We start from the raw sequence: 456,499 nt of genomic DNA on the forward strand, positions 1-456,499 counted from the left end.
GCAGGATTCCGGCGAACGCGACGTCACCGTGATCGGCTATTGCTTCGGCGGCGTGCTGTCGCTGCTATATGGCTCGATCTTCAATGACGGGCCGATGAAGAACCTGATCTGCTTCACCACGCCGATCGATTTCCGGGAGATGAAGCTGTTCCAGAATTTCTCCGACCGCCGCTATTTCGACGTCGACCGCCTCGTCGACAGCGTCGGCAACGTGCCGCCGGAAATGATCCTGTCCTCGTTCGAGATGCTGCGGCCGGCCTCGCGCACCGTCAGCCAGGTGCAATTGTGGGAAAACATCTGGAACGACGAGTTCGTGAAATCCTACCGGATGTTCGACCGCTGGGCGACCGATACGCTGCCGCTGGCCGGAGAGTATTTCCGCGACATCACCAAGAACCTGATGTGGGACAACAAGCTCTATAACGACGCCATGTCGGTCGGCGGCCGCGCCGCGGATCTTTCCAAGATCACGGTGCCGATCCTGCATGCGGTCGCCGAGCACGATCACATCGTGCCCTATGACGCCGCCAAGCACCTGATCGCCAAGGTCGGCTCGACCGACAAGGAAGAGGTGATGCTGAAGGGCGGCCACGTCAGCCTCGTCGCCGGCGCCAACGCCATCAAGCGGCTGTGGCCGAAACTGGATTCCTGGCTAGGTAAGAGATCAACATGAGCGAGACACGTTCCTATCCCCGCCACGTCAAGACCGACGCGGGCGACATCGAATTTCGCCTGATGTCGCGCGCCGACGAGCCGGCGGTGCTGGCGTTTGCACAACAGCTGCCGACGCATGATCTGCTGTTCCTGCCGCGCAATATCAGCCAGCCCAAAGTGCTGTCGGCCTGGGTCAACGAGATCGAACGCGGCGCCATCGTCAGCCTGCTGGCAGTGAAGGGCGGGACGGTGGTCGGCTGCGGCACCCTGGTGCGGGACCCGCATTCCTGGTCGCCGCATGTCGGCGAGATCCGGATGGTGGTCTCGCTGGATGTCCGCGGGCAGGGGGTTGGCCGGGCGCTGTCGCAGGAGACCTTTGCCCTCGCTTTGGGCGCCGGCATGGAGAAGCTGTCGGTCCAGATGACGGTCGACCAGCAGGCGGCGATCACGCTGTTCGAAAGCCTGGGCTTCAAGGCCGAGGCCCTGCTGCGGGACCACGTCCGGGACGTCGACGGCAAGAAGCACGATATCGTCGTGCTCGGGCACAATGTGGCGCAGGTCCGGGCGCAGCTCGAGGCGTATGGGGTCCCCGGGGCGGTGCAGCACTGAGGGCCAACCACAAAATCGCGAAACAACCCCATGCACAGTAGGCGGGGTCGCTCCGGCATTAGCCTAAAGTGGAATTTTTGCTGGTTTCGTGGGCACATCGCTCACCCTTCAGGCTAATCACGAATTCGTGATATCGCGCTGCAACATTAATGTTGCGTCGCACCATTAACTATGGCATAACACTCGTGCCCCGGGCCAATCCGGACGGGGTGAGCCCCGTTGCTCAAACCTGAGGATGGAGAGACCCCCAATGACCACCGATACCAATTCCGTGCTGAACACCGTCAAGGAAGCCTTCGCGCCCGTCACCGAGGCGTTCACCAAGCTCCAGAACCTGGAAGTTCCGGAAGCCGCCCGTGAGTTCGTGAAGAAGCAGGCCGAGACCGCGAAGGTTCGTGCTGCCGACTTCCATGCCGGTTCCGAGAAGGTCACCGCCGCGATCGAGACCGCTGTTGCCGGTTCGGTCACCGAGGCCGCCAAGATCAGCCGCAACATTCAGCAGGCGCTGTACCAGGACGCGGAAGCGTTCTTCGCCGGCATCGACAAGCTCGCTTCGGCCAAGTCGCTGAGCGAAGCCGCCCAGATCCAGTCGGACCTGGTCCGTGCGCGCGGCGAAGTGCTCGTCTCGCGGGCGAAGGCCTCCACCGAGTATCTCGGCAAGCTCGTCGCCGACGGTGCCAAGACCGCGCAGGACAATTTCTCCAAGGTCTATTCCAAGACCGCCTGATCGCGATCGCCTGATAACTGCCCAATTCGAAGGCCCGCTTAAGCGGGCCTTCTTTTTGTCGGGCGTCGGCATAGATCAATGCTGCATCCTCCTCCGTCATTGCCTGCGACAAACGCGAAGCGTTTGCGCAAGGGAGCGAAGCGGACGACTTGTCTGACGAAGCTCCGCGAGAAGGCGGAAGCAATCCACCTTTCCGCCCGCGGTGAGATGGATTGCTTCGCTGCGCTCGCAAATGACGGAGTAAGCTGACGCAGGCGCGAATCTCCTTCGAAAGCCGTCATGACGCTTCCCGCCACCTTCGTCATCGACACGCCCGGCGACGCCGCCCGCGCCGCCGAGCTGCGGCGCGTGAAGTTGCTGGCGACGGGGGTGCTGGCGGCGACGTTTGTCGTTTTCCTTGGCGCGAAGGCGTTGGTGCCGATGCATCCGGTCTTCGGCTTTATCGCCGCCTTTGCCGAGGCTGCGACCATCGGCGGTCTCGCTGACTGGTACGCCGTGGTGGCGCTGTTCAAGCGGCCATTGGGCCTGCCGATCCCGCACACTGCGATCATCCAGAGCAACCAGCACCGCATCGCCGACAAGCTCGGCGAATTCATCGAGCAGCATTTCCTGGAGGCCGCGCCCGTCGAAGCCAAGCTGCGGCAGATCGATTTCGGCTCGTTCATCGCCGACTGGCTGCGCGACCGCAAGCGCAGCGAGGATCTCGCGCGGTTTGCGTTGCGGCTGCTGCCGGAAGCGTTCGCGGCGACGGAGAATTCCGGGCTGGTGACCTTCGTCAGCCGGCGCATCACCGCGCAACTGATGGCGATCGATCTCGCGCCGCTCGCCGCCGGCACCTTGCGCGCGTTCGTGAAGGAGGGCAGGCACCGAGGTCTGCTCGATGATCTCCTCCGCGGCGTGCATGAGACGATGACGCAGGCCGAGACGATGGCGATGATCCGCGAAAAGATCCGCGCCGAATTACCGACGCTCTTAAAACTCTATCGCGCCGACAAGTTTCTGGTGAACAAGATCGTGGCTTCCGCCACCGCTTTTTTCGACGAAGTCCGTAACGATCCGGCTCATCCGTTCCGTGGCGAGTTCGATCGGATGGTGCTGACCTTCGTCGATCGGCTCGGCACCGATCCTGTTTATGCCGAACGCATCCAGGGCCTGAAGCGCGATCTGCTGGCGCGTCCCGAACTGACCAGCCTTGCGCGCCACATTTGGGAGAATACGCGATCGTTCTTCGAGCGCAGCGCGTCAGGCGAGACGCAGGTGCTGGAGCAATATCTCGTGCGCATGTTCGTAACAGCCGGCGAGGCCTTGGCCGGCGATGTCGAACTGCGTACCGAAATCAACCAGGGTCTCGTTGCGGTGATGCGCACCGTGGTCGCCGAACAGAAGAGCGGCGTCTCCACCTTCATCTCCGATCAGGTGAAATCCTGGGACATGGGGCAGCTGATCGCGCTGATCGAAATCAACATCGGCCGCGATCTGCAATACATCCGCTTCAACGGCTCGCTGATCGGCGGGCTTGCAGGATTGGCGCTCTACACCCTCGAATACCTGCTTCGGTTGCTGTGACTAATTCATCACGACAACGCTTTTACTTGTCCCAAGTGTGATCTGGCCCGCTTGCAAGAGCAAAATCGGTTCCTTAGCTTTTTATGGAGCCATGTTGCGCTGCGGAACGATTCTGCTGCGTTTGCGTCTACTTAACTGAACCAGTGGCCGGCTGCCGCGACGTAAGGGGCCGACCCGAGAGGAGACATAATGTCCGTTGCTGCACAGACGCTTTCGCCGCCGTCCAGAACCCTGATGTTTCTGGAGGGACGAGCGATTTCCGAATTAGGTGCGTTTCTTGGTGCATTGCCGCTCCTGAGTCTCGCGCCGCGCGGCGATGGTCATCCGGTGCTGGTGTTGCCCGGGCTTGTCGCTTCCGATACGTCGACGCGGCCGCTACGCAGCTTCTTGCGCAATCGCGGCTACGCCGTCTCAGGCTGGCGCCAGGGCCGCAATCTCGGTCTGCGCCATGGCGTGCAGAACGCGATGGTCGATCTCGTGCAGGAGTTGAACGATACACATGGCCGCAAGGTCTCGCTGGTCGGCTGGAGCCTCGGCGGCCTCTACGCGCGCCAGCTCGCCAAGATGATGCCGGAGCGCGTGCGCTCGGTGATTACGCTCGGCAGCCCGTTTGCGTCGGGCCCGAAGGCGACTAACGCCTGGCGCGTCTACGAGATCGCGAGCGGCCGCCGCGCCGACGAAGAGGATGCCCGTTTCGGCGGCGCGCTGTCTTCGACGCCGCCGGTGCCGACCACCGCCATCTTCAGCCGCACCGACGGCATCTGCGCCTGGCAGGGCTGCATGGAGCAGACCTCGGCGACGTCAGAGAGCATCGAAGTCGAGAGCAGCCATTGCGGCATGGGCCATCATCCGGCCGCCGTCTACGCGGTTGCCGATCGATTGGCGCAGCCGGAAGGCGAGTGGGCGCCGTTCGATCGGAGCGGCTGGCGCGGCCTGGTTTATCCGAACCCGCATCGCTAGCCGGCTCGCGCGCCGGGCGCTCTTTAGCCTCGCCCGGTGAGGGGGCTATCCGCGTACTCCCGTCTATCTCGTTTGCGGAAGCAGCCCCTCATCCCGACCTTCTCCCCGGACGCGGGGAGAAGGAGAAGAGCGACCGTTGTCGCTATCCCAAAAAACGCGCTATGCCTTGACGCATGCCGCCGCCGCTTGCCCGCATTATCCAGCAGTTGAAGCGCGAACCGTCGCGCACCGGCTCCATCGTTATCACAGTGTTCGGCGATGCCATTGTGCCGCGCGGCGGCTCGGTCTGGCTCGGCACGCTGCTGGAATTCTTCGAGCAGCTAGACATCGACGCCAGCGTGGTGCGTACCGCGATGTCGCGGCTGACCGCGGACGGCTGGTTCGAGCGCAGCAAGATCGGTCGCAATAGCTTCTATCGTCTGGTGCAGAGTGGGCGGCAAACTTTTGATATCGCAACGAAACACATCTATGGCCCGCCGGCCTCCGACTGGACCGGGCGGTTCGAACTGCTGCTGATCGGCAATGGCGAAGACCGCGACGCTTCGCGCGAGGCGCTGAAGAATGCAGGCTTCGGCAGTCCGCTGCCGGGCGTGTGGGTAGCGCCGTCGGGCGTGCCGGTGCCGGAAGAAGCCGCGAGCGCCATTCGCCTCGAAGTCTCCGCCGAAGACGACAGTGGCCGGCGCCTGCTCAGCGAGAGCTGGCCGCTGCATCGCACCGCGGACGCCTATCAGAAGTTCATGAAAACCTTCGCGCCGCTACGGGAGTGGATCGGCCGTGGCGAGCGGCTGACGGAAGCCGACGCCTTTACCGCGCGTGTGCTGCTGATCCACCATTACCGCCGCGTCGTGCTGCGCGACCCGCTATTGCCGACCGCACTGTTGCCCGCGGACTGGCCGGGCAGGGCGGCCCGGAGGCTCTGCGGCGAAATCTATCGCGCGCTGCTTCCCGCGTCCGAACAATGGCTTGACCGCCATGCCACCAACGAAAGCGGCCCCTTGCCAAAGCCCGGCGCGGAACTTTCGAAGCGCTTTGGCGATCCGTAAATATGTTACAGAATTATATTGCATATCGTAATTTATGTTATATATTGCCTCCCAACAAATACCGGGAGGTCCGCCATGTACACGCAGGCGCTCAATACGTCCGAGGGCGAAGACCGCAACATTGAGGACGCCGAACGGGCTGCGCAGTTTCAGGCGCGGATCGATGCCGACGAGCGCATCGAGCCGAACGACTGGATGCCGGCGGCCTATCGCAAGACGCTGACGCGGCAGATCTCCCAGCACGCGCATTCCGAAATCGTCGGCATGCTTCCCGAAGGCAACTGGATCACCCGCGCGCCGTCGCTGCGCCGCAAGGCCGCGCTGCTCGCCAAGGTGCAGGACGAATGCGGCCACGGGCTCTATCTCTACGCGGCCGCCGAAACGCTCGGCACTTCGCGTGAAGAGCTGGTCGACCTGATGCTGGCGGGGAAGGCAAAATATTCCTCGATCTTCAACTATCCGACGCTGACCTGGGCCGATATCGGCACCATCGGCTGGCTGGTCGACGGCGCCGCGATCATGAACCAGATTCCGCTGTGCCGTTGCTCCTATGGTCCCTATGCGCGCGCGATGATCCGCGTCTGCAAGGAAGAATCTTTCCATCAGCGCCAGGGCTTTGAGATCATGCTGACGCTGTGCCGCGGCACCGCCGAGCAGAAGGCGATGGCGCAGGATGCGCTGAACCGCTGGTGGTGGCCCGTCCTGATGATGTTCGGTCCGCCCGACCAGGTCAGTCAGCACAGCGACACCTCCACCAGGTGGAAGATCAAGCGCTTTTCCAATGACGAGCTGCGCCAGAAATTCGTCGACGCCACCGTGCCGCAGGCGCAGTTCCTCGGGTTGACGATTCCCGATCCCGGCATGAAGCAGAACGCGAACGGAAACTGGGAATACAGCGCGATCGACTGGGAAGAGTTCAAGCAGGTGTTGGCCGGTAACGGCCCATGCAATCGCGATCGCCTCGCGGCGCGGCGCAAGGCACATGAGGACGGCGCCTGGGTGCGCGAGGCTGCGATGGCCTATGCCGGCAAGCGCCGGCAGCGCGCCGCCTTGCAGGCCGCAGAGTAGGGAGACAGCTAATGGCAACGCCGAACATTCCGCTCTGGGAAGTTTTCATCCGCAGCCGCAACGGGCTGGCGCACAAGCATGTCGGCTCGCTGCACGCCACCGACGCCACGCTGGCGCTGCAGGCCGCGCGCGACATCTATACCCGCCGCGGCGAGGGCCTCTCGATCTGGGTGGTGCCGTCGAGCGCCATCACCGCATCCGATCCATCCGAGAAGGGCATGATGTTCGAGCCGGCGGAGTCGAAGATCTACCGGCACCCGACGTTTTACGACGTGCCTGATGAAGTGGGACATATGTAGCCGTCATGGTGAGGAGGCGCGCAGCGCCGTCTCGAACCATGTAGCCCGCGGCCCATCCTTCGAGACGCCTGCTACACAGGCTCCTCAGGATGACGTTTATGAACAAGTGGATGCAAGGACGAAGGTATATGACCGTCGCCAACATCACCGTCTCCGAAACACCGCTGGTGCTCTACACCTTGCGCCGCGCCGACGATGCGCTGATCCTCGGCCATCGGCTGTCGGAGTGGTGCGGCCACGCACCGATGCTGGAAGAGGACATGGCGCTCGCCAATATGGGGCTCGACCTGCTCGGCCAGGCCCGCGAGCTCTATTCCTATGCCGCCAAGGTCGAGGGCAGGGACAACGACGAAGACAAGTTCGCCTATCTGCGCGACGTCAGGCAGTATCGCAATTTGCTGCTGCTGGAACAGCCGAACGGTGATTTTGCGCGAACGATGGTGCGGCAATTCCTCTACGCCACCTTCGCCGATCTCTACTGGCGCGCGATGATGCGTTCCACCGATCCGACGCTAGCGGCGATCGCGGCGAAGTCGGAAAAGGAAAGCGCCTACCACGTCCGCCATTCCTCGGAATGGATCGTCCGCCTCGGCGACGGCACCGAGGAAAGCCACCGCCGCGCGCAATCGGCCATCGACGAGCTCTGGGCTTTCACCGGCGAGATGTTCGCGGTCGACGACAGCGAGCGCGGCCTGATCGACGCCGGCATCGCGATTGATCCCGCACCATTGCGCACGCAATGGCTGAAGACGATCACTGGCGTCGTCGGCGAGGCGACGCTCGCGTTACCGAAGAACGACTGGATGCAGCAGGGCGGCCGCAGCGGCCGGCACAGCGAGCATCTCGGCCACCTCCTCAGCGAACTGCAATCGATGCAGCGGACCTTTCCGGAGGCAACATGGTGACGGCGGTATCAGGCGACACCGAGATGCGCCGGCGCGCCTGGGAGGCGGCTTCGCAGGTCGTCGATCCCGAAATCCCGGTGCTCACCATCGCCGATCTCGGCGTGCTGCGCGAGGTCGAGGTCCATGACGGCCGCGTCGAGGTCGCGATCACGCCGACCTATTCGGGCTGCCCCGCCATGAACATGATCGCGCTTGAAATCGAGCTGGCGCTCGAGCGCGCCGGTTTCGGGCGGCCGACCATCCGAACTGTGCTCTCACCGGCCTGGACCACCGACTGGATGAGCGAGGACGGCCGCAACAAGCTACGGGAATACGGCATCGCGCCGCCGCAAGCGTCGAATTCGCGCCGCGCGCTGTTCGGCGAGCAGCGGGTGACCTGTCCGCAGTGCGGCTCGGCAAATACCGAGCTGCTGTCCGAATTCGGCTCGACCTCATGCAAGGCACTGTGGCGCTGCAAGGCCTGCCGCGAACCGTTCGATTATTTCAAGTGTCATTGATCATGTCTTCATTCAGCGTAGCCCGAGAGGGAGTGCCGTCATTGCGAGCGAAGCGAAGCAATCCATGCCTCCATGCGACGCGAGATGGATTGCTTCCGCCTTCGCTCTTCGAGCTACGGCGGACAAGTCGTCGCTTCGCTCCTCGCAATGACGCGGGGAGATAGCAGATGTCCCTTGCTCCACGCTTTCATCGTCTTGCCGTCAATGACCTTCGCCGCGAGGCCGCTGACGCCGTATCGATGACATTCGTCATCCCGAAAGAGCTGGAGGGCGACTACAGCTTCACCCCCGGCCAATACCTCACCCTGCGCACGACGATGGACGGCGAGGAAGTGCGCCGTTCCTATTCGATCTGCTCCGGCCCTGACGACGGTGAGCTGCGCATTGCCGTGAAGAAGGTCGATGGCGGCGCGTTCTCCAATTGGGCCGCGGACGAGTTGAAGTCCGGCGACGAGCTCGATGTGATGACGCCGACCGGCCGCTTCGGCATTGCGCATGCGCCCGAGGAGTCGCGCGTCTATGTCGGCTTCGCCGCCGGAAGCGGCATCACGCCGATCCTGTCGATCGTCAAGGGCGTGCTGGCGCGCGAGCCGAACAGCCGCTTCTTCCTGTTCTACGGCAACCGCTCGACATCGAACATGCTGTTCCTCGAAGAGCTGGAGGAATTGAAAGACCGTTTCATGCAGCGGCTGTCGCTGTTCCACGTTATTTCAGGCGAAGAGCAGGATATCCCGATCCTGCACGGCCGGCTCGACGGCGAGAAGGTGCGCGTGCTGCTGCGCTCGCTGGTGCCGGCATCGAGCGTCGATCACGTCTTCATCTGCGGTCCGATGGGCATGAGCGAGGATATCGAGGCGACCTGCCGTGATATCGGCATCGCTGAGGATCGTATTCACGTCGAGCGCTTCGTCTCGGAATTCGGCGGCAAGCCGCGTCCGAAGAAGGTGATCGAACTCTCGGCGCCGCCCAAGGCGATGGCGTCGTTGATTATCGACGGCAAGCGCCGCGAGGTGCCGGTCGCTGAAGGTGAGGCTATCCTCGACGCCGCGTTGCGTGCCGGCATGGACCTGCCATTCGCCTGCAAGGGCGGCATGTGCTCGACCTGCCGCGCCAAGCTGGTCGAGGGCGACGCGCAGATGGAGCTCAATTATTCGCTGGAGCCGTGGGAACTGAAGGCAGGCTTCATCCTGACCTGCCAGGCGCGGCCCTGTTCGGACAAGGTCGTGGTGGATTACGATCACGTGTGACCACGGCGTCATTCCGGAGCGATGCGAAGCATCGAATCCGGAATCTCGAGATTCCGGGTCTGGTCCTTCGGACCATCCCGGAATGACAAACTGAGAAATAGCGGGATCGTTGACACCTCAGGTGCTTCGACCCAACATTGACTACGTAAAGAGGCCAAACAGGCCCGCAACGATACAGGGAGAGAACGTCGTGGAACCGTCTCGCAGAGCGGGCAACCCGCTATGAACGTCGCGCTTTCGCCCGACGAGATTGCCCGCGCCTGCGCGGATGCGATGTGGAAGGAAGACGACGCCAGCAAGGGCCTCGGCATGAAGATTGTCGAGGTAAAACCCGGCTTCGCGACGCTGACGATGACGGTGCAGCCGCACATGGTCAACGGCCAGCGTATTGCCCATGGCGGCTTCATCTTCCTGCTGGCCGATTCCACTTTCGCCTTTGCCTGCAACTCCCGGAATGAGCGCGCAGTCGCCGCGCAATGCGACATCGCCTTTATCCGTCCGGGCAAGCTCGGCGACGTGCTGGTCGCGACCGCGCGCGAAATCTCGCGCAACGGTCGGTCCGGAATTTACGACGTTCGTGTCACCGCCGGCGATGTCGTGATCGCCGAATTCCGCGGCCATTCCCGCACCATCGCCGGCACATGGCTGCCGGTTGCGGGCAACGAGGCCGGTTAAGCATACAGACCAAGGGGAACGCACCATGGCCATGGCAAAACCAAAATCCAGCGGAAGTGGTTATAGCGCTGAATTGGATGAGGCCGAGCGCGCCTCTCGCGACGAGATCATGGCATTGCAAACCGGGCGCCTCGCCTGGTCACTCAAGCACGCCTACGACAACGTCGCGCATTACAGGAAAGCCTTCGATGCGGCCGGCGTGCATCCGTCCGATTTCAGAGAGCTTTCCGATCTCGGCAAATTCCCGTTCACGGTGAAGACGGATTTGCGCGACAATTACCCCTTCAACATGTTTGCGGTACCCCGCGAAAAGCTGGTTCGCGTTCATGCCTCCTCGGGCACGACAGGCAAGCCGATCGTGGTCGGCTACACGCAAGGCGACATCGACATCTGGTCGGAGGTGATGGCCCGCTCGATCCGCGCCGCCGGCGGCCGCACCGGCATGATCATTCATAATTCCTATGGCTATGGCCTCTTCACCGGCGGCCTCGGCGCGCATTACGGCGCCGAAAAGCTCGGCTGCACGGTGGTGCCGGTTTCCGGGGGCATGACCGAGCGGCAGGTGCAACTGATCAATGACTTCAAACCCGACATCATCACGGTGACGCCGAGCTACATGCTGGCTATTCTCGACGAGTTCAAGCGGCAGGGTCTCGACCCCAGAAAATCGTCGCTAAAATTCGGCATCTTCGGCGCCGAGCCTTGGACCAACGCGATGCGCGTCGAGATCGAGCAGGCCTTCGACATGGACGCGACCGATATTTACGGGCTGTCGGAGGTGATCGGCCCCGGCGTCGCGCAGGAATGCGTGGAGACCAAGGATGGCCTGCACATCTGGGAGGATCATTTCTACCCCGAGGTGATCGATGCCGAAACGGGGAAGGTGCTGCCGGACGGCGAGAAGGGGGAGCTCGTCTTCACCTCGCTGACCAAGCAGGGCTTTCCGATCATCCGCTACCGCACCCGCGATCTGACGCGGCTGTTGCCGGGCACCGCGCGCCCCGGCATGCGGCGCATGGAAAAGGTGACGGGACGTTCCGACGACATGATCATCCTGCGCGGCGTCAACGTCTTTCCCACCCAGATAGAGGAAGCGCTGCTCGCCACCGATTGGTGTGGCGGCCATTTCATCATCGAACTGACGCGCGAGGGGCGGATGGACGAGATGACCGTGCTCGCCGAAGCCCGCCCCGAAAGTTGGGACGGCAGCGGGATGTTGCCACACGCCGAAAAGGTCGCGCTCTTCATTAAGAACACCATCGGCATTACCGCCCGGATCAAGGCCGTCGCGCCAAACACCTTGGAGCGTTCGCTTGGCAAAGCGAAACGGGTTTACGACAAGCGGCCGAAAGAGTAACTCCTGCTGCTCAGAAGCCAGCAGGAATGCCTGATGTCATTTGCCGAGAAGCCCGATGTTCGATCTGCCAAGGTCCAGGCGCGCTGTGTCCGCCTGCCGGCGAAGGCAGGCGATGCCGCGTCGCTCGCGCCGGTCATCGAGACGCACGCGCTGTCGCGCGGCGAAAATGATCTGCTCATCGAGCTGAAGGCCGCCGCCGTCAATCCATCCGACGTGAAGGCTGCGACCGGGCTGATGCCCTATGCCGTATTCCCGCGCACGCCGGGCCGCGACTATGCGGGCGTCGTGATCGACGGGCCCGAGGCGTGGATCGGACGCGAGGTGTTCGGCTCCTCCGGCGATCTCGGCATTCGCCGGGACGGCACGCATGCCACGCATCTCGTGGTCGAAGCCGACGCCGTGGTGGAGAAGCCGAAAAGCATTTCATGGGAGGAGGCCGCCGGCATCGGCGTGCCCTTTGTCACCGCCATGGAAGGCTTGCGCCGCGCCGGCATTCCGAAAGCCGGCGAGACCGTGCTGGTGATGGGCGTCAACGGCAAGGTCGGGCAGGCGGCGACGCAGATCGCGAACTGGCACGGCGCGCGGGTGATCGGTGTCGTGCGCAAGAACGAGCCGTATGAGGGCCACTCCAATTCGAAAGTTGAAGTTATCGACGCCTCCATCACCGATGTTGCGGCACGCGTGCGTGGGCTCACGGGTGGCAAGGGTGCCGATATCGTGTTCAATACGGTCGGCGATCCATATTTCCAGGCCGCGCACCAGTCGCTGGCCTTGCGCGGACGCCAGATCCTGATCGCCGCCGTCGACCGGATCGTGCAGTTCAACATTCTGGAGTTCTATCGCGGCCAGCACACGTATGTGGGCATCGATACGCTCGGCCTGTCGTCGGTCGCGACCGGGACGGTGCTGCGTGAACTCGCTCCCGGCTTCGCCGGCGGCCACCTCAAGCCGTTCCCGATCAAACGGGCGGCGATCTATCCGCTGGAACAGGCGAAGGCTGCCTTCATCGCGGTGGCCGGCTCGTCGCGGGACCGGGTGATTTTGCGGCCTTGAAGTCAGGCATTTGCCGGAATCGCGGGATTCCGCCATTTTTCATGGGGAACAATCTGCCGTTCTACAATCGCATGCAACGATTTTGTTCTGCTGTCGGCGATCCCGGCGATCGATTCATTCTCCGGATCGTTAGTCCGTGGACGTGCGTCCCTTTCCAACATATTAGCAACCGCTGAAATTGCTTCCTATTTGAGCGGTGACGGCTGGAGCGGCCGCGAAGGAACAGGGAAACGCCAGTGCTGGACAGCGCCAATATTGTCGTCATCAGCGGATTGCTCATCGGCCTCGTCTATGGATCGGTGGGATTGCTAAGCGGGTTCTGCCTGCTCAGCAGCCTCAGGGGTTTCTGGGCCGAAGGCGACGGCCGGCTGGTGCGCACCTATGCGCTGGCGATCGGCGTGGCGGTTGTCATGACGCAGTTGCTGGCCGCGGGCGGGTTTGTCGATATTGGCAAGTCGATCTATCTGCAGCCGTCGTTCTCTGCGCCGGTGATGTTCTTCGGCGGGCTGTTGTTCGGCTACGGCATGGTGCTGTCGAACGGCTGCGGCTCGCGCGCGCTGGTGCTGCTCGGGCGCGGCAACCTCCGTTCCTTCGTGGTGGTGGTCGTGCTGGCGATTTTCGCCCAGATGACGCTGAAGGGCTTGATCGCGCCGTCGCGCATCGCGATGGTCGGCGCGTCACAGACGACGACAAATGCGAACTCGGTGCCGGCCTTGCTGGCTAGCGCAGGCTTGAGCGCTACAGCCGCGCGCATGCTGGCCGCGTCGATCATCTCGGCCGCGCTGATCATCTTCGCCTTTGCGCATCCGGCATTCCGGCGCTCGCCGGGCCAGATCGCCGCGGGCCTCGTGATCGGCCTGTTGGTGGCAGGCGGTTGGTTTGCCACCGGCTATCTCGGCGCCGACGATTTCAATCCCGTGCCGGTGACCTCGCTCACCTTCATCGCGCCGATCGCAGACGCGCTGCAATACGTCATGCTGTCGACGGGCTCGACGCTGAATTTCGGCATTGTCACGGTGTTCGGCGTGTTCGCCGGCAGTCTTGCGACCGCGCTGCTGACCGGGCGTTTTCAGCTCGAGGGCTTTCAGTCGCCGCGCCACATGCTGCGCTCCGGTGGCGGTGCGGCGCTGATGGGGGCGGGCGGCGTGATGGCGTTCGGCTGCTCGATCGGGCAGGGCCTGACCGGATTCTCCACCCTGGCGCTGGCGTCGCTGCTTGCCTTCGCCGGCATTCTCGTCGGCACTGCCGCGGGCTTGCGCGGCGCACTGCGCGTCCGCCCGCTGGCCGCGGCCTAATCCGCCGCCTGCGTCACGATCCGGATCTCCGACGTCAGCGTCCGGTGCACCGGGCACTTGTCGGCGATCTCCATCAGCCGCGCGCGCTGGTCGGCATCCAGCGTGCTGCCCTCAATCGAGATGATGCGGTCGATCTGATCCAGCATGCCCTCGCGGGTTTCGCATTCGGCGCAATCCTTCGCGTGAATCTTGCTGTGTTTGAGCGTCACGGTAACGCGGTCGAGCGGTAGCGACTTGCGGTCGGCATACATCCGCATCGTCATCGAGGTGCAGGCGCCAAGGCCTGCGAGCAGGAAATCATACGGTCCCGGTCCGCTGTCCTGGCCGCCGGCGGCAACCGGCTCGTCCGCCAGCATCTGGTGCGGGCCCGTTGTCACAGTCTGCTGGAATTTGCTGTTGCGGGTTTCCCGCACCACGACGTGGCGTGGCGTCTCGCTCGGGACCGCGGCCGGCTGGACGGCGGCGGGCTCGATATAGCGCTCGACCCAGGAGGCGATCACGCCAGCGACATAGGCGCCGTCCTGCTTGCCACTCAACAGATGATCCGTGCCCGACAGCGAAACGAAACTCTTGGGATGCTTGGCTGCCACGAAAATGTTCGTGGCATTGTCGATCCCCACGGTGTCGTCGGTCGGCGAATGCATGATCAGCAGCGCCTTGTGCAGCTTGGTGATGTGGGACATCAGGCTGTGTTCAGCGACATCATCGAGGAATTCGCGCTTGATATGGAACGGCCGGCCGGCAAGCTGAACTTCGACCTTGCCATGCTTGCGGATGTCCTCGATGCGATCCTTGAACAGATGCGTGACATGCACGGGATCGGAGGGGGCCGCGATCGTCACGACAGCTTTCGCATCCGGGATTTTTCCTGCCGCCGCGAGGATCGCTGCGCCACCGAGGCTGTGCCCGATCAGAATCGCAGGTGCGCCGCGTGTTTCGCGCAGATGATCAGCGGCGCGGACGAGGTCGGCGACGTTGGACGTAAAGGTCGAGTTGGCGAACTCGCCCTCGCTGGAGCCGAGGCCGGTAAAGTCGAACCGCAGCACGGCGATGCCCTTTGCGGCGAGCGCGGTTGCGATGCGCTTGGCCGCCAATACGTCCTTGCCGCAAGTGAAGCAGTGCGCAAACAGCGCGTAGGCGCGAATAGGTCCGTCCGGTGTGTCCAGGGCGGCGGCGAGCTGATGGCCGCCTTCACCGGTGAATTGAAAGCGTTCGTGCGGCACGGATGTTCTCCCCTAAAGCGTTAGGTCTAGTCGCCAGAGTAACGCTGCTCGGCCCAGGGATCACCGCGATTGTGGTAACCGCGGACTTCCCAATAGCCCGGCGCATCCTCTACAAGAAATTCGATGCTCTGCAGCCACTTCGCGCTTTTCCAGAAATAGAGATGCGGCACAACGAGGCGCACCGGGCCGCCATGCTCTTGCTCCAGCGGCGCGCCCGACCAGCTATGAACGAGGATCGCGTCCTCGGCGGCAAAGTCTTCCAGCGCCAGATTGGTAGTGTAGCCGTCATGGGAATGCAGCACCACGAAGCGGGCCTCCTCGCGTGGCCGGCAGGCGTCGAGCAGATCGCGGGTCGCGAGCCCTTCCCACTGATTGTCGTAGCGCGACCAAGTCGTGACGCAGTGGATGTCCGATACGAACTTGCTTTGTGCCTGCGCAGAAAACTGCGCAAAATCCCAGAACAGCGGATGCTCGACTGCGCCGTATACATCGAGCCGCCAGCGCTCGCGCGAAATGCTCGGCGTAAGCCCGAGATCGAGCGTCGGCCAGTCCCTGGTCAAGTGCTGGCCCGGCGGCAATCGCTGGTCCTCAGGTCGCGAAATCTTGCCGGTGAGAAATTTCCCCTCGCGCGCCCAGCGCTCCTTGCTGCGCGTCAGCTTGCTCTCCGGCGGCGGCTCGTTTTCGTTGGCCATATCTTAAACAGTCACCTGAAACAGTCACTCGTGGCGATGCATTGCGGACGCATGTTTGGTGTCGCGCATGGTCGCATAGATAAGGAGCGAGAGGAAGATCATGCCGCTGAGATAATAATAGAACCAGTCCTCATGCCCCAATGTCTTGAAATAGAGCGCTACGGCGGGCGCGGTGCCGCCGAACAGCGATACCGTGATGGCATAGGGCAGGCCGACGCCGAGCGCGCGGACATTGGTCGGGAATAATTCGGCCTTCACCACGGCGTTGATCGAGGTATAGCCGGCGACGAAAATCCAGGCGGCGCAGATCAGCAGGAAGGCGGTGAACGGCGATTTGGTGTCTTTCAGCGTGGTCAGGATCGGGACCGTCGCCAGTGTGCCCATGACGCCGAAGAAAATCAGCAGCGGCTTGCGGCCGATACGATCGGACAGGCCGCCATAGATCGGCTGCAGCACGGTCGCGAAGATCAGCGAGCCGAAGATCACAAACGTGCTCTGGTCCTCGGTGAGGCCGACGGACAGTTTGACGAAGGTCTGCATGTAGGTGGTGAAGGTATAGAACGCTGCCGTGCCGCCGGCGGTAAGGCCGACCACCAGCAACAATTCGCGCGGATATTTCAAGAGGCCGCGGATCGAGCCGGTTGGTTTTGTCACTTTCTTGGCTTCCTCGAATGCTTCGGTTTCGTGCAGGTTGCGCCGCATGACGGCGGCGAAGATCGCGAGCAGCGCGCCGATCACGAAGGGGATTCGCCAGCCCCAATCCTTTAGTTGCTCCGGTGTCAAAAACACCTTTTGCAGCAGCAACAGCACCATGATCGCCGTGAGCTGGCCGCCGATCAGCGTGACGTATTGAAAGCTCGAATAGAAGCCGCGGTGTTCGGGGTTGGCGACTTCGGTGAGATAGGTGGCGCTGGCGCCGTACTCGCCGCCGAGGCTCAAGCCCTCGATGATGCGCGCCAGCGCCAGAATGGCGGGGGCGGCGATGCCGATGGTGGCATAAGTCGGCGTCACCGCGATGATCAGCGAGCCAAAACACATGCAGACGACGGAAAGCGTCAGCGACAGCCGCCGGCCATAGCGGTCGGCGATGAAGCCGAACAGCCAGCCGCCAAGCGGGCGCATCAGGAACGTTGCCGCAAACAGAACCGCGGCGTTGAGCTGCTGTACGACAGGATCGCTGTTCGGAAAAAAGGCCGGCGCGAAATACAGCGCGAACGCGGTGTAGGCGTAGAAATCGTACCATTCGACGAGGTTACCGATCGAGCCGATGAAGATCGCCTTGACCCGCCGCTCCACGTCCCGGAGGTCAAAATGATCGTCGGCAGATTTGATGGCTTGATCGGTCATGATCCGTCTCCAAGGGCGATCTACGATCCCCTTGTTCCGGATCAATTCGTCACGCACAACAGCCGGAAACGACGACGGCCTATGCCGGGTTCCCCGATCACAAAACGGAGAACGCTGGGCCGGATGGAGCCGTTGCTCTGACAATCGCGCTTACTTGGGCGCCCTTGGGTCGATCGGCGTGGTGCCGCGCAGGCCCAGAATATCCTCCAGCACCTTGGCGCCGGCGAGCAATTGAGCCTCACCGCGCGGCGGCGCCACCACCTGCAGTCCGACCGGTAGGCCGGAAGCGGTGAAGCCGCAGGGCAGCGACAGCGCGGGACAACACACCAGCGTGATCGCATAGACGATGCCGAGCCACTCGATGTAATTGTCGAACTTCTTGCCGGCGCATTCGGCGACGTAGCGGTTCTCGACCGGGAAGGGCGGCACGATGGTCGCAGGCGCGAGCAAAAGATCGTATTTGTCGAAAAATTCCAGCGTGCGCGCGGTCATGGCGACGCGCTGCGCTTCGGCGCGTTCGAGCTGCTCGACCGTCAGCTTGAGGCCTTCCTCGATATTCCAGATCACTTCCGGCTTGAGCAGGTCGCGCTTGGTGCGCAGCAGTGCCGCCCTGGAGAGCGCGAAGTCGAAGGCGCGCAGGACGTGGAAACATTCGTGGGCCTCGCGCAGGTCCGGATGGGCCTCCTCGACGATGGCGCCAGCTTCCGCAAAACGCTGTGCCGCCTTCCGGGTGACGGCGGCGACTTCGGGATCGACCGGCGTGATGCCGAGATCGGGCGAATAGGCGACGCGCTTCGGCTTGCTGCCGGAACGCGCGGCGGAGAGAAACGACGTCGGCAGCACCGGCAGCGAGAGCGGATCGCCGCGATGCTCGCCGCTCATGGCGTCGAGCAGCAGCGCGACGTCTTCGACATTGCGCGCCATCGGACCCTGGACGCCGAGATTGCGATCGACTGCTGCGGCTACCGTATGCGCGACGCGGCCGATGCTTGGCCGCAATCCGACGATGCCGCAGAAGCTGGCGGGGTTGCGCAAGCTCCCGCCCATGTCGGAGCCATGCGCCAGCCACGCCGTGCCGGTCGCGAGCGCCACCGCTGCGCCGCCCGAGGAGCCGGCGGCGGAGCGCGACGTGTCCCATGGATTGCGGGTTGGGCCGAACACTTCGTTGAAGGTGTTGGCGCCGGCGCCGAATTCCGGGGTGTTCGACTTGGCGTAGATCACCCCGCCATTGTTCTCGAGATGCTCGACCAGAAGGTCTGACTTGGTGGGGATCGTATCCTTGTAGATCGGCGAGCCCTGCGTGGTCAGGACGCCGGCGACACTGGTCAGGTCCTTGATCGGGATCGGAAGCCCGGCGAGCAGGCCGCGCTCGCCGGCTGGCTTCTTCATCAGCTCGTTGGCGTGCTTACGGGCACGGTCGAAGCATAGCGTCGGCAGCGCGTTGACCTTGCCGTCGACTTCGGCGATGCGTTTTTCGAGCACATCGAGCAGGTCGAGCGGGGTGACTTCGCCCGATTTCAGCTTGCCGACAATGGCAACCGCCGTCTCCCGCACCAACTCTTGATCAGCCACTTCGCTATCTCCCACGCGTTTCCGTTTGTCCGTCGCAGATGGTGCTGTAGAACATTTTCCGGCAAAGTGGAAACGCACCAAAGTTGTGGCCGATCGGAGATATTGCATGACGACGTTGTTTTCTGCTCTGGACTGGCGCGCGATGAGCCAGCAGGAGCGCGACCTCGGCCTTAATAATGGCGTTGCCGTGCCCGGCAGCGTCGAGATGGTCGCAGGCTGGGCGCAGCGTTCTGCCGAGATGCGCAAGCGTTACGCGGAGCACATCGATCTCCGCTACGGCCCGCGCGACCGCACCCGGATCGATTTCCTGAAAGCCGCCGACGGCGCGCCGACGCTGCTATTTATCCACGGCGGCTACTGGCAGGCGCGCTCCAAGGAGGTTTTCACGATCGTTGCCGAGGGCCCGATGGCGCACGGCATCAATGTGGCGTTGATCGGCTACACGCTGGCGCCAGAGGCGACGCTGGATGAAATCGTCGCCGAAATCCACACCGGTATCGACTTCCTCACCGGACAACTGCCGACGCTTGGCGCTGCTGCCAGTGGCATCGTGGTGTCAGGCTGGTCCGCCGGCGGGCACCTGACGTCGATGGCGCTGTCACACCCGAAGGTGAGGGCGGGCATGGCGATCTCAGGCATCTACGACCTCGAACCGATCCGCCATTCCTATCTCAACGAGAAGCTGCGCGCCGACGAGGCGACGTCGCGTCGCAACTCGCCGATGATGCAGGAAGGCGGCCCGTCGAAGCCGCTGTCACTGGTCGTCGGCAGCGCCGAGTTGCCGCTGCTGCGCAAGCAGACCGCCGATTTCGCCGGCCACCGCGCGCGATATGGATTGCCGGTGACGTATGAGGAAATTCCCGATTCGAACCATTTCACCATCATGTACGAGATGATGTCGCCGAAGGGCAGGATCACAACGCTGATCCGGCAGTTATTTGAGCGCACGACAGGTTAAGTGTCCCCGTCATTGCGAGGAGCGAAGCGACGAAGCAATCCATCTTTCCGCATGCGTGGAGGGATGGATTGCTTCGCTTCGCTCGCAATGACGGTGGAACGATTGGGCGCTAACCCCACCCCGAGGAATGTCCGCCGTCCACCGTAAAGATCACCCCCGACGTATACCCCGACCGGTCCGAGGCCAGGAACGCCATGAGATCACCGATCTCGCGCGCATGGGCGGGCCGGCCGAGCGGCATGCCCTTCTGGAATTCCCTGTATCGATTTTCGTCGCCGAACTGGTTCCTGGCACGCGTCTTCAGCAGCGTCACGTGACGGTCGGTGCCGACCGGTCCGGGATTGATGCCGACCACGCGGATATTGTCGGCGAGGCTCTTGCCGCCGAGCGCGCGGGTGAACGCCATCAGCGCGGCATTGCCGGCACTGCCGCATATATAATTGGCATCGAACTTTTCGCCGGCAGCGCCGATGTCGTTGACGATGACGCCGTGTCCTCGCGCCTTCATCTGCGCGTAGATCGCCCGGGTGAGATTGATGTAGCCGAACACTTTCAGCTCCCAAGCGTGCCGCCAGGTCGCCTCGTCGATCTTGTCGATCGAGCCGCCCGGAATGTCGCCGGCATTGTTGACGAGGATGTCGATATCGGCGGCGTCCTTGACGAGCCGCGCGATGTCCTCGCCCTTGCGCAAGTCGACAACATGTGCGGTTGCGCTGATCTGGTGCGCCGAGCGCAGCCGCTCGGCCAGCGCCTTGAGCTGTTCGCCGTTGCGGGCGGCCAGCATGACGTCGGCTCCCTCTTCGGCAAAGGCTTCGGCCGCGGCCGCGCCAATGCCCTTGGAGGCGCCGGTAATCAGGACACGCTGGCCGCGCAGGTGCAGATCCATGGGAATTCTCGCTTCGGTGAGGGAGGCAGGAAGAGGAGGCCACAAATTGTTAGGCTTGGGGCGCCATGACGGTCAACATTGCAGTGCAGCGTTGCGCAAGCGGCAGGTTTGGTCCATTGCATGGCAACCAAATAAGCGGCATTAGCCGGCTCAGCAAAGGTAACAAGGAAACTCTCGATGAGCAGCGCCAAGAAACAATATCGGGTCGCGGTCATTCCCGGCGACGGCATCGGCAAGGAAGTGATGCCGGAGGGGCTGCGCGTGCTGGAGGCGGCAGGGAAAAAGCACGGGATCTCCGTGCAATTCGATCATTTCGATTTCGCCTCCTGGGACTATTACGAGAAGCACGGCGAGATGATGCCGGAGGATTGGAAGGCGCAGATCGGCAAGCATGACGCGATCTATTTCGGCGCAGTCGGCTGGCCCGCGAAAATCCCGGATCACGTCTCCCTGTGGGGCTCGCTGATCAAGTTCCGTCGCGAGTTTGACCAGTACGTCAATTTGCGCCCCGTGCGGCTGATGCCCGGCGTGCCGTCGCCGCTCGCCAACCGCAAGCCCGGCGATATCGATTTCTGGGTGGTGCGCGAGAATACCGAGGGCGAATATTCCTCCGTCGGCGGCCGCATGTTCCCAGATACCGACCGCGAATTCGTCACGCAACAGACGGTGATGACGCGGACCGGCGTCGACCGCATCCTGAAATTCGCGTTTGAGCTCGCGCAGTCGCGGCCGAAGAAGCATTTGACTTCGGCGACCAAGTCCAACGGCATCTCGATCACGATGCCCTATTGGGACGAGCGCGTGGAGGCGATGGCGAAGAAGTATCCGGGCGTGAAGTGGGACAAGTACCATATCGACATCCTCACCGCGAATTTCGTGCTGCATCCGGACTGGTTCGACGTCGTGGTCGGCTCCAACCTGTTCGGCGACATCCTCTCCGATCTCGGGCCGGCCTGCACCGGCACCATCGGCATCGCGCCGTCGGGCAACATCAACCCGGAAGGCAATTTTCCGTCCGTGTTCGAGCCGGTGCATGGCTCGGCGCCCGATATCGCGGGGCAGGGGATCGCCAATCCGATCGGCATGATCTGGTCCGGCGCGATGATGATGGAGCATCTCGGCGAGAAAGACGCCGCAGAATCCATCGTCGGCGCCATCGAGCGCACCCTCGGCGAACGTACGCTCCGCACACGCGATCTCGGCGGCAATGCAGATACCACGGCGTGCGGCAAGGCGGTGGCGGAGATGGTGGATTAGGACTCCTCGTCATTGCGAGGAGCGAAGCGACGAAGCAATCCATCTCTCGGAAAGCGGCGAAATGGATTGCTTCGCTCCGCTCGCAATGACGGAAGACCCGTAGGGTGGGCAAAGCAAAGCGTGCCCACCATTCATCGTGCGATTTGAGACATATGGTGGGCACGGCGCTAATGCGCCTTTGCCTACCCTACGCGTCGTGAAAACTAAACATACGATTTTCGCGACGGATCGAAGATCGGCGGGTAATCGTTCTCGTCGAGCAGATCCAAAAACGCGTCGAGGCCTTCGTTCTTGATCAGCGCGTATTCGCGGTCGGAGATCAGGTTGACGGTCAGGATTTCCACCGGGTCCCCCGCGATCGAAAGCTGCTCCGCGATGCGTTGATCAGGGGCGATGATCGGCGTGAGGAACAGGAAGGTCTTGAAGTCCGTACACCGGACAGGCGGCGCCGGCATGGGCACACGGTGCCCGAACCCGAACCAGGTGTTGTCGATGAACGGCACCGAAGCGAGCCAGCGCAGGTTGCTGCAAATCTCCGTCGTTCCTTCGCGGACGTACCACATCAGCTCGGCGCATGCCTTTGCCTCCTTGGCTTGATCCGGTACGGCCATGCGCTGCTCGCTCATGCCGTTGGTCAGAAGAACGTAGCCTTCATCCGAACCCTCTTCGCAATCCGGCACAAAATCCCGGCCGAAGGCGTGAACGTCGATACGACGGTCGCCGGGATCGCGGGAGGTGAATTCGGGTTCGTCGAGTTCGCCTTGGTAGATGGCCAGCCGCCGCTCAAAGGAATTCGCAGTATCTGCCCCTCGATTGAACAGCGGTATCTTGAAACGTGACAGCATGCAAACCCCGGGATGGCCTGAGCGAGCAGGGCGGCCTCTTACCAGGCCGCGCCCTGTTGTCGTGCGATCGCGCGGACCGGTTCAAAACGGCCGGGACGGCGCGGCTATTTTTCCTCCATCGTCCGGCCATGCCGGGTTTCGCGACCAAGGGCCAGTCGCTCAGCGATCCATCTCACATCATCGTTCCTGATGACCATCTGGCTCTGGATTCATTGCTTCTGCGCCGAGTTAAGCAGGCTATCGATCCATCTGCGATGAAAGCGCTCCTGTTGCTCGACTGTAGCTGGAACAACCGTTTCATCAGCTTCAAAGATGCTGACAATATCCTGTCGTGAAGCCGGGAAGCCGATGCGCATCTTGTAAGCGAGAACCGCTGGCCCCATCGATCTCTGCATTCCGGAGGGATAAACATCCTCGCTGGCGCCAAAGCAATAGAGCAATGCACCGGTCTTTTCCAGCTCCTGCCGGAGTTGCTTCAACGCTTCAAAGAAGTCCACTCCGGACTTGACCGTTCTTACTTCAGTGCCCTGTTCGAGGGAAATTCGATAGATCTCTTTACCTTCCGCGTAGACTTCGTCTGCAGTTAGTCTGGCAGGCACACGCGATCCATCGGCGAGAACGACAGTGATGCCGCCGGCAAAATATCGTTCCGATTCCACCAGCGGCCTCCATGGCCAGGATTTCGAGTGAAGGCCCACTTATTTGAGTGAGCGTTTGATTTCAAGCGGAGCCCCGCCGAACCGTCCTTGATGTCGCGAAAGCGCCGCCATCGTTCAAAACGAACGGACTATTTCCCCTTCGCAATCCGCCGGCAATGCTCCCACGCCGCGCTCATCAAATTCTCGCTCGCCTCCGGCGTGCGGAACGCCGAATGCGCCGAGAGTGTCACGTTGTCGAGTTTCGTCAGCGGATGATCCGCCGGCAGCGGCTCGATGTTGAAGACGTCGAGGCCGGCATGGCGGATCTGGCCGGACTTCAGCGCGTCGATCATCGCCTCCTCATCGACGATGGCGCTGCGCGCCGTGTTGACGAGGATCACGCCGGGTTTCATCCCCTCGATGCAGGCGCGCGAGATCATGCCGCGCGTCTCGTCGTTCAGGAGCAGATGGATCGAGACCACGTCGCTCTCGGTCAGCACTTCATCGTAATCGAGGAACTCGACCTTGGGATATTTCTTCGGCGATCGGTTCCAGGCGATCACCCGCATGCCGGAGCCGAGCGCAATGCGCGCGACTTCGGCAGCAATGCCGCCGAAGCCGATCAGGCCGAGCGTCTTGCCGGTCAGTTGCATGCCATCGTCGCGCAGCCAGTTGCCGGCGCGGATGCCGCGGTCCATCTTTGCGAGGCCGCGCGCGCCTTCCCACATCAGCGCGATGGCGCATTCGGCCACCGCAGTATCACCATAGCCCTTGATCAGGTGCACATGGATGCCGGTCTCGGCGAGCTCTTCGGGATTCATGTAGCTGCGTGCGCCGGTGCCGAGAAAAACGACGTGCTTCAGTCCGGCGCACTTTTTTGCAACAGCAGTCGGCAGCGCCGTGTGATCGACGATGGCGATTTCGGCGCCGTCGAGGATCTCAGGATATTGCTCCGGGCTGATATCAGGATCGCGGTTGATCCGCACCTTGGGATCGCCGGGCTGTTCCAGTCGCTCGAAGATCACGGCGAGCGATTCATTGGCGTCGACAAAAACTCCGCGCATGGGCATTCCCCCCATTTCTTGTTTTGATATCAGGATGCGACGCCGGCCAGCGCCAGCACGGTATGCATCAGCACGTTGGCGCCCGCCGCGCAATCGGCCTGGGTGGCGTCTTCCAGTTCGTTGTGGCTGATGCCGTCCTTGCAGGGCACGAACACCATCGCTGTCGGCATCACGGTGTTGAGGTTGCAGGCATCGTGGCCGGCGCCGGAGGTGATGCGGCGATGGGAATAGCCGAGCATCTTTGCGGCACTCTCTACCGCATCCACCAGCTTGGGATCGAAATGCGTCGGCGGCTTGCGCCAGATCAGATCGAACTGGACCTCGACCTTGCGCCGTGCCGCGATCTCGGCAATTGCGGCGCGCAGATCCTTATCCAGCGCATCCATGATCGCGGCATCGGCGCTGCGGCAATCCACGGTGAAGGCGATCTCGCCAGGAATCACGTTGCGTGAGGGATTGGCGATCACGGCCTCGCCGATCGTGCCGACGGCCTTGGGACCATGCTTCTTTGCTATTGCTTCCATCGCCAGCACGATTTCCGACAGCGTCGCCAGCGCGTCGCGCCGCAGCGGCATCGGTGTCGAGCCGGCATGGCTCTCGAAGCCGGTGATCTTGCCATCGTACCACAGCACACCCTGGCCGGAATCGACCACGCCGATGGTCTTGTTCTCGGCCTCCAGGATCGGACCCTGTTCGATATGCAGTTCGACGAAGCCCGAGAATTTCTGCGTTCCTACCGGGCGATCGCCGCGATAGCCGATGCTGTCGAGCGCCTGCGCCACGGTGACGCCCTCGGCGTCCTTGCGTGACAAAATGTCATCAGTGGTGAAATCGCCGACATAGGCGGCGGACGCCATCATCGCCGGCGCAAACCGCGAGCCTTCCTCATTGGTCCAGTTGCAGATGCAGATCGGCATCTCGGTTTCGATCCCGGCATCGTTGAGTGTGCGCACCACTTCCAGCGCCGCCAGCGTGCCGAGCACGCCGTCATATTTGCCGCCGGTCGGCTGCGTATCGAGATGCGAGCCCAGTCCAATCGGAGCTCTCGACATATCCCGGCCCTTGCGCACGCCGAACATGGAGCCCAGCGTGTCGACATGTACCTCCAGCCCTGCGGCCTCGCAGGCGTTCCGGAACCAGTCGCGCACCTGCTTGTCCTCGGGCCCCAGCGTCAGCCGTCGCACACCGCCTTTCGGGGTGGCGCCGAATTTGGCGGTTTCGTGAATCGTGCCCCACAGCCGGGCGGAATCGATTTGCAGGTTGGATCCGATCTTGGTCATGCATTATTCCGGGATCAGGTGGGCAGGCGCTTGTTCATTCTTTCGATCATTTTCAATGACGCGCCTGCGGCGGCCCGTCAACAATGACGCCACCCCGCGCCAGATTTGCGGCAAGCTCGGCTACGCGTTCCACGGCGACGGTATCCGGCGAGGCCAGCCAGCTCGCCGAAAACGTCAGCTTTGGCAGTTGCACATCGGTCGACAGCAATTGCAGCCGTCCATCGGTCATTTCGCTTTCGACGATCGCGGTCGGAATCACGGCAATGCCGAGGCCTTCGATCGCCATGTGAATGACGGTCGCGATCGAGGCGCTGGCGTGCAGGCGCATCGGCGGCAGGTCCGGCCGGTTGAACAGCGAGCGCACCACCTCATAGGGCGGCGTCTTGCGCGGAAAGGTGATGATCGGAAATTTCGCCAGATCATGCACCGTCAACTGGCGGGTGCCGAGCCCGAGGGAGGGGCTGGCGAGGAAGCCGACGGGATAATCGCACAGCACGCGGTTGCTGACGCTCGGCGCCGTCAAGGGCCCGAGCAGGAAGGCGAGTTCGATCTCCTGCGCCAAAAGGCGCGTCCGCAGGTTCGAGGTGATGTCGACCTCGATTTCGAGCGAGAGGTTGGGATAGGCGTGGTTGACGCTCTTGATCAGTTGCGACAGCCAGGTGTGCACGATGGTTTCGGCGACGCCGAGCCGCAGCACGCCGCGCATCGCCGAGCGATCGCCGACGACAGCGAGCATTTCAGAGCGCAGCCCGATCAGCTTCTCGGCATAGACCATCAATTGCCGTCCGCTGGGCGTCGGCAACACCATGCGGCGGTCGCGCTGCAGCAGCCGCACGCCGACTTCGCGTTCGAGCTGGGCGATCCGCTGCGAGATCGCGGGCTGGGTGGTGTTGAGCTTCTGGGCCGCGCCGCGAAAGCTGCCGAGCGTCACTACCCACATGAAGGTCTCAATTGCCTTGAAATCAGTCATGCACCCTCTGCCCGCAGATCGATAATTCTGTTTTATTGAACTTGATTAGAAAAGACGATTAGACATTATCATAGCCATATGCGGGAGTAGATGTCGACAAGAATGGAAGCGGGGACAACGATGACCAGCTTGGCGAGGACGGAACGGCCCGGTCAGGATACGGCGGATTTATCGCCGAGTGTCGCGGCCCGTCATGCCTGCCGCAACGGTATGGCCCATCACACCGCGGGCGTTGCCAACGGTTTCGTCCAGGGCAACCTCGTAATCCTGCCGGAAAAACTCGCGGGCGCTTTTCACCGCTTCTGCCAGCTCAATCCCAAGCCGTGCCCGATCATCGGCATGTCCGACGTCGGTGACCCCCGCATTCCCGCGCTCGGCATCGACCTCGATATCCGCACCGACCTGCCGCGCTATCGCATCTGGCGCGACGGTGAAGTCGTGGAGGAGCCGACCGACATCATGGCGCATTGGCGCGATGATCTCGTTGCCTTCGTGCTCGGCTGCTCGTTCTCCTTCGAGGAAGCACTGCTGGAGGAAGGTCTGCCGATCCGCCATATCGAGCGCGATGTGCGCGTGCCGATGTACCGCACCAATATCGCCTGCAGCCCCGCGGGTCCCTTTGCCGGACCGATGGTGGTGACGATGCGGCCGTTCAAGCCGGCGAATGCGATCCGTGCGGTGCAGATCACTTCGCGTTTCCCCTCGGTGCATGGGGCGCCGGTTCATATCGGTCTCCCTGAGTCGATCGGCATCGCCGACCTCGCCAAGCCCGACTATGGCGATCCCGTGCCGGTCGAAGTGGACGAAATTCCGGTGTTCTGGGCGTGCGGCGTGACCCCGCAATCGGTCATCCAGGCCGCGAAGGTGCCGTTCGCGATCACGCATGCGCCCGGATTGATGCTCGTCACCGATCTCAGGAACAAATCGCTTGCCGTGCTTTGATGCAGTCCTGCTGCTCATAGAGGCTTTACCGTAACCTTCGCCCGTTTCATCGATAGTCGCCATCCAGCAAAGGATATCGTCATGAACATCACGCGCCGTAACGTACTGCTTGGAGCCACTGCTGCCGCAGCACTCGGATCTGTCGCGGCCCGCGCGCAGACGTCCGAAGTCGTGATCGGCGTGATCTATCCGTTCTCCGGCGCCAGCGCGCAGATGGGCGTCGATGCGCAGAAGTCGTTCGAGACCGCGCTCGACATCATCAACAAGAACCATGATTTCGATCTGCCGCTGGCGAAAGGCGAGGGCTTGCCCGGCCTCGGCGGCGCCAAGATCCGCCTCGTCTTCGCCGACCATCAGGCCGATCCGCAGAAGGGCCGCGCCGAGACCGAGCGCCTGATCACCCAGGAGAAGGTCTGCGCCGTGATCGGTACCTATCAGAGCGCGGTCGCCGTCACCGTCAGCCAGATCTGCGAGCGCTACCAGGTCCCGTTCATCTCGGCGGATAATTCCTCGCCGAGCCTGCACAAGCGCGGCCTCAAATTCTATTTCCGCGCCGCTCCGCATGACGAGATGTTCTCGGCTGCGATGTTCAACTTCTTCGATGCGATGAAGAAGAAGGGCACCAAGATCGACACGCTGTCGCTGTTCCACGAAGACACCATCTTCGGCACCGACTCCGCCAACACCCAGCTCAAGCTGGCCTCCGAGCGCGGCTACAAGGTCATCTCCGATATCAAGTACCGCTCCAACTCGCCGTCATTGTCCGCTGAGGTACAACAGCTCAAGACGGCGAATGCCGACGTCTTGATGCCCTCGAGTTACACCACCGACGGCATCCTGCTGGTGAAAACCATGGCCGAGCTCGGCTACAAGCCGAACGCGATCGTGGCGCAGAACGCCGGCTTCTCCGAAAAAGCGCTGTACGACGCTGTCGGCGACAAGCTCGAAGGCGTGATCTCGCGCGGCAGCTTCTCGCTCGACCTCGCCGCCAAGCGGCCGATGGTCGGCAAGATCAACGCCATGTTCAAGGAGAAGTCGGGCAAGGACTTCAACGACCTCACCTCGCGCCAGTTCATGGGGCTCTTGGTGATGGCGGACGCCATCAACCGCGCCAAATCGACCGACGGCGAAAAGATCCGCGAGGCGCTGGTCGCGACCGACATTCCGGGCGAGCAGACCATCATGCCCTGGAAGCGCGTCAAGTTCGACGAGCTCGGCCAGAACAACGACGCCGACCCGGTGCTGCTGCAATATATCGGCGGCAAGTTCGTCACCATCTTCCCGCCGCAGGCCGCCATCGCCGAAGCCGTCTGGCCGATGAAATAAGCCGACAACGCGGGGGCGGGGGATATGACTAACACAAGGAATTTCGCCCGCTCCGTCATTGCCTGCGACAAACGCGAAGCGTTTGCGCAAGGGAGCGTAGCGACGAAGCCATCGATCGTGTCGCACGAGGAAAGAATGGATTGCTTCGCTGCGCTCGCAATGACGAACGTCGAGAGTAAGGCCTCCGGGCTGGAGCGACTTTCATGACAGCCGATGCCATCATCCAAAGCCTCGCCAGCGGGCTCCTCATGGGCCTGCTCTATGGCCTGATCGCCGTCGGCCTCGCGCTGATCTTCGGCCTCATGGACGTCGTGAACTTCGCCCATGGCGAGTTCCTGATGATCGCGATGTACGCGACGTTCTTCCTGTTCGTGTTCTTCGCAATCGATCCCTTGCTTTCGGCACCGCTGGTCGCAGCCGCCCTGTTCGTGTTCGGGGCCGTGGTCTATCTGTTGATCGTGCGCTTTGCCGTCCGCGCGAAAGCCAATGCCGGCATGGTGCAGATCTTCTCGACCTTTGGTTTGGCCATCGTCATGCGTGGCCTGACGCAATATTTCTTCACGCCGGATTATCGCAGCGTCACCCATTCATGGCTTGGCGGCAAGACGGTGTCGGTGGCCGGCATATTCCTGCCCGTGCCGCAACTGGTCGGCGCGCTGGTCGCGATCGCGGCATTCGGCGGGCTCTATCTCTTCATCAACCGCACCGATTTCGGCCGCGCACTGGAAGCGACCCGCGAGGACGCCGGCGCGGTGGCGCTGGTCGGCATCGACAAGAACAAGGTGTTCGCGCTGGGGTGGGGCCTCGGCGCGGCGCTGGTGGGCCTCGCCGGCGCGATCATGGCGATCTTCTTCTACATCTATCCCGATGTCGGCGCTTCCTTTGCGCTGATCGCCTATGTGACGGTGGCGCTCGGCGGTTTCGGCAGTGTGTTCGGCGCCTTCGCCGGCGGCATCATCGTCGGCCTCGTCGAAGCCACGACCGCCATGTTGCTGCCGCCGTCGCTGAAAGCGGTCGGAATCTACGCCGTCTATCTCCTTGTCGTCTTTGTCCGCCCGCGCGGCCTGTTCGGATCGATGTGATGGATACCGCTTTCGCAGAACGCCGCCGCCGCGACCTCATCGTCGCCTTTGTCCTCGCCGCGATCGCGGCCACAGTCCCGCTGTTCGTCAAGGACACCTACGTCCAGAACATGATGGTGATGACGCTGATGTGGGGCGCGCTGTCGCAAAGCTGGAACATCCTTTCCGGCTATTGCGGCCAGATCTCGCTCGGCCATGCGCTCTATTTCGGGCTGGGCGCCTATACCACCGCGCTGCTGTTCACCAAGTTCGGCGTGCTGCCATGGTTCGGCATGCTCGGCGGCGGCGTGATCTCCGCGCTGATTGCGATGGCGCTCGGCTATCCCTGCTTCCGGCTGCGCGGACATTACTTCGTCATCGCCACCATCGTCATTGCCGAGATCGGGCTGCTGCTGTTTCACAACTGGGACTGGGCTGGTGCGGCGATGGGCATCGAAATCCCGGCGCGTGGCGATAGCTGGCTGAAATTCCAGTTCCCGCGCAGCAAGCTGCCGTATTTCTACTTTGCGCTGGCGCTGGCCTGCGTCGCCTGGTTCGTCACCTGGTGGCTGGAGGATTCCAAATGGGGCTACTGGTGGCGCGCGGTGAAGGACAATCCGGAAGCCGCCGAAAGCCTCGGCGTGGTCGTATTCAATTCCAAGATGGGCGCGGCGGCGGTATCGGCATTCCTGGTCGCAGTCGGCGGCAGCTTCTACGCGCAGTACGTCTTCTATATCGACCCTGAAAGCGTGATGGGCTTTCAGTTCTCGCTGCTGATGGCGCTGCCCGCGGTGCTCGGCGGCATCGGCACGCTGTGGGGGCCGATGCTGGGCGCGGTCATCCTGATCCCGCTCACCGAATTAACGCGCTCCTATGTCGGCGGCTCCGGAAAAGGTATCGACCTGATCGTCTATGGCGGCCTGATCATAGCGATCTCGCTGGCGCGGCCGCAGGGGCTGATCGGCCTGTTCTCGTTCAAACACTTCGCCGGACTGTTCTCGTCCAAGCGCAAGGAGGCTGTCCGATGACGACGCCTCTTCTGGAAACCCGCGGCGTCTGGCAGCGCTTTGGCGGCCTGATCGCCAACAGTGACGTCTCGATTTCGGTCGGCCGCGGCGAGATCGTCGGGTTGATCGGTCCGAACGGCGCGGGGAAGTCGACGCTGTTCAACCTGATCGCGGGCGTGCTGCCGCCGACCCAAGGCTCGATCATCTTCGACGGCGAGGACGTCACCGCATTGCCGGCCGCCGAGCGCTGCCAGCGCGGCGTCGGCCGCACCTTCCAGGTCGTGAAAAGTTTCGAGACCATGACCGTCATTGACAACGTCATCGTCGGCGCGCTGGTCCGCACCACCGTGATGCGCGATGCCCGCCGCAAGGCGCATCAGGTGTTGGAATTCTGCGGCCTTGGTCCGCGCGCCAACGTGCTGGCGAGCGACCTGGTGCCCTCCGAAAAGCGCCGGCTCGAAGTGGCGCGGGCGCTGGCGACCGAGCCGAAGCTCCTTCTGCTCGACGAGGTGCTCACCGGGCTGACACCGGTCGAGGCCAAGACCGGCGTCGAGCTGGTGCGCAAGGTGCGCGACACCGGCGTCACCGTGCTGATGGTCGAGCACGTCATGGAAATCGTGATGCCGCTGGTCGACCGCGCCATCGTGCTCGATCTCGGCAAGGTGCTGGTCGAGGGCAAGCCCGCCGACGTCGTCCGCGATCCGAAAGTCATCACCGCCTATCTGGGAGACCGTCATGCTGTCGGTGCATGAAGTCACCACCGCCTATCAGGGCCTGGTCGCGATCTCGGCGGTCTCGATCGAAGTGGCAAAGGGCGAGGTCGTGTGCGTCGCCGGCGCCAACGGCGCCGGCAAGTCGACGCTGTTGAAATCGATCGCCGGCGCGGAACGTCCGCGCTCCGGCACCGTGTCGTTCGACGGCACCCGCATCGACGGCATGGCGCAGCACGTCATCACCTCGCGCGGCATCGCCTATGTGCCGGAAAACCGCCGGCTGTTTCCGCGCCTGTCGGTGCGCGACAATTTAAGGCTCGGCAGCTATCTCTATCGCGGCGAGGCCGACCGCGAAGCGCCGCTCGATCTCGTGTTCAAGCTGTTCCCGCGCCTGCAAGAGCGGCTGGAGCAGCGCGCCGAAACGCTTTCCGGCGGCGAGCAGCAGATGCTCGCCATCGGCCGCGCCCTGATGACGCGCCCGCGGCTGCTGATGCTCGACGAGCCGTCGCAGGGCATCATGCCAAAACTGGTCGACGAAATCTTCCAGGCGGTGAAACGCATCCGCGACGCCGGCATGACCGTGCTGATCGTCGAGCAGCGGATGTCGGAGTGCTTGGAGATCGCCGACCGCGCCTACATCCTGCAGACCGGCCGCGTGCTGATGCAGGGCAGCGCGGCCGAGATCAGCGTCAATCCGGATGTGCGAAAGGCGTATCTGGGATTGTGACTCGTAGCCCGGATGGAGCGCAGCGAAATCCGGGGAAACAACGAACGCTGGCCCCGGATTGCGCTGCGCTCCATCCGGGCTACGACTGCAGCGCGTTATGGTGTTTCCGTATTTCGCTTTGCCTGTGATGCGGCCATCAACATCTGTTCCACGATCCCTTCAAACTCGCTCTTGGCGATCGGGTCCGTCTTGGCAAACTCATCATATGGCTCATTGGTTTTGGGCCACTAATGATAATGGCGCCTCGCTTTATCAAGGACACGAGCCGCCGCTTCGACCTCGGCGTCCCTAGGTCGCGCCAATTCTGGGAGTTCATGCCCGTGTTCGCGCCTATGCTCCGGCGCACTTGCCGCGGATACCCCAAAAATGCACCACTTCGGAAAATCTCCCGAAAATTCAAAGAAATCATCAAAGTATTTTAGCCCCAGATCGGATAGACGCCGAACCAAGACCTCAAGCGCCTCCGCGCCGAAATGCGGGCCGAACGAAGCGATTTCAGCATTGCTATCGAATGGCGAGGAGTTCTCGAGCGCAATCAGCAACTTCTCGAAAGAGATTCCTTGCTCATTCAATGAGGCAAGACGGACTACTATGCCAAACTCACGAGTAACTCGAACGCAGTCCATCCTTGACCTCTAGGGAGTCCGCTTATTTGTGATTGTGTGAATGCTCCGGCAGCACCAGCCCAAACACCTTGGTCAAATCCATCACTTGCTCCGGCGACAGATACCGCGGATTCAGCCCGCGCAGCAGCAGATAGAGTTTCGCCGTCTCTTCCAGTTCCTCAATCGCGTAAACGGCCGCCTCCAGCGTGTCGCCGGACACCACCGGCCCATGATTGGCTAGCAGCACGGACGAGTATTTGCCGGCCAGCCCCTTGATGGCGTCGGCTACTGCCCGGTCGCCGGGTCGATAATAGGGCACAAGCGCGGTCTGTCCGCATTTCATCAGATAATAGGGCGTCATCGGCGGCAGCGCGGCGTGGGGGTCGATCTCGGGCAGCATCGACAACGCCACCGAGTGGGTCGAATGCAGATGCACCACAGCGCGTGCGGCGCTGCGGGTCTGGTAGAGCGCGGTGTGCAGCGGCACTTCCTTGGTCGGCGCATCGCCGGAAACCAGCTTTCCGTCGGGCCCAAGCCGCGACATCCGCGCCGGGTCGAGCGACCCGAGCGAGGCATTGGTGGGCGTCACCAGCCAGCCGCCATCGTCGAGTTTCACGCTGATGTTGCCCGAGGAGCCCGGCGTCAGCCCGCGCTCGAACAGCGAACGGCCGAGGCGGCAGATTTCCTCGCGTAACTTGGTTTCGCTCATGTCAGTATTCCGGCGTCATCCCTTTTTTATCTTGTCCCACGCTTTGGCAGCGCGGCCAAGCCGTGATACCCAGAGGCAAAGCCGCAAGAAAGCTCGAGGAACCGCCGCATGCCAGAATCCGCCAAACCAAGTGTCACCGTCATCGGGCTGGGTTCGATGGGCTATGGCATGGCGACATCGCTGCGCCGCGCCGGGCTCGAAGTGACCGGCTGCGACGTCTCGGCGGATACCGTGGGGCGGTTCGTGGCCGACGGCGGCAAGGGCGCCGGCACGCCGGCGGAAGCCGCGAAATCGGCCGATATAGTCGTCAGCGTCGTCGTCAACGCCGCCCAGACCGAGACCATTTTGTTTGGCGCGAATGGCGTCGCGGAAACGCTGGCGAAAGGCGCGGTATTCATTTCCTCCGCCACGATGGATCCCGACGTCGCACGGGGGCTCGCCAAACAGTTGGAAGCGACCGGCCGTCACTACCTCGACGCGCCGATTTCTGGTGGCGCGCAGCGCGCGGCGCAGGGCGAACTCACCATTCTGGCGTCGGGCAGTCCGACCGCCTTCGCCAAGGCACGCCCGGCGCTGGATGCGATGGCGGCAAAACTCTACGAACTCGGCGACGACGCCGGTCAAGGCGCCGCCTTCAAGATGATCAACCAGTTGCTCGCCGGCGTGCATATCGCCGCCGCCTCGGAGGCGATCGCGTTCGCCGCCAAGCAGGGGCTTGATATCCGTAAGGTCTATGAGGTGATCACGGCGTCCGCCGGCAATTCCTGGATGTTCGAGAACCGCATGCCGCATGTGCTCGATGGCGATTATGCGCCGCGCAGCGCGGTGGATATTTTCGTGAAAGACCTCGGCATCATCCAGGATATGGCGCGCTCGCAGAAATTCCCGGTGCCGGTTTCCGCCGCAGCCTTGCAGATGTTCCTGATGACGTCGGCCGCCGGCATGGGCCGCGACGACGATGCTTCAGTGGCGCGGATGTACGCGAAGGTCACCGGCACGCATCTGCCGGGCGAGCCGAAATAGCAAGATCAAGAAGGGGACGCTCGATGCCGCGTTTTGCCGCCAATCTCTCCATGATGTTCACCGAAGTTCCATTCCTCGATCGCTTCGACGCTGCGGCGAAAGCCGGCTTCACCGCGGTCGAATACCTGTTTCCCTACGATCATCCGGCGGAGGCCGTGGGCGATCGCCTGAAAAAGAACGGCCTGACGCAAGCGCTGTTCAATCTGCCGCCGGGCAATTGGGACGCCGGCGAAAAAGGTTTTGCTGCGCTACCGGAGCGTTTCGACGATCTCAAGCGAAGCCTTGAGACGGCGCTTCCTTACGCGAAGGCGACCGGCGTCAGGCGTCTGCATCTGATGGCAGGTATCGCCAACCGAAGCGAATCGAAAGCCGTAGAGCAGTTCTATAAGTCGGTGACGTGGGCCGCGGAATTCTTTGCGCCCCACAGCCTCGACGTCGTGATCGAGCCGATCAATGCCCGCAACGTGCCGGGCTACTTTCTCAACGACTTTACTTTTGCTCGCGACCTGATCACGGAGCTGAAGATCGCGAACCTGAAACTGCAGTTCGACATCTATCATTGCCAGATCATCCACGGCGACGTCACCATGCGGCTGCGCGAAATGATGCCGATCACCGGCCATGTCCAGATCGCCAGCATTCCCTCGCGCAACGAGCCAGACGGCGAAGAGCTGAACTATCCGTTCCTGTTCACCGAACTCGACCGTCTCGGCTATGGCGGCTTCGTCGGCTGCGAATACAACCCGCGCGGCAAGACCGTCGATGGTCTCGGCTGGTTCAAGCCCTATGCCGGAGCAAAATCGTGAAACTGTCTCTGGGCTGCATCGCCGACGACTACACCGGCGCCTCCGATCTCGCCAACACGCTCACCCGTCAGGGCCTGCGCACGGTGCAGACCATCGGCGTGCCGCCGGACGATCTGGCGCTGCCCGAGGTCGACGCGGTCGTGGTCTCGCTCAAGAGCCGCTCGATCGAGGCTGATGTCGCAGTAGACCGTTCGCGCGCCGCGGAAAAATGGCTGCGCGGCCGCGGCGCCGGCCATGTGCTGTTCAAGATCTGCTCGACCTTCGATTCCACAGACGCCGGCAATATCGGCCCTGTCATGGACGCGCTGCGCACGGATTCCGGCGATGCGATCGTGTTGGTGACGCCGGCCTTTCCGGAGACCGGACGCACCGTCTATCAGGGTAACCTGTTCGTCGGTTCCGTGCCGCTGAACGAAAGCCCGCTGAAGGACCATCCACTCAACCCGATGCACGATTCCAATCTGGTGCGGGTGCTGGCGCGGCAGAGCAAGACCAAGGTCGGCCTGGTCGATCTCGCCACGCTGTCGCGCGGCGCGGAGCCGGTTCGCGGGCGTCTCGCCGATTTGGCGGGCAAGGGGATTGGCGCGGCCATCATCGACGCAGTCTTTGATCGCGATCTGGAAACGATCGGCGCCGTCGCGCTGGATCACCGCTTGTCGGTAGGTGCATCCGGCATTGGCCTCGGCCTCGCCCGGGCGCTGGTTGCCTCCGGCAAGGTCAAGGCGGCTGCCGCGGGCGCGGTATCAGGCGCGCCGGTCGGCGGACCGGCGGCGTGCCTTGCGGGGAGCTGCTCGCAGGCGACGCTGGCGCAGATTGCCAACGCTGAAAAGACGATGCCCGTCCTGCATCTCGATCCCGAGCAGATCATCGCCGGCCCCGCCGAAGCCCGCCGCGCGCTGGCCTGGGCGAGCGACCGAATCACTGACGGCCCGATCCTGATCGCCAGCAGCTCGACGCCGGATCAGGTTTCAGCTCTGCAATCCCGGCATGGCCGCGATGCAGCCGGGCATGCCATCGAGCAGGCGATGGCCGATATCGCCGAAGGCCTGGTGCGCTCAGGCGTGCGGCGCCTGGTGGTCGCCGGTGGTGAAACCTCAGGCGCCGTGGTCGATCGCCTGCGCATTCCCGGCTTCCTCGTAGGCGAAGAAATCGCTGCAGGAGTGCCGGTTTTAAGCGCCGTTGGCACCGACAGGGGCGGAATGTTGCTTGCCCTCAAGTCGGGCAATTTCGGCGGGCCCGCGTTTTTTTCCGATGCGCTGAACCTGATGCGCTGACCGCTTCGCCAGCGTTCATTGCCCGGCAGGGTCCGCCGGCGTCGGTATCTCTTGTCAACGCGCGTTAACTCAACCTGAGGACGCATCGGGTTTGATGTGCGCAAGGCGTCCCCCGTGTTCCCGCCTTGCCGCCATCCGGCGTGCTCCCCGCGCGCAAAACCAAGAGATTCAGCCATGCTTGCCAGGTATTCCATCCGCACCAAGATCATCGCCGTGGTGGCGTTCCTGCTCGTCGCGATGATGGGCATGGGTCTGCTCGCTGTCCGCAACATGCGGGCCATCAATGCCAACACGGTCGACATCGCAACCAGCTGGCTGCCGAGCATCCGCGTGCTGGGCGACCTGCGCGCCGGCGTCATCACCTATCGCAACGTGATCCGCGAACACATGCTGTCCGAGACGCTGGAAGAAAAACTGGCGACGGAAAAGACGCTGGCTGCCGTCATCGAGGCCAACAACAAGATCCGCGCAGCCTATGAGCCCCTGATTATGTCGGCGGAAGAGCGCACGCTGTATAATGAGTGGGCGCAGCTCTGGGACAAATACCGCAGAGGCACCCAGGAAGTCATGGAGCTGTCCCGCAATGCGGTCGGCCAGATTCCCACCGAGGCCAACGACCTGAATGCAACAACCGTGAACAAGATCGGGCTTCAGGCCGATGCCGTTCTGAAGAAGAGTATCGACCTCAACAACGCGGGCAGCGACAAGGCGGCACAGGAAGCGGCCGACAGCTATGCTTCCGCCTTGATCATGCTGGCCGCGATCCTCTGCGCCGCCGTGCTCATCGGCATCGCCGTCAGCTATTACCTGGTTCGCGACGTATCGAGCGGCATCGCTTCCATCGTCATGCCGATGCAGGCGCTGGGCAATGGAGATCTGAGCGCCGACGTGCCGCATCAGGGCGAGAAGACCGAAATCGGTGCGATGGCCGACACCTTGCAGGTGTTCAAGCAAGCGCTGATCGCCAAGAAGACCGCCGACGAGGCCGCTGCCGCCGACGCCGAAGCCAAGATCGAGCGTGGCCGGCGGGTCGACAGCATTACCCGCAATTTCGAAAGCGTGATCGGAGAGATCGTGCAGACGGTATCATCGGCGTCAACACAGCTCGAGGCGTCCGCCGGCACGCTGTCTGCGACCGCCGAGCGGTCGCAGACGCTGACATCGACCGTAGCTTCAGCCTCCGGAGAAGCCTCCGCCAACGTGCAGTCGGTGGCGTCGGCGACCGAGGAGCTTTCTTCCTCGGTGACCGAGATCGGCCGTCAGGTGCAGGAATCGGCGCGGATGGCGACGGACGCGGTCGGCCAGGCCCGCGTTACCAACGACCGGGTCAGCGAATTGTCCAAGGCAGCGGGCCGGATCGGCGACGTGGTCGAACTCATCAACACCATCGCCGGTCAGACCAATTTGCTCGCGCTCAACGCCACCATCGAGGCGGCGCGCGCCGGCGATGCCGGCCGCGGCTTTGCGGTCGTGGCGTCGGAAGTCAAGGCGCTCGCCGAACAGACGGCAAAGGCCACCGGCGAAATCAGCCAGCAGATTACCGGCATTCAGGGCGCGACCCAGGAGTCCGTGAGCGCGATCAAGGAAATCAGCGGCACCATCGAAAGGCTGGCGGAGATCTCCTCGGCGATCGCGGCCGCCGTGGAAGAACAGGGCGCCGCGACCCAGGAAATCTCCCGCAACGTGCAACAGGCGGCGCGGGGCACCCAGCAGGTTTCCAGCAATATCACCGATGTGCAGCGCGGCGCCAGCGAGACCGGCGCAGCCTCGTCCCAGGTGCTCTCGGCGGCGCAGTCGCTGTCGGGCGATAGCAACCGTCTCCGGCTCGAGGTCGGCAAGTTTCTGGAGTCGGTCCGGGCAGCCTGACAACCGGCCGGCGGCAGACGAAGGGCCTGGCTCCCGGCAAGGGGGCCGGGCCTTTTCGCGCAAGGCGCGAAGTCGGTGGCGTTGCAACCCAGCTGGACATTCCGTAGTTGCACGCAAGCGGAAATTAACCGGTCCCCGGTACGCTGCCCCGGCGTCTCCGGGATTCGCGCGCGAGGTTGCCGGTTCTTTTGCGCCGCAAATTCCGCCTCCGGAAAAATGCTTCAGAAGAATTTGGGGTCGTCGACATGATCAAGCTCAACCGTATCGGAAACAAACTGGGCTTGGCCGGGGCTGTCGGCGTCCTGCTGGCGATCGGCATGGTGGCCAACCAGATGGTCACCGAAACGAAAATCGAGGAAGCCGGCGATCGCGCAACCCGATCGCAGCAGGTGGCAAACAATGCGCTCGCCGCGCATATCGACCTGCGCAAGATTCAGCTTGACGCCGGCGACGTTCGAATGGCGAGAACGCCTGCGCAAGTCGAAAGGGCCCTTGCCGATCTGCAGCGCCACAAGGCGAGCGCGGTGAAGGAGCTGGAGGCTGCGCTGGCAACGGCCCAGCGGCCGGAAGCCAAGGAACAGCTCCAGAAGACCAAGGCCTTGATGGAAGGTTTTGCCGCAGCGGTGGAAGATCTCGCGAAGGCGCAGACGACGCTGCTGGCGCAGATCGACAAGCGCTCGGTCATCTCTGAGGAGTGGAACAAGGCGGTCGATACCCAGATGAAGTTGCCGGCCATGCAAAAGCTGGACAACCGCCTCGAGATCGAGCGTTTGCTGTTTCAGGCCGATGGCAAGGTGAACGCGCTGCGAGCTGGTGCCTGGAAGCTCGGCGCCACCGGCGATGCCAATTTGGTCACGGAGATGGCAAAGACCGAAGCCTCGCTCAAGGACATTTTCAACAAGCTGCGTGGCGAAGCCGATGACCGGGATCTGCTGGTTGTGGTCAGCAACCTTTCCTCGATCGTGAAGCGCTTCCTCGCCGCCAATGAGGAGGCCGTCAGGACCGAGCAGTCGAAGAGCGAAATCATCGCCAACCGCACCGTCAAGGCCGCTGCTGACGTCGCCGATCTGATGGAAGCGACGGTGGCTGGCGCGCAGAAGGATGCCAAGATCTCGAAGGATGAGGTCATGGCCGATACCGAGCGTGCCAACCAGATCAACCTGATCATGGCAATCGTCGTCGTCGCGTCGCTGATCGCCTCCGTGGTGTTCTCCTTCCTCGGCGTCGCCCGTCCGATGACGCGCCTGAACGGTGCGCTGGGCGAGATGGCCGGCGGCAATCTCGACGTCGAAATTCCCGGCGCCGGCCGCGGCGACGAAATCGGCGACCTCGCCAAGACCGTGACCGTCATCCGCGAGAACGCCGAGCAGAAGGCGCGCGAGGAAGCCGAAGCCAAGGTCCAGCAGGACCTGGCCGCGGCGCAGCGGCGCAAGGCCGAAATGATCAAGCTCGCCGACGATTTCGAAGGCGCGATCGGTAACATCGTGGAGACCGTGTCTTCGGCCTCGACCGACCTCGAAAACGCCGCCGGCACGCTGACGACGACCGCCGAACGCGCCCAGGAACTGACCACGATGGTGGCGGCGGCGTCCGAGGAAGCCTCAACCAATGTGCAGTCGGTGGCTTCCTCCACCGAAGAGATGGCGTCGTCGATCACCGAGATCGGCCGTCAGGTTCAGGAATCGGCGCGGATGGCCAACGAGGCCGTCGATCAGGCCCGCACCACCAATAGCCGCGTCAGCGAATTGTCGAAGGCCGCTGCTCGCATCGGCGCGGTGGTCGAACTCATCAACACCATCGCCGAGCAGACCAATCTGCTGGCGCTCAACGCCACCATCGAGGCGGCGCGCGCCGGCGACGCCGGTCGCGGTTTTGCTGTCGTGGCATCTGAGGTAAAGGCGTTGGCCGAGCAGACCTCGAAGGCGACCGGCGAGATTGGTCAGCAGATCAGCGGCATCCAGGCCGCGACGGAAGAGTCGGTCGGGGCAATCCAGGCGATCAGCTCTACCATCGAGAAGCTGTCGGAGATTTCCTCGACCATTGCAGCCGCCGTGGAAGAGCAGGGTGCCGCAACCCAGGAAATCTCCCGCAACGTGCAGCAGGCCGCCCGAGGCACCCAGCAGGTCTCCGCCAACATCACCGACGTGCAGCGGGGCGCCGGCGAAACCGGTTCGGCCTCATCGCAGGTGCTCTCAGCCGCGCAGTCGCTGTCGTCCGACTCCGGCCGTCTCAAGCGCGAGGTCGGCAAATTCCTCGGCTCGGTGCGCGCCGCCTGATCCCTCCATCGTCAGGAAAATTCAAGGCCCGGCCCTCGCGGCCGGGCTTTTCTTTTCGAGGGCGGGCGCCGGCTCGCTCAAACTTCTTCGTGTCGCCAGCAACAACCGGAACAAATCGATATTGGCTTCGGTAATTGCGCTTGCAAGCTCCGTAAAGTTACGGAGCGTCAACTTTACATTGGATAAAGAGCCGCCGCTTAAACCCTTTGTACAGGCTTTTTGAATGCCGCTGACAAAGAGGTCCCCCCGATGTTTCTGGCGAATTTCCGTGTGCTCACGAAAGTATTGGCAATCATTTGTGTGCTGTCGCTGATCACGGGAATCATGGCTTGGCTCGGGATCAGTTCGCTACATTCGGTGAGCGAAAAGTCGAATACCATGGCGCGATCGGCGGAACGAGCCTTGCTGGCTACCCGCGCCAACAACAATGTGGTGACAATGAACCGCGCCGAGTTTCGCAGCGCCCTTGATCCTCGCGATGAAAACAGGTTGTCTGCACGCGCCTCGATTGATGAACAGCTCAAGCAGCTCGAGGAGCGCCTTGCCGAAGTGAGCAAGACCACTGACGAGAAGACGCAGGCGCTGCTGCCGGCCGTCAGGTCGGCGCTTTCCGCCTATCAGTCGCAACTGAAGCAGACGCTTCAGTCGGTCGACGCCGCCAAATCCGTGGAGGTGACGCAGTCAGCGGCAGCATTGCGGGATGCGACGATGAAGAGCCGCGCTGCGGCAGAGGAGCTGCAGCTCGCTATCCGCGCAGTGGCGACCAGGCTTGACCAGCGGGTCATGGAAAACAACAAGGCCGCGGAAGAGGAATATGCCTCGGCGTCGCGGCTGCTTGTCATCCTCGCGGTCGGAAGCGTGGTGTTCGGTCTCGGGTTCGGCTTCGCGGTCGGTCAGTACGGCATTGCCAAGCCGATCCGGGCGGTCGTCGAGTTGCTGCAGCAGCTTGCCGGCGGCAAATACGACATCGGCATTTCTGGCACGGAGCGCGCCGACGAGGTCGGCGACGTTGCCAAGACCGCCCTGGTGTTCAAGGAAAATGGTCTCGCCCGGATCCGCATGGAGCGTGAGCAGAAGGAAGCGGAAGTCCGCGCTGCCGCACAACGCCGCGCCGACATGGTTCAGCTCGCCGACGGTTTCGAGCGGGCCGTAGGCGAGATCGTCGAAACCGTGTCGTCGGCCTCGACCGAACTCGAAGCCTCCGCCGTCACGCTGACATCGACCGCCGAGCGCTCGCAGGAACTGACCACCGTGGTGGCGGAGGCTTCGGAAGAAGCTTCGACCAACGTGCAGTCGGTCGCCTCCGCCACCGAAGAGCTCTCCTCTTCGGTAAATGAGATCAGCCGCCAGGTTCAGGAATCGGCGCGGATGGCGAGCGAGGCCGTCGGCCAGGCCCGTCAAACCAACGATCGCGTCGGCGAATTGTCGAAGGCGGCTGCTCGCATCGGCGACGTCGTCGAACTCATCAACACCATCGCCGGCCAGACCAATCTTCTGGCGCTCAACGCGACCATCGAGGCGGCGCGTGCCGGCGAGGCCGGCCGCGGTTTTGCGGTCGTGGCGTCTGAAGTGAAGGCGCTCGCGGAACAGACGGCGAAAGCCACCGGCGAGATAGGTCAGCAGATTTCCAGCATTCAGGCCGCGACCCAGGAGTCCGTCGGCGCGATCAGGGAGATCACCGGCACCATCGAAAGGCTGTCGGAAATCTCCTCGACCATTGCCGCGGCAGTGGAAGAGCAGGGCGCGGCGACGCAGGAAATCTCCCGCAATGTGCAGCAAGCCGCTCACGGCACCCAGCAGGTCTCGTCCAACATCACTGACGTGCAGCGCGGCGCCAGCGAGACTGGCTCGGCCTCTTCGCAGGTGCTTTCGGCAGCGCAATCGCTGTCGACGGACTCGAACCGCCTCAAGCTCGAAGTCGGCAAGTTCCTCAATTCAGTGCGGGCGGCCTGAGGCCGCCTGACCGCGCAGCGCCCCGGTTAATAAAACACCGTATATCTACTGATTACAAAATTAACGGGTAGAAAGCGGCTAACCTATACGATTCCGTGCAATGGGGCGGACGACCTTCGTCGTCGCGTGGAGATTCAAGCATGTTTGCAATAATACGTCGGGCCAGGATGACGGTTGGCCGAAAGATCTATGCCCTCATCTGCCTCGGTTTCGTCGGGCTCGTGGGCATCGCCTTCCTCGACTCGCGGGAAATGGCGTCGAGCCTCAATCAGCAGAAGCAGATCGAGCTGCGGCACCTCGGCGACCTCGCGCTCGGCATCATCAAGGAAGAGCACGCCGCGGTACAGAAGGGTGGCGTTTCGGACGCGGACGCGCAGAAGCGGGCGATGGCGCGGATCGGCGCGCTCCGCTACGGCAACAACGACTATTACTGGATCAACGACATGCATCCGAAGATGGTGATGCATCCGATCAAGCCGGAGATGAACGGCAATGATCTGTCGGCCTTCAAGGACCCGAATGGCAAAATGCTGTTCGTCGATTTCGTCAATACCGTCAAAAAAGCAGGCTCCGGCTTCGTTCCCTATGAATGGCCCAAGCCCGGTTTCGACAAGCCGCAACCGAAGCTGTCCTATGTGGTCGGCTTCGCGCCATGGAACTGGGTCGTCGGCACCGGAGTGTATATCGACGACCTGACGGCGCAGACTTGGGCTTCGACCCAACGCTCCCTGATCGTGGCGGGTGTGATCCTGCTGTTTACGCTCGTGGTGTCGGTCTTCGTGGCGCGGAGCGTCACCGCTCCGCTGCAGCGAATGACCGTTGCGATGAACGATCTCGCCAGCGGCAACCTTGGCGTCGAGGTGCCCGGTGTCGGACGCAGCGACGAGATCGGCGAGATGGCCAAGGCGGTGCAGGTGTTCAAGAGCAATGCCGTCGCCCAAAAGACGCTGGAGGCCGAACAGCGCGAGGCCGAGACCCGTACGGCGACAAGCCGCAAGGCGGACATGATTAAGATGGCCGACGATTTCGAGGCCGCGGTCGGCCGCATCGTTGAGACCGTGTCGTCGGCGTCCAGCCAGCTCGAGGTTTCGGCGGGCACGCTCACGGCGACCGCGGAACGCGCGCAGGAACTCGCGACCACCGTCGCGGCGGCTTCCGAGGAAGCTTCGACCAATGTGCAGTCGGTGGCGTCGGCCACCGAGGAGATGGCGTCGTCCGTTACCGAGATCAGCCGCCAGGTCCAGGAATCGGCGCGGATGGCCAATGACGCCGTGGACCAGGCGCGCGTCACCAATGACCGCGTCAGCGAACTGTCGAAGGCGGCAACCCGCATCGGCGACGTCGTCGAGTTGATTAACACCATCGCGGGCCAGACCAACCTGTTGGCGCTCAATGCCACCATCGAGGCGGCGCGCGCCGGAGAGGCCGGCCGCGGCTTCGCCGTCGTGGCCTCCGAGGTCAAGGCATTGGCCGAGCAGACCGCGAAAGCCACCGGCGAGATCGGGCAACAGATCACCGGCATTCAGGCCGCCACCCAGGAGTCCGTGAACGCCATCCAGGCGATCAGCGGCACGATTGAAAAACTGTCGGAGATCTCGTCGACGATCGCGGCCGCCGTGGAAGAGCAGGGCGCCGCGACACAGGAAATCTCCCGCAACGTGCAGCAGGCGGCGACGGGTACCCAGCAGGTGTCGTCCAACATTACCGACGTGCAGCGCGGCGCCAGCGAAACCGGATCGGCGTCCTCGCAGGTGCTTGCAGCGGCGCAATCGCTCTCGGGCGATTCCAACCGCCTCAAGCTCGAGGTCGGCCGCTTCCTAGACTCGGTGCGGGCGGCCTGAGTTCGTCCTGATTGCTCGGTCCGAAGCCGGTTTCTCATGCCGGCTTCGCGACCGCAGACGCTTCGAATCGGAAACGCGAACTGCCAAGCAGCCGGCTTTTGGCTGCAAGAGAAGCAGGAGACATCCCTAGATCGTGAAATTGCGATTGCGGCAGGCGCCGACCAATCGCTCTGAGCGAAACTGGGGCCAATTGTTGCGGGCGAACTTCCGTAATCGGGAAAAAGTGGTAAGACGCAAAGGCATCGTGACGATTTGATGTCAAAAGGTCTGGTGCCAGAAGATCTGCCAATGATCGCTACCGATGGCTCGGATGACCGCCGCGTGTCGTTGCTTGATGAACTAGTTGAGTCTGAGTTCGTAAAGGTTTGCCGGTCTCTGGACGTCGATCGTTTTCAGAGCATCGAAGGACTGGGCGATGCCAAAAGCATTCCGATCGACACCAAGGACTTCGCCGCCGCGTTTGCCTCGTTGAAGCTGAAGTCCTGTTCGGTCTATCTGCAGCGGACGTTCCCGCGAATCCTGCAGATGCATTATTCCACCACCGGCGCGATCCTCGGCTTCACGATGGACGATGCGGCTTCGGTGATCATCAACGGCGTTGAAGCCCGCGCGCCGTCCGTGCTCCTGGTCAAGGGTACCGCGACGTGTGAGATCGTGGAGCAGCAGGCCAATCTGGTCGCGCTTGTGAATTTCGCTTCCATCGACGACCGCGACTGGCCGGGCGATGCCGATAGCGCTCAATTGATCGCGACGCAGCCGGACAAATGCGAAACGCTGCGGGCGACGGTTCGCGATGCCCTGACGCTCGCTTCGCATTCGCCCAATACTTTCGCACAGCCGAACGTGATCGAGCACGTGGAAGAATCGCTCCTGCAGGCCGTCGATCTGGCGATGGCTGCGGCATCGCCCACACCCGAAGCCAAGCGCCTGAGTCTTAGCCACTATCTGGCGCTGGTTCGGAAGCTCGACGAGTTCGTGGCCGACAGCATCGGCAAGACGTTGTACAGCGCCGACGTGGCGCGGCAACTCGGGGTCTCGGTACGGACGCTGCATAATGCCGTGGTTGCGATTCGCGGCATGAGTATGCATCGCTACATGCGGCTGCGGCGGCTGTGGAATGTGCGGCAACAACTGGTGCACGGAACTCCGCCGCAATCGATCAAGGCGGTCGCGCTCACGAATGGCTTCTGGCACATGGGCGAGTTCACCGCGTTGTACCGCGAACTGTTCGGCGAAACGCCGCAGCAGACGTTGTCGGCGGCACGCAAGCAGACGGATGACCCATCATGACGGCGATAAAGCGTGCCGCGCTTCCGTAATACTACGAGTTCCCGGACCGTGCCGCTTTAGATGCTGGTTAACCATCGCATGGAATCCTTGCGCGTATGAGTGCCGCTCTGTGGTGATGCCGCCACAGGAGCCCCTTCGTCCGCCACGAACCAGCTCGTCCAATTCTCTGGCCCGGTGCTTCATCAGTGAGATCCCGCCATCTGCGTGTGGTGGGGAAGGTCATCGATCCCTATGGCCAAACGACCATCTGGGACTAGAGCACCGTAACGCGTTGGGTCCAGTGCTTCGGTGGTTTTGCCCAATTCCATTACGGATGGCTGTTCACTTTGCAATTGGTCAGCTTCGAACAGAATTGGAGTGTGAAATGTCCTGGCTCGATAGTCTCAAGATTGTCGTAAAGATCGGTCTGATCGTGGCCTTCCTGGGTATCGTGATGGTCGGAGAAACGCTCTTTGCGGCCCATCGCATGCGAGCAATGGACGACGCGAGCAACGATATCGTAACGCGGGTCGATAAATACACGACTCTGGCAACGCGCATGGGCCGCCGCGCCGAGAGCTATATTTCAGGGGCATTTCAGCTTGCAGTCGAGACAACGGACGCAGGCAACGCCAGATACCTCGCTCAAACCAGGGAAAGCGAGAAAGATTACAAAGCCGGCATGGCCGACGTGATGAAGAACATGCCCGAGAAGGCCTCCGCGATTCAGTCGGTTCTTGCAAGGTTCGACACTGCCTTCGCAGCCTGTGGCCCGGCGATCGAGTATGCGGCTACAACTACGACGCCGGAAGAAAACATGAAGGCCGCCGCACGCCTCAAGGCGGAATGCGTGCCATTGATGGAAAGCGCGATCGCAGGTCAAGTCAAACTGGTCGACGATCTGCTCGCCGATTCGAAGAGAGTGGCAGATGCCATGACCCTCGAAGCCAGCGCCTCAATCAATACCGTGCTGATTTCGGCCGGTGCGGGACTTTTGCTCAGCCTTGTCGGGGGGATGTGGATCGGCATCAGTGGGATGTCCCGGCCGATTGTGCGTCTGAAGGCCGCAATGGAGATCCTCGCTCGAAATGATTTTTCGACGGATGTTCCCGGCATGCACCGCCGCGACGAGATTGGCGAGATGGCCCGGAGCGTTGAAGTGTTCAAGGTGAATGGACTCGAAGTCGAGCGCCTGAAAGCCGAGCAGCAGGCGATCGAAAAGCAAACCGCCGCGCAGCGCAAGGCAGAGATGATGAAGCTTGCTGCTGGCTTCGAAGCAGCCGTGGGCGAGATCGTCGAAACCGTCTCGTCGGCGTCCACCGAGCTCGAAGCCTCTGCCAGCACGCTGACGGCAACCGCCGAACGCGCCCAGCAGGTGACGACCATGGTGGCCGCGGCCTCGGAAGAGGCGTCCACCAATGTCCAATCGGTTGCTTCAGCGACGGAAGAGCTGTCCTCTTCCGTCAACGAGATTAGCCGTCAGGTACAGGCATCGGCGCGGATGGCCGGCGAGGCCGTCGACCAGGCCCGCGTCACCAACGATCGCGTCAGCGAATTGTCTAAGGCGGCGGCCCGCATCGGCGACGTCGTCGAACTCATCAACACCATCGCCGGGCAAACCAATTTGTTGGCGCTCAACGCCACCATCGAGGCGGCGCGCGCCGGCGAAGCTGGCCGCGGCTTTGCTGTCGTGGCGTCGGAGGTAAAGGCGCTGGCCGAGCAGACCGCCAAGGCCACCGGCGAGATCGGCCAGCAGATCACCGGCATCCAGGGCGCCACCCAGGAGTCGGTCAGTGCGATCAAGGAGATCAGCGGCACCATCGAACGGCTGGCCGAGATCGCTTCGACGATCGCGGCCGCCGTGGAAGAGCAGGGCGCCGCCACTCAGGAAATCTCTCGCAACGTGCAGCAGGCGGCCGAAGGCACCCAGCAGGTCTCCGCCAACATCACCGACGTGCAGCGCGGCGCCGGCGAGACCGGCTCAGCCTCCGCGCAGGTGCTCTCAGCGGCGCAGTCGCTCTCCGCCAACAGCAATCGCCTCAAGCTCGAGGTCGGCAAGTTCCTCGATACGGTGCGGGCGGCGTAGGGGCGGCGCGGCTTCCAAAATAGGGGAGGGGCAGAGTTACTCCTTCGTCATGCTCGGGCTTGTCCCGGGCATCCACGTCTTACTTGCGTGTGGCGCCAAAGACGTGGATGGCCGGGACAAGCCCGGTCATGACGGAGCAGGACCGTCAGCTCACCCGCCACTCCAGCACGCCATCATCAGCGGCGACGATCGCGCCGACCGTCCCCACCGGCGTCTGGTCCATGTTCAGCAAATGCTTCAGCGTCTTCTCGTCATTGGCGGGGATGCGGGCCAGCGCCCGCGCGTCGGCCTCGGTGCGCAGCATCACTACGCCATGCTCGACGTCGCCCTTGGCCTTGTAGATCACGGTGAAGCTCTCGACCTTGCCCTTGCCCGAGGCCTCCGTGACGAACTCCGGTACCCTGCCGCGGTTGCGGTCGGCCTCGGCCTGGACGCTGGTGTCCTGTTTGAGAGTCTCTTTCGGCGCCTCGCGCGACAGCACCAGGCCGTGATGCTTGGTAACAAAGCCGCCCTGGCCGTAAAGCAGGCCGAGCTTGCCGCCCTTACGCAGGCTCCGCACCATCGCCACCGCCGCATGCGTCATGTAGGTGTTGAGCGGCGCGCCGAAAAAGGTGAGGCCACCAGTCACCGTCGGCTGCACGCCGGCACCCAAACCCAGCGTCCGACGCGCCATCTTGGGCACGCAGGGAAAGCAGCTATAGAGTTCGATCGCGTCGAACTTTTTGCCATCGCCCTCGACGAGGTCCATCACCGCCTTCAGCACGGCGTTCTGCGGGTGGCTCTCATAAAACTGATCGCGCACGAGGTAATCGCGCGGCTCTTCCGCCGAGGCGCCGCCGAGCGGATAGATCAGCCGCTGCTCGGGCACGCCGGCCGCGCGCGCTCTTGCGAGCGACGTCAGCAGGACCGCGGCGCCCATGTTCACGGTTGGATTGGCCACCATCAGCTTTGTATAGGGCCAGGCGATCAGCCGGTTCTCGGGCGTTGGCGTGGTGATTTCGTCCGGCGCAAAACGCCTCTTTAGCCATGAATTTTCATTCTCAGATGCAACCTTCGAGTAGGTCGACCAAAGCGCCCCGGACTCCGCCAGCGCCTCGCGCGGCGTCTGGCCCCAATGCGCCGAGGTGGCGGATTCATACAGGGGGTAGACGGTGATCGGCCTGAATACGCCGAGCTTCACCGCCATCGGTTTCTGGAACGCCGCGCCGCGCTTCGGCTCCTCGACGTCATGGGCGAACGGTGTCCACGGCAGCGAGATGCCGCCGCGCTCGGCCTTGGTCGCGGTCGATTGCGCTTCCGCGCCGCAGACCGCGGCCACGCTGCACTCGCCGCGCGCGATGCGTTGCGCCGCTTCGTGAATGTAGCGGATCGGGCTCTCGCCACCGACCGGCCCGTAGTAGCAATGCGCCGGATTGGCGCCGAGCCGCGCCGCCAATTGCTTCTCCGGGTCGAGGTAGCGCCAGCTCAGGAAATTGACCACGTCGAGCGAGCCGAGATCGCCGAGCAGCTTTGCGCCACTATCGGCTTCCGCACGCCGCACCGCCAGTTCGAGCAGTGCCATCGGCTCGAGGCCATCAGCGATATCCTTGGGCCGGTCGACGATTTCGCCGACGCCGACGATGACGGGAATGCGGTCTTCGGGGAGGGAAGTGCTTGGCATTTTTCCTTGTTTCGCTTTCTGGACATTCAAACTAGTAGGGTGGGCAAAGGCGCGTAGCGCCGTGCCCACCATCTAGCGTCTTGCTGGGAGGTGGTGGGCACGCTTCGCTTTGCCCACCCTACGGGAGTTTCGCAATCACTCCTCCATCAGCATATTCATGTGCTCCACCGCATCGGCAAAATCTTCCTTGAACTCCTGCACCACCGCGCCGGCCGATTTCACACTGTCGATCAGGCCGACGCCCTGTCCGACAAAGTAGCTGACGAGATCGCGCGCCTGCGCATTGCCGGCCGCGGCGGCGCGGTCGATCGAGTTGAAGGCGTCGCGGCTGATGATGCTTTGCAGCGGCATCGGCAACGCGCCGGGGCTGTCCGGTCCGCGGTCCCACGCATCCGTCCATACCGAGCGCAATTGCCGCGCCGGCTTGCCGGTACGACCCTTGGAGCGCACCGCATCGCGCGAGGAGGCCGCGATCATCTTTTCGCGGAAGATTTCCGTGGTCTCGGATTCCACCGTCGCCAGCCACACCGATCCGGTCCAGGCGCCGGCCGCGCCCATCGCCATGCACGCCGCCATCTGCCGCCCCATCATGATGCCGCCCGCGGCCAGCACCGGCACGTCGCGCACCGGCCTGATCGCCTTGATCACTTCGGGCACCAGCACCATGGTCGAGACCTCGCCGCAATGGCCGCCGGCCTCGGTGCCTTGCGCCACCAAAATATCGACACCGGCTGCGACCTGCCGCAGCGCGTGCTCTTTCGAACCAACCAACGCCGCCACCGGCACGCCATGCTTGCGGCCCATGTCGATCATCTGCTTCGGCGGCACGCCGAGCGCGTTCGCGATCAACTTGATCGGGTGACGGAACGAAACCTCGAGCACATCAAGCGCACGCTGCGCGTCAAACGGCTGCGGCTGGTTGTCGGCGACATTGGTCGTTGTCAATTCGACGCCGTATTTCTTCAGGAGGTTGCGGGTGAAGTCGCGATGCTGCGGCGAGATACGCGCTTCCAGGCTCTTCCAGGTGACGTCCTTTTCACCCGCGGTCGAAATGTTCTCGGGAATCAGCACGTCTAGTCCGTACGGCTTGCCGTCGGCGTGGTCGTCAATCCATTTCAGTTCCTGCTCGATGGTTTCAGGCGAATGCGCAGTCGCGCCCAGCACGCCAAACCCGCCGGCGCGGCTGACGGCGGCCACCACGTCGCGGCAATGGCTGAAGGCGAGCAGGGGGAATTCTATACCCAGCATGTCGCAGATCGGCGATTTCATGGCTTGTCCTCCCGGTGGCAGCATTCCAGATTGCTGCTCGGCTTTCCGCGAGACGCTAGCCCATCGGAGGCTTGCATGCCAAGCGGCCTTGCCCCTTGCCATGAGGAGCAAACATTCCACCGCGCAAAATATGCAATGCCATGCCGCCGATTTGCGTCTTGCGCTTTGACGCTATCGAGAGAATGCTGACGGGCAAACAGATAATCTTTCAGGGAGCCTTCATGTCCGCCACGCCTTCCGTTACCGCCAAATCGTCCGAGAGCTACGACGTCGTCGTGGTCGGTGCGGGCTTTGCCGGCATGTACATGCTGCACCGGTTGCGCGGGCAGGGAATGACGGCGCGGGTCTACGAGCAGGGCTCGGGCGTCGGCGGCACCTGGTACTGGAACCGCTATCCCGGTGCGCGCTGCGACGTCGAGAGCATGCAGTACTCCTATTCGTTTTCGGAAGAGCTGCAACAGGAATGGGACTGGAGCGAGCGTTACGCGCCGCAGCCCGAGATTTTGAAATACGCCAATCACGTCGCCGATCGCTTCGATTTGCGAAGGGACATCCAGTTCAATACCCGCGTCGAGCGCGCCGCGTTCGACGAGGCAACCAATCTCTGGTCGGTCTCGACCTCCGACGGCAGGCGAGTGACGGCGAAATTCGTCGTACTCGCCACCGGCTGCCTGTCGAACGCTCGGATGCCTGACATCAAGGGCCTCGATCGCTTCAAGGGCCGGGTCTATCACACCGGCCACTGGCCGCATGAGGAAGTCGATTTCACGGGCCAGCGCGTCGGCGTGATCGGCACGGGATCATCGGGCATCCAGTCGGTGCCCGTCATCGCCGAGCAGGCGAGCCAGCTCACGGTATTCCAGCGCACGGCGAACTTTTCCGTTCCCGCCCGCAATGCGCCGCTGACGCAGGAAGAGCGGCAGAAGTTTCGCGACAACTATCCCGAGATCAGGCGCTTTGCGCGCGAAGTCGCGAAGAACGGCATCTATACCGAGATGCCGGACCGCGGCGCGCTCGATGACGGCGGCAACGAGCGCCGCGCGAAATACGAGGCGCGCTGGAATCGTGGCGGGCTCACCTTTATGTCGGTCTACAACAACCTCGCGCTCGACAAGGCCGCCAACGACACCGCCGCCGATTTTGTCCGCGAAAAAATCGCCGAGATCGTCAAAGACCCGGAAACGGCGACGCTGTTGCAGCCGAACAACCATCCGATCGGCTCCAAACGCATCTGCATCGACACGGATTATTTCGCGACCTTCAACCGCCCGAACGTGACGCTGGTCGACATCAAATCGAATCCGATCGAAGAGATCACGGAAAGCGCCGTGCGCGTGGCGGGCAGGGATTACGAAGTCGATGCACTCGTGCTCGCGACCGGCTTTGACGCGATGACGGGCTCGGTGGCGAAGATCGACATCACGGGCCGCGGCGGGCAGACGCTCAACCGAAAATGGGCCGCGGGCCCGCGCACCTATCTCGGCCTGATGAGCGCCGGCTTTCCCAACCTCTTCGTTGTCACCGGCCCCGGCAGCCCATCGGTGCTGTCGAACATGATCGTCTCGATCGAGCAGCATGTCGACTGGATCACCGACTGCATGGCCTATATGCGCGACCGCGGCCTCGACACGATGGAGGCGACGGTCGACGCGGAGGATAAGTGGGTTGCCCACGTCAACGAGGTCGCCGCCACCACGCTCTATCCTCAGGCCAATTCCTGGTACATGGGCGCCAACGTCCCCGGCAAGCCGCGCATCTTCATGCCCTATATCGGCGGCGTCGGGCCCTACCGGCAGATCTGCAACGATGTGGCGGCAAAGGGCTATGAGGGCTTTGTGATGGAGCGGGCGGAAGCGCCGCGAGAGATGGCGGCGTCATAAGCTCCCGTAGGGTGGGCAAAGCGAAGCGTGCCCACCATCACGAGCCGAACATTGGAGGTGGGCACGCTGCGCTTTGCCCACCCTACAAGTCAGCCGCGCAGCCGCCGCGCCAACGCCTCAACGAACCGATCGACATCAGTCTCGTCATTGTACACGTGGGGCGAGATGCGCATGCGTCCCAGGCGCGGCGCGACATAGACGCCCTCGCTTGCCAATCCTTCGACAAGGCCCGCCGGCATCCCGCCCTTGAAGGCGAGGCTCAGAATATGCGGGCTGCGCAGACGGACGTCGGGCACGCTGACGCCGATGCCGCGCACGCCCGCCGCGATCCGCTCCGTCAGCATCGTGAGGCGTTGCTCGATGGCGGGCGCTCCCCATTCGACCATCATCTCCATGCCGATCGAGGCCATCTCCATCGAGATGAAATAATCGCGTTCGCCCATGTCGTAGCGACGGGCATCGCCGACGTAACTGGGGTCGGTGAAATAGACCGCGTTCTCGGCGCGCACGTTGCGGCGGCCGGACGCGGTCTGCTCCAGCGGGATTCCGCCTTGATGGCGTTTTGCAACATAGAGAAAGGCGCGGCCGTAAGGGCCGAGCAGCCATTTATAGGTCGGGAAGATAACGAAATCCGGGTCAAGGCGCTTCACGTCGGTCGTCAGCACGCCGGTGCTCTGCGTCGCGTCGACAAGGAAGGCAGCGCCCTGTCGCCGCAGCGCCGCGCCGGCCTTCTCGACATCGATTAGGCCGCCGTCCGACCAGTGCACCGATGAGATCGAGGCCAGGCTGACCGGCGGGGCGCCGGATCGTTCGATCGCGGCAAGCACCGCCGACGTCCAGTCGCCATCGTCAGGTTGCCGAACCGTCTCGACGGAAAACCCTTCCGCCTCGGCCCGGGTCTGCCATTCGAGCACCGGCGAGGAGTGATCGTTTTCCAGCACGATCACGCGCGTGCCGCGGGCGATCGGCAGTATCTTCGCGGCGGTCGCAACGCCGTAACTGACCGAGGGGATCAGCGCGATATCGGAAGCCTCGGCATTGATCAGCCGGGCGGCAGCAAGGCGCGCGCGCTCATTCTGCTGGCTGGCGAAGGAGGCCTCGAGCGTCCACGGTGTGCCCTTGCGGAGAACCGCGGCGCGCCCGGCCTCCAGGGTTCGAAGCGGCAGCGGGCTGTAAGAGGCGGCATTGAGGTAGCAAATCTGGCGCGGTATCTCGAACAAGGCGCGCTGTGATGGGAGCATCTGGAGGATCTCTGCTGTAGCGATCCATCCATTATGGCCGATCTCGACTACGCCAGCCACAGAAGCATTGCTCCGAGTACACCTGCGGCCGGGGCCCATCACGTAGATCTGTAGGGTAGGCAAAGCGGAGTGTGGCCACCATATTCAACACGCACATTTGCGTGGTAGGCATGGCGCAGGCGCGCCTCTGCCCACCCTGCGGCTCCGGAGATAAAAAGAAATGACCGACGCCCCCGTCAACGATCCCGCCGAATACACCCCGCCAAAAGTCTGGACCTGGAACAAGGAAAGCGGCGGCCGCTTCGCCGCCATCAACCGTCCGATCGCGGGCCCCACGCATGAGGCGGAGTTGCCTGTCGGCCGCCATCCGTTCCAGCTCTATTCGCTGGCGACGCCGAACGGCGTCAAGGTCACCGTGATGTTCGAGGAGCTTCTGGCCGCCGGTCACAGCGGCGCGGAATACGACGCCTGGTTGATCAAGATCGACGGCAACCAGTTCGGCAGCGGCTTTGTCTCGGTCAATCCGAACTCGAAGATCCCTGCGCTGATGGATCGCAGCGGACCGACGCCAATCCGGGTGTTTGAATCAGGCGCGATCCTGATGCATCTGGCCGAAAAGTTTGGCGCGTTCCTGCCGGCCGGCGGCGAGGCGCGGGCGGAGTGCCTGTCATGGCTGTTCTGGCAGATGGGCAGCGCGCCGTTTCTCGGCGGCGGTTTTGGCCATTTCTATGCCTATGCGCCGACCAAGATCGAATACGCCATCGACCGCTACGCCATGGAGGTGAAGCGCCAGCTCGATGTGCTCGATCGGCGCCTGGCCGACAACGAGTTTCTCGCAGGCAAGGACTACACGATCGCCGACATGGCGACATGGCCGTGGTACGGCGCATTGGCAAAAGGTCTGGTCTATGGCGCCGGCGAATTTTTGTCGGTGCACGAGTACAAGAATGTGCAGCGCTGGACCGACGCGATCGCCAAGCGTCCGGCGGTGAAGCGCGGGCGCATGGTCAATCGCATCTCCGGCGATCCGGCCAGCCAGTTGCACGAGCGGCACGAGGCCAGCGATTTCGATACGAAGACGCAGGACAAGATCGGCGAGACCGCCAAGACGTAAAGCGCCGGAAGAGGGAAGACCGCCATGAGCTTTTTCGAAAAAGGCGCCGTTCGTATCCATTATGAGGAAGCCGGCTCCGGCTTCCCGCTGCTCCTGATCGCCGGCGGCGGGCTGAACTCGAACATATCCGGCATCACCGGCGATTATCCGCCGTTCAACGCCATCCAGGAATTCGGCGGCGAGTACCGTTGCGTCGCCTACGACCTGCGCAACGCGCCGCCCGGCCAGTCCTCCGGCCCGCTTGAAATCGACCGCCCCTGGGATTCCCACACCGACGATCAACTCGCGCTGATGGACCATCTCGGCTTCGAAAAATTCATGGTGCTGGGTTTCTGCATCGGCGGTCCCCTGATCTGGAATCTGATCAAGCGTGCGCCGGACCGTGTGGTTGCCGCCGTGCTGGCGATGCCCTCAGGCTCGCGTCCCGAAATGCGTGATCTGTTCTACAACAACAACATGACCGGCTGGGCGCCGGAGCTGACAAAGCGCCGGCCCGACATCACGATGGAGCAGGCCGAAAAATTCCTGACGCGGATGTATCGCACCGATCCCGATTTCGTCTTCACGGTGACGCGCGACTTCGTCCGCCAATGTCAGACGCCGGTGCTGATCCTGCCCGACGATATCCCGGCGCATCCCTATGCGGTCGCGATGGAAAGCGCAATGCTGGCGCCGAATGCGGAAGTGAGTTTGTTTCCGTGGAAGGAGCCGAAGGAGCGCGTGCCGCTCGCGGTGCGCCAGATCCGGTCTTTCCTCCGCGCGCACCGGCCGCCGTCATAGTCCGTAGGATGGGTGGAGCGAAGCGATACCCATCAGCATCACGAACGGTATTGATGGGTATCGCTGCGCTCCACCCATCCTACGTCTACACCGCCGTCTTCGTCCCCTCAGCCGGCGGAAACACCACACGGTCATCCGTACGGGCAGTAGCGGTCCGCGAACATGCGACCGATCTGATGATAGCGCTCCATGTGCACGCGCATCGCGGCGTGGTCCCACAATTCGTCGCGGATGTGAAAGTGGATGCCTTCGCCCATCACCAGCAGCCGGTCGCCGTTGACGTCGATCTCCTTCCAGGTCTTGCACTCCATCGCAAACGGCGCATCGGCGAGCCGCGGCACGACGATCTTGGTTGAGGGCGCGAGTTTGAGGTTCAGATAGTCCGGCTCGCCGATATCGGGCGGAAAATCGCCGCTGGATTCATGCATCGCTTGCGCCAGGGGCTCGTCGGTCATGTTGACCACGAACTCGTTAGTCCGCCGGATGTTGATCACGGTGTCCTTGACGCGCCCGTCGGGTCGCAGATTCGCGGCGAACATGCAGAGCGGCGGATCCTCGCAGAACACGTTGAAGAAGCTGAACGGCGCCGCGTTGACGACGCCGGTCGGACCGAGCGAAGTCACCCACGCGATCGGCCGCGGCAGCACAAAGGAGGTGAGCACCTTGTAACGCTCGCGGGGTTTGAGGTCGCCGGGATCGTATTGCATGTAAGGAGCTCCGCGTAGGGTGGGCAAAGCGCAGCGTGCCCACCATTTTGCGCGGGCGCAAGGTGTGGCGGGCACGGCGCTTGCGCGCCTTTGCCACCCTACGACTGTTTCGGCGGAGGTCCTTGCCTCGCCCCGCTTGCGGGGAGAGGTCGCTCGGCAGCGCTCTTGCGCGCCTGAGCGCGGCGGGTGAGGGGGACTCTCCGCGAGTCGAATGCGTGGTGAGAGCCCCTCACCCCGTGAAGAACGGGGAGAGGGGAGAAGTTACGGCATGCTCAGCTCGTGCCGTCCGACCACCATCCAGTGCACTTCATCCGGGCCGTCAGCGAAGCGGAGGTGGCGGACGTCCTGGTACATTTCGCCGAGCGGGCTCCATTGCGAAATGCCGGTGGCGCCGTGCATCTGGATCGCCTGATCGATGATCTTGCAGGTGCGCTCCGGCACCATGGCCTTCACCATGCTGACCCAGATCCGGGCCTCCTTGTTGCCGAGCACGTCCATGGCTTTCGCGGCCTTCAGCACCATCAGCCGCATCGCCTCGATCTCGCAGCGCGCCTGTGCGATGATCTGCAGATTGCCGCCGAGATGGGCGATCTTCTTGCCGAAGGCTTCACGGGTGAGGCCGCGCGACACCATCAGGTCGAGCGCCTTTTCCGCCTTGCCGATGGTGCGCATGCAGTGATGGATGCGGCCCGGCCCTAGACGGACCTGCGAGATTTCGAAGCCGCGGCCTTCGCCGAGCAGAATGTTCTCCTTCGGCACCCGGCAATTGGTGAAGCGCAAGTGCATGTGGCCGCGCGGCGCGTGATCGTGGCCGAACACGTGCATCGGCCCGAGAATTTCCACGCCGGGCGTGTCGATCGGCACCAGGATCTGCGATTGCTGCTTGCTCGGCGGTGCGTCGGGATTGGTCTTCACCATCACGATCATGATCTTGCAGCGCGGATCGCCGGCGCCGGAGATGTAATACTTTTCGCCGTTGATCACCCATTCGTCGCCGACGAGCTTTGCCGTGGTCGAGATGTTCTTGGCATCGGAGGAGGCGACGTTCGGCTCGGTCATCGCATAGGCCGAGCGGATCTCGCCGGCCAGCAGCGGCTTCAGCCATTTCTCCTTCTGCGCCTTGGTGCCGACGCGCTCCAACACTTCCATGTTGCCGGTGTCCGGCGCCGAGCAGTTCATGGTCTCCGAGGCCAGAGGATTCTTCGCCAGCTCCACCGCGATATAGGCGTAGTCGAGATTCTTCAGGCCTTCGCCGGTCTCGGCATCGGGCAGGAAGAAGTTCCAGAGCCCTTCTTCCTTGGCCTTGTCCTTGGCCTTCTGCAGCACCGCGAGCTGCTCCGGCGTAAAGCTCCAGCGATCCTTCTTGGCCTCGCCAAGCCGCATGAACTCGACCGACATCGGATCGACGGTTTCGCGGATGAATTTTTTGACGTGCTCGTACAGCGGCCGGACCTCGTCCGACATGCGCAAATCGTTCAGTTCCTCGCCCGGATTGAGATTGTAGGTCGTCGTTCGCGGGATGTAGGCGTGTTTCATGGATTATTTCCTCCCATTGGCGCAGGGATCGTGGATCCCGCGGACGCGCGCTCGGCTCGTTGGCCGGCAATGTAGACGGCGGGAAGGGGCTTGTACAAGCGCGAGCGGAGGGACGCGATTTTCCGCCTCATGGGAAGCGGCGCCGCGGCCGCTTCTCACTTCCGCCGCGCCTTCTGGTCGAACGCGCTGAGCACCGCGAGCGTCATCGCGGTGATGCCGGTCTCGATGGTCGGCCTCGGCACCGGTGCGAACAGCGGCGAATGATTGGACGGTATCGGTGGTCCGCCGTTGCGTGCTGCGTCGATGCGTTCCTGGTCATAGACGCCGATGTTGAACATCATCGATGGCACGCCGGCGGCAGCGAATTCGGAGAAATCCTCGCTGGCGGTCCCTGGCGGCGAAACCCTGAACTTGTCGCCAAATACCGTCTTCAGCGCATCAGCAGCGGTGGCGACCACATCGGGATCGTTCATGACGGGTTTGGCCCCCTCGGCGATCTTGATATCGGGCGCGGGTGCGCCTGACATGGCGGCAGCGGCCTTTGCCGTTCGTTCAATTCCGGCATGCAGCTTGGCGCGAACCTCGGGCTTGTAGGAGCGAATGGTTCCGGAGATCTGCACGGAGTCGGGAATGATATTTCCAGCGGTGCCGCCGTGAATGGCGCCGATGCTCACGACGCCGAATTCAGTTGGATCCTTTTCCCGGCTGATCACGCTTTGTACGTCGACGATGAACCGCGCCGCAATCGTAACGGGATCGACGGTCGTGTGCGGCGCCGAGCCATGACCGCCACGGCCGTGGAATGTCACCTCGAGGCTGTCGGCGGCAGACGTGCCGACCCCGGTACGATAGAAGACCGTGCCATGAGAGAATGGGCCCGCATGCAGGGCAAAGGCGACGTCGGGCTTGGGAAAGCGCGTGAACAGGCCATGCGCAATCATGGCACGGGCGCCGGCCACAATCTCTTCCGCCGGCTGGGCGATGAACATCAGCGTGCCGCGCCATTGGTCCTTCAGGCCAAGCAGCGTCTTCGCCGTTCCGACCCAGCTCGCCATGTGGATGTCGTGACCGCAGCTATGGGCGACGAACACTTCCCGCCCGTTCCAGTTGGCCTTGTCGCGGCTCGCATATTCGAGTCCGGTCTTTTCCTCCATCGGCAGCGCATCGAGTTCGGTGCGCACCATGATGGTGGGGCCATCGCCATTTTTGTAAATCGCGACTAGCCCGGTCTTGCCGACGTTCTCGGTGACGTCGAAGCCGAGCGCGCGCATTTCCGCGGCGAGCCTGGCGGCGGTCTTCACCTCCTGAAAGGCAAGCTCCGGGTGGGCGTGGATATCCTTGTAGAGCGCGTCGAGTTTTGGATAATCGCTTTCGATCGAGGCCTGGATCGCCTTCTTCAGTTGGGCGGCGTCGAGTTCTGCATGGGCCGGCAGCGAGGTAGCTGCGAATAAGGTGACGGCTGCAGCCAACGAGTTGACAAATCGATTCATGCCCGGGCTCCTTCGATTGCGCTGCAATGCGTGGTCAAAGTCACTGGCTCGTCATGCTCGGGGCAAAAGCGCGAAGCGCGTCTTCGCGCAGATGTCCCGGCCATGACGGAGAAGGGAAGCTACGCCGGCATCCGGTGCATGGCGCAGATCTTGTTGCCGTCGAGATCGCGCAGATAGGCGAGGTAGAGTTTGCCGCCTGCACCTTCGCGAATGCCCGGCGGATTTTCGCAGGTGGTGCCGCCATTGGCGATGCCGGCCGCATGCCATGCGTCGGCCTGTTCGGGTGAATCCGCCGCAAAGCCGATGGTGCCGCCATTGGCAGGCGTGGCGGCCTGACCGTTGATCGGCTTGGTCACCGAGAACACGCCGGTCTTGGTGAAGTAAAAGATCCGGTGCCCATCGACCTTGGCCGGCCGCACGCCGAGCGTGCCGAGCAACGCGTCGTAGAACGCCTTGGCCTTTTCGAGGTCGTTGGTGCCGATCATGACATGCGAGAACATTAGTCAATTCCTCCCAGTTTTTCCGACGAACAAGCGCGATTGCTCGGCGCTTCACTTTCGCTGGGCGGAACAAACCCTGCGCGCTGTCCGTTGCCGGCAATGTAGACGGCGGTGTTGGCATTGTACAAGGAGGCGCGGGGCAACCGTGGGGAAGCCACGAAAACCAGCCGGGGTTGTGCAGATTACATTCCAGTAATCCGGCTGGAGGGGGGCGGTTTCCACCGGTCAAACGCGGCGCCTCGACGCACCCCGGTATCTTGCAGCGCCACCAGGGGAATTCTTACCTCTGGGATGCCAGTCACGGCCTCCGCCGTGGGCGGGCTAAGGAGACGACAATGAGCTATCTGAAGACTGCCATTCTTTTGGCCGGTCTTACCGGCCTCTTCATGGGCGTCGGCTATCTGATCGGCGGCGCCACCGGTGCGATGATCGCGCTCGTGATCGCGGCCGCCACCAACATATTTGCCTACTGGAATTCCGACCGCATGGTGCTGTCGATGTACGGCGCCCATGAGGTCGACCGGAATAGCGCGCCCGACCTCGTTCATCTCGTGGCCGAGCTCGCCGGCCGCGCCGGCCTGCCGATGCCGCGCGTGTTCGTGATGGACGAGGCGCAGCCCAATGCGTTCGCCACCGGCCGCAATCCGCAAAACGCCGCGGTCGCCGTCACCACGGGCCTGATGCAACAGCTCAGCCGCGAGGAGCTCGCCGGCGTGATCGCGCACGAGCTCGCGCACATCAAGAACCACGACACGCTCTTGATGACCATTACCGCGACCATCGCCGGTGCGATCTCGATGCTGGCGCAGTTCGGCATGTTCTTCGGCGGCAACCGCGACAACAATCACGGCCCCGGCATCATCGGCTCGATCGCCATGATGATCCTGGCGCCGCTCGGCGCCATGCTGGTGCAGATGGCGATCAGCCGGACCCGCGAATACGCCGCCGACGATCTCGGCGCGCGCATCTGCGGTCAGCCGATGTGGCTGGCGTCGGCCTTGAGCAAGATCGCGGGTGCCGCACATGTCGTGCCGAACCCGGAAGCCGAGCGCAATCCGGCAACCGCGCACATGTTCATCATCAACCCGCTGTCGGGGCAGGGCATGGACAATCTGTTCACGACGCACCCCTCGACCGAGAACCGCATCGCCGCGCTGCAGCAGCTCGCGGCGCAGATGGGCGCGCAAGGCGGAACGCTTTCCGTCAACGACCGCGGTAACTACCCGCGCCGCGGCCCGTGGGGCCGCACCTCCGCTTCGCGCGGTCCATGGGGCTAAGCCGATAGAGCAGAGACCCGCCGCTGTCACCAGCGGCGGGTTTTGCTGCGCCGGCAATCATCCGATGCCGATTTACTTCGCTCACCGTGCGTCGCGACCTCATGCTGATGAAACCCGGATGGAGCGATCGTGCTTGTCCCCATTGTGATACAGCATCGCAAAAGAGGGATCCCGGCATGGAACGGTTGGACGACCTCGAAACATTCGTGGCCGTGGTCGAGAAGGGCAGTCAGGCCGCCGCGGCGCGCCACCTTAGACGTCCACTGCAATCCCTCAACCGCTCGCTGATCGCCCTGGAACGCGCCGTCGGCGTCGAGCTCATCAAGCGCACGACGCGACGATCGGAGCCGACGGAAGCCGGGCGAATGTTCTACGAGCGCATCAAGCCGGCCGTTGCCGAAATCATCGCGGCGCGGAACGAAGCTGCCAACATCCGCGGCGAGGTCTCGGGTCCGCTGAAGATCGGCGCGCCGGTGCTGTTCGCCTCGTCCTATGTCGCGCCGATCATTGGCCGCTTTCTAAAGCTCTATCCGAACGTCGAGATCGAGCTGAAGGCAGCTGACGATCAGGTCGATCTTGTTGCTGATGGCCTCGACATGGCGGTGCGGATCGGTGAGTCCGTCGATGAACAGCTGACCGCGCGCCGGCTACAGGCGCTGCGGGTCGTGACGTGTGGTACGCCGGCCTACCTCGCGGAGCATGGCACCCCGAAACACCCAGATGAGCTCGGAAGCCATCACTGCGTGCTGCGCGCGGGCGGGGCCGACAAATGGCCGTTTCGCGTCGGCGGCAAGCTGCAGGCGGTCCGGGTTTCCGGCCGCTTTCACTCCAACAGCGCTGCGGCGATCCGCGCGGTGGCCGGCGAAGGCATCGGCCTCGCGCAACTGCCGCTCTGGCAAATCAGAGAACTCGTCGAGCAAGGCACGCTTTTGATCGTGCTGGCTGAATTCGAGACCGAAGGCATGCCGATCCAGCTTGTCTGGCCGCCGACGAAAGCACCGCTGGAGCGGATGCGGCGCTTCGCCGATTTCCTGGCGAACGGTCTCAAGACCGAATTGCTCTAGCGCATGATCCGAAAAAGTGGACACCGGTTTTTCGATAAGACCATGCGCAAACCAAAGAGCCGTTAGAAGATACCGTAGCCCGGCGTGAGCAAATTGGCAGGATCGAGGCGCTGCTTGCTCTCGCTGAATCGCGGCCAGCTCGATCCGAAATGATCCTTCCAGTCGCCGTGCGACATCGGAAAGGCGCCGACCGGATACTGCAGGCCGCCGGCGCTGCGGATGCGATCGTAAAGCACGCGATTCTGCGCGACCATCCGCTGCGCCGCGGCCGCATCGTTCGACGCCGGCATGCGGATGACGTTGAACGGGAAGACGATGCTCTCGTCGGGCAGCCGAAATAGCGGCGTGCGGCACGCGCGCGTCAGCATCGGATAGCAGGTGATCCGTCCGAACGGTCCGACATCCGCATCGGTCAATCCGGCAAGGACGTCGCGCGCGATTTGTTCCGCGTTGCGGGCGTGCAGGAACGTCAGCAACCAGGGTTTTGGCGTGGCCCACTGGCCCTTCGATCGGAGCAGGGCTTCGAATTTTGCAAATGCGGCGGCGTCTTCGCCATAGGTCAGGTCGGTTATTACGGCGGCGCTGCGCGTGTCCGATAGAATCTTGAGCAGAGCTGCGTCGTCCGGAAGACGGTCCTCGTTGTAGTAGACGGCCGCGTCAAGCTGGTATCGCCAGCCGCCGGCGCTGTCGGGAAGGATTGCTCCCTGCAACTGGTCGAAGCGTTCTTCCGCCAAGACGCGTCGCTGGTCGGCCATGAGCTCGGTCAGGCCAAGATAGAACAGTTGAAAGCGGCGCACGCGCTCCGGAGCACGCTGCAGGCGCAGGGTCGCGCGCGTGATGATGCCGCACTGGCCGAGCCCGGCCCGAACGGCGTCAAAAGCATTCGGGTTCGATGTCGCCGAACAGGTCAGTTCCTGTCCGTCTCCGGTGACCACGTCGAATTCGAGAACGTTGTCGGTTTGCATGCCATGCCGGGAGGAGGCACCGCCGATCCCGCCGACCGCCAGTGTGCCGCCGACCGACAGGCCGAGATAGTTGGTCAGCACCGGCGGCGTCAGGCCTTGCGCGAGCGTGGCGTCGAGCACGCTTTTCCAGGTGGCGCCGGCCTCGACCACAATGCGGTCCGGCCGCAGCTCGCGGATCGAACCGAGCCTGCCCATGTCGATCACGATGCCGTCTTCGCTCAGCGAGCGGCCGTAGATCGAATGGCCCTGACCGCGCGCCGCAACCTTCAGCCCCTCGCTTCTCGCCAGGCGCAACAGGCTGGCGACCTCCGCACTGGAAACCGGCTGCGCCACCGCGCGCGGCTCGCGATGGATCAGGCGGCCGAAATCCCCGCTTGCCTCGCTGCGAGCGCTGTCGCGCGACGGCATTTCGGCGGCATCGGCCTGCGCGGCGGCGGTCAGGCCGTAGGTATGCGAAGTAACGGCGGCGGCGATGCCGAGGCCGGTACCCAGGAATGTGCGTCTGTCTGACGTCATCAAGCGATCGTCCATCGCGCGGCTGAAAGGCGGACTTGGCCGGACTATGGAGCGAAGCTGGCTACGATGTTTTCAGGACACAATTGCCGCCCGGCGCGATGGAGCTTCCCGCAAACCGGGATAGTGCCGACTCTCTCGTCCCGTCGTTGCGAGAAAAGGCGACGAAGCAATCCATGCATCCGTTATGCCGTGCGATAGATTGCTTCCGCCTTCGCTAAAGCTACGGCGGACAAGTCGCTGCGATCGCAATGGCGGGGAGAGAGCGCGAGCCTGCATCCTTCGAGACGCGCGTTCCGCGCTCCTCAGGATGAGGAGAGATGTTGGCCCCTCATGGTGAGGAGCGCGGCAAAGCCGCGCGTCTCGAACCATGTGGCCGCGATGCCGCCGCGTACCTCAAAACGCCGTATACCCGCCATCGATCACAAAACAATCCGCCGTATGATACGACGAAGCCTTGCTCATGAGGTACACGGCGATGCCGCCGAAATCGGTCGGTTCGCCGAAGCGGCGCACGGGAATGCGCGGCATCACGTTGGCGACGAACTTGTCGTTGGCCATGATGCCGGCGGTCATGTCGCTCTTAATCCAGCCGGGCAGGATCGCATTTGCGGTGACGCCGTGGTGCGCAAGTTCGACGGCGAGCGCGCGGCACAGCGCGTTCAGCGCCGCTTTCGTGCCGGCGTAATGCTCGTTGCGGGCGGTGCCGAACAGCGAGGCGAGGCTGGAGGTCGCGACCAGCCGGCCGAATCTGTCGCCACCTTCCGCGCGTTCGGTCATGTGACGCGCCGCAGCCTGAAACACGTGGAAGACGCCGTCGAGATTGGTCGCGAACATTTTTCGCCATTCCTCCTCGGTGCGGTCGATGAAGGCACGGCGTCCTCCGCCGCCGATACCGGCATTGGCAAAGCAGCCGTCGACGCGGCCGAACGTGTCGAGCGTTGCCTTCATCGCGGCCTTGACGGAGGCGGGATCGGAGACGTCGCAGATCTCTGTATGAACCTTGCCTGGGCCGGCCGACATGGTCGCGGCCGCGGCCTTGTTCTTGTCCGCGTTGCGGCCCCAGATCGAGACGTTGCAGCCGGCAGCGTTCAGTGCCTGTGCGATACCGAGGCCGATACCGCCATTGCCGCCCGTGATGATGGCCGTGCGGCCGGTGAGGTCAAAGATGCTCATGGGATGTTTCCAATTTGTTGGGTAGCAGACTTGCGCCCGGTGGCGGGCAGATGTTCTGGCGCAAGCATGGACAACGCCATCAGGAAAATCAAATATGGGTACGACATCATCAGGTCTTCCGCGCAGCGAAATAGCGCGTAAACACAAGTTAAGAGGAAACAATGCAATTCAAGCACGTCACGCTCGATTTCGACGGCCCGGTTGCCGTTCTCAAGCTCGACCATCAGGAGGTCATGAACGCGGTCTCGATGGACACGCTGGGCGGTCTCGGCGAGGCGCTCGATGCGATCGAGGAGAAGCGGGAGGAAGTCCGCTGCGTCGTGCTGACCGGCGCGGGGCGCGCCTTCTGCACCGGTGCCAATCTGCAGGGGCGCAACAACCAGAAGCCCGGCAAGAGCAATGCCGGACAATCGCTGGAAATCGGCTTTCACCCGTTCCTGCGCCGTATTCGCCGGCTGCATTGCCCGCTCGTCACCGCCGTCAACGGTCCCGCCGCCGGCGCCGGGATGAGTTTTGCATTGATGGGCGACATGATCCTGTGCGCCCGCTCGTCCTACTTTCTACAGGCGTTCCGCCGCATCGGCCTGGTGCCGGATTGCGGCTCGACCTGGCTGCTGCCGCGGATGATCGGCAAGGCGCGTTCGGTTGAGCTGTCCTTGATGGGCGAACGGCTGCCGGCAGAGAAGGCGCTGGAATGGGGCCTCGTCAACCGCGTCTATGACGATGCGGTTTTGATGGAAGAGGCGATGAAGCTCGCGCATGAGCTCGCCAATGGTCCCACGATTGCGCTGTCGCTGATCCGAAAGCTTTATTGGGACAGCCCGGAAAATTCCTTCGAGGAACAGCTCAACCTCGAATTCGAATCGCAACGCATCGCCGGCGCGGCGGAGGATTTCAAGGAAGGCGTCACCGCTTTCCTGGAAAAGCGCCCGGCCAAGTTCAAAGGCAAATGATCGAGGCCCAACTCGGCCGCTGCGTCGCCTTCTGGTATCCGGGAGCGACCGGCGTGACCGGCGCCGCAAAACTCTCCGGCGGCGCCAGCCAGGAGACCTGGACGTTCGACATTGTGCATCCGGGCGGCAATGTCGGCGCCATCCTGCGCCGCGCGCCGCCAGGATTTGGCGCGTCGCCGGGGCGGGCCGCCGGGCTCGATGCCGAAGCGACGCTGATGCAACTCGCGCATGATGCCGGCCTGCCGTCACCGCGAGTGATGCACGTGCTGAAGCCGGAAGACGAACTCGGCCGCGGCTTCATCATGCAACGCATCGAGGGCGAGACCATCGCGCGCAAGATTCTGCGTGACGAGCAATTTGCCAAAGCGCGACCGATATTGGCGCGGCAGTTGGGCAGGGTGATCGCGGGCATCCATGGCCTGCCGGCGGCAAAACTGCCGAAGCTGCGCGAGATGAGTGCGACCAAGGAGATCGCCGACCTCGAGCGCGAATACCGCAGCTTCAACTGGCCGCGGCCGGTATTCGAACTGGCGTTGCGCTGGCTGCGCGAGCGCGATCCCGGACCGTCGCAGGAGGTGACGCTGGTGCATGGCGATTTCCGCCACGGCAACCTCATCATCGGCCCCGATGGCGTTCGTGCCGTGCTGGACTGGGAGCTCGCGCATTTCGGCGACCCGATGGAGGATCTCGGCTGGATCTGCGTCAATTCCTGGCGCTTCGGCGAGATCGACAAGCCGGTCGGCGGCTTTGGCACGCGCGAGGACCTGTTCGCAGGTTATGAGGAAGCCGGCCGCAAGGTCGATGCTAGCAGAGTGATGTTCTGGGAAGTGATGGGCACGCTGCGCTGGGGCATCATGTGCTGCGGCATGATGCAGCGTTTTCGTGCGGGCCCCGACCATTCGATGGAGCGCGCCATGATCGGGCGGCGCTCGTCGGAGACGGAAATCGATTTGTTACGACTGCTGGCTCCGAGAGGAGGGTAAAGATGCAGGACGAACCCACTCCCACCGAACTGATCAAGGCGGTCGCGGACTTCCTCCGCAACGAGATCGCACCGGGGATCAAGGGCCACAACGCCTTCAAGCTCCGCGTCGGCATCAACGCGCTGGATCTCGTGACGCGGCAACTAGCGCTGGAGCAGGGGAGCGATGCCGCGGAAGCTGTGCGGCTGAAGCAGTTGCTTAGCTCGGATGGCTCGCTGTTCGAGTTGAATCGCGCGTTGTCGGACAAGATTGCAACAGGCGAAGTCGATCTGCAGACGCCGGGCCTCGCCGAACACCTCTGGCAGACGACCATGGACAAGCTCGCCGTCGACCAGCCGAACTACGCGTCGTACAAAAGGGAGTTGGGGAATCAGTAGCTCGGATGTCACCCGGTCGTCATGCCCGGGCTTGTCCCGGGCATCCACGTCTTTGTCTACGAGAAGCAAGACGTAGATGGCCGGGACAAGCCCGGCCATGACGGAGAAGCTGTTAGGCGCAAAGAAGCCTTACCGCCCCAGCCACTTCGGCGGTCGCTTTTCGGCAAACGCCTTCGGCCCCTCGATGTAGTCCTGCGAGGCCGCCATCGCCTTCACGGCCGGATACTCCCGCTGCTCGGCGATCGCCTGTTCCAGCGATCCGTCAAGCCCGCGCTGGATGGCCTGCTTGGAAGCGCGGATCGACATCGGCGAATTCTTGCAGATCGTCTCCGCCCAGCGCTCGGCCGCCGCAAGCGCTTCACCGACGGGAACCACCTCGTTCACAAAACCGAGCTCGAGGCCCTCCTTCGCCGAGACGTGGCGGGCGGTCAGGATCATGCCCATGGCGCGCTTCAGCCCGATCTGCCGCGGCAGCCGGTGCACGCCGCCGGCGAGCGCGGCGAGGCCGACGCGGGGCTCGGGCAGGGCGAAGGTCGCATTCTCCGCGGCGATGATCAGATCGCAAGCCAGCGCGATCTCAAAACCGCCGCCCATCGCGACGCCGTTGACGGCGGCGATGATCGGTTTGTCGCAGTCGAAGCGCGAGGTGAGGCCGGCGAAGCCGCCCTTGTCCCAGCCGCGCTTACCTCCTGCCGCCTGCCATTTCAGGTCGTTGCCGGCGCAGAACGCCTTGTCGCCGGCGCCGGTAACGATCGCGACCCATTGCTCGGGATCGGCCGAGAAATCGTCGAACACCTTGTTGAGCTCAAAATGCGCGTCGATATGCAACGCATTGTACACTTCCGGCCGCGACAGCGTGATGATCGTGATCGGCCCCTTGCGCGTCACCTCTGAGAATTTCAGGTCCATGTTGGCTCCCGTTTCGATTTTCTGCGGAGAAGAATATTGGCCGCGATCATAGCGCGAGGCGCGCGCCTGAAACCATCCAATTACGCAAGGCCCCCGCGCAAGCCAAGGTCAATTCCGTTGCTTGACTTGGACGCGGTCTTCTCAGCTAAATCGATCCCAGCAGGAGCGCCGCGTAGCGCCTAAACGCAAAAGCAATAAACGACATTTCCGGGAGAGACCGCCTTGGATTTCAACCTGCCTGCCGACCTCACAGCCTATCTCGACGAACTCGACCGCTTCATCGTCCGCGAGATCAAGCCGCTGGAAGAGGCCGACGACAACATCCGCTTCTTCGATCATCGCCGCGAATGGGCGCGTACCGATTTCGAGAACGGCGGTCTGCCGCGGCATGAATGGGAAGCGTTGCTGCGCAAGGCCAAAAATCTCGCCGACGCCGCCGGTCATCTGCGCTTCGCGATCCCGAGGCGCTACGGCGGCAAGGACGGTTCCAACCTCTGGATGGCCGTGATCCGCGAACATTTCGCTTCAAAGGGTCTCGGCCTGCACAACGATCTGCAGAACGAACATTCGATCGTCGGCAACCTGCCGCTCGTCACCATGCTCGACCGCTACGGCACCGACGAGCAGAAGGCGATGATTGAAGGCTCGATAACAGGCAAATATCGCATTACGTTCGGCCTCACCGAGCCCGACCATGGTTCCGATGCGACGCATATGGAAACCAGGGCGGTGCAGTCGACCCGCGACAACGTCAAGGGCTGGATCATCAACGGCCAGAAGATGTGGACCACCGGCATGCATGTCGCCACCCATTGCGCGCTGTTTGCGCGGACGTCAGGCAATGACGGCGATGCCCGCGGCATCACCTGTTTTCTGGTGCCGGCGAAGAGCGAGGGCGTGAAGGTCGAGGAATACATGTGGACCTTCAACATGCCGACGGATCATCCGCGCGTCAGCTTCACCGATGTGTTCGTGCCTGACGATGCGCTGTTCGGCGAAATCGGGCGCGGCCTGTCGCTCGCGCAATGTTTTGTGCACGAGAACCGCATCCGGCAGGCGGCGAGTTCGCTGGGCGCGGCGGTCTACTGCATCAACGAAAGCGTCAAATACGCGCGTGAGCGAAAGCCGTTTGGCAAGGCGCTGGCCGAGAACCAGGCGATCCAGTGGCCGCTGGTAGAGCTTGCGACACAGGCGGAAATGCTGCGGCTATTGATCCGCAAGACCGCCTGGGAGATGGACCAGCTCACCCAGGCCCAGGTCGAGCACACGCTGTCCGATCGGGTGTCGATGTGCAACTACTGGGCAAACCGCCTGTGCTGCGAAGCCGCCGACCGCGCCATGCAGGTGCATGGCGGCATGGGCTATTCGCGCCACAAGCCGTTCGAGCACATCTACCGCCACCACCGCCGCTACCGCATCACCGAAGGCAGCGAGGAAATTCAGAAGCGGAAGGTGGCGGGATTCCTGTTCGGTTATATGGGGGCCGGGAAGCATTAGGAGCAAACCATGGAAGGTGGATGCGCCTGCGGACATATCCGCTATCGCCTGACCGGCAGGCCGCTGATCGTCAACGCCTGCCATTGCACGTGGTGCCAGCGCGAGACTGGCACCGTGCACGCGCTCAACGCGGTGTACGAGTTTGACCGGGTTGAGCACCTCAAGGCCGAGCCTGAGATCATCGATACGCCCTCGGCCAGCGGCAAGGGCCAGCGCATCGCGCGCTGTCCAATTTGCAAGGTCGCCATCTGGAGCAACTATCCCGGGGCGGGGCCGGCGATGCGCTTCGTGCGCGTCGGCACGTTGGACGACCCGTCGCAATGCCCGCCGGACGTGCACATCTTCACGTCCACCAAGCAGCCCTGGTTGACGTTGCCGCCGAACGCCAAGGTGTTCGCCGAGTTCTACGATATCAACGAGGTCTGGTCGGAAGAAGCCAAGACGCGCCGCCGCGCGCTGCGCGAGCGGATGAAGAAATAGCCATTGCTGCTATCACCGTCATTGCGAGGAGCGAAGCGACGAAGCAATCCATGGTGCCGCGAGAGGATAGATGGATTGCTTCGCTTCGCTCGCAATGACGACAGCGGCCTAATTCACCTGCCGGTCCTTGCCCGCCCAATACGGCTCGCGCAGATTCCGCCGCAAAATCTTCCCCGACGGATTGCGCGGCAGCGCCTCCATGAAGTCGACCGACTTCGGCGTCTTGAAGCCGGCGATGCGCTCGCGGGTAAAATTGATGATGTCGGTGGCGCTCGCCTGCTTGCCGGGCTTCATCACCACGACCGCCTTCACTGCTTCGCCCCATTTGTCGTCGGGGATGCCGATCACGGCGGCTTCGGCGACGTCAGGATGATCGCAGATCGCACTCTCGACTTCGGCCGGATAGATGTTCTCGCCGCCGGAGATGATCATGTCCTTGATGCGGTCATGGATATAGAGGTAGCCGTCCTCGTCCATGTAGCCGGCGTCGCCGGTGCGCAGCCAACCGTCGCTGCCGAGCGTTCTGGCGGTCGCCTCCGGCAGGTTCCAGTAGCCCGCCATATTGGAGCCGGAGCGGGTGGCGATCTCGCCGACCTGGCGCGGCGGCAGCCGGTTGCCGTCGGGATCGAGGATCGCGATTTCGATGCCGGGCAGCGCCTTGCCGGCCGAGCGCATGCGCTCCAGCCCTTCGACATGGTCTTCGGGTGGGAGGGCGACGATGGTGCCTGTTGTCTCGGTCATGCCGTAGAGCTGCACGAAGCCGCACTTGAACACCTCGATGCACTCCTTCAGCAGCGCGGCGGGAATCGGGGAAGCGCCATAGAGCATGTATTTCAGGCGGGAGAAATCGACCTGCCGCGCCCGCGGCTGCCGCACCACGAACTGCATCGCGGCCGGCACCATGAACAGTTTGGTGACGCCGGACTGTTCGAGGAAGTCCAACACCTTGGTCGGATCGAACTCGCGCGCAATCACGCTCTTGGCGCCGTGATAGAGACCAATCACGCCCCAGCCGGAGCCGCCGATATGGAACACCGGCATCGCCACCAGCGAGACGTCATCCGTCGTCCACTTATTCCATTCAGGCTTCTCGGCTTCGCTGCCGGCGGTCGCGAGGTTGAGGAAGTTGGCATGCGACAGCATCGCGCCCTTGGGCTTGCCTGTGGTGCCCGAGGTATAGAGCTGGATCGCAATGTCCTTCGGACTGATCGGCACCTTCGGGTCGTCGGCGCTGGCGGCATCGCGCCAGGCGATAAAATCCTGCCATTCCGGCGCGCCGCCCTCGGTCGTGATGATGGTGCGGACATCAGGCAATTGCGGCTTGATGCTGCGGACCTGGGTGATGAACTCTGGTCCCACGAACAGCACCGGCGCCTTGCAGTCGCCGACGATGAAGGCGATCTCGGGGCCGGCGAGGCGCCAGTTGACCGGCGCCATCACCACCTTGGCCTTCATCGCGCCCATCAGCAGCTCGAAATAGAAGTCGCTGTTCTTGCCGAGATAGGCGATCCGCTCGCCCGGCTTGACGCCCATCGCCATCAGCGCGTTGGCAACGCGGTTGGTCCTGACGTCGAATTCGGAAAAGGTGGTCTGGCGTCCTTCGAATTCGTAAGCCAGCGCGTTCCCATGGATCCTGGCGCGGTCGCGCACCATGTCGGCGAGATTCGCCGGTTGCTGCGAAGCGGACATGACTCTCCCATAGGCATTATTATTGTTCACCTGCGGGATGATATTGGTCCGGAGCGTTACACGCAATCATCCGTCATTGCGAGCGAAGCGAGCAATCCATAGCGCTGCGCAGGAAGCATGGATTGCTTCGTCGCTACGCTCCTCGCAATGACGCGGACAGATCATCCCCGCGCCGCGCGGTCCTTCTCGTTCTGCGCCTTGATCGAGTCGCGCGCCTTATTCCAGTCGTCGTCGCTCCAGTCGCGCAGTTGGTAGAAATTGCCGCCCATGGCGAGCGCCTGCGCGCCGTCCATGGCGATGGTCTCGCCGTTGATCCAGTCGCAGCCGCCGGAGATCAGGAACACGGCAAGGTTCTGCAGTTCCTCCATGGTGCCGACGCGCCCCATCGGGTTCTGCGCCCTGGTGCGCGCGCCGGCCTCGTCGCCGGGCTTGATGCGCTTGCTCATGCCCTCGGTCGGGATTTCGCCGGGCGCAATGGTGTTGAGACGGATGCCGTGTTTGCCCCATTCGACCGCAAGCGACATCGTCATGGCGTGGATCGCCGATTTGCTCATCGCCGACGGCACCACGTAAGGAGAGCCGTTGCGCACCCAGGTCACCGTGATCGATACCACGTTGCCGCGCAGCTTTTCGGCGATCCAGCGCCGTCCGACAGCGTGCGTCACATAGAACGTGCCGTGCATCACGATATTGGCGACCGCATCGAAGCCGCGCGGCGAGAGCTCTTCCGAGCGCGAAATGAAATTGCCGGCGGCGTTGTTGATGAGATCGGTGAGGGGCCCCGAGGTCCAGATCTGTTCGATCATCTCGTCGACGGCCATCGCATTGCGGATGTCGACGCCGTGGCTGACCACGCGCCCGCCATGCAGGTCCATCAATTCGGTCGCGGTCTCGTCGCACACGATCTTGCGGCGGCCGCAGATGTGAACCTCGGCTCCCAGTTGCAGAAACCGTGCGGCCATGGACTTGCCGAGGCCGGTGCCGCCTCCAGTCACGAGAATGCGTCGCCCGGCGAGAAGCTGATCATTGAACATCGTTTCCACCCACGGGATTGTCTGTTAATTGGTCGATTGACTAAAACCGGACAATTCCGTTCTGTAAAGCCGCAACAGCGGCATCAGCGAGGAGATTTTCATGGAGCAACGCGTCTCGATCTCGATTTCGGACGGCATCGCCGACGTCCGGCTGGTGCGGGCCGACAAGATGAATGCGCTCGATGCCGCGATGTTCGAGGCGCTAGTGGCTGCGACCGAGCGGCTGGCCCATGAAAAAGGCGTCCGGGCGGTAGTATTGTCGGGGGAGGGGCGGGCATTCTGCGCCGGTCTCGATATGGGGCGCTTCCAGGCCATGAAGGAAAACGGCGGTAACGGGATCGCCGGTGGCGAGAAGCGCGACCTGACTGCACGTACCCATGGTGTCGCGAACTTTCCGCAGCAGGCAGTCTGGGGCTGGCGCCAGCTTCCGGTGCCTGTCATCGCCGCTATCCAGGGCGTTGCGTTCGGCGGCGGATTCCAGCTCGCGCTCGGCGCCGACATGCGCTTCCTCACGCCTGATGCGCGGATGTCGATCATGGAAATCAAATGGGGCCTGGTGCCCGACATGGCCGGCACGCCGATCCTCGCAAGCCTCGTCCGCGACGATATTTTGCGCGAGCTCACCTATACCGGGCGCATCTTCTCGGCGCAGGAAGCCATGAGCTACGGTCTCGCAACGCGGATCTGTGACGATCCGCGCGCGGCGGCCTTCGAAGTCGCGCGCGAAATCGCTGGCAGGAGTCCCGACGCGATCCGCGCCGCCAAGCGCATGCTGAACAAGCTCTCCGTCGATCCGGCCCCGGCGCTGTTGGCCGAATCCGTCGAGCAGCAGAAGCTGCTCGGCAGTCCCAACCAGACCGAGGCGGTTCGCGCCAATATGGAAAAGCGCGCGCCGCGGTTTGCGGAGGCGGGATAGTTTAATCCGTCATTCCGGGATGGTGCGTTAGCACCAGACCCGGAATCTCGAGATTCCGGGTTCGATGCTGCGCATCGCCCCGGAATGACGTCGACACAAAACCCGGCAGCAGATCGGAAAGAGACAATGTCTACCTCCCCATTCCTCGGCATCATCAGCGGCCCGCGCCGCCGCGGCCACGACGAGATCGCCGAGCGCAGCGAGCGCATCGCCAGCGGATTGCAACAGCTCGGCGTCAGGCAGGGCGACAGCGTCGCCATGCTGATGCGCAACGACATCGCCTTCATCGAGGCGGCCTATGCCGCGATGCGGCTGGGTGCCTATGGCGTTCCCGTCAACTGGCACTTCAAGCCGGAAGAGATCAACTATGTGCTGAAGGATTCCGGCACCGCGGTGCTGATCGCGCATGCCGACATGCTGCATCAGTTGCGCGAGGCTATACCGGACGGCGTTTCCACGCTCAGCGTGCCGACGCCGCCGGAGATCATTGCCAATTACAAGATCGATCCGGACCACCTCGCCACGCCCGATTTCGCCATCGATTTCGAATCCTGGCTGAAGCAGCACCCGCGCTATGATGGGCCGGCGGTGCCGCAGCCGCAGAACATGATCTACACCTCGGGCACCACGGGCCATCCCAAGGGTGTTCGTCGTTTCGCGCCGACGCCGGAGCAGACCGCCAACGCCGAGCGCATGCGCAGCCTGATCTATGGCCTGAAGCCAGGCGCCCGCGCGCTGCTGCCGGGCCCGCTCTATCATTCCGCGCCGAACTCCTTCGGCCTGCGCGCCGGCCGGCTCGGCGGCGCGCTGGTGATCATGCCGCGCTTCGACGCGGAAGAATTCCTGCGTGTGATCGAAACCGAGAAGATCGACACCATCTTCATGGTGCCGACCATGTTCATCCGGCTCATGAAGCTGCCGGACGAGGTGCGCAAGAAGTACGACATGTCGTCGCTGCGCCACATCATCCATGCGGCCGCGCCCTGTCCGGCCGACGTCAAGCGCGCGATGATCGAGTGGTGGGGCCCGGTCATCTATGAATTCTACGGCTCGACCGAGTCGGGCGCCGTCACCTTTGCCACCTCAGAAGACGCGCTGAAAAAGCCCGGCACCGTCGGCAGGATTTCGCCTGGCGCGGAGCTGCGCTTCATCGGCGACGACGGCAGGGAATTGCCGCAGGGCGAGATCGGCGAAATCTATTCGCGCATATCAGGCAATCCTGATTTCACCTACCACAACAAGCCGGAAAAACGCGCCGAGATCGATCGCGAAGGGTTCATCACCTCGGGCGACGTCGGCTATATCGACGCCGACGGCTACGTCTTCATCTGCGACCGCAAGCGCGACATGGTGATCTCGGGCGGCGTCAACATCTATCCGGCCGAGATCGAGGCGGCGCTGCATGCGATTCCCGGCGTGCATGACTGTGCAGTGTTCGGCATTCCCGACACGGAATTTGGCGAGGCGCTGATGGCCGTGGTGGAGCCGCAACCGGGCGTGACGCTCGACCCCGCGTCGATCCGCGGCCAGCTCAAGGTCTCGCTGGCCGACTACAAGGTGCCGAAGCACATCGAGATCCAGTCCAACCTGCCGCGCGAGGATTCCGGCAAGATCTTCAAGCGCCGCCTGCGCGATCCCTATTGGGAGCGGGCGGGGCGGAGGATTTAGCTAGGCGTAACGCGTTGAATCAAAATTTGCTCATTCGCGTCCTGACGGACAAGGAAGCGACCGAGGTTGGCCCGAACAACTGCATGTCGACGGATTGGAATGGCCGGCGTGCGGCCAAGCCATCCCTGGCGTGGGCCAATGGTGTTTGGTACGTCCGGCCATTGTGACCGCACGGGACTGCTGACCCTTTCCGGTTACCGTCAGCGGGCGCTGTCCTGACGCCCCGCGCCGAACAGGCACGGCGCCGGCACACGCCGAGTGTGCACCGCCTCCATCTTTATCTTGCACCGCGGCAAAAAAATTGCACACTCGGGACAGCCGGGCTGTTCCTGAGGTGGCGAGCCAATGTCTTCCCAGACCATGCCTTCCGAGATCGAGATCCGGCTTAACCGCAGCGATGAAACGCTGGCGATGGAGGAAGATGCGCGGCTGCGCACCGATATCCGCCTGCTCGGGCGGATTCTCGGCGATACCGTTCGTGATCAGGAGGGCGCCGACGTGTTCGACCTGGTCGAGCGCATCCGGCAGACCTCGATCCGGTTCCACCGCGACGAGGACAGGCTGGCGCGGCGGGAACTCGAGACCATCCTCGACAGCATGTCGACCGCCGACACCGTGCGGATCGTCCGCGCCTTCAGCTATTTCTCGCATCTCGCCAACATCGCCGAGGACCAGAACAACATCCGCCAGATGCGCGGTCGAGGCCCCGGCGGCCCGCGGCCGAGCCTGCTGACGCAGACGTTGGCCCACGCAAAAACGGCTGGCTTCAGCGCCGTCGACCTGCGCCGCTTCTTCAGGGATGCCCAGGTCAGCCCGGTGCTGACCGCGCACCCGACCGAAGTCCGCCGCAAGAGCACGATCGACCGCGAGATGGAGATCGCCGGATTACTCGACCGGCGCGAACGCGTCCAGCTCACATCGGAGGAAGCTGAAGCCTGCGATGAGCAGTTGCGCCGTGCCGTGCTGACGCTATGGCAGACCAACTTGTTGCGGCGGACCAAGCTGACCGTGCTCGACGAAGTCTCAAACGGTCTCTCCTTCTACGACTACACCTTCCTGCACGAGGTGCCGCGGCTGCATTGCGCGCTGGAGGATCGGCTCAACCGGGAAGAGGGCGGCACGCCGGGCGACCTGGCGTCGTTCCTGACCATGGGAAGCTGGATCGGCGGCGATCGTGACGGCAACCCGTTCGTCACCGCCGATGTCATGCGCGGCACGCTGCGGCTGCAGTCGAGCCGGGTGATGAGCTTCTATCTGGAGGAGTTGCACGTCCTCGGCTCGGAACTGTCACTGGCGGCGCATCTTGCCGATGTCTCCGAAGAATTGCGCGCCCTCGCCGGGCGCTCACCCGATTCCTCGCCGCACCGAAGCGGCGAGCCATACCGCCTCGCCGTATCAGGCATCTATGCGCGACTGACCGCGACGGCGCTGAAGCTTGAGATCGAGACGACAAGACGGCCGGTCGGCGAGGGCGCACCGTATGAGAGCGTGCGGGAATTCAAGGCCGATCTCGATGTACTCGATCGTTCGCTGATCGCGAATAATTCTGGCGTGATCGCGCGCGGTCGTTTGCGCCTGCTGCGCCGGGCGGTGGATTGTTTTGGCTTTCACCTCGCGCGGCTCGACATCAGGCAGAATTCCGCGGTGCATGAGCGCACGGTAGCGGAACTGTTCGATGCGGCGATATCAGGCATGTCCTATCTGGACCTGAACGAGGAAGCCCGCGTCAGCCTGCTGTTGAGCGAGCTGCGCAGCGCAAGGCCGCTCAGCTCGGCCTTCGTCAGGTATAGCGACGAAACGCTCAGCGAACTCGCGGTGTTCCGTGCCGCCGCAGAGGCCCATGCCCATTTCGGCCCCGACGTGATCCACCAATGCATCATCTCGATGTGCAAAGGCATGTCCGACATGCTGGAAGTGGCGGTGCTGTTGAAGGAGGTCGGGCTTATCAATCCGTCGGGCCGCAGCGCCATCAACATCGTGCCGCTGTTCGAGACCATCGAGGACCTGCAGGCCTCATCCGGCATCATGGATCGGATGCTGTCCCTGCACGATTATCGCAGGCTGGTGGACAGCCGCGGCGCCATTCAGGAAGTGATGCTCGGCTATTCCGACAGCAACAAGGATGGCGGCTTCGTTACCTCGGGCTGGGAGCTCTACAAGGCCGAGATTGGCCTCGTCGACGTGTTCGAACGCCACGGCGTGCGGCTGCGGCTGTTCCACGGCCGCGGCGGCTCGGTCGGCCGCGGCGGCGGGCCGAGCTATGACGCCATCATCGCGCAGCCCGGCGGCGCCGTGAACGGACAGATCCGCATCACCGAACAGGGCGAGATTATCTCCAGCAAATATTCCAACCCCGAGGTCGGCCGCAGCAATCTGGAAATCCTCGCTGCCGCGACGCTGGAAGCGAGCCTGCTGCACCCCCGGCAGAGCGCGCCGCGCGAGGAATATCTGACGGCGATGGAGGAGCTGTCGGCGCTGGCCTTCAAGGCCTATCGCGGGCTGGTCTATGAGACCGAAGGTTTTGCCGATTATTTCTGGGGCTCCACGGTCATCACCGAAATCTCGACGCTGAACATCGGCAGCCGCCCGGCATCACGCAAGAAGACCCGCGAGATCGAGGACCTCCGCGCCATTCCCTGGGTGTTCAGCTGGGCGCAATGCCGGCTGATGCTGCCGGGCTGGTACGGTTTCGGCTCGGCGGTCGAAACCTGGATCGCGGAGCATCCGGAGCAGGGCATGCCGTTCCTGCAGGAACTCTACCGCGAATGGCCGTTCTTCCGCACGCTGCTGTCGAACATGGACATGGTGCTGGCCAAGAGCTCGATCGCAATCGCCTCGCGTTATGCGGAGCTGGTGCCTGACGTGGCCCTGCGCGAGAGCATTTTTGGGCGCATCCGGCGGGAGTGGCATTCCTCGATCGAGACGCTGCTCGACATCATGGGGCACGAACGCCTGCTGCAGGGCAACCCGCTGCTGGACCGGTCGATCCGCAACCGCTTCCCCTATCTCGATCCGCTCAACCATGTGCAGGTGGAATTGTTGAAGGAGCACCGCGCGCAGAACCCGGATGAGCAGGTGCTGCGCGGGATTCAGCTCACCATCAACGGGATATCGGCGGGCTTGCGGAATAGCGGGTGAGGTGAGGGCGACGGCCTCACCGCGTCATTGCGAGCTCAGCGAAGCAATCCATCTCTCCGCACACGTGGATGGATGGATTGCTTCGTCGCTTTGCTCCTCGCAATGACGGATAGATCACGTCACTGATTTTGCGCGTGAGAACATCTCACGGCTTCATCGCACCCTGCGCACTGGTGTAGACCGCATAGAGCGATGACGAGCCGCAGATGTAGAGCCTGTTCCGCTGCTGGCCGCCGAAGCATAGGTTGGCGACAGTTTCCGGTATGTGGATCTTGCCGAGCAGGTCGCCGTCCGCCGTGTAGCAGCGCACGCCGTCCTCATTCGGATCGCCCCAACCCACGGAGCACCAAAGGCGCCCGGCGGTGTCGCAGCGCAGTCCGTCGGTAATACTGGGCTTGGGCATGTCCGCAAAGACCTTGCTGTTCGAAAGCTTGCCGGCCGCGAGATCCACGTCGAACACGCGGATATGCGACGGGTTATCCGGCCCGTCGGTGAAGCCGGTATCGCAGATATAGAGCTTCTTCTCGTCAGGCGAGAAGCAAAGGCCGTTCGGCTGCACGAAGTCATCGACCACCATCTTGATGTCGCCGGATTTCGGATCCACCCGGTAGACGTTTTTCTTGTCCTGCTCGGGCTCGGCCTTGATGCCCTCGTAATAGCCGCCGATTCCGTAGGCTGGGTCGCAGAACCAGATCGAGCCGTCGGCCGCGACGACCGCGTCGTTCGGCGAGTTCAGTTTCTTGCCATTGTACTTGTCGGCGATGATCGTGATCGAGCCGTCGAGTTCGGTCCGCGTGACCCGTCGGCCGGAATGCTCGCAGGTGATCAGCCGTCCCTCGCGATCGATGGTGTTGCCGTTCGAGTTCATCGAGGGCTGGCGATAGACGCTGAGATGGCCATCATCTTCCGAGAAGCGCATGATGCGGTTGTTGGGAATGTCGGAGAACAGCACGTAGCGCCCAGCCGGAAAGTAGACCGGACCTTCGGCCCAGCGGAACCCGGTCGCGACGCGCTCAACCGCCATGGTGCCGGCGAAGGCCGGAAAGCCTGATGGCCCGAACGAGACCTTCGGCTTCTTCATCGACTCCAGGCGAGAGTCCGGATAGCGGGCGCCGGGAAGCGGGCCGAGCGGCAGGGGCGGCGATGCCGTTGTTGGCGCGGCGGTCTGGCCAAGCGGCGCCACGGAGGCGGCAGAGGCCGTCTTGATCGTCACGGCGGACGCGGCGAGCGCTGCTGCGCCGGTCAGTATCTTGCGACGGTCAAAACCGCCGCCTTGTTGCTGGGGATCGGAATTGGTCAGCGAGGTTGTCATGATTTCCTCCCGTGTATTTTTGTTGGGAGGAAAAACATCAGCCCGCAATCCGGCATAAAGCGGGCGGGCTGAGTTGAACGATTGCAACTATTAATCCCTCATGGTGAGGAGGCGCGTAGCGCCGTCTCGAACCATGTGGCCCCGCTGGTGCCATTCATCCTTTGAGACGGCGCTACGCGCCTCCTCAGGATGAGGTCTGGCAGGTACAGAGTGGTGGGCCCGTCATTGCGAGCCAACGGGTCGCGCGAATGCGCGCCCGATGACAGGCTCCGCGAAGCAATCCATCCCTCAGCGTGTGCGGAACTATGGATTGCTTCGTCCGCTTCGCTCCTCGCAATGACGGCTGTGAGTTGCGCAGGACGCGGATCAGATCGGATCCCACGTAAAGATGTCCGCGGAGCGATCGAGGTTGGAGAACGATCCCTTCAGTGCCGGCATGCCGTGTTCGGCAATGGTCTGCGGCGTCCAGCCTTCGCCGCGGTGAACCGAGCGCACCGGACGATTCTGGCTGAACAGGAAGATCTCGTTCATCCGCACGCCGAAGATCTGCCCCGTGACGTCCTTGGCGGCATCGGAGAGGAGATGGGCGCACAGCGGCGCGATCTTCTCTGGCCCCATCTGCTTGATTTTCTCGACGCGCGCCTTCTCGGCTTCGGTCTCGGTCGGGATGGTGCCGATCATCCGGGTCCAGGCAAACGGCGAGACGCAGTTCGAGCGCACGTTGAAGCGGCCCATGTCGAGCGCGATCGACTTCGACAGGCCGACGATGCCGAGCTTGGCGGCGGCGTAGTTGGCCTGGCCGAAATTGCCGATCAGGCCCGAGGTCGAGGTGAAGTGCACGAAGGAGCCAGACTCCTGTTCGCGATACAGCCTTGCCGCGGCGTGGCTGACGTAGAACGAGCCCATCAGGTGGACCTTGATGACGGCCTCGAAGGCCTCCACGCTCATCTTGTGGAAGATCATGTCGCGCAAGATGCCGGCATTGTTGACGACGCCGTCGAGCCGGCCGAAATGATCGGTCGCGGTCTTCACGATCTTGCTGGCAGGGATCGCTTCCGCGACCGACTCGAAATTGGCGACCGCCGTGCCGCCGCGCTTCTTGATCTCCTCGACCACTTCCTCGGCGGGAGCAGCATTCGAACCGGCGCCGTCGGCGGCGCCGCCGGGATCGTTGACGACGACCTTGGCGCCTTCGGCGGCGCAGAGCAGCGCGATCTCGCGCCCGATGCCGCGGCCCGCGCCGGTGACGATGATAACCTTGTCTTGCAGTGATTTTGCCATTGGGGTTGCTCCTGTTGTGCCCCGTCATTCCGGGATGGTGCGAAGCACCAGACCCGGAATCTCGAGATTCCGGGTTCGCGCTGACGCGCGCCCCGGAATGACGGAGGGTTACGTCTCGTTCGTAAAGATGATCGTGCCACTCGCCGCGAACATGCCGCCCACACCGTGGCAAACCGAAATCTTCGCGTCCTTGACCTGCGCAGGCGCGATGCCGCGCATTTGCCGCACGCTTTCCTGCAGCGCGTACATGCCGTACATGCCGGAGTGCATATAGCTCAAGCCGCCGCCATTGGTGTTGAGCGGCAGCTTGCCGCCGGGGCGGGTGTTGCCGTCGGCGATGAATTGGCCGGTCTCTTCGTGCGGCATAAAGCCGAGATCGCCGAGGCCGTAAAGCGGCAGATGCGCAAAGGCGTCGTAGATCATCAAATGATCGACGTCCTTGTGGGTGATGCCGGCCTCCTTGAACGCGGTGGGGCCCGCCACTTTAAAGGCGCGCGAGGAATTGAACGTCTCCATCTGGCTGACCATCGGCGTTTCCACACTCTCGCCGGTGCCTAGGATATAGACCGGTTTTTTCGGAAAGTCCTTCGCGCGATCGGCGGAGGTGAGGATCAGCGCGCCGCCGCCGTCGGTGACGAGGCAGCACTGCAGCAGGCGGAACGGGTAGGCAATCATCCGCGAGTTCAGCACGTCGGCGACCGTGATCGGGTCCTTCATCATCGCGCGCGGATTCTTCGCGGCCCATTCGCGCTGTGCCACGGCGACCATGGCGATCTGCTCGTGGGTGATGCCGTAGGTCTTCATGTAGCGCAGCACGGGAATCGGGAACATGCTGGGTGGCCCGTAGACGCCGAACGGCGCCTCGAACTGGCCCTGCAGGCTGTCGGCCGGGATCGAGCGCGGCAATTTGCCGATCATCGATTTGCCGCTCTCGGCGTGCGTGATCAGCACGGTCTTGCAGAGCCCGGCCTCGATCGCAGCCGCCGCATGGCGGACATGCAGCATGAACGAGCAGCCCCCGACCGAGGTACCATCGACCCAGGTCGGCGTGATGCCGAGATAGTGCGCGATCTGCTGCGGGGTTTCCACGGCGGTAGCGATGCCGTCGATGTCGGACAGTTTCAGCCCGGCATCCGCAATGGCATTCAGCGCCGCATCCGCATGGAGCTGGATCTGCGACACGTTGGGGATGACGCCGAGTTCGGTGGTTTCGGCTGCGCCGACGACGGCGACCTGGTTTCTACGCATGATGCTTAGCCCTTCGCCGGACGGAACAGGGGAAGGGTGATCTTGTCGTCGAGTTTTTCGAACACGACTTCGAGCTTCATGTCGAGCTCCAGCGCCTCCGGCGTCTGCGGGCAGTCGATGACGTTGCTCATCATGCGCGGGCCTTCGTCGAGTTCGACGACGGCGATGGCGTAAGGCGGCGTGAAGCCGGGCGCGGCCGGACGGTGGTTGATGACGTAACTATAGAGCTTGCCCTTGCCGCTCGCCTTGAACACGCTGACTTTCCGCGAGGCGCAGGACGGGCAGAACGGACGCGGCGGAAAATAGACATTGGCGCAGGCATCGCAACGCTGCAGGCGCAACTCACCGGCCTGCGTTCCATCCCAGAAATGTTGCGTTTCAGGCGTGGGTTTTGGTTTAGCGCGCGCAGGCTCCGCCATCTCGGCTATTCTCCTTGGGGATGCGGACCAAGCCGCTCGTTGCGAACTTGATGCGCCATTGACCGTTCCCCGTCAACGGTCCCAGCAGCGGCGTTGCCGCATGGCCGCATTCCTCCAAGCCACAGCGCTTGTATGCCAGTAATTTTCCGCGCTAGGGTATTTCTGTTGCAAGCCGCGTGGTGCTTGCGACGACAGGGAGACGACGTGCGAACGATACGAATAGGATCCGGTGCCGGCTATTCGGGCGATCGCATCGAGCCGGCGATCGAACTCGCCGAGAAGGGCGATATCCAGTACCTCGTGTTCGAATGCCTCGGGGAGCGCACGGTGGCGCTGGCGCAGCAGGCGCGCATGAAGAATCCCGACAGCGGCTATGATCCGTTGCTTGAAGAGCGGATGCGCGCGGTGCTGCCGCTCTGCACCACAAAGGGCATCAAGATCGTGACCAACATGGGCGCGGCCAATCCGGAAGCCGCCGCGCGAAAGACCGCCGAGATCGCCAGGTCGCTGGGACTGCCATCTCTGAAAGTCGCCGCCATCGTCGGCGACGACGTGCTCGACGCCTGCAAGGCTGGCGATCTCAAGATCATGGAATTCGACGGCACGATCAAGCAGCTCGGCAACCGGCTGTTGTCGGCGAATGCCTATCTCGGCGCCGAGCCGATGGCGCAGGCGCTCGCTGCGGGCGCCGATATCGTCATCACCGGCAGGGCTTCCGATCCGGCGCTGTTCCTGGCGCCGATGATCCACGCCTTCGGCTGGGCGATGGACGACTGGAATCTGCTCGGGCAGGGGACGGTTGCCGGACATTTGCTGGAGTGCGCCGGACAGATCACCGGCGGCTATTTTGCCGATCCCGGCTACAAGGATGTGGCTGATCTTGCGCGGCTCGGCTTTCCGATCGGAGAGGTCGGCGAGGATGGCAGCCTTGTCGTCACCAAGGTCGCGGGATCGGGCGGCGCCGTGACGGCGCAGACCTGCAAGGAACAGTTGCTGTACGAGGTGCATGACCCCACCAGATACTTCCAGCCGGATGTGGTCGCAGATTTCTCGCAGGTAAGGGTTGAGGAAATCGGACGCGATCGTGTTCGTGTCAGCGGCGGGCGCGGCGCGAAGCGCACGGACACGCTGAAAGTCTCGGTCGGCTATGTCGACAGCTACATCGGCGAGGGACAGATCTCCTATGCCGGCCCCGGCGCACTGGCGAGGGGAAGGCTGGCGCTCGAGATCGTCCGCGAGCGGCTGAAGCTCACCAAAGTCGCCACTAGCGAACTGCGGTTCGAACTGATCGGCGTCGATTCCCTGCATGGGCCGGAAGTTTCCGCGCGCGCCGGCGAACCGTACGAGGTGCGTGTGCGCGTTTCCGGGCGCACCGAAAACCTGCGCGAGGCGGTCAGGATCGGCAACGAGGTCGAAACGCTCTATACCAACGGCCCGGCCGCTGGTGGCGGCGCGTGGAAATCGGCGCGTGACGTCGTGGCGGTCGCGTCCGTGCTGCTGCCGCGCGATTTGGCAAAGACGCAAGTCCGATTTGTGGGAGCATAAGGTGAAGCTGCGCGAGATCGCTCATTCCCGCACCGGCGACAAGGGCAACATCTCCAACATCTCCGTCATTGCCTATGACGCGAAGGACTATCCACTGTTGCTGGAACAGGTTACGGCCGCGCGCGTGAAATCGCATTTCGCCGGCGTTGTCCAGGGCGAGGTCGTTCGTTATGAACTGCCCAACCTCGCTGCACTGAATTTCGTGATGGACCAGGCGCTTGGAGGCGGCGTGACGCGCTCGCTGGCTCTCGATGCGCATGGCAAATCGCTGAGTTCGGCGCTGCTTGATCTCGACATCTCAACCGCGCCGCCGGATAGCAAATAACAAAGAGAGTGACCGACGATCATGCCTGGTAATCCGACACTCGCCACCTTGGCCGCCGATCTCGACACCGGGCGCACCACCGCGCGCAAACTGGTCGAGGAGTGTCTGGCAAGAATTGCCGATCCCGGCGGCGAGGGTGCGCGCGCCTTTATCCATGTCGACAAGGACGCGGCGATATCGGCCGCGGATGCGATGGATCATCTGCGCAAAGCGCATGCCGCACCATCGCCCTATGCGGGCATTCCCGTCTCGATCAAGGATCTGTTCGACATCAAGGGGCAGGTGACGCGTGCGGGATCGCGCGCGCTGGACGATTCCGCACCTGCCGAAGCCGACGCGCCTGTGGTGACGCGGCTGCGGCGCGCGGGCTTCATCGTGATCGGCCGCACCAACATGACCGAATTCGCCTATTCCGGCATCGGCATCAATCCGCATTACGGCACGCCGAAGAGCGTCTTCAATCGCAGCGTCGGCCACGTGCCCGGCGGTTCGTCCTCGGGCGCTGCGGTCTCGGTCGCCGACCGGATGGCCTATGGCGCGCTGGGCACCGATACTGGCGGCTCCTGCCGGATTCCGGCAGCCTATAACGGCATTGTCGGTTACAAGCCGACGCAGGCGCGCGTGCCGCTTGAAGGCGGCGTACCGCTGTCGTCCTCGCTCGACAGCTTTGGCCCACTGGCGCGCTCGGTTGGCTGCTGCGCGGTGCTCGACGCCGTGCTCGCGGATGAAGCCGTGCAGCCGTTGCGGCCGCGCCCGATCAAGGGCATGCGGCTGGCGGTGCCGACCACGATCGCGCTCGATGATCTTGACGAGGAGGTCGCCAAAACCTTCGAACGTGCGCTGGAGACGCTGTCGCGCCAGGGTGCCTTGATCGAGCGGATCGAGTTGCCAGAATTTCACGACGTCGGCGTCATGAACAGCAAGGGCGGTTTTGCCGCCGCCGAAAGCTACGCCTGGCACCGCTACCTGCTCACCAGCAAAGGCGGCGTCTACGATCCCCGCGTCCGCGTCCGCATCCTGCGCGGCGAAGCCATCAGCGCGGCGGACTATATCGACATCGTCAACGCGCGTCGTTCGTTCATTGCGCGCACCGAACAGCGCATCGCGCCCTATGACGCGCTGGTGCTGCCGACCACGGCGAACGCGCCGCCGAGAATCGCCGACCTTGTCGCGGACGACAAGCTGTTCGCCACGGAGAATCTGCGGGCGCTCCGCAACTGCACGCTGATCAACATGCTCGACGGCTGCGCAATCTCGCTGCCGGCGCATGCCGAAGGCGAGATGCCGGTCGGGCTGATGCTGGCCGCGGCGGGGGGATCGGATCGCCGCATCTTCGAACTCGCGGCCGGAATGGAGGATATCATCCGTGTTTGATCTGACCTTCAACGTCGACGACAAGGGCATGCTGACGCCGCTGACGCTTGCGATCGACCAGGCCGTCATCGCCGGCTGGACCGGGCGCGATCCGGTGGCGCGCGACAAGCACATCGCCGAACTCGAAGCGATCGGCATTGCGCGGCCCGCGACGACGCCGATCTACTACCGCTGTTCGGCACGGCGCATTACCCAGGCCGACCGCATCGAGGTCTCAGGCGAAAACTCCAGCGGCGAGGTCGAATTCGTGCTGATCGGCTGGCAGGGCCGCATCTTCGTCGGCTGCGGCTCCGATCATACCGACCGCAAGGTGGAGAGCTACAGCGTCACCGTTTCAAAACAGATGTGCGATAAGCCGATGGCCTCGGTGCTGTGGGAACTGGAGGACGTGATCGCCCATTGGGACAAGATGGTCCTGCGCTCCTACGCCACGATCGGCGGCGCGCGCGTGCTCTATCAGGAAGGCACGCTGGATGCGATGCTGCCGGTGAAAGATCTCATCGACCGCGGTTTTGCCGGCAAAGGCCTGCCCGACGGCTGCGCCATGTTCGGCGGCACGTTTGCGGCCAAAGGCGGTATCCGCCCGGCGAGCCGGTTCGAGTTCGAGCTGGAAGATCCCGTGCTGAAGCGCAAGATCAGCCACGGGTATGATGTGATCACGATGCCGGTGTTGGGTTAGATCACAAGCCCTTTTGCGGAGCCGGACCATCGGCCGGCTCATCGCGGAATGACAGGGGCCGTTGTTTGGCGAACGCCGCATCGGCTTCATTGACGAAGCCAGACTGAAGCATTTGCTCGATGATGCGGTTTCGCCGTTCCACCGCGATGTCTTTCCTGCGGCCAATTTGCCCTGGCGCTTTGGGTAGTGCCGCAATGAAAGCGACCTCGTCGATGCTCAGGAGACCAAGCGGTTTGCCAAAATAGGCGTTTGCTGCGGCGCCCACGCCGTAAGCGCCGCGGCCAAAGTAGTTCTCGTTCAAGTAGATCTCGAGAATGCGTTCACGAGAAAGGACTTTCGCAACACGGGCCATGAGAAAGGTATGTCCGAACACCCGCTCAAGGTTTGGACCTTTGCAACAATCCGGACTCAAGGACGCCAAACAGTGAGTGACAGATCGCAATATGTGCGATGCGCCCGGGCGCCGATTGAGGAATGCCGCATAGACAAGGTCTGTAAACGGGTTGATAGATAAACGCTCGTAGAAATCAGGGTCCTCCGAAGTGATCACCGCCTGGGCAACGAGGGGAGGAATGTCAGAAAGCGGGATGTAGGCTGGTTGACCGTCAACCGGGCAGATGGGTTCAGTTGCGGAGATCTTGGCCAGCTTGGCTTCCGTCGGAAGGCCGATGCCGTGCTCAAAGTGCCAGATCAGCCAGCCTTCCAATATCAGGAGTGCCACGCCTGCTACCGAGAGCAGCGCCAGAACCAATTTGCCGATGACGATAAGAGCCTTGGGCATCGCTCGCGAGGGATAGGGAAGCGCGGGCAGTTCGTCCGAATTCCCGTACTGGTTACATTTGTTGGCGAAAAACGTCGGAATTGCGTCATCGGAACCCGTGATTGCCGTTATGGGTTCTCCTGTACGGAAATCGGGTGGTTTAGAACTACCTGGACTGCGAGACTGTTCGCCATGAGAGCAACCGCAAGAAGTATCGACCGTCCACCCACCATCGACTCGCGCGTCAATGCCATCGACTGGGCGCAGGTAACCTCTGACCTCGACGCGCAGGGCTGCGCCGTCCTGAAGGGATTGCTGTCGCCGGAAGAATGCGACGCGCTGGCGGCGCTCTATCCCGACGACGCGAATTTCCGCAGCCGCATCGTGATGGGCCGCCATGGCTTCGGTCGCGGCGAGTACAAATATTTCGCCTATCCGCTGCCGGACCTGATCGCAGAGTTGCGGCCTTTGCTCTATGCGCGGCTCTGCGGCGTCGCCAATCGCTGGAACGAGACGATGGGGATCGATATCCGATATCCCGACAAGCATGCCGCGTTCCTGAAGCGCTGCCATGACGCCGGGCAGACGCGGCCGACGCCGCTGCTGCTGCAATATGGCGAGGGCGACTACAATTGCCTGCATCAGGATCTCTATGGCGAGCATGTGTTCCCGCTGCAGGTCGCGATCCTGCTGTCCGAGCCGGGGCGCGATTTCGAGGGCGGCGAGTTCGTGCTGACGGAACGGCGGCCGCGGATGCAGTCGCGGCCCGAGGTGGTGCCGTTGAAGCAGGGCGATGCGGTCGCCTTTGCTGTGCACCATCGCCCGGTGCAGGGGACGCGCGGTCCGTATCGGGTTAATCTGCGCCATGGCGTCAGCCGTATCAGATCCGGCCATCGTCATACCGTCGGCGTGATCTTTCACGATGCCAAATGAGCACAGACTGAGTTGACTGCGGATCTGTTTGAGAGTGTTGACGACACGCGCCCATCGCGCGAGGTGATGGCGGATGGCGCGGTGCTGCTGCGCGGCTTCGCGCGGCCGTTCGAAGCCGAGCTGCTTCCGGCACTGCGCGCGATCGTCAAACAGGCGCCGTTCCGGCATCTGATCACGCCGGGCGGCCACCGCATGTCGGTCGCGATGACCAATTGCGGCGGTGTGGGCTGGGTGGCGGACCGCACCGGTTATCGCTATGACGCCATCGATCCCGAGTCCGGACAGAAGTGGCCGGCGATGCCGCCTGTGCTGCGCAGATTAGCGGCCGACGCTGCTGATGACGCCGGCTTTAACGGCTTCGCGCCGGAGGCCTGCCTGATCAACCGCTATGTATCAGGCGCGAAGCTGTCACTGCATCAGGACAGGGACGAGCGCGATTTTGGTGCCCCCATCGTCTCGGTCTCGCTCGGGCTACCGGCAATCTTCCTGTTCGGCGGCCCGAAGCGTGCCGACAAGACTGCACGTTATCGCCTCGAGCACGGCGACGTGGTGGTCTGGGGTGGCCCGTCGCGGCTGTTCTTTCATGGTGTCGCGTCGCTGGCCGATGGTGAACATCCCGTCATGGGGCGCCAGCGGATCAATCTGACGTTTCGCAAGGCGCGCTGACCGTTCTGAGGCTCTTCCGCAGTCATTCCGGGATGGTGCGTTAGCACCAGACCCGGAATCTCGAGATTCCGGGTTCGCTTCGCGCCCCGGAATGACGGCCGACGAACTACGGCTTCGGCGGATGAATGAACGCCCAGGGGCTCACTTCGGAGTCCGTCTGCACTTCCACCGAAATCAAATATGGCCCGCCATAGGCCAGCGCTTTTTCCAGCGCAGGCCGGAAATGATCCGGCGAGATGACGCGCGCTGCCGGGACGCCGAACGATTCCGCGAGCTTCACGAAATCCGGATTGACCAGGTCGGACGCCACCACGCGGCCGTCAAAATGCTGGCGCTGGTCGCGGCGCACATTGCCGTAGGCGTTGTTGTTGAACACCAGCGTCACCACGCCGATCTTGAACTGCACGGCGGTGGAGAGTTCCTGCACGCCGAACATGAACCCGCCGTCGCCTGTTATCGCGACCACCGGCCGATCAGGGTTGGCAACCTTGGCGCCGAGTGCGGTCGGGAAGCCCGAGCCGAGCGTGCCCTGATAGCCTGAAGTGATGAAGGTGCGCGGCTCATAGATCGGAAAGCCGTACCAGGAAGCAAAGCCGACCTGCGACAGCTCGTCGGTGACGATGGCGTTCGCCGGCAGCACCTCGCGCAGGATGTTCAGATACGCCATCTGCGGCTGAACTTTTTGAATTTCTTGCTGTGCCGCCGCGGTGGCTTCGCGGATCTCGCCGCGCCGGCCACTGGTCCGGCTGTAGCCGGCCTTTTTCACGGCCGCCACCACATCGGCCGTGCCGGCCTTGGCATCCGCGACGATGGCTGCGTCAGACGCAACCCTGCGCATTTCGACCGGATCGATATCGATGCGAACGGATTTCAAGCCCTTCGGCTGATACGGCCAGCGGAAACCTGAGGTCGGCAGCTCCATGCGGGTGCCGATCCCGATGATCAGGTCGGTATTCGGCCAGAGCTTGTAGGCCGCCGCCATGGTCAGCCCGAGCTCATGCGCGTTGGAGACGATGCCGCGGCCGCTGCGGAATGCCACCACGGGGGCGTCGATCATCTCGGCCAGTTCGAGGATTTCCTCAGCGGCATGGATCGCGCCGCTGCCGACGAAGATCATCGGCCGCTTCGCATCCTTGATCAGCGCCGCCGCCGCCTTGATACGGTCAGGGTCGGGCTGCGGTGGGCGCACAGCATCGAGCACCGTCGAACGGCCGACCTGCGCGCGCTGGGTGAAGACGTCCCACGGCATTTCCAGCGATACCGGACCCCGACGGCCCGACATCATCTCCTGAAACGCGCGCGACACCACGGATGGCGCTGCGTCGGGATATTCGATGCGCTCAGCCCATTTCACGAAGGTACGCAGCGTCGCTAGCTGGTCGGGCATTTCGTGCAGATGGCCGCGGCCCTTGCCGAGAAACGCCGTCGGCACCTGTCCGGTCAGGCACAGCACCGGCTCGTTGCAGCCGAACGCGGTGAGCAGCGCCGCGCTGGCATTGAGCACGCCGGGCCCGGGCACCACGCTGAACACGCCGGGCTTTCCGGATGAGCGCGCATAGCCGAAGGCCATGTAGCCACAGGCCTGCTCGTGCCGGGCCCCGATCACCTTCAACTGCGCCTGGTGGAAGGCGTCGAACAGACCATAGATCTGCGCGCCCGGCAGGCCGAACACGGTATCGACGCCGTGCGCGACGAGGCCATTGACGATTGCTTCGCCGCCGGAAGTTGAGCTCATTGTACTATCCACTCGCTTGCAGGTTTGGTCAGGCTTCGTCGATCACGCCGTTTTTCAGCACGCCGACCCCCTCGGCTTCGATCTCGATGACGTCACCGGGCTTCAGATAGCGCGGCGGATCGAACCGCGCGCCGGCGCCGGTCGGCGTTCCCGTCACGATGACATCACCCGGCACCAGCGTTGTGAAGGTCGAGAGATAGTTGATGAGGTAACGGAAGCCGAAGATCAACCGGCCAGTGCGGTCGTCCTGCCGCGTCTCGCCGTTGACCTTCGTGGTCAAACGGATGTCCGCGATCTGGCTTTCACCGGCATAGGGTACGAGCCACGGGCCGAGGCTGCCGGTGGAGTCGAAATTCTTGCCTTGGGTGACATTGAACTTGGCGTGCCGCACCCAGTCACGGATGGTGCCCTCGTTGCAGAGCGTGACGGCGGCGATATGGTCCAATGCGTCGCTCTCATTGATGTGGCGTCCGGCTTTGCCGATGACCAGCACCAGTTCGCCCTCGTAATCGAGTTGCGCCGAGGCGCGCGGGCGCACCAGCGGCGTGTTGTGGCCGACGAAGGAGCGCGGCGTCCGCATGAACATGCTCGGATATTTCGGCGCGTCCTGGCCGTCCTTGTATTCGGCATTGCGGTCCGGGTAGTTGACGCCGATGCAGATGATCTTTTCCGGCGCGGGGATCGGCGGCTGCCATGTGATCGCATCAAGCGCATGGTCCGGCTGAAACCGCACGCCTTCGTCCGCGAGCTTCGTCAGCGCGCCGGCCGCGATGACCTCGCGCAGAGTCGGATATTCTTTGCCGAACCGCGCGGAGAGATCGACGATACCGGCATCGGTCACCGCGCCATACTTCTGCGCGCCGTTGACGGTGTAGGTGGCAAAGCGGGGAGGGGCCATCTTCTTTAATCCGCAATCGTAACGTCGGCGACGAAGGCCGGTTCGCGCACCGCTTGGCCGGTGAAGGGTGAGCCTTCCTCGAACCAGGAGCGCGGCGCTGGCGCGCCCCACAGCGTCTGCCGGCGTGGGTCGTTCAGCGACCAGCGCAGCGGCTCGTGGTCATGGTCGCCGGTGAAATAGTCGCTGGTGTAGAGTTCGAGGCGATGGCCGTCCGGGTCGCGGACATAGAGGAAGAACGCATTCGAGATGCCGTGGCGGCCCGGGCCGCGCTCGATGTTCTTCAAATAGCCGCTGGAGGCCATGACGTCGCAGAGATGCAGGATGTTCATGGCTGTCGGCGTCCAGTAGGCCATGTGGTGCAGGCGAGGGCCACGGCCATTGGTGATGGCGAAGTCATGGACGTTGCCTTTGCGATGCATCCAGGCCGCCGCGATCCGCCCGTTCGGCCCGTCCTCCTCGCCATATTCGGTCAGGCGGAAGCCGAGCCGGGCATAGAAATCGACAGTGTTCTGCACCTCGGGCGCGAAGACGTTGAAGTGATCGAGCCGCTGCGGGTGACACCCCTTGTAGAGGTCGTAGCGCCTGAGCAGATGCGGGCGCTTCTCCATCGTCGCATAGAGTTCGAGCTGGAAGCCGGCGGGATCGGTGAATTGCAGGGTGCGGCCCTGGAACGGCTGATCGACGAAGGCGTAGGCGATGCCGTTCTCGGAGAAGAAGCTGGCGGCCTTGTCGAGATCGCCGTCATTGCCGACCTTGAAGCCGAGCCGGCTGCAGGCGGCTACCGGTGCTTTCCGCAACACCAGCGAATGATGCTGATGTTCCTCGCTGCCGCGCAAGTACACCGCCTTGTCGTCGGCGTCCTCGACATGCAGGCCGACGGTGTTCTCATAGAAGGCGCGGCTCTTGCCGAGATCGACGACATCGAGCACGGCGTGGCTGCAACGGATGATGTTGAACGGCGGATCGAAGATGTGCGTCGGCACCGGCATGGGTGTTCCCTTGGTTAGTTTCGTCATTCCGGGATGGTGCGCAAGCACCAGACCCGGAATCTCGAGGTTCCGGGTTCGATGCTTCGCATCGCCCCGGAACGACGGTGAGTGCTAGGTTCCCAGTCTCTGAATCTTGTGCGTCCCGCGGGCGAGCGAGACGTGCTTGGTTTCCATGTAGAAGTCGAACGAATAGTCGCCGCCGTCGCGGCCTATCCCTGAGGCCTTCATGCCGCCGAACGGTGTCGGCAGATGACGGACGTTTTCGGAGTTGAGCCAGATCATGCCCGCCTCCAGCGCATCGGCCACCCGCAGCGCCCGGCCCATGTCGCCGGTCCAGACATAGCCGGTCAGGCCGTATTGCACGCCATTGGCGATCTCGACGGCGTCCTTCTCGTCCTTGAAGGGGATCACGGTCAGGAACGGGCCGAACACCTCCTCCTGCGCTACCCGCATCTTTGAATGTGCGCCGGTGACCAGCGTCGGCTGCACGTAATGACCGCCGCCCGGGCCGTCGTGCGGCTTGCCTCCGACCGCAATGGTGGCGCCGTCCTTTTTGGCGACCTCGAAATAGCTGCAGACCTTTGCCAGATGCCGCTCATGGATCAGCGGCCCGATTTCGGTGGCGGGATCGAGGGGGTGCCCGACCTTCAACGCCTTTACCCGCGCCGTCAGCTTCTCGATGAATTTGTCGGCGATGCCTGCCTGGACCAGCAGCCGGCTGGAGGAGGTGCAGCGCTCGCCATTCAGCGAGTAGATCATGAAGACGACCGCATCCAGCGCGCGGTCGAGATCGGCGTCGTCGAACACGATCACCGGGTTTTTGCCGCCGAGCTCGAAATGGACGCGCTTGAGGGTAGGAGCGCCCTGCGCCATGATCGCAGATCCCGTAGCGCTCTCGCCGACAAAGCCGATCGCCTTGATGGCGGGATGCTCGGTCAGCGCCTTGCCGGCCTCTTCGCCGATGCCGTGGACGGTGTTGAGCACGCCGTCGGGAAGGCCCGCCTGTTTTGCGAGCTTTGCCAGCAGGTCCGCCGTGACCGGCGACCATTCCGCCGGCTTGTGCACGACCGTGCAGCCGGCAGCGAGCGCGGGCGCGATCTTCCAGGTCGACAGCATGAACGGCGTGTTCCAGGGCGTGATGACGCCGACCGGGCCGATGGGGACTCGGGTCGAGATGTTCCAGTGCTCCTCGGAGGGCGTGTTGAGTCCGTCCCGGGCCTCGCCGCATTTGTCGGCGAAGAAGCGGAAATTCTCCGCCGCCCGGATCGCGGCCTTGGCCATGAAGCGATGGGCCTGGCCTGTGTCGATGCATTCGAGCACCGCGATATCGTCGGCGTTGTCCTCGATTGCATCGGCCACGCGATGCAGCAACTTCTTCCGCGCCGCCGCCGGCATCTCGCGCCAGGACTTGAAGGCACAGATTGCGGCGCTGGCGGCGCGGTCGACGTCCTCGGCGTTGCCGCGGGCGACAGACGCCAGCACCGCGCCGTCGACCGGCGACTTCGTCTCAAAAGTCTGCCCCGAAGCCGACGGCACGGTCTTGCCGTCGATCATGTGCCCGATGCCGTCGCTCTTCAGCTTGGTGAGCAGGGGGGCTGCGCGGTCGCGATTGGCCTGAAACCCGTCCTTAGGTGTCACCTTATCCATTGCTAGCCTCCACCTTCAGAGCTTCGTGGATGTTGTTGCGTTTCCAGCTTGTTTCCTTGTCGTTGATCTGCATGTCGAACGACAGCGCGAACTTTTCGTTCGCAAAGACCGGATCGAGATAGGCCGACAAGGCCTTGAAAATATGTTCGCCCGCCTTCTTGCGGGTGGCGAGGTCGCGGCCCTCACCGAGGCGCAGCACCATGTCGAGGAAGCAGTAATCCTGGCGGCCGTCGGCAATCGCATAATGCTCGCATTTGACGGCGCGGACTCTGATACCGCCGAGCGGGAAGATGCCGGTCTCGACCGCGGCCTTGCGAACCAGCTCCACGACGCCGACCATGTCGACGCGTCCGTCAAGATTGCCTGAATATTCAATCGTGAAGTGCGGCATGTTGCGATGGCTCCTGTCGTCCTAAAGCTTCAGGCGAAGTAGCAGCTCACCGAGCCGTAAGGGCCGTAATCCGCCTGGATCGTGTCGCCCTTGCGGGTCTCGATCGGACGAATGAACGATCCCGCCAGCACCACCTGTCCGGCTTCCAGCGCGAGGCCGTTCGGCGCGATCTTGTTGGCGAGCCAGGCTACCGACGTGGCGGGATGATTGAGCACGCCGGCCGCAAGCCCGGTTTCCTCGAGCTGGCCGTTGCGGAAACACAGCGCGCCGATCCAGCGCAAATCCGCGTCCATCGGCCGGATCGGGCGGCCGCCGAGCACGATGCCGGCATTGGCGGCGTTGTCGGCGATGGTGTCAAAAATCTTCCGCGTCGACTTGGTTTGCGGATCGACCCGCTCGACCCTTGTGTCGAGGATTTCGAGCGCGGGCACCACGAAATCGGTGGCATTGAGCACGTCGAACATGGTGCAGTCCGGCCCCGCCAGCCGCGACTTCATGACAAAGGCAAGCTCGGCCTCGACGCGGGTGCCGATGAAGCGGTCCGAGGGCACCAGTCCGCCGTCGGCAAAGAACATGTCGTCGAGCAGGATGCCGGAATCCGGCTCGTCGATATTGAGCGCGCTCTGCATCGCCTTCGAGGTCAGGCCGATCTTGTGGCCCTTCACGACACGTCCCTGCGCGACCTTCATCTCGACCCAGGCTTTCTGAATAGCGTAGGCATCCTCGATCGTTATGGCGGGATGTTCGAGCGAAAGCTGGCGGATCTGCTTGCGCGTCTTTTCGGCCTGATCGAGCCGCGCGGCGGCGCTGCGGATATCGTCTGTTGAGAGGGCCATGAGCGTCCGGCTGTTTCAGCAAAAAAGCGGGTGCTGAAATTTGTTTAACATGTTAAGTTATCCGACGCAAACTGATTTGGTGCTTGTTGCGCCGCAAAACTTTATCCTTCGCGACGTCGAGGATTCCCGATGGCGGATCACCAGAGATGACAGGCAAGAAATCGCCGAACGGATCGCGTTCGGACCAGGAGGGGACACCGGAAGCGCGCCGCGGGCCGATGCGCGAATTCTCGCGTTCGCTGCCGATGTCGCTCTTACGCGCGCGCGAAGCCGTGATGCGCCAGTTCCGCCCATCCTTGCGCAACCATGGCCTGACCGAGCAGCAATGGCGGATCCTGCGCGCACTGACGGCGGTGGATACCATCGAGGTGACGGAGCTGGCGCGCGTCGCGTTTCTGCTGGGGCCGAGCCTGTCGCGCATCCTGCGCGATCTCGAAGCGCGCGACCTGATCGAGCGCCGTGCCGCCAAGACGGACCTGCGCCGCGGCGAGGTATCGATCTCGTCCAAGGGCTTGAAGCTGATCGAGGCCGTGGCGCCGACCTCGGAAGCCATCTACGCCGAGATCACCCAGCGCTATGGCGCGCGCAAGCTCACTGAGCTGCAAGACATGCTGGGCGAACTGGAGCGCAGCCTTGCGGCGATGGAAGTAGCAAGTGAGGGCGATGCGGAGGCGGATGAGTAAGCACAAATTTGCATGATGCTACCGAGCCGATGCATAGCGGCCGGGCAAATGATTGCAATCATTTGGCTAAATGCGATCGAGGCGAGTAGACATTCGCGCGGTTTTTCGCTCAAAGTGCCGGCCAAGCCGGTCATGAAAACCGGCGCGGGAGTCGCGGGCCTGGCTGCTTAAACGCAGTCTTCCGCCGTGCAAGGACAGGGCTGAAATCCGGACATGGTCACCATCAAAGTCAACAATCTGATCGATTTCGTCGCAGAGGTTTTTTCCCATTCGGAATCTTCGCCCGAGGAAGCAAGGCGCATCGCGACCTATCTCACGACGGCCAATCTCACCGGCCATGACAGCCACGGCGTGATCCGGGTTCCCGTCTACATCAGGTGGAAGAAGACCGGTAACGTCATTCCCAACCAGACCCCGGAGGTCGTCGTCGATACGCCGTCGCTTGCGGTGGTCGATGGCAAGTTCGGCTATGGCCAGACCGTGACGCCGTTCGCGGTGCGGACGGGCATCGAAAAGTGCAAGAAGGCGGGACTGTCGGCAATCGCGCTACGCAATGCCGGCCACATCGGCCGCGTCGGCGACTGGGCGGAGATGGCTGCCGCCGAAGGGCTGGTGTCGGTGCATTTCGTCAATGCCGCCGGCTCGTTGCTGGTCGCACCGTTCGGCGGCGTTCAGAAACGGCTCTCGACCGCGCCCTATTGTGTTGGCATTCCGCGCAAGGGGCAGGACCCGATCGTGCTCGATTTCGCGACCTCCATCGTCGCCGAAGGCAAGGTGCTGGTCGCCAGCCGTGGCGGCAAGAAGCTTCCCACGGGTGCACTGGTCGACGCTGACGGCACGCTGAGCGAGGAGCCGTCCGTGCTTTACGGGCCCTACACCCCGGACGGGCCGCGCGACCACACCAAGGGTACCGGCGCGATCCGCGCGTTCGGCGAGCACAAGGGCTCGGGCCTTGCCTTCATCTGCGAGCTACTCGGCGGTGCACTGACCGGCACCGGCGCCACCTCGGGCGGGCGGCAGTTCGCCAACGGCATGCTGTCCTTCTATGTCGATCCCAAGGTGGTGGACACCGCCAACTTCTTCGACGGCGAAATCTCGCGCTATACCGACTTCATCCGGGAGACCAAGCCGATCGCCGGAGTCGAGTCCGTGCTGGTCCCGGGCGACCCGGAACGGAAGATGCGCGGCGAGCGCACCAAAAACGGCGTGCCGCTGCCTGACGATACCTGGGCTGCGATCGTCAACACCGCCCGGGAGGTCGGTGTCAGCGAGACGAGCATCCAGCGCGCCACAAGCTAATCAACACCGCGAACTCCAACAATCGTAGCGATCACAAAGGGAAAGCGATCAATGGCAACCAACAACGTCAAGAAAGTATGGGCCTCGGGCAAGGCCGTGGTGAACGCGTGGCTCGCGACCCCGTCCGGCTTCACCGCCGAGGTGATCGCGCAATGCGGCTTCGACAGTGTTACGGTCGACATGCAGCACGGCGTGCAGGATTACCTCTCGATGGTGCAATGCTTTCAGGCGATGAACGGCCATCCGGCGACGCCCATGGTTCGCGTGCCCTGGAACGAGCCCGGTATCGTCGGCAAGGTGCTCGACGGCGGCGCCTATGGCGTGATCTGCCCAATGATCAACACCCCGCAGGAAGCCAAGAACCTGGTCCAGTACGCCAAGTACCCGCCGAAGGGCACGCGCTCCAACGGCCCGATCCGCGCCGGCATGTACGGTACGGCTGGTTCGTACCAGCAGACTGCGAATGACGAGATCGTGCTGCTGCCAATGATGGAGACCAAGACGGCGGTAGAGAACATGGAAGCGATCCTCGATGTCGAGGGCATCGACGGCGTCTATATCGGCCCGTCGGACCTCGGCTTCTCCTATGGCCTGGTGCCGAAGCTCGACCGCGACGAGCCGGAGATCCTGAAGATCTACGAGAAGATCATCAAGGAGTGCGGCAAGCGCGGCCTCAATCCCGGCATCCACTGCTCCGGCGCCGAGGGTGCGGTGCGCGCCATCAACATGGGCTTCAAGCTGGTGACGTTGTCGAACGAGGTCGGCCTGATGTCGACCTACGCCAGGATGCAGGTGAACCAGACCCGCAAGGACTCGGGCGGGAAGGCTTGAGGTACGCGGATAGCGAGTAGCGAATGGCGAATAGGGGTGGAGAGCAGCGAAACAAGGTTCACCATTCGCTACTCGCCATTCGCTATTCGCCCACTTCACAGGAGACACCGACATGACCCCCGCACCCGTGATCCGCCTGCACCCTGACGATGGCGTGCTGATCGCGCGCGCGAGCCTGCCGCCCGGCATGGTGGTGGCCGACGGCGTCACCACGGTCGAGCGGATACCCGCCGGTCACAAGGTCGCCATCAGGCCGATCGCCATGGGCGAGCCGGTGCGCCGTTACGGCCAGATCATCGGCTTTGCCACCGCGCCGATTGCGCCGGGCCAGCACGTGCACACCCAAAACTGCGGCATGGGTGATTTTTCCAAGGACTACGCCTATGGCGTCGACGTCAAGCCGGTGCCGAACTTCGATCTGCCCGCGACCTTCGACGGCATCCGGCGCGCCGACGGCCGCGTGGCGACGCGCAACTATATCGGCATTCTGACCTCGGTGAATTGCAGCGCCCATGTCGCCGGCATTGTCGCCGACATGTTCAAGAAGAATCCATTTACCGGCGATAACCCGCTGGCCGATTTCCCGAATGTTGACGGCGTGGTGGCGCTGACCCACAAGACCGGCTGCGGAATGACGCAGAATGAACCGCTGGCGCTGCTTCGCCGGACGCTCGGCGGCTACGCGCGGCATGCGAATTTCTCCCATGTGGTCGTGCTCGGGCTTGGCTGCGAGGTCAACCAGATCGGCGGGCTGATGGAGGAGCAGAAGCTCGCCGGCCGCCTGCGCGCAATGGACATCCAGGAGGTCGGCGGCACCCGCAAGACGGTGGAAGCCGGCGTCGCCTTCGTGAAGGAGGCGCTGACCGACGCCAATAGAGTGAAGCGCGAGCCCGTGCCGGCCAGCGAGCTGACGGTCGCCCTGCAATGTGGCGGATCCGATGGCTACTCCGGCGTCTCGGCCAATCCGGCGCTGGGCGCGGCGAGCGATCTCCTCGTGCGCCACGGCGGCACCGTGATCCTCTCCGAGACGCCCGAGACCTACGGCGCCGAACATCTCCTGACCCGGCGCGCGGTCAGCCGCGAGGTCGGCGAAAAGCTTGTCGGCCTGATGCGCTGGTGGGAGGAATACACCAGGCGCGAAGGCGCCGAGATGAACGCCAATCCGAGCCCCGGCAACAAGGCTGGAGGCCTCACCACGATCCTCGAGAAATCACTGGGCGCGATGGCCAAGGCCGGCAGCACCAATCTTGTCGACGTGCTCAATTACGCCGAGCCCATCACCAAGAAGGGCTTTGTCTTTATGGATACGCCCGGCTACGACCCGGTTGCTGCGACCGGGCAGGTGGCCGGCGGCGCCAACATGGTCTGCTTCACCACCGGCCGCGGAAGCGTGTTCGGCTGCAAGCCCGCGCCCTCGATCAAGCTCGCCACCAACACGCCGATGTACAAGCGGATGGAAGACGACATGGACGTCAATTGCGGCACCATCCTCGACGGTGAGGAAACCGTGCAGCAATGCGGCCAGCGCATTTTCGAGCTGATGCTGAAGACAGCATCGGGCCAGCCGACCAAGAGCGAGAGCTTCGATTTCGGCAGCGCCGAGTTCGCGCCGTGGGTGATCGGGGCGACGATGTAAGTGATTAGTTCGTCGTTCCGGGGCGATGCGAAGCATCGAACCCGGAACCTCGAGATTCCGGGTCTGGTCCTACGGACCATCCCGGAATGACGGCGTCAAACGTTAGCACTTCCCATAGGCACTCCATGCCCGTTGTTAGTGCTTGATCCCACCCGGAACCGGTGTTCTGCTTAAAAAAGCCGCTGGAGTTTCCGGTCCGTGTCGATCTTCGTCGCACTTCATCACGTCACGCACTACAAATACGACCGACCGATTGATCTCGGCCCGCAAACCGTTCGCCTGCGCCCGGCGCCGCATACGCGCACGCCGATCCTGAGCTATTCGCTCAAAGTCACGCCATCAAATCATTTCGTGAACTGGCAGCAGGACCCGCAGGGCAACTGGCTGGCGCGATTCGTGTTTCCGGAGAAGGCGACCGAACTAAAGGTCGAAGTCGATTTCACCGCGCAGATGACGGTGGTCAATCCCTTCGACTTCTTTGTCGAGCCTTACGCCAACGCCTTTCCGTTCCAATACCCCAACGATCTCAAGACCGAGCTGGCGCCTTATCTCGCCACGTCAGAGCAGGGGCCGCTGTTCGCGGCGTACTTGAAGGAGATTCCGCGCGAAGCCGACAGCACCGTCAATTTCCTGGTCGACCTCAACGCGCAACTGCAGAAAAAGATCAGCTACGTCATCCGGATGGAGCCGGGCATTCAGACGCCGGAGGAGACACTGGCTGCCGGCTCCGGCTCGTGCCGCGACTCGGCGTGGCTGTTGATCCAGATCTTCCGTCATCTTGGCCTCGCGGCGCGTTTTGTCTCCGGCTATCTCATGCAATTGCGGCCCGACATCGATCCGGTGGAAGGCCCGCGCGAGGTCGAGAGCGATTTCACCGATCTGCACGCCTGGGCCGAGGTCTATCTTCCCGGCGCGGGGTGGATCGGGTTCGACGTCACCTCGGGCATGCTGACGGGCGAGGGGCACATTCCCGTCGCCGCCACGCCGCACTATCGCTCGGCGGCGCCGATCTCCGGCAGCGCCGGCTTCGCCAATGTCGATTTTGGCTTCGAGATGAGCGTCAAGCGCATCCGCGAGGCGCCGCGGATCACGCGGCCGTTCTCGGATGAATCCTGGGCGCGTCTCGACAGTCTTGGCGAACAGGTCGATGCCGACCTCAAACGGGATGACGTGCGACTGACCATGGGCGGCGAGCCGACCTTCGTCTCGGTCGACGATCTGGAATCGCCGGAATGGAACATCGCCGCCATCGGCCCGACCAAGCAGGCGCTGGCGGATGAACTGATCCGGAAACTGCGTGCGCGCTTTGCGCCGGGCGGGCTCCTACATTACGGGCAGGGCAAATGGTATCCGGGCGAAAGCCTGCCGCGCTGGGCGTTCGGCCTCTATTGGCGCAAGGACGGCGCGCCGATCTGGAAGAACGCCGATCTGATCGCGACGATCGAAAATCCCAGCAAGGCTGGGATCGAAGACGCCAAAGCCCTTATGGAAGGCACCGCGAAGCGGCTCGGGCTCGGCGTCGATTACGTTATATCAGCCTATGAAGATCCCGTGCACTGGCTGCAGAAGGAAGCCGCACTTCCGGTCAATGTCGATCCCAGCGACTCCAGGCTTTCCGACGTGGAAGAGCGCTCGCGCATGGCGCGGGTGTTCGATGAAGGGCTCAACAAGGCCAGAGGGGTCGTGTTACCGATCCAGCACGCGGACGGCGACGGTTCGGGCTGGATGAGCGAGCGCTGGCAGCTTCGGCGCAGCCATCTTTTCCTGATCCCGGGCGACTCTCCGCTCGGGCTGCGGCTGCCCATGGCCTCGCTGCCGCATATCGAGCCGGAAGAATATCCTTACATCGTCGAGCAGGATCCGATGGAGCCGCGGCTCGAACTGGCGACGGAAGACAAGGACGCGGTGGCGGAGGGCGTGCCCTCGCGGCTGGTGCGGAAGCCGAAAAAGACGAAGCCGGTGCGCACGGCAACATCGGTCGAAATCCGCGACGGCGTGTTGTGCGTCTTCATGCCGCCGGTCGAGAAGGTCGAACACTATCTCGAACTGATCGCGGCGGTGGAGGCGACCGCCGAGGAGATGCAGATTCCGGTCCATGTCGAGGGCTATGGACCGCCCTACGATCCGCGCATCGAGGTCATCAAGGTGACGCCCGATCCCGGCGTCATCGAGATCAACGTCCAGCCGGCGCAAAGCTGGCGCGAGGCGGTCGATATCACCTTCGGCCTGTACGAAGACGCCGCAAAAGTCCGGCTCGGCGCCAACCGCTTTCTGGTCGACGGCCGTCACACCGGCACCGGCGGCGGCAATCATGTCGTGGTCGGCGGCTCGACACCGGAAGCTTCGCCGTTCCTGCGCCGTCCGGATTTGCTGAAAAGCCTCGTGCTGTACTGGCAGCGCCATCCGTCGCTGTCGTACTTGTTCTCCGGCATGTTCATCGGCCCGACCAGCCAGGCGCCGCGGATCGACGAAGCGCGGCATGACGGGCTCTATGAACTGGAGATCGCGCTCTCGCATGTGCCGCCGCCCGGCATCGAGGCGCCGCTATGGCTGGTCGATCGCCTGTTCCGGCACATCCTGGTCGATATCACCGGTAACACCCACCGCGCCGAAATCTGTATCGACAAGCTCTATTCGCCTGATGGCCCGACCGGTCGCCTCGGGCTGGTCGAATTCCGCGCGCTCGAAATGCCGCCGGACCCGCGGATGTCGCTGGCGCAGCAATTACTGATCCGCGCGCTGATCGCAAAGCTCTGGCGCGAACCGCAACAGGGCAAGTTCGTGCGCTGGGGCACCACGCTGCATGATCGCTTCATGCTGCCGCATTTCCTCTGGGAGGATTTTCTCGGCGTGCTCGATGAGCTCAGGCTGTCAGGCTACGATTTCTCGCCGGAATGGTATTCGGCGCAGCTCGAGTTTCGGTTTCCGGTGTTCGGCCGCGTCCATCATGGCGGCGTTGCGCTGGAATTGCGGCAGGCGCTGGAGCCATGGCACGTGCTCGGCGAAGAGGGCTCGGCCGGCGGCACCGTGCGCTATGTCGATTCCTCGGTGGAGCGGTTGCAGGTCAAGGCGACCGGCTTTGTCGAGGGACGCCATGTCGTGACCTGCAACGGCCGGCGGATGCCGATGACGCCAACCGGCCGCGCCAGTGAGGCGGTCGCCGCCGTCCGTTTCAAGGCCTGGCAGCCGGCCTCGGGGCTGCATCCGACCATTCCGGTGCACGCGCCGCTGACATTTGACTTAATTGATAGCTGGAACGGCCGCTCGCTCGGCGGCTGCGTCTATCACGTCGCCCATCCCGGCGGCCGCAACTACGACACCAAGCCGGTCAATTCCTACGAGGCGGAAGCCCGCCGGTTGGCCCGGTTTCAGGATCACGGCCATACCCCGGGCAAAATCGAGCCGCCGCCCGAGGAACGCACCATTGAATTCCCTTTGACACTCGACTTGAGGACGCCGCTCCTGATCTAATCGGCAGCGACGGTCTCGGGGAATCGGAATGTCAGGCCAGGGCAACAGTCAGGAGAGCAAGGCCCGTCCGGGCCAGCGCCGGATGGCGCAATGGACGCGCGACTATGCGCGTCTGCCCGGAATCCCTGACGAATATATCGGGCCTGATGGCGCGCCCCGCGCCGCCTGGGCCCGCTTCTTCGATGCCTTTGCGGCGCTTTCGCCGGTCGATATCGAGCGGCGCTTCGCCTCCGCCGACCGCCATCTGCGCGAGGCCGGCGTTACCTATCGGGCGCCCGGCGAGACCGCCGACCGGCTGTGGCCGCTCAGCCATCTGCCGCTGATCATCGACGAGACCGACTGGCAGCAACTGACCACCGGCATCGCGCAGCGCGCGCAGTTGTTCGAAATGATCCTGCGCGATCTCTATGGCGATGGCCGGCTGGTCAACGAGGGCGCGGTGCCAGCGGCCGCGATTGCCGGCAGCAACGAATATCTGCGCGCCGTCTGCGGCGTCAAACCGCCCGGCGGGCGTCATCTGCATTTCTATGCTGCCGATGTCGGCCGCGGCCCCGACGGCCGCTGGTGGGTATTGAACGACCGCACGCAGGCGCCGTCGGGCGCTGGTTACGCACTCGAAAACCGCCTGGTGCTGTCGCGCGCCTTTTCCAATCTCTACAAGTCGATGAACGTCGAGCGGGTGGCGCCGTTCTTCGAGGCGTTCCGCGATTCATTGCGCGCCAGCGCCGACCGCGACGAGCCGCGGATCGGCTTGCTGACGCCGGGGGCCTTCAGCGAAACCTATTTCGAACACGCCACGCTGGCGCGCTATCTCGGCTTTCTGCTGGTCGAGGGCGACGATCTCGCCGTCAGCGGCGACCGCATCCATATCCGCACCGTCGCGGGGCTGAAGCGGCTCGACGTGTTGCTGCGGCGGGTCGATTCCAATTTTCTCGATCCGCTCGAACTCGATGCCTCCTCGCAGCTCGGTGTGCCCGGCCTGATCGACGTCGTGCGCAAGGGCGGCGTGGTGATCGCCAACATGCCGGGCTCGGGCGTGCTGGAGGCGAGGGCGCTGCTTGGCTTCCTGCCAAGCCTGTGCCGGCGTCTGCTCGGCGAGACCTTGATCATGCCGCACATCGCAACCTGGTGGTGCGGCCAGAAATCCGCGCGCGAGGAGGTGCTGTCGCGGCTGGAGGATTTCGCGATCGAGGGCGCCTATGGTCGCGCCGTTCCGGGCTTTTCCAGCCATGGGCCGGTGCTTGCCGGCGAGCTGCCGCCCGACGAACGCGACCGGCTCAGGCAGGCGATCACCGACCGCGGCATCGATTACGTCGGTCAGGAACTGGTGCGGCTGTCGACCACGCCGGTATGGGAGCGGGGGCGGATCACGCCGCGCCCGTTTGTGCTCCGGGTATTTGCCGCGGCCACCCCGCAGGGGTGGACCATATTGCCCGGCGGTTTCTGCCGGATCGCCGACCAACCCGATGCCCGCGCGGTGTCGATGGGGGACGGCGCGCGAGCGGCCGATGTCTGGGTGGTTTCCGACAAGGCGGTCTCGACTTCGACGCTGCTGCCGGCCGCCGAAACCGTACGGATCAGGCGGATCGCCGGCGTGGTGCCGAGCCGCGCCGCAGACAATTTATTCTGGCTCGGCCGCTATCTCGAGCGCGCCGAGGCGACGCTGCGGCTGATCCGCGCGCTCGGCACCTCGACGCGCGATCCGGCCAACGGCGCGCCAACCGCGCTGCATTCGGTCGAACGCATTCAGCGAATTCTGGTCACGTGGGGCGCGACTTCGCAGGCGACGCGGACCAACCCGGCGCGGGTCATCGCCGAGGCGCTGCAGAGCGAGGAGAAGTTCGGCTCGGCGCTTTCTCTGGTGCGATCGGTGCAACGCACCGCGAGCTCGCTGCGCGAGCGGCTGTCGCCCGACGCCTGGCAGATCATCACCGAGATGGTGGAGCGCCTCGCGCTGCAGGTCGACGACGACGACAGCGTCGTCAGTGCCGCCGAACTGACACTGCAGGAACTGGCGAGCCTTGCCGGCCTCGCACAGGAGAACATGAACCGCGCCGCCGGCTGGCGCTTCCTCGACATGGGCCGCCGCGCCGAGCGCGCCATCAACACCGTTCGGTTTGCGCGGCAGTTTGCCTATGACGAAGCGGGCGAGGATGACCTCGATGCTCTGCTGACGCTGGTGGATTGCCAGATCACCTACCGCTCGCGCTATCTGGTTGGGCCGGCGCTGGCGCCGGTGCGGGATCTTGCGGTGCTCGATCCCTATAATCCGCGCTCGGTCGCGTTTCAGGTGGCGACGCTGAACGATCATATCGCAGCCCTGCCGAGCCTTAAGGAGCACGGCCTGATCGAGCGGCCGCAACGGTTGGCCGTGGCATTGCAGGCGACGCTGACGACGGGAGAGGCCGCAACGCTCGACGTCACGACCATGTTCGGGCTCGAACAGGCTCTGCTCAATCTCGCCGATGCGATTGGTCAGCATTATTTCCCGCACGGACCGCATGCGAGCCGGCCGGAGAAGCTGACGGGCCTCGCGTGATCTACGACATCCGTCACGTCACGACCTATGCTTACGAGAGCCCGGTAAGTTTTGCGCGCTGCTCGCTGCGACTGGAGCCGCGGAGCAGCGACGGGCAGCAATTGATTTCGCATTCGGTCGAGATCCGGCCGCGGCCGGCCGAGCGCACGGTGCGGCGCGACTTTTTCGGAACTCATACCGAGAGCGTGCTGATCGAGACCGCGCATCGCAATTTGCGGATCGATTCCCGCTCGCGGGTTTCGGTCTCGCGCCAGGCGCCTGCTCGCGCGGCGCCCAGCCCGCCCTGGGAGCGCATCCGCGACGTGGCATTCGAGGCGACCAGTCTTGGTCCCGCTTCGCCGGTCGGGTACGTCTTTGCGAGTTCGCTGGTGCCGGTGCTGGCGCCGCTCACCGCCTATGCGGCACCAAGCTTCCCGCCGGGCAGCGGCATCCTCGCAGGCGCCGTCGACCTTATGTCCCGGATCCGCAACGACTTCAGGTATGACCCTAAAGCCACCGTGATTTCGACGCCGCTCCGGGAAGTGCTCGAAAAGCGCCACGGCGTCTGCCAGGACTTTGCCCATGTGATGATCGCGGGCCTGCGCGGGCTCGGCCTGCCGGCGGCCTATGTCAGCGGCTATCTCCGAACCATTCCGCCCGCCGGCCAGCCGCGCCTGCAGGGCGCCGACGCCAGCCACGCCTGGGTGTCGGTCTGGTGCGGCCCCGAATTCGGCTGGGTCGGCTTCGACCCGACCAACGACCTGCTGGTCGAGAACGACCACATCATCCTGTCGATCGGCAGGGATTTTTCCGACGTCTCGCCAGTCGACGGCATCATCGTTGGATCGCGCAAGCAGAAGCTCGGCGTCGCCGTCGATGTGGTGCTGGTGGAGTGAGGGGCTAAGACCGAGGGCCGTCGCTCCCTCACCCGCAAGCGCGAGAGGTGAGGGCTACTGCGCCAAAGGCGCCTTACGTCCCCGTCTTTCGCATTTGCTCGGATGAATCCGCGCGCAGATTGCGGAAGAATTTTTCGACCTCGCGGGACAGCGTATCGGCGGTGGCCGTCAGTTCGCTGGAGGCGGTGAGGACGGAGGCCGCGGCGGTGCTGGTCGTGCCGATCGCATCGCTGAGCGAAGAGATATTGACCACCAGCGTTCCGTTGCCCTGTGCCGCCAGTTGCGCATTCGACGATATCTCGCGGGTGGCCGAATCCTGCTGCTCGATCGCGCTGGCGATGATGGAAGTCACCTCGTTGATCTCGCGCACCGCATTGCCGATCTCGCGGACCGCTTCGACGGAGGTCTTGGTCGAGGTCTGGATCAGGCCGACGTTCTGCCCGATTTCGGCGGTCGCTTTCGCCGTCTGCTCGGCCAGCGCCTTGACCTCGTGAGCGACCACGGCAAAGCCGCGGCCGGCATCGCCGGCACGCGCCGCTTCGATCGTCGCGTTGAGCGCCAGGAGATTGGTCTGCTCGGCGATCGCCTGGATCAGGCTCAGCACGCCGTCGATGCGCTGGGTCGCTGCCGCAAGGCCCTCGATTTCGGCGACCGATTTCTCGGTGCGTTGGCCCGCCTGCTCGACGGCGCTGGCCGATTGCCGGACCTGGCGGCCGATTTCCTCGACGGAGGCAGATAGCTCCTCGGCGGCGCTGGCGACGGCAGAGACGTTGCTGGAAGCCTGCTCGGTCGCACTGTTGGCGGCTACCGCGCGTCCGCTTGCTTCCGATGAGACGTTGGCGATGGTCTCCGCGGTGCCGCGCATCGACGTCGCATTGTCCTTGACCGCGCGCAGCACGCCGCCGATCGCTTCCCGGAAGGCATCGACGGAGGCCTCGATGTGGCGGGAACGCTCGTCGCGTGCCTTGGAATCCCCCAGCACCTGCGAATTGAGGTTGCGGTTGCGATCCATCGCTTCCTGGAAGATCTTGATGGCACGAGCCAACGCACCGATCTCGTCGGCGCGACCGGTATGCGGCACCTCGACGCCCTCAGTGCCGTCAGCAACCTGCTTGATGGTGGCGGTGATGACCGACAGCGGGCGGGCAATCGAGCGCGCAATGATCAGGATGCCGATGACCACCACCGCCAGCGCCATGACGCCAAGGGCGGTCAGCACAAAGGCCATCGTGTGGTTGGTATCGGTCTGCTGCGCCAGCTTGCGGCTGCGTTCGGCGTAGACCTTGGACAGCGCCTCGAGATCCTTGTTCAGCGCGGTGCGGACTTCGCGGTTGGCGTCATTGTCACCCCATTCGCGCCCGGCGGCCGCGTTGATCTCGACGCCGCGGCGAACCAGCTCCTTGCGGAAGTCGACGAATTGCTGGATGCGCTTCTTGAAGGTGGCAAACTGCTGGGCGTCATCGGCCTGCACCAGCGCCTCCCAGTTCTTCACGACGTCGAGGATGCGGTCGTTGAACTTGAGCAGCCCGTCGCCGTATTTCTTCACCACCGGGGGTTCTGTCGACATGTAGATGCCGCGGGATTCCATCACGACCGCATAGACCAGCGAATTGATGCGCTCGACATTGAGCGCGGCGCGGCTGGCGATCGAGACCGCTTCGGTGAGGGCGGCGTTCTGGCGGGTGTTGTAGTCGGACAGCGCCGTGATGGCGGCGACCAGCAGCGCGAACAGCGCGAAGATCGAATACAATTTGGCCGCGAGCGAAAACCGGGATGCCATGGTGTCACCAAAAACGGGTACGGGATTTTACTATTCAGCAGTATCGGCAAGCCGGAGCAGGTCCAGTAAATGCCTTCGACTTAAGCAAATTGTGCTGAACTTTGATGGAGATTGTCTTAACGCGCGAAATTCGACGAGCTGCAACTAACCCAAATAGTCATGGAGCTTCAGATAATTACAGGGATGGGGTGTGTCGCCGCGCTGGGAAAATTCGGCAGCCTTACGCGACCGGAGCGGGCTCTGATATATCGGCGCAATTGGAGGTGGCTGTCCGGGCGGCAGACGCGGGGGCCCGCGCGACCTACGGACGCAAGCAAGCGCAAGCGTTCGTCGGGAAGGCCGTCCGCATTGGCACGCACGTGAGCAGCGAATCAAGCTAGACAGCGAACGCAGCGACGGAATCTGGTCGACCGCGTCTTGCCGGGGCGGCTAACGCGAAATCCTTAAGCCTTCGTCTCGAACCATCACGTGACGCCTGCTGTCACAGGCGCCGCGCAGCTTCGACTATGCGTGAGAACGGGAACTCATGGCTCAAAGTGGCGCCTTGCTGGGCAATGTCGATCTCTACCTTCACGTCCGAGTCCTGATCGCCATCATCCTCGGGCTCAGCGTTACCCGGTTGGCCAGCGGCGTCGCGGCATTGATCCAGCATCCCGGCCGCTACGCGGTCTGGTGTATGTTTATCTCGGCTGGGTCGCCCGGGCTTTGTGGCGCTGGCGGAAGCGCTCGATGTGGTCGACACCCTGATAAAGGGTCAAGCCCATCTGCAATCGCTGGGACTCGAATATCTTCCGCGGATCGGCATATTCGTATTGAAATGTGTGGTGGCCGCGACAACGCGCAATGTCAGGTTCCATGCGCTGTTCGTGTTCGCCGGGCTCGCCTATGAGATAAGCTTGAACTAGCCGGAGGCGGTTGGCCGGGGCGGCCACGCCGCGCTCGAAAGTCGCCTAAACTGTTCTTCCACACTGTCGCGCGTGTGATGATAGGGTAGCGAGGCAACGGAGCGGGTACGGGCGCAGGAAAGTCAGCATGGTCTATCGCCAGATCATCGGTGCCACCTCCTATGTATTCGCAGATTTGCGCGAGCTGCTCGCCACGGCGACGCCGCCGCGGTCGGGCGACCGTCTTGCCGGTGTCGCCGCTGACAGCGCGGAAGCGATGATCGCGGCGCGGATGGCGCTCGCCGACGTGCCGCTCAAGCAATTCCTCAACGAGGCCGTCATTCCTTATGAGGACGACGAGATCACGCGGCTAATCATCGACAGCCACGACGCCCCGGGCTTTGCGGCCATCTCGTCGCTGACCGTCGGCGGCTTCCGCGACTGGCTGCTCTCCGATGCGGCGACCGGCGAATCCTTGGCGAACGTTTCGCGCGGGGTCACGCCGGAAATGGCCGCCGGCGTCTCGAAACTGATGCGCAACCAGGACCTGATCCTGGTTGCCAAAAAATGCGCCGTGACCACGGCGTTTCGCAACACCATCGGCCTGAAGGGTCGGATGAGCGTGCGGCTGCAGCCCAATCATCCCTTCGACGACGCCAAGGGCATTACCGCGTCGATCCTCGACGGCATTCTGCTGGGGTCGGGCGATGCCTGCATCGGCATCAATCCGGCCAGCGACGACCCGGCCGTGATCGGCGAACTGCTGCGTCTGCTCGACGGCATCATCGCGCGGCTGCAGGTCCCGACGCAGAGCTGCGTGCTCACCCACGTCACCACCACGCTCGGATTGATCGGGCAGGGGGCGCCGGTCGATCTGGTGTTCCAGTCGATCGCGGGAACGGAGGCGGCCAACCGCAGCTTTGGCGTCGATCTCGCGCTGCTCCGCGAGGCGCACGCGGCCGGGCTGTCGCTGCGCCGCGGCACGGTCGGCGAGAATGTGATGTATTTCGAGACCGGGCAGGGTTCGGCGCTGTCGGCCAACGCCAATCACAATGTCGACCAGCAGACCTGCGAGGCGCGGGCCTATGCGGTGGCGCGCGCCTTCGATCCGCTGCTGGTCAACAGCGTGGTCGGCTTCATCGGCCCGGAATATCTGTATGACGGCAAGGAAATCATCCGCGCCGGCCTGGAGGACCATTTCTGCGGCAAGCTGCTCGGCCTGCCGCTCGGTGTCGATGTCTGCTATACCAACCATGCCGAGGCCGATCAGGACGACATGGACAATCTCTTGACGCTATTGGCGGCGGCCGGCGTCACCTTCATCATGGGCGTGCCGGGGGCCGACGACGTCATGCTGAACTATCAGTCGACCTCGTTCCACGACGCGCTCTATGTTCGCGACCTGTTCGGCCTGAAGCGGGCGCCGGAATTCGACGACTGGCTGGTTCGGTCCGGCCTTGCGGGCGCCGATTTCCGGCTTGCGGGGAACACAGGTCTGCTGCCCGAATTTGCCTCACGCCTGATCGCCTGAGCCCTGGCCCCGGCCGGCAGATTTTCGTGCAACCAATTGAACCCACAACGAGTTGTGACTGTCACAATATTGAAGAACTTCTGGCCCAGCTTTCAATGTCGTGGTTAAATTCGCGCCAGCCTTGAGGAAATTTGATGAGAGCTGAAGGCATCGGAACGGTACGGCGTATTCTGTGCGTCTTTCCGCGCTATACGTCTTCTTTCGGTACGTTCGAGCACGCTTATCCCCTGACCGACGGCGTCCAGGCGTTCATGCCGCCGCAGGGCCTTCTCCTGATCGCGGCCTATCTTCCGGCGGACTGGCCGGTCCGTTTCGTCGACGAGAACATTCGTCCCGCCTCGAGGGAAGATTTCGAATGGGCGGAGGCGGTGTTCGTCAGCGGCATGCACATCCAGCGCCAGCAGATGAACGACATCTGCCGCCGCGCCCATGGCTTCGAGCTTCCTGTGGCGATCGGCGGTCCCTCGGTCAGCGCGTGTCCGGATTACTATCCCTCGTTCGACTATCTGCATGTCGGCGAACTCGGCGACGCCACCAACGAGCTGCTTGCGCGGTTGGCGCAAGACCCGTCACGCCCTGCGCAGCAGGTGGTGCTGACGACCAAAGACCGGCTGTCGATGACCGAGTTTCCGATTCCGGCCTACGAGCTGGCGGAAGTGAAAAAATATCTGCTCGGCAGCATCCAGTTTTCCAGCGGCTGTCCCTATCAGTGCGAATTCTGCGACATCCCCGGCCTCTATGGTCGCAACCCGCGCCTGAAGACGCCTGAGCAGATCGTTGCCGAATTGGACAGGCTGCGCGAATGCGGCATGACCGACACGATCTATTTCGTCGACGACAATTTCATCGGCAACCGCAAGGCCGCGCTGGACCTGCTGCCGCATCTGATCAAATGGCAGAAGAGGACAGGATATGTCGTGCGGCTGGCCTGCGAGGCGACGCTGAACATCGCCAAGCGGCCGGAGATCCTCGAGAAGATGCGGGAGGCACAGTTCGTCACCGTGTTCTGCGGCATCGAGACGCCGGACCCCGATGCGCTGAAGGCGATGCACAAGGACCACAATATGATGGTCCCGATCCTCGAGGGCATCCAGACCATCAATTCCTACGGCATGGAGGTCGTCTCCGGCATCATCATGGGGCTCGATACCGACAAGCCCGGCACCGCGGATGCGCTGCTTAACTTCGTCGATGAATCGCGGATTCCGCTACTCACCATCAACCTGCTTCAGGCGCTGCCGAAGACGCCGCTGTGGGACCGGCTGGAGCGCGAGGGGCGTCTCAATGACGACGACAGCCGCGATTCCAATGTCGAATTCCTGATGCCTTATGAGGACGTCGTCAGCTCCTGGAAGCGATGCATGGAGATCGCCTACGAGCCCGAGAAGCTGTTCGCGCGCTACGAGTATCAGTGCGACTACACCTATGCCAACCGCATCAAGGTGCCGGTCGCACCCGAAATGAAGAGCTGGCGCAACATCCGCCGCGCGCTGATCATGCTGCGCAATATCTTCTGGCAGGTCGGCGTGCTCGGCGACTACAGGCGCGTGTTCTGGAAGTTCGCGATTCGACGGCTCCGGCGCGGCGATATCGAGGGGTTCATCGGGTCGGCCACCATCGCGCATCATCTGATCAAGTTCGCGCGTGCAGCCTCCGGTGGCCAGCAGAACGCGTCGAACTATTCGATCCGGCTGCGCGAAGCCTCGGTCCCTGCCGAGTAATAACTCATGAAAACGCCGGCGCCGCCGTCCCGCCCGCTCGAAGCCTTGCGGGAGCTGACGCCGGCGCGCGTCGGCCTCGGCCGCTCCGGCGCGAGCATGCCGACCGACGCGCTGCTTGCCTTCACCCTCGACCACGCCCGCGCACGCGACGCCGTGCATGCCGCCTTCGATGCGCCACATCTGGTTGCCGGATTGGCCGGCCTCGGCCTCGAGGTCAGCGAGGTTTCCGGTCAGGCGCGCGACCGTGGCGACTACCTGCGCCGTCCCGATCTCGGACGCCTGTTGGACCCGGATTCGCGGCGCGCGCTGGAAGAGCGCAGCGGCGGCGCGGGTGAGATCGTGATCGTGATCGGCGACGGGTTGTCGCCGGCGGCCGTCAATCTCCACGCGATCGAACTGGTCCGTCATCTCGCGCCGCGCTTCACGGAGGCGGGAATCCGGTGCGGCCATGTCGTAGTCGCATCCGGCGCACGTGTGGCGCTCGGCGACGAGATCGGCGCGGTGCTTGGGGCGCGGATGGTGGTGATGCTGATCGGCGAGCGGCCCGGCCTGTCGGCGCCCGACAGTCTCGGCGCCTATCTGACCTTTGCGCCGCGCATCGGCCTCACCGACGAGAAGCGCAACTGCGTGTCCAACATCCACGGCGCGGGCCTGAGCTATGATGAAGCCGCCTTCAAGATCGCGTGGCTGGTACGCGAAGCCATCGCGCGCCAAGTCACCGGCGTGGCGCTGAAGGATGAAAGCGGAACCGCGCTGATCTCCGCCAGGCCGATCGACTGAGCCCGAAAACGAATCGACATGTGGCCGCTCCGCCACGGTCAGCCAACCCGCGCCTGATATAAGCGACCAGGCAGCGGGCAGAGATTGGCTATGGAGAAGGCGGGGACGACATCAGGCGCGGCTGGCAAGCGTGCGAGTGCGGACGGGTTCCGGCTCGACATCAATGCACTCCGGGCGCTTTCGGTGATCGCCGTCGTCGGCTTTCACTTCCAGATACCGGGATTCGCCGGAGGATTCGTCGGTGTCGACGTCTTCCTTGTCATCACCGGCTATCTCATGACGACGAAGGTGCTGAACGACCTGCGGCTCGGCCGCTTTTCGCCGTGGACTTTCTGGATGATGCGGATGCGCAGGATCTATCCTGCGCTTGCGGTGCTGACCATTGCGTCGGTCATTGTCGGCTGGTTCGTGACCTTGCCGGCCGAATATCTAAAACATTTGCTCCAGGCGCTGTCGGCGCTGACCTTCTTTTCGAACTTCGCCTTCAAGAGCGACAGCGGCTATTTCGCCATGGCGGCCCAGACCAAACCGCTGCTGCACACCTGGTCGCTGTCGCTGGAGTGGCAGTTCTATTTCTTCATGCCACTGATCGTTGGCCTGGTCTGGCGGCTTGCTTTGCGCGCTAAGTCAGGGATCAATGCGGTGGTCGTTGCGCTGCAGGTCTTCGCGGCCCTGTCGTTGGCGTGGTGTCTGTGGGCAAGCCAGCACGATGCGACGGGATCGTCCTTCTTCTCCCTGCAGGCGAGAGCCTGGGAGCCGTTGGCTGGCGGATTGATCGCGGCCGCGGAGATCCGACGCCGCTCGGAAGGCGTGAAAACGTCATGGCTGGAACAGCCAATCATCGCGCTTGCCGGCTGGGCGCTTGTCGCAGCCTGCACCATTTATCCTTTGCCGGAAGCGCGATGGCCCGGCGTGCTCACCATCCTGCCGATCCTCGGCGCTTCCATGATCGTCGCGGCGCGGCAGGGAACAGGCGAGGGTGGTCTGCTCGCACTGTCTCCGATCCAGCGCATCGGCGACTGGTCCTACTCGATCTATTTGTGGCACTGGCCGATCTGGGTGTTCGCCTTGGGCTGGCTGGCGGTGCGCGGTTATGACGTGGGCAGCGCGCAGAAGATCGTGATGGTGCTGGCCTCGCTGGCGCTCGGCGCGCTGTCTTACCGCTATGTCGAGCAACCGGTCCGAATGCAGCGCGATTTCTGGACGCCGCGCGCCCTGCTGACGGCTTCAGGCGTCTCGTTCGCGGTGTTCGCCGGCTTTGTGTCGCTGGCGTTCCTCAACCATGGCTTTCCGGGCAGGCTGCCGGACTACCTGCTGCCGGCTGAGCTCGCGCGAAGAACCAACACGCCACGCGATGAGTGTTTCCGGAACGCAAACTCCACCAAGAAGGCGACCGAGATCTATTGCAGTTTCGGCAGCGCGTCGGCCGCGGCCAGACCATCGGCGATCCTGTGGGGCGATTCCTTTGCCAACCAGTATCTCGACCCGATTTCATCGGCGGCGCTGGCCAACAGCATTCACGGGCTAATCGCGACACAGAGCGGGTGCAGGGCCTTCGTCGACGATGCGGCACGCCATGCAAGCGATCAGCGGCCATGCCGGCAATTCAATCGCAGCACGCTAGATTTCGTGATGGCGCAAGCGGAGCCGAGCATCGTCGTGCTTGGCAGCATCTGGGGCACCGCCGCTGAGGTTTCTGTTCTGGTAGACAGACTGCTTTCGGCGGGTAAGACCGTCGTATTCATCATGCCGCTACTGCACATTGGCTTCGATCTGCCGCAGCGGTGGATCGAAAACCAGATCCGCGCGGGTAAGGCGATCGACGAATGGAAAGTCGAGGCCAGCCCCGGCCTGACGATGAGCACCTTTCGGGGCGAGCTCGCAGGCGTGCTCGACCGGCACCGTGATAATCCGCATCTCCTGACCGTGGACCCGTTGTCCGTCGTCTGCGAGCACGGCTATTGCTATCTGGTCCGGAACGGGCAGGCCAACTTCCGCGACACCGCGCATATTTCCAACGTCAATGCGAGCCAATATGCCGGCCTGTTCGATGCGGCGTTCAAGGCCGCACTTCGCGCCGGGACGGAAGCGGAGAAGAAAAAGGACTGAGCGGCGCCTCGCTCGCCTCGCGCGTGCGGTTTCCCGAAAAATTGACCGGAGGTCGTGGCACCGCGCCGGCACGCCGGGCTTGTCGTTATCCGCCGGGACCGTGGCGGCAGGTGTGGCAAATCAGAGACTTAACGCTGATTTTCGTCATCTTCATGCCGATTTGCCCTCTCCCGCATGCTTGCCGGATGGGGCTTCGCCCTGTAAAACGGCGCCGGTTAATTTACCGCGTGATTTCAATGGTTAGCGCCGATCGGATGATGGTTGTCAAAGCCGCCTTCGCGCCACCAACTGCATAAGCCAAGCTGCACGAACAGGCCGACGTGAGAACTGGACAGGGTATGCTCGACAAGAACTCCGAAAGTCACGTCCACGTCGAAGCCATCGAGGAGCCGCCGCCGGGCAAGAGCATCGCCTTCGGGCTCGAGCGCATGGGCCTGATCGCGGTCAAGGCGCCGATCCTGTCCCTGATCATTCTCGCCGCGCTGATCGTGGCCGCGCTGTTCGGCATCGAGCGGATCAAGATCGACGACTCGCTGAGCCAGTTGTTCCGCTCCGACTCCAAGGACTACAAGCAATACGAGGCCGTGACCAAGCGCTTCCCGGCGACCGAATTCGACGTGCTCGTCGTGGTCGAGGGCAAAACGCTGCTGGCTCGCGAGAACCTCGAAAAGATCCGCGACATGGTCACCGACCTGCAACTGGTCGAGGGCGTGCGCGGTCTGGTCTCGCTGTTTTCGGCGCGCCAGGCGCCGGAGCCCGGCAAGCTGCCCGCCGCGCTGTTCCCGCCTGAACTGCCGCAAGGCGCCGCCTACGAGAAGTTCGCCGAGACCGTCAAATCGAACGAGATCATTCGCGGCAAGCTGTTGTCGGAAGACGGCACGCTGGCGCTGATCGTCCTGTCGCTGGAGCCGAAGGTCGTTTCCTCAAACGAGCTCGGCAAGGTGGTCGGGGAAATGCGGAAGATCATGGCCGAGGATCTCGCCGGCAGCGGTCTCAACGCGCAGCTTTCCGGCGTGCCCGTCATGCAGCTCGAGATCCGCAACGCGGTCAAGCGCGACGGGCTGACCTACAACATCCTCGGCATTCTGGCCGGCTGTATCATCGCGATCATTTTCTTCCGCAAGATATCGTTCATGGTGGTCGCGGCTTTCCCGCCGATCATCGCGATCCTGCTCGCGCTCGGCGGCCTCGGCTGGGCCGGTTTCAATCTCAACATGTTCCTGAACGTGATGACGCCGCTCATCATGGTGATCAGCTTCTCGGACTCGATGCAGTTGACGTTCGCGGCGCGCGATCGCCTGATCGCGGGCCAGGACAAGCTGACCGCCTTCACCAATGCCGTGCTGGTGGTGGGCCCGGCCTGCGTGCTCACCCATGCAACCGCCGGCATTTCGTTCATTGCCCTGCAATTCTCCGATTCCGAACTGATCCGCAAATTCGGCGAGGCCGGCCTTGCCGCCACCATCATCGCGCTGGTCGCCGTGCTCTCGCTGGTTCCGGTATTCGGCGTGCTGTTCGTCCGCAACGAGAAGATCTTTGCGGTCAAGTTCCAGAGCGCGGATGCCGGCGTGCAGATGCTGCGCAATTTCTGCTACTGGATCGCGGTGCGCATGGTCGGCCGCCCCGGCATGTTCAGCCTGATCGCGCTGCTCTTTGTCGGTGCACTCGGCTATATCTACGCCACGCTGGAGCCGCGCTATCGGCTCGCGGACCAGGTGCCGGACAAGCGGCAGGCAGTGGCGGCGTCGAGCCGCCTCGACGCCAAGCTCACCGGCGCCAATCCGATCGACGTGCTGATCGAATTCCCCAAGGGAGCCTCGCTCTATGCGCCGGATACGCTGAAGACGATCGCCGAAGTTCACGCCATGGTCGAGAAATCGGCCGGCGTCGGCAACGTCTGGTCGCTCGAAACCCTGCGCCGCTGGCTCGCCGAGAAAGCCGGCAGCGGCGACGTCGAAACGCTGAAGCAATATGTCAGCGTCATCCCCGAGCATCTGGTCCGCCGTTTCATCTCGGCCGATCAAGATGCGGTGGTGGTGTCGGGCCGCGTGCCCGATCTCGATTCCAGCGAAATCCTTCCCGTGGTCGACAAGCTCGACAAGGCGCTCGACAAGGTGCGCGCCGAGCATCCCGGTTTTGAGATCGCGGTCACAGGTCTGTCGGCGATCGCCGCCCGCAACAGCGCCAACATGATTTCGAAGCTCAATCACGGCCTGACGATCGAGTTCCTGCTGGTCGCGGTCTTCATCGGCCTCGCATTCCGCTCGGTCGTGGTGATGTTCTCCTGCATTCTGCCCGGCATTTTCCCGGTCGTGGCATCGGGCACGGTGCTGTGGATACTGGGCGAGGGCCTGCAATTCGCCAGCGTGGTCGCGCTGACGGTGTCGTTTGGCCTCGGGCTTTCCGCCACCATCCACTTCCTCAACCGCTTGCGGCTGGAGAGCAAGCCGGGCGTCGGCTCGGCGCTGGCGGTGGAGCGCGCCACTGTGCTGGTCGGCCCGGCGCTGATCCTGACCACGGTGGTGCTGGCCTGCGGTCTCGTCGTCACCGTGTTCTCCGACCTGCCGTCGCTGCGGCTGTTCGGCTGGCTCAGCGCCTTCTCGATGATCGCAGCGCTGGTGGCCGACCTATTCATCCTGCGGCCGACCTCGATGTTCCTGATCAATCTGTCGGAGAAGATTCGCGGGATCGACCACACCAAGCCGGCGGAGAACAAGTCTGCCGGATAGCAGGCAATACATAGCGTTTTCGAGCGAAGCGGATCCCGGTTCGCGTAAAGAAAACGCGTCAAACAAAAAAGCGAGAGCCGGATAAGGCTCGAGCATAACAACGCTGCCGATCAACGGCAGCCGCAGAAGGGCTGAGGAATGACGTCTGCAGGATTAGCCGTCCGACCTGCGGCCGACGCTGCCGCCTACCGCGCGGTCGAACACATCTACCATTCCTATCTCACCGGGCTGATCCTGATGCTGGCCTCGCGGGCCGGCGCGCCGCGCGCCGCCGAGGTGGTGTTCCGCACCTTCCGGCGGCAGCAACTGGCGCGCTTCCTGCCCGGATTGAAGAAGCTCGGTCTCGACAAGCTCCCGCATGCGGTCGCCTGCGCGCAATATCACTATCTCTCGAACCAGGTCGGCGGCGTGAAGGTCGAGTATGTCCATGAGAGCGACAGCAAGGCCTGGGTGCGCTATCCGCCGCCGCGCTGGATCTGGTCGGGTACCGCGATCTGCGGCATTCCTTCCGAAGTGTCGCGGGCGATGCTGCGCGGGTGGCACGCCAACAACGGCGTCGTGCTCGGCAATCCCAGGCTCGGCTTTGTCTGCACGGGCCAGACCGTCGACGGCCAGCCAGGGCTGGAAGGTTACTACAAGGAGTGGGATCGCGAGCTCGCGCCGGAAGAGCGGCTGCAGTTTTCCCCCGGCGAGCGTTGCCCGCCGTTTCGCGCCGATCGTGCGCCGCGGCTGCCGGAGAACACATGGCCGGAGGAGCGGCTGCAGAAGGTGCTGCGCAATTATGCGATGGAGTACGTCACCTCGATCGTGCCTGAGACGATCAGGGTGCTCGGCCCAGAAGAGGGCGGCCATCTCGCCGGCGCCGCGGCGCGGCTCGTCGGGATGCACACCTTCGACGACGTCGCTGCGTTATTGGGCGGCGTGGAAGCGGGAGCGGCGGGTTTCGCCAAAGCCTTCGCCCGGCTCGCGAGGGGGCAGGACGATGACGCGGAACTGCAGGTGGAAGGCTCGACTGCGACCGTGCGCCAGACGTCATGGCGTCTGATGGCGGAACGTGAAGCGCTGTCGCCTGCCGTGTTCGACGCCTGGAACGAATTGTGGGTGGGAGCGGCGCTTGCGCATGATCGCTTCATGCGTGTCGAAGTAACGCAACGCCGCGACCGCGGTGACCCCTGCTGGCAGTGGAAGTTCGGCTAACGAGCTACACAAATGAAAAATGGCGGCGCTGGACGCCGCCATTCGCGCTGCCTCGAAAGGCTGTATCAGGTTCTCGTCATCGTGATCTTGACGCCGCGGATCTCACCCTTGGAGTCGATCTGCACGGACTGCTTGTTGCCGGTGGTGCGCAAATTCAGGTTGGCCGCAAATCCGGAGGCCTCGACGAACACCTCGATCTGGCCGCCACCTGCGGTGCCCTGCAGATTGCCGAAGATATTGCGGCTCTTTTCGCTCCAGTTGCCGGAGATGCGGTCACCCTGACTGGTGACGTCGCTCGACAGGTCGAATTTGTAGCTGTCGCTGGCGCAGTGCAGATTTTGCTTCAGGCCAAGCCCGTTGGCGTTGACTTTGTAATCGGCCTTGCAGCGGATGTTCTCGGTGGTGCCGTTGGAAAGCGCGACCGTGCCGGTGCCGCTCCAGTTTCCATCAAAGCCGGCAAACGGGCCGCCCGCCTGGGCATGGCTTGCGGTGACCGACAACATGAGCGCGGCGCCGACGCCGGCCGCTGCGAGAGCCTGACCGAGCAACCTGGAACCAAATAGTTTCATCGTGAGTTTTCCCATCAAATAGACGTTCTTTTGCAAAGATACGTCTCGCCGCATCGAAGATTTAGTGTTCCCGCAGTATCTTAGGTTCAAATGACGGCGGTGCCGTTTCCACCGGTTGCGGCAGGAAAATGGGCACAGGCAGCCGAATGGAATCGATCGTTCGCATCGGCACCGTCGCTGCAGCATCTAGCTTTGCGCCGCGTCGTCTGCAATATCCAATTGCTGGGCGGCTGTTGCAAAAATACACGTTAAATATCAGTTGGTTATTTAACGTGCTGAAGTCGTCGTCGATGTCGCCGCAAATTTGGCCGCATTTGCCCTGCTTGTCGTCGGCACGCTGCTGCGCTACGCGGCACCTGCCATCCCACAAAATCCCCCCGGCGATGCCGAAACGCAAATCGGGAACAGGATTTCATGCTGCCGAAATGAAGGAATACGATGCGTAAATCTCTCCTGGCCCTCACCTTGTTATCGATCTCGGTTTCGTCGAACGCCGCCTTCGCCCAGCAACAGCGCAGCGGAACGGCGGAGGAGCAGAAGGCCTGTACGCGCGATGTGCAGAAGTTCTGCCGTCCGGTCATCGATCAGGGCGATCTGACGATCCTGGCGTGCCTCAAGGAGAATCGGCCCAAGATCAGCCCGGCCTGCAACCAGGTTCTCAAGAACAACGGCCAATAAGACGCTCCAGCGTCCGTTAACCCTCGCGGCAGAGCCATTTTCCGGCTCTATGACGCGCGTCACGGGCGGGGCTAATCAGCCCATATAGCATTGGTTTTGGCTGCGGATTCCCCTATATGGGGCCCGCAATCACCTTGCATGCGCCGAAGCATCGGCGCATGCGGCCAATCCCGATTGATGTAGCCAGTTCCTGATGACCACCGCGAGCGACCTGCGATCCGGAAAGACCGACCGCGACGAGAATTTTCCGGTCGCGTCATGGATCATTCATCCGCGTCACCGGGCGCTGATTCTTGCATTCTATAATTTCGTCCGGACGGCCGACGACATCGCCGATCATGCCGAGCTCAGCGCAGACGAGAAGCTGCGCTATCTCGATCTGTTCGAGGCCGAGCTACTGGGCAAGGGCGATACGCAGAAGGAAGCGGTCATCCTGCGCCAGGCTCTTGCCGAGCGTTCAATGGCGCCGCGGCACGCGCTCGACGTGCTGGTGGCGTTCCGGATGGACGTCACCAAGCTGCGCTACGAGAACTGGGACGACGTCATTCACTATTGCCGCTATTCAGCCATGCCGGTCGGCCGCTTCATGCTCGATGTCCATGGCGAGAGCACCTCGACCTGGGCCGCATCCGACGCGCTATGCGCGGGCTTGCAGATCAACAACCATTTGCAGGACTGCGGCAAGGACTACAGGAATCTCAACCGCGTCTACCTGCCGCGCGACGCACTGGCCGCCAGCGGCGCCACCGTCGAGATGCTGGGCGAGGCGAAGTCGCAGCCGGCGCTATTGCAATGCCTTCATGCGCTCGCGGTGCGCACCGAAACCCTGCTGAATGAAAGCAAATCGTTGAGCGCCGAAGTAAAGGATTTCCGGCTCGGGCTGGATATTTCCGTAATCCAGGCATTTGCCGACCAGATCGTCGGCATGCTGAAGGTGCGCGATCCGCTCAGCGAGCGCGTGCATTTGAGCAAGCTGGAGTTGCTCGGCCATACCTTCGGCGGCATCGCGGGCGAGATTGCCCGCCGCGCGGTGGGACGCCGCCCGCTCTCGAAACCGGCGGCCGGCGCATGACGGTGCAGACGGCGGCGGCCAACGCAGATTACGGCACCACCGCGTCGGGCAGCTCGTTCTATGCCGCGATGCGCATCCTGCCCCGCGACCAGCGCGAGGCAATGTTCCAGATCTACAGCTTCTGCCGGCAGGTCGACGACATCGCCGACTCCCACGGACCGCGACCGGAGCGGCTCGCCGCGCTCCAGCAATGGCGCGACGACATCGACGCTCTCTATCAGGGCCATCCGCCGCCGCGCCTGCAGGATTACGCCGCATCCGTCAAAGCCTTCGGCCTCAAGCGCGAGGATTTTCTCGCGATCGTCGACGGCATGGAGATGGACGTGCCGCAGGACATCCGCGCGCCGGACCTCGCCACCCTCGATCTTTATTGCGACCGCGTCGCCAGCGCCGTCGGCCGCCTGTCGGTACGCGTGTTCGGCCTGCCCGAGGAAGACGGCATCCTGCTCGCCCACCATCTCGGCCGCGCGCTGCAATTGACCAACATCCTGCGCGACATCGATGAAGACGCCGGCCTCGGCCGTCTGTATTTGCCCCGCGAAAGCCTGCTGCTTGCCGGCATCACGACCGACGATCCGCAGCGCGTGACCGTCGATCGCGCATTGCCGAAAGTTTGCCTGGCGCTGGGCGAGCGCGCGAAAAAGCATTTTGAGAAAGCCGACGAAATCATGAAACGCAATTCGCGGCGCGTCGTGCGCGCGCCGCGGATCATGTCGAAATATTACCGCGTGATTCTGGACCTGTTGCTGGCGAGGGGCTTTGCCCCTCCGCGCGAGCCGGTCCGCGTCCACAAATGGGCGAAGATTGCCATCCTTCTCCGTTACGCGATCATCTGATGCAGAAAAACGCTCATATCATCGGCGCCGGCATTTCCGGCCTTTCGGCGGCCGTGCGGCTCGCCAACGCCAATTACCGCGTGCATGTGCACGAGGCCACGCAACAGGCCGGCGGCCGCTGCCGTTCCTATTTCGACGCGGCCACCAATCTCACCATCGACAACGGCAACCATCTGTTGTTGTCCGGCAATAGCCATGCACGGGCCTATGCCAGGTCGATCGGCACCGAGGCCGGGCTGGTCGGGCCGAAGCTGGCGCAGTTTCCCTTTGCCGACATCTCAACAGGCCAGCGCTGGCTGCTCGACCTCGGCGATGGCAAACTGCCGCTGTGGGTGTTCGACGAGGCGCGCCGTGTTCCCGATACCGGGCTGCGCGACTATCTCGCCTTGATGCCGCTGATTTGGGCGGGCACCGGCAAACTGGTCGGCGACACGATCCCCTGCAAGGGCACGCTGTACGACCGGCTGGTGCAGCCGCTGCTGCTGGCCGCGCTCAATGTCGATCCGCCCGAGGGCTCGGCGGGCCTGGCCGGCGCAATTGTGCGGGAAACGCTGCTGGCGGGCGGGCAGGCCTGCCGGCCGCTGATCGCGCGCGATGGCCTCAGCGCGGTGCTGGTCGAGCCCGCGATCAAGCTGTTGCAGGACAAGGGGGCCTCGGTCCAGTTCGGCCATGAGTTGCGCGAGTTCGCGATGACGGGGAACGCCGTCGGCGAACTGAAATTCGGCAGCGACACGGTTGCACTTGGTCCCGACGATGTCGTGGTGCTCGCGGTGCCGCCGCGACCCGCGGCATCGCTACTGCCAGGCCTGAAGACGCCGACAAAATTCCGCGCCATCGTCAATGCGCATTTCCGCTACGATCCGCCGAAGGATGCGGCGCCGATTCTCGGCGTCGTCGGTGGTCTCGTTGAATGGCTGTTCGCGTTCCCGCAGCGGCTGTCGATCACCATCAGCAATGGCGATCGGCTGGTCGATATGCCGCGCGAAGAACTCGCGCTGGCGATCTGGCGCGACGTCTGCAAGGCAGCCGGCCTGCCGGCCGAATTGCCGCTGCCGCCCTGGCAGATCGTGCGCGAACGCCGTGCTACGTTCGAGGCGACGCCGGAGCAAAATGCGCTACGGCCGGGGGCGGTGACTTCATTCAAAAACCTGTTTCTCGCCGGCGACTGGACCGATACCGGGCTGCCGGCAACCATCGAGGGATCGGTGCGGTCGGGTGACCGCGCCGCCGATCTGGTCCTGGCGAGGTCTTGAGGCCTGGCCGGACGTGCGTGACCGGCTTCACAGAGCCTGTCGCGAAGATAGGGATGTATAGCGAAATGCTTGCCATCGACAAAACCATCGCAGCCGATTCCGTCGCGACAGTAGATCCCGTCGCGCTGGAGAGGAGCATCTCGTCGGCGACCGAAGCGCTGCTGGGCTATCGGCAATCCGATGGACACTTTGTGTTCGAACTGGAGGCCGACAGCACCATTCCTTCCGAATATATCCTGCTGCGGCACTATCTCGGCGAGCCCGTCGACAGCGAACTCGAAGCCAAGATCGCCAACTATCTGCGCCGCACGCAAGGCAATCATGGCGGCTGGCCGCTGGTACAGGACGGCCCGCTCGACATGAGCGCCAGCGTCAAATCCTATTTTGCGCTGAAGATGATCGGCGATTCCGTCGATGCGCCGCACATGGTGCGCGCGCGCGAGGCGATCCACAGCCACGGCGGTGCTGCCCGCGTCAACGTCTTCACGCGGTTCTTGCTCGCTTTCTACGGCGTGCTGAGCTGGCGAGCGGTGCCGGTATTGCCGGTCGAGATCATGCTGCTGCCGATGTGGTCGCCGTTCCATCTCAACAAGATTTCCTACTGGGCGCGCACCACGATCGTGCCGCTGATGGTGCTGGCGGCGCTGAAGCCGTTGGCGAGGAATCCCAAGGGCGTCGGCATCGACGAACTGTTCCTGCAGGATCCCAAATCGGTCGGCATGAACAAGAAGGCGCCGCATCAGAGCTGGGGCTGGTTCACGCTGTTCAGTACGCTCGACAAGATCCTGCGCGTGGTCGAGCCGCTATTTCCGAAAAAGCTGCGCCAGCGCGCGATCGACGCGGCGCTTGCGTTCACCGAGGAGCGGCTGAATGGCGAAGACGGCATGGGCGCGATCTATCCGCCGATGGCCAACATCGTCATGATGTATGACGCGCTCGGCAAGGATGCCGACTATCCGCCGCGCGCGGTCACCCGCAAGGGCATCGACAAGCTGCTGGTGATCGGTGAACACGAGGCCTATTGCCAGCCCTGCGTCTCGCCGGTGTGGGACACCGCGCTGACCTGCCACGCGCTGGCGGAGGCCGGCGGCGAGGATACGCTCAAGAAAATGAAGGATGGCCTCGACTGGCTGAAGCCACGGCAGGTGCTCGACCTCAAGGGCGACTGGGCGGCAAAGGCGCCCGACGTCCGCCCCGGCGGCTGGGCGTTCCAGTACAACAACGCCCATTATCCCGACCTCGACGACACCGCCGTGGTGGTGATGGCGATGGACCGGACGCGCCGTCAGTCCGGCGGCAAGGAATATGATACGGCAATTGCGCGCGGCCGCGAGTGGATCGAGGGCCTGCAGAGCCGCGATGGCGGCTGGGCCGCTTTCGACGTCAACAATCTCGAATACTATCTCAACAACATCCCGTTCTCCGATCACGGCGCGCTGCTCGATCCGCCGACCGAGGACGTCACCGCGCGCTGCATCTCGATGCTGGCGCAGCTCGGCGAGACCGCCGAGACCAGCAAGTCGGTCGCGGACGGGATCGCCTATTTGCGCCGCACCCAGCTCGCGGAAGGGTCATGGTACGGCCGCTGGGGTCTGAACTACATCTACGGAACCTGGTCAGTGCTCTGCGCGCTCAACGCCGCCGGCGTCGACCACCAGGATCCGATGATGCGCAAGGCTGTGGATTGGCTGGTTTCGATCCAGAACAAGGATGGCGGCTGGGGCGAGGATGCCGTCAGCTATCGCTTGGACTACAAGGGATTCGAGGATGCGCCGTCGACGTCCTCGCAAACGGCATGGGCCTTGCTTGGATTGATGGCGGCCGGAGAGGTGGAGAACCCGGCTGTCGTGCGCGGCGTGGAGTACCTAAAAGCCACACAGACCGAGAAAGGGCTTTGGGACGAGGCGCGTTACACGGCTACAGGCTTTCCGCGGGTGTTTTATTTGCGGTATCATGGCTACTCGAAATTCTTTCCGCTCTGGGCGCTGGCGCGGTATCGGAATTTGAGAAGCACCAACAGCAGGGTGGTAGGGGTCGGGATGTGACTTGGGGGGCGGGGGCCGCCGCGATTGCGGACAATCAGATTGATCGTGATTCGATCGATGCGCGGCCGGTTTTGATTGTTACAGGATTGGTGCAGGAAGCCCGCATCGCGGCCGGGCCCGGCATGATCGTAATCTGCAGTTCCAGCGATCCGCAGCAATTGCGCGCACTGCTGGCAACGCTGGATTCTACCACTTTCAGAGGTGTCATTTCATTCGGCGTCGCTGGCGGGCTCGATCCGTCGCTGAAGTCCGGCGACGTGGTGGTGGCGACCGAGGTTCTGGCCGGCGATACCCGTTTTCTGGCTGGTCTGGCGCTGAACGAGGAAATGATCGCGCATGCGGCACTTCGTCGCCGGCGCGTCGTCCGCGGCGTTCTTTCCGGCGTGGAACAGGTGATCGCGGCGACCGCCTGCAAGGCCGCGCTGCATTCGGAGACGGGCGCAGCTGCCGTCGATATGGAGAGCCATATTGCCGCAGCCTATGCGGCCGAGGCCGGCTTGCCGTTCGCGGCGCTGCGCGTCATTTCCGATCCGGCCAGCCGGGCGCTTCCCGCGATCGCCATGAACGCGATCAAGCCGAATGGCGACATCGACCTCGGCAAGGTGCTGCGCGGGGTAGCGCGCAATCCGACCTCGTTGCGCGCGCTGGTCTCCACCGGACTGGATTTCAACCGCGCGCTACGCTCGCTGCGCGGCTGCCGCGGCTTTCTGCATGGCGAGAGCCTTGCCATGGCGGAGGCCTGATCTGCCGCGGCTTTGGGCTTTAGGATTTCGAAGGGCGTCAAACAAAAGAAAGGGCCTCGGTTCATTCAGGAACCGAGGCCCTAATCTTTTGCTCATCCCGCTCAAGCGGCGGTGGAAGCCTTTTCCTGCTGCTTGGCGGCGGCGGCAGCCGCCTCGTCGCGGCGGATTTCCGACAGTTTCTTCTGAACCTGTTCGGAGAAGATGTATTGCGCCGGGCGCTGCTTGGAGAGATCGATCTCGGGCGCCATCGGACCGGTGGTGCGGACGCCCCTGAGCGCCACCCACATCGCCTTGAGCGGGTTGTTGAGCGCCGCGGTGGCCGCGGTTGGCTCGTAGCCGCAATGCGCCATGCAGTCAGCGCACTTTTCGTAACGGCCGGTGCCGTAGGAATCCCAGTCCGTGGTCTCCATCAGCTCCTTGAAGGTCTTGGTATAGCCTTCGCCGAGCAGGTAGCACGGCTTCTGCCAGCCGAAGATGTTGCGCGCCGGCATGCCCCACGGGGTGCATTCGTAGGACTGGTTGCCGGCGAGGAAGTCGAGGAACAGGCCGGAATGCATGAAGTTCCACTTCTTGCCCTTGCCGAGCGCAAAGACGTCGCGGAACAGCTTCTTGGTCTTGGTGCGGTTGAGGAAGTGGTCCTGGTCCGGGGCGCGCTCATAGGCGTAACCCGGCGACATCGAGACGCCGACCCCGAGCTCGGTCGTGAGGTCGAGGAATTTGGCGATCTCTTCCGCCGGATGGCCGTCGAAGATCGTGGCGTTGACGTTGACGGTGAAGCCGCGCGCCTTCGCAGCCTTGATCGCGGAAACCGCGCGGTCGAACACGCCCTTCTGCGATACCGCCTTGTCGTGATGTTCCTTCAGGCCGTCGAGATGCACCGAGAAGAACAGATACGGCGAGGGCTCGAACAGATCGAGCTTCTTTTCCAGAAGCAGCGCGTTGGTGCACAGCGAGACGAACTTCTTGCGCTCGACCAGACCGCGCACGATCTCGCCGATCTCCTTATGGATCAGAGGTTCCCCGCCGGGGATCGCCACCATGGGCGCGCCGCATTCGTCGGCCGCATCCCAGCATTCCTGCGCGGTCATGCGGCGGTTGAGGATCGCATCGGGATAGTCGATCTTGCCGCAGCCAACGCAGGCGAGGTTACAGCGGAACAGCGGCTCCAGCATCAGCACGAGCGGGTAGCGTTTCCGGCCAAGCAGCTTCTGCTTCATGAGATAGCCGCCGATACGCATTTCCTTGAAGAACGGTATTGCCATTGAGGGATTTTCTTTCTGAACTTGCAGTCTGGACTTGAGGGTCCAGACTTGGAACTTGTGAAGCAGATCAGCCCGCAGTCAGTTCGGCTGGAAGCCGGAATTCGATGTTCTCCTCCCGGCCGGGAAGCACCGATACCTTGACGGGTCCGATACGCCTCAGAGCCTCGATCACGTCGTCTACCAAAACTTCGGGCGCCGATGCGCCCGCCGTAATACCGACCGCCTTTGCATCCTTCAGCCAATCGGGATTCAACTCGCTCCCGTCGGCAATGAGATAACTCGCGACCCCGACCTCGGTGCCGATTTCGCGGAGCCTGTTTGAGTTGGAACTATTGGCGGCCCCCACCACCAAGATGACGTCCACCAGCTTGCTCAGATCCCTTACCGCAGATTGGCGGTTCTGTGTCGCATAGCAGATATCCCGGATGTCGGGGCCTTGAATATCTGTAAATTTGGCCTGAAGGGCGGCGATTATGTCCTTGGTGTCGTCCACGCTGAGGGTGGTCTGGGTAATATAGGCCACCGGGGCGTCGGTCGGCAGCGTCAGCGCCGCCACCTCGTCGACGTTCTGGACCAGTAGAACCGGGCCTGGAACCTGGCCCATGGTTCCCTCGACCTCGGGGTGGCCGGCATGCCCGATCAGGACCAGGGTCCGGCCCTTGGACATATACCGTTTGCCCTGATTATGGACCTTGGTGACCAGCGGGCAGGTGGCATTGAGGACGGGCAGGCCGCGGGCGGCGGCCTCTTCCTCGACGGTGCGAGCGACGCCGTGGGCGCTGAAGACGGTTACCGCCAGCGGCGGAACCTCTGACAGGTCCTCGACGAAGATCGCGCCCTTGGCCTTCAGGCTTTCGACCACGTATTTATTGTGCACGATCTCGTGCCGGACATAGACCGGCGGACCGTACTTCTCGAGCGCACGCTCAACGATTTCGATGGCACGCACGACGCCCGCACAAAATCCGCGGGGCTGCGCTAGATACACTTCCATGGGATGTCCATTACTCAAGTTGCACCAGGTCCTGAATTCGCAAATTCACCCGAGGGTCTCCGTGCAGCCGGTCACATTCGGATTGCAATATCCGCACCACGACCGGAACCCGTAGGTAATCCCCACCCAAGTAGATGGAAGCGCAGGACTATGTGTCAAAAATCGTGCAGATAGAAAAGGGTGGATCGCGCAATGGTTACTAATATTTGGTAACTAAATACCGAAAAAGCGGATTCGTGAACTGCGGTTCCTCGCCGGTTCGCCACTTTATCGCCCATCGGAAAAGGCTATACCGGCGCCCTGAACGCCTGTTCCGGTCTGTGCTGGCGGCTTGGCTTGAACCCGCAGACGGGTAACCAAAACAACATTAGATCGGCTACGGGAACTCCGCTAGACAGCGGGCGTTTTCGCCCAGCTCTCTCCTTGAGATTTAGAAAGAAACGAAGTGCTGACCAGTATTGTCGTCTCGATTGTCAGAACCTGTACGCGGTTTGCCACTCTCGTCGTCATCGTCTCGCTGCTACTGGCAGTCGGGGCGAGCTACTATGCCGCCCAGCATTTCGCCATCAACACCGACATCAACACGCTGATTTCGCCCGACCTCGACTGGCGCAAGCGCGACCAACAGTTCGAGCAGGCGTTCGACCGCGAAAAACTGATTCTCGCCGTCGTCGAGGCGCCGACGCCCGAACTCGCCAGTGCCGCGAGCAGGGCGCTTTTCACAAAGCTCTCCGGCGACACCAAGCATTTCGAATCCGTGCAGCCGCTGGGCTCCGGCGAGTTCTTCGAAAAGAATGGGCTGTTGTTCCTCCCCGTGGAGGAAGTCGGCAAGGTCGCAGGCCAGCTCGAAGCCGCAGCCCCCCTGATCGAGATCATGGCCGGCGATCCCTCGATCCGCGGCCTGACCGGCGCGCTGGAAACAGGCCTTGCCGGCGTCAAGCGCGGGCAGGTCAAGCTCGACAATACCGAGCGGCCCTTCAATCTGATCAGCCAGACAGTCGAGGATATCCTCAACAAGAAGCCGGCGACGTTTTCCTGGCGCGAGCTCGTCAGCGACAAGCCGTTGACCGATGCCGACCGCCGCGCCTTCATCGAGTTCAAGCCGAAGCTCGATTACAGCGAGCTCGAACCCGGCAAGGACGCGACCGACGCGATCCGGCAGGCCGCCACCGATCTCAATTTTGCGGGCCAGTACGGCGCCCGCGTGCGGCTGACCGGCCCGGTTCCGATCGCGAATGAGGAATATTCGACCGTGCAGGACGGCGCGATCCTCAACGGCGTCGCCACCGTTCTCATCGTCCTCGTCATCCTCTGGATGGCGCTGCACTCGGGCAAGATCATCTTCGCGGTGTTCGTGAATCTGTTCATCGGACTTGCGGTCACCACCGCCGTCGGCCTGATGATGGTAGGATCGCTGAACCTCCTGTCGATCGCCTTTGCCGTGCTGTTCGTCGGCCTTGGCGTCGATTTCGGTATTCAATTCAGCGTTCGCTACCGTTCCGAGCGTTTCAAGAACAACGAAGATTTGGCCGAAGCACTGGAGAGCGCTGCCAGGCGTTCGGCGGTCCCGCTCTCGCTCGCCGCGATGGCGACCGCGGCCGGCTTTCTCTGTTTCCTGCCGACCGACTACAAGGGCATTTCCGAGCTCGGCAAGATTGCTGGCGCCGGCATGCTGATCGCGTTCCTCACCAGCATCACGGCCCTGCCGGCGATGCTGAAGCTGCTGCACCCGCCCGGCGAAAGCGAGCCGGTCGGCTACGCGTTTCTGGCGCCGGTGGACGAATTCCTCGAACGGCACCGCGTCATCATCGTCGCCGGCACGCTGCTTCTGGTCGTGGCCGGCCTCCCGCTGCTCTATTTCATGAAGTTCGACTTCAACCCGATCAACCTGCGCAATCCGCACGCTGAATCGATCGCGACCTTCCTTGACCTGCGCAAGGATCCCAACACCGGCGCGAACGCCATCAACGTGCTGACCAACTCGGAAGCGGAAGCGAAAAAAATCTCAGCGCGGCTGGAGAAGCTGCCGGAAGTTCTTCGCGTGATGTCGATCGACAGTTTCGTGCCTGAAGACCAGCCGGCCAAGCTGCAGTTGATCGGCAAGGCGGCGAGGGTGGTGGGCCCTGCGCTCAATCCCGATTCGGTCGATGCGGCGCCATCGGATGAAGAGAATGCGGAAGCGCTGAAGAGCTCGGCCGATGCCTTGCGCAAGACCGCCGGCGACGGCAAGGGCCCGGGCGCCGTTGCCTCACGGAGATTGGCGGATGCGCTGTCGAAGCTTTCCGGCAGCGACCAGGCGACGCGCGACAAGGCGCAGAACGTCTTCGTCGCCCCGCTCAAGATCGTGTTCGACCAGCTCCGCAACACGATGCAGGCCGGACCGGTGACATTGAAGACGCTGCCGCCGGAATTGCTCAATAGCTGGAAATCCAAGGACGGCTTGATCCGCGTCGAGGCGCTGCCGAAGGGCGACCCCAATGACAACGACAATCTGCGCCGCTTTGCCGATGCGGTTCTGGCCGCGGAGCCGAACGCGATCGGCGGGCCGGTCTCGATCCTCAAATCCGGCGACACCATCGTGAAGGCGTTCATTCACGCCGGCATCTGGGCATTGCTGGTGATCAGCCTGTTGCTGTGGCTGACGCTGCGTCGAGTCTCCGACGTGCTGATGACAATGGTGCCTTTGTTGGTGGCCGGCGCGGTGACGCTGGAGCTCTGCGTGCTGATCGGGCTGCCGCTCAACTTCGCCAATATCGTAGCTCTGCCGCTGCTGCTCGGCGTCGGCGTCGCCTTCAAGATCTATTACGTCGTGGCCTGGCGCGAGGGCAGAAATAATCTGCTGCAGTCGAGCCTGACGCGCGCGATCTTCTTCTCGGCGCTGACGACAGCGACCGCGTTCGGAAGCCTGTGGCTATCCAGTCATCCCGGCACCGCCAGCATGGGTAAATTGCTGGCGCTGTCGTTCATCATCACGCTGGCCGCGGTGCTGCTATTCCAGCCGGCGCTAATGGGCAAACCGCGCGATGTCGGGGAGTAGGCAGATATCGCCGATGTCGGCGGGCTGTGCGGCCGCCTGCTTCTGACCGGGCGCGGCCTTCGGCGCAGGATTCGCGGGCGCCGGGTTCGCCGTGCCGGTGGTCTTCGGTGCCGCGGGCGCAGGAGCCTGCGCCGCAGTCGCTGGTGCAGTGCTCTTGGGCGCGGCGCCGGGCGCTCCCTTCGGCGCACCCTTGGCCATGCTGTTGGCAGGGCTTGAGGGAATCGGCGGTCCGACGCGCGTCCAGGTCTCGCCGCCGCAGAGGAAGCCGAGCACACAGCCCTGAATCTCGAGCTGGTCGGTGCCGACAGGCTTGATCGTCGAGCTGTAGAGCTGTCCGTCCTTGGCGTTGTAGACTTGGCCCTCCCAGGCGTCGACGCCGGGCTTCTTCTTCATCTCGATCAGGATCGGCATGCCCAGGGTCGGCCGGCTTTGCTTGGCGACGTCCGGATTGTTCTTGTCCTTGCCGCCCGGCTGCTTCTCCCAGGCCACCACGCCCCACATGTTGCCGCTACATTGGGCGACGCGAATGTTGGCTACACCATCGGCTACTTTCCAGTCACCGGTGGGATCGGCGGCCAGCGCCGCATTAACACCTGTGGCCAAAAAGATCCCCGAATAAACTATTGTACGCGCGACGCTTCCTGGGCAGTGCAACATGGTCCAAACCTATGTTTAAGTAGATGATCCAAAGCGGGGGTCAAAACGCCGCATTGGGCGTTTTCAGTTGACGAAACAGCCATCAACCGACGTATGTAGCCGATGCCAGATTCATATCTAGACGTTTCCGAGCTGTTTGTTGAGCGGCAGGCGCAGCGCAGTTCCATGCATGCGCGTCATCTCAACGAGCAACTCGTCCGGGTGCTGAAGACCATCGGCTACGATGTGGGCTTTCAGAAGGGTCAAGGTCAATACCTGTTCGATCGTGACGGGGCCCGCTATCTCGATCTACTCAGCGGATTTGGCGTTTTTGCGATTGGCCGGAATCATCCGGCATTGCGTCAGGCGCTGAAAAGCGTGCTCGATGCCGATTTTCCCAATCTGGTGCAGCTTGACGTCTCCACGCTCGCCGGCGTGCTCGCGGAACGCCTGCTAGAACATGTTCCATATCTGGACAAGGTGTTCTTTGCCAATTCCGGCGCCGAAACCGTCGAGGCTGCGATCAAGTTCGCGCGCGGCGCGACCGGCCGTCCCGGCATTGTGTCCTGTTCCCACTCGTACCACGGATTGACCTACGGCGCGCTGTCGCTGATGGACGATGCGAACTTCCGAAGCGGATTCGAGCCGCTGTTGCCCGGGTGCACGCAGATTCCCTTCAACGACCTTGAGGCACTGGATCGAGCGTTGTCCTCGCGTCAGGTCGCGGCTTTCATCGTCGAGCCGATCCAGGGCAAGGGCGTCAACCTGCCTACCGATGAATTCCTTCCCGGTGCGCTCGCGCTCTGCAAGAAATACGGCACCATCTTCATCGCCGACGAAATCCAGACCGGAATCGGCCGCACCGGAAAATTCCTCGCGGTCGAGCACTGGAATGTCGAGCCAGACATGGTGTTGCTTTCGAAGGCGCTGTCGGGCGGCCACGTGCCCGTCGGTGCGCTACTCACGCGCAAGTCGATCTTCGACAAGATCTTCAGCCAGATGGACCGCGCCGTCGTGCACGGCTCGACGTTTTCGAAGAACGATATGGCGATGGCTGCCGGGATCGCGATGCTTGATGTGGTCAAGCAGGAAAAGCTGGTCGAGCAGGCCGCCAAGCGCGGCGCCGAGCTCCGCCTTGCGCTGACCCGCATGGTGCCGGGCTATGAACTATTGAAGGAAGTGCGCGGCAAGGGGCTGATGATCGGCATCGAATTCGGCCCGCCGAAATCCCTGAAGCTGAAGGCTTCTTGGAATCTCCTGGAGACCGCCAACAAGGGCCTGTTCTGCCAGCTCATCACCGTGCCGCTGTTCAAGGATCACAAGATCCTGACGCAGGTTTCCGGCCACGGCAGCCACACCATCAAGCTGCTGCCGCCGCTCGTGATCACGGAAGAAGACTGCGCCTGGATCGAGAAGTCGTTCGACGACGTCATCGCCGCCAGCCACAAGGTGCCCGGCGCGATCTGGTCGCTCGGCAAGACGCTGGTCGACAACGCGGTCAGGAAGTCGGCGTAGGAAGTAGCCGGATGGAGCGAAGCGCAATCCGGGGATATCTCGCCGGCCGATGATTCGTCCCGGATTTCGCTGCGCTTCATCCGGGCTACAATCTTCTCGGAGGCGATCATGGTCAACATCACCGGCGGCTGTCATTGTGGCGCCATCCGTTACGAGATCGCGGGCGAACTCATCGTTCATGCGCTGTGTCACTGCACCGATTGCAGGCGTCATGCCGGCGCTCCGCTGGTCGGCTGGACCATGTATCCGGAGAACGCGCTCAAGGTGACGAAGGGCGCACCGAAGCTCTACGAGTCCTCCGAACATGGCCGGCGGCAATTCTGCGCCGACTGCGGCACGGGTCTGTTCTACACCAACGCGAACATCCTGCCTGGCATCGTCGACATTCAGAGCGGGACCTACGACGATCCCAATGCCGTTCCGGCGATGATGCACATCCAGACCGCAGAGCGGCTTCGCTGGATGGAGCGCGCGCACGAATTGCCGACCTTCGAGCGTTATCCCCCGCAGACGTAACATGCAGATTTCGTAGGGCGGATTGGCGAAAGCGTAATCCGCCGCGATCTCGCCGCACGGGCGCATGTCGGCGGATTATGCTGCGCTAAATCCGCCCTACAGTTTCGCCGCGCAAAAGCGAAAGCGTTGCGCCAATCGTTTCATTTGTAGACGAATATTCTGCGCATTGTCGGCAGAGGATATTTTCGCGCGCTCACGCCGCCGCGCATATTGGCGCACGACTTTTCACATCGCGGTGAGAGCCCTCGCACGGCTCTCCGCTTTTGCGCTGCGACACCCAATTGGGTGGGGTGACTTCATAGCAAGAGGATCCCACCGATGACCAAGTCGATCCCAACCCTCGCCGCCGCGTTTCTGATGACCGCGATCGCAACGCCCGTGTTCGCGCAAGCCGCGATCCAGGAGCCCGGGGCGTATTCGTTCTATCATCCCAATGCCGACGTGCTCGGCGGCCGGCCGGCGTACCGGTCGTTCGATCAATCGAACGCCTATTACAATTCCAATGCCTATTACGGCGAGGGAGTGACCACGCCCGAACCGCGTGTGCGGCAGAGGTCGACGAGGCACTATCGCAGGGCGCAGTAGCGTCAGAGGTGGCGCGGATGAACCAACGGCGCGCATTCGCGCGGCCGTTGGTAAAGAGCTGGGTGATATTCTGAGCTGCCGTCATCATCGCCTCCCTTTTTCGAGCTCTTGAGCACGTTCGATGATTTTCAGCATTGTCGCGTCGAAGTAATTAATCACGCGATCAGTCAGGCAGCGTGAAGGATCGGCTTCGGCCGAACAGAAACTAACTTCCGTTGGGAATTCATGGTGTGCCCTTGGAATGTCGCGATGGTAGGGGCCTTCCGCAGCGGTGTCCTTGTAGTAGCTGTGCATGATCAACGAGATGACCAGCCGGCGGGGGTATTCGGGGTCGAAAACCGCGCGCGCATAGAACTGGAGGCTCAACTGCCGCGGCTCTCTCGCGCGTTCCCTAAAGCACTCCGGTCCCGCGATGACTGGATAGCTAAGTCCGAGCGTTCGCAAGCGCTCTTCGATGGTACGCGTGACGTTTTCATTGACCGTTGCACGTGCAGAGCGTTGAAAGACCTCCGGCTCCGCCGAAATCTCAACCGTGCTGCACAGACTGCGAAACGGACCGGTTCGGTAGATCGATTCTGCCGATGACGTCGACGCGTACACAGTGAGAATCATTGCGATCAGCGCGCTTATGAAACTTTTGGCATGATGCGCTGTGACTTCGTTCAGTCGCCTCATTGGATCCTACGTTTCATTTTGAAGCCACCGTCAAGGTGGCTGCGCCGGTCAAGTTTGAGTTGACGAGTTAAGCAACCTAAGATTGATGACGCTTTCGCGATGTCAATAGTGCGTTCTTGTCGCACATTGCCGCAAAGTAAAAAATTCATTATCGCTCGTGATCTAATGATCGGTGCAATTCGCGTCCGAAAGAGCGTCGATGACGTGATAACGGCGCGTGTCTGGCGGCTTTCGCGCTCAAGCGGCCAATCAGCGCCCATCCTCCAAAATCATCCGCGCGCCCTTCTCCGCAATCATCGCCGTCGGCGTATTGGTATTCCCCGACGTGATCGTCGGCATCACCGAGGCATCGGCCACGCGAAGTCCGGCAATCCCATAGAACCGCAACCTTTCGTCGACCACCGCCATCGGGTCGTTCGCGGTGCCCATCTTCGCAGTCCCCACGGGATGGAAGATCGTGGTGCCGATATCGCCGGCAGCCTTTGCCAATGATTCATCGTCGTCGCCGACGCTCGGGCCCGGCAGGTATTCCTGCGGTCGATACCGTTCGAGCCGCTTCTGCTTCATCAGCCGCCGCGTGGTGCGGATGGCGTCGGCGGCGACCTGGCGGTCGTCGTCGGTCGAGAGATAATTCGGTGCGATCGATGGCTTGTCGTCCGGCGTCGCCGAGCGGATACGCACGGTGCCGCGCGAGGTCGGCTGCAGGTTGCAGGCGCTGACCGTGATGGCGGGAAAACGATGCAGGGGGTCGCCGAACTTGTCGAGCGACAGCGGCTGCACGTGAAACTGGATGTTGGCGCGTTCGCGATGCGGATCGGAGCGCGTGAAGATGCCGAGCTGCGAGGGTGCCATGGTCAGCGGTCCACGGCGGCGGAAAGCGTAGTCGAGCCCCATCATCCCGCGCCGGACCAGCGACCAGTAGGTCTCGTTCAGCGTGCGCACGCCCTCAACCTTGTAGATCGCGCGCTGCTGCAGATGGTCCTGCAGATTGCGGCCGACACCCGGTCTGTCGAGCCTCACATCGATGCCGAGCGGCGACAGCCACTCGGCGGGGCCGACGCCGGAGCGATGCAGCACCTGCGTCGAGCCGATCGATCCCGCGCACAACACCACTTCGCCCCTGGTGCGGGCCTCGATCACCTCATTGCCCTGCAGGAAGCGCACGCCGACCGCGCGTCCCTGCTCGACGATCAGACGGTCGACCAGCACATGCTTTTCTAGCCGCAGATTGCTGCGGTTCAGCACCGGCTTGAGGAAGCCGCGCGCGGACGACCAGCGCCGGCCGCGCTTCTGGTTGACGTGGAAATAGCTGACGCCCTCATTGTCGCCGGTGTTGAAATCGGCAATGCGCCTGATGCCCATTTCCTCGGCGGCTTCGCCGACCGCGTCGAGCACGTCCCAGGACAGCCGCGGCGCCTCGATGCGCCAGCCTCCGCCGGCGCCGTGATGTTCGCTTTCCCCGAGGAAATGGTCCTCCAGCCGCTTGAACAGCGGCAGGACGTCGTCATAGCCCCAGCCGGTCAGGCCGAGCTGCCGCCAGTGATCGTAATCGGCGGATTGGCCGCGCATCGAGATCATGGCGTTGATGGCGGAGCAGCCGCCGATCACCTTGCCGCGGGGATAGGCGAGCGACCGGCCGTTGAGCCCGGGCTCCGCCTCGGTCCGAAACATCCAGTCGGAGCGGGGATTGCCGATCGCGAAGAGATAGCCGACCGGGATGTGAAACCAGATCCAGTTGTCGTTGCCGCCGGCCTCCAGGATCAGCACGCGATTTTTCGGATCGGCCGACAGCCGGTTGGCCATGATGCAGCCGGCAGTCCCTGCACCGACCACGATATAGTCGAAATCGCCTTCAAGCCGTTTCGGCATTTCTCAGCTTCCACCCATCGACGCCGTCATGCCCGGACTTGTTCCGGGAATCCACGCCTTCTTGGGCGTTTATTAGTCAGACGTGGATGGCCGGGACAAGCCCCGGCCATGACGGCTCGGACGGGAGGTCTGCCAGCAGAGTGCGTTGGTTGGACCGCCCCTTGCATGCTACAGGGGCAGAAGCGTTCAATCCGGAAAGCCTGCTATCCCCATGCCCATCGTCAATCGTGTCGCCGAGTTTCAACCCGACATCCAGGCCTGGCGCCGGGATATTCATGAACACCCGGAATTGCTCTACGAGGTGCACCGCACTGCGGCATTGGTGGCAGACCGGTTGCGGGAATTCGGCTGCGACGAGGTTATTACCGGTATCGGCCGCACCGGCGTCGTCGGCGTCATCAAGGGCAACAGGCCCGCTGGCAATGGTGACGTGAAGGTCATCGGGCTGCGAGCGGACATGGACGCGCTGCCGATCGAGGAGGCGACCAATCTGCCTTACGCGTCCAAAACGAAGGGCAAGATGCACGCCTGCGGCCATGACGGCCACACCGCGATGCTTTTGGGGGCCGCGCGCTATCTCGCCGAGACCCGCAATTTCGCAGGCAATGCGGTCGTGATCTTCCAGCCGGCCGAGGAGGGCGGCGCGGGTGCCGTCGCCATGATCAAGGACGGGCTGATGGACCGCTTCGGTATCGAGCAGGTCTACGGCATGCATAACGGTCCCGGCATTCCGGTCGGCTCGTTCGCGCTGCGGCCCGGCCCGATCATGGCCGGAGGCGATGCCGTCCTCATCAAAATCGAGGGGCGCGGTGGGCACGCCGCGCAGCCGCACCAAAGCATCGATTCCGTCCTTGTCGGCGCGCAGCTGATCACGGCGCTGCAGTCGATCGTGTCGCGTAGCGTCGATCCGCTGGAATCTGCCGTCATTTCGATGTGCGAATTTCACGCCGGCAACGCCCGCAACGTGATTCCGCAAACCGCCGAGTTGAAGGGCACCGTCCGTACCCTGAACGGCGAAGTGCGGGATCTGGTGGAACGGCGGGTCCGCGAGGTCGTCGCCGGCGTGGCGCAGATCACCGGCGCCAGGATCGATCTGACCTACGATCGCGGCTATCCGGTAACGGTCAACCATATCAGGCAGACAGATGTCGCGATGCGGGCAGCCAGAGAAATCGCCGGCGATGCCAATGTGCAGGAGATGCCACCGCTGATGGCCGGCGAAGATTTCGCCTTCATGCTGGAGCAGCGGCCGGGTGCGCTGATCTTCTGCGGCAACGGCGACAGCGCAGGGCTGCATCACCCCGCCTACAATTTCAACGACGAGGCGATCGTGTTCGGCACGTCTTACTGGATCAGGCTGGTCGAGAACACGCTGGCCGCGTGACCCGTCCAGGTTCGGCTTTCCAACCGTGCTCCAGGTGGGGATGGGGGCTCTGCGGCAGGCGGTTGGGTGGACCGCCGCTTGCATGCTACAAAAGCCTTACGCGTTCCAAACTGAGGTTCGAGAATCCCATGCCTATCGTCAACCGCGTCGCCGATCTGCAACCCGATATTCAGGCCTGGCGCCGCGATATTCATGAAAACCCCGAATTGCTGTACGACGTCCACCGCACCGCAGCATTCGTGGCGGATCGCCTGCGCGAATTCGGCTGCGACGAGGTGGCTACCGGCCTCGGCCGTACCGGCGTCGTCGGCGTCATCAAGGGCAAGCAGCCCGGCAAGGGCGAGATCAAGGTGATCGGGCTCCGCGCCGACATGGACGCGCTGCCGATCGAGGAGGCGACCAACCTTCCCCATGCCTCCAAAACGCCGGGCAAGATGCACGCCTGCGGCCACGACGGCCACACCGCGATGCTTTTGGGTGCAGCGCGGTACCTTGCCGAGACCCGGAATTTCGCCGGCAACGCGGTCGTGATCTTCCAGCCGGCCGAGGAGGGCGGGGCCGGCGCCGCCGCCATGATCCAGGACGGACTGATGGACCGGTTCGGCATCGAGCAGGTCTATGGCATGCATAACGGACCCGGGATTCCGATCGGCTCCTTCGCCATCCGGCCCGGCCCGGTAATGGCCGCGACCGACTCGATCGACATCAAGATCGAGGGCCTCGGCGGCCATGCCGCGCGCCCGAACAAATGCATCGATTCCGTCCTGGTCGGTTCGCAGCTCATCACCGCGCTGCAGTCGATTGTCTCGCGGACAATCGATCCCCTGGAGTCGGCGGTGATCTCGATCTGCGAGTTCCATGCCGGCAACGCGCGCAACGTCATTCCGCACACCGCCGAACTCCGCGGCACCGTGCGGACACTGACGGCGGAAGTGCGTGAGACGGTCGAGAAGCGGGTCCGCGAGGTGTGCGAGGGCGTGGCCAAAATGACCGGCGCCAAGATCGATCTGATTTACGAGCGTGGCTATCCCGTCACCAACAATCACGCCGAGCAGACCGAGTTCGCGACGCAGGTGGCCAGGGAAGTGGCCGGCGCCCAGAACGTCCATGACATGCCGCCGCTGATGGGCGCGGAAGATTTTTCCTACATGCTGGAAGCGCGTCCCGGCGCGTTCATCTTCTGCGGCAACGGCGACAGCGCGGGTCTCCATCACCCCGCCTATGATTTCAACGACGAGGCGATCGTGTACGGCACCTCGTACTGGATCAAGCTGGTCGAGAACAAGCTCGCGGCGGCGTAGAGGTTCTTCACCCTCGATCGCATGTGAAGTTTGACCGCACATCAAGGAAGGCCCGTATCTCCAGTGCGGGCCTTCATTATTTTCCGTCCGGCGCGACGCTCGATATCTGAGCGAAGTGATCACCCCGAACACGGCGGCGTCGCCGATCCGCAGCACGCCGGCCGGGCTCAGCACGTTGATGGCGCCGACCGTGAAGCGGCCGCTCAATAGCGCTCCGGTACGTACATTTCGGCTGGAACCGGCGCGCGGCTATATTCGGGGTTGCGAACCCGCGCCGGCAGAACCACCCGCTCCTGCTTGATTTCCTGGTAGGGAATTTGTTCGAGCAGATGCGCGATGCAGTTCAGCCTTGCCTTCTTCTTGTCGTCGGCTTCGACGATGTTCCAGGGAGCTTCCGGAATGTGGGTACGCTCCAGCATCGCTTCCTTGGCCTTGGTGTATTGCTCCCAGCGGCTGCGCGATTCCACATCCATCGGGCTGAGCTTCCACTGCTTGAGCGGATCGTGGATTCGCATCGTGAAGCGCAAATACTGCTGTTCGTCGGTGATGGAGAACCAGTACTTGATGAGGATGATTCCGGAGCGCACGAGCATACGCTCGAATTCCGGCACCGACCGGAAGAATTCTTCAACGTCGTCTTCGGTGCAGAAGCCCATGACGCGCTCGACGCCGGCGCGGTTATACCAGCTACGGTCGAACAGCACGATCTCACCGCCGGCCGGCAAATGCGAAACATAACGCTGGAAATACCATTGCGTGCGCTCACGCTCGTTCGGCGCCGGAAGCGCCGCGACGCGGCAGACCCTCGGATTGAGTCTCTGGGTGATGCGCTTGATGACGCCGCCCTTGCCGGCGGAATCGCGCCCCTCGAAAATCACCACCACCTTGAGCTTGTGGTGCTGCACCCAGGTCTGCAATTTTACCAGTTCGCCCTGCAGACGGAATAATTCCTTGAAGTAGACGCGCCGATCGATCGTTTCTTCTTCCGTATGGTCGGCAAATTCATTGGTCAGTGCATCGAGACGATCGTCGTCGATTTCAAGTTCCAGTTCCTCATCGAAACTATCAAGCATTTCCGCCTGAATGCGGTCGTGGATGGTGCCATCCGGCGGCTTTTTGGTCATGGCGGGCTCCAGCTGCAGAGCTGTTGGGGTCGTGTGATGTATGAACGTCGATGTCCTGCCGTATCATCAGTCAGGGCACTAGCGGAAAGCAAAAGGCCGGAGTTTGGTTCCGGCCTTCCGCTACCCGTCGAGGCTGCTGCCTGTGTGGCAGCGACCCTACCGTACCGACCCGATACTCAGAACAGATTCGAGAACAGCACGTAGAGGCCTGCCGACAGGCAGATCGCGGCCGGCAGCGTCAGCACCCATGCCATCAAGAGATTGCGCACAGTCGCCATCTGCAGGCCCGAACCGTTGGCCGCCATCGTGCCGGCGACGCCGGATGACAGCACGTGGGTGGTGGAAACCGGCAGGCCGAACACGTCGGCGACGCCGATCGTGGAGGCGGCAACCAGTTCGGCGGACGCACCTTGCGCGTAGGTCAGATGCGACTTGCCGATCTTCTCGCCGACGGTGATGACGATGCGCTTCCAGCCGATCATGGTGCCCAGCCCGAGTGCGATCGCGACTGCGATTTTGACCCAGAGCGGGATGAACTTGGTGGCTGAGTCGAGCGAGGCCTTGTAGGCCTTGAGGGTGTCGACCTCTTCCTTGTTCAGGTCGTTTTCCTTGTCCTTCATCAGGAAGCGGATCGCCTCCGACGTCAGGTACATGTCGTTGCGGGTGTTGCCGACGGCTTCGGCCGGCACCTTGTTCAGCGAGCCGTATTTCTGGACCTGGTCACCGATGTCCTTCACCAGCACGGCCAGCGAGGGATAGGTGCCTTCGCTGATCTTGCGGGCAGAAACGTATTGCGTCACCGCAGGGCGCGGATCGCCGATGATGCTGTGGCCGGCGCCCCTGGCGGCGATTACCTTGGAGGCGGCCTCCGAGGTCTTCTGGAATTGCACCACCTGCGATTCCGGCAGCGCGCGGTTCAGCGCGTAGGCGGTCGGCACCGTGCCGATCAGGATCAGCATGATCAGGCCCATGCCCTTCTGGCCATCGTTGGAGCCGTGCGCGAAGCTGACGCCGGTGCAGGTCGCGATCAGGATGCCGCGGATCCACATCGGCGGCGGCTTGTTGTCTTCGGGCGCGGCATAGAGCGCGGGATTGCGGACGATGAACTTCAGCGCCAGCAGCAGGATCGCCGCCATGCAGAAGCCGAACAGCGGCGAGAGCAACAGCGCGTAGCCGATCTCGGTCGCCTTGGTCCAGTCGACACCCGAAGTGCCGTCGCGGCCGTGCATCAGCGCGTTGGCGATGCCGACGCCGATGATCGAGCCGATCAGCGTGTGCGAAGAGGAAGCCGGAAGGCCGAAATACCAGGTGCCGAGGTTCCAGACGATCGCGGCAATCAGCAGCGCGAACACCATTGCGAAACCGGCGCTGCTTCCGACCTGAAGGATCAACTCCACCGGCAGCAGCGAGACGATGCCGAAGGCGACCGCGCCGGAAGATAGCAGCACGCCGAGGAAATTGAAGAAGCCTGACCACATCACGGCGAATTCCGCCGGCATCAAGTGGGTGTAGATCACGGTCGCGACCGCGTTGGCGGTGTCGTGGAAGCCATTGACGAATTCGAAGCCGAGCGCGATCAGGAGGGCGACGAACAGCAGGATATAGGGCAGGTAGGCCGTGACCCGCATGCCGGTCGCGTCGATGTCGACGTAGATGCTATAGGCAACGTACAGCAGCCCGGCGGCGAGGATGCCGCAGAACAGGATCAGGGTCAGCGGATTGAACCCCTTGTCGAGGTTCGGCCGCGAAGCCGGCTGGGCAGGCGTTGCGTCGCCGATCGTTGATTAAGAGCGATATCGGTCATTCTGACACCCCGTCGAAATCGGCTGAGAGGCGGGCATTTTTGACCGAGGCACTTGAAGGTTAGATGACACGGGCGACCGGCAGCGCCGCTGAAGTTTGATCGCACATCAAGGAAAGCCCGTATCTCCAGTGCGGGTCTTCACTATTTTCCTTTGAACCGATTTATGATGCGCGGATCCAACCAGGCGCTCCTGAATTGCTTATCGGTTCAGCGGTTTGGCCGATGATCTGCACGCGAAAATCTCGTCGTCCCTGTCGGCGGACGTTCATTTCATCCGTCCTTGGAACGAAAGCGGCCGTGCGCACGCTGGCCATTTGGAGGAAGGAGCCCCGATGAAGGTCACACAACATCTCTGGTTCGCGAAGGACATGGAGGCCGCGATCGGCTTCTACACCTCGCTCATCCGCGGTTCGTCGGTGCAGTGGGTTTCGGCCCTGCCGGCCGAGAGCCCGAGCGGTCCCGCCGGCAGCGTCAAGATCGCGGGCTTCACCCTGGGAGACCAGCGCTACATGGCGATCGAGGCGGGCCCGCTCGATCCGTTCAACCACAGCTTCTCGATCATGGTGGAATGCGACACGCAGGCCGAGATCGACCGCTTGTGGGACGCCCTGAAAGAGGGCGGCAAGATCGAGCAATGCGGCTGGCTGCAGGACCGCTGGGGCCTCTCCTGGCAGATTGCACCCAGACGGCTCGGCGAGTTGATGAGCGATCCCGACCCTGCAAAAGCCAGGCGCGTTGCGGAGGCAATGCTGAAGATGGTCAAGTTCGATATCGCAGAACTGGAGGCCGCGGCGAGGGGCTAGGCCATCTCACCAGGCTGCTGATCCGGCGCCTGTACGGTTCCGGCCGATGGACCGCCGAGCGCGGCTTATGGGGTAGCGCCGTGAGGAAAAAGAGGGTCGAGCGCTGCACGGCGCCGGGGCTGGAGGAGGACCGCGCAGCGCGTCGACCATGTAGGAGCGTCACGGCGTGAACCAGAACGTCCCACATTCCCTTGAGAATGCGATTGTGTATCCCATCAATTAATGGTTGCAGACGGGATTGTCAATTTTTCCCGTTATTTTTCACCAGATATTGCGGCTGCCGGCTTGGCGGAATTCAGGCCGCATGTGCTGATTTTCGCAGCACGGTAGCGGCTATTTTGAGGTCCTGAACGAAACGCCGGTATTCGCGCGCCTTGGCGTCGGCGTCCGGCAAGCGCAGCAGATAGGACGGGTGCACTGTCACCAAGACCCTGGTGCCGTCGTCGAGATCGATCGGGCGGCCGCGGTTCTTGTTGATCGGGGTGATCTTGCCGAACACGCTTTGCGCCGCGGTGGCGCCCATCGCCACCACCAGTTCGGGTTCGATCGCGGCGAGCTCGCGTTCGTACCACTGCCGGCAGGCCTTGATCTCCGGCGTGCTCGGCTTCTGGTGCAGGCGGATTTTTCCGCGCGGCACAAACTTGAAATGTTTGACCGCATTGGTGACGTAGACCTTGCGGCGGTCGATGCCGGCCTCGTCCAGTGCGCGGTCGAGCATTTGGCCCGCGGGCCCGACGAACGGTTTGCCGGCGAGATCTTCCTTGTCGCCGGGCTGCTCGCCGACCAGCATGATCCGCGCCGTTTGCGCCCCTTCGCCGAACACGGTCTGGGTCGCGTTCTTGTAGAGGGGGCAGGCGCGGCAATCGGCGGCTTCCTCGCGCAGGGTCTCGATATCGTCGGCATGTTTGCGGGGCATGTCGTCTGCCTTGTCGCTTGCCTTGGATGGTTCCATCCGTTTCTGCGGCTTGTGCGGTTCGGTCGCCGCGTTTGCGATCATCGCGCTGGCGGCGCGTCCGGCACCTTCGATCAGGGGTTTAATCAATGAAGCCTCCGGCAGGTTCCGCCAGTATTTCCGGGGCATCTCCTTCTGCATCGCCTGCACTTTCAGCCGGGCGGGATTGAAGATGCTGGCGTAGTAACTGCGCCAGGTTTCCTCCAGCCGATCGGCGGTCGGCGCTTCGCTCTTGGTGACGCCTGGCGTGAACGAGACGGCGTGGCCGTCCCAATGCGCACAGACGTCGGGGGTGAGGATCGACCATGGCATGTCGGCAAAGCGGCGCGCAAAGAATGGCGCGGCCAGTTCGACGATGTGGTGCTCCGGTTCGAACCAGGCAACGAAATGCGATTTCTGCTCGCGGCCGATTTCGCGGAAGCGGACAAAGGCATGCATCTTGTGCTCATCGCGGCGCACGGCTTTTGCCATCGCGGTGACGTCGGCCACATCGGGATCGGTTGCGAGTTCGAGCAGATCGTGATTACTTCGCAGCCGCCACAGCAGGCGATAGAGCAGGGCGAACCGTTCCGGGTTGCGGTGCAGGATCGCAGTTTCAGCCAGCTCGACGAATTTGGCGGGGACGTTGAAGGTGGTGCCCTGTGGGGGGGCGAGCGGCGGCGCAGACGGCTCAAACAATTCGGGCGCATCGCCGGCGACACGCCACGTCACGTCGGAGGGGTTCACATCGTTTAGCGCCAGCGCACGCGCGGCTTTGCGCCAGCCATCGAAATCGGTTTCGCTGTCGAGGGTGATGTGGTGCATGTCTCTCCTCCTCGTCATTGCTGTGCATGTTCACTAATTCGCTGATTGGATCGCTCCTCTGGAGGACGATCCGATGCGCGACAATAGCTACGACCGGACGATTGAACGCAACTATCTGCAGAAGTGGCGGTTTCTGATCCCGGAATATGAGGCGGTGAAGGCTGGTCGATCCCCGCTGTTCAAGCGGGTCGGCGACTTCTACCGCCATCACGGGACCTGCTCGCAGACCTTCCGCAAGTATTACAATCGCTATCTGCAGAGCGGTGAGGAAGCGGACCTGCTGCCGCGCCGGCGCGGGCCCAAATGGCGGGAACGGCGCGAGCCGGAAGGGATCGAGGCGGAGATCGTCGCCCACCGCAGGCGGGGGATGAACCGCTACGAGATTCATGCCGTCTTGCGTGAGAAGCGCGACACGGTACCTTCGCCCGTAACGATCTACCGGGTGCTGAGACGCTACCAGCTGAACCGCCGCACGGTGGCGATGCGTGAGGAGAAACGTCGCATTATCAAGGACAAGCTCGGGGAGCTGGGCCACGTCGATCTGCATCAATTGCCGCGCGATATGTTCCTCGCGCCACCCCCGGTCACGGCCTACATCATCAGCCTGATCGACAGCTGCTCGCGGCTGGCCTGGGCCGAGGTCCTGACGTCCAAGAAGGCGCTGCCGGTCATGTTCAAGACCCTGAAGATGATCAACACCCTCAACGTCACCTATGGGCTCGTCTTCCAGGAAATCCTGTCCGACAACGGCGCCGAGTTCGCCGCCCGCACCAAGCCGGACGAGCATCCGTTCGAGGCCATGCTGCTCGAGCTTGGCATCAAACACCGCTACTCCAGGCCCTATCGACCGCAGACCAATGGCAAGGTCGAACGCTTCTGGCGCACCCTCGACGAGGACGTTATCGAGGGCGCCACCTTCGACAATCTCGATCACTTTGCCAACGAACTGTTCGAGTACCTAATCTACTACAACAACCACAGGCCCCATCAGGCCTTGGCGGGGCAAACTCCCAAGGCCTTCGCCGCTACCAAGACCACTGCGATCCAATCAGCGAATTAGTGAACATCGACAATTGCGAGCGAAGCGAAGCAATCCATTTCTCCGCTTGCTGAGACATGGATTGCTTCGTCGCTCGCGCTCCTCGCAATGACGCTGTGGGTTCAGAACCCAAATCTCAACTGCGTCGCCTTCGGTTTGAACCGCTCCGTCAGCCCCGCGCCATCGAGCAGATGCGGGGAAGGGCGGTGGTCTGCGAGAACGATAAACGGCAGCGCCTTCTTCTGCGGAATGTGCAGCCGCGCCAGATCGGCCAGGCGGATCGAGGTCAGGCGGCGCGTCGCGATGATGCGGTCGACCGCCCTGGTGCCGAAGCCCGGCACCCGCAACAGCTCTTCGCGGCTGGCGGTCGCGACATCGAGCGGGAAGCGGCCGCGGTGGCGCAGCGCCCAGGCGAGTTTCGGATCGATGTCAAGCGGCAGCATGCCCTTGGCGTCGTCGACGATCTCGCCGGCATCGAAACCGTAGAACCGCATCAGCCAGTCGGCCTGGTAAAGCCGGTGCTCGCGTACCAGCGGCGGCGCCACAAGCGGCAGCGCGCGGCTGGCGTCCGGGATCGGGCTGAAGGCCGAATAATAGACGCGCTTGAGGCGGTAGGAGCCGAAGAGGTTGGCGCTGGTATCGAGGATGGTTTTGTCGTCGGCCGCATCCGCGCCGATGATCATCTGCGTGCTTTGCCCGGCCGGTGCAAAACGCGGCGGCTTTGCTTTCGTTGCATTTTTGTCGTTCTCCTGCGCTTCATCGAGCCTCAGCCGCAGCCGGCCCATGGTGCGGCGGATCGCGCGCACGTCCTTTTCCGGCGCGAATTTCGCAAGACTGTTTTCCAGCGGCATTTCGATATTGATGGAGAGACGGTCGGCATATTTGCCGGCCTCCGCGATCAGCGCGTCGTCCGCTTCAGGAATGGTCTTCAGATGGATGTAGCCGCGAAAATGATGCTCCTCGCGCAGCTTTCGCGCGACGCTCACCACCTGCTCCATGGTGTAGTCGGCGCTGCGGATGATGCCGGAGGAGAGAAACAAGCCCTCGATGTAATTGCGCCGGTAGAAGTCGATCGTGAGCTTCACCACCTCATCGACCGTGAAGCGGGCGCGCGGCACGTTCGAGGAGGTGCGGTTGACGCAATAGAGGCAATCGTAATTGCAGGCGTTGGTGAGCAGCACCTTCAACAGCGAGATGCAGCGTCCGTCCGGCGCGTAGGAATGGCAGATGCCCATGCCTGATACGGTCGAACCGAGGCCCTTGCCGTCGCTGGAATCCCGCTTCTCGGTGCCGGAGGAGGCGCAGGAAGCATCGTATTTCGCGGCATCCGCCAGGATTTCCAGCTTACGTTGCACGTCCATCGTCGAATCCCTTTGATTCCGCTCATGAATCGCCCGGGTGTCAATCCCGATTGACTCCGCCGGGCCTGTTAGCTTTATATTAGAACATATCATGAACAAATGAGCCAGCCGCGGGTTCACTCGGGAAGAAGCGGTAAGGCCCAATTTCCGAAGGAGCGGCGCATGAGCACCGCACGCATCAGCACGCTTGCAAGTTTGCGCGGAAGCATCGAACGCCTGGAGGCGCATGGCGATGCGCATGACCTCACCAGGATCGCGCTTGGCCATAAGGCCGCGGATACGATGTTGCAGGGCGGGCTGGCGCTATCAGCGGTGCATGAAGTGTTCGCCGAGGGACATCAGAGCGCTGTGGCCACCGGCTTCATCGCCGGCCTTGCGGGACGGGTATCGCCGCGCCGGCCGCTGGTCTGGGTGCGGCAGGATTTTTCGGAAATTGAATCGGGCGCGTTGTCGATGAGCGGGCTCTGCGAATTGGGGCTCGATCCGCGGTTGCTGGTAACGGTGCGCGCGCCCGATACCGACGCCGCGCTACGGACTGCCGCCGACGCGCTGGCCTGCGACGCGCTCGGCGCCGTGGTGCTGGAAGTCTGGGGGCAGGCGCGTCAGCTCGATCTCGTCGCCAGCCGCAAGCTCACTTTGGCCGCGCAAGCCTCCGGCGTCACCGCGCTGCTGCTGCGGATGGCCGCCGAGCCGCGGCCTTCGACCGCGGAGACAAGATGGATCGTGCGCGCCGCGCATTCGCCGCCGGGATCGCCGTGGAGCGCGTGGGGCGCGCCCGTTTTCGACGCGCATCTCGTTCGTAACCGTCATGGCCCGGTCGGCCGCTGGATCATGGAATGGAATTGTGATGAGTGCCTGTTCAGTGAACCGTCGGCGTATCCTCAGTCTCTGGCTGCCACGCCTGCCCATCGACCGCATCCAGCGGCGGCTCAAGGCGCTTTCAGACGAAGCGCGTGAGCAAAACTCTCACGACACGAACGCTGCGCTCCCTCTCCCGCTTGCGGGGGAGGGCTGGGGTGGGGGTGCCGCCGCGAGTCCCACTGGATGTGTGGAGAGAGCTTCCCCCACACAGATCGTATCCTTCCCCTCCGTCGTCGTCGCCAAGCAGCACAACGCCATCCTGATCTATTCCCTCGACGAGGCCGCCGTGCGCGCCGGCCTCTCGATCGGCCTGCCGCTCGCCAATGCCCGCGCAATCTGCCCTGAACTCACGGTGTTCGACGCCGACGAGGCTGCCGACCGCAAGACGCTCGATGACATCGCCGACTGGTGCGACCGCTTCACCCCCTTGGTGGCGCTCGATCCGCCGTATGGGCTCTATCTCGACATCACCGGCTGCGCCCATCTGTTCGGCGGCGAGCGCGCGCTGCTGCAGATTGTCTGCGGTGCGCTGAGCCGCCGCGGCTTTGCCGTCAGCGCCGCGATTGCCTCCACCTCGATCTGCGCCCGCACGCTGACGCGCCATGCGTCGGGAAAGATCGTGGCCGACGGCGAGGAGGCCGAGGCCGTCGCTCCGCTGCCAATATCCGCGCTCGGCGCGGGTGACGCCATCACCGCCGGTCTGCGCCGCGCCGGCCTGAAGACCATCGGCGACGTCGCCTTGCGCGCGCCCCACGAAATCACCGCGCGGTTCGGCGCGCCCTTCACGACGCTGCTGGCGCAGGCGCTGGGGCAGGGCGATGCGCCGATCAGTCCCCGAAAGCCGCTGCCGGATTACATCGTCGAAAAACGTTTTCCCGACCCGGTCGCGACCGACACCGTGATCGCGATGAATCTGTCTGCGCTGGCCGCCATGCTGGTCACGGCGATGGACAAGCAGGGCAAGGGCGCGCGGCGGCTGGACGCGAGCTTCTTCCGTACTGACGGTGCGGTGCGCACGATCTCTGTCGACACCGGACGTCCGGTGACGAGGCCGGAGATAATCGACCGCTTGTTTCGCGAACGGCTCGATGCGCTCAACGATCCGCTCGATCCCGGCTTCGGCTTCGATCTTATCCGCCTGTCCGCCAGCCGCACCGAAATCGTGGTGCAGCAGCAGCGCGATCTCGACGCCAACATCCATGACAATGATGAACTGTCCGCATTGATCGACCGCATCGCCGCGCGGATCGGCGGCAAGCGTGTCCTCGTGCATCTGCCTGAGGATACCCACATCCCCGAGCGCGCCGTGCTGGCCATGCCGGCGCAGCATCATCTGGCGGCCGCCGCACAGGCCGCCTGGCCCGAGCGGATCGAAAGCGAGCCGCCGCTGCGCCCGTTGCGGCTGTTCGACAAGCCCGAGCCGATCAAGGTGCCGTTTGCGACCGTCCCCGACGGCCCGCCGCATCAATTCACCTGGCGGCGCGTCACGCACACGGTGGCGCGGGTGGAAGGACCCGAACGCATCGCGATGGAATGGTGGAAGCAAAACGGCGACGGCCCGACGCGGGATTATTTCCGCATCGAGGATGAAGCGGGCCTGCGCTTCTGGATCTTTCGCGACGGGCTCTATGAAAGCGAAGCGGCGGATGCGGAAGTCGAGGCCGGCTCTGTCAGATGGTTCGTGCACGGGCTGTTCGCATGAAAAGTTCTCTCACCACTTATGCCGAGATCGGCATCACCACCAATTTCTCCTTCCTGCGCGGCGGCTCGGACCCACGCGCCTATGTGCACCAGGCCAGCGAACTCGGCATTCCCGCCATCGGCATCGCCGATCACAACACGCTGGCCGGCGTGGTGCGCGCGTATAAGGAGCTCGACAATCCCGAAGTCAAACACGCGCCAAAGCTCCTGATCGGCGCGCGCCTCGTCTTCATCGACGGCACGCCGGATATCCTGATCTATCCGCGTGACCGCGCGGCTTACGGCCGGCTCTGCCAGTTGCTCACCCGCGGCAAGCGCGGCGACGACATCACGCAGATCGAGAAGGGCGAGTGCCATCTAAGGTTCGATGACCTTCTGGATTTTGCCGAAGGCCAGCTTCTGGTGCTGGCGCTGCCGCATCGCTTCGACGTAGCGGGGGCGCAGGAAATTTTAGAACGTCTGAAGCAGAGCCGCGCTGACGGCGTCTGGCTCGCCGCGAGCCTGCTCTACCGCGGTGACGACAAGCGCCGTCTCGCGCGGCTGCATCGCATCGCGCGTGCTGCCAAAGTCCCGCTGCTCGCGACCAACGAGGTGCTGTACCACCATCCCGCCCGCCGGCGGTTGCAGGACGTGCTGACCTGCATCCGCGAAAAGACCACCATCGACGCCATCGGCAGGCGGCTCGAAGCCAATGCCGAGCGTTACCTCAAGCCTATCAATGAAATGACGCGGCTGTTTCGCGATCTGCCCGAGGCGATCGCGGAGACCATGCGCTTTACTTCCCGCATTTCGTTTTCGCTCGACCAGCTCAAATACCAGTATCCGGACGAGCCGGTGCCGCCGGGCAAGACCGCGCAGGAACACCTCGAAGACCTGACCTGGGCCGGTGTCGACAAATATTTTGGCGGCGTGATCGACGACAGGCTGCGCGCCACCTTGCGCAAGGAGCTCGACCTGATCGCCGAATTGAAATATGCGCATTATTTCCTCACCGTGCACGACATCGTGCAATACGCGCGCAGCCAGAACATCCTGTGCCAGGGCCGGGGCTCGGCGGCGAATTCCGCCGTCTGCTACGTGCTCGGCGTCACCTCGGTCGATCCAACCAAGGTCGATCTGTTGTTCGAGCGCTTCATCTCCAAGGAACGACTGGAGCCGCCCGACATCGACGTCGATTTCGAACATTCGCGGCGCGAGGAGGTGATGCAATATGTCTACCGCCGCTACGGCCGCCATCGCGCCGCGATCATCGCGACCGTCATCCATTATCGTCCACGCAGCGCCATCCGGGACGTCGGCAAGGCGCTGGGGCTGACCGAGGACGTCACCGCGGCGCTCGCCGACACCGTGTGGGGAAGCTGGGGCAAGGGCCTCAACGAAATGCAGGTCCGCCAGGCCGGGCTGGACCCTGCGAATGCGATGGTCGAACTCGCGGTTGAGCTTGCCACCGAACTGATCGAATTCCCCCGCCATCTGTCGCAGCATGTCGGCGGCTATGTGCTGACGCAGGATCGGCTCGACACCTATGTGCCGATCGGCAATGCCGCGATGGACGACCGCACCTTCATTGAATGGGACAAGGACGATGTCGACGCGCTAAGCATGATGAAGGTCGACGTGCTGGCGCTGGGCATGCTGACCTGCATCCGCAAATGCTTTGACCTGATCGCCGACCACAAGGGCGAGCGTTGGGAGCTCGCCACCGTGCCGCAGGACGAGGCGCCGGTCTACGACATGCTGTGCCGCGGTGAATCGCTCGGCGTGTTCCAGGTCGAAAGCCGCGCGCAGATGAACATGCTGCCGCGGCTGAAGCCGCGCACCTTCTACGACCTCGTCATTGAAGTGGCGATCGTGCGGCCCGGCCCGATCCAGGGCGACATGGTGCATCCGTACTTGCGGCGGCGAAACGGCATCGAGAAGCAGAGCTATCCGTCGCCGTCGCCCGAGCATGGTCCGGCGGATGAACTGTACAAGGTGCTGCACAAGACGCTCGGCGTGCCCCTGTTCCAGGAGCAGGCGATGCGGATCGCGATCGAGGCCGCCAAATTCACCTCCGAGGAAGCCAACGGCTTGCGCCGATCGATGGCGACGTTTCGCAACGTCGGCACCATCGGCAAGTTCGAAGACAAGATGATCGGCAACATGATCGCGCGCGGCTATGCGCCTGAATTCGCCAAAAACTGTTTCGAGCAGATCAAGGGTTTTGGCAGTTACGGCTTTCCGGAAAGCCACGCCGCCAGTTTCGCCCAGCTCGTCTATATCTCGTCATGGCTGAAGCATTACCATCCCGATGCCTTCTGCTGCGGCCTGCTCAATTCGCAACCGATGGGCTTTTACGCCCCGGCGCAGATCGTCGGCGACGCCCGCAAGAACGGCGTCGAGGTGCGCGAGATCGACGTGTCCTTTAGTTTCGCGCAGAACACGCTGGAGGAGGGGAGTAATGAATATTGTGCCGTCCGTCTCGGCTTCCGCCAGATCGACGGATTTCACTGGCTCGATGAAGATGAGGAGCGGCTGAAGCGAATGCAGATGTCGTTCCGGGATGCATCAGAGAAAGAATCCTATTTGGCCAGCCGCACCGGGACTGTGCTCCCTCTCCCGCTTGCGGGGGAGGGTCGGGGAGGGGGTGTCTCCACGAGTCCTAATGTCCGTGTGGAGAGAATTTCCCCCACCCGGATCGCATCATTCGATACGATCCGACCTCAGAGCGAACTTGGCTCGTCTCGACCCCCGCAAGCGAGAGAGGCGAAGAGTCCCCGCGGATCAGCCACTGTGGAAGCAACCGACTGGGCCGACCGCATCGTCGCCGCCCGCAAGCGCCGTCCCTTCACCTCGCTGGAGGAATTCGCCCGCGACACCGGCTTACCAAAACGCGCGCTGATCCTGCTGGCGGACGCCGATGCCTTCCGCTCCATCGGGCTCGACCGCCGCGCAGCGCTCTGGGCGGTGCGGCGGCTGCCCGACGACGTGCCGCTGCCGCTGTTTCAGGCCGCGATCGCCCGCGAGCAGCCCGACGAGAACGCCAAGCCGCTGCCGCTGATGCCGCTGCCGGAGCAGGTGGTCGCCGACTATCAGACGGTCCGGCTGTCGCTGAAGGGCCACCCAATGGAATTCTTGCGCGAGAAGTTCACGAAGGAGCGAGTCGTTCCCTGCCGGGACGTCAACCACAGGAACGACAAGCGCCGTGTCAGCTGCGCAGGCGTGGTGCTGGTGCGCCAGCGCCCGGGCAGCGCCAAGGGCGTCGTCTTCATGACGCTGGAGGACGAGACCGGCATCGCCAATATCGTGGTGTGGCCCAAGGTGATGGAGCAGTACCGGAAAGAAGTGATGGGCGCCCGGCTCATTCTGGTCGAGGGCTACATCCAGAGCAGCCCGGAGGAGGTGACACATCTGGTGGCGCAGCGGATGGTCGACCGCTCCCACGATCTGATCGGCCTTGCCAATGATGCGCTAAGCCGCAAGCACCCGGTGCCGGCGGGCCCGGCGCTGGTCGAACCTCTCAACGACGACCGCCGCGACCATGCCGATACACCCGCGCAAAAAATCCGCCACCCACGCGACGTTCGCATCCTGCCGCCGTCCCGGGATTTTCATTGAGCTGGTCTCTTCTGCGGCTGTCAGTAGAGTACCGGAGCGAAAGCTGACGCTGCCTTCACGAAGCTCGCGCCCTATCAGTTCCTGAAGCTGCCGCAGAGAAGATCGCCTCTACGTTCTCCGGCGAAAAAAACTCCGTCGGCGATATCGTCCCGGCGTTCAGACGCGCAAAGCCATCCATGGCGGCCTTGTTGCCGTGAACCGCCTCAAGGATCCGTTGCAGCTCTGGGGGCGGCGGTTCAAGCGTGGCGAGGTCGCAGGTGAAATCATACATCGCGCCGACGTCCGCGTCGCGGATGCGCCGGTACTCGGCCATGGCTTCCTCGAATGGCCGCGCGCCCGACAAGGATTGGTCGATTGCCCCGGCGCAGAGTTCGGCGTCCCGGAAGGCGTCGAGAATTCCCTGTGCGGTTATGAAGTCCCTGTTATAGCCGGCGTCGCCTGCGAGAGCCCAGCCGGGACCGTAAGGCTTGCAAAAATAGTTCGGGACCGCAGCTCCAGCGAACGGTGCTTCACGCGTTGCGCTCCGCAGCCGCTTCGCAAAGTCCGGCGCCTGCTCGATTGCCTTCAGGTAATTGCCCTCGATATCCCGCTTGTTGTCCGCAAATTCCGCGTAAGGCCATCCGGCAATGACGAGCGTCAGGTCGTCATGGGTCGGCATTGCCGCAAAGGCGCGCCTGTCGCGGATGAAGGTTTCAAAGCGGCCGTCGGTGGGCAGTCCTCTCCAATAGCTGTAGTAACCCGCCAGCAAAGGCGGCTTGTCGCGGTAGTGCTCGGGATGCACCGCCTCGCTCAGCATGGAATGCCGGCCGTCGGCCCCTACGACAATATCGGCATATTCTGCGATGGTGCCGCCCTGCTTCGATCGACCCTTGATGCCGACGACGCGCTCTCTCTCGATAATGATCTCCTCGACGACGAAGCCCTGGCGTACCTCTGCACCGGATTCGGCAGCAGCATCGACCAGCAGCTTGTCGAGGATTGTCCGCCGCGGGCAGTAGGCGACGGCGTCCTTGTCCGTGCCCGGCGCGCCGGCAATCGTGAAGGCGCCGAAGTCGAAAGAGTAGGTGTGGATCGGCGGGCATCCGGTCGCCACCAGGTGGTCGAGCAGCCCCCATCGTGTCAGCGCGTTCACGGCGCGGGGATGCACAAGATGCGTTGACACCGTGTCGCTCGGGAATGACGCGCGATCGACCGCCAGCACCCGGTATCCCTTACGCGCCAGGAGCATCGCGGTTGGCGAGCCGGCGCAGCGCGCGCCTATCACGATCACGTTGAATGCCTTGCCCATCGGAACCTCCTTGCAAAGTTCTTCCGTGCCGGTTCATGGCAGCCAGGCTGACTGGTCGCGTTGGCCGGACTCGTGGCATTCGAGCCTAGCTGGAAGCCGAAGCCGCAACTTTGCCGAAACTCCGTGGTTCTTTGCAGCCGGGTCGGGTCCACGGTCGACGGAGCACGGAAATGGATGCTCTATCGGAGGCGCTGGCGTCTGTGCGCATGACCGGCGCCATCTTCTACCACGCGGAGTGCACAGCGCCCTGGGGGTTCCGGGTGCCGCATCTGCGAGACGTTGGCCACGTGCTTGCTCCCGGAACCGAGCGGCTGGTCAGCTATCACCTGGTCACCCACGGCAAGGCTGTCGTGTGCTTTCCGGGCGAACCGGATATCCCCGTCACGGCGGGGGATATCCTGATCATTCCGCACGGCGATGCGCATACCGTCTCGAACGGCTCGCCATCGGCCTTCATGGACAGCGGGGCCTCGCTCGACAGCTATCTCGCGGGCGATCTGACGACGATGCGATTGGGTGGCGGCGGCGAACTGACCCAATTTGTCTGCGGCTATTTCGGCTGCGAACGTCATGCCGAACGGCTTTTCCTGGCCGGCCTTCCTCTGATGATCAAGATCAACCTGCGGGGCGACCCGGCCGGCGAATGGCTGGAGAGCTCGGTTCGTCATCTTGTCGCCCAGGCTGATTCCCCGCGACCGGGACAAGCGGTGCTGCTCTCCAAGATGGCGGAAGCGCTCTTCATCGAAACCATTCGCCGCTACATGGAGGCGTTACCGGCCGAACAGACCGGCTGGCTCGCCGGCGCGCGCGATCCGGTTGTCGGCGGCGCACTGGCGCTGCTGCACCGAAAGCCCTGTCATCATTGGACCGTGGACGATCTTGCTGCCGCTACAGCGGTTTCACGCTCGGTCCTGGCCGAAAGGTTCTCCCGCTTTCTTGGCGAGCCGCCGCTGGCCTATCTTGCCCGCTGGCGATTGCAGCTCGCCGCCAGGATGCTGCAAACCACACGGGAGCCGGTGATACAGGTGGCATCCGAGGTCGGGTATGACTCGGAGGCGGCGTTCAATCGGGCGTTCAAGCGCGAATTCGGTATTCCGCCGGGGCAGTTCAGGGGCCAATTCAGCGGCCAATCGAAAGGATCGCGCCCGCGGGCGGGAGCGGTTGGAGGTGTGCGCATTCCCTCGGACGCGGCGTGAGAGGAATCGAAAAGGTATCTCAATGATGACTTCGCCGGCGATCCACAGATCCGCTGGCTCCGATCTACCAGTAGATCAATCCCGTTCGAATCGTTCCGAATCCACTTCTCGCAAAGATCGCTGCGATCTCTTGCTTTTCGGCGCAATGTGCAGCGAGGGTTTGGTATAACCGTGCCTCGATGAAGGGGGCATGTTCCCTGCTGGTTGACGCTGCATCGGCAGTCGCGGATATCAGCGCGCTGATTTGGCGTATCAAAAGATCGTCTGTCGATGGCTGCATAACCTTCTCCTTCGATCTCGGTCCGACAAGATGATTCCTGATTGCGGTTCACTGCAAGTCGGCAAATGCCGGCTGCGACAGATTGCTCGCGCTTCATCAAGTTTCAGCGAGCGAGGGTGATCCTGCGCATCTCCTGCAACCGAGCCAGACAATATTCCCGGTAGAGTAGATTGATGAGCGTCCCCATGATCGACTCCATGTCTGATCACGGAATCATGTTACGACGTCATCGTTTCAGAATTTTTTCCTCGGCCGAAAAAATGGTTTCGTGCAAGGCGCGGAATACTTCATGCTGTCTGCGGGCGACGAAATACCCTCACGGCGCGGTGACTGTTATGCATCATACGCGTCGGATCGCTCCTGCGGCTTGATCTCGCCGCGGCCAGTCCCGGTACAATCGAACCCTGGCTCAATCCGGCTTGGTTTCGCTCTTGCGCTCGCTCTTCCCGCCGTCCTTGAGGTCGTCCTCTTCCTTCACCAGTGTCAGCAACCTCAACGTCAGGAACGTAAACACCGCCACCGTCACGGCGACGTCGTAGCTGCCGAGCCCGACGGAAACGCCGATCGCGCCGGTGGCCCACAGGCTCGCGGCGGTCGCCGTGCCCTGCACGGTAGTGCCATGCTTGAGGATCGCGCCGCCGCCGATGAAGCCGATGCCGGTGATCACGCCTTCGATGACCTTCGACATGCCATCGGGAGAATTCACCATCAGCTGTTCGCTGGCCTGCACGAATCCGCAGCTTGCCATCGCAACCAGCGGAAAGGTGCGCAGCCCTGCGCTCCGCGCCCGCTTTTCACGGTCCCAGCCGATCGGAACGGCCAGCGCGAAGGCCGCGGCCAGCGCCAGAAAATGAATACCTATCTGAAACCGGTCCAAAACACGCCCTTCTGAAACAAAGCCCCGCTACCCGCGAACGTGCGGGTAACGCGGCAGGGCAGCGCAAAGTTTCAGCGCGGGGATTGTATTGCCGGGGGGCTGCCGACGACGGTCGTGCCCGGCGCCGCGCTCGTGATCGCTGCCGTCGTCCGGTACTGCGGCAGATGATTTTCCAGCGAATAGAACACGCACAGCGCAAGGCTGGACCAGACCGCCAGGCTGAAATAAAGCGACATCCAGGCAATCTCTTCTTTCCATTCGCGCAGGTCGTGCGTCACCACCCAGCGCGTGCTGACGTCGCGCAGGCCCTCGCGCGGCGTCAGGCGCTTGTCGCCATCGGCTTCTCCGGTCCGCCAGCGCTTCAGATACATCGGGACGTCGATCGTCATGAGAAACGCCAGAAAGCACGCAATGCCCGCGATGGCGACGACGAGGATGGCACGAACCGCACCGTTGAACTCCGGCAGCAGGCGGCAAAGCGCGACGCCGATGGCGAAGAAGGCAACCGCCCACAGCGAATTCTCGATGGCGTTGCCAAGATAATTCCGGGTCAGCACCGCATACCATGACAGGCATTCCGCGATCAGGATCAGCGGCACGATCACCCACGCGACATTCGTCACGGTTTCCGCGCCGGTCATCGTGCCAAGCTGGTGCAGGATGATGGCCCATTGCGCCACGAAGCAGATCTCGGCCACGGTCGCCACGGACCGTCCGACCATGACGCTCGACAGCCAGGTGTCGAACAGGCAGATGCGCTGCACGTCCGCGCGCGGCAGAAACGACCTGAAGGCGCAGCCGAACACATAGGCCGCGCAGAACAGCAGCATGGCGCCGGCGCCGGATAGGCTGCCGACGGCTCCAGCGGGCGGAATCGGAAGCTCGCGGTACAGCACGAACCAGACGGCGATATTGACGCCGCTCACCAGCGTCAACAGGGCCCACCACCAGGACACGGGATTTGACCAGGCCAGGGAACCTGACCGCGCCTGCCATTCCAAGCTCATTAGCTGCTCCGCCGTAATCGAACTGACATATGAATGTAATAATACATTCACATATGTCGAGCCGAATCACGACCAGAGTATGTCCGGGGCTAGGGACGGAGATGGCGCTTCGGCACGGAGGAGGGCTGCGATTGTGACAACCGGGCCGATTGAGCCAACTGAGTCCGGCCGATCTCAGAGTCTGACTTCAAAAATTATGGGTAATTGAGCGCGGCCTCACCGCGAATTCGTCATGCCCGGGCTTGTCCCGGATCCACCGCACTTGCTTCGGCAAGAACAGACGTGGATGGCCGGGATCAGGCCCGGCCATGACGACAAAAAAAAATGAGCCCGATGGTCAGACTCTCAAGACAGGAATTTCACACCATAGGTCTTGCCCCGGCGCCACACCACTTCGCACGACTGGCGCGTCGTATGTTCGGGCACCAGCGCCAATTCAAAACTGTCCCGGATATCGAACGGAGCATCGGTCACAATCTTGGCGCCGCCCGGCGAGACGTCCAGGACGACGCACTCGATCTTCGTCACCCCGTCGTCGGTCGTCACCCATGTCGGCCGTTTGCGCAGCTGGCGTCGCGGTTCGCGCTGCACTTTTGTCCTTTGCTCGTCGACAATCATCCTGCCCATCCGTCGTTGGACCCAGTTGGCTGGGTCTTCGAAGCAGGCGCCACAATGAAGGTAAGTTCGTAAAGTTCCCTTAGCTTATCGATTCAAATTGACCCGGTTTGCTTCGCGAGTTGTAAGCTTGGCTCTCGCAACTTGCCGGCGCCGGCGGCAGGTTAAGGCCTCCCAAATTGCCTCGAAGGCGGCAAGGTCATCGGAGCGATGCGGTGGCCTGCAAGGCCGACGCGGATACGATCAAGTAGGCGACAGTTATTCCGGAATCGTGGTGGGCAAATCGCCGTAGAAAGACGTGGATGGCCGGGGACGAAGCCCGGCCATGACGAAAAGCGAGAATCAGCTTCTCAGAAATTCACCCGGTTCGAGATCGCGCCGTCGACGACGAGGTTCGAGCCGGTCGTGAACGAGGAGGCCGGGCTCGCCAGGAACACGGCCGCGTTTGCGATTTCCTGCGGCGTCGCCATCCGTCCGGTCGGATTGCGCGACAGCGCATCCTGGTAGCGCTTCGGCATGTTCTGCTCGACCATGTTCCAGATGCCGCCCTTGAAATAGACCGTGCCCGGCGACACCACGTTGACGCGGATTTTCTTGCTCGCGTATTGCCGCGCCAGTCCCTTGGCCATGTGGATCAGTGCCGCCTTGATCGGGCCGTAGGAGCTGGCGGAGTCGGCCTGTGCGGCTGATATCGACGAGATGATGATGAAGGCCGCGTCGCCGGTTTTTCCGCCGCTGGTCTCGAGAAACGGCCGCGCCGCCTCGAAGGCGTTGACGGCGCCGAGCACGTCGAGCCGAAAGTTTTGCTCCCAGGAGGCGGGATCGCCACCTTGCGCCATCGCCCCGGCATTGGAAAATAACATGTCGATGCTGCCGAGTTCGTTGGCTGTATCAGATATCCACGATTTCAGCGCGGCCGCGTCGGTGACGTCGACAGAGGCGCCGTTCACGCGCCCGCCATGCGCCTTCAGCTCGGCGACGGTTGCTGCGACCTGTTCCACATTGCGCGCGCACACCGCGACGCCCGCGCCTTCGCCCGCCAGTGTTTCCGCAATCGCCCGTCCGATGCCACGCGTGCCACCGAGCACGACGGCGTTTCTGCCCTTCAAACCCAAGTCCATTTTTGTTTTTCCTTCATTGGTCCACGGCGCATTGTAGCGATGAAGGTCGTGCGGGAGAAAGCTCAAAGTACATGTGGTCGCAGCTCGCGCCAAACCGTCATGGCGAGCCAACGGGTCGGTGCGAAGCGCCGCCGGATGACAGGCTCCGCGAAGCAATCCAGAGCTCAGCTCGGGGATAGCTGGATTGCTTTACGCGCAAGCCCAATTTCAATGCGCAACTGCGACAAGCCGGCCCCCAAATCAATTCTGATTTTCAGAAATCGTGTCAAGCCCAGGAATCAAAAATATTCCGCTTAACTTCGCACGCAAATCAGCGGCATAACTCCGCCCGTCTCCCGCGGATGAGGGGCGTTGGCCATCGTCACGAACGTGCGGTGAGATGCGATGGACGCTGATGGCGCGCTCGACGTACGCGCCGGAAGCGTACGGCGAAGTCGTGTGGTTCGGGCGCCGCGGTGCTGGCGTTAAGTCCTTAAGAAGCGAAGCTTCTCGGGGGCGACGGAGGCAAAAGAGCCGTTCTCCGGGAAGAGCACGAAGTAAGCCGTAAAGCCATTGCGCAGGGAAGGCCGGAGTGTTTCCGCTGTACCTGTATGCTCGTGTGCGTTTCTTGCTATGCGCAATGGCACACGAGACCTCGGGTGCAGCAAGCACCCGGTCTTCCCTGCGCCCTTGTGTCCAGGAAATCTGTCAGAATGTGCGAACGGGCGGTTGCGCACCAACCGCCCGTTGCTGGAACTGAGCCCGTTGCGCCCAAAGGCGACCGAGCCTGTGTCAGAGCGAGGGACAGCTCCGGTGTCTTCCTCAACCCGAACAGTTGCAAGGGCTTCGAGCCCGAACCGAGCAAGGAAGGGAGTGGATGATGGCACAAAATGCTCATGTTGTCGTGGGTATCGATGTCGCCAAGGACAAGGTGGATGCGTGCATTCGTGCGTTGGGATTACGGCAAACCCTCCCGAGCACGACCCAGGGGCACCGTAAGCTGGTCGCCTGGCTTCGCAAGCACCAGGCGAACAAGGCGGTGATGGAGGCGAGTGGCGGCTATGAGCGTGCCTGGGCCAAGGTGCTGCGCGACGCCGGCATCGAAGTTCGGATCGTCGACCCCAAACGGGTCCGCAGCTTCGCGCTATCAGCCGGACGGCTGGCCAAGAACGATACGATCGATGCCGAGATGATTGCCTGGTTCGCCGAGACATTCAGCGATGCGCCGGGCCAGAAACACGATGCGGCACAAGAGGAGCTGCAGGCACTCGTAAAGGCGCGCTTAAGCCTGATTGATTTTAGGATGCGCTTGGTCAGCCAAAGCGAGCATGCCGCGCCGGGATTGGTGCAGAAGGCGCATGCCCGCATCTTGAAGAACCTGGCCTGCGAGATTGCCAAGCTCGAGGCCGCCATCTGCGCCAAAATCAAGTCCATGCCGGATTTTGCGGAACGCGCCGAGATCATCGAGAGTGTGCCGGGGTTCGCCGAGACGAGTTCGGCAAACCTCCTTGCAGGAATGCCGGAGCTTGGTCAGGTGAGCAACAAGATCGCCGCGGCCTTGATCGGGGTCGCCCCCTATGACGACGACAGCGGAAAGCGCCGCGGCGAGCGCCACATCAAGGGAGGCCGCCGCTGGGTCCGTAACGCCATCTACATGCCCTGTGTTGGCGCAGCCACGCTGAACAATCCCGTGCTGAAGGCCTACTATCAGCGCCTGATTGCCAAAGGAAAAGAGCCGAAGATTGCCATCATCGCCGGCATGCGCAAGCTGATCATCATCCTCAACACCATGATCGCACGACGGCAGAAATGGGATCCCAGCCGTTACGCGTTGAGCTGACGAGCCACCGCGATCGGTTCCGCGACCGAGCGCTTGCAAAGCCGACAGACCGGTGAACGGGCGGGGTCAAGGCCGCAGCCGCCGTAGGCGGGGGCGCGCCAGCGCCAGCCTTGAGGCCGGCCGATCACCGGGCTACTTCCAGCACAGTTGCTCTGCATGAGAGGAGGGCAAAAGAAGATCCAACCTCGGGCGCAACATGCCGCGAGATCGCGAAACTGTATCCAACCGTCATTGCGAGCGCAGCGAAGCAATCCATGCATCCGTTATGCCATGCGATGGATTGCTTCGCGGAGCCTGTCGTCGGGCGCGCATTCGCGCGACCCGTTGGCTCGCAATGACGTGGAAAGTCCGCAGTGTATTACTCCGGCGCCGCCCCAACCGGCGGGCCGCCGGGCGGACGGTGCAGGAAGGTGATCGTCGCATAGGCGCCGACCCACGAACCAATTGCTGCGAAGGCGACGTAGACCCAGTTCTCGGTGTAGCTGATGACGGCGTAGGAGGAGAGCAAATACCAGACGCTGCTCCAGGTCGCCGCCGGCACGCGCTTGCGGTGTACCACCGCCGAAGTGAACATCACATAGACCGCGTCGGTCCCTGCGGTCGCAAGGAAAACGGCTCCCGCCGTCAGGGGGTCGATGGCAGCCATTGCAACTCCTCTCCTGGTCGGGCAGATCTTCCAAAGGCTAGGGAAGAGAGGCATTGATGCAAAGCCCCCTGGGAATCCTTCGCGATATCTGGACGTCGGCCGGCGGCGATCCGTCCGCACTTAACGCGCTCACATTAACCGGCGACGAGCCGCAATTGCCATCCTCGTTTCGCGTCGCCGCAGCGGCGCAGGTCAGCGTCGCCGCGAGCGCGCTCGCCGCGGCCGAGATCTGGAAAATGCGCAGCGGAGAGGCCCAGCACGTCTCGGTCGATATGCGCCACGCTGTGGTCGAATGCCGGAGCGAACGTTATCTGCGCGTCGACGGCAAGCCGCCGCCGCCGGCCTGGGACGCGATCGCCGGTGTCTACAAGACCCGCGATGGCTTCGTGCGGCTGCACACCAACTTTCCGCACCACCGCGACGCCGTATGCAAGGTATTGAACTGCAAGCCCGAGCGTGACGCGGTGCAGGGCGCCTTGATGCAATGGGAGGGCGAAGCGTTCGAGACCGCAGCCTATGCGGAGGGCGGCGTCGTCGCCTTCATGCGCTCGCACGACGAATGGTCGGCGACGCCGCATGCCAAAGCGCTCGCCGGATTGCCGCTGATCTCGATCACGAAAATCGGCGAAGCCGCACCAAAACCGTGGCCCGAGGGCGAGCGGCCGCTCGCCGGTCTTCGCGTGCTCGATCTGTCGCGCGTGATTGCAGGTCCCGTGGCGGGGCGAACGCTCGCAGCCCATGGCGCTGATGTGCTGCTGATCTCGGGGCCGGATCTGCCGGCGATCCCGTGGCTCACGATCGATACCGGCCGCGGCAAGCTGACGAGTTTCGTCGAACTCAAGACGGAGCCGGGCCGGGCGGTGTTGCGGGAGTTGCTGACTGCGGCCGATATCTTCTCGCAAGGCTATCGGCCGCGCGCGATCGCCGGCCTCGGCTTCTCGCCGGAAGAAGCGGCGCGCATCAATCCCGGTATCATTTATGTCACGTTGTCGGCCTATGGTGCCGCCGGGCCGTGGGCGGAGCGGCGCGGCTTCGACTCGCTGGTGCAGACCGCGACCGGATTCAACCATGCCGAGGGGCAGGCGGCCGGTGTCGATGGACCTAAAGAATTGCCGGCGCAGATGCTCGACCACGCCACCGGTTACTTCATGGCGTTCGGCGCCATGATGGCGAAAGCGCGCCAGGCGCGTGAGGGTGGCAGTTGGCACGTTCAGGTGTCGCTGGCGCAGACCGGGCGGTGGCTGTGGAATCTCGGGCGGGTCGCCGGCGGGCTGGATACCCGGGATCTTACAGGGGAAGCGGTGACGCCGTTTATCCAGGAGGTCGATTCAGGCTTTGGCGCGCTGCGGTCGGTCCGGCATTCCGCGGTTTTGTCGAAAACCCCGGCGTTTTGGGCTCGTCCGGCGATGCCGCTCGGTACCCATCCACCGTTATGGCCGGCACGCGAAATGAGGCAACCATCGGGCGGTCAGCCTCAGTTCTCCAAACTTTAACCTCCTCCGCCAGGCCGGTTTTCGATTTTTAGGTTGTCTAAAGCGCCAAATGGGCACTATTAGCGCAGGGGTGAGACAAATCGTCGCTGAATGGTTCCGGGTCGGATGCTCAAGGTGTTTGCGAAGCGATTGCAGATCGTTACCCGGCAGCGGCTGACCGTGGCCATCGGTCTGTTGGCCCTGGTCGGTGCGGGCGCCTATGGCTACGCCCAGATCGGCGGTCCAAAGCGCGGGCATTCGGAAATCTCGAGCCAGTCGCGCAAGGGATTGCAGCGCTACACGCCGAGCGCCGCCGAATGGGCCAGCCTGACCATTCAGCCCGTCACCGAACGCGGCTTCCGCGCCGAGAACGTCACCGAAGGCAAGATCGCGATCGATGAAGATCGCTCGACGCCGGTGTTCTCGCCGTATGCGGGCCGCGTCACCAGGCTGCTGGCCAGACCGGGCGACAGCGTCGTCAAGGGCCAGCCGTTGTTCGTGATCGAGGCGGCCGACAACGTTCAGGCGCAAAACGATTTCATCGCGGCGATGACCGCCATGAACAAGGCGAAGTCCGCGCTCGATCTGGCGCAGTTGCAGGGAGCGCGCGCCAAGGACCTGTTCGAGGGCAAGGCGGTCCCGCTGAAGGATTATCAGCAGAGCCAGGCGACACTGATTCAGGCGCAGAACGACATGCGCTCGTCGGAAACGGCGGTCCAGGCGGCGCGCAACAAGCTGCGCCTCCTCGGCCTCACCGACGACGACATCGCGATCTTCCAGGAGAAGGGCCGCATCAATCCCGAAATCACCATCTTCGCGCCGCTCGGCGGCACCGTGGTCCAGCGCAGGATCGGTCCCGGCCAATATGTCAACGCCGGCGCCAGCGACCCCGTCTATGTGATCGGCGATCTCTCCACCGTCTGGATGACGGCGTTCGTGCGCGAAAGCGATTGCGCCAACGTCGCGATCGGGCAGGAGGTGAGTTTCAGCGTGCTGGCGCTGCCGGGCCGTTCGCTGTCGGCGCGGATCAACTACGTCGCCACCGCGATCGACCCGGCGACGCGGCGGCTGCTCGTGCGCGCCACCATCGACAACAAGAACGGCACGCTGAAGCCGGAGATGTTCGCCAACGTCACGATCTATTCCGCGGGCGACCGCCCGGCAGTCGGCGTGCCGAAACAGGCGCTGATCTACGAAGGCGACCAGGTCCGGATCTGGGTCGCGCATCCGGACAAGACCATTGAACTGCGTCAGATCAAGCCCGGCCTCACCAATGGCGATCTCGTCGAGGTGGTCGGCAATTTGAGGCCCGGCGAGCAGATCGTCACCAAGGGCGCACTCTTCATCGATCGCGCCGCGTCCGGCAGCTGACCCCTCATTGAAAGCTTCGATCTGAATGGATCGCCTGGTCGCCCTAGCAGTCAGCCGCCGCTATTTGATGGTGGGCATGTTCGTCGCCGTGCTGGTCGGCGGCCTGATCGCGTTCAGGCAGCTCAACATCGAGGCCTATCCCGATCCGACCCCGCCGATGGTCGATATCGTGACGCAAAGCCCGGGCCTGTCGTCGGAGGAGATCGAGCGCTACATCACGATCCCGATCGAGACCCAGGTCGCCGGCATCAAGAACCTGCGCACTATCAGAACCATCTCGCTGTACGGCTTGTCCGACGTCAAACTGCAATTCTCCTTCGACTACACCTATGAAGAGGCGCTGCAGCAGGTGTTGAATCGCCTGGCGCAATTGCCGCCGCTGCCAGGCAATGTGCAGCCGACCATCTCGCCGCTCAGCCCGATCGGCGAGATTTTTCGTTACCGCCTGAAGGGCCCGCCAAACTACAGCGTGCTGGACCTCAAGACGCTGCAGGACTGGGTGTTGCAGCGCCGCTTCCGCGCCGTGCCCGGTGTCATCGACGTCACGGGGTGGGGCGGCAAGACCAAGACCTACGAGCTGCAGGTCGATTTCAACAAGCTGGTCGCCAACGGGCTGACGCTGCCGCAGGTGCTGCAGGCCGTCAGCAACGCCAACATCAATGTCGGCGGCAACACCGTCAACATCGGCGCGCAATCCGCCGTGGTGCGCGGCGTCGGCCTGATCCGCTCGGTCGACGACCTCAACAACACCATGGTGTCGCAGTCCGGCGGCAATCCGGTGCTGGTCCGCGACATCGCCCATGTCACGATCGGCGAGAAGCCGCGGCTCGGCATCGCCGGCCTCGATCAGGACGACGACATCGTGCAGGGCATCGTCCTGATGCGGCGCGGCGAGCAGAGCTCGCCGACCATCGCCCGGGTCGAACAGCTCGTTCGCGACATCAACAACTCCAGCGTCCTGCCGCCCGGCGTGAGAATCGAGCGGATCTACGACCGCAAGGACCTGATCGACATCACCACGCATACGGTGCTGCACAATATGGTGGTCGGCATCATCCTGATCGTGCTGCTGCAGTGGATGTTCCTTGGCGATCTCCGCAGCGCGCTGATCGTCGGCGCGACGATTCCGTTCGCGCTGTTTTTCGCCGTCATCATCCTGGTGCTGCGCGGCGAATCCGCCAATCTGCTGTCGGTCGGCGCGATCGATTTCGGCCTGATCGTGGACGGCACCGTGATCATGGTGGAGGCGATCTTCCGGCGGCTGACCCAGACGACCGCGCTGTCTGAGGCTGAGCAGAGCCACATCTCCTTCGAGACCACGATGGGCATGAAGAGCCACGCCATCCTGTCGGCGTCTGCTGACGTGTCGCGCTCGATCTTCTTCGCCGCCGCCATCATCATCGCCGCCTTCCTGCCGCTGTTCACGCTGAGCGGCGTCGAGGGCAATATCTTCGGGCCGATGGCGCGGACCTATGCCTATGCGCTGGCGGGCGGATTGATCGCGACCTTTACGGTGACGCCGGCGCTGAGCGCGATCATCCTGCCCTCGCATCTGGACGAGACCGAGACCTGGGTCGTGAAGCAGCTCGACCGGCTCTATGTGCCGGTGCTGGAATGGGCGATCGCGAACCGCAGGATCGTGCTCGCCGGCGCCGCCGTCCTCGTGCTGATGACCATTGCGTTCGCGCGGCTGCTCGGGCTGGAATTCCTGCCCAAGCTGGAAGAAGGCAATTTGTGGATTCGCGCGACGCTGCCGCCGACCATCTCGTTGCAGGAGGGCAATGCCTACGTCAACGAGATGCGCAGGATGATCCGCGCGCGCCCCGAAGTGGAATCGGTGGTGTCGCAGCATGGACGTCCGGACGACGGCACCGACGCCGCCGGCCTGTTCAATGCCGAATTCTTCGCGCCGCTCAAACCCAACAGCGAATGGCCCGGCACCCGCGACAAGGACGAACTGACCGCGCAGTTGCTGGGGCAGTTGCAGGACAAATTCCCGGGCGTCGAATTCAACTTCTCGCAATATCTGCAGGACAACGTCTCGGAGGCCGTCTCGGGCGTCAAGGGCGAGAACTCGATCAAGCTCTACGGCAACGATCTGCAGGCGCTGACCGATACCGCCAACAAGATCAAATCCGTGCTCGGCACGGTGCAGGGCGTCACCGACCTTGCCGTGTTCACCTCGCTCGGCCAGCCGACCATTCAGATCGACATCGACCGCGCTCGCGCGGCTCGCTATGGCCTGTCGCCCGGCGATATCAACGCCACCATCAAGGTCGCGGTCGGCGGCGACAGCGCCGGCGACATCTACGAGCCCGGCAGCGACCGCCACTTCCCGATCATCGTTCGCCTTGCGCCTGAGTATCGCAAGAGCGCGGGGGCGATCCACAATTTACGGATCGGCGTAGCCGGGCAGGGCGGCATTACGCAGATCCCGCTCAGCGAGGTCGCCTCGATCAACCTGATCTCGGGCGCGGCCTACATCTACCGCGAAGGGCAGGAACGCTATCTGCCGATCAAGTTCTCGGTGCGCAACCGCGACCTCGGCAGCGCGATCCACGAAGCACAGGATAAGGTCGCCGAGCAGGTCCAGCTTCCGTCGGGATCGCGCATCGAATGGGTCGGCGAATTCGGCAACCTGAAGGACGCCATCCGCCGGCTGTCGATCGTGGTGCCGATCAGCCTCGCGCTGATCGGCGTGCTGCTGTTCTTCAATTTCGGTTCGATGGTCGACACCTTGCTCGCGATGAGCGTGATCCCGATGGCGATCTTCGGCGGCGTGCTCGGATTGCTGATCTCGGGGATTCCGTTCAGCGTGTCGGCGGCGATCGGCTTCATCGCGCTGTTGGGCATCGCTGTGATGGACGGCATCATCATCCTGTCGCAGTACAACCAGCTCATCGACGAAGGCTATGAGCGGATGCGCGCGGTGATCCGTACCGGCGAACTGCAACTGCGTCCGGTGCTGATGACCTGCGTGGTGGCGGGCGTCGGACTGCTACCGGCGGCACTCTCGGAGGGGATTGGTTCGCAGGTGCAAAAGCCGCTGGCGGTCGTGGTCGTCACCGGCATGATGCTGGCGCCGATCGTGATCCTGGTGACGCTGCCGGTACTGATCTTGGTGTTCTCGCGCCGGGCGCGCTAGAATCCGTGTGGGCACATGCCCATGTTTCCTGCCCACTCGGTTTGTGGTTGACGCAATCCGGCGGGCGTCCCTTGATAGCAGCAGGGACAACCGCAGGAGCAAGCCATGCGGATCGAGGAAAGCCAGGGCACCAGTCAGGTATCTGCAGGCCCAACGAACGGCCACGCACCACCTGCGACGACCGCGCCGACGGCTGAGCAGATTCTCGGCGAAATCCGTGACTACTGCCGCCAGACGCGCACGGCCGAATCGACCTTCGGGCGGCTGGTCGTCAACGACGGCAAGCTGGTGTCGCGCTTGCGCGACGGCGCCAGGATCACGACCGGCACGCTCGACAAGGTGCGAGCGTACCTCGCCGAGCACCGGCCTGCATCGGCCGGCGCGCCGACCAATTCACTATCGGCCAAGCCGCTGAATGGCGAAGCCACCGCCAACACGGTTGCGCCGCCGGGCTTCCGATTCTTCGACAACCGGCAAAAGTATCTGCTGTTCGTCTCGACCTGCAGCGAGAAGACCGAGGTCGGCAACCGCATCTCACTTGAGCTCGGCAATCTGCAGCCCGCGCCGCCGGCGCTGCGCATCTTCGACGCCGGTGTCGGCGACGGCACCGTGCTGTCACGGGTGATGCGCGCGGTGCACGCGCGATTTCCCACGATGCCGCTCTACGTCGTCGCAAAGGAGATCAGCTACGAAGACGTCCGCCTGATGCTGGAGAAGATGGCGGATCGCCTGTTCGAGCATCCCGCGACCGTGCTGGTCGTGACCAACCTCTATTACGCGGAGGCGCCGTGGCTGACGCCGCGCTCGGTGACCTCGGCGCAAGGCCTGATCTGGAAGGATGTCACGCTGACTGGCAATACCGCGCACGGCTTCGCCGAACAGATCAGCGAGCTCGAGAGCTTCCTCGCCGAGAACTGGCGCGCAGGCATCAGTCCGACCTCGGGCAATCCGGTCTATCAGCGCCCGGTGATCCTGACGCTGCGGCGCGAGGATCATTCGTTCCTGCTCGATCCGATCATGCCGCGGCCCGGCCGCGTGATGGCCGACTACGATCTCGTGATCGCTTCGCAACCCTATCGTGCGCGGGCAAGCGTCGAGTTCAAGGCTTCAAAAGTCGTGACGCCGCTCGTCAAATCGTTGCGACCGGGCGGGCGGCTGATCGGCATCCATTCGCACGGGCGGGATCCCGGCATCGAGATCATCGACCAGGTCTGGCCGGGCGACGACCCCTTCAAGACCGACCGCTACGCCATCCTGCGCCAGGTCAAGCACGAACTTGGCGCGGCGGCGCGGCATTACAATTTCAATGCGTCATCGGATGCGCGCTCGATCTTCCGTTATCAGATGCACACGCTGCCGGACGAGGTCAGCGGACCGATCGGCACTTCGACGCTGTTCGCGGCCTGGAACGCTGCGATCTACGTGGCGCAGATCGAGGATAACAGGCTGTCGGAAGTCGTTCGCGATGGCCGCTATCTCGAAGCCACCGACCGTGTCCTGAAGAAGCATGGCGGCCTGTGGTTCAACGACGAAACCTATGTGATCTCGCGCCGCCGCGCGCCGGCCTGAGTTTGGGAGGCGTCCGTGACCGTCCCCGATCAGTCATCTCCCAGACTGGCCGCGCTACTGCCGTCGGCCTCCGTCGAAATCTCCTCGCGCGGGCATCAGCTTGCAGAACTGCGCGACTATTTCGCTGCAGGTACCGACGTCACGGTCACGTTCCTGCCCGGCGACAATTATCATCACAACGTCGAGACGGCGGCCGCGCTGCGCAGCGCCGGCTACAATCCGGTGCCCCATATCGCCGCGCGCGAAATGGCCTCACGGGAGGCGCTCGACGATTTCCTGGCGCGGGCGCGGGGCGAGGCTGCCGTGTCGCGGGTCCTCCTGATTGCGGGCGATGTCGTGGCAGGCAAGGGCCCGTTCAAATCGACGGGCGACATCCGCAACAGCGGCTTGATCGAGGCAAATGGGATTACGTCCGTCAGCCTCGCCGGTCATCCCGAGGGCCATCCCTATCTCGAACTGCCGGATGCGCTGAATGGCCTGAAGGGGTGGCGGGAATGGGGGCGGCGGACGGGAGCGCGGGTCGATATCGTCACCCAGTTCTGCTTCGAGAGCACGCCGATCCTTCAGTGGATTGCTGAACTCGATCGAGCCGGCATCGATCTGCCTGTCATCGTCGGCCTTGCCGGTCCGGCAACGCCGGCGACACTGACAAAATTCGCGCTCCGCTGTGGCATCGGCAATTCCATGCGCGCGCTGCGGGCTCAGGTCGGCCGGTTCGGCCGCCTGCTGACCGACACAGGGCCAGATGACGTCGTCAGGGGCTTGCGGTCGGTGCCGGCGGCGGCGACCGCATCGATCGCGGGATTCCACCTGTTTCCGTTCGGCGGGCTGCGCAAGGCCGGCGTGTGGTTACGCGACTACGAACACGGCCCGCTCCAGCACGTGGAGCGGGCCGCGATCTCACACCTCGGGCTTCAGAATCCGTAAAGCTGGGCCGGATTGTCGACCAGAATCTTCTTGCGGATCGACGCATCCGGCGCCCACACCGGAAGCTGGTTCAACAGCTTCCCGTCATCGATCTGGAACAGCGGCGTCACGTCGGTGACCTGCTTGCCGGCCGGTGTAACCGAATCCGGATGCGGCCAGTCGGTGCCCCAGACGATGCGATCGGGATTGGCTGATATCAGCGCCTTGGCGAGCGGGATGCAGTCGGTGTAGTCGGGGCCGAGTTTCGAGGAGCGATACGCGCCGGAAATCTTCACATAGGCCTTGCCCGATTTGACGAGCTCCACGAGATCGGCGAAGCCCGGCTGCTCCACGCCCCGGGCTGCCTGGGCGCCGCCGAAATGATCGAACACGACCGGCACCGGTGAGGCCATGACCAGATCCTTGACCGCGGTGATCATCGCTGGGTTGGTGTAGATCTGCACGTGCCAGCCGCGTGCCTTCATGCGCTCGACGGCGGTCGTAAATCGCGGCCGCGCGACGTTCGGATCGTTGACGCCGCCGGTTGCGAGGTTGAGGCGGACGCCGCGAATGCCGGCCTTGCCCATGAGATCGAGATCGCTTTCGGACGTCTTGTCGTCGATGACGGCGACCCCGCGCGCGGTCGGCCCCCGCGCCGCCATGCCGAACAGCGTCGCCGAATTGTCGGTACCGTAGATCGAGGGCGTGACGATCACGACGCGCTCCATGTGCAGCGCCTTGTGCAGCGCGCTCATTTCCTCGGGCGAAGCCAGTTCGGGCGTGTAGACGCGGCCGGAGAAGAACGGGAATTTCTCAGGGTCCGGGTGAATATGGGTGTGGCAGTCGCAGGCGCCCGCGGGCACGTCGAAATTCACCGGCGTCGCGGGCTGCGCCGCTTTGGCCGACGCGGTTCTGTCGTTCATCATCACTCCGGCTGCGATGGAGGCAAGCATCATACTGCGTCGCGTCAGCATTGGTGTTCTCCCTGGATATTGTTGTTGATTGTTGGCGTCTGGCAGGGCCTCGGACCCGTCAGCTCCGGTGTTCTCCCATCCCCCGGCACCGGGCGTGTTTCGTCCGCTGAGCGGCCGGAAGCTTATCGGGAGAAGTGAGGCGCGGGAAGGGCAGCCGTGCTTCGAGTTATCGGTTCAGTAACGCAGCCGGTCTATCGAACCGGAAGACGCTTCGATTTGACTAATCCTCCGCCCGCCCAGAATATCTCGTACTCCTCTGGAATCACTTCATGCGAAAATTTTCACAAAAGTTCAAAACCGGCGCGTCGGTCGTTGCCGTGGTCGTCGTGCTGCTCGGCGTTTACAGCTATCGCAAGCTTGCGGCGCTGGCGGCCGATCCCACCGGGGAAAAGGATTGCGGTCCGGCGATCGGCGGCGGCGAGCAGGCGAAAATTGATCTGGAGCGGATCAAGGCGATTGCGCCGCTCAAGGATGTGAAGTGGTCACAGCTCGGCGGCAGCATCAATGATGCAAGCTGTCTCAGCAAAACCGAGGTCTACGGCGTGGTCGACGTCCGCAGCGTCGACGATATTGCCAAGACGCTGGCCTTTGCACGTGACAACAAGCTCTCCGTCACCACCGCCGGCGTGCGCCACAGCATGGGCGGGCACGCCTTCCGCAAGGGAGGTATCGTGCTTGACATGCGCGGCTTCAACAAGATCGTGCTCAACGAGAGTTCGCGATCGGTCACCGTGCAGCCGGGCGCGACCTGGCACGACATCCAGAACGTGCTGCACCCGCGCTTCGCGGTTCGCGCCATGCAGTCGACCGACATCTTCACCGTCGGCGGCTCGATCTCGGTCAATGCCCACGGCATGGACCATCAGGCCGGCGCGCTCGCGAAATCGATCAAGTCGATGAAGGTGATGCTGGCGGACGGGTCGCTGCGCACGGTATCGGCGACGGAGAACCCGGATTTGTTCAACCTCGTAGTTGGCGGTTACGGCCTGTTCGGCGTCATCGTCGAGGCTGAACTCGATATTGCCGACAACCTGGTCTACCAGACCGGCCGTCGCATGATGGACTACAAGGAATTCCCGGCGCTGTTCGCCAATGAGATCGAGAAGGACGGCAATATCGGCCTGATGTATGGCCACCTCTCGACCGCGCCCAGCTCATTCCTGAAGGAATTGCTGCTCTACACCTACACCAAGGTGGAGGGCACCGATTTCAAGCGCGAACCGCTCGGCGAGGTCAGCGGCACCAAATTGCGACGGCTCACGATCAACCTGTCCAAGCAGGGCCCGCTGTTTCAGGAAATGAAATGGCTGTCGGAAAAGCACATCGAGCATCGGATGGAAAGTTGCACGGTGACGCGCGCGCAGGCGATCGGTTCGGCGGAGGCCTGCCTCGTCAACCGCAACGACCCAATGCACGATTCTGTGCCTTATTTGCGCAACTCACTGCCCGACGATACCGACATCCTGCACGAATACTTCATTCCGCGCAGCCAGTTCGTCTCGTTTGTCGACGGCATGCGCAAGGTGCTGACCGACAACAAGACCAATCTTCTCAACGCATCGGTGCGCGTCGTGCATCAGGAGAACAATTTCCTGACCTATTCGCCGGAACCGGCATTCTCGCTAGTGCTCTACATCAACCAGACGACGGATGACGAGGGCAACCGGCGAATGAAGAAGGCGACGGAGGAACTGATCGACCTCACCATCGCGCACAAGGGCCGGTTCTTCCTGCCTTATCAGCTCTATTATTCGAAGGATCAGTTGCAGCGCTCGTATCCGCAGATCAACGACTTCTTCGCGGCGAAGCGCAAATACGATCCGAGCGAGCTATTCACCAATACGTTTTACCAGAAGTACGCGTCGTGACACTGCCCGGCAGAATGGGATTGGCATTGCGTCCATCACAGAAAATCTCGCAGCCTGGCAAGTTCAACGGCGAGTTCGGCGGAGATTACTTCAGGGATCAGTTCGCCCTGAGGGGCAGTATGAATCTGGTAGAGATGACGTTGGCCCAGCGGCTGCGTCAATAACTTCGTTAGGCATTCGTCCAAGGTGCCGTCAAAGACCGAGTATGGGATGGGCCACACAACGTCTTTGGCACGCTCGTTGTTCTTCGACGGCCATTTTTTCAGAACAGCGGGCGCGTAGAAATCCGTTTGAGGAAACTCCATAAGGTTGGGCATCGCGATCGCAGTTACAGTGCGGTGAACCGCCTCCGTGGCAGGCCGCTGCAGCCGCCTGCCTGTTCCGCGTCCAGCACAAACAGCGCACCTGCCGCGTACAGACGGCCGACGAAATCGGCGTCGTCGGAACGCGCGATGGTGAAGTAGCTGTTCGACGCAAGAATGCGGCCGTTGGCTTTGGCGATCGCAGCCAGCGCCTGGGACGGCGGGCCAATCACAGCCATCGACTTGCCGGGCGCCGAACCGAACGTCAGCGTAACGACCACGGCGAGCCAGCCGACGATGACGAGGGCGATCGCACCGGCAATCCGGCCCCATCGCAAACCTTCACGCAGGCGCCCGTCAGTAATCATAGAAGTGCTCAATGCTTGCACCCATGGCCTTGAGCTCGCGGTTGATGTCGACAAGTTTGTCGATCCTAGCCTTCAGGCCTGCCCGGCGAAAGCCGGGCCGCGCATCCAGTTCTAATGAAAACAGCTCCATCGTGCCCTTGATGTCGAGTTGAGCGGCATCGGGGGCAATCACCGTGATGAGGATGTCGTGATTACCTGCGATCTCCGCAACCCCATAACCCTGATCCAGCAGGCCCTTGAGGATGTCGGTAAAATCCTTGTAGCGCGGCGTCTGCACCAATTGCCATTGCGGGGTCAGCGCGCGGATCGGTTTGATGCGCGGCTCCTTCGCCAGCACCGCCGGCGGCAACGTCGCGACCGCAAACATGATTTCGCGCGGTTCGTTGTCGCCTCCGGCGTCGAGCGCCTTCTGAATCAGCGAGGCATAGCCGATCTTGACGAAATACTCCGCGCCGAGCGCGAAGTCGCGCTCCCAGCTGCGCATGTTGCTCGGCGTCGGGGCAGAGATCGCGAACAGGCCGTCGAGCTTGTCGCGGAACGGATATTTGTACCAGGGGATGGTATAGAGGAAGGCGGCATAATCCTGCAGCACGGCGCGGCCGAATTCGTCTTGCGGCGTGCGCTTCTCGCCCCTGATCCATTCGAATACGCGGCCGATGGTATTCTCGTAGAATCCCTTGATGGCGTATTCGACGGAATAGCTGATGCCGATGACGTAAATCATCGTCTTCACTTCGGTCAGCGATTCTCCCGTCGGGGGCACGGCGCGATTGATGGTGCAGAAGCTGCGCCAGAACCCGAAGATGTGACCGAGATAGCCAAAATGGCTTTCGCTGGAGCGGTCGAGGAAACGTCCGAGATCCTCGAAGGAATAGACGATGTACCATTCGGGGAAGGTGAAGAACGTGTTGTTCAGCTTGCGCCGGTAGCCCGACTCGTCGATCGCGGGCAGGGTGACGGCCGGTGCGCTCGGCGCTGTTGCGCCGGACGACGGACGGCACGTGCCCTCGACATAGGCCAGCGGCAAAAGCACCGTCAGTGCAATCAGGATTGCGACGACAGCGAGGATGCGCCGCAGCCACCTAAGCATGAACGGCGGTCCGCGTCCGCGGCGCCAGCAGGTAGCCGATCAGGATCGCCACGCCGCCGAGGCCGAGATGGGGTGCATTGGCGAAGAACCGCGTCGAGAGCGGCAGGTTGAGGACGCCATTGATCAGGATGCCGAAGTCGAGATAGCCGCTGCCGGTGAGCAGGCCAAGCATGCCGTCGGCGAAATAGAACACGCCGAACAGTTGAAAGAACAGTTCCGAGGCGCGACGCGAGGTCATCGCCGCTGCGGCCGCCCATAGCGCCGAAACCAGATGCAGCCCATCGGCATACCAGGTGCGGCGGAACAGGCCGAAGATCATGTCGTTGGCGTCGATGAAAGCCGGGATGTAGCCGGTGAGAATCACGAAGCCGAGCAGGGCGGCATAGCCCCAGGCGCACAATCTGATGATGTCCATGATATCTCCGGCCGGTTCGAATCTCTGCCCAGTCTAGAGTTTTGCAAGCGTCTTGAGCAGGGCGTCGTTGAACATGCCGGGGTCCTCGATCTGCGGAATGTGGCCGAGCCCCGGCAGCAAGGTCAGGTCCGTATCTGACGGCAGCAGCGTTTGGAGATCGCGCGCCTGCTCGACCGGCGTAATGGTATCCTTGTCGCCCCACAGGATCGCGACCGGGACTTCCAGCTTCGCATAGGCAGTGCGGTCCGCACTTGCTGCACCCGTGTCGGTGCCGAGGAAATAATAAAGCCAGTCGGCGATGTCGCTCGTGCTGTCGCGCTGGGCCAGCGGCCTTTGCAGGATCGCGACATATTCCGGCAGCGCGCGCTCCTTCTTCGCGATCATCGATTGCAGCAGCATTTGCGTCGCGATCGGATTGGTGATGGTCAGCGACACCAGGATTTCGCGAATCCATTGCGGCTGAACTACCCAGGGCGCGGCCGATGGGGTGGCCGTCAATCCGAGGGCCGCATCGACCAGCACCAATGCGCGTGCCCGATCCGGATATCGCATCACCAGCTCAGTCGCAGTCCCGGCGCCGAAGGAGTGTCCAACGATGATGGCGGGCGGGGCCTCCAATGTATCGAGCACGTCGTTGATTCGGGCAGCCTGGTTCTGCCGCGTATAGTTGCCGGGACGATCCGAGAACCCGAACGGCGGGAGATCAAGGGCGATCACATGAAAGCCGGCCGATGCCAGCGCGTCGCTGGTCTGCCGCCATAGCTCGCTCCACGCCGCCGTGCCGTGAAACAGCACCACGGGAATGCCGTTCGCCGGGCCCTTCTCCTGCACGAAGACGCCGCCCGATCGTGTCGGCACCAGATGGCCGGTCCTTGGCGCCAGTTGGGCGCGCATGCCGGTCTCGCGTATCGACGCCGCCATGCGAAACGAGGTGATCAGAAGGATGATCGACAGGACGAGGACCAACAGGCCGTTGGCCGACCAGCGCAGGATGTTTGAAACCACGAGGCCTCGCAAAATCCATCGAAATAAAACGGGGGCGGGAACCCCTGAGTTTTAGGCCAACGCCGGTTACTGGCGACTGAAAATACCCGACATGATCAGCGTCCGGTTAACACAGGGAGAAAATACAACCTACTGCCCGGATGGCGTCCGCAAGCCGTGCCAGGCGTCGCGCACCTGATGGTAGTGCACTTCAGGCAGATAATCCGGCGTGTTGAGGCCGAGGTTCTTGACGTCGAGCCGGCCAACGGCGCTGAGCAGCGTATAGGAGGCGATCACGCGGTCGCGCTGCGCGCCGATCAGCCGCGCCTTGGCCAGGATCAGGTCCTGCTGCGCGTTCAGCACGTCGACCGTGGTGCGCTGGCCACCGGCGGCCTCCCGCTGCACGCCCTGCAGCGCGACGGTGGCGGCGCGGACTTCGGCTTCGGAGGCGGTGACCGCAATCTTGGCGCCCTCGTTGGCAACCCAGGCGCCGACCGCGGCGGTGCGGGCCTGGTTGCGGACCTGATCCAGCACCTGCCGGCTTTGAGTAGCGATTTCCTTGGCCTGCCGGGTCTGGGAGGCGGCCATGCCGCCATCATAGATCGGCTGGGTGAGCTGGGTGGTTATGGAGGCCTGATCGGTCCCGAAGGTGCCGAGGGTTGGATCCGACTGCTTGCTGCGGCTGGCGCTGCCCTGCAGCGTGATGGTCGGCATCAAGCTGCTCTCGGCGACGCGGATCGAGGTAGAGGCGACGTCGAAATCGAAGCTTGCCGCCATCACCGCCGGATGTTCGCGGAAGGCAAGCCCGGTGGCGTCGTCGCGGCTGCGCGGCAGCAGGCGATCCACGGTGTCAGCGGGCCGGAGTTGGTTGGGTGCGTTGCCGATGACCTGGGCATAGGTCGCCTGGCTGACGGCGAGGTTGACCTCGGCGGCGTTCAGATCGGCGCGGCCCCGGCTCAGGCGAGCCTCGGCCTGCGCGGTATCGGTCGGCGTGACATCGCCGGCATTGAGTCGCTTCTGGGTGATACCGAGCGTCTCCTGCAGGAACGCCACGTTGGCGCGCTGCGCTTCCACCAGCGACTGGTTGGCGAGCACGTTGGTATAGACCGTGACCGCATCGAGCAGCACGCCCTGGCCGACATTGCGCAGGGCTTCGCGACCGGATTGCACCTGCAGCTCCGCCACGCGGACGCTGTTGGCGGTCTTGAAACCGTTGAACAACGTCTGGGACACGGTCACCCCGATGGTCCAGGGCTTCAGGTTCGCCGACTGGACGGTGTTGTCGGGCAGCAGGTTGCGCACTGCCTGAAAGCCGGCGGAGAGAGTAGCGATGATCTGCGGCCGATAACCCGAAAGCGCCTGCGGTACGTTCTCGTCCGTGGCGCGCTGGCGGGCGCGTTCGGCATTGAGCGCGGGATTGGTCTGGTAAGCCTTGGCCAGCGCGTCGGGCAGGCTTTCGCCATGCGCGGCCGGTGCCGCCAACACGAAGCAACCCGCCGCAAGGCAAATGCCCGATCGAAGCAACCGTCGTGTAACCTGGCCAACTCCTGCGGCGCGCCTTGCCATTTGATCCCGTAGCCAACACGAGAACGTGATAACCCTGCTTCGAGTCATCCCGCTCTGTCTTCCTGTTTGGGCACGATCTTCAGAAATGGCGGTTACCCCGTCATTCCGGATCATGCGTTGCTTGTCCGCCCCCGCCGACAGCCCCGGCTCGTCTACCTGTTTAGGGGGCACCGTGGCCACAGGCAAACTGCCGCGCGACATCAGTACATTAATTCGGTGAAATCCGTGCTTGGCTGTTGCCGGTTCGTCACAGACGAAGTTCAGCGGCATATGCGCTATGGTCCGGTGGCTGGCGTCCGACTCAGGGCGGTTGGCTTCCAAGCTGTGCCCGGGTCCGCAACTGATGCCAAAGCTGTTTTCCGATCCCGAATCAATCGCGGAGGACATCATCCGCGATGTCGGAACCGACCTCGTAGTCGGCTTGCCGCTCGGGCTTGGCAAGGCCAACCATGTCGTCAACGCGCTCTACGCGCGCGCCGTGGCTGACCGCTCGATCAAGCTCACCCTGTTTTCGGCGCTGACGCTGGAAAAGCCGCGGCCCTCAAGCCTGCTCGAACGGCGCTTCATCGGCCCGGTGATCGATCGCCTGTTCGGCGGATATCCTGACCTCGCGTATGCCGATGCGCTGCATGCCGGTGAATTGCCGCCCAACATCCAAGTGATCGAGTTCTTCTTCCTGGCCGGCAAATGGCTGCGCGTTCCGTATGCGCAGCAGCATTACATCTCCGCGAACTACACCCATGCCTCGTCCTATCTGCTGACGCGCGGGCTGAACGTCGTCACCCAACTGGTGGCGAAACGCGTGGTCGAGGGCATGACGCGCTACAGCCTGAGCTGCAACACCGATACGACGCTCGACATCCTGCGCGCCCGCAACGAAGGCCGGGCATCGTTCAAGCTGATCGGGCAGGTCAATTCGGAGCTGCCGTTCATGCCGGGCGCTGGCGATCTGCCGGCCGATGAATTTTCCGCCGTGCTCGACAGCCCTGCGACGGATTTTCCGCTGTTCGCGCCGCCGGCCGAGCCGGTCAGCGACACCAAATATGCGATCGGGCTTCACGCGGCGGGCCTGGTGCCTGACGGTGGCACGCTGCAGATTGGCATAGGGCAGGTCGGCGATGCATTGGCGCAAGGGCTGATTGTCCGCCACCGCGACAATACACAGTTTCGCGCCATCATGAAGCGGCTCGGGTCGGGCAGCGAACCTGCGCAGATGGGCCCGTTCGAGAAAGGACTCTATGGCGTCAGCGAAATGTTGATCGATGCGTTCCTTGGCCTGATCGATGCGGGCATTCTCAAGCGCGAGATCGATGGTGCGGTGCTGCATGGGGCATTTTTTCTCGGGCCGAAATCGTTCTATCGCGCGTTGCGCGAGATGCCGGCCGAGCAACTCGCGCGCATCCAGATGATGCCGGTGTCCTTCACCAACCAGCTCTATGGTGACGAGGAGGCCAAGCGCCGCGCGCGGATCGATGCGCGCTTCATCAACACCGCAATGATGGCGACGCTGATGGGCGCTGCGGTCTCTGACGGCCTCGAGGACGGCCAAGTCGTGAGCGGCGTCGGTGGTCAGTACAATTTCGTCGCGCAGGCGTTCGCGCTGCAGGGCGCGCGATCACTTCTCGCGCTGGAATCGACACGGCCGGCCGGTCGCAAGACGCTCTCCAACATTCGCTGGAATTACGGTCACCAGACCATCCCGCGCCATCTGCGCGACGTGTTCGTCACCGAATATGGCGCAGCCGACGTCAGGGGCAAATCGGATGCCGAAACCATCGCGGCGATGCTGGCGGTCACGGACTCCCGCTTCCAGGATGAGCTGGCTGGGATCGCCAAGGACGCCGGCAAGCTGCCGAAGACGTATGAAATTCCGCGCGCCCATCGCGAGAACTTTCCGGAACGAATCGCGGAGGCCCTGAAGCCCGCGCGCGAGGCCGGGCTGCTGCCGTCGTTTCCGTTCGGCAGCGATTTTACCGAGGTCGAGCAACGGCTGATCCCGGCGTTGCAGTTGCTGCGCGAGGCGCAGCGAACGCCGCTGCTTCTGCCGGGATTGCTGTGGCAGGGAATGACGCAGCCGCCGGATGCTGCCAAGCGCGAATGCCTGAAGCGGCTCGGTCTCGACCGCCCGACGACGTTTGCCGAGCGCGGTTACCGCGCCTTGGTCAATGCGGCGCTGGCGCGGACGAAATAGCGAGACAATGAAAATATCGAAAACAACCCCATGCAAAGTAGCTGTAGGAGGCAAAGCGACTTGTCCGCCGTAGCTCAACGAGCAAAGGCGGAAGCGTGCCCACCATTGCTTGCATTGGACGCCAGAATAGTGGGCACGGCGCTAAGCGCCTTTGCCCACCCTCCAATTCGAGCAAAGCGCTACCTGTTCTTGTTCACCGGCTTGCGCTTCTCGATGAACGCCGCCATGCCTTCGGAGCGGTCTTCCAGCGCAAAGGTCGAGTGGAACAGGTTGCGCTCGACATTCATGCCCTCCGACAGCGGCGTCTCGAACGCGCGGTTGATGGCTTCCTTGGCCATCGCGGCCGCGGGGCGCGACATCGAGGCGATCTTTTCGGCAGCCGCCAGCGCCTCTTCCATCAACTTGTCGGCCGGCACGACGCGGCTGACGAGGCCGGAACGCTCGGCCTCCGCGGCATCCATCATGCGGCCGGTGAGGCAGAGATCCATCGCCTTCGACTTGCCGATCGCACGCGTCAGCCGCTGGGTGCCGCCGATGCCGGGGATGGTGCCGAGCGTGATTTCGGGCTGGCCGAATTTTGCAGTGTCGGACGCGATGATGATGTCGCACATCATGGCGAGCTCGCAGCCGCCGCCCAGCGCATAGCCGCTGACGGCTGCAATCGTGGGCTTCCGGCAGGTCGCGACACGGTCGCCGCCGATGGCGGTGAAATCGCTGGAGAACATGTCGATGAAGCTTTTCGGCTGCATCTCCTTGATGTCGGCGCCGGCGGCGAAGGCCTTTTCGCTGCCGGTGAGCAGGATGCAGCCGATCTTGTCGTCGGCCTCGAGGTCATCGACAGCCGCCGCAATCTCGCGAAACACGCCGAACGAAAGTGCATTGAGCATTTTCGGCCGGTTGAGCGTAATGATGCCAACCGCGCCCTTGCTCTCGACAATGATGTGTTCGAACGTCGCCATGATCCACCCCGGGTGCCGCTTTTGCGGTGCGCAATGTGCCCGCAGCCGGGGTGGGCTTCAAGTGGGCGAGGCCGGTTCCGGACGCGCCTTGCCGCGTCCGGACCGCGAGGGCCGCCGCTACGCCATTAACATGCGCGCGGCCGAGGCCATCGTCAGCAGGGCGCCGAAGGCGATGAAGATCTTTCCGATCAGCGAGGTCTTGTCCAGGGTGGAACTGTCGTTGGCAGCGGCCTGAGCGGAGCCATCCGACGCCGGTTTGGCCGAAGCCATCGCGACCGTCTGCGTGGAAGAGGTCTCGGCCGGGCCCACCTGCAGCGCGCGGTCGACGTCATTGAGCTGGTCGGAGGCAACCACGGCTGCTTCAGCCGGCGGCGCCTCGGCGTCTACAGGCTTTTCCGCCGCCGCCTGCAGGACCGTATTGGCCTTCTCGGACATGGCCGCCGACATCCCCTTGGCGCTATCGGCTGGCGCGTCGGCCGCGGTCATCTGGGCGTTGGCGTTGGCGAGCCATTCGGGAATCGCGGGCGGAGTGCCGCCACTGGCATCGGCGACCTGCTTTTCCTCAGGCTTCTTGGTCTCGTTGGTCTCGGTGGATTTCGCGGCCCCGCGCGTGGTTTTGCGATGGGCGTCGCGCTTCTTCAGGGATTGCTTGACGGACTTGGCGGGCGTCGCACTCTCCGATTTCGAGACAGCGGCGGCGTCATCTGCACCCGCGGCCATCGCCGGTAACGGTACCGCGAAACCTACCAAGAACCCTGCCGTAATAATCAAGGCCGACCGCGCGCTGGCTTTGATTGTCATTTATGGAATCTCCCCATTGGCCGCCGCCCAGCGGCGAAATGAGACCCTGCGGGTGTCCACAGCACGGCAGAAAAAGGGAATCTTCGGGCAACACCCGGCAAAAGCTGGGCAATCGTGTTGCTGCCGACCGGATGCGGGCTCGCGCAATCGATGTTATGAGCCTGCCATCGTGCGGGTGGCCGTTCCGATTCCCGGACAGGCCGCCGACCGGGACCTTTGATCACGACTCCGTGATCGGATTGTCCTGACGTAACAAATTGAAAGATCGACCGAATTGCAGGGTAGGAGCGCGCGTGCGCGAGCGGGATGACGAATGGACCGGCCTGATGCGGTCGGCCATCGCAGGCGACAGTGCGGCGTATCACCGCCTGCTCAAGGCCGTCACGCCGGTGCTCCGGGCCGCGGCGCGCCGTGGTCTGGCGCGGGCAGGGCAACCGGTCGATCAGTCCGAGGACATTGTGCAGGACATTTTGCTGGCGGTTCATCTGAAGCGGCACACCTGGGACGTCAGCGCCCCGTTTGCCCCATGGCTGTTTGCGATCGCCCGGAACAAGCTGATCGATGCACTGCGCCGCCGCGGCCGGCGCATTTTCGTCGATATCGACGATTTCGCCGAGACGCTGCCGGGCGAAACGCCGGCCGAGACCGCGTCGCCAAGCGAGGTCGCGGCCCAACTTCAGACGCTGCCGGCGCGGCAGCGCGACGTGCTGCAGGCGATCGCGGTCGATGCCGCCTCGATCAAGGATACGGCGGCGAAATTTTCGATGAGCGAGGGCGCGGTGCGGGTGGCGCTGCATCGGGGGCTCGCCAGCCTGACGGCGAAGCTACGGGAATAGCGAGAATGGATACCGATCAGCTCATTCGAACGTTGGCTGCCGACAATGCGCACCGGGCGCGCCCCGTTGGCTTCGCACTGATGCTGGCGCTATTGGCCGCTGCACCGGTCTCGCTATTGATGTTCTTCACGGAACTCGGCGTCAGGCCCGACGTGATGGTTGCGATGCGCAATCCGTTCTTCGACCTCAAATTCGCAGTGACGCTGGCGCTGGCGATCGCGGCGATTGCCGTCAGCCTGCACCTGTCGCGGCCCGAGGCCTCGCTGCGGGGATTTGGCTGGCTGCTGCTGGCGCCGGTCGGGATCCTGGCCGCGGCGATCGGCGGCGAGATGATGATGCCGCAGCGATTGCCGATGATGACGCGGCTGGTCGGCAAGAATTCATCGACCTGCATGGTGGCGATCCCGCTGATGTCGCTGCCGCTCCTTGCCGGTGCGCTGCTCGGATTGCGTCACGGAGCGCCGTCGCGGCCAGCGGTTGCCGGCGCTATCGCCGGACTGTTGTCGGCGGGATTGGCCGCAACGCTCTACGCATCACACTGCACGGATGACTCCCCGCTGTTCGTGGCGGCCTGGTACACGATCGCGACCGCGCTGGTGACGGCGATCGGCGCGCTCGCCGGGGCGAAGCTGCTGAAATATTGAAACTGCGAGCCTACGCCGGCACGTTCTGCTGCATGCGGTGGAAGCGCAGCACCTGCTGCGCCGTCGAAGGCCGCAACCGCTCATAGGTGTCCTGGCTGGCGACAAGATCGGTCGGCTCCGCGCCGGACAGTTCGTCGCGCATCCTGATGATGGTCCTGACTGTCGACCATGACAGCCCGGCGACCTTCGCCAGGATCATCACGCCTTCGGCCCGGCTTTCGATCATCATGTTCTCGGCGATCGCAACCGATACGTTGGCGAGCGCCGCGATCGAGGCGTTGGCTTCGTCGAATTTCCCGGCCTTGGCAAACGATGCCACCTCCGATTCGTCGAGCCGACCGTCCTCGTACAGCGACTTGACCAGCGCGTGCGCAATCGCAGTGTCCCTGGTGATCGTTGAGGTCGCCGAGCGCGCGCGCCGCGTCGCCTCCTTGACCACGGTCGGCACCTCGGCCGCCTGCTGGGGATTGGCGGCCTCCAGCCGCTGCCGCACCGTGTCGGAGGCCTTGGCGAGCAGTTTCAGATAGACATGCCGCGGTACCGACGGACGCAAGCCGATGCAGGCCGTGAGATCGTCGTCGCCTTCGGCGCGGTTGACGAGGCGAGTAAAACCGCGCTCGGTGAATTCCGCGCCGGGGTTGTTCACGGTCGACGCGACCACTTCGTCATTGCCGCGCTGGACCAGCACGTCGGTGACCGCGCCACTCAGGGTCTTGCGGGTCGAGATCGCCATCAAATGCGCCTGGCTCTTGCTGCGCGCGTTCTCGATCAGGGTCTTGTCGTCGAGGCGCGCCGATTGCGACAGCACCGGACCCGCCACTTCGATGACGTCATCGAATGCGAGTGCGCGGATGGTGAGCGGTGGCGCAGTGTCGATCGGAGCCAGGCGGTTGGCCAACAGCATCTTGGCCGAGGTTTCGATGTGATCGATCAGGCACTGGAAGACGTCGTCGAACAGCCCGATCTGCTCGTCCGAATAATCCACCGCGCCGTTGATGAAGAGGTCGGTCACCCGGCGCAGGGTTTCCACCCGGCGAGCGACGGTTCCGTGCGCGAGCGTGGACTGCAACTCGTCGAGCAGACTTCCGGGCGAGGGAGAAATGGCGGTCTTCGAAATCATGACTCTATCCTGGAGCAAAAGCCGGCAGCGGATTCTTCGCTGTCGGAGCTGAAAATGTTGGATCAGGCGCTGGTAATACGGTTGCGTCCCTGCGCCTTGGCTGCATAAAGCGCGCTGTCGGCGCGCGCGAGTAATGTGTCTGAAGTTTCGTTCGGATTCAGCATTGCAACGCCTGCCGACATCGTCACCTTCATGCCCGGCGAGAATGCGCTCCAATCGAGCTCGGCGATAATAACCCGCAGGCGGTCGAGCGCCCGCATGGCCTGGCCGGTGTCCATGCCGGGCAGCACCAGCAAAAATTCCTCGCCGCCATATCGGCCGAACCGGTCGACGCTGCGGATGTTGGCGAACGTGGTGATCGAGAATGTCCGCAGCACCTCGTCGCCCGTCGGATGGCCGTAGGCGTCGTTGATGCGTTTGAACCAGTCGAGGTCGATCAGCGCGATGGAGCAGGGCGATCCGCCGCGGGCTGCGCGATCAATCTCCTCCTCCAGCATCCGCATGATGCTGCGGCGGTTGGACGACCCGGTCAGCTCGTCGAGCTCCGCAAGCTCCTCGATCCGCTTGTACGCCGCCTTCAGTTCGAAGCTCCGGTCATAAAGCATCTTGCGCATGGTAGAGCCATACAGTCCCACGAAGGCGCATTGCCCGATCGTGAAGACAAAGGAAAGCATGGCCGCGACGCGTTCGATCTGGGTGGTGATCGGCAGGCCGATCGGGGTGTTGGCAAAGAGGAAGATCGGCGCCAGGCCGATCATGGTCAGCGTCCAGGTGATGATTGCCTGCCGGGACGTCATTCGCAGCGCGCCGAACCCGAAGATCAGGAATACGACGCTCAGGAAGGCAAATCCGATTTCGGGCGCCGCCAGCAGAAAGCCGAGCTGGAGCGCGACGTGGCCGGCGACCTGGAAGATCGTGAGATAGTGGTCCTCGAACCGGTCGTTGAAGTGAGCTTCCGACAACACGACGAAGATCGAGACCAATCCGATACTGGAAAGGAAATAGGCCGACGGGATGATGATCGGGACGGTGCCGGCGTAGCAGTAGACCAGCAGAACCGAGGTGATGAGCGAATAGCTGACGCCCTGGACTGCGAGCATGTGGCGGCGCTGGCCGACCCGGCGCTTCAATACTTCCGACGGCAGGCGGACCGGGCATGCGGTCGCACCGTGGGAGGCTTGCCCCTGAAGCAATGAAGCCGCGCTGCTCATGTCCCGTCGCTGTTGGTGTATGCCCGACGAAACTTTAGGGAATAAAGCCTTTAGGTTTGGTATCTTTTGAGGTCGAATCGGGTCCGTTAAAACCCTGCCATTGCACTGTTTTCGCAATAGAATCTGCCGAATTCCGATAGTATGGAACCGGACATTGCGGAAACCCGTGACCGTCGCACAGAGGCTGTCCTGCTGGCGAAGCCTTGATAATGTCGGGTGGCACGTCTTTAGGAAAGTGTTTCCGTATTATGGTACCAATAATGGGGCTCAGCTCGTTTCCGCCGGGAAAATGGCCGGACCATGTCCGTCTGTGGGGTAGGTCACACATGCAATTCCGGCATTGCCGTAATGTGAAGAATCTCACTCTTCCCATCGAACCGCCGGCCACTCCCGTCCGACCAACTTTGCGAGACGGCCATTGAGCGCGACACAGGCGGCTTCAGATGAAGTTCTGATCGCTCGGATCGCTCAAGGCGACCGGCTCGCCATGCAGGTGCTTTACGGAAGGCACCATGTCAGGGTGTTCCGTTTCGGGCTTCGGCTCGTAAGGGACGAACAGATTGCGGAAGACCTCATCAGCGAGGTTTTTCTCGATGTGTGGCGTCAGGCTGGCAAGTTCGAAGGCCGATCCGCCGTTACCACCTGGCTCCTGGCGATTACGCGGTTCAAGGCACTTTCGGCACTTCGGCGCCGCAAGGACGTTGGACTGGACGACGAAACCGCGAACGCGATCGAGGACACGTCCGACGATCCGGAAGTGGTGGTGCAGAAGAAGGATACGGGTGAAGCGTTGCGCAAGTGCCTGACGGCCCTTTCGCCAGAGCATCGGGAGATCGTCGATCTCGTCTACTACCACGAGAAGTCCGTGGAAGAGGTGGCCGAAATCGTCGGTATTCCGGAGAACACCGTCAAGACGCGCCTGTTTTATGCGCGCAAGAAATTGGCCGAGTTGCTCAAGGCAGCAGGCATAGAGCGAGGTTGGCCATGATGGCAGCGAGCAAAAGAATGCTGGATCACGAGCCCAGCGAAGTCGAGACGCTGTTGCCCTTCCACGCGGCCGGCACCCTGAACGCGCACGATGCGCGCCGCGTCGAGGAAGCGCTCGCCAGCGATCCCGAACTGGCCCGGCAATACGCCGTCATCCGCGAGGAATACGCCGAGACGATCAGCCTCAACGAGAGCCTGGGTGCGCCGTCAGCGCGCGCCATGCAAAAGCTGTTCGCGGCGATCGACGCGGAGCCGGCGCGCGAGCCGGCTCGTTCGGTCAGCCTGTCGGCCCGGGTATCGGAATTTTTCGCACGACTGTCGCCCCGCACGCTGGCCTGGTCGGCGAGCCTCGGCGCCGTATTGCTACTGTTGCAGGCCGGCGTCATCGGCGCGGTGCTGATGAAGAATCAGACCGCTTCGTTCCAGACCGCGTCGCTGAGCGTGAACGAGCGGTCGTCTTCGGCGCCCATCACCCGCGATCTCGGCGTTGCGGCGACGCCGCCGCGCGCGCTGGTGCGGTTTGCGCCGGAAGCCCGTATCGCCGACATCACCGCTTTGCTCGACAATTACCAGGCCTCGATTGTCGACGGCGCCAAGGGCGGCATGTTCCGCGTACAGTTCGGCAACAAGACGATGAGCAAGGACGAGGCCGCAAGCCTGTTGAGCAGGCTCCAGCGCGAGAAGATCGTCAGCCTGGCGGTCGCAACGCCGTAGAGTCTCCGACGCGCCCCGGGAAAGCCGAGGTCCCATGGTTCACGATGGCCCGAATTGGCTGATGAAGGCGCGCCGCGCGGCATTGATTTTGCCGGCGGCGCTTTTGCCTTTGATCACGGCTGCAGCTTCGCCAGTTCATGCGCAAAGCATCATGCGCACGCCCAACCTCAATGTCGGGGCGCGGACACCCACCATCAATCCGACGATAACGCCGCGCATCAACCCCACCATCGCTGCGCGCCCGACCATCGCTGCCCGCCCGAGCGTCGATACCGCCGCGCGGACGCTGCCGTCCCGTATTGGCACCATGAGTTCGACCCTGCGTGTCCGTCCGGGCGCCGGCGTGCGGTCGACGCTGCCTTATGCGCGGTTTTCGCCCAACCTCTATCCGGCTTGCCAGTATGCAATGCGCGGTCCCGACGGCGAGTGCTTCGATCGTCCGGTTATGTCGGCCGGCGGCGGCAACGGCGCTTCGGCCAAGAAGGGCAAGGGCGGATCGGGCAACAACAATGCTCAGGCGGCGGTCAATCTGCGCGCGGTCAAGAACGAGCTCGTCGCCGAAATCGATGGCGCGTTATCCAACGCAGACGCCGACGAACTGGCGCGGCGTCACGGCCTGGAGCGCATCGCGTCGCAGAACTTCCCGCTGCTCGGCGGCACCATCGGCCTGTTCCGCATCGTCGATAACCGCCCGGTGGACACCGTGCGCCGCGAACTCGCAGCCGACGGCAGCGTGCGTTCGGTGCAGCTCAATTTCCGCTACTTCCTGCAGGATCAGAAGAAGGCTTCGACCGAAGGCGACGCCGCGCAATACGCCGTTGCCCAGCTTCGGCTGCCGCAGGCGCACAAGTTTGTCCGCGGCATGAACGTCACCATCGCGGTGATCGATTCAGGCGTCGACGCCAGGCATCCTGAACTCGCCAATTCGGTCGCCGACAGTTTTGACGCACTCGGCAGCAAGGAGGGCCCGCACACTCACGGCACCGGCATTGCCGGCGCGATCGTCGCGCATGCCAGGCTGATGGGGAGCGCACCGGAAGCGAGGTTGATTGCGATCCGCGCATTCGGCGCGGGATCGAAGGGCGCGGAGAGCACGTCCTATGTGATCCTCCGGGGACTGAACTATGCGGCCGAGCACGGCGCGCAGATCATCAACATGAGCTTTGCCGGCCCAAAGGATCCACTGATCGAGCGCGGCATCGCGGCGACGGCGGCCCGCGGCATCCTGATGGTCGCCGCGGCCGGCAATGCCGGTGCGAAATCGCCGCCGCTCTATCCGGCGGCCAATCCCAACGTCATCGCGGTGAGCGGCACCGACGCGCAGGAAAAACTGTTTGCGGCGTCGAACCGCGGCAACCACATCGCAGTTGCCGCGCCTGGCGCGGATATCTTCCTGCCGGCGCCCGATGACAAATATCAGATCACGTCGGGCACCTCGTTCTCCGCGGCCTATATCAGCGGCGTTGCGGCGCTGATCATGGAGCGCAACCCGGCACTGAAGCCTGGCGATGTTCGCGCGATTCTGACGAGCACCGCTCGCGATCTCGGCATCCCCGGTCGCGACGATCAGTTCGGGGCCGGCGAAGCCGACGCCCTTGCCGCGGTTACCGCCGCAGCCGCCGCGCCGGCGGTTCCACTTGCCTCGGCCTCGGGCAAGCCAACGGGAGAAAAGGCGCCAGCGCTCGACCCGTCCGCCGATAACGCTTCCGTGAGCCGGGCGCTGAATGACTCCCCGCCGTCGATGGCATCGGAAAAATCGGCCGCAAACGGCGCGAAATGAGCCCGCTACACGGTGATTTTCGGCAATCGCCTCCTGAAGAGAACGTTAAAAAAATCATCCGTCGTTTTGAACGTCTGGCGAGGGTGTTGCGACCAACTGATGTGGGAGCGGTAATCCCTCCCCAATGGCTATATTCGGCGCGAGCGCCCATCCACCCCAAGCGCCCATATGGCTTGACCCGTCCGGTTGTCCCCCCGGACGGGTCTTTCATTTTCAGCACAAGTTTTCGAAGAAGTTGCGTCGCATGCGCCGCCGCGCCTGCTTGCCCGGGGTACAAGTTTCTCGTTTGTCGGCGCGATGTGCAATTTTCCCGTGCGTCTTCTCACGCGCAATTACCGGCGTGCGCTTCGCAACGCGTCCATGCTGCTGTGCGGCTTGACGGTGGATTGAGGTGACGACTCCGTACTTGTGCGGGTTTCTTTGCTTGCTGGTGCAATCCGTAGCTGCACGTACTGGACAACCAAAAAGTTTTCCACAGAATATCCCTGTCATCTCCAAACTGATTCGTCTCTGGTTGCGTCTGCGTCGGTCTCTCTCTTACGGGCTGATTTATGGCACATCCTGCAGACGTGGCACGTGGCCGCAACATCGTTGCGCGCTGGTGCAACCTTGCCGAGCAACGGCTGGAATACCTTACTGAATTGTTCGAAACCGGGCGCTGGCGCCGCTTTCACACCGAACGCGAATTTCTCGAAAACATCCGGGAAGCCAAGGCTGCGGTTGCAACCTGGCGCGAGCTGTTGAGCCGCGAAGCCTCGCTGGACAACACACATATCGACATGGCCTGGCTTGGCCGGCGTCGAACGTCGCCGCTGCCGCTGACGCCGCTGCCGCGCGATGAAGGGTACCGGCAGCCGGTGATGCAGCTTCAGCCGCAGCCCGTGGTGCAGCTTCAGCCGCAGCCTGCGCCGATTGCTCCCACACCGCCGCGCGATGTTCCCGCCGACGTTCTGGTCGCACTGGAAAGCCAGCTCACTGTTGTGGAAGTCGCGCCATCTGTGGCCGATCCGCTGGCGCTGGGCCAGATGTCGTTCCCGGCGCTCGATCTCGACGCCATGAAGGAGCGCTATCCGCTGCTGCGGAACGCACTGTAGGCGGGCGAGGGCCGGCTACCGCCTGACTGCGTTGCCGCCGACCACCACCTGCGCGTAGCGCTGGGCGCCTTCGGCTGACAGATCGGTCGTAATCGTGCGGGCGTGGTCGAGCCCGACCACGGCGCCGCGCGGGGTTTCCGAGATCATGTTGTTGTTGACCAGCGCCGTCCCGGCGCCGGGCAGCACGGATACGCCGACGCCGACGAAGGCCTTGCGGATCACGTTGCCGGTAATGGCGACGTCGCGGAGATACTTGCCCCAGCCGGCGATGATGCCGAAGGAGGGCGCGTTCTCGATCACATTGCCTGTGACCGTCGAGTCTGCCTCGACATAGATGCCGATCCCGGCGTCGTCGTCGGGCGCGGTGCCGATCGGCCGCTTCGGCAGCAGATTTCTGACGATGTTGCCCTGCACGACGGCGATGCGGCCGCCCTCGTTGAAATTGCACACGGAGACGCCGACGGCGGCGCCATCGACCGTGTTGTTGGCGATCACGGCGCCCTCGAACGCGAATTCCGAATAGAGCGCGACCTCGCGGACATTGCTGACGCTGTTGTCGGTGATGTGAATATTCGATGCCGAATTGCCGCGCACCGCCGAGTAGTCGCAATTCCTGATGCGGTTGCCGCGCACGATCACATTGCCGGCGCGGAAGGCGTTGATGGCGTTGCCGTACTGACCGGAGCCGCCGGGCCCGGCCTTGATGTCCTCGATGCGGTTGTCGAGCACCAGCGTGCCGTCATCGCCGATCGCCGTGCGCAGGATTTCGATGCCGTTGTCGTTGGTATCGATGATGGTGTTACGCGAGACGATCAGGCCAAGCGCGTCGAAGGATACAACCGCGGTGGTCTCGATCTTCGTGAAGATGTTGCCGGAAATATCGCCGGAGACCTGCTCGAGCCAGATGCCGTTGCCGCCGCTGCCTGTGATTTCGCAATCGGCGATGCGGACATCCCGCCCGCCGAGGCAATGCACGAGCCCGCGCCGCGTCGGCAGCGGAATGCGGCCGCCATCGAGAGTGATGCCGGTGAGGCCGATATTGTTGGCACCTTCGCCCTGCAGCATCGAGGCGCCGCCCGTGAACACGAGCTTGGTCGCGCCGCGCACGCCGACCAGTTGGGTGCTGTTCGAAAGGCGCAACATGCCGGTGCGGTAGAGGCCCGGCGGCAGCGCCAGCGGCACTTGCGCGCGCGAAGCTTCATCGATCGCGCGTTGCAGTTTTGTGGTCTGATCGTCCGGACTCCCCGGGCGGACACCGAATTGCGTGACGTCGCGGCCGAGCGTGGAAGCGGGCGGAGCGGCGCGCGCGGCGTCAGACGACATCGCCAGCGCGCCGGCGACACCGGCGGCGGACGCTCCAATGAGATGGCGGCGGTTCATGTCCATGGTGAATGGCCCTCGCGCAATGCAGGTCGCGGCATTCGCAGGCTTCATAGGTATCGCGAAAATGCGACCGGGCATGGTGAAGACCGGGAAGAGCGGCGGCGATTGTTGGGGGTAGGGTTAATGTTGGGTGCGCCCTACGCAGCTCTGCGCGCCAGCCTCACCATTTCCAGCAACATGGCTTCGCCGGCATCGACGAGTTCTTCCAGCGTGATGCGCGCAAAGCCCTTGCGCCTGAAAGCGCCGCCGCGCGCCAGCGGCGGGATGTGGATGAAGGCGGCGAGGCGAAGGCCGTTATCCGCATCGACGGATTCGATCGCTCGCCAGCTCAGATAGTTGCAGAGATAGCTGCCGGCATCGCGCGAGGCGCGGGCGTCGAGGCCGGTGCCCTTCGCAGCACGCAGCAGCTTCGCGGTGTGTGGGCCGAACCTTTGCGCATCGGCGCCCTCCGTGATCGATCCCTTGCGGGCGTGGGTCTGTGCGGCGTCGGGCCATAGCATGGTGACGGCGTTGCGGGCGCGGGTTTCGATCCGCAGAAAGTGCGTCCGCGAAGCGAGGCCGAACATCAACAGCGCATGCGGCTTGTGCTTTTGCAGCGCCCGCGGCAATTCGCGGTCGACCGCGTTGTAGGTCACGGGAAAGATGTGGCTGGAGAGTTCGACGTCGGTGAAGGCCGGGCGGCGCAGCCGCGTCAGCCGCGCGACCAGCGGCTGCGTCGGGTTGTAGGGTGCGCCGGGGAACGGGCCGAAGCCGGTGACGAGAATGCGGAGTTTTTCGCTCACCGCAGCCATTCCGCGATCTGCTCGGCGGCGACCGCCGGCGTGATGCGGCCGTCGGCGACTTCGGCCTCGGTCTTCTTCACCTTGGCGCGGATCGCGGCGTCAGACCGTACTCGGGCCATCATGCGCTGCTCCAGCATCGACCACATCCACTTCACCTGCTGCTCGCGCCGCCGCGCTGCGAACTCGCCCGAGGCATTCATGGCGGTGCGGTGATCCAGAATCTTCTGCCACAGCGTGTCCATGCCGGTGCCGGTCAGTGCCGAATAGGTGACGACCGGCGGATGCCAATGTTCCGAACGGGGGGTGAGGATATGCAGCGCGCCGCGATATTCGGCGGCCGCCAGATTGGCACGCTTGATATTGTCGCCGTCGGCCTTGTTGATCGCGATCATGTCGGCGAGCTCGACCAGACCCTTCTTGATGCCCTGCAATTCGTCGCCGGCGCCGGGCAGCATCAGGGCGAGGAAAAAATCCGTCATGTCGCAGACCGCGGTTTCGGACTGGCCGATGCCGACGGTCTCCACCAGCACCACATCGAACCCAGCGGCTTCGCAGAGCAGCATCGCCTCGCGGGTCTTTGCGGCGACGCCGCCGAGCGTGCCCGAGGCAGGCGAGGGCCGGACGAAAGCGGCCTCGGAGTTGGCCAGCCGTGCCATCCGCGTCTTGTCGCCGAGGATCGAACCGCCGGTGCGGGCCGAGGAGGGATCCACCGCCAGCACCGCGACCTTGTGGCCGCGCTCGATCAGGAGCATGCCGAGCGCGTCGATGGTGGTGGATTTGCCGACCCCGGGCGAGCCGGTGATGCCGACACGGACGGCTTTCCCTGTATCGGGCAGCAGCGCCTGCACCAGGTCGCGTGCGGCCGCCTGATGATCGGCACGGCGGCTTTCGATCAGGGTGATCGCGCGCGCCAGGGCCGCGCGGTGCCCGGAGCGGACGTCCTTGGCAAGCTTCTTGAAATCGAGGGAAACGGTCTTCGGCAGGGTCATGCCATGGTTTACAACGGCCGTGCCGCGCAGGCGAGGGGCCTGCCGCGGTCCGTTCAGCGGGACGCCGACGCGGCGGCTGGCGCCTCGCGCCTGAGCTTTCGCCACACCCAGACCAGCACCGGCCAGATCAGTGCGCCGATCGCCATGGCGGCGAGGATCGCGGCGATCGGCCGCTCGAAGAACGGCAACACGCTGCCGTCTGATTTGATCAGCGAAGTCACGAAGCTTTGCTCGACCATGGTGCCCATGACGATACCGAGCACCATCGCTGCGACCGGATAGCCGTTTTCTTCCATGACATAGCCGATGACCCCGAAGGTCGCGACGATAACCACGCCGAATATGTTGTTGCCGATCGCGAACGATCCGACCGCGCAGCACAGCATGATCACCGGCATCACGGTGGAACGCGGCGCGCGCAGCACATAGCTCGCCAGCCGGATCATGACGATGCCGAGTGGGATCATGATGATGTTGGCGATGATGAACATCAGGTAGATCGCATACATGCTCGACGCTTTTTCGGTGAACAGCGTCGGGCCGGGATTCAGCCCCTTCATGTAGAGCACGCCGATCGCAATCGCCGCGATGGTGTCGCCGGGAATGCCGAACAGCAGCGACGGCACCCAGCCGGAGGCGATGCTGGCGTTGTTGCTGGCGCCGGCTTCGACCAGGCCCTCGACATGGCCGGTTCCGAACTTCTCGGGTTCTTTCGAAAACCGCTTGGACATCGCGTAGCTGACCCAGGCGGCCATGTCGGCGCCGGCGCCCGGCAGCACCCCGATGATGATGCCGATGATGTTCCCGCGCGTCATCTGCCAGTTGTACTTCTTGGTGAGCTTCCACTGGCCGGCCAGGATGCTTCCGAATTTGCGCCGCGGGATCGGCGGCGGCTCTGGCGTCAGCATCGCGCGCATCACCTGCGCTACCGCAAAGACGCCGACCAGCGCCGGGATCGGCTCGATGCCGCCGAACAAATTGGTCATGCCGAACGTGAAGCGCGGCACGCCGCCGGGATTTTCGATACCGATGCACGCGACCAGGAGACCGATGAACATGCTGGCGATCGCCTTCACCGGCGAAGAGCGCGCGACCAGCGTGGCGCACATCAGGCCGAGGAATGCGAGCCAGAAATATTCGAAGGTCGAGAACGACAACGCGATTTCCGCGAGTGGCGGCGCCAGGATCATCAGCGACAGGGTGCCTGCGATGCCGCCGACGGCGGAGAACCAGACGCCGGCGCCAAGCGCGAGTTCGGCCTCGCCCTTGCGCGTCATCGCATAGGCTTCATCCGCATAGGCCGCCGAGGCGGGCGTGCCGGGAATGCGCAGCAGCGCGCCTGGAATGTCACCGGCGAAGATCGCCATCGTCGATGCGGCGACGATGGTGGCGATCGCGGCGATCGGGGACAGATAAAAAGTGACCGGGACCAAGAGGGCGGTCGCCATGGTCGCTGATAGCCCGGGCAGCGATCCGATGACAAGGCCATAGACCGATGCCGCGAACATCGCGACGATGACTTCCCAGGTGGTGATGAGCGCAAACGCTTGGGCGAGGGTGTTGAGCATCGGTCACCAGGGCATCGGCAAAACGCCGGGCGGCAGCGGCACGCGCAGCAATTTTGAGAAAATCAGGTGGATGCCGATCGGCGCAAGCAGCGCGAGCGGCAACGCAACCTTCCAGCGGGCGCCGAGCGCGGTCGAGGTCACGTAGACGATCATCGCCGCCGTGAGAATGAAGCCGAGCCGCTCGGCGACCGCGACGTAAAGCAGCAGCAACGCCGGCGGGAGCAGGGCGCGCAGACCATAGAGCTTGCTGGTCGGCGGCGTCGGTTGGCCACCCTCGACCGGAATAAGGTGTTCTTCTTCTTCGAAGCTACGGCCAATCCCGAGTGCAATCGCGAGCCCGCACAGCGCCAGCCCTGTTCCGATCACCAGCGGGAAGACGTTGGGCCCGACCGGCTGGCCAGGCACCGGCGGCAGTTGCCACCCGCCATAGGCGGCAGCTGCGCCGAGGCCAACGAGAAACAGACCCGTGACGCGATCGGGTAGACGCATGAACTAACTCCGCGGATTTCGGACGATGTCAGCCGATGAAGATCAGGCCTTTGATAGACCGGCGGCCTTCATCGCCACGCCCATCTGGGCATCGCCCTTGTCCATGAAGGCCGCGAATTCGGCCGCATCGCCCCACACCGTGCCGAAGCCACGGTTGCTCATGAAGTCCTTGAACTCCTTGGAGTCATAGACCTTCTTCAGCGACGCGGTGAGCTTGGTCGCAACGTCGGGCGGCAGGCCCTTGGGGCCGGCAATGCCGCGCCATGCGCCGGTCGAATAGTCGATTCCCATCGCTTCCTTCAGCGTCGGCACATCGGGGAAGGCTGGGTTGCGCGCCTTAGCCATAACGGCGAGGCTGCGCGCCTTGCCGGCCTCGATGATCGCGCGCGCTTCCGGCACCGAGCAGGTGGTGAGGTCGAGCCCGCCGGCCGCGAGATCCTGCATCGCGGGCGCGGCGCCGTTCGATGGCACCCACGCAACGTGATTGGGGGCAAGTCCCATCGCCTGCATCCAGCCGACCAGCGCCAGATGCCAGATCCCGCCCTGACCAGTGCCGGAGGCCTTGAACTTGCCGGCGGGCGCGGCCTTGATGGCGTCGGCAAGCTCCTTCACGGTCTTGTAGGGCGAAGTGGAACTGACCTGGATGCCGGGCGGATCTTCGTTCATCAGCGCCAGCGGCGTATAGCTCTTCGGCCCGAGTTCGGTGAGCCCCTGCCAGTGCATCATCGAGATTTCCACCGTCAGCATGCCGATGGTGTAGCCGTCGGCCGGTGCGGTTGCGATCGCGGAATGGCCGACCACGCCCGAGCCGCCGGTGCGATTGACCACGTTGAACGGCTGGCCGAGATCCTTTTCCAACAGCGCCGCGACGATGCGCGCGGTCGCATCGGTGCCGCCGCCGGCGCCCCAGGGCACGATCACGGTCACCGGCCGCGCCGGATAGGCCTGCGCCAAGGCCGGCTTGAAACCAAAGCCCGCGACAGCCGCCGCAGCAGCAGACGAAGCCGCAAAGGCGCGGCGGGTAATCTTTTTGGACATGGTGATCCTCCCTGCGGCGCCGTGAGGTCAGGCGCTCTTGTAATATCCGCATTCTAGGCGGCTTTGCGCTCCGCTCGCAAGGCATTGGTCGTGAAAGCAGTTTTATCGCCGGTGGGCATCTCGCCACATCCGGAAATCGGGTGGCGGCAACAGGGCTACCCGAAATAGGTATCCATGTGCGGCCAAGTCATCGAGCCGCGATCGATTGCGGAGAAAGCCATGACGACAGCTTATTACAGCACCGTGCTAGACCATCCCCTGGAAACCGTGTGGGCCCTGATCCGCGATTTCAACAACTACCCGGCCTATATTGAAGGGGTGAGCGAAAGCGTGATCGAAGACGACAAGGGTGGCGACGAAGTCGGCGCGGTCAGGCGCTTCTGCTACCTCGGCAACTGGATCAGGCAGCGGCTCGCCGGCCATTCCGACGAAGCGCACTCGCTGACCTATGCGGGTATCGATCCATTTCCATTTCCGTCCGAGTCGCAGTCGGACGTTCCAGCTCCGACGCGCTACGAGGGAACGATGCATCTGCTGCCGGTCATCGAGGGCAACCGGACCTTTATCGAATGGTCCGTGCAACTCGACACCGCGCCGCAGGACGAAGATCGCTGGCGCGCGCTGTTCCAGTCCTGGATTCCGGATTGGACCCACTCACTCGAGCGAGCGCTGGGCCGTCGTGCCGCTTGAGCGTGGCCGTCATTGCGGCCGGTCTTCGTCGTCCTTCGGTCGCGCGCCGCCGAAAATTCTGGCGCCCTCCGGGGTCAGATAGGCCTTCAATGCCTCCCAGGGCACGAAGGCGACATACTCACCTTCGGCATAGGAGCCCACCGCGTAAGGTGCGTAGTAGAAGTTCAGGCCGGAGCTCTTGCCTTCTTCGGTCGATGGCGCCAGCGCGACCGGGCCGATCTTGAGAAGCTTGGCCTCGATGCCTTCGATGGCGCTGGCGTCGGTGCCATCAGCGCCGCGTTTCTTCTTCTCGGCTTCGAGCGAAGCAATGACGCCTTGCCGCATCGCCTTCATCGTCGGGCCGTTGTCCGCCGTCTCGTTAAAGAACGGACGGATGCTGATGCGCTTGTTCGCCGACTTGTCCCACAAGATGGTGTCGGACGCGCTGTTGGGGTGCGCACCTCCAGTATATTCGTAGTCCGCCCTGATGATGCTGACATAGCGGCCATCGACCACCGAGCGGGTCTGGTATTTCCGCTCATACGACCACGCGTTGCGGAACAGGTCCGGGTCCTGCTTGCGCTCCTTATCGGCATCGGCCCGGTTCTTTGTGGCCCATGCCTTGCCCTCGGCCAGGCAGTTCGCCGCCAGTGCCGGTTCGGCCTTGATCCTGGCGTCGAGGAAGATGCCGGCTTCGACCCATTTGGTCTTGATGGAAAAGTCCGGCTTGGGATCGGCGGCGAATGCCAGCGTCGCAGCGCATGCGATCGCACCCGCGAAGCCAATTGTCCGAGCGAACGCTACGAATGCAATGCTGCGCAAGGGCGATCCTTTGGAAGAAGTACCGCGGGCGGAGAACTACTCCGCCGCCTCGCTGCTGTGGCCGAGCCGAGCGTTGAGCTTGCGGATCAGCTCTTCGGCAGCGTCCGAGATCACGGTGCCCGGCGGGAAGATCGCCTCGGCGCCGGCTGCGTAGAGTGTGTCATAGTCCTGCGGCGGCACCACGCCGCCGATGATGATCATGATGTCCTCGCGGCCGTGCTTCTTCAGCGCGGCCTTGAGTTCCGGCACCGCGGTGAGGTGGGCGGCTGCCAGCGAGGAGACGCCGAGAATATGCACGTCGTTCTCCACCGCCTGCCGCGCCGCCTCGTCGGCAGTGGCGAACAACGGCCCAATGTCGACGTCGAAGCCGACATCGGCGAAGGCGGATGCGATCACCTTCTGGCCGCGGTCGTGGCCGTCCTGGCCGATCTTGGCGACGAGGATGCGGGGGCGGCGGCCCTCGGCAGTCTCGAACGCATCGATCAGTTCCTGCACCTTCTCGACCCGGTTGGACATGGCGGACGCCTCCCGCTTGTAGACGCCGGTGATGGACTTGATCTCGGCGCGGTGACGCCCGAATACCTTTTCCATCGCGTCCGAAATTTCGCCGACGGTTGCTTTCGCCCGCGCCGCGTCGATGGCGAGCGCCAGGAGATTGCCGTTGCCTTCGCCGGCGCTGCGCGTCAGCGCCGCGAGCGCCTGCTCGACTTCCTTCTGGTCGCGCTCGGTGCGCAGCCGCTTCAGCTTGTCGATCTGCAGCCGCCGCACGGTGGAGTTTTCCACCTTGAGCACGTCGATGGCGGCCTCATCGACCGGCTTGTACTTGTTGACGCCGATCACGGCTTGCCGTCCGGCATCGATCCGCGCCTGCGTCTTGGCGGAGGCCTCCTCGATGCGCAGTTTCGGTACGCCGGCTTCGATGGCCTTGGCCATGCCGCCGAGCGCTTCGACCTCCTGGATATGTCCCCATGCCTTGACCGCGAGATCGCGGGTCAGCCGTTCGACGTAATAGGAGCCGCCCCAGGGATCGATGATGCGGTTGGTGCCGCTTTCCTGCTGCAGGAAGAGCTGTGTATTGCGCGCGATGCGGGCCGAGAAGTCGGTCGGCAGCGCCAAGGCCTCGTCGAGCGCGTTGGTGTGCAGTGACTGCGTGTGCCCTTGGGTCGCCGCCATCGCTTCGATGGTGGTGCGCATCACATTGTTGAAGACGTCCTGCGCGGTCAGCGACCAGCCGGAGGTCTGGCAATGGGTGCGCAGCGACAGAGAGCGCGGATCCTTCGGATTGAACTGCTTCAATAGTTTGGCCCAGAGCAGCCGTGCCGCGCGCATCTTGGCGACTTCCATGAAGAAGTTCATGCCGATCGCCCAGAAGAACGACAGCCGCGGCGCGAAGCGGTCGACATCGAGGCCGGCGGCAAGGCCGGCGCGCAGATATTCGACGCCGTCGGCCAGCGTGTAGGCGAGCTCGAGATCCTGCGTCGCGCCGGCTTCCTGCATGTGGTAGCCGGAGATCGAGATCGAATTGTACTTCGGCATTCTCTGCGAGGTGTACGCAAATATGTCGGAGATGATCCGCATCGAGGGCGCGGGCGGATAGATATAGGTGTTGCGCACCATGAACTCTTTCAGAATGTCGTTCTGAATGGTGCCTGAGAGTTTTTCCGGCGGAACGCCCTGTTCCTCGGCGGCGGCAACGAACAGCGCGAGGATCGGCAGCACCGCGCCGTTCATGGTCATCGACACGCTCATCTGGTCGAGCGGGATACCGGCAAACAGCGTGCGCATGTCGTAGATCGAATCGATCGCCACGCCCGCCATTCCGACGTCGCCGGAGACGCGCGGATGATCTGAGTCATATCCGCGGTGGGTGGCAAGGTCGAACGCGACCGAGAGACCCTTTTGCCCCGCTGCAAGATTGCGACGATAGAATGCGTTGGAATCTTCCGCCGTGGAGAAGCCGGCATATTGCCTGATGGTCCAGGGCTGGTTGACATACATGGTGGGGTAGGGGCCGCGCAGATAGGGCGCGACGCCCGGCCAGGTGTCGAGGAAGTCGATGCCTTCGAGGTCGGTTTCGCTGTAGGCCGGCTTTACCGGGATGCCCTCGGGCGTCAGCCACGGCTCGGCGCTGTCAGCCGGCCTCGGCGCCACAACGTGCTCAAACCTGACATCGGCGAAATTGGGAATCCTGCTCACGGACGGCCTTCCTTCAATGTCATAATTCGTGCCTCACAGTCAGCCAGGCGCTGATGGATTTCGGGCTCTCCAGCCGGTCGTACGACGTTCCCCACCAATCGCGACAGAATGTACGCCAACAAGGGCAGGCCCACTACCAGCAAAAGAAAGTCCGAAGCGGACATTTGGCCGGCGAAAACCGCTGCGATCATGGCAAGTCCGATTGCGCAAATGATCGCAACCGCTGCTACACCAAACCAAGCCGGTGTTCGGGGCAGCGAAAACGGTCGATAGAATGGCCCGTTGTGATAAGCGATCATGGAGAGCAATCGATCGCGCTCCGCTTCCAGTTGAACCAGTTCGTTCCGGTCGACCATATTCGCGCTCACGAGATTCGCAGCACCTATTGGCGTCACCTAATCATGATCCGGATGCTGGTGGCTGGTGATGGTCGCCATCTTCTCCGGCCCGTAATTCTGCATCGTGGTCTGGCTCGGCAGGTTGGCGATGCCGACCACCCAGCCTAGCCGGGATTCGGTTCCATATTGCCGCGTCGGCACCACCCGGTCGGGGCGGTCGAAGGTGCCGGTCATGATCTCGATCCGGGGGCCGCCGATCAGCCGGTAGGTCAGCGGTGTGCCGCAGGCCGCGCAGAAATCGCGCTCGGCAATGGAAGAGGATTTGAATGTCGCCGGCTTGCCGCGGGTCCAGGTGAAATGCTCATGCTCGATATCGGCGAGCGAGGCGAAGGGTGCGCCCGATGCCTTCTGGCACATCCGGCAATGGCAGATGCTGACCTTGGGCGGCACTTTCGACACCGCAAAGCGGACGGCACCGCACTGGCAGCCGCCGGTCAGGACCGTCTTGTGGTTGTTTTCCGTCATGCTCACTCCATCCGCCGCCAGGCTTCCTGCAGCGTCGCCAGCGCGTCGCCGCCGGCAAAGATGAAATCGCCTACGCCGGCATTTCGCAGCGCGGCCTCCTGTTCGCCGGGCCGCCCTGCCAGATAGATATGCTTCGCGCCGGCCGCTTGAAGGGCCTTCGCGGCGGGGCCCGCGTGTTCCGCATAGACCTTGTCGGACGAGCACAGGCACGCAATCGCCGCTCCGGACGCCTTAAACGCGGCGGCCAACGCAGCCGGGTCGGTAAACCCTTGCGTGTCGATCGCCTCGATGCCGCCGGTCTCGAAAAAACTCTTGGCAAAGGTGGCACGCGCAGTGAAGGCGGCGGGCGTGCCGAGATTGGCGAGAAAGATTTTGGGCCGTGCGCCCGATGCCTTGAGCTTTTCGTCCGATTTGTCCCGCAGCGCCTCGAACGGCGCGGCGAGCCGGATCGGCGGCAGCGGGTCGAATTTGAATTTCGCCTCGCCATAGGGCGGCAGCACGATCGGGGTTGCATCGAGCACCGCGATATCGTCCTCATGCAGGTTCGGGAATTCGCTGGCGCCGGTCAGCACGTCGCGCCGCCTGGCGATGTTGAGCTCGCGTGCGGCGCGGGTGGTGGCGACCTTGCGCTGGATCAGGTTCTGTTCGAGCGCCGCAAAGATGCCGCCGGTCTTCTCGATCTCCTGAAACAGCGACCATGCGGCTTCGCAAAGTTGCTGCGTCAGGGTCTCGATGCCGCCGGAACCGGCTGCGGGATCGCTCACCTTGGCGAGGTTGGATTCTTCCAGCAGCACCAGCTGCGTGTTGCGTGCGACACGCCGCGCAAACGGATCGGGCAATCCCAGCGCCAGCGTGTGCGGCAATACGGTGATGGCATTGGCGCCGCCGAGGCCGGCGGCGAAGGTCGCAATCGTCGCGCGCAGCATGTTCACGTAGGCATCGCGTTGCGTCAGCATGCGCCAGGCGGTATCGGCCGCAACGAACAGCGGTTTGGGCGTGAGACCGCAGGCCTGTTCGATGCGCGCCCACAACAGCCGCAGCGCGCGGAATTTCGCCAGCGTCAGGAACTGGTCGGCGTCCGCGCGGAGCCGCGCATAGACCATGCCTTGGGCATCTTCGAGCGAAATCCCAGCCCCTTCGATCGCGCGCAGATAGCCGACGCCGGCAGCCAGCACAAACGCCAGCTCCTGCACTTCCGATCCGCCCGCATCGTGGATGACGCGTCCATCGGCGGCCGCCGACGGGCCTTTGAAGCCCATGGCGGAGAGGCCCTTGATGGCGCTGGTGACCGCGGGCGCGATCTCCTCCCAACTATAGGGACTGGAGCCCCACACTGCACCGGACCCGAGCGGATCGAGGCCGAAACGGACGTCGCAGGCTGCAGGGTCGATACCCCTGCGCTTGATGTATTCGGCGACGTGAATGGCCGCCATGCGCGACTGCGGGCCGATCTGCAACTCGATGCCGATGCCGGCGTCGAGATAGATGCCGTCGAGGACGGCTTCGACGGCCTCTGCCGAAGGATCCAGTCCAAACCCATGTGCGCCGTTGGCGCCCGAGAACACCAATGTCAGCCCTGTCGCGCCGTTCTCCAGGTCGTGCAGCGCCTGCGCGTTCGCCGCTTTCGCGTCGGGGTGGTCGATCCGCTGCATGATCTGCCACGGCGCGGCGGCGGCACGGCCGGCGACCGGCGCGGCGCCTTGCGCACGGCGATAGATCGGATCGATCTTCAGCCCATCGGACGTCTGGCTGACCAGTTTCTCGAATGGTGCGCCTTTCAGCACCCCATCGACCAGCTTGCGCCAGTCCTCGTAGGTCGCCGGGACAAATTCCGCGGCCAGGGTCAGTTCGTCAGTTTTGGTGGTCATCCGGACTATTGTTCCTCGGTCGTCTCTTCTGTTTGGCCGGAAATTGCCACGGGGCGGCTGCCAAGCCAAACAATGTTTTGGGTCACGTGTGGACGGCGCCCTGGCAAGAACTTTCTGACGTTTTGCAGCATTGGTCGGGTGCGGTCACGTGTCCGGCCTGTTGATGCGGCAGGTGTGGCCGCTGGCCCTAATGCTCTGCGCGGATCGGGTCCCAATCGTTCGCATGCACTTGAAAGTGCGTTGACCCAAACGGGCTCTCCCAATCCCCGGAACAACCGTATCTGCATTACGTCGTCATGCCCTCGCCAATCGTTGAAACTCCTATTGTCTATGCTGCTGGCAGCAATCTTGGCTCTTTGAACTGCTCTCCGCGTACCATCATGGCCCAGGCCATGCGCGCGATTTTATTGGCAAGCGCCACGGCGGCGACCTTGATCGGCCGGCGCTCCATAATATGCGCAAGCCAGAGGCGCCGCGTGCCATGCTGCCGCGCGTATCGGATAACGGCCATGGCGCCCGTGACGAGCAGCCATCGCAAATATCGATTTCCCTGCTTTGAGATTCTACCCAGACGTTCCTTGCCGCCGGTCGAATGCTGCTTGGGAACAAGCCCGATCCAGGCCGCCAGGCTTCGTCCGGACGAGAACTCTTTCCAATCACCGACTTCTGAGACCAGGGCGGTGGCGACGATGGGACCAACGCCTGGGATCTGCTCGAGCCGGCGGCTTTCTTCGCTTGAACGATGCCAGGCATGGATGCGCTTCTCGATAGCTCCGATCTCAGCTGCGATCGCGGCGTGTTGGCGGGCAAGAACCTCGAGGCTGAACCGTGCGGCCGCGGGTATCCGACCATCCTTCTCGTCAGCAATGATCTTGAACAGCTCGGCTGTGCCGTTGCGCCCCTTTGCCGAGATAATGCCGAGCTCGGCCAAGTGACCGCGGATCGCGTTCGACAGCATCGTTCGCTGACGGACCAGTAGCTGTCGGCTGCGATGCAGCATCAGGCCTGATTGTTGCTGCTCGCTTTTGGTCGGCACAAAACGCATCGACGGACGTGTCACTGCCTCGCAGATCGCCGCAGCATCATTAGCGTCGTTCTTACTGCGCTTGAGATAGGCCTTCACATAACTGGGCGGCATCAGCCGCACCGTATGGCCGAGCGCCCGGAGCTCACGGCTCCAATGATGGGCACTTGGGCAAGCTTCAATGCCAACAACGCAAGCCGGCAAAGTCGAGAAGAACTCCAGCACCTTGGCGCGGCTCACACGCTTGCGGATCACAACCGCGCCATCAACATCTGCGCCGTGAACCTGGAAGACTGACTTCGCAATATCGAGACCAATCGTGCTAACCTCGCCCATGGACGGCTCCCCTCAAAGTGGTTTGCTTCAACGCAACCACCCTATGGCACTTCGATGCCGCAGAGTGGGCGCCGTCCACAGCATCAATCGAGGTCGGGCAGGCGCCGGATACCCTCGGCTGAAAGCTCAGCCAGCGCGTCGGCGACGCGGCGTCCGGCGATGATACGGTCGGGCGCGATTTCGGCGAGTGGCACCAGCACGAAGGCGCGCTCGAAAGCCCGTGGATGCGGCAGCGTCAGTTCCGGCTTGTCGAGCCTGACGTCGTCATAGGCGATCAAATCGAGGTCGAGAGTGCGAGGCCCCCAGCGCGTCTCCTGCGCGCGGTCGCGGCCGAACTTCTTCTCGATCTTGTGCAGCGTGAACAGCAGCGCATGGGGATCGAGGCTGGTCTCGATCTCGATGACCGCGTTGGTGAAGGGCGCCTGGTCTTCCTCGCCCCAGGGCGGGGTGGAGTAGTCGGAGGAACGCGCGAGCAGGGCGGCCTGTGTCATGCCGCAAATGTTGGCAATGGCTTTCCGGAATGTCGTGCGGACATCGCCGACATTGCCGCCGAGCGCGATCAGCACATCCGCCATGTCAGGGCGATGGCCGTTTGCGCATCAGCACCACGCCGACATCCTCGAAGATTTCGGCAATCGGCGCATGCGGCTTGTGGACGGTGACCTTGACCGCATGGACGCGTGGGAACGCCGCGAAGATCGCGTCCGAAACGGCGCCGGCCGCACGCTCCAAAAGCTTGTAATGGGTGTTCGTAAACGCCGCGGTCGCGGTCTCGACCACGCTGGCATAAGAAACGGTGTCGGACAGCCGATCAGTGTGCGAGGATTCCGACAGGTCGATGGAGAGTTCGAGATCGATCACGAACCGCTGCCCGACTTTGGTCTCGTGTTCCATCACGCCATGGCGGGCATGGGTGACGAGGCCGGTGATGAAGATCGTATCGCTCATCCCTGTTCCCTGATTGCCGCTGCCACGCGCAGCGCCTGGACGGTTTCGGCGACGTCATGCGCCCGGATGATCCGCGCGCCGTTTTGCGCCGCCAGCAGATGCGCGGCAATCGAACCGCCGAGGCGCTGATGCGGCTCCGCCGGCGTCACCGTGCTGATGAAACGCTTGCGCGAGGCGCCGACAAGCAGCGGCAATCCGAACGACTGCAACTCGCCGAGCCGCGCCAGCGCGGTCATGCTCTGCTCGGGTGTCTTGCCGAAGCCGATGCCGGGGTCGAGCACGATTCTGTCGGGCGAAATGCCGCGTCCGGCGGCGATGTCGAGCGAACGCGCGAAGAAATCAGCGATATCCTGCATGATGTCGATGGCGGGATCGGCGCTGTCGCGGTTGTGCATGATGATGACAGTCGCGCCGCGCTCGGCGACGAGGCCCGCCATGCCGGAATCGCGCTGCAGGCCCCAGACATCGTTGGCGATGGCAGCGCCCTGATCGAGCGCCCAGGCGACAACGGCCGATTTCATGCTGTCGATCGACACGGGAATGCCGAGCGCCACGACGTCTGATAGCACCGGCTGCAGGCGCTTTAGTTCTTCTTCGGCCGAGATCGGTTCCGACCCATAGGGCCGGGTGGATTCCGCGCCGATGTCGATGATGTCGGCGCCTTCGGCGATCATCCGCCGGGCCTGGGCCAGCGCCTGCTCGGGGGCCGCGAATTGCCCTCCGTCCGAGAATGAATCGGGCGTCAGGTTCAGTACGCCCATCACCGCCGGATAGGGCCTGGACAGCAGCGCAGGCAGCACCGGATGACCGGCCGGACCGGTTGCGGCGGTTGGTCTGGACTTGGCTGCGATCATGCGGTCGCTTTGCGCGGTCCGCGCCGGGGAGTCAAGGCGTGAAAGCCGGGCCTGCTTGCCCGGCCGGGTCGGGCTCAGTAGCTGATCTTCGGCTGAAGCTTGCGCGCCTGCTCGATCAGTTGCTCGACTGATCGTTCGGAAGGCAGAACCCGGACGAGTTTACGCTTTATGTTCACGTCTCTCATGTTCTGGGCCAGGCGCGCCGGATTGCGGTGTGCGAGCTCACGCACGGTGGTGACGCCGGCCGCGCGCACCAGACCCACCTTGGCTTTGCCCATTCCGGGAATGCGCATGTAGTCGGAAAAATTGGCCCATTCGAGCAGTTGCTGTTCGCTGATGCCGGTCTTCGCCGCAAGCGCCTTGCGCCCTTTCACCGTGCGGGCGGCTTCCAGCAGCGCATCGGTGGTGCGAATGCCCAACGATTTCAGTTTCGAGGCATAGTAGGCGGTCAGGCCGTCGATCTCGGAAAGGGAATAGGTCATGATACCAGATGAAAAATGACTGTGTTCGGGCTGAATATGCTCACCAGGCTGCCGACTATGCGAACTGGCTGAGGCCCGGCGTTCCCGAAATGATTTCGCCCATTTGATCCGCTCCGATTTTGTCGCGGCCGAACCTGAAAAGTTCACGTGCCACGCTTTGAATCTCGTTCATGCCCAGACCCAGCGCCATCAGCCTGGTGCCAACCGCCATCAAGCCTCCGCCCATCAGCCGCGCGAATCCGCCATTGCTGCTGGAAGCCGCAATTGCAACTTCGGCACCCGGAATTTGGTCGATCAGAGCCTGAACCTTGTCGGAGGGGCCCTCGTTACGGAGAAAACCCAGAACGATGCCGATGGTTTTTTCAGCGACAGCGCTATCGATGCCGGCCTTTGAGGCCAGCCGCCCAATCAGTTCATCCATAATTTGCCCCGTCCCCAACCGGTTTTTACCCGGTCGCCTACTTGAAATTTGATCTTGAGCGTCCGCGATCTGAAATACAAGCGATCCGCACGTGCGAAGGCCTAGATCGAGTCGCGAGTGTTGCAGCAATGCAAGAGTGAGTCCCGGATTGACGCTGATTTATTGCGGTGCGTCCTCGATTTTTTTGCCGAAGTTCGGAAAAAAGTATGAGAAGCACGAACGACGAGGCCAACGCTCACGTATATACCGCTGACGGTTTCAATCGGCGGGCAGGTTGCGATATGATTGCCAACCAAATCTCCCCGATGCGCGCGAAGAGGCGATTGCGATGACCTCCGATAACAAGACAGCCGATACCGACGAGAAGATTTTTATCGGAAAGGGCGAACAAACAGCCTGGCTGGCGCTCGCGCTTGCCAATCGGCACGGTCTTGTCACCGGGGCGACCGGAACCGGCAAGACTGTATCGCTGCAGGTGATGGCGGAAGGCTTTGCACGCGCCGGCGTTCCGGTGTTCGCCGCCGATATCAAGGGTGACTTGTCAGGAATATCGGAAGTCGGGGAGGCCAAGGACTTTATCTTGAAGCGCGCCGGAGAGATGGGCCTCAATTTCCAGCCCGACCAGTTCTCGACCGTGTTCTGGGACGTGTTCGGCGAGCAGGGACATCCGGTTCGCGCCACGGTTACGGAAATGGGACCGCTCTTGCTGTCGCGGATGCTCGACCTGAATGACGTGCAGGAAGGCGTCCTCAACGTCGCATTCCGTGTGGCGGATGAAAACGGGCTGACGCTCATCGACATGAAGGATCTGCGATCGCTGCTGGATGCGATCGCGCCAGCTGGCGGCAGGAAGGGGCCGGATGCCGAGGAAGATCCATATGCGGAGATCCGAAAGGCCGCACAGAGTTTCGGCAACGTCAGCAAGGCAACAATTGGGACCATTCAACGCCAGCTTCTGGTGCTGGAAAACCAGGGCGGAACGAAATTCTTCGGCGAGCCGGCGCTTTTGCTGAAGGACTTCATGAAGACCGACAGCGACGGCCGGGGAATGGTCAATATTCTGGTCGCCGACAAGCTGATGCAGAGCCCGAGGCTCTACGCCACCTTCTTGCTCTGGATGCTGTCGGAGCTGTTCGAGGAACTGCCGGAAGCCGGTGACCTGCCGAAGCCGAAGCTGGTGTTCTTCTTCGACGAGGCGCATCTGTTGTTCAACGATGCGCCGAAGGCGCTGCTGGACAAGATCGAGCAGGTGGTCCGCCTGATCCGCTCCAAGGGCGTCGGTGTCTATTTCGTCACGCAAAACCCGATCGACGTGCCGGACAAGGTGCTTGCCCAATTGGGCAACCGCGTGCAGCACGCGCTGCGCGCCTTCACGCCGCGCGACCAGAAGTCGGTGAATGCGGCAGCGCAGACATTCCGGCCGAATCCGAAGCTCGATACCGCCCGCGTCATCATGGAGCTCGGCAAGGGCGAAGCGCTGGTGTCGTTCCTCGAAGGCGGCGGGACGCCGACCATGGTCGAGCGCGTCATGATCCGGCCACCGACGGCGCGGATCGGGCCGATCACGCTGGAAGAGCGCAAGGCGATCATGAACAAGAGTCCGGTCAAGGGCAAATACGATACCGCGGTCGACGCCGAATCCGCCTATGAGATGCTGCAGAAGCGCGTCGCCGGAACGGCGGCGCCTGCGGACGCAGCGAATGGCGGCGGAGGCGGAGGAATCCTCGGCCAGATCGGTTCGATCGTCGGCACGATCTTCGGCACCAACGTCAGGCGCGGCAGGCTGTCGACCGGCCAGGTCATTGCGCGAGATGTCACTCGTTCAGTTACCAACAAGGTGGTCGGCGGCATCGTCGCCGATCTCGGTAAATCGGTCGGCGGATCGCTCGGCAGTTCAGTCGGACGCGCACTGGTGCGCGGCGCGCTCGGCGGATTGCTGCGGCGGTAAGGCTACATTCGACGCCAACAACAAGGCCCGCAGCCAAGGGCAACTCAGGATAGTCAGCCATGTCCAATGCCAAGATCCAGCCGGTCCTCGATCATATCGACGCCGATTTCAACAACAGCCTCGAGCGGCTGTTTGCGCTGTTGCGGATCAAGTCGATCTCGGCCGATCCGGCCTTCGCCGGCGATTGCAAGGCGGCCGCCGATCATCTGGCGAAGGATATTGCGACGCTGGGCTTCAAGGCGGAGGTGAGGCCGACGGCGGGGCATCCCGCGATCGTCGCCAAGATGAATGGGAGCACGAACGGCAGCACCGACGGCCGTCCGCATGTATTGTTCTACGGGCATTATGACGTGCAGCCGGTCGATCCGCTCAATCTGTGGCACCGTCCGCCGTTCGAGCCTGTCGTCACCGATCATGCCGACGGCCGCAAGATCATCGTGGCGCGCGGCGCGGAGGACGACAAGGGCCAGTTGATGACCTTCGTCGAGGCTTGCCGGGCCTGGAAGAAGGTCACGGGATCGCTGCCGGTCGACGTCACCATCATCATCGAGGGCGAGGAGGAAATCGGATCGAAGAATTTCGTGCCGTTCCTTGAAGCGAACAAGACCGACCTCGAGGCAGACTTCGCCCTCGTTTGCGACACCAGCATGTGGGACCAGAACACGCCAGCGATTACGACCTCGCTGCGCGGGCTCGTCTATGACGAGGTCAAGATCAAGGCCGCCAATCGCGACCTGCATTCCGGCATTTTTGGCGGCGGCGCGCGCAACCCGATCCGGGTGCTGACCAACATTCTTGGCGGCCTGCACGACGAGAACGGCCACATCACCATTCCCGGTTTCTACGACGGCGTGAAGGATTTGCCGCCGGATATCCTGGCGCAGTGGAAGGAGCTCAACCTCACGCCGGAGTCGTTCCTGAAGCCGATCGGCCTCTCGCTTCCAGCCGGCGAGAAGGACCGGTTGCTGATCGAGCAGGTCTCCTCGCGCCCGACCTGTGACATCAACGGCATCATCGGCGGCTACACCGGCGAAGGCTCCAAGACCGTGATCCCGGCGGAAGCTTCCGCAAAAGTTTCGTTCCGGCTGGTCGAAGGACAGAACCCGGAAAAGATCCGAAGCGCCTTCCGCGACTTTGTGCGGGCGCGCGTGCCCGCCGACTGCACGGCCGAATTCACCGACCATTCCAACGCGCCGGCGATCGCGCTCGACTGGAACATGAAGCCGCTGGCCGCCGCCAAGCGCGCGCTGACGGACGAGTGGGGCAAGGAGGCGCTGCTGATCGGTTCGGGCGCCTCGATCCCGATCGTGGCGGACTTCAAGCGCACGCTCGGCCTCGATACCGTGCTGGTCGGATTCGGCCTCGACGACGACAACATCCATTCGCCGAACGAGAAGTACGATCTGAAGAGCTACCACAAGGGCATCCGCTCCTGGGCCCGGATTTTGGGAGCGTTCGCGGAGGCGAAGTAGCAGACAAGACAGCGTAGGGTGGGCAAAGGCGCACTTGCGCCGTGCCCACCACCTCTCACTCGCTTGGAACATGATGGGCACGCTTCGCTTTGCCCGCCCTACGATTCCGGAAAATAAAAACGCCGCCCGGGATTGGGCGGCGTTTTGATTCCAGACGTGTAGAGGGTGTGTGACTGATAGTTTAGCGCATCCATGCGGCCCGTCCAACGGATATGTCCCGCTGGACCCTCACTCCACGGGGTAGGGCCCCTCGTCAAAAACGCGATCGTGATAACCCTTGCTGCCTATCTCGCGCGCGAGTGGACTGCGGATGTCATCGTCGGTCCGCAGCCGCGCAATCAGCGCGCGGAAATCATGGCGCGGTTGCCAGCCGAGTTCGGCGCGTGCGCGGTCGTTGACATAGACGCGATCGATGCCTGGGATCATCGTCCAGCCACGCCATGCATATTCGGCCTCATACTCAGGCACGCAGCGGCGGACCACAAGCGGCGCGTTGTTGCGCAGTTCGGCGGTGTCATGACGCGAGAACGGCGTGGTGGCGCTGATGATATATTTCGCGAAGCCGGCCGATGGCGCGTGCTGCGCCGCCAAGAGATGCGCGCTGACGACGTCCTCGATGTCGACGCGGCGATAGAGGAACTCGTTGGTTTTGGCGTTGGCGTCGCTAAAGGCCTCGCGTATCGCGCGATTGTCGTCCTCTTCGGGGAAGAAGCGCGAGGTGCGCAGCACGATCGCGCGAAGCGAATGATTGCGCGCGAAAAGCTGGCACAGATCCTCCGCAGCCGCCTTGGTGACGCCATAGATATTTTTCGGCACCGCCGTGACGTCTTCGGTGATCCAGGCCGCTGGCTCGCCCGGCGGCGGCACCAGCGCGTCGCCGAAGACACTTGTAGTGCTGGTATAGACGAACGCCGAGACACCGGCTGCCGCGGCCTCTTCGAGCAGGTTGAGCGTGCCCGTGATGTTGACGTCGACGAAGTCCTGCCGGCTGTGGGTCGCCACATGCGGCTTGTGCAGCGTCGCGGCGTGCAGCACGGTCGTGGCGCCCCTCATGCAGCGGCGCACGAACGCCCGGTCAGCGATCGAGCCTGTGTGACGCGTGAACGCGCCGGGCAGAATGTCGATGCCAATGGCCTCGCACCGCTGCGCCTGCAGGGTACGCATCAGCGCCTCGCCCAAATGGCCGGAACTGCCGGTCACCAGCACCGTCACGCTGCTACAACCTTTCGCGCGCTATAGCGTTTTCGAGCGAAATGGACGCCGGTTCGCGTCAAGAAAACGCGTCAAAGGAAGAATCTAGAGTCCGGCTCAGGTCTTGTAGCTCGGATCGATCCGATCGAGTTTTCGCAACAGCGGCGGCCACACCAATTGGGTCGAGCGCCGCTCCGCGAAATCGGCATTGCTGAACAGTTGTTCGTTCTTGTCGATCACCGCCTGTTCGATCGGGTAGGCGGTGGGACCCAGCATGCGGGTGCGCACCTGCATCGTGCAGGCCCGTTCCAGATGGTACATGCGCTCGAAGGCGGAGGCGACCGAACGGCCGACGGTGAGCGTCCCGTGATTGCGTAGCAGCATGTGGTTCTTGTTGCCGAGGTCCTTCTGCAAGCGCGGGCGCTCATCATGGTCCAGCGCCACGCCTTCGTAATCGTGATAGGCGAGGTCGTGGGTGACGAATTGCGCGGTCTGATTCATCGGCAGCAGACCCTCCAGGCAGCTTGCGACCGCCGTTCCGTCGGGCGTGTGGAGATGAAGCACGCAGCCGGCATCCTCGCGCACCTCATGAATGGCCGAATGGATGGTGAAGCCCGCCGGATTGATGCTGTACTCGCTTTCGCTGAGCTGGTTGCCGTGGAGATCGACCTTCACCAGGCTCGACGCCGTGATTTCCTCGAACATCAGCCCGTAAGGGTTGATCAGGAAGTGATGGTCGGGGCCGGGCACGCGCGCCGAGATGTGGGTGTCGACCAGATCGTCCCAGCCATAGAGGGCGACGAGGCGATAGCAGGCGGCGAGGTTGATCCGCTGGTTCCACTCAGCCTCCGTCATGCCGGATGGAACCTGCTTCAGGCGAGCTTCGGCTGGCGACATGATCGTTGCTCTCGATGCTGATTGATTTGCCGCAAAGCCTAACGCCCCCCTAATCTCGCGACAAGTCGCTGATGACCTCGGCGCGACAACTTGCCGTTATCCTGCACATTGGAAAAATCTGGTAGGGAAGTGACGTGGACAGGAAGGGATCGATCGGGTGCCGGTCAGATTGAGATTGTTGCTGCTGCCGTTGGCAGCCGCAATTCTTCCTTCCTCCGGATTTGCGTGTTCGTTTGTCAGCGTGGAGGCGTCCACCAAGGCGGCGCTTGCAACGTCAGCCCTTTACTGGGCCATATCAATCCTGCTTGGCGGAATAATCATCTGCTTTGAGATCTTTCAAAGACGCTGGCCATTCATCTCGATCGTCACTGCGGCGCTCTTGATCTCTCATCCCCACAGGACCGTTCGACCGGTCTATTGGCCTGATTGCAATTTCATCAATGTCCAAATGTCTCAAGCGGTGCTAGCTGCGCTTCTGGCCATACTTGCGTACCGGGTACTGGGAATGTTGCTTGCGTACCGCAGAAGCAAGCGCAGCACAGCCTAGCCCATGGAGCCTGGAACCTCGTTCTACGGCGCTGGAATCGCCAGCAACGTCGAGATGGCGCGGCCGCGGATATCGTAGACGCGGGCGAACACGACATCATCACGCTTGATTTCCACCATGACCGGCGCGGTAAGGCCCTTGCAGTAGAACTCGCCCAGCGTCATCGCGAAGTCGGCAGACTGGCTGTCCCAGCCGATCGTGAAGTCGGGGCCGAGCGCGACCTGCGCCGGCCGCTGCGGGCCACACACCGCGACCTTCCATTTGCGCCCGGCCGGAGCCACTTCCTGGCGCTCTACCAGTTCGTCGCGCAGACCGTCGGACGCCTGCTTCAGCGCCAGACCCCAATAGTCCAGCATGAAGTAATTGTCGGCGGCTCGCACCGTGCCGGCGATGTGGTTGAAGTGGGTGTATTCGTAGGGGTGCAGGCGGATCATTTCGCTGAGCGGCAACAGCAGGCCGAACGTGAACACCGCCAGCGCGGCAGGTTGCCAGCGGCGGTGGTTGTCCTTGAGCCAGTTCATGCCCCAGGCGAACGATACGCCGGCGAGCACCGCCATTGGCGGAATGACGAAAACGAAATGCCGGATGCCGTTGTAGAGTGCCGGCCGCTTCACCATCGCGATCACCAGCGGCAAGGTCGCCGCCAGAGTCAGCATCAGGAATATGGTCTTGCGGCGAGCCGTCACGTCCACACGCGACAGCGACATGAAGGTCCCGACGATGCCGGCGAACAGAAGGGCGAGCATTACCTCGGGAAGCTGCAGCGCGAACAGAGTCGGCAGGTAGGACCACGGCATGTCCGGCACCGACACCAGCGCGCCGTCGAACATTTCCTTCCAGGGTTTCTCGAAGAAGTGCGAGAAATAGGTCAACGCCTTGAAGGGATGGTCCGCCTCCATGATCGACCACGGCCACACCAGGCCCATGATCAGGTATCCGAGCACGAGGCCAGGCAGCAGTACGTAGACGACGTGGATGAAGCGGCGGGTGGTTTCGCGGGCGCCCTGCTTGCGAACTTCCTCGATCAGCAGCGGGACGAAGCCCACCATCGCATAGACCAGCGCCATCCCACCGAGAATCCGGCAGCCGATGGAAAGTCCGGCGCCAATGCCGACGATCAAAATGGTTCGCGGCGAGGGGGCGGGATACTCCTCGGCAAGGCGCACCAGGCCCAGGATCAGGATCACCATCGAGACGGCAAACGGCGCGTCCTTCGGGTTCATGAACATGTGGCCGTAGAAGGTCGGGCATAGCGCCAGCAGCAGCAGCGTCGCGAGCCCCGCAAGCGGACCGCCGACCCGCCGCGCCAGCCGCCAGGTCACGCCAAGGCCGATCAGGCCGACGATGGCGCCGAGCAGGCGGCGTGTTTCAAACAATTCGAGCGGGATGACCTTGTGCAGCAGCGCCGCCGCCATGTCGAAGCCGCCGCCATACATGTAGAGATTGGCGAACGACAGTGCCCCGGTGTCCTTGAAGCCGGAACCGTACATCCGCAACAGCAGGTCGGCATATTCGGCGTGCGTGTAGTCGTCCCAGCCCAGCCCGTAGTCGCGGAAAGTCAGGCCCGCGACCAGGGCGACCACGGCCAGCACGAAGATGGCAAGGTCGTCACAGGTCCGCTCCACCGAGCGCCGCGCGGGCGTATCGAGGGCAGAAGTCGTGATGGATGACATGGCGATTGGTAACCCAGCGTCCCCTATGGCCCACCTAGGATATTGTTGAGCCTCATTCCCCGGGTACCCATATAGCCTAGTTCCATTTCCAAGTAATTGGGAATTGTGGCTTAAAGCCCTGATGCAATGCAACAAAAGGGCAGTAATTAGTAGACGGTAAAACTACGGCCGGCGGGCTGAACGGTACCTGAATGGCAAGCATTTGACCGAAATCGGAATCCGGCAAATGGCTGGCGCCGCTATGGAACCGGGGACGCAATTGGCGGTTGGCGGTGCGCACAAGATGACGGTATCGTGGCGTGGGGCGGCTGGCGAGCGTTTCGGGCGCGGCTGAGGGGTTAGTTCAATGATGTTTGTCGTGTTGGTCGCCGCAATCGGCCTCGCTTTGGCAGGCCTGTTGGCGATCGGCTTCGGGATACCGATCAAGGAATTCAGCACTGGCAATACGCTGATTATCGCCGGCGTGATCGGCGTCTGTACCGGCGCGATCATGTTTGCCCTGTGGGTGGCGGTCCGGGAGTTGAAAAACATCGCGCGGCGGCTCGGCGCCAGCCTGCCCGAAGCGCGCGGCGAGGCCGCGGTGGGACCGGTGCTTCCTGTCGCCGCGGCGCGGGATCCTGCCCCGATCCCCCCCGGTTTTCCGGCTGCCGAACAGTCGGGAGACCGCGGACCATTTTCGCCAACGGCACCACCGCCGTGGCAGAACGAGACTGTCTTGCGTGATCACCCGATCCCGGAGCCGATGCACCCCGAATCGCCGCCGGCTCCGAAACCGAAGCGCAATCTGCTGTTTTCCTCGACATCACGAAAGGAACGCGAGCGGGTGCAGGCGCGGGGCGGCGAAGCGCTGCCGCCGGATCTGTTGTCATCGGACCTTCGCTCCAATCCGCCCGCCATGCCGCAGGTCGAACCGGCCGAACCGCCACGGGGGCCGTTCGAAGATGCCTGGCCGAGAGCGGAGCGCGCAAAGGCTTCTGAAGCCCCGCTGCCGCGGCGCAGTGGCCGCATGTCTCCAACGCTCGCGGAAACCAATGCTGGACCGGTGCGCACGGAGGATCAGCCGGCGGTGACCGTGCTGAAGTCCGGCATTGTCGATGGCATGGCCTATTCGCTCTATTCCGATGGTTCGATCGAGGCCCAGATGCCGGAGGGGATGATGCGCTTCGCCTCGATCGACGAACTGCGCGCGCATCTCGATCAGCGGCCCTAGAGCCTTTTCCGTTCCGATGAAATCGGAACGGGGCTCTAGATTTTTGATTTGACGCGTTTTCTTGACGCGAACCGGTGCCCACTTCGCTGGAAAACGCTTTAGTACCGGCGGCAATACTTGCTGCGAAGCCGGCTATCGAAAATAAAGCGCCGCCGTTCTTGTCAGTTTCCCGGCGTTTCGGTCATATACGCCAAGTTGTACGAGATTTCGCTGATGTATAGGCGCGGTCGGATACTGTCCGAATCGTGTGGCCGACAGATGCGTTGGTGACCCAGAAGGTTGAGCCATGACTGATCCCTCCGGCAAAACGCCCGTCGAACTGACCGCCAATATCGTTTCGGCGTATCTCAGCAACAATCCGACCCAGGCCTCTGAAATCCCGAACCTGATCAGCCAGGTCCACGCCGCGCTGATGCGGGTTTCGAGCGGTCGCCCTGAGACGCCGCTCGAGCCGGCCAAGCCGGCGGTGTCGACGAAGAAGTCGATAACCCCGGAATATCTGGTGTGTCTGGAGGACGGCAAGCGCTTCAAGTCGCTTAAGCGCCATCTGCGCACGCAGTACAACATGACGCCGGAACAGTACCGCGACAAATGGGGCCTGCCGCCGGATTACCCGATGGTGGCGCCGAACTATGCGGTGGCGCGCTCGCAGCTCGCCAAGAAGATGGGCCTCGGTCAGCAGGCGCGGAAGCGGAAATAGACCCACGTCATTGCGAGCCAACGGGTCGCACGCATGCGCGCCCCGCGCAATTGCGCTCGCGCAGCGATGACAGGCTCCGCGAAGCAATCACCTCGTCGCTGCGCTCCTCGCAATGACGGTGTCTACGAGGCTGCAGCCAGTGCCTCGCGCGCGTCGGAGCGGATGCGCTCGACCATGGAGCGCAGGCCGTTGGAGCGCTGCGGCGTCAAGTGCTCCCGGAATCCAAACTCGTTGAACACTGCAAGCGCATCGGTAGAAAGGATCTGCTGTGGCGTGCGGCCGGAATACAGCGTGAGTAGGATCGCGATCAGGCCGCGCACAATGTGAGCGTCGCTGTCACCCAGATATTTCAGCCGCGGTTCGCCGCTGCCGCTGCGGTCTAGCTGCCTGGAAAGCCAGACCTGGCTGACACAGCCATTGACCTTGTTCTCGGCGGAATGCTCGGCTTCCGGCATCGGATCGAGCGTACGGCCGAGTTCGATGACGTACCGGTAGCGGTCGTCCCACTCGTCCAGCAGCTCGAAATTGTCCCTGATTTCGTCGATCGTCATCTTGGCCGCGTCCGTTTCCTTAAAGTCTTATATAGGACGCGGACTGGACGAAAGCGACGGAAATGGAACCGGTTCCGTGGCCTATTTTGCGGCCAACGGCGTCCGCGGCATCCGCCATTCGATCGCCATATCGCCATCCGTCAGCGCGTCAGGGGGCGACGTGTTCGCGACAACGGCCTCGGCGTCGGTGCCGACCGAGCTGGTATGGTCGGGCTTCTTGTCGGGGACCTTGGGTTGCTCGGGCTTCTTGTCGTCGGTGATGATCTTGTACAACTGGCGGGCGCCATCCTGGGCGCGCTGGCCGATAGCCGTCGCGGCCTGGCCGCCGACCTCGCAGGCCGCCGGCTGGCGCTTGCAGAACTGGCCCATGTCGGAGGCGGCTGCGGTCGCAGCCGATACAGCTTCGGACGCGCTGATCTGCGGCACCTTGTCCGATTCAGGCGTCTTTTCCCTGGGCAGCAGCACGAGCACGAGCCCGAGCCAGAACGCCATGCGAAGCATAAAAAACATCTCGCGATCCCGGTCGTCTTTTGGTTGTGCTGCGGTTAACCCGCAGCTTCGTTTCTAACTAACAGTCGTGGATAAATCCTAAGTGTTTGCATTGAAGTAAATTCGGCGAAAACTCGCAGAAAATTTGAAAGATGCGATTCGGCGTAAATTTTCGATTGATGGTGATGAGTACGGGAGAAAGCAACCGTCAGCAGCGCGTCCACCATTTCGAAACCATAGAACCTCAGTGCTGGAAACCTATCGTTCACCATCCGCGCCGAATGGAGCTCGCGCGAGGCGCGAAATCCCTGCCAAGACGCGGTGCCGGGCACCAATCCGCATCGCCTTAGCGTTCGCTTAAGTTCGCTCTGACACGGTGGCGTCAAGGATAATGGGGGCGTTCCGGCGCGTCTGTCTGACGAGCAAGCCGAAGCGCGAGAGCCGTGATTGTTTTGAGTATCATCCGCGATTGTCTCGATGCGTTGCTGCATCCCTCGGCACGATATGATGCGCTGACGCGTGCGCGTCATCGCGCGTTCATGGCGCCGCGGCTGCTGGGCAGCCTGGTAGCGCTTGCGGCTTTTCCGATCTATCTGGCGATGCGCGGGGCGCCCACCGCGCTCGAGGTTGCGGCCTTCGCCTGGCTGATCGCTCCCATTCTGTTGTCCTGGTTCCTGTCGCGCACCGGCCGCTACGAAGGCGCGCATATCCTTTCCGCGCTGGCGCTGGCAGGCCTCGTCATGATGGTCGCCGTGACCACCGGCGGCATCGAATCCTTCGCCGCGGTCTGGCTCATCGTCGTTCCGCTCGAAGCTGCGCTATCGGCCTCGCGCCGCGTGGTCGCGTTCGCTTCCGCGCTGGCGCTGTCATGCGCCGCCTTGCTGATCGCGCTCGGACATTTTCATCTGCTGCCGGTGGCGGAGCCGAACGCGGCACTGCACGGCGTCCTGATGGGGGCGGGCGTCGCCTCGGCGACGCTCTACGCGGCGGGACTCGCCGTCAGCGCCGAATCGCTGGCGCGCACGTCCGTGTCGCTGCTCTATCTCGAAGAGGACCGTTACCGCCTGCTGGCACGAAACATGAGCGACGTGATTTCGCGTCACAACCGCAATGGCGCTGTGGGGTTCATTTCACCGGCGGCGGAAGCCATGCTCGGCACGCCCTGCACCCGGCTCACCGGCCATGGCCTGTTCGACCGCGTCCATGTCGCCGATCGGCCGGCCTATCTTACGGCGTTGTCGGATGCCGCGGGGGGGAGCGAGCAGCGCAGCGTCGAATTCCGCCTGCGCCGCGATGCGGTGCGCGGCCAGAACAGTTCCGCCGATTTCATCTGGGTCGAAATGCGCTGCCGGCCGCTCGAACAGGCTTCCCCCGAGGCCGAGGTTGTCGCCGTGATGCGCGACATTACCGACCGCAAGCTCCAGGAGCAGGCTCTCGAAACGGCGCGTGCCGCCGCCGAGCAGGCGGATGCCTCCAAGACGCGCTTCCTCGCCACCATGAGCCACGAACTGCGCACGCCGCTGAACGCGATCATCGGTTTCTCCGAGATGATCGTGCATGAAGAGGCGATGATGCTCGATACTGCGCGCCGACGCGAGTATGCGCAGTTGATCAACGATTCCGGTCAGCATCTGTTGTCGGTCGTCAACGGCATCCTCGACATGTCCAAGATGGAAACCGGCAATTTCGAAATTTCGCCGGAGCCGTTCGCGCCGCGCGCGGCGCTGTTGCACTGCTGCAATCTGCTGGCGCTGAAAGCGCGCGACAACGGCGTCGATCTGATCACCCGCGCGGCGGAGGATTTGCCTGTCATGAACGGCGATCCCCGCGCGTTCAAGCAGATCGCGCTGAACCTCATCACCAATGCCATCAAATTCACCGAGCGCGGCGGCAGCGTGACGGTTTCCGCCGCGGTCGAGGGATCGCGGCTGATGCTCAGTGTCACCGACACCGGGGTCGGTATCGCGGCCGAGGACCTCACGCGGATCGGCGATCCATTCTTTCAGGCCGGCAAGACCTATCAGCGCAAGCACGAAGGCACCGGCCTCGGCCTGTCGATCGTGAAGGGGTTGGTCGCATTGCATGATGGCGAGATGAATGTGCAGAGCAGCGTCGGCGAGGGCACCACGGTAACCGTTACCTTGCCGCTTGACTTTGCGCCGTCGCTGGCGCCTTCAAACAACATCGCGACGCTGAAACCGGCGCAGCGACCCGAAACTCAGGACGAAGCCCATCAGGTGAAGAAGCGTGCCTAGGCGTATTGACGACGACGAAGACGAGATGCCGCGCCGCCGCCGCCGTGGCGCCAAAGCGGTCGCGATCGAAGCAGAGGAAGAGCGTGGCCTCGTGATGCGCATCTTCCTGCACAGCCCGAAGGACATGATTGCGGGCCTGCTCGCGGCCGCCGCGATCTGCGCCATCGTTGCCAATGCGTTGTTCCTGCAGGCCGGCCGCCATCCCTCGCCGATGTTCGGCTCGGTCGTGACGCTACCGGCGCCGCAAGCTGCCGTCGTCAGCCCGTTGCCGCGTCCACGTCCGGTCGAACTGACCGGAAGGCCGGTCGATTCCGATCCGCCGGAAATCCGGCCGGTCGAGGTGAGGAGCGCTGAGCCCAAAAGCTCTGATCCCAAGAGCTCTGATCCCAAGAGCGCCGACCCCAGGAACGCCGACCCCAGGAACGCTGACCCCATGGCCAATCTGGTGGTCAAGTCGACCGGCGCGCCCGCCGCGGCGCCTTCGAATGTCGCGCGGCCGCCGGCGCCGATTCCGGCCACTACGCAAAGCGCCGGCGCGCGCCGCGTGGCGGCGGTGCAGCGCGCGCTCACGCAATATGGCTACGGCCAGTTGAAGCCGACCGGGGCGGTCGGTGCGGACACCCAGGCCGCGATCTCCAAATTCGAGCGTGACCGCAAGCTCCCGGTGACCGGGCAAATGTCCGATCGGCTGGTGAAGGAACTCACGGCCATGATCGGGCACCCGATCGACTAGCGTCCGCCCGGTCGCTGGCCTATCGTCTGAAACATGCGATTGAAATCAAGCATCTGGGTGGCCGCTTACCTGCGCCGCTGCCAGAATGAGGGAATCTTTGGCGCTGTGCGCAAGCGCGGGGCGGAGGAGGCAGGGGCGGTGTTTATCAAGGTGGCGCTGCTTGACGGCAACGCCATGCTGTATGCGCCCGCGCCGCAGACCGTTTATGACGAGAGCCGGCCGGCCGAGCGGCTGTTTGCGCCGGCTTCGCCGCAGCCGGTGCCGGAGCAATCGGTGGAGGAGCGCCTCGCCAAGGAACTCCGCTTCGATCCCGACGCGTGGATCGTCGAGACCGAGGACCGGGCAGGGCGGCATTTTCTGGATCTGGCGAAGGCCTAAAGCGTGATGATTTTTCTTCGGATCGTCATCCCGCTTTAGCTTTTTGTTTGAGCATGATCTCCGCGCAAACGCGTTCCGCGTTTGTCGCGAGGGAAAACCGCTACCCACTTTTCCGGATCATGCTCTAGCTGTGGGGCCTCAACAGGTTGTTCCCGGTTAGAGCGAGTCTGCTGATGGGTGGCATCGCGCCGATACTGCCATGAGGGCGATGCCAATTGTAGCGGTGAAGCCATCTTGGCAGTTCGGCGGCGCGTTCTCTTGAGGTGTTGTAGGCGCGGGCATAAGCCCACTCGCGCAAGCTGGTCTGAATGAAGCGTTCGGCCTTACCGTTGGTCTTCGGCGTGTATGGCTTGGTGCGAATGTGCTTGAGGCCGAGGCGCTGGCAGGCTTTGCGGAAGGCGCGCGATTTATAGCAAGAACCGTTGTCGGTCATCACCCGCTCGACCCTGACGTCCAGGCTGGCGCAGTAAGCGATCGCAGCTTTGAGGAAGGCCACGGCGCAACCCTGCCGTTCGCTCTTCATGACCTTGCTGAAGGCGATCCGGGAAGCATCGTCGATACAGACGTGGACGTATTCCCAGCCAGGCCCTTCGCCGCGGGCACGCAGGTTGCTCTGACCGGTTCGATCGCCGGTGATGCGATGGCCTACCTGGTTGAACTTGCCGAGCTTTTTGATGTCGATGTGGATCAGTTCGCCGGGATGTTCACGCTCGTAGCGCCGCACCGGTTCGGCCGGTTCCAGGTCGCGCAACCGGTTCAATCCCAGTCGCCGCAGGACACGACTGACAGTCGCCGGAGAGATGCCGAGTTCGGCCGCGATCTGCTTGCCCGTGTGGCGCTGTCGGCGCAGCGCCTCGACCGCAGCGCATGTGGCAGGCAGGGTTTGGCCTGGCAATGAATGGGGCCGTGAGGAGCGATCACGCAACCCATCAACACCTTCCTCCCGGAAGCGCTTGACCCATTTGGCGACCGTCTTCGCTGTGACGTTGAACCGGAGCGCGGCTGCGGCCTTCGTCAGGCCGCCCTCGACCACGCTCCGCACCATGGCCTCTCGACCTTTCGGCGTCAGAGGCGCATTCTTATGGGTGTCCATTCGGTCCTCCGGGGATTGGCTAAAGCTTCGACAACTTCAGCTTCCTCGTTCAGGACTGGATGGACAACCTCCTGAAAGCTCACATCTAGCGCTTCGAGCCGTCGGTGCCGGTGCGAACCGCCGGCGCGGTTCCGGGCTGAACCGCGGGACGCGTTTGCGAATTCGCCACGCGCGCGCGATGCCGCTCGTCATCGTACAGCGCGGCGCGATATTTGGCGCGGCTGACTGCCATGGTCGAGCCGCGCCAAGCCGCCAGCATAACCAGCGCGGATCGCTCGCTCAAACGGTCGTAAAGTCGTGACAAGCGATAGACGTTATGCACGGACGAGCCGAACTCGGGATTGAGGAACAGCAGCACGCGCTGGAAGGCCGCGCTCGGCATGTCAAGCGCGCGTGCCGCACAGGCCAGCGGCTCGCCGCCGGGGTCGTTGACGACCTGCGCAGCGATCCGCGATGGCAGGATTAGAGCGTCGCCGAGTTCGAGTGTGAAGTTTTCGGCATCCTCGGCGAAGGCGGCCATCTCCAGGATATGGAGCGCGCGGGCGGCGCGCGCCGCGGAAATTCGCGGCGCGGCCTTCAGCGGCGTGTCGTAGAGATTGTGCAGGATCTGCGCGCGCTCGCTCGGACCGGCTGTGAAGAACATGTCGGTGATTTCTGCGGCATCATTGGGCCGCATTGCGAGACTGGATGCCATCCGCAACTGCGCTTCGCTCAGTGGCTTCACTGTCGGCGCATCGGCTGGAGCCGCGGCAATCGCAGCCGCGACCGGCAGGGCTTCGCCGGACTTCGAACGCCGCAGGCCAAGCTTGTCCATGATCTCGGCCGGTGTCGCCGGATAGATCGCAAGCCGCGCTCGTACGGCGGCGCGGGTGGCGTCGTCGACCTGGTCGATCAGGCGGGACGTCAGTTCCACGAACTGACGTTCCTCGTCGGCAGAGTGGGCGCTGGCCTGGACATAGAGGTCGGTCAGCACGCGCAGCAAGGTCGGGCGGATATCGACGCCCTCGCGGCGCGAGAGCGTCATCAGCCCGTCGAATCCCGGAAACAATGGAGCTGCCGTCATGTGAGGTTGTACGCGACTTCGGTAATTCCCTTCGCGGCAGCCTACGCAGGGCACTTTAAGAGTTGGTTAAGGAAAACAGCCCCTGAAGAAATCCGATAAAATTTGAACTTTCGGTGCGCTGATGGAGCGCCGTGGCCCGTAACTGTACCGCCTGCACAAATTAAGATGCCGTTAACCACGTTCTGTTCTGAATAATGGCATGTCGCCGGTCAAATCGTGTCCGCGCGGCAACCAGAGAGAACAGAACATGGGCACCATCATTGAATTTCCGGCGGATGCGGCTTCGCGGCGGCCGGGCTCAGCCATGGATGGCGCTCCACGCGATGGTCTGGGAACCGTGCTGATCCTTCCTGTTGTCCGTATCGAGCGTAAAGCCGGCGAGACCGGCGATGGGCGCGGACCGGAAGAGGGCACTGCGCCCGGTCGCCGTCGCCGTCGGCGCCCCTGAACGACGGACGTTTGAAATGCCGGAGAAGTGCCTCCCGATCCGGACCACCGGGCTTCGGTCGCTCCCGGCTCTCATGCTGCTCGTGGCAAGTGCTGTGCTCGGCGGCTGCAGCGGCGGCGATTTCGGCCGCACCCGCGCCGACATGCGCAACGACGACATGCACCGCTGGCTGGGCGCCGAGGCCACGGCAAGCGTCGGCCTCAAGCCCTCGCACTTCCAGCTCACCGAAAGCGAACGCCAGCTTCGCGATCTAGCCTATCCCCTGATCGAGCCGCCGCATTCGCGGCCCGCATGGAAGAGCGTGTTCGGCGATTACCAGCCGCTGCCCTCGCCATGGCGGCAGAAGGTCGTGTTCGACCGCACCACCTACGGGCGGGCCTTGATCGACGAGCCGCACCGCTCGCACACCTCGCGTTATCAGCAGATCATCGAGGACGTCCGCAACGACATCACGCGGTTCGAGCCGTTCTTTGCCTCCGCCGTGCGGGTCATCGAACTCGACCGCAAGCGCAGCGCCAGCCTGAGCATGGTGTCGGAACTGTCGCCGCGCGAGCAGGCCGATGCGATCGCCCGCATGGAAGAGAACACGCTGATCGTGCAATGGGTCCAGCAATGCCTGGAGCGGCGCATCTCTTCATACCGCTGGGCGCTGGAGCGGCTGGTGATCCACGCGCCCGACGGCATCGCGGCCGACGCCGACCGCCTGATCGGCGAACTCGCGGCGCAAACCGCCAATCCGCCGGTAGCCGCGCAGCCCGTGATCGGACGTGCCGTGACCGTAAAAGGCTAGGGCCGCGGTTCATTAGCGAACCTACGCGGCTGCAGCTGTTGGCACCTAGGCGGCACGAACGTAGCCGTAGCGGAGGTTCGAGGGCTGCTTCGCAGCTTGAGCGTACTCGTTCTTGAGCGCCGCGAGGCGATCCTCGGAAAAGGTTGGCATCCTCGTGTTTTCAGCCGCCCTGAGCTTGATCTTGTAAAACCTGACTGCGTTGCCGGAGAAGATCAACTGCTTGGTGGCGCTATTGGCGTCGCCGAGCGGTGCAAAGCCGTATTTCTTCTGCATATCCTCCGGAATTTCGAGGCGGCGCAGCGCCTCGATCTGCCACTGCGGTGAGCCGTACCAGACCGAGTCAGTGCCCCACATGACGTGATCGACCCCCATGCCCTTGATCAACGTGCCGACCAGCGCGGCGCAGAATTTGGGATGCGCCACCGCCGAGTTGGCAAAGGAGGTGCCGAGCTCGGCATAGACATTGGTGACGCCGAACTTCTGCGGGATTTCCGCGAGATCCGTGGCCCACTGGATGCGGCCGGTCTGCTCGAACTCCGCCCAGGCCTTGTCCGGCAGCTCGAGGAACGCCCGCAGCGCCGAGTGATAGATCACGAAGTTCATCTGAGGCCAGTCCTTCGCCGCCTTTCCGATGTCCCATGCGGTTGCGTATTCCCACACGCCGGCGAACGACTTCTCGTAATCGGGCGGCAGCAGCCCCTTGTGGATGCACAGCGTATTGATGCCAGCCTTCACCGCTTTTTCGTAGAACGGATACATCACCTGCTCGTCATCGAGGCGCCAGGGGAACTTGGAGGGCGCCAGCGGATCGCCAATCGTGTAGGACTTCCAGGAATCCGGCTTGTAGACCTCGATCGCCTTGTCGACCTCCTCCATCCAGCCGGGCTGCTTTGGAGTGATGACGCTGTGTGCCAAGAGGCGGCGCGAACCGGCGAAGTCGTTGATGAGTTCGCGTGCCTTGACGATCTGCTCGTTGGAAAGAAGCCACCAGCTCGGATCGTCGAACGGCGCTCCGCTCAAGAGCGCCACGTTGGTGTCGCTGTCGTAGTAGATCTCTTTTACATAATTCTGGAACTTGTAGCGGGCGAGCGAGGAGACGCCTTCTTCCTTCATCTTCGGATTCCAGTGCTGGCTTGCAAAGTCGGCCAGCCCCAAGAGCTCCTTGTGATCGAAGTCGTCGCGCACGAAATGGGTCTGAACGTCGAAGATGAACTGGCTGGAGAGGCCTTGCGCGCGCGCCAGCATCAATTCAGGCTCTCGAGCCTCCGCGGGCGCGACCTGGAAAACATTGCCATAGACGTCGTTCATGGCGAGGAATGCCGCCGCCATGCCGCAACTCGTGTGCAGGAACTGCCTGCGGCTCAAGCCGAGATGCTTGCCATTAACGTCGGCGAGTTCGTTGATCCGTGCCTCGACCTTCTTTTGCACAGCGCTCTGCGGAGGCGGCAAATACTCGCCGTTGGAAACAATCTGAGTGGGAATAGGGGTTGCCGCTGATGCTGCCTCCGCGCCTGCGACAAGACGTTGCTCTCGCTCACTAAGCCAGGTGCTCATTGTTCTTCTCCATCCTTGGGCGCCATCGACGATGCTGGTCGGTGCGCGCATGAGGCCCGCGCGTTTGGCCACTGCCGATCAGTTAGATGGACGAAATAGCCGTACCCTCCCGTTCAGCTACGCGCCGGCGGGTCTCTTCATCATTTCGTGCTGCGAGAGTACGGACGCACTTGAAAAGCTACTTGCGGTAGTGGCGGCATCGAAGGCGAATTCAATGCTCAAACTTCCATTGGCGCAAGCAAGTTATCCGACAGTCACACTGTCCCAACGCACCGCGACTGGCAGGGTTTTGCCAGAGCGAGCGGCAACGTACTGCCGTGGTCGTCGAGCAAAGGCGTGACGTCGCCCTTTGGCCGATATTGTTGCAGAAGTCTTTTTGGGGTGGCGACCAAAATTCTAAGAGCCGCTGATGCGCTTTACGCGCGGCAACGTGAGGGGGCGCCTTCTTGAGGAGGCTGCGCACGCGGCGGATGACTTCGGTGGCGCGCCGATCATCCTGTGGAATATCGCCGACCATATCTTCGAGTTGATATCGGGACGGGTAGACTTAAGCAGTGCTAGTGCCGCTTCGGCATTCACGTGCATAGGCATTTTATTACTGATTGAAATCAGGTTGCGGAAAGAGACTTCTCCTTATCCGCTCGATCAGGAAGTTTGAGCCGGCGTCCGATAGATGAACTCTATCGGTAGTTATCACGTCACTTGGCGCAGGGCCGACGCGCGTCATACACCCTTCCGAGTTACACAGGGTGTGCCATGCTGAGATGTATTCCACCCCGGCGGACTTGCTGAATGCTTCCATTCTTTCATCGTCCTGAGGTCCGGACATGCCGGTCGTTATCCTCTCGGCGATTGCGTGCCGCAATCGGTAGAAATTCACCAGCGAATGAGGAAGCGTGCGCTTCCAAACCGGTACCGGCCCCAAAATGACGATCCGTTTAATGCTGAGAGCCTTTAGCTGCCCGATCGTTTCCCGGAGCTTCTCGAGGTCCTTGACGCCACCCCACCACGCGTGCAGCAGCACGATCTCGGGATGTGACGATCTTATAATGCCAAACACGATGTCATTGGCCGCGTCACACCTGGCATCGGTTCCGGCCGCCAATATCGGCGCGCAAGCTGAGGCCGTGAAGCGAGCGAGGCGAAACGGAACAGTTGCCTGAGCATTCTTCAATCCCGGGTAAAGGGCTGCCGCGGTGGAATCTCCCCATAGAAGCATGACGGGCCTATCGCCCTCTTCGATGCAGCTCGAGTTAAATTCAGATCCCGGTGTGTCCAGGAAGCACTTGTCACTGAGCCCAGCATTACTGTGCGGCGCAAGCTGCGCGATATCGCGAATTTCCGAGGGAAAGCGAAATCCAAAGCCGGAAGCAATAACAGTCACGATCCCTGCCACGCCGACCGTGACCAATCCGAAAGCTAATTTCGGCGCTGTATTTTTCCGCTGGCGGAGCGGAATTTCTACAAAACGATATGTCAGCCACGAGAGGAGCACCGCACCGAGAACGACAGCCCAAATCTCGATGGCGGTTGGCATTCCGTTCCGCACAATCCCGAGATAAGACAATAGCGGCCAGTGCCAGAGATATAGCGGATAGCTGATCAGTCCGATCAGGACCATCTGCCGATTCGACAAAAAAGTCCTGTTCACCGGGGAGTTTGGCGAGAGGATAATCAGCACCGCGCCAAGCACCGGCAGCAGGGCATAAAGGCCCGGAAATGAACTTTCCTTGTTTAGCGTTATCGCAGCGAAGATAATTGCTGCAACGCCGAGCATTGCCAGCACGTTCTCAAGTTTCGCAAAACGTCGTTTTTCGCGTTCCGGAGCGTCGGTGTAGTAGGCGACAATGCCGCCGGCCAATAACTCCCAGGCTCTCGGTATTGGCGAGTAAAAGGACCAGTCTTTGTAGCCGAAAAAAATCATCAGGCTGAAGCCGAACGACGCGGCGGCGATGGCTGGCATCCACACTCCGCGCCGCTTCGACCCGAACACGAACAAAAGAGCTGGTGGCCAGAAAATGTAGAACTGTTCCTCAATACCTAACGACCAAAGATGCAAGAGAGGATTTTCGGCCGCGTCCGGCGCAAAATAACCGACCTGCCTGAGTTGAAACAGATTGGATACAAACGCAACGCCGGCGGCAATGCTCTTCCCAAGCATGGAAAAGCCATCGGGCAATAGAACAAACCAACCGATCAGGTAGGTCACGGCCAAAACGACGATGAGTGCCGGAAATATCCGCCGAATCCGGCGAGAGTAAAATTCCATGAACGAAAAGGTATTGGCCTTGATCTGCGAAAGAATGATGCGAGTGATCAGGAAGCCGGAAATAACGAAAAAAATATCAACGCCGATAAATCCGCCGGGGACGAGCCAAGGCTGAGCGTGATAACCGACCACCAGCAGAATGGAGATAGCTCGCAGACCATCGATATCGGGGCGATAGGCACCCGTCTTGCTTTGGTGATCCAGCCGAGCGATTGGCAATATCGTGTTCCCCAACTCGCTTATTGAGTGCTGCCATTACCACTAGAACCTCGCATCTAGAAGCTAAAATGGTGGCTTGGGTCGAACTGGTAGATGCAGAAACGGAGAGCCAACCCAGTAATCCGTGCCGCAGATAGCGATGGCAGACATTCGAGGCTGTCATCATACTTCCGCTCGCGTTGATGTTCGCTTCGGGTCCAAAAGGCGAAATTCCGGAGTGACCAGCGCATGTCTGCTTTTGCCTCAAAAGCAAACATCTCTCGTCCGGTGAGTACACGCCCTAGCGCTCGGTCTTGCCCGCCGATTTAGCGCGGCCAGCTTTGGGCCGTTGCCCCTGCAGTTTGGCGATGAAATTCTGCAGCACCTCCGAAGGCGGCCGCGCCGCGCCGTAGGCGAGGCCGACTTCGCGCTTCACGTCGACATCGATCTCGCGCACGGCGACATCTGAATTGGCCCGCGCCACGCCTTCGGGAACGATGGCAATTCCGACGCCGGCGGCAACCAGTGCCATCGCCCAATCTTCCGACTCGGCGATCGCCGCCGGTTGGCGGGGCGCCGATGCGGCGCGGCCGAAGAATTCGCTCTGTTCGCAATGGCAGCGATCGACCATGGCGACGCCGGCGAGATCCGTCGTGCGCAGCCGCTCCTTCAGCGTCAGCGGATGCGATGGCGGCAGCGCTGCGACGTAGCGCTCGACCCAGAGCGGAACGAAATGCTCGTCTTCGCGCAGCAGGTTTTTGGAGACGATCCGCGCGTCCGCAGTATCGTCAACGCCGACGAGGCGGAGCGCAACGTCGGACGTTCCGGTCAGCGGCTTCAGCAGCGCGATGGTTCGGGGACGATCGAGCGTGCGCATCAGGCCGAGCGTCAGCGAATTCCGCTTCGCCGGTTTTCGGAACAGGTTTTTTGCGGCGTCCGCTTCGTCGATGATGCGGCGGGCCACCGTGTGGAATTGTTCGGCCGCTTCCGTTGGCGCCACTCCCTTCTTGTGCCGGATGAACAACGCCGTGCCGAGCTCGGCCTCCAGATTGGTGATCGCCGCCGAGATCGAGGGCTGCGAGATGAAGCAGCGCTTGGCCGCCGCCGTGAGGTTGCGCTCCCTGAACACGGCGGCGAAATAGCGGAGCTCGCGGATATCCATAGTCCAATCCTATTGATGTTATCGAATATCGATATTTTACCTATGATGCCGAGCATGGCAAGCAAGGCGCCTGACCTTGGAGGAGACATCGTCATGCGCGTCCATCATCTCAACACCGGCACCATGTGCCCGATCGGCCGGCGTCTGGTGAACGGCAGCGGCAGCATTTTTCAGCGCGCCCGCATGGTCTGTCACTGCCTGCTGATTGAGACCAATGACGGACTGGCGCTGGTCGATACCGGTATCGGCCTGGACGATATCGCCAACCCGCCGCGGCTCGGACCGAAATGGGTCCGGCAGACCACGCCGCGGCTCGACCCGGCCGAGACCGCCGTCCGGCAAGTGGAGGCGCTTGGCTACTCGCGCAACGACGTGCGGCATCTGTTGCTGACGCATCTCGATCGCGATCATGCCGGCGGCATTCCGGATTTCCCGAACGCCAGGGTGCACGTCCATCGCCGCGAGCACGACATGGCGGTGGCGCGGACGGCACCGGCACCGAAGGGGCGTTACGTCACCGATCAGTGGAAGCATGGTCCGCAATGGGCATTCTACGGGGAGGGTGGTGAGGACTGGTTCGGGTTCAAGGGCGTGCGCGCGCTTGGCGACCGCGAGCCCGATATCCTGATGATCCCGCTACACGGCCATACGCTCGGTCATTGCGGCATCGCCGTGCGGAGTGGCGACAAATGGCTCCTGCACGCGGGCGATGCCTATTTCTTCCATGGCCAAATGCAGGCGTCGCCGCGAATGCCGCTGGTGCTCGGCCTGTTTCAGCGCCGCGCCGACATGGACCGCGCCATGCGCATTGAAAATCAGGAGCGGCTGCGAGCACTCAAGAAAGATCAGGGCGATGCCGTGACCATCTTCAACAGCCACGATCCCATCGATTACGACAACTGCCGTTGCGGTCAACAACACCAGGCCGGACCATCCGCCACACAGTGTTGATGTCCCCGCGCATCATCCATATTCCGCGATGCCAAGCGGCTGGCGTTGACGCCTGAGCGTTTTACCGCCATATACGGCGCATGAATAAGCTTCTGTCAGCCGCATTGACCACCACCGCGACCGCTCACGGCGGATCGCCTGCTGGTTGCGCGCGCTAAAGACAAGCGTACTTCACCAGAAAAGGCCCCGCCGGCGACGGACGGGGCCTTTTCTGTTTTTGATGGTCCCCGTCCGCGCTTTTTCCCATCACAAGGAACTTAAGCCATGGACGATCTCGACCACAGAAATCTCGGTGTGCAGCTCAAGCTCTGGCACCTTCAGGAAGATGCGCCGGGCATGGTGTTCTGGCATCCGCGCGGCTACGCGATCTACCGGATGCTGGAGGACTATCTCCGACTCAAGATGCGCCGCGCCGGCTATGCCGAGGTGCGGACGCCGCAGCTGCTGCCGCAGGAGTTCTGGGGCCGCAGCGGCCACTGGGACAAGTTCGGCGAGCATATGTTCCGGGTCGACGATGGCGAGCTGGCGATGGCGCTGAAACCGATGTCGTGCCCGTGCCACGTGCAGATCTTCAACAAGGGGCTACGCTCGTGGCGGGAGCTTCCGATCCGCTATGCCGAGTTCGGTGCTTGCCACCGCAATGAGCCTTCCGGTTCGCTTCACGGCATCATGCGGACGCGCGCCTTCGAGCAGGACGACGCCCATGTATTCTGCCGCGAGCAGGACGTGGAGGATGAAGTCGCGCGCTTCATCGCCCTGCTGGGCGAGGTCTACCGAGACCTCGGTTTTCCCGACTATGAGGTGGCGCTGGCGACGCGTCCGGCGGTGCGCGCCGGCGACGATGCGACGTGGGACTGGTCGGAGGCCAAGCTCGGCGATGCCGCGCGGCAATGCGGCCTCGTGCCTCACATCAATGCCGGCGAAGGCGCGTTCTACGGACCGAAGCTGGAATTCGCGCTGCGCGACCGGCTGGGACGATCCTGGCAGTGCGGCACGGTGCAACTCGATGGCGTCCTGCCGGAGCGGCTCGAGGCGTCCTACGTCGCCCCCGACGGCAGCCGCGCGAGGCCCCTGATGATCCACCACGCCATCTTCGGATCGCTAGGCCGCATGATGGCGATCCTGCTCGAGCACCATGACGGCGTGCTTCCCTTCTGGCTGTCACCGGACCAGGTCGCGGTCGCGCCGATCTCGAAAGACCAGGCCGGATACGGCGCCGACGTGCTGGCAGCATTCGAGGATGCCGGGATCAGGGCCGTTGCCTATGACGGCGCCGATACGCTTTCGCGGCGCATCGTGGCGGCTCATGAAATGGCGGTGCCGGTGATGGCTATCGTCGGCGGGCGCGAGATGAGGGAGGGCCGGGTGACCTTACGCGAGCGCGACGGCTCACAGGCCGACGTTCCACTGGCCGAGGCGGTGTCCCGCCTGCAGGCGAGGGCCCGGCCGGGCGGCCCTTGTGGCTGAAGCCCTGTAAAACCTGCCTCAGGCGCGCTCCGATCAGTGGACCCCTAGCGGACGTGCGCAGCGCCCGCGGACGCAGTGACCTTAGGAGTTGTCGTTCGTCAGGAACCCCCTGATCAGCGCTTGGAGCGCGGCGCGGGGGGTGGTGCGGGCGCTGGCGGCTCGGGCTGCTTGGCCGGTGGCGGCTCGGTCTCGATCGTGCAACGCGATGCCGCGAGCGAGGCCTGTGCCTGCGGCATCAGGCCGGGCTCCGGCGCCAGCGCCTTCAGCACGATCAGCCCGGTGACGGTCGGGGAGTCGATGATCAGCCGGTCGGCGGCGGTGACTTCCTCATCCTCCGGCAATTCGGAATGCTGCGCTTCCGTCATCAGGTCGAGCTCGATCACCTTGCGGCCGGCGGAGCGGTCGTTGATGGCGTAATAGGCGACCTCGTTGCGCGTGTAGAACGACACCGAGGTATAGGCCTGGCTGACCGGTACCGTGAGTTTCAGCGGGCCATCCTTGAGGTCGTAGCGGCAGATCGCCACCGCAAAGGCCGGGTCCATGAACGGCATCGGCGCATTGTTGGGCTCGGCCAGCGGCAGCGCCGTGACGGCATTCTCCTTCGTCATCGGCGTCAGCCGCGAATAGGCGTCCTGGGTGGCAATCCGCGGCAGCGCCAGCACGCTGACGAGGTGCACCACGCCGCCCAGCAGCACGCCCGCAATGATGGTGAACACCAGCCGGATCATGGGCAGTTCACCGTGGATATCGAGGGCATCGGCGCGTCCCGCTGCGTCCGCGTCGCAACGCCAACCGGCGTATCGTACAGCCGCAGCATCAACGCGTAGCGTTCGATGCCGCCGGTCGGCAGCCAGTTGCCGGCGCGCGAGCGCGCGGCTACGCGGATCTCGAACCCGCCATCGGAGCCGCGCACGATTTCCTGGCTGGTGAAGCCGTAGCGTTGCAGCGAGTTGGCGACCAGATGCCCCTTGCGGTCGAACAGCGTCAGCGTCCAGAACCGGGCGGCCGGCGTCACCCCGCTGACGACGACATCGCAGCGCCCGTCGAGCGGTTTGTTCTTGTCGTCGGTAGTGGCCGTAAAGGCGATGCCGTCGCCGGTGCCTACCGGCAATTCGCCGCTGCGGGCAATCGAGGCACGTGAGTAGGGATCGATTTCGGAGGTGCCGGCCTTGGGACGTGCGGTCCAGGCGCCGATCGTGAGCGTGCCGAGATCAGTGCCGCGCGTCGCCGTCATATAGGTCGAGCCGAGGCCGACGGCCGTGGCAAGCGCCAACGCCAGCAAGGTGATGAAGATCAGCCGCACGGGCCAGTGCTCCGAAATCTCACTGCATCAGATTCCGCTTGAACCGGCTTCATCCGAAACCTGAAGCGCATCTTTCTGTTTGAGCATGTCGGCACAGGCGCTTCGCATCTGTTCCGAGGAAAGCCGGTTAAGGTTCTGCCGGATCATGCCTATTAATTCTTCCGCTGCGCCGGTGCAGGCTGGTCGCCGGCGGCTGCGATATAATTCTCCGGAAACGCCAGCGCGCCGGAATTGACCGGCTTCGCCGGCTGCTTCTGGTCGTTGGACGAGGTCTTGCCCGCGGCCTTGCCGGCCTCGTCGAGCAGCTTTTCGACGCGTACCAGAATATCCGCGCCGCGCTTGGTCAATACCGGCGGCGGTCCCGGCTTGGTGTCCAGCACCCGTGCCGCGCCGTTGGCCGCGGCGTTGGCGGACAAAGCGGGCTGCGGCAGCTTCGTGCCCATGCCAATACCCGGGATTTCCTTCACCTCGACGCCCTGATGCGCGACGACCATGATGTCGTGCCAGGTTTGTGCCGGCAGCGAACCACCGGTCATGCGGTTGGTCGGCGAATAGTCGTCGTTGCCGTACCAGACCGCGCAGGTGAAGTTGCCGGTGAAACCGACGAACCAGGCATCGCGATAGGCATTGGTGGTGCCGGTCTTGCCCGCGGTCGGGATGCCGTCGATCGCGGCGCGGCGGGCGGTGCCTTCGCTGACGACATGGCTCATCATTTCCGACATGTCGGCGGCGACGGAGGCGGGGATGGCTTGCACCGGCTTCTTGCCGTCGCGGTCGAAGCGCCAGACCAGGTCGCCGGCGCCGGTGCGCACTTCCAGCACCGCGTGAGGTTTTGGTGCCTTGCCCTTGTTCGGGAAGGTCGCGTAGGCGACCGCGTGTTCGAGCACGGTGACCTCGTCCGAGCCGATGGGCATCGACGGCGTATCCGGCAGGGGGGCGGTGAGGCCAAACTTCCTCGCGACCTCGGTGATCTTGGCGCGGCCGGCCTTGGCAGGGTTCGGCGTCTTGCCGCCGAGCGCAATCGAGAGCTTCACCGGCACCACGTTGATCGAGCGGGTGATCGCCTGGGTCAGCGTCACCGAGCCGGAATAATTGTGGCCATAGTTCTGCGGGCACCAGTTGCCGATGCAGACCGGGCCGTCGACCACTTTCGAGTTCGGGGTGTACCCGTTCAAAAGCGCGGTGGTGTAGACATAGGGCTTGAACGACGAACCCGGCTGTCGATAGGCGTCGGTCGCGCGGTTGAACTGGCTGGCCCCGTAGTCGCGGCCGCCAACCATGGCGCGGACGCCGCCGTCGAGATCCGCGACCACGACGGAAGCCTGGGTCGCGTGGTAGTCGCGGCCGAACTGGCGGAGCTGGTTTTCAACCGTTTCCTCGGCGGCGCGCTGCACATTCATGTCGATCGCGGTGCGGACCACGAAGACGCGCTCGGTATAGGATTTCGGGAAGGTATCGACCAGCTTGCGCATTTCCTCAAAGGCGTAGTCGAGATAGTAGTTCGGCGAGTTTTCGTCGCGGCGATCGACGGCGAAGGCCGGGTTGCGCCGGGCGCCGAACACCTGGCCTTCGGTCATGAAGCCGGCATCGACAAGGTTGTCGAGCACGATGTTGGCGCGGGCGCGGGCGGCAGGCAGGTTGATGTGCGGGGCGTATTTGGTCGGCGCCTTGAACAGGCCGGCGAGCATGGCCGATTCCGCCAGAGTGACGTCGCGCGCCGACTTGTTGAAGTAGAAATGCGCCGCGCCGTCGACGCCGAAGGTGCCGCCGCCCATATAGGCGCGGTCGAGATAGAGTTTCAGGATCTCGTTCTTGGTCAGCCGCGTCTCCAGCCAGATCGCCAGGAACGCTTCCTTCACCTTGCGCTCTATGGTGCGCTCGTTGCTGAGGAACAGGTTCTTCGCCAATTGCTGCGTGATCGACGAGCCGCCCTGGCGCACGCCGCCGGCTTGCGCGTTGGTCACGAGGGCGCGCGCGGTGCCGGGGATGTCGATGCCGAAATGATCGTAGAAGCGGCGGTCCTCGGTAGCGAGCGTCGCCTTGATCAGGTTGTCCGGAAAATCTTCCAGCGGGATCGAGTCGTTATGCTTGATGCCGCGGCTGCCGATCGGATTGCCGTAACGGTCGAGGAACGACACTGCCAGATCGGACTTCTTCAGCCAGTCATCGTCGGCGGTTTCGCGAAACGCCGGGATCGCCAGCGCCAGCATCAGGATCAGGCCGCCGAGGCCGATGGTGGCGGCCTCCGAAAACGGCTCGATGAAGACCCAGCGCTTCCAGCGGCCGACATAGAAGCGGTCCATGAAGGTGGAATAGCGCTCGTACAGCTCGCGCAGGCCCTTGCCCGACGAGAACAGCGTCGAGTCGATACGTGCGTCCAGATCCAGAAGGAAGTTCCGGATCTTCTGCTTCACATCAGGAGGTACGATTTGGCGCACCGGGACCCTTGGTCGTTCGAAACGCTCACGCACCCGCGCGGGCGCTGTCGAGACGTCTTGCTTTCATGTTGCGGCAAACCCAAGGCGCTTTTACGGCTCGCTCTCGCGCCCTGGGGACTCACATTCGTTCTATCCGAGCGGGGACCATAAACCAATGCTCCCGCTCACCATTTTGGTGGCCAGCCCTAACGCCGTCCCACCTTTTTTGCTCCCGCAGCCGGCCCGCTTGCGCCTTGGTTGCCGGACCCACTAGATGTGCCACAGCCGAACCCGACCCGGAAACAACCGACTTCATGACCGCGCCGCCCAAGCGACCCTCGGCCCAAGAGGGATTCTTCTGGAAAACCAAGACGTTGGAGGAGATGTCCAACGCCGAATGGGAAAGCCTGTGCGATGGCTGCGCGCGCTGCTGCCTGGAAAAGCTCGAGGACGAGGACACCGGGAAAATTTATTTCACCCATGTTTCCTGCAAGCTGCTGGATTCGGGGCTGTGCGCCTGCAAGGACTACCAAAACCGTTCCGACAAGGTTCCGGATTGCGTCCGCCTGACGCCCGAGAACGTCCGCACCCTGAACTGGCTGCCGCCGAGCTGCGGCTACAAGCTGGTCGCCGAGGGGCGCGATCTCTACTGGTGGCACCCGCTGATTTCGGGTGATCCCAACACCGTGCATGAAGCCGGAGTTTCCGTCCGCGGCCGGGTGCAGGGCACCGAGAACGAGATCCCGGATGAGGATCTGGAGGATCACATCGTGCAATGGCCGGCACTGTTGCCGAAGCGGGCGCGGCTGAAGAAGCGGCCGAAAGTCTGACCGTAAATCCCTGAACGCTTCACGGAAACGCGATGGTCCCTGCGCGGGATGCTCCCATGCGCGCAAGGTGCTGCCGCGGGGGAAGTTTGCCCTCTAGAGTGCATCGCATATGGCGATTCCATCTCGGCGGCTTTGGCCGCGCAGAAGAATATTACGTCCGACATGAACCAGCACCAGCGGCTGGGCCGCGAGCCCGCCGACCAAACGACATTGCCGGAAGGTATTGAACGCGAGCTTTCGGACATCACGACCGAAGTCATGGATGTCAGCGATGCGCCGCCGCTCGCGCCGCCCGCGCCGCTGAGTCAGGACGAGGTCCGCACCATCCTGATGAGTCTGCTGCTGACGATGTTCCTGGCCGCGCTCGACCAGACCATCGTGGCGACGGCGCTGCCGACCATCGGCCGCCAGTTCAATGACGTCAGTAACCTGTCCTGGGTGATCACGGCCTACCTTTTGGCCTCGACGGCGGTAGCCCCCGTGTTCGGCACGCTGAGCGACATCTATGGCCGCCGCGTCATGATCACCGTTTCGCTGGTGCTGTTCACCGCCGGCTCGATCTTGTGCGCGGTGGCGCCGAACATGGCGGTCTTGATCGTCGCGCGCGGCCTGCAGGGGCTGGGCGGTGGCGGCATCATGCCGGTCGTGCAGACCGTGATTTCGGATGTTGTTAGCCCTCGCGAGCGCGGCAAATATCAGGCCTATTTCAGCGGCGTCTGGATGGCGGCGGGCCTGATGGGTCCCGTGCTCGGTGGCGTGTTCGCCGAGCATCTGCACTGGTCGATGATCTTCTGGATCAACGTGCCGCTCGCCGTCGGCGCGCTGTTCCTGCTGCTGCCGAAGATGGGCAAGATTCCGGTCTTCCACCGCCGCCGCAAGGTCGACTGGCTTGGCGGGCTGTTGCTGATGGCCGCCGCCGTCGTGGTCATGCTGGTGCTCACCTGGGGCGGCAACCGTTACGCCTGGCTGTCGCCTGCGATCATGGCGATGATCGGCGCATCGGTCGCGCTGGCGTTCGCCTTTGTCTGGCATGCGCGCAATGCCGAGGAACCGTTCCTGCCGCTGTCGCTGCTGGGCGGAACGGTGGTGCCTTACGCCATCGTGGCCGGCGCCTGCGCGCTGGGCGCCATCACCGGGCTGACCGTGCATCTGCCGTTGTATTACGAGGTGGTCTACCATCTCACGGCCAGCGAGGCGGGACTGGCGCTGATCCCGCTCGCCGCGATCTCCACCTGTGGCGCGGCGATCGCCGGACGGACCATGGCGCGCGCCAAGCACTACAAGCGCGTCGCGATTGCCGGAACGTTGACGGCGACCATCTTCGGCGTCGTGCTGACCGTGACGACGCTGCCGCTGTGGGGTTTGCTGATCGTCTTGTCCCTGTTTGCGCTCGGGCTCGGCACGACTTTCCCGGTCAGCGTGGTTTCGCTGCAGAACTCGGTGGCGCGCCCGCAAATCGGCACCGTCACCGGTGCGATGAACTTCTTCCGCGCGCTGATGTCGTCGTTCGCGGTCGCTACCTTCAGCGCGATCCTGTTGATGTCGCTGGGCGCGGGCATCTCGCTCGGCGAGCATCGGGGACCGGCGAATGCCATTCCCGTCGCCGACATGATCACCGCGTTCCGCTATGTCTTTGGCGCCGCCGCCGCGCTGCTCGCAACGGCTGCGGTATGCATCCTCGCGATGGAAGAACGGCCACTGGCCGGCCCCTCGACGCCGGCGGAGATGGCGGAGTAGGGCTGCCTGGCTATTCAAGCTGCATACGGACACCCTTCGCGCCGTTGAGCAGTCGCTTCAGGTGAAAGTTGGCCAGAGGATCCTCGGCGTGCGCGCCGACGAGCGCGGCAAAGGCCGGCATTGCGCTGCTATCGCCAGCCTCAAGCTTGGCGAAAGCTTCGCCATACAGCGTTGTCGCCGGCGCCCCGAAACTGGCTGTCGATAAGGGCTCGTAGGCGCGCAATGGTTCGCTGCGCCCACGCAGCACGAGATCGCCGACCGGTCGGCCCCTGAAATTCTTCGCAGCGTTTGCAATTGTCGCGCTGACGCAGATCCGGGTGCCGAGAATCTTGTTCGCCGCTTCAAGCCTCGCCGCCGTGTTGATGGCGTCGCCATACGCAGTGTAGTCGAAGAAACGGCCGCCCCCGAAATTGCCGACCAGCGCAGGACCGGCGTGAACGCCGATGCGGGTGGCGCCGAAATTCACGCCTCTCGCCTTCCACCGTTCGCGAAACGCCTCCGCCCAAGCGTCGAGCTCGCCCGCGCAGGCGACTGCGCGCGCTGCGTAGTCGGGCTGGTCGCTGGGCGCATTGAACAGTACCTCGATCGCATCGCCGATCACCTTTGCCACGGTCCCCTCATGCGCGAAGACGACGTCGGTCATTCCGGCCACATATTCGTTGAGCAGTTCTCCAAGGAGTTCGGGCGGGGCAGTCTCCACGAGCGAGGTAAAGCTGGTTATGTCGGTGAAGATGACCGCAACGTCGCGCCAGGCCACCTCCATGCTGTCGCCCACGCTGGACGCAAGCCGCTTGGCGAGTTCGGGCGAGAAATAGCGGGAGAGCGAGGCATGGGCGCGCTCGGCTTCCGCCTGGCGGCGCCGCGTCTCGCGCAGCATTTCGATGTGCCGCAGGGTCTTGTCGATCGTCGCTTCGAGATCGACGAAATCGATCGGCTTGGTCACGAAGTCGAACGCGCCGCGATTCATCGCAGTGCGGATGTTGCTCATGTCGCCATAAGCCGACACGATAATGGTCGATTTCTTGTCTTCGGATTCCTGCAGCCTGGCGAGCAGCGACAGGCCGTCCATTCGCGGCATGTTGATGTCGGAGACCACGAGGTCGACGTGCGGATGCGCTTCGAGCGACTGCAACGCCTCGAGCCCGTCACGCGCGAACATGAAACTGACCAAACCCTCGCGAACCTGCCGGCGGAATTTCTGAAGGATCAGCGCCTCCAGATCCGGCTCATCATCGACCACGAGGATGGTTGCGGTCATGCGGCTTGCTCGAGCCTGGCATCGATCTCCTGACGTAGCGCCGCGAAGTCGATCGGTTTGGTCAGAAGGTCAGTTGCGCCGTTCTCGAGCGCCTTGCGCTTGGTGTCGGCATCGCCATAGGCCGTGATCATGATGACCGGCACCTCGGGCCGCATTTCCTTCACCTTCGGCAGCATTTCCAGCCCTGTCATGCCGGGCATGTTGATGTCGGACAGGATCAGGATCAGCGAATGCTCGGTGGGGGAGCCGACGCGCGCCAGCGCGTCCGGCGCGGAACTGGCGAAGTCCATGACGAAACGCTGCGCGCGCAGGTCGCGGCGAAATTGCTGGCGGAACAACGCTTCCACGTCGGGCTCGTCATCGACGACTAGAACCAGAACACTCACGGCTACCCTCTAGACCTTTCTGCAAAATTGCTTGCTCGCGGCAACAAGATGCGGAATTCGGTGAAATGGCCCGGCTGGGTATCCACGTCAATTGTGCCGCCATGTTGTTTCACGATGATGTCGTGGCTCATGGATAGGCCCAACCCGGTGCCTTCGCCGGCCGGCTTGGTGGTGAAGAAGGGGTTGAACATCTTCTCCTTTACCTCGGGCGGAATGCCGGTGCCGTTGTCACGGATGCGGATTTCGACGCTTTCGCCCAGGTTTTTCGTGCTCGCCCGCAGCCTCGGCTCAAAGCCGGGCTCGCCGCCTTCCTTGTTGCGCTTGGTCACGGCGTGGAATCCGTTGGAGACCAAGTTGAGGAACACGCGGGTAATCTCTTGCGGGAAAACGTCGATCTGGCCCGCGGCGGGATCGAAGTCGCGCTCCAGCGTCACATTGAAGCCGGGCTTCTCGGCGCGGGCGCCGTGATAGGCGAGGTTGAGGCTCTCGTCGATCAGGGCATTGATGTCAGACAGCCGGTGCTCGCCGCCGCCCTCGCGCGAATGCAAGAGCATGTTCTTGACGATGGAATCAGCACGCTTGCCGTGCTGCACGACTTTTTTAAGATTACCCTTAAGGAGTTCCGTAAGCTCATCCACTTCGGCGCGGATCTTCTCGCCTACCTCGGCTTGCCCGAGCGCATCGTGCAGCTCCTCGGTCAACTCGGCTGAAAGGGCGGCAAAATTGTTGACGAAGTTGAGTGGGTTCTTGATCTCGTGCGCAATGCCTGCGGTGAGCTGGCCGAGCGAGGCAAGCTTTTCGGTCTGCACCAGGCGGTTCTGCGCGGTGCGGAGATCGTCCAGCGATTGGGACAGGTCGCTGGTGCGTTGGCGGAGTTCATTAAGCAGGCGAGCATTTTCGATCGCGATCACGGCCTGGGCAGCAAAGTTCTGCACCAGAGCAATCTGTTTTTCGGTGAACGGCCGGACCTCCTGACGATAGAGGCCGATCGTTCCGACGAGTTGATCCTCCTTGAGCATGGGGACCTGCAGCAGCGTGCGGCCGCCGCCGATTTCCGCGAGGGCGATCATGCCCGGATAGCGCTCAAGGTAGGCCTCATGCTGCAGGACATCATGGACGTGAACAGGCTGCTTTGTAGTGACGACGCGGCCCAGCGGAAGCTTGGGGTCGACGCGGATCGGAGTCTGCGCAAGAAATTCGCTGAAGGCGGGAGGCAAATTCCACGCGGCGACGCCGTGAAATTGGTCGCCTTTCAATAAGCGCAGCATCGCAAATTTCGCCTCGCAGAGTCGTCCAGCGTTTTCCAGCATGGCGTGGAACACCGGCTCTAGTTCTCCGGGCGAAGCGCTGATCACCCTGAGTACATCCGCGGTCGCGGTCTGCTGCTGCAGCGATTCCTCCAGATCGCGCGTCTTGGCCTGCACCTCCTCAAATAGCCGGACATTGCCGATGGCGATCACGGCTTGGTCGGCGAAGGTCTGCAGCAGGCTGATCTGTTTGTCGGTAAACGGGTGCACCTCCGTACGCCTGAGCAGGATCGCGCCGATGCTTTCGTTCTCGCGCAGCATCGGCGCGCATAGGATGCTGCGAATGCCTAGGCTTTGCGACAATTCCCGCGCTTCCGGAAACTCAGCGCCTTCCTCCGAAAACACGTCGCGCACATGTACCGGCGTCCTGTCAACAACCGAACGTCCGGCGACATAGTCGCGATTGATGGCGCGTTTCTCGCCAAAAACCACGGGTATTGGGCCATGATGTGCTTCGTAACTAAGATGATCGCCTTCTTTCAGGTAAACGATGGCGTCATTGGCGTCGCAAAGCTCGCAGGCACTTTCCACGATGGCAGTGAGGACAGGCGCGACGTCGGTTGGAGAGGAAGCGATTACCTTCAGAATGTTGGCGCTGCCGGTCTGATAGGTGAGGGCTTCGGAAAGCTCACGCGTCTTAGCCTGCACCTCCTCAAACAGCCGCACGTTACCGATGGCGATTACCGCCTGGTCGGCAAAGGTCTGCAACAGGCCGATCTGCTTGTCGCTGAAGGCGACGGGTTCCAGACGGCGAAGCACGATCGCGCCAATTGCTTCTCCCTCCCGCAACAACGGTACGCTCAGCGTACAGCGGTGACCCTGTTCGCGCGACTGCCGCTGCCCTTCGGGAAATTCGGCCGCCTCCGGCGCCTGGAAATCGGACACCTGCACCGGTACACGATCGACGACTGAACGACCCGTTGCCCAGTCCCGATTGATCGGGCGGGCCTCTTGGCCCGTCGGAATGGGTCCGTGATGCGCGCTGAAATGCAAGTCGTTGCCGATCTTCAGCAGGACGTTGGCATCGTAGGCGTCGCAGAACTTGCAGGCGCTCTCAACAATCGCCTGCAGCGCCGGTCTGACCTCGGTCGGCGATGAGGCGATTACCTTTAGCACCTCTGCGGTGGCGGTCTGCTGCTGCAGGGCCTCGCTCAAATCCTCGGTGCGCTGCTGTACCTCGTTGAACAGTCCGACATTCTTGATCGCGATCACGGCCTGGTCGGCGAACATCTGCAGCAAGCGGGTGTGTTGTTCGCCGAACGGGCCCGGCGCGACGCGGGTGACGGTGATGATGCCGACGGCCTCACCGTCATTCATCAGCGGCGCGAACAGCATGCTGCGATAGCCGCGGGCCCGCGCAATGTCGCGCGCCGCCGGCTCGAGTTCGGTATCAGGCAATTCCGCCGGCGCGCCCTTGCGCGTCAATTGGTAGGGCGGAAACTTGTCCAGCGGGACCGGGAACGCAGATTGCAGGACGGCATCGCCGGCCGCGTCGGTCGGTGTAAAGGCGGCCAGATGAATCCTGCCATCGGTGTAGCGGAATACAGCGGCCGAAAAGCCGCCGATCAACCGGTTGGCGCTATACGCAATGGCGTCGAACACCGGCTGCACGTCAGAGGGCGAGGAGGCTATGACTTTCAGGATGTCGGCGGTGGCGGTCTGCCGTTCCAGCGCTTCTTTCGTCTCGTTGAACAGCCGCGTGTTCTCGATCGCGATCACGGCCTGGTCGGCAAACGTTTGCAACAGTTGCACGTGATGGGGCGCAAACGCGCCGGGCTCGGCGCGGGTGACGCTGATGATACCAACCGGGGTGCCCTGGTTCATCAGCGGGGTGAACAGCACACTGCGAAAGCCGCGCAGCCGCGCCAACTCCCTGTTGGCGGGGGGCACGTCATCGGCCTCGGTGTCCGGGAACTGGATCGTTTCCCCGTTGCGGACCAGTGCAAATGTGGGGAATTCGGCCAGGGGCCGCGGAAATGACGATTGCAGAACCTCGTCGGCTTTGGGATCCGTCGGCGTGTAGGCCACAAGATGCAGTTCGTCGCCGATGAAGCGCAGCACAGTGGTCGAGAAGGCGCCGAGCAGCGTCTTGGCGCTCGACGCGATGGCCTCGAACACGGGTTGCACGTCTGACGGCGAGCTTGCGATGACCTTCAGGATATCCGCCGTCGCGGTCTGCCGCTCCAGCGTCTCCCGGGTCTCATTGAACAGGCGCGTGTTCTCGATAGCGATCACGGCTTGGTCGGCAAAGGTCCTGACCAGTGTCAGCTGCTTCTCGGACAGCCTGAAGCCCGCTTGCGGGGTGGTCAGATTGATGGTTCCAATGCCTTCACCCCGATGGATCAGGGGCACAAATGTCGCGCTTCGGAAGCCACCGGCCGCCGCAACCCGGCGGGTCAACTCTGGCGTACCGGGAGCTTCGATATCGGGAATCTCTATGATCCGGCGCTCCATGATTGCACGGCATGACGGGGAGCGGTCCGGGTCGAACGGGATCGGATAGATGGACCTGGCCTTTTCGTGGTCAAAACTCGGTCCGCTTGCTGCGATGGCTCGCCAATGCAGCTTGCCATCCTGCAGTGTCGTGATCACCGCGGTGTGCGGTGCGAACAGCTCGGCGGCGCTGTTCACGATGACATCCAGGACAGGCTGCACTTCGGAAGGGGAGGAGGCGATGACCTTCAGAATGTCAGCGGTCGCCGTTTGCCGCTCAAGCGCTTCGCGCGTCTCATCGAACAGCCGCGCATTCTGGATGGCGATCACGGCCTGATCGGCGAAACTGTTCAGCAGTTCGCACTCCCTGTCCGTAAACGGCACCATCGAGGTGCGGCCCACGAAAACCGTGCCGATTGCCTTGTCTTCCCAGAGCATGGGTGCAATAGCCATCGAATAGTTTTGCCCGATCCTGCGAGCGGTCTCGCGCAGGTCGATCGGCACGTCCGGATCGTTCTGGACGTCGGCAGAGCGCACCAGCCGTCGCTCGCGAATCGCAAGCTCGCTTACGGTTCCTTCAATCGGAATCGGAAACCGCTCGCGCGCCGCCTCGGCGTTTGCGCCACGCGCGGCCGCAATTTGCAACAGGCCTTCTTCGCTGGTGAGGAAAATCAGGCTCTCCTCGCTGTCAAAAAGATGCTTGATGCTGGAGAGGATGCTTTCGAATACCGGTTTGGTATCGGCTACCGAACTGCTGATGACACTGAGGATGCCGGCGGAAGCCTTCTGCTGCTCACGCGCGAGGTTCAGTTCCCGACGCAGATTCGCATTCTCGATTTCGAGCTCGACCTGACGCGCCTTCGCCTCGTCGCGCTCGGCGCGAACAGATTCGAGGTGCGACTCCATCTCGGTGATGGCTGACCCCAGCTCATCGATCGCGACTGACATGTCCTCGGGAAGCGTCGCCATTCCAACGATCCATTGCGTTCGGGCATCAGCAGGGCCAATTGGGCCGTCTCGCCGCTGTTCCAGTCGGATTATTTCATCCCGGAAGCGTCAGAGCCAGCGCTCATGGAGGTCTTACGGCAGCCTTTTCTCGCGCGGTCGCCCGTCTCACTTCACCTTGATCGCGTCAGGAAGCGCGCGATCGCGCCTCCGAGCCGCCCGCTGTCCAGCGGCTCGGCGAGCGAGGCCTTTGCGGCTGCGACGAGGCTGTCAGGTGCATGGCCCTTGGCATGCGCCATCTCGCAGCAGGCCAGCGCAAAGCCGACGGAGAATTCCGGGTGCGGCTGCACCGAGAGCGTGGTGCCGCCGGCGTAGAGCAGCCCGGCATGCGGCGTGAAATCCGAGGACAGAATGGTATTGGCGCCGGCCGGCGGCGTGATGACTTGATCCTGATGCGAGGCGGCGAGGGCGATGCGCATGCCTTCGATCACGCCATTATCAGGCGCAACGTCGTAGACATGCCGCCCGAGACCCCAGCCCTTCTCCGACTTGCGCACCGTGCCGCCCAGCGCCTGCGCGATCAATTGATGGCCGAAGCAGACACCGACCATCGGCACCTGATTGTCGTGGGCTGTGCGCACGAAATCCTCGAGCGGCGCGATCCAGTCCAGGGGATCGTAGACGCCCGCCGGGGAGCCGGTGATGAGGATCGCCGCCAGCCCTTCGACATCCGGCAGCGGCTGGCCGGCAGCAATGCTGACGGTCTCGAACGTGACGGTGGAGTCGGCGGCGCCGATCATCTGCTCGAACATCTGCGGATACGATCCGTGAAGTTCGCGGTTCTTGGCGCTGACGAGCCCGGTTTCGATGATAGTGACGCGCGGCATCGGTGACTGTCCGGTCGGTCGCTTCAGCCTCAGGTCCCCGGCCTCGACACCTCGGTCTCCTTGCTGGTGATGAATTCCAAGAGCACCGGGACGCCTTCCTGCGTCTTTGCAATGCCGCGCTTGATGGCCGGGATGATGTCTTCCGGCCTCAACACCCGCTCGCCATAGCCGCCGAAGGCGCGGGCCATCGCGGCGTAGTCGCCGGAAATGTCGGTGGAGCGGTATTTCTCTGTCGAGATCGGCATCACCTTCAATTCGATCGCCATCGAGAAATTGTTCAACAGGATCGACATGATCGGGATGCGCTCACGGACCGCGGTCTCGAAATCCATGCCGGTGAAGCCGATCGCGGCATCGCCCCAGACATTGATGCAGAGCTTGTCAGGCTTTGCCAGCTTGGCGCCCATCGCAAGCCCAAGGCCGTAGCCGAGCTGCGTGGTCTTGCCCCAGCCGATATAGGAGAGCGGCTCGACCGATTTCCAGAACGGGGACAGCTGGTCGCGCGGGCTGCCCGCATCGTGGGTGATGATGGTGTTGTTGATGTCGACGGTGTGCTGCAGGTCCCACAACACGCGGTAGGGATTCAGCGGCGCGTCGTTATGGGTCAGCTTCGGCATCCATTTCGCCAGCCATTCCTTGTGGGAGGCGGCGATTTCGGCGACAACGGCCGTCGCATCGCGATCCGACGTGACCGTCTTGCCAATCTCTTCCAGCAAGGCATCGAGCACCAGGCCGGCGTCGCCGACCAGCCCGACCTTGGCCTCGACATCCTTGTTGAGATGGTTGGGATCGAGCGTCGAATGAATGATTGTCTTGCCCTTCGGCATGGCGATGCCGAAAGACGTCTCGGTGAACGAGCAACCGATGCCGAAGATCACGTCGGCTTCGCCCAAAAATTTCGGCACCGCGCGCGGTACGGCGAGGCCGCCCGATCCCAGCGACAACGGATGCGTTTCCGGAAATGACGATTTGCCGCCCAGGCTGGTCGTGACGGGAATCGCTAGGCGCTCGGCCAGCCGTTTGAGCTGTGGCCACGCCCTGGCGTAGTGCACGCCCTGGCCGGCATAGATCACCGGCCGCTTCGCCTGGACGAGGAGGGCCGCCGCTTCCTTCACATGGACCGGATCGGCGCCGTAGCGGGTGCGCAGCACCGGCGTGTAGTTCAGGGGTTCCGGCACTTCCTCGTTCCACATGTCGGCGGGGATTTCGACGATCACCGGCCCGCCGCGCCCGTTCTTCAGTTTGGTGAATGCTCTTCGAAAGATGTTGCAGACTTCTGCCGCGATGTTGATCGGCTCGGATGATTTCGAGAACGCCTTCATCGCCTGGGTGGAATTGAAATTCGGGTCGATATTGGCAAGCCGGCGCGCATAGCCCATCGGCAGCACCAGCACGGGGACGGATTCACCGTAGCATTGCGCCACGCCGCCCATCGCGTTCTCGGCGCCGGGCCCATGCTGCATGCAGAACGCGCCGATCGACCGGCCTGAGGTGACGCGCGAGATCGCGTCCGCCATGTGAACGCCGATGCGTTCCTGGCGCACCATCACCGGGCGGATGTCGGCATTGGCCGCATATTCAATGAGATGATTGACTGGATAGCCGCAGAGGATCTCGATTCCCTCCCGCTTCATGATTTCCGCGATGGCAGCACCGAGCTTCATGACGGTCTCTCCCCCTTGATTGCAGGCCAGTTTGGTCCGGCCGCTTTGCAACAGTAGGAACAGGATTTTCCAGCCCGGTAAAGCGAGGGCGGCGCCTACGCGCGGAAGTGCTGATATGCGTTTTGTAACTTCGTGCCGGGATCGACCGTCCACCGGGCGAGAATATTGTTGCTGCGAATGCGGATTGTCTGAATGAAAACTTTCGCCTGGCCTGTCGCTCGATCCCGCTGCGTTGCGAAAACATCACAGCTGCGATCCAAGTGAGGCGGCATCACATCCTTGTCATTCCCGGTAAGAATTTTTGGATTACCTCTTCCACATGCAACTGCATGAATCGCAGGACAGGAGACTTAAATGATTACGGCGCGTTCACTCATTCTCGGCTCGGCGGCAGGTCTGATGGCCCTGAGCAGCGCACAGGCAGCCGATCTGCCGGTCAAGGCCAAGGCAGTCGAATACGTGCGGATCTGTTCGCTTTACGGCGCCGGCTTCTTCTACATCCCGGGCACCGACACCTGCATCAAGCTGGGCGGTTATCTGCGTGTGGACACCACTTTCAACGGCGGCGCCCACGGCGCGCCGGCCTGGAGCGGCGATCTCGGCCAGCAAAATCGCTACCGCGATTACTTCCTTAGCCGCTCCCGTATGGCGTTGACCGTCGATACCCGCACCGCGACCGAGTACGGCGTGGTCCGCACCTTCGGCCAGGGCGACTTCCAGTTCCAGAACTTCGGAAGCACCAACCCGGGTCTTGCGGTCGGATCGCAGGCTGGCCTGAATAGCGCGCTGCTCTCCACCGCCGGCGGCGGATACGTTGCGGTCGAGTACCTCTTCATTCAGTTCGCCGGCTTCACCTTCGGTAAGTCTTCATCGGCTTACTCGACGCCCTGGAACGGCTTCCCGGGCAACATCACTTCGAACCTGCTCGGCGGCAACAATACCGACACCGGCGTGAACAACATCCAGTACACCGCCGAGTTCGGCAATGGCGTATCGGCCTCGATCGGTCTCGAGGATCCGACGGTCTGGAACCGCACCGCCGTCTACAATCTGGGCATCCCCTCAGCGATCGGCGCCAACGGAACCGGATCGAACGCCTATGCCGGGATGCACGCTCCCGACATCGTCGGCAGGATCCGGATCGATCAGGCCTGGGGTCTCTTTCAGGTTTCGGCCGCGGCCCATGAGGTCAGCGGTTCGTACAACACGCTGGCAGCCGGCGCTGTCCCGAACAACTTGTCCGAAATCAGCGGCCACCCCGAATCCAAGTGGGGCGGCTCGGTGATGGCGGCGTTGCAGATCAAGAACCTGCCGACCGGTGCGGGCGACGACATCAAGATCGACGCGTCCTACGCCAAGGGCACGACCAAGAACGTGATCGCCACCAGCGGCACCTCGCCGAACTTTGCGATGTTCGGCAGCAGCGGCTTCGGCTACCAGAGCGTCGGCTTCGGCGCGACCACCGACGGCGTCTATATGCCGGGCGCAGCCGGTACCGGCGGTATCGTCCTGACGACGGCCTGGGGCGTCCGCGGTGCGTTCAATCACAACTGGGATCCCTACTGGTCGACCAGCCTGTTCGGCAGCTACTCCGCGGTCCGGTATGACGGCGGCGCCAATGACAATCTGCTCGGTGCCGGCACCACCACGGCCAAGGGTGCTTATTGCGCCGCCTTCGCCGCCAGCCATTCGGGACAGGCGTTGAACGGAAACAATGCGGGCAACTACACCTGCAATCCCGACTTCAACGTCTCGCAGCTCGGCATCGTTACCCGCTGGACCCCGGTCAAGAACCTGACGTTCTCGGCCGAAGTCCAGTGGTTCCACCTTGACCAGAAGATGTCGGGTTCGTCGGTGTTCACGGCGACCGCTCCGAAGCCGAACGCGCTCTACGAGTTCAAGGACCAGGACACCGTCCTACTCCAGCTCCGCGCGCAGCGTAACTTCTAAAGGCAGCGCAACTTCTAAAGAACGACCTTGCGGACCGGGCCATTGCCCGGTCCGTTTGTTTAGCGCCGCGGCAGGGCGGGGGTAGCTACCTCGCTTCGCCGCAGCGGTTGAACATCGCGGCCACCAGGCTGAGTATCTGCTCCAGAATAGGGTACGTCGCGGTCGGCGATAGTTCGGCGACGCGCTGCTCCTCGGTCTCCTCGTGCAGGAGCCCGATGTAATTCTTTCCCGTTTCGCGCTTCTGCGCCGCCATGTGCGCTCACTCCGCAGGACGCCGATCAGGCGACGATGGACGGGTGACGGACAATCGATGGTAAATTTTCCGTACCGTACGATCCCGGGGCACGGATTTCCTCGTCTGCCTTAATCAATCGTTCATGCTGTTCCTCAAGGCCTCTTCAACGGTTCCAATCTAGAGTTTAACCAGTATGGCGCGGGAGACCTCCGGGGAGCGTCGACAGGAGTTTTTTATGCGTCGATTACTTGCACGATTTTTCGACGATGAGCGGGGTGCTACCGCCATCGAATATTGTCTCATTGCGGCCGGTGTCAGCATCGTGATCGTCACCGCTGTCAACGGCGTCGGCAGCGCGCTCAGCACGAAATTCACCGACGTCGGCACCTCGATCAAGTAGCGGCAAGACCGCAAGCCGCATCATGCTCGAGCTGTTGTTGGGGTCGCAGTTGATGACCTGGGGGCCGCCGATCCTGGCCTATGTCCAGCAAAATCCGTGGCGCGTGTTCTCCGTGATATTGGTCGTAGCCCTGCTGATCGATTGGATGGTCAACGACCGGTCGTCTGGCAGTTGCGATGGCGGGCTGGACCTCGGGGACGGGGACGGCGGCGGGGATTGAACCGGCGTTATTTGTCTTTCCGGTCAGCATTGAGCGCCCGCAGCATCGCGATCCGCGCGAACATCAGCCAGCCGCCGCCGGTCTCCGCCGCGTTGATCAGATTTTCCACCGAAACCTGCCAATGCGCCTCGTGCTGCACTTTTTCCGGCAATGACATGATGTAGTCGGCGGCCTGCTGCAGCGTCGCCAGCCTGCCTCCGCCGCGAAGCGGTATCGGATCATCGAATGGGGCCGACCACGGCATCGCGCGCTAGATGATGCTATCGCGCTCCTTACCCGGTCATCCGGCCTTCTTGGTGCGGGCGGCGGTACGTACCGGCTTCTCCGCCTTCTTCGGCGCTTCCTTTACCGTTTCCTTGGCCGTCTCCTTGGCGGCACGCTTGCCGCTGCCGCTGATTGGCAACAGCATCTCGCGCTGGCCGGCGGCGGCTTTCTTCGGCTTCTTGCCTTTGGCCTTTTCCTGGGCTCGGGCAGGGGCGGCTTCTTTTTCGCTGGCGAGGCTGCGCTTGAGCGCGTCCATCAGGTTGATGACGTTGCCGGTGGTCTTCGGCGCCGCCTTGGCCTTGGTGCTCAGGCCGTTGCGCTTCTGGTTGATCAGGTCGATCAGCGCCTGCTCGTAGCGGTCCTCGAACAGCTCGGGCTCGAATGAAGCGGATTTCTGCTCGACGATATGCTTCGCCAGATCGAGCATATCCTTGGTGATCTTCACGTCCTGGATATCCTCGAAATATTCCTTCTCGCTGCGCACTTCATAGGGGTAGCGCAGCAGCGTTCCCATCAGGCCCTTGTCGAGCGGCTCCAGCGCGATGATGTGCTCGCGGTTGGTCAGCACCACGCGCCCGATCGCGACCTTGTCCATGTTGCGGATGGTTTCGCGGATCACCGCGAACGCGTCGTGGCCGACCTTGCCGTCCGGCACGAGATAATAGGGGCGGATCAGATAGCGGCCGTCGATGTCGGATTTCGGAACGAATTCGTCGATCTCGATGGTGCGGGTCGATTCCAGCGCGATGTCGTCAAGCTCGTCCTTCGACACTTCGATGTAGGTGTCGGTGTCGACTTTGTAGCCCTTCATGATGTCGTCGTTGGCGACTTCCTCGCCGGTCTCGGCGTCGACCTTGGCGTATTTTATGCGGTGGCCGGTCTTGCGGTTGATCTGGTTGAACGAGACCTTCTCGGTATCCGACGTCGCCGGATAAAGCGCGACCGGGCAGGTCACGAGCGACAGGCGCAGAAAACCCTTCCAATTGGCGCGGGGGGCCATGGGCTACTCCGAAAAACGCAACAGACAACCAGCGAGAATACCATCGGATCATCCCGTCTCAAATATGCCGGAGCGGGGAATCGCGGAACGGCGTTAACCGTTGGACCGCCTTTTCTGCCGGCCTGCGACCTTTGCACGCTGCCATCGGGCACCGCCGAAGTCCGGAACATCATCTCCGATCAAGCGTTGCTTTAACGGCCGGTGTCGAAGCATTCGCTGGCATTTACAGGCACTTACTTGAAGAGGTCACCATGGCAACGCAACGACATGGCCAGATCATCGAAACCCCGACCGAGGCGCGCCAGGCCGAACCCGGACCGTCGGTGCTCGCACTGCTGTCCGTTTCGACCGGGCTCGCAATTCTCATCCTGGGCATCGTCTGGTTCGTATTCTTCCGGACGTAAGGGCTGAAGCCTGCCCTTTTTTGCGAGTTGTGGCGCGCGAGCGCCTGCCGGGCGCTTGGGGCATTCGATCGGGTATGTTAGCCGTTCGGCCTGCGGTTTGCGGGCATGATCCCGGCTGCGAAGGTCGTATAACGAAAAAGTAACATTGCACCGTGTGCCCGTTCATGGCCCGTTCACGCGGGTCGGCCTCATCATGGGATCTGATATCGTAGGGCTCATTTTTGGAGGCCAGCTTGCGCCTGCTTGTTGTTGAGGACGATCCGGATCTCAACCGTCAGCTTACGACGGCTTTGACGGATGCCGGTTATGTGGTTGATCGCGCGTTCGACGGCGAGGAGGGGCATTATCTCGGCGACAGCGAGCCCTACGACGCCATCGTGCTCGATATCGGGCTGCCCAAGATGGACGGCATCTCGGTGCTGGAGGCGTGGCGCCGTAACGGCCGCGGGATGCCGGTGTTGATCCTCACCGCCCGCGACCGCTGGAGCGACAAGGTGCAGGGTTTTGACGCCGGCGCCGATGATTACGTCGCAAAGCCGTTCCACCTCGAGGAGGTGCTGGCGCGCATTCGCGCGCTGCTGCGCCGCTCCACCGGTCATGCGCAGTCGGAACTGACCTGCGGTCCGGTGTCGCTGGATACGCGGACCGGCCGCGTCAGCGTCTCCGGTAACCCGATCAAGATGACCTCGCATGAGTACCGGCTGCTGGCCTACCTGATGCATCACACCGGGCGCGTGGTGTCGCGCACCGAACTGGTCGAGCATCTCTACGACCAGGACTTCGACCGCGACTCCAACACCATTGAGGTTTTCGTCGGCCGCATCCGCAAGAAGCTCGATGTCGACATCATCCAGACCGTGCGCGGGCTCGGCTATCTCCTGACGCCGCCATCGCCCGGCACCTGATGAGCCTTGCTCTTTTATTCGAGCATGATCTTATCCGAAAGCAGGCCCCGATCCGGCGGATCGGAGCCTTGGGATATGCTCTTCGGGATCTTGCTCTGATGCGCGGAAGCTCGCTCGCCACGCGGTTGTTCCTGTCGGCGACCGCGTGGGTGGTCGTGATTCTGGTCATAACAGGCGTGATCCTGTCGTCGGTCTATCGCAACGCGACCGAGCGCGCCTTCGACCGTCGCATCAACCTCTATCTCCGCACCCTGATCGCCGAAGTCGCAACCCCCGACGAGCCGCCGGAGCATCAGTTCCAGTCGCTCGGCGAGCCGCTGTTCGAACTGCCGCTGTCCGGCTGGTACTGGCAGATCGTCCGCACCGACGAGAAGGCCGAGACGAAGGCGTCGCGTTCGCTGTGGGACAAGAAGTTGCCGAAGCTGGAGGATATCGGCGCGGATCTGACCCCCGCCGGCATCCGTCTCGGCTATATCGACGGGCCCGAGGGCCAGAGTCTGCGGGTCGTGGAGCGGCCGGTCGATCTCGGCGCCGACGGCAAATTTCTGGTCAGCGTGGCGGGCGACGCCTCCGAGATTTTCGACGAAATCCGCGCCTTCGACTATTATCTCGGCGGCACCTTCGCAGCGCTCGGCATCGTGCTGCTCCTGACCACGATCTTCCAGGTCCGTTTCGGTCTGGCGCCGCTCAAGCGGATTTCGGAATCGATCGCCGACATCCGTTCCGGCCGCGCCGAACGGCTGGAAGGCGAGTTTCCCGTCGAGATCGCGCCGCTGGCGCGCGAGACCAACGCGCTGATCGATGCCAACCGCGAGATCGTCGAGCGCGCGCGCACCCATGTCGGCAATCTCGCCCACGCCATCAAGACGCCGCTCTCCGTCATCGTCAATGAGGCTGCGGCCCACGCGGTAGATCCCTTTGCCAGCAAGGTGTTGGAGCAGGCCGATGTGATGCGGGATCAGGTCGCCCATCATCTCGAGCGCGCACGTATCGCCGCGCGCGTCACCATCGTCGGCACCGTTACCGAGGTCGCGCCCGCCATCGAGGCGCTGCGACGGACCATGGAAAAAATCCATCGCGATCGCGCCATCACCATCGCGGTCAGGGCCGACCCGCAAGCGAAGTTCCGTGGCGAGCGCCAGGATCTCGAGGAGATGGCCGGCAACCTGGTTGACAATGCCTGCAAATGGGCGGCCTCGCAGGTCTTCATCGAGGTGCGGGCAGAGCCGCCGACCTCGGCCGGCAGCGGACCGCGGCTGCGGATCATCGTCGATGACGATGGCCGCGGATTGTCCGCCGCTGAGCGCGCGCAGGTCTCCCGGCGCGGCCAGCGGCTGGATGAATCCAAGCCGGGTTCCGGGCTCGGGCTTTCGATCGTGGTCGATCTGGCCAGCCTCTATGGCGGCAGCCTTGTCCTGGGCGACGCCCCGATCGGAGGACTGCGGGCGGAACTGGTACTGCCTGGGATATGAAGGCGACATCCGGCTGAAGGGTTGAAGGCGGTACCCGGCACAGCCCGGAGGCGATTTCATTATTCCTAAACGCCTTCTTAACGCGCCCCCTCCTAAGATCGACGGCGGACGTGTTTTGCCGTCCGGATGACACACGCATATCCACACCAGGCGAATGAGCCAGACATCGACCGAGCGGCTGAGGGACTATCTTGCGCAGCTCCCGCCTCAATCGCAGGCGCTGCTGATGCGCGAGTTCGAGCGCGCCATCGAGCGCGGGGAAGACCTCGCCGTCGCCAATTTCGTGCTCGAGCAGTTGCGCGAGGTCGTGCGCGGGACCGAGGAAGACGATGAGGCGCGCCCGCGGACCGACGATCCGGCGCGCCTGTTGTACGGTCCGCTCGAGCCGTTTCTGGTCGAAAGTAATTTTCCGGTGCGCGCCGGCCAGATCCGGCGCGCGTCATTGCTGCCGGTCTGGCAATGGCTGGGCCGCGACGGCGCGCCCGAGGCCGTGCGCGCGTTCGAAACGACGCTCAACGAGATCAGGCTGAGCGGCTCCACCGCAGGTCTCGGAGCCGCCACCCGCAAGTTTCAGCTCGCCGCGGCCGAAGCGATTGTCCAGGTCGCAACCCCGGCGCAGGGCGACGACCGGCACCGTGCGCTTTCGCGGATCGGTGCGCCGAGCGTCGTCGAGGACCTGCTATCGATCGGCGCGGTGCTGCGGGCCCGTGAGGCGATCGATACGCTCGGCAGCAGGCTTCCCGGCCAGCTGCGGGCGCTGACGCCTTCCCAGCTCGAGATGGTGACGGCGGCGCTTAACGTCCCCTCGTTGCAGACGCCGCAATTGCTGCCGTTCGCGCTGTCGCTGATCATGCAGCGGCTGGCGGCGCCGTGGCAGATCATCCGTCTCGCGATCAAGATGGCGGCTTCCGACGACGAGATTCGCGTGGCGGCCACGCCCTATGGCATCGCCGTCACGATCGCGTTGCACGATCTCTCCTTCCTCACGGCCTGCCTGCGTACGGACATCCGGCGCGGCCATTTCGATAATGTCGGCGACCAGCTGAAAGTCCTGCACGACGGCCTGCGGGGCCTGCGCACCGAGCTCGATCTGCGCAACGATTCCGCGTGGGGCCGTCAGCTCACGTCGATCCGTGCCGACATTTCCAACTCCCTGCAGTCGGAAATCGAGAGCGTGCCCGGCCGCGTCCGCCGCATCTTGCGCCAGCGCGCCGACAAGGATATCGGCTCGGCGCCGAAGATCGACGCCTCGGAGGTCGAGGAGATCGCCGCCCTGATCGACTTCGTGGCGGTGTGCCGCACCTATGCAAGCGAACTCGCCATCAACGAGGTCACCTTGCGGACCTATTCCGACCTGCAGCATTACGTCGAGCATTCCACCGAGAGCCTGGTGCAGACGCTGCGCGGCGGCGATACCAAGGCGCGTGCCTACCGGCAGATGCAGGCCAAGGCCGCGATCCGCTTCTGCGAAATCCTGTTCGGCCATGACTATGCGTCACTGATGAACCGGGCGGCCGAAAATGCCATGACCGGCGAGCGCAAGACGAGCAAGGCCGGGTAGGGAGCGTTTCGATCCTATCGCGTCACGCCTTGCGTCGATCCTTGGCATGGCGAAGAAATTCGGCGAAGGCCTTGAGGGTCACATCGGAAACATGATGTTCGATGCCCTCGGCGTCAGCCTCAGCGGCTTCCTGGGGAACGCCGAGCGCCAACAGGACATCAACCACCAGACGGTGACGCGTGCGGACTCGCTTGGCGAGCGCCTCGCCCTTTTCGGTCAGGAATACCCCGCGATAGGGGCGGGCTGTCACCAGATCTTCGCGCTTCAATCGCGCAATGGTGTCGATCGCCGTTGGGTGCGACACGCCCAGCCTGCGCGCGATGTCGGTAGGACGCGCTTCGCCGGTCGTTCCGAGGAGGTCGGAGATCAGTTCGACGTAATCTTCCAGAACCGCCGTCGACCGCGCCGATCGCGCCTTGCCAAAGCGGCGCGCCTGCGTCTGTTCCGCAGGCAGAGGCTGCATCGGTTTGGCCCGATCTGTCGAGGGCTTGCGCACCACTGCACCTTCCAGGCGAATCCATCCAGACGAGGCGCGACCATGGCGTGGTGCCGACCACATTGCAAGTTGGCGGCCTGTCGCCGATCAGCAACAGGCCGTCACTGCATTTGCGAATCGTTCGCAGCATCTTGACAGTTAATGGCTCAGCATTAACATGTAGCCTAACCTACGTTTTTGACGTCGCGGCATTATCAGAGGCTGTTTGCTGAAGCGCGATCGGTTGGGGATGAATATGCGTGCGACGCGAATGGCCCTTCTGGGCACATCGGCACTGGCCGTGGTTTGTTTGAGCGAGAGCGCGGCGCTGCCGCAAACGGCAGCGCCCGCGCCGACGGCGCCGCAGGTTGCGCCGGCAGCCGAACCATCCGCTCCGGCACCTCCGGCTGCGGGGCAGCCCTCGGCGGAGTCGGCACCGCCGCAAACCCCGCCTGCACCGGCCACGGCGGCCGGTCCGCCAACGACGTCGAATGCGCCGGCGGAAATCGACATGCCGCAAGTGACGGTGGAGGGGCGTCAGCCCAAGCCGGCACGGCGGACCACGCGCAGCGAGCCTGGTCGGGCTTCGAGAACAGTCGCGGCGCCACCGCCAGGCCCGCCGCCAGCGACCACGCCGACGTCACCCTTCAATCCGCCGTTCGCCCCGCTGTCGACGCTCGGAAGCAATCAGGTCCAGACCGGCAGCAGCAATGGTGGATTTGGCAGCCTGTTCACCAACATGCCCGGCGCGACGTCTGCAGGCCTTGCCACGGAATCGTCGCGCCCCGTTCTGCGCGGCCTGACGGACGCGAAGGTTCGTATCCAGGAGAACGGCGTCGGCGCGGTCGACGTGTCTGACATCGCCCAGGACCACGCGGTGCCGATCGACCCTCTCGCCATCCAGAAGGTCGACGTCGTTCGCGGACCGGGTGCGCTCCGTTTCGGCTCGCAAGCCGTCGGTGGTGTCGTCGACGTCAACAACAACCGGATTCCGACTGCTGCGCCGCTCGGGGGAGTGGCTGCCGAACTGAGGTCGGGTGTGACAAGCGTCAACAGAGGGTGGGAGAGCGGGCTTTTGCTGGATGCAGGCGGCCGCAACGCCGCCGTTCACGCTGACATCTACGGACGGTCTTCCGGCGATTATAGCATCCCGAGCTACCCCTATCTCGTGCCGCCGAACCCCGCACCTGCTTTCAACGGCAAGCAGCCGAATTCGGGTTCGAAGAGTGCCGGTGCGGCGATCGGCGGATCCTATCTTTTCGATGGCGGTTATGCCGGCATCGCTGTGTCGCGCTTCACGAGCGACTACTACGTCCCTGGTATCGCGACCGCGGACGCGCGCCAGCACAACGACCTCGAGCAAACCAAGCTCAGCTCCAAAGGCGAGTATCGTCCTGACGCGAGCGCGCTGGCGGCCGTCCGGTACTGGACCGGATATTCGGAGTACCGGCACGACGAGACGGTGCTCGCTACCACCGGATTCCAGGAGATTACCGCCACCTTCAAGAACAAGCAGACCGAGGGCAAGCTCGAGTTCGAACTCGCGCCGTTCGCCACGCCGCTGGGGGCGCTGACCAGCATCGTCGGCGCGCAGGGCGCCTATCAGCAACTGGATACGGCGGGGCAGGCGATCTTGCTTCCGGCCCAGACAAGGACGGCGGCAGCGTACTTCCTCAATGAAGTCAGGCACACCGATGCGCTGCGCACGCAGTTGGCGGGGCGCATCGAGGGGGTCGATGTCGCCGGAACGGCGTTCACCTTCCCGCCGAATTTTCTGCCGCCGCCGAATGAGCCGGGCAGGGCCGCCGCCAAACTCGACTTCATGCCGAAGAGCATCAGTTTCGGCATCATCAAGGATCTTCCATCCTCGCTGGTCGCAAGCCTGACATTGCAGCGCATCGAGCGTGCACCGCGCGCTCTCGAACTGTTCGCCCAGGGGCCCGACGGTTCGGAGAAGACGTTCAAGATCGGCAATCCGAATCTCGGCATTGAAACCGCGCAGACTGCGGAAATCGGCTTGAAGCGCACGGACGGCGATTTCAGGTTCGCCGCCAATGCCTACTACACGTCGTACAACAAGTTCATTTTCTCGCGCGCCACCGGCATCTTTTGCCAGGAGACGTTTGCAACATGCGGAACCGGCACCGATTACATCCAGGTCAATTACGATCAGCGCGACGCAACCTTCCGCGGTGGCGAATTGGCCTGGCAATGGGACGCGGCTCAGCTCGCCAACGGCACGTTCGGTATCGATGGTCAATATGACCTGGTGCGGGCGACGTTCACCGACGGCAGCAACGTACCGCGCATTCCTCCGATGCGGCTCGGCGGCGGCGTCTACTGGCGCAACGACAACTGGTTTGTCCGCGCAGGCTGGCTGCATGCATTTGCGCAGAATGACATTCCGCAGTTCGACACGACAACTCCCGGATATGATTTGGTCAAGCTGCAGATCGAACATCGGAAGTTCTGGAAGGACTCGCCGTGGGGCGCGGTCGAGGTCGTGACCGGGCTGGTCGGCGACAATCTGCTCAACGCCAACATTCGTAACTCCGTTCAATTCCACAAGGATGAAATCCTGCAGCCCGGGCGGGGCTTCAAGCTGTTTCTCAATGTCAAATACGGTGTTGATCGGCCGAGTGGACCTCCGGGCACCTGGATCGGGACGGCAAACCGGCCGGCCGGCATTGGCTTCTACAAGAGCCCCGCACTCGATGCCGGCTGGAATTGGGCAGGCATCTATGCCGGCGGCAATGTCGGATATCTGAGGGGTGAGGGCGTCACCAACACGGCCTTCAACGACGCTGGCACAGGTCTTTCGCTTGCCGGAGACCGCCTGTCGGCTACGCAGGATACCGCGAGCTTCGGCCTCCAGTCCGGCTACAACTGGACATCGGGCCGGATTCTGGCCGGCATCGAAGGAGATTTCGAGTATCGCAATCAGCACGGAAGTAGCGCTGCCGCATGCCCCGGTAACGTCTGCAACGCGGCGCTGGCTCCGCTCGACGCAACCGTGAGGGCAGATCTGGACTATCGTTTGGGATGGGTCGCCTCGGTTCGAGGCCGGGTCGGAACGCTCGTGACGCCGGACCTGCTTGCCTACGCCACCGCGGGTGTTCCATTCGGCAGGATCACGACGTCGACGTCCGTCGCAGGCTTCGATAACGCGGGTGTCGCGACGACGGCGTCCCTGGATCGGCACCTGTATCGGGTAGGCTGGACCGTGGGCGCCGGCGTCGAGAGGCGGTTGACGGGGAACTGGACCGCAAAGCTCGAATATCTGCACATGGATTTCGGTTCGGTGCGTTCGACGCCGCCGGTGGCAGCCAACACGACGGTGGCGTTTGACGCCAACACCCGCGTGACCAGCGATGCAGTCAGGGTCGGGGTGAACTACAAATTCAGCGGAGCGATCGTCACGGACTGATCGTGGCGAAGTCCGAGAGCAGACGATCAGTCCGGCCCGCCAGCCGGCTATTTTACGGTGAAACGGATCGGCTGCCTCACGACAACGAATTCGCTGGGGATCGTTGCGGGCGGCGCAGGAAAGGGTTGCGCGCGCTTGAGAAGCGCGAGCGCTTCCTCGTCAAGGGCAATGGATCCCGAACTTTGGGTTACGCGCCCGCCGACAACCATTCCCTTGCGATCAAGCGTGAACGACACTTGCGCCGTTCCCTGTTCGCGCCGCGACCGAGCGGCCTCCGGGTATCGCTTGTTCTTTTCGACCAGGGCGAGGACCTGCGTTCGCCAGGTCACCACGGCTTCGGAATTCTTGTCGTTCGGCACGCCCTGGTTCGGCGCCACGGCGACCGGGGCGATCCGCTCGTTGATCGCCGGCGGTGCCGATGTCGCGGCGGCCGCCGCCTGCTGCGGCGTCACGTCCGGCTGCGGCTTGGTCTGCAGCGCCACGGCGGCGTCCGGATTGGGAGCGGGCGGCAATTCGGGTGTTTCGTCGGGCGGCGTTTCCGCAGGCTTCGCCACCGGCTGCGCTTCCGACATCACCTGTTCCGGACCGGGCGCAATGTCGCTCGGCGTGGTCGCCGGTGCCGCGGTCAGCGGCGCCAGATCGACCACGATCGCTCCCGAAGGTTCGGCGGCCACGGTATCGTCCGCGGAGTGCCAGGTGGCGAGCGTGGCAGTCAATCCGGCGTAGACCGACAGCACCGCGAGGCCGCTGAACATCCATCGTCGCAGGTCGGAACGATCTTCGGCCGCAAGTTGCATCATAGCGGTGAAGCTTGCTCCATGCCGACCAGCGCGACCTTCAGATAGCCGGCGGCGCGTAACAGGTTCATGACCTGCATCACCTCACCATAGGGAACGAGCTTGTCGGCGCGCAGGAAAATACGGGTGTCCTTCTGGCCGCTGGTGCTCGCATCGAGCACGCCGGGCAGGGCGCTGCGGCCGACGGTTTCGTTGCCGACGGAAAGCGAGAGGTCCGGCTTCACCGTCAGATAGACCGGCTTGTCCGGCCGGGGCTGCGGCTGTGCGTTCGAGGCCGGAAGATCGACGGCGATATCGACGGTCGCGAGCGGTGCTGCGACCATGAAGATGATGAGCAGAACGAGGATGACGTCGATGAACGGCGTCACGTTGATTTCATGGACCTCGGAGAGGTCGCCGTTGCCCTGGTTCAGACTGGCGGCCATGGCTGCTACTCCGCCGCCGTGAGATGCCGCCGGACGAGCAGGTTGCCGCTGTCGAGGTCGCGTCCGACGAGCCGTGTGATTTCCGCCGACCCGTCTCCGAGCAGCGCGCGGTATGAGGCGATCTGGCGGGCGAACAGGTTGTAGATCACGACAGCTGGGATCGCCGCCACCAGCCCGAGCGCCGTCGCCAGCAGCGCCTCGGCGATTCCAGGCGCGACCACCGCAAGGTTGGTGGTTTGCGATTTCGAGATCCCGATAAAGCTGTTCATGATTCCCCAGACCGTTCCGAACAGCCCGACGAACGGGCCGGTCGATCCGATGGTCGCAAGCACGCCGGTGCCGAGGGCGATTCGCCTGCTTGCCGCCGCCTCGATCTGTTGCAGCCGGGAGGCGATCCTCACCTTGATCCCTTCCTTGTCCATTCGATCGGTGCTCAGTCTGAGTTCGGTCATGGCGCCGTCGATCAACTGGGCAACCGTGCCTTCGGGGATCTGCCGCACGGCGTCATCCACGCTTCGGGCGTTGGCGAGTGCGCGCAAAGCGATGCCGGCTTGCCGCCGCGCTCTGATCAGTTCGATGGTCTTCGAGAGCCACACCGTCCATGTCACCGCAGTCGCGAACAGCAGACCGACCATCACCGCTTTGACGACGATGTCGGCCTGCATGAACATGCCCCAGGGGCTGAGATCCCGGGGGAGCAACGCGGCTGCGACCGCGGTCCGTTCCGTTGCGTCCTGGGCAGAGGCCGGAAAGCAGAGCAACAACAGCGGAAATGAGAGAAACGGAGCGGCGCCGCGACGAAGTTCGCGTCGAAAAGCATTCCAGGCTCGCATCGGTGACCTCTGAAGGGGGGAATTAATGTCTTTACCTCATTTTGTAGCATCACCTACGACTTGGTGTAAATACTAACAGAGGACACCGCCTTTAATTGTGCGATCATTCAGGTACAATTTGAGCGAGCTGGCGTTCGCCCGTGCCGACCTGCGGCGAAGCGGGCCCGACTGATGATGCCCTGTTCCCCGGATTTTCTGCCGCAATTGTCAATTGCCGGGCTTGCTGCCGGTGGTGTAAAGCGGCGCATCGACGGCGCTTAGTCCAATTCTAAGAATGCCGTTCCGTCCGGGAACCGCTTGATGGCATTGTGGTTTGTGTTCGCGCTGATGACCGTCGCGGCGATCTTCGCCGTGCTCTGGCCGTTGAGCCGCGGCTCTTCTGCACAGGCCGGCGGCAGCGAGGCGGCGGTCTACAGGGATCAACTCGCCGAAATCGATCGCGATGTCGCGGCGGGTCTGATCGGCGTGTCCGAGGCCGAGGCCGCGCGTGTTGAAATTGGCCGCCGGTTGCTCGCCGCCGCGGATGAAGAGCTCGGCCCGCCGGCGCGTGCCAACCTGGGCCTGCGCCGTGGCTCGGCCATTCTGGCGCTGGTGGGGCTACCGATCGCAGCGGTGACGTTCTACCTCGCGGTCGGATCGCCGCGTCTCGGCGATTTTCCGCTCGCCGAGCGCACCCGCACCGCGGACCCCAGCCAGCCGCTCGACAATATGGTGGCGCAGGTCGAAGCGCATCTGGAGAAAAACCCGACCGATGGCCGCGGCTGGACCGTGCTGGCGCCGGTGCTGGCACGGCTCGGCCGTTACGATGATGCGGTCCGCGCCTACCGCAATTCGATCACCCATGCCGGTGACAGCGCCGAGCGTCGCTCCGATCTCGGCGAGGCGCTTGCGGGCGCGGCGGGTGGCGTCGTCACGGCCGAGGCCAAGGCCGAATTCGAACGCGCGGTGGCGCAAAGCGCCGACGATCCGAAGGCCAATTATTTCCTTGGGCTCGCCGCCGAACAGGATGGCCGCAAGGGCGACGCCGCGACGATCTGGCGGGGCCTGCTCGCCAAGTCGCCCGCCGACGCGCCATGGCGCCCGTTGCTGGAGGCGGCGCTGGCCCGGGTCGGCGGATCTGTCGCGCCGGCTCTTTCCAACGATGCGATGGCGGCCGCCAAGGACATGAATGAGGATGACCGTGGCGCGATGATCCGTGGCATGGTGGATCGGCTTGCGACGCGGCTGAAGCAGAGCGGCGACGACGTCGAGGGATGGTTGCGCCTGGTGCGGGCTTATCTGGTGATGGGCGAACGCGACAAGGCGGCGAGTGCGGTCCTTGAGGCGCGGCAGGCGGTCGCGGGCGATGCGGAACGCTTGCGCCAGCTCAATGCGGGGCTGAAGAATCTCGGGCTTGATGGATGAACAGGGCGGCGGGACGCGCAAGGGAAGACAGAGGACGGAAATGACGCGCAAGCAACGGCGTTTGACCATGATCGGCGGTTCGCTCGCGGTGCTCGCGATTGCGGCGGCGCTGGTGCTGAACGCCATGCGCGATTCCATCGTGTTCTTCTCGACGCCGACGATGGCGGCGGAGAAGCAGATCCCGCCGGGCAAACGGTTCCGCCTTGGCGGCCTGGTGCAGCCGGGCTCGCTGGTGCGCGGGGACAATCTCGCCGTGAATTTTTCCGTCGCCGACGGCAGCGCCACGCTGCCGGTCGCCTACAAGGGAATTTTGCCGGACCTGTTCCGCGAAGGGCAGGGCGTCGTCGCTGAAGGCGCGATCGACGCCTCGGGTGTCTTCAGGGCCGATACCGTGTTGGCAAAACATGACGAAACCTACATGCCCAGGGATGTCGCCGACGCCCTGAAGAAGCAGGGGCACTGGAAGGACGATTACGGCGCCAAGCCCGGCGCCACGGCAGCGTCGGCGCCCGTGCAAGGTGTCTCGAAGTGATCGCGGAAGCAGGGCATTACGCGCTGGTGCTGGCGCTGGGACTGGCATTGATCCAGTCCACGGTGCCGATACTGGGCGCGCGCTGGGGCGATCATGCGTTGATGAATGTCGCGCGTTCCACCGCGCTCGCGCAATTGCTGTTCGTGGGCGCGTCGTTCGCGGCGCTGACGATGCTGCATGTCGTCTCGGATTTCTCCGTCGTCAACGTGTTCGAGAATTCGCACTCGATGAAGCCGCTGCTCTACAAGATCACCGGCGTGTGGGGCAATCACGAAGGATCGATGCTGCTGTGGGTGTTGATCCTGGCGCTGTTCGGAGGTCTGGTCGGCGCCTTCGGCAACAATCTGCCGCTGTCCCTCAGGGCGTACGTGCTGGCGGTGCAGGGCTGGATTGCCGCCGCGTTCTACCTGTTCATCCTGGCCACCTCCAATCCGTTCCTGCGCATCGCCAGTCCTCCGATCGAGGGCCGCGATCTCAATCCGGTGCTGCAGGACATCGGTCTCGCCGTGCATCCGCCGATGCTCTATCTCGGCTATGTCGGATTTTCGATTTCGTTTTCCTTCGCCGTCGCCGCTCTGCTCGAAGGCCGCATCGATGCGGCCTGGGCGCGCTGGGTGCGGCCGTGGACGCTGTTGGCGTGGATCTTCCTCACGCTCGGCATCGCGATGGGATCGTACTGGGCCTATTACGAGCTCGGCTGGGGCGGCTGGTGGTTCTGGGATCCGGTCGAGAACGCTTCCCTGATGCCGTGGCTCGCCGGCACCGCGCTGCTGCATTCCGCGGTCGTGATGGAAAAGCGCAACGCGCTGAAGGTCTGGACCATCCTGCTGTCGATCCTGACGTTCTCGCTGTCGCTGCTCGGAACCTTCCTGGTGCGTTCCGGCGTTTTGACCTCCGTACATGCGTTTGCGACCGATCCGGCGCGCGGCGTGTTCATCCTGCTGATCCTCTGCCTGTTCATCGGCGGCAGTCTTTCGCTGTACGCATGGCGCGCGTCGGCATTGAAGCAGGGCGGGCTGTTCGCGCCGATCTCGCGCGAAGGCGCGCTGGTGCTCAACAATCTCTTTCTCACCTCGGCCTGCTCGACCGTGTTCATCGGGACGCTGTATCCGCTGGCGCTCGAGGTTCTGACCGGCGACAAGATCTCGGTCGGCGCGCCGTTCTTCAACCTGACCTTCGGGCCGCTGTTCGTGCCGCTGCTGCTTGCCGTGCCGTTCGGTCCGCTGCTGGCATGGAAGCGCGGCGATCTCTTCGGCGCGGCGCAGCGGCTGATGGCAGCCGGTATTGCGGCCTTGATCGCGGTGGCGGTGCTGTTTGCATGGACTTTTGGCGGTGCAACTCTCGCGCCGCTCGCGATCGGGCTTGCGGTCTTCGTCATCGCGGGCGCATTGACCGACCTCGCGGAGCGTACGGGACTGTTCCGCACTCCCCTTGCGGTCGCAATCGCCCGTGCGCGTGGCTTGCCGCGGGCAACCTGGGGCACGGCGTTTGCCCATGCCGGCCTCGGCGTCGCCCTGATCGGCATCGTCTGCGAGACCACCTGGAATAGCGAATATATCGGCACGATGAAGCCGCGCGATGTCGCAACCGTCGCCGGCTATCAGTTGAAGCTCGACGACATCACGCAACGGCAGGGACCGAATTTCCGCGAAATGATTGCGCAGTTCACCGTCAGCCGTGACGGCGAAACGCTCCAGGTGATGACACCGTCGAAGCGCAACTTCACCACGCGGGGTTCTTCGACCACCGAGGCCGCGCTGCTGACCCGCGGCGCCAGCCAGCTCTATGTTTCGCTCGGCGATACCAATGCCGATGGTGCCATTGCGGTGCGCATCTATCACAAGCCGCTGGTGCTTCTGATCTGGTGGGGGCCCGTCCTGATGGCGTTTGGCGGCCTGCTGTCGCTCTCGGACCGGCGGCTGCGCGTCGGCGCGCCGAAGCCGGCCAAGGCCGCCCGTGCGCTGGCCCCGGCGGAGTAGGGCGGTGAAGCGCCTCCTCGCCTGCGTATTTGTCGCCGCAATGGTGTCAGCCACGCCGGCGGCTTATGCCGTGCAGCCCGACGAGATCATGGCTGACCCTGCCAAGGAAGCGCGTGCGCGCGACCTGTCGCGCGAGCTGCGCTGCATGGTGTGCCAGAACCAGTCGATCGACGATTCCGACGCGCCGCTGGCGCGCGACCTGCGGCTCCTGGTGCGCGAGCGGATCGCGACCGGCGACAGCGACAGCCAGGTGATCGATTTTCTGGTGGCGCGCTACGGCGAGTTCGTGCTGCTGAAGCCGCGCTTCACGCCGCACACACTGCTGCTGTGGCTGTTGCCGCCGCTCGCGTTGATCGGAGGCGGAGTGGCGCTCTGGTTCTACAGCCGCCGCCGTTCGCAATCATCAGGCGCAAACGATCCATCCTTGCTCAGATTGAGCGAAGAGGAGCAAGCCCGGCTGGAGCGCCTGATCGCGGCGGAGACCACATCGGAAAAGAAGAGCTGACCGCCTCATTGCAGGCGGGCAGGTTTCCGCTATGAAATCCCCTGGCTAGAAAAATAATATTGCCTTGGGAGAAAACCGGACATGGCCTTTTCACTCTACGACGCCAGTGTGGCGAATTATCTGCAGACCCTCGGTGCGGTCGGCGGCTTCCTCGAGCGTGGTCTCAAGCACTTTCGTGACAACAACATCGACCCGGAAACGATGGTCGAGGCGCGGCTCGCGCCCGACATGCTGCCACTGCGCTTCCAGATCATTTCCGTCGCCCAGCATTCGCGCGGCGCCATCGAGGGCGTGCAGAGCGGAGAATTTCGTCCGCCAGCGTCCAGGACGCCATACGACTACGCCGGATTGCAGGGGTTGGTCGCGCAGACCCGCGAGGCGCTGGAGGGCTGGACACCCGAGGCGGTCAACGCGCTCGGTGGCCGCGACGTCGTCTTTCATCTCGGCGAACACAAGCTGCCCTTCACGGCGGAGGGCTTCCTGATGTCGTTCTCGCTGCCGAACTTCTATTTCCACGCCACCACCGCCTACGACATCCTGCGCACCAACGGCGTGCCGCTGGGCAAGCGGGATTTCATGGGCCGGATGAAGATGAAGAAGTGACCTCGGCGCGAGCTGGTTGCGGAAGATCAGATTGACGTCATTCATCCCCGCAGAATGTTCCAGCCCGCCCAGGCGAGAATGCCGATATTGAGGTACATCGTCGCCGCCATGCCGAACGCCCGATAGAGCGGGTGGATCCGGTAGCCGATCCAGAATGCAAATCGAGCGACGATGAACACGATGGTCGCCGCAGCGATGACTTTCATCTGGCCCGGCGCCAGACTGACGCTCAGGGCCAATGTGCCGATCACGAACAGCACATATTGCTGCAGCGTGTTGTCGAGCACACGTCCGTTGATCAGCGTTGCCTGATCCTCCTTGCGCAGCGTCGGATCGATCGCTTCGCTGAGGAAGCGGTTGTTGGCGACGGTGATGGTGCCGACCATCAGCGGGATCGCGGCAAGGGCGTTTGCCTTCAGGGTATAGGCAAGCCGGCCGGCGACATCGGTAAGGGCCGAGGTGTCCGCCCAGATCATCGAGATGCCGGCGATTGCGGCCACCATGGTCAGGACGCCGCTGCCGGCGCCGACCGCAACGGTTTTTTGTTCATAAGTCATGGCGCGTCTCCGCTATCGATAGTCAGACGAAATCGGATCGGCGCGAACCGCAGGACTGTCCCGGCATCCGGGCCGAGATCGCGGCAGACATCTGCAGCACGACAAACAGACCATGCATTGCCGTGGTGACGTAACCGACCAGCAGCATGTCGGCCGCAATGAAGAGCTGCCAAAATACCAGATTGGCGGTCCCCAGCAGGACATGAATGGCGACCGCCGCGAGGTGCCAGCCGCGTGCCGGCTGTGCGCGCCACATCAGGATACCCAGGATGAACGCCAGTCCGTGCGCCTCGATGAACCCAATTCCGGCATAGGGGGCCTCGGCCACCACACGTGCGACCGGCCCAAGGCCGAAGAAGATTCCGCGAACGTCGCTTGCAAAGCCGCCCGCGGACGCTGCCAGGAGAAACACTGCATTGGCGCGCAGGAGGATATGTCGGATTGCGATTGTCATTGGCGATCTCCAGTGTGACGGTGCGTATGAAGATGAAGACCTGAGGTGAACCGGCAGCGGGAACACCGACCATTCCGTCAATGTGCATAGCGCGAGTCACAACAGCACCACGCCTTGAATCAGATAGATGGTGGAGACCGCGCCGATCACGTACCGCGACCAGGTGCGGAATTGCGTTTCGCTGATGATCTCCAGCACGAACCGCGAGAGGTGCGTCCCGGCGACCGCAAGCGGGATCGCCACAACGATCGCGATCAGCGACAGGGCCTCGCCGCCGGCGAGCAGGTGACCGAAATAGACGGCCTTCAGAAAGTGCCCGAGCACTTGCACCGCGGCCTTGGTGGCGACAAGTTGCCGGCTGTTGAGTTGCGAGCGCACGAAGAAAACGTCCAGGATAGGGCCGGAGACCCCGGCCAGAAGCTGCAGCACGGTGCACAAGACGCCGCAGCCATGCGCGTGGCCGGGCTTTCCGATGTCGGGTGTGAGCCGGCCGGGAAGCAGCAGCCCCAACAGGGGGCTCACGCCAACAATAATTAGGGCTACCGCCTTGCTCGCCACGACCGCCATGACGCCGACCACAGCCGCTGCGACCACCGCGCCGCCGGCGTAATGGGCGACGATCCGCCAATCGACATGCGAGCGCCACTGCCAGGCGCGCCAGCCGTTCGAGGCTATCTGCACGAGGCCGTGCAGAACCATGGCCGGCGCCAGAGGCATGAAAGCCAGCAGAATTCCCATCAGGATCATGCCTCCGGCCATCCCGAAAATACCCGAGATGAAGGAGGTCGACACAATGGCGGCGGCGAATCCGGCTGCGATCGGGAGGCTGAGCATCGGCGTCGTCCGGTTAGATCCGATGCCGCTCCATGCGCGTTTGACAGCCGCTTCGCAAACGCGTTTAGTTCAGCCATAGGCCAAGTAAAAGTTAGCCTCGGAGGATGTCCATGCGCCGCCTGCCTTCGCTGAACGGCCTGCGCGCCTTTGAGGCCGCGGCGCGCCATGGCAGCTTCGTGGCTGCGGGCCAGGAGCTGAACGTTACCCAGGCCGCGATCAGCCGCATGGTGCGGCTGCTCGAAGCGCGTCTCGGATTTCAGTTGTTCGAGCGGCTCCCCAACGGCCTTGCGCTCACTGCGCAGGCGAGGGCGCTGCAGCCAAATCTGACGAGCGCATTTGACTCGATTGCATCGAGCGTCGCGCAGGTTTCGGCGATGCGCACCACGCCGGTTTTGACGATCGGTGTCGGCCCATCCTTTGCGACGCGCTGGATGATTCCGCGCCTTGCGAGCTTTTATCGCGCACATCCCGACATCGAGGCGCGGCTCGCTACCGGCGGCGCGATCAATCCGTTCAAGGACGACTGGACTTGCGGCATCCTTCTTGGCGGTGGCGACTGGCCGGAACTGTCGGCGGAGCCGCTGTTTTCGGCCGACCTTTTTCCGGTATGCGCCGCGTCGATTGCGCGGCGGCTCGGCAAGCCGTCGGACCTGATGCAGGAGAGCTTGCTGCAGGTGACTCATTCGCCGGAGGATTGGCCGTTATGGCTTTCCGCCGCAGGCGTGAAACGGCGTCGTGGCGCATTGGGGCCGAGCTTTGCCAATTACGGAATGGCGCTACAGGCGGCGCTCGACGGCGTTGGCGTGGCCATTGGCCTGCGCCCCTATGTCGAAGACGACATCGCCATGGGACGTCTGGTCGCGCCGTTTTCGCTGTCGGTGCCGAAGGGCAGGGCCTGGTATCTCGTGTACCGTCCGTTCCGCGAGACCGATCCCGGCCTGATCGCCTTCCGCGACTGGCTGAGGCACAATTTCACGGAAAAGCCGCAGAGCTAAACGGCTGATTTGCCCGCGCTATTCTGCCGCATCCATAAGCCGCCGCATTACAAAATTTTAATCCCCCAGCCAGCACGCGGTAAGGCGGCAAACACCATCTTCAGGCCCTGTCAGGTGCCCAGCCCCGCACCGTCGAAATTCAGGCTCTGGAGATTTTAGAAACATGACCGAACGTCCCGTCGATCTTTCCTCGCTACCGACCAACGGCGCGCCGCGCCGTTCTCTGTTCTCCGCGCGCAAGTTCGCGCTGATGGCTTCAGTCGTCGCCGGCCTCGGCGCCGCCGTCTACGGCTTCTCGCCGCAGCAGGGCCCGCTCGATGTCTTCGCCAGCGCGGCGCACGCGCAGGTCAACACCGAGGTCCGCAAGGTCGAGCGGCCGATCGGCTTTGCCGACATTGTCGAGCGCGTGAAGCCGTCGGTGATTTCGGTCAAGATCAACATCGCCGCCAAGACCTCGAAGGGTGACGACAGCGCCAACAAGGACGAGGACTCGCCGTTCCAGCCGGGCTCGCCGATGGAGCGCTTCTTCCGTCGCTTCGGCGGTCCGGATGGTCTGCCCCCTGGCCTGCGCGGCGGCCCGCGCGGTGGCCGTGGCCCGGTGACGGGTCAGGGTTCCGGCTTCTTCATCTCGCCTGACGGCTATGCCGTGACCAACAACCACGTGGTCGACGGCGCCGACAAGGTCGAGGTCACGATGGACGACGGCAAGACCTACACCGCGAACGTGATCGGCACCGATCCGCGCACCGACCTCGCGCTGATCAAGGTCGAGGGCCGCAAGGATTTCCCGTTCGCCAAGCTGTCCGATAGCAAGCCGCGGATCGGCGACTGGGTGCTGGCGGTCGGTAACCCGTTCGGCCTCGGTGGCACCGTGACCGCCGGCATCGTCTCGGCCTCCGGCCGCGACATCGGCAACGGCCCGTATGACGACTTCATCCAGATCGATGCGCCCGTGAACAAGGGCAACTCCGGCGGTCCGGCGTTCGACACCAATGGCGAAGTGATGGGCGTCAACACCGCGATCTATTCGCCGTCCGGCGGCAGCGTCGGCATCGCGTTCTCGATCCCCGCTTCGACGGTCAAGAACGTAATCGCCCAGCTCAAGGACAAGGGCTCGGTCAGCCGCGGCTGGATCGGCGTCCAGATCCAGCCGGTGACGTCTGACATTGCCGACAGCCTCGGCATGAAGAAGGCGGAAGGCGCGCTGGTGGCGGAACCGCAGCCGAATGGTCCGGCGGCCAAGGCCGGCATCCAGTCCGGCGACGTGATCACCGCTGTCAATGGTGATCCGGTCAAGGATGCCAAGGAACTCGCCCGCACCATCGGCGGTCTCGCGCCGGGCGCCTCGGTCAAGCTCAACGTGCTGCAGAAGGGCCAGGACAAGGTCGTCAACCTGACGCTCGGCCAGTTGCCGAACACGATCGAGGCCAAGGGTTCGACCGACAAGGAAGACAAGGGCAGCCAGAGCAAGGGAACCGATGTGCCGAGGCTCGGCCTGACGGTTGCCCCCGCCAACAGCGTGGCCGGCGCCGGCAAGGAAGGCGTCGTCGTGACCGAAGTCGATCCGAAGAGCGCCGCGGCCGAGCGCGGCTTCAAGGAAGGCGACGTCATCCTCGAAGTCGCCGGCAAGAGCGTCGGTACTGCGGGCGAAGTCCGCGAGGCGCTGGATGCTGCGCGCACCGAGAACAAGAACAGCGTTCTCATGCGCGTGAAGAGCGGCGGTTCGTCGCGTTTCGTCGCGGTGCCGCTGGCGAAGGGCTAAACGAGGACTAGATACCAGATGGAGGGTTTCGCCGGCATTCGTCGCCCCCGCCGACGTCTCCTTCCGGGGAGCGGGTCCAAAACTCGCTCCCTCTGGCAACCTTCCAGCGGAATACGCCCCCCTCCGTCGGAAGGGCCTAAGGGCGGTGAGGTCCCCCAGCCTCATCGCCCGCTTTTTTCACTTGATCGCGAGCATCCGCGGCCGCCTTGCATGTGCAGGGCGGCCGCGCCATGGTGAGAGAAAGCCATTCCCGTGACCGCAACTGCCCCGCAAATGCGCCTGTTGATCATCGAAGACGACCGCGAGTCCGCCGACTATCTGGTCAAGGCGTTCCGTGAAGTCGGCCACGTTGCCGATCTCGCCAGCGATGGCGAGGAAGGCCTGTCGATGGCCGAAGGCGGCGATTACGACGTGCTCGTGGTCGACCGCATGCTGCCCAAGCGCGACGGCCTCTCCGTGATCGGGAGCTTGCGCGAGAAGGGCAACCGCACGCCGGTGCTGATCCTCTCCGCGCTCGGCCAGGTCGACGACCGCATCAAGGGCCTGCGCGCCGGCGGCGACGACTATCTGCCAAAGCCCTATTCCTTCGCCGAATTGCAGGCACGCGTCGAAGTGCTGTCGCGCCGCAATGTCGGCCCGGCGGAAGAAACAACTTATCGCGTCGGCGATCTTGAGCTTGACCGTCTGTCGCATCGCGTTGCCCGCGGCAAGGATGAGTTGACGCTGCAGCCGCGCGAGTTTCGCCTGCTCGAGTATCTGATGAAGCATGCGGGCCAGGTAGTGACCCGCACCATGCTCTTGGAGAACGTCTGGGATTATCATTTCGATCCGCAGACCAACGTCATCGATGTGCATATTTCCAGGCTGCGCTCCAAGATCGACAAGGGTTTCGATCGGCCCTTGCTGCACACGATCCGCGGCGCCGGATACATGATCCGTGACGGCCTTCGGTAAGCTGATCCGCACCACGGCGTTCCGGCTGACGCTGGTCTATCTGTTTTTGTTTGCGCTGTTTGCAGCGTCGCTGCTCGGCTATTTCGCCTGGAACACGCGGCGGCTGATCAACGAGCAGATCACCGCCACGGTGAACGTCGAAACCGCCGAGATCACCGACATCTATACGCGCCGCGGCCTGCGCGGCCTCGTCTGGACGCTCGAAAACCGGGCGCTGCGGCCGGGCGCCAATCTCTATCTTGTCACCACGCCTGAAGGGAAAGCGATCGGCGGCAATGTCGGATCGCTGTCGCCGGGTGTGATGGCCTCGACCGGCTGGTCCGAGACCGCCTATCGCCGGCTCGACGAGCAGGACACCGCGGATCATCGCGCGCTGGTGCGCGTCACCGAACTCACCAACGGTTTTCGTCTCCTGGTCGGCCGCGACCTGGACGAGCGGCGGCGTCTGTTCGGCATCGTTGCCAACGCCGCGCAATGGTCGCTGCTGGTCGTCATCGTGCTCGGCATCGGCGGCGGCATTTTCGTGGCGCGGCGGGTGCTGCAGCGGATCGACGCCATGACCGGCACTACAAGGCGCATCATGGCCGGCGACCTTTCTGGGCGTCTGCCGGTCGGACGCAGCGGCGACGAGCTCGATCGCCTCGCGGAAAACCTCAACGCCATGCTGGAGCGCATCGAAGCACTGATGATGGGCCTGAAGGAAGTCTCCGATAACATCGCCCATGACTTGAAGACACCGCTGACGCGCATGCGCAACCGCGCCGAGGAGGCGCTGGCGAGTTCCGGCAGCGAAGCTGAATATCGCGCGGCGCTGGAACGCACCATCGAGGAATCCGACGGGTTGATCCGCACCTTCAACGCGCTCTTGATGATCGCGCGCGCCGAGTCCGGGCAGGCGCGCGGCAACATGGATGATTTCGACGCGGCCGACGTCGCCAAGGGCATTCACGAATTGTATGAGCCGCTGGCCGAGGACGACGGCATGATCCTGCGCGTCAAGACCGCGAGCGCGCCGCTGCACGGCAATCGCGAGCTGATCGGGCAGGCACTCGCCAATCTGGTCGAGAACGCGATCAAATACGGCAAGCCATCGCCGGTGGTGCAGCCGATGGACCCCGTCATTGCGGCGCGCACGCGAGAAATTCTGATCGAGGCGCGGCGCGAGGCCAATCATGTGCTGCTCAGCGTCACCGACCATGGGCCCGGCATTCCCGAAGCCGATCGCAAGCACGCGGTGGAGCGGTTCGTGCGGCTCGAGGCGAGCCGGACGCTGCCGGGTTCCGGGCTTGGCTTGAGTTTGGCGTCCGCAGTGGCGACCCTGCACGGTGGCGAACTCAGGCTAGGGGATTCCCATCCGGGCCTGACCGCGACGCTGGTGATCCCGGCGCTATCTGCCGCGGGTGACAGGCTTGCAGCCCAAACGCCGGATGTGCCACAGAAGGTGGCATGAATTCTTCCGCCTTGGCCGCGCGGTTCGTGTGCGGGCCGCATATCCCGGCCACCAGCAACGCCGAACAACGCCTGGGAGACTGGCTCGCCGAACTGGAGCCGGAGCAATCGGCCGAGATCGGCGCGTGGCTGCATCGCCCATTCGCCAGAGCCATCCTGCTCGGCATTGTCGAGTTCTCACCCTATCTGTTCGACCTGGTCCGCACGGATGCCGCGCGGCTGATCCGGCTCCTGTCCTGCGATCCGGAACAGCACCTCGCCTCGCTGATCGAGGGAACCTCGTGCGACGTGCTCGCCGCCGCTGATGAGGCTGATGTCATGCATCTGCTTCGCCGCATGAAGTCGGAGGCGGCGCTGATGATCGCGCTGTGCGACATCGGCGGGGTCTGGCCGGTGATGCGGGTAACGGCGGCGCTGACCGAGCTCGCAACCGTCTCCGTGCAGACGGCGCTGCGCTTCCTGCTGCGTCAGGAGATCGCGCGTGGCCGCATGACCGCCCTCAATCACGACAGGCCGGAGGAGGGCAGTGGGCTGATCGTGCTCGCGATGGGCAAGATGGGCGCGGGCGAGTTGAACTATTCCAGCGACATCGACCTGATCGTGTTCTTCGATCCGGCCGCAACCTCGCTGGCAGCAGACATCGAGCCGGCGCCGTTCTTCGTGCGCGTGACGCAGGCGCTCGCCCGCCTGCTGCAGCAACGCTCTGGCGAGGGCTACGTGTTCCGCGTCGACCTGCGCCTGCGGCCGGATCCCGCATCGACGCAGGTCGCGATTTCGACCGAGGCGGCGCTGCATTATTACGAGCGGGAGGGGCGGACCTGGGAACGCGCCGCAATGATCAAGGCGCGCGTTTGCGCCGGCGACGCCGGGGCCGGCGAGGCGCTGATCGCGGAGCTCTCGCCGTTCGTCTGGCGCAAGCATCTGGATTTTGCCGCGCTCGCCGATGTCCACGACATGAAGCGGCAGATGCAGACCTATCGCGGCCAGAGCGAGATCTCCGTCGAGGGCCACAACGTCAAGGTCGGCCGCGGCGGCATCCGCGAGATCGAGTTTTTCGCGCAGACGCAACAGCTCATAGCCGGCGGCCGCCATCCGGAATTGCGGGTGCGTCCCACGCTGCATGCGCTGCAGGTGCTGGCGACCAGCAACTGGATCACCTTTCAGGCCTGCGACGAATTGACGGCGGCTTACGAATTCCTGCGCTGCGTTGAGCACCGGCTGCAGATGATCGCGGACGAGCAGACGCATGCGCTGCCCGAAGATGCCGAAGCGATCGAGCGTTTCGCGCACTTCTTCGGCTATCAGAGCCGCGCCGCCTTTGCCAAGGATCTGCTCGGCCACCTCAACATCGTGCAGGGGCATTACGGCAAGCTGTTCGAGGGCGATCCGACCGGCACGGTGAAGCTGCCGCAGCTCAATTACGCCGCCGGGCCAGAGGATGCGCGCCTGCTCGATCATCTGACGACGCTCGGCTTCAAGAAGCCGGTCGCGGTGGCTGGCACCCTGCAGCTCTGGATGGAAGGCAATTACCGCGCGCTCCGTAATGAGGCGACCAAGGCCGCCTTCATCGAGTTCGTGCCCGGCCTGATCGACGGCCTCGCCCATGCAGAAGATCCCGACGATGCCGTGACCGCGTTCGACCGTTTTCTCGGCGCGTTGCAGCGCGGCGGTCGACTGATTTCCTTGCTGAGCCAGAACCGCGATCTGGTCGCGCTGGTGGCGCTGATCCTCGGCGCGGCGCCGCGGCTCGGCGACATGCTGGCGCGCCAGCCGCAGATCATGGACGGGTTGATCGACCCGCGCTTCTTCGGGGCAATGCCGGACCAGAAAGAGTTGTCGGCGCGGCTGGCAACGACGCTGAAGGACGCAGATTCCTACGAAGACTTTCTCGACCGTCTGCGGCTGTTCGGGCAGGAAAGCCTGTTTTTGATCGGCACGCGCATTCTCTCAGGCACGGTGTCGGCGCAACAGGCCAGCGTCGCCTTTGCCGATGTCGCCGAGGGCATCGTGCATACGGTTCACGGCCTCGTCACCGACCAGTTCGCCAGCCAGTACGGCCGCATCAAAGGGCAGGAAACCGCGATTGTTGCGATGGGTCGACTCGGCAGCCGCGAGATGACGGCATCCTCCGATCTCGACCTGATCCTGCTGTACGATTTCGACGCTGATAACCCGGATTCCGACGGCGAACGGTCGCTGCACGGCGCGCAATATTTCGCGCGGCTGACCCAGCGGCTGATCTCGGCGTTCACGACGCGGACCAATTACGGCGTGCTCTATGAAGTCGACATGCGGCTGCGCCCGTCGGGCCGCGCCGGGCCGGTGGCGTCGCGGATCGAGTCATTCGCCGACTACCAGGAACGCGAGGCCTGGACCTGGGAGCACATGGCGCTGACGCGGGCGCGGGTGATTTCGGCTACGCCGGCGTTTCGCGACAAGATCGAAGGCGTCATCCGCAGCGTGCTGACGCGGCCGCGCGACGCAGCCTCTACCGCCGGCGACGTGGCCGACATGCGCCGGGCGATCGCGGCGGAAAAGGGCGAGGGCGACATCTGGGATCTCAAGCTCGCCGCCGGCGGCCTCGTCGACATCGATTTCATCGCGCAGTATCTGCAGCTCGTTCACGCCGCGGGAAAACCCGAAATCCTCAGCGTTTCCGCGCTGCAGGTGCTCGACAATGCCGCGCGTCTCGGGGTCCTGGCCCACTCCGACGCCGAGACGCTGCGCTCGGCCGCGCGGCTCTATCACGACCTGACGCAGATCCTCCGGCTTTGCGTTGTCGGCAAGTTCAATCCGGAAACCTCGGGCGAGAATTTGTTGCGGGTGATGGCAAGGGCGGGCGACACGCCCGACTTCTCGACGCTGGAGGCGCGGGTGCGCGAGACGCAGGGCGAGGTGAGGCGGGTGTTCCAGTCGCTGGTGGGCGGAGGGTAATGCCCGGTTTCTTACGGAGGAACTCATACGGCCGCTCGGAATTGTTGCGGATCAGGAGGCTGGGAATGCATACCGAGATCAATATCTTCGAAAAACCCATCGAGCGCATCAGGAAGACCTGCGAATTGATGGGCCTGGGCGCGGATTTCGACCGCAAGCTGCCGGAACTTGAAACCCATCTGGAAGGGCTGGTGGCCGAAGGGGAGACCAGCGAAGAGCGGCTGACCGTGAGCGGCCTGACCTTCGTCAAGCAGGGGCGTTAGGCCTCAGTCGAGGCCGCTCCCACCCATCCTATGCGGGCTACGATGGCGCAGCGCCGGCAAAAACAGCGTCAGGAAATTTCGTCCGGAAGCTTCCAGGCGGGATCCGGCGCGCAGCCTTGCTCCCTGGTTTCCTTGACGCGATAGCCCGTCGGCAAAACCTGTCCGCCGGCTTCGTCGGAAACGGGAATATCGGAAATCAGGCCAGCCTGAAGCGCTTGCTTCCAGGCCTCCACCTCGGTCGGAAGGCCGGGGCCGATCTGCCTGTCGCCATCGAAAAGCGCGTAAGGCATGAACCCCTCCAAACAAAACCCCGCCAGCTATCTAAAATAACTGACGGGGCTTTGAGCTGATATTTCTGGTTGGATTTCTCCTTCCTGATCTACCTGCTCACACCTGTAACGCCGGACGATGGATGTCGTTCCCGATTTTTTTTGTTCGGCACGAAGAAATGGCGTCACTGCGATTGATGGGAACGGTGCGCAAATGGCGCTTGTCGGCGGTCCGCCCCAATCGCGTGGAACTATTGCCGCTTTTTCCCGCTTGAAACCGGCACGTTCAACTCTGGAGCGGATGGCCCCATGCGCAAACTGCTATTTGGAATCGCACTTACCCTACCGATCGCCTTTGTGCCCCCGGCGACAGCAATGCCCGGAGGCTATCCGTTGGTCCAGGACTCGCTGGTGAAGGGCGATCTGATCGAAGTAAAGGGCGGCCGAGGTCATGGATGGGGTCGCGGGCACGGGTATCGTCCGTTTGGTTGGAGCCGCGGCCGTAAAGTCGGCTGGCGCGGCCGTGGATGCCCGCCCGGTCACTGGAAAAAGGGCTGGTGCTGAAACCGGACGGCCGGCACTTTCCCTCTGGGGCGATTACAAGGCCCGTGCCGCGTTGCCCTTGAACAGGATTGGGCCGGTCGGCCGTCCGATGGGTGAGCCGCCTTCAGGCTCCAGCGTGATCTCGAACAGTTGATCCTGCACGGTTTCCGGCAACGACTCCAAATTCAGCTGCAGCGTGCGCGACTGACCGGTGAGGCCGATCGATTTCGGGCCCACCGCGCGATCCCACAAGGTCCAAACCTGTAGCGTGCGGCCGGCGGGAACCTCGATCGGCCGTAACGGTATCAGCTCGACGCGGCCATTCGAAAATGCGTTGACGATGGCTCCGGCCTCTTTGGTCGCGTCGTTCACCAGCACGGCGACGTAGACGGGTTTACTCTGCGCCAGCGCAATCAGGTCGTTGCGAAGGTGACGCGACGTTGTCAATGCGCCGATCATGATCGTCGCAAAAAACAGCGCGGCGAAGGCGCTGCCGATACCGAGGCCGCGCCAGAACCGGATGTTGTCCCACAGTGTAGCGCCGCGCAGCGCGGCGCGTGCGGAGGGCAGGGCGTCGATCGGCGCGATTTTGGTTGCATCCGCGATGCGCTGCCAAAGTGCCGGGCTCGGCGGGGTTTCCTCGGCCGTGAGATCGAGGTCCGCAAGCCGTTCCCGCCACGCGCTGACGGCCTGAGCAAACGATTGGTCGGTTGCGATGCGCTGTTCGGCGGCGGCTTGCTCGGCACCGTCCAGCAGGCCCATCACGTAATCGGCCGCCATGGCGTTATCGGCGTCGTGCGGGTTCATCCCATGCACTCCTGCAACGCAAAGAGGCTGCGCCGTACCCAGCTTTTGACCGTACCGAGCGGAACCTTGAGCCTTCCCGCCAATTCGCCGTGGCTCATGCCGTGGACATAGGCCAGCACCACCACGTCTCGGCGGGGGCGGTCGATCTGCTCGAGACACCGGCGCAGCGCGCTGGTCTCCGGCAGCCGCGACAGGGTGGCCTCGCAGTCGACATCCCCGGCGCTTTCATCCGATGCTTCATAGCGGTGCTCGTCGCGATGAATGCTCAGCGCCCGGTTGCGCACCACCGCATAGAGCCAGCCGCGCGCGCTGCCGCGGCGTGGATCGAACCCTGCCGCGCCGCGCCAGATCCGGATAAAGGCGTCGTGTACGGCCTCTTCCGCAAGGTCCTGCCGAAACAGGATGCGGCGCGCGATGCCGACCATGCGCGGCGCCTCGCTGTCGTAGATCACGCGCAATGCGGTGCGGTCGCCGGCCGCACAACGCGCCAGGGCTGCAGCAAGCTGCGCCTCGCGCTCCCGATCGAGCACGGCGGGAGCATGCGGGCTTGCGGTGATGGTGCCATTTCCGGTCATGTCTATGCCTTTGCATAGCTGTCTACCTTGAGATGCGGCATTTGGATGCATGTGCCGAAAATTATTTTCGGTGTGCTGCATCCGTTTCGCCGCGCCCGCCGGTACCCGCTGTGTTGGTCCCGAGAGGATCATAGCAACACAGGGAGTTCACCGATGAACTATCGTTCGATTTTCGCCGCCTCGGCCGCATTATTGCTGTCATCCGCAGCCGCCAACGCCGCGCAGGTCGCAGCCCTGATCGGCGGCGATACCATTGCGATGGTCGATACCGCGCAGAAGAAGGCGACCGGGTCCGTCAAGGTAACCGGCATTTCCGGTGCATTGGTCGGCATCGACGTGCGTCCGGCCGACGGCTTGCTCTATGGATTGGTCGACGATGGCACCATTGTGACCATCGCAATGGACGGCAAGGCCACGATGAAATCGAAGCTCGACACCATGCTTGCCAAGGGCGTGGCCGCGACGGTCGATTTCAATCCGGTGGCGGATCGCCTGCGCGTGATGGGTGCGGACGGGATGAATCTGCGGGCCAATGTCGATGACGGCAAGGTGACCAAGGACGGCGACCACAAGTTTGCCGACAGCGACATGCACAAGGGCGAGAAGCCGAACATCGTCGCCGGCGCCTATACCAATTCGGTGAAGGGCGCAAAGGAGACCGCGCTGTTCGATATCGACGGCACCATCGGCGGCTTGATCAAGCAGGCGCCGCCGAATGACGGCGTGCTCGGTGCGATCGGCAAGCTCGGGGTCAAGGCGGATGCCGTCGCGTTTGATATCTGGTCCGATGGCGCCGGCAAGAACGAGGCCTGGCTGATGGCGGGCGGCACGCTCTACAGCGTAGACCTCGCTACCGGAAAGGCGACCGAGGCCGCCAAGATCGCCGGCGTCAACGGCACGGTGAAGGACATTGCCATCATGGGAATGTAGCCGACCGCTGCGATCTCCGGACGCCTGGGTTCTGCCGGTTGCTTGCGCGACCGGCGGAATCTTGCGGCCAGTTCGCGTTCTCATCAGAGGTTGTGCGCTCCGATGAGTAGGGGAATCGCGCGGGATATCAATAAAGCTGTCTCATGAAAGCTGTCTCATGTTGCGATTTCAAAACGCAATCAAGACAAGGGCATAGGCAATGCCTATGGGCTGATGGCGGGCGAATTGGAGTTAACGCCCGATATCGTCACATTTGCGCAATGGAACGCGCCCGTCAGGCATGCCGTGACGGGCGCGTCTTGCACGCTTAACCGTTGGTCAGAAAACGCCCGGCACCAGCATCGCCACCTTTTCGCGATAGCGCCGATACTGATCGCCAAACATCGCCACCAGATCGCGCTCTTCGAGATAGATGCCGACGAAAATGTAGGCCGTCGTCACTGCAGCGAACAGCAGATGGCCCAGCGTCATGGTCGGCGTGCACCAGAAGGCGATGATGAAGCCGAGATAGATCGGATGCCGGATCAGGCGATACAGCCCCGGCGTCTTGAACTTCATGGGCTCAACTACGCGTCCGGCAAAATGCGAGACCACTTGCGTCAATCCGAACAGCTCGAAATGGCTGATCAGGAAGGTGCTGTAGAGCACGATGAGCCAGCCTACAAAACCGCCTGAGGTCACGACGCCGGCGAGAGTTGGATTCTCGATACTCCAGACCACCGCGGGCATCGGCTGCCATTGCCAGAACAGCAGGATCAGCGAAAGGCTCGCCAGCAGCACATAGGTCGAGCGTTCGATCGCAGGCGACGCGAAGCGCGCGAACAGCTTCTTGAAGCCCTGCCGCGCCATGCCGCTGTGCTGCACGGCGAAGATCGACATCAGCACCAAATTGACCAGCAGGGCCGTCGTCAGCGAGGACGTCGAACCAGTATCGACGGTCTTGGGTACGACAAACCCCGAGACGAAGCCGACCGCGTAGAGAAACGTGCCGAAGAAGATCAGGTAGACGATGCCGCCGTAGCAAAGGGTGAGCAGCCTCGTTGCAAGAGAGGCGACGGCGGGAGACGCCGCATTCGGTCCATTTTGCATCGTAATCGACATTTGAAATCTCCTCGATTTGGAATGGTGACGTCGGGCAATGGCTTTGGTCAGGACTGCTCGATGCGTCTGTGCTTGCGACGCCGCGCGGCTCTCTCGAGGGCGGGGTCGATCGGGCTGCGGTAGATGCGCTTGTTCTTCAAGTCACGATCTCCAGCCTGGTGCGCTGCGAGCCAGGCGGCTTGCCGATCGCGGTAGGCGATGGCGGCGGCCATCCAGCCGTCGAGAAGGCCCCGCAGCCGCGTGGGCAGGACGACAGGCCTAGCGACAGGGCTTGCCTGGATCGGTGCGTGGGTCCGTATGGCGCCGTCGTGCGGCAACAGGCCTTCTGGCGAAACATCCCCCTTGGTGGGATTGAGCAACAGGCCAATCATGGTCATCTCCGATTGAACGAGGATTGACCCGTCTGTAGATTGGGATTCCTGTTCTCGCTTGACGGAGTCCTTGAGAAGACCTTTGTTTTTCCTCCGGAAGTGACTGTTTTTACTTAGTTTGTATCGTGAACCGCCGGACAGTGGCGGATCTGCCTCGCGTCGTAATAACAGAGGTGGTATTGCAATACCGATTTGCCGAGTATGAAATCGACCTCAGCCAGCATGAGCTGCGCCGGCGAGGCGAAGCCGTGCATATCGAACCCCAGGTATTCGATCTCATCGTTCACCTCGTGCGCAACCATGACCGGATCGTCAGCAAGGACGAGCTGATCGAGACGGTCTGGAATGGTCGGATCGTTTCCGAAGCCGCGCTCTCCAGTCGCATCAACGGCGCCCGGCGCGCGCTTGGCGACAACGGAAACGACCAGCTCTTTATTCGGACATTGCATAAGCGGGGATTCCGGTTTGTCGGCGATGTTCAGGCGATCGATGCGCCGAAAGCCGATGCGGAGGCGGCTCGGCTTGTTCCAGACGTGCCGGGCAACGTTCCAGGCCGCGTCTCGGTTTCCGCCGAAGTGTCCCGCCTCGATGATATCGTCTCGGAATCCGTAAAGGCCGAGGCCGTCACGCGATCGTCGATCGCCGTGATGCCGTTTGGTAACATGTCTGATGACCCCGAGAACGACTACTTCAGCTATGGGTTGACGGAGGACATCATTCGCCTTCTCGCCCGTAACCGGTGGCTTTCGGTCATCTCGCGACACTCGACCATTGCGTTCAAGGGACGTGTGGTTGATGCACGCGAAATCGGTGAGTCGCTGGGCGTCCGGTATGTGTTGGTCGGCAGCGTTCGGAAGAACCGCGATACTGTGCGGATAACGGCGGAACTCGTCCGCGCTGCGGATGGAAAGCAATTGTGGGCCGATAAATACGACCTGCAGCTGGAGTATATTTTCGATATCCAGGAGGAGATGGCAAGGCAGATCGCTGCAACGATCGAGCCCGAACTGTCGAAGGTCGAGCAGCAGCTCGCTGCCCGCAAGGCGCCGGAAAGCCTGGACGCCTGGGATTGCTACCAGCGCGGTTTATGGAATCTGTGGCGCTTCACCACGCCGGGATTCGACTCGGCCGAAACCTATTTTCAGCGGGCGATTGCCGCCGATCCGAATTTTGCGCGCGGCCATGGCGCTCTCAGCTACGTCAATATTCAACGCGCGTTCATTGACGAACCGAAAGATCGCGCGGTGCGGCTGGTAACGGCGTTGCGCCAGGGGCGCCATGCGGTGGCGCTCGACGAGCTCGATTGCTTCTGCCACTGCGCGCTCGGACGCGCTTTGTGCCTGACCCATCAGAACGACGAGGCGCTGGCAGCGCTCGACGTATCGCTGGAGCTCAATCCGAGCTTTGCGCAGGCCTATTTCGCTCAAGGGTTCAACATGCTGTGGTACGGACGGGAGATCGAGGCGGAGACGCTGCTCGATCGGGCAATCATGCTTAGTCCGCGCGACAGCCATATTTCTGCTTTCCACCATGTCCGCTCGTGGGCGCACTTCTCCCTGGGCGAGTATGACATAGCGGTCGAATTCGCGAGGCGGGCGACACGGCAGCCCAATGCTACCTATCAGGCGTTTGCGACACTTGCAGCGTCGCTCGGACTTCTCGGGGATCGGGCGCAGGCGGAATCGGTGGCCACGGAACTGCTGCAACGCAAGCCAAACTACAACACTGAAACGGCGCGACAGGAGTTCTTCTTCTGCAATGATGTGGGCTTCATCAATCGGTTCGTCGAAGGATTGCGTGTAGCCGGTGTTGCAAAGGCCTAGAGCCCCTTCCGTTCCGATGACTCTAGACTTTGATCACGGCTGCGGGCCGGACAAGTTCATTTCACGCTCGGCCCGGAAAACATTGCTGTGCAGGTTTGCGATCCATTGACGTCCACTTGAGGTGACATTGAGATAGCGTATTGCCGTCTGGATCTGCGGAGCGACGTTGTTCCAGTAGAATTGCGGATATTTGTAAACGACGTCTGCCGGCGTCTCGTAGCCGAGCGTTTTGTTCATGCCGACTTCTTCAAATTCGTAGAACAGGGCATTCGCTTTCTTCAGGTAGTTGGGGTCGCCGAGCTGCCCGATGAGGTCGGCCGCGCGCAGCAACAGGCCCTCTTCTTCGTTCAGTTCGTCGTTTGACGATGAGGCAACATAGGGGAATCGCGTGTACTCGATTGCCTTGGCGATCCGGCTCGCATCAACTTCGTCGGTACCGTCGAGCCGCTCGAAGACGAACAGCTTCGAGCGGTCCACATGGTACGGCCCCAGCGCGGCATCGGATGAACCGCGTGGCAGGCGAATGGTACGGCCGCCGAGATCTGCGACATAGGAGTCCCCGTCATCTCCCTGGACAATTCCGCGAACATATCCGATGTCGTGGGTGAGGCACGCCAGGATGAAATTGGTGTAATCGTCCGGTGTCGTTGTCCGCAGCATCGTCCGGCCCATGAGGATGTCGTGGCCCGCAAGGGTCACGAGCATGGTGTGTTCGATGTTGTGATACAGGGCGTCGCTGTTGCCGATGCATTCCAATGTGAGCCTGGCTGCATAGGGGAGATATTCAGCCAGCCGGGCTTGGGAGGAGCCGAATCTGCTTCTGGTATCCGAGGCCAGGAACGATCCCAGGGCCTGCGCAACCAGTTCCGGGATTGTGATCATCTGAACACCCCATCTCGATTGTGTGGTGTCGGCGCAACATTCGCGTATCGGTGCAGCACAATAGCACGTTTGTTTGGATAGGCCGGATCGCCCCGTTCATGCCGCCCACAGGGAGTCTTGGGGTTTGATAACGGTGGGTCAGCTGCCGTGACGTATTTGGGCAGGAGTGCTGGCTGCGACCGGCGACCGCCTGCCAAGCCAAAATCAAGATTATCTTCAGATTATCTGCATACGGGCTCTAAGCGCGGCGCGCCGATGCAGGTCATATTCGTCGGCATGAAACGACGAGAATTCATGGCGCTTGCGGGTGCTGCGATGGCCTGGCCGGTCACCGCATTCGCTCAGGATTCGGCAAAAGTTTATCGTATTTTCTGGGTTTCCATCCAATCCCAGCCCGACCCGTTTCTGGATGGGTTCAGGGAGGGATTGCGGGCGCGCGGTTACATCGAGGGCAGGAACCTCACCCTCGAACTTCACTTCGGCAATCCCCAGGCGCTGCGCGAGGTGGTCGCCGAGCTGAGGCGCGGCAACATCGATCTTGCGGTATCTAGCGGTCCTGCGACGCGTGCGCTGACGGAGGTCAAGGACATTCCCGTCCTGTTTGCCCTCAGCGGTGATCCGGTGGCGTTGGGCCTCGTCAGCAGTCTTGGTCAGCCCGGCGGCAATTTCACCGGCTCGACGTTCCTGTCGCTTGAACTGGCGGGGAAGAGGGTTGAGCTGCTCAAGGAGGTCGTGCCGACCCTGCGCAGGCTTGCCGTGTTTTCGAACAGCAACCATCCGGGAGAGCAATCGGAGTGGCGTGCGACCAGGGAGGCCGCGACCAAGCTGGGCATTGAAACGGTTTATGTTCCCTTCGCCGGTCCGAACGAACTGGACAGCGGGCTTGCCGCGGCGGGTAAGGCGCGTGCGGACGCCTTGCTGGTGTTCCCGGATGTTCTCACGATGGTACATCGGAACAAGATTGCCCAATTCGCCATCGCGCATCGGCTGCCGTCGATGTTCGGCTGGAGCGAATATTGTGAGGCTGGCGGAATGCTGAGCTATGGGGCCAACCAGCGCGCGACCTATTTTGGGCTCGCGACCTACGCCGATCGGATCTTGCGCGGCGAGAAGCCGGCCAATCTTCCCGTCGTGCAACCCACGAAGTTCGAACTGGTCGTCAATCTCAGGACGGCCGAACAACTCGGCATTGACCTCGACAAATCGTCCGTCCTGTTTCGCGCCAACAGGGTGATCGAATGAATCGGGCATATCTCATATTGGTTTGAAACACTTTTGCTTGGATGTTCTTTCGGTGATCCGTCCGCGCCGCTCCCTGTTCGCCAAGTATTTCACCACGCTGTTCGTCGCAGTGGTGGTGCCGCTGCTGCTCGGCTCGGCAACCGAAGCCTGGTTTGCCTTTCGTGACAATCGGTTCGATCTGGATGAGCTTCTCCGGGTCGAGGCCCGCTCGGCGGCCGATCGGATTCAGGCCTTCACCGATGGAATTCGCGATCAGCTCGGCTGGGTCGTGCAGTTTCCGTGGACGCAGGGCGAGGACGACCGGCGCCGGATCGACGGGCTGCGTCTGTTGCAGCAGGTGCCGGCGATCGTTTCGCTCTCGCTGATCGACCCGACCGGCACCGAACGCGTTTTCGTCTCCCGCGTCAGCATGAACCGAACCGGCCCTGGCGCTGATATGTCGGCCGATCCTGCCGTTGTCGGCGCACGCGCCAACGGGGTCTGGTACGGCCCGGTGCACTATCGGCGTGATTCCGAGCCTTACATGCGGATCGCCGTGGCGGGAAACCGTGCGGCCGCCGGGGTCGTCGTCGCCGACATCAACCTGAAACTGATCTGGGACATCATCGCGGCGATCAAGATCGGCGACACCGGCCACGCCCTTGTCGTCGACGATTCCGGACGGCTGATCGCCCACCCCGACATCAGCCTGGTGCTGCGCAGCGGTGCCGGGGCAGCCGATTTCAACCGGCTGGAGTCAGAAGTCAGCGCTGCGAACGGATCCGCGGTCACCACGACAGGCGAGGACGGTACGCCCGTCGTTGCACTCTCGGTGCGCGCCCCCAACGTGGGCTGGACGGTGATCGCCCAGCAGCCGGTCCTGGAGGCGTTCGAATCCATCCGCGCGGCGCTTTGGCGTTCCCTGATACTCATTGGCCTCGGAATCGTCTTCGCGCTTGTCCTAGCCTATTGGCGAGCGTGCCGCATGTGGGGACCGATCCGACAACTGGAGGCCGGCGTCGAACGGATCGGGATGGGGCAACTCGACCATCGCATCACGATCCAGAGCCGCGACGAACTGGAGCAGCTGGCGGTCCGGTTCAACCAGATGGCGGAGGAACTCGCGGTCTCGCAGCAGAAGTCCGAGCGTATCAATCGCCTGAAACAGTTCCTGGCGCCGCAGGTGGCTGAACTGGTTGAGCACTCCGATCAGGGGCTGTTGGATGCTCAGCGGCGGGAGGTGGTCGCGATTTTCGGCGATCTGCGTGGCTTCACCGCGTTTACCGCGCGTGCCGAGCCCGATGCAATTCTGGCCGTGCTGAGGCAGTACTATGAAGCCATCGGCACCGTCACGGCCCGCCATGAGGCGACCTTGATCCGCTTCGCCGGTGACGGCGTGATGGTCCTCGTCAATGCGCCCGTGGCTTGCCAGAACCCGGCGCAGCGCGGCGTTCGCCTTGCGATCGACATGCAAGCTGCCGTGCAGTCCCTGGCCGGGGCCTGGAACGCCGCTGGCTGCGCCATGGGATTCGGCGTGGGTATCGCGATGGGACCTGCAACCGTCGGAACGCTCGGCTGGCACGAACGCCTCGACTACACAGCCATCGGAAACGTGGTCAATCTTGCATCGCGGCTTTGCGATTTGGCTGATGACGCGCAGATACTGGTGGACCCGGTTGTCACCGAGCATGTCAGGGACAGTATCGCGCTTGCATCGATCGGAGAGCGGACCATCAAGGGCTACGATCATGCTCTCGAGGTTTTCGCCGTGGTCCGGACCGGAGTCCCGATGCGGCGTCACACATCGCCTGAGTTGGATCTCGTCAGCTAACGGCTTCAACGCCAGCCGGCATGGCGATGGGTATCGCTTTCGCTCCACCCATCCTCGTAGGCCGGCACGATAACGGCTGGAAATGGCTCAATTTGATAGCCCAATGATCCCGCAACATGCTCATCCGACGCCGCTTTTGAAGTATGGGCCCCCGCCCGCCCGTGCTATTTGTGGCAGCCGGGCGGGGGACCCTTGCCACCGGATCTTTAACTTCCTGGGAATGATGCCTTGATCGACAAGCTTGAACTTCTGCTCGCGCTCGCCAAGGAGCGGCATTTCGGACGGGCTGCGGAAGCTTGCGGCGTCACGCAGCCGACCATGTCGACCAGCCTGAAGCAGCTCGAGGAGATCCTGGGCGTCATGCTGGTGCAGCGCGGCTCGCGCTTCCAGGGCTTCACGCCGGAAGGCGAGCGCACGCTCGACTGGGCGCGGCGCATTGTCGGCGATGCCCGGGCGATGCGGCAGGAGATCAACAGCCTCAAGGACAAGCTCTCCGGCGAGATCCGGATCGCCGCGATCCCGACCGTGCTCGGCATGGTGGCGCAGCTTACGACACCGTACCGCGCGCGCTATCCCGACGTGCGCTTTCGGATCCAGTCCTGCACCTCGGCCGACGTGCTGGGCCTGTTGGAAAATCTCGAGGTCGATGCCGGGCTGACCTATATCGAGAACGAGCCGATCGGCAAGGTCCGCACCATTCCGCTCTACAACGAGAGCTATCGCCTGCTGACGGCGCCCGATGCCATGTTCGGCGATCGCGACCGGGTCACCTGGAAGGAGGTCGGGCAAGTGCCGCTGTGCCTGTTGACGCCGGACATGCAGAACCGCCGCATCATCGATCGCGCGCTGGCCTCCGTCGGCGCCGAGGCGACGCCGACGCTGACCTCGAACTCGCTGCTGGTGCTCTACACGCATGTGAAGACCGGGCGCTGGGCGAGCGTGATGCCCGCCAAGCTCGCGGAGACGCTGGGGCTGTCGGACTCCGTGCGCAGCATTCCGATCGTCGATCCCGTCGTCGACTACAGCATCGGCCTCGTGGTCCCGCAGCGCGACCCGATGACGCCGCTGATCGCGGCGCTGGTGCAGGTCGCCCGCGAGGTGGCGCCGACGCTGGAGTAGATCAGGCGGCGGCCCCGATCTTTGCCATTGCCTTCGGCTGCTCGGGTTCGCGTGGCAGCACGATGCGCACCACGGTGCCGGTGCCGAGCTTCGAGCGCAGCCGCATCGTTCCGCCATGCAGGCTGGTCAGCGAGCGGGCGATGGCAAGGCCAAGGCCCGAGCCCTGGTAGGTCTTGGTGAGCTGGCTCTCGACCTGCTCGAACGGCTTGCCCAGCCGCTGCAGCGAGGCCGTCGCGATGCCGATGCCGGTATCGGCGATCATCAGCACGATCGAATTGGGCAGTACGTGGCTGCGCACCGTGACCCTGCCGTCGTCGGGGGTGAACTTGACGGCATTGGAGAGCAGGTTGACGAAGATCTGCTTGACCGCACGGCGATCGGCCACGACGGAGATGGTGCGTTCGATATCGGCGTCCAGCGTCAGGTTCTTGTCCTCGGCGCGGCCCGAGACCACGCGCAGCGACTCCGCCAGGATCTTCGACAGGTCGAGCGGCTCCATGTCGAGCTTCATGCGGCCGGCCTCGATCTTCGACATGTCGAGGATGTCGTTGATGACTTCGAGCAGATATTTGCCTGATGTCAGGATGTCGTGGCAGTACTCCTGATACTTGTCCGAGCCGAGCACGCCGAACATGCCGCTGCCCATGATCTCGGAGAAGCCGATGATGGCGTTGAGCGGCGTGCGCAGCTCGTGGCTCATATTGGCGAGGAATTTCGACTTGGCCTGGTTGGCTTCCTCGGCGCGGTTCTTCTCCCGCGAATATTTTTCGGCGAGGTCAGCCAGCTCCGCCTGCGAGCGCTTCAGATCGATGACGTTGGCGCGCAGACGGGCGTCGTTCTCGATCAGCTTCTGCTCGTGCTCCTTGATGCGGGTGATATCGGTGCCGACCGAGACGTAGCCGCCGTCCTTGGTGCGGCGTTCGGAGATGTGCAGCCAGCTTCCGTCGTCGAGCTGCGCCTCGAACGTGCGCGCTCCCGGCGCTTGCGCGCCGGTCTCCTGCAGTCTGGTGCGCACTTCCGGCATGCTGCCGACCTCGATCACGGTCTCATACGACGTGCCGGGGGTCACCGCCGTATCGGGCAATTTGTGCAGGCGCTGGAAGTGCGAGTTGCAGAGCACAAGGCGGTCTTCTGCGTCCCACAGCACGAAGGCTTCCGGGATGGTCTCGATCGCGTCGCGCAGCCGCAGATCGGCTTCCACGGTCTTTTCGGCGAGGCTCTTCTGCTCGGTGATGTCGACCGCGATGCCGATCAAATGCAGCCCGCCGTCGGCCAGGGTCTGGCTGAGCTCGCAGCGCACCCGCAGCCAGATCCAGTGGCCGCCGGTATGCTGCATGCGGAACGACTGGTCGATGTGGTCGAGCTTGCCGGCGATCATCTGGTCGGCAATCTCGAACAGGTCGATGTCGTCGGACTTCACCAGCGCGTTGACTTCGCCGAAGGTGAGAAGATCATTGCGGGAATCGAGGCCGAGCATCGTGAACATCGATGCCGACCAGAAGATCCGGCCGCGCGACAGATCCCAGTCCCACAGGCCGCAGCGGCCGCGATTGAGCGCGGTGTCGATCCGGCCGCGCACTGCATCGTTGATGAGATCGCCCTCGCGGGCGCGGGTCGACTGCCAGTGGAAGGCGAAGCCGAGGATCAGCACGACGAAGCCGGTAGTGGCCGACAGCGTCACCGACAGCGCGGCATCCGAACCCCACAGCGGCTCGTTCTTTTCCTGGATGACGATGACCTGGCCCGGCAGCGATTTGATCAGCTTCGAAATCGCCATGGCGCCATTGCCGTTCGGCAGCGTCATGTCGTTGATGACGCCCTGCTGGCCGGGCGTGGCGAGCAGTTGCGCCGTGCTGATGACGTCGAGGACGCGGTCGCTGCCGCCGAGGGCGCCCTCGACCGGGACGCGGGCCAGAATCCGGTGATCGGCGCCGGTGATGATGACATGGCGGCCAGAGGCAACGCCCCAGGCCGGGATCAGGTCGGGCAGCAGGCTCTGCAGCCGCTCGATATTGAGGGCGCGGTCCTGCCGAACCGCGGCAACACGGTCGAGGCGCTCGGCGAGCAGATCGGTGAGCGCAGAGAGGTCGCGCTTCATCGCAGCGCGCTTCTGCCGGCTCTGGTCGATCACCTGAACGAAGGCGCCGAGGCAGATTGTGATGAGGAAGGCGATGATGAGCGTCGGCACGGCGCGACGAAGCGCCGGCTCGGCGGTGAGCAGCCGGTGATAGGCAGGTTTCGCGATCGATTGCGCCAATCCTTTGATCGAATCGGATTGAACGTACGCGTTCGCCGCGTGCGCTCGCGCCATGCCGTAGACCCCCGCCGAAAGCCTTTTTGCACACTGATCGGAAGCGCGCCACACAGCTTCCGAATCAGAACGATTTGAATCCACTTTTTTGGGGCTGTCGAGAGTCAACGATTCGTTAATTCGAAATAAATCTTGTCCAACGCAAATTAAGGCATCGCCGAGGCGAGTCCGAAACGGGAACGGGTCCGCAAAGCTACGCGCGCGGCGGCTCGGCATGGCTGATCACGCGCTTGATCGACGGGAACGCGCGGCGCAGCGCGCGCTCGATCTCGTCGACACTCTCATGCACCTTGATGACGCTCAGCGACTGCGCGGCGCGGCAATGGAAGTTAACGATTTCGCCGGCGTCGGTGTCGCGTACACGCACATTGTGAATGTCGTGGATCGCGCCGTTGCCGGCAAAGCGCATCAGCGCGGCCTTGATCTCTTCGACGCGCCCGGGCGCGGCGTCGGTGCCGTGCGGCAGCTCCGGCTCGAGCGGCTCGATGTGGGTATCGACCTCGACGTCCTCGCCAAAATCTTCGCGGATGCTGTGCTCGAGGTCGTGGGCGATGTCGTGCGCGGCCAAAAGTTCCATGTCGCCGTCGACTTCGAGGTCGAGGCTGACGATCAGCTTCTCGCCGAGATCGTGCACGGTGACATGGTGGACGGCGAGGCCGGAATTGCGGGCGATCACCATGACGCGCTCGCGCACGCTCTCATTGTCGCGCGCGACCGGCACCGCGGTGAAGGTGAGGTCGGCGTCGCCGAGCGCCTTGCTGACGGCCGCCTGCGCGGACTTCTTGATCGCCTCGACGCGGTCGATCGGATAGGTGCGCGGCACCTTGGCGATGGCGTCGATGAAATGCGTCGGCCCGACCATGCGCACGCGCACGCGTTCGACGCCGACCACGCCAGGTACCGCGCGGATCGCGGCCGTCGCCTTTTCCGAAGCGCCCTCCGGCGCGCGGTCGAGCAGGGTTTCGATGGTGGAGCGTCCGAGCCGCAGGCCGAGGATCGAGATCATTACGGCTACGGCAATGGCCGCGACCGAATCGCCCCAGGCAAAGCCGAAGCCGGTGAGCACGAGGCCGATGATTACGGCGATCGAGCCGAGCACGTCGGAGGCAAAATGCAGGGCATCCGCCGCCAGCGCCTGGCTCCGCGTCTGGCGCGCCGTGCGATGCAACGCCCGCGCGCGCCAGAAATTCACTGCGATATCGATCACCAGCACGACGAAGGGAATCGCTGAAAGGGTGGGCGGCGGCGCACCCTCGCTCAGCCGGCTCCAGGATTCGACCAGGATGCCGCCGGCGAGCACATAGAGCAGCGCGATGACAAACAGCGCCGACAGGCTCTCGAACTTGCCATGGCCGTAGTGATGCTCCGCGTCGGCCGGCTGGTCGGACACCCGCACCACCAGCCAGGTGATGACGGTCGCGATCACGTCGACGGAGGAGTGCAGCGCCTCGGAGATCAGCGCCAGCGAGCCGATCGCGATGCCGACCGCAAATTTCGCCGCCGCCATGCCGGCGCTGGCGAAGATCGAGATCGCCGCGACATTGGTCTTGAGTGTAGGGGATTTGGTCATGGCCGGCGGTTTAGCAGGGGGGCAGCTAACATGAAAGGCAGGGGTTGCAGGCGCTATCGCAACTCGTTTGCAGGAGCATTTGTTGCGAATTGTACCTGAGCTTGGAGACCGTCATTGCGAGCCAACGGGTCGCGCGAATGCGCGCCCCGTTGGCTCGCAATGACGTGGCAGCCATTGAATACACCTCCGCGTTCTCGCGGCGCTCAGCCCGAGCTTTGCAAATTCATTCGCCCAAGGAGAAGAGGGCGCAGGGAATGCCGGGTGCTTGCTGCACCCGCGGTCTCGTGTGCAAATAGCGAAAGGAAAAACGCACACGAACATACAGGTACAGCCGAGGCACTCCGGCATTCCCTGCGCGATGGTTTGACGGCTTATGCCGAGCTCTCCCTGGAGACGAATTCCTCTTGCCTCCATCGCTGCCGGCTTGATGACCAATCGATCCGGTCGGATCAAACTCGCCACCGGCAGCTTGGCACCAGCCACGGGTGTCAGGACCACACGGTTTTGCCGTACGCTTCAGCGCCGTACGTCCTGCGCGCCGTGTCCGCTCACGGCCAAAGCCGCCCCGCGAACAGCCTCTCGCGCCGACGCTGCCGCGTCCACCGCATCCCGCCCCACGTTCGTGACGATGGCCAACGCCCCTCTTGTCGGGACGGGATGGCGGGATTTGTAAGCGTGATTTGGGGTGAGGACGAAGCGGAATATTTTGATGCGACGGCTGGACGGGCAAATCACGTTGAAGTTGTTATGGAAAATAGATTATTCGAGAAAAATCGATTTTTGCGCCCGCCGGATATTTGCCAACGAACGGGACAAAGCCGCACGGCCGGTTGCTGACTTCTGCACCAACAGAACTAAGGCGCCCTACGCACTGGCTTCCGCCTTCGTAGGCAGAAGCAGACAGAAAAGCCTGGGGAAGTCGGCCCTTGACCCAAAGCCGACTTTGCCCAGGCTTGAAATCAGTCAACCGCATATGCTCCGCGCACGATGCGGCAGCTCATTATTCGACTTGCCTTGCTTCAGTCCTCTTCGTCGGGCTGTGCACGGCGCCGTTCTACGGCCTCGCTCATATCATGGAGTACAAAGAGCGCGAGGGCCGCCATGTGCCGCCGCTGTTCGGGGCTAAACGTCTTGTAGAGTGGCTGCCACGCTTCGGCGAGCTTGTCCAAATCGGCTGATCGTTGAGCCAAAGCTTCCGAGCGTCGTTGCATGAACGCGATGGGATCACGATTGCGCATGACCTCGATGGAGTTCTGGTCGACCCGTCTGCCCACCGTTTCCGAGACTTTTGCAACGCGGGCTTTCCGGTCCTCCGCCCTGGCACGAATGGCGCTCTCGACAGGCGGCCATAATTTTTCCTGGTCAGGTGTGAGCTGCAACGCGGCCTTCACCAGTTCAATGCGCAAGTCCGTCAGCGAATTCCGGTCGGCTATATTCAGCCGTTCCGGAGTCGCGGGAGAGGGAGTTTGCGCGTGGGCAATCGGCGATGCCGTAAGGAAGAGTGCAGTTGCTCCAACCACTACTATTTTGATCATCGGCGATCTCCTAGGTAGATGGCCCCCAGGCATCGCGCAACAGAGATCGCGTCCGCGAAATCGCGTTGATCCAAATCAAGGGACAAGAGAAAGTCCTTTGATGCGCACACCAAGCTACCGGTGTGTCCGCCCGTGCGCCGGTATTCGGCGGCGGACATCAACTCTCGCCGATAGTTCTACTGCGTCACACCCATTCAAATCCTCATCCTGAGGAGCCGCCAACGGGTCGCGCAAACGCGCGCCCGATGATAGGCTCCGCGGCGTCTCGAAGGATGCAGGCCCGCCTGCGGCCTCATGGTTCGAGACGCGCTCCGCACCGTAAGGGGCATGACGCAGTAGGATTAGCCTCCACGCTGCGGGTTCAAAGACCTCCTCGCGGTAGGAAGAAGCAAAGCTCGATTCCCGTGTGCCGGTTAATGAACAGCACGGGGACGCGATCAGGCGTGTCTTCTTCTTTTATGATGTCGGGCGGGATGGTTTTCCACTCGCCGTCTTTCAGGTACTGCCACTGGTCCGAGCGATCTTCGCCAACCCTGAAGCGGGTCTTGAAGACGTCGCCGTTGTCGCAGCAGGATTTCCAGGGAACACCGAGACGCTTCCGAGCGGCGGCGTTCATTTCCTGCTTGTTGAACCATTCGTGGTTGGGCATCGACGGATCGTGCGCGTCAGCCTGAAAGGAAAACAAGACAAGAAGACCGAATGCCGTCAGTACGCGACCGAACGCTTTCATGGCAGCCTCCATTCTGGACTGTCACCAAACGCGAATCACACGAATTCTCCGGCAACCAATCAGGCCACACTCATAGGAAAATGGAATCGCATTTTCTGAGCGACCCGCTCATTTAAGCACCACTGTTGTTTTTCTGTTGGTGTTCTACCGCACAAGCGGCCCGTATTATTACCGGTACCTCCTGACCTTTCTCTTCCCCCAATCATACGCATGGCGCGACGGACCCACGCAAAAAGACGTCCGTCGTTCCGTCGCGGCATCAAGTGAGCGTGATATGTGAGGCGGTTCACATCTGGAAATCGCGAGTTGATTTAACGCCCTCGCAAACCCGGTTTCGGGAGGCGTGCGATGCCCTTGTTCAACAGCCACATCAGTTGGCGGGGAATGGCTGCCACGGTGGTGGTCGAGCTTCTCATCTTGCTCGCACTTGCGTTCGCCGTTGTTAGTTACGTCGAATGGTCATCGAATACCGTCGTAGCCGAGTTTATGCGTGCGACTGAGTCGTCGGCATCTGATCCGAGGGCATCTGATCCGAGCCATTCCGAGGAATCTTCAGCTCGGATTCAGCCGCCCAAGGGATCAACGGGCTGCCCCGTAGGCAAGAAATCGCTGCCAACGCAACTAGCGCCCTTGCCGTGAGCTATAGACTAATTCGGCCGCGTGCGCTCAACGCGCGCATCGTGCGCGACGGAACGATTTCATCCGCGGCCGGCGAGCTCGACCGGAGTTCGGTAGAGCTCGTTACTGTCACCGTCGGTGACGCGCACGGCGCATCCGGTGGAACACAGCTCGGGACGAACGATACGTAGCTCGCTCGCGAGGCTTTCAGCTTTATCGATCGCGTTTTCCGTATTCTCGAGGATCATACCGCCCTGGTATTTGAACTCCGCACCGATGACGAGATCAAAATTGAAGTATGGCATTGTCCAGCCCCCAGCCAAGTTTCAATCGCACTGAATCTAACCTGAGTCTGGCTGGTTCCTTCATTACAACTCTGATCCTGCGATCTGATTGTGGTCGCCTGTTGCGTTTCGGTATCGCGACCGGACCACCGCGTGCACAACATATGACGAGCACCTGCAGGTCGTTCGGTTGCGGTTCGTAGGATGGGGAGCCAACGGGTCGCGCGAACGCGCGCCCGATGACAGGCTCCGCGATATCAATCAATGCGTCCGTTCACACCGGCGATGGGTTTCGCTGCGCTCTCTACCCATCCTGCGAAAACACGCGTTGCGATCTCGCAGCACCGCCACGCTTTAGAGGTGGGCCTGACATGGTCAACTCCAAACGCTGGCTTCCGATTTAGAATCATTGTGGAACCCTGAGACCGATGACCCGGAGTTGTGACCAAGATCATATGGGTCGCTCGACTTTCGACGCATCGTATTGGCGTTATTGATGTCCGTTGAGGTACGGATGCACTGCACGAATTGCGCAGCCGAAGTCCCGGAGCAAAGAAAATTCTGTGGCCAGTGCGGAGCGGCGGTCGTGCGGCGTTGTCCGGCCTGCGGCGTGGCGAACCCGGCCCTGAACAGGTTTTGCGGCGACTGCGGGACCAAATTACGCGTGGAATCTCACGCGGTGGCGACGACGGCGCGTGACGCGCGGCCGATCGAGCGCCGGCAGCTTACCGTACTGTTTTGTGATCTGGTCGGGTCGACTGAACTTTCCGCGAGGCTCGATCCCGAAGACTTCAGCGCAATCATTGCCGGCTACCGGCGCTGCATTGCTGAAACCGTTGCCCGCTTCGACGGCTTTGTCGCGCGACATCATGGGGACGGCGCGGTCGTATGTTTTGGCTATCCTCACGCGCACGAGGACGACGCGGAGCGCGCCGTTCAGGCCAGTCTCGCACTGGTGCAAGCGATCGCCGCCTTGCCCGCGAAAGCGAAGATGAGCGCGCGCGTTGGCGTTGCAACGGGCGTTGCGATTGTCGGCGATATGTCTGATAGCGCGATTTCCGAGGAGCATGGCATCCTCGGCGATACGCCGAATCTTGCCGCCCGACTGCAATCGCTCGCCGAGCCCGGCTGTGTTGTTATCTCGGGTCGCACAAAGACGATCGCGGGACCGCAGTTCGAGTATCTCGATCTCGGTAAGGTCGAGATCAAGGGATTGGTAAAACCAGTCGCTGCCTGGCAAGTCGCAGGCAAGACAGCGGTGACCAGCCGATCGCACGCTCTCCAAAGCCGCGACTTGCTGCCGCTGATCGGTCGTGATGAAGAAATGGAGCTGCTGCTGAGCCGATGGAAGCGGGCCAAGGGCGGCGAAGGTCAGGTGGTGCTGCTCTCCGGTGAAGCGGGGATCGGCAAATCACGGCTCACCGTCGCGCTGCTGGAACAGCTTGCTCGCGAGCCGCACATACGTGTGCGTTGCTTCTGCTCACCGCAGCATACCGACAGCACGCTCTATCCGGTGATCGGCGAGATGTTGCGCGCCGCTCGCTTTGCTCACGATGACAGCCAGCAAGTAAAAAGGGACAAGCTTGACGCGTTGCTGGCGCAAAGCTCCACGCCACCTCAGGATGCGGCGCTGTTTGCCGAACTGCTGTCGCTGCCCAACGATGGACGCTACCCTGCGGTTGAAGCGGAGCCGCAGCTCCGTCGTCAGAAAACACTGAAAGCTCTTGCTTCGCAAATCGAGACGCTGGCGCGGATCAATCCCGTGCTGGTGATTTTCGAAGATGCGCATTGGGCCGATCCAACCAGCCTCGAACTATTCGCCCGGACGGCGGACCTGGCCGTGAGCCACCGGCTCTTGATACTCGTTACTTTCAGGCCGGAATTCAGACCGCCCTTGACTGGACGGCCGCACGTGACTGAGCTGACCCTCAATCGGCTGGCGCCGCGCGACATCGATTTCCTGATCGAGGGAGTCGTCGGCAACCGATCGCTGCCGGCGGGCATCCGCCAGGACATTATCGAGCGCACCGACGGCATTCCACTGTTCGCCGAGGAGATGACCAAAGCGGTGCTGGACGCTGAGGGTGAGAGTGATGTGCAGCGGACCTTTGCGGGGACGCCGACGCCTGTCGTGGCGGTTCCGGCGAGCCTGCAGGCTTCTCTGATGTCGCGGCTCGACCGGCTCGGCCCGGCGAAAGACATCGCGCAGGTCGGCGCGGCGATCGGCCGGGCATTTTCCCACATGTTGCTGGCTGCGCTTGTGCGAAAGCCAAAGGAAGAACTGGACTCCGACCTCGAACGGCTCGTTGCGGCGGGTCTGCTGTTTCGACACGGCACCCCGCCGCATGCGAGCTACCTGTTCAAGCATGCGCTGGTGCAGGACGTTGCCTACAATACGCTGCTGCGAGAGCCGAGGCGCGCGCTGCATGCGCGCATCGCCGAAATCCTTGAAAGCCAGTTCCCGGAAATAGCCGATAGCCAGCCCGAACTACTCGCTCGTCACTACACAAAGGCCGACCTGATCGAGAAGTCAGCGCGGCTGTGGGGCAAGGCGGGACAGCGGTCACAGGAGCGCTCGGCGCTGATCGAAGCAGCAGAACAGCTTGACCAGGCTCTGGCGCAAATAGCAACGTTGCCCAGCACGCCCGACCTGCGGCGCGAGCAGATCATCCTGCAAGTTGCGCTCTTGAACACGCTGATGCATGTCAAGGGATACGGCGCGCCCGAAACCAAGACTGCCGTGGCGCAGGCGAGGGCGTTTATCGAGCAAGCGGAACAGCTTGGAGAGTCTCCCGATGACCCCTCGTTGCTGCTCTCAACCCTCTTTGGGCAGTGGATCGTCAATTTCATAAACTTTAATGGTGACGTTGCGCGCGAGCTCGCGGCGCGGTTTCTGGCGCTCGGCGAGAACGAGGGGGCGGCGGTGCCGCGCATGATCGGGCACCGCACCATGGCGAGTACGCTCGCGCTGAGGGGAGACCTCGTGGGAGCGAAGGTGCACTACAACGAAGCCCTCGCCCTCTATCGTCCTGCCGAGCACCGCCGATTGATGACGCGATTTGGCCAGGACCTGCGGGTGACGTGCCTGGCCTTCCGTTCAATGGCCTCATGGCTGCTCGGCTATCCCCAGGCTGCGCTGAACGACGCAGACTGCGCGCTGATGGAAGCGCGCCAGATCGATCATGCGGCCACGTTGATGTTTACGCTGAATTTTCCGATCCTTGTTAATACCTATTGCGGGAATTACCACGCGGCAAATACGCATCTCAAAGAGCTTGTCGCGCTGGCGGAGGAGAAGAGCGCTCCGTTCCGGAAAGCGGAAGGCGTGTTGCGGCGGGGCTATATCCTGACCCTGACGGGAGCCGCGAAAGCGGTCGAGACCGTCTCGACGGGTATTGATCTATGGCGGTCGGCCGGATCGACGATATTTACGCCGGAGCAGGAGTTCATGCTGGCAATTGCGCATGCGGATTCGGGCCAATTCGATGATGCCTGGCGCTGCGTCGGCAACGCAATGACAGCGATGCGGGAAACCAAGGAAAGATGGTGCGAGGCTGAGGTTCATCGTGTCGCCGGTGAAATCGCGCTCAGATGGCCGCAGCGGGACGAGGCGAAGGCGCAAGCGTATTTCGAGCATTCCCTGGCCATTGCGCGAGCGCAGCATGCAAAATCGTGGGAATTGCGCGCGGCCACCAGCTCGGCGCGGCTCTTGAACTGTCAGGGCAAACGGAAAATGGCACGTGACCTTCTCGCGCCCATCTACGATTGGTTCACCGAAGGCTTTGACACCAGCGATCTGCGAAAGGCCAAGGCCTTGCTCGGCGAGATCAGTTGAAGGCGCCTTCGGTCATCAACGAGCCGGTCGCCACCGCGGATGATTTAGGTTTCATTCATCGTACTTATTAGAGTTCGATTCAAATTTTCCGTTCATGATCGCCGCGTTTCTCGCGGCATTTCATTTTTGATCGGCAGCTCCAACACGGCTCGCGTTGCTACGGAAGCATTGTCATGGCGATCGCTGGTGCAGCGTTTCGTGCTCAGGATTCTTGCGGACTTCTAACCGGGCGGCTGCATTCCGCCAGCTTGAAATCGCACGCCCCAAAGTTGCTGGCCGCCTGCGCTGTCCTGTTCTCGATCTCGGTCGCCGGTTGCGCGCGCAATCCCGCGCCGCGTGAATTCAATCCAGCCCAGCGCGAAGTCAAAGCATCTCCCACCCGTGCGGTCGTGCGCGCCCGCCGCCCCTCTGAACAGCGTCGATATTCGGAGCCAAGAATTCGGCGGCCGGACCCGGCGCTGCTTTCCCCACAGCCTGCGCCCGATTGCGAGTTCAAAATATCCGACCTGAAGACCGTGGATCCGGATCGGTGGGCCCGCTTGAAGGTCGAGTACGAGCGACAGTGCTATCAGGATGCAGAGAAGGCTGCGCGCGACCGCCTGATCTTGCTGCAGGCGTCAGCTACGTGCGAAATCGAGCCGGCTCGACAGCGAACGCCAGTCCGGTAGCAACCCAGGGTAGCCAGCGCCTCACCGCCGACTGCGTGTCGGTTGCGCTTCGCATGACCCGTGCACAGGTGCGGCGCGCACTTCTAGATTGTGCTCAGCATCCACTGTCGAGGCGTAAGCCCTGTGTCTTCCAGATGACAATGGTGTGGCGTTCGTCCTTAATTTTGTCGTTCTTTTGCCGTGCCGCCGTTTCACGTTTTCGCCGGTGGGATTCGATTTTACTGTGCTTTGCTGGGGAGGAATTGAAGAGTATTAACTTTTTAGAGAGTAGTTATGAAAACTCTTTACGATATTGTTGGCGCACTTCCGGACGACGACGCGGAAGATTTGCGAGTTGCATTTCGCAAGGCCGTTAAGGCGAACCATCCTGACCTCAATCCCGGTAATCCGGAAGCTGCACACACGTTTCGGCGGATCGTGCGTGCTAACGCCATTCTGAGCGATCAACGGCAACGAGAGGCCTATGATCGGCTGCTCGAGGCCGCGCGCCGGCAGCAGCGCCAGAAGCCAAAGCGCAGTGCCTTCGCCGCCGCCATCCGCAGGCTCGGCGTTGACGCGATGGCGAGTGCGGTTGCGGCGACAGTGTTTATCGGTGGCTACCTGCTACTTAAGCCTGTGGAAAGGCTGCCGCTCGCTTCCGCAGCGGTGACTGAGATATCCAGGTACGAACCAGTGCAAACAGTCGCCGGCAGATCGACCGAACTATCTTCACAGGAGCGAGCCAGCCCAGGCGACAAGCTTGAAGATGTCGGGGCGGACCTGAATCCGCAGGACCTCAAAGAGCCGACCAAGGTGGCCAGCGTTTCACCTGCGGTGACGACAGGCAGTGCTTCTGCTGCAAGAGATGTTGTCCCGACTACTGACTCGAAGCCCAAAGACGTCAAATATTATCGCGAACGAGGCAGCTCGGCATATCGTAGCGGGGATCTGTACATCGCTTTGGCCAATTTCGATCTGGCGATCCAGCAGGATCCCGCTTGTTCGGACTGCTATGTTGATCGCGGGATTGTCCTGCACCGTATGGGCGATCAGAAGGGTGCATTTTCCGATGTGGCCGAAGCCAAGCGCATTGATGCCTTGAGTAGAAGCAAGCCTGTTTCCGACGCCGGTACGCGCTAACGGGTTTGCGCAGCGCGCGGCCCGATGACCGGCTCTCTCGTAACCTGCCGGCGCTTCTCAAACAGAATGGCGGATGGTGTTTCCGCCTTCCATCGCTGGTCCACGCCTGCGCGCCCGCCCGGCGCATTGCTGTGCCGCGTCCCTGGCATCTGGACATGGGCAGGCCGCATTGTCCAAGATCGCCGGCTAAACAGCGGAGGCGCCGATGCCGATCATCGATTCACAGGTTCATGCCTATGAGGCGAACAGTCCGAAGCGGCCCTGGCACACCGTGCCGAACTGGCCCGATCACGTCACGGGTGACGAGATGGTGGCGGCGATGGACAAGGTTGGCGTCGACGGCGCGATCTTCATCTCGGCGTTTTCGTTGTACCGCTACGACGCCAGCTATGCCGTGGAAGTGCAGCGGGCGCATCCGGGCCGGCTCGCCATCGTCAAGCCGGTCGATCCTGATGATGCCGGTGTGGCCGACGTTGTCGCCGAATGGAAGAAGACGCCGGGTGCGGTCGGAATCCGCATCATGCTGAGGAAGGAGGCGGCGCGCGCGCCTGACGATCCCGGCCTCGACCGGATCGCGCGCGCGGCGGTTCGCCATGATTTTCCGGTCAACCTGCTGTGCTGGGACAATCTGGACGCGGGCAGGGTGCTGATCGATCGCCATCCAGACACGCGCTTCATCATCGACCATCTCGGCATCCTGCAGCCACGCGTGCCGCCGGCGCCGCCTGAGCCGTGGGCCGACCTTCCGAAGGTGCTGGACCTCGCCAGGCGGCCGAACGCCGTGATCAAGGTCAGCGGTGCCTGCACGCTGTCGCGCGAGCCGTATCCTTATCCCGATATCTGGGACCCGCTGGCCCGCGTGTTCGATGCCTGGGGTTTCGATCGCTGCCTGTGGGGCACGGACTGGACGCGCGCGTTCGCCGTCGTCAATTACGAGCAGGCCGTCGAGCCTTTCCTCAAGACGAGCCGCTTGAGCGACACCGAGCGGGCGATGCTGATGGGCGGCGCCTGCGCCAGGGCCTATGGCTGGTGGCCGAAGAAGGGTTAGTGTGAGGCCAACGCCGTCTGACCGGCAATCTCGTCGGCTCGCCAGCAGCGGACCGAGTGCCCGTCAGGCCGCGTTTCAAGCGGCGGCACAGGCTCACGATGGCACACGGCTTCCGCGTAACGACAGCGCGGACTGAACGCACATCCCTCTGGCGGACTGAGCGGATTGGGAAGCTCGCCCTTTGTCGTCGCGAGCGGTGCATGGCGTAGCGGATCGGGAATGGCGGCGATAAGGGTTCGCGTATACGGGTGCGCCGGCCGTTCGAAGATTTCGCGCCAGTCGCCTGTCTCGACAATGCGGCCGAGATACATGACGGCGACCCTGTCGCTCATGTGCTCGACAACGCCGAGGTCGTGGCTGATCATGATGTAGGAGAGGCCGAGAGTTTCCTTCAATTCCAGCAGCAGATTGATGATCTGGGCACGGATAGAGACATCCAGCGCCGATACAGGTTCGTCGCAGATGACAATCTTGGGATTGAGGATCAGCGCGCGAGCGATGCCGATGCGCTGACGCTGGCCTCCCGAGAATTCATGCGGGTAGCGGCCAGCTTGTTCGGGCCGGAGGCCCACGTGCCTGAGCATCGTCGCGACGCGTTCCTCGATCTCGCTTTTGGCCGTCACACCATGCAGGCGCAACGGGGCTTCAAGCGTGCGACGAACGGTCTGACGTGGATTGAGGGAGGCGTAGGGATCCTGAAACACGATTTGTACGATGCGGGCCAATGCTTTGCGATCGCCCGACTGCCGGCCCGTCACGACCTGCCCGTCCAGCACGATGCGGCCTCGCGTCGGCATCTGCAGGCCAAGTATCGAAAGCGCGACAGTGGATTTGCCACAACCGGACTCGCCAACGAGACCAAGGCATTCACCGCGCTTCAGTTCGAGATCGATGCCGTCGACCGCGCGCAACAGCCGCCGGCCGCCGCCCAGCAAGCCGCCACCAACCGGAAAATGGACCGCGAGATCCTCCACGCTGAGGATGACATCGTCACCAAATCTTCCCGCAGGCTCATGCATGGTGATGGCACCTGACGAATCCGCCTGCACCGAGCAACGTCGTCTCCGGCGCGGTGGTCCGGCAAATGTCGGTCGCCCGCGTGCAACGCGGATTGAACCGGCAGCCGCTCGGGAAATCCGCGATTGCCGGCACGACGCCCGCGATCTCCCTGAGCCGCGTTCGGCCCAGTGCTGCGCGACTCCCCAGCCGCGGCAGCGAGTCGACCAGGCCTTGCGTATAGGGATGCGCGCATGCGCGGAAGATATCGGCCGAGCCGCGCTCCTCGACAATGCGACCGGCATACATGACGGCGACGCGGCGGCAGACATTGGCAACCAGGCCCAGATCGTGGCTGATCATCAAAATAGCCGTACCTCTTTCGGCGCATAAATTCCGCATCAGCTCGATGATCTCCGCTTGCACCGTCACGTCGAGCGCGGTTGTCGGCTCGTCGGCGATCAGAAGATCAGGCCCACATGCGAGTGCGATGGCGATCATCACGCGTTGACGCATGCCGCCCGAAAGCTGGTGCGGGTAATCGTTCACCCGCCGCTCGGGTGCAGGGACGCGGACGCTCGCGAGCGCCTCGACGGCCAGTTGGTTTGCTTCCCGCCAGCTCTTGCCCTTGTGCAGCACGAACATTTCGGCGATCTGCCGGCCAACGGGCGAGACCGGATTAAGCGCCGTCATCGGCTCCTGGAAGATCATGGCGATGCGATGGCCGCGCAGCGCGCGTTGCTCGGCCGCCGGTAGTCCCTGGATCTCCCGGCCCTCAAATCGTATGGCGCCGGCGCCGATCGAAAGCGGCTGGCGCAACAGGCCGATCAGCGCGAGCGCCGTAATACTCTTGCCGCTGCCGGATTCGCCGACAAGGCCGAATGTCTCGCCACGATCGATGCGGAACGAAACATCCTCGACCGCCGCAACATGGCTCGATCCGACATCGAGATCGATGCGCAGATCTTCGACTTCGATCAGGGGAGGGCCCGTCATGTGCGCCGGCTCCGCGACTGTGGATCGAGAATGTCACGCAAGCCATCGCCGAGCAGATTGAGGCCGAGCACCGTCAGGAATATGGCGAGGCCCGGGAAAATCGAGAGCCACGGCGCCGTTGTGATCTGGTCGCGGGCCTCCGACAGCATGCTGCCCCAGCTTGGATAGGGCGGGCGGATTCCGAGGCCAAGGAACGAAAGTGCGGCTTCGGCCAATACCGCGCCGCCCATGCCCAGCGTGCCGATCACAATGATGGGTCCCAGCATGTTCGGCAGCAGCTGTGTGATCATGATGCGCAAATCGCCGTAGCCGAGCACCCTTGCGGCCTGCACATAGCCCTGGCTCTTGAGCGAGAGCGTCGAGGCACGTGCGATCCGGCAAGTGAACGACCAGTTGGTCAGCCCGAGCGCGATCAGCAGGCTGGTCAGGCCGGGTCCAAGCACCGCCATGATGGCAAGCGCGAAGATCAGCGAGGGGATCGCGAGCATGAGGTTGGTCAGCCCATTGACGAAGTCGTCCCACCAGCCGCCCCAATAACCCGCGGTCAGGCCCAGCGTCACGCCGATGACGCTGTTGACCAACTGCGAGACGATGCCGACCGTCAGCGAGATCCGCGCGCCGTGCACGACGCGGGAGTAAATGTCGCGGCCCTGCGCATCGGTGCCGAACCACCAGATCCAGCTCGGCGGCTCTTCCGCATTCATGAGATTGGCGTCCATGACAGGATCGGTATGCGCCAGCCAGGGCGCGAACAGGCCGACGAAGATCGCAAGCGCGAACAACGCCCCGCCGATGATGAGACTGGCTCCGAGCTTCATCGCGGTCGCCCTGCCGCGGCAGGCGGTTCAGTCAATCGCGCACGGGCGTGATGGAGCCAATCACCGCTCATGCGTATCTGATCCTGGGATCGATCACGCCATAGAGCACGTCAATCAACATATTGGTCGCGAGAAAGAACAGCACCACAACGAAAATAGAGCCTTGGACGGCAGGAATGTCGCGCTGCAGCACACTGTCGACGAGCAGCGAACCGATGCCCGGCCAGGAGAACAATTTCTCGACCACGACCGCCTGGCCCATCAACGCGCCGAATTGCAGGCCGATCGTCGTGAGAATGATGACGAGGGCATTGCGCATCACATGCCACTTCACGACTCGGGTCTCGCTCATGCCCTTCGAGCGCGCCGTCCGAACGAAATCCGCGGTCATGATCTCGAGAACCGCGGCGCGCGTCGTCCGTGCCAGCAGCGCCATAGGCGAGACGCCGAGTGTCACCGCAGGCAGGATCAGATATTTGAGCCCCCCATCGCCATAGCCAAAACTCGGCAGCCAGCCGAGTTTCAACGCAAACAGGTACATTAGCAGCAGCCCCAGCCAGAACTTGGCCATCGAAAGGCCCGACACCGCCAAGACCATCGAGATCGTGTCGACGATGCTGCCCGGTCTTAGCGCTGCGATGAAGCCGAGCGGTACGCCGATCACAATCGAAAACGTCATGGCGGCGAATATCAATTGCAGCGTCGGCCACATCCGTTTGGCGAGCATGGTCGTGACCGGCTCGCGCGTCCGGAACGACGTCCCCAAATCCCCCGTCGCGAGCTTGGCAATGTAGGCGCCGAAGCGGACGTAGACGGGATCGTCGAGTCCGAGCTGCTTTTTCATGCGCTCCACGACCTGCGGGTCGGTCGGACCCCGGCCGTCATCGTTCATGCTCGATACGATGCTGCCCGGAACGACGCTGAACAGCACAAAGATCACCAGCACCACAGCCAGCACGGTCGGAACGGTTTGCAGGATTCGACGGATCAGGAAGGCGAGCATTGGAACTGTTCCTCCCTCCCGCCATCGTTTTTTGCGATGGAGGGAGGGTGAGCGCGCGCGTCACTTCGCGGGCGAGGTTTCATCGACCCAGAGGTCTTCGACGTTTTGATGGGTCAGTTCCGTCGCATTCAACTGAACACCCTTGAGCCACGGCTGCACCGCCATGACCGCCTTGTTGTAGTTGAAGAACCAGACCGGCGCTTCGTCATAGAGCAGGGCATTGGCTTTTTGCAGCAGCTGGACGCGCTTGGCGGAATCGTCGGTCTGCCCGGCCTCATCGATCATCTTGTCGAAGTCCGCGTTCTTGAAGGCCGTGTAGTTGCAGGCCGATTGCGGTGTCGATGAATGGAAGCACTTCAGCGCCGCCTGGGGATCCGGACCTGTCGCCATGGAATAGACATAGGCCTGGAAGTCGCCCTTCTTAATTGCCTCCGCCAGCACCGCGGTCTCGACCTGCTTGACCTTCACCTTGATGCCTACCCGGTCCAGCATCGGGATAATGGCCTCGACGATCGGCAGGCCCCAGCTTTCATTCTGACTGGTCGTCCATTCGAATTCAAAGCCTGTGGGATAGCCGGCGTCGGCGAGCAACTGCTTTGCTTTCGCGGGATCGAAGGCGTAGGGCTTCATGGCCTTGTCGTAGAGCGGCGAGGTCGGGGTCAGAGGCAGCCAGCTCGTGGCGCGATAGGCCTTGTTCTTGACCAGCTTGCTGATGATCAGGTCGGTATCGATCGCGTGGTTGATCGCCTGCCGGACCCGCTTGTCGGCGAACGGCTTGAATGCCGGGTTCATCCCCATGTGACGCGTGAAGACCTCGGCGACTTCAGCGATAGTACCCTTGAGGTTGGGGTCGGCCTGATAGGCGACATACTGCGCCGGCCCGAGCACCGAGGTGTCGATTTCCTTGTTGCGGAAGGCGACATCGCGCGCCGCGGCTTCGCCCATGATCGAGACGATGAGCTTGTCGGCATACGGCTTGCCGGGCTTGTAGAACCGGTCCCATCGCTCGAGGACGACGCGCGATCCCGGCACGTGCTCGACAAACTTGAATGGCCCAAGGCCGATCGGTTTCTGGATGAAGCCTTCCTTGGCACCCTCATCGGCGGGATAGACCGAGGTCAGCGCGGTGAAGAAATAGAAACCTGGATCGACTTTCTCGGTCAGCTTCATTTCGAGCGTGAAGTCGTCGATCTTCTTTAAGCCCGAGATTTCCTTGGCCTGGCCCTTCTCGACCTCGGCCGCGCCCTCGATCACGCGGACAAAACGCGCGCCGGGATAGGCCTTGGTGCCGTCCATGATGCGATTGAAGCTCCAGATGACGTCGTCAGCCGTCATCCTGCGACCGTGGTGGAAATAAGCGTCGTCGCGCAGCTTGAAGGTATGAACAAGTCCTCCACCGGAGACGATGACCTCCTTAGCAAGCTCCGGAACCGGTTTGCCCTCCGCGGAGTCCCAAATGTAGAGCGACCGATGCAGGCCCTTGGCGACTATCTCGTCCTGGGCGCGCTGTGTCGTATGAATGTCCATGCTGGTGAAACTCGAGCCATAGGGCGCCGTCATGCGAATGGTTCCGCCCTTGCGCGGTGTCTGGGCTTCCGCCGTGGCGGAGAGCGCCAGTCCCAAACCAGCCACGATCGCAATCTTCTTGAACATCATTGTTCTCCCCCGCAGTGCACGAGTATTCCGATCAGCGAGTTGACCACTCGCAGCATGTCGAGCGCAAGATCCTCGTTTCGCGTTGATGGCGATCGGACCAATACTTGTGCAGCGTCAAGGCGAGGCCTGGACGACCATGGAAAGGTAGACCGTGGTGCTGGTCCGAGGTGTCGTGGGCAGCCTCGCTACGGCGGACCAGACGCCAGCCCGCCCCGCGCCGTAGCCGGAGTCAGCTCAAGGTTGCCGCAACCGACGGGCGCTCCACAAAAAAACAACAATCCGGTCAACTAATAGCGGTTGCATCGAGGGACATGTCATGGTGCACCGCACCGACATCGCCAGAGGCAGCATGGGGCAGGCCGGCCCACGCAACGGTCGCATGTGCCGCCGTGCACTGAATAGTGCACTCCTCGAAAACAAATCCTTCGCCCGAACCGCTGCCCGCTTCTCACCCAGGCGACAAGAAGTGCTGCCGTCTCCTCACGACGGTCGTTCCGCCCGTCCACGCCATCTAGCTCTAACTCCTGACCCTATGAGGCTTTGACAACAGAGTATCCCTTGCAAGGGTCGCGAGAAAATTCGGCCCAACAAACAACTACAAAGGGAGGACGCAGATGATTTTCCATGAACGATATGTCGTCGGCTGTGCCGCGCTGGCGGCGGCTGCCCTGGTCGCGGCCTCGCCAACGCGCGCTCAAGTGCCGACGCAGCCGCAAGAGGCGGCCCTGAATGCCGAGGCGGCCCAGAACGACTGGCCGACCTATCACGGCACCTACAAGTCCTACCATTACAGCGGCCTCGACCAGATCAATACCGGCAACGTCAAGAATCTCGAAGTCGCCTGGATGCATTTTCCCGAGCGCGCCACCCGCGGCATTCAGTCAACGCCGCTGGCCCTTGACGGCGTGCTGTACTATTCGGGCTCCTACAGCCGAGTCTACGCGCTGGACGGCGCGACGGGCAAGACAATCTGGGCCTATGCGCCGGAACTCGACGAGGACCTGGTCTCCAAGCAGACGCACTCGCCATACAACCGCGGCATCGCCATCGGACACGGCAATCTCTACGTCGGCACGGTCGATGGGCGGCTGATCGCGCTCGATCTGAAGACCGGCAAGCCGGTGTGGGATACGAAGCTGCTGGATTCCAAGAAGATGACCGTCGGCTTCACCGGCGCGCCGCTGGTGGTCAAGGACAAGGTGATCATCGGCGCCCAGGGCGGCGAATGGCCCCATCGCGGACCGATCTTCGGCGTCGAAGGCAAGACCGGAGCGAAGAAATGGGAGTTCTTCACGGTCGCCGGTACCGAGGAGGCCATGAAGACCTGGGGTGGTGACTCCTGGCGGACCGGCGGCGGCGGCGGCTGGATGCCCGGAACCTATGACCCGGAAACCAATTCGGTGTGGTGGGGCACCGCCAACCCGGCACCGCTCTATGACTGGGCGGGCGCGGACTGGAAGAAGAGCGGACCGCGGCCGGGAGAGAATCTCTATACGACGTCGGTCATCGCGCTCGATCCCGATACTGGCAAGCTCAAATTCTACCACCAGGAGCTGCCGCACGATGCCTGGGACTTCGACTCTTCCGTCGGCGAGTTCGTCATGATCGACCGGGGCGGCAAGAAGCTCGTCGTGCACGCCAACAAGGGCGGACACATCTTCGTCTATGATCGTTCCAACGCCAAGATCGAGAACGTCTGGCAGCTGGTAAAGAACATCAACTTCGTCAAGAGCATCGATCCGAAGACCGGCGAACTGATCGGTCGCCGCGACCTCGCGGAAGGCAAGGCGGACCCGCCATTGTGCCCGGCAGTCATGGGCGGCATCAGCTGGAACTCTGGCGCCTACAGCCCGAAGAACGGGCTCTTCTACCGGATCGGGCAGGAGTGGTGCATGGAGATAACCGTCGAGAAGACTACGCCGATCCTGGAGCCGATGGCCCAGCTCCACATCGGCGCCACGTTCAAGCCTGTGGCGCCTCCGGACGGGCCAGCCCGTGGTCATCTTAGCGCCCGCGACCCGGTCACCGGCGAAAAGAAGTGGGAGATCAACTACAAGTACCCGCCGCTCGCCAGCGTTCTCGCCACTGCGGGCAATCTGGTATTCGTGCCCGACGCCGAAGGCATCGTGCACGCCTACAATGCGGACACCGGCGAAGAGCTCTGGTCGCGCAACAACGGCATCGGGCATAATGCCGGTATCATCAGCTACATGGCCGGTGGCAAGCAGTACATCGCCGTACCGGCGGGCTGGGGAACCCTGGTAAGCGACGAATTTGTCGCGCTCTTTGGCGAGCCGTTCAAGAGCATGACGAAGAATACCGGTGCCCTGATTGTCTTCGCGCTCAGACAGTGACGATGGCGTGGGCGGCAGGGATCCATCTTCCTTGCCGCCCTTGCGGTCAATTCGTTGCCGCCCTTGCGGTCAATTCGTTGCCGCTCTTGCGGTCAATTCGTTGCCGCTCTTGCGGTCAATTCGTTGCCGCTCTTGCGGTCAATTCGTTGCCGCTCTTGCGGTCAATACGGATACTGGAATGCGAATACCGTTCGTAATTGTTGCTTCCCTGGCCATCGTCTGGCCATGGCTGCCGACCGCCTCGTTTGCCCAACAGTCCATCCCAGCGGGCGCTGCAAATCCGCTGCCGCAAGCCGAAGCCTCGCCGGACGACATCGAAGGCGGGAAAATGTTCGCAACCACCTGCGGCTTTTGTCACGTGGATGGCGGCCGCCATGCTGGCAAAGGTCCGAAGCTGTCGAAGTCCGAGCGTAGCGACGAGTACATCATCGAGCGTATCAAGAAGGGTAAGGCGGGCGCCATGCCCGCGTATGGCGGGGTGTTCAGTGACGGCCAGATCATCGCCATCCTGGCCTACATTCGAGGCCTCGATGACTAGGGCGTTTTCCGCAGCCTGGAAACCGCGATGTCGTCTCATCAGATACGCGGCAAGCCTCTCACTGCTGGTGCTCTGCAACGCTTCGGCGGATGCCCGCTCGCTGGAAGCCGTCATCGAGCGCGGCGCGTTGACGCTCTGCGCCAGCCCCAACGCGCTGCCATTTGCGAGCAAGACCGGACCGGTCCCCGGATTTCAGATCGAGCTCGGCGAGAAAATTGCCGAGCAGCTCGGTGTCAAGCTGACGCGGGAGTGGGTGGTCAGCGCGATCCAGTATCGCCGTGCCGACTGCGACCTCGTGCTCGACGTCATCGCCCGCAAGGATACACCGCCCGCCGGCGGTGTGCAGGTATCGCGCCCCTATCATCGCAGCGGCGTCGTGCTCGCGGTGCGGGGGGATTCGCCGGCGTCGTCGCTGGCAAGTCTCGGTTCCGATCAGCGGGTCGGGGTGCCGGTCGGCTCGCTGGTCTCCATGACGCTCGCCAAGGGCGGCGCCGCCACGTCTCCGTTCGGATACGAGGACGATATTGTCGCAGCGTTGGCCAATCGCGAGATCGAGGCGGCTGCCGTCACACCGATGACGGTCGGTTGGTTCAACCTGCAGCATGCCGACAAGCCGTTGCGCCTGATCCCGGCGTTCGACAACGATCAGGATTTGAACTGGAATATTGCCGCCGGGCTGCTTCGCCCCGACGACAAGCTGCGAGCGCGTGTCGACGCGGCAATCGAGGCCCTGCTGGCTGATGGCACCATCGCGCGGATCTATGCGCGCTACGGCGTCGAGCTGCGACCTCCGCAGTAGGGCGCGATATCGCCGCGCCGGCTAATCCGCCCCACGATCTGAATATCAGGGTTGAGCAACGGCCGCTCGTCCCTGCATAATCTCCCACTCAGCCGGAGGAAACACCAATGCAAACGCGGGTCTTTGGGCGGACGGGACTGCAGCTCTCGGTGCTGGGTTTTGGCTGCGGCGCGGTGGGCGGATTGATGGTGCGCGGCGATGCGGCCGACCAGGAGCGGACGGTTGCGCGGGCGATCGCCGCCGGCGTCAATTACTTCGACACTGCGGTGCAGTATGGCGATGGCGAATCCGAAAAGAACCTTGGCCGCATTTTGCAGAAGCTGAAACCGGCTGATGTGGTCGTCGGCACCAAGGTGCGGCTGCCGCCCAGCGATCGTGGCCGCATCGATGAGGCAGTGAGGATATCGCTCGAAGGCAGTCTGGCGCGGTTGCGGCTCGAGCGGGTCGATATCCTTCATCTGCACAATCCCGTAACCGAACAGGGCGGCGGACCGGCGCTGAGCGTGCGGCAGGTGCTCGACGACGTCGTGCCGGCGTTCGAGCGGCTGCGGCAGCAGGGCAAGATCCGGTTTCTCGGCATGACGGCGCTCGGCGATACCGCGGCGCTGCATCAGGTGATGGATGCCCGCGTGTTCGACAGCGCGCAGGTCGTCTACAACATGCTCAATCCATCGGCCGCGGAGGAATTACCGCAAAGCTATCCGGCGCAGGACTATGTACGGTTGTTCGACCACACAAAGGCTGCCGGCGTCGGCGTCGTGGGCATCCGCGTGCTGGCCGGCGGCGCGCTGTCGGGTTCGGCCGAGCGCCACCCAATTGCGGGCGCCGCGCCGGAGCCGATCGGTTCGGCATTCAGTTACGATGCCGACATCGATCGCGCACGCCGCCTGATGCCGCTGATCGAGGAGGGGTTTGCGGCCAGCCTGACGGAAGCCGCGACGCGGTTTGCACTGTCGCACCCGGCGATGGGCACGATCCTTGTCGGCATGGCGACGCCGCAACAGTTCGAGGACGCGCTCGCCGCGACCGAAAAAGGCCCATTGCCGCAGGCGGCGCTCGATCGGCTGTCGGAGTTGAGGCAGGCGTTTGCGGGCGAGTCGCGTTGATCGAGCCGATTGAGAATTGATGGGTATCGTTTCGCCCCACCCATCCTACGCCCAACGATGGCAAGCGTCAGGGATAACCGGCGCCGCCAATTTCGACATCGACCACGTCGATCCGCGCGGATGATTTGCGTTGCCGTAGTTCTTCGTACGATGTCGCGGCGCTCAGGCAGAAGAGCGTTTTTCGCTCAGCGCCGCCAAGGACGCAGGCAAGCGCCCGGCGGCCGGGGACTTCTATTCGCTGCAATTCGTGCCCCTCGGCGTCGAGGCGAATGAAGGCGTCTTCCTCGAAGGCTGCGACCCACACGGCGCCTTCCTGATCAAGGCAGATGCCATCGGGAGATTTCATGCTGCCGAAGCGCCCACGCAGCTTCAGGCTGCCGTCGGCAGCAATGTCGTAATCGTTGAGACATCCGCCATCCATCTCGGCCACGACGAGCCGGCTGTGATCGGCCGAGACGGCGATGCCGTTGGGAAACCGCAAGCCTTCGGCCACGACGCGGACCGCGCCGTCGGGCGTCACCAGAAGGATGCGGCCGGGAGCGCCGCGATCGGGCGGTGGCGGCAGATCGAAGCCGAGATCGCCGACATAGGCACGCCCCAGCCCATCGACGATCATGTCGTCGATGGTGCCGGTCGCGATTCCCGAGAGATCGGCGTAAAGCGACAGCGCGCCGTCGCGGTGGGCCAAGAGGCGCTTGCGGAACATCGTCAGCACGAGCACCGTGCCGTCCGGCAGCACGCCGAGGCCGCACGGCGTGTCGTCGTCGAGTTTCGCATGCTGCTCGCATTCGCCTGACGGGGAGAGGCTGAGCAGCGTGCGCTCCATGCAGTCGACGAACCAGAGCCGGCCCGCATGCCAGCGCGGCCCTTCATAGTAGCGTCCGCCGTCGAGCACGCAGCGCAGGTTCATCGGCTACAATGTCACCACGATCTTGCCGAGGTGCTTGTTGGCTTCCATGTGTTCGAACGCTTTTCCGATCTCGGCGAACGGATAGACCTTGTCGATCGGCAGCTGCAGCTTTCGCGATTCCACCGCGCCCCAGATGTCTTTCCGGACCTCGTCAAAAATCTCGCGGATCTCCTCGATGGTGCGGGTGCGGAAGGTGACGCCGATATAGTTGATGCGGCGGGCGGCGTGGAGGTCGAAATTGAAATCGGCATGGGTGCCGCCGAGCCGGCCGACATTAACGATGCGGCCCTTGACCTTGGTGGCTTTCAGATTCTGGTTCGCGACCGGACCTGAGACCTGATCGACGATCAGATCGACGCCTTCGCCGCCGGTAGCTTGCAACACCTGATCGACCCAGCCGGGATCCTTGGAATCCACCGCGAGGTCGGCGCCGAATTCCTTCAGGCGGCCGCGGCGCATCGCATCCGTCGAGGAGCCGATCACGAGTTTTGCACCTTTGAACTTCGCGATCTGCATCGCCATCAGCCCGACGCCGGAACTGGCGCCCTGGATCAGCACGCTCTGGCCCGGCTGCAGCGCGCCGTTGGTGACAACTGCATTGTGCATGGTGGCGAGCGCGACGGGGAGGGTGGCGGCCTCCTCGAAATTCATGTTCGAGGGCGCGCGGAACAGCCGGCCGTGGTCCGCTAGCGTGTACTCGGCAAACGCAGCGCCCCCGGAGCCCATGATCTTGTCGCCGACCTTAACACCTTTTGCGTCGGGGCCGAGCTCGGCGACTTCGCCCGCCCATTCCATGCCGAGCACGGTGCCGACGCCGCCGGCCGCGCCATGCACATGACCCTTGGTCATGCCGAGATCGGCGCGGTTGAGGCCGCAGGCATGGACCTTGACCAGGACCTGCGTGCCCTTCGGTGTGGGCTTTGCAACCTCGGTGATTTCGGCGCCGTTGGCGCCATAGACATAGGCTTTCATGGGCTCTTCTCTGTTATTGAGCGAACAGACCGTCTATTCGGCGGCCTGCCGCTGCGCCCCCGACAACATGCCTTCGAACCGGCTGCGGATGATCGCTTCCGCATCGCGCATGATGCGCGACACCAGTTCGGCGCAGGTCGGGATGTCGTGGATCAGGCCCTGGACCTGGCCGGCCGACCAGATGCCTTCATCCGCATCGCCGGTCGCGTAGACCATCTTGCCGCGGGCGCCGGCGACGAGCTCGCGGACGTCCTCGAATTTGGCGCCTTCCTTCTCCATCGCGACCACCTTGGTCGAGATCGCATTCTTGGCGACGCGCGAGGTGTTGCGCATGGTGCGGAAGATCAGCTCGGTCTCGCGCTCGTCATTGGCGACGATACGCTCCTTCACGACCTGGTGGATCGGGCTTTCCTTGGTGCACATGAAGCGCGTGCCCATGTTGATGCCCTCGGCGCCGAGCGCCAGCGCGGCGACCAGGCCGCGGCCGTCGCCGAAGCCGCCGGAGGCGATCATCGGAATCTTGACCTTGTCGGCGGCGGCCGGGATCAGGATCAGGCCGGGGGTGTCGTCCTCGCCGGGATGGCCGGCGCATTCAAAGCCGTCGATCGAGATCGCATCGACGCCCATCCGCTCCGCCGACAGCGCGTGGCGGACGCTGGTGCATTTGTGGATGACCTTGATGCGGTGCTTCTTGAATTCGGTGACGTGATCCTGCGGCTTATTGCCGGCGGTTTCCACGATCTTGATGCCGGCCTCGATGATGGCCTGGCGATACTCGGCATAAGGCGGTGGCTTGATCGCGGGCAGGATGGTGAGGTTGACGCCGAACGGCTTGTCGGTCAGGTCGCGGCAGCGCGCGATTTCCTTGGTGAGATCTTCCGGCGTCGGCTGCGTCAGCGCGGTGATCAGCCCGAGCGCGCCGGCATTGGCGACGGCCGCCACCAGCTCGGCGCGGCCGACCCATTGCATGCCGCCCTGGACGATCGGGTGTTCGACGCCGACGAGCTCGGTGAATCGCGTCTTGATCATGTCTGCCCTCTGTTTCCTCGCCGCGGGAGGCCGCGCGTCATTTGTGAGATTTCGATGGGCAGGATGCCGCTACCCTCCGCAAAAGTCTACGGGGGCGGGCGATGGCCAGGGCAACGCCAGCATGCAAAAGCGGAGACTTGTTTCCGCAGGGCGAAACATTCCGGATGGAGAACGGTATTTCCGCGGAAATGTCAGTATTCACGCAAGGTACACCCACCCGAACGGGTGTAACCGATATCGTGGCTATCGCCCGAACGTTTGCAGTCCGAATTGACGACTCGGCTTTTAGCCTGCCGAAGTGACATTCTCTCTTGAGTGCGGGAGGCGTCCGTCCGGTCGGCGCGAAGCAATTTCGGTAGGGCAACAGTCATGGATCATCGGAGCGTACCGGACCCTGTTTACAGCGTTCCCCTCGACCGCAAGGCTCTGCTCGGGCACGATCTGCCAAGCGCATGGTGGCTCTCCGCGGATTCATTGCCACGCTTCCCGATCCACACGGGAGATAACAGCGCGGGCAATGGCGGCAAAGGTTATTTTGCCGGGAGCCTGATCAATAGCAGCTACGCCGGTTTCGAACCGCTCAACGTGGCGTGGGCGGGCGGCCATGCGACAGCCCTCGCGCATCAGACGAATATCGCGTATTTCGATCAGTCCGCCACCCAGATCGCGGGAGTTGGCGGTGATGGCGGCAATTGGAATGCCGCCCTGGGCGGAAGCGTCGGCACATTCGGGTCCGTCGGTACTGGCGCCATCGCCACCGGTCACAACAGCGCGGGCAATGGTGGCGATGGCTACTTCTTCGGAGCAATGGTGCATGCTCCTGTCGCGGTCTATGCCCCGATCAACATTGCTGTGGCGGGATATAATTCCAGTGCCCACGCCGATCAGGCAAACAATGTGGTGCTCGATCAATCCGCGTTTCAGATGGCCGGCGTTGGGGGTGATGGCGGGAACGGCAATGCCGCGATCGGTGGAGGTTTGTCTGTCTCCGGTCACGGCGGGATGGCCTCCAATGTGATCGCGAGCGGGGATAACCAGGCCGGCAACGGCGGAGACGGATACGCTTACGGGGGCTTCGTTCACGCGTCCTTTGCGTTGTACTATCCGATCAACATCGCGGTGGCGGGATACAATTCCACGGCCAACGCCGAACAGACAAACAATGTGGTGTTCGATCAATCCGCTTTTCAGATGGCCGGCGTCGGGGGTGATGGCGGGAACGGCAATCATGCGAGCGGCGGAACGGCGGACATATTCTCTTCCATCTTCGACCTGATCGGCTCTGACGTCATCGCGACCGGCAACAACGGCGCTGGCAACGGCGGCAACGGCCATTTCTCCGGAAGCCTCGTCGACATCGATGTGGCGATCTACGCCCCGATCAACATTGCGATCGCCGGCTACAATTCAACAGCAGAGGCTTATCAGAGCAATAATGTCCAGTTCGATCAGAGCACGATCCAGATCGCTGGAATCGGTGGCGACGGCGGCCACGGCAACACCGCGTTTGGCGGCGATTTCGCCATGCACCTGTTGTCGGACCTTCACTTGCTGGATCATGCCTAGCGCCTTCTCCGTTTCGATAGAAGCGAAGCGGCGATCCGGATTTTGATCTGCCACGTTTTCCTGACGCGAACGGTCTCCACCCCCGGATCAGGTCCGGGGCATGCTTCGCTTGAAAAACACTTCTGGCGGCATTGGAATTCACCGTGGCTCGGCGGCGATTAGGATAGCACTTCGGGCGTACACGGTTCGCAAAAGGATGGCATCAGCTTTGGTGGCTAGACCAATCCCGAATCGAAATCCAAAACTCGTGCCGTCCACATTGGGACGTACAGTGTGCAAACCAGCTCAGGGAGACTGACATGGCAAAGGCAAAGGCATCGTTTCCTTCCGACACGATCGCGTTCAAGATTTCGACCGGCGGCAACAGCGCAGGCAACGGTGGAGACGGCGTCAACAAGGGCGACATCACCAGCAAGCCCAGTATCGAGTTCAACCCGTACAACAAGGCTGATGGCGCCGACGTCGACGTCAAGACCGGCGACCACGTTTATCAGAAGGCCTATTGGGACGCCGGGGGCGCGAATGCGAAGGCGGAGAAGGATTCGAAAGCGGAGGGTGGAAAAGCCGTATCGAATGGCGATCAGGAATCGGACAGCGGCCACAACAAATCCGACGTGGATGCCAACACGAAGGCCTATCAGGAAAACTACCTCAAGGTGGACATGAGTCAGAACGTGTGGGCCGGCATCGGCGGCGAAGGCGGAGACGAAAACTACGCGAAAGGTGGTGACGTTGACGTCAATATCCTGAACGACTCGCTCAACAGTCACGAGACCTACTATATCGACGATTCAGGCATGGGACACGGCTGATCGACGTTTCCGAGGGGCAGAGAACCCGGCAGCGGGGGCTGCCGGTTCTCACTTCGCCAGCGAAGTCGGCGGACGACGGGGCGGTAAGGATCGGGCTTTAGATTTTTGGCGGGAACGCAATGCTGACGCCACCGCTTCGCCTGCAAACGATGTCACCAGCGCGGACGCCGTTGAAAGCGGCATTGCGGGCCTGCGCAGGGTCGCTCGCGCTCGTTTTCGCGTATAGCTGCAGCTACAATCTCCTTCTTCTCGCACCTTCGATCTATCTGCTTCAGATCTATGATCGCGTCCTGGCGAGTCGCAGCGGCGCTACGCTCCTGATGCTGACGCTGATCGTTGCGTTTGCCGTCGTGGTTGGCGGCGTGCTCGATGCACTGCGCCGCGCTGCATTGGGCCGGATGGGCGAGTGGCTTGAAGAAGAGCTCCATCCGGCGGCGCTCTCCGCGTGCTTCACATACGCCCATGACGCCGATCGGGCGCGGGCAACCGAAGCCTATCGCGATCTTGCGACCCTGCGTCAGTTCGCTCAGTCCGGAGCCTGCTCGACGCTGTTTGACGCGCTCTGGACGCCGCTCTTCCTCGGCGTTCTCTTCCTCGTGCATCCCTTGCTGGGCGTAATCGGCACACTCAGCGCGTTGTCCCTGCTTGGTCTAGGGCTTGCCGGAGACCGGCTCACACAAGGCCCGCTGGCTCGATCGGCTGCTGCGCTGACGAGGAGCCAGGGATGGTTCGGCGCGGCCGTCGGAAACCTCCACGTGATCCGGGCCATGGGAATGCTCGACGGCGCTGCGCGCCTGATCCGCCAGGCTGCGCAGGATGCGCGGAGCGAGCAAGAGGTGGCTCAGCGCCGCAACGAAACCATCATGCTGATCTCCAAACCGGTGCGGGCGCTAACGCAGGTAGTGATCATGGGCACTGCCGCATGGCTCGTTCTCGATCAGGGCAGAAGTCCCGCCATCATTTTTGCCGCGAGCATGCTGTTCGGACGCGCGCTCCCGCCCATTGAAGGGGCGATCATGGGATGGAAGGCATTCGCGATGGCTCTTTCCGCTTATCGCCGGCTCAACGACGTCATGTCCGCGGTCACTCCGGCTGCGAGCGCCAGGGCTCTCCCGGACAGACCGAAGGGCGATCTCATCGTCAACAATATCGGCGCCGCCCTGCCTGGATCGCACCACCTGTTCGTGAAGGGTGTGTCGTTTCGTCTCGCGCCAGGTGAATGCCTTGGGATCATCGGTCCATCGGGTTCTGGCAAATCGACGCTCGGCAAGATCATCGCCGGAATCTCCACTCCAACGGCAGGCTCGGTGCTGCTCGATGGCATCGACATTTCATCCGTGCGCCATTTGGGCGGCGGCCGGCGGCTTGGATATCTGCCGCAGGATATCGATCTCTTCGGAGAAACCGTAAAGGACATCATTGCACGGCTGGACGACGCCGATTTGCAGAAGGTCATTGAAGCAGCAAAGCTGGCCGGCATTCACGAGACGATCATCCGGCTGCCGCAGGCATACGATACGGTCGTTGTTGGCGGAGGCGCCAATCTGCCGCGCGGGTTTCGGCTGCGCCTCGGTCTTGCACGCGCGTTTTTCGGCGACCCGCACCTCGTAGTTCTCGACGAGCCTAACTCCAGCCTCGACGCGCTCGGCGAGCGCATGCTTTTCGACGCTATTGAATGGATGAAGGCGGCCAATACGACTGTCATCATCATCACCCACCGGATCGGGATCCTCGGCGCAACGGACAAGATTGCCATCATGCAGGATGGTGCTGTCAGCGCATTCGGCGACAGCAGGGAGATTTTTGAGAGGTGCCTGGCCCGGCCCCAGGTCGCTTCGCGCGATCCGGTACCGGGTCGCTCCGACCAGACATACGAAGGCGGCGTCGGCGCCTGGCCGCAGCCGAGCTTGCCGTGATCCGCGGCAAACATCCTCATGATCGCTTTGCCCGAGGGGAATGGGATCTCATGAGAATTTCATTTGCTCACCTCGACATTCGGAAGGTTCAACGGTGGTTGAGATCGGCTCTGGCGCCCTGCGACCGGCTTCGCGGTGTCATCCGGATCCGCATCGAACGTTTCCACTTTGCCCGAATGGGACGGGATTGTCTGAAGACAGCATTCGCTCACGCCGAGATTTGGAAGGTCCCACGGTGGCTGAGATCGGCGCCGCCGGCGCTCCGCGACAGGCTTCGCGGTATCACGTGGACAGGAAACGTGCTGGCTTTCGGCTTTGTCGTTGGCCTCGGTATCTGGTCAACCTATGCGCCTCTCGAGAGCGCTGCGATCGCCGTCGGCACCGTCGAATCCGAGTCGAACCGCAAGACGATTCAACATCTCGAGGGCGGCATCGTCAGGGAAATTCTGGTCGCGGATGGCGACGTGGTCCGCGCCGGACAAACGCTGATCTCGCTGGAAGATACCAAGGCCCGCGCCGAAGCCCAGAGCCTGCAAGGCCAGTTGTGGGAGGCGATGGCACGAGAGGCACGGCTGCAGGCGGAACAGCACGGCGACTGGCGGGTGTCGTTCCCGGCCAGGCTGGAGACGGCGCAGAATGCCAGTCAGTCGGTCGCGGATGTCCTTGCTGGTCAGCAAGCCATCTTCGAGACGCGCCGGCAGGTCTTTCAGTCGCAAGTGGCTGTGAACCGGGAGAAAAGGTTGCAGGTCGAAAAGGAGATCGAGGGCCTCAGGGCGCAGGAAAGCGCGGCGTCGAGGCGCATCGAAATCGTCCGCGAAGAAGCGGCAACCGTCGCCATGCTCGTCAACAAGGGACTTGAGCGGCGCCCGAGGCTTCTGAACCTTGAGCGGGAAGTCGCCGACATCGAGGGACGACGGGGTGAAATTGTCGCGCAGATATCACGCGCCGAGCAGGTCATCAACGAATCGCATGCAGTTCTGCTCAAGATGGAGAACGACCGCCATAACGAGATCGCGCAGTCTCTGCGTGAGGTGCAAAATCAGATTTTTCAGCTACGCGAGCGACTGCAGGCGGCCAACGATCAGCTGTCACGAACGGCGGTCAAGGCGCCCGAGGATGGCGTTGTAACCGACCTGAAGATCCATACGCCAGGCGGCGTGATCGGCTCCGGGGCAGCTCTCATGGATCTCGTTCCCCGGCAGGATCGGCTCATCGTGATCGCGCGCGTCAGGCCCGAGGACATCGATGTGGTCCGTCCCGGACTGAGTGCCGATGTAAATCTTCTGCCCTATAATCAACGCCGCGTACCACGGCTCAATGGCACTGTGACGCACGTTTCTGCCGACCGTCTGGTCGACAAGCGCACCGATCAGCCCTACTACGCAACGAAGATCCGGGTGCAGTATCCCGCAAGCACCGGGACCGATGGTGTCCAGATTGTTCCGGGAATGCCGGCCCAGGTATTCATCAAGACAGGCCACGGTACCGTGGCGCTTTATGCTCTCAGGCCGCTGCTCGACAGCTTCCACGGCGCGTTCCGCGAGGACTAGGCTGCGACCCGAACTGCGAGCTCATGCAGCTCTCAAGATGACCGCACGCGTGAGGGCTGCGCGTGACCGTTGGCTCGGCTCCAGCGAACGACCGCCTCGGTACGATTGTGCGCAGAGCATTTTCGCATGATGCGTTGAATATGCATCTTTACGGTGTTTTCCGAAAGGTTGAGCCTGACGGCAATCAACTTGTTGGGAAGGCCGAGTTGCAGCGCCTCGAGCACATGTTGCTCGCGTGGCGTCAGGTCACCCATCGCCTGCTCCGGCACAATCCTGGTGGCGCCGTTACTCCCGTAAGCTCCGAGTGGCCCGGGCGCTTCGGGGCATTCCGATATCGCCTTGGGGCTCGACGACCCATCCTGCGCGACGATTGGTAGCGGTCGGTAGACGCCACCGGCAAGAACAAGGCGGAGTCCGGCGATAGCGACTTCGATCGGGATCGATCTCGGAAAGAAGCCACGCACTCCCCGTTGCATCGCGGCTGAAGCGGTCGCTTCGTCGTCGCGATTTGACAACACGGCAAGGGACGCTTTTGGATAGGATTCTGCGAGGCGGGCGAGGCTATCCTCGATCGAAGGATCAGTGATCTGCTTGTCCCCGATATTCAGTGCAATCAAGCGGATATCTCGGCCTGATAGCCAGTTCAGGCCACTCGTCGTTGCCATCTCGACGATCTCGAATCCGGCGAGCTCTCTCTTGAGGATGTTGAGGATGCACGTACGCGCCAGCACATGCTGCTCGATGATCACGATCACCGGCGAGGTTTGCGATCCCTGGGCCAGTTCCGCGAGATTAGTAAAATCGTCCATGATATCCCCGAGTTCAGAGAAACGCCGATCACTCCAGTTTTGATTTCCATTTTCCATGGAGCAAGTCTGCCCCACACACTCTGCAGCTAGTTGCTGCTTATCACGACGTTGCTACCGAACTTCGAGTTCGTTCGCAGGAACGTCGTCAGGGACCTTCTGGTCCGTTGCAATAGATCTTGGCAGCGGTTCTGTTGTTCCAAGTTAGCTGCAAATATTGCGATACGCGCTCGCCACCGCCGACTTCGCGGGGCCATCGACGACGTATGCTTCATCTTCTGTCACGAGATATAGAAACGGCCTATCTCCAGTATCTTCGCCCGCCACGTTTTTTCCTTTGACACGGCCGCAAATGGTGTCGACGGACTGCCCGAGTGTATTTTTGCGGATGGCCCGTTTCATCTCACCGAACTCGGCAGATGTCGGGTCCTCCAACTTCGCAGCAATCGTGGTCTTCGCCTTGATAATGACCGGATCGGACGTCTCAGCGGGCCGACCAGATGCCGGAGCCTCGACTTTCGCTTCGATCATGGTGGACTTCGCCTTTTTCTCGGCGAGTGGGGGCCTGTCGCGGACGTGGGCAATCGACGGCTTTTCCGTCTTCGCCGCGATCGTGGACTTCGCTGCTTTCACGGAGTTGGTCCTGGACGATGCCGGCTTCGGTTCACTCGGCTCGCTAGCCGCAATTCCGTTGAAACAGCCGAACCCGTTTGGGTCCGTGCATGCGTCCATGCTCACTTGCGGCGGCAAAATACAGCTACAACCAACCAGGGTCGCAGCCAGAAAACCCACGAAAAGCGTTCTCATGCAAATCCCTCATCAAAAAGGGGCCTGAGGTCCGCTCGCAGTTCTTGCGGCGATCTGAAATGTTGCGCTGGTTGTCTATCATTTGCGCAAAAGTCTTAACTGGTTGTTAAACGCCCATTCTTCGCCGCGGCGAGATCGAGCATCGTTAATTCCGACACAACGCAGTTTCGCGGTGGATGGGCGTTGCGACGGTGGAGGGCGCTCCTGGTTCCTTCGATTCAATCAGAACCGAGAGGCTCTACGTCACGGCGACTGGAGCGCCCCGCGGCGCGCTCTCCGCCTCGATGCTCTCATTCAGTTTCTGATTGACGATCTGGACCGTACGGTCGATTTCGGCATTGGGTACGCCAAGCTGATGCGAAATCAGCTTCACCAAGAGGTCGACGCGCTCGATGCAAGGCGCGCCACCAGCGACCGCCCGGGCCGCCGACGAGGGCTTGAGAAGGCTTTCCGCCGCCTTGGCGTATTTCGCAAAGGGTACCTGATCCGTGGGATCGGCGCCCAGACGCTGGGCGATGGCATCGACATGGTCGTAGATCGACTGCGAGAGATTGATATCGCCGTGCACCGCGTCGCGGATCGATTGCGGCTCATGCTGTGTGATGCAGCGGTAGTTGCCCGTCAACAGCATCGACCATTTGGCCAGAGGGACGAACATCGAATCGAACACCTTGAGCTTTACCGGAACGTCCTGACCGTCCAGCTTCACCGCGTCGATGTCGGCTTCCAGCTCCCGAAGCAGCAAATTGTGTTTCTCATCCGCAAATGACGCTGCCTTGAAGTTTGTCGGCAGGCCGACATGAAGAACATTCGCCGCCTCTTCCGGTGGACGGAAGGCCTGCGGATCAGGGGAGCAGAGCGACACCAGACCCGGCTCGAACCGATCCCATACCGCGGCATTGGTATAAGCCTCGTCCAGTTCCATGTTCGCCAGCGCCGGAATCCGTCTGAGATAGGGCAGGGGCGGCATGTTCATGATCGAAAGGCAAGGCAGCTTCGCCTCGGCGATTTTAATCATCAGAGCCCGGATCGCATGGTCGACGTATTGCGGTTCCTGCATCGCAAGACCAACCAGATCATAGCGGGAGAGATCGACGCCGGCAGGTTCGGCCGCATCCAAATTCCCAGGCAGGTCGCGCGAGAAGATCGGCCGGTGGGTCGCTTCGTCCCGCAGCTTGATGCGAACTTCGGTGCCGTCGCGATTGATGAGTTCTGCCGTCTGCTTCCGGCAAACCAGGGTCACGTTATGACCCGCCATCAAAAGCTTTGTCGCCAGCAAGGAGCCGTACGAGGCTCCAAGGATCAGAATGTTACGCGCCATGCGCCCTCCCACAGATGATTTCCGGCGCGCCACTACTCCGGCGCAGATTTTGCGAGCGCCTGCTTAGCGACAGGAGTTAAGCCGAGTTTTGCGGTGCGACACCGTCTCCCTGGAGTGCAACTCCAGGGAATGCCGGCAGAGTTCGAAGTGACCGGTCAGGCCGACGCGGCAAGATTGAAGGGGGTTGCTTCGTCGTCGAACGCGTTGAAGATATCGCGAATGCTGATGACGCCGATCAGGCTGTAATTGTCGATCACCGGCACGTGGCGGATGTGATGCTTGCTCATGAGGTGACGGACATGCTCGAGCGTATCGGTCGAGGTGCAGGAGACGAGTTGCTGCACCGAAATGAATTGCGAGACGCGCATGTTCACGCCGGCCGCGCCGTGTGCGGCGATGGCGCGAACCACGTCGCGCTCGGTGAACATGCCGACCGCCGTGTTGCCTTCGGTGCGGACGACATCCTTGACGACCAGCGCGCTGATATTGCTGGAGCGCATCAGTTGCGCGGCAATGGCGACGGTCTCGTTCATGCGAACCGTTGCGACACGGGCGGTCTTCTTGCGCAGGATATCTCCGACTAGCATGGCAACCTCCTTGGCTGAATTATTAGGCGCAATTCTGGTATACATAATGCCAATTGTCAACACGCGCGGTAGTGAAAATCCTTCGCGATAATCGCAGTAAATAGGCAGTATTACTGACGTTTGTGCAGGAGAGTGGCCGATATTCGGGGTGAGGGAAGTGGCCAGGTCCGGTTAAAAACGCCATCAGGTATACCAGGCGGCCAAAAGAAAACGCGCCCACCCCGGAGGGTGAGCGCGTCTGTTGTGATCGGTCTTGTTGGATCAGGCCGACGCTTGCGATTTGGCGATCACATTCTTGCGCCACGGCTTGAGCACCGCGATCGCCAGCAACGAGGCCAGGATGTTGGCGCCGGCAGCGACGATGAACACGGTGTCCCAGGTGCCCGAAGACTGCTGCATGTAGTTGGCCACCGGCACCAGCAATGCGGCGGTGCCTTTGGCCGTGTAGAGCAGGCCGGCATTGGTGGCCGCGAACTTCGAGCCGAAGGTGTCCGTGCAGGTCGACGGGAAGAGCGAATAGATCTCACCCCAGGCGAAGAACACGAAGCCCGACAGCAGCACGAACCACACCGGATCGTGGCCCAGCATATAGAGGCCCCAGATGCCGATGCCTTCCATGCCGAACGCGATGAACATGGTGTTCTCGCGGCCGATCATGTCGGAGATCCAGCCGAAGAAGGGGCGGGTGAGGCCGTTGAGCACGCGATCGATGGTGGCCGCGAACGTCACTGCCGTCATCGTCACCGCCATCAACGTCACCGGCACGCTGTCGACCTTCCAGTCCACCGCGATCGGCTTGAGGTTGGCGGTGACCATCAATCCGCCGGCGCCGACGATCACGAACATGAAATACATCAGCCAGAAGATCGGCTGACGGATCACTTCGGTCGGCTGATAGTTTCGGCGCGTCTGAATCACGTTGGTGTTCTGCACCGTCGGCACTTGTCCGGCCTTCGGCGAGAACATCAGGAAGGCGAGGATGACGATGATCAGGCCTTGGCCGAGACCGAAGTAGAGGAAGGTGGTCTGGAAGCCGGAGTCCTTGATCATCGCCTGGATCGGAGCGACCGTCAGCGCAGAGCCGGCGCCGAAGCCGGCCGCGGTGATACCGGCGGCGAGGCCGCGCTTGTCGGGAAACCATTTCAGCGCGTTGCCGACGCAGGTGCCGTAGACGCCACCGGCGCCGATGCCAGCGATGATCATGCCGAGATAGTAGCCATTGAGCGTGGTGGCGTGAGCATTGATGGCCCATCCAATGGCGCAGAGGATGCCGCCGATGAGGACGACGAGGCGCGGGCCGTATTTATCGACAAACCATCCTTCGACCGGCACCAGCCAGGTCTCGAACAGCACGAACAGCGTAAATGCCCACTGGATCGAAGCGCGATCCCATCCGAATTTTTGCTGGATGTCTGGGACGAAGAAAGTCCAACCGTACTGGTAATTGGCGATCATCACCATCGCCAAGACGCCGATGGCCAATTGCGTCCAGCGATAGGCATCGCTGACTCGAGCCGCCTCGACGGAGGCTGCTCCGTGCACTGTATCCGTCATCTTCCCTCCATAGGCTGTTCTATCAATTACCCGACAGCTCCGAGGGCGGACATTGGTATATGTTATGCCAGTAGACAAGAGAAATCTTGCCAGATTGTCGCATTTCCTGTGGCCCGTGCAACAGGCGTCATCAAAGCAGCGGTGATCAAGCCGCGCGCTAAGGGGCTGAAACAAAAAGAAATTGTTCGATGAGCTCTGGTCGCGTCGCTGCATTGCCAGAGCTTGCACGATCTTGAGCCTGATATCCCAGCGTCAAAAAAGTTGATGGCCGGGACAGTGCGCCCCGGCCATCAACATCCGTTTGAGGTGCTTTAAAGCGCCTGACTACTTGAGGCGGTCGTGCCGCGCAGGCGCGTGTAGCCCTGCTGGATCACCGACCAGAACAGCGCGATCAATCCGAGGATCATGATCGAACTGACCAGCGTGTTGGAGAAGAAGATGCCGAGCGAGCCCTGGGATCCCAGCAGTGACTGCCGGAAGGCCTCTTCCGCCTTGTCACCGAGCACGATGGCCAGCACCAGCGGTGCGAGGGGATAATTGCACTTCTTCAAGAGATAACCGATCACGCCGAACACCAGCATCAGCACCACGTCGAACGTGGAGCTGTGGACCGAGTAGGCGCCGATCGCGCACAGCACCAGGATGAGCGGCGCGATGATGCTGAAGGGGACGCGCAGGATGGCCGCGAAGACAGGCACGCAGGTCAACACGACGATCAGGCCGACGAGATTGCCGAGATACATCGAGGCGATCAGACCCCAGACGAATTCCTTCTGCTCGACAAACAGCATCGGCCCGGGCTGCAGGCCCCAGATCAGGAGGCCGCCCAGCAACACCGCAGCCGTCGGAGAACCCGGCACGCCGAGCGAAAGCATCGGCAACAGAGCCGCGGTGCCTGCAGCGTGCGCTGCGGTCTCCGGCGCGACCACGCCTTCGATTTCTCCCTTGCCGAAATTGTTGCCCTTCTTGGCCATGCGCTTTGCGATGCCGTAGCTCATGAAGGATGCGGGCGTTGCGCCGGCCGGCGTGATGCCCATCCAGCAACCGATCAGGCAGGAGCGCAGCGAGGTGATCCAGTAGGCCGGCAGCTCTTTCCAGGTCTGCAGCACCACCCGCAGATTGATCTTGGCGGTGCCGCCGCGGAAGGCGAGCCCTTCCTCCATCGTCAGCAGGATCTCGCCGATGCCGAACAGCCCGATGACGGCGATGAGGAAGTCGAAGCCGTTAAGCAGATGGGTGACGCCGAACGTCAGCCGCAACTGCCCGGTGATGGAATCGAGACCGACGGCGGCAAGCGCAAATCCGATCATCATGGCCGCAATGGTCTTGAACGGCGGCTCCTTGCTGAGCCCGACAAAGCTGCAGAACGCCAGAAAATAGACCGCGAATTTCTCGGCAGGCCCGAATTGCAGGGCAAAGCTGGCAACCAGCGGCGCGACCAGCGTGATCATGACAACGGCGAACAGGGCGCCCACGAACGATGAGGTGAAGGCCGCCGTCAGCGCTTCGCCGGCCTTGCCTTTCTGCGCCATCGGATAGCCGTCGAACGTCGTCGCGACCGACCATGGCTCACCAGGTATGTTGAACAGAATTGAGGTGATCGCGCCGCCAAACAACGCGCCCCAATAGATACATGAGAGCATGATGATGGCTGACGTCGGCGACATGCTGAAAGTCAGCGGCAACAGGATCGCCACGCCATTGGCGCCGCCCAATCCGGGAAGAACGCCGATCAGGACGCCGAGCACGATGCCGACGACCATCACCATGATATTGAAAGGCTGCAGCGCTACTGCAAAGCCGTGAAAAAGATTGACGAGTTCTTCCATCCCCGTGATCCCTGCCGGTGCGAGTAATTACAGACCAAGCCACTCTTCAACCGGCCCCTTGGGAAGCGGGACCATGAACCAGCGCTCGAAAATGAAGTAAGTGATGATTGGCATGCCGAGCGAGACCGCCAGCACGGTCAGCCAGGGGTATTTGCCCAGCCATCGCATGAACCATGCGATGAAGATGATCGAGGCGAGGTACAGCCCGGTGAACGGCATGGACCCGACATAGATCGCTGTAGGGATGACCACGCTCAGGACCTGGCGAAGCTGTCCCCATTCGGCGAACAGCCCGTCATTGTCGTCGCGCAGTCCGTTCCACAGATTTATCGCGCTCGAAGCGACGATGAAGATTCCGATGTAGAACGGAAAGAACCCGGCGCGCGGGCCTTCCGCACCCCAGTTGATGCCTGCCTTCAGGCTGCCGGCGATAACGATCACGCCGAAGAGGGCGATCAACAGCGTGATTCCTGCCTCCACCAATTTGTGGGTGGGGCCGGTGTTGCTTGAGCTGCCTGTGGTCATCAAAACTCCATGCGAAACCGGGCCTGTGGCCTAAAGGCCCGGCGTCGGGGTTACGATCCGTCGTGGGTCAATCGTTCGTCAGTTTCCTGCGGCCGCGAGGAAGCCGGCGTCCTTCATCAGCGCCTCGTGACGTTTCTCTTCGACTTCGACCCACTTGGCGTAATCGGCCCCGGTCAGGAAGGTCGTGTTGAACGCGCCACTCTTCATGAAGTCCTGCCACTCTGGCGTGGCGCGAATCTTCTTGAACAGCTCGACGTAATATTCGATCTGATCCTTGGTCGCCCTGGGCGACATGAAGATGCCGCGCAGCATCAGGTATTCCATGTCGAGGCCCTGCGACTTGCAGGTCGGAATATCCTTCCAGCTCTTGCCGTCCGCGACCTGCTCGTCATAGGCCATCGGCTGTTTGTCGAATACGCAGAGCGGCCGCAGCTTGCCCCCGCGCCATTGCGCGACCGCCTCGATTGGATTGTTGACGGTCGAATCGACGTGGTTGCCGACGAGCTGGACGGCGACTTCGCCGCCGCCCTTGTAGGGGATGTAAGTGAACTTGCTGCCGGTGGCTTTCTCGACCGCGACCGTAATGATCTGGTCTTCCTGCTTCGAGCCCGTGCCGCCCATCTTCATGCTGCCCGCGGGCGCAGCTTTCACCGCATCGATGTAATCTTTCGCGGTCTTGTAGGGCTTGTCCGCATTCACCCACAGTACGAACTCGTCGAGCGCCAGCATGGCTACCGGCGTGAGATCCTTCCAGTTGAATGGAATGCCCGTCGCGAGCGGAGTGGTGAAGAGGTTGGAGAGTGTGATGATGATCTTGTGCGGATTGCCGCCCGAACCCTTGAGGTCGAGGAAGCCTTCGCCGCCGGCGCCGCCCGATTTGTTGATGACAACCAAAGGCTGTTTCATCAGATTATGCTTGGTGACGATGCCCTGGATCGTCCGCGCCATTTGATCGGCGCCGCCCCCGGTGCCGGCAGGAACGATGAATTCGACGGGCCGCACCGGCTCCCATGCGGCTGACGCAGGAACCGACAGCCCGACGGCGCACAACTTAGCAAGTGCCCCCAACGCAGTATGTGCAGCATGTTTCATTTGTTTCACTCCCATCCAATTGTCATTATGCCGGTCTGTTGCCGGCTTGGTCATTTCATTCCAATGCCCATGCGGACTTCTCGCACTCAAGGCCGTCACACCGCAACGGTTCCTTCCATGCAAGGATTTCAAGCTCGAATTGTAGGAGGGGCCGTCCAGGGCGGCATCCGCTCCTTTCGGCCAATGGTGGAATTGTGGAAAGCAGGAAGCGGCGCGCGAAATCCATTCGCGCCTGTCGCCCCAACGCCCTGACTGTCCTTTTGGACTGCACGGCCCACCTCCCGAAGCGCTCTTGTTTTTGTCGAACGCTGTGTGGAAGGCATCTTTGTATGCGATATGCCAGGAAGCAACTGTATAATGCTTTCCGATCGTCACCCCGGCTGATTTGTCGCAGTCGTTGGTAAAGGCGGCGGCGGCGCGCAAACAAAAAATGGCCCCGGAAGCCGGGGCCATCAAATTCAGATCATCGAAGGCTCGATCGTTTTTCGGATCGTGTCCGTTTGCAGAAAGCCTTTATTTTCAGGGCTTAGAGACCAAAACGGGGCAGGTCGCCGTTGCGGACGGCAATGCGGCTGCTGGCGGTCAGCAGGCGGACGATCGAAGCCATCACGCGCGCGAACAGGGTGGTGGAGGGCAGGAGGCTGATCGGTGCAGTCTTGGACATGGATGTCCCCTTTTCTTGGTCGCGGAACCATTCCACTTCGTGATCTGGGGCAGATTATGTATACCAGATGCCAGCTACAACCGCCTTGTTTGCATAGCAGCAATTGGTGGGTTGCATTGCAACAAAATTAACGAAAGTGGCATTCCAGAATGAAAAAGGCCGCCGAAAACCGGCGGCCTTTGCATTCCGGGTACAACGGAACTTATTCCGCCGCCTGCTTGCGCGGCGGGTCGAGCGCGCCCGAATCGTGGATCTCGGCGACCTGGTGGTCGGAGAAGCCGAGCACCTGGCGCAGGATTTCGTCGGTGTGCTCGCCGAGCAGCGGGGAGCGGGTCACTTCGCTCGGTGAGTCCGAGAGCTTGATCGGGTTGCCGACCGAGATGTACTTGCCGCGGGTCGGGTGATCGACCTCGACCACGGTACCGGTGGCGCGCAGCGACTGGTCCTCGGCGATCTCCTTCATCGACAGGATCGGGCCGCAGGGGATGTCGTCCTTGTTGAGGATCTCCATCGCCTCGAACTTGGTCTTGGTCATCGTCCACTGTTCGATGCGGGCGAAGATCTCGTTCAGGCGCGGCAGGCGGGCCGGGGGTTTTGCGTAGTTCGGATCGGTCTTCCAGGTGGGCTCGCCGATTACATCGCAGATCTTCTCCCAGACCGGCGCCTGGGTGATGAAATAGATGTAGGCGTTCGGATCGGTCTCCCAGCCCTTGCACTTGAGGATGCGGCCGGGCTGGCCGCCACCCGAATCGTTGCCGGCGCGCGGCACCGCATCGCCGAACGGAATGCCTTCACCGAACTGGCTGTATTCCTTGAGCGGACCATGGGCGAGGCGCTGCTGGTCGCGCAGCTTGACGCGGGCGAGGTTGAGCACGCCGTCCTGCATCGCGGCGGTGACGCGCTGTCCCTTGCCGGAGTGGGTGCGCTGGTAGAGCGCGGTGACGATGCCGAGCGCCAGATGCAGACCGGTGCCGCTATCGCCGATCTGCGCGCCGGTGACGAGCGGCAGGCCGTCGCGGAAGCCGGTGGTCGAGGCGGCGCCGCCGGTGCACTGGGCGACGTTCTCATACACCTTGCAGTCCTCGTAAGGTCCCGGGCCGAAGCCCTTGATCGAGGCCACGATCATCCTCGGGTTGATGGCGTGGATCTTCTCCCAGGGGAAACCCATGCGGTCGAGCACGCCGGGACCGAAATTTTCGACCAGCACGTCGCAGCTCTTGATCAGGGCGGTGAGGACTTCCTTGCCCTTCGGATTCTTGGTGTCGAGCGTGATCGAGCGCTTGTTGTGGTTCAGCATGGTGAAATACAGGCTGTCCACATTGGGGATGTCCTGCAACTGACCGCGCGTGATGTCGCCGACGCCGGGGCGCTCGACCTTGATCACGTCGGCGCCGAACCAGGCCAGCAATTGCGTGCAGGTCGGACCCGACTGAACGTGGGTGAAATCAAGAATACGAACGCCCGTAAGCGCCTTTGTCATCGTCTTTGCTCCGTACTGTGTCTGTTGGCCCTGCGCCTGCAGGGTGAAATGGGTTGAAGGGGGCTATTTCTTTTTCAGAACGCTCTGCGGGTTGAGGTTGCCGATGCGGCCGCTCTCGGAGCCGGCCGCCGGATCGATCACCGCGTTGATGAGCGTCGGCTTGCCGGAATCCATCGCCTCGTTGACGGCGCGCTTCAGCTCGTCGGGCGAGGTGGCGTTGATACCGACGCCGCCAAAGGCTTCCATCATCTTGTCGTAGCGCGCGCCCTTGACGAACACGGTGGTCGCGGGATCGGAGTTGACGTTGTTGACGTCGGTGCCGCGATAGATGCCGTCATTATTGAAGATGACGACGCAGATCGGCAGATTGTAGCGGCAGATGGTCTCGACCTCCATGCCGGAGAAGCCGAAGGCCGAGTCGCCTTCCACCGCGAGGACGGGGTGGCCGGTCTCGAGCGCAGCCGCGATCGCCTGGCCCATGCCGATGCCCATCACGCCCCAGGTGCCGACGTCGAGACGCTTGCGCGGCTTGTACATGTCGATGACGCCGCGGGCGAGGTCGAGCGTGTTGGCGCCTTCGTTGACGAGGATGGCGTCGGGACGCTCCTTGATAACGTTCTTCAGCACGCCGAGCGCGCCGTGATAATCCATCGGCGACTTGTTGTTCATCAGCTTCGGCGCCATCTTGGCGACGTTGTCTTCGCGCCTGGACTGCACGGCCTTGGTCCAGTCGGCCGGCGGTGCGGTCCACCCCGAGCCCATCGCCTGCACGAAGGCGGAGACGGCCGAGCCGATGTCGCCGACGACGGGGGCTACGATCTCGACGTTGGAGTCCATTTCCCTGGGCTCGATGTCGACCTGGATGAACTTCTTGGGCGCTTCGCCCCAGGTCTTGCCCTTGCCGTGCGAGAGCAGCCAGTTGAGCCGCGCGCCGATCAGCATCACGACATCGGATTCCTTCAGCACGGTGGAGCGGGCCGCACCGGCGCATTGCGGATGCGTGTCGGGCAGAAGACCCTTGGCCATGCTCATCGGCAGGAACGGCACGCCGCTCTTCTCGACGAAGCTCTTGATTTCCTCGTCGGCCTGCGCGTAGGCCGCGCCTTTGCCCAGGATGATGAGGGGACGTTTTGCGCTCTTGAGCACATCGAGCGCGCGCTTGACGGAGGCAGGCGAGGGGATCTGCGCGGGAGCTGCGTCGATCACCTTTACCAGCGACTTCGCGCCGGCGTCCGCATTCATCACCTGTCCGAACAGTTTTGCCGGCAGATCGAGATAGACGCCGCCGGGACGGCCCGAGACGGCGGCGCGGATCGCGCGGGCAAGGCCGATGCCGATGTCCTGGGCGTGCAGCACGCGATAGGCCGCCTTGCACAGCGGCTTGGCGATCGCGAGCTGATCCATTTCTTCATAGTCGCCCTGCTGCAGGTCGACGATCTCGCGCTCGGACGAGCCCGAAATCAGGATCATCGGGTAGCAGTTGGTCGTGGCGTGGGCGAGTGCGGTGAGGCCGTTCAAAAAGCCGGGCGCCGACACGGTGAGGCAGACGCCGGGCTTCTTGGTGAGGAAGCCGGCGATGCCAGCGGCATAACCGGCGTTCTGTTCGTGGCGGAAGGAAATCACGCGAATACCGGCGGCCTGCGACATGCGGCCCAAATCCGTGATCGGGATGCCCGGCACATTGTAGATGGTGTTGATGCCGTTAAGCTTGAGCGCATCGATGACGAGATGAAAGCCATCCGTCAGCTCTTGCTCGGTGCCCGGTGCTTCGGACTTGGTAGCGGTATTCAGCATGGGCTTCATCTCCCTGATCGTTTTGGTTCGGACGATTTTTGGTCGTCTTCTGGTGCGAAGGTTGCGTCTAGCTAAAAAGTTCCTGCCCGTGCGCTTCGACGTAAGCGGCAAGGCCAAGCGTGTGATCGCGTGCGCGCTTCTCGGCAAGTTCCGTGTCGCGCGCTTCGAGCGCTTCGATGATGGCAAGGTGCTCAGGCAGCGAAGTCGCGGTACGATCCTTCCGCCCGATGGTGAGCTGGCGGTAGCCGCGCACGTGCAAAAGGATGTCGTTGGTCATGTCGACCAGCACCGGCGATTCCGACAGCGAGATCAGCGCCTGATGGAAGGCGATGTTAGCCTTGGAGTATTCCTCGACATGATCCTGTGGCAGCCGGTCCTTGCCAAAATCCTTGAAGAAATCGCGCAGCGCCGTGATGTCTTTCTTGCGCGCGGTGGTCGTGATCAGGCGTGCGGCCATGCTCTCGAGCGCGGCCCAGGCGCGGATCATGTCGACGATTTCGGTCTTGGTGCGGCGGACTACGACGATGCCGCGGCGCGGCACCGTTTTGACGAAGCCATCCTGTTCCAGCATCGCGATGGCTTCGCGGATTGGGGTGCGGCTGACGCCGAGGCGCTCGGACAGAGCGCGCTCGTCGAGCATCACCTGCTCGGGCGTCGCATAAATGTCCATCTTGAGAATGGCTTCCTTCAAGGCCTCATAGGCCTTGTTCTTGAAGCTCGTCTCCGGCGCGATCCGGACGATTGCGATGTCAGCATCAGCCATGACAGGCGGCGCCTTGGTTTGTTTAGGTGCGGGCACGACTCGTCTCCTCCCTGTTTTGGAGACGTCTTCTTAGCAGAAGAAACACCCGAATATTTTTGGCATACCAAATACCAGAATGTCAAGATGCCTATGTTTTCGCTGTTTCCGCGCGATAGTTTGTCTTGACAATCCAATCTCTGGCATACCAAATGCCATAAAACTAGCCCCAGGAGGAAGCCAATGTCAAATTCTGCAGATGCGGCCCGCAAGATCGCCGAGCCCAACGCCCATGAGGCTGTCCGCCGGGTGCTCGATACGGTGAAGGCCGAGAAGCGCACCAGCCTCACCGCGCCGGAAGGCAAGCGGGTGTGCGATGCCTACGGCATCCCGGTTCCGAAAGAGGGCGTGGCGAGATCCGCCGCTGAAGCATCCAAGCTCGCAACGGGGATGGGTTTCCCTGTCGTGATGAAGATCGTCTCGCCGGACATCCTCCACAAGACCGAAGCCGGCGGCGTCGTGGTCGGCGTCAAGACCGCGGCCGATGCAGAAAAGACCTACGAGACCATTCTCGCCAACGCCAAGAAGTATAAGGCCGACGCCAAGATCGAGGGCATCCAGGTTCAGCAGATGCTGGCCGGCGGCACCGAGGTCATCGTCGGCTCCATCACCGACGGCTCGTTCGGCAAGCTGGTGGCATTCGGCCTCGGCGGCGTGCTGGTCGAAGTGCTGAAGGACATCACCTTCCGCCTTGCGCCCGCCACCAAGGACGATGCGCTGTCGATGCTCGACGGCATCCAGGCCCACGATATGCTGAAGGGCGTGCGCGGCGGCGATCCGGTCAGCCGTGACGCGCTGGCCGACGTCATTGTCAAAGTGTCGCAGCTCGTCAGCGACTTCCCCGAAATCGTCGAACTCGACCTCAATCCGGTGTTCGCCACCAAGAAGGACGCGATTGCCGCCGACGTGCGCATCGTCGTCGACTTCGACTACAAGCCACGCCCGGCGCCGCGCCCGACCGAAGAAATCGTGGCTGCCATGAACCGCATCATGCAGCCGAAGGCGGTTGCCGTGATCGGCGCCTCCGCCGAGGACGGCAAGATCGGCAACTCCGTGATGAAGAATCTGATCAACGGCGGCTACAAGGGCGACATCTATCCGATCCACCCGAAGGCGCCCGATATCCTCGGCTACAAGGCCTACAAGAGCGTCAAGGACGTTCCCGGCGTGATCGACACCGCGGTATTCGCGATCCCCGCAAAATTCGTGGCGGGCGCGCTGGCCGAATGCGGCGAGAAGAAAATTCCCGGCGCCGTGCTGATTCCGTCAGGCTTTGCCGAAGCGGGCGCGCCTGAATTGCAGGCCGAGATCGTCGAGGTCGGCAAGAAGTACAATGTCCGCCTGATGGGCCCGAACATCTACGGCTTCTACTACACCTGGTCGAACCTCTGCGCCACGTTCTGCACCGCCTATGATGTCAAGGGCCATGCGGCGCTGTCGTCGCAGTCCGGCGGCATCGGCATGGCGATCATCGGTTTTTCGCGCTCGGCGAAAATGGGCGTGTCGGCGATCGTCGGCCTCGGCAACAAGTCCGACATCGACGAGGACGATCTGCTTGCCTTCTTCGAGCAGGATCCGAACACCAATCTGATCGCGCAGCACTGCGAGGACCTCAAGGACGGCCGCGCCTTCGCGGAAGCCGCCAAGCGCGTCTCCAAGAAGAAGCCGGTGGTGGTGCTGAAGGCGGGCCGGACCTCGGCCGGCGCGAAAGCGGCCTCGTCGCATACCGGCGCGCTCGCCGGCAACGACAAAATCTACGAGGACGTGTTCAAGCAGTCGGGCGTGATCCGCGCCCGGTCGTTGCGGCAATTGCTCGAATTCGCGCGTGGCATGCCGGTGCTGCCGACGCCGAAGGGCGAGAACGTGCTGATCATCACCGGCGCCGGCGGTTCGGGCGTGCTGCTGTCGGACTCCTGCGTGGATAACGGCCTGTCACTGATGTCGATGCCGCCGGATCTCGACGCGGCGTTCCGCAAATTCATCCCGCCGTTCGGCGCGGCTGGAAATCCTGTTGACATCACCGGTGGCGAGCCGCCCATCACCTACATCAACACGGTGAAGCTCGGCCTGTCGGACGAGCGCATCCATTCGCTGATCCTCGGCTATTGGCACACGATCGTCACGCCGCCGATGGTGTTCGCCCGCAACATGGTCGAGGTGAAGAAGGAGATGGAGGCCAAGGGCTTTGTGAAGCCGATCGTCGCCTCGCTCGCCGGCGACGTCGAGGTCGAACAGGCCGCCGAATATCTCTACGAGAACGGCATCCCGGCCTATGCCTATTCGACCGAATTGCCGGTCGAAGTGCTGGGCGCGAAGTACAAGTGGGCGCGCGGCGCGGGCCTGCTGTAAGTTTATCAACAACAAATGCCGCTTCGGAGCGACCCGGAGCGGCATTTCTCTAGGTCATCCCGGGGCGATGCGAAGCATCGAACCCGGGATCTCGAGATTCCGGGTCTGGTCCTTCGGACCATCCCGGAATGACGAACGCAAAAAGCGGCAGGTCGCGATGAAGAGAGACGTGATCCGGCGCAAGGCCATCGAGCCGAAATCCAGTGCAGACCAGGATGAGAATGCCCGCGATGGCGGCGTCCAGTCCGTCGATCGTGCGCTCTCGATCATCGAGACGCTTGCCGAGGACGACGAAGGCTATCGGCTGAGCGATCTCGCGATCCGCACCGGGTTGTCAACCTCGACCGTGCATCGGCTGCTGGCGACCTTGGAAAGCCGCCGCTTCGTGCAGTTCGACCGCACCGAATCGAAATGGCATGTCGGCGCGCGCTGCTTCACGGTGGGGGCGACATTTGCCCGCCGCCGCAATTTTTCGGCGCAGGCGGTGCCATATTTGCGCAAGCTGCGCGACCTGACGCGGGAGACCGCCAATCTCGCCGTCGTCGACGACGAGTTCATCATCGTGCTGACGCGCATGGAGAGCCGCGAGATCATGCGTTCGCTGACCAAGGTCGGCGGCCGCGTCGCCATGGTCGCCTCCGGCGTCGGCAAGGCGGTGCTTGCGACCTATTCCAACGACGACGTCAGCGCCATCATCCATCATCACGGCATGCCGCGCCTGACCGAAAAGTCGATCGTGCGGCCGAGCGATCTGTTCAAGGAACTCGAAAAAATCCGCCGCCAGGGTTTTGCGATCGACGACGAGGAGGCCTGCATGGGCCTGCGCTGCATCGCCGCCGTCGTCTACAACGACTGCGCCGAGCCCTTAGCGGCGATTTCCGTCTCGGGCATGACCAGCCGCCTGACCGACGAGCGGCTGCCGCAACTTGGCCAGACCGTGCGCGAGGTGGCGGCGGAGCTGACGGTAGCGCTTGGCGGGGTGATGCCGGAGATGAAGGCCGGTTGAGCCTTTCACCTTGCACTCATCCGAATGAGGCACGAACCTCATCGATGGTCAGCTTCGGGTTCTGCAGGTGAGGGAAGTGCCCGATGCCCGGAAGAAGCGCGAATTCCGCGCCGATCCTCTGGGCGAGCTCTGCTCCCATCTCGTTCTTGATGTAGAGGTCTTTCTCGCCCCAAATCACCTTCACTGGAGTTTTGAGCAGGGGCAGTTGCGATTCGAAATGGTCTTGGTCCCGCGTGAAGTGCGAGTAGTAATGGGAGAACGCGTCTGCCGTCGTCATCGCGCCCTGGCTCCATTGCCTGTACATGTCGTCCTTGAATTCCTGCGAAACTTCGAATTGGGCTTCCTTGGGTAGACCTCTTGTGAAGGTGTTCGCGAGGATCTCGTCGCGATTCTTGTTCAGGCTGGCGCGGACCTGATCCATCGCAGGCCCTGCCTTCAGGTTTTGCAGGCTCTCATACATGTATTGGGGCCTGTTGAATGGGGCGAAGTCGCCGACGATGATCGTCCTTGCGATATCAGGTTTTTCTACGGCCAGCAGGAGCGCCGGCAGGGCGCCGATATCGGTTGCGTAGATCGTAAGCTTCGACGTGTCGATGCCTGCTTTCGCGATGTATTGATGGAGAATGTGCGCGTAGTCTTTGGGCGCATAGAAGAACCTGTCGACCGTTGGCCTAGATGAAAGACCATAGCCAGGCCAGTCGAAAGCGTGAGCTTCGTAGTCTTCGGCCAGAGCCAGGGAAATATCCTTCCAGGCGTACAGCGTCTCTGGAAACCCATGCAGGAAGAGCACGGTCGCCTTCGGCCTCGGGTTGCGCAGCACCATTCTTCTGAGCGTGATGTCTTTGTCGATCTCGAAGAAACCGATCGCGTCCTCGTTGATCCGCTGTGACATGATGTGTCCTTTCGTCCTGTTCTCTGGTCAGTGCGCCGGCCGAAGTGATCTGAAGGCGGCACGGAGCTCGGCGGCGAACAGCTCCGGCTGCTCCCAGGCCGCGAAGTGGCCGCCCTTGTCGGCCTCGTTGAAGTAGATGAGGTTGCGATAGGCGCGCCGGGCCCACGTTTCGGGGGCTCGATAAACTTCGCCGGGGAATACGGTGATGGCGACCGGAAGCGAGATGTCGGCGGTCTTCTGCGCAGCCGAGAGAACAACGCTTTGGCCGGCCGTTTCCCAGTACAGGCGTGCAGCCGATGTCGCCGTGTTGGTCAGCCAGTACAGCGTAATGTCGTCGAGCACATCGTCCCTGCCTAGCAGGCGCTCGGGCTCGCCGTTATTGTAGTCGTAGATCCAGGCTGCAAGACCCACCGGAGAGTCTGCCAAAGCGTAGCCGATCGTCTGCGGGCGCGTGCCCATGATGGCGCCGTAGGCGCGGTACTTTTTAAAGAACGTATCGAGCTGCTCGAATGCCGCGCGTTCTTTTTCGGAAAGTGCCGCCGGCGCAATTCCGCCGCCGGCAAGCGCCATGGCGACCTCGGGAGGAACCGTCGCCGGCAGGTTGATGTGGATGCCGCGCAATCCGGCCAATGCTTGACGCGCCATGGCGCTGGAGACGGGCGAGCCCCAGTCACCGCCCTGGGCGACGTAGCTTGTATATCCGAGACGCTTCATCAATTCCGCCCAGGCACGGGCGATGCGGTCCGGATTCCAGCCGGTGCCCTTCGGCTTGCCGGAGAAGCCGTAACCCGGCATTGACGGGATCACGAGATGGAAGGCATCCGATGCTTCTCCGCCATGCGCCGTAGGATTGGTGAGCGGATCGATGATCTTGAGTTGTTCGACAATCGAGCCCGGCCAACCATGCGTCACGATAAGCGGCAGCGCGTCTTCATGGCGGGAGCGAACATGGATGAAGTGGATGTCGACCCCGTCGATCTCGGTGATGAACTGCGGCAAGGCGTTGAGCCGCGCCTCCAGCTTTCGCCAGTCATAATCGGTTGCCCAGTAGCGCATCGTTTCCTGGAACTTTGCGAGCTGGACGCCCTGCGACCGATCATTCACGGTCTCCTGATCCGGCCAGCGCGTGGCAAGGATGCGCCTGCGGAGGTCGACAAGCTGCTCTTCCCGAATGTTGATGCGGAAAGGTCGAATGACGTCACCTGAGGAGGCAGCCATCAACCGCGACGGCAGCAGGCTCGCGGCGGCCATGCCGACGATGCCGGTTATTGCCGCGCTCAAGAGCCGGCGGCGGTCGCGGTCGATGACCTCGAGGCTCGTGCGGGTGTTCAATATTTTCATGGCCTTCTCCTGCCGGTTTGCTTCATCGCGGAAGCGCGATGTCCTTTGATCGGCCTGCGCCTATTTTCCGAGCGCGGCCTGCGGCGTATTCCGAAAGCTGATTGCGAGGCGATTGTAGGCGTTCATCAAGCCAATCGCGATCGTGAGATCCACGAGTTCTCGCTCCTCGATGGCAATGGCAGCAAAAGCCGCGCTGAAGATGGATCGCATTTTCATGGTAGCGTCTCCCTTGGTTGCGTGAGGTGCTGATGGTTATCGGTGCTCAGCGGCGAATGATGGTCTTCAGCGAGTCGACGAACACCCAGAACGAAGCGGCGAACAGGCCGATGTCTTTCAGTAGGAACTGACCCGGCGCGACCGAGATCGCGGGCGGCCCGAGCTCCGGCACGACGACGCCCGGCGTCGAGACCATGAAGCTGACGGTCGTGACGAAGAGCCCGGCCGAGAGAAGACCGCCGGCTGCGGAAAAGATCGGGTTCGCCAATCTGAGGGCGATCAGCAGCCCGATGCTGAGTTCGATGAAGCCGAGGAAAGTGGAGAAGCCGCGCACCGAGAACAGAGCGTAGAACCAGCTCAGCAGCGGGCTGTTCTCCACCAGCGGCACCAGTCCGTTGGCCTCGTACTCGGTAAACTTCATGCCGCCGAACCAGGCGTAGATGATCGCGAGCGACACGTAGAGGCCAACTCGGCTGACCGGCTCGGCGTAAGTGAGGACGCGTTCGGCATGATCGCGCCACCGGACAATGGAGCCCGGTGCGAGAACCGGTGCCGCGTGCTGGGTGATGATGTGTGACATGGTAACCTCCTTGATGAGATCTCTGCTTGATTGACTCGGTGCTCACGCATTCACGCGCTTGCGCAGGTTGTAGCGAGGGGCCGGGATGACGCTCGAGAGCTTGTCCGTCATGGCAAGGCGCGCTGCCTCATGACGATCCCACTCGGCCTTGTCCGCCAGCGCCGGGATCGTCACGGTCTCGCCAAGGTCGAGACCGGCGAGCGCCGCATCGACCATGTCGTCAGCCGACATCACGATCTGCGCCGGTAGCTGATGAACCGGCGTGCCGGCAATGTCCCAGAATTCGGTGGCGGTGGCGCCCGGCAGCACTGCCTGCACGCGGATGCCCTTGTCGGCGAGCTCGTGAACGAGCGAGCGGCTGAATGCGAGCACGAACGCTTTCGTGCCACCATAGACGCCGTTCAGCACTTCCGGCGCGATCGCGACGATCGACGAGATGTTGATGATCGTGCCGTTGCCGCGGGCGACAAATCCCGGGGCCGCCGCATAGGTCAGCCGCGTCAGCGCGGTGACGTTCAGACGGACCATGTCCTCCATCTTGTCAATGTCGGAGGCGACCAGCGGGGCTGAAGCGCCGACGCCGGCGTTGTTGACCAGCACCGAGATGCCGGCATTGGTCCGTAGGATGTCTTCGACGCGTTGCAGGTCTGCTGGCGACGTGAGGTCGGCCTCGACCGTTTCCACTTTCCGGCCGGTCTCGTTGTTGAGCCGCCGCGCCAGCGATGCGAGCCGCTGCCTGTTACGCGCAACAAGAATAAGATCGTGGCCGCGCTTTGCCAGGCGATCGGCATAGATCGCGCCGATGCCGGTGGATGCGCCGGTGATAAGGGCAGTGCCTTTGGGCTTGGTCATTTCCTTCTCCGTCGGTTGGTCGGGTTTGTTGCCTCGCGGTGATGGATAGGCCCTTCCGAGCTTGATGGGTATCTGGCAAAATCGAGATGTATCCTTCCAAAAAATGGAAGCATCCATGGACCGTCTCGAAGGCATGTCGATTGTGTTGGCGGTTGCGGAAGCCGGAAGCCTGTCGGCCGCGGCTCGCCGGCAGAAATTGCCGCTGGCGACCGTCAGCCGAAAGGTGTCCGAACTCGAAGCGCACCTGCGCACGAAGCTGTTCAACCGGTCGAGCAGAGCACTCGTCCCGACTGATGCAGGGCTCTCCTACATCGCCGCCGCAAAACGAATCCTTGCCGATATTGCCGAAGCCGAGCGCGCCGCGTCCGGCGAGTACACGACGCCACGCGGAGATCTGAGTGTTTCAACCCTTGTCGCGCTCGGCCGCTTATGTCTGCAGCCGGTTCTGGCGGAGTTTCTGGTGACGTTTCCGGAGGTGGACGTTCACCTCAATCTGCAGGATCGGACCGTCGATCTCCTGGAAGAGCACATCGACGTCGCGCTTCGAGTCGGCGATCTCGCCGATAGCAGCCTGATCGCGGTGCGTGTCGGGGAAATTCACCGCGTGGCTTGCGCCAGCCCGGCCTATCTGAAATCTCGCGGAACGCCCAAATCGCCCGATGATCTCTCGGTGCACGACTGCATCAGCTATCCTCCGATGCAGTCACCAGGCACATGGAGATTCAGGCGAGACCAGACGGAGTATGTGGTGCCGGTTCGGTCGCGCTTCATTGCGAGCAATCTCGAGTCGGCCTGCGACGCTGCGCGCGCAGGCCTCGGTATCACCGTGGCGTTCTCTTATCTCGTTGCCGAACCGATAAAATCCAGGGAGTTGGTTCCGCTGCTGCAGGATTTTCAGCCGCCGCCGCAACCCGTCAGCTTTGTGTATTCGCCGAACCGCTTTATGCCGGCCAAATTGCGTGCGTTTCTCGACTTCGCGGTGCCACGTCTCAGGGCGCAGCTTGCTGACCAGCCAAAAAGTGCGGCCCGTAACCGCGTTGCTCGTGAATAAAGTTGCGCAACGTTCGCGTGGACTCACATGGGGGCTTGGTGTGAGGGCAGCTCCAGGCGCGAAACGGCCCGTTGGCGAAAGCCCACGATCCGCTAGACTGTCTCCAACGAATGAACGGCGAGGGCAGTCCTCTGCTGCAAGAAAATTCGGGAGAGAACATGAGCCGGAAGATCGCAATCGTCGGAGCGGGCGCCGTCGGCGGCTATGCGGGCGCGCATATGGCGCAGGCGGGTGAGGACGTCACCTTCATCGATCCCTGGCCCGAACATGTCGAGCATATGCGCAAGCACGGGCTGCGCGTCACCCACGCCATGGACGTCGCGGAGTTCTCGGTGCCGGTGCGGGCGCTGCATGTGACGGACGCACAGCAGCTTGCCAAGGAGCAGCCGGTCAACATCGCCTTCGTCTGCATGAAATCCTACGACACGGCCTGGGCGACCATGCTGATCCAGCAATATCTGGCGCCGGACGGCTATGTGGTGTCGCTGCAGAACTGCATGAACGAGGAGACGATTGCGGGCATCGTCGGCTGGGGCAAGACGCTGGGCTGCATCGCCAGCAGCATCACGGTGAACCTGCCCGAGCCCGGCCATATCCACCGCGGTGCCGGCAAGGGCGGGGCGGCGCACACGGTGTTTCGCGCCGGCGAAGTGCATGGCCGTATCACGCCGCGGGCGGAGGAGGTCTGCCGCCTGGTCGGCTATTCCGACAGCGCCAAGGTGACGGAGAATCTCTGGGGCGAGCGCTGGTCGAAGCTGGTCGCGAACGTCATGGGCAACGGGCTCTCCGCCTGCACCGGCCTGCCGGGCGGCGAAATCCTGCAGAGCGAGCCGCTGCGCCGGTTCTCCACCCGGCTCGGCAGCGAGGCGATCCGGGTCGGGCAGGCGCACGGCTATCAACTGGAAGAGATATTGCACCTGCCGCCCGACACGATCGCGCGCGCCGGGGAGGGCGATGAGGCGGCGATGCGCGCCTGCGACGAGCAGCGTTTCAAGGACAGTAAGCGCACCTCCGCAGCGCAGCGTCCCTCGTTGGGCCAGGACATGCAGAAGGGCCGGCGCACCGAGATCGAATTCCTCAACGGTTTTGTGGTGCGCGAGGGCGAGAAGCTCGGCCTGTCGTGCAAGGCAAACGCTGCGCTGACGGATCTCGTCAAGCGGGTGGAGCGGGGCGAGCTGAGCCCCGATCCGCGGCACGTTACGGAGCTGCGGCTGAACTGAGCGGTCTCGCGCTTCCACTGGCGCGACCCGGTACGCGGTCAGTCGCTATTCAACGCTTACCGGCCCGCCATCCCATTTCCCAGAAGTCGGCTTCGAGCCGGGTGGCTTCCTTGAAGATTTCGATCAGCTCTGCCTCGCGGGCCGGTGTAGCGTAGCGATCGGCGAGGCGCTCCAGGTGCTCCCGCGCATTCGCCGCCACCTCCTGATAAGGAGCCCCGGCGTACTCGGCGATCCAGACCCGATACGGGTTCGTCGCAGCGAGCGCATTGGGCCGCGCGGCGAGCCTCGTCGCGATCTCGGCGTAGCCGATCACGCAAGGCGCAAGCGCCACCTTGAGCGAGAGCAGATCGCCGCGCATTCCGGCGTCGAGCACGTAGCGCGTATAGGCCAGCATTTCGACCGCCGGAGGGGCTTGTTCAAGATCGGTGGCCGACAGGCCCCAGCCGGCGCAAAGCTTCACATGCAGGTTCATCTCGACATCGAGAATGGCCGAGAGGCCGCCGGCGGCTTCGCGCATATCGGCAAGCGTCGGCGACTTGTAGACGGCGAGCGCGTAGGCGCGCGCAAACTCGATGAGAAACAGGTAGTCCTGAACGAGGTAGTGCCGAAATGCCGCCTCAGTGAGCGAAGCGTCCGCCAACCCTTCGGTGAAGGGGTGTTCGGTATAGGCCCGCCATTCGGTGGACGCCGCATTTTTCAGTCGATCGAAGAAACTCATGATCCCTCGCAGGGGGGTATCTTCTCAATGAGTGCTCTTGCACGCTACCCCGTCATAACAAACCTCTCAGCCAGGGAACAACGTCAACTTGGCCAAACGGCTGCTGCAGAGGGTGGCCAGCGGCAATCCGTCACGAAACCGAATCGTGCCTGAGACGTTGAGGTAACCGCGTCGCGTTCGCTCCGGCGACTTCTAGGGAAGAGGGGGCCATGCAATCTCGACCTCCGCAGGTCCTTGCTCTCGTCGCGAGCGCCACTTGCGTTCTCGCGGTCGGCACGCTTCTCGCAGGCTTCCTGGAATTTGGCCCCCATACCCGGCACATGGCCGCCCATATCCTGGCGATGAATGTTGCTGCCCCCGTGCTTGCTCTGATCGCGCTTGCGCGGTGGAGGCGGCCCACGGGGAGCGTATCCTTGCTTTGGTTCGCAACCTTTGGCCAAATCGCCGGGCTTTGGGTCTGGCATGCCCCTGTCGCGCAGAACCTCATCCTGCATGCGCCCACTGCAATGATCGTGGCACACGCTGCGCTATTGCTGGTAGCCACAGCGTTCTGGGCGTCGTTGCTCTCCCTCACGGGCTCCTCGCGCTGGCAGGCTATTCCGGCCCTTCTGCTCAACGGAAAGCTGGTCTGCCTGCTGGCGGCTCTCCTCGTCTTCGCACCGCGGGCGCTTTACGGGTCTACGGAGCATGCCGCGCACGGGCTCGGCGATCAGCACCTTGCGGGTCTGTTGATGCTCGCGGCTTGCCCGCTGAGCTACCTCGTTGCGGCCGTCTTCATGACGGTTCATTTGATCGGTGCGTACGAGCCGCCGCGGCAGGGGCCGCCGATCCACCGAACCGCCAGCTAGCTCATGCGCATCGACCCGCCCGTGCGCATCCGCTTCATCCTGTTAGCCGGGCTGGCAGCGCTGCTTCTTGGCTTCCTGTTCATATGGTCCGGCGTCTACACCGTCGCGGCCAGTCGCGGGCACTTTGCGGTGACCGAATGGTTGCTGACATTCGCGATGCGCAATTCGGTCAAGACGCACGCGCTCGGCATCGAGGTCCCGCTGCTCGACAATGCCGATCTCGTGACGCTTGGAGCCGCGCATTTCCAGAGCGGCTGCGCGTATTGTCATGGCGCTCCGGGTATCCCGATCAGCCCGATCGCGCGAGCCATGCTGCCTCCGCCGCCCGACCTTGCGACCAACATGCGGCCGTGGCGCGACCGCGAGTTGTTCTGGATCATCAAGCACGGCATCAAATACACCGGCATGCCGGCGTGGTCGGCGCAGCAGCGCGACGACGAGGTGTGGGCACTCGCCGCGTTCCTGCGCCGTCTTCCGAGCCTCGACGCGGCGCAGTACCGTGACCTCGCGCTTGGAGGCTTGCGGGTGCCGCCGCAGGGCGGCGAGAGCCTGGCGACAAGCGAGACGACGGCCCCCGCGGCCGGCGCCTGCGCCCGCTGCCACGGCGCAGGCGACGCGAGGCCGGCGAGCTCTCTCGTTCCAATCTTGCACGGTCAGCCAGCCGAATTCATCGTCGCGTCGCTTGAGGCTTTCGCGAGCGCGCAGCGCGCCAGCGGGATCATGCAGCCCGTCGCGCGCGCGCTCACCGGCGACGATTTCAGACGTGTGGCCGACTACTATGCGGCGCTTCAAGCGCCGCACGTCCCGGAAGGACCAACGGATAGATCCGCGATCGAGCGTGGACGCAATGTCGCGGAGAATGGCGATCCGACGGCAAGAGTACCGGCTTGCGCGGGCTGCCATGGCGAAGAGGCTTTGAAGATCTATCCTCGCCTTGCCGGGCAAAATCTCCCCTACATGCTCAATCGCCTGCGGCTCTGGAAGGGAGGCCTCGCGCCGGGTACGGCGACCGAAACCATTATGGCGCCGATCGCGCGTGCGCTGAGTGAGCGCCAGATCGAAGACGTCGCGGCTTATTACGCTTCGGGCGATCCTTCTGCCGGAGCCTCGCGATGAACGGGATCCTTCAGTCCGTGCTTGCGCCGCACGGCCCGCAGGCTGGACAGATCGCCACGCTTGCCTGGGCGCTGTTCGCATTCGGTTCGGTCATCCTCGGGCTGGTCATGGCCGCGATCTGGCTCGCGGTGCGCGGTGCGCCGCGCATCCGCGAGGTGCTCGCCCGCGAGCGCACCATCATGGTGCTCGGCCTCGCATTGCCGGTCGTCACGCTCACGATCCTGCTCGGCTGTGGCGTATGGCTCACGCGCGCCCAGACGGGGCATGCGGGCGATTCGCTGCGCATCGAGGTGACCGGCGAGCAATGGTGGTGGCGTGTCGTTTACGATGGTCCGACGCCGGTCATGAGCGCGAACGAGATTCGAATTCCCGTCGGGCAGCCGGTCGACTTCACGCTCAAGGCAGCCGACGTGATTCACAGCTTCTGGGTCCCGAGCCTCGGCGGCAAGGTCGACATGATCCCCGGCCGGATCACGCGCCTGCGGCTTACCGCCGAACGCGCGGGCGTCTATCGCGGGCAGTGCGCTGAATATTGCGGCGGCCCGCACGCGCTGATGGCCTTCAAGGTCATCGCCATGCTCCACGACGAATACGACGCATGGCTTGCGCGTGTGGCCGATCCGCCGGCCGCCCGCTCAACCGACATCGAACGGCGCGGCCAGTCTCTCTTCGTGGCGGCCGGTTGCGGCGCCTGCCATGCCGTGCGCGGCACCGATGCGGCAGGGACAATCGGTCCGGACCTGACGCACTTCGCCGCGCGCGGTTCTGTTGGAATCGACACGTTGCCGCTCACGGCCGAAAATCTCGCCCGCTTCATCCGCGACGGGCAACACATCAAGCCGGGCAACCGCATGCCCGAATTTCGCATCTTCTCTTCGGCCGAGCAGACTGCGCTCGCCAGCTACCTCATGAGCCTGCGATGAGCGAACCCTTACCAGCGTACCTCGCAGGCCACCCGAACAAGCTGCCGCGTCCCAAGGGCGAGTTGGAAGCGCTTGAGGCCGCCTGGGCGCTGCCGAAGGGCTGGCGGATCGTCACCGCGGTCAACAACACGGTCGTTGGCTACTTTTACGTGGCGGCCGCAGTGCTGTTCTTCCTGCTCGCGGGAATCCTCGCCCTGCTGATGCGCCTCCAGCTCGCGGTGCCGAGCAACACCTTCCTATCGCCCGAGACCTACAACCAGATCTTCACGATGCACGGCACCGTGATGATGTTCCTGTTCGCCGTGCCGGTGGTCGAAGCGATGGGCATTCTCCTTCTGCCGCAGATGCTGGGAGCGCGCGACCTTCCGTTTCCTCGCCTCGGCGCCTTCGCATTCTGGGCCTATTTCGTCGGAGGAATCATTTTCTTCGGCACGTTGTTCTACGATGTCGCGCCGTCTGGCGGGTGGTTCATGTATCCACCGCTCACCGGAGTGCAGTTTTCGCCCGGGCTCGGCGCGGATTTCTGGCTGCTCGGCATCGGCTTCATCGAAATCTCGGCGATCGCGGGCGCGGTCGAGCTGATTGTCGGCGTGCTGCGCACGCGCGCGCCCGGCATGACGCTCGATCGCATGCCGATGTTCGCATGGACGATGCTGGTCTTCGCCGGGATGATTGTGTTCGCGTTTCCGGCCGTAATCCTGGCAACGCTGCTGCTTGAGCTCGAGCGCGCATTCGGTTGGCCGTTCTTCATTCCGCAGAAGGGCGGAGACGCGCTGCTATGGCAGCATCTGTTCTGGTTCTTCGGTCACCCGGAGGTCTACATCATCTTCCTGCCGGCCGCCGGCATGGTGTCGATGATCGTGCCCACGATGGCCCGCACGCCGCTCGTCGGTTATCGGCTGATCGTCGTTGCGTTGATCGCGACCGGCTTCTTCTCGTTTGGCCTGTGGGTGCATCACATGTTCACCACCGGCATCCCGGCGCTTTCGTTGAGTTTCTTCTCGGCTGCCAGCATGGCGGTTGCGCTTCCAAGCGGCATCCAGGTTTTTGCCTGGATCGCCACGATCGCGGCGGGACGGCTGCAGGTAACGACCGCATCGCTGTTCGTGCTCGGCTTCCTGTTCATATTCACGTTGGGCGGGCTGACGGGCGTGATGGTCGCGATGGTGCCGTTCGACTGGCAGGTGCACGACACTTATTTTGTGGTCGCGCATTTTCACTATGTGCTGGTGGGAGGCATGGTATTTCCGCTGTTCGGTGCCTTCTACTACTGGGCGCCCGCCTTCAGCCGCCGCGTGCTCTCGGAGCTACTCGGCAAGGCGACCTTCTTCCTCATGTTCATCGGCTTCAACGTCGCGTTTTTCCCCATGCACGTCACGGGCCTCATGGGCATGCCGCGCCGCGTCTACACCTATCCTGCCGTTGCTGAGTGGAACGTGCTGAACATGATCTCGACGGTCGGAGCATTTCTGTTTGCCGCCGGCGTGCTGGTTTTCCTCTTCGACCTCGTCCGTAACCTGCGGCCAACCGTGTCCGAGCCGGTCGGGGACGTCTGGAAGGGCGCCTCGCTTGAATGGATGCACAACCACGTCTACGGACCGCGCAGTGTTCCGCTGGTGACGAGCCGTGATCCGCTCTGGGATCAGCCGCAACTTTCGGAGCAATCGAAAGAGGGGCGCCACTATCTGCCCGGCACGGTGACGGGACAGCGCGAAACCATCATCACCTCGCCAATCGAGGCAACGCCGCAGGCGCTACAGCGTCTGCCCGGCTATGGCTGGTCACCACTGCTCGGCGCGGTGTTCACGGCCGGCTTCTTCATGCTGCTCACCGTGAAGTATGTGACGCTCGCCTTCATCTCGGGTGTGCTCGCGCTCGTGATGATCCTGATCTGGATGTGGGGCAGCGATCCGAGGCCGTTGCCTCGTGCCGAGATCGGCCATGGCATCAAGGTGCCGACGTATGTGAGCGGTCCGCTCTCGCATTCCTGGTGGGCGATGGTCGTTTTGATGCTTGTTGCAGGCTCGCTCTACCTTTCGTTTGTGTTCTCCTATCTCTTCCTTTGGACAGTCTCGCCGCAGGTGTGGCCTAAACCTGAGCAAATGCCGCCCCCGCTGTGGCCCTTCGTCTCTGCGTTGTTACTCGGAGCAAGCAGCGGCTTGATCGTCCTCGGTGGCCGCGCGCTTCCGGTCCGATCACGCAACGTTGCCGCCTTCGTCGGTGCGATCGGCCTGGCGGTCGTATCGCTTTGCGGAAGCCTCGGCGTCGAAGTCCTGTCGCACTGGCGCGCCGGCTTTCGTCCTGATGCCGACGCGCACGCTGCGTTCGCCTACATGGCGTCGTTTCTTCAACTTCAGCTCGTGCTGGCACTTGTCGTCATGGCGGGCTTTGCCATCGCGCGCTGCCTTGCTGGCATGCTCAGCCGCCGGCGTCGCGTCGTGTTCGACAATCTCGCGCTGCTTTGGCATTACACGGTCGCGCAAGGCCTGTTCGGTCTTCTGCTCGTGCACGGCTTTCCGAGGATCGTATGAACGCGCCTCGCACCCGGCCTCTTGCCGATTTACTGCGCCTGTTCGTTGGGCCGGCCGTCTGGTTCTTGCATCTTGCTCTGCTGTACGGCGCGGAAGCTCTGATCTGTACGCCGCCGGTGGGCTCGGGACGTGCGATGGTGTGGCTTGGTATTGCGGTGACCGTGGCGGCGCTTGGAGCTCTTTTGCTTCTGGCCGCGGTTCCAGCGCCACGCGCGAACGGTCGGCCGAGTGAGCACACGGGTGCGGCATACCTGCACTATACGACACGGTTGCTCGCCTTCTTGTCCGCTATTGGCGTGATCTGGAGCGCTCTCGCGGTTGTCCTCGTGCCTGCCTGCGCGCAGGCAGCGAGCTAGTCCGGCGCCCCTTGTTGGTGGCTTGGCAGGAACTTCGCTTTTCCATGCCGCGTTGGCACGGAAACGCGAGGGCTCTTGTCATGCAGATCGATTGGAACGGCGTCTTCCTTCCCAGTCTTGGTATCGCTGAGATTGTCGTCCGGGGTACGCTCATGTATCTCGGCCTTTTCATAATCCTGCGCTTCATGGCGCGTCGCCAGGCGGGGCATCTTGGACCGGCAGATCTTCTGGTGATTGTGCTGATCGCGGACGCGGCGCAGAACGGGCTTGGCAAAGAATATCAGTCCGTGACCGAAGGTCTTGTCCTGGTCATAACCATCGTTGCTTGGGAATACGTTATCGACTGGCTGGCTTACCGGTTTCCAGCCCTAAGGCCTGTCCTCAGACCTCCGTCTCTGACGCTGGTAAGAGACGGGCGGATTGTCGAAGAGGCAATGCGCAAGGAAATGCTGTCGATGGACGAACTCGCATCTCTGTTGCGGCAGCAGCAAGTCGAGGACATTGCTGAAGTAAGGCTCGCAAAGCTCGAAGGCGACGGACGGATCAGCGTACTTAGGCGTGAAGCTCCGGCTGGACGATAACGGACTGGAGAGGCGTTACAGGTCGCGGACAGCAGCAGTGGAGCGAGCAGCCAAGCGATGAAGCGAGCCATCTCGCCGACTGCGAGAATTTGGATTGCTTCTCTTCGTCCGGCACTTCGCTAGTTCACCGGCCCGCCGCGACCCAAATGTTCCAGATCCGGCTCGACTCGCTTCACCCCGGTACTCCGGTTGACCATGATTGTCACCAGCCAAAGAACGACGCCTATCCCGAGCAGGACACCGGCGACGTGGTACTGAACAATGGCGCGACCGGTCCAGGGACCCGTGAGGAAGGCACAAAACACAGCGCCCAGGATCGGCAGAATGGTGGGCGTACGGAAATGCTGGTGATTTACGGGATCGCGCCGAAGCACCAGGACCGCGACATTCACCACCGTGAAAACGCATAGCAAAAGCAGCGCGGTGGTGCCTCCGAGCGCCGGCACTTCCCCGACAAACGTGATCAGGGCAAATGCTAGCAAGGTCGTAAAGCCGATGGCGACATAGGGCGTCCGCCGCGTCCTGTGGACTTTCCCGAGCGATGGCGGAAGCACATGCTCGCGGCTCATGCCGTACACAAGGCGACTGGCCATGAGCATGTTGATGAGCGCGCTATTGGCCACGGCAAACATGGTGATGAATCCGAAGATCCAGATTGGAAAATTAGGCGCGCCCTGCTGGACGACTTTCAAAAGCGGTGTTTCGCCTTCGCCCAGTTGCTCCGGCGCCACCAGCGTGATTGCCGAGATCGAGACCAGAACATAGATGAGACCGGTGATCACAAGGCCCGCAAGCAGCACCTTCGGGAAGTGACGGGTGGGGTCCTTGCATTCCTCGGCCATGTTGACCGAATCCTCAAAACCTACCATGGCGAAGAAGGCCAGCGTGGTCGCGGCAATCACCGGCCAGAACATGCCGCCGTCCGGCGTCGAGCGAAACTGAACGACGCGCGAGACATCGCCCTGGCCCAGCCCGATCGCCCACAGGCCGATCACGATGATGATCAACAGACCCGTTAGCTCCACGCAGGTCAGAACGACATTGGCCTTCACGCTTTCGCCGACACCGCGGAAATTGACGGCGGCGACGATTGCCATGAAAGCGAGACCGGTTATCGTAATGCCGAAGCCCGTTAGATTGAGCCCCATGGCGTGCGACATGTTCGCGGCGAAAGCCCGGGAAGCGGTCGATGCCGAGGTGATACCCGAGCACATCACCGCAAAGGCAACGATGAAGGTGACAAAATGGATACCGAAAGCCTTGTGGGTGTAGAGCGCCGCGCCCGCAGCTCTCGGATACTTCGTAACCAGCTCGAGATAGCTGAACGCCGTCACCAGGGCGACTACAAACGCGACCACGAAAGGCAGCCAAACGACACCGCCGACCTGCTTCGCCACCTGTCCCGTGAGCGCGTAGATCCCAGTGCCGAGAATGTCGCCGACGATGAACAGCAGGAGCAACCAGGGGCCCATGACCCGATGAAGGCTTGGTTCAGCGCTGCTTGATTGCGGGGCGACGTTGGCGGGGATATCGGTCATCGCACGTCCTCTTTCAATCCGGTGACGCCAGTGCAGTCTATCGGTAGTTGAAGGGACTGTGCAATAACCCACCCGGTGATTGGGGCAGTGCACCACTGAATTGTCTGTGCGGAACAAACTCCGGTCGCGGGCATTCGGCTAGTGTGCGTTTCGGGTTCACGCAACAGACGGGATGCGGAGACGACCTTGGTCGAACACGCCGGGCTTCTTTCTCGCCAGGCCGCTCCACCAGGGGATGCGAACAGGCTGGCTCGAAGCGGCTCCACAGGAGGATTTGACAATGCGATTGACCACATCAACTGCGATCCTCGGCCTCTCGGTGCTTCCTGCGCTCGCTGATCGCCCGGTCACTGAAGACGAGCGGGCAAAGCTCGTCGCGGCGGTCCTGGCCGAGGGGTGCTCAGGCGGCAAGCTGGAAATGGATGAAGACGACCAACAGTTCGAGGTCGACGATGCGGTCTGCGCGGATGGCAAGAAGTACGACCTCAAGTTCGACATGCAGATGAAGTTGAAGCGGAAGAATCTGGACTGAGTTCCGGCGGGCATGGGCTATTGCGAGCCAACGCGTCGCTCGAATGGCGCCCGATGACAGGCGACACAATTCGTTTGGATGCGCCGCAGCGCATTAGATGCGAACGGCCGGACTCATCAAAGCGATGACAGCGACATACAGGATAAACGCTGCGATCGAGGCGAGGGCAAGGGCTAATCCGCCGCCGACCGACAGCCGTTCGAGTTCGAGAGTTTGGCCACCGCTGAGGTAGCGCTGCAGTGCAAACAGCAGAAACGGGATCCCGATAAGAAAGGATTGCAGATATATCGCAAGGCCGAGGCCAACCAGGACCCCGATCCAACCTACGATAAGTGCGGACTTCCGGCTCACCGAGCCAATGAGCGCGTTAAGAATCATTCCGCCATCGAGCGGATAGATCGGCAGCAGGTTGGATGCATTGACGACGGCAAACATTTCCACCGCTTGCCTGAGTTGAATGTCGCCGGTTGCCCGATAGAGGGCGAAAAGGCCAAGCGTCGGAATGAGGCTCAGGCCCGGTCCCATCAGCGCAATGAAGCCAAGCCGGCCCTCGGTCCGATAAGCCGTCTTGGGGACCGCAGCACCGCCGAAGAAGGGGATGAGGTAGATGCCGCGTACGCCGACGCCGGCCATGAGCATCGCCGCGACGTGTCCGGCCTCGTGCACGACGATGACGATCGAAAGAAGCAGCCCCAATTTCCAGCCGAACAGGTAGCAAAAGCTCAAGAGCGCCACGGCCGACAGGAGCAAGCCATGGTTGCCCAGGGCGGCGAGGCGGCTGTGGGTACCGGCATCCTTTTCGCATTGCTGCTTGATCAGGTTCCCCATCCGGCGCGGTGCCGTCGGATAGATGATGCGGTCGCGAAAAGAGCGCACGGTCAATTCGTTGAACATCGTAAGCGCCGTCCCCTCTGGCGTCGCTTCGACGATAAGTCCCGTTTCGATATCCCGCCCGTCCTCTGGCGGCTTGCATAACGGATGCGCTACCAGCCGCGCGCGCCAGATCCCCTTGGTCTCATCGCGCTCGAGCTCGTACGAGACGACCCGCGACTGCGGTTGGCCACTGATGGTGATACGTGTCAGCCAAAGGTCAGGGCTGTCAGGTAATGGTTCGGATGACATCTCTATCGTCGGCGGCCCGTCCAGAACGACGTGGTTCGCGGTACCAAGCCGCCACACGGCATCGCGCGATGCATTGATCAAGGCGGTGAACTCGAAGCGCAGCCGACTGCGCCCTTGTGTCCAGGAAATCTGTCAGAATGTGCGAACGGGCGGTTGCGCACCAACCGCCCGTTGCTGGAACTGAGCCCGTTGCGCCCAAAGGCGACCGAGCCTGTGTCAGAGCGAGGGACAGCTCCGGTGTCTTCCTCAACCCGAACAGTTGCAAGGGCTTCGAGCCCGAACCGAGCAAGGAAGGGAGTGGATGATGGCACAAAATGCTCATGTTGTCGTGGGTATCGATGTCGCCAAGGACAAGGTGGATGCGTGCATTCGTGCGTTGGGATTACGGCAAACCCTCCCGAGCACGACCCAGGGGCACCGTAAGCTGGTCGCCTGGCTTCGCAAGCACCAGGCGAACAAGGCGGTGATGGAGGCGAGTGGCGGCTATGAGCGTGCCTGGGCCAAGGTGCTGCGCGACGCCGGCATCGAAGTTCGGATCGTCGACCCCAAACGGGTCCGCAGCTTCGCGCTATCAGCCGGACGGCTGGCCAAGAACGATACGATCGATGCCGAGATGATTGCCTGGTTCGCCGAGACATTCAGCGATGCGCCGGGCCAGAAACACGATGCGGCACAAGAGGAGCTGCAGGCACTCGTAAAGGCGCGCTTAAGCCTGATTGATTTTAGGATGCGCTTGGTCAGCCAAAGCGAGCATGCCGCGCCGGGATTGGTGCAGAAGGCGCATGCCCGCATCTTGAAGAACCTGGCCTGCGAGATTGCCAAGCTCGAGGCCGCCATCTGCGCCAAAATCAAGTCCATGCCGGATTTTGCGGAACGCGCCGAGATCATCGAGAGTGTGCCGGGGTTCGCCGAGACGAGTTCGGCAAACCTCCTTGCAGGAATGCCGGAGCTTGGTCAGGTGAGCAACAAGATCGCCGCGGCCTTGATCGGGGTCGCCCCCTATGACGACGACAGCGGAAAGCGCCGCGGCGAGCGCCACATCAAGGGAGGCCGCCGCTGGGTCCGTAACGCCATCTACATGCCCTGTGTTGGCGCAGCCACGCTGAACAATCCCGTGCTGAAGGCCTACTATCAGCGCCTGATTGCCAAAGGAAAAGAGCCGAAGATTGCCATCATCGCCGGCATGCGCAAGCTGATCATCATCCTCAACACCATGATCGCACGACGGCAGAAATGGGATCCCAGCCGTTACGCGTTGAGCTGACGAGCGCGCCCACCGCGATCGGTTCCGCGACCGAGCGCTTGCAAAGCCGACAGACCGGTGAACGGGCGGGGTCAAGGCCGCAGCCGCCGTAGGCGGGGGCGCGCCAGCGCCAGCCTTGAGGCCGGCCGATCACCGGGCTACTTCCAGCACAGTTGCTCTCAGTGCATCGACCAGACCCTGAAACGCATAGAAGGCGAGGCGCAACAACTCGATTGGCAGTGTCAGTAGTCCGAGCATGGGAGGCCTCGTGGTGGGGGTATCAGGTGTGTGCAGCCGGCGCGAGGGCCATGACGCACGGCCAACGCCGGCGGCGAGGTGAGGTTGTCATGGACGAAAGCCGTCACTTGATGCCGTAGATTGCCAGTTCGTCCGCGACACTTGGTTTGAGGGCCAGCGCCGCGGAGATGTCGGCCTCAATGCCCGCGACATCGCCCTTTTGCCGTTTGGCTATTGCGCGTCCGTACAGCGAGGCTGCCTTTTTTGCGTCGATCCGGAGCGCGGCGTCATAGTCGTCTATGGACCTATCAAGCGCGCCCTTCTTGAAGTAGGCAATGCCGCGGATGTGGAGGATGTTGGCATCGTCGGCCCGTATCCGCAGCGCTTCATCGCAATCGGCCAGCGCGGCGTCGAACATGCCGAGGATCGCTCGAAACAGGCAGCGATTGCTCAAGGCATAGAGATTACGGGGCTCGAGCTTCAACGCGTGGCCGAGGTCTTCCACGGCACGACTATAGTCTTGCTTACCTCCATAGGCGCCGGCTCGACGCACGAATGTCCTGGCATTTCCGGGATTAGGGTCGAGTTTAATCGCGTGGTCATAGTCGGCGTCGGCGCGACCAGGGTCACCCTTCAGCCTGAAGATCTGCGCTCTCGTCAGATAACCAGTGGGGCACTCGGGATCGAGCCTGATCGACTGATCCAGATCTTCGATAGCCCGGTCATATACGCGCTTGTTCGCGTAGATCGTACCGCGGACCATGTAGGCGCGAGCGTTACCGGGAAACAGCCTGATGGCTTCGCCGAAATCCTCGATCGCATGTTCATGGTCGGCTATTTTAAGATAGGCCTCTGCGCGAGCGAGAAAGGCGAGTGAAGAGCTGGAATCGAGGGCTATCGCACGATCATAGTCTTCGATGGCCTTGTCGAATTGTCGGTTTCCGACATAGGCCGAACCTCGGTTCAAGCGGAAGTGAGGGTTGTCCGGATCGAGTTCGATAGCCTGATTCAACCGTTCGATCGCCTTTTCAAAGCCGCCGGCGAACATCAATGGAGCCGCGCTAGCGGCCAGGCGGCCGGCCTCTCTGTTCTTGGGCGGCCCATCCGGAATCTTGCCCGCGGCCGAGGCTGGGCCATTGCCGCGGCAGGCCGAGACGATCCGTTGTGGCTGCTGAACTTCCGCCTGGGCCGGGTCAGCCATGCCACCAAGGATGACCAAGCATGCCGGCAGGGTGAAGGCCAGTTGCCTGAATGGGGCCGTTTGAAGGGCAAGCCCGTGATGCGAACGCCATAACTTTTTGTCCGCGTATGAACGGACCACTTCACGACTTCCCAACCAAGACATTCGCAATTTCTTCCGCCGACCCCTGATACAACGTTAGCATGTATCGTTGCTAAGCAAACTAGTTAGCTTGTTTGTGAAGTGATATCTCTGAGGCGCGGCGTTTCCATCCAGTGATGGCGGCAAGCAATTGATTTGTTGTGACTTTCGCAACTCACTTCCACACCGCGGGAAATAAAATCACCCGCGTTGAGATCGCACCTCGCCGCCGCGAAGATCGCGGCCAGAGCCAACACTGGTGAGCGAGGCGCGACATGGCGAAGATGCGAGCGATCGATGCAGCCGTACGAATCCTGGAAAAGGAGGGCGTGACCATCGCCTTCGGCGTGCCGGGGGCTGCGATCAATCCGCTTTACTCTGCGCTGAAGAAGCGCGGCTCGATCGGGCACATTCTGGCGCGGCATGTCGAGGGTGCCTCCCACATGGCCGAGGGCTATACCCGCGCCAAATCAGGCAATATCGGCGTCTGCATCGGCACCTCGGGGCCGGCCGGCACCGACATGATAACGGGGCTTTATTCTGCGATCGCGGATTCGATCCCGATCCTGTGCATCACCGGACAGGCGCCGCGGGCGCGGCTCTACAAGGAAGACTTTCAAGCGATCGATATCGAATCCATCGCAAAACCCGTGACGAAATGGGCGGTCACCGTGCGCGAGCCGGCGCTGGTGCCGCGCGTGTTCAGCCAGGCGTTTCACATCATGCGGTCGGGCCGTCCCGGCCCGGTCCTGATCGATCTGCCGCTCGACGTGCAGCTAGCGGAAATCGAGTTCGACGACGATACCTATGAACCGCTGCCGGTCTACAAGCCCGCGGCGACGCGCAAGCAGATCGAGAAGGCGCTTGAGATGCTCAACGCGGCCGAGCGGCCGCTGATTGTGGCGGGCGGCGGCGTCATCAATGCCGATGCATCCGACCTGCTGGTGGCGTTCGCCGAGGCCGTCAACGTTCCGGTGGTGCCGACGCTGATGGGATGGGGCGCGATCCCCGACGATCACGTGCTGATGGCCGGCATGGTCGGACTGCAGACCAGCCACCGCTACGGCAACGCGACCATGCTACAATCCGACTTCGTGCTGGGGATCGGCAACCGCTGGGCCAACCGGCACACCGGTTCGGTCGAGACCTACACCAAGGGTCGTAAGTTCGTGCACGTCGACATTGAGCCGACGCAGATCGGGCGCGTGTTCAATCCCGATTTCGGCATCGTGTCCGACGCCAAGGCGGCGCTGGAGCTGTTCGTCGCCGTTGCCAAGGAGTGGCGCAAGGCGGGCAAGCTCAGGGAGCGGCAGGCGTGGCCGGCGGCGTGCCAGGACCGCAAGCGCACGATGCTGCGCAAGAGCCATTTCGACGACATGCCGATCAAGCCGCAGCGCGTCTATGAGGAGATGAGCAAGGCGTTCGGCCGCGACACCTGCTATGTCAGCGTGATCGGACTGTCGCAAATCGCGGGCGCGCAATTCCTCGGCGTCTACGGCCCGCGCAACTGGATCAATGCCGGGCAGGCCGGTCCGCTCGGCTGGACACTTCCCGCAGCGCTCGGCGTGCGCGCCGCGGATCCGACTCGCAACATCGTCGCGCTGTCGGGCGACTATGATTTCCAGTTCCTGATCGAGGAACTCGCGGTCGGCGCCCAGTTCAAGCTGCCCTACATCCACGTCGTCGTGAACAACTCCTATCTCGGACTGATCCGGCAGGCGCAGCGTGGCTTCGACATGGACTACCATGTCCAGCTCTCCTTCGAGAACATCAACGCGCCGGAGATCGGGGTTTATGGCGTCGACCACGTCGCGGTCGCCGAGGGGCTCGGCTGCAAGGCGATCCGCGTCACCGATCCGAACCACGCGCAGGCGGCGTTCGCGACCGCGCGGGAATGGATGACGGAATTCAAGGTGCCTGTCGTCGTCGAGTTCATTCTCGAGCGGGTCACCAACATCTCGATGGGTACCGAGATCGACAACATCATCGAGTTCGAGGAGGTGCTCGACCTGCCGCTGGACGACACGCCGGCCAAATCGAGCGCGCCGCAATCCGCCAAGCTGCTGCCGGCGTAAGAGGAGAGTAGATCGTGCCGAAATTTGCCGCCAATCTCACCATGCTGTTCGGCGAACAGCCGTTCCTCGATCGCTTCGCCGCCGCCAAGGCCGCGGGATTCAACGGGGTCGAATATCTGTTCCCCTATGATTTCGACAAGGCCGATCTGCGCGAGCAGTTGCACCAGCACGGGCTGACGCAGGTGCTGCATAACCTTCCCGCCGGCAATTGGGGCGCCGGCGAGCGCGGCATCGCGATCCTGCCCGACCGCGTCGACGAGTTTCGCGACGGCGTCGCGCGCGCCATCGACTACGCCAAGGCGCTCGATTGCCGCCAGCTCAACTGTCTCGTCGGCATCGCCCCCGACGGCGCTGATACGACAGATCTCAACGAGACATTGATCGGCAATCTGCGCTTCGCGGCGGATGCGCTGGCCAGGGAGCAGATCAGGCTGCTGATCGAGCCGATCAACACGATCGATATCCCAGGCTTCTTCCTGAACAGGACGGCGCAGGCGCTTCAGCTTATTGCCGACGTACGTTCGACCAATCTGTTCGTGCAGTACGACATCTACCACATGCAGGTGATGGAGGGCGACCTTGCGCGAAGCCTGCAAAAACATCTGCCGCGCATCGCCCATGTCCAGCTTGCCGACAATCCCGGCCGCAACGAGCCGGGGACCGGTGAGATCAACTATCCCTTCCTGTTCCGCCATCTCGACGCTATTGGTTATCGCGGCTGGATCGGCTGTGAATACAAACCGAGGACGACGACGGTCGAAGGTCTCGGTTGGCACGCGGCGTTGACGGCAGATACCTGAACAAGAAACGACGAAGGGGAGTTGAAATGACCAATATCGGCTTTATCGGCCTTGGCACCATGGGGCGCCCGATGGCGGGCCATCTCCAGGCTGCCGGCCACCGCCTGTTCCTGCACGATGTCGTGCCTGTCGCATCGGAGCTGGTTGCCGCCGGTGGCGTCGTCTGCAAATGCGGCAAGGACGTCGCTGAGCAGGCCGAAATCGTCATCATCATGGTGCCGGATACGCCACATGTCGAAGCCGTGCTGTTTGGGCCTGATGGCGTTGCGAAGGGACCCTTGAAGGGGAAGATCGTCGTCGACATGAGTTCGATCTCGCCGCTCGCCACCAAGGAGTTTGCCAAGAAGGTGGAGGCGCTCGGTGCCGACTATCTCGATGCGCCGGTGTCCGGCGGTGAAGTCGGCGCTAAGGCGGCGAGCCTCACCATCATGGTCGGAGGGCCGGAGCGTGCGTTCAACGCGGTGAAGCCGATATTCGACAAGATGGGCAAGAACGTCACCCTCGTCGGCGCCAATGGCGACGGGCAGACGACAAAAGTCGCCAACCAGATCATCGTCGCGCTGACGATCGAGGCGGTCGGCGAGGCGCTGCTGTTTGCGTCGAAAGCCGGCGCGGATCCGGCGCTGGTACGACAGGCGCTGATGGGCGGCTTTGCCTCGTCGCGCATTCTCGAAGTGCATGGCGAGCGCATGGTGAAGCGCAACTTCGAACCGGGCTTCCGTATCGAGCTGCACCAGAAGGATCTTAATCTGGCGCTGGAGGGCGCGCGTGCGCTCGGCATTTCGCTGCCGAGCACGGCGGTCGCGCAGCAATTGTTCTCTTCCTGCACCGCGCACGGCGGCAAGGCCTGGGACCATTCGGGAATGGTGCGCGCGCTCGAAATGATGGCAAGCCACGAGGTCGCCAAAGCCTGATTTCTTGTAACTCCCTGTGACTTGGAACCGCGTCGAGATTCGGCGCGGCCCTTTTTGCTGTCGCATTGGAACCGGAACTTCCGACGCCGCCAGTGGTTGAAACACATCATCGATTTACTGGAGGATGAAATGAATAATCGTTTGGCTGTTTCCGTGCTTGCCGCCTCGCTAATGATGTCGGGCGCGGCGTTTGCTCAGTCGACCACCGCCCAGGGCGCGGCGGAAGGCGCCGCGAGGGGTGGTGAAGCCGCAGGTCCAGTCGGCGCTATCGTCGGCGGTACCGTCGGTGCTGCGGTCGGCGCGGCCGTGGAAATTCCGAACGCGGTGATCAATTCGGTTCCGCGCGATCGTTCTGTCGTGGTGCGCGAACGCGTAGTGGTGGGTGAACCGCTGCCGCCAACTGTTGAACTGCGCACCGTGCCGCAGCACACCGAATACCGTTATGCGGTGGTCAACGATCGCCGCGTGATCGTGGAGCCGCGTACGCGCAGGGTGGTGCGGATCCTCGACTGACGCACTCAAGCAACTTGCTGACAATTCCTCGCGGGCGACGCCTGCGAGGAAATTTTTGTGGGTTACGGCAACGACCGCTGCGTTCGCCTGAGCTTCCAGTCGAGCGCCGCGGCAATTACAAGGCCGAGCGATGCAGCCAACGCGTCGACCACGAAATCTGACATCCGCGCGTGCCGGCCGGGCGCCAAGAACTGCAGGACTTCGATCACGCCGGTGAAGGCGATGACAAAGGCCGCTGTAAGCGAACGGTTGCGCGTGTGGGCTAGCCCGAAAGCGAGCCCCAGCAGCACAAAGGCCAGCGCGTGCTCGCCGTTCTGCCCCAGCCTCAAGTGGGGCCGTTGGCTCGCCGGCCCAAGGGTTGCGAATGCGATGGCGGTGGCGAGGCCCCAGGCGACAAAGCGAAATATGATCGTCATGGGGACGGCATAGCACACATTCCGCGCGGTTAGTCCATGCGCCCAAACGAGGCAATGCCCTGTGGTTAATCCCTCAGAGCGGTTCCCGTACGCCCATACCGTGCATGAAGCGCTCCCGGATCTGCACGGGGTCGCGCCGCGTGGTGCCGACACCCGGCTTGTCGTCGATGCGCACGCCGATCAGCGTCGGACCTGCGGCCGATAAGGATTCATCGATCAGGCGTTCGAAATCGTCCTCGTCCGCCGCCCAGTTGCTGTTGGTGAGCCCGCTTGCGACCGCGATGGCGACGATGTCGGCGACGGCCGCCCCCGGCGTCGGCTGCGCGCCGGTGATCTGGTAGATGCCGTTGTCCATCACCACCATGGTGAGGTTTTTCGGCGCCAGCGTCGCGATCGTTGTCAGCGACCCCAGTTGCATCAGCAGCGAGCCGTCGCCTTCGAGCGCGAACACGTGGCGATCCGGTTGCGCCAGCGCGACGCCGAGCGCGATCGGGAAGGCGAGCCCCATGCTGCCGAGCATGTAGAAGTTCTGCGGCCGGTGGCCGGCGGCCCACAGGTCGAAATTGGTGTTGCCGATGCCGCCGATCACCGCTTCCTCGTTCTTCAGCTTCGCGATCAGCCGCGAGGTGAGATCGAAGCGGTTCATGATCTTGGTGTTGCGGGCAGGGGTGTCGCTGTTCATAAGATCGCTCACTTGTCGAAGACTTTGCCGCCGGTCAAAAGCGGCGAGAGGATCAGTGCCACCGGCGCCTGCGTGGTGACGGCCTGCTTGATGGAGCGGTCGGCGATGAATTCGAGTTCATCCAGTCGGGTGATGGTGTGGTGCTCCATCGCGAGCGAATCCAGCACGGGGCGCATCGTGCGGCACACGAGAGACTGGCCGTAATTGAGTTCGCCAAGCGTGCCGCGTTCGGACACGAACATGATCAGCGGGATCTGATAGGGGATCGCCAGCGAGGCCAGCACGTTCGCGAGCGTGGCAAACCCTGATGTCTGCATCAGGACCGCGCTCCGCATGCCGCCCATCCAGGCGCCGGAGACGATGCCGACCGCTTCCTCCTCGCGCGCGGTGGCGAAGGTCGTAAAAAACGGGTCGGCGTGCAGGTTCTTGATCAGCGGCGTCAGGACGCGGTCGGGCACGTAGGGGATGAGGCGGACATCGTTGCGTTTGAGCGTCTGCAGCACGATGCCGTGCCAGCTCCTCTCGGAGGTTTCGGGCGAGGTTTTTTCCTCCGCAACCGCCATTTTTGGTCTCCTTACCCGCGACATCTTTCGTTCGCGCTCATCCCTGGAGCGGCAAAACTTGACGCCCTCGGCGGGATTGTCAACATGTCCTGATCGTATCCGGCTCTGCGCCTCGCGCCGCTTCAGCCAGCATGCGACCATGTGAGATAAACAAGAAAGAAATCGGGAGGGGTGCCATGGCTGGATGTGTCCGGACTGCTGCCAAATGCGTCGGCGGCTGCCGTATCCACTCCGCCGATACGTCCGCCGAGACCTGCACCCTGATCTGCTCGCGAGTGGCCACCCCCGTCGAACCGCAAGCTCCACGTTTCCGAACTGAAAGTTGCCAAGGAAAATGACCGTCAACAACAAGCGCGTGTTCTATGTCAAATATCTCGCCCACGAGATCTATGTCGATATCCTCAAAGGCCGCGCCGACGTGCGGCTCGACCGGCTGGAGAATGACAGCCCCGATACGGTCGCGGCGCCGATATTGTCGGCGGCGCATGCCTACCAGGTCGGCGCAGCGCGTGACGAAATCGCAAGGCACTTTCACGTCGACCAAGATCTGTTGCGGAGGGCGCCGAACCTGCTGATCGTATCCTCGAACGGCGCGGGCTTCGATCCCGTCGATGTCGACGCCTGCACGGCGGCGGGCGTGCTCGTCGTCAATCAAACCGGCGGCAATGCCAATTCGGTCGCCGAACATGCGCTCGGCATGATGCTGACACTCTCCAAGCGCATCCTCGAATCCGACCGCGCGCTGCGGCGCCAGGCCAACGTCAATCGCAATTCGCTGATCGGCAATGAGGTGCAGGGCAAGACCGTCGGCATCGTCGGCATCGGCAATGTCGGCCGTCGCATCGCCGAGCTCTGCAAGGGTCTCTTGCATATGAAGGTGATCGCCTACGATCCCTATCTCACCGCGGAAGAAATCGTTGCCCGCGGCGGCGAGAAGGTCGAGCTGCACGATCTGATGCGGCGTTCGGATTTCGTTTCGATCTCCTGTCCACTCACCAAGGACAATCGCCGCATGATCGGCGCTCGTGAATTCGCGCTGATGCAGCCGCACGCATTCTTCGTCACCACGGCGCGCGGCTTCATTCACGACGAAGAGGCGCTATACGAAGTGCTGCGCGACAAGCGCATCGCCGGCGCCGGCCTCGATGTCTGGGACAAGGAGCCGCCGCCGCCGGAGCATCCGCTGCTGCAGTTCGACAATGTGCTGGCGAGCCCGCACACGGCGGGCGTGACCAGGGAAGCGCGTATCAACATGGGCAAGATCGCCGCCGAGCAGATTCTCGATGCGCTCGACGGCAAGCGGCCGCCGCGCATCGTCAATCCCGAGGTGTGGCCCGATTACGCCAAGCGCTTCGAGCGGACGTTCGGATTTGCACCGAAATAGGCCTGCGCGAGAGATACAATGGCCGAACCGGCAGATCGCTTTTATGAGTCGCAGGGTCTGCAACTGCACTATGTCGACTGGGGCAACGAGGCCGCGCCGCCATTGATCCTGGTCCATGGTGGCCTCGACCACTGCCGCAACTGGGATGCGATCGCGCGAGAATTGCAGCCTCATTTCCACATCATGGCGCCGGACCTGCGCGGGCACGGCGATTCCCAATGGGCGAAGGGAAGCAGCTACAGCCTGACCGACAATGTCTATGATCTCACCCGGCTGATGCGCTTTGCGGGGCTGCAGGACGCGGCAATCGTCGGCCATTCGATGGGCGGCATGGTCGCGCTGGCCTATGCCGGGACTTACCCGGAAAAAGTATCGCGTCTCGGCATACTGGACGGCGCGTTCCTCTCGGGCTCGCAGCCTTCGCCGATCCACGAGCAGATGGCACGATGGATCGGCCAGCTCGACCGCATCGCGGAGCATCAAGAGAGTACGTTCCGCAACATCGAGGAAGCCGCGCAGCGGCTTTCAACGCGCAACAAGCGGCTGACGCCGGCACTGGCGCTTCATCTTGCCAGCCATGGTGTCCGGAAAGGCACTGACGGCCTCTACCGCTGGAAGTTCGACCACTATCAGCGGGCGAGGGCGCCGTATCGGCTGTCATCGGACGAATATCTCGCCCTGTGGTCGCGCATCACCTGTCCGACGCTGTTGATGTGGGGTGACGAAAGCTTTCTTCCCGATCCCGAAGGCCTGCTCGCGCATTTCAAGCAGGCCGAAATGGTGAAGATCGCAGGGGCCGGCCACTGGCTTCACCACGACAGGCTTGAAGAAGTTTTGGGTTCGCTGCGCAAACTTCTGGGCGCGCCGCAGGCCGCGCAAAATGTGGGATAAGAGACCATGACAGACAAGATCCGTTATGTGCGCCAGCTCAGCGCGGAATCCGCGGGCGTGGCGCCGGGCCGCGGACGTCTTCAGGGCCGGAAGATTCTGGTCGTCGGCGGCGGACAGCGAACGTTCGACGCCGCCACCGATCCCGTCGGCAACGGCCGGGCGATGTCGCTGCTGTTTGCGCGGGAAGGGGCCCATGTTGCGGTCGCCGACGTGAACCGGGCCAGCGCCGATGATACCGTCCAACGTATCGTTGCCGAAGGTGGTCAGGCGTTTTCGATCGAGGCCGACATTTCGCGCGAAGACTCCGTGAACCGGATGATCGACGAGGCACGGGAAGGACTCGGCGGATTCGACGGCATGGTGCTCAATGTCGGCATCGGCGTTGGCGCGCTCGGCCTCGACGGGGTCGATCTGAAAGAATGGAACGACACGTTTGCGGTCAACCTGACCGGGCCGATGCTCTGCTGCCGCAAGGCGCTCAAGCATCTCGCCGACGGGTCCTCGATCGTGTTCATCTCGTCGATCGCAGCGCTTCGTTCCGGCTCGCAATTGATCGCCTATGACACGTCGAAGGCAGCACTCGGCGGCCTGATGCGCAATGTCGCCAAGGAAGGCGCAAGGCGCGGCATCCGCGCCAACACCATTTGCCCCGGGCTGGTCGACACGCCGCTCGGCCGCCACACCAGCGCCGGCCGGCCGTCGCGGAGCGCCGCGGGCGTGCCGTTCGGGCGGATGGCGACGGGGTGGGAAATCGCCTACGCGGCGCTGTTTTTCATTTCCGACGAGAGCGTCTACGTTAACGCCCAGACGCTCGCAGTCGACAGCGGCATTACCGGATTATAGGTCCGAATCCGGAGAGAAAATTTGCTCCGCCTGCCGGTCGTTAACGGCAATAATTCCACTGCCAAGGGGCGCCCGGACAACGCGCGCATTGCTATTTTCCCTGACATCTCGACTAGTTAGCGCCGAAGGACCATTTTCCCTGTGCGCCTTGCCCCCCGGCGCATATGGAAGACGAAGAGATGCGACAGGTTCGTTCATTGCTGAGCAGCGCGTCCTCCCGGATCGGCCGCCGGTTGTCCCTGATCGTGGCCATCGCGGCCGCCAGCCTGCCGTCCGCCGGCGCTTAAAGTCGCGCCTCCTTATTGCTCTGACATCACCTCCAGTTCGTTCAGCGCTTCATCGAGACGCTGGACGAGCAAATCTGCATGCTCCGTGCCGAACACCAGAGGCGGCCGGATCTTGAGAACATTGCCGTGCGGGCCAGCAGAGCTGATCAGCACGTGCCGTTCACGCAATCGGTTCACGATGCGAGCGGCTTCAGTGGTAACGGGTGTCCCCTCGGCTCCGCCTTGCCGCAGTTCGACGCCGACGAAGAGGCCGGTACCCCGCACTTCTGCAATCAATGCGTGGCGCGCCTGCAACTCGGTGAGCCGCTTGACGAGATACGCGCCGGTGTGCCGCGCGTTCGCCATCAATTCTTCCCCCTCGATCACGTCGAGAACCGCAATTCCGGCGGCCGCCGAAACCGGGTTGCCGCCAAAAGTGTTGAAGTAGCGCGACCTTCGGCCGAACTCCGCGAGAAGCTCCGGCCGCGCCGCCATGCCGGCGACGGGATGGCCATTCCCCATCGGCTTGCCCATGGTCACGAGATCGGGGACAAGGCCGTGGCGGGAAAAGCCCCACATCCCTTCGCCGCAGCGGCCGAACCCGGGTTGCACTTCGTCGGCGATGAACAGCGCGCCTGCCGCGCGTGCGGCTTCGACCGCCGGCCGCAGGAAGCCGGGCGGGTCGGCGAATACGCCGTCGCTTGAAAAGATCGTATCAACCAGGAGCGCCGCCGGGCGGATGCCGCTCTGCTTCATATCCTCCAGGGCGGCGCTGACGTGTCCGGCAAAGATTTCACCGGCGTTCTCGCCCGAGCCCGGCGCCGGCACAAACCGTACGTGACTTCCTTGCGGAAGCGGCAGCCCGAGCGAAGGAGACAGCTCGGTCAGCGCGCTGGTGACGCCGTGATAGGCGTTTGCCGTGACGATGAAGCCGGTGCCGCCGGTGCAGGTTCGCGCCACCCGAAGAGCGAGATCGTTGGCCTCGCTCCCGGTGCAGGTGAACATGACGTGGCCGATCTGGTGCGGAAACGTCGCAAGCAACCGTTCCGCGAAGTCGAGCACGGTCTCATGCAAATAGCGCGTATGGGTGTTGAGCACGGCGGCCTGCCGTGCGATCGCCTGCACGACGTGCGGGTGACAATGGCCGACGGAAGCGACGTTGTTATAGGCGTCGAGATAACGATGTCCGGCCGTGTCATATAGCCAGACGCCTTCGCCACGGACGAATTGCACTGGTTGTTCGTAGAACAGCCGGTATGCTGGCCCGAGCAGGCGGTTGCGGCGCGTGATCAGGTCTTGTGTCGACGCGGCCTCGTCGGCAGCGGTCATGTCGTTATTCCCCATGGCAGGCGCGCTGGATCTGAAGTCTCGCCTGATCTCTGCCCAGTTTGGACATGCAACACAGCCGCGCCCAGGCCGCAGCATTGTTGCGCAGAATGTAATTCCGGTTAGCAGGATAACGGGTAGCCCGCCAACTGCTGATGACGACAGTCATGGCCATGCGCGTGGCGATCAGGTCGAACAGCACATCGAATTCGGCAGCGTCGAGCGGAAGCACGGTGTGATAGGCCGCGATCATCTCGCAAGCCGGAGCCAGCGGATCGTCGCTATCGGCAACCTGATACGCCGCCGTGATCGCGAGGTCGTTGACCCGCGCCGTGCAGGTGAGGTCGCCGAAGTCGATGATACCGGCAACGCCAGCGCAGGTTTCGGGATCGACGACAATGTTGTGCGGGTTGAGGTCATTGTGGACGGGCTGGCTGGGTAACTGCGCAAGCACTGGCAGGGCGTTGGCCTCAAAACCATCGAGAGCGTCCTCGATCAGGCCGCGCCGCTCAGCCGGAACTGCGTCGACCAGCGGTCGCACTTCGGCGGCGTGCTGCAGGTCCCACAGCAATTTGTGATTCGCGCCGCCATGGCTGAAGTCGGAAAGACCTCTCGCAAGCCTTGCCGCGCACCGGCCGAGATCGCGCCGTAGCGCCGTCGATCCTGCCACCGCATGCATCGGCGTTCCCGGAAGGAATGACAACAGGCGCACGACCCGGGTCGAGCCGTCGTCGAACGCGATATCCAGTTCGGTCATGCCGTTTCGTGCCGGAAAGATTCGCGGGACGGGCAGGTCGGGATCTGCTGTAGCGAGGTGAAGCAGAGCTTCGGTCTGCAGGTTGGTCACCGCGCGGTCTTCCGCGGGATTGGCGATCTTCAGGACATATTCGCGGCCACTCAGTGAGCGCAGCCGAAAATTCTGGTCGCGCTCGCTGTCGAGCCGGTGCACGGCGGCGATCAGGCCGAAGTGCTCGGCCGCCAGCCGTTGCGCCTGCGCTTCCGGCACGGCGGACGCCGCGCGGAGGCCGTCGATCGAATGCGCGGGGGCAGTCGCAGGAGAAGAGTCCGGCGCGACAACATCAGTTTGTATCATCGCGCTCAGTAGCCCCGTTCGCGGTCGATGGAGTGCGGCGGGCGCCGGCCGGCGCGTATCGCTTCCGCAGTCGCGCGAAACGTCGCGCCGATCGCTTCGACGCTGACTTCGCAGGCGTCGTGCGGGGTGACGACAATGCGCGGATGCCGCCAGAACGGATGCCGCGGCGCCAGCGGCTCGGTCGCGAAGACGTCGAGCGCAGCGCCGGCCAGCTGCCCATCCTCCAGCGCGGCAAGCAGATCGGCTTCGACCAGATGCTCACCGCGGCCGACCTGGATCAAATAGCCGCCGCGATACATCCGGGCGAACGTCTCGCGATTGAGGATGCCCCGGGTCTCCGGCGTCAGCGGCAAGAGGTTCACGAGAACCTCGGCCTGGCCGAGCATGGCATTGAGGCCCGCAGCACCGTCGAAGCCGCGGATACCCTGCGGCGCGGGCTTTGCAGTCCGGCTCCACGCCATGACCGGAAAGCCGAGTTGCGCGAGATCGGTGGCTACCGTGCGGCCAATCTCGCCAAAGCCCAAAATGCCGACCGGCACGTCCTGTGCCCGGCGCAGGGCAAGACGCTGCCAGCGTTCCTCGCGCTGCTGCGCCTGATAGGTCGCAAATCTTCGTTGATGGCCGATGACGTGCCAGGCAACGAAGCCCGACATCATCTGCGCCTGTGCGGGATCGACGACGCGGATCACCTCGACATCGGGGCGCAGGCTGGGACAGGCCAGAATGTTGTCGACGCCGGCGCCGATCGAGCAGACCGCCTGCAGATTGGGGTAGCGATCGAATGCATCGTCCGGCGGGTGCCAGGCCACCGCCAGGCGGATGTCCGTAGCGGGCCCGTTGTGCGGATGATTGACGATTTCGATGCGATCGGCGGCACGGAGGAATTGCGCGCCGAGATATCCGCGGAGATCGAGGCTCTTGCTGACGAGAACACAACGCATCGTTCAAGCAGCCCTGTTCATGCGGCCTTGGACGATGACGTTTGCCCGGGTACGGCGGAAAGCAGCTCTCGGGTGTAGGCGTGCTCGGGGGCAGCGAACAGCAGGGACGCGGATTTGAGTTCGACGATCGCGCCATGCTGCATCACGGCGATGCGGTCGCAGATCTGCGCGGCAACCCGCAGGTCGTGGGTGATGAACAGCATCGACAGGCCGAGGCGGGCCTTCAGATCCTCCAGCAGGTCCAAAACCTGCGCCTGAACGGACACGTCGAGCGCAGAGACCGCTTCGTCGGCGACCAGGATTTCCGGGTCGAGCGCCAGCGCCCGCGCGATGCCGATGCGCTGCCGCTGCCCACCTGAAAATTCATGCGGAAACCGTTCCATCGCGCCCGCATTGAGGCCGACGAGGCTGAGCAACTCACCGGCGCGCTTTCGCGCCGCCGAGGGATCGACGCCATGCGCGATCGGGCCGTCGGTGATGATGCTGCCGACCTTCCGGCGCGGGTTGAGGGAAGCGAACGGATCCTGAAACACCATCTGGATGCGGCGGCGCTGCTCGCGCAGGGTCTTGCCGCCGATCCGGGTGAGATCGACATCGCCGATACGCACGGTACCGGCATCAGGTTCGATCAGGCGCATGACGAGCCGTGCGACGGAAGATTTTCCCGAACCGGATTCTCCGACCAGACCGAGCGTCTCGCCACGAAAGATGTCGAAGCTGACGTTCTTTGCTGCCTGCACGCGGCGTTGGCTGCGGAACCAACCGCCGCCGCTCACATAGGTCTTGCCAAGGCCGACCACTTCCACCGCCTTGCTGCGGTCGAGCAGGGGTGCCCGCTGCGGCGGCTGCAGCGTCGGAACCGCGGCGAGCAGGGCGCGGGTATAGGGATGCTGCGCGCGCAGCAGCACGTCGTCGGCGGTGCCCTGTTCGACCACCTTGCCCTGCTGAAGCACGACCACGCGATCGGCAATCTCGGCGACGACGCCGAAATCGTGGGTGATGAACATGACCGCCATGTTGCGTCGGCGCTGCAGGTCGCGGATCAGTTTTAGGATTTGCGCCTGCGTCGTGACATCGAGCGCCGTGGTCGGTTCGTCCGCCACCAGCACGGCGGGCTCGAGCGCCAGCGCCATCGCGATCATCGCGCGCTGGCGCTGTCCGCCGGACAGTTGATGGGGATAGGCGCGCACCGCGCGTTCGGGATCGGGCAGGCCGACCTCGCGGATCAGGGCGAGGGCCTTCTGCTGCCGCTCCTTCGGCGTCAAGAGATCGTGCGCCTCGAACATCTCGGCGATCTGGTCGCCGATCCGCATCAATGGATTGAGCGCCGTCATCGGCTCCTGGAACACCATGGCGATGCCGCGCCCGCGCAGCGCAAGCCATTCCGCAGCGCCGAGCGACAAGAGGTTCTTTCCGTCGAACAGAATCTCTCCGGATTCGGCCCTCACCGTATCTGGCAGCAGCCCCATCAGCGCGTGGGCGCACATCGACTTGCCGGACCCGGATTCGCCGACCACGCAGAGGATTTTTCCGGCTGATAGTTCGAACGAGACCCCGTCCACGGCGTAAGCGCGGTCACCGCCCGGCGGCAGCGCGAGCTTCAGGTTCTTGACGACGACGGTCATGCTCAGCGTCCCCCTTTGGCCAGGCGAGGGTTGAGCGCGTCGTTGAGGCCTTCGCCGATCAGGTTCAGCGCCAGCACCGAGACCAGAATGGCGATGCCGGGGAATACCGTGATCCACCAGGCCTGACGGATAACGGTGCGGCCGGCGCCGACCATGTAGCCCCACGACATCAGGTTCGGGTCGCCGAGGCCGAGGAAGGAGAGCGAGGATTCCAGCAGGATCGCGGTCGCCACCATCAGCGAGGCAAGCACGATGACAGGAGAAAGCGCATTCGGCAGGATCTCGCGCCAGATGATCCACCAATTGGTCTGTCCCGTCACGACCGCCGCCTGGACATATTCGCGCGTGCGCAACGACAGCACCTCGCCGCGCACCAGCCGTGCCACTGGCGGCCAGCTCACTATGGCGATGGCCGCGACGATCGAGACGATGGACGGCTGCATGATTGCGACGAGGACGATCGCGAGCGCAAAACTAGGCACGGTCTGGAAGAACTCGGTGAAGCGCATCAGGGCATCGTCGACTTTGCCGCCGAAATATCCGGCTGTCGCGCCGAGCGGGATGCCGACGGCGAGCGAAGCCAGTGTCGAGATCAGGCCGACCAGCAGCGAGACGCGCGCGCCGTAGATGATGCCGGCCATGACATCACGGCCGAGCGCGTCGGTGCCGAGTGGAAAGCCTGATAGCGTGAACGGCGGCAGGAATGGCCGCTGCACCATGCGCCACGGCGAGGTCGGAAACAGCAGGGGACCGAACAGGGCGATGATCACCGCGATGGAAAGGATCGCGATACCGATCATGCCGCCGGGATTGCGCAACAGCACGCGCGAGGCCTGTTTCATGATGCGAACTCGATGCGGGGATCGACGGAGCGATAGACCAGGTCCGTGATCAGGTTGAAGGCCAGCACCATCGCCGAGCACACGACGAAGACGCCGAGCAAGAGATTGTAGTCGCGCTGCAGCAGCGCCTCGTACATCAGCCGGCCGATGCCCGGCCATGCGAACACGGTCTCGGTCAGCACCGCGCCGCCCACCAGCGTTCCGGCCTGCAGGCCGGCGAGGGTGACGACCGGCAAAAGCGCGTTGCGCAGCACGTGTCGGCGCTGGATCACCGCATCCGACAGGCCCTTGGCGCGCGCCGTCTTGACGAAGTCGAGCCGGTTGACTTCGAGCATCGAGGCGCGGGTCATGCGGGCGTAGGTGGCCATGAAGAACAGGCCGATGGTGGTGGCCGGCAGGATCAGATGGGCGGCGACGTCGAGCACATGCGCCAGCCCGGTGTAGCCTGCGCCGACCGTCTCGTAGCCAAAACTCGGCAGCCAATCCATCGTGACTGAAAACAGCAGGATCGCCATCAGCGCGACCCAGAACAGCGGCGTGGCATAGAAGATCAGGGCGGCGACCGTGATCGCGGTGTCAGCCCAGGTGCCGGCAAACCGGGCTGCCAATGCGCCGAACAGGATGCCGAAGGCGAGCGAGATTGCGAACGCGGTCCCCGTCAGGAGCAGGGTCGCCGGAAGGCGATCGAGGATCAGTTTCGACACCGGCATCTGCTGGCGAAACGAGAATCCGAGATCGAGGCTGAGAATGCCTTTGACATAGAGAAAGAGTTGCACCGGCAGCGGCTGGTCGAGCCCGAACTTCTCGCGCAGTTGAGCGATGAAGAGCTGGTCGCCCGCGCCGGCTTCGCCGGCCATCACCACCGCCGGATCACCCGGCGCCATGCGGATCAGGAAGAAGTTGAGCACGACGAGCGCGAGAAGGACGATGACGGCCTTCGCGATCCGCTGGGCGATGAAGGAAATCATGAGCTGTCGAGGGCGTTGGAGGTGCGGTATCCGGGCGTCAGACTTGAGGCCTGACGCCCGATGAGTGGGGAATTACTTCTCGATCCAGGCGTCGCGGAAACCGTCGTTCACGCCGATGCCTGTTGTGACCAGGTTTTTGACGCCGCAGCGCGTGATCGTGGGGAATTGCAGTTCGAGCATCCATGCCACCGGCACGTCCTCGACCAGAATCTTCTGCGCCTTGGCGTAGATCTCTTCACGCGCCGCATCGGGGAAGGCCACCGCGCCGTCGGCGAACAGCTTGTCGATCTCGGGATTCGAATAGCCTTCGACGTTGTTGAACGGCGAGCCCTTGGCGATCTGGCTGGAGACATAGTTGCGGCCGACGCCGAGCGCGGGATCGCCGTACTGATAGAGATAGGTGAAGGCGATATCGTAGTCCCATTCTGAGACCTTCTGGTTCCAGCCGGGCACGTCGGTCGCGATCATTTCGACATTGATCCCGACGTCCTGCAGGTTCTGGCGAACCATCTCGGCCCAGCGCTGCCACGTCTCGCCATAGGGCAGGGGCAGCATGCGAACCTTCTCGCCTTTGTAGCCGGCTTCCTTGAGCAGGGCCTTTGCCTTGGCGGGATCGTAATCGTATTTCGGCACCGCGCCCGTGTAGTACTTGATTGCCGAGCCGGACGGACCGGTGGCGACCTTGCCGAGGCCGTTCCAGACCACGTCCTTGGCCATGTTGCGATCGATCGCAAACATCAGCGCCTGGCGGAATTTCTTGTTCGCTGTGGGACCCGAGCGGTTGTTGAGCCAGAGCCAGGAATGCGGGCTGAAGAATTCCCAGCCCGCGCCGGTGACGCAGGTGTTCTTCAACTTACTCAGGCGCGGCACGTCGAAGTTTTCCACCGAGCCGCCCGGCAGCACGTCGACCTTGCCGGTCTCGTAGGCGACTGAGCGCGCGGCGGCGTCCGGAATCACGTGCCAATAGATCTCGTCGATGTTCGGCTTGCCCTTGACGTGGTAGTTCGGATTCTTGACGAGGCGGATGAACGAGCCCTTCTGCCATTCCTTGAACATGAAGGGACCGGTGCCAATGGGCGTGTTGTTGGCTGGGTTGGACTTGAAATCGGTGCCTTCATAGATGTGCTTCGGGATCATCGGCAGCGAGCCGACTTCGAAGATGCCGATGAACGGGCCGAATGGCTGCTTCAGCGTGAAGACGACGGTCGATTCGTCCGGCGCTTCCACCTTGTCGAGCTGAACCAGATTGCCCCGGGCGCGCGCGTGCGTCTGCTTCAGGAATTCGATCGAGAACAGGACGTCGGCTGACGTGAACGGCTTTCCGTCATGCCAAGTCACGCCCTTCACGAGCTTGAACGTGTAGACCTTGCCATCCTCGCTGACCGACCAGCTTTCGGCGAGGCCGGGCAGGGGATCGAGCTTGGGGCTGTAGCGCAGCAGGCCTTCATAGATGTTGCCGGCCACCATCTGGGTCGGACCGTTCTGCACCAGACCGACCATCAGGCTCGGCGGCTCCGGCTGGATCACGGCGTTGACGACTCCGCCTGCTTTCGGCCCCTCGGCCATTGCGGTCGTACTCAGCACGCACATCGTGGCGAGACTTATCAAAATCCTACGCTTGGACATCGCATACCTCGTTTAAAGAAAAAGGGGCTTCGCGCTCTCACATCGTCAAGCGCGTCGTCAGTTCGCAAAATCGGGATCGGTCCGTTCCAGCATCCGCTTGAAGGCGGCCCATTCGCTGTCGGGCACGCCGTTGAGCTCGATCGCATCGTAGAAAGTCGCATACTGGCCGGCCGTCTTGTGGGCCACCGCGTCAGAAAGCTCGATGATCTCGGCGCCGGATGACTGGACGGCGAGCTGGGCGCGGCAGGAGCGCTCCAGGTTATGCATCAGCTTGAACGCTTCGGCGACCGAGCGCCCGCAGGTCAGCATGCCGTGATTGCGCAACACCATCACGAACTTGTCGCCGAGATCGGCGACGAGGCGCGAACGCTCATCCAGATCGAGCGCGATGCCTTCGTAGTCGTGATAGGCGAGGCAGCCGCTGAACTGCAGCGACCATTGATTGAGCGGCAGCAGCCCCCGCTTCTGGCAGGCGACGGCGATGCCCGACACCGTGTGCGTGTGCAGGACGCAGATGGCATCATGCCGCGCGGCATGGATGGCACTGTGAATCGTGAAGCCCGCCGGGTTGATGCCGAGCCCCAGGGGATCGTCGATGACGTTTCCGTCAAGGTCGACTGTCACCAGGTTGGATGCAGTCACTTCCTCGAAACGCAGCCCATAGGGATTGATCAGGAAGCGGTCGTTTCGGCCCGGAAGCCGCACCGAAATGTGGGTGTAGATGCTGTCGTCGAGACCAAGCCGGTGAATCAGCCGGTAGGCCGCGGCGAGGTCGATCCGGATTTGGAGGGTCTGGTCGTCCATCGCCGGCCATGCCTTCGCGGTGGTGTGGGCTGCGCTTGTCATTTCCGCCTTCACTGAGTTTCAACATTTTCAGCTTGCGTGCGGCACAGCATTTGGGCAAGATTAAACTGTCGACAATCGACGATTAAAAAATATGCACGGACTGGCGCGGGTTTAGCCGATGCGGCCTATGTCTCTTCCAGTTGGATTACCGGCGATCGCGGACAGCGATCTGGTCGGCCAGATCGCGCGCATCCTGATGCAGGCCATTGTTCAGGGGCGCCTGCCGCCAGGCTCGAAGGTGGTCGAAGCGGGGATTGCCCGCGAGCTAGGCGTCAGCCGTGCGCCGGTGCGCGAGGCAGCGCGGCTTCTGGAGAAACAGGGCCTCTTGGTCGCGAGCCCGCGGCGCGGCTTCTTTGTCCGCAAACTCGAAATCAGGAACATCGACGAAATCTACGATTTGCGTCTGTGCATCGAACGGCACGCCAGCGTGCTGGCGGCGCGGCGCCTGACGCCGGAGTCGCGCGATATGCTGCGGCGGCAGATCGACGTTCTGCACAGGACCGCAGATCTCGAAGACCCCGCCCGGCAGGTGGAGGAGGACTATCGTTTTCACCGGCTGATCTTCGAAATTGCTGATAACCGCCGCCTGCTGCGGCTGTTCGATGATCTCGCGGCAGAACTGCGCATGGTGATCGGGCTGATCGGCCGCCTCTATGATGACCCGCACGAGATCGCGCGGACGCATGAGCCGCTGTTGGCAGCGATCGAAGCCGGTCATCCCGAGCGCATCACCGCGCATGTCGACTACCATATCGGTCACGCCTGGCGCGAAGTCGGTAAGCTGGTGCGAGAGCTTGCGCCGCCGGCCGGCAATATCGCTGAACCGCCGAGCGGGATTCTCATTCCAACCAACGGAGTAACCGTGTGAAGGCCGTCTACACCGAACTGCATCGCAGCCACGATCCGCAATTCTTTCTGGTGCGCGGCGTGATCAAGCGCACCACCGAGCAGCCCGAACGCGCCGACCGGTTGCTGGCGGGGCTGAAGGCCGGCAAGCACACCCTGGTCGAGCCGACGCTGTTCGGTCAGGGCCCGCGCGCGCGGGTGCACAGCGCGGAATATCTGCGCTTCATGGAGGAGGCCTGGGACGCCTGGGTCGCGCTCGGCGATTCCGGTTCGGAAATGATTCCCAACGTCCACCCCGTTCGCTACGGCGCGACGTATCCAACGCATATCGTCGGCCGCCTCGGCTGGCACGCGGCGGATACGGGCGCTCCGATCGGCAAGGGCACTTACGCTGCCGCCTGCGCCGCCACCGATGTGGCCACGACCGCGGCGCAACTCGTCATGGACGGCGAAGACGCGGTTTATGCGCTGTGCCGGCCGCCGGGTCATCATGCCTATGCCGATATGTCGGGCGGCTTCTGTTTCTTCAACAACAGTGCGGTGGCTGCGGCGCAGCTTCGGCTCACGCATGAGCGCGTCGCAATCCTCGACGTCGACGTGCATCACGGCAACGGCACGCAGGGTATCTTCTATGAACGGCCGGACGTTCTCACTGTGTCGATTCACGCCGATCCCGTCTTCTTTTATCCCTACGTCTGGGGATATGCGCATGAACGCGGCGCGGGCAACGGATTGGGCGCAAATCTCAACATCCCGCTGCCGAAGGGCACCGGAGATGACGACTACATCAAGGCGCTTGGTGACGCCGAGAAAACCATCCGCGCGTTTGCGCCCGGCGCGCTGGTGGTGGCGCTCGGCCTCGATGCTTCCGAGCACGATCCGCTCGCCGGCCTTGCGGTGACCACGGCGGGCTTCCGTCGCATCGGCGCCGCGATCGCGCGGCTCGGCTTGCCGACGGTTTTCGTTCAGGAGGGCGGTTATCTCTCCGATATTCTCGGCGCCAATCTCACCGCGGTGCTCGGCGGCTTCGAAGAAGCCCGCTAGCCCGCGCATCGATGCTCCTGCCACGCCTGCTTGCAGGTGTGGCACGATGTCCTGACGTCCAAATCTCGACATTGGCCAGGGGCCGATCTAGGCTCGGGGCACGATGCAGCGAAGAACGGGCCGAATGTTTGATGCCTTACGGGCTCTGCTGGCTCCGTTCTGGAGCTGTTCCCGGGGGCGGACGGCTGCGCAGCGCGATGCGACCGACCGTTCTGCCTCGCCGCTTTTGATCTACGTCGCCGCCGCTCTTTTCTTGCTGCTGTCGATTCTCGTGATCGATCTGTACCGCGATGAATTGCAAGCGCTCGGCCTTGTCGACGGAGCGGAGCAGGTCAATCCGGTCTTCATGAGCCCGTGAATTGCCGACGCGCGTGCGTCTATTCGATGACGATGCGCGGCGGCGGCCGATGTGCCGCGCCGGTGACAATAGCGGTCCAGATGTCGCGCGCGATGGCAATGTAATGCCTGGCGTGGATGCCGTCGGGCTCTACCGCGACGATCGGGCGGCCCTCGTCTGAGGTCTGGCGGATCTGCATATCCAGCGGGATTTCGCCGAGATAGGGAATGCCGCGGCTTTCGGCTTCCGTCCGCGCGCCGCCGTGACCGAAGATCGGCGTGACGTGGTTGCAGGTCGGGCAGCAGAAGCTCGACATGTTTTCGATCACGCCCAGAATCGGGATGCTCACCTTCTGAAACATCGCGATGCCGCGCCGCGCGTCGATCAGGGCGAGGTCCTGCGGCGTCGAGACGATGACGGCGCCGGCGAGCGGCGCCTGTTGCGCCATGGTGAGTTGCGCATCGCCGGTGCCCGGCGGCAGGTCGACGACGAGAATGTCGAGATCGTTCCATGCGACTTCGCGCAGCAACTGCGTAATGGCCGAGATCACCATCGGCCCGCGCCAGATCATGGCGTTGTCTTCCTCGACCAGAAAGCCGATCGACATCACCTTGACGCCGAATCGCTCCAATGGCTCCAGCATGCGCGGCCCGAGCTGGCGCGGTTTGCCGCGCAGTCCGAACAGTTTTTGTTGCGACGGACCGTAGATATCGGCGTCGAGAATGCCGGTCTTCAGTCCGAGCGCGGCAAAGCCGAGCGCGAGGTTGCAGGAGGTGGTGGACTTGCCGACGCCGCCCTTGCCGGAGGCAACCGCGATGACATGCTTGACGCCGGGAATGCCTGCCGCTTTCGACGTCGCGCGGGCCTTCAGATCTGGCGGGGTGGCGGGCACTGGCTGCTCACGATCCAAGCGGATCGTCCTTCTTTGCTTCGCGCGCGCGCAAATAATCTTCGGTCGACATGACAGGCGGGCGCTGCGGCACCGCATGCGGGTCGAAGCTTTCGTTCACCACGGCTTCGACGCGGCAATCCGCGCACATCTTGATGACGTCGAGACGTTTCGCATTGGCGCCCTGGAACATCCAGTGCCGCTCGCCGCCGAGTTTGGCCAGCACGCGATCGATCGAGCTCTTGGTGCCAAAGGGCTTGCCGCACGCGATGCAGTTGAACGGCTCTTCCTCCTTCAGCACGCGCTGCGGCGTATTCCAGGCCTGGAAGTCCAGACGCGGCTCGATGCTGATGACTTTCTCGGGGCAGGTGGATTGGCACAGCCCGCACTGCACGCACAGGCTTTCAGTGAAGCGCAGCATCGCGCGATCGGGATTGTCCGATAGCGCACCGGTCGGGCAGGCGGTGACGCAGGCGTGGCACAGCGTGCAGCCGTCTACATTCAGGTTCACGGTGCCGAACGGCGCGCCGGGCGCCAGCGGCACGACGTCGACCGGCGTGGGAGCTGCGAGGTGAAGCTCGCGAAACGTCGTCTCCAGCACGCCGCGCTTCGCGCCTCGCGGCATGAAGCCGGCCGGCCTTTGCGTGGCGATCCCGCGAGGGGCGCTATCCAGCGCGGCGCGCAGTTGGTCCGGATCGTCGGTCTCGATGATCCGGACCAGGCCGGTGCCGAAGCCGAGCGCCGAGATGATGGTGTCCGATGTTTCGGCCGCACGGCGAAGGGCTGTAATATCGTGGCGCGGCTTGGCGCGCGTCAGCAGCGCGGCGCCGCAGCCGCCATAGGCGAACACGGAAGCAATGATCTCCGGCCCGATCTGCGTCACCTCGTTGACACGCAGCGGCAGGACGTTGGCCGGCAAGCCGTCGCCGAACCGCGCCAGCGCATCGATGATGTCCTCGCCGTGCTCGCCGTCGTGAAACAACACCACCGCATCGCTGCCGCCGGCCTTGCGATAGGTCTGCAGCAGCGTCCGCAGCCGCCGCATCAGGGCGTCCGCGCTCGGCAATGCGTAGGACGCAGCACCCGTTGGGCACACGGAAGCGCAGGAGCCGCAACCGGCGCAGACATTGGCGTCGATCGCAACCGCGTTGCCGTTCGGTGTGATCGCGCCGGTCGGACACAAATCGAGGCAGCGCGTGCATCCGGTGATGGACGAGCGCGAATGCGCGCAGAGCGACGGTTCGAAATTGACAAAGCGCGGTTTATCGAAAGTGCCGACCATGTTACCGGCATCCGCGATCGCGCGTTCGACGGCGGCCTTGTCGCGCGGATCGGCGCGCAAATAACCGGGGCGCAATTCATGCGCGGGAAACAGCGGCGTTCCGCCCGAGAGATCGAGGATCAGATCGCAGGTCGACGTCGCGCCATCGCGCGAAGGCCCGAACACGAGCTTTGCGCGCGAGGACGGGGACGGCAGCGCGTAATCGTCGATCGCAAGCTCGAATTGCCCGAGATGGCCGCGGGCGTTGCGGATCGTGCCCTTGAGCACGGGAAATTCGTTCGCGCGCCGTGGGGTCACGTCGCCGGGTTTGGTCAGAAGCACAGTGATGTCGAGCCGGTCGGCGAGACGTTGGGCTGCCTCGATTGCGATTTCATCCCGGCCATAGATCAGCGCAACGCCGCTGCTCTCAAGCGTTACCAGCTGTAGCGGCGGCATCTCTTCGCTTGCCGCCGCGATCAGCGCGGCGGCTTTCGGACCGGCGGAAGCGGCATCCTTCGACCAGCCGCCGGTCTCGCGGATGTTGACGAAGGTGAGCTCGGCTTGCGGCGAATTTTCCGCGACTTCCCGAAACAATGGCGCTTCCTGGGTGCAGGCAACCGTGATCGGCGTGCCTGCGGCGAGCGCCTCCTTGAAGCGGTCGAGATCGAGGCCGCAAAGCTGGTTCGCCTGCGTGATCTTGGCCGTGCAGCCACGGCCGATCGCTTCCGCATCGAGCGGCATGGTCTTCTCGCAACTGCAAATCAGGAGACGAGACGTCGCCGCACTCATTTTGAACTACCTTGAACCTTTGCTCCAAGCGAGGCGGTTGCTTCACCCCGTGGTTCTGCGGTAACCGCTCGGGCGGATATCTGCAAGATAGATATAAGGCCGCTCGCGCTGCCAGCTAGTGCGGGATAGCATACACAAGCGGCCTGAAGCCATGAGGGAATAGTTCTTCGTGATCGCTCGTCTCGGGGATACGGAACAGACGCTCGATCTGCCGCCCGGTTATACTTTGGTCGCGTTGCGCGAGCTCGGCGACGCCTTTGCCCATGCGCGCGAGATCGCGGCGGAGGCGGGAGCCGGGACGCTGGTATGGGTGCGCCGCTACGATCTGGTCGAGTTCGCGGTGGTGCTTGAGCCGGACGAGCCGCTCAGCTCGGCGCGCCGGGCGTTCTTTGCCGGCATGAATGCGCTGGCGGATGCGATCGCCGCCCATTGTCCGCCGGAACGCGAGGTCGCGTTCGATTGGCCCGACGCTATCAGGTTCGACGCCGGGTTGCTCGGCGGCGGACGACTGGCCTGGCCTTCGGATTGCGCCGAAGACGAGGTGCCGGGCTGGCTCGTGTTCGGCGTGATCCTGCGCGCGGCCGCCATGGCGCATATCCCGGAGGTGCAGGCCGCCTCCGGCGTGTCCCTGCTGAGCGAAGGTTTCGAGATGGTAGAGACCGATGCGATCATCGAAAGCTTCAGCCGCCATTTGATGACCGCGTTCGACCGCTGGAAAGAGCGCGGCTTCGAGGCGATCGCGCGGGACTATCTGGAGCGGCTTCCCAAGAACAAAGCCGGTGAGCGCCGCGGCATCGACGTCAATGGCGATCTTCTGGTGAGGCCGCCTGCCGGCAGCGCAGCGCCGGAGCGGAGCAGCCTCGTGGATGCGCTGGCGAGGGCCAGTTGGTATGATCCGCAGGCGCGGGGTCCGAAATTCGAATGAGGCGGACATGTTGAAGTTTCCGCGAACCATCAGGCTGGACCCGTCCGATACCTTTGTTTTCGAGCGAGCGGCGGAACCCGGCGAATGGGCGGTTTCCGGCGCGTTCATATACTGGAACCGGGATCCGGCGACGCTTGGCCAGAAGCAGCGCGTGGCGCTCCGTTCGGGCTTTCTTGGGATCGACAGTCTCGGATGGTCGACCCTTGCCGTCGTCACCGAAGCAACCGAAGCGGAACGGCAGGCGATGATCGAGCGGCTCGCCGGGCATTTGATGGATAAATTCGGCGCGCCTGATGCGCATGCCGCGCGTCTTGCGGCCGAGGAGGAGATCGCGTTCGCAGGCTCGCTCTGCGATCATCCGCCGCAGACCCTGCTGGCCGTGCAGCGCAGCGTCGAGAATGGCGAAATCCGCGAACGCTTTCGGACGCTGAAGCCGCGCTTAGGTGCCGCAGATGCCGACCGGTTGCACGCCCATGCCAGCGCCTTTACCTTCCATGAAGTCGAAGGCGATGATGAACCTGCTGATGAGGTCGATCTTCGCGGACTAATCAGAACCGACGGCAAGACGACGGATCGTACATGAGAGAATTCTGGGTCGCCTCGGGCCATCACCTCACGCGCCGCGCCGATCATGGCGGGCTGGTGGCGACGCCCGAGCTTATCATGGCCTATCTGGCGCGGCCTGAATTGCTGCCCCCGGCCGACGCCTGCGAGGCCGAGCTACACCTGCATGAGAGCCTGATGGCCGATCCGCTGCGCCCGGTGTCAGGCGCCGATATCGCCGCGCTCGCCGACGCGGATGCGCGCGAAAACTGGGCCTTCATGGTGAATTTCCGCGACCGGCTGATGGCTGCGCCGTCGCTGGAGGCGGTTTATGTCGCACTGGCCCGCAAGGGGGCCGGCGATCTGCCGCCGATCTTCCTGTCGCAATTGTGCCACCTGATCCTGCGCAACGCGCTCGAAGGCTGCGACGATCCTTATATCTTGCGGGCGGCCGAACTGTTCTATCGCAGCCAGCTCGCGGCCATTCACGAAGGCACGTTGCTGCTGGCCGATGCCGAGGTGATCGAGGCCGAGCAGCATGCCCAGCACGACCTGCATTCATCGCCGCTGACGGCCATGCTGCAGCAGCCGAAGTCCTTTGGCGAGATGGATGTCATGGACGACGAAAACGCCTGGACCTATTGGTCGCGGTCGGATGCGCATGCGATGGTCATGAATCTTGGCGGCAACAAGAAAGCGCGCGCCGGGCTGTGCCGGGTCATCGAGCGCTGGATTGCTCATTTGCTGGGTATTACCGTCAACGTCGAAACAATTGCCTCGATCGAGGATCGCGACTGGCGCTGGTTCATCGGCCTCGACAGCGAGGCGACGCGGATCGGCAATGCGCTGTGGCGCGGCGAGCGGCTGGAGGGCGGCGTCGCCGAGCGCATCGTGGCCTTGATGCGGCTGACATTCGAAGATGCGCGGCTGGTGGATGAGCGGGTCGGCAACAAGCCCGTCTATCTCATCCTCGCCATGGGCGCGGACAAGGTGGTGCGGCTAAAGCCGCAAAATCTGGTTGCGGGTCTGCCGCTTGCGGCGACTGCGAACGCCACATGATCCACCGAAGGGAGGGTCTGGTATGACCGAAGCATCCCGGCAGGTCGGCGTGGTGGTGCGACGCCGTTCGATCGACAATCCCTGGATCGACCAGTTGTGGTCGCCGGCGATGATTCTGGATGAGGTGCCAGCGACCGCGCCATGGACCGCGCTGTCCACCGAGGCCGATGCGACGACATATTATGCGGGGGCGGCCAGCATCGATCTCTTCAGTGCGGAGACGGCGAATTATCGCGATAACCTCGCCGACGGCGCGCCGCGCATCTGGGTCGCGTTGCGCCGCCAGGACGGCGGCGCTGAACTCGAATTGACGAAAGTCACCGCCGACCCGACTGAAGGGGAGGCGATGTTCGAAAGCGGCTGCGACGTGATCGGCACAGTGCCGATGCCGTCGGAAATCGCCGCATGGATTGCTGCGTTCGTCGATGAATTTCATGTCGAACGCGTGTTCCACAAGCGCAAGCGGGATCGCGCCAGCGGCGATCGGCCGCGTGTGCCCGGCGGCGGGCCGGATGAGAGGACGGGTCGCAAATGAGTGGTCCGGATGAGGCCGATCGGGACAAGGGCTTTCTGGCGCGATGGTCGCAGCGCAAGCAGGAGGCAAAACAGGCCGAGCCGAAGCCGGACCCGCCGGCTGCGCAAGCCGTCGAAACGTCAGATCCGCCGGCGGCGCAACCCGAGGAGCCCGAGTTTGATCTCTCGTCCCTGCCAAAGCTCGAGGAGCTGACGGAAACCACCGATATCACCTCCTTTCTTCGCAAGGGCGTTCCCGAACAGTTGCGGAATGCGGCCTTACGAAAATCCTGGGCGCTCGATCCAGCGATTCGCAATTATGTCAGCCCCGCACTCGACTATGCCTATGACTGGAATGCGCCGGGTGGGGTACCCGGCGGCGGCGAGCTCGGTCCGGGCGTCGATGTGGCGCGTCTGGTCGCGCAGATCATGGGCGGCCCTGCGGCCGAAGCGACAAGTTCCGGTGCAAGTTCCAAAGATGAGGCGGCTGGCTCTCCGGCAGAGCTGACCGAGCGGGAACCGCCGACAGAACCGCAAGAAGATCTCCCGGCGCCGTCGCTCAGACGGTCCGGGGAACCGACGGCGGAGATGGAAGCCGTTTCGGCCAATAATGATGCCAGCAAACCCGCGCTGGCCGAAGAGACCCAGCCGGTGCAACCTGTTGCGCCGCAGCAACCAGTGCGACGTCATGGCACCGCGAAACCGATTGTTTAGACAAAAGTTTTTGCGGACATAGCCCAAGCCTATGTTAGAGAATCCCTACTTGGAATAATTCCAGTTCTAAGTTTGTTTGCCCGGGGACACGGGTGGGCGCGAGTGGGCGGGGAGAAATCGGTAGCACCATGCGTGATGCCGGACTGGAACTAGCTATCAAAGCAGCAGGTGGCGTTGGGTCGCTGGCGCGGGGACTGGGCGTTGCTCAGCCGTCGGTCTCGGCTTGGTCGCGCATTCCCGCAGAACGGGTTCTCGCCGTCGAGGCGCTGACGCAGGTGGAACGTTTCGTCCTGCGGCCCGATCTCTATGGATCATCCGAGCATCAGGTGACATCGAAACCGGAAATTGACGAGATCGATCAACTGCGTGCCGCGGAATACGGCCTGCTGTCGCTGCTGCTCGGCAAGGCGCCGGACGCGGACACGCTGAGGCGGGTTGCTACGCTGAAGGGCGACGGCTCCGATCTCGGCATGGCGCATATCGAACTCGCAGCGGCAGCAGCGCAGGCCGATGATCGCGCCGTCAGCAAGGAGTTCTTCGATCTCTTCATCGGGCTCGGCCGCGGCGAACTGCTGCCCTATGCCTCCTATTATCTGACGGGCTTTCTTCACGAGCGCCCGCTGGCGCGGGTGCGCGAGGATCTGCGGATGCTCGGGATCGAGCGCGCCGGCACCTCGCGGGAGCCGGAAGATCACATCGCCATTCTGCTCGAGGTCATGGCTGGCCTCGCACGCAACGACTTCGAGGCTGAGTTCGCCGAACAGGCACGTTTTTTCGAACGGCATCTCAAGCCGTGGGCGGCGCGGATGTTCGCCGATCTGGAAATGTCGCCATCGGCGCGCTTCTACCGCGCCGTCGGCCGCGCCGGCCGTGTCTTCATCGAATTGGAATCCGAGGCCTTCACGCTGTCCGAGTGACGGCGAAAGGCAAGAACTATGAAGGAGATCGCAATGAGCAAGCCATCTGACAGCAAGGGCAAGTCACGGGCCACAGGGGTGGATCGGCGCAGCCTGTTTCTGATGGGCGGTTCAGCGGTCGCTGCAGCAGCCGTTGTGCCGCTCACTGGCGGCGAGGCGGCAGCGGACGAGTCGCAGGCCGAGCGCGTCAAGGCCCGCTACAAGGAAACCGATCACGTCAAGAACTTCTATCGCGTCAACCGCTATTGATGGGACCACGCACATGTTGATGAAGCGAAAAGATGGATCCGGGGGCAGGGCGCGTTTGCAGGGAATCGCCGCCGGCCTCGCGTCTGATATTCTCGACCGCCGTACGTTCCTGCGGCGCTCCGGTCTGGCGGCCGGTGCGGGCGCCGCGATCGGCCTGATGCCGCTCGGCTCGGTGCGCAAGGCGCAGGCCGGCCCTGAGAAGGTTGGCGCGCCGACCGAAATCAGAAAGAACATCTGCACGCACTGCTCGGTCGGCTGCACCGTGATCGCCGAAGTGCAGAACGGCGTCTGGGTCGGCCAGGAGCCGGCGTGGGACAGCCCGATCAACCGCGGCTCGCATTGCGCCAAGGGCGCCGCCGTGCGTGAACTCGTTCACGGCGACCGCCGGCTAAAATATCCGATGAAGCTGGTCAACGGCGAGTGGCAACGGGTCTCGTGGGACGTGGCCATCAACGAGATCGGCGACAAGATGCTCGAGATTCGCGCCAAGTCGGGCGCGGACTCTGTCTACCTGCTCGGCTCCGCGAAATTCTCCAACGAGGGCGGCTACCTGTTCCGCAAGTTCGCGGCGTTCTGGGGCACCAACTCGATCGATCACCAGGCTCGCATCTGTCATTCGACCACCGTCGCCGGCGTCGCCAACACCTGGGGCTACGGCGCGATGACGAATTCCTACAACGACATGCGCAACTCGAAGACGATCGTCTTCATGGGATCGAACGCGGCCGAAGCCCATCCGGTGTCGCTGCAGCACATCCTCTCCGGCAAGGAGCTTAACCGCGCCAACGTGTTCGTGCTCGATCCGCGCTTTACGCGTACCGCGGCCCACGCCACCGAATATGTCCGGTTCCGCGGCGGCACCGATATCGCCGTGATATGGGGCATGCTGCACCACATCTTCAACAATGGCTGGGAAGACAAGGAATTCATCAAGCAACGCGTCTACGGCATGGACCAGATCCGTGCCGAAGTCGCGAAGTGGACGCCGGAAGAAGTCGAACGCGTTACCGGAATTCCCGGCGAGCAGTTGAAGAAAGTTGCCGAGACTTTCGCAAAGCAAAAGCCATCGACCCTTGTCTGGTGCATGGGCGGCACCCAGCACACCGTCGGCACCGCCAACGTCCGCGCTTATTGCAACCTGTTGCTCGCCACCGGCAACGTCGGCTCGTTCGGCAGCGGCGCCAACATTTTCCGCGGCCACTGCAACGTGCAGGGCGCGACCGATATCGGCCTCGATATCGTGACGCTGCCGCTCTATTACGGCCTGGTCGAGGGCGCCTGGAAGCATTGGGCGCGCGTCTGGGAAGTCGAATACGATTATCTGCAGTCGCGTTTCGATGAAGTTCCGGCGAAAGCGGGCCGTCCGGCGCGCACCCGCAAGCAGAACATGGAGCTGCCGGGCATCCCGTGGACCCGCTGGTTCGATGCGACGCTTTCCAACCCTGATGACGTCGACCAGCGCGATGCCGTGAAGGGCGTGGTCGTCATGGGCCACGGCGGCAATACCGTGCCGCGCATGACCGAGATGGTGAAAGGCCTCGAAAAGCTCGAACTGCTCGTGGTCGCCGATCCGCATCCGACGACCTTTGCCGCGATCTCCGAGCGCAAGAACGGCACCTATCTCTTGCCGGCCTGCACCCAGTTCGAGACCTCGGGCTCGCGTACCGCCTCCAACCGCTCGCTGCAGTGGGGCGAGCAGATCGTCAAGCCGATCTTCGAATCGAAGGACGACTACGAGATCATCTATCGGCTTTCGGCGAAGCTCGGTTTCGCCGACAAGATGTTCAAGAACATCAAGGTCGAGAACGATCGTCCGTCTCCCGAAGACTTGCTCCGCGAAATCAACCGTGGCGGCTTCTCGACCGGCTATTCCGGCCAGTCGCCGGAGCGGCTGAAGGCGCACATGAAGAATCAGGGCAAGTTCGACCTGGTGACCTTGCGCGCCAAGGCAGACGAGCCCGAGATCGGCGGCGACTATTACGGCCTGCCGTGGCCGTGCTGGGGCACGCCGCAGATCAAGCATCCGGGCACGCATACGCTCTACAACACCAACCTTCACGCTAAGGACGGTGGCGGCACGTTCCGCGCCCGCTTCGGCGTGGTCTATGAAGAGAAGCAGCCGGACGGTTCGGTGAAGAACGTCAACATGCTTTCGGAAGGCTCCTACAGCAAGGGCTCCGAACTGACCGACGGCTACCCCGAGTTCACTTACGGCGTGCTCAAGAAGCTCGGCTGGGACAAGGATCTCACCGCGGATGAACTTGCCACCATCCAAAAGATCGGCGGCAACAATCCTGATGGCGTCGGCTGGGCGGTCGATCTGTCCGGCGGCATCATTCGTGTCACGCTGGAGCATGGCGTGATGGCCTATGGCAACGGCAAGGCCCGCGCGGTGGCGTGGAATCTGCCCGATCCCGTGCCGGTGCATCGCGAGCCGATCTACACGGCGCGGCCCGATCTGGTCGCGAAATACCCGACGCGTCCGGACGGGCGTCAGTTCCGCATGGCCAATCTCGGCTTCTCGATCCAGAAGGCGGCGGTGGAGAAGGGACTGGCCAAGCAATTCCCGATCATCCTGACCTCGGGACGCCTCGTCGAATACGAAGGCGGCGGCGAAGAAACCCGGTCGAACAAGTGGCTCGCCGAGTTGCAGCAGGACATGTTCGTCGAGGTCAACACCTCGGATGCCGCCGAGCGTGGCATCAAGGATGGCGGCTGGGTCTGGGTCTACGGCCCCGAAAACAGCTCGAAGGCCCGCGTCAAGGCGCTGGTCACCGACCGGGTAGGGAAGGGCGTGGCGTTCATGCCGTTCCACTTCTCCGGCTGGTTCCAGGGCGTCGACCAGCGCGGCAAGTATCCGAAGGGTGCCGATCCGATCGTGCTCGGCGAAAGCGTCAACACGATCACGTCCTACGGTTACGACCCGGTCACCGGCATGCACGAGGGCAAGGTGACCCTGTGCCAGATTCAAGCGGCGTGAGAGGAGAATAGATCATGGCTCGCGTCAAATTTCTTTGTGATGCCGACCGTTGCATCGAGTGCAACGCCTGCGTGACGGCCTGCAAGAACGAACATGAAGTGCCGTGGGGCATCAATCGCCGCCGCGTCGTCACCATCAATGACGGTAAGCCCGGCGAACGTTCGGTCTCCATGGCCTGCATGCATTGCACGGACGCGCCGTGCGCCGCGGTCTGCCCGGTGTCGTGCTTCTACACCACCGCCGACGGCGTCGTGCTGCATTCCAAGGACCTGTGCATCGGCTGCGGCTACTGCTTCTACGCCTGTCCGTTCGGCGCGCCGCAATATCCGAAGGTCGGCAACTTCGGATCGCGCGGCAAGATGGACAAGTGCACCTATTGCGCGGGCGGGCCGGAAGCCGACTCGACGCCGGCCGAATACGCCAAATACGGCGCCAACCGTCTGGCCGAAGGCAAGCTGCCGATCTGCGCCGAGATGTGCTCGACCAAGTCGCTGCTCGCCGGAGACGGCGCGATCATCGCCGAAATCTACAAGGAGCGGGTGATGAAGCGCGGCTACGGCTCAGGCATGTGGGGCTGGAAGACGGCCTACAGCGATTCACCGACCGGCTGATGCAACGGCCGCCGCGCCCCGGCGCGGCGGCACAAGCGTAATTCCGATAATCGAAAGGCGTTGTGCAAATGCCAGGCTCAATTTCAATTCTCAGGTTCGCGGTCTTCAAGCCGCTGTTCGCCGCGTTCGCTCTGCTGTTCGTTCTCGCGCATCCGGCAGCCGCGCAGATCTCGTTCAAGCCGACCGCCGAGGCTGTTCAGGAAGACAAGCTTCTGAACGCGCTCAAGGAGGGCGACAAGATCTCCGGGCGCGTATCGATCCCCGATGGAAATGCTGCCAATCTGATCCAGCCCGCCGGGCGCGACTGGCGTGACTTCCAGCGCAGCAAGCTGCCCTGGATCGGCGGCATTGCCATTCTGGGAATGCTCGTCGTGCTGGCGATTTTCCTGATGGTGCGCGGACGAATTCGCGTGCAGCAGGGATTTTCGGGGAGGACGATCCTGCGCTTCAACAGCTTCGAGCGCTTCGTCCACTGGCTTACGGCAAGCTGCTTCGTCGTTCTGGCGCTCTCAGGTTTGAACGTCAGCTTCGGCCGCACCCTGATCCTGCCCTTGTTCGGTCCGGACGCCTTTGCGGCCATGTCGGCCTGGGCCAAGCTTGCGCATAACTATCTGGCGTTCCCCTTCATGCTGGGTGTCCTGATCATGTTCCTGATCTGGATCAAGAATAACATCCCGGGCAAGCTCGATCTGGAGTGGATCAAGCAGGGCGGGGGGCTGCTGTCCAACGGCAAGCATCCGCCGGCCAAGCGTTTCAACGCCGGCCAGAAGGGCATCTTCTGGATCGTGATCATCGGCGGCGTGCTGATGTCGGTGTCCGGCTGGTTCCTGCTCTTCCCCTATCTGCCTGGCAACGTCACCGCGCTTCAGTTCTGGACGGTCATCCACGCCGTGATCGCGATGCTCTTCATCGCCGTAATGCTGGCGCACATCTATATCGGCTCGATCGGCATGGAAGGGGCGTTCGACGCGATGGGTACGGGCGAGGTTGATCTCAACTGGGCCAAGGAGCACCACGCGCTCTGGGTCGAGGAAGAGCAGCGCAAGGCCAATGCGCCCGCCGATAGCGCCCGGGCCGTGCCGGCCGAATGATCCGGCCCGGCTCAAGTGAAAGGTGAAGTGACATGAAATCCTTTGTTGCGGCTGTAGCATTCGCAGTCGTCGCTGCGGTCGGCGTCGCGATGGTGCTCAACTCCTTTCAGGAATCGAGCTCCGTAGCCTTTACCACCAGCGGCGCCAGGGTCGGCGATCCCGGCCATAATCTGATCGGCCCGGGCTGACGCCGGCGGTGAGCGTGCCTGACGTTGCGCTGGCGTGGCCGGTCGAGATCCGGTTGCCGAAGGACCGCCGCTCCTTGCGTGTAGCCTTTGACGATGGCCGCACCTTCGACCTTGCCGCCGAATTGCTCCGGGTGACCAGTCCGTCCGCGGAGGTGCAGGGGCATTCCGAGGCCGAGCGCAAGACGGTCGGCGGGAAGCGCAACGTCGCCATTCTTTCGGTCGATCCGGTCGGTAATTATGCCGTCAGAATAGGATTCGACGACATGCACTCGACTGGCATCTACTCCTGGACGTTCCTGCGCGAACTCGGCCTCAATGCCGAACGGCGCTTTCAGGATTATCTCGACGACCTCAAGGCCAAGGGGCTCGACCGCGACAGGCCGGGCGTACGCTGAGGGCCGGCGGGAATGGCAGCCAGGGATTCGGCGAAAGCTTCCCATCGCAACATTGGCCGGCCGGCGCTTTCGGTGCTTTTAGCCGGGTGGATCGCGCTGCCGGTCTGTACAACGGCCGCCTTGGCGCAGATGCGCGGACATGGTGGGCCAGTGCGGGCGCTGGCGATCTCGGCCGACGGGCAAAGCGCGATCTCCGGCAGCTTCGATTCGACCGCGATCCGCTGGTCGCTGACGCGCAATGCGGCCGAGCAGGTGCTTCGTTTCCATGCCGACGCCGTCAATGCGGTCGCGCTGCTCGGGGACAAACGCGCGGCGACCGCCGGTGCCGATGGCCGCATTGCGATCTGGACGTTTGGCAAGACCGAACCCGACGCAGTGTTCGAGGGGCACACGGCGCCAATCGTCGCGCTAGCAACATCTCCCGATGGCGCAACGCTGGCATCGGCCTCGTGGGATCGCACGGTGCGGCTCTGGCCGCTCGCGGGCGGCGCGCCGCGCGTGCTCGATGAGCATACGCAGAACGTCAACGGCGTGGCGTTTACGCCCGATGGCCGCGCTCTGGTCAGCGTCAGCTACGACCTCAGCGTTCGCATCTGGCCGCTATCGGGCGCGCAGCCGCCGACTGTCGTGGCAATGCCCACTCCACTCAACGCCGTGGCCGCCGGCGCCGACGGTGAAATCGCGGTCGGCGGCGCCGACGGCAAAATCTACTTCCTGACTGCAAGCGGCGCGCGCGCCGGCGAGGTTGCCGCAGGGCCAAGGCCGGTGATCTCGATTGCGATTTCCCCCGACGGCGCGCGTGTGGCCGCAGCTAGCATCGGTGGCACGGTCGCGGTGATCGATCGCAAGACGCGCACGCTGGCGCGGACCCTGGTCGGTCCGGGGCTGCCGGTCTGGTCGGTGGCCTTCTCGCCGGATAGCCGCACGCTGCTCACCGGCGGCGCCGATAACATCATCCGGCGCTGGAACGCGGCGACGGGCGAGCCGGTCGATCCGATTCTCATGGAGACGGCGGGCGATCCGCTCGCCGCCTATGCTGGCGATCGCGGCGCGGAGATTTTTCGCGCCTGTGTCGCTTGCCATACGCTTGGCGCCGATCAGGCCAACCGCGCAGGTCCTACGCTTGCCGGAATTTTCGGCCGGCGTATCGCGACCGCGCCGGGCTATAATTTTTCCGAGGCGCTCAAGCAACTCGATATCGTCTGGACGCCGGAGACGGTTTCCAAACTGTTCGAGGTCGGGCCGCAGGCCTACACGCCCGGCACCAAGATGCCGGAGCAGCGTATCGGTTCGGAGCAGGATCGCGCCGCGCTGGTGCAATTCCTCGAACGGGCGACAAAGCGATAGCGCGAAGCGGCGCGACGATTACTCCGGGTGCGTCAAATGTTTCACGGGCGCCGAGAAGACCAGCGACATATCCTCGTATTCCTCGATCGGAAGCTTGGTTACGCCCGCGGAGGCCGGAGATTTCTTCGACAACGCCACGCCGGTGGTTACGGTAGAACGTTCATGGGAAATTGAGTACGAGCGCATCGTGGTTACGACAGCGAGCAGGGCGACTGCCACGAATCCGGAAATCAACAGACGCTTCATGGAAAACTCCGTTGGTTCGAAATGCAGTGTGGCTTACACCCCCCGCATTACGGCCAACGGTCACGCCTGAATGTGGTCTGCGTCACCTATCACGATCTTGTTTTTGACAATTGAATCGGTTCCCTCGCGCCGAATGAGACATTGAATCGCCGCCTCTGGTTGCCGAGCCGGTGATTGTCGCGGCAGCGCTGTCCCCGGCGAATTGCGCGCGTGAATCGAATTTGTCTACGGCGCAGGGCGACGGCCGGTGCGCGGATTGAGCGGACCCGTCGGCCGCCGCCGCAATGCTTCCGGCAAAAACTCCTCGTCTGGGTCGGGCACAGCGTTGGCACGGACGTCCGCCGCGGACTGGGCCCGTTCGTGCGGAGTCTGGTTGTCGTTGAATCGTCGCTTCACGTCGACGCCGTCAACCGGATCGTTGACGCCGTGCTGAATGTCTCTGAAGTCGCCCATGAAATCCTCCCTGAGCGCTTACCGATCTGCATGCTCGCAAACGCGATCTGGCGAACGGTGTTCTACGGTATCCGCGAGAAGCTGCGCTAAATTGAGCGTCAAATGGAACCGTCGCTCCCGCGCTCGATTGATTCCAGGCAACCGCGAGATGGAGCGGCAGACGAGCGAAAAGGCATAATCGGGTAATCGACGGGAATTTAGGAGAATGTGATGGGACTTGAGGCCGTGTATTTCATCGGAGCGTTCGTGCTTCTTACCGCGCTGATCTATGGAACGTTGAGCTATCGTTATCGCAACAGGGCGGCAACGGACGCGGGCGAGGAAATCGTGCGAGAGCGGTATCGGCAGAATCAGGGCTGACGCGCGGGGAGACAAGGAGTGACGGCTTCGTAGCCGGATGAGCGGAGCGACATCCGGGACATAGTGGCCGAGACTATCCCGGATATTGCTGCGTTTATCCGGGCTAACTGATCCTGATCACGGCACGCTTTGGGAGTCCTTGGCGCCGAGTGCGGTCTTGTTGCCGGCGTCGCGACCGGGGACGCTGACATGAACCTCGTGACCCTGCCGGAGCGCGAGTGAGGCAGCCGCAACGGCCGCTTCGAACGCTGCTTCCTTGGTATCGTAGCTGTGCGGCGCACTCCCGTCGTGGAGAACAGTCCAGCCGTCCGGCTTGGAAACGATCATGTATTCGGCCAATCCCATCGAAGCCTCCTTGCTGTTCGCAAGGGCAACGTGGAAGCCCGTTCACCGTTCCGATAGGCGCGCAGGCTTGCCGCGTCGCGGGCGTGTCTTGGCGAAGGCCGGATCAGGTTTTGGGTGGACGCCCGCGTTTCGCGAACAGAAGTCCTTGCATGTCAGCGGCCTTCTGGAGAAGACCTGCGCGCTTCAGCGCCTCGCTTCGGGCAGGACCATGGGGCATCGCGCGCGCCTGCTCCAAGGCCGCCAGCGCCTCGGTTTGCAACTCGTGTTGGGGCCGGACGTCGTCCTTCCTTTTGTCCATCCGAAAAGCGTAGGAGCGGGGCCTTCGCCTGTCTGTTCGGTTCCGTACGTTGGAACCAGAGGTGGAGGGGTTATTCCCCAGGAACCAAATCGTGAGCTTGCCGCTTCCACCTTCGGATCTTCAAACCCGACCGGCGTCACTGGCGGGCGCTGCTCCCGGTGGATGGAGGATTGCGAATGCTCGAAGAGAAACTGAAGGAGTCGATTGTCGCAGAGCTGAAAAGGCAAGCGGCAAATGATCCGAAATCGCTCAGCATCGAGAGCTCCGACGGTCTCGTCGTCAAGGGCAAGATCGATCTCGACGATCTTGTAACGGTGATTGCAGGCGCCGTTGCTGGAGGGCCGTAACGGCCCGCCGTCAGCCGGGCAAGCCGTATCAGGAACGGAGCGGGGCGCCGGACGTTTTCCAACAAACGGATTGAACGCAAGATGACGGAACCACTGCCCCTACTGATCGAGAGTTCGATTGCAATCGCCTGGGACTATCTCGAACGTACGGGAGAGTTGGGCGATGCGATGGTGGCCGGCCGCTTCCTCAGCGACGCGATCGAGTTGATGGTGCGCCGTGGCGAGCGGCGGCGACTGATGCTCGCCAACAGGGCCATCACGGCCTATCAGCAGTTCTTACGGAAGCAGTCCATGCCTCCGGTGCTCGCGTCGGCCTGATGACAGTTCCGTGTTCATCTGGGAACCCTTTATCTGAGGGCAGGTTGACAATGCTGGTCCGCAGCCCGGTGGCCGTTAGATCCCTACGAATGCCGTTGCTTTCAAGGCAGCGGCATTCGTGCGCTTGGACGCCCCAAGACAATGGACGGTGAGACGGTACACATCCGCGACGTCGAGACCCTTGCCCAGGGCAAGGGCAAGCTGACCTGCGTGACTTACGAGCAGCGCAGGCGCGACGGCGAGCAACAGCGGCGTCAGCGCGAAATCTACGACAACGGCAACTCGGCCGTCATTCTTCCCTATGATCCCGCCCGCAAGACCGTGCTGCTGACCCGGCAATTGCGGCTGCCGATATTTCTGCAGGATGGCGTCGAGCGAACTGTGGAAGCATGCGCCGGCAAGCTCGATGGCGAAAGCGCCGAACGACGTATTGTGAAGGAGATGCAAGAAGAGCTCGGTTACAAGATCATGAACGTGCAACGATTGTTCGAGCTCTACGTCAGTCCAGCCGCGATCATGGAGAAGATCGTCTTCTTCACCTGTACCTATTCGCCGCAGAACAGAGTGTCGGACGGTGGCGGGCTCAAGGAGGAGGGAGAGGACATCGAGGTGGTCGAGGCCACGTTGGATGAAGCTGCCGCGATGATCGCAGCCGGCGAAATCGTCGACGCCAAAACGGTCATTCTCGTTCAATATCTGAGCAATCGCGTGCAGACCGCCGCTCGCGACTAGCCTGGAGCGGCGTCGCGGTGATTCCCGTCTGCGGCCCTACGCTACAGGAACGGCTTTCCGCCGGTGACTGCAATCGTCGCGCCGGAGACGTAGCTGGAAAGCGGATCGGCCAGCATGACATAGGCGGTGGCCAACTCGACGGGCTGGCCCGGGCGTTTCATCGGGACCTGCTTGCCGAAATTCTTCACGGAGTCCTCAGGCAGGGTCGAAGGAATCAGCGGGGTCCAGATCGGCCCCGGGGCGACCGCATTGGCGCGAATGCCCTTCTCGGCCAGCATCTGCGCCAGCCCCGCCGTGAAATTGTGGATCGCGCCCTTGGTGGTCGCATAGGCCAGCAACGTCGGGTTGGGCACATCCGAATTGATCGAGGCGGTGTTGATGATGCAGCTTCCGGCCTTCATGTGAGCGACGGCTGCCTTGGTCAGATAGAACATTGCGTGGATGTTGACCTTGAAAGTCAATTCCCATTCCTCATCGCTGATGTCTTCAATGGATTTGAAGCTGGCTTGGTGTGCGGCGTTGTTGACGAGGATGTCGATGCCGCCGAGTTCAGACACTGCCTTGGCGATGACGGCCCTGCAATGATCGGGGTGCTGGATGTCGCCCGAAACAAGAACGGCTTTTCTGCCGGCTTCGGTCACCAGTTGTTCTGTCTCCCGCGCATCGTCGTGCTCTTCGAGATAGGAGATCAGGACATCAGCTCCCTCGCGGGCGAAGGCGATGGCGACCGCGCGGCCGATGCCGCTATCGCCGCCCGTGATGATGGCCTTCTTGCCCTTGAGCCGGCCGCTGCCCTTGTAGGATGTTTCGCCATGATCCGGCAGCGGGTTCATGGCGCCGGTCGTGCCCGGCATCGGCTGGTGCTGGCTGGGAAATGGTGGGCGCGGGTAGTGCAGCATTGTATCTCTCCCTGAAAAGACGGCGCTGCCAACGCGGGCGTTCAGTGCTGCGGCTCAAGTGAGACGGTGGAGATTTCCCAGCGGATTGAGCGTGCCGGGTTCCTTGTCCTCTTCTTCGCTCTTGCGCTGTTCCGCCTGGCCTTCCTCTTGCAGCTTGCCGTCGCCAACGACTTCGGCGATGACTTCCTTGGTCTTCCCCGCAACCCGGCGGGTTGCTCGTTTGATCGTGCCCATGGTCGTGACCTGTGATGTCGCGGGCTGGTCCGGGTCAATGTCCGGCCGCGGCCTTCGTTCCTGCGGCACCGGGACCACGCGGCCGCGCAAACGAGAGGAACGTTGCGACACACCTCGCGATTGGCTCTCCGAGGAGAGAAGGTGATGTCGGGATTTGAGCCAATGCGCTGATCATCGGTGGCGGGCCGGCGGGGCTGACCTGCGCGATATATCTGGCGCGGTACCGACGCAAGGCCGTCGTCATCGATAGCAGGCAAAGCCGGGCGGCGCTGATCCCCGAAACGCATAACTATCCAGGGTTCGCCGATGGAATTTCCGGTCCAAGGCTGCTCGAGGCATTGACTTCGCAGGCCAAGAATTACGGTGTCGAGATCATCGCCGACCGGGTCACGGATTTGCGGCGCGCCGGGTGCGGCTTCGAGGCGACCTGCTCGCAAGGAGCCATCGAAGCCGCACGGGCCGTGCTGGCAAGCGGATTGGTTGACCGCGACCTCGCCAATTCCGATCTGCGAGAGGCCGTCGGCAGCGGGTTGGTCCGGTATTGCCCGATATGCGACGGGTTCGAAGCATCCGACCTTCGGATCGGGGTATTGGGCAGCGCCAATGACGCGGCCGCGAAAGCGCTATTTCTGCGCACCTATTCCAGGCACGTCACGCTGTTGACGTTGGATGGCAAGTCTTGCGATGAACTGCCTGGCAGCGAATTGTCGGAAGCAGGTATTCGCATTCCCAAGGCCCGCGCCCTGGCATTTCGCAGACGGGGCAAGCAAATGATCGCGTCTCTGAGCGACGGGACGCTCGAAAGCTTCGACGTGATCTATCCGGTGCTGGGCTGCGAGGTGCGTTCGGAGCTGGGAAAGAACCTCGGTGCCCGGCACAACGATGTCGGATGTCTCGAGGTCGATGCACATCAACGGACGAACGTGCCGGGATTGTACGCCGTAGGAGACGCGGTTTCAGACCTGCACCAGATCGCGGTGGCAACGGGCCACGCTGCCGTCGCCGCCACCGATATCCATAATGGTTTGCCGCGCAATTTTCGCTGACGACGGGCGATGGAATCTTACGGCTTATCCTCGATCTCGTGCGCGGCCAGCGGGCTGACCGCGGGGGCATTGAGCGGCGTGCCATCGAATGCGAAGTGAGACCCGTGGCAGGGGCAGTCCCAACACGTCTCGAACGAATTCCAGTGCAGGTGGCAGCCGATATGGGTGCAGGCTGCGGAGCGGGCATAGAGTTTGCCGGCGGAATCGCGATAGGCGGCGATCTTGCTGAGGCCGTGCCGGATAATGGCGCCGTGTCCGGCTTTCAGATCGCTCACTGCGCTCAGCTCGCCCGGCGCGAGATATTCGGCAAAATTCTTCACTGCCGTTATGTTCTCTTTCACAAAGTTGACGATGGCGGCAGGGGTCTTGCGCGAGGGGGCGTAGACTTCGGCCCAGTTGCTGCCGCGGCCCTGGATCAATGCCGAATTGATCATGGCGCCCACCACGCCGTGGGTGATGCCCTGGCCGGAATCGCCGGTGTGCACATAGATATTCTCGCTGCCGGGATTTTTGCCGATGAAGCCGGCATAATCGATGGTGTCGAGGATCTGTCCCGACCACCGGTGGGTGACCTCCTGGACCGCGGGGATGAGGTTGCGTGTCCAGGCCTCGAGCGCCTGAAAGCGCACCTCGGCATCGTCGGCTTCACCGCTCTTGTGATCGCCGCCGCCGACGATGAGATGGTCGGTCTGTCCTTCGCCAGGCTGCAGCCGGACATAGTGATAGGGGTCCAGCGTGTCCCAATACAGCGCGTCCGGGATCGCGCCCTTCCCGATCGAAAACGCCATCGCATAGGAGCGGTAGGGCGCCATCTTGGTGTGCAGGGCAAATCGATCCACAATCGGCGAGTTCGTCGCTACGACCGCCGCGCGGGCAACGACCTTGCCGCCTGCGGTTGAGACGACGACCTTGCCATCGTCCCGCTCCTCGATGGACTCGACGACCGTGTCGGCGTGGAATGTCCCGGCCTTTGCTTCGACAGCCGCGGCAAGCCCCTTGAGATATCTGAGGGGATGAAACGTGCCCTGGCGCGGATAGCGCAACACGTGCTGCTGCTCGCAGTGGGAGAAGGGAACGCCGACCAGCCGATGGACAGGCGCGCCCACCTTGCGGACGGCATCCAGCTCATCCTCGATGATTTTCGAGTCGGTATTGAGGGCCTGGAAGAGATAGCCGTCGAGGCGGCGAAAATCACAGTCGATGGCCTCTTTGTTCTGAATTTCTTCGATGCGATCGATCGCAGCCGCCTGGCTTTCGTAGAACAGGCGCGAGATTTCTTCGCCGCGGAGGCCGATCATCGCCGATGTCAGGTCGTCACACAGCGGGGCGAGGTGGGCCGTGGTTCGCGCCGTGATGCCGCCGGCAATCTTGCCGCGATCGATCACCAAGACACGCGCGCCTTCGGTGGCGATTTCGTAGGCGGTGGAGATTCCTGCAATGCCCGCGCCAATGATGACGACGTCGCATTCCTTATCGCCTTGCAAGGGGGCTGCGTTGGGCGCGACCTCGACTTCCATCCATAACGACCTGCTACGCCGGTCCGCGAAATGGCTCATCCGAAAGCCCGATAACTGAAGAACCTGGTCGAAAGGCCAACGGCAGTCCGAGGTCTTGGTTCCTCGGCTGCATCGCGATCGGCACTGTCACATTAGCTCGATCAGGCGCCGGGCATCGGCCGGTGCGGCGCTCTTCTGGTCATTGTCGAAGTAGACGAACACGTCGCAGCCCTGTTTCTTCCAGGACCTGATGCGGCGGGCCCAATCGGCGAGGGCGGCCTCGCCATAGTGATCCTTGTAGCGGCCTCCGGGCCCGTGCCCGCGGACATAGACGAAATCGGCCGTACGCTTCCACGGCGCCGGGGCGTCATGATGGTCGGAGATACAAAGCGAGATGTTTTGCTCGCGCAGCAGCCGGATGACCTTGGGCTCGTACCAGCTCGGATGCCTGAATTCGAAGGTGTAGCGCCGCTTGTTCGAAAGCAGTTTGAAGAAGGACGCCAGGCGGTCGGCGTTCGCGTGGAAGTTCGGAGGTAGCTGAAACAGGATCGGCCCCGCCTTCTTCCCGAGCAGGGACACACGGCTTTCCAGCAGTTCGAGGCTGTTGACCGAATTCTCCGAGAGCCGCTTCCAATGCGTGATGAATTTCGATGCCTTCCAGGCGAACACGAAATCGCTTCCGGTCTGCGCGCGCCAGCCCTTTACCGCTTCCGGCGTCGGCGTCCGGTAAAACACCCCGTTCAGTTCTGTCGTCGGGAATTGGCCGGCGTAATACGGCAATTGCTCCTTGAGCGGCAATCCCCTGGGAAAGAACGGTCCGCGCCAGGAATCGTAGTGCCAGCCTGAGGTGCCGATCAGGACGCGTGGCATGGTGTCTCTCTTGGCATCACGGCTTCAGGACGACCTTGGTGCCGTCTTCCTTCGCATCGTGAACGGTATGCGCAGCGAATCTCGCCCTTGGCGTACCACGCCGGCGCTTTCATCAATATCCTCCCGATCAATCGAGGATGAAATGATCGGCGAAGATGAGTTGTTCCTGCATCTGCCAGATGAGGGAGGGACGGCAAGCGCGGCCTGCGTAGTCGAGGTCTCGTTCAGCTTTTCCGGAGGCCGCTTTGTCCGTGGTCAGGGGATCTCTTCAAGGGGTCTCTTGGAGATCGTCGAGCTCGACGAGGTAGGCCAGCAGCAGGTCTCCTTCCGTCTGCTTGGAATCTCGCGCCGCTTGCCGGTAGGCGGCAATTTCGTTCTCGGTCGAACGCCGTGCCCGGAGCCGCGCCTTGCCATCCCATAGAGGTTCGCCGTTCGACATCAAGACAGCGATGTCCTGACGCAGCCAGTGCTCGTGACAGAGTTGCTGGGACTCGCGCAAGTTCTTGGCTTCGAAAGCAAGCGTGGGTCTTCCATCGATGTCCAGGGTGAAAATCGCGGGCAGTAACATCATCCGACCCACGTCACATGTCTGACCACAAGGAAGAGACCGGCGGCGCCGACGGCGATGAGCGCGCAGGGCATCGCGATCTGCATCGCAATCCGAATGACAGTCAGGTTCATGCCGGCGGCCTGACCGGTGAACGGTGCAGTTTCCCCGATGCGGAATACTGGCTTTGGTCGCGCTACACTCACAGTCCGATCAGCCGGCAAGTGGGCATTGCTCGCATCAAAAATAGCCTGCAAGCGAGTTCTCGTCTGTCCGATCCCTGACACACGGTTGCGGGAAATAATGGCTCGAAACGGGGCATTGCGCGCAGTGCGAGGCCTGACCGGACGTTACGCCGGACTCGCAGCGGCGACGTGCAAAGGGAACGATAGGGGAGGATAGCTGATTGATAAGACAGATGCCGGGCCGAACCTGGCGACGAAGGAATATGAAAATGAAATACCTTGCCTCATGCCTTGCCCTCGTTCTCCTGGCAACGCCTGCCATGGCCCAGTCGATCGGAGAGAAGACCGGAGTTAATTCAACGCTTGGCATCACGCCGGCGACGGAAGATTTCGTGAAGCAGGCCGCCATCAGCGACATGTTCGAGATCCAGTCCAGCCAGCTCGCGCAGGAGCGGGGCAATGCTGCCGAGAAAACCTTTGCCGCTGCCATGATCAAGGATCACGAGAAGACGACCAGTGACTTGAAGTCCATGGTCTCCGGCGGGGACCTGAAGGTGACGCTCCCGACCCAGCTCGACAGCACCCACCAGAGCAAGATCGACAAGCTGAAATCGCTCAAAGGCGGCGACTTCAGCTCCCGGTACCAGATCCAACAGGTCAGTGGTCACAAGGACGCCGTGTCGCTGTTCGAGCGTTACGCCAAAGGCGGCGACCATCCGAAACTGAAGGAGTGGGCGGACAAGATGCTTCCGACGCTGCGCCACCATCTCCAAATGGCGCAGGAGATGGCGGCGGGAAAGACGGTCGGCAAGCACTAGGAGGCGCAAGGAATGGGCGCAATGGGCGCGCGGAATGCCGGCAGAGCCGAGTCCGTGTGAATTATCTGAACGGTGAGGATGAACAAGATGGCGAAGAAAGCAACGAAGCGCAGATATTCAAAGGGGGCGGCGAAGAAGGTCGGCCGCGCCATGAAGAAGCGTAAGTCCGGCACGCTGAAGAGCGGTCGGTCCGGCAAGAAGGTGAAGAGCAGGAAACAAGCGATCGCGATCGGCCTGTCGGAAGCACGAAAGAAGGGCGCCAAGGTACCCAAGAAAGGTTCAAAGAAACGTTCGAAGAAGCGCGCGAAGAAGTCTTAAACGGGTCAATCCGACCGCGCCAGATCGGCGGCCGGATAGGCCACCATCCAGTCGTCCAGCAGTTCGTCTCCGAAATCATCGAGCGCTCGAATTCGATAGCGCTCGAGATTTCGCGGTGAGGTTTTGCGGTTTCGAGGGAATGTTGATTTGGGTGTCGGTGCCATCGGTCCTCGCCGCTCCGTCGGCGTTCCCCCATCCGTATGATGGGAATTAGAACGGTGAGCAGCTGGCCAGGGTTCCTGTGACAGTGTGAAAAACGGCTACGCCAGTGGCGGCTGGCCATTGGAAGCAGAAACGCCGCCATCCACGGCGACGTTGGCACCCGTCACGAAACTTGCGTCGTCGCTGGCAAGAAACGCAATGACGGCGGCGACTTCACGGGGTTCGCAAACCCGACCCAGCGGGATTCGTTCCCGGAACTTCCCCAGCAGTGCCTCGTCCTCCATCGTGTCGGCCGTCATGCCGGTCCGGGTCAGGCTGGGGCAGACGGAATTCACGCGAATGCCCTTTCTGCCGAGATCCAGCGCCAGCGACCGCGTCAGGTTCACAACGGCGCCCTTGGCGGCGTTATAGGGGCTCGCCGCCCAATCTCCTCCGGTTCCCGATACGGAAGCTGTGTTGACGATCGAGCCCTTGGTCTTCTCGAGATGGGGCAGGGCCGCGCGGCAGCCGAAGAAGACGCCGTCGAGATCGGTGGCCATCACCTTGCGCCACTGCTCGTTGCTGATTTCGACCGGGTCGCCGCCCTCGTAGACGCCGGCATTGTTGACGAGAACATCCAGCTGCCCGAAGCGCTTCAGCACGGTCTTCACCATGGCATCAACGGATTCGCTATCCGAGACGTCGGCGAGATGGGCCAAGGTGAGTTGCGCCGGCAGGTCTTTCGCGACGGTGGCCAGCGGCATTTCGTTGCGATCCACCAAAGCGACACGCGCGCCTTCGGACGAGAAGCGCCGCGCGGTAGCCTCGCCAATGCCGGAGGCCGCGCCGGTCACGATGACAACTTTCCCTTCAAAGCGCTTCATGGCCGGTCAGTCACAGAGCTTTCCGACGGCTTGCGTAGCTCAGGCTTGCGTAGCTCAGACCTGGGCATGCTGTCCGCCGGGGCGTGAAATTGCGCACAGCGCCGCGCCCGTGCCGTTGCCGCGCTGGACCAGCGCGATGTCGCCCAGCGCAATGATGCCGACAAGCCGCTTGTTGCGGTTGAGCACCGGCAGGCGGCGGACCTGAATGTCGCCCATGTTGGCGCTCACCTCTTCGAGGTCCTGATCGTCGTAGCAATATTTGACGTCGGCCGTCATCACGTCGCCGACTCGTCCCTCGGGGCCTCGGCCCATGCCGATACCGCGGATTGCGATATCGCGGTCGGAGATCATGCCGACCAGACGGTCGTTGTCGGTGACGGGCAGCAACCCGACACCGAGCGCCGCCATCGCCTGCGCGGCGTCCTTCAGGGTGTCATCGGGGGTGCAGAGTTGGACCTCGGATGTCATCACATCGGAAACTTTCATATGCCTCTCCGTTTGCCGGTTGCTTCACCCGCTAACAGGCACCGCAGGTCGCCGTTCCCGTGAAACACATGAAATATTCAGGCAGTGCTGGAGAGACTTCGGACCGCACCCGAAGCCTCCCCTCAATTGTCTTACCAGCGGTTGCTGTCGATGCCGACGCCCACGCTGACGCCGGGTGCTCGAATGCCGACGCCGCCTCGCGGTTCGTCCCAGTCGCGATAGCGTCGATGTTCGATATAGCGCTCGCGCGGCGCATAAGCATAGGAATCGCGCACGATCACGCGACTGCCGCCGCGGGTGCGATAGCATCGTCCATCTTCGTCACAGACCATGCGGACCTGCTGTATCAGATCGGAGTTGGTGTATTCGTTCTCGGTGTAGACGTCAGTCGCATTTGCGCTGCCGGCCAGGAGTGCGCCCGCGCCGGCCAGCAGGCCGATTGCAATCTTCCTCATAAGTTCCTCCTCATTCGAATGCTGCCCTACGGGGGCTCAAAGCATCGCCCCCGCTTTGGTTCCGGCAGTGAGTGGAACGATCGGGAGGTTCCGGAAGGTTGGGGCCCGCGAGCCGGCGGAACGGCGCTGAGCCGCGCCGGGTTAGTCCGGCGGTGACACAAATCTTCCAAGAACGGAACAAGGAGCGGAACATGAAACATAGTCTTTTGGCCGGCGCCGTCGCCGGACTGATGCTGGGCACAAGCGCATTCGCGCAATCGCCGAGCGATCAACAAAGAACCAATGCTCCATCCGCGCAAAGCCAGTCGCCCAAGGCGTCGCCATCACCTTCGACCCGACAAAATACCGAAGGCGGTAGTTCGAACGCGCAGCCACCGCCGACCAATGCGACGGCCGATTCGCCACGTCCGCAGGCCCAGTCAAATCAGCCAGCCGCGACACCGCAGGCGAGATCCGATGGCAATACAGCCAACCCGCCGGCGCAGCAGCAGCAGGCTCAGCAACCTTCGCAGCAACCGTCACAGGCGCAATCGGCTCAACAGCCGAGCTCGTCCTCGCAACCTTCGCAGGCGCAGACCAATACGGCCCCACCGGCCAATAACCAGTCGACAAGCACGCAGCCATCGACCGGTCCGACGAATGCGACCAACAATGCACCGAGCACCGGGTCTGCCCAGGGTTCGACCAATACAGCGGCTCAGCCTTCGAACACGCAGACCAACGCCGCGCAGTCGCGGACGAACGTCAACGTCTCGGCCAATCTGACGGAGAGTCAGCGCACCCGCGTCAGCACATCCATCAGCCGGCTGAACGCCAGGCCGGTAACCAACGTCAACTTCTCATTGTCGGTGGGCACGGTCGTGCCCCGCAATGTGCATTTCCGGCCGCTGCCGGCTGACGTGGTCGAGGTGATGCCGCAATATCGCGGCTACAACTTCATCGTGGTTCGCGAGGACATCGTGATCATCGAACCCTCGACCTACAAGATCGTCGACGTGCTGCCGCGCGGCGGCCGATCGACCGCGGCTGCGCCGGCACCGCGCAAGTCGACTTTCTCGGACAGCGAACGGGACGTCGTTCGCAAGCATGCGCGCTCGTCGAGGACGGAGCAGCGTTCGAACAGGGTCGAGCAGCGCACCACGGGCAGCGCGACTTCCACGCGCATTCGCGTTGGCGATCGCCTGCCGGACTCGGTCGTGATCCGGTCATTCCCTGATGAGGTATATCGGGAATCTCCGCGGCTGCGGGAGTATCGCTATATCGAGCGGGACGATCGGACCTACATCATCGAGCCCGGCGAACGCCGGATCATCGAGGAAATCGACGACGACTGACATGTAAATACGTCTAAATATGTCGAGGAGGGAAGCGGCAGCGGCTGGATGGCCGCTTCTCTTCCTTGTGTCCGGTAGGCAACCAACCCGGCACTTCATGCGTTAGACCCGCATGGAGCAAGGATAACAATGACCGCTGGACAAAAACCCCACATTTCTCACAACACTCTGATGCTCATCGGCGATGGACGAAAGGCGCTTTTCCTCCGCAACAAAGGCACTCCGCAGCGACTCAATCTCGAAGTCGAGCAGGTTCTCGAGCAGGAAAATCCGGCAACGCGCGAGCAGGGGACGGATCGTCCCGGCCGTTCCATCCAGAGCGTCGGCACGGCCCGAAGCGCAATGGAGCAGGCCGACTGGCATTACCTCGCAGAGGAGCGGTTCGCCGGCACCATTGCCGAAGCGCTCTATCGCCTGGCTCACGGCAACCACTTCGACAGACTGGTCGTCGTTGCGCCCGCGAAAGTGCTGGGCAATCTCCGGCAGGCTTTTCATGCCGAAGTGGCGGAGCGCATCGTCGCCGAAGTTCCGAAGGAACTGACTTCTCATCCGATACCCGAGATCGAAAGGCTGATGGCGGCTTAGCCGCCGTCAGCCATGACGGCTCGCCCCTGCATCGCGTCAGGTCACCGGACCGGGATTGAACAGCGCCAGCGCGTTGGTCAGCTTCCAGTGCTCGGCCCAGGTCTCGCGGCCGCTCGCGACGTCGAGCATGAGGCGGAAGATCTCCCAGCCGACGTCCTCGATCGTGGCATCGCCGGTGGCGATGCTGCCGGCGTCGACGTCGATCAGATCGTGCCAGCGTTGCTTGAGCTCGCTGCGCGTCGACACCTTGATGACGGGGACGGCGGCAAGTCCATAGGGCGTGCCGCGGCCGGTGGTGAAGACGTGCAGCGTCATGCCCGAGGCAAGCTGCAGCGTGCCGCAGACAAAATCGCTGGCCGGGGTAGCCGCAAAAATCAGCCCTTTTTCCCGGACACGCTCGCCCGGCGCCAGCACGCCCGCGATCGGGCCGGTGCCGGACTTGATGACGGAGCCCATCGCCTTCTCGACGATGTTGGAGAGGCCGCCTTTCTTGTTGCCCGGCGTGGTGTTGGCGCTGCGGTCGGCCTCGCCGCCGGCGAGATAGCGGTCATACCAGGCCATCTCGCGCACCAGTGCATCCGCCACCTCCTGGTTCGCCGCACGTGGCGTCAGCAGATGGATGGCGTCGCGTACCTCCGTAACTTCGGAGAACATCACGGTGGCGCCGGCACGAACCAGAAGATCGGCGGCGAAGCCGAGTGCCGGATTGGCTGTTACCCCCGAGAACGCATCGCTGCCGCCGCATTGCATGCCGACCACCAGCGCCGAGGCCGGGCAGGTCTCGCGGCGGCGCTGGTCCAATATCTTGAGGCGCGCGTCGGCCATCTGCACGATGTCCTCGACGATTTCGCCGAAGCCGGTGAGGCCTTCATCCTGCATCCGCATGATTTCGTCATCGGCGATCATGCCCTCGGGCAGCAGCAGTTCGGGTTGCAGCTTCTCGCAACCGAGGCCGACGATCATCACCTCGCCGCCGAAATTGGGATTGCGGGCCAGGTTCTGCAGCGTGCGGATCGGCACCGCGGCGCCCGGCGCGTTGATCGCGACCCCGCAGCCATAGGCATGCGTGACAGCCACGACGTCGTCGACGTTGGGATATTTCGGCAGCAGTTCCTTGCGAATCCGCTCCAGCGCAAACTCGACCGTGCCGGCGACGCATTGCACGCTGGTCGAGATCGCGAGGATGTTGCGGGTGCCGACCGAACCGTCGGCATTGCGATAGCCTTCGAACGTGTAGCCTTCCAGCGGCGGCAGCCGGATCGCGCCGCCATTCGGCTGCGGCAGATTGTCGAAGGAGGGCGCATCGGGCATCTGCACCAGCGATTCCTTGACCCAGCTACCTCTGGCGATCGGCGCTGCGGCATGGCCGATGACCTCGCCGTAGCGGCGAATGGCTTCGTCCTTGCCGATGTCGGCGAGGGCAACCTTGTGGCCCTGCGGAATCTGTTCGATCAGCCGCAAGCCGCAGGCAAATTCGGCACCCGGATGCAGACCGCCGCGGTTCGCGACAATCGCGACGTTATCGTCCGCATGCATGCGGATGTAGAGCGGTTTCGCGGCGGCGGGCTGCATATCGAATCCTCAAGCTACTGGCGGCGTCAGACCAACGCGTAACTGCGCCGCATGCGTCGGGCAATCAAGAGTCAAACCGCCGGTGCGATCAAGCGGCCGCCGGGCCGGGAAGTCGTCGCATAGAGGGAGCAGAGCGAGGCTCACGAGGGAGTGGCGGTCGGAACCAAATAGTCAAATAATATGACTAGTCAGCGTCCATCTTCCGTGAAATATTGCCCGCGCTGCCGCCAACGGACAGCAAAAAAGGTGCCCTGATACCGAATTTGGGGATGCAGGCACCCTGAACAACATTTGGGAGAATGCGCCTCATGACCTCCAAAGCCCTTCTTGCGGCCACTGCGCTGGTCGCTCTCACCCTCGCACTGCCCGCGACTGCCGCCGAACTCACCGTCGGCTTTTCCCAGATCGGCTCCGAATCCGGCTGGCGGGCGGCGGAAACCTCGGTCTCCAAATCGGAGGCCACCAAGCGCAAGGTCACGCTCAAGATCGCGGACGCCCAGCAGAAGCAGGAGAACCAGATCAAAGCGATCCGCTCCTTCATCGCCCAGGGCGTCGACGCCATCTTCCTCGCGCCTGTCGTGTCGAGCGGCTGGGATGCGGTGTTGAAGGAGGCCAAGGAAGCCAAGATTCCGGTCGTGCTGCTCGACCGTGACATCGATCCGTCGGGCAAGGAGCTTTATCTCACCGCCGTCACCTCGGACAGCGTGCACGAAGGCGCGGTCGCTGGCGAATGGCTGGCGAAGGCGGTGGCCGGCAAGGCGTGCAACGTCGTCGAGCTGCAGGGCACGGTGGGCGCCAGCGTCGCGACCAACCGCAAGAAGGGTTTTGACAGCGTGGTCGCCAAGAACGCCAACCTCAAGGTGGTGCGCAGCCAGACCGGCGACTTCACCCGCGCCAAGGGCAAGGAGGTGATGGAAAGCTTCATCAAGGCCGAAGGCGGCGGCAAGAATATCTGCGCGGTCTATGCCCACAACGACGACATGATGGTTGGCGCGATCCAGGCGATGAAGGAGGCCGGCCTCAAGCCGGGCAAGGACATCCTGACGGTGTCGATCGACGCGGTGCCTGACATCTTCAAGGCGATCGCGGCCGGAGAGGCCAATGCGACCGTCGAGCTGACGCCGAACATGGCGGGTCCGGCGCTCGACGCCATCATGGCCTACAAGGCGAAGGGAACGGTCCCGCCGAAGTGGATCCAGACGGAATCGAAGCTCTATACGGCCGCCGACGATCCGCAGAAGATCTACGACAGCAAGAAAGGCCTGGGCTACTGACCGTCCGGCCTTGTGCCGCCGGGTTTCAAGTCAGCCCCGGACCCGGCGGCACCACCCTTCTCGACGAATCCGCCTCACAAGGCGAACATGCCAGGCGTTCGCCCGATGCGAACGTCGGTGGGAGCGATGCCGGCATGAATGCAGCTTCCAGCCCTGGCCCGGCTCTGCTGGAAGTGCGGGGCATGAGCAAGAGTTTTGGCACGCTGCGCGCCCTGCAGGCGGTGGATTTCACCTTGCGGGCCGGCGAAATCCACGCGCTGCTCGGCGAGAACGGCGCAGGCAAGTCCACTTTGATCAAGGCCGTGACGGGCGTCTTCCCACGTGACGCCGGTATTGTCAGGCTCGGCGGCGCCGAGGTGGCGCCACGCTCGGCCAAGGCCGCGGTCGATGCGGGGATTGCGACCGTCTATCAGGAGGTCAATCTGCTCCAAAACCTGTCGGTGGCGCAAAACCTCTATCTCGGCAGGCAGCCGACGCGGTTCGGCCTGGTGCGCGAGGCCGAGATGCGCCGCCGCGCCACCGCGCTGCTCGCGGAATTCGATCTGCATATCGATGTCGCCGAGCCGCTGGGAAACTATTCGGTCGCGGTGCAGCACATCGCGGCAATTGCGCGTGCCGTCGACCAGTCGGCACGCGTGCTGATCCTCGACGAGCCGACAGCGAGCCTCGATCGCCACGAGGTGGAAATCCTCTTCGCCGTGATGCGCAAGCTCGCTACGCGCGGGATCGGCGTCATCTTCGTCACGCATTTCCTCGATCAGGTCTACGAGATCTGCGACCGTATCACGGTGCTGCGCAACGGCCGGCTGATCGGCGAGCGGACCACCGGCGAATTGCCGCGGATCGAATTGATCCGCATGATGCTCGGTCGCGAGCTTGCCGAGACGACGAGTGAGCGCGCGGCAGCGCAGGCGCGGCAGGTAGGGGAGACCTGCGCGCGTTTCGAGGACTACGGCAAGGCCGGCTATGTCACACCATTCAATCTTGAGCTTCGTCGCGGCGAGGTGGTTGGGCTGGCCGGCCTGCTGGGGTCGGGCCGCACCGAGACTGCACGGCTGGTGTTTGGCGCCGAGCGCGCCGACAGCGGCAGCGCGACGGTCGAAGGCAAGCCGGTCCGGCTGCAATCGCCGCGTGATGCCGTCGCCCATGGCTTCGGCTATTGCCCGGAAGAGCGCAAGACCGACGGCATCATTGCCGATCTCACCGTGCGCGAAAACATCGTGCTGGCGCTGCAGGCCAAGCGCGGCCTCGCAAAACCGCTGTCTCGCGCCGAGCAGGACGAGATCGCCATGCGTTTCATCCGGATGCTCGACATTCGCCCGCCGGAGCCGGAGCGGCCGATCGGGTTGTTGTCCGGCGGCAACCAGCAGAAGGTGCTGCTCGCCCGCTGGCTCGCCACCGCGCCGCGCGTTCTGGTGCTGGACGAGCCGACCCGCGGCATCGATGTCGGCGCTCACGCCGAGATCATTCGCCTGATCCGCGAACTCTGCGACGACGGCCTCGCGCTCCTGGTGATTTCCTCCGAGCTCGATGAGATCGTGACCTATTCCGATCGGGTAATCGTGCTGCGCGATCGCGCCCATGTTGATGAGCTGGAAGGGGAAGCCATCGACGTCTCCAATATACTGGCGGCGATTGCCGCCGGTGCGGAAGCCGGGCAAGCATGATGCCAGGACTGTTGCAAAGACTGCTGCAAAGCCGAGGCCTTGCCCAGATCGTCGCCTTGCTGGTGATCCTTGCAATTGACCGGGCCGTCTCGCCGCAATTCTTCGATTTGCGGATGCAGGACGGACGGCTGTTCGGCAGCCTGATCGACGTCCTCAACCGCGGCGCACCCGTCGCGCTGCTGGCGCTCGGGATGGTGCTGGTTATCGCGACGCGGGGCATCGACCTGTCGGTGGGTGCGGTGATGGCTATATCAGGCGCCATTGCCGCCAGTCTCGCCGACGCGTACGGCCTGCCGCTCGCGCTCGCCGCCGCGCTCGGCGCCGGGTTGTTGTGCGGGCTGTGGAATGGCTTCCTTGTTGCGGTGCTCGGCATCCAGCCGATCGTCGCGACCCTGATCCTGATGGTGGCGGGACGCGGCGTCGCGCAGCTCATTACCGAGGGGCGGATCGTCACCTTCACCGCGCCCGATCTTGTCTGGCTCGGCAATGGCGCCGTGCTCGGTGTGCCGACGCCGGTCGCGGTCGTGCTGGGCATGCTGATCATCACCGGCGCGGTGGTCCGTGGCTCGGCGCTCGGTCTGTTGATCGAGGCGACCGGCGGCAACGCAAGGGCGAGCGAACTGGCCGGCATTGGCACGCGCGCGATGATCCTCGCGGTCTATGTCTGGTGCGGCCTGTGCGCGGCGCTCGCCGGCGTGATCGCCGCCGCCGACATCATGGGCGCCGACGCCAACAATGCCGGGCTCTGGCTCGAACTCGACGCCATTCTGGCGGTCGTGATCGGCGGCACCTCGCTGTTCGGCGGACGCTTCAGCCTGATACTGGCAATGGTCGGTGCGCTGATCATCCAGGCGATGAACACCGGCATTCTGCTGTCGGGCTATCCGCCGGAGTTCAATCTCCTCGTGAAGGCGGCCGTCGTGCTTGTCGTCCTGCTGCTGCAATCGCCGCGCTTCGCCAATGCCGGGGCCGTGCTGGGGAGGACGCGCCAATGAGAGGGCTGCCGCCGGTTGCGATCACGGCCATTGTCTTCGTCGTCGGATTTGCGCTCTGTACGGTGCAATTCCCCAATTTCGCGTCTACCCGGGTGGCGGCCAATCTGCTGACCGACAATGCCTTCCTCGGCATCGTCGCCACCGGCATGACGTTTGTGATTATTTCCGGCGGCATCGACCTGTCGGTCGGTTCGGTGATCGGCTTCACCACCGTGTTCGTCGCGCTGGCGATCGAGCGCCTCGGCGTGCCGCCGCTGGTCGCTTTCGCCGCAATTCTGCTGCTGTGCGCCGCCTTTGGCGCGGCCATGGGTGCCATCATCCATTTCTTCGACATGCCGCCTTTCATCGTCACGCTGGCCGGCATGTTCCTCGCCCGTGGCGCCAGCTTCCTGATGTCGACGGAATCGACGCCGATATCAGCGCCGCTCTATTCGACGGTGTCGGATTTCGCGCTGCGACTGCCCGGGGGAGGCCGGCTCACCGCCATCGCCCTCATCATGCTTGCGGTGGTCGCGGCCGGAGCGGTGCTGCTGCACTTCACCCGCTTCGGGGCCAACGTCTACGCGCTTGGCGGCAGCCGGGCGACCACGGCGCTGATGGGCATTCCGGTCGGATCGATGACGGTGCGCATCTATATGCTGTCGAGCGTGCTTGCCGGGCTCGCCGGCATCGTGTTCTCCTTCTACACGGCGGCGGGCTATTCCCTGTCGGCCGTCGGCGTCGAACTCGATTCGATCGCGGCCGTGGTGATCGGAGGCACCCTGCTGACCGGTGGCCAGGGCTCGGTGGTCGGCACATTGCTCGGCGTGCTGATTCAGGGCCTGATCCAGACCTACATCAATTTCGATGGAACCCTGTCGAGCTGGTGGACCAAGATCGTGACCGGTATCCTGCTTTTCGCTTTCATCGCCTTGCAGCAGGCCATGCTCGGCATCGCCCGCCGCGCCGGCTCCCGCAAGGCAGGAGTCCTGAAATCATGACCTCCCGGCTTGTCGTCATCCCGACGCGGCGTGCGCACTCCAACCACGCCGAGGTTGCCCGCAGCATCGGCATCGACATCATCGCCGGCCGTTACGCCGAGGGCGTCCGCCTGCCTGGCGATGCCGAACTCACGGCGATGTTCGGCGTGTCGCGGCCGGTCTTGCGTGAGAGTGTTAAAACGCTGGTGGCCAAGGGCCTGCTCACCACCAAGGCGCGGGTCGGCACCGTGGTGCGCGAGCGTGGCGCCTGGAACATGTTCGACGCCGATGTGCTGGCCTGGCATCTCGATGCCGGCATCGACCGGCGCTTTCTCAACGATCTCGCCGAGATTCGCCTGGCGGTCGAGCCGCGCGCCGCCGCGCTCGCAGCGGCCCGCCGGTCGGAAGCCGACATCGCCGAACTCAATCGGAGCATGGAGCGGATGCGGCGCGAGGCGTCCGACTCCGTTGGTTTTGCCGATGGTGATCTTGCCCTGCATCTGGCCGTCGCCAACGCGTCCGGCAATCTGTTCATGCGCTCGATCGGCAATGTCATCGAGGCGGCGTTGCGCGCCTCGTTCCTGCTCAGCGCGCCGGTGGAGACACAGGATCGAGAGACGGTGCTGCTGTGGCATCAGCGGATTGTCGATGCGATCGCGAGCGGCGATGCCGAGGCGGCGACCGCGGCCATGGCCGAGGTGATCTATAATGGGCTGCGGCGCCACGAGGGGACACCGGCATCATCCGGGGCCGCGCCTGCGGTCCCTGCAGCCGAGCCTGGAGCGCAATCATGAGCCCGCTTCGCGTCGCCATCGTGGGTTTCGGCAAAATCGCGCGCGACCAACACGTGCCGGCGATTGCTGCGACTGACGGCGTGGAGCTGGTTGCCATCGCCAGCCGCAATGCGTCGCTATCAGGCGTGCCGCATGCGGCGACGCTCGATGAGCTCCTGCGCGACGGTCCGCCGATCGACGCCGTGGCGCTATGCACGCCGCCGCAGGTTCGGCACGCCCAGGCAGCGATGGCGCTTGCCGCAGGCAAGCACGTGATGCTGGAAAAGCCGCCGGGCGCCACGGTCGCCGAAATCAGGCCGTTGACGGTTGCAGCCACCGCTGCGCAGCGCACGCTGTTTGCCACGTGGCACTCGCGCTTTGCCTCGGCCGTCGAGCCGGCGCGGCAATTGCTGGCGGGCCGGAAGGTCATTTCAGTGAAGATCACGTGGAAGGAAGACGTGCGGGTCTGGCATCCGGGACAGGCGTGGATCTTCGAGGCGGGCGGGCTCGGCGTGTTCGATCCCGGCATCAACGCGCTCTCGATCCTGACGCGAATTCTGCCGCAGCCGTTGTTCGTAACCTCGGCTGACCTCGCGTTTCCCGCCAACCGCGACGCGCCGATCGCGGCCAACCTTGCGCTCTGCGATGCAGAGGGGCTGAAGATCGCGGCCGAATTCGACTTCCTCCAGACCGGCCCGCAGAGCTGGGACATCGATCTCGAAACCGATGGCGGTCCGGTCACGCTGTCCATGGGCGGGGCAAGGCTGAGGGCAGGGGGCGCGCAACTCGTCGATGCCGCGGACGCCGAATATGCCGGGCTCTACCGCCGCTTCCGCGAACTGACTGCAACCGGCGAGAGCGACGTCGATCTCGCGCCGTTGCAACTCGTCGCCGACGCGTTCCTGCTGGGCCGGCGCCGCACGGTCGAGCCATTCGAGGACGCGACATGAGCGGTCCGTCCGTCTCTCGCGCGCTGCGTTCCCGCTTCGGCGTCCTGCCTGACGGCAGCGAGGTCGAGCGCATCGTCCTGCAATGGGATGGCGGACTGGAAGCACGCCTCATCACCTATGGAGCGAGCCTGCAGGCGTTGCTGGTGCCGGATATCGCCGGACGTCCCGACGACATCGTGCTCGGTCATGACACGTTCGAAGGATATCTGGCCCGCCGGCAGTTCTTCGGTGCGACGGTCGGGCGCTACGCCAACCGCATCGCCGGTGCGCGCTTTGTGCTCGACGGCGCCAACGTGCAGCTCGCGGCCAATAACGGGGCCAATGCGTTGCATGGCGGGCTGGAGGGTTTCGATCGCCGTAACTGGCGCATTGTCCGGATCGATGATGGAGATCAGCCGGCCGTGACGCTGGCCTATACCAGCGCCGATCGCGAGGAGGGCTATCCCGGCACGCTGGATGTGGAGGTAACCTGGCGCCTCAGCGGACCGATGGAACTCTCCCTCGACATGACCGCGCGAACCGATCGCCCCACCGTGGTCAATCTCACCAACCACAGTTTTTTCAATCTGTCCGGCGCACGCTCGGCCCGGCAAATTCTTGACCATCATCTCACCGTGGCGGCGGATCATTTCCTCGCCATTGATGCCGGCGCGATCCCGCTACCGCAGCCACCTATGGCGGTGGCCGGCACGCCATTCGACTTCCGTGCAGGGAATGAGATCGGCGCGCGGATTCGCGACGACCATCCGCAGCTCCGCGTTGGCCGCGGCTACGATCATAATTTTTGCCTCGCGCCGCCAGGCGGCGAACCTCGCTTCGCGGCGCGGCTAGCGGCGCCTGCGTCCGGACGGGTACTTGAACTGTTCACCAACCAGCCCGGCCTGCAGGTCTATTCCGGAAACTTTCTCGACGGCTCCACCGGCGGAAAGGGCGGTCGCCTGTATCGCCAATCCGACGCCATCTGCCTCGAGCCGCACGTCTGGCCCAATACGCCCAATCGGCCCGACTTCCCGACAGCACGACTTACGCCCGGCGAAGTCTATCGTCACACCACGTCGTACCGCTTTACACACGCGATCCCCGGCGCAATCGGGACACAATCCGAGGTAGAGTTGCCCGGAAGGAGCGGGCGATGATTGGTGGTCACAGGATGGAAGAGCTGCCGACGGCCGTTCTCTGCAGCGAGCGGTGCCATCTTGGCGAGGGACCGACCTACGACGCCGCCACCGACACGGCCTGGTGGTTCGATATCCTCGGGCGCCGGCTGTTCGAGGCGCGGCTCGACACCGGGCAGACCACCATCCATTCGCTCGGCGTGATGGGCAGCGCGCTTGGGCGGATCGATGCGCATCGCCAGCTCCTCGTCGCCGACGACGGCCTCTATATCCGCGAGCCTGCGAATGGAGCGATGGCGCTGTACCGTCCGCTCGAAGCCGACAACGCCGCCACGCGCTCGAACGATGCAAGGGTGCATCCGTCCGGCACCTTCTGGATCGGCACCATGGGCCGCAACGCCGAGCGGGGGCTGGGCGCCATCTATGCGCTGCATCGCGGCGAGCTGTCGCAGCTCTACGACCACATCTGGATTCCGAACGCGATCTGCTTCTCGCCGGACGGGACTATCGGCTACTTCGCCGACACCGGAAAGAACGTGTTGTTCCGCGTCGAGCTCGATCCGGCGACCGGCCTGCCGCGTGGCGAGCCCGCCGCGCTGGTCACGCGCCGGAACGGCGGCGGCATCGACGGCGCGGTCGTCGATGCCGAGGGCCTGATCTGGAACGCGCGCTGGGGCGGCGGCTGCATTGACGTCTACAGCCCGGAAGGCGTGCATCTGCGCACGATCCGCGTTCCGGCGCGGCAATCGAGCTGCCCCGCTTTTGTCGGCCAGGATCTCTCGCGTCTGCTGGTTACCTCGGCCTGGCAGGGAATGGCTGAGGACGCCAAGCGGGCCGATCCCGACCATGGTCGCACCTTTGTGCTCGATGTCGCCGTGCGCGGCCGCGCCGAACCGGACGTCAAACTTGCGACCGGTTGATGGAGGAGACGAAGCGCGGCACAAGCGCGAAAGACCAAGCGAGTTTCAAGAACCGCAGTTCAGCGGTCCGACAATCCAGGGAACCAAAGATCCTCTGATATCAAGGGAGTGAAGCATGACTAGTCTGAAGACCACATTGTCGGCGCTTGCGCTGGCGGCAACCATGGCCGCAACGGCGGTGACCGGCGCTTTCGCCCAGAGCAAGGGAACCGTCGGCATTGCCATGCCGACAAAATCTTCGGCGCGCTGGATCGACGACGGCAATAACATCGTCAAGATCCTTAAAGAGCGCGGCTACGGCACCGACCTGCAATATGCCGAGGACGATATTCCAAACCAGCTCTCCCAGGTCGAGAACATGGTGACCAAGGGCGCCAAGGTGCTGGTGATCGCGGCAATCGACGGCACCACGCTGTCCGACGTGCTGAAACAGGCCAAGGCCAAGGGGATCATCGTGATCGCCTATGACCGGTTGATCCGCGACACGCCCAATGTCGATTACTACGCCACCTTCGACAATTTCCAGGTCGGGGTACTGCAGGCCCAATCGATTGAGCAGGCGCTGGGCTTGAAGGAAGGCAAGGGCCCCTTCAACATCGAATTGTTCGGCGGCTCGCCGGACGACAACAACGCCTACTTCTTCTACAACGGGTCGATGTCGGTGCTGCAGCCCTATATCGACAGCGGCAAGCTGGTGATCGGCAGCGGCCAGAAGGGCATGGACAAGGTCTCGACGCTGCGCTGGGACGGCGCCACCGCCCAGGCCCGCATGGACAACCTGCTGAGCGCGTTCTACGGCCGCAAGCGGGTCGATGCCGTGCTCTCGCCCTATGACGGCCTCTCCATCGGCATTCTCTCGTCGCTGAAGGGCGTCGGCTATGGCAGCGGCAACATGGCGATGCCAATCGTGAGCGGCCAGGACGCCGAGGTGCCGTCGATCAAGTCGATGCTGCGCGGCGAGCAATATTCGACCATCTTCAAGGATACCCGCGATCTCGCCAAGGTTACTGCCGACATGGTCGACGCCGCGCTCAGCGGCAAGGAAGTGACCGTCAACGACACCAAGACCTACAACAACGGCGTCAAGGTGGTCCCTTCCTATCTCCTGAAGCCGGTCGTCGTCGACAAGAGCAACTGGGAGAAGGTGCTGATCGACAGCGGCTACTACAAGAAGTCGCAGATTAACTAAGCGGAACGGCGGCGCCGGCGATGGCTGGCGCCGCCGATGGCAGCGGTTGAGACAAGGGATGCGATGGCGCGATGACCGCAATTCTCGAAATGCGCGGCGTGAGCAAGAGCTTTGCCGGGGTGCAGGCCCTGCGAGATGTCAACTTCACGGTGGAGGCGGGCCAGATCCACGCGCTGGTCGGCGAGAACGGTGCCGGCAAGTCGACCCTGATGAAGGTTCTGAGCGGCGTCTATCCCTATGGCGACTATGAAGGCAGCATCATCTTCGACGGCGAGGAGCGGCGCTTTCGCGACATCAATGATTCCGAAGCGCTCGGCATCATCATCATTCACCAGGAACTGGCGCTGATTCCGCTGATGTCGATCGCGGAGAACATCTTTCTGTCGCATCCGCCGTCACGCCTCGGTGTGATCGACCGCGACACCGTCTACCGCCGGACCCAGGAATTGATCGCCCAAGTCGGCCTTACCGAGATGCCCGATACACTGGTGACGGATCTCGGCGTCGGCAAGCAGCAATTGGTCGAGATCGCCAAAGCCCTGTCCAAGCGGGTGCGACTGCTCATTCTCGACGAGCCGACCGCCAGCCTGAACGAGAATGACAGCGCGGCGCTGCTGGATCGTTTGCTGGCGTTCCGCGCCCAGGGCATCGCCTCGATTCTGATCTCGCACAAATTGTCCGAGGTCGCCCGCGTCGCCGACCGGATCACGGTGCTGCGCGACGGCCGCACGGTCGACAGCATCGATTGCCGAGCTGAGACGGTGGAAGAGGACCGGATCATCCGCAGCATGGTCAATCGCGACCTTGCTCATCGTTTTCCGCAGCGCACCGCCGCGATCGGCGAGCCGGTCCTCACCGTCAAGGACTGGACGGTGCATCATCCGCTGCACCGGGATCGCCGGATAATCAAGGGCGTGGATTTCGAGGTCCGGCGCGGGGAGGTGGTTGGGATCGCCGGGCTGATGGGCGCCGGCCGCACCGAATTCGCCATGAGCCTGTTCGGCCGCGCCTGGGGCGAGCGGATCAGCGGGCGTGTCTGGCTCGATGGAAGGGAAGTGAATCTATCCAGCGTGGCAGCGGCGATCGATGCCGGTCTCGCTTACGTCACCGAGGATCGCAAGGAACTTGGCCTGATCCTGGACGCCGACGTCCGCAAGAATATCACGCTGGCGAGCCTTGGGCGCGTGGCGCGGCAGGGCGTGATCGACGACATGTCCGAATTGCGCGTCGCGAGCGATTACCGCAACCGGATGCGGATCCGCTGCTCCGACGTCTATCAGGAGACCGGCCAGCTCTCCGGCGGCAACCAGCAGAAGGTGGTGCTGTCGAAATGGCTGATGACCGATCCGAAAGTATTATTCCTCGACGAGCCGACGCGCGGCATCGACGTCGGGGCAAAGTACGAAATCTATTGTATCATCAACGAGCTTGCCGAGGCGGGCAAGGGGGTGGTGATGATCTCGTCGGAAATGCCGGAACTGCTCGGCGTCTGCGACCGCATCCTGGTGATGAATGACGGCGCCTTCGTCGGTGAATTCGCCGCCGCCGAGGCCACCCAGGAAAGGATCATGCGCGCTATCATGCGCAACAAGGAAATGGACAAGAAGGTACTTCAGGGAGATTTGCAGCCATGACCGACAAGGCGGTTGCGCTGCCCGGGCACACCGGCTTCATCAAGAACAATCTGCGCAACTACGGCATGCTGCTGTCGCTGTTTGCGATCATGCTGTTCTTCCAGGTCATGACCGACGGCACGCTGCTGCAGCCGCTCAACCTGACCAATCTGGTGCTGCAGAACAGCTACATCGTGATCATGGCGCTCGGCATGCTCCTGATCATCGTCACCGGCCATATCGACCTCTCGGTCGGCTCAGTGGCGGGCTTCGTCGGCGCCGTCGCCGCGGTGCTGATGGTGCGCTATCATGTGGCCTATCCGCTGGCCTTCCTTGCCTGCCTCTTGGTGGGCGCGCTGATCGGCGCCGCGCAGGGCTATTGGGTTGCCTATTTCAAGATCCCGTCCTTCATCGTGACGCTGGCCGGCATGCTGGTGTTCAAGGGCCTTGCGCTCGCGATTCTGGCGGGGCAGTCGGTCGGACCGTTTCCGCCGACCTTCCAGAAATTGTCGTCCGGGTTCATTCCCGAACTGTTTCCCGGCGCCGGCACGCTTTATCCGACCTCGCTGTTGATCGGGGCCGTGCTGGCGGTGGCGCTGGTCTATACCAGCGCCAAGAGCCGGGCGCGGCAGGCCTCGCATGGCATCGAGGTCGAGCCCTTTGGGTTCTTCGTCGCCAAGAGCGCGGTGCTGTTCGCCGTGATCGTGTTCTTCGCCGGCCTGATCGCCTCGCATCGCGGCCTGCCCAACGTGCTTGTCATCATGACGGCGCTGATCGCGCTCTATGGCTTCGTCACTACCCGCACCGTGATTGGCCGTCACATCTACGCCATCGGCGGCAACGCCAGGGCGGCCAGCCTATCCGGCATCAAGACCGAACGGCTGACGTTTCTGACCTTTGTCAACATGGGGGTGCTGGCGGCACTCGCGGGTCTCGTGTTCGCCGCCCGGCTCAATACCGCGACGCCGAAGGCAGGCGCCGGCTTCGAGCTCGATGTCATTGCGGCCTGCTTTATCGGCGGAGCATCGGCCTATGGCGGCGTCGGCAAGGTTGGTGGCGCCGTGATCGGCGCCATGATCATGGGCGTCATGAACAACGGCATGTCGATCCTCGGCATCGGCATCGACTACCAGCAGGTGATCAAGGGCCTGGTGCTGCTCGGCGCCGTCTGCCTCGACGTCTATAACCAGCGGCGATAGGGCGGCTGGCGGCTAGAGCAGGATGAGATGAGGTTGGGGCCGTGACGACGGACCATCTCGGACCCCGGACGCAAGCGGCCAAAGTGCTGCGGACCGAGGCCGATTCTACTTTGCATGGGGTTGTTTTCGCGATTTTGTGTCCGCATCCTGCGGTGTACCGCCGAAGAGTATCTGCACTGCGTCCGGACACGAGATCGTGCTTCGCACTAACGGCGAATCGATTCCGACTCCACCTCATCCCGATCTAGGCGGCTGCCAGCTCGCGCTTGGCGAACTCGCACGTCTCGAGACGCGCGACGAGTGCCGCCAGTGATGATCGAGACGGCATAGCCGCGCTTGCGGTTGCGGATTGCGATCAAGGGAAGGATGAAGTCCCGCAGCCCCGCCTGCACCGTCTCGCGGTCGCGCCGCCGCACGGCCGCGTAGAACTTGGTCGAGAACCCCGGGACGAAATTGAATACCGCAGAGGAATAGGTGGTGACGCCCATTTCCAGATAGGGTAGCGCAAAGGTCTCGGCGGTCGGCAGCCCACCGATATAGGTCAGCCGGTCGCCCATCCGCAGATGGATTCGGGTCATCAGTTCGATGTCGCCGATGCCGTCCTTATAACCAACCAGGTTGGGGCAGCGCTGGCACAATCTCTCCAGCGTATCCTCGTTCAGGATCGCATTATCGCGGTTGTAGACGATGACGCCGAGCTTGGTTGAGTTGCACACCGCCTCGACGTGGGCGGCCAGCCCCTCCTGTTCGGAGAAGACCAGATAGGGTGGCAGCAGCAGCAAACCGTCGGCACCTGCCGCCTCGACTCCAATGGCAAGTTGCGTCGCCATCGCCGTACCGTAACCGACGCCGGCGAGCACGGGCACGCGTCCCCTGGTTTCGTCCACCGCCGTTGCCACCACCTTCAGGACTTCGGCCGGGCTCAGCGAGAAGAATTCGCCGGTGCCGCCGGCGGCGAAGAGACCTGCCACCTCGTAGCCGCACAGCCACTCCAGATTGGAGCGGTAGCGGGCTTCGTCGAACGCGTTGTCGGGCCGAAATGGCGTGACGGGGAACGACAGCAGGCCATTGCCGATCTGGCTGGCCATCTCCTTGGGGGTCATCCTGCTCATGATCTGATCCTTCAGCGGCTTGCGCTGAAGGATTAATGCAAGAGGGTCACAGATGGAGACCAATCACTGTATCGATCGATCCATTGATTGGATCGAGCCCGCCTGAGCGGCGAGGCCGCGGGCGATGCCGGCAATGACGGGAAGAAGCGGGTTGTCGTTGTCGCCGCGCCAAACAAAGAACAATTCGGCCGGCCGCTGCCACTGCATCAGCACGGGCCGCAGCACCACGCCGCTGAAGCGCAGGTTCAGCGCGGTTTCGGGGACCAACGCCACGCCGACGCCGGAATGCACCATGGCGAGGATCGAATGGATCTGGGCAAGGTGCTGCACGTAATTCGGCACCAGGCTTGCGCGTGAGAACAACTCGACCAGGAGATCGTGGAAGTAGCGTGCTTCATAGGGCTCGTACATGATGAAGGGCTCGCTCGCGAGGTCCTCCAGGCGTAGTTGGTCTGCCTGCGCCAGAGGATGGCCGCCCGGCAAAGCCGCGACCAGCGTCTCTGCCGTCACGCGGAAGGCGTCAAGGCCGCCACGCGGAATCGGCGGGCGAAGCAGGCCGATATCGATCTCGCCGGAATCGAGCCGCTTGAGCTGGTCGCTGGAGACCATTTCCTTCAGCGATATTTCGACATCGGGCAGTTCACGCCGGCAGGCCGCAACCAGCGCCGGCACGTAGCTGTAGGCCGATGTCGCCGTGAAGCCGATATTGATCGATCCGGCCTTGCCGCTTGCCATCCGCCGGGCCAACACGGCTGCGCTTTCGGCCAGCTTGAGCAGATGCCGCGCATCTACCAGAAACCGGTGCCCGGCGGGCGTCAGCCGGACGGCGCGGTTGCTGCGCTCCAGAAGCGTCACTTCAAGGACGCGTTCGAGAATCTGGATCTGACGGCTGAGCGGCGGCTGCGTCATGTTCAGCCGCAACGCCGCACGCCCGAAATGCAGTTCTTCTGCAACTGCAACGAAGCAACGCAACTGGCTCAATTCAAACATGAAACCCGCATTTTCGACGTGAGACGAGGGACCGGTGACCGGCCGGATGTCCTGCTTCTATAGGCTGAGACACGGCCGATCCATCCAAAAAAGGTATCGACCTATCCGCAGACTAGTTCATGGGCGAGCTAGCCCATGACCTATCATTCTCCCAACGCAGCCTCGAAGGCTTGCAGCCTGCCGGTGAAACGGCGGGAACGCGCTGAACTGCGCTTTGAAACGGAGGAAATACCGATGTCTATGCCATCTCTCGCCCGGGCGATCGCCGCCGCTGTCCTTTCAGTGTCGATATGTGTCCTGGCGCCAAGCGGGGCCGTGGCTCAGAATTTCGAGCGGCCGGTGCGGCTGATCGTGCCGTTTGCTCCGGGTGGCACCTCGGACATCCTGGCCCGCCTGATCGGCCCGAAGCTATCCGCTGCCATCGGGCAGTCGGTCGTGGTCGAGAACAAGCCCGGTGCCGCAGGCAATCTTGGCGCCGACGCCGTCGCCAAGGCGCAGCCTGACGGTCACACTTTGTTGCTGATGGATGTCGGATCGCTGGCTACGGCGCCGAGCCTGTTCTCCGATCTCACTTTCGACGTTGAGAAGGACCTCGCGCCCATTTCCATGGTGATGTTCGGCCCCTACGTCCTGGCCGTCCATGAATCGGTGCCGGCGAAGTCAACGAAGGAACTGATCGAATACGCCAAGGCCAACCCGAACAAGCTTACCATCGCCAATTCGGGCGTCGGTGGCGCCACCCACATCACGGCAGTGGCGATGGCGAAGCAACTCGGGATTCAGTGGAAGAACGTTCCCTACAAGGGCGGGGCAGCCGCCTCGCGCGCCGTCGTTTCCGGAGAGAGCGGCGTGATCATCAACGGCGCTATCGCAACCATGCCGTTCGTGTTGAACAAGCAGCTCACCGGACTTGCGGTCACCGGGGAGCAGCGGCTGGCGTCGGCTCCCGATCTGCCGACCTTCAAGGAGGCGGGCCTGCCCGGCGGCGACGCCGGGACCTGGCAGGGCATCCTGACGACGGGCGGAACGCCGCCCGCCATGGTCGCGCGATTGAGCGCTGAAATCCGCAAGATCCTGGCAGAGCCCGAAATTCAGCAGAAGATCGCCGAGCAGGGCGGCGTCGTGAAGGCCCAATCGCCGGAGGAATTCCGCAACTGGCTGAAGGATGCCACGGCTCGTTGGGGCACCATCATCCGTGAGGCTGGCATCAAGGGTAGCTGAGGCGGGCCGATGACGCGTTCCCGGATCGACCTTCAGGACCTGCTGTTCGGCCTGTTTCTGGTGGCGGTGGCGGCGGGTACGCTCGTCGCCACGCGCAACCTGACGGTCGGTCACGCCGCCGATATGGGGCCGGGCTACATGCCTCCCGTTGTCGCGCTCGCGCTGATGGGCTTCGGTCTCTTCTTTACTGGGCGCGGGCTCTGGCGCATGCGCGTCGGCATCGCGCCGGTTCAGTTGCGGCCGCTGCTGGCGATCCTGGCGTCTGTCGGCGTTTTCGCGCTGACAGCCGAGCGCCTCGGCCTCGCCATCGCTTCCGTCGTCACCGTGATCCTCGCCAGCCTCGCCACGCGAGAAGGGCGGGTCGTCGAGACGGTGGCGTTTGCCGTCCTGCTTTCGGGTGCGGCGGTGCTTCTGTTCGTCAAGTTGCTGGGCCTGCCGATCCCGATCTGGCCCCGCTAGGCCGGCGCGATTTCAGGCAACGCATATGGATCTCTTCAACAATCTGCTGATGGGCCTTTCGACGGCCCTCGAACTCAACAATCTCCTGTTCTGCCTGATCGGCGTGGTCATCGGGACCGCGATCGGCGTGCTGCCCGGCATCGGTCCGATTCCGACAGTGGCGTTGCTGTTACCCTTCACCTTCGGCCTGTCGCCCCCGAGCGCCATGATCATGCTGGCCGGCATCTTCTACGGCGCGCAGTATGGCGGCTCGACCACCGCCATCCTGGTCAATGTGCCGGGCGAGACGTCGTCGGTCGTCACCTGTATCGACGGTCACGAGATGGCCAAGCAGGGCAAGGCGGGAACCGCGCTCGCCATTGCGGCCATCGCTTCGTTCTTTGCCGGCACGATGGCGACGATCGTGATTGCCGTCCTGAGCGTACCGTTGTCGGTGCTGGCGCTTAAATTCACCGCGGTCGAATATTTCAGTCTCCTCGTGCTCGGCCTGATCGCCGCGGTCGTCCTCGCGCACGGTTCGGTCGCCAAATCGCTGGCGATGGTGCTGCTGGGGCTGTTGCTCGGCCTCGTCGGAATCGACGTCTCCTCGGGCGTCGCGCGCATGACCTTCGGCATTGCCGCGCTGTCGGACGGACTTGATTTCGTGCCGATCGCGATGGGCCTGTTTGGGCTCGGCGAGATCATCGCCAACCTTGAGAGACCCGCCGAGCGGCGCGTCGTCAGCCAGTCGATCCGCAGCCTGATTCCGAGCCGGGAGGATCTGCGGGCAGCCTTTCCGGCGATGGTGCGCGGCACGACGCTCGGCTCCGTGCTGGGCGTATTGCCTGGCGGCGGCGCCGCGCTTCCGCCGTTCTCCTCCTATGCGCTGGAGAAGAAGCTCGCGCGCGATCCCTCGCGGTTCGGCAAGGGCGCCATTGAGGGCGTCGCCGGTCCGGAGGCCGCCAACAATGCCGGCGCCCAGACCAGCTTCATTCCGCTGCTGACGCTCGGCATTCCCGCCAACGCGCTGATGGCGCTGATGATCGGCGCGCTGATGATGCAGGGCATCCAGCCCGGCCCGCAGATCATGACCGAGCAGCCCAAGCTCGTCTGGGGCGTCATCGCCAGCATGTGGGTCGGCAATCTGATGTTGCTGGTGATCAACCTCCCGTTGATCGGCCTCTGGGTCTCGATGTTGAAGATTCCCTATCGCCTGCTGTTTCCCGCTATCGTCCTGTTCTGCTGCATCGGCACTTATGGCATTGCCAACAGCCTGTTCAACGTTTGGTTGATGATGGGCTGCGCCTTGCTCGGCTATTTCTTCATCAAGATCGGCGTCGAGCCGGCGCCGCTTCTGCTTGGCCTCGTGCTCGGGCCGCAGCTTGAGGAAAATTTCCGGCGCGCGATGCTGATCGCGGACGGCGATTTCACCGTCTTTCTGTCGCGGCCGATCAGCGCGGTCATTCTCGGCGTCGTCGCCATTCTGTTGCTGGCGTTGCTGTCGCCAGCAATCCTGAAAACGCGCAAGGAAGCGCTGGCGGAGTGAATACCGGCGGTGTCAATCGTGCAATTGCCAGCGGCCGATGACTCGAAACCGCGAACTCGCATCGTCCTGACGGCATAGCGCGATGGCGTCGATCGCGAGCGTCTCGATGCCGGTTGTCGCAAACCTCTCGCGCAGCATCGCCACGACCTGCTCGCGCCGTTCCGTGGGCAGTCGTCCGGTCAGCGTCATGTGGAAGCGGAATTCCTCGAAGACATAAGGATAACCCCAGCGGTCGAGATAGTCGCGTTGCCGTGGCGTCAGCGCTGCCGGATTTCGCCGCGCGCGATCTTCCGCGTTGAGGGGAGCGCGGAACGGATCGAATGCCTTGGTCGCCTCGGCGGCAAGCATATCGAGATCTGCCGACGGTTCGGCGGGAACTATCGCAATGAACCCGCTGATCGAATTGACGATCGGCCGGATCACCGGCACCGGCCGGGCAAGATCGGCAAACAATTCGCATGCTGCGGCAAGCCGCGTTTCGGCCTTCCCGTCGCCAAGTGCGATCGGCGCCTTCAGGGTGGCGTGAAAGCCGTATTTGCGCGGATCGTGCGTCAGGTCGCGCCAATCCGATGGGAGACCATCCGGAAAGGGAAGGTCTTCGCCGCCATGGGCGTCGTAACCGAGCAGCGATGCGCCGAACTGGTCGAGCGCACTGTCGGGTGCCGAGGTGTAGTAGATTGCGTACCGGGGATAATTTGCCATTGCGCCAGAATAGAGCCGCCTTACGCGGCTGCAACCGCCTTGCGCGGAACGACGGACGAACGGACAAGACGGTTCGTCTCCGTCAGATGCACCAGCCGACCCGCGGCAATGACGGCGACTACCCGCGGCCGCAACGGCACCGCGTCATCGACGAGGATGATGTCGGCGCGCTGTCCCGCGGCGAGGGTGCCGCGATCGGCGAGGCCGGCGGCGCGCGCCGGCGCCGATGAAATCAATTGCCACGCCGCGGCCAGCGGCAGCACGCCGTCGGCCGCAAGCCGGAAGGCCGCTAATAGCTGCGCGGGATAATAATAGTCAGACGCCAGCACCGAACACAGGCCCTTGGCGATCATGTCGGATGCCCTGGTCCAGCCGGTGTGGCTGCCGCCGCGCACGACGTTGGGCGCGCCGAACACGATGAAGTCGGAGGCTGCGGCAGCGTCGCGGGCGGTTTCCTCGTTGACCGGAAATTCGGCGATGGCAACGCCCTGCGCGCGAAAAGCCTGCCGCATCGCCGGGCTTTCATCGTCATGCGAGAGCATCCGGACATCAGCCGCGCGGGCCGCCTGCGCCAGCCGGCTGATCGACGCCGGCACGTCGTGGCCGCGGCAGACCACGCTTTCCACCAGGCGGTCGAACGCCTCATTGGTGAGCCCCGTGCGCTCAACCATTCGGCTGTGTTTCAGTGGTTTGGCTAGGCTGGCGACGGTCGAGTCCATATGATCGTTGAACGCGAACAGGTCGACGCGTCCTTCCGAAAGCCAGTCGATGATCTCGCTTTCGGCGTCGAGATTGTAGGTCTCGTGGCGTAGATGAAAACGGGTGTCGGCGGCGAGTTGCGGCCGCATCTGCTCGATCGCCTCCAGCAATTTGCGCGCATTGTCTGCGCTGCGCAGGCCGGGCTCCCACGACCATGTGGTGGCGTGGTAGACGGTCGTAATCCCGTTGCTGACTGCCTGCCTGTCGCTATCGACAAGTGCTACATCGATCGGAAAATCGACGCCGGGACGCGGCATCATCTGCCGCTCGAAGGCATCGCCATGCAGATCGACAATGCCCGGTAGCACCAGCAGCCGGTTAGCGTCGATCCCGGGTGCGCCATGGCTGTTGTCCGTACCGATGGCTGCGATCTCGCGGCCGGCGATCCGCAAGCCGGTTTCGGCGATTTCATTGCCGAGCAGGGCCCGACCACCTTCGATGAACAATTCCGTCACGATGCGGCACTCTGATTGAATTGCTGATGGCGGGATGCTTCGGCCGATTGGTATTTTTCGAGAAAGCCTTCGACATCGAGCTTGCGGAAATCGGGCAGGGCGCGGCGAAGCGTCTCGTGGTCCCAGTCCCACCATGCGAGCTCCGTGAGCCGCCCGGCAATCGATTCCGGAAACCGCCGCTTGACCGGCCGGGCTGGATTGAATGACCGCGCCGTGGCCGATCCAGACGTCATGGCCGATATGGACGTGATGCTCGCGCCGCCAGGCAAAGAACTCGGCATCGTCGCTCTCGCCCGGAAAATAGCTGCTGGCGCGATAGGTGAAATGCGCCTGCGAGGCCCGATACATCGGATGATTGCCCGGGTTGATCCGCGTCATGGCCGCGATCGAACAGAACTTCCCGATCGTCGTGTAGGTGATCTGCGAGTCGTTCACGACGTAGGAATAATCGGCCATCGTGACCTCGAGCAGAATGGTCCGGGCGCCGACCTCGGTATAGGCGCCGAGCCGGCAGTTGCGCACTGACGCGGTGGGGTCGATCGTCGGTTCAGTGGAAAGCAACTTGCCGGCCATCGGTGGACGTCCATCAGCAATCGGGGAAGGGCGGTGCGCTCGTCTTCGATGCGCTTGATGACAGGATCATGACGGATGCATGACGCCGACCGCTGCTGTGGACGAACGCCGCACCGCAGCAGTCGTGTCACACAACTGTAAGATCGAGCCGCTAGCGATGCTCCACGACCGGAACTCTGGAGCACTACATGCTGGTGGTAGAAGGTTTGACGTGCCGGTTCGGCACCAAGGCCGCGGTAGACAATGCGTCATTCTCGATTCAGCCCGGCAGCTTCGTCGGCGTGATCGGCAGATCCGGCGCCGGAAAGTCTACGCTGCTTCGGATGATCAACCGTCTCGCCGAACCTTCCGAAGGCCGCATCCTGTTCGAAGACGTTGACGTGACCGCGCTGCGCGGCAGGGAGTTGCGGCAGTGGCGTGCGCGCTCGGCGATGATCTTTCAGCAGTTCAATCTGGTCGGCCGGCTCGATGTCCTGACCAATGTGCTGATGGGGCGGCTTTCGACAGTGCCGACATGGCGGTCGCTGGCGCAGCTCTGGCCCGAAGAGGACAAGGCAATTGCGATGTCGGCGCTCGAGCAATTCGACATGGCCTCGATTGCGGCGCAGCGCGCCGACCAGCTCTCGGGCGGTCAGCAGCAGCGCGTCGCGATTGCGCGTGCGCTGGTTCAGCAGCCCGCAATGATACTCGCCGACGAGCCGATCGCCTCGCTCGATCCCCGCAACACTCGGATCGTGATGGATGCGCTGCTGCGCATCAACAAGCACTTCGGAATCACGGTGGTCTGCAATCTGCATTCGCTGGATCTGGCGCGCAGCTACTGCGATCGCCTGATCGGTATGGCCTCGGGTCGAATCGTATTCGACGGCGCGCCCGCGGCGCTGACCGATCGCATAGCGCGCGAACTCTACGATCTTGAGGCAGATGAGGTGATGGGCGTTGCGCCTGAGCATGTGCCGGCCAGCGCGGCGATTCCTGCTCTCGGCACGGTTGCCGCAGCCTGAGTGCTGCGTCTGTAAATCAAGAGTGGCGCGGGACTGAAATCTCGCCAGCTTCATCACTGCGAAACAGGAGACGTCATGATAGACCGTCATATGATTTTCGCCGCAGCGGCGGCATTGGTATTCTCAGCCTCGGCTGCCACGGCTCAGGACTGGAAGGCAAAATATCCTGAATTGGTGTTCGCAAAAGTTCCTGATGAGAATGCCTCGGGCACAACCAACCGATGGACGCCTTTGGCGGAGTATCTGTCCCGCGAGCTCGGAACCAAAGTCACGCTGCGGATCGCAAACGATTATGCCGCCGTCATCGAAGGCCAGCGGGCAGGGAACATCCACATAGCGATGTATGGCCCGGCGTCCTACGCGCGCGCTTACATAATCGGTGCGAAGGTCGAGCCGTTCGCGATCGAGGTGAATGGCGACGGAACCAAAGGCTATTATTCGGTCCTCTATGTCAAAAGCGATTCGAGCTACAAGGACATCAAGGACTTGAAGGGCAAGAATCTCTGCCTTGTCGATCCCAACTCAACGTCAGGCAACAACGTCCCGCGTTTCGCGATGGACAAGATGGGTATCGACCCGGAAAAGTTCTTCTCCAAAGTAGTCTATTCGGGAAGCCATGAAAACGCGGTGATCGGACTTGCGCAGGGTACCTGCGACGCGGCGTTCAACTGGTGGAACGATGAGAAGGAGTCAAACCTGCTCCGGATGGAACGGAAGGGCATGGCGAAGGCCGCCGATTTCAAGATCATCATGAAGTCCGAACAGATTGTGAATTCGCCGATGGCGTATCTCGGAAGCCTGCCCGCCGACCTCAAGGCGGCGATCAAGAAGGCAGTGCTGGAAATTGCGGTGAAGGACAAAGCCGCTTTCGACAAGATCTACGAGGGGAAGCAGTTGCCCTTCGTCGAGGTTGATCACAAGGCCTATGAGGCTGTGATCGATCTGACCAAGTTTGTCGACAGCATTCGCAAGCAGAAATCCTGAGGGGAACGAAGGGACCAGATGGATTGGGCAGATCGCGAGATCTGCCGATTCTCTCTCCTGAACATCCCATGCGAACAGCAGTCCCCGAATTTCCGGAAGCCAGGCTGCGAGAGCTCGCTGATCGCTATGCGGCTGCGGTTGCCGCCAAGCGGCGGCGCGTTTGGCTAGGTTCGGCGGTCCTGATCGCCGCGGCGATTGCTGCTGGCTGGATGGGCGATGTCAACTTTGGGAATTTCGTCGAGAATTTCTGGCGCTTCCCGGCCTATTTTGCCAGCATCGCCCCTAAATTTTCGTTCTCGACTGCGTGGGTTGATCTCACGGAGTGGCTTTGGGGACTGCCTCGCTGGACGCGACTTCTCGGAGACACGTTGCTGATCGCGTATATGGGAACGCTCACTGGAGCGATATGCGGCTTCGTTCTCTGCTTCCTCGCATCGGCCAACCTCGTGAAGTCCCGCACGACCGTTTTTGTTACGCGGCGCGTTCTCGAATTTTGCAGGACCGTGCCGGAGATCGTCTTTGCCCTGATTTTTGTGCTGGCGTTTGGTCTGGGGCCGCTGCCGGGCGTTCTCGCCGTCGCAATCCATACCACTGGAGCGCTGGGCAAGCAGTTCGCCGAAGTTGTTGAGAATATCGATAGCAAACCGATCGAGGGGGTGGCGGCAAGCGGAGGAAGCTGGCTTCAGATTGTCCGGTTTGGCGCGGTGCCTCAGGTTCTCTCGAACTTCGTAAGCTATGCCCTGCTGAGATTCGAGATTAACGTCCGCGGCGCGGCCGTGATGGGCTTTGTCGGCGCCGGCGGGATCGGGCAGGATTTGATCGAGGCCGTCCGCAAATTCTATTACACCGATGTCAGCGCCATCCTTTTGCTCATTGTCGTCACCGTCATGTTGATCGACTTTATCACGGAGCGGGTGCGCCACCGCCTCCTCGGGCTGGAGGGCTCCGCGACATGAACTCCTTCAGTTTTGAAAACCGAGCCGGCATCGTTGAACGTTATCCGGACATTTTCCGCCCGGACTGGTGGCACCGAGCAAAAATCGCAATCGGCTTTGGCGGGGCGATAGCGCTTTTTCTGTTCGGGATTGTCCAGCTCGACATTCCCTTTCACCGACTCTCTGACGGAATGGTCCGGCTGGGTGAATTCGTTCGGCTCATGTTGCCGCCTAATGCTGGTTCCTGGGCGGAAGTATTGAAATATCTGCATGCGCTCGGAGAGACGGTTTCGATTGCATTTCTCGGCACGCTGGGCGGGGCACTGCTGGCGTTACCGGTATCCCTGCTGGCGGCGCGCAATGTAGTTGCAAACCGGATCATCCACCTTTTGACACGCCGCAGCCTCGATACCATCCGTGGTGTCGATACCTTGATCTGGGCCCTCATCTGGGTCGGCGTCGTAGGGTTGGGTCCGTTTGCAGGTATCCTTGCGGTCATCTGCAGCGATTTTGGGACTTTTGGGAAGTTATTCTCGGAAGCTATCGAGGCTGCCGACAAGAACCCCGCTGAAGGGGTCAGATCGTCGGGCGGCAACCATCTCCATAGCGTCCGGTTCGGATTGTTGCCGCAGGTTTTTCCGATCTTGTTGAGTCAGGTGCTCTACTATTTTGAATCGAATACGCGGTCAGCGACGATTATCGGAATCGTCGGGGCAGGCGGAATTGGACTTCAGCTTGCCGAACAAATCCGTGTGCTGGAATGGCAGAAAGTCTCTTTCCTGATCCTGATGATCCTGATCGCGGTGTCCGCCATCGACTGGATCTCGGGCAAACTGCGCTTTGCCATCATCGGGCAGCGGGCGTTGGCGTGATGATTCCGTAGAGTGGGCAAAGGCGCGTTAGCGCTGTGCGCATCGTCTATCGATAAACCGCAATCGGGATTGGTGGGCACGCTTCGCTTTGCCCACCCTACGAGCTACAAACTAACCATTCTCCACCAGGAACTCGACGCGCTCGGCCGCAAAGCGCGAGCGCTTGGTCGTCAGCGGCTGGCCCGCGGCATCGACGTCGGTGCTGTCAACCACGAGCACGGGACGGCCGAGCGCGAGGTCCAGCCGCGCGGCGTCGGTTGCGTCGACGATGCCCGCAGTGATCCGGGTGGACGTGCGACGAAAATCCCGGATCCCGTAATGCGCAACCAGCTTGGTCATCGAGCGGACATTGGCGAACACCTTCCCGGCGTCGGGGAAGCGCTCGGCCGAAAGCCATGTGGTGCTGACGCAGATCGGTACGCGGTCGGCGAGCCGCACCGATTCGATCCGGACCAGGGGCGCACCGGTCTTTAGTCCTAGTTCTCGCGCGAGTTCACGCGTGGCTGCTTCCTCCGCCGCATCGATGAACTGCCCGCGCGGCTCCCGACCCCCGGCCCCGACGATTTCGGAAAACCGCGTCCGGGAGCGCAGGGGATAGCCGATGCGTCCCGTCTCGACATAGGTACCGCTGCCGCGCTCGGCGCGCACCAGGCCGCGTTCGGCAAGCGTGGCGAGCGCCCGGCGCACGGTGTGGCGGTTGACGCGATAGGTTTCGGCGATCTCAATCTCGCCCGGCAGCTTTTCGCCGGCGGCAAAGCGGCCGTCGGCGATGCCGCGCTCGATGCCGTCGGCGACCTGCCGCCACAGCGCAACGCCGGAGGGCGTATCCTGGATGCTCATGGAACGAAACCGGGCATCGGAGAAAAATCACCTCATAGTCACGAAACTGTCATGGCGCTTCGTTATCAAGTTGTCTAGTATCATAGACAACTTGATTCAGGCAAGGTCGATATGATGGCGGGTGACGAAAGTCTGGCAGACGAAGACGGTGGGCAGGCGCGACGCAAGGCCGCGATGGCGGTGCTGGCCCACTCCGAGGTCGTCGACATTGCCGCTCATCTCGAGGCGATTGCGTTGCCCGCGCATGAGGACCTGCGCGTATCAGAGAACGGCCTGGTCATGGTACGCGGCCGGATCGGCGGCGATGGCGCCCCCTTTAATCTCGGAGAGGCCACGATTTCGCGCGCGGCGGTGCGGCTTTCGACCGGAGAAATCGGCTTCGGCTACACGCTCGGCCGCGACCATCGCAAGGCGAAGCTGATCGCGCTGTGCGACGCCATGGTGCAGTCGGATGAGTTCGCGGCCGCGGTTGAAGCCGAGGTGATTGCGCCGCTGCGTACGGTGATGATGGAGCAGCGTAACCGCAAGGCTGCGGAGACGGCGGCAACACGGGTCGATTTCTACACTCTGGTGCGGGGTGAGGGCTGATATGACGACCGTTGCCGAATTGCCCGCAGGATTTGCCGACAAGGTGTTGTCGGCGCAATCGACCTTCCGGTCCGTGATGGATGCCATGGCGCGCCCCGGCAGCATTCAGCGCATCGCGTCACTGGCCGGTGCACCTGACGCGATGATGTGCGGCACGGCCGCCATCGCGCTGACGCTGTTCGATCACGATACGCCGGTGTGGCTCGACGGGCGGATGTCGGCGACGGCTGATGTCGCCAAATGGCTCAAGTTTCACACCAGCGCACCGATCGTTTCGGATTCGTCGACTGCCGGTTTCGCGCTGGTAGGCGATCCGCACGGCCTGCCGTCGCTCGATCGCTTCGCGTTCGGCAGCAACGAATATCCGGATCGTTCAACGACGCTGATCCTGCAGGTCGAAAGCCTGTCGGATGGTCCCGCGATCGAGTTGCGGGGGCCCGGAATCGACGGAACCGTGACGCTGCGCGCTTCAATCCAGCCGCAGGATCTGTTCGAGCGGCTAGCCGTGAACGCCGCGCTGTTTCCGCGCGGCATCGATGTCGTGCTGGTTCATGACGATGCCATTGTTGCGATACCGCGCACGACGCGGCTGGTGAGGGGAGGCTGACGATGTATGTTGCCGTCAAGGGAGGCGAGCGCGCCATCGAGAACGCCCACCGCCTGCTGGCGCATGAGCGGCGCGGCGACCGCGAGGTTCCCGAACTGTCGTTGGCCCAGATCTCCGAGCAGCTGTCGCTCGGTGTCGACCGCGTCATGACCGAAGGCTCGCTGTACGACCGCGAACTGGCGGCACTGGCCATCAAGCAGGCGCGGGGCGACCTGATCGAAGCGATCTTCCTGGTACGTGCCTTCCGCGCCACGCTGCCGCGCTTTGGTGCGACGGAGCCGGTCGACACCGGCGCGATGCAGGTGCGACGGCGAATTTCCTCGACGTTCAAGGATATTCCGGGCGGGCAGATTCTGGGGCCCACTTTCGACTATACCCATCGTCTGCTGGACCCGCAGCTTGCGGACGGATGTTCGCCGGATGCGCCCGCGACTGGCGAAGCGTCCGCCGCGGCGACGCCGCGTGTGACCGATATTCTCGGCCGCGACGGGCTGATTGAGCCTTCGCCGGCTGCCGATGCTGATGCTCCGGTCGGAGACCTGACGCGCGAGCCGCTGATTTTCCCGGCTGATCGTGACTTGCGCCTGCAAAATCTGGCGCGCGCCGACGAGGGATTTCTGCTGGCGCTCGGCTACTCCTCGCAGCGCGGCTATGGGCGGAACCATCCGTTCGCGGGTGAGATTCGCTTCGGCGAAGTGGAGGTCGAGTTCATGGCCGAGGATGCCGGCTTTGCCGTTCCGCTCGGCTCAATCGCGCTAACCGAGTGCCAGATGGTTAACCAGTTCAAGGGCTCGGCTACGGAAGCGCCGTGTTTTACGCGCGGCTATGGGCTGGCCTTCGGACAGAGCGAGCGCAAGACCATGTCGATGGCGCTGGTCGATCGCAGCCTGCGCGCCCGCGAGCTCGGCGAAGAAGTGATCGCGCCCGGTCAGGACGAGGAATTCGTGATGTCGCACTCGGATAATGTGCAGGCAACCGGCTTCGTCGAGCATCTCAAGCTGCCGCACTATGTCGACTTCCAGTCCGAGCTCGGCCTCTTACGCAAATTGCGCCAGGAGTTTGCCGAGGCGAACGAGGCCCCGCAAATGCAGGAGGCCGCGGAATGAACGCGCCGGCTTACAATTTCGCCTATCTCGACGAACAGACCAAGCGGATGATCCGCCGTGCGATCCTGAAGGCGATTGCGATCCCCGGCTATCAGGTGCCGTTCGCCAGCCGCGAGATGCCGATGCCCTATGGCTGGGGCACCGGCGGCGTGCAGGTCACTGCGGCGATCCTCGGGCCCGATGACGTGCTGAAGGTGATCGACCAGGGTTCCGACGACACCACCAACGCGATTTCGATCCGGAAATTCTTCGGCAAGACGGCGGGCGTTGCAACGACCACCGCCACGGCGGATGCGACCGTGATCCAGACCCGGCACCGGATTCCCGAGGCGCCGCTGCATGCCGGGCAGGTGCTGGTCTATCAGGTGCCGATCCCCGAGCCGCTGCGCTTCCTGGAGCCGCGTGAGACCGAGACGCGGCGCATGCATGCGCTCGGCGAATACGGCCTGATGCACGTCAAGCTTTACGAGGATATCGCGCGCTTCGGCCATATCGCGACCTCCTATGCGTATCCGGTGAAGGTGAACGCGCGTTATGTGATGGACCCGTCGCCGACGCCGAAGTTCGACAATCCGAAGATGGACAATTGCCCGGCGTTGCAATTGTTCGGCGCCGGGCGCGAGAAGCGCATCTATGCGATCCCGCCGCATACCACTGTGGTATCGCTCGACTTCGAGGATCATCCGTTTACGCGCTACCGGTTCGACGCGCCCTGTGCGCTGTGCGGCGCCGGCGATTCCTATCTCGACGAAATCGTCACCGACGACAAGGGCGGGCGGATGTTTGTCTGCTCCGACACCGATTATTGCGAGTCTCGCCAGTCGGCCGGCCATCGCGGCAGCGAGAGCGCCGCGCCGCACAAGGAGAGGGCGCATGTCTGAGCCGCAAGACGTCACGCCGGACGACCAGCCGTTGCTGGTCGCCGAACATCTCGGCAAGAATTACGGCCGGCTCACCGCCTGCTGCGACGTATCGTTTGCGCTCTATGCCGGCGAGGTGCTGGCCATCGTCGGCGAGTCCGGGTCGGGTAAGTCGACGCTGCTGCAACTGCTCTCAGCGCAGCTCGCGCCGAGCGCCGGTCGGGTATCATATCGGATGCGGGACGGTGTGCTGCGCGATCTGGCCGCGTTAGGTGAGGCCGAGCGCCGCTTTCTGTTCCGGACCGACTGGGGCTACGTGCACCAGGACCCCGCGCAGGGCCTGCGGATGGCGGTCTCGGCCGGCGCCAATGTCGGCGAGCGGCTGATGGCGGTGGGCTGGAATCATTACGGCCGCATCCGCGATACCGCCTCGTCCTGGCTGGAGCGGGTCGAGATCGATACCGCGCGCATCGACGACGCGCCGCGGACTTATTCCGGTGGCATGCGGCAGCGGTTGCAGATCGCGCGCAACCTCGTCACCGAGCCGCGACTGGTGTTCATGGACGAGCCGACCGGCGGGCTCGACGTATCGGTGCAGGCGCGGCTGCTGGATCTGATGCGCAATCTCGTCAGCGAGCTCGGCCTGGCCGCGATCGTCGTCACCCATGATCTCGCAGTAGCGCGGCTGTTGTCGCACCGCGTGATGGTGATGAAGGGTGGGCGCGTCATCGAAACCGGCCTGACCGACCAGGTGCTCGACGATCCCCGCGAGCCCTACACCCAACTGCTTGTTTCCTCGATCCTGCCGGCATGAGCGCACCAATGACAGCGATGATCGACATTTCGAACGCCGAAAAGACCTTCACCATGCACCTGCAGGGTGGCGTCGAGCTGCCCGTGGTGCGCGGCGTCACGTTCCATGTCGAGCCGGGTGAATGCGTGGTGCTGTCGGGCCCTTCAGGCGCCGGCAAATCCTCGATCCTGAAAATGATCTTTGGCAATTACCGCTGCGACGGCGGCCGGATCGGCATCCGGCATCAGGGCAGGGTGATTGATCTCGCCACGGCGGAACCGCGGCAGGTGCTCAGCGTGCGCCGCTCGACCATCGGATATGTCAGCCAGTTCTTGCGGGCAGTGCCGCGGGTGGCCACGATTGATGTCGTCGCCGAGCCCTTGATCGCGAACGGGACAGCCCGTGCGGAAGCACGCGATAAAGCCGGTGCGCTGCTGCGCCGCCTCAACATTCCTGAGCGGCTGTGGGCGCTGCCGCCATCGACGTTCTCCGGCGGCGAACAGCAGCGGGTCAATATCGCGCGCGGATTCATTTCCGACCTGCCGGTCTTGCTGCTGGACGAACCCACCGCATCGCTCGACGCGGCCAATCGCGCCGTCGTCGTCGAATTGATTGAAGAGAAGAAACGACGGGGTGTCGCGATGGTGGCGATCGTCCATGATGACGAAATTCGTCATCTGATCGCTGACCGGATCGTTGATGTGACGTCATTTGCCGCCGCGGCTTGAAGGAAGAGATGTGAGATGACCTCGAAGCACGAAACCATTCTTGGCAACGCCCGCATCGTGCTGGCCGACCGCGTGATCGAGCACGGCTGGGTCGCCTTTGTCGACGGCCGTATCGCCGAGTACGGCGAGGGCAGCGCTCCGGCCGGCAGCGAGGACGCCGGCGGCGACCTGATCATGCCCGGCCTGATCGAGTTGCACACCGACCACCTCGAAATGCACTATGTGCCCCGGCCGAAAGTATTCTGGGATCCGATCGCGGCGGTGGTCTCCTACGACGGCCAGTTGGCCACCTCGGGCATCACCACCGTGCTGGATTCGCTGCGGGTCTGGCGCGAGGATGGCGCCGAGGAGGTTGACGGCAGGGCAGGCGTCCTGGCGGAAGCGATCACATCCGCGCGCGATGCGAACCTGCTGCGTGCCGATCACTTCCTGCACTTGCGCTGCGAAATCCCGATGCCGAGCGTGGTCGAGGAAGCCAAGGAGCTGGTCGACCGGCCGGACGTGCGGCTGATGTCGCTGATGGACCACACGCCGGGGCAGCGCCAGTTCCGCGACGAGGTCAAGCTGCGCGACTATTATCGCGGCAAGGGTGGCGGGAAGACCGACGCCGAGCTCGATGCGCTGTTCGAGAAGCGCTTCGCCTACCAGAAGGCCTATGCCGCGACCAACATGCGCCAGATTGTGGCCCTTGCGCATCAACATGAAATTCCGCTCGCCAGCCATGACGACACGACCGAGGAGAACGTCGCCGATGCGATCAAGGATCGGGTTTCAGTGGCCGAGTTTCCGACCACGATGGAAGCGGCGCGCGGGCTGCATCGGGCGGGCATCGGCATCCTGATGGGGGCGCCGAACGTGGTGCGCGGCGGTTCGCATTCCGGCAACATCGCCGCCGTCGATCTCGCCCGCGAAGGGCTGCTGGATATCCTGTCGTCCGACTACATCCCATCGAGCCTGTTGATGGCCGCACTGCAATTGCCGAAGCACGTTCCCGCGATCGATTTGGCATCCGCTATTCGTACGGTGACAAAAACGCCGGCCGAAGCCGTTGGCCTTGCTGATCGCGGCGAGATCGCGCCCGGCAAGCGCGCCGATCTGATCCGGGTACATGTCGCCCGCGACATTCCGGTGGTGCGCAGCGTCTGGCGGGAAGGGCGGCGGGTCGCATGACGGAGACGCTGACAACCACACCGACAGATCAGGCAGTTGCAATCGGGCCGGGCCGGCTGGTGCTCGTGGTCGGCCCAAGCGGCGCGGGCAAGGATACGCTGCTGGGCCTCGCCAGGGCAGCCTGTGCCGACGATGGCGATATCGTATTTCCCCGCCGCGTGATTACGCGCGAAGCCTCGGCATCGGAGGAAAACGAAGAGGTCAGCCTCGGCACGTTTCAGGAGGCGCTGGCGCGCCGCGAATACGCCATGCATTGGGAGGCCCACGGCCACTGCTACGCCCTGTCGCGCGCGATCGACGACGAAATCCGTGCCGGACGAACCATCGTTGCCAACGTATCGCGCACCGTGATCGGCGCCATGCGCCGCGCCTATGCCGATGTGGTGGTGGTTTCGATCACGGCCCCGCCGGACGTTCTGGCCGAACGGATTGCGATGCGCCGGCGAAGCAGCGACGGCAAGCTCGACGCTCGCCTCGGTCGCACGGTGGAGGATGAAGCCGCCGCGCCTGATGTCACCATCGTCAACACCGGCAGTGCCGAATACCATGCCCGCCAGCTCGTTCGCGTTATCAAGAACGAGAAATGGCACGAGTGAGAGGAAACAGGAAATGACGGTTGTCGCGACCATCGAGCAACTCGAGGCCATCTACGGCTTTCCCAACGATGCCTCGACGGTAAAGGTCGCTGACCGCGTCACGCCAGCCTATCGCGCCTTGATGGACAAATCGCCGTTCGCGGCGCTGGCGACCTGTGGGCCGGAGGGGCTGGACTGCTCGCCCCGCGGCGACCTGCCGGGCTTTGTTCGCATCCACGACGAGAAGACGCTGATGATGCCGGATCGTCGCGGCAACAACCGCTGTGATTCCTTGCGCAACATTGTGCGCGATCCCCGGGTGGCGCTTCTGTTTCTAATCCCTGGCTCCGGCAGCACGCTGCGCATCAACGGTCATGCGCATGTCTCGGCGGATCCGGACCTGCTTGCCTCATTCAAGATGGAAGGCAAGGCGCCGCGCACCGTCATCGTTATGACGGTCGAAGAAGTTTACTTCCAGTGCGCGCGCGCCATCGTGCGTTCCGATCTCTGGAATCCCGACAAGCGAGTCGATCCCAAAAGCTTGCCGTCGCCCGGCCAGATCCTCGCCGAGATGAGCGACAACACCGTCGGCGGCGAGAAATACGACCGCGAATGGCCGGAGCGCGCGCGGCAGACCATGTGGTGATGGGCGCTGATATCGCATCGCGATCTGGCAACCGATGATGTCAGGCGGAGCGGATCACCTTTTCCGCGCATTTGAGAAAATTCCGGACCAGCGGATTGAGAGAATCCCTGCGCCAGCAAACCGCGACGTCGATGGCGTCGTCGGCGTCGAGGAAGGGCCTGAACACGACGCCGGTCGGGCATCCGAGCTGGGCGCAGGCGGGGAGGATCGCCATGCCTTCGCCGGCAAGCACCAGGCTGAGCGCGGAGTGCACCGTCTCGACCCGGTTCGCGATGGGCATGCTGACCTGATGCCGCCGCAGCAGTGACGTCACGACTGACGTCGCCGGATCCTCGGCGGGCACGGGCAGGCTTATCAGCGGGCGGCCCTGCAGCTTTTTCACCGGCACCGCCGCCGAGCGTGCGAGCTGCGAACCGGCCGGCATGGCCAGCATCAACCGCTGCTTTCCGATCGTGGAGGCTTCAATCTCGCTGTGGCGAATGGCGGGCATGCACAGCGCGACGGTGACGGTGTGATCCAGCAGCCGCGCCTCGCGCGTCGATGCGCTCAGCTCAATGAACTCCAGATCGACCTTGGGGAGCGATCTTCGCAGTTCAGGCACGAGCCTCGGCAACACGGCGTGGGTCAACGCGAACATGTAGCCGACCGACAGTCTCCCCCGGCGCCCCGCTGCCACCGCGCGGGCCGCCTCAAAACCTTCAGCCGTCAGGGCCAGCGCTTCCCGCGCGCGAGAAAGCAAGGCGCGGCCAGCCGCGGTCAGCTCCATTCCCCGCGTGCCTCGGCGAAACAGCGGCGTTCCCACTTCCGATTCCAGTTTGCGGATTTGCACCGATAGCGGCGGCTGCGCCATGCGCAGGCGGACGGCCGCCCGGCCGACGCTGCGTTCTTCGGCTACGGCAACGAAATAGCGGAGACGCCGGAGGTCCATTTTTGCTATACCGAAATCGTATGGGTCAGTTGTGCGATGGTATTGGACGGAATGTCAATCTGAATGTCATCTTTGCGTCATTCGACCCTTAAGGACTTTGGCGCGATGAGTGACGAACTGTGCTTCCTGTCTGCGACCGACCTGCGCGCGCGGATCGTCCGTAAGGATGTCTCACCGGTCGAACTTACGCGTGCCGTGCTGGCGCGCGCCGAGCGGCTGCAGCCCGAATTGAACTGCTTCATCACGCTGTGCGGCGATGAGGCCATGGCCGAGGCGCGGAAGGCGGAGCGTGCAGTCATCGCCGGAGAGCCGCTCGGCCTTCTTCACGGCATTCCCTACACCGCGAAAGATCTCGTCAACACCAAGGGAGTGCGCACGACCTTCGGCGCGGTGCCTTTCAAGGACAACGTTCCTGACCATGATGCGGTCGCTGTGGCGCGAATGCGGGCAGAGGGTGCCATCCTCGTGGGCAAAACCACGACGCCGGAGTTCGGCACCAAGTGCCTGACGGACTCGCCGTTGTTCGGCCGCACGCGCAATGCCTGGAGCGCCGCGCGCTCGAGCGGCGGCTCAAGCGGGGGTGCAGCGGTTGCGGTTGCCAGCGGCATCGCGCCTCTTGCGATTGCGACGGACGGCGGCGGTTCGACGCGGATTCCGGCAGCCTGCAACGGCGTCGTCGGGCTGAAGCAAAGCAACGGCGTCATCCCCCACAGCCAGGTACAGGATGCGTTCGGCAACCAGACCTATGTGACCCCGATGACGCGCACCGTCGCGGACACCGCCTTGATGATGCAGGCGATGTCGGGCGAAGACGCGTCCGATCCGTGGTCGATCGGATTTCCGCAGTGGAATTTTGTCGACGATGCGGCGCCGAACGGCGATCTGCGCGGACGCAAGATTGCATTCTGCCTCGCGCCGCTCGGCCGGCCGGTTGCAGCCGCTGTCGCCGCCGCATTCAAGGTCGCGTTGGCGAGGCTGGAGGCCCTCGGGGCCGAGGTCGAGGAAATGCCCGGTGAGGGGTTTGAGGTGGAGCCGATCTGGCGCGCCATCAATCACACCGCCTGGCGCGCGCGGTTCGAAAAGCTCGCGGCCGATCATGGCGAGGTGCTGAGCGAGACCTTCATGAAGCAACTGGCGCTGGCCACGAAGGTCAGCGGTGTTGACTATCAGCGGGCGATGTTTGACCGTACGGCGCTGTTCCGGCGGATCCAGACCTTGATGCAACGGGCCGATATTCTCGCGATGCCGACCATCACCCGAACCGCGCTTCCGATCGACCAGGACCTGTTCGGCACGATCGAAATCGACAGGCGGGTATTCAGCGACGTGCGGCCGAGCTGGTTTCCCTGGACTATGCCGTTCAACATGACCGGGCACCCCGCCGTCGGTCTGCCCTGCGGCTTCGATGCGGACGGCCTGCCGATCGGCATCCAGTTGGTCGGGCAATTCCGTGGAGACATCGAATTGCTGCGCGTCAGCGCGTTGTTTGAGGCTTCGCAAGATCTGCTCGGCCGGTGGCCGAGCCTGGCAGGATAAGTGACAAATGCGGCTGCCGTGATACTGGCCGCTAACAGGGGAATAGGGACTTGAGCGTCTTCATTTTCCGCCGCTTTCTGACGCTGATCGTGACGCTGCTAGGCGCATCGCTGATCATCTTCCTTGTTCTGGATGCCTTGCCCGGCAATGCCGCGCAGATGCTGATGGGCGCGGATGCCTCGCCCGATGCGGTGCGGGCGCTGACGATCAAGCTCGGGCTGGATCAGCCGCTGCACTATCGCTACGTCCGTTGGATCATGGGGCTGCTGACGGGCGATCTCGGCAATAGCTATGTCTATGGCACGCCTGTTGCAGGATTGATCGCGGAGCGTCTCACGCTCACCATTCCATTGGCGATCATGTCCATGTCCATGACGGTGGTGCTGGCGCTCTCTGCCGGCATCTATACGGCGGCGAATCACAACAAGCTCGGCGATGTCGGCGTGATGTCGATGACGCAGTTCGGCATAGCGCTGCCCAATTTCTGGTTCGCCATCCTGCTCATTCTGTTGTTCTCGGTGAAACTGCAATGGCTCTCAGCCGGCGGATTTGCAGGCTGGGACGAAAGCATATTGGCCGGCATCAAGTCGCTGCTGCTGCCTGCGATCTCGCTCTCGGTGGTGCAGGCGGCGATCCTGGCGCGGGTCACGCGCTCGGCCGTGCTTGAGGTGCTGCGCGAGGATTTCGTGCGCACCGCGCGCGCCAAGGGCCTGAGCAAGCGCGACGTCTTGTGGCGGCATGTGCTGCGCAACGCGATGATCCCGGTGATGACGATAATGGGGCTTCAGTTCGCCAATCTACTGGCGGGCACGATCGTGATCGAGAACGTGTTCTATCTGCCGGGTCTCGGCCGGCTGATCTTCCAGTCGATTGCCAATCGCGACCTGATCGTCGTGCGCAACTGTGTGATGCTGCTGGCGGGAGTGGTCGTCATCGTCAACTTCGTGGTCGATGTGCTCTATGCCTTCATCGATCCGCGCATCAAGGTGCATAACCTATGAGCACGCCGATGAGCGCTTCGGTTGAAGTTGGGGCCGCCACCGCGCGACCCGCGACCGGCTTCTGGCGCCGCGCGCTGCGCCATCGCAGCTTTGTCACCGGCGGCACGCTCAGCCTGATCGTGCTCTGTGCTGCCGTGCTGTCGCTGGTGTGGACGCCGTATTCAGCCTATGAAATCGACGTGGCATCCAAGCTGCGGCCGCCATCCGCCGCGCATTGGCTCGGCACCGATGTGCTCGGCCGCGACATCGTCTCCCTGCTGCTGGTTGGCGCCCGCTCCACCATTATGGTCGGCATCATCGCCGTCGGGATCGGCCTCACCTTCGGGGTGTGCCTTGGGCTGCTCGCCGCGGCGCGCAAGGGCTGGACCGAGGAGCTCATCATGCGGCTGAGCGACTTCACCTTCGCCTTTCCCGCCGTGCTCTCGGCGATCATGCTGGCTGCCGTCGCCGGTCCGGGCATGGTGACCTCGATCACCGCGATCGGTATCTTTCAGATTCCAACGCTGGTGCGGGTGACCCGTGGATCGGCCAATGCGATCTGGGCGCGGGAGTTCGTGCTGGCCGCGCGCGCCTCGGGCAAGGGCGGTTTCCGCATCACCATCGAGCACGTGCTGCCGAACGTCCTGCCGATCCTGATCGTGCAGGCGACGATCCAGTTCGCACTGGCGATCCTGGCCGAAGCGGCGCTGTCCTATCTCGGGCTCGGCACGCAGCCGCCGCAACCGTCCTGGGGCCGCATGCTGAACGACGCGCAGACGCTGCTGTTCCAGTCGCCGATGCTCGCGGTCTATCCGGGCGCTGCGATCGCGGTCGCCGTGCTTGGTCTCAATCTGCTCGGCGACGGGTTGCGCGATCTGCTCGATCCCCGGCTGGCACGGGAGCGTTGATCATGTACGGTTCCGCCAACACGCCTCTGATCGAAGTCAAGGATCTCGGTATCAGGCTCAACACCAGCCGCGGTTCCGCACAGGCTGTTCGCGGCGTCAGTTTCTCGCTGAAGCGAGGCGAGACGTTGGGCCTCGTCGGCGAATCCGGATGCGGCAAATCCGTCACCGCGCTGGCGCTGATGGGCCTCTTGCCCGACAGCGCCGTCATCAGCGGCAGCATCCGCCTCGACGGCAGCGAGTTGGTGGGCCTGTCGGATGCGAATTACTGCAAGCTGCGCGGCAATCGGATCAGCATGATCTTCCAGGAGCCGATGACCGCGCTCAATCCGATGCATACGATCGGGCGCCAGGTGGCCGAGCCGCTGCGCCGCCATACCAATTGCTCGGCGGCAGAGGCACGCAAGGAGGCTATCGCCTTGCTCGATCGCGTCGGGCTCCCCGATGCGGCGAAACGCGTCGATGCCTATCCGCACCAGTTTTCCGGCGGCCAGCGGCAGCGCGTCACCATTGCCATGGCGCTGGCCTGCCAGCCCGACGTGCTGATCGCCGATGAGCCGACCACGGCGCTCGACGTCACCATCCAGGGGCAGATCCTCGATCTGATCGCGGACCTCGTAGCCGAGCGGGGCATGTCGATGATCCTGATCTCGCACGATCTCGGCGTCATCGCCGAGAATGTCCAGCGCATGATGGTGATGTATGGCGGCACCGTGGTCGAAAGCGGCGCAACGAATGCCGTGTTCACGCGCATGGGGCACCCGTATACGCAGGGCCTGTTCCGCGCGCGTCCGCGCCTTGGCGCGCGCAAGGGCACTCGGCTGAAGACCATCGCCGGCACCGTGCCAGAACTTGCCGATCTGCCCGCGGGCTGCACCTTTGCCGATCGTTGTATGATCGTCGAGGATCGCTGTCGCGTGGCGCTGCCGGCTGTGGTGGACGTCAGCGCCGGCCATGGCGTGCGCTGCATCAGGACGGATGTTTCAATGGCCGAGGCGGTCGGAGCAGTGGGCGCATGACCATGCTGGAGCAGACGCTGCGCCTCGCCGAGCCACCGCTGCTCGATGTCAGGGATCTGGTGCAGCGTTACGCGCTGCCGCGTGAAAGCATGTTCAAGCCAGCAGGGCAGGTGCATGCGCTCAACGGCGTTACTGCGCAGGTGATGGCCGGCCGGAGCCTCGGCGTGGTCGGCGAATCCGGATCAGGCAAGTCGACCTTCGCGCGGCTGGTGATGGCGCTGGAGCAGCCGTCATCGGGGGCGGTGTCGCTGATGGGCCGCGACCTCAACCGGATGCCGGCCGACGAATTGCGCCGCGCCCGCCGCGATTTCCAGATGGTGTTTCAGGATCCCTATGGCTCGCTGGATCCGCGACAGACCATCGCGCGCATCGTCGCCGAGCCTTTGACCGCGCTCGGACGGATGGATCGCGGTACGCTACGTGAGCGTGTTGCCGGCGTGCTGCGGCAAGTCGGGCTGCGCGACGCCGACATGGACAAGTTCCCGCATGAATTCTCCGGCGGCCAGCGGCAACGCATCGCGATTGCGCGCGCGCTGATCACCCAGCCGAAACTGATCGTCGCTGATGAACCCGTCAGCGCGCTCGACGTCTCCGTGCAGGCGCAGGTGCTCAATCTGCTGCAAGACCTGCAGGATCAGTTTGGCTTGAGTTACATCCTGATCAGCCACGATCTCGCAGTCGTCGATTATCTCTGCGACGAGATTGCGGTGATGTATCTCGGCCGGATCGTCGAGCAGGGCAGCCCCGAGGATCTGTTCGCGCATTGCGCGCACCCATATACGCGGGCGTTGCTCGAGGCCGTGCCGCGCGCAAGTGGCGGCGGGGTACGCCGCCGTCGCGGCGCCCAGGTGATCGCGTCCCAGTCGACCGGCGCGACCGGATGCGCTTACGCGTCGCGCTGTCCGCTGGCCGACCAGCATTGCCGCGACACCGCGCCGGCGCTACGCAACGTCAGCACGGCGCACCTTGCCGCCTGTCACCACGCCGAGGCCGTGATGGCGTTGCCGCCAGCAGCCGGGGGTTAGCCTTTTGAGCGAGAGTGCACTAGGTTGTCTGAATAGGTCCGGGGGAGAAGATATGCTGAAAAAACTGACCATTTTCGCGGTGGCCGCAGCGTTCGCCGCAACGCCGCTGCCGAGTCTGGCGCAGAGCAAGAAGGACAGCGTCGTCATGGCGATGACGCTGGAGCCGCCGGGGCTCGATCCCACCAACGCCGCGGCTGCGGCGATCGCCGAGGTCACGCTCTATAACCTCTATGAGACGCTGACCAAGATCAATGAAGATGGTTCGGTATCTCCGCTCCTCGCCGAGAGCTGGCAGGCGTCGGCCGACCTGAAGACCTATACGTTCAAGCTCCGCAAGGGCGTCAAATTCCACAATGGCGAGCCGTTCGATTCCGCGGCGGTGAAGTTCTCCTACGACCGCAACGCGGCGCCGACCTCTACCAACAAGGACAAGAGCCTGTACCAGGCTTTTGAATCGGTCACCGCGCCCGATGCGGAAACCATCGTCGTCGTCGTGAAATATTCCGAACCGAACCTGCCGTTCCTGCTCGGTCAGGCAGGTGGCTCGATCGTCGAGCCGAAGAGCGCGCCGACCAATGCGACGCAGCCGGTCGGCACCGGACCCTACACGCTCGGCGCTTGGGCCAAGGGGTCGTCGATCACGCTGAACAAATGGCCGGATTATCGCAACGCCGCCGCGATCAAGCTTTCCAAGGTCACCATCCGCTTCGTCCCCGATCCCGCCGCGCAGGTCGCCGCGCTGCTTTCCGGGGATGTCGACGCGATTCCACGCGCCCCAGTGCAGCGCAGCGTGGCGCAGTTCAAGGCCGATCCGCGCTTCAATGTGTTGATCGGTGGCTCCAGGGCCAAGACGATAGTCGGCATCAACGCACGAAGAAAACCGCTCGACGATGTGCGCGTTCGCCGCGCCATCCTTGCCGCCATCGATCGCAAGGCGATGATCGACGGCGCAGTCGACGGCTTCGGTACGCCGATCGGCAGCTTCTATACGCCGGCATCGCTGGGCTATATCGATACCACCGGCATCAATCCCTATGACCCTGAAAAAGCCAAGAAGCTGCTCGCGGAGGCCGGCGTGAAGACGCCGCTTGAGCTCAGCCTCAAGCTGCCGCCGCCGCCTTACGCGCGGCAGGGCGGCGAAGTCCTCGCGGCCCAGCTCGCCAAGGTCGGCATCATCGCCAAGATCGAGAACGTCGAATGGGCGCAGTGGCTGTCGCAGGTGTTTGCCGGTAACGGTCCGCACAATTTCGATCTCACCATCGTCTCGCATGTCGAGCCGTTCGACCTGGTGAAGATTACTGAGCCCGACTACTATCTCGGCTACAACAACGAAGCCTTCAACGCGCTCTACAAGCAGATCACAGCGACGCCGGCCGAGGCCGAACGCGCCAAGCTGCTCGGCGATGCACAGCGCATGCTGGCAACCGACGCGGTCGCCGGCTTCCTGTTCCAGCCGCAATGGATCACCATTGCGAACAAGAAGCTGAAGGGCGTGTGGAAGGAAGTCCCGCAATTCGAGAACGACTTCTCCGCCTGGTCCTGGGAATAGCCGCGGCGAACCCGACAAGGCGGTCCGGATTCGCTGCGTTGGACACGATCGCACGGCTGTGCCGTGCGCTGAGCCGGCGCTGCATTTGGTCGGTGTCGTCGTGCCGTGCACATGGGCGATGGTACTGGACCAAATTGGCGCGGCCACGACGTTGCACCTCGTCGCCGATCATCGCGACGGAGACTGCGGGCAATTGCTCGGCCGCGGCTTGCTGCCGCGCTTGTCGGCCGGCACGTTGCAATTGTCGATCCGCTGCTCGTCCATCCACTTTTTTCCCATGCGCTCTTTTCCGGTCAGCGATGGCCCGTCAGCGGGCAGGGTGGCCGCTGCATTCGGAGCGGTTTGGTCAGGTTGCCTGTCCTGCGCGAGGGCGCCCGATGCAAGGCAGAGTGCGAGAAGAAAACTGATCAACGCTGGGTGATTCGGTTCCATCGGATGTCCTCACCGAGATCGGAAACCTCAGATTAAACCTGCCGATATTCACGTCGCCACCCGGAACCTGCAGACAATGGGTCGGTTGCCTCTCATCACGTCGTGCACGCTTCACGTGAAGAGGAGAGACAGATGAAAATGAAGCATCTTATTCTTGCCGGTTGCTCCGCCCTGGTCTTGAGCACCGGCGCAGCGCTGGCAGGCCCTTGTGATACGGGCCGCGCCGCTAACCTGAAGGACGCGGGCTCCGGACCTGCCCAGACGGGCGACAGCCAGACGACAGGCATGGCCGCCAACACCAGTCAACATCCGCCGACCGGTACGATGAATCGATCGGCCGGAGACGTTGCTGCATCGTCGCAGGATACGCAGCGCCAGATGCAGGGCGAACCGACGGCTGCACAGCAGGCCGAAGGCGCCAAGGCTGACAAGCAAACCGCCGCAGACAAGGATTGCTAGGGTGCGGAGCTGACGCGGTGACAGACGTCGCCGCCTCAGTGGGTTCTCAGCGGCAGATAAGCGAACGAGCACGGGGATCGATGCGACGCTGCGTCGATCCGCCGCTTTACCTGCCTTGTCCAAGAGCGAAATAGCCTTGTCCAAGAGTGAAGTGTCCGGCGCCTCAAGTGTGCGGATTCATCGACGCTCGATGTTCCGAGCTTGCGCTACGTTCGAGGGCAACCTAGTTTCGATGACGGCACGAGGTCGTGCCAACCTGCTTGGGAGGACCCTGATGAGTTGGAAGACTCCGAAGATCGTGGAAGTGCCGGTGGGCATGGAAATTAACATGTACGCCTGCGCGGCGCGTAAATAAAAACGCGTCGAAACGGTCTGCCCGGCTCCGGCAACACCTGTTGCTGCGGGCCGGGCAAGCTGTACGGAAAATTTTCCGCTGCCTGCAGAAGGCGCAAATCCCGCCAAACTGGACAGGAATTCCTCAGGTGGCCGCCGATATTGAAGGCGCCCGTCGGATTGTACGTTGTTTCGCCCACATTCCAGATGTTCCGATGGCTCGCCGATGATCACTGCATCATGCTAGGGTCGGCCAACGACGGATTCTGGCCACTTAAACCCGATGACCCGCTGAATGCGAATGTCTATGCGCGCAAAGACCTTCCAGGCGGCGGTCGTGTCTCTTGCTGCGCTGCTGCCGGCTTACACGCACGCCGAAGGCATCGATACCGAGCATATATTCGGCTTCATGATTGGAACTGATGTCGGCAGTGTCGGCGAACGGGAATTTCAAACCGAGACGACCGGCCGCTTTGGCAGGAGCGGCGGCATCTACCGGGCTCTCAGCCAGGAATTTGAGCTGGAGTTCGTTCCGGTCAGGAATTTTCGAGTCGAGGTCGGTAGTACGTTTGCATCGCATCTGATCAGCGGCGCGCCGGGGCTTGACGATCAGCGCCGGCTATCGTGGCAGGGCGCGTCGGTCGATTTTCGCTACCGTTTTCTCGATCGGGAGACGGCGCCGTTCGGGCTCACCTTCGCGACAGAAATGCACGCGCATCGTGTCGATGAAACGACGGCTGAATCGGTCAGGAGTTTCGGGACGGAATTCAGGCTGGCGTTCGATCGGGAGCTCGTGCCGGATCGTGTCATTGCGGCGTTCAATCTGATCTATGAACCGGAGTGGACGCGCGTTGTCGCCGGTCGCACCATGGAGCACGATTCCACGGCAGGTGCAGCGCTTGGGGTGTTGGCGCAAGTGCGGCCGGGTTTTCTGCTGGGCGGCGAGGCGCGGTACTTGCGCAAGTATGAGGGGATCGGCCTGGAGGAGCTAGCGGGGCAGGCGTTGTTCATTGGTCCGACAGCGTATTTCCAATTGTCGAAGCGCTCGCGGCTTACCGCGAGCTGGAGCGTTCAGGCGTGGGGACGCCCGGCGGGGTCAGCCGCCAGCCTTGATCTCGTCAATTTCGACCGCCACCAGGCGCGGCTGGTATTCGGCGTTAACTTCTAGCGGGAGGCGCTGGGTTCCGGCTTTCACGGTGGTGTGAAACCTTGCTTCGCCCATTGCCGTATCTCTTTGCGTTATCATCCGGGAACAACCCAAGGGATCTCCAGGCATGACCCCGATAGATTTGATCGTGACCGTTTGTGCGGTGCTCTCGCCGGCCACCTGCGAGGAAACCCATCTCGTCTTTTCCTCGAATGTTTCGTTGCGGCAATGCGCTATGGCAGCGCCTCCCTACATCGCGAAATGGGTGGGCGAGCATCCAAAATGGACGGCGGTCAAATGGCGCTGCGAATATCCCGGCAGCAACCGGAAGGCTTCGGGAGAAGCCGTGTGGTCTGCAGGCTGATATCGCCGGAAGTGGCTGCTACTTGTTGCAATCCTTGAGATCCTTGTCCTCGACTGAAAACACGGCGTCAGCCTTGATTTCGATGTCTCGGACGAAGCAGTGCTTCGCGCCGCGATAGCCGACCTTGGCGTCATAGCGCCCCGGCTCCACGCCCGTGATGCGAAGGCGCTCGTCGTGATCGACTTCCTTGTCCTTGTCGTTCAGGGTCTGGTTGGGCCCCCAGTCGTCCTTGCCGACCGGTGAAAGCTGAAACTCGGAAATGGTCGCGGTCGTCAGATTCCACAATCGGACGCCTTTTCCCTTTCCCTGCGCGGCCACTTCATTGGCGCTCGCTGACAACAGTGCCGCCAAAGCCAGTAACCATCGCATCGGGCAGTCCTTTCATCGTGGAACGGGTGGAGCTGTCATTGGCTGGTCAGACGATCGCGATTCTTGGCCTTGTCGAAATTTTTTGCCCGGTCGAGGCCAATGGGAGCGATCAACCGGACCGAAGCGAGATCGGCACCATCGAAATCGGTATCGATGACGATGACACCGGTCAAGTCGGCGCCTCCAAGCTGAGCTCCCTTGAGAGAAGCGCCCGTGAGATCGCCGCCCTTCAGCACGGCAAATTCGAGATCGACGCGCGACAGGTCGGCACCGCGCGCGTTCAGTCGTTCCAGATTGGCGGATTTCAACACCGCGCGCATCAGGCCCATGGACTGGTTGCGCATGTCGGCGCCCAGATTTGCGTCCGCGATCGAGGCGCCGACGAGGCTTGCGCCGGTGAGGTCGGCAGCGACGCGTGCGCCCGAGAGATCGGCGCCGTCGAGGCGGGCGCGCGCCATCTGCGAAGCGAACAGATTTGCGCCCCTCAGGCTTGCGCCGGTCAGGTCGGCCTCGAGCAGCCATGCCTGGTCGAGGATGGCACGGTCTAATTTGGCGCCGGCGAGCTTTGTCTTGTTGAGCTTGGCTGCGCGGAAAATGGCGCCGGACAGGTTGAGCCCCGACAGATCGAGGCCTGATAGTCGCTTTCCCGTGAAATCAGCGGGCGCTGTGGTGGTCGCCGCCGTGAGCGCGGCCTCGACCTCGGCGCGGGTCAATTCGGCCGTGACCATATCGGGCGAGGACAGGTCGACATGACGCATCATGTCCTGCGCCGTTGCCGTCATAGCCACAAGAGCAAGGCCGAGCGCGGCAATTCCAATCGAGCGCTTCATCGTCAACTCCGCCTGTGGCGCATCTTAGCACCGGCCTCAAGCACTGCCTATGAGGCATCGCGCTCGGCGGAATGGCCATTGATGCGCCGCATGATGTCCAACTTGATGGCGGCGATCTCGGCGTCTCCTCGCGCGCCTCGCGGTGTGCGGATGGGCAGGTCGGCGAGGATCCGGGCAGGGCGCGGGGACAGCAGGATCACGCGATCGCCGAGGCGAACCGCGTCGTTGACGTCATGGGTGACCAATAGCGCTATCATGGATCGGCCGTCCATCAACATGGCAATCTCATCGCGCAGACGGGCGGCGAGGGCGACATCGAGCGAGGCTAGCGGTTCGTCGAGAATGAGCAACTCCGGCTCGACGGCGAAGGCACGGGCGAGCGCAACGCGTCGGGCGAGGCCGAGCGACAATTCGCCGGGAAAATGGTTGCGATGCGCTTTCAGTTCCAGAATTTCGAAGAGCGCTGAAAGCTTCGCTTCATCAGCCTGAGGCGCAACAAGTCGCACATTTTCTTCGACCGACCGCCAGGGCAACAGCCGCGGTTCCTGAAACACGAAGCCGATCCGCGCGCCGGCGGGACGCGAGACGCGCCCTTGAAAGTCGGGGTCGAGGCCGGTGAGAATCCTGAGCATCGTGCTCTTGCCGCAGCCGGATGGACCGACCAATACACCTACCTCTCCGGCATCAAGCGCAAAGGAGACGCCAGCGATCACGTCGTGCTGTTCGCCCGCCGCGCTCTTGAACGTCTTGCTGGCGATATCGACTTCAAGCCGCACGGGGACGCCACCGGGTTAACCGGGCCTCAAACGGCTGCACCAACAAGGTTTCAATGAGAAGCACGATCGCCGCGAAGCTCAGCGAGTAGGCAAGCAATAGCGGAATGTCGAATAGCTGGAATGCCACGCCGATCTCGAAACCAACGCCGTTCGGGCGGCCAAGCAATTCCGCAACAAGGACGATCTTCCAGACCAGGGACAGTCCTGATCGAGCTGCCGCTGCAATATAAGGCGACAGCTGCGGCAAAATGACGTGCCGGAACTTCTTCCAGCGCGGCAACGCAAACACTGTCGCCATTTCGTCAAGCGCAGCGTCCAGGGCACGCGTCCCCTCGCGCAGCGTTACGACAGCGGTCGGGAGCTTGTTGATGGCGATGGCCGCAATGGCGGCGACTTCAGTCAATCCAGCCCAGATGTAGGCGAGCACAATGACCACGAGCGCCGGCAGATTGAGCAGCAGGATCAGCCAGGGGTCGCCGAGCCGATCGGCAAGCCGTACCCGGCCCATCAGGTAGCCGATGGCCGCACCCAGCGCCATCGCCAGCGTGAAGGCGAGCGTCACGCGCGCCAATGTCGCGCCGAGGTGGAAGAACAAGTCACCTGACCGTGCTTCCGCAATCATGACCGCGAGCACGGCGGGAGGAGGCGGCAGCTTCGCATCACCGGCAAACAGCGCGGCAATCCACCAGATCGCGAAGAACATGGCGAATGACAGCAGGCGCGGCACCTCAATCTCCCGGGATCGCGTGATAGAATGTTCCGGAAGCAAGTTCAGGCGCCGGCCCGACAAGTTCGTGGCCGCCGATTCCGGCCAGCACGCGATAGAGAATGCGCGCGTCGGCTTCTTCATCGGCGATCGGGCGACGCGGAATTCCCTCCCGATAGCGATCGCGATAGGCGCGCAAGGTTGCAGCGTCCGGAGCGCCGGTCAGCGGCGCAATTTTTTCCCACTCCGCATCCGAGGTCGACAGGATCTCTTTCGCCGCGCGGGTCATGGCGATGAAGCGGGCAATCTTGTCCTGGTTTGCGTTCGCCCATTTTTCGTCGAAGACATAGCCGATCATCGCGGTGCGGCCTTTGGCACCCAGTTTCGGCAGCAGATCCTCGATGCCGGCGACGCGGCGGAAGCCCTTCGCTTCCAGCACCGCGCAGAAATTCCAGTAATTCAAGGTCGCATCCATTTCGCCGCTCAGCGTCTTCGCAGCCAGCAGCGGTGGCGCGCCGTAGGCGATTGTCGCATCCGATTTCAGGTCGATGCCGCTCTGCTTCAACCATGCCAGCAACAGCAGCCAGTTCTTGTCAATCGGCCCGCCCGCGATGGCGAGCTTGCGGCCCCTGAGATCGGCCAAGCTCTGGATCGGCGATGAAGCAGGGACCATCACGGCGCCGAGCGCGCTCGAATAGGGATAGAATGTCAGTTTGGCGCCAAGGGTGCGCTCGCGCGACACCCAAAGCCAGTCGGTGACCACGATGTCGGCATTCCCGGCGCGAAGCGCAATCTTGCCTGCCTCGGGGCTCGCCAATTCGAGAACCTTGACCGAAAGGTTGGCCTGCTTGTCGAGGCCGTGCTCCCGGATCACCGCAAGTTCCCAGGCGAGTGTGCCGGTCTTCTGCACCGCAACGCGCAAAGCCTCGGCGCTGCAGCAGGTGCCGAGGGAAACCAAAACGATCGTAGCAAACAGCAGGCGAACAAAATGTGTCATGGTGCTTTGCGTGATTTCCTCGAACGTCGGCTTTTCAGCGAACCAGTCATAGCATAGCTTGCACCGTTAGCAGCGGGAGGAAGACGATGACGCCTATCGGATCGCTACGACGTATTGTCGCCGCGTTGATGGCGCTGATGACGATGGTCGTGATTGCGCGCGCCCAGGATTTCAACGATTACCCGACGTCAGCGCGCGTCGAGTACGTTTTCGGTTGCCTGAAGGCGAATGGCGAGACGCGGCAGGCAATCGAGCAATGCTCCTGTTCGATCGATGTCGTGGCTTCGCTCCTGCCTTATGATCGCTATATCACCGCCGAAACCGTGCTCAGCATGTCGCAGGTCCGTGGCGATATGGGGAGCCCGTTCCGCACCTCCGAGCAGGCGGCGGGTGCGCTCAACGAGCTGAGGCGCGCCCAGGCCGAAGCGGAAGTGCGCTGCTTCTGAGCGTCATACGCGCGTCCAGCGTCAAATCCCGGAATCGTCGGCCTTCCATTCTCGTTGGAAGACGTGTCCATTGGTATCCTTTGCCTCGGCGCGGAAGCGTTTGGCGCCATTCGACACGTAGGTGAACCTGATATTGGGATCTTCCGAAATTGAAATGCCGCCTTCCATCGTCAAAACCAGGCTGTCGTCCTGCCAAAGCCGCAGCTCATTGATGAAGAAAGCCGGGACGTAGAGGTGCGTGACCTGGTCCATCTGCAGACCGGAATTGTTGGGATGCCCAATCATGATCTGGGCGTCGCGGACGCCGCTGGCCGGGCCTTCGCCGGCCTTTGCGAATTGTCGGTAGCGCATCTGGCCGAGCCGG

General features: G+C 63.0%; 412 protein-coding genes and 5 pseudogenes (2 of these 417 running past the window's edge). 231 read left to right on the forward strand and 186 right to left on the reverse strand.

What is annotated here, in order from left to right; all coding sequences use genetic code 11:
• The 15 genes from ACH79_RS22110 to ACH79_RS22180 form a co-directional block, all read left to right on the forward strand.
• Window positions 1-673: the 3' portion of an alpha/beta fold hydrolase gene (locus tag ACH79_RS22110; RefSeq protein WP_161852887.1), read on the forward strand. The gene continues 410 nt to the left of window position 1, outside the view; only the last 673 of its 1,083 coding nucleotides appear in the window; its start codon lies off the left edge, out of view; the stop codon is at window positions 671-673.
• Entirely contained in the window at window positions 670-1,263 is a 594-nt protein-coding gene (locus ACH79_RS22115; protein ID WP_161852888.1) for a GNAT family N-acetyltransferase, read from the forward strand. Before ACH79_RS22110 ends, ACH79_RS22115 begins: the two co-directional genes overlap by 4 nt.
• 250 nt (window positions 1,264-1,513) lie before the next feature.
• Window positions 1,514-1,990: a phasin gene (locus ACH79_RS22120; protein WP_161852889.1), complete on the forward strand. Its 477-nt coding sequence runs from the start codon at window positions 1,514-1,516 to the stop codon at window positions 1,988-1,990.
• Between the two features lie 279 nt (window positions 1,991-2,269).
• Window positions 2,270-3,556 (forward strand): DUF445 domain-containing protein, encoded by a 1,287-nt coding sequence (locus ACH79_RS22125; protein ID WP_161852890.1) that lies wholly within the window; start codon window positions 2,270-2,272, stop codon window positions 3,554-3,556.
• Window positions 3,557-3,745: 189 nt separating this feature from the next.
• Window positions 3,746-4,516: a triacylglycerol lipase gene (locus ACH79_RS22130; protein ID WP_161852891.1), complete on the forward strand. Its 771-nt coding sequence runs from the start codon at window positions 3,746-3,748 to the stop codon at window positions 4,514-4,516.
• Between the two features lie 173 nt (window positions 4,517-4,689).
• On the forward strand, window positions 4,690-5,559 hold the full coding sequence (gene paaX / locus ACH79_RS22135) for a phenylacetic acid degradation operon negative regulatory protein PaaX (RefSeq protein ID WP_161852892.1): 870 nt from the start codon (window positions 4,690-4,692) through the stop codon (window positions 5,557-5,559).
• A 75-nt stretch (window positions 5,560-5,634) separates the two neighbouring features.
• Complete coding sequence (gene paaA, locus ACH79_RS22140) at window positions 5,635-6,627, forward strand: 1,2-phenylacetyl-CoA epoxidase subunit PaaA (RefSeq protein WP_161852893.1); 993 nt, start codon at window positions 5,635-5,637, stop codon at window positions 6,625-6,627.
• An 11-nt stretch (window positions 6,628-6,638) separates the two neighbouring features.
• Window positions 6,639-6,926: a 1,2-phenylacetyl-CoA epoxidase subunit PaaB gene (paaB, locus tag ACH79_RS22145; RefSeq protein WP_057844448.1), complete on the forward strand. Its 288-nt coding sequence runs from the start codon at window positions 6,639-6,641 to the stop codon at window positions 6,924-6,926.
• 128 nt (window positions 6,927-7,054) lie between these two features.
• Window positions 7,055-7,831 carry a 1,2-phenylacetyl-CoA epoxidase subunit PaaC gene (paaC, locus tag ACH79_RS22150; protein WP_161856492.1) on the forward strand — a complete coding sequence of 259 codons (777 nt, stop codon included), beginning with the start codon at window positions 7,055-7,057 and terminating at the stop codon, window positions 7,829-7,831.
• On the forward strand, window positions 7,825-8,328 hold the full coding sequence (paaD, locus tag ACH79_RS22155) for a 1,2-phenylacetyl-CoA epoxidase subunit PaaD (RefSeq protein ID WP_161852894.1): 504 nt from the start codon (window positions 7,825-7,827) through the stop codon (window positions 8,326-8,328). Before paaC ends, paaD begins: the two co-directional genes overlap by 7 nt.
• 167 nt (window positions 8,329-8,495) lie before the next feature.
• On the forward strand, window positions 8,496-9,575 hold the full coding sequence (gene paaE, locus ACH79_RS22160) for a 1,2-phenylacetyl-CoA epoxidase subunit PaaE (RefSeq protein ID WP_161852895.1): 1,080 nt from the start codon (window positions 8,496-8,498) through the stop codon (window positions 9,573-9,575).
• 222 nt (window positions 9,576-9,797) lie between these two features.
• On the forward strand, window positions 9,798-10,250 hold the full coding sequence (gene paaI, locus ACH79_RS22165) for a hydroxyphenylacetyl-CoA thioesterase PaaI (protein WP_161852896.1): 453 nt from the start codon (window positions 9,798-9,800) through the stop codon (window positions 10,248-10,250).
• Window positions 10,251-10,281: 31 nt separating this feature from the next.
• Window positions 10,282-11,607: a phenylacetate--CoA ligase PaaK gene (gene paaK, locus ACH79_RS22170; protein ID WP_371419465.1), complete on the forward strand. Its 1,326-nt coding sequence runs from the start codon at window positions 10,282-10,284 to the stop codon at window positions 11,605-11,607.
• Between the two features lie 33 nt (window positions 11,608-11,640).
• The gene (locus ACH79_RS22175) at window positions 11,641-12,660 is read left to right on the forward strand and encodes a zinc-binding alcohol dehydrogenase family protein (protein ID WP_161852898.1); all 1,020 of its coding nucleotides are present in this window, start codon (window positions 11,641-11,643) and stop codon (window positions 12,658-12,660) included.
• A gap of 236 nt (window positions 12,661-12,896) precedes the next feature.
• Entirely contained in the window at window positions 12,897-13,955 is a 1,059-nt protein-coding gene (locus tag ACH79_RS22180) for a YeeE/YedE family protein (RefSeq protein ID WP_202639014.1), read from the forward strand.
• Here the strand turns inward: ACH79_RS22180 and ACH79_RS22185 are convergent.
• The 4 genes from ACH79_RS22185 to ACH79_RS22200 all read right to left on the reverse strand — a co-directional run bounded on the left by ACH79_RS22185 (window position 13,952) and on the right by ACH79_RS22200 (window position 18,789).
• A complete protein-coding gene (locus ACH79_RS22185) occupies window positions 13,952-15,178 on the reverse strand; it encodes a bifunctional alpha/beta hydrolase/OsmC family protein (RefSeq protein ID WP_161852899.1) in 1,227 nt (408 codons plus the stop codon). The genes ACH79_RS22180 and ACH79_RS22185 overlap by 4 nt on opposite strands.
• Before the next feature lie 26 nt (window positions 15,179-15,204).
• Entirely contained in the window at window positions 15,205-15,870 is a 666-nt protein-coding gene (locus ACH79_RS22190; RefSeq protein ID WP_161852900.1) for a sulfite oxidase-like oxidoreductase, read from the reverse strand.
• 24 nt (window positions 15,871-15,894) lie between these two features.
• Window positions 15,895-17,217: an MFS transporter gene (locus tag ACH79_RS22195; protein ID WP_161852901.1), complete on the reverse strand. Its 1,323-nt coding sequence runs from the start codon at window positions 17,215-17,217 to the stop codon at window positions 15,895-15,897.
• A 150-nt stretch (window positions 17,218-17,367) separates the two neighbouring features.
• Window positions 17,368-18,789 (reverse strand): amidase, encoded by a 1,422-nt coding sequence (locus ACH79_RS22200; protein ID WP_246738064.1) that lies wholly within the window; start codon window positions 18,787-18,789, stop codon window positions 17,368-17,370.
• Window positions 18,790-18,895: 106 nt separating this feature from the next.
• Between ACH79_RS22200 and ACH79_RS22205 the strand changes: the two genes are divergently transcribed.
• Window positions 18,896-19,747 (forward strand): alpha/beta hydrolase, encoded by an 852-nt coding sequence (locus ACH79_RS22205; protein ID WP_161852903.1) that lies wholly within the window; start codon window positions 18,896-18,898, stop codon window positions 19,745-19,747.
• Between the two features lie 109 nt (window positions 19,748-19,856).
• Here the strand turns inward: ACH79_RS22205 and ACH79_RS22210 are convergent, their stop codons facing one another.
• A complete protein-coding gene (locus ACH79_RS22210; RefSeq protein WP_161852904.1) occupies window positions 19,857-20,633 on the reverse strand; it encodes an SDR family oxidoreductase in 777 nt (258 codons plus the stop codon).
• A gap of 177 nt (window positions 20,634-20,810) precedes the next feature.
• On the opposite strand from ACH79_RS22210, the gene ACH79_RS22215 reads away from it, so the two are divergent.
• Window positions 20,811-21,890, forward strand: a complete 1,080-nt coding sequence (locus tag ACH79_RS22215) for a tartrate dehydrogenase (protein WP_161852905.1) — start codon at window positions 20,811-20,813, stop codon at window positions 21,888-21,890.
• 203 nt (window positions 21,891-22,093) lie between these two features.
• Here the strand turns inward: ACH79_RS22215 and ACH79_RS22220 are convergent, their stop codons facing one another.
• The 5 genes from ACH79_RS22220 to ACH79_RS22235 all read right to left on the reverse strand — a co-directional run bounded on the left by ACH79_RS22220 (window position 22,094) and on the right by ACH79_RS22235 (window position 26,687).
• Window positions 22,094-22,735 carry a suppressor of fused domain protein gene (locus tag ACH79_RS22220; protein WP_161852906.1) on the reverse strand — a complete coding sequence of 214 codons (642 nt, stop codon included), beginning with the start codon at window positions 22,733-22,735 and terminating at the stop codon, window positions 22,094-22,096.
• Between the two features lie 209 nt (window positions 22,736-22,944).
• A complete protein-coding gene (locus tag ACH79_RS43080) occupies window positions 22,945-23,394 on the reverse strand; it encodes a hypothetical protein (protein WP_202639365.1) in 450 nt (149 codons plus the stop codon).
• Window positions 23,395-23,522: 128 nt separating this feature from the next.
• Window positions 23,523-24,437, reverse strand: a complete 915-nt coding sequence (locus tag ACH79_RS22225; protein ID WP_161852907.1) for an NAD(P)-dependent oxidoreductase — start codon at window positions 24,435-24,437, stop codon at window positions 23,523-23,525.
• A 29-nt stretch (window positions 24,438-24,466) separates the two neighbouring features.
• On the reverse strand, window positions 24,467-25,717 hold the full coding sequence (locus tag ACH79_RS22230) for a Zn-dependent hydrolase (protein WP_161852908.1): 1,251 nt from the start codon (window positions 25,715-25,717) through the stop codon (window positions 24,467-24,469).
• Between the two features lie 52 nt (window positions 25,718-25,769).
• Entirely contained in the window at window positions 25,770-26,687 is a 918-nt protein-coding gene (locus ACH79_RS22235; protein WP_161852909.1) for a LysR family transcriptional regulator, read from the reverse strand.
• 120 nt (window positions 26,688-26,807) lie between these two features.
• On the opposite strand from ACH79_RS22235, the gene ACH79_RS22240 reads away from it, so the two are divergent.
• The 6 genes from ACH79_RS22240 to ACH79_RS22265 all read left to right on the forward strand — a co-directional run bounded on the left by ACH79_RS22240 (window position 26,808) and on the right by ACH79_RS22265 (window position 32,463).
• Window positions 26,808-27,629, forward strand: a complete 822-nt coding sequence (locus ACH79_RS22240) for a putative hydro-lyase (protein WP_161852910.1) — start codon at window positions 26,808-26,810, stop codon at window positions 27,627-27,629.
• An 81-nt stretch (window positions 27,630-27,710) separates the two neighbouring features.
• Window positions 27,711-28,955 (forward strand): ABC transporter substrate-binding protein, encoded by a 1,245-nt coding sequence (locus ACH79_RS22245; RefSeq protein ID WP_161852911.1) that lies wholly within the window; start codon window positions 27,711-27,713, stop codon window positions 28,953-28,955.
• A gap of 203 nt (window positions 28,956-29,158) precedes the next feature.
• Window positions 29,159-30,037, forward strand: coding sequence for a branched-chain amino acid ABC transporter permease (locus tag ACH79_RS22250; RefSeq protein WP_057863375.1), 879 nt, complete (start codon window positions 29,159-29,161; stop codon window positions 30,035-30,037).
• Window positions 30,037-31,044, forward strand: coding sequence for a branched-chain amino acid ABC transporter permease (locus ACH79_RS22255; RefSeq protein ID WP_161852912.1), 1,008 nt, complete (start codon window positions 30,037-30,039; stop codon window positions 31,042-31,044). The genes ACH79_RS22250 and ACH79_RS22255 overlap by 1 nt, the downstream gene beginning before the upstream one ends.
• Window positions 31,041-31,775, forward strand: a complete 735-nt coding sequence (locus ACH79_RS22260; RefSeq protein WP_161852913.1) for an ABC transporter ATP-binding protein — start codon at window positions 31,041-31,043, stop codon at window positions 31,773-31,775. Before ACH79_RS22255 ends, ACH79_RS22260 begins: the two co-directional genes overlap by 4 nt.
• Window positions 31,759-32,463 carry an ABC transporter ATP-binding protein gene (locus tag ACH79_RS22265; protein WP_161852914.1) on the forward strand — a complete coding sequence of 235 codons (705 nt, stop codon included), beginning with the start codon at window positions 31,759-31,761 and terminating at the stop codon, window positions 32,461-32,463. Before ACH79_RS22260 ends, ACH79_RS22265 begins: the two co-directional genes overlap by 17 nt.
• Window positions 32,464-32,690: 227 nt before the next feature.
• On the opposite strand, the gene ACH79_RS22270 is transcribed toward ACH79_RS22265, so the two are convergent.
• Together ACH79_RS22270 and ACH79_RS22275 are read right to left on the reverse strand one after the other, a co-directional pair.
• Entirely contained in the window at window positions 32,691-33,089 is a 399-nt protein-coding gene (locus ACH79_RS22270; RefSeq protein WP_161852915.1) for a hypothetical protein, read from the reverse strand.
• A 22-nt stretch (window positions 33,090-33,111) separates the two neighbouring features.
• Complete coding sequence (locus tag ACH79_RS22275) at window positions 33,112-33,777, reverse strand: aldolase (RefSeq protein WP_161852916.1); 666 nt, start codon at window positions 33,775-33,777, stop codon at window positions 33,112-33,114.
• A gap of 108 nt (window positions 33,778-33,885) precedes the next feature.
• Between ACH79_RS22275 and ltnD the strand changes: the two genes are divergently transcribed.
• The 9 genes from ltnD (at window position 33,886) to ACH79_RS22320 (ending at window position 48,171) form a co-directional block, all read left to right on the forward strand.
• Window positions 33,886-34,800: an L-threonate dehydrogenase gene (gene ltnD / locus ACH79_RS22280; protein ID WP_161852917.1), complete on the forward strand. Its 915-nt coding sequence runs from the start codon at window positions 33,886-33,888 to the stop codon at window positions 34,798-34,800.
• A gap of 23 nt (window positions 34,801-34,823) precedes the next feature.
• Window positions 34,824-35,606 (forward strand): 2-oxo-tetronate isomerase, encoded by a 783-nt coding sequence (otnI, locus tag ACH79_RS22285; protein WP_161852918.1) that lies wholly within the window; start codon window positions 34,824-34,826, stop codon window positions 35,604-35,606.
• Complete coding sequence (gene otnK / locus ACH79_RS22290) at window positions 35,603-36,880, forward strand: 3-oxo-tetronate kinase (protein WP_161852919.1); 1,278 nt, start codon at window positions 35,603-35,605, stop codon at window positions 36,878-36,880. Before otnI ends, otnK begins: the two co-directional genes overlap by 4 nt.
• Before the next feature lie 174 nt (window positions 36,881-37,054).
• Entirely contained in the window at window positions 37,055-38,746 is a 1,692-nt protein-coding gene (locus ACH79_RS22295; RefSeq protein WP_161852920.1) for a methyl-accepting chemotaxis protein, read from the forward strand.
• Window positions 38,747-38,994: 248 nt separating this feature from the next.
• Window positions 38,995-41,022, forward strand: coding sequence for a methyl-accepting chemotaxis protein (locus ACH79_RS22300; protein ID WP_161856494.1), 2,028 nt, complete (start codon window positions 38,995-38,997; stop codon window positions 41,020-41,022).
• Window positions 41,023-41,271: 249 nt separating this feature from the next.
• The gene (locus ACH79_RS22305) at window positions 41,272-42,975 is read left to right on the forward strand and encodes a methyl-accepting chemotaxis protein (protein ID WP_161852921.1); all 1,704 of its coding nucleotides are present in this window, start codon (window positions 41,272-41,274) and stop codon (window positions 42,973-42,975) included.
• Between the two features lie 140 nt (window positions 42,976-43,115).
• Window positions 43,116-44,816, forward strand: a complete 1,701-nt coding sequence (locus tag ACH79_RS22310; RefSeq protein WP_161852922.1) for a methyl-accepting chemotaxis protein — start codon at window positions 43,116-43,118, stop codon at window positions 44,814-44,816.
• Between the two features lie 288 nt (window positions 44,817-45,104).
• On the forward strand, window positions 45,105-46,106 hold the full coding sequence (locus ACH79_RS22315) for a helix-turn-helix domain-containing protein (protein WP_161852923.1): 1,002 nt from the start codon (window positions 45,105-45,107) through the stop codon (window positions 46,104-46,106).
• A gap of 364 nt (window positions 46,107-46,470) precedes the next feature.
• Complete coding sequence (locus ACH79_RS22320) at window positions 46,471-48,171, forward strand: methyl-accepting chemotaxis protein (protein WP_161856495.1); 1,701 nt, start codon at window positions 46,471-46,473, stop codon at window positions 48,169-48,171.
• Window positions 48,172-48,316: 145 nt separating this feature from the next.
• Here the strand turns inward: ACH79_RS22320 and ACH79_RS22325 are convergent, their stop codons facing one another.
• Both ACH79_RS22325 and ACH79_RS22330 read right to left on the reverse strand, forming a co-directional pair.
• Window positions 48,317-49,831: an acetyl-CoA acetyltransferase gene (locus ACH79_RS22325; RefSeq protein WP_161852924.1), complete on the reverse strand. Its 1,515-nt coding sequence runs from the start codon at window positions 49,829-49,831 to the stop codon at window positions 48,317-48,319.
• Window positions 49,832-49,966: 135 nt separating this feature from the next.
• The gene (locus ACH79_RS22330) at window positions 49,967-51,100 is read right to left on the reverse strand and encodes a nitronate monooxygenase (RefSeq protein WP_161852925.1); all 1,134 of its coding nucleotides are present in this window, start codon (window positions 51,098-51,100) and stop codon (window positions 49,967-49,969) included.
• 221 nt (window positions 51,101-51,321) lie between these two features.
• Between ACH79_RS22330 and ACH79_RS22335 the strand changes: the two genes are divergently transcribed.
• Window positions 51,322-52,980, forward strand: coding sequence for an NAD(P)/FAD-dependent oxidoreductase (locus tag ACH79_RS22335; protein ID WP_161852926.1), 1,659 nt, complete (start codon window positions 51,322-51,324; stop codon window positions 52,978-52,980).
• A gap of 89 nt (window positions 52,981-53,069) precedes the next feature.
• Here ACH79_RS22335 and ACH79_RS22340 read toward each other — a convergent pair whose 3' ends face one another.
• A complete protein-coding gene (locus tag ACH79_RS22340) occupies window positions 53,070-54,221 on the reverse strand; it encodes an aminotransferase class V-fold PLP-dependent enzyme (RefSeq protein WP_161852927.1) in 1,152 nt (383 codons plus the stop codon).
• 220 nt (window positions 54,222-54,441) lie between these two features.
• Here ACH79_RS22340 and yghU point away from each other — a divergent pair, with 220 nt between their 5' ends.
• Both yghU and ACH79_RS22350 read left to right on the forward strand, forming a co-directional pair.
• On the forward strand, window positions 54,442-55,335 hold the full coding sequence (gene yghU, locus ACH79_RS22345) for a glutathione-dependent disulfide-bond oxidoreductase (protein ID WP_161852928.1): 894 nt from the start codon (window positions 54,442-54,444) through the stop codon (window positions 55,333-55,335).
• Window positions 55,336-55,359: 24 nt separating this feature from the next.
• Window positions 55,360-56,115, forward strand: coding sequence for an alpha/beta fold hydrolase (locus ACH79_RS22350; RefSeq protein WP_161852929.1), 756 nt, complete (start codon window positions 55,360-55,362; stop codon window positions 56,113-56,115).
• A gap of 85 nt (window positions 56,116-56,200) precedes the next feature.
• On the opposite strand, the pseudogene ACH79_RS22355 reads toward ACH79_RS22350, so the two are convergent.
• From ACH79_RS22355 to ACH79_RS22370, 4 genes and pseudogenes are all read right to left on the reverse strand, one after another.
• A pseudogene (locus tag ACH79_RS22355) lies at window positions 56,201-56,822 on the reverse strand (flavin reductase family protein).
• Between the two features lie 261 nt (window positions 56,823-57,083).
• Window positions 57,084-58,358: an acyl-CoA dehydrogenase family protein gene (locus ACH79_RS22360; protein WP_161852930.1), complete on the reverse strand. Its 1,275-nt coding sequence runs from the start codon at window positions 58,356-58,358 to the stop codon at window positions 57,084-57,086.
• Window positions 58,359-58,513: 155 nt separating this feature from the next.
• On the reverse strand, window positions 58,514-59,848 hold the full coding sequence (locus ACH79_RS22365) for an amidohydrolase (RefSeq protein ID WP_161852931.1): 1,335 nt from the start codon (window positions 59,846-59,848) through the stop codon (window positions 58,514-58,516).
• 119 nt (window positions 59,849-59,967) lie between these two features.
• Entirely contained in the window at window positions 59,968-60,348 is a 381-nt protein-coding gene (locus ACH79_RS22370) for a VOC family protein (RefSeq protein ID WP_161852932.1), read from the reverse strand.
• Between the two features lie 335 nt (window positions 60,349-60,683).
• Here ACH79_RS22370 and htpX point away from each other — a divergent pair, with 335 nt between their 5' ends.
• Together htpX and ACH79_RS22380 are read left to right on the forward strand one after the other, a co-directional pair.
• Window positions 60,684-61,625, forward strand: coding sequence for a zinc metalloprotease HtpX (gene htpX, locus ACH79_RS22375; protein ID WP_161852933.1), 942 nt, complete (start codon window positions 60,684-60,686; stop codon window positions 61,623-61,625).
• Between the two features lie 176 nt (window positions 61,626-61,801).
• Window positions 61,802-62,689 (forward strand): LysR family transcriptional regulator, encoded by an 888-nt coding sequence (locus tag ACH79_RS22380; RefSeq protein WP_161852934.1) that lies wholly within the window; start codon window positions 61,802-61,804, stop codon window positions 62,687-62,689.
• Window positions 62,690-62,751: 62 nt separating this feature from the next.
• On the opposite strand, the gene ACH79_RS22385 is transcribed toward ACH79_RS22380, so the two are convergent.
• Window positions 62,752-64,170, reverse strand: a complete 1,419-nt coding sequence (locus tag ACH79_RS22385) for an FAD-binding protein (RefSeq protein WP_246738065.1) — start codon at window positions 64,168-64,170, stop codon at window positions 62,752-62,754.
• A gap of 393 nt (window positions 64,171-64,563) precedes the next feature.
• On the reverse strand, window positions 64,564-65,343 hold the full coding sequence (locus ACH79_RS22390) for an SDR family NAD(P)-dependent oxidoreductase (protein ID WP_161852936.1): 780 nt from the start codon (window positions 65,341-65,343) through the stop codon (window positions 64,564-64,566).
• 161 nt (window positions 65,344-65,504) lie between these two features.
• Between ACH79_RS22390 and ACH79_RS22395 the strand changes: the two genes are divergently transcribed.
• Genes ACH79_RS22395 through ACH79_RS22405 form a run of 3 tightly spaced genes read left to right on the forward strand, consistent with a single transcriptional unit; the run spans window position 65,505 to window position 67,656 of the window.
• Window positions 65,505-66,296, forward strand: a complete 792-nt coding sequence (locus ACH79_RS22395) for an enoyl-CoA hydratase/isomerase (RefSeq protein ID WP_161852937.1) — start codon at window positions 65,505-65,507, stop codon at window positions 66,294-66,296.
• Complete coding sequence (locus tag ACH79_RS22400; RefSeq protein ID WP_161852938.1) at window positions 66,293-67,279, forward strand: phosphotransferase family protein; 987 nt, start codon at window positions 66,293-66,295, stop codon at window positions 67,277-67,279. The genes ACH79_RS22395 and ACH79_RS22400 overlap by 4 nt, the downstream gene beginning before the upstream one ends.
• A gap of 2 nt (window positions 67,280-67,281) precedes the next feature.
• Window positions 67,282-67,656, forward strand: coding sequence for a DUF6285 domain-containing protein (locus ACH79_RS22405; protein ID WP_161852939.1), 375 nt, complete (start codon window positions 67,282-67,284; stop codon window positions 67,654-67,656).
• 129 nt (window positions 67,657-67,785) lie between these two features.
• Here the strand turns inward: ACH79_RS22405 and ACH79_RS22410 are convergent, their stop codons facing one another.
• Window positions 67,786-68,565, reverse strand: coding sequence for an enoyl-CoA hydratase-related protein (locus tag ACH79_RS22410; protein ID WP_161852940.1), 780 nt, complete (start codon window positions 68,563-68,565; stop codon window positions 67,786-67,788).
• A 222-nt stretch (window positions 68,566-68,787) separates the two neighbouring features.
• Here ACH79_RS22410 and ACH79_RS22415 point away from each other — a divergent pair, with 222 nt between their 5' ends.
• Complete coding sequence (locus ACH79_RS22415) at window positions 68,788-70,062, forward strand: acyl-CoA dehydrogenase family protein (RefSeq protein WP_161852941.1); 1,275 nt, start codon at window positions 68,788-68,790, stop codon at window positions 70,060-70,062.
• A 9-nt stretch (window positions 70,063-70,071) separates the two neighbouring features.
• Window positions 70,072-70,542 carry a GFA family protein gene (locus ACH79_RS22420; protein ID WP_161852942.1) on the forward strand — a complete coding sequence of 157 codons (471 nt, stop codon included), beginning with the start codon at window positions 70,072-70,074 and terminating at the stop codon, window positions 70,540-70,542.
• A 108-nt stretch (window positions 70,543-70,650) separates the two neighbouring features.
• On the opposite strand, the gene ACH79_RS22425 is transcribed toward ACH79_RS22420, so the two are convergent.
• Entirely contained in the window at window positions 70,651-72,231 is a 1,581-nt protein-coding gene (locus ACH79_RS22425) for a fatty acid--CoA ligase (RefSeq protein WP_161852943.1), read from the reverse strand.
• A gap of 161 nt (window positions 72,232-72,392) precedes the next feature.
• A complete protein-coding gene (locus ACH79_RS22430) occupies window positions 72,393-73,265 on the reverse strand; it encodes an SDR family oxidoreductase (RefSeq protein WP_161852944.1) in 873 nt (290 codons plus the stop codon).
• Window positions 73,266-73,365: 100 nt separating this feature from the next.
• On the opposite strand from ACH79_RS22430, the gene ACH79_RS22435 reads away from it, so the two are divergent.
• The 3 genes from ACH79_RS22435 (at window position 73,366) to ppc (ending at window position 78,987) form a co-directional block, all read left to right on the forward strand.
• Window positions 73,366-74,181 (forward strand): crotonase/enoyl-CoA hydratase family protein, encoded by an 816-nt coding sequence (locus tag ACH79_RS22435; RefSeq protein ID WP_161852945.1) that lies wholly within the window; start codon window positions 73,366-73,368, stop codon window positions 74,179-74,181.
• Window positions 74,182-74,307: 126 nt separating this feature from the next.
• A complete protein-coding gene (locus ACH79_RS22440) occupies window positions 74,308-75,849 on the forward strand; it encodes an acyl-CoA synthetase (RefSeq protein WP_161852946.1) in 1,542 nt (513 codons plus the stop codon).
• 345 nt (window positions 75,850-76,194) lie between these two features.
• Window positions 76,195-78,987 (forward strand): phosphoenolpyruvate carboxylase, encoded by a 2,793-nt coding sequence (gene ppc / locus ACH79_RS22445; protein ID WP_161852947.1) that lies wholly within the window; start codon window positions 76,195-76,197, stop codon window positions 78,985-78,987.
• Between the two features lie 145 nt (window positions 78,988-79,132).
• Here ppc and ACH79_RS22450 read toward each other — a convergent pair whose 3' ends face one another.
• The 4 genes from ACH79_RS22450 to ACH79_RS22465 all read right to left on the reverse strand — a co-directional run bounded on the left by ACH79_RS22450 (window position 79,133) and on the right by ACH79_RS22465 (window position 83,247).
• Window positions 79,133-80,068 carry an SMP-30/gluconolactonase/LRE family protein gene (locus ACH79_RS22450; RefSeq protein WP_161856496.1) on the reverse strand — a complete coding sequence of 312 codons (936 nt, stop codon included), beginning with the start codon at window positions 80,066-80,068 and terminating at the stop codon, window positions 79,133-79,135.
• 597 nt (window positions 80,069-80,665) lie between these two features.
• Window positions 80,666-81,580, reverse strand: coding sequence for an SDR family oxidoreductase (locus tag ACH79_RS22455; RefSeq protein ID WP_161852948.1), 915 nt, complete (start codon window positions 81,578-81,580; stop codon window positions 80,666-80,668).
• 108 nt (window positions 81,581-81,688) lie between these two features.
• Window positions 81,689-82,828, reverse strand: a complete 1,140-nt coding sequence (locus ACH79_RS22460; RefSeq protein WP_161852949.1) for a thiolase — start codon at window positions 82,826-82,828, stop codon at window positions 81,689-81,691.
• 5 nt (window positions 82,829-82,833) lie between these two features.
• Complete coding sequence (locus tag ACH79_RS22465; protein WP_161852950.1) at window positions 82,834-83,247, reverse strand: Zn-ribbon domain-containing OB-fold protein; 414 nt, start codon at window positions 83,245-83,247, stop codon at window positions 82,834-82,836.
• Window positions 83,248-83,451: 204 nt separating this feature from the next.
• On the opposite strand from ACH79_RS22465, the gene ACH79_RS22470 reads away from it, so the two are divergent.
• Genes ACH79_RS22470 through ACH79_RS22485 form a run of 4 tightly spaced genes read left to right on the forward strand, consistent with a single transcriptional unit; the run spans window position 83,452 to window position 87,170 of the window.
• A complete protein-coding gene (locus tag ACH79_RS22470) occupies window positions 83,452-84,792 on the forward strand; it encodes an acyclic terpene utilization AtuA family protein (RefSeq protein ID WP_161852951.1) in 1,341 nt (446 codons plus the stop codon).
• Window position 84,793: 1 nt separating this feature from the next.
• Entirely contained in the window at window positions 84,794-85,117 is a 324-nt protein-coding gene (locus ACH79_RS22475; RefSeq protein ID WP_161852952.1) for a hypothetical protein, read from the forward strand.
• A gap of 21 nt (window positions 85,118-85,138) precedes the next feature.
• The gene (locus ACH79_RS22480) at window positions 85,139-86,491 is read left to right on the forward strand and encodes an amidase (RefSeq protein WP_161852953.1); all 1,353 of its coding nucleotides are present in this window, start codon (window positions 85,139-85,141) and stop codon (window positions 86,489-86,491) included.
• A complete protein-coding gene (locus ACH79_RS22485; protein WP_161852954.1) occupies window positions 86,484-87,170 on the forward strand; it encodes a DUF2848 domain-containing protein in 687 nt (228 codons plus the stop codon). The genes ACH79_RS22480 and ACH79_RS22485 overlap by 8 nt, the downstream gene beginning before the upstream one ends.
• Before the next feature lies 1 nt (window position 87,171).
• Here the strand turns inward: ACH79_RS22485 and ACH79_RS22490 are convergent, their stop codons facing one another.
• A complete protein-coding gene (locus tag ACH79_RS22490) occupies window positions 87,172-87,951 on the reverse strand; it encodes a transglycosylase domain-containing protein (protein WP_246738067.1) in 780 nt (259 codons plus the stop codon).
• A gap of 171 nt (window positions 87,952-88,122) precedes the next feature.
• Between ACH79_RS22490 and ACH79_RS22495 the strand changes: the two genes are divergently transcribed.
• Together ACH79_RS22495 and alkB are read left to right on the forward strand one after the other, a co-directional pair.
• Complete coding sequence (locus ACH79_RS22495; protein ID WP_161852955.1) at window positions 88,123-88,863, forward strand: 2OG-Fe(II) oxygenase; 741 nt, start codon at window positions 88,123-88,125, stop codon at window positions 88,861-88,863.
• A 12-nt stretch (window positions 88,864-88,875) separates the two neighbouring features.
• Complete coding sequence (alkB, locus tag ACH79_RS22500; protein ID WP_161852956.1) at window positions 88,876-89,529, forward strand: DNA oxidative demethylase AlkB; 654 nt, start codon at window positions 88,876-88,878, stop codon at window positions 89,527-89,529.
• A 106-nt stretch (window positions 89,530-89,635) separates the two neighbouring features.
• Here alkB and ACH79_RS22505 read toward each other — a convergent pair whose 3' ends face one another.
• From ACH79_RS22505 to hpaH, 6 genes are all read right to left on the reverse strand, one after another.
• Window positions 89,636-91,264 (reverse strand): thiamine pyrophosphate-dependent enzyme, encoded by a 1,629-nt coding sequence (locus ACH79_RS22505; RefSeq protein WP_161852957.1) that lies wholly within the window; start codon window positions 91,262-91,264, stop codon window positions 89,636-89,638.
• Window positions 91,265-91,292: 28 nt separating this feature from the next.
• Window positions 91,293-92,162: a fumarylacetoacetate hydrolase family protein gene (locus ACH79_RS22510; RefSeq protein ID WP_161852958.1), complete on the reverse strand. Its 870-nt coding sequence runs from the start codon at window positions 92,160-92,162 to the stop codon at window positions 91,293-91,295.
• Window positions 92,163-92,167: 5 nt separating this feature from the next.
• Window positions 92,168-93,151, reverse strand: a complete 984-nt coding sequence (gene hpaD, locus ACH79_RS22515) for a 3,4-dihydroxyphenylacetate 2,3-dioxygenase (RefSeq protein ID WP_161852959.1) — start codon at window positions 93,149-93,151, stop codon at window positions 92,168-92,170.
• Between the two features lie 111 nt (window positions 93,152-93,262).
• Entirely contained in the window at window positions 93,263-94,798 is a 1,536-nt protein-coding gene (gene hpaE, locus ACH79_RS22520; RefSeq protein WP_161852960.1) for a 5-carboxymethyl-2-hydroxymuconate semialdehyde dehydrogenase, read from the reverse strand.
• On the reverse strand, window positions 94,791-95,189 hold the full coding sequence (locus ACH79_RS22525; RefSeq protein WP_161852961.1) for a 5-carboxymethyl-2-hydroxymuconate Delta-isomerase: 399 nt from the start codon (window positions 95,187-95,189) through the stop codon (window positions 94,791-94,793). Before ACH79_RS22525 ends, hpaE begins: the two co-directional genes overlap by 8 nt.
• Window positions 95,190-95,218: 29 nt before the next feature.
• Window positions 95,219-96,025 (reverse strand): 2-oxo-hept-4-ene-1,7-dioate hydratase, encoded by an 807-nt coding sequence (hpaH, locus tag ACH79_RS22530; RefSeq protein ID WP_161852962.1) that lies wholly within the window; start codon window positions 96,023-96,025, stop codon window positions 95,219-95,221.
• 146 nt (window positions 96,026-96,171) lie between these two features.
• On the opposite strand from hpaH, the gene hpaR reads away from it, so the two are divergent.
• The 7 genes from hpaR (at window position 96,172) to ACH79_RS22565 (ending at window position 107,359) form a co-directional block, all read left to right on the forward strand.
• Window positions 96,172-96,708, forward strand: coding sequence for a homoprotocatechuate degradation operon regulator HpaR (gene hpaR, locus ACH79_RS22535; protein WP_161852963.1), 537 nt, complete (start codon window positions 96,172-96,174; stop codon window positions 96,706-96,708).
• 213 nt (window positions 96,709-96,921) lie between these two features.
• On the forward strand, window positions 96,922-98,007 hold the full coding sequence (locus ACH79_RS22540) for a malate/lactate/ureidoglycolate dehydrogenase (RefSeq protein WP_161852964.1): 1,086 nt from the start codon (window positions 96,922-96,924) through the stop codon (window positions 98,005-98,007).
• A 51-nt stretch (window positions 98,008-98,058) separates the two neighbouring features.
• Window positions 98,059-98,838 carry an HpcH/HpaI aldolase/citrate lyase family protein gene (locus tag ACH79_RS22545; protein WP_161852965.1) on the forward strand — a complete coding sequence of 260 codons (780 nt, stop codon included), beginning with the start codon at window positions 98,059-98,061 and terminating at the stop codon, window positions 98,836-98,838.
• A gap of 112 nt (window positions 98,839-98,950) precedes the next feature.
• Window positions 98,951-100,474 (forward strand): UxaA family hydrolase, encoded by a 1,524-nt coding sequence (locus ACH79_RS22550; RefSeq protein ID WP_161852966.1) that lies wholly within the window; start codon window positions 98,951-98,953, stop codon window positions 100,472-100,474.
• Window positions 100,475-100,672: 198 nt separating this feature from the next.
• Entirely contained in the window at window positions 100,673-103,945 is a 3,273-nt protein-coding gene (locus ACH79_RS22555) for a DUF2126 domain-containing protein (RefSeq protein WP_161852967.1), read from the forward strand.
• Between the two features lie 28 nt (window positions 103,946-103,973).
• Window positions 103,974-106,484, forward strand: a complete 2,511-nt coding sequence (locus tag ACH79_RS22560) for a circularly permuted type 2 ATP-grasp protein (RefSeq protein WP_161852968.1) — start codon at window positions 103,974-103,976, stop codon at window positions 106,482-106,484.
• Window positions 106,481-107,359 carry a transglutaminase family protein gene (locus ACH79_RS22565; RefSeq protein WP_161852969.1) on the forward strand — a complete coding sequence of 293 codons (879 nt, stop codon included), beginning with the start codon at window positions 106,481-106,483 and terminating at the stop codon, window positions 107,357-107,359. The genes ACH79_RS22560 and ACH79_RS22565 overlap by 4 nt, the downstream gene beginning before the upstream one ends.
• Window positions 107,360-107,432: 73 nt before the next feature.
• Here the strand turns inward: ACH79_RS22565 and ACH79_RS22570 are convergent, their stop codons facing one another.
• The gene (locus tag ACH79_RS22570) at window positions 107,433-109,139 is read right to left on the reverse strand and encodes a methyl-accepting chemotaxis protein (protein ID WP_161852970.1); all 1,707 of its coding nucleotides are present in this window, start codon (window positions 109,137-109,139) and stop codon (window positions 107,433-107,435) included.
• Between the two features lie 707 nt (window positions 109,140-109,846).
• Between ACH79_RS22570 and ACH79_RS44095 the strand changes: the two genes are divergently transcribed.
• The 7 genes from ACH79_RS44095 (at window position 109,847) to ACH79_RS22605 (ending at window position 120,090) form a co-directional block, all read left to right on the forward strand.
• Window positions 109,847-110,044 (forward strand): hypothetical protein, encoded by a 198-nt coding sequence (locus tag ACH79_RS44095; RefSeq protein ID WP_246738068.1) that lies wholly within the window; start codon window positions 109,847-109,849, stop codon window positions 110,042-110,044.
• 127 nt (window positions 110,045-110,171) lie between these two features.
• The gene (locus ACH79_RS22580) at window positions 110,172-111,554 is read left to right on the forward strand and encodes an ethanolamine ammonia-lyase subunit EutB (protein ID WP_161852971.1); all 1,383 of its coding nucleotides are present in this window, start codon (window positions 110,172-110,174) and stop codon (window positions 111,552-111,554) included.
• Between the two features lie 134 nt (window positions 111,555-111,688).
• Window positions 111,689-113,275, forward strand: a complete 1,587-nt coding sequence (locus tag ACH79_RS22585; RefSeq protein ID WP_161852972.1) for a B12-binding domain-containing radical SAM protein — start codon at window positions 111,689-111,691, stop codon at window positions 113,273-113,275.
• A gap of 6 nt (window positions 113,276-113,281) precedes the next feature.
• Complete coding sequence (gene eutC, locus ACH79_RS22590; protein ID WP_161852973.1) at window positions 113,282-114,055, forward strand: ethanolamine ammonia-lyase subunit EutC; 774 nt, start codon at window positions 113,282-113,284, stop codon at window positions 114,053-114,055.
• Window positions 114,056-114,145: 90 nt separating this feature from the next.
• Window positions 114,146-116,164: an acyltransferase family protein gene (locus ACH79_RS22595; RefSeq protein ID WP_161852974.1), complete on the forward strand. Its 2,019-nt coding sequence runs from the start codon at window positions 114,146-114,148 to the stop codon at window positions 116,162-116,164.
• Between the two features lie 338 nt (window positions 116,165-116,502).
• Window positions 116,503-118,893 (forward strand): RND family transporter, encoded by a 2,391-nt coding sequence (locus ACH79_RS22600; protein ID WP_161852975.1) that lies wholly within the window; start codon window positions 116,503-116,505, stop codon window positions 118,891-118,893.
• Window positions 118,894-119,031: 138 nt separating this feature from the next.
• A complete protein-coding gene (locus tag ACH79_RS22605) occupies window positions 119,032-120,090 on the forward strand; it encodes a hypothetical protein (RefSeq protein ID WP_161852976.1) in 1,059 nt (352 codons plus the stop codon).
• Between the two features lie 65 nt (window positions 120,091-120,155).
• On the opposite strand, the gene ACH79_RS22610 is transcribed toward ACH79_RS22605, so the two are convergent.
• Window positions 120,156-120,659 carry a hypothetical protein gene (locus ACH79_RS22610; protein WP_161852977.1) on the reverse strand — a complete coding sequence of 168 codons (504 nt, stop codon included), beginning with the start codon at window positions 120,657-120,659 and terminating at the stop codon, window positions 120,156-120,158.
• 146 nt (window positions 120,660-120,805) lie between these two features.
• On the opposite strand from ACH79_RS22610, the gene ACH79_RS22615 reads away from it, so the two are divergent.
• The 7 genes from ACH79_RS22615 to ACH79_RS22645 all read left to right on the forward strand — a co-directional run bounded on the left by ACH79_RS22615 (window position 120,806) and on the right by ACH79_RS22645 (window position 127,286).
• Window positions 120,806-121,105 carry a hypothetical protein gene (locus ACH79_RS22615; RefSeq protein ID WP_161852978.1) on the forward strand — a complete coding sequence of 100 codons (300 nt, stop codon included), beginning with the start codon at window positions 120,806-120,808 and terminating at the stop codon, window positions 121,103-121,105.
• Window positions 121,098-121,337, forward strand: coding sequence for a hypothetical protein (locus ACH79_RS22620; protein WP_161852979.1), 240 nt, complete (start codon window positions 121,098-121,100; stop codon window positions 121,335-121,337). Before ACH79_RS22615 ends, ACH79_RS22620 begins: the two co-directional genes overlap by 8 nt.
• A gap of 193 nt (window positions 121,338-121,530) precedes the next feature.
• Window positions 121,531-122,409: a squalene synthase HpnC gene (gene hpnC / locus ACH79_RS22625; protein WP_161852980.1), complete on the forward strand. Its 879-nt coding sequence runs from the start codon at window positions 121,531-121,533 to the stop codon at window positions 122,407-122,409.
• Window positions 122,406-123,245 carry a presqualene diphosphate synthase HpnD gene (gene hpnD, locus ACH79_RS22630; protein WP_161852981.1) on the forward strand — a complete coding sequence of 280 codons (840 nt, stop codon included), beginning with the start codon at window positions 122,406-122,408 and terminating at the stop codon, window positions 123,243-123,245. The genes hpnC and hpnD overlap by 4 nt, the downstream gene beginning before the upstream one ends.
• Window positions 123,245-124,498: a hydroxysqualene dehydroxylase HpnE gene (gene hpnE / locus ACH79_RS22635; protein ID WP_161852982.1), complete on the forward strand. Its 1,254-nt coding sequence runs from the start codon at window positions 123,245-123,247 to the stop codon at window positions 124,496-124,498. The genes hpnD and hpnE overlap by 1 nt, the downstream gene beginning before the upstream one ends.
• 65 nt (window positions 124,499-124,563) lie before the next feature.
• Window positions 124,564-126,543 carry a squalene--hopene cyclase gene (gene shc, locus ACH79_RS22640; RefSeq protein WP_161856498.1) on the forward strand — a complete coding sequence of 660 codons (1,980 nt, stop codon included), beginning with the start codon at window positions 124,564-124,566 and terminating at the stop codon, window positions 126,541-126,543.
• Window positions 126,540-127,286 (forward strand): phosphorylase, encoded by a 747-nt coding sequence (locus tag ACH79_RS22645; protein ID WP_371419261.1) that lies wholly within the window; start codon window positions 126,540-126,542, stop codon window positions 127,284-127,286. The genes shc and ACH79_RS22645 overlap by 4 nt, the downstream gene beginning before the upstream one ends.
• A gap of 101 nt (window positions 127,287-127,387) precedes the next feature.
• Here the strand turns inward: ACH79_RS22645 and hpnH are convergent, their stop codons facing one another.
• A complete protein-coding gene (hpnH, locus tag ACH79_RS22650) occupies window positions 127,388-128,548 on the reverse strand; it encodes an adenosyl-hopene transferase HpnH (RefSeq protein ID WP_161852983.1) in 1,161 nt (386 codons plus the stop codon).
• Between the two features lie 67 nt (window positions 128,549-128,615).
• Window positions 128,616-129,542, reverse strand: a complete 927-nt coding sequence (gene ispH / locus ACH79_RS22655) for a 4-hydroxy-3-methylbut-2-enyl diphosphate reductase (protein WP_161852984.1) — start codon at window positions 129,540-129,542, stop codon at window positions 128,616-128,618.
• Between the two features lie 445 nt (window positions 129,543-129,987).
• Here ispH and ACH79_RS22660 point away from each other — a divergent pair, with 445 nt between their 5' ends.
• Entirely contained in the window at window positions 129,988-132,579 is a 2,592-nt protein-coding gene (locus ACH79_RS22660; protein WP_161852985.1) for an MMPL family transporter, read from the forward strand.
• On the opposite strand, the gene ACH79_RS22665 is transcribed toward ACH79_RS22660, so the two are convergent.
• Window positions 132,547-133,236: a DUF2147 domain-containing protein gene (locus tag ACH79_RS22665; RefSeq protein ID WP_161852986.1), complete on the reverse strand. Its 690-nt coding sequence runs from the start codon at window positions 133,234-133,236 to the stop codon at window positions 132,547-132,549. The two genes, ACH79_RS22660 and ACH79_RS22665, sit on opposite strands and share 33 nt — an antisense overlap.
• A 102-nt stretch (window positions 133,237-133,338) precedes the next feature.
• On the opposite strand from ACH79_RS22665, the gene hpnO reads away from it, so the two are divergent.
• The 3 genes from hpnO (at window position 133,339) to ACH79_RS22680 (ending at window position 135,831) form a co-directional block, all read left to right on the forward strand.
• On the forward strand, window positions 133,339-134,730 hold the full coding sequence (gene hpnO / locus ACH79_RS22670) for an aminobacteriohopanetriol synthase HpnO (RefSeq protein ID WP_161852987.1): 1,392 nt from the start codon (window positions 133,339-133,341) through the stop codon (window positions 134,728-134,730).
• Between the two features lie 108 nt (window positions 134,731-134,838).
• Entirely contained in the window at window positions 134,839-135,246 is a 408-nt protein-coding gene (locus ACH79_RS22675; protein ID WP_161852988.1) for a GFA family protein, read from the forward strand.
• 318 nt (window positions 135,247-135,564) lie between these two features.
• Window positions 135,565-135,831: a hypothetical protein gene (locus ACH79_RS22680; RefSeq protein ID WP_161852989.1), complete on the forward strand. Its 267-nt coding sequence runs from the start codon at window positions 135,565-135,567 to the stop codon at window positions 135,829-135,831.
• Window positions 135,832-135,915: 84 nt separating this feature from the next.
• On the opposite strand, the gene ACH79_RS22685 is transcribed toward ACH79_RS22680, so the two are convergent.
• Together ACH79_RS22685 and ACH79_RS22690 are read right to left on the reverse strand one after the other, a co-directional pair.
• Complete coding sequence (locus tag ACH79_RS22685; protein WP_161852990.1) at window positions 135,916-136,506, reverse strand: hypothetical protein; 591 nt, start codon at window positions 136,504-136,506, stop codon at window positions 135,916-135,918.
• 249 nt (window positions 136,507-136,755) lie between these two features.
• Complete coding sequence (locus ACH79_RS22690) at window positions 136,756-138,375, reverse strand: GMC family oxidoreductase (RefSeq protein WP_161852991.1); 1,620 nt, start codon at window positions 138,373-138,375, stop codon at window positions 136,756-136,758.
• 211 nt (window positions 138,376-138,586) lie between these two features.
• Here ACH79_RS22690 and ACH79_RS22695 point away from each other — a divergent pair, with 211 nt between their 5' ends.
• Together ACH79_RS22695 and ACH79_RS22700 are read left to right on the forward strand one after the other, a co-directional pair.
• Complete coding sequence (locus ACH79_RS22695; RefSeq protein ID WP_161852992.1) at window positions 138,587-139,759, forward strand: M20 aminoacylase family protein; 1,173 nt, start codon at window positions 138,587-138,589, stop codon at window positions 139,757-139,759.
• Between the two features lie 128 nt (window positions 139,760-139,887).
• Window positions 139,888-141,060: a M20 aminoacylase family protein gene (locus tag ACH79_RS22700; RefSeq protein WP_161852993.1), complete on the forward strand. Its 1,173-nt coding sequence runs from the start codon at window positions 139,888-139,890 to the stop codon at window positions 141,058-141,060.
• A 203-nt stretch (window positions 141,061-141,263) separates the two neighbouring features.
• Here ACH79_RS22700 and ppk2 read toward each other — a convergent pair whose 3' ends face one another.
• Together ppk2 and ACH79_RS22710 are read right to left on the reverse strand one after the other, a co-directional pair.
• Window positions 141,264-142,184, reverse strand: coding sequence for a polyphosphate kinase 2 (gene ppk2, locus ACH79_RS22705; protein ID WP_161852994.1), 921 nt, complete (start codon window positions 142,182-142,184; stop codon window positions 141,264-141,266).
• A 176-nt stretch (window positions 142,185-142,360) separates the two neighbouring features.
• The gene (locus ACH79_RS22710; RefSeq protein ID WP_202639323.1) at window positions 142,361-143,962 is read right to left on the reverse strand and encodes an inorganic phosphate transporter; all 1,602 of its coding nucleotides are present in this window, start codon (window positions 143,960-143,962) and stop codon (window positions 142,361-142,363) included.
• Window positions 143,963-144,320: 358 nt separating this feature from the next.
• On the opposite strand from ACH79_RS22710, the gene ACH79_RS22715 reads away from it, so the two are divergent.
• Window positions 144,321-144,791 (forward strand): VOC family protein, encoded by a 471-nt coding sequence (locus ACH79_RS22715; protein WP_161852995.1) that lies wholly within the window; start codon window positions 144,321-144,323, stop codon window positions 144,789-144,791.
• Between the two features lie 295 nt (window positions 144,792-145,086).
• Here the strand turns inward: ACH79_RS22715 and ACH79_RS22720 are convergent, their stop codons facing one another.
• Complete coding sequence (locus tag ACH79_RS22720; RefSeq protein ID WP_161852996.1) at window positions 145,087-146,547, reverse strand: UdgX family uracil-DNA binding protein; 1,461 nt, start codon at window positions 146,545-146,547, stop codon at window positions 145,087-145,089.
• A gap of 73 nt (window positions 146,548-146,620) precedes the next feature.
• Here ACH79_RS22720 and ACH79_RS22725 point away from each other — a divergent pair, with 73 nt between their 5' ends.
• Window positions 146,621-147,607, forward strand: a complete 987-nt coding sequence (locus ACH79_RS22725; protein ID WP_161849690.1) for an integrase core domain-containing protein — start codon at window positions 146,621-146,623, stop codon at window positions 147,605-147,607.
• A 101-nt stretch (window positions 147,608-147,708) separates the two neighbouring features.
• On the opposite strand, the gene ACH79_RS22730 is transcribed toward ACH79_RS22725, so the two are convergent.
• Window positions 147,709-148,947, reverse strand: a complete 1,239-nt coding sequence (locus ACH79_RS22730) for a putative DNA modification/repair radical SAM protein (protein ID WP_161852997.1) — start codon at window positions 148,945-148,947, stop codon at window positions 147,709-147,711.
• A gap of 162 nt (window positions 148,948-149,109) precedes the next feature.
• Between ACH79_RS22730 and ACH79_RS22735 the strand changes: the two genes are divergently transcribed.
• From ACH79_RS22735 to ACH79_RS22745, 3 genes are all read left to right on the forward strand, one after another.
• Window positions 149,110-149,904, forward strand: a complete 795-nt coding sequence (locus ACH79_RS22735) for an ImuA family protein (RefSeq protein WP_161852998.1) — start codon at window positions 149,110-149,112, stop codon at window positions 149,902-149,904.
• A 91-nt stretch (window positions 149,905-149,995) separates the two neighbouring features.
• Window positions 149,996-151,510, forward strand: coding sequence for a DNA polymerase Y family protein (locus tag ACH79_RS22740; protein ID WP_161852999.1), 1,515 nt, complete (start codon window positions 149,996-149,998; stop codon window positions 151,508-151,510).
• On the forward strand, window positions 151,507-155,106 hold the full coding sequence (locus tag ACH79_RS22745) for an error-prone DNA polymerase (RefSeq protein WP_161853000.1): 3,600 nt from the start codon (window positions 151,507-151,509) through the stop codon (window positions 155,104-155,106). Before ACH79_RS22740 ends, ACH79_RS22745 begins: the two co-directional genes overlap by 4 nt.
• 55 nt (window positions 155,107-155,161) lie before the next feature.
• Here ACH79_RS22745 and ACH79_RS22750 read toward each other — a convergent pair whose 3' ends face one another.
• Window positions 155,162-156,394, reverse strand: a complete 1,233-nt coding sequence (locus ACH79_RS22750; protein ID WP_161853001.1) for an NAD(P)/FAD-dependent oxidoreductase — start codon at window positions 156,392-156,394, stop codon at window positions 155,162-155,164.
• 170 nt (window positions 156,395-156,564) lie between these two features.
• Here ACH79_RS22750 and ACH79_RS22755 point away from each other — a divergent pair, with 170 nt between their 5' ends.
• Window positions 156,565-157,590, forward strand: coding sequence for an AraC family transcriptional regulator (locus tag ACH79_RS22755; RefSeq protein ID WP_161853002.1), 1,026 nt, complete (start codon window positions 156,565-156,567; stop codon window positions 157,588-157,590).
• Window positions 157,591-158,279: 689 nt separating this feature from the next.
• On the opposite strand, the gene ACH79_RS22760 is transcribed toward ACH79_RS22755, so the two are convergent.
• From ACH79_RS22760 to ACH79_RS22775, 4 genes are all read right to left on the reverse strand, one after another.
• Window positions 158,280-158,747 carry an MgtC/SapB family protein gene (locus ACH79_RS22760; protein ID WP_161853003.1) on the reverse strand — a complete coding sequence of 156 codons (468 nt, stop codon included), beginning with the start codon at window positions 158,745-158,747 and terminating at the stop codon, window positions 158,280-158,282.
• A 71-nt stretch (window positions 158,748-158,818) separates the two neighbouring features.
• Window positions 158,819-159,754, reverse strand: coding sequence for a hypothetical protein (locus ACH79_RS22765; RefSeq protein WP_161853004.1), 936 nt, complete (start codon window positions 159,752-159,754; stop codon window positions 158,819-158,821).
• 345 nt (window positions 159,755-160,099) lie between these two features.
• Window positions 160,100-160,372, reverse strand: coding sequence for a PilZ domain-containing protein (locus ACH79_RS22770; RefSeq protein WP_161853005.1), 273 nt, complete (start codon window positions 160,370-160,372; stop codon window positions 160,100-160,102).
• Window positions 160,373-160,719: 347 nt separating this feature from the next.
• The gene (locus ACH79_RS22775) at window positions 160,720-161,490 is read right to left on the reverse strand and encodes an SDR family NAD(P)-dependent oxidoreductase (RefSeq protein ID WP_161853006.1); all 771 of its coding nucleotides are present in this window, start codon (window positions 161,488-161,490) and stop codon (window positions 160,720-160,722) included.
• Between the two features lie 859 nt (window positions 161,491-162,349).
• Between ACH79_RS22775 and ACH79_RS22780 the strand changes: the two genes are divergently transcribed.
• The gene (locus ACH79_RS22780; RefSeq protein ID WP_161849892.1) at window positions 162,350-163,309 is read left to right on the forward strand and encodes an IS110 family transposase; all 960 of its coding nucleotides are present in this window, start codon (window positions 162,350-162,352) and stop codon (window positions 163,307-163,309) included.
• A 358-nt stretch (window positions 163,310-163,667) separates the two neighbouring features.
• Here the strand turns inward: ACH79_RS22780 and ACH79_RS22785 are convergent, their stop codons facing one another.
• On the reverse strand, window positions 163,668-163,955 hold the full coding sequence (locus ACH79_RS22785; RefSeq protein WP_161853007.1) for a hypothetical protein: 288 nt from the start codon (window positions 163,953-163,955) through the stop codon (window positions 163,668-163,670).
• A gap of 56 nt (window positions 163,956-164,011) precedes the next feature.
• Between ACH79_RS22785 and ACH79_RS22790 the strand changes: the two genes are divergently transcribed.
• The 5 genes from ACH79_RS22790 (at window position 164,012) to ACH79_RS22810 (ending at window position 172,439) form a co-directional block, all read left to right on the forward strand.
• Complete coding sequence (locus ACH79_RS22790) at window positions 164,012-165,448, forward strand: CoA transferase (RefSeq protein WP_161853008.1); 1,437 nt, start codon at window positions 164,012-164,014, stop codon at window positions 165,446-165,448.
• A 105-nt stretch (window positions 165,449-165,553) separates the two neighbouring features.
• The gene (locus tag ACH79_RS22795) at window positions 165,554-166,798 is read left to right on the forward strand and encodes an efflux RND transporter periplasmic adaptor subunit (protein WP_161853009.1); all 1,245 of its coding nucleotides are present in this window, start codon (window positions 165,554-165,556) and stop codon (window positions 166,796-166,798) included.
• 25 nt (window positions 166,799-166,823) lie between these two features.
• Entirely contained in the window at window positions 166,824-169,943 is a 3,120-nt protein-coding gene (locus ACH79_RS22800) for an efflux RND transporter permease subunit (protein WP_161853010.1), read from the forward strand.
• A gap of 105 nt (window positions 169,944-170,048) precedes the next feature.
• Window positions 170,049-171,512 (forward strand): hypothetical protein, encoded by a 1,464-nt coding sequence (locus tag ACH79_RS22805; protein WP_246738069.1) that lies wholly within the window; start codon window positions 170,049-170,051, stop codon window positions 171,510-171,512.
• Between the two features lie 15 nt (window positions 171,513-171,527).
• Window positions 171,528-172,439, forward strand: a complete 912-nt coding sequence (locus ACH79_RS22810; RefSeq protein ID WP_161853011.1) for a methylenetetrahydrofolate reductase — start codon at window positions 171,528-171,530, stop codon at window positions 172,437-172,439.
• On the opposite strand, the gene ACH79_RS22815 is transcribed toward ACH79_RS22810, so the two are convergent.
• The gene (locus ACH79_RS22815; protein WP_161853012.1) at window positions 172,427-173,392 is read right to left on the reverse strand and encodes an amidohydrolase family protein; all 966 of its coding nucleotides are present in this window, start codon (window positions 173,390-173,392) and stop codon (window positions 172,427-172,429) included. The genes ACH79_RS22810 and ACH79_RS22815 overlap by 13 nt on opposite strands.
• A gap of 269 nt (window positions 173,393-173,661) precedes the next feature.
• On the opposite strand from ACH79_RS22815, the gene ACH79_RS22820 reads away from it, so the two are divergent.
• Entirely contained in the window at window positions 173,662-175,260 is a 1,599-nt protein-coding gene (locus tag ACH79_RS22820; protein ID WP_161853013.1) for an FAD-binding oxidoreductase, read from the forward strand.
• Window positions 175,261-175,295: 35 nt separating this feature from the next.
• On the opposite strand, the gene ACH79_RS22825 is transcribed toward ACH79_RS22820, so the two are convergent.
• The 6 genes from ACH79_RS22825 to ACH79_RS22850 form a co-directional block, all read right to left on the reverse strand.
• Window positions 175,296-175,577 (reverse strand): hypothetical protein, encoded by a 282-nt coding sequence (locus ACH79_RS22825; protein ID WP_246738070.1) that lies wholly within the window; start codon window positions 175,575-175,577, stop codon window positions 175,296-175,298.
• Between the two features lie 11 nt (window positions 175,578-175,588).
• Window positions 175,589-175,930, reverse strand: a complete 342-nt coding sequence (locus tag ACH79_RS22830; protein ID WP_161853014.1) for a hypothetical protein — start codon at window positions 175,928-175,930, stop codon at window positions 175,589-175,591.
• Entirely contained in the window at window positions 175,920-177,020 is a 1,101-nt protein-coding gene (locus tag ACH79_RS22835; protein WP_161853015.1) for a hypothetical protein, read from the reverse strand. Before ACH79_RS22835 ends, ACH79_RS22830 begins: the two co-directional genes overlap by 11 nt.
• Window positions 177,013-177,435, reverse strand: a complete 423-nt coding sequence (locus tag ACH79_RS22840) for a hypothetical protein (RefSeq protein ID WP_161853016.1) — start codon at window positions 177,433-177,435, stop codon at window positions 177,013-177,015. The genes ACH79_RS22835 and ACH79_RS22840 overlap by 8 nt, the downstream gene beginning before the upstream one ends.
• A gap of 33 nt (window positions 177,436-177,468) precedes the next feature.
• Entirely contained in the window at window positions 177,469-178,440 is a 972-nt protein-coding gene (locus ACH79_RS22845; protein ID WP_161853017.1) for an alpha/beta fold hydrolase, read from the reverse strand.
• A gap of 129 nt (window positions 178,441-178,569) precedes the next feature.
• On the reverse strand, window positions 178,570-179,985 hold the full coding sequence (locus ACH79_RS22850; RefSeq protein ID WP_161853018.1) for a TolC family outer membrane protein: 1,416 nt from the start codon (window positions 179,983-179,985) through the stop codon (window positions 178,570-178,572).
• A gap of 343 nt (window positions 179,986-180,328) precedes the next feature.
• On the opposite strand from ACH79_RS22850, the gene ACH79_RS22855 reads away from it, so the two are divergent.
• The gene (locus ACH79_RS22855; protein ID WP_161853019.1) at window positions 180,329-182,176 is read left to right on the forward strand and encodes an acetyl-CoA hydrolase/transferase C-terminal domain-containing protein; all 1,848 of its coding nucleotides are present in this window, start codon (window positions 180,329-180,331) and stop codon (window positions 182,174-182,176) included.
• A gap of 179 nt (window positions 182,177-182,355) precedes the next feature.
• Here ACH79_RS22855 and ACH79_RS22860 read toward each other — a convergent pair whose 3' ends face one another.
• Both ACH79_RS22860 and ACH79_RS22865 read right to left on the reverse strand, forming a co-directional pair.
• Window positions 182,356-183,135, reverse strand: a complete 780-nt coding sequence (locus tag ACH79_RS22860; RefSeq protein ID WP_161853020.1) for an enoyl-CoA hydratase — start codon at window positions 183,133-183,135, stop codon at window positions 182,356-182,358.
• Window positions 183,136-183,252: 117 nt separating this feature from the next.
• Window positions 183,253-183,936: a hypothetical protein gene (locus tag ACH79_RS22865; RefSeq protein WP_161853021.1), complete on the reverse strand. Its 684-nt coding sequence runs from the start codon at window positions 183,934-183,936 to the stop codon at window positions 183,253-183,255.
• A 293-nt stretch (window positions 183,937-184,229) separates the two neighbouring features.
• Here ACH79_RS22865 and ACH79_RS22870 point away from each other — a divergent pair, with 293 nt between their 5' ends.
• Window positions 184,230-184,772 carry a sigma-70 family RNA polymerase sigma factor gene (locus tag ACH79_RS22870; RefSeq protein ID WP_161853022.1) on the forward strand — a complete coding sequence of 181 codons (543 nt, stop codon included), beginning with the start codon at window positions 184,230-184,232 and terminating at the stop codon, window positions 184,770-184,772.
• Between the two features lie 5 nt (window positions 184,773-184,777).
• Window positions 184,778-185,416: an NrsF family protein gene (locus tag ACH79_RS22875; RefSeq protein WP_161853023.1), complete on the forward strand. Its 639-nt coding sequence runs from the start codon at window positions 184,778-184,780 to the stop codon at window positions 185,414-185,416.
• Between the two features lie 10 nt (window positions 185,417-185,426).
• Here ACH79_RS22875 and ACH79_RS22880 read toward each other — a convergent pair whose 3' ends face one another.
• Together ACH79_RS22880 and ACH79_RS22885 are read right to left on the reverse strand one after the other, a co-directional pair.
• Window positions 185,427-186,536: a DUF2336 domain-containing protein gene (locus tag ACH79_RS22880; RefSeq protein ID WP_161853024.1), complete on the reverse strand. Its 1,110-nt coding sequence runs from the start codon at window positions 186,534-186,536 to the stop codon at window positions 185,427-185,429.
• A 62-nt stretch (window positions 186,537-186,598) separates the two neighbouring features.
• On the reverse strand, window positions 186,599-187,747 hold the full coding sequence (locus ACH79_RS22885; RefSeq protein WP_161853025.1) for a GGDEF domain-containing protein: 1,149 nt from the start codon (window positions 187,745-187,747) through the stop codon (window positions 186,599-186,601).
• A gap of 418 nt (window positions 187,748-188,165) precedes the next feature.
• On the opposite strand from ACH79_RS22885, the gene ACH79_RS22890 reads away from it, so the two are divergent.
• The 4 genes from ACH79_RS22890 to ACH79_RS22905 all read left to right on the forward strand — a co-directional run bounded on the left by ACH79_RS22890 (window position 188,166) and on the right by ACH79_RS22905 (window position 192,322).
• A complete protein-coding gene (locus ACH79_RS22890) occupies window positions 188,166-188,735 on the forward strand; it encodes a sigma-70 family RNA polymerase sigma factor (RefSeq protein WP_057863256.1) in 570 nt (189 codons plus the stop codon).
• Window positions 188,732-189,448, forward strand: coding sequence for a hypothetical protein (locus ACH79_RS22895; RefSeq protein WP_161853026.1), 717 nt, complete (start codon window positions 188,732-188,734; stop codon window positions 189,446-189,448). Before ACH79_RS22890 ends, ACH79_RS22895 begins: the two co-directional genes overlap by 4 nt.
• A gap of 151 nt (window positions 189,449-189,599) precedes the next feature.
• Window positions 189,600-191,228 carry a S8 family serine peptidase gene (locus ACH79_RS22900; RefSeq protein WP_246738071.1) on the forward strand — a complete coding sequence of 543 codons (1,629 nt, stop codon included), beginning with the start codon at window positions 189,600-189,602 and terminating at the stop codon, window positions 191,226-191,228.
• A gap of 551 nt (window positions 191,229-191,779) precedes the next feature.
• Window positions 191,780-192,322 (forward strand): TIGR03809 family protein, encoded by a 543-nt coding sequence (locus tag ACH79_RS22905; RefSeq protein ID WP_161853028.1) that lies wholly within the window; start codon window positions 191,780-191,782, stop codon window positions 192,320-192,322.
• A gap of 15 nt (window positions 192,323-192,337) precedes the next feature.
• On the opposite strand, the gene ACH79_RS22910 is transcribed toward ACH79_RS22905, so the two are convergent.
• The 6 genes from ACH79_RS22910 to ACH79_RS22935 form a co-directional block, all read right to left on the reverse strand.
• Window positions 192,338-193,708, reverse strand: coding sequence for a TIGR03808 family TAT-translocated repetitive protein (locus tag ACH79_RS22910; RefSeq protein WP_161856502.1), 1,371 nt, complete (start codon window positions 193,706-193,708; stop codon window positions 192,338-192,340).
• Between the two features lie 134 nt (window positions 193,709-193,842).
• A complete protein-coding gene (locus tag ACH79_RS22915; protein WP_161853029.1) occupies window positions 193,843-194,487 on the reverse strand; it encodes a pyroglutamyl-peptidase I in 645 nt (214 codons plus the stop codon).
• Window positions 194,484-195,476, reverse strand: a complete 993-nt coding sequence (gene meaB / locus ACH79_RS22920; RefSeq protein ID WP_161853030.1) for a methylmalonyl Co-A mutase-associated GTPase MeaB — start codon at window positions 195,474-195,476, stop codon at window positions 194,484-194,486. The genes ACH79_RS22915 and meaB overlap by 4 nt, the downstream gene beginning before the upstream one ends.
• Before the next feature lie 53 nt (window positions 195,477-195,529).
• A complete protein-coding gene (locus tag ACH79_RS22925) occupies window positions 195,530-197,044 on the reverse strand; it encodes a tripartite tricarboxylate transporter permease (protein WP_161853031.1) in 1,515 nt (504 codons plus the stop codon).
• Window positions 197,045-197,047: 3 nt separating this feature from the next.
• Window positions 197,048-197,533 (reverse strand): tripartite tricarboxylate transporter TctB family protein, encoded by a 486-nt coding sequence (locus ACH79_RS22930; RefSeq protein ID WP_161853032.1) that lies wholly within the window; start codon window positions 197,531-197,533, stop codon window positions 197,048-197,050.
• A 42-nt stretch (window positions 197,534-197,575) separates the two neighbouring features.
• Complete coding sequence (locus tag ACH79_RS22935) at window positions 197,576-198,571, reverse strand: tripartite tricarboxylate transporter substrate binding protein (RefSeq protein WP_161853033.1); 996 nt, start codon at window positions 198,569-198,571, stop codon at window positions 197,576-197,578.
• Between the two features lie 219 nt (window positions 198,572-198,790).
• Here ACH79_RS22935 and ACH79_RS22940 point away from each other — a divergent pair, with 219 nt between their 5' ends.
• Complete coding sequence (locus ACH79_RS22940) at window positions 198,791-199,261, forward strand: SRPBCC family protein (protein ID WP_161853034.1); 471 nt, start codon at window positions 198,791-198,793, stop codon at window positions 199,259-199,261.
• A gap of 9 nt (window positions 199,262-199,270) precedes the next feature.
• Here the strand turns inward: ACH79_RS22940 and ACH79_RS22945 are convergent, their stop codons facing one another.
• The 11 genes from ACH79_RS22945 to ACH79_RS22995 all read right to left on the reverse strand — a co-directional run bounded on the left by ACH79_RS22945 (window position 199,271) and on the right by ACH79_RS22995 (window position 209,054).
• Window positions 199,271-200,053 (reverse strand): DUF3298 and DUF4163 domain-containing protein, encoded by a 783-nt coding sequence (locus ACH79_RS22945; protein WP_161856503.1) that lies wholly within the window; start codon window positions 200,051-200,053, stop codon window positions 199,271-199,273.
• A gap of 45 nt (window positions 200,054-200,098) precedes the next feature.
• Window positions 200,099-202,258, reverse strand: coding sequence for a methylmalonyl-CoA mutase (gene scpA / locus ACH79_RS22950; protein ID WP_161853035.1), 2,160 nt, complete (start codon window positions 202,256-202,258; stop codon window positions 200,099-200,101).
• Window positions 202,255-202,614, reverse strand: a complete 360-nt coding sequence (locus ACH79_RS22955) for a hypothetical protein (RefSeq protein WP_161853036.1) — start codon at window positions 202,612-202,614, stop codon at window positions 202,255-202,257. The genes scpA and ACH79_RS22955 overlap by 4 nt, the downstream gene beginning before the upstream one ends.
• Window positions 202,615-202,653: 39 nt before the next feature.
• The gene (locus tag ACH79_RS22960) at window positions 202,654-203,121 is read right to left on the reverse strand and encodes a GFA family protein (protein WP_161853037.1); all 468 of its coding nucleotides are present in this window, start codon (window positions 203,119-203,121) and stop codon (window positions 202,654-202,656) included.
• A gap of 2 nt (window positions 203,122-203,123) precedes the next feature.
• On the reverse strand, window positions 203,124-204,989 hold the full coding sequence (locus ACH79_RS22965) for a methylmalonyl-CoA mutase subunit beta (protein ID WP_161853038.1): 1,866 nt from the start codon (window positions 204,987-204,989) through the stop codon (window positions 203,124-203,126).
• A 328-nt stretch (window positions 204,990-205,317) separates the two neighbouring features.
• A complete protein-coding gene (locus ACH79_RS22970; RefSeq protein ID WP_161849242.1) occupies window positions 205,318-206,349 on the reverse strand; it encodes an IS110 family transposase in 1,032 nt (343 codons plus the stop codon).
• An 83-nt stretch (window positions 206,350-206,432) separates the two neighbouring features.
• The gene (gene folK, locus ACH79_RS22975) at window positions 206,433-206,924 is read right to left on the reverse strand and encodes a 2-amino-4-hydroxy-6-hydroxymethyldihydropteridine diphosphokinase (protein ID WP_161853039.1); all 492 of its coding nucleotides are present in this window, start codon (window positions 206,922-206,924) and stop codon (window positions 206,433-206,435) included.
• A 1-nt stretch (window position 206,925) separates the two neighbouring features.
• Window positions 206,926-207,297: a dihydroneopterin aldolase gene (gene folB / locus ACH79_RS22980; protein WP_161853040.1), complete on the reverse strand. Its 372-nt coding sequence runs from the start codon at window positions 207,295-207,297 to the stop codon at window positions 206,926-206,928.
• The gene (folP, locus tag ACH79_RS22985) at window positions 207,294-208,151 is read right to left on the reverse strand and encodes a dihydropteroate synthase (protein WP_161853041.1); all 858 of its coding nucleotides are present in this window, start codon (window positions 208,149-208,151) and stop codon (window positions 207,294-207,296) included. The genes folB and folP overlap by 4 nt, the downstream gene beginning before the upstream one ends.
• 74 nt (window positions 208,152-208,225) lie before the next feature.
• Window positions 208,226-208,633: a DUF4332 domain-containing protein gene (locus tag ACH79_RS22990; RefSeq protein WP_161856504.1), complete on the reverse strand. Its 408-nt coding sequence runs from the start codon at window positions 208,631-208,633 to the stop codon at window positions 208,226-208,228.
• A gap of 55 nt (window positions 208,634-208,688) precedes the next feature.
• A complete protein-coding gene (locus ACH79_RS22995; protein WP_161856505.1) occupies window positions 208,689-209,054 on the reverse strand; it encodes a DUF2267 domain-containing protein in 366 nt (121 codons plus the stop codon).
• 328 nt (window positions 209,055-209,382) lie between these two features.
• Between ACH79_RS22995 and ACH79_RS23000 the strand changes: the two genes are divergently transcribed.
• Together ACH79_RS23000 and ACH79_RS23005 are read left to right on the forward strand one after the other, a co-directional pair.
• Window positions 209,383-211,002: a helicase HerA-like domain-containing protein gene (locus tag ACH79_RS23000; RefSeq protein WP_161853042.1), complete on the forward strand. Its 1,620-nt coding sequence runs from the start codon at window positions 209,383-209,385 to the stop codon at window positions 211,000-211,002.
• Window positions 211,003-211,061: 59 nt separating this feature from the next.
• Window positions 211,062-212,474 carry a M20/M25/M40 family metallo-hydrolase gene (locus ACH79_RS23005; protein ID WP_161853043.1) on the forward strand — a complete coding sequence of 471 codons (1,413 nt, stop codon included), beginning with the start codon at window positions 211,062-211,064 and terminating at the stop codon, window positions 212,472-212,474.
• Window positions 212,475-212,702: 228 nt separating this feature from the next.
• On the opposite strand, the gene ACH79_RS23010 is transcribed toward ACH79_RS23005, so the two are convergent.
• The 3 genes from ACH79_RS23010 to ACH79_RS23020 all read right to left on the reverse strand — a co-directional run bounded on the left by ACH79_RS23010 (window position 212,703) and on the right by ACH79_RS23020 (window position 216,782).
• Window positions 212,703-213,686 (reverse strand): NAD(P)-dependent oxidoreductase, encoded by a 984-nt coding sequence (locus tag ACH79_RS23010; protein WP_161853044.1) that lies wholly within the window; start codon window positions 213,684-213,686, stop codon window positions 212,703-212,705.
• Between the two features lie 96 nt (window positions 213,687-213,782).
• Complete coding sequence (locus ACH79_RS23015) at window positions 213,783-214,562, reverse strand: class II aldolase/adducin family protein (protein ID WP_161853045.1); 780 nt, start codon at window positions 214,560-214,562, stop codon at window positions 213,783-213,785.
• 570 nt (window positions 214,563-215,132) lie between these two features.
• A complete protein-coding gene (locus tag ACH79_RS23020) occupies window positions 215,133-216,782 on the reverse strand; it encodes a glycosyltransferase family 39 protein (protein ID WP_161853046.1) in 1,650 nt (549 codons plus the stop codon).
• A 346-nt stretch (window positions 216,783-217,128) separates the two neighbouring features.
• Between ACH79_RS23020 and ACH79_RS23025 the strand changes: the two genes are divergently transcribed.
• On the forward strand, window positions 217,129-217,992 hold the full coding sequence (locus tag ACH79_RS23025; protein ID WP_161853047.1) for a DUF308 domain-containing protein: 864 nt from the start codon (window positions 217,129-217,131) through the stop codon (window positions 217,990-217,992).
• 286 nt (window positions 217,993-218,278) lie between these two features.
• Complete coding sequence (locus tag ACH79_RS23030; RefSeq protein ID WP_161853048.1) at window positions 218,279-218,692, forward strand: MucR family transcriptional regulator; 414 nt, start codon at window positions 218,279-218,281, stop codon at window positions 218,690-218,692.
• Between the two features lie 122 nt (window positions 218,693-218,814).
• Here the strand turns inward: ACH79_RS23030 and ACH79_RS23035 are convergent, their stop codons facing one another.
• Together ACH79_RS23035 and ACH79_RS23040 are read right to left on the reverse strand one after the other, a co-directional pair.
• Window positions 218,815-219,243 carry a SufE family protein gene (locus ACH79_RS23035; RefSeq protein WP_161853049.1) on the reverse strand — a complete coding sequence of 143 codons (429 nt, stop codon included), beginning with the start codon at window positions 219,241-219,243 and terminating at the stop codon, window positions 218,815-218,817.
• An 81-nt stretch (window positions 219,244-219,324) separates the two neighbouring features.
• The gene (locus tag ACH79_RS23040; RefSeq protein WP_161853050.1) at window positions 219,325-219,753 is read right to left on the reverse strand and encodes a DUF5330 domain-containing protein; all 429 of its coding nucleotides are present in this window, start codon (window positions 219,751-219,753) and stop codon (window positions 219,325-219,327) included.
• Between the two features lie 422 nt (window positions 219,754-220,175).
• Here ACH79_RS23040 and ACH79_RS23045 point away from each other — a divergent pair, with 422 nt between their 5' ends.
• The 3 genes from ACH79_RS23045 to ACH79_RS23055 are packed head-to-tail and all read left to right on the forward strand — an operon-like array spanning window position 220,176 to window position 223,098.
• The gene (locus tag ACH79_RS23045; RefSeq protein WP_161853051.1) at window positions 220,176-221,987 is read left to right on the forward strand and encodes a cell wall metabolism sensor histidine kinase WalK; all 1,812 of its coding nucleotides are present in this window, start codon (window positions 220,176-220,178) and stop codon (window positions 221,985-221,987) included.
• Complete coding sequence (locus tag ACH79_RS23050) at window positions 221,980-222,720, forward strand: peptidoglycan-binding domain-containing protein (protein WP_246738072.1); 741 nt, start codon at window positions 221,980-221,982, stop codon at window positions 222,718-222,720. The genes ACH79_RS23045 and ACH79_RS23050 overlap by 8 nt, the downstream gene beginning before the upstream one ends.
• Before the next feature lie 33 nt (window positions 222,721-222,753).
• A complete protein-coding gene (locus ACH79_RS23055) occupies window positions 222,754-223,098 on the forward strand; it encodes a DUF1491 family protein (protein ID WP_057835166.1) in 345 nt (114 codons plus the stop codon).
• Between the two features lie 124 nt (window positions 223,099-223,222).
• On the opposite strand, the gene ACH79_RS23060 is transcribed toward ACH79_RS23055, so the two are convergent.
• Together ACH79_RS23060 and ACH79_RS23065 are read right to left on the reverse strand one after the other, a co-directional pair.
• The gene (locus tag ACH79_RS23060; protein WP_161853052.1) at window positions 223,223-224,191 is read right to left on the reverse strand and encodes an IS481 family transposase; all 969 of its coding nucleotides are present in this window, start codon (window positions 224,189-224,191) and stop codon (window positions 223,223-223,225) included.
• Window positions 224,192-224,276: 85 nt separating this feature from the next.
• Window positions 224,277-225,254, reverse strand: a complete 978-nt coding sequence (locus ACH79_RS23065; RefSeq protein ID WP_161853053.1) for a DUF2336 domain-containing protein — start codon at window positions 225,252-225,254, stop codon at window positions 224,277-224,279.
• A gap of 247 nt (window positions 225,255-225,501) precedes the next feature.
• Between ACH79_RS23065 and ACH79_RS44100 the strand changes: the two genes are divergently transcribed.
• Window positions 225,502-225,702, forward strand: a complete 201-nt coding sequence (locus ACH79_RS44100) for a hypothetical protein (RefSeq protein ID WP_161856507.1) — start codon at window positions 225,502-225,504, stop codon at window positions 225,700-225,702.
• Window positions 225,703-225,718: 16 nt separating this feature from the next.
• Window positions 225,719-226,492 carry a hypothetical protein gene (locus ACH79_RS23075; RefSeq protein WP_161853054.1) on the forward strand — a complete coding sequence of 258 codons (774 nt, stop codon included), beginning with the start codon at window positions 225,719-225,721 and terminating at the stop codon, window positions 226,490-226,492.
• 45 nt (window positions 226,493-226,537) lie between these two features.
• Here the strand turns inward: ACH79_RS23075 and ACH79_RS23080 are convergent, their stop codons facing one another.
• The 3 genes from ACH79_RS23080 to ACH79_RS23090 all read right to left on the reverse strand — a co-directional run bounded on the left by ACH79_RS23080 (window position 226,538) and on the right by ACH79_RS23090 (window position 231,675).
• Window positions 226,538-228,046 (reverse strand): amidohydrolase family protein, encoded by a 1,509-nt coding sequence (locus ACH79_RS23080; RefSeq protein WP_161853055.1) that lies wholly within the window; start codon window positions 228,044-228,046, stop codon window positions 226,538-226,540.
• 595 nt (window positions 228,047-228,641) lie between these two features.
• Window positions 228,642-230,534 carry an acyltransferase family protein gene (locus tag ACH79_RS23085; RefSeq protein ID WP_161853056.1) on the reverse strand — a complete coding sequence of 631 codons (1,893 nt, stop codon included), beginning with the start codon at window positions 230,532-230,534 and terminating at the stop codon, window positions 228,642-228,644.
• 280 nt (window positions 230,535-230,814) lie between these two features.
• On the reverse strand, window positions 230,815-231,675 hold the full coding sequence (locus ACH79_RS23090; protein ID WP_161853057.1) for a LysR family transcriptional regulator: 861 nt from the start codon (window positions 231,673-231,675) through the stop codon (window positions 230,815-230,817).
• A gap of 93 nt (window positions 231,676-231,768) precedes the next feature.
• On the opposite strand from ACH79_RS23090, the gene ACH79_RS23095 reads away from it, so the two are divergent.
• Both ACH79_RS23095 and thrS read left to right on the forward strand, forming a co-directional pair.
• The gene (locus ACH79_RS23095; protein WP_161853058.1) at window positions 231,769-232,626 is read left to right on the forward strand and encodes an MBL fold metallo-hydrolase; all 858 of its coding nucleotides are present in this window, start codon (window positions 231,769-231,771) and stop codon (window positions 232,624-232,626) included.
• Between the two features lie 264 nt (window positions 232,627-232,890).
• Window positions 232,891-234,093: a threonine--tRNA ligase gene (gene thrS, locus ACH79_RS23100; RefSeq protein ID WP_161853059.1), complete on the forward strand. Its 1,203-nt coding sequence runs from the start codon at window positions 232,891-232,893 to the stop codon at window positions 234,091-234,093.
• A 113-nt stretch (window positions 234,094-234,206) separates the two neighbouring features.
• On the opposite strand, the gene ACH79_RS23105 is transcribed toward thrS, so the two are convergent.
• The 3 genes from ACH79_RS23105 to ACH79_RS23115 all read right to left on the reverse strand — a co-directional run bounded on the left by ACH79_RS23105 (window position 234,207) and on the right by ACH79_RS23115 (window position 237,834).
• Entirely contained in the window at window positions 234,207-234,821 is a 615-nt protein-coding gene (locus ACH79_RS23105) for a DUF1254 domain-containing protein (RefSeq protein ID WP_161853060.1), read from the reverse strand.
• Window positions 234,818-235,396: a DUF1214 domain-containing protein gene (locus ACH79_RS23110; protein ID WP_161853061.1), complete on the reverse strand. Its 579-nt coding sequence runs from the start codon at window positions 235,394-235,396 to the stop codon at window positions 234,818-234,820. The genes ACH79_RS23105 and ACH79_RS23110 overlap by 4 nt, the downstream gene beginning before the upstream one ends.
• 152 nt (window positions 235,397-235,548) lie before the next feature.
• Window positions 235,549-237,834: a transglycosylase domain-containing protein gene (locus ACH79_RS23115; RefSeq protein ID WP_161853062.1), complete on the reverse strand. Its 2,286-nt coding sequence runs from the start codon at window positions 237,832-237,834 to the stop codon at window positions 235,549-235,551.
• 293 nt (window positions 237,835-238,127) lie between these two features.
• On the opposite strand from ACH79_RS23115, the gene ACH79_RS23120 reads away from it, so the two are divergent.
• Both ACH79_RS23120 and ACH79_RS23125 read left to right on the forward strand, forming a co-directional pair.
• Window positions 238,128-238,643 (forward strand): YcgN family cysteine cluster protein, encoded by a 516-nt coding sequence (locus ACH79_RS23120; protein WP_161853063.1) that lies wholly within the window; start codon window positions 238,128-238,130, stop codon window positions 238,641-238,643.
• 162 nt (window positions 238,644-238,805) lie between these two features.
• A complete protein-coding gene (locus tag ACH79_RS23125) occupies window positions 238,806-240,380 on the forward strand; it encodes an MDR family MFS transporter (RefSeq protein WP_161853064.1) in 1,575 nt (524 codons plus the stop codon).
• A gap of 10 nt (window positions 240,381-240,390) precedes the next feature.
• Here the strand turns inward: ACH79_RS23125 and ACH79_RS23130 are convergent, their stop codons facing one another.
• The 5 genes from ACH79_RS23130 to ACH79_RS23150 form a co-directional block, all read right to left on the reverse strand.
• Complete coding sequence (locus tag ACH79_RS23130) at window positions 240,391-241,638, reverse strand: adenylate/guanylate cyclase domain-containing protein (RefSeq protein WP_161853065.1); 1,248 nt, start codon at window positions 241,636-241,638, stop codon at window positions 240,391-240,393.
• On the reverse strand, window positions 241,635-242,024 hold the full coding sequence (locus tag ACH79_RS23135) for a response regulator (RefSeq protein ID WP_161853066.1): 390 nt from the start codon (window positions 242,022-242,024) through the stop codon (window positions 241,635-241,637). The genes ACH79_RS23130 and ACH79_RS23135 overlap by 4 nt, the downstream gene beginning before the upstream one ends.
• Before the next feature lie 2 nt (window positions 242,025-242,026).
• A complete protein-coding gene (locus ACH79_RS23140; protein WP_161853067.1) occupies window positions 242,027-246,733 on the reverse strand; it encodes a GAF domain-containing protein in 4,707 nt (1,568 codons plus the stop codon).
• 149 nt (window positions 246,734-246,882) lie between these two features.
• Window positions 246,883-247,596, reverse strand: a complete 714-nt coding sequence (locus ACH79_RS23145) for a type 1 glutamine amidotransferase (RefSeq protein ID WP_161853068.1) — start codon at window positions 247,594-247,596, stop codon at window positions 246,883-246,885.
• Window positions 247,597-247,625: 29 nt separating this feature from the next.
• Entirely contained in the window at window positions 247,626-249,260 is a 1,635-nt protein-coding gene (locus tag ACH79_RS23150; protein WP_161853069.1) for a thiamine pyrophosphate-requiring protein, read from the reverse strand.
• Window positions 249,261-249,614: 354 nt separating this feature from the next.
• On the opposite strand from ACH79_RS23150, the gene ACH79_RS23155 reads away from it, so the two are divergent.
• Window positions 249,615-251,210, forward strand: coding sequence for a porin (locus ACH79_RS23155; RefSeq protein WP_161853070.1), 1,596 nt, complete (start codon window positions 249,615-249,617; stop codon window positions 251,208-251,210).
• Between the two features lie 85 nt (window positions 251,211-251,295).
• On the opposite strand, the gene ACH79_RS23160 is transcribed toward ACH79_RS23155, so the two are convergent.
• Entirely contained in the window at window positions 251,296-251,463 is a 168-nt protein-coding gene (locus tag ACH79_RS23160) for a hypothetical protein (RefSeq protein ID WP_161853071.1), read from the reverse strand.
• Between the two features lie 217 nt (window positions 251,464-251,680).
• On the opposite strand from ACH79_RS23160, the gene ACH79_RS23165 reads away from it, so the two are divergent.
• Window positions 251,681-251,845, forward strand: coding sequence for a Flp family type IVb pilin (locus ACH79_RS23165; protein ID WP_161853072.1), 165 nt, complete (start codon window positions 251,681-251,683; stop codon window positions 251,843-251,845).
• A gap of 22 nt (window positions 251,846-251,867) precedes the next feature.
• Window positions 251,868-252,065 carry a hypothetical protein gene (locus ACH79_RS23170; RefSeq protein WP_161853073.1) on the forward strand — a complete coding sequence of 66 codons (198 nt, stop codon included), beginning with the start codon at window positions 251,868-251,870 and terminating at the stop codon, window positions 252,063-252,065.
• A gap of 7 nt (window positions 252,066-252,072) precedes the next feature.
• On the opposite strand, the gene ACH79_RS23175 is transcribed toward ACH79_RS23170, so the two are convergent.
• Window positions 252,073-252,309, reverse strand: coding sequence for a hypothetical protein (locus ACH79_RS23175; RefSeq protein ID WP_161853074.1), 237 nt, complete (start codon window positions 252,307-252,309; stop codon window positions 252,073-252,075).
• 36 nt (window positions 252,310-252,345) lie between these two features.
• Window positions 252,346-253,329, reverse strand: a complete 984-nt coding sequence (locus tag ACH79_RS23180) for a Ku protein (protein ID WP_161853075.1) — start codon at window positions 253,327-253,329, stop codon at window positions 252,346-252,348.
• A 251-nt stretch (window positions 253,330-253,580) separates the two neighbouring features.
• On the opposite strand from ACH79_RS23180, the gene ACH79_RS43085 reads away from it, so the two are divergent.
• From ACH79_RS43085 to ACH79_RS23195, 4 genes are all read left to right on the forward strand, one after another.
• A complete protein-coding gene (locus ACH79_RS43085; protein WP_187399341.1) occupies window positions 253,581-253,733 on the forward strand; it encodes a hypothetical protein in 153 nt (50 codons plus the stop codon).
• A 233-nt stretch (window positions 253,734-253,966) separates the two neighbouring features.
• Complete coding sequence (locus ACH79_RS23185; RefSeq protein ID WP_161853076.1) at window positions 253,967-254,638, forward strand: response regulator transcription factor; 672 nt, start codon at window positions 253,967-253,969, stop codon at window positions 254,636-254,638.
• Between the two features lie 98 nt (window positions 254,639-254,736).
• Window positions 254,737-256,110 (forward strand): sensor histidine kinase, encoded by a 1,374-nt coding sequence (locus ACH79_RS23190; protein ID WP_161853077.1) that lies wholly within the window; start codon window positions 254,737-254,739, stop codon window positions 256,108-256,110.
• 154 nt (window positions 256,111-256,264) lie between these two features.
• Complete coding sequence (locus tag ACH79_RS23195) at window positions 256,265-257,671, forward strand: hypothetical protein (protein ID WP_161853078.1); 1,407 nt, start codon at window positions 256,265-256,267, stop codon at window positions 257,669-257,671.
• A 22-nt stretch (window positions 257,672-257,693) separates the two neighbouring features.
• Here ACH79_RS23195 and mntR read toward each other — a convergent pair whose 3' ends face one another.
• Window positions 257,694-258,134, reverse strand: a complete 441-nt coding sequence (gene mntR, locus ACH79_RS23200) for a manganese-binding transcriptional regulator MntR (protein WP_246738073.1) — start codon at window positions 258,132-258,134, stop codon at window positions 257,694-257,696.
• Window positions 258,135-258,402: 268 nt separating this feature from the next.
• Here mntR and ACH79_RS23205 point away from each other — a divergent pair, with 268 nt between their 5' ends.
• The gene (locus tag ACH79_RS23205; RefSeq protein WP_161853080.1) at window positions 258,403-261,573 is read left to right on the forward strand and encodes a TonB-dependent receptor domain-containing protein; all 3,171 of its coding nucleotides are present in this window, start codon (window positions 258,403-258,405) and stop codon (window positions 261,571-261,573) included.
• 47 nt (window positions 261,574-261,620) lie between these two features.
• Here ACH79_RS23205 and ACH79_RS23210 read toward each other — a convergent pair whose 3' ends face one another.
• Genes ACH79_RS23210 through exbB form a run of 3 tightly spaced genes read right to left on the reverse strand, consistent with a single transcriptional unit; the run spans window position 261,621 to window position 263,562 of the window.
• Window positions 261,621-262,373 carry an energy transducer TonB gene (locus ACH79_RS23210; protein WP_161853081.1) on the reverse strand — a complete coding sequence of 251 codons (753 nt, stop codon included), beginning with the start codon at window positions 262,371-262,373 and terminating at the stop codon, window positions 261,621-261,623.
• Complete coding sequence (gene exbD / locus ACH79_RS23215; protein WP_161853082.1) at window positions 262,370-262,795, reverse strand: TonB system transport protein ExbD; 426 nt, start codon at window positions 262,793-262,795, stop codon at window positions 262,370-262,372. The genes ACH79_RS23210 and exbD overlap by 4 nt, the downstream gene beginning before the upstream one ends.
• A 5-nt stretch (window positions 262,796-262,800) precedes the next feature.
• Window positions 262,801-263,562, reverse strand: coding sequence for a tonB-system energizer ExbB (gene exbB, locus ACH79_RS23220; protein WP_371419466.1), 762 nt, complete (start codon window positions 263,560-263,562; stop codon window positions 262,801-262,803).
• Window positions 263,563-263,928: 366 nt separating this feature from the next.
• Here exbB and ccmI point away from each other — a divergent pair, with 366 nt between their 5' ends.
• The 5 genes from ccmI (at window position 263,929) to ACH79_RS23245 (ending at window position 268,651) form a co-directional block, all read left to right on the forward strand.
• Entirely contained in the window at window positions 263,929-265,032 is a 1,104-nt protein-coding gene (gene ccmI / locus ACH79_RS23225) for a c-type cytochrome biogenesis protein CcmI (protein ID WP_161853084.1), read from the forward strand.
• Window positions 265,033-265,072: 40 nt separating this feature from the next.
• Window positions 265,073-265,564 (forward strand): cytochrome c maturation protein CcmE, encoded by a 492-nt coding sequence (ccmE, locus tag ACH79_RS23230; protein WP_161853085.1) that lies wholly within the window; start codon window positions 265,073-265,075, stop codon window positions 265,562-265,564.
• Window positions 265,561-267,543: a heme lyase CcmF/NrfE family subunit gene (locus ACH79_RS23235; protein ID WP_161853086.1), complete on the forward strand. Its 1,983-nt coding sequence runs from the start codon at window positions 265,561-265,563 to the stop codon at window positions 267,541-267,543. The genes ccmE and ACH79_RS23235 overlap by 4 nt, the downstream gene beginning before the upstream one ends.
• 4 nt (window positions 267,544-267,547) lie before the next feature.
• The gene (locus ACH79_RS23240) at window positions 267,548-268,048 is read left to right on the forward strand and encodes a cytochrome c-type biogenesis protein (RefSeq protein WP_246738074.1); all 501 of its coding nucleotides are present in this window, start codon (window positions 267,548-267,550) and stop codon (window positions 268,046-268,048) included.
• 81 nt (window positions 268,049-268,129) lie between these two features.
• The gene (locus tag ACH79_RS23245; protein ID WP_161853087.1) at window positions 268,130-268,651 is read left to right on the forward strand and encodes a DUF1993 family protein; all 522 of its coding nucleotides are present in this window, start codon (window positions 268,130-268,132) and stop codon (window positions 268,649-268,651) included.
• Between the two features lie 41 nt (window positions 268,652-268,692).
• Here ACH79_RS23245 and ACH79_RS23250 read toward each other — a convergent pair whose 3' ends face one another.
• The 3 genes from ACH79_RS23250 to ACH79_RS23260 all read right to left on the reverse strand — a co-directional run bounded on the left by ACH79_RS23250 (window position 268,693) and on the right by ACH79_RS23260 (window position 270,496).
• Entirely contained in the window at window positions 268,693-269,208 is a 516-nt protein-coding gene (locus tag ACH79_RS23250; protein WP_161853088.1) for an MAPEG family protein, read from the reverse strand.
• Between the two features lie 22 nt (window positions 269,209-269,230).
• The gene (locus ACH79_RS23255) at window positions 269,231-269,662 is read right to left on the reverse strand and encodes a hypothetical protein (protein ID WP_161853089.1); all 432 of its coding nucleotides are present in this window, start codon (window positions 269,660-269,662) and stop codon (window positions 269,231-269,233) included.
• A gap of 96 nt (window positions 269,663-269,758) precedes the next feature.
• Entirely contained in the window at window positions 269,759-270,496 is a 738-nt protein-coding gene (locus ACH79_RS23260; protein ID WP_161853090.1) for a TSUP family transporter, read from the reverse strand.
• A gap of 110 nt (window positions 270,497-270,606) precedes the next feature.
• Between ACH79_RS23260 and ACH79_RS23265 the strand changes: the two genes are divergently transcribed.
• From ACH79_RS23265 to ACH79_RS23290, 6 genes are all read left to right on the forward strand, one after another.
• On the forward strand, window positions 270,607-271,491 hold the full coding sequence (locus ACH79_RS23265) for a LysR substrate-binding domain-containing protein (protein WP_161853091.1): 885 nt from the start codon (window positions 270,607-270,609) through the stop codon (window positions 271,489-271,491).
• Window positions 271,492-271,654: 163 nt separating this feature from the next.
• Entirely contained in the window at window positions 271,655-273,253 is a 1,599-nt protein-coding gene (locus ACH79_RS23270; protein WP_161853092.1) for a Do family serine endopeptidase, read from the forward strand.
• A 273-nt stretch (window positions 273,254-273,526) separates the two neighbouring features.
• Window positions 273,527-274,207, forward strand: coding sequence for a response regulator transcription factor (locus tag ACH79_RS23275; RefSeq protein ID WP_161856509.1), 681 nt, complete (start codon window positions 273,527-273,529; stop codon window positions 274,205-274,207).
• A complete protein-coding gene (locus ACH79_RS23280; protein ID WP_161853093.1) occupies window positions 274,191-275,657 on the forward strand; it encodes a HAMP domain-containing sensor histidine kinase in 1,467 nt (488 codons plus the stop codon). The genes ACH79_RS23275 and ACH79_RS23280 overlap by 17 nt, the downstream gene beginning before the upstream one ends.
• A complete protein-coding gene (locus ACH79_RS23285; RefSeq protein ID WP_161853094.1) occupies window positions 275,654-278,590 on the forward strand; it encodes a bifunctional [glutamine synthetase] adenylyltransferase/[glutamine synthetase]-adenylyl-L-tyrosine phosphorylase in 2,937 nt (978 codons plus the stop codon). Before ACH79_RS23280 ends, ACH79_RS23285 begins: the two co-directional genes overlap by 4 nt.
• 65 nt (window positions 278,591-278,655) lie before the next feature.
• Window positions 278,656-278,853 carry a hypothetical protein gene (locus ACH79_RS23290; RefSeq protein ID WP_161853095.1) on the forward strand — a complete coding sequence of 66 codons (198 nt, stop codon included), beginning with the start codon at window positions 278,656-278,658 and terminating at the stop codon, window positions 278,851-278,853.
• Window positions 278,854-278,921: 68 nt separating this feature from the next.
• On the opposite strand, the gene ACH79_RS23295 is transcribed toward ACH79_RS23290, so the two are convergent.
• The 3 genes from ACH79_RS23295 to ACH79_RS23305 form a co-directional block, all read right to left on the reverse strand.
• A complete protein-coding gene (locus ACH79_RS23295) occupies window positions 278,922-279,143 on the reverse strand; it encodes a hypothetical protein (protein ID WP_161853096.1) in 222 nt (73 codons plus the stop codon).
• 576 nt (window positions 279,144-279,719) lie between these two features.
• On the reverse strand, window positions 279,720-280,472 hold the full coding sequence (locus ACH79_RS23300; RefSeq protein ID WP_161853097.1) for an anti-sigma factor domain-containing protein: 753 nt from the start codon (window positions 280,470-280,472) through the stop codon (window positions 279,720-279,722).
• On the reverse strand, window positions 280,469-281,047 hold the full coding sequence (locus tag ACH79_RS23305) for a sigma-70 family RNA polymerase sigma factor (protein WP_161853098.1): 579 nt from the start codon (window positions 281,045-281,047) through the stop codon (window positions 280,469-280,471). Before ACH79_RS23305 ends, ACH79_RS23300 begins: the two co-directional genes overlap by 4 nt.
• 153 nt (window positions 281,048-281,200) lie before the next feature.
• Here ACH79_RS23305 and ACH79_RS23310 point away from each other — a divergent pair, with 153 nt between their 5' ends.
• Complete coding sequence (locus tag ACH79_RS23310) at window positions 281,201-281,977, forward strand: DUF4394 domain-containing protein (protein WP_161853099.1); 777 nt, start codon at window positions 281,201-281,203, stop codon at window positions 281,975-281,977.
• A 318-nt stretch (window positions 281,978-282,295) separates the two neighbouring features.
• Here ACH79_RS23310 and mddA read toward each other — a convergent pair whose 3' ends face one another.
• Window positions 282,296-283,078 (reverse strand): methanethiol S-methyltransferase, encoded by a 783-nt coding sequence (mddA, locus tag ACH79_RS23315; RefSeq protein ID WP_246738075.1) that lies wholly within the window; start codon window positions 283,076-283,078, stop codon window positions 282,296-282,298.
• A 47-nt stretch (window positions 283,079-283,125) separates the two neighbouring features.
• The gene (locus ACH79_RS23320) at window positions 283,126-283,449 is read right to left on the reverse strand and encodes a hypothetical protein (RefSeq protein WP_161853100.1); all 324 of its coding nucleotides are present in this window, start codon (window positions 283,447-283,449) and stop codon (window positions 283,126-283,128) included.
• Window positions 283,450-283,628: 179 nt separating this feature from the next.
• Here ACH79_RS23320 and ACH79_RS23325 point away from each other — a divergent pair, with 179 nt between their 5' ends.
• The gene (locus ACH79_RS23325) at window positions 283,629-285,272 is read left to right on the forward strand and encodes a winged helix-turn-helix domain-containing tetratricopeptide repeat protein (RefSeq protein ID WP_161853101.1); all 1,644 of its coding nucleotides are present in this window, start codon (window positions 283,629-283,631) and stop codon (window positions 285,270-285,272) included.
• A 33-nt stretch (window positions 285,273-285,305) separates the two neighbouring features.
• On the opposite strand, the gene ACH79_RS23330 is transcribed toward ACH79_RS23325, so the two are convergent.
• The gene (locus tag ACH79_RS23330; RefSeq protein ID WP_161853102.1) at window positions 285,306-286,154 is read right to left on the reverse strand and encodes a metal-dependent phosphohydrolase; all 849 of its coding nucleotides are present in this window, start codon (window positions 286,152-286,154) and stop codon (window positions 285,306-285,308) included.
• 255 nt (window positions 286,155-286,409) lie between these two features.
• Between ACH79_RS23330 and ACH79_RS23335 the strand changes: the two genes are divergently transcribed.
• From ACH79_RS23335 to ACH79_RS23345, 3 genes are all read left to right on the forward strand, one after another.
• Window positions 286,410-287,396, forward strand: coding sequence for an ABC transporter substrate-binding protein (locus tag ACH79_RS23335; protein ID WP_246738076.1), 987 nt, complete (start codon window positions 286,410-286,412; stop codon window positions 287,394-287,396).
• A 112-nt stretch (window positions 287,397-287,508) separates the two neighbouring features.
• A complete protein-coding gene (locus ACH79_RS23340; protein ID WP_371419467.1) occupies window positions 287,509-289,206 on the forward strand; it encodes an adenylate/guanylate cyclase domain-containing protein in 1,698 nt (565 codons plus the stop codon).
• 228 nt (window positions 289,207-289,434) lie between these two features.
• A complete protein-coding gene (locus ACH79_RS23345) occupies window positions 289,435-290,325 on the forward strand; it encodes a LysR family transcriptional regulator (RefSeq protein ID WP_161853104.1) in 891 nt (296 codons plus the stop codon).
• A gap of 1 nt (window position 290,326) precedes the next feature.
• Here the strand turns inward: ACH79_RS23345 and ACH79_RS23350 are convergent, their stop codons facing one another.
• The 5 genes from ACH79_RS23350 to ACH79_RS23370 form a co-directional block, all read right to left on the reverse strand.
• Entirely contained in the window at window positions 290,327-292,636 is a 2,310-nt protein-coding gene (locus tag ACH79_RS23350; RefSeq protein WP_161853105.1) for a PAS domain-containing sensor histidine kinase, read from the reverse strand.
• Between the two features lie 193 nt (window positions 292,637-292,829).
• Window positions 292,830-294,206 (reverse strand): cation-efflux pump, encoded by a 1,377-nt coding sequence (locus ACH79_RS23355; protein ID WP_161853106.1) that lies wholly within the window; start codon window positions 294,204-294,206, stop codon window positions 292,830-292,832.
• Window positions 294,207-295,225: 1,019 nt separating this feature from the next.
• A complete protein-coding gene (locus ACH79_RS23360) occupies window positions 295,226-295,741 on the reverse strand; it encodes a Spy/CpxP family protein refolding chaperone (protein WP_161853107.1) in 516 nt (171 codons plus the stop codon).
• Window positions 295,742-296,102: 361 nt separating this feature from the next.
• A complete protein-coding gene (locus ACH79_RS23365) occupies window positions 296,103-296,471 on the reverse strand; it encodes a hypothetical protein (RefSeq protein WP_161853108.1) in 369 nt (122 codons plus the stop codon).
• Window positions 296,472-297,169: 698 nt separating this feature from the next.
• Complete coding sequence (locus tag ACH79_RS23370; RefSeq protein WP_161853109.1) at window positions 297,170-297,394, reverse strand: hypothetical protein; 225 nt, start codon at window positions 297,392-297,394, stop codon at window positions 297,170-297,172.
• A 493-nt stretch (window positions 297,395-297,887) separates the two neighbouring features.
• On the opposite strand from ACH79_RS23370, the pseudogene ACH79_RS45155 reads away from it, so the two are divergent.
• The 4 genes and pseudogenes from ACH79_RS45155 to ACH79_RS23385 all read left to right on the forward strand — a co-directional run.
• Window positions 297,888-298,541: pseudogene (locus ACH79_RS45155) on the forward strand (adenylate/guanylate cyclase domain-containing protein); the annotation flags it as partial.
• 126 nt (window positions 298,542-298,667) lie between these two features.
• Entirely contained in the window at window positions 298,668-301,208 is a 2,541-nt protein-coding gene (locus tag ACH79_RS23375; protein WP_246738079.1) for an AAA family ATPase, read from the forward strand.
• 941 nt (window positions 301,209-302,149) lie between these two features.
• Window positions 302,150-302,995, forward strand: coding sequence for a J domain-containing protein (locus tag ACH79_RS23380; protein WP_161853111.1), 846 nt, complete (start codon window positions 302,150-302,152; stop codon window positions 302,993-302,995).
• Between the two features lie 205 nt (window positions 302,996-303,200).
• Window positions 303,201-304,043, forward strand: a complete 843-nt coding sequence (locus tag ACH79_RS23385) for an amidohydrolase (RefSeq protein WP_161853112.1) — start codon at window positions 303,201-303,203, stop codon at window positions 304,041-304,043.
• Here ACH79_RS23385 and ACH79_RS23390 read toward each other — a convergent pair.
• The 5 genes from ACH79_RS23390 to ACH79_RS23410 all read right to left on the reverse strand — a co-directional run bounded on the left by ACH79_RS23390 (window position 304,040) and on the right by ACH79_RS23410 (window position 309,512).
• Window positions 304,040-305,062: an ABC transporter ATP-binding protein gene (locus tag ACH79_RS23390; protein WP_161853113.1), complete on the reverse strand. Its 1,023-nt coding sequence runs from the start codon at window positions 305,060-305,062 to the stop codon at window positions 304,040-304,042. The two genes, ACH79_RS23385 and ACH79_RS23390, sit on opposite strands and share 4 nt — an antisense overlap.
• Complete coding sequence (locus ACH79_RS23395; RefSeq protein ID WP_161853114.1) at window positions 305,055-306,035, reverse strand: ABC transporter ATP-binding protein; 981 nt, start codon at window positions 306,033-306,035, stop codon at window positions 305,055-305,057. The genes ACH79_RS23390 and ACH79_RS23395 overlap by 8 nt, the downstream gene beginning before the upstream one ends.
• On the reverse strand, window positions 306,032-306,853 hold the full coding sequence (locus tag ACH79_RS23400; protein WP_161853115.1) for an ABC transporter permease: 822 nt from the start codon (window positions 306,851-306,853) through the stop codon (window positions 306,032-306,034). Before ACH79_RS23400 ends, ACH79_RS23395 begins: the two co-directional genes overlap by 4 nt.
• A 67-nt stretch (window positions 306,854-306,920) precedes the next feature.
• Complete coding sequence (locus ACH79_RS23405) at window positions 306,921-307,856, reverse strand: ABC transporter permease (protein ID WP_161853116.1); 936 nt, start codon at window positions 307,854-307,856, stop codon at window positions 306,921-306,923.
• 60 nt (window positions 307,857-307,916) lie between these two features.
• Complete coding sequence (locus ACH79_RS23410; protein WP_202639016.1) at window positions 307,917-309,512, reverse strand: ABC transporter substrate-binding protein; 1,596 nt, start codon at window positions 309,510-309,512, stop codon at window positions 307,917-307,919.
• 614 nt (window positions 309,513-310,126) lie between these two features.
• On the opposite strand from ACH79_RS23410, the gene ACH79_RS23415 reads away from it, so the two are divergent.
• The 4 genes from ACH79_RS23415 to ACH79_RS23430 all read left to right on the forward strand — a co-directional run bounded on the left by ACH79_RS23415 (window position 310,127) and on the right by ACH79_RS23430 (window position 314,309).
• A complete protein-coding gene (locus ACH79_RS23415; RefSeq protein ID WP_161853118.1) occupies window positions 310,127-311,866 on the forward strand; it encodes a PQQ-binding-like beta-propeller repeat protein in 1,740 nt (579 codons plus the stop codon).
• A 178-nt stretch (window positions 311,867-312,044) separates the two neighbouring features.
• Window positions 312,045-312,404 carry a cytochrome c gene (locus tag ACH79_RS23420; RefSeq protein ID WP_161853119.1) on the forward strand — a complete coding sequence of 120 codons (360 nt, stop codon included), beginning with the start codon at window positions 312,045-312,047 and terminating at the stop codon, window positions 312,402-312,404.
• A complete protein-coding gene (locus tag ACH79_RS23425; RefSeq protein ID WP_161853120.1) occupies window positions 312,397-313,203 on the forward strand; it encodes an ABC transporter substrate-binding protein in 807 nt (268 codons plus the stop codon). Before ACH79_RS23420 ends, ACH79_RS23425 begins: the two co-directional genes overlap by 8 nt.
• Window positions 313,204-313,310: 107 nt before the next feature.
• Window positions 313,311-314,309 (forward strand): aldo/keto reductase, encoded by a 999-nt coding sequence (locus tag ACH79_RS23430; protein WP_161853121.1) that lies wholly within the window; start codon window positions 313,311-313,313, stop codon window positions 314,307-314,309.
• 67 nt (window positions 314,310-314,376) lie between these two features.
• Here the strand turns inward: ACH79_RS23430 and ACH79_RS23435 are convergent, their stop codons facing one another.
• From ACH79_RS23435 to ACH79_RS23445, 3 genes are read right to left on the reverse strand one after another with little or no spacing between them, the layout of a single operon-like run.
• Entirely contained in the window at window positions 314,377-315,219 is an 843-nt protein-coding gene (locus ACH79_RS23435; protein WP_161853122.1) for an SMP-30/gluconolactonase/LRE family protein, read from the reverse strand.
• 3 nt (window positions 315,220-315,222) lie between these two features.
• Window positions 315,223-316,191 (reverse strand): zinc-binding dehydrogenase, encoded by a 969-nt coding sequence (locus ACH79_RS23440; RefSeq protein ID WP_161853123.1) that lies wholly within the window; start codon window positions 316,189-316,191, stop codon window positions 315,223-315,225.
• 33 nt (window positions 316,192-316,224) lie between these two features.
• Window positions 316,225-317,220 (reverse strand): nitronate monooxygenase family protein, encoded by a 996-nt coding sequence (locus tag ACH79_RS23445; RefSeq protein ID WP_161853124.1) that lies wholly within the window; start codon window positions 317,218-317,220, stop codon window positions 316,225-316,227.
• A gap of 369 nt (window positions 317,221-317,589) precedes the next feature.
• On the opposite strand from ACH79_RS23445, the gene ACH79_RS23450 reads away from it, so the two are divergent.
• The 4 genes from ACH79_RS23450 to ACH79_RS23465 all read left to right on the forward strand — a co-directional run bounded on the left by ACH79_RS23450 (window position 317,590) and on the right by ACH79_RS23465 (window position 323,064).
• The gene (locus tag ACH79_RS23450; RefSeq protein WP_161853125.1) at window positions 317,590-318,786 is read left to right on the forward strand and encodes a hypothetical protein; all 1,197 of its coding nucleotides are present in this window, start codon (window positions 317,590-317,592) and stop codon (window positions 318,784-318,786) included.
• A gap of 299 nt (window positions 318,787-319,085) precedes the next feature.
• Window positions 319,086-319,598: a hypothetical protein gene (locus tag ACH79_RS23455; RefSeq protein ID WP_161853126.1), complete on the forward strand. Its 513-nt coding sequence runs from the start codon at window positions 319,086-319,088 to the stop codon at window positions 319,596-319,598.
• Between the two features lie 149 nt (window positions 319,599-319,747).
• A complete protein-coding gene (locus ACH79_RS23460; protein ID WP_371419468.1) occupies window positions 319,748-321,514 on the forward strand; it encodes a type I secretion system permease/ATPase in 1,767 nt (588 codons plus the stop codon).
• Between the two features lie 176 nt (window positions 321,515-321,690).
• Window positions 321,691-323,064, forward strand: coding sequence for an HlyD family type I secretion periplasmic adaptor subunit (locus ACH79_RS23465; RefSeq protein WP_161856512.1), 1,374 nt, complete (start codon window positions 321,691-321,693; stop codon window positions 323,062-323,064).
• A gap of 32 nt (window positions 323,065-323,096) precedes the next feature.
• On the opposite strand, the gene ACH79_RS23470 is transcribed toward ACH79_RS23465, so the two are convergent.
• The 12 genes from ACH79_RS23470 to ACH79_RS23520 form a co-directional block, all read right to left on the reverse strand.
• A complete protein-coding gene (locus ACH79_RS23470; protein WP_161853128.1) occupies window positions 323,097-323,873 on the reverse strand; it encodes a response regulator transcription factor in 777 nt (258 codons plus the stop codon).
• A 201-nt stretch (window positions 323,874-324,074) separates the two neighbouring features.
• The gene (locus ACH79_RS44110; RefSeq protein ID WP_246738081.1) at window positions 324,075-324,503 is read right to left on the reverse strand and encodes a hypothetical protein; all 429 of its coding nucleotides are present in this window, start codon (window positions 324,501-324,503) and stop codon (window positions 324,075-324,077) included.
• Window positions 324,504-324,915: 412 nt separating this feature from the next.
• On the reverse strand, window positions 324,916-325,998 hold the full coding sequence (locus tag ACH79_RS23480; RefSeq protein ID WP_161853129.1) for a ketopantoate reductase family protein: 1,083 nt from the start codon (window positions 325,996-325,998) through the stop codon (window positions 324,916-324,918).
• 155 nt (window positions 325,999-326,153) lie between these two features.
• Window positions 326,154-326,585, reverse strand: a complete 432-nt coding sequence (locus ACH79_RS23485) for a CBS domain-containing protein (protein WP_161853130.1) — start codon at window positions 326,583-326,585, stop codon at window positions 326,154-326,156.
• A 261-nt stretch (window positions 326,586-326,846) separates the two neighbouring features.
• Entirely contained in the window at window positions 326,847-328,139 is a 1,293-nt protein-coding gene (gene oxlT, locus ACH79_RS23490; protein WP_161853131.1) for an oxalate/formate MFS antiporter, read from the reverse strand.
• 311 nt (window positions 328,140-328,450) lie between these two features.
• Complete coding sequence (locus ACH79_RS23495; RefSeq protein ID WP_161853132.1) at window positions 328,451-329,968, reverse strand: tripartite tricarboxylate transporter permease; 1,518 nt, start codon at window positions 329,966-329,968, stop codon at window positions 328,451-328,453.
• A gap of 27 nt (window positions 329,969-329,995) precedes the next feature.
• Window positions 329,996-330,493 (reverse strand): tripartite tricarboxylate transporter TctB family protein, encoded by a 498-nt coding sequence (locus ACH79_RS23500; RefSeq protein ID WP_161853133.1) that lies wholly within the window; start codon window positions 330,491-330,493, stop codon window positions 329,996-329,998.
• Between the two features lie 78 nt (window positions 330,494-330,571).
• On the reverse strand, window positions 330,572-331,585 hold the full coding sequence (locus ACH79_RS23505; RefSeq protein ID WP_161856514.1) for a tripartite tricarboxylate transporter substrate binding protein: 1,014 nt from the start codon (window positions 331,583-331,585) through the stop codon (window positions 330,572-330,574).
• 526 nt (window positions 331,586-332,111) lie between these two features.
• Window positions 332,112-332,249 (reverse strand): hypothetical protein, encoded by a 138-nt coding sequence (locus ACH79_RS43090; RefSeq protein ID WP_202639017.1) that lies wholly within the window; start codon window positions 332,247-332,249, stop codon window positions 332,112-332,114.
• A gap of 202 nt (window positions 332,250-332,451) precedes the next feature.
• Window positions 332,452-333,729 carry a formyl-CoA transferase gene (frc, locus tag ACH79_RS23510; RefSeq protein ID WP_161853134.1) on the reverse strand — a complete coding sequence of 426 codons (1,278 nt, stop codon included), beginning with the start codon at window positions 333,727-333,729 and terminating at the stop codon, window positions 332,452-332,454.
• A gap of 63 nt (window positions 333,730-333,792) precedes the next feature.
• Window positions 333,793-335,523 (reverse strand): oxalyl-CoA decarboxylase, encoded by a 1,731-nt coding sequence (oxc, locus tag ACH79_RS23515; RefSeq protein WP_161853135.1) that lies wholly within the window; start codon window positions 335,521-335,523, stop codon window positions 333,793-333,795.
• 67 nt (window positions 335,524-335,590) lie between these two features.
• Entirely contained in the window at window positions 335,591-336,286 is a 696-nt protein-coding gene (locus tag ACH79_RS23520) for a GntR family transcriptional regulator (RefSeq protein WP_057837076.1), read from the reverse strand.
• A 219-nt stretch (window positions 336,287-336,505) separates the two neighbouring features.
• On the opposite strand from ACH79_RS23520, the gene ACH79_RS23525 reads away from it, so the two are divergent.
• Together ACH79_RS23525 and ACH79_RS23530 are read left to right on the forward strand one after the other, a co-directional pair.
• Window positions 336,506-338,671 (forward strand): acetate--CoA ligase family protein, encoded by a 2,166-nt coding sequence (locus tag ACH79_RS23525; RefSeq protein ID WP_161853136.1) that lies wholly within the window; start codon window positions 336,506-336,508, stop codon window positions 338,669-338,671.
• 157 nt (window positions 338,672-338,828) lie between these two features.
• On the forward strand, window positions 338,829-339,677 hold the full coding sequence (locus tag ACH79_RS23530; protein WP_161853137.1) for an IclR family transcriptional regulator: 849 nt from the start codon (window positions 338,829-338,831) through the stop codon (window positions 339,675-339,677).
• A 16-nt stretch (window positions 339,678-339,693) separates the two neighbouring features.
• On the opposite strand, the gene ACH79_RS23535 is transcribed toward ACH79_RS23530, so the two are convergent.
• From ACH79_RS23535 to ACH79_RS23550, 5 genes and pseudogenes are all read right to left on the reverse strand, one after another.
• Window positions 339,694-340,569 carry an alpha/beta fold hydrolase gene (locus tag ACH79_RS23535; RefSeq protein WP_161853138.1) on the reverse strand — a complete coding sequence of 292 codons (876 nt, stop codon included), beginning with the start codon at window positions 340,567-340,569 and terminating at the stop codon, window positions 339,694-339,696.
• Between the two features lie 27 nt (window positions 340,570-340,596).
• Window positions 340,597-341,910 (reverse strand): epoxide hydrolase family protein, encoded by a 1,314-nt coding sequence (locus ACH79_RS23540; protein ID WP_161853139.1) that lies wholly within the window; start codon window positions 341,908-341,910, stop codon window positions 340,597-340,599.
• Window positions 341,911-341,970: 60 nt separating this feature from the next.
• Window positions 341,971-342,093, reverse strand: a pseudogene (locus ACH79_RS43095) (carboxymuconolactone decarboxylase family protein); the annotation flags it as partial.
• Window positions 342,094-342,172: 79 nt separating this feature from the next.
• On the reverse strand, window positions 342,173-342,706 hold the full coding sequence (locus ACH79_RS23545; RefSeq protein WP_161853140.1) for a YkgB family protein: 534 nt from the start codon (window positions 342,704-342,706) through the stop codon (window positions 342,173-342,175).
• Window positions 342,707-342,748: 42 nt separating this feature from the next.
• On the reverse strand, window positions 342,749-343,558 hold the full coding sequence (locus ACH79_RS23550) for an SDR family oxidoreductase (protein ID WP_161853141.1): 810 nt from the start codon (window positions 343,556-343,558) through the stop codon (window positions 342,749-342,751).
• Between the two features lie 115 nt (window positions 343,559-343,673).
• On the opposite strand from ACH79_RS23550, the gene ACH79_RS23555 reads away from it, so the two are divergent.
• Complete coding sequence (locus tag ACH79_RS23555; protein ID WP_161853142.1) at window positions 343,674-344,609, forward strand: LysR family transcriptional regulator; 936 nt, start codon at window positions 343,674-343,676, stop codon at window positions 344,607-344,609.
• Window positions 344,610-344,767: 158 nt separating this feature from the next.
• Window positions 344,768-345,829, forward strand: coding sequence for a ketopantoate reductase family protein (locus tag ACH79_RS23560; protein WP_161853143.1), 1,062 nt, complete (start codon window positions 344,768-344,770; stop codon window positions 345,827-345,829).
• Between the two features lie 49 nt (window positions 345,830-345,878).
• Here ACH79_RS23560 and tenA read toward each other — a convergent pair whose 3' ends face one another.
• Window positions 345,879-346,547: a thiaminase II gene (gene tenA, locus ACH79_RS23565; RefSeq protein ID WP_161853144.1), complete on the reverse strand. Its 669-nt coding sequence runs from the start codon at window positions 346,545-346,547 to the stop codon at window positions 345,879-345,881.
• A gap of 209 nt (window positions 346,548-346,756) precedes the next feature.
• On the opposite strand from tenA, the gene ACH79_RS23570 reads away from it, so the two are divergent.
• The 6 genes from ACH79_RS23570 to ACH79_RS23595 all read left to right on the forward strand — a co-directional run bounded on the left by ACH79_RS23570 (window position 346,757) and on the right by ACH79_RS23595 (window position 352,902).
• Entirely contained in the window at window positions 346,757-347,395 is a 639-nt protein-coding gene (locus ACH79_RS23570; RefSeq protein ID WP_161853145.1) for a cytochrome c oxidase assembly protein, read from the forward strand.
• Window positions 347,396-347,398: 3 nt separating this feature from the next.
• On the forward strand, window positions 347,399-348,511 hold the full coding sequence (locus ACH79_RS23575; RefSeq protein WP_161853146.1) for a c-type cytochrome: 1,113 nt from the start codon (window positions 347,399-347,401) through the stop codon (window positions 348,509-348,511).
• Window positions 348,512-348,528: 17 nt separating this feature from the next.
• Window positions 348,529-349,434, forward strand: a complete 906-nt coding sequence (gene coxB / locus ACH79_RS23580) for a cytochrome c oxidase subunit II (protein WP_161853147.1) — start codon at window positions 348,529-348,531, stop codon at window positions 349,432-349,434.
• Window positions 349,431-351,965, forward strand: a complete 2,535-nt coding sequence (ctaD, locus tag ACH79_RS23585) for a cytochrome c oxidase subunit I (protein WP_202639020.1) — start codon at window positions 349,431-349,433, stop codon at window positions 351,963-351,965. The genes coxB and ctaD overlap by 4 nt, the downstream gene beginning before the upstream one ends.
• Entirely contained in the window at window positions 351,962-352,321 is a 360-nt protein-coding gene (locus ACH79_RS23590) for a hypothetical protein (RefSeq protein ID WP_161853149.1), read from the forward strand. The genes ctaD and ACH79_RS23590 overlap by 4 nt, the downstream gene beginning before the upstream one ends.
• A gap of 80 nt (window positions 352,322-352,401) precedes the next feature.
• On the forward strand, window positions 352,402-352,902 hold the full coding sequence (locus ACH79_RS23595; RefSeq protein ID WP_161853150.1) for a DUF421 domain-containing protein: 501 nt from the start codon (window positions 352,402-352,404) through the stop codon (window positions 352,900-352,902).
• 119 nt (window positions 352,903-353,021) lie between these two features.
• Here ACH79_RS23595 and ACH79_RS23600 read toward each other — a convergent pair whose 3' ends face one another.
• Complete coding sequence (locus tag ACH79_RS23600; protein WP_161853151.1) at window positions 353,022-354,440, reverse strand: APC family permease; 1,419 nt, start codon at window positions 354,438-354,440, stop codon at window positions 353,022-353,024.
• A 280-nt stretch (window positions 354,441-354,720) separates the two neighbouring features.
• Between ACH79_RS23600 and ACH79_RS23605 the strand changes: the two genes are divergently transcribed.
• Window positions 354,721-354,972 (forward strand): PepSY domain-containing protein, encoded by a 252-nt coding sequence (locus tag ACH79_RS23605; protein WP_161853152.1) that lies wholly within the window; start codon window positions 354,721-354,723, stop codon window positions 354,970-354,972.
• A 93-nt stretch (window positions 354,973-355,065) separates the two neighbouring features.
• On the opposite strand, the gene ACH79_RS23610 is transcribed toward ACH79_RS23605, so the two are convergent.
• A complete protein-coding gene (locus ACH79_RS23610; protein WP_161853153.1) occupies window positions 355,066-356,175 on the reverse strand; it encodes a metalloprotease in 1,110 nt (369 codons plus the stop codon).
• Window positions 356,176-356,398: 223 nt separating this feature from the next.
• Here ACH79_RS23610 and ACH79_RS23615 point away from each other — a divergent pair, with 223 nt between their 5' ends.
• Entirely contained in the window at window positions 356,399-357,358 is a 960-nt protein-coding gene (locus ACH79_RS23615) for an IS110 family transposase (protein ID WP_161849892.1), read from the forward strand.
• Between the two features lie 340 nt (window positions 357,359-357,698).
• On the opposite strand, the gene ACH79_RS23620 is transcribed toward ACH79_RS23615, so the two are convergent.
• A complete protein-coding gene (locus ACH79_RS23620; protein ID WP_161853154.1) occupies window positions 357,699-358,895 on the reverse strand; it encodes a lipopolysaccharide assembly protein LapB in 1,197 nt (398 codons plus the stop codon).
• Window positions 358,896-359,170: 275 nt separating this feature from the next.
• Between ACH79_RS23620 and gcl the strand changes: the two genes are divergently transcribed.
• The 4 genes from gcl (at window position 359,171) to ACH79_RS23640 (ending at window position 363,197) form a co-directional block, all read left to right on the forward strand.
• Window positions 359,171-360,970 (forward strand): glyoxylate carboligase, encoded by a 1,800-nt coding sequence (gene gcl, locus ACH79_RS23625; RefSeq protein WP_161853155.1) that lies wholly within the window; start codon window positions 359,171-359,173, stop codon window positions 360,968-360,970.
• Window positions 360,971-360,984: 14 nt separating this feature from the next.
• Complete coding sequence (gene hyi / locus ACH79_RS23630) at window positions 360,985-361,770, forward strand: hydroxypyruvate isomerase (RefSeq protein ID WP_161853156.1); 786 nt, start codon at window positions 360,985-360,987, stop codon at window positions 361,768-361,770.
• Between the two features lie 26 nt (window positions 361,771-361,796).
• Window positions 361,797-362,684, forward strand: coding sequence for a 2-hydroxy-3-oxopropionate reductase (locus ACH79_RS23635; protein ID WP_161853157.1), 888 nt, complete (start codon window positions 361,797-361,799; stop codon window positions 362,682-362,684).
• 129 nt (window positions 362,685-362,813) lie between these two features.
• On the forward strand, window positions 362,814-363,197 hold the full coding sequence (locus ACH79_RS23640; RefSeq protein WP_161856515.1) for a DUF1236 domain-containing protein: 384 nt from the start codon (window positions 362,814-362,816) through the stop codon (window positions 363,195-363,197).
• 62 nt (window positions 363,198-363,259) lie between these two features.
• On the opposite strand, the gene ACH79_RS23645 is transcribed toward ACH79_RS23640, so the two are convergent.
• The 3 genes from ACH79_RS23645 to ACH79_RS23655 all read right to left on the reverse strand — a co-directional run bounded on the left by ACH79_RS23645 (window position 363,260) and on the right by ACH79_RS23655 (window position 364,858).
• Complete coding sequence (locus ACH79_RS23645) at window positions 363,260-363,613, reverse strand: VanZ family protein (RefSeq protein ID WP_161853158.1); 354 nt, start codon at window positions 363,611-363,613, stop codon at window positions 363,260-363,262.
• Window positions 363,614-363,686: 73 nt separating this feature from the next.
• The gene (locus ACH79_RS23650) at window positions 363,687-364,295 is read right to left on the reverse strand and encodes a thiamine pyrophosphate-dependent enzyme (protein WP_161853159.1); all 609 of its coding nucleotides are present in this window, start codon (window positions 364,293-364,295) and stop codon (window positions 363,687-363,689) included.
• A gap of 8 nt (window positions 364,296-364,303) precedes the next feature.
• Complete coding sequence (locus ACH79_RS23655; protein WP_161853160.1) at window positions 364,304-364,858, reverse strand: thiamine pyrophosphate-binding protein; 555 nt, start codon at window positions 364,856-364,858, stop codon at window positions 364,304-364,306.
• Window positions 364,859-365,192: 334 nt separating this feature from the next.
• Between ACH79_RS23655 and ACH79_RS23660 the strand changes: the two genes are divergently transcribed.
• From ACH79_RS23660 to ACH79_RS23670, 3 genes are read left to right on the forward strand one after another with little or no spacing between them, the layout of a single operon-like run.
• Entirely contained in the window at window positions 365,193-366,242 is a 1,050-nt protein-coding gene (locus ACH79_RS23660; protein ID WP_161853161.1) for a hydroxyacid dehydrogenase, read from the forward strand.
• 18 nt (window positions 366,243-366,260) lie between these two features.
• The gene (locus ACH79_RS23665; protein ID WP_161853162.1) at window positions 366,261-367,133 is read left to right on the forward strand and encodes an alpha/beta fold hydrolase; all 873 of its coding nucleotides are present in this window, start codon (window positions 366,261-366,263) and stop codon (window positions 367,131-367,133) included.
• Between the two features lie 6 nt (window positions 367,134-367,139).
• The gene (locus ACH79_RS23670; RefSeq protein ID WP_161853163.1) at window positions 367,140-367,976 is read left to right on the forward strand and encodes an SDR family NAD(P)-dependent oxidoreductase; all 837 of its coding nucleotides are present in this window, start codon (window positions 367,140-367,142) and stop codon (window positions 367,974-367,976) included.
• A gap of 299 nt (window positions 367,977-368,275) precedes the next feature.
• On the opposite strand, the gene ACH79_RS23675 is transcribed toward ACH79_RS23670, so the two are convergent.
• The 8 genes from ACH79_RS23675 to ACH79_RS23710 form a co-directional block, all read right to left on the reverse strand.
• A complete protein-coding gene (locus ACH79_RS23675; protein ID WP_161853164.1) occupies window positions 368,276-369,571 on the reverse strand; it encodes an aspartate aminotransferase family protein in 1,296 nt (431 codons plus the stop codon).
• A gap of 4 nt (window positions 369,572-369,575) precedes the next feature.
• Window positions 369,576-370,661, reverse strand: a complete 1,086-nt coding sequence (locus ACH79_RS23680; protein ID WP_161853165.1) for a phosphotransferase — start codon at window positions 370,659-370,661, stop codon at window positions 369,576-369,578.
• 5 nt (window positions 370,662-370,666) lie between these two features.
• The gene (locus ACH79_RS23685) at window positions 370,667-371,602 is read right to left on the reverse strand and encodes a glyoxylate/hydroxypyruvate reductase A (RefSeq protein ID WP_161853166.1); all 936 of its coding nucleotides are present in this window, start codon (window positions 371,600-371,602) and stop codon (window positions 370,667-370,669) included.
• A gap of 17 nt (window positions 371,603-371,619) precedes the next feature.
• Entirely contained in the window at window positions 371,620-373,227 is a 1,608-nt protein-coding gene (locus ACH79_RS23690; RefSeq protein WP_161853167.1) for an ABC transporter ATP-binding protein, read from the reverse strand.
• Between the two features lie 2 nt (window positions 373,228-373,229).
• Entirely contained in the window at window positions 373,230-374,069 is an 840-nt protein-coding gene (locus ACH79_RS23695; RefSeq protein WP_161853168.1) for an ABC transporter permease, read from the reverse strand.
• A complete protein-coding gene (locus ACH79_RS23700; protein ID WP_161853169.1) occupies window positions 374,066-375,037 on the reverse strand; it encodes an ABC transporter permease in 972 nt (323 codons plus the stop codon). The genes ACH79_RS23695 and ACH79_RS23700 overlap by 4 nt, the downstream gene beginning before the upstream one ends.
• A gap of 72 nt (window positions 375,038-375,109) precedes the next feature.
• Entirely contained in the window at window positions 375,110-376,627 is a 1,518-nt protein-coding gene (locus ACH79_RS23705) for an ABC transporter substrate-binding protein (protein ID WP_371419469.1), read from the reverse strand.
• Between the two features lie 93 nt (window positions 376,628-376,720).
• A complete protein-coding gene (locus tag ACH79_RS23710; RefSeq protein ID WP_246738706.1) occupies window positions 376,721-377,467 on the reverse strand; it encodes a class II aldolase/adducin family protein in 747 nt (248 codons plus the stop codon).
• 169 nt (window positions 377,468-377,636) lie between these two features.
• Between ACH79_RS23710 and ACH79_RS23715 the strand changes: the two genes are divergently transcribed.
• The 3 genes from ACH79_RS23715 (at window position 377,637) to ACH79_RS23725 (ending at window position 379,757) form a co-directional block, all read left to right on the forward strand.
• On the forward strand, window positions 377,637-378,377 hold the full coding sequence (locus ACH79_RS23715) for a GntR family transcriptional regulator (protein ID WP_246738082.1): 741 nt from the start codon (window positions 377,637-377,639) through the stop codon (window positions 378,375-378,377).
• Window positions 378,374-379,399 (forward strand): histone deacetylase family protein, encoded by a 1,026-nt coding sequence (locus ACH79_RS23720; RefSeq protein WP_161853173.1) that lies wholly within the window; start codon window positions 378,374-378,376, stop codon window positions 379,397-379,399. Before ACH79_RS23715 ends, ACH79_RS23720 begins: the two co-directional genes overlap by 4 nt.
• A 124-nt stretch (window positions 379,400-379,523) precedes the next feature.
• Window positions 379,524-379,757, forward strand: coding sequence for a hypothetical protein (locus ACH79_RS23725; protein ID WP_161853174.1), 234 nt, complete (start codon window positions 379,524-379,526; stop codon window positions 379,755-379,757).
• A 19-nt stretch (window positions 379,758-379,776) separates the two neighbouring features.
• On the opposite strand, the pseudogene ACH79_RS23730 reads toward ACH79_RS23725, so the two are convergent.
• Together ACH79_RS23730 and ACH79_RS23735 are read right to left on the reverse strand one after the other, a co-directional pair.
• Window positions 379,777-380,694: pseudogene (locus tag ACH79_RS23730) on the reverse strand (Mrp/NBP35 family ATP-binding protein); the annotation flags it as partial.
• A complete protein-coding gene (locus ACH79_RS23735; RefSeq protein ID WP_246738083.1) occupies window positions 380,636-382,627 on the reverse strand; it encodes a 4Fe-4S binding protein in 1,992 nt (663 codons plus the stop codon). The pseudogene ACH79_RS23730 and the gene ACH79_RS23735, both read right to left, overlap by 59 nt.
• 217 nt (window positions 382,628-382,844) lie before the next feature.
• Here ACH79_RS23735 and ACH79_RS23740 point away from each other — a divergent pair, with 217 nt between their 5' ends.
• The 13 genes from ACH79_RS23740 (at window position 382,845) to ACH79_RS23795 (ending at window position 394,207) form a co-directional block, all read left to right on the forward strand.
• The gene (locus ACH79_RS23740) at window positions 382,845-383,600 is read left to right on the forward strand and encodes a biotin/lipoate--protein ligase family protein (RefSeq protein WP_246738084.1); all 756 of its coding nucleotides are present in this window, start codon (window positions 382,845-382,847) and stop codon (window positions 383,598-383,600) included.
• Between the two features lie 7 nt (window positions 383,601-383,607).
• A complete protein-coding gene (locus ACH79_RS23745; protein ID WP_161853177.1) occupies window positions 383,608-384,183 on the forward strand; it encodes a DUF6505 family protein in 576 nt (191 codons plus the stop codon).
• Window positions 384,180-385,202: a DUF6352 family protein gene (locus ACH79_RS23750; RefSeq protein ID WP_161853178.1), complete on the forward strand. Its 1,023-nt coding sequence runs from the start codon at window positions 384,180-384,182 to the stop codon at window positions 385,200-385,202. Before ACH79_RS23745 ends, ACH79_RS23750 begins: the two co-directional genes overlap by 4 nt.
• A 22-nt stretch (window positions 385,203-385,224) precedes the next feature.
• On the forward strand, window positions 385,225-385,737 hold the full coding sequence (locus tag ACH79_RS23755; protein WP_161853179.1) for a DUF3305 domain-containing protein: 513 nt from the start codon (window positions 385,225-385,227) through the stop codon (window positions 385,735-385,737).
• Window positions 385,734-386,429, forward strand: coding sequence for a DUF3306 domain-containing protein (locus tag ACH79_RS23760; RefSeq protein WP_161853180.1), 696 nt, complete (start codon window positions 385,734-385,736; stop codon window positions 386,427-386,429). Before ACH79_RS23755 ends, ACH79_RS23760 begins: the two co-directional genes overlap by 4 nt.
• Window positions 386,430-386,557: 128 nt before the next feature.
• A complete protein-coding gene (locus ACH79_RS23765; RefSeq protein ID WP_161853181.1) occupies window positions 386,558-387,346 on the forward strand; it encodes a molecular chaperone TorD family protein in 789 nt (262 codons plus the stop codon).
• 33 nt (window positions 387,347-387,379) lie between these two features.
• On the forward strand, window positions 387,380-387,595 hold the full coding sequence (locus ACH79_RS23770; protein ID WP_161853182.1) for a hypothetical protein: 216 nt from the start codon (window positions 387,380-387,382) through the stop codon (window positions 387,593-387,595).
• A 13-nt stretch (window positions 387,596-387,608) separates the two neighbouring features.
• Entirely contained in the window at window positions 387,609-390,575 is a 2,967-nt protein-coding gene (locus ACH79_RS23775) for a formate dehydrogenase subunit alpha (RefSeq protein ID WP_161853183.1), read from the forward strand.
• A 14-nt stretch (window positions 390,576-390,589) separates the two neighbouring features.
• Window positions 390,590-391,186, forward strand: coding sequence for a formate dehydrogenase FDH3 subunit beta (fdh3B, locus tag ACH79_RS23780; RefSeq protein WP_028348819.1), 597 nt, complete (start codon window positions 390,590-390,592; stop codon window positions 391,184-391,186).
• A 68-nt stretch (window positions 391,187-391,254) separates the two neighbouring features.
• Window positions 391,255-392,277: a formate dehydrogenase subunit gamma gene (locus ACH79_RS23785; protein WP_161853184.1), complete on the forward strand. Its 1,023-nt coding sequence runs from the start codon at window positions 391,255-391,257 to the stop codon at window positions 392,275-392,277.
• A gap of 32 nt (window positions 392,278-392,309) precedes the next feature.
• A complete protein-coding gene (locus tag ACH79_RS43100) occupies window positions 392,310-392,465 on the forward strand; it encodes a hypothetical protein (RefSeq protein WP_202639021.1) in 156 nt (51 codons plus the stop codon).
• 14 nt (window positions 392,466-392,479) lie between these two features.
• The gene (locus ACH79_RS23790) at window positions 392,480-392,860 is read left to right on the forward strand and encodes a gamma-butyrobetaine hydroxylase-like domain-containing protein (protein ID WP_202639022.1); all 381 of its coding nucleotides are present in this window, start codon (window positions 392,480-392,482) and stop codon (window positions 392,858-392,860) included.
• A gap of 12 nt (window positions 392,861-392,872) precedes the next feature.
• Window positions 392,873-394,207, forward strand: coding sequence for a c-type cytochrome (locus ACH79_RS23795; protein WP_246738085.1), 1,335 nt, complete (start codon window positions 392,873-392,875; stop codon window positions 394,205-394,207).
• A gap of 18 nt (window positions 394,208-394,225) precedes the next feature.
• On the opposite strand, the gene ACH79_RS23800 is transcribed toward ACH79_RS23795, so the two are convergent.
• Both ACH79_RS23800 and ACH79_RS23805 read right to left on the reverse strand, forming a co-directional pair.
• Window positions 394,226-394,453 carry a hypothetical protein gene (locus tag ACH79_RS23800; RefSeq protein ID WP_161853185.1) on the reverse strand — a complete coding sequence of 76 codons (228 nt, stop codon included), beginning with the start codon at window positions 394,451-394,453 and terminating at the stop codon, window positions 394,226-394,228.
• Window positions 394,454-394,678: 225 nt separating this feature from the next.
• The gene (locus ACH79_RS23805; RefSeq protein ID WP_161853186.1) at window positions 394,679-394,906 is read right to left on the reverse strand and encodes a hypothetical protein; all 228 of its coding nucleotides are present in this window, start codon (window positions 394,904-394,906) and stop codon (window positions 394,679-394,681) included.
• Between the two features lie 210 nt (window positions 394,907-395,116).
• On the opposite strand from ACH79_RS23805, the gene ACH79_RS23810 reads away from it, so the two are divergent.
• Window positions 395,117-395,266, forward strand: a complete 150-nt coding sequence (locus tag ACH79_RS23810; RefSeq protein ID WP_161853187.1) for a hypothetical protein — start codon at window positions 395,117-395,119, stop codon at window positions 395,264-395,266.
• A 117-nt stretch (window positions 395,267-395,383) separates the two neighbouring features.
• Here the strand turns inward: ACH79_RS23810 and ACH79_RS23815 are convergent, their stop codons facing one another.
• Window positions 395,384-395,611 carry a hypothetical protein gene (locus ACH79_RS23815; protein ID WP_161853188.1) on the reverse strand — a complete coding sequence of 76 codons (228 nt, stop codon included), beginning with the start codon at window positions 395,609-395,611 and terminating at the stop codon, window positions 395,384-395,386.
• Between the two features lie 474 nt (window positions 395,612-396,085).
• On the opposite strand from ACH79_RS23815, the gene ACH79_RS43105 reads away from it, so the two are divergent.
• The 3 genes from ACH79_RS43105 (at window position 396,086) to ACH79_RS23825 (ending at window position 397,306) form a co-directional block, all read left to right on the forward strand.
• Window positions 396,086-396,256 carry a hypothetical protein gene (locus ACH79_RS43105; protein ID WP_202639023.1) on the forward strand — a complete coding sequence of 57 codons (171 nt, stop codon included), beginning with the start codon at window positions 396,086-396,088 and terminating at the stop codon, window positions 396,254-396,256.
• A gap of 81 nt (window positions 396,257-396,337) precedes the next feature.
• Complete coding sequence (locus ACH79_RS23820) at window positions 396,338-396,574, forward strand: hypothetical protein (protein ID WP_161853189.1); 237 nt, start codon at window positions 396,338-396,340, stop codon at window positions 396,572-396,574.
• 141 nt (window positions 396,575-396,715) lie between these two features.
• Complete coding sequence (locus ACH79_RS23825; RefSeq protein ID WP_161853190.1) at window positions 396,716-397,306, forward strand: NUDIX domain-containing protein; 591 nt, start codon at window positions 396,716-396,718, stop codon at window positions 397,304-397,306.
• 41 nt (window positions 397,307-397,347) lie between these two features.
• On the opposite strand, the gene ACH79_RS23830 is transcribed toward ACH79_RS23825, so the two are convergent.
• The gene (locus ACH79_RS23830; protein WP_161853191.1) at window positions 397,348-398,205 is read right to left on the reverse strand and encodes an SDR family oxidoreductase; all 858 of its coding nucleotides are present in this window, start codon (window positions 398,203-398,205) and stop codon (window positions 397,348-397,350) included.
• A gap of 54 nt (window positions 398,206-398,259) precedes the next feature.
• Window positions 398,260-398,439 (reverse strand): CsbD family protein, encoded by a 180-nt coding sequence (locus ACH79_RS23835; RefSeq protein WP_161853192.1) that lies wholly within the window; start codon window positions 398,437-398,439, stop codon window positions 398,260-398,262.
• Window positions 398,440-398,645: 206 nt separating this feature from the next.
• Here ACH79_RS23835 and ACH79_RS23840 point away from each other — a divergent pair, with 206 nt between their 5' ends.
• A complete protein-coding gene (locus tag ACH79_RS23840) occupies window positions 398,646-399,485 on the forward strand; it encodes an NAD(P)/FAD-dependent oxidoreductase (RefSeq protein WP_371419470.1) in 840 nt (279 codons plus the stop codon).
• Between the two features lie 17 nt (window positions 399,486-399,502).
• Here ACH79_RS23840 and ACH79_RS23845 read toward each other — a convergent pair whose 3' ends face one another.
• The 3 genes from ACH79_RS23845 to ACH79_RS23855 all read right to left on the reverse strand — a co-directional run bounded on the left by ACH79_RS23845 (window position 399,503) and on the right by ACH79_RS23855 (window position 402,419).
• Window positions 399,503-401,002, reverse strand: coding sequence for an FAD-dependent oxidoreductase (locus ACH79_RS23845; RefSeq protein ID WP_371419262.1), 1,500 nt, complete (start codon window positions 401,000-401,002; stop codon window positions 399,503-399,505).
• Window positions 401,003-401,128: 126 nt separating this feature from the next.
• Window positions 401,129-401,851: a DUF72 domain-containing protein gene (locus ACH79_RS23850; protein WP_161853194.1), complete on the reverse strand. Its 723-nt coding sequence runs from the start codon at window positions 401,849-401,851 to the stop codon at window positions 401,129-401,131.
• 268 nt (window positions 401,852-402,119) lie between these two features.
• The gene (locus ACH79_RS23855) at window positions 402,120-402,419 is read right to left on the reverse strand and encodes a hypothetical protein (protein WP_246738086.1); all 300 of its coding nucleotides are present in this window, start codon (window positions 402,417-402,419) and stop codon (window positions 402,120-402,122) included.
• Between the two features lie 17 nt (window positions 402,420-402,436).
• On the opposite strand from ACH79_RS23855, the gene ACH79_RS23860 reads away from it, so the two are divergent.
• The 3 genes from ACH79_RS23860 to ACH79_RS23870 all read left to right on the forward strand — a co-directional run bounded on the left by ACH79_RS23860 (window position 402,437) and on the right by ACH79_RS23870 (window position 403,719).
• On the forward strand, window positions 402,437-402,682 hold the full coding sequence (locus tag ACH79_RS23860) for a hypothetical protein (protein WP_161853195.1): 246 nt from the start codon (window positions 402,437-402,439) through the stop codon (window positions 402,680-402,682).
• Between the two features lie 170 nt (window positions 402,683-402,852).
• Window positions 402,853-403,401, forward strand: a complete 549-nt coding sequence (locus ACH79_RS23865) for a DUF4142 domain-containing protein (protein ID WP_161853196.1) — start codon at window positions 402,853-402,855, stop codon at window positions 403,399-403,401.
• 87 nt (window positions 403,402-403,488) lie between these two features.
• Window positions 403,489-403,719, forward strand: coding sequence for a DUF6496 domain-containing protein (locus tag ACH79_RS23870; protein WP_161853197.1), 231 nt, complete (start codon window positions 403,489-403,491; stop codon window positions 403,717-403,719).
• 260 nt (window positions 403,720-403,979) lie between these two features.
• Here the strand turns inward: ACH79_RS23870 and ACH79_RS23875 are convergent, their stop codons facing one another.
• The 3 genes from ACH79_RS23875 to ACH79_RS23885 all read right to left on the reverse strand — a co-directional run bounded on the left by ACH79_RS23875 (window position 403,980) and on the right by ACH79_RS23885 (window position 405,685).
• Window positions 403,980-404,714, reverse strand: coding sequence for an SDR family NAD(P)-dependent oxidoreductase (locus ACH79_RS23875; protein ID WP_371419263.1), 735 nt, complete (start codon window positions 404,712-404,714; stop codon window positions 403,980-403,982).
• A gap of 84 nt (window positions 404,715-404,798) precedes the next feature.
• Window positions 404,799-405,230 (reverse strand): CBS domain-containing protein, encoded by a 432-nt coding sequence (locus ACH79_RS23880; RefSeq protein WP_161853199.1) that lies wholly within the window; start codon window positions 405,228-405,230, stop codon window positions 404,799-404,801.
• Window positions 405,231-405,361: 131 nt separating this feature from the next.
• Window positions 405,362-405,685, reverse strand: a complete 324-nt coding sequence (locus tag ACH79_RS23885) for a hypothetical protein (RefSeq protein WP_161853200.1) — start codon at window positions 405,683-405,685, stop codon at window positions 405,362-405,364.
• A gap of 191 nt (window positions 405,686-405,876) precedes the next feature.
• On the opposite strand from ACH79_RS23885, the gene ACH79_RS23890 reads away from it, so the two are divergent.
• On the forward strand, window positions 405,877-407,019 hold the full coding sequence (locus tag ACH79_RS23890) for a DUF1236 domain-containing protein (protein WP_246738087.1): 1,143 nt from the start codon (window positions 405,877-405,879) through the stop codon (window positions 407,017-407,019).
• 129 nt (window positions 407,020-407,148) lie between these two features.
• On the forward strand, window positions 407,149-407,604 hold the full coding sequence (locus ACH79_RS23895; RefSeq protein ID WP_161853201.1) for a host attachment family protein: 456 nt from the start codon (window positions 407,149-407,151) through the stop codon (window positions 407,602-407,604).
• A gap of 36 nt (window positions 407,605-407,640) precedes the next feature.
• On the opposite strand, the gene garD is transcribed toward ACH79_RS23895, so the two are convergent.
• A complete protein-coding gene (gene garD / locus ACH79_RS23900; protein WP_161853202.1) occupies window positions 407,641-409,176 on the reverse strand; it encodes a galactarate dehydratase in 1,536 nt (511 codons plus the stop codon).
• Window positions 409,177-409,484: 308 nt separating this feature from the next.
• On the opposite strand from garD, the gene ytfQ reads away from it, so the two are divergent.
• The 11 genes from ytfQ to mmsB all read left to right on the forward strand — a co-directional run bounded on the left by ytfQ (window position 409,485) and on the right by mmsB (window position 421,830).
• Window positions 409,485-410,450 carry a galactofuranose ABC transporter, galactofuranose-binding protein YtfQ gene (gene ytfQ / locus ACH79_RS23910; protein WP_161853204.1) on the forward strand — a complete coding sequence of 322 codons (966 nt, stop codon included), beginning with the start codon at window positions 409,485-409,487 and terminating at the stop codon, window positions 410,448-410,450.
• 134 nt (window positions 410,451-410,584) lie between these two features.
• Window positions 410,585-412,117, forward strand: coding sequence for a sugar ABC transporter ATP-binding protein (locus tag ACH79_RS23915; protein ID WP_161853205.1), 1,533 nt, complete (start codon window positions 410,585-410,587; stop codon window positions 412,115-412,117).
• On the forward strand, window positions 412,117-413,112 hold the full coding sequence (locus ACH79_RS23920) for an ABC transporter permease (RefSeq protein ID WP_161853206.1): 996 nt from the start codon (window positions 412,117-412,119) through the stop codon (window positions 413,110-413,112). The genes ACH79_RS23915 and ACH79_RS23920 overlap by 1 nt, the downstream gene beginning before the upstream one ends.
• On the forward strand, window positions 413,109-414,092 hold the full coding sequence (yjfF, locus tag ACH79_RS23925) for a galactofuranose ABC transporter, permease protein YjfF (RefSeq protein ID WP_161853207.1): 984 nt from the start codon (window positions 413,109-413,111) through the stop codon (window positions 414,090-414,092). The genes ACH79_RS23920 and yjfF overlap by 4 nt, the downstream gene beginning before the upstream one ends.
• Window positions 414,089-414,865, forward strand: a complete 777-nt coding sequence (locus ACH79_RS23930) for a FadR/GntR family transcriptional regulator (RefSeq protein ID WP_161853208.1) — start codon at window positions 414,089-414,091, stop codon at window positions 414,863-414,865. The genes yjfF and ACH79_RS23930 overlap by 4 nt, the downstream gene beginning before the upstream one ends.
• Window positions 414,862-415,794 (forward strand): Gfo/Idh/MocA family protein, encoded by a 933-nt coding sequence (locus tag ACH79_RS23935; RefSeq protein WP_161853209.1) that lies wholly within the window; start codon window positions 414,862-414,864, stop codon window positions 415,792-415,794. Before ACH79_RS23930 ends, ACH79_RS23935 begins: the two co-directional genes overlap by 4 nt.
• A complete protein-coding gene (locus ACH79_RS23940; RefSeq protein ID WP_161853210.1) occupies window positions 415,791-416,930 on the forward strand; it encodes an aldose epimerase family protein in 1,140 nt (379 codons plus the stop codon). The genes ACH79_RS23935 and ACH79_RS23940 overlap by 4 nt, the downstream gene beginning before the upstream one ends.
• A 14-nt stretch (window positions 416,931-416,944) precedes the next feature.
• The gene (locus ACH79_RS23945; protein WP_161856522.1) at window positions 416,945-417,829 is read left to right on the forward strand and encodes an SMP-30/gluconolactonase/LRE family protein; all 885 of its coding nucleotides are present in this window, start codon (window positions 416,945-416,947) and stop codon (window positions 417,827-417,829) included.
• A gap of 115 nt (window positions 417,830-417,944) precedes the next feature.
• Window positions 417,945-419,018: a multiple monosaccharide ABC transporter substrate-binding protein gene (gene chvE / locus ACH79_RS23950; RefSeq protein ID WP_161853211.1), complete on the forward strand. Its 1,074-nt coding sequence runs from the start codon at window positions 417,945-417,947 to the stop codon at window positions 419,016-419,018.
• A gap of 71 nt (window positions 419,019-419,089) precedes the next feature.
• Window positions 419,090-420,652: a multiple monosaccharide ABC transporter ATP-binding protein gene (gene mmsA / locus ACH79_RS23955; RefSeq protein WP_161853212.1), complete on the forward strand. Its 1,563-nt coding sequence runs from the start codon at window positions 419,090-419,092 to the stop codon at window positions 420,650-420,652.
• On the forward strand, window positions 420,649-421,830 hold the full coding sequence (gene mmsB, locus ACH79_RS23960) for a multiple monosaccharide ABC transporter permease (RefSeq protein WP_161853213.1): 1,182 nt from the start codon (window positions 420,649-420,651) through the stop codon (window positions 421,828-421,830). Before mmsA ends, mmsB begins: the two co-directional genes overlap by 4 nt.
• Window positions 421,831-422,036: 206 nt before the next feature.
• On the opposite strand, the gene kdgD is transcribed toward mmsB, so the two are convergent.
• Both kdgD and ACH79_RS23970 read right to left on the reverse strand, forming a co-directional pair.
• Complete coding sequence (gene kdgD / locus ACH79_RS23965; RefSeq protein ID WP_161853214.1) at window positions 422,037-422,942, reverse strand: 5-dehydro-4-deoxyglucarate dehydratase; 906 nt, start codon at window positions 422,940-422,942, stop codon at window positions 422,037-422,039.
• A gap of 63 nt (window positions 422,943-423,005) precedes the next feature.
• Window positions 423,006-423,932, reverse strand: coding sequence for a LysR substrate-binding domain-containing protein (locus tag ACH79_RS23970; protein WP_161853215.1), 927 nt, complete (start codon window positions 423,930-423,932; stop codon window positions 423,006-423,008).
• A 234-nt stretch (window positions 423,933-424,166) separates the two neighbouring features.
• Here ACH79_RS23970 and ACH79_RS23975 point away from each other — a divergent pair, with 234 nt between their 5' ends.
• From ACH79_RS23975 to ACH79_RS23985, 3 genes are read left to right on the forward strand one after another with little or no spacing between them, the layout of a single operon-like run.
• A complete protein-coding gene (locus ACH79_RS23975; protein WP_161853216.1) occupies window positions 424,167-425,153 on the forward strand; it encodes a tripartite tricarboxylate transporter substrate binding protein in 987 nt (328 codons plus the stop codon).
• A 9-nt stretch (window positions 425,154-425,162) separates the two neighbouring features.
• Window positions 425,163-425,612, forward strand: coding sequence for a tripartite tricarboxylate transporter TctB family protein (locus ACH79_RS23980; RefSeq protein WP_161853217.1), 450 nt, complete (start codon window positions 425,163-425,165; stop codon window positions 425,610-425,612).
• 25 nt (window positions 425,613-425,637) lie between these two features.
• A complete protein-coding gene (locus ACH79_RS23985; RefSeq protein WP_161853218.1) occupies window positions 425,638-427,137 on the forward strand; it encodes a tripartite tricarboxylate transporter permease in 1,500 nt (499 codons plus the stop codon).
• Window positions 427,138-427,149: 12 nt separating this feature from the next.
• Here the strand turns inward: ACH79_RS23985 and ACH79_RS23990 are convergent, their stop codons facing one another.
• The 3 genes and pseudogenes from ACH79_RS23990 to ACH79_RS24000 all read right to left on the reverse strand — a co-directional run bounded on the left by ACH79_RS23990 (window position 427,150) and on the right by ACH79_RS24000 (window position 429,626).
• Window positions 427,150-427,839: a DUF1045 domain-containing protein gene (locus ACH79_RS23990; protein ID WP_161853219.1), complete on the reverse strand. Its 690-nt coding sequence runs from the start codon at window positions 427,837-427,839 to the stop codon at window positions 427,150-427,152.
• 20 nt (window positions 427,840-427,859) lie between these two features.
• The gene (locus ACH79_RS23995) at window positions 427,860-429,053 is read right to left on the reverse strand and encodes an alpha-D-ribose 1-methylphosphonate 5-triphosphate diphosphatase (protein ID WP_161853220.1); all 1,194 of its coding nucleotides are present in this window, start codon (window positions 429,051-429,053) and stop codon (window positions 427,860-427,862) included.
• A pseudogene (locus ACH79_RS24000) lies at window positions 429,050-429,626 on the reverse strand (chloramphenicol acetyltransferase). The gene ACH79_RS23995 and the pseudogene ACH79_RS24000 overlap by 4 nt, the downstream one beginning before the upstream one ends.
• A gap of 188 nt (window positions 429,627-429,814) precedes the next feature.
• Here ACH79_RS24000 and phnC point away from each other — a divergent pair.
• From phnC to phnE (ACH79_RS24020), 4 genes are all read left to right on the forward strand, one after another.
• Complete coding sequence (gene phnC / locus ACH79_RS24005) at window positions 429,815-430,630, forward strand: phosphonate ABC transporter ATP-binding protein (protein WP_161853221.1); 816 nt, start codon at window positions 429,815-429,817, stop codon at window positions 430,628-430,630.
• Window positions 430,631-430,705: 75 nt separating this feature from the next.
• Complete coding sequence (phnD, locus tag ACH79_RS24010; RefSeq protein WP_161853222.1) at window positions 430,706-431,614, forward strand: phosphonate ABC transporter substrate-binding protein; 909 nt, start codon at window positions 430,706-430,708, stop codon at window positions 431,612-431,614.
• A 68-nt stretch (window positions 431,615-431,682) separates the two neighbouring features.
• On the forward strand, window positions 431,683-432,570 hold the full coding sequence (gene phnE, locus ACH79_RS24015; RefSeq protein ID WP_161853223.1) for a phosphonate ABC transporter, permease protein PhnE: 888 nt from the start codon (window positions 431,683-431,685) through the stop codon (window positions 432,568-432,570).
• Window positions 432,567-433,421, forward strand: coding sequence for a phosphonate ABC transporter, permease protein PhnE (gene phnE, locus ACH79_RS24020; protein ID WP_161853224.1), 855 nt, complete (start codon window positions 432,567-432,569; stop codon window positions 433,419-433,421). The genes phnE (ACH79_RS24015) and phnE (ACH79_RS24020) overlap by 4 nt, the downstream gene beginning before the upstream one ends.
• Window positions 433,422-433,532: 111 nt before the next feature.
• On the opposite strand, the gene phnF is transcribed toward phnE (ACH79_RS24020), so the two are convergent.
• On the reverse strand, window positions 433,533-434,261 hold the full coding sequence (gene phnF / locus ACH79_RS24025; protein ID WP_161853225.1) for a phosphonate metabolism transcriptional regulator PhnF: 729 nt from the start codon (window positions 434,259-434,261) through the stop codon (window positions 433,533-433,535).
• Window positions 434,262-434,375: 114 nt separating this feature from the next.
• On the opposite strand from phnF, the gene phnG reads away from it, so the two are divergent.
• The 9 genes from phnG to ACH79_RS24070 are packed head-to-tail and all read left to right on the forward strand — an operon-like array spanning window position 434,376 to window position 441,334.
• A complete protein-coding gene (gene phnG / locus ACH79_RS24030; protein ID WP_161853226.1) occupies window positions 434,376-434,849 on the forward strand; it encodes a phosphonate C-P lyase system protein PhnG in 474 nt (157 codons plus the stop codon).
• Window position 434,850: 1 nt separating this feature from the next.
• Window positions 434,851-435,456: a phosphonate C-P lyase system protein PhnH gene (gene phnH, locus ACH79_RS24035; RefSeq protein ID WP_161853227.1), complete on the forward strand. Its 606-nt coding sequence runs from the start codon at window positions 434,851-434,853 to the stop codon at window positions 435,454-435,456.
• Window positions 435,457-435,458: 2 nt separating this feature from the next.
• Window positions 435,459-436,562 (forward strand): carbon-phosphorus lyase complex subunit PhnI, encoded by a 1,104-nt coding sequence (locus tag ACH79_RS24040; RefSeq protein ID WP_161853228.1) that lies wholly within the window; start codon window positions 435,459-435,461, stop codon window positions 436,560-436,562.
• Window positions 436,559-437,443: an alpha-D-ribose 1-methylphosphonate 5-phosphate C-P-lyase PhnJ gene (locus tag ACH79_RS24045; RefSeq protein ID WP_161853229.1), complete on the forward strand. Its 885-nt coding sequence runs from the start codon at window positions 436,559-436,561 to the stop codon at window positions 437,441-437,443. Before ACH79_RS24040 ends, ACH79_RS24045 begins: the two co-directional genes overlap by 4 nt.
• A complete protein-coding gene (phnK, locus tag ACH79_RS24050; RefSeq protein ID WP_161853230.1) occupies window positions 437,436-438,236 on the forward strand; it encodes a phosphonate C-P lyase system protein PhnK in 801 nt (266 codons plus the stop codon). The genes ACH79_RS24045 and phnK overlap by 8 nt, the downstream gene beginning before the upstream one ends.
• An 8-nt stretch (window positions 438,237-438,244) precedes the next feature.
• On the forward strand, window positions 438,245-438,943 hold the full coding sequence (gene phnL, locus ACH79_RS24055; RefSeq protein ID WP_161853231.1) for a phosphonate C-P lyase system protein PhnL: 699 nt from the start codon (window positions 438,245-438,247) through the stop codon (window positions 438,941-438,943).
• Window positions 438,944-438,958: 15 nt separating this feature from the next.
• Window positions 438,959-440,113 carry an alpha-D-ribose 1-methylphosphonate 5-triphosphate diphosphatase gene (locus ACH79_RS24060; RefSeq protein ID WP_161853232.1) on the forward strand — a complete coding sequence of 385 codons (1,155 nt, stop codon included), beginning with the start codon at window positions 438,959-438,961 and terminating at the stop codon, window positions 440,111-440,113.
• The gene (gene phnN, locus ACH79_RS24065) at window positions 440,110-440,709 is read left to right on the forward strand and encodes a phosphonate metabolism protein/1,5-bisphosphokinase (PRPP-forming) PhnN (RefSeq protein WP_161853233.1); all 600 of its coding nucleotides are present in this window, start codon (window positions 440,110-440,112) and stop codon (window positions 440,707-440,709) included. Before ACH79_RS24060 ends, phnN begins: the two co-directional genes overlap by 4 nt.
• A 13-nt stretch (window positions 440,710-440,722) precedes the next feature.
• Window positions 440,723-441,334, forward strand: coding sequence for a pyridoxamine 5'-phosphate oxidase family protein (locus ACH79_RS24070; protein ID WP_161853234.1), 612 nt, complete (start codon window positions 440,723-440,725; stop codon window positions 441,332-441,334).
• A gap of 40 nt (window positions 441,335-441,374) precedes the next feature.
• On the opposite strand, the gene ACH79_RS24075 is transcribed toward ACH79_RS24070, so the two are convergent.
• Window positions 441,375-442,262: a LysR family transcriptional regulator gene (locus ACH79_RS24075; RefSeq protein ID WP_161853235.1), complete on the reverse strand. Its 888-nt coding sequence runs from the start codon at window positions 442,260-442,262 to the stop codon at window positions 441,375-441,377.
• A gap of 105 nt (window positions 442,263-442,367) precedes the next feature.
• On the opposite strand from ACH79_RS24075, the gene ACH79_RS24080 reads away from it, so the two are divergent.
• The 10 genes from ACH79_RS24080 (at window position 442,368) to ACH79_RS24130 (ending at window position 452,011) form a co-directional block, all read left to right on the forward strand.
• Entirely contained in the window at window positions 442,368-443,798 is a 1,431-nt protein-coding gene (locus ACH79_RS24080) for an amidase (protein ID WP_161853236.1), read from the forward strand.
• Between the two features lie 50 nt (window positions 443,799-443,848).
• A complete protein-coding gene (locus tag ACH79_RS24085; RefSeq protein WP_161853237.1) occupies window positions 443,849-444,799 on the forward strand; it encodes an ABC transporter permease in 951 nt (316 codons plus the stop codon).
• Window positions 444,800-444,807: 8 nt separating this feature from the next.
• On the forward strand, window positions 444,808-445,686 hold the full coding sequence (locus ACH79_RS24090) for an ABC transporter permease (RefSeq protein ID WP_371419264.1): 879 nt from the start codon (window positions 444,808-444,810) through the stop codon (window positions 445,684-445,686).
• A 2-nt stretch (window positions 445,687-445,688) separates the two neighbouring features.
• Complete coding sequence (locus ACH79_RS24095) at window positions 445,689-446,702, forward strand: ABC transporter ATP-binding protein (protein WP_161853239.1); 1,014 nt, start codon at window positions 445,689-445,691, stop codon at window positions 446,700-446,702.
• A gap of 2 nt (window positions 446,703-446,704) precedes the next feature.
• Complete coding sequence (locus ACH79_RS24100; RefSeq protein WP_371419471.1) at window positions 446,705-447,727, forward strand: ABC transporter ATP-binding protein; 1,023 nt, start codon at window positions 446,705-446,707, stop codon at window positions 447,725-447,727.
• A gap of 52 nt (window positions 447,728-447,779) precedes the next feature.
• The gene (locus tag ACH79_RS24105) at window positions 447,780-449,276 is read left to right on the forward strand and encodes an ABC transporter substrate-binding protein (RefSeq protein WP_161853241.1); all 1,497 of its coding nucleotides are present in this window, start codon (window positions 447,780-447,782) and stop codon (window positions 449,274-449,276) included.
• A gap of 564 nt (window positions 449,277-449,840) precedes the next feature.
• Window positions 449,841-450,167, forward strand: coding sequence for a hypothetical protein (locus ACH79_RS24115; RefSeq protein WP_161853242.1), 327 nt, complete (start codon window positions 449,841-449,843; stop codon window positions 450,165-450,167).
• Between the two features lie 274 nt (window positions 450,168-450,441).
• Window positions 450,442-450,522, forward strand: coding sequence for a pyrroloquinoline quinone precursor peptide PqqA (gene pqqA / locus ACH79_RS24120; protein WP_072824652.1), 81 nt, complete (start codon window positions 450,442-450,444; stop codon window positions 450,520-450,522).
• 279 nt (window positions 450,523-450,801) lie between these two features.
• Window positions 450,802-451,668 carry a hypothetical protein gene (locus tag ACH79_RS24125; RefSeq protein ID WP_161853243.1) on the forward strand — a complete coding sequence of 289 codons (867 nt, stop codon included), beginning with the start codon at window positions 450,802-450,804 and terminating at the stop codon, window positions 451,666-451,668.
• A 106-nt stretch (window positions 451,669-451,774) separates the two neighbouring features.
• Entirely contained in the window at window positions 451,775-452,011 is a 237-nt protein-coding gene (locus tag ACH79_RS24130) for a hypothetical protein (protein WP_161853244.1), read from the forward strand.
• Between the two features lie 18 nt (window positions 452,012-452,029).
• On the opposite strand, the gene ACH79_RS24135 is transcribed toward ACH79_RS24130, so the two are convergent.
• The 5 genes from ACH79_RS24135 to ACH79_RS24155 are packed head-to-tail and all read right to left on the reverse strand — an operon-like array spanning window position 452,030 to window position 455,689.
• Window positions 452,030-452,380, reverse strand: a complete 351-nt coding sequence (locus ACH79_RS24135; protein WP_161853245.1) for a hypothetical protein — start codon at window positions 452,378-452,380, stop codon at window positions 452,030-452,032.
• Between the two features lie 35 nt (window positions 452,381-452,415).
• A complete protein-coding gene (locus ACH79_RS24140) occupies window positions 452,416-453,210 on the reverse strand; it encodes a pentapeptide repeat-containing protein (RefSeq protein ID WP_161853246.1) in 795 nt (264 codons plus the stop codon).
• Window positions 453,211-453,257: 47 nt separating this feature from the next.
• The gene (locus tag ACH79_RS24145; RefSeq protein ID WP_161853247.1) at window positions 453,258-453,986 is read right to left on the reverse strand and encodes an ABC transporter ATP-binding protein; all 729 of its coding nucleotides are present in this window, start codon (window positions 453,984-453,986) and stop codon (window positions 453,258-453,260) included.
• Window positions 453,976-454,713, reverse strand: coding sequence for an ABC transporter permease (locus tag ACH79_RS24150; RefSeq protein ID WP_161856524.1), 738 nt, complete (start codon window positions 454,711-454,713; stop codon window positions 453,976-453,978). The genes ACH79_RS24145 and ACH79_RS24150 overlap by 11 nt, the downstream gene beginning before the upstream one ends.
• A 1-nt stretch (window position 454,714) precedes the next feature.
• Entirely contained in the window at window positions 454,715-455,689 is a 975-nt protein-coding gene (locus ACH79_RS24155) for an ABC transporter substrate-binding protein (protein ID WP_161853248.1), read from the reverse strand.
• An 86-nt stretch (window positions 455,690-455,775) separates the two neighbouring features.
• Between ACH79_RS24155 and ACH79_RS24160 the strand changes: the two genes are divergently transcribed.
• A complete protein-coding gene (locus ACH79_RS24160; protein ID WP_161853249.1) occupies window positions 455,776-456,135 on the forward strand; it encodes a hypothetical protein in 360 nt (119 codons plus the stop codon).
• Window positions 456,136-456,156: 21 nt separating this feature from the next.
• On the opposite strand, the gene ACH79_RS24165 is transcribed toward ACH79_RS24160, so the two are convergent.
• A protein-coding gene (locus ACH79_RS24165; RefSeq protein ID WP_161853250.1) for a quinoprotein dehydrogenase-associated SoxYZ-like carrier crosses the window boundary here: on the reverse strand, window positions 456,157-456,499 show its final stretch. The gene runs 476 nt beyond the window's last position; 343 of the gene's 819 nt are visible here — the last part of the coding sequence; its start codon lies beyond the right edge, outside the window; the stop codon is at window positions 456,157-456,159.

Source organism: Bradyrhizobium sp. CCBAU 051011 (assembly GCF_009930815.1).
Taxonomy (GTDB): Bacteria; Pseudomonadota; Alphaproteobacteria; order Rhizobiales; family Xanthobacteraceae; genus Bradyrhizobium.

Coding starts and splice junctions, on each gene's coding strand:
- ACH79_RS22880 (WP_161853024.1), bottom strand. CDS start 186,536: ATGATTTCGAAGACCGCCATTTCTCCCTCGCCCGGAAGTCTGCTCGAC.
- ACH79_RS22130 (WP_161852891.1), top strand. CDS start 3,746: ATGTCCGTTGCTGCACAGACGCTTTCGCCGCCGTCCAGAACCCTGATG.
- ACH79_RS23795 (WP_246738085.1), top strand. CDS start 392,873: ATGGCAGCCAGGGATTCGGCGAAAGCTTCCCATCGCAACATTGGCCGG.
- ACH79_RS23140 (WP_161853067.1), bottom strand. CDS start 246,733: ATGGCGACGCTTCCCGAGGACATGTCAGTCGCGATCGATGAGCTGGGG.
- ACH79_RS23030 (WP_161853048.1), top strand. CDS start 218,279: ATGACTGATCCCTCCGGCAAAACGCCCGTCGAACTGACCGCCAATATC.
- ACH79_RS23785 (WP_161853184.1), top strand. CDS start 391,255: ATGCCAGGCTCAATTTCAATTCTCAGGTTCGCGGTCTTCAAGCCGCTG.
- chvE (WP_161853211.1), top strand. CDS start 417,945: ATGACTAGTCTGAAGACCACATTGTCGGCGCTTGCGCTGGCGGCAACC.
- ACH79_RS22965 (WP_161853038.1), bottom strand. CDS start 204,989: ATGACCACCAAAACTGACGAACTGACCCTGGCCGCGGAATTTGTCCCG.
- ACH79_RS22450 (WP_161856496.1), bottom strand. CDS start 80,068: ATGAAGAAGCCGAAGGTCTCGTTCGGGCCATCAGGCTTTCCGGCCTTC.
- ACH79_RS22295 (WP_161852920.1), top strand. CDS start 37,055: ATGCTTGCCAGGTATTCCATCCGCACCAAGATCATCGCCGTGGTGGCG.
- hpnD (WP_161852981.1), top strand. CDS start 122,406: ATGACGGTGCAGACGGCGGCGGCCAACGCAGATTACGGCACCACCGCG.
- ACH79_RS22745 (WP_161853000.1), top strand. CDS start 151,507: ATGAAAAGTTCTCTCACCACTTATGCCGAGATCGGCATCACCACCAAT.
- ACH79_RS23495 (WP_161853132.1), bottom strand. CDS start 329,968: ATGGAAGAACTCGTCAATCTTTTTCACGGCTTTGCAGTAGCGCTGCAG.
- ACH79_RS22350 (WP_161852929.1), top strand. CDS start 55,360: ATGAGCTTTTTCGAAAAAGGCGCCGTTCGTATCCATTATGAGGAAGCC.
- yghU (WP_161852928.1), top strand. CDS start 54,442: ATGACCGACGCCCCCGTCAACGATCCCGCCGAATACACCCCGCCAAAA.
- ACH79_RS23940 (WP_161853210.1), top strand. CDS start 415,791: ATGAGCGGTCCGTCCGTCTCTCGCGCGCTGCGTTCCCGCTTCGGCGTC.
- phnC (WP_161853221.1), top strand. CDS start 429,815: ATGCTGGTGGTAGAAGGTTTGACGTGCCGGTTCGGCACCAAGGCCGCG.
- ACH79_RS22995 (WP_161856505.1), bottom strand. CDS start 209,054: ATGGATGAACTGATTGGGCGGCTGGCCTCAAAGGCCGGCATCGATAGC.
- ACH79_RS22385 (WP_246738065.1), bottom strand. CDS start 64,170: ATGACGTCAGACAGACGCACATTCCTGGGTACCGGCCTCGGCATCGCC.
- ACH79_RS23540 (WP_161853139.1), bottom strand. CDS start 341,910: ATGAAAATATTGAACACCCGCACGAGCCTCGAGGTCATCGACCGCGAC.
- ACH79_RS23525 (WP_161853136.1), top strand. CDS start 336,506: ATGTCAAATTCTGCAGATGCGGCCCGCAAGATCGCCGAGCCCAACGCC.
- ACH79_RS22765 (WP_161853004.1), bottom strand. CDS start 159,754: ATGAGCTTGGAATGGCAGGCGCGGTCAGGTTCCCTGGCCTGGTCAAAT.
- ACH79_RS23400 (WP_161853115.1), bottom strand. CDS start 306,853: ATGAAGCTCGGAGCCAGTCTCATCATCGGCGGGGCGTTGTTCGCGCTT.
- ACH79_RS22850 (WP_161853018.1), bottom strand. CDS start 179,985: ATGGCAAGGCGCGCCGCAGGAGTTGGCCAGGTTACACGACGGTTGCTT.
- paaD (WP_161852894.1), top strand. CDS start 7,825: ATGGTGACGGCGGTATCAGGCGACACCGAGATGCGCCGGCGCGCCTGG.
- paaX (WP_161852892.1), top strand. CDS start 4,690: ATGCCGCCGCCGCTTGCCCGCATTATCCAGCAGTTGAAGCGCGAACCG.
- ACH79_RS23405 (WP_161853116.1), bottom strand. CDS start 307,856: ATGCTCGCCTTCCTGATCCGTCGAATCCTGCAAACCGTTCCGACCGTG.
- ACH79_RS22335 (WP_161852926.1), top strand. CDS start 51,322: ATGTCCGCCACGCCTTCCGTTACCGCCAAATCGTCCGAGAGCTACGAC.
- ACH79_RS23710 (WP_246738706.1), bottom strand. CDS start 377,467: ATGGACGACCAGACCCTCCAAATCCGGATCGACCTCGCCGCGGCCTAC.
- hpaD (WP_161852959.1), bottom strand. CDS start 93,151: ATGCCGGTGCCGACGCACATCTTCGATCCGCCGTTCAACATCATCCGT.
- phnK (WP_161853230.1), top strand. CDS start 437,436: ATGTCTGAGCCGCAAGACGTCACGCCGGACGACCAGCCGTTGCTGGTC.
- shc (WP_161856498.1), top strand. CDS start 124,564: ATGCTTGCCATCGACAAAACCATCGCAGCCGATTCCGTCGCGACAGTA.
- ACH79_RS22495 (WP_161852955.1), top strand. CDS start 88,123: ATGAGAGCAACCGCAAGAAGTATCGACCGTCCACCCACCATCGACTCG.
- ACH79_RS23635 (WP_161853157.1), top strand. CDS start 361,797: ATGACCAATATCGGCTTTATCGGCCTTGGCACCATGGGGCGCCCGATG.
- ACH79_RS23265 (WP_161853091.1), top strand. CDS start 270,607: ATGCGCCGCCTGCCTTCGCTGAACGGCCTGCGCGCCTTTGAGGCCGCG.
- garD (WP_161853202.1), bottom strand. CDS start 409,176: ATGCAGCCCGCCGCCGCGAAACCGCTCTACATCCGCATGCATGCGGAC.
- ACH79_RS23530 (WP_161853137.1), top strand. CDS start 338,829: ATGAAGAGAGACGTGATCCGGCGCAAGGCCATCGAGCCGAAATCCAGT.
- ACH79_RS23170 (WP_161853073.1), top strand. CDS start 251,868: ATGCTCGAGCTGTTGTTGGGGTCGCAGTTGATGACCTGGGGGCCGCCG.
- ACH79_RS23700 (WP_161853169.1), bottom strand. CDS start 375,037: ATGATTTCCTTCATCGCCCAGCGGATCGCGAAGGCCGTCATCGTCCTT.
- ACH79_RS22735 (WP_161852998.1), top strand. CDS start 149,110: ATGAGCACCGCACGCATCAGCACGCTTGCAAGTTTGCGCGGAAGCATC.
- ACH79_RS22330 (WP_161852925.1), bottom strand. CDS start 51,100: ATGAAATCGCCGATCTGCGACATGCTGGGTATAGAATTCCCCCTGCTC.
- hpnO (WP_161852987.1), top strand. CDS start 133,339: ATGCCAGATTCATATCTAGACGTTTCCGAGCTGTTTGTTGAGCGGCAG.
- ACH79_RS23725 (WP_161853174.1), top strand. CDS start 379,524: ATGTTTGATGCCTTACGGGCTCTGCTGGCTCCGTTCTGGAGCTGTTCC.
- ACH79_RS24060 (WP_161853232.1), top strand. CDS start 438,959: ATGACCTCGAAGCACGAAACCATTCTTGGCAACGCCCGCATCGTGCTG.
- ACH79_RS23860 (WP_161853195.1), top strand. CDS start 402,437: ATGTCTGACCACAAGGAAGAGACCGGCGGCGCCGACGGCGATGAGCGC.
- ACH79_RS23290 (WP_161853095.1), top strand. CDS start 278,656: ATGCATACCGAGATCAATATCTTCGAAAAACCCATCGAGCGCATCAGG.
- ACH79_RS22175 (WP_161852898.1), top strand. CDS start 11,641: ATGTCATTTGCCGAGAAGCCCGATGTTCGATCTGCCAAGGTCCAGGCG.
- ACH79_RS22195 (WP_161852901.1), bottom strand. CDS start 17,217: ATGACCGATCAAGCCATCAAATCTGCCGACGATCATTTTGACCTCCGG.
- ACH79_RS22860 (WP_161853020.1), bottom strand. CDS start 183,135: ATGGCGACGTTCGAACACATCATTGTCGAGAGCAAGGGCGCGGTTGGC.
- ACH79_RS23205 (WP_161853080.1), top strand. CDS start 258,403: ATGCGTGCGACGCGAATGGCCCTTCTGGGCACATCGGCACTGGCCGTG.
- ACH79_RS22940 (WP_161853034.1), top strand. CDS start 198,791: ATGACGACAGCTTATTACAGCACCGTGCTAGACCATCCCCTGGAAACC.
- ACH79_RS23775 (WP_161853183.1), top strand. CDS start 387,609: ATGTTGATGAAGCGAAAAGATGGATCCGGGGGCAGGGCGCGTTTGCAG.
- ACH79_RS23275 (WP_161856509.1), top strand. CDS start 273,527: ATGCGCCTGTTGATCATCGAAGACGACCGCGAGTCCGCCGACTATCTG.
- ACH79_RS23850 (WP_161853194.1), bottom strand. CDS start 401,851: ATGCCACGCGTCCTGATCGGCACCTCAGGCTGGCACTACGATTCCTGG.
- ACH79_RS22225 (WP_161852907.1), bottom strand. CDS start 24,437: ATGCGCGGAGTTTTTGTCGACGCCAATGAATCGCTCGCCGTGATCTTC.
- ACH79_RS22405 (WP_161852939.1), top strand. CDS start 67,282: ATGCAGGACGAACCCACTCCCACCGAACTGATCAAGGCGGTCGCGGAC.
- ACH79_RS23640 (WP_161856515.1), top strand. CDS start 362,814: ATGAATAATCGTTTGGCTGTTTCCGTGCTTGCCGCCTCGCTAATGATG.
- ACH79_RS23985 (WP_161853218.1), top strand. CDS start 425,638: ATGGATCTCTTCAACAATCTGCTGATGGGCCTTTCGACGGCCCTCGAA.
- ACH79_RS23945 (WP_161856522.1), top strand. CDS start 416,945: ATGGAAGAGCTGCCGACGGCCGTTCTCTGCAGCGAGCGGTGCCATCTT.
- ACH79_RS23300 (WP_161853097.1), bottom strand. CDS start 280,472: ATGAACCCGCACGACGCCGATAACGCCATGGCGGCCGATTACGTGATG.
- ACH79_RS23025 (WP_161853047.1), top strand. CDS start 217,129: ATGATGTTTGTCGTGTTGGTCGCCGCAATCGGCCTCGCTTTGGCAGGC.
- ACH79_RS43085 (WP_187399341.1), top strand. CDS start 253,581: ATGGCAACGCAACGACATGGCCAGATCATCGAAACCCCGACCGAGGCG.
- ACH79_RS22245 (WP_161852911.1), top strand. CDS start 27,711: ATGAACATCACGCGCCGTAACGTACTGCTTGGAGCCACTGCTGCCGCA.
- ACH79_RS23385 (WP_161853112.1), top strand. CDS start 303,201: ATGCCGATCATCGATTCACAGGTTCATGCCTATGAGGCGAACAGTCCG.
- ACH79_RS22265 (WP_161852914.1), top strand. CDS start 31,759: ATGCTGTCGGTGCATGAAGTCACCACCGCCTATCAGGGCCTGGTCGCG.
- ACH79_RS23660 (WP_161853161.1), top strand. CDS start 365,193: ATGACCGTCAACAACAAGCGCGTGTTCTATGTCAAATATCTCGCCCAC.
- ACH79_RS22395 (WP_161852937.1), top strand. CDS start 65,505: ATGCAATTCAAGCACGTCACGCTCGATTTCGACGGCCCGGTTGCCGTT.
- ACH79_RS24130 (WP_161853244.1), top strand. CDS start 451,775: ATGACCCCGATAGATTTGATCGTGACCGTTTGTGCGGTGCTCTCGCCG.
- mmsB (WP_161853213.1), top strand. CDS start 420,649: ATGACCGACAAGGCGGTTGCGCTGCCCGGGCACACCGGCTTCATCAAG.
- tenA (WP_161853144.1), bottom strand. CDS start 346,547: ATGAGTTTCTTCGATCGACTGAAAAATGCGGCGTCCACCGAATGGCGG.
- oxc (WP_161853135.1), bottom strand. CDS start 335,523: ATGCTGAATACCGCTACCAAGTCCGAAGCACCGGGCACCGAGCAAGAG.
- ACH79_RS22875 (WP_161853023.1), top strand. CDS start 184,778: ATGGATACCGATCAGCTCATTCGAACGTTGGCTGCCGACAATGCGCAC.
- ACH79_RS23445 (WP_161853124.1), bottom strand. CDS start 317,220: ATGATCAAGACGCGATTCACCGAGCTCGTCGGCGTCGAACACCCGATC.
- ACH79_RS22400 (WP_161852938.1), top strand. CDS start 66,293: ATGATCGAGGCCCAACTCGGCCGCTGCGTCGCCTTCTGGTATCCGGGA.
- ACH79_RS22970 (WP_161849242.1), bottom strand. CDS start 206,349: ATGGGCGAGGTTAGCACGATTGGTCTCGATATTGCGAAGTCAGTCTTC.
- hpaH (WP_161852962.1), bottom strand. CDS start 96,025: ATGGCCCTCTCAACAGACGATATCCGCAGCGCCGCCGCGCGGCTCGAT.
- ACH79_RS22235 (WP_161852909.1), bottom strand. CDS start 26,687: ATGACTGATTTCAAGGCAATTGAGACCTTCATGTGGGTAGTGACGCTC.
- ACH79_RS22960 (WP_161853037.1), bottom strand. CDS start 203,121: ATGACGGAAAACAACCACAAGACGGTCCTGACCGGCGGCTGCCAGTGC.
- ACH79_RS23410 (WP_202639016.1), bottom strand. CDS start 309,512: ATGATGTTCAAGAAGATTGCGATCGTGGCTGGTTTGGGACTGGCGCTC.
- ACH79_RS22750 (WP_161853001.1), bottom strand. CDS start 156,394: ATGGGCAAGGCATTCAACGTGATCGTGATAGGCGCGCGCTGCGCCGGC.
- ACH79_RS23370 (WP_161853109.1), bottom strand. CDS start 297,394: ATGCCATACTTCAATTTTGATCTCGTCATCGGTGCGGAGTTCAAATAC.
- phnE (WP_161853224.1), top strand. CDS start 432,567: ATGAACTCCTTCAGTTTTGAAAACCGAGCCGGCATCGTTGAACGTTAT.
- ACH79_RS22480 (WP_161852953.1), top strand. CDS start 85,139: ATGCCTGGTAATCCGACACTCGCCACCTTGGCCGCCGATCTCGACACC.
- ACH79_RS23195 (WP_161853078.1), top strand. CDS start 256,265: ATGAGCCAGACATCGACCGAGCGGCTGAGGGACTATCTTGCGCAGCTC.
- ACH79_RS22910 (WP_161856502.1), bottom strand. CDS start 193,708: ATGGACATGAACCGCCGCCATCTCATTGGAGCGTCCGCCGCCGGTGTC.
- ACH79_RS23270 (WP_161853092.1), top strand. CDS start 271,655: ATGACCGAACGTCCCGTCGATCTTTCCTCGCTACCGACCAACGGCGCG.
- ACH79_RS24125 (WP_161853243.1), top strand. CDS start 450,802: ATGTCTATGCGCGCAAAGACCTTCCAGGCGGCGGTCGTGTCTCTTGCT.
- frc (WP_161853134.1), bottom strand. CDS start 333,729: ATGACAAAGGCGCTTACGGGCGTTCGTATTCTTGATTTCACCCACGTT.
- ACH79_RS23330 (WP_161853102.1), bottom strand. CDS start 286,154: ATGATCACAATCCCGGAACTGGTTGCGCAGGCCCTGGGATCGTTCCTG.
- ACH79_RS23520 (WP_057837076.1), bottom strand. CDS start 336,286: ATGGCTGATGCTGACATCGCAATCGTCCGGATCGCGCCGGAGACGAGC.
- ACH79_RS23335 (WP_246738076.1), top strand. CDS start 286,410: ATGCAGGTCATATTCGTCGGCATGAAACGACGAGAATTCATGGCGCTT.
- ACH79_RS22830 (WP_161853014.1), bottom strand. CDS start 175,930: ATGATTACTGACGGGCGCCTGCGTGAAGGTTTGCGATGGGGCCGGATT.
- ACH79_RS22570 (WP_161852970.1), bottom strand. CDS start 109,139: ATGGCATCCCGGTTTTCGCTCGCGGCCAAATTGTATTCGATCTTCGCG.
- ACH79_RS23105 (WP_161853060.1), bottom strand. CDS start 234,821: ATGATCCGGCTGGTGTTCACCATCATTGCGGGCGTGCTGCTGGGCGGC.
- exbD (WP_161853082.1), bottom strand. CDS start 262,795: ATGGCCGCCAGTCTGAACCAGGGCAACGGCGACCTCTCCGAGGTCCAT.
- ACH79_RS23760 (WP_161853180.1), top strand. CDS start 385,734: ATGAGTGGTCCGGATGAGGCCGATCGGGACAAGGGCTTTCTGGCGCGA.
- ACH79_RS23915 (WP_161853205.1), top strand. CDS start 410,585: ATGAATGCAGCTTCCAGCCCTGGCCCGGCTCTGCTGGAAGTGCGGGGC.
- ACH79_RS24090 (WP_371419264.1), top strand. CDS start 444,808: ATGAGCGCTTCGGTTGAAGTTGGGGCCGCCACCGCGCGACCCGCGACC.
- ACH79_RS23360 (WP_161853107.1), bottom strand. CDS start 295,741: ATGATCAAAATAGTAGTGGTTGGAGCAACTGCACTCTTCCTTACGGCA.
- hpaE (WP_161852960.1), bottom strand. CDS start 94,798: ATGGATAAGGTGACACCTAAGGACGGGTTTCAGGCCAATCGCGACCGC.
- paaI (WP_161852896.1), top strand. CDS start 9,798: ATGAACGTCGCGCTTTCGCCCGACGAGATTGCCCGCGCCTGCGCGGAT.
- ACH79_RS23870 (WP_161853197.1), top strand. CDS start 403,489: ATGGCGAAGAAAGCAACGAAGCGCAGATATTCAAAGGGGGCGGCGAAG.
- ACH79_RS23060 (WP_161853052.1), bottom strand. CDS start 224,191: ATGGACACCCATAAGAATGCGCCTCTGACGCCGAAAGGTCGAGAGGCC.
- ACH79_RS22990 (WP_161856504.1), bottom strand. CDS start 208,633: ATGACCTATTCCCTTTCCGAGATCGACGGCCTGACCGCCTACTATGCC.
- ACH79_RS23885 (WP_161853200.1), bottom strand. CDS start 405,685: ATGAGGAAGATTGCAATCGGCCTGCTGGCCGGCGCGGGCGCACTCCTG.
- ACH79_RS23485 (WP_161853130.1), bottom strand. CDS start 326,585: ATGCTAGTCGGAGATATCCTGCGCAAGAAGACCGCCCGTGTCGCAACG.
- ACH79_RS22270 (WP_161852915.1), bottom strand. CDS start 33,089: ATGGACTGCGTTCGAGTTACTCGTGAGTTTGGCATAGTAGTCCGTCTT.
- folK (WP_161853039.1), bottom strand. CDS start 206,924: ATGGCGGATGTGCTGATCGCGCTCGGCGGCAATGTCGGCGATGTCCGC.
- folP (WP_161853041.1), bottom strand. CDS start 208,151: ATGATCGCAGCCAAGTCCAGACCAACCGCCGCAACCGGTCCGGCCGGT.
- ACH79_RS23665 (WP_161853162.1), top strand. CDS start 366,261: ATGGCCGAACCGGCAGATCGCTTTTATGAGTCGCAGGGTCTGCAACTG.
- ACH79_RS22865 (WP_161853021.1), bottom strand. CDS start 183,936: ATGACAATCAAAGCCAGCGCGCGGTCGGCCTTGATTATTACGGCAGGG.
- ACH79_RS22695 (WP_161852992.1), top strand. CDS start 138,587: ATGCCCATCGTCAATCGTGTCGCCGAGTTTCAACCCGACATCCAGGCC.
- ACH79_RS23415 (WP_161853118.1), top strand. CDS start 310,127: ATGATTTTCCATGAACGATATGTCGTCGGCTGTGCCGCGCTGGCGGCG.
- ACH79_RS22310 (WP_161852922.1), top strand. CDS start 43,116: ATGTTTGCAATAATACGTCGGGCCAGGATGACGGTTGGCCGAAAGATC.
- ACH79_RS22490 (WP_246738067.1), bottom strand. CDS start 87,951: ATGCCCAAGGCTCTTATCGTCATCGGCAAATTGGTTCTGGCGCTGCTC.
- ACH79_RS23505 (WP_161856514.1), bottom strand. CDS start 331,585: ATGAAACATGCTGCACATACTGCGTTGGGGGCACTTGCTAAGTTGTGC.
- ACH79_RS24115 (WP_161853242.1), top strand. CDS start 449,841: ATGAAAATGAAGCATCTTATTCTTGCCGGTTGCTCCGCCCTGGTCTTG.
- yjfF (WP_161853207.1), top strand. CDS start 413,109: ATGAGAGGGCTGCCGCCGGTTGCGATCACGGCCATTGTCTTCGTCGTC.
- ACH79_RS23755 (WP_161853179.1), top strand. CDS start 385,225: ATGACCGAAGCATCCCGGCAGGTCGGCGTGGTGGTGCGACGCCGTTCG.
- ACH79_RS23575 (WP_161853146.1), top strand. CDS start 347,399: ATGCGCATCGACCCGCCCGTGCGCATCCGCTTCATCCTGTTAGCCGGG.
- ACH79_RS24070 (WP_161853234.1), top strand. CDS start 440,723: ATGACGGTTGTCGCGACCATCGAGCAACTCGAGGCCATCTACGGCTTT.
- ACH79_RS23350 (WP_161853105.1), bottom strand. CDS start 292,636: ATGGCGCGAGCGCACGCGGCGAACGCGTACGTTCAATCCGATTCGATC.
- ACH79_RS22460 (WP_161852949.1), bottom strand. CDS start 82,828: ATGCGTAGAAACCAGGTCGCCGTCGTCGGCGCAGCCGAAACCACCGAA.
- ACH79_RS24160 (WP_161853249.1), top strand. CDS start 455,776: ATGACGCCTATCGGATCGCTACGACGTATTGTCGCCGCGTTGATGGCG.
- ACH79_RS22215 (WP_161852905.1), top strand. CDS start 20,811: ATGAGCAGCGCCAAGAAACAATATCGGGTCGCGGTCATTCCCGGCGAC.
- ACH79_RS22855 (WP_161853019.1), top strand. CDS start 180,329: ATGCCAAAGCTGTTTTCCGATCCCGAATCAATCGCGGAGGACATCATC.
- ACH79_RS22410 (WP_161852940.1), bottom strand. CDS start 68,565: ATGGACCTGAAATTCTCAGAGGTGACGCGCAAGGGGCCGATCACGATC.
- ACH79_RS43090 (WP_202639017.1), bottom strand. CDS start 332,249: ATGTCCAAGACTGCACCGATCAGCCTCCTGCCCTCCACCACCCTGTTC.
- ACH79_RS22340 (WP_161852927.1), bottom strand. CDS start 54,221: ATGCTCCCATCACAGCGCGCCTTGTTCGAGATACCGCGCCAGATTTGC.
- ACH79_RS22925 (WP_161853031.1), bottom strand. CDS start 197,044: ATGCTCAACACCCTCGCCCAAGCGTTTGCGCTCATCACCACCTGGGAA.
- ACH79_RS22665 (WP_161852986.1), bottom strand. CDS start 133,236: ATGTTGCACTGCCCAGGAAGCGTCGCGCGTACAATAGTTTATTCGGGG.
- ACH79_RS23845 (WP_371419262.1), bottom strand. CDS start 401,002: ATGGAAGTCGAGGTCGCGCCCAACGCAGCCCCCTTGCAAGGCGATAAG.
- ACH79_RS23970 (WP_161853215.1), bottom strand. CDS start 423,932: ATGTTTGAATTGAGCCAGTTGCGTTGCTTCGTTGCAGTTGCAGAAGAA.
- ppk2 (WP_161852994.1), bottom strand. CDS start 142,184: ATGACCAAAAAGCCGCCGGATGGCACCATCCACGACCGCATTCAGGCG.
- ACH79_RS23380 (WP_161853111.1), top strand. CDS start 302,150: ATGAAAACTCTTTACGATATTGTTGGCGCACTTCCGGACGACGACGCG.
- ACH79_RS22250 (WP_057863375.1), top strand. CDS start 29,159: ATGACAGCCGATGCCATCATCCAAAGCCTCGCCAGCGGGCTCCTCATG.
- ACH79_RS23255 (WP_161853089.1), bottom strand. CDS start 269,662: ATGACAATCGCAATCCGACATATCCTCCTGCGCGCCAATGCAGTGTTT.
- ACH79_RS23880 (WP_161853199.1), bottom strand. CDS start 405,230: ATGAAAGTTTCCGATGTGATGACATCCGAGGTCCAACTCTGCACCCCC.
- ACH79_RS23145 (WP_161853068.1), bottom strand. CDS start 247,596: ATGCCGCGCGTCACTATCATCGAAACCGGGCTCGTCAGCGCCAAGAAC.
- ACH79_RS43100 (WP_202639021.1), top strand. CDS start 392,310: ATGAAATCCTTTGTTGCGGCTGTAGCATTCGCAGTCGTCGCTGCGGTC.
- ACH79_RS22715 (WP_161852995.1), top strand. CDS start 144,321: ATGAAGGTCACACAACATCTCTGGTTCGCGAAGGACATGGAGGCCGCG.
- ACH79_RS23035 (WP_161853049.1), bottom strand. CDS start 219,243: ATGACGATCGACGAAATCAGGGACAATTTCGAGCTGCTGGACGAGTGG.
- ACH79_RS22600 (WP_161852975.1), top strand. CDS start 116,503: ATGCTCGACAAGAACTCCGAAAGTCACGTCCACGTCGAAGCCATCGAG.
- ACH79_RS23285 (WP_161853094.1), top strand. CDS start 275,654: ATGAATTCTTCCGCCTTGGCCGCGCGGTTCGTGTGCGGGCCGCATATC.
- paaC (WP_161856492.1), top strand. CDS start 7,055: ATGACCGTCGCCAACATCACCGTCTCCGAAACACCGCTGGTGCTCTAC.
- ACH79_RS22815 (WP_161853012.1), bottom strand. CDS start 173,392: ATGCTGACGCGACGCAGTATGATGCTTGCCTCCATCGCAGCCGGAGTG.
- ACH79_RS22720 (WP_161852996.1), bottom strand. CDS start 146,547: ATGCACCACATCACCCTCGACAGCGAAACCGATTTCGATGGCTGGCGC.
- ACH79_RS23480 (WP_161853129.1), bottom strand. CDS start 325,998: ATGGCGCGTAACATTCTGATCCTTGGAGCCTCGTACGGCTCCTTGCTG.
- ACH79_RS23555 (WP_161853142.1), top strand. CDS start 343,674: ATGGACCGTCTCGAAGGCATGTCGATTGTGTTGGCGGTTGCGGAAGCC.
- ACH79_RS23890 (WP_246738087.1), top strand. CDS start 405,877: ATGAAACATAGTCTTTTGGCCGGCGCCGTCGCCGGACTGATGCTGGGC.
- ACH79_RS22320 (WP_161856495.1), top strand. CDS start 46,471: ATGTCCTGGCTCGATAGTCTCAAGATTGTCGTAAAGATCGGTCTGATC.
- phnL (WP_161853231.1), top strand. CDS start 438,245: ATGACAGCGATGATCGACATTTCGAACGCCGAAAAGACCTTCACCATG.
- ACH79_RS24095 (WP_161853239.1), top strand. CDS start 445,689: ATGTACGGTTCCGCCAACACGCCTCTGATCGAAGTCAAGGATCTCGGT.
- ACH79_RS23080 (WP_161853055.1), bottom strand. CDS start 228,046: ATGAGCACCTGGCTTAGTGAGCGAGAGCAACGTCTTGTCGCAGGCGCG.
- ACH79_RS23765 (WP_161853181.1), top strand. CDS start 386,558: ATGCGTGATGCCGGACTGGAACTAGCTATCAAAGCAGCAGGTGGCGTT.
- ACH79_RS23320 (WP_161853100.1), bottom strand. CDS start 283,449: ATGATTGGCCTGTTGCTCAATCCCACCAAGGGGGATGTTTCGCCAGAA.
- ACH79_RS22230 (WP_161852908.1), bottom strand. CDS start 25,717: ATGACCAAGATCGGATCCAACCTGCAAATCGATTCCGCCCGGCTGTGG.
- ACH79_RS22605 (WP_161852976.1), top strand. CDS start 119,032: ATGACGTCTGCAGGATTAGCCGTCCGACCTGCGGCCGACGCTGCCGCC.
- ACH79_RS23305 (WP_161853098.1), bottom strand. CDS start 281,047: ATGACCGGAAATGGCACCATCACCGCAAGCCCGCATGCTCCCGCCGTG.
- paaA (WP_161852893.1), top strand. CDS start 5,635: ATGTACACGCAGGCGCTCAATACGTCCGAGGGCGAAGACCGCAACATT.
- ACH79_RS23975 (WP_161853216.1), top strand. CDS start 424,167: ATGTCTATGCCATCTCTCGCCCGGGCGATCGCCGCCGCTGTCCTTTCA.
- ACH79_RS22120 (WP_161852889.1), top strand. CDS start 1,514: ATGACCACCGATACCAATTCCGTGCTGAACACCGTCAAGGAAGCCTTC.
- ppc (WP_161852947.1), top strand. CDS start 76,195: ATGTCTTCCCAGACCATGCCTTCCGAGATCGAGATCCGGCTTAACCGC.
- ctaD (WP_202639020.1), top strand. CDS start 349,431: ATGAGCGAACCCTTACCAGCGTACCTCGCAGGCCACCCGAACAAGCTG.
- ACH79_RS23560 (WP_161853143.1), top strand. CDS start 344,768: ATGAGCCGGAAGATCGCAATCGTCGGAGCGGGCGCCGTCGGCGGCTAT.
- ACH79_RS23395 (WP_161853114.1), bottom strand. CDS start 306,035: ATGACGGGCCCTCCCCTGATCGAAGTCGAAGATCTGCGCATCGATCTC.
- ACH79_RS23095 (WP_161853058.1), top strand. CDS start 231,769: ATGCGCGTCCATCATCTCAACACCGGCACCATGTGCCCGATCGGCCGG.
- ACH79_RS23810 (WP_161853187.1), top strand. CDS start 395,117: ATGGGACTTGAGGCCGTGTATTTCATCGGAGCGTTCGTGCTTCTTACC.
- ACH79_RS23545 (WP_161853140.1), bottom strand. CDS start 342,706: ATGTCACACATCATCACCCAGCACGCGGCACCGGTTCTCGCACCGGGC.
- mntR (WP_246738073.1), bottom strand. CDS start 258,134: ATGCAGCCTCTGCCTGCGGAACAGACGCAGGCGCGCCGCTTTGGCAAG.
- ACH79_RS22580 (WP_161852971.1), top strand. CDS start 110,172: ATGGTCTATCGCCAGATCATCGGTGCCACCTCCTATGTATTCGCAGAT.
- ACH79_RS22425 (WP_161852943.1), bottom strand. CDS start 72,231: ATGTCCGCTTCGCAGCAACCGGCGAATCTCGCCGACATGGTGCGCGAC.
- ACH79_RS23470 (WP_161853128.1), bottom strand. CDS start 323,873: ATGGACGATTTTACTAATCTCGCGGAACTGGCCCAGGGATCGCAAACC.
- ACH79_RS24040 (WP_161853228.1), top strand. CDS start 435,459: ATGTATGTTGCCGTCAAGGGAGGCGAGCGCGCCATCGAGAACGCCCAC.
- ACH79_RS23245 (WP_161853087.1), top strand. CDS start 268,130: ATGGCCTTTTCACTCTACGACGCCAGTGTGGCGAATTATCTGCAGACC.
- ACH79_RS22325 (WP_161852924.1), bottom strand. CDS start 49,831: ATGCCAAGCACTTCCCTCCCCGAAGACCGCATTCCCGTCATCGTCGGC.
- ACH79_RS22725 (WP_161849690.1), top strand. CDS start 146,621: ATGCGCGACAATAGCTACGACCGGACGATTGAACGCAACTATCTGCAG.
- ACH79_RS22525 (WP_161852961.1), bottom strand. CDS start 95,189: ATGCCGCACTTCACGATTGAATATTCAGGCAATCTTGACGGACGCGTC.
- ACH79_RS22775 (WP_161853006.1), bottom strand. CDS start 161,490: ATGGACTTGGGTTTGAAGGGCAGAAACGCCGTCGTGCTCGGTGGCACG.
- ACH79_RS23655 (WP_161853160.1), bottom strand. CDS start 364,858: ATGGCGGTTGCGGAGGAAAAAACCTCGCCCGAAACCTCCGAGAGGAGC.
- ACH79_RS23805 (WP_161853186.1), bottom strand. CDS start 394,906: ATGGGCGACTTCAGAGACATTCAGCACGGCGTCAACGATCCGGTTGAC.
- ACH79_RS22825 (WP_246738070.1), bottom strand. CDS start 175,577: ATGCCCAACCTTATGGAGTTTCCTCAAACGGATTTCTACGCGCCCGCT.
- ACH79_RS22620 (WP_161852979.1), top strand. CDS start 121,098: ATGCGTAAATCTCTCCTGGCCCTCACCTTGTTATCGATCTCGGTTTCG.
- mmsA (WP_161853212.1), top strand. CDS start 419,090: ATGACCGCAATTCTCGAAATGCGCGGCGTGAGCAAGAGCTTTGCCGGG.
- phnN (WP_161853233.1), top strand. CDS start 440,110: ATGACGGAGACGCTGACAACCACACCGACAGATCAGGCAGTTGCAATC.
- ACH79_RS22690 (WP_161852991.1), bottom strand. CDS start 138,375: ATGCCGAAACGGCTTGAAGGCGATTTCGACTATATCGTGGTCGGTGCA.
- ytfQ (WP_161853204.1), top strand. CDS start 409,485: ATGACCTCCAAAGCCCTTCTTGCGGCCACTGCGCTGGTCGCTCTCACC.
- ACH79_RS22755 (WP_161853002.1), top strand. CDS start 156,565: ATGGATGCTCTATCGGAGGCGCTGGCGTCTGTGCGCATGACCGGCGCC.
- ACH79_RS23645 (WP_161853158.1), bottom strand. CDS start 363,613: ATGACGATCATATTTCGCTTTGTCGCCTGGGGCCTCGCCACCGCCATC.
- pqqA (WP_072824652.1), top strand. CDS start 450,442: ATGAGTTGGAAGACTCCGAAGATCGTGGAAGTGCCGGTGGGCATGGAA.
- ACH79_RS22365 (WP_161852931.1), bottom strand. CDS start 59,848: ATGAATCGATTTGTCAACTCGTTGGCTGCAGCCGTCACCTTATTCGCA.
- eutC (WP_161852973.1), top strand. CDS start 113,282: ATGAAAACGCCGGCGCCGCCGTCCCGCCCGCTCGAAGCCTTGCGGGAG.
- ACH79_RS23675 (WP_161853164.1), bottom strand. CDS start 369,571: ATGACCGCTGCCGACGAGGCCGCGTCGACACAAGACCTGATCACGCGC.
- oxlT (WP_161853131.1), bottom strand. CDS start 328,139: ATGACGGATACAGTGCACGGAGCAGCCTCCGTCGAGGCGGCTCGAGTC.
- hpnH (WP_161852983.1), bottom strand. CDS start 128,548: ATGGCAATACCGTTCTTCAAGGAAATGCGTATCGGCGGCTATCTCATG.
- ACH79_RS23735 (WP_246738083.1), bottom strand. CDS start 382,627: ATGCCGCTCGATGCGGAAGCGATCGGCCGTGGCTGCACGGCCAAGATC.
- ACH79_RS23130 (WP_161853065.1), bottom strand. CDS start 241,638: ATGACCGCAACCATCCTCGTGGTCGATGATGAGCCGGATCTGGAGGCG.
- ACH79_RS22795 (WP_161853009.1), top strand. CDS start 165,554: ATGCTCAAGGTGTTTGCGAAGCGATTGCAGATCGTTACCCGGCAGCGG.
- htpX (WP_161852933.1), top strand. CDS start 60,684: ATGAGCTATCTGAAGACTGCCATTCTTTTGGCCGGTCTTACCGGCCTC.
- ACH79_RS23600 (WP_161853151.1), bottom strand. CDS start 354,440: ATGACCGATATCCCCGCCAACGTCGCCCCGCAATCAAGCAGCGCTGAA.
- phnG (WP_161853226.1), top strand. CDS start 434,376: ATGGCGGGTGACGAAAGTCTGGCAGACGAAGACGGTGGGCAGGCGCGA.
- ACH79_RS22430 (WP_161852944.1), bottom strand. CDS start 73,265: ATGTTCAATGATCAGCTTCTCGCCGGGCGACGCATTCTCGTGACTGGA.
- hpnC (WP_161852980.1), top strand. CDS start 121,531: ATGACCACCGCGAGCGACCTGCGATCCGGAAAGACCGACCGCGACGAG.
- ACH79_RS22730 (WP_161852997.1), bottom strand. CDS start 148,947: ATGGACGTGCAACGTAAGCTGGAAATCCTGGCGGATGCCGCGAAATAC.
- ACH79_RS23865 (WP_161853196.1), top strand. CDS start 402,853: ATGAAATACCTTGCCTCATGCCTTGCCCTCGTTCTCCTGGCAACGCCT.
- ACH79_RS22305 (WP_161852921.1), top strand. CDS start 41,272: ATGTTTCTGGCGAATTTCCGTGTGCTCACGAAAGTATTGGCAATCATT.
- ACH79_RS22115 (WP_161852888.1), top strand. CDS start 670: ATGAGCGAGACACGTTCCTATCCCCGCCACGTCAAGACCGACGCGGGC.
- phnF (WP_161853225.1), bottom strand. CDS start 434,261: ATGAGCATCCAGGATACGCCCTCCGGCGTTGCGCTGTGGCGGCAGGTC.
- ACH79_RS23430 (WP_161853121.1), top strand. CDS start 313,311: ATGCAAACGCGGGTCTTTGGGCGGACGGGACTGCAGCTCTCGGTGCTG.
- ACH79_RS22550 (WP_161852966.1), top strand. CDS start 98,951: ATGACCCCCGCACCCGTGATCCGCCTGCACCCTGACGATGGCGTGCTG.
- ACH79_RS43105 (WP_202639023.1), top strand. CDS start 396,086: ATGCTCGAAGAGAAACTGAAGGAGTCGATTGTCGCAGAGCTGAAAAGG.
- ACH79_RS23425 (WP_161853120.1), top strand. CDS start 312,397: ATGACTAGGGCGTTTTCCGCAGCCTGGAAACCGCGATGTCGTCTCATC.
- ACH79_RS23855 (WP_246738086.1), bottom strand. CDS start 402,419: ATGTTACTGCCCGCGATTTTCACCCTGGACATCGATGGAAGACCCACG.
- paaE (WP_161852895.1), top strand. CDS start 8,496: ATGTCCCTTGCTCCACGCTTTCATCGTCTTGCCGTCAATGACCTTCGC.
- ACH79_RS23800 (WP_161853185.1), bottom strand. CDS start 394,453: ATGAAGCGTCTGTTGATTTCCGGATTCGTGGCAGTCGCCCTGCTCGCT.
- ACH79_RS23075 (WP_161853054.1), top strand. CDS start 225,719: ATGCCGGAGAAGTGCCTCCCGATCCGGACCACCGGGCTTCGGTCGCTC.
- ACH79_RS23990 (WP_161853219.1), bottom strand. CDS start 427,839: ATGGCAAATTATCCCCGGTACGCAATCTACTACACCTCGGCACCCGAC.
- ACH79_RS23150 (WP_161853069.1), bottom strand. CDS start 249,260: ATGAAGCTCGGTGCTGCCATCGCGGAAATCATGAAGCGGGAGGGAATC.
- ACH79_RS24135 (WP_161853245.1), bottom strand. CDS start 452,380: ATGCGATGGTTACTGGCTTTGGCGGCACTGTTGTCAGCGAGCGCCAAT.
- ACH79_RS24140 (WP_161853246.1), bottom strand. CDS start 453,210: ATGAAGCGCTCGATTGGAATTGCCGCGCTCGGCCTTGCTCTTGTGGCT.
- ccmE (WP_161853085.1), top strand. CDS start 265,073: ATGACGCGCAAGCAACGGCGTTTGACCATGATCGGCGGTTCGCTCGCG.
- ACH79_RS23020 (WP_161853046.1), bottom strand. CDS start 216,782: ATGTCATCCATCACGACTTCTGCCCTCGATACGCCCGCGCGGCGCTCG.
- ACH79_RS23670 (WP_161853163.1), top strand. CDS start 367,140: ATGACAGACAAGATCCGTTATGTGCGCCAGCTCAGCGCGGAATCCGCG.
- ACH79_RS22885 (WP_161853025.1), bottom strand. CDS start 187,747: ATGAGCAGCGCGGCTTCATTGCTTCAGGGGCAAGCCTCCCACGGTGCG.
- ACH79_RS22315 (WP_161852923.1), top strand. CDS start 45,105: ATGATCGCTACCGATGGCTCGGATGACCGCCGCGTGTCGTTGCTTGAT.
- ACH79_RS23935 (WP_161853209.1), top strand. CDS start 414,862: ATGAGCCCGCTTCGCGTCGCCATCGTGGGTTTCGGCAAAATCGCGCGC.
- ACH79_RS22900 (WP_246738071.1), top strand. CDS start 189,600: ATGCGCACGCCCAACCTCAATGTCGGGGCGCGGACACCCACCATCAAT.
- ACH79_RS23180 (WP_161853075.1), bottom strand. CDS start 253,329: ATGGCCCCCCGCGCCAATTGGAAGGGTTTTCTGCGCCTGTCGCTCGTG.
- ACH79_RS22380 (WP_161852934.1), top strand. CDS start 61,802: ATGGAACGGTTGGACGACCTCGAAACATTCGTGGCCGTGGTCGAGAAG.
- ACH79_RS22840 (WP_161853016.1), bottom strand. CDS start 177,435: ATGGACATCATCAGATTGTGCGCCTGGGGCTATGCCGCCCTGCTCGGC.
- ACH79_RS22420 (WP_161852942.1), top strand. CDS start 70,072: ATGGAAGGTGGATGCGCCTGCGGACATATCCGCTATCGCCTGACCGGC.
- ACH79_RS23835 (WP_161853192.1), bottom strand. CDS start 398,439: ATGGGCACGATCAAACGAGCAACCCGCCGGGTTGCGGGGAAGACCAAG.
- ACH79_RS23920 (WP_161853206.1), top strand. CDS start 412,117: ATGCCAGGACTGTTGCAAAGACTGCTGCAAAGCCGAGGCCTTGCCCAG.
- ACH79_RS22790 (WP_161853008.1), top strand. CDS start 164,012: ATGCAAAGCCCCCTGGGAATCCTTCGCGATATCTGGACGTCGGCCGGC.
- ACH79_RS23830 (WP_161853191.1), bottom strand. CDS start 398,205: ATGCTGCACTACCCGCGCCCACCATTTCCCAGCCAGCACCAGCCGATG.
- ACH79_RS22595 (WP_161852974.1), top strand. CDS start 114,146: ATGGAGAAGGCGGGGACGACATCAGGCGCGGCTGGCAAGCGTGCGAGT.
- ACH79_RS22610 (WP_161852977.1), bottom strand. CDS start 120,659: ATGAAACTATTTGGTTCCAGGTTGCTCGGTCAGGCTCTCGCAGCGGCC.
- gcl (WP_161853155.1), top strand. CDS start 359,171: ATGGCGAAGATGCGAGCGATCGATGCAGCCGTACGAATCCTGGAAAAG.
- ACH79_RS23570 (WP_161853145.1), top strand. CDS start 346,757: ATGCAATCTCGACCTCCGCAGGTCCTTGCTCTCGTCGCGAGCGCCACT.
- ACH79_RS22780 (WP_161849892.1), top strand. CDS start 162,350: ATGGCACAAAATGCTCATGTTGTCGTGGGTATCGATGTCGCCAAGGAC.
- ACH79_RS44100 (WP_161856507.1), top strand. CDS start 225,502: ATGGGCACCATCATTGAATTTCCGGCGGATGCGGCTTCGCGGCGGCCG.
- ACH79_RS22805 (WP_246738069.1), top strand. CDS start 170,049: ATGCGGATCGAGGAAAGCCAGGGCACCAGTCAGGTATCTGCAGGCCCA.
- ACH79_RS23455 (WP_161853126.1), top strand. CDS start 319,086: ATGGCAAAGGCAAAGGCATCGTTTCCTTCCGACACGATCGCGTTCAAG.
- ACH79_RS23680 (WP_161853165.1), bottom strand. CDS start 370,661: ATGATACAAACTGATGTTGTCGCGCCGGACTCTTCTCCTGCGACTGCC.
- ACH79_RS23450 (WP_161853125.1), top strand. CDS start 317,590: ATGGATCATCGGAGCGTACCGGACCCTGTTTACAGCGTTCCCCTCGAC.
- ACH79_RS23120 (WP_161853063.1), top strand. CDS start 238,128: ATGACCGCGCCGCCCAAGCGACCCTCGGCCCAAGAGGGATTCTTCTGG.
- ACH79_RS23175 (WP_161853074.1), bottom strand. CDS start 252,309: ATGCCGTGGTCGGCCCCATTCGATGATCCGATACCGCTTCGCGGCGGA.
- folB (WP_161853040.1), bottom strand. CDS start 207,297: ATGAGCGATACGATCTTCATCACCGGCCTCGTCACCCATGCCCGCCAT.
- ACH79_RS22700 (WP_161852993.1), top strand. CDS start 139,888: ATGCCTATCGTCAACCGCGTCGCCGATCTGCAACCCGATATTCAGGCC.
- ACH79_RS22440 (WP_161852946.1), top strand. CDS start 74,308: ATGTCTACCTCCCCATTCCTCGGCATCATCAGCGGCCCGCGCCGCCGC.
- ACH79_RS22510 (WP_161852958.1), bottom strand. CDS start 92,162: ATGGCCCCTCCCCGCTTTGCCACCTACACCGTCAACGGCGCGCAGAAG.
- ACH79_RS23190 (WP_161853077.1), top strand. CDS start 254,737: ATGCGCGGAAGCTCGCTCGCCACGCGGTTGTTCCTGTCGGCGACCGCG.
- ACH79_RS22685 (WP_161852990.1), bottom strand. CDS start 136,506: ATGAGGCGACTGAACGAAGTCACAGCGCATCATGCCAAAAGTTTCATA.
- ACH79_RS23210 (WP_161853081.1), bottom strand. CDS start 262,373: ATGATGCAACTTGCGGCCGAAGATCGTTCCGACCTGCGACGATGGATG.
- ACH79_RS23690 (WP_161853167.1), bottom strand. CDS start 373,227: ATGACCGTCGTCGTCAAGAACCTGAAGCTCGCGCTGCCGCCGGGCGGT.
- ACH79_RS22220 (WP_161852906.1), bottom strand. CDS start 22,735: ATGCTGTCACGTTTCAAGATACCGCTGTTCAATCGAGGGGCAGATACT.
- ACH79_RS23005 (WP_161853043.1), top strand. CDS start 211,062: ATGTCCAATGCCAAGATCCAGCCGGTCCTCGATCATATCGACGCCGAT.
- ACH79_RS22560 (WP_161852968.1), top strand. CDS start 103,974: ATGTCAGGCCAGGGCAACAGTCAGGAGAGCAAGGCCCGTCCGGGCCAG.
- ACH79_RS22895 (WP_161853026.1), top strand. CDS start 188,732: ATGATGGCAGCGAGCAAAAGAATGCTGGATCACGAGCCCAGCGAAGTC.
- ACH79_RS23590 (WP_161853149.1), top strand. CDS start 351,962: ATGAACGCGCCTCGCACCCGGCCTCTTGCCGATTTACTGCGCCTGTTC.
- ACH79_RS24100 (WP_371419471.1), top strand. CDS start 446,705: ATGCTGGAGCAGACGCTGCGCCTCGCCGAGCCACCGCTGCTCGATGTC.
- ACH79_RS22675 (WP_161852988.1), top strand. CDS start 134,839: ATGGTCAACATCACCGGCGGCTGTCATTGTGGCGCCATCCGTTACGAG.
- ACH79_RS22935 (WP_161853033.1), bottom strand. CDS start 198,571: ATGTCCAAAAAGATTACCCGCCGCGCCTTTGCGGCTTCGTCTGCTGCT.
- ACH79_RS23895 (WP_161853201.1), top strand. CDS start 407,149: ATGACCGCTGGACAAAAACCCCACATTTCTCACAACACTCTGATGCTC.
- ACH79_RS23295 (WP_161853096.1), bottom strand. CDS start 279,143: ATGCCTTACGCGCTTTTCGATGGCGACAGGCAGATCGGCCCCGGCCTT.
- ACH79_RS22545 (WP_161852965.1), top strand. CDS start 98,059: ATGGCAACCAACAACGTCAAGAAAGTATGGGCCTCGGGCAAGGCCGTG.
- ACH79_RS23055 (WP_057835166.1), top strand. CDS start 222,754: ATGCGATTGAAATCAAGCATCTGGGTGGCCGCTTACCTGCGCCGCTGC.
- ACH79_RS22680 (WP_161852989.1), top strand. CDS start 135,565: ATGACCAAGTCGATCCCAACCCTCGCCGCCGCGTTTCTGATGACCGCG.
- hpaR (WP_161852963.1), top strand. CDS start 96,172: ATGACAGGCAAGAAATCGCCGAACGGATCGCGTTCGGACCAGGAGGGG.
- ACH79_RS22770 (WP_161853005.1), bottom strand. CDS start 160,372: ATGATTGTCGACGAGCAAAGGACAAAAGTGCAGCGCGAACCGCGACGC.
- ACH79_RS23535 (WP_161853138.1), bottom strand. CDS start 340,569: ATGTCACAGCGGATCAACGAGGACGCGATCGGTTTCTTCGAGATCGAC.
- ACH79_RS22465 (WP_161852950.1), bottom strand. CDS start 83,247: ATGGCGGAGCCTGCGCGCGCTAAACCAAAACCCACGCCTGAAACGCAA.
- ispH (WP_161852984.1), bottom strand. CDS start 129,542: ATGGAAGTGTATCTAGCGCAGCCCCGCGGATTTTGTGCGGGCGTCGTG.
- ACH79_RS22370 (WP_161852932.1), bottom strand. CDS start 60,348: ATGTTCTCGCATGTCATGATCGGCACCAACGACCTCGAAAAGGCCAAG.
- ACH79_RS23820 (WP_161853189.1), top strand. CDS start 396,338: ATGACGGAACCACTGCCCCTACTGATCGAGAGTTCGATTGCAATCGCC.
- ACH79_RS23390 (WP_161853113.1), bottom strand. CDS start 305,062: ATGCATGAGCCTGCGGGAAGATTTGGTGACGATGTCATCCTCAGCGTG.
- ACH79_RS23750 (WP_161853178.1), top strand. CDS start 384,180: ATGAGAGAATTCTGGGTCGCCTCGGGCCATCACCTCACGCGCCGCGCC.
- ACH79_RS23090 (WP_161853057.1), bottom strand. CDS start 231,675: ATGGATATCCGCGAGCTCCGCTATTTCGCCGCCGTGTTCAGGGAGCGC.
- kdgD (WP_161853214.1), bottom strand. CDS start 422,942: ATGAGCAGGATGACCCCCAAGGAGATGGCCAGCCAGATCGGCAATGGC.
- ACH79_RS22190 (WP_161852900.1), bottom strand. CDS start 15,870: ATGGCCAACGAAAACGAGCCGCCGCCGGAGAGCAAGCTGACGCGCAGC.
- ACH79_RS23745 (WP_161853177.1), top strand. CDS start 383,608: ATGTTGAAGTTTCCGCGAACCATCAGGCTGGACCCGTCCGATACCTTT.
- ACH79_RS22255 (WP_161852912.1), top strand. CDS start 30,037: ATGGATACCGCTTTCGCAGAACGCCGCCGCCGCGACCTCATCGTCGCC.
- ACH79_RS23440 (WP_161853123.1), bottom strand. CDS start 316,191: ATGAAAGCCTATGTCTATGGCGCCAACGGCGCCGAAATCACCGAGGTT.
- hpnE (WP_161852982.1), top strand. CDS start 123,245: ATGCAGAAAAACGCTCATATCATCGGCGCCGGCATTTCCGGCCTTTCG.
- ACH79_RS23595 (WP_161853150.1), top strand. CDS start 352,402: ATGCAGATCGATTGGAACGGCGTCTTCCTTCCCAGTCTTGGTATCGCT.
- ACH79_RS22800 (WP_161853010.1), top strand. CDS start 166,824: ATGGATCGCCTGGTCGCCCTAGCAGTCAGCCGCCGCTATTTGATGGTG.
- ACH79_RS22360 (WP_161852930.1), bottom strand. CDS start 58,358: ATGAAACACGCCTACATCCCGCGAACGACGACCTACAATCTCAATCCG.
- ACH79_RS23015 (WP_161853045.1), bottom strand. CDS start 214,562: ATGTCGCCAGCCGAAGCTCGCCTGAAGCAGGTTCCATCCGGCATGACG.
- ACH79_RS23695 (WP_161853168.1), bottom strand. CDS start 374,069: ATGAAACAGGCCTCGCGCGTGCTGTTGCGCAATCCCGGCGGCATGATC.
- meaB (WP_161853030.1), bottom strand. CDS start 195,476: ATGACCCTGCCGAAGACCGTTTCCCTCGATTTCAAGAAGCTTGCCAAG.
- ACH79_RS23500 (WP_161853133.1), bottom strand. CDS start 330,493: ATGACCACAGGCAGCTCAAGCAACACCGGCCCCACCCACAAATTGGTG.
- ACH79_RS23040 (WP_161853050.1), bottom strand. CDS start 219,753: ATGTTTTTTATGCTTCGCATGGCGTTCTGGCTCGGGCTCGTGCTCGTG.
- ACH79_RS23815 (WP_161853188.1), bottom strand. CDS start 395,611: ATGGGATTGGCCGAATACATGATCGTTTCCAAGCCGGACGGCTGGACT.
- ACH79_RS22835 (WP_161853015.1), bottom strand. CDS start 177,020: ATGCTTAGGTGGCTGCGGCGCATCCTCGCTGTCGTCGCAATCCTGATT.
- ACH79_RS23165 (WP_161853072.1), top strand. CDS start 251,681: ATGCGTCGATTACTTGCACGATTTTTCGACGATGAGCGGGGTGCTACC.
- ACH79_RS22615 (WP_161852978.1), top strand. CDS start 120,806: ATGGAATCGATCGTTCGCATCGGCACCGTCGCTGCAGCATCTAGCTTT.
- ACH79_RS23685 (WP_161853166.1), bottom strand. CDS start 371,602: ATGCGTTGTGTTCTCGTCAGCAAGAGCCTCGATCTCCGCGGATATCTC.
- ACH79_RS23365 (WP_161853108.1), bottom strand. CDS start 296,471: ATGAAAGCGTTCGGTCGCGTACTGACGGCATTCGGTCTTCTTGTCTTG.
- ACH79_RS22905 (WP_161853028.1), top strand. CDS start 191,780: ATGGCACATCCTGCAGACGTGGCACGTGGCCGCAACATCGTTGCGCGC.
- ACH79_RS23605 (WP_161853152.1), top strand. CDS start 354,721: ATGCGATTGACCACATCAACTGCGATCCTCGGCCTCTCGGTGCTTCCT.
- ACH79_RS23420 (WP_161853119.1), top strand. CDS start 312,045: ATGCGAATACCGTTCGTAATTGTTGCTTCCCTGGCCATCGTCTGGCCA.
- phnH (WP_161853227.1), top strand. CDS start 434,851: ATGACGACCGTTGCCGAATTGCCCGCAGGATTTGCCGACAAGGTGTTG.
- ACH79_RS23715 (WP_246738082.1), top strand. CDS start 377,637: ATGTCTCTTCCAGTTGGATTACCGGCGATCGCGGACAGCGATCTGGTC.
- thrS (WP_161853059.1), top strand. CDS start 232,891: ATGGACGATCTCGACCACAGAAATCTCGGTGTGCAGCTCAAGCTCTGG.
- otnI (WP_161852918.1), top strand. CDS start 34,824: ATGCCGCGTTTTGCCGCCAATCTCTCCATGATGTTCACCGAAGTTCCA.
- ACH79_RS23065 (WP_161853053.1), bottom strand. CDS start 225,254: ATGACGGCAGCTCCATTGTTTCCGGGATTCGACGGGCTGATGACGCTC.
- ACH79_RS24045 (WP_161853229.1), top strand. CDS start 436,559: ATGAACGCGCCGGCTTACAATTTCGCCTATCTCGACGAACAGACCAAG.
- ACH79_RS22505 (WP_161852957.1), bottom strand. CDS start 91,264: ATGAGCTCAACTTCCGGCGGCGAAGCAATCGTCAATGGCCTCGTCGCG.
- ACH79_RS22820 (WP_161853013.1), top strand. CDS start 173,662: ATGCGAAAATTTTCACAAAAGTTCAAAACCGGCGCGTCGGTCGTTGCC.
- ACH79_RS22210 (WP_161852904.1), bottom strand. CDS start 20,633: ATGGATCTGCACCTGCGCGGCCAGCGTGTCCTGATTACCGGCGCCTCC.
- ACH79_RS22785 (WP_161853007.1), bottom strand. CDS start 163,955: ATGGCTGCCATCGACCCCCTGACGGCGGGAGCCGTTTTCCTTGCGACC.
- ACH79_RS24080 (WP_161853236.1), top strand. CDS start 442,368: ATGAGTGACGAACTGTGCTTCCTGTCTGCGACCGACCTGCGCGCGCGG.
- ACH79_RS22260 (WP_161852913.1), top strand. CDS start 31,041: ATGACGACGCCTCTTCTGGAAACCCGCGGCGTCTGGCAGCGCTTTGGC.
- paaB (WP_057844448.1), top strand. CDS start 6,639: ATGGCAACGCCGAACATTCCGCTCTGGGAAGTTTTCATCCGCAGCCGC.
- ACH79_RS23355 (WP_161853106.1), bottom strand. CDS start 294,206: ATGACCAAATCCCCTACACTCAAGACCAATGTCGCGGCGATCTCGATC.
- mddA (WP_246738075.1), bottom strand. CDS start 283,078: ATGTCGATTACGATGCAAAATGGACCGAATGCGGCGTCTCCCGCCGTC.
- ACH79_RS22390 (WP_161852936.1), bottom strand. CDS start 65,343: ATGAGCATCTTTGACCTCACCGGCCGCACGGCCATCATCACGGGCGGC.
- ACH79_RS23550 (WP_161853141.1), bottom strand. CDS start 343,558: ATGACCAAGCCCAAAGGCACTGCCCTTATCACCGGCGCATCCACCGGC.
- ACH79_RS23435 (WP_161853122.1), bottom strand. CDS start 315,219: ATGAACCTGCGCTGCGTGCTCGACGGCGGACGCTACTATGAAGGGCCG.
- phnE (WP_161853223.1), top strand. CDS start 431,683: ATGCGAACAGCAGTCCCCGAATTTCCGGAAGCCAGGCTGCGAGAGCTC.
- ACH79_RS24155 (WP_161853248.1), bottom strand. CDS start 455,689: ATGACACATTTTGTTCGCCTGCTGTTTGCTACGATCGTTTTGGTTTCC.
- paaK (WP_371419465.1), top strand. CDS start 10,282: ATGGCAAAACCAAAATCCAGCGGAAGTGGTTATAGCGCTGAATTGGAT.
- ltnD (WP_161852917.1), top strand. CDS start 33,886: ATGCCAGAATCCGCCAAACCAAGTGTCACCGTCATCGGGCTGGGTTCG.
- ACH79_RS22585 (WP_161852972.1), top strand. CDS start 111,689: ATGAGAGCTGAAGGCATCGGAACGGTACGGCGTATTCTGTGCGTCTTT.
- ACH79_RS22930 (WP_161853032.1), bottom strand. CDS start 197,533: ATGCGTCTACCCGATCGCGTCACGGGTCTGTTTCTCGTTGGCCTCGGC.
- ACH79_RS22125 (WP_161852890.1), top strand. CDS start 2,270: ATGACGCTTCCCGCCACCTTCGTCATCGACACGCCCGGCGACGCCGCC.
- ACH79_RS23250 (WP_161853088.1), bottom strand. CDS start 269,208: ATGACTTATGAACAAAAAACCGTTGCGGTCGGCGCCGGCAGCGGCGTC.
- ACH79_RS22275 (WP_161852916.1), bottom strand. CDS start 33,777: ATGAGCGAAACCAAGTTACGCGAGGAAATCTGCCGCCTCGGCCGTTCG.
- ACH79_RS23310 (WP_161853099.1), top strand. CDS start 281,201: ATGAACTATCGTTCGATTTTCGCCGCCTCGGCCGCATTATTGCTGTCA.
- ACH79_RS23260 (WP_161853090.1), bottom strand. CDS start 270,496: ATGCTCAGCCTCCCGATCGCAGCCGGATTCGCCGCCGCCATTGTGTCG.
- ACH79_RS23770 (WP_161853182.1), top strand. CDS start 387,380: ATGAGCAAGCCATCTGACAGCAAGGGCAAGTCACGGGCCACAGGGGTG.
- ACH79_RS22540 (WP_161852964.1), top strand. CDS start 96,922: ATGGTCACCATCAAAGTCAACAATCTGATCGATTTCGTCGCAGAGGTT.
- ACH79_RS23980 (WP_161853217.1), top strand. CDS start 425,163: ATGACGCGTTCCCGGATCGACCTTCAGGACCTGCTGTTCGGCCTGTTT.
- ACH79_RS23825 (WP_161853190.1), top strand. CDS start 396,716: ATGGACGGTGAGACGGTACACATCCGCGACGTCGAGACCCTTGCCCAG.
- ACH79_RS22205 (WP_161852903.1), top strand. CDS start 18,896: ATGACGACGTTGTTTTCTGCTCTGGACTGGCGCGCGATGAGCCAGCAG.
- ACH79_RS24105 (WP_161853241.1), top strand. CDS start 447,780: ATGCTGAAAAAACTGACCATTTTCGCGGTGGCCGCAGCGTTCGCCGCA.
- ACH79_RS23930 (WP_161853208.1), top strand. CDS start 414,089: ATGACCTCCCGGCTTGTCGTCATCCCGACGCGGCGTGCGCACTCCAAC.
- ACH79_RS23125 (WP_161853064.1), top strand. CDS start 238,806: ATGAACCAGCACCAGCGGCTGGGCCGCGAGCCCGCCGACCAAACGACA.
- fdh3B (WP_028348819.1), top strand. CDS start 390,590: ATGGCTCGCGTCAAATTTCTTTGTGATGCCGACCGTTGCATCGAGTGC.
- ACH79_RS23615 (WP_161849892.1), top strand. CDS start 356,399: ATGGCACAAAATGCTCATGTTGTCGTGGGTATCGATGTCGCCAAGGAC.
- ccmI (WP_161853084.1), top strand. CDS start 263,929: ATGGCATTGTGGTTTGTGTTCGCGCTGATGACCGTCGCGGCGATCTTC.
- ACH79_RS23465 (WP_161856512.1), top strand. CDS start 321,691: ATGGGACGGGATTGTCTGAAGACAGCATTCGCTCACGCCGAGATTTGG.
- ACH79_RS22240 (WP_161852910.1), top strand. CDS start 26,808: ATGACCAGCTTGGCGAGGACGGAACGGCCCGGTCAGGATACGGCGGAT.
- ACH79_RS23155 (WP_161853070.1), top strand. CDS start 249,615: ATGATTACGGCGCGTTCACTCATTCTCGGCTCGGCGGCAGGTCTGATG.
- ACH79_RS23460 (WP_371419468.1), top strand. CDS start 319,748: ATGTCACCAGCGCGGACGCCGTTGAAAGCGGCATTGCGGGCCTGCGCA.
- ACH79_RS23650 (WP_161853159.1), bottom strand. CDS start 364,295: ATGAACAGCGACACCCCTGCCCGCAACACCAAGATCATGAACCGCTTC.
- ACH79_RS23705 (WP_371419469.1), bottom strand. CDS start 376,627: ATGTGCGTGCTGAGTACGACCGCAATGGCCGAGGGGCCGAAAGCAGGC.
- ACH79_RS24075 (WP_161853235.1), bottom strand. CDS start 442,262: ATGGACCTCCGGCGTCTCCGCTATTTCGTTGCCGTAGCCGAAGAACGC.
- ACH79_RS23160 (WP_161853071.1), bottom strand. CDS start 251,463: ATGGCGGCGCAGAAGCGCGAAACGGGAAAGAATTACATCGGGCTCCTG.
- ACH79_RS23000 (WP_161853042.1), top strand. CDS start 209,383: ATGACCTCCGATAACAAGACAGCCGATACCGACGAGAAGATTTTTATC.
- ACH79_RS22455 (WP_161852948.1), bottom strand. CDS start 81,580: ATGGCAAAATCACTGCAAGACAAGGTTATCATCGTCACCGGCGCGGGC.
- phnD (WP_161853222.1), top strand. CDS start 430,706: ATGATAGACCGTCATATGATTTTCGCCGCAGCGGCGGCATTGGTATTC.
- ACH79_RS22435 (WP_161852945.1), top strand. CDS start 73,366: ATGGAGCAACGCGTCTCGATCTCGATTTCGGACGGCATCGCCGACGTC.
- ACH79_RS22955 (WP_161853036.1), bottom strand. CDS start 202,614: ATGGTCGACCGGAACGAACTGGTTCAACTGGAAGCGGAGCGCGATCGA.